This is a genomic window from Achromobacter anxifer (assembly GCF_903652925.1).
In the GTDB taxonomy this organism is placed as follows: domain Bacteria; phylum Pseudomonadota; class Gammaproteobacteria; order Burkholderiales; family Burkholderiaceae_B; genus Achromobacter; species Achromobacter anxifer.
Genome location: NZ_CAHLAR010000002.1, coordinates 57672 through 502146 on the forward strand (window position 1 = coordinate 57672; position 444475 = coordinate 502146).

The following is a 444475-nucleotide window of genomic DNA, read 5'->3' on the forward strand; positions in this document are numbered from 1 at the left end:
ACCGGTTCGGGCGGCAAGCAAGCCAGTTGCGCCACCGTCGCCATGACCTACACCACCCAGTCCTGGCCGCTGCTGGAAACCGTGCGGGGCTTGATCACCGCGCTGCCCGGCACGAACCGGAACTGGATACCCAGCAGGTTGTATTCGCAGGCCGTCGTGCAGATATCGCAGGGGACACCATGAGCAGTCTGAGCAAGATCGTCGCGGGCATGTTGTTGGTGGCGGGCCTGGCGCTGGCCTTCGTGGCCTGGCGGCTGGCGTCGGCGCCGGCCAGTCCTCCGGCCAGCGTGGCGCCTGCGCCAGTCGCGGCCGCGCCGGCGGAGCCGGTCAAGCTGCACCCCGTGGTGGTGGCCAGCGGGCCGATTGCCGCGGGTACGCGCATCGACAGCGCAACGATGCTGACCGTGGCGCAATGGCAGGTCGCGCTGTCCGGCAGCTTTGCCGACACCGCGCCGCTGGAAGGCGCGGTGACGCGGGTCGACGTGGCCGCGGGCGATCCCATCGTGCCCAGCCTGCTCACGCAGGGCCTGGCGCGCCAGCTCAAGCCGGGCGAGCGCGCGGTCGCCATTGCCGTGGACGAAGTGATCGGAGGCGGCAACCGCATCGTTCCCGGCGACATGGTGGACGTGTTCTTCATGATCGAGAAAAGCGCCGAGGTGGCCGTGGGCCAGGCCCGCTTGCTGCAATCGCAGGTGCGCGTGCTGGCCTATGGCCGGACCTCGGTGGAAGGGCCGGACGAAAAATCGGTCTTGCAGCAGGGCGGTCCGGGCCAGCCGGCGCGCACCGCGGTGCTGGCGGTGCCGGTCGAGCGCGTCAACGAGCTGATGCTGGCGAGCCGCGCTGGCCGCCTGCAACTGGCCTTGCGGCCGGTGGGCGATGACAGCGTTCCGGACGCGCAGCTGTTCGCCCAGCGTGGCACGGTATTGCCGGTCCGCGCCGACCTGACGCCCGAGCAGCGCGAGGCGCTGCTATCGGGCCCCAATCGCGCTTTTGCCGGCGAGAGCCTGGCGCAGCTGGACGGCACCACGCCCGCGGCGCGCACGCCCGCCAGCCGCGCGCCGGGCCGGGCTCAGGGCTCGGGCGGCGGCAGAACCGTGGAGATCCTCCGAGGAGACAAATCCGAGCGCGTGCGCTATTGAACGGGGCTGCGGGCGGACCAGGCGCTGGCCGCAGCCGGACTTTTCCCATCATCAGGTCCAGCACAATGAAGAAACATCAGCGCACCACCATGATCTGCCTGTTGTCGGCCGCGGCAGCGATGACCCATGGTGCCCTCAGCCTGGCTCAAACCGCGGCGCCCGCCGCCGCCGCGAACGCGCCCGTGCGCGATCTGGCCCTGGCGGTGAAAGGGCAGCAGACCCTCACGCTGGATGGCGGCGCGCCCACGCGCATCGCCATCGGCGACCCCGACGTGGCGGACGTGAAGGTATTGCCGGCCTCCGGCAAGCGGCGAGGCTCCGTGCTGCTCTATGGCAAGAAGCCTGGCACCACGCAGCTGCAGGTCTGGACCGGCAACAACGCCGCGCCGCAGGTCTGGAACGTGCGCGTCGCGGGCAGCGTGCAGGCGGCGCTGGCCAGCCGCGGCCTGGGCGGCGGCGCCAACGTGGACATCGCGGACGGCCATGCCGTCGTGTCGGGCCACTCCGAAACGCAAATGGGGCAGATCGCGTCGGCGGCAATGGCCGCCTCCGCCGTGGGCGGGGAAAAGAACGTGGTGGACATGTCCACCGCCGGCAGCGGCGGGGTGGTGCAGGTGGAAGTGAAGGTCGTGGAGGTGTCGCGTTCGGTGATGAAGGCGGCCGGCATCAGCTTCACCGCCAGCAACGGCCCCTGGAGCGGGGGTAGCACGACCATGCCGGCCAGCCTTGGCGGCCCGCTGGCGTCGGGTTTTTCGCTGTTCTACGACTCCAACAATTTCTCGGCGCGCCTGCGCCTGCTGCAGACCAACGGCATGGCGCGCGTCCTGGCCGAGCCGACGCTGGTGGCGTTGACGGGGCAGAGCGCCAGCTTCCTGGCGGGCGGCGAATTGCCGATCCCGCAGGCCGGCGGCCTGGGGACGGTCAACGTGACCTTCAAGCCCTTCGGCATCGGCCTGACGGTCACGCCCACGGTGCTGTCGCGCGACCGCATTTCGCTGAAGGTGGCGCCAGAGGCCAGCGAACTGGACTACACCAATGGCATCGCCATCAACACCAGCGCGGACACCAGCACCATCATTCCGGCCTTGCGCACCCGCCGCGCCGACACCACGGTCGAGCTGGGCGACGGCGAGAGTTTCGTGATCAGCGGCCTGGTGTCGCGCCAGACCAAGGCCATGGTCAACAAGGTGCCCATGCTGGGCGACCTGCCCATCATCGGCTCCTTCTTTCGCAGCGTCGACTACTCCCAGGAGGACACGGAGCTGGTCATCGTCGTGACGCCGCGCCTGGTGCGACCCATCGCGCGCGGCGTGGCGTTGCCGCTGCCGGGGGCCAAGCAGGAGCAGACGGACACGGCTTTCAACGCTTGGGGTTATTACCTGACCGGCCCGGTGGGCGGTCAGCAGATGCCGGGCTTTTCACGGTGAGCAATATGAAGACACATGCAAGCGAATGGGTGGGCCTGCAAAACGGCACGCGGTTCCTGTTCTGCTCGCAAGGCAATACGGTTGCCGCGCAGCTTGGACAGGCCTTGGGAGAGTTGGGGATGTTGACCCAGGAGGCTCCGCGCGTGGAGGAGCTGGCGCGGCGTCTGGCGGAGATCGCGCCGCAGCTGGTGTTCCTGGATTTCACCTTGAGCGAGGACGAGCCCGGGAAACTGTTCAAGTCCGCGGAGCTTGCGCGCCTGCTGGCGCGCATCGCGCCGACGGTGCCGCGCGTGGCCGTCGGGTATCTGAGCCAGCCCGAGGGAGCGATCGCCGCGCTGCGGGCGGGCGTCAGCGATTTCGTCGATCCCTCGGTGGCGCCGCAGGAGATCAAGGAGGTGGTGCTGCGCCTGCTGGAGCGGCCGGTGGACGGACGCATGGACGGTTCGCGCCGCAGCGTCCTGCTGCTGGGCGCGCGCCCCGGCGTGGGCACCAGCACGCTTGCCGTGCACCTGGCGGGCATGGTGCAGGACCGCCTGAAGCAGGTGCACAACCAGCGCGCCGCGGCCACCCGAGCCAAGGCCGCCAAGCCGGCGGGGGAACCGTTGCCCCTGTCCAGCCGCGCCGCGCTGATGGACCTGGGCTGGCCGGTGGGCGATTGCCAGCTCTATCTGAACATCAGCGGCGATTTCGATTTCGCCGAGGCCGCGCGCAACCTGCGCCGCCTTGATTCCACGCTGCTGGGATCGGCCATGCCGCACACGCCCAATGGCCTGAGCGTGCTGTCGCTGCCGCGCGACCTGGGCCAGATGCGCGATGTGTCGCAATCGGATTCGCTGCTGGTGTTCGAGCGCATGCGCCAGCATTTCTCCGTCGTGGTGGCCGACGCCGGCGGCTTTACCAATCCGGAATTCGTGTCGGGCCTGGCCCGCGCCTCGCAACAGAACTGGATCGTGACGGACCAGAGCGTGGGCGCCCTGGTGTCGCTGGCCGGCCTGCTGCAGGAACTGGAGCAGTTGCACGTGGACCGGCGCAGCCTGGGCCTCATCGTCAACCGCTACGACGAACGCTACGGCATGACCGCGCAGCAGATCGCCGAACGCTTCCAGCTTGAACTGGTGGGCACGCTGCCGGATCGCACCCTGGCCCTGATGGTGTGCACGAACCGGGGCCATCTGCTGCACGAAGAGGCCGAGCGCGACGTCTACGTGCGCGCGGTGCACGGGCTGGCGGAACGCCTGTGCGCGGAAGAAAACACGCCCGGCGGGCGGGCGAGCTGGCTGGCTACCTGGCTGCCCGGCGTGCACCGCCGCATGGTGGTCGGTTGACGCAAGAACGGACGGACGGCTACGGGATCCGACATGATCATGACTGCGACGATAGAGTTTGGCGGCGACGGCGATAAAGGCTTTTCGGCGTCGGACCGCTACCAGGAAGTGAAGACGGCGGCGTACGAGCACCTGCTGTCCCGCATCGAGGAGCTGGGCGCCGAGTTCGGGCGCTGGGCCCGCTCGGCCATCCAGGAGTTCGTCGACATCGAGGTCGCGAGTTTCGTGCGCCTGCGCCGGGTGCCGATCAATGAAGGCGAAATGCGGGCGATCGCGGAGGCCCTGACCAAGGAGCTGGCCGGGCTGGGGCCGCTGGAGGACCTGCTGGCCGACCCGGCAGTGGAAGACATCCTGATCAACGGCTACGACAACGTCTTCGTGTCGCGCCGCGGCGTGCTGGCGCGCGAGACGCTGCGCTTCACCGACAACCAGCACGTGCTGCGCATCGTACGCCGCATTCTCGCTCCGATCGGCCGCCGGCTGGACGAATCCAGCCCCATGGTCGACGCGCGCCTGCCCGACGGCGGCCGCTTGAACGTGGTGATCGAGCCGCTGGCCGTGGACGGGCCCATGGTCTCCATCCGCAAGTTCCGCCAGGACCCGCTCAAGCCGGCGGACCTGCTGACCCTGGGCACGTTCGACGAAGAGATCTACCGGCTGCTGAACGATGCGGTGAAGAACCGCTGCAACATCCTGGTGTCCGGCGGCACCAGCTCGGGCAAGACCTCGCTGCTCAACGCGCTGGCATTCTTCATCCCGGAAACGGAACGCGTGGTCACGGTCGAGGACACGGCGGAACTGTCGCTCAACCATCCGCACGTGGTGCGGCTGGAATCGCGCCAGGGCGGCTTTGACGGCAGCGGCGCCGTCACCATCCGCGAACTGATCCGCAACAGCCTGCGGATGCGGCCGGACCGCGTGGTGGTGGGCGAAGTACGCGGCGCCGAGGTCATGGACATGCTGCAGGCCATGAACACGGGCCACGAGGGGTCGATGGCGACCATCCACGCGAACTCGCCGCGCGAATGCCTGTACCGGATCGAGATGCTGGCGGGCTTCGCCGGCTTCCAGGGCAGCGAGGACAGCCTGCGCCGGCAGATCGCCAGCGCGCTGGATTTCATCGTGCAGATCGGCCGCCTGTCCAACGGCAAGCGCCGCGTCATCTCGGTGACCGAGGTCACGGGCATGGGCGACAACGTGATCTCCACGCAGGAGCTCTATCGCCACGAATCCTATGCGACGCCAGACGGCGAGGAAAAGGACCGCTGGAACTGGCTGGGCATCCATCCCCACACGCCCAAGCTGGCCAAGCTGCGCAACGAGGCGCGCGCCAACGACAATCCGTCGGACGACCGCGATGGCGGGGGCGGCGGCTTCTGGAGCAGGAGGCGCTGATGCTGGAAGTCCTGACGCTGGCAAGCCTGGCCGCGGTGTTGACCATCGGAGCGGTGCTGTTGTGGCGCCATGCCGGCCGCAGCGCGCGCCGCACGGCAAGTTCCGCCTTCCTGGAAACCCAGCTGCAGCGGGGCCGCGACGAGGCCGCAGGCGGCGCGCCTTTTGCCGAAAGCGGTCGCGTGTTCCGCAGCGGCTTTTCGGGCTGGGACCGGTTGCTGCGGCTGGCCGGATTGCGCCAGAGCACGGGCCTGTATCTGCGCATCGCGCTGCCTGTGCTCGCCGGCGCGGCAATGGCTTGGCTGTTCCTGGGCGTCCTGTCCGGGGTGGTGACCTTCGTGCTGCTGGCCGTGTTCGCCTACTTCCTGCTGTGGCTGCGCGCGGACAAGCGCCAGCGGCGCATGATTTCGCAGCTGCCCGCATTCCTGGACAACATCGTGCGCCTGATCACCATCGGCAACAGCATGGGTGCGGCTTTCCAGACCGCCGCCGCGGCTACCGATGAGCCCCTGCGCGAAGTGGTGGAGATGGCGGCCAGCCTGAGCCGCTCCAAGGAGCTGGACGCGGCGCTGGCGCACGTGTCGCGCCTGTACGGCTTGAAGGAGTTGTACATGGTGGCCGCGGTGGTGTCGCTGGCCATGCGTTTCGGCGGCCGCAGCGACCAGGTGCTGGAGCGCATGGCCGCCTTCATGCGCGACGTCGCGCAGGCGCGCAACGAATTGACGGCCAGTTCCGCAGAGGTCCGGTTGTCCGCCTGGATCCTGGCGCTGCTGCCGGTGGGCATCGCGGGCTTCATCATCGTCGCGAACAACAATCTGTTCATGGGGCTGTGGCAGGACCCCCTGGGCTTCAAGATGCTGGCTACCGCAGTCTGTTTGCAGATCGGCGGCTGCTATTGGCTGTATCGCATGGCCAAGGCCATTTGAGGAGAGGCGCGGATGGATATCTTGCACTCCTGGAACGCGTCCACCGTGCTGGCGACGGCGCTGATGCTGGTCGCCGCCGCCTTGCTGGTGCTGGGCCTGGGCATGGCGCGGCGCCTGCGCAGCCAGGGCCGCAGCCGGCAAGTCGTGGACCAGGCGCTGGCGGCGCGCGAGGGGGGCGCCGCGGCGCCGGCGGCCTTGCGCGGCGAGGGCGGCAAGGGCCGGCTGGCGGCGGCCGCCAGGGCGGCCGACACCTTCGGCAAGCGTCTGAGCGAGGGGCGGCTGGCGGATGCGCTGCTGGCGGGCGAGGACCGCAAGCTGGTGGACATGGCGAGCTATGCCGATCCGGGCATCGCGCGCTCGCGCTTCGTCGTGATCCGGTTCGGCCTGGCGATCCTGCTGCCGGTCGTGGCCGTCGCGCTGGACCTGAGCAAGCATGTGACCGATATGCCGATGGGCGCGCTCGTCGCCGCCTTCTTCGGGTTCGCCATCGGCTACATGCTGCCCAAATGGTTCGTGCAGCGGCGCCTGGCGCGCCGGCGCAGACTCGCCGCGGACGAGCTGCCCCTGCTGATCGACCTGCTGCGCCTGCTGCAGGGCGTGGGCCTGTCGATCGACCAGAGCCTGCAGGTGCTGGTCAAGGAATTCGGACAGGTGCTGCCGGTGCTGTCGTTCGAATTGCGCCTGGCTTCCGAACTCTACGTTCGCGGCCGCACGCGCGAGCAATCGCTGGCCCGGCTGGCCAGCGGCTTCGACAACGACGATCTGTCGGCCATCTGCCGGCTGATCGCGCAGGTGGACCAGCATGGCGGCGCGGTGCAGGAGCCCCTGAACCGCTTTGGCGAGCGCCTGCGCGACAAGCGCCGGCTGGAACTGAAGGAGAAGGTCGGCAAGACCACGGTCAAGATGACGGGGGTCATGATCGTGACCCTGTTGCCCGCGCTGTTGATCGTGACGGGCGGTGCGGGGTTTATCGCGGTGTTGCGCGGCTTGTCGCGCATGGGGGGGATGTGATGAAGGGCGGAACGGAAGGCAGGTCGCGCGCATGGCGCTGGACCCTGGTGGCCGCGGTGGCTGTGGCGGCGGGTTCGGGCTTGAGCGGCTGCAAGAGCAACAGCGCGGAGTCCGCCTGGCAACTGATCCAGCAACAGCAGCAGGAGCAGGCGCTGATGCGGCAGAAGGAGGACGAGGCGGAGAGCAAGCGCCGGCCGAAGGAGCCGGAGATGATGCTGTCCATGATTGTCGAGACGCAGCGCCAGGAGCGCTATTTCGCGTCGCTGGCCTACATCGACGGTTATCAGCAGAAGTTCGGCAACGATCCGCGGGTGGCGGCCCTGCGCGCCGAGGCGTTGCGCCAGACCGGGCAGACGGCCTTGAGCGAGCAGGCCTACCGCGCGCTGACCGCGACGGACCAGGCGGCCGAGGGCTGGCATGGCCTGGGCCTGATCGCCGGTACGCGCGGACAGTTCGATCAGGCCGCCGACTATTTCTCCCGCGCGGCCAAGCTGGCTCCCATGGACGCGCGGATCCTGGGCGACCTGGGCTACGCGCGGCTGCGGGCCGGCGATCCGGCGGGCGCGCGCGTGCCGTTGGGGCAGGCGGCCGAACTGGCGCCGGACAGCGCCAAGGTGCTGGCGAACCTGGCGGTGCTGCTGCTGGTGGAAGGCGACCCGGTCAAGGCGCAGCGCCTGATGGAACGGGCGCAGTTGAGCGAGGAGGCGCGCGGACAGGTGCTGCGCCTGGCCGCCGAGATCCGCGGCCAGCTGGCTCCGGTTCCCGCCGCAAGCCTGGCGCCCGCCACCCGGGTCTCCAGCGGCGAGCATGCCGCCATGCCCTTGATGAGTCCCGTGATGGAAGGGCTGGCCAACGGCCCCATCGTGCGCTAACCCCATCTCCAGGAAGATTGCCATGTCCCACCCGACCCATCGCGCCTCTTACCTCCTGGCTTGCGTCCTGGCCGCGGCCGCGCTGGCGCCCGCCAGCGGCGCGGCGCAGTCCAATGCGCCGTTGACCGGCAGCATGTCCGGCGCGCCGCCTGCCGCGGTGGCTGCGCCCATCGCGGAGTCCGTTCCCGCTCCGTCCATGCCCGACCGGCCGGTGGTGCAGCAGGTGCAGACGCCCATGCCGCAAGCGCCCGCGGCGGCCGCGCCGGCGCCAGAAGAAAACTTCGGCGACGTCACGCGCGGCCTGCTGGCGGCACAGGCCGACGGCCGCCGCGCCGGCAATGCCTTGCCCGTGCTCGGGCCGGTTTCCACGGCCGCCTGGAACCGCTACCTGGACAGCTTCAAGCATCCCATTCCAGAGTGGTTCGACCGGCACGTGGAAACCCCCAACACCCAATAGCGCCCAAGGCGGATCTGCGGATACGGAGTCGCAAGAGCATGTCAGCCGGCCGTTTTCACCCACTCTCGCCGTCGCGGCAACGCGGCAGCATGACCGTCGCCGTCGTCTTCGCGGTGCTGGTGGGAGTGGTGTTGCTGGGCGCCCTGCAACTGGGCTACAGCTTCTACATGAAGCGCGAGATGCAGAAGGCGGCGGACCTGTCGGCGTTGTCGGCGGTGCAGGTGTTGAACCTGGGCTCCGCCGCCGATTGCGCCAGCGCGGTCGCCGCGGGCCGGACTTCCGCCCTGGCCAATGTGCCGAACATTCTGGACACGTTCACGGCCGCCGACGTCACGGTGGAGTGCAAGGTGTGGGATCCGACCCGGTCCGATGCGACCGGCATGCATGTCTTCGACCCGACGGCGGGACAGGTCTACAACGCGGTGCGCGTCAGCGTGCGCAAGCAGCTGGCCAACCTCGTTCCTGGCGTGAGCGGCGCCACGGCGTCGGTCGCCGCCGTGGCCACCAACACGCAGCCGGTCGCGACCTTCACGGTGGGCTCGCGGCTGCTGCGCCTGCAGCGCGGCGGCCTGCTGTCGCAATTGCTCTCCACCGTGGGGGCGTCGCCGACCCAGCTGGACGTGCTGGACGCCGCCGGCCTGGCCAATGTCGGCATCACGCCCGCGGGCCTGTTGCAGGCGCTGGGGCTGCCGCTGTCGGTGGCTGCCGGGGTGGGCACGCCGGAGCAGCTGGCGGCGGTCAGCAACCTGACGCTGGGCCAATTGCTCAATGCCACGCTGACCGCCATCAACCAGCAAGGCACCGTCGGCGCCGATGTCGGGCTGCTGACCAACGCCATCAAGACGGTGCTGGATGTGATGCCGCTGAACCTGCCCGTGAAGCTGTTCGGCGACGGTGGCGTATTGAATCTGAACGTGGTGGGCGGCGATCCCAGCGCCGCCCTGCAGGCCCAGGTCAATGCGCTCAACATCCTGGAAACCAGCCTGGCCATCGCCAACGGCAGCAACCTGATCAATCTGGGGCTGAGCGTGCCGCTTTTGGGCCTGGATGCGCGGGTGCGCATCGTCGAGCCGCCTGCCGTGGGCATAGGCGGCGTTGGCACGCAGGCGATCAGCGCCGGCATACGCGTGTATCTGCGCGTCAACACCAGCAATATCCCGCTGGTTGGCCCTTTGCTGGCCAATACGCTGAAAACCAAGGTGGACCTGCCCATCATCATCGACGTGGCGCAGTCCACCGGCACGCTGAGCAAACTGTGCCAGGCGCCGCTGACTCCGACGCAAGCCGTGATCGACGTCACTTCCGCGGCGGCCAGCGTCTGCCTGGGGCGCTTTCCCGGCATGGCGAATGCCACCGATACCACCCCTGCGAATTTCCAGTCGCTCACCAACCGCTGCGAACCCAGCGCGTTCAGCGCCATCGGCCGCTATCAGGTATTGAATGTGCTGGGCATACTGCCGCTCACCGCCCGGGTGACGCTGCCGGTGTTCAGTTCGTCGGCGCCCGTGTCGGTGACGCTGACCGCGCCGCCATCGCCCAATTCCTCCGCCACCGTAAACGCCACCAATCTGGACCTGTCCAAGCTGGCCTCCAACCTGACCGATGCCGTGATTGGCGGCATCCTGGGCGACCTGTTCAACAACGGCACGCCGTTGACCGATACGCAGCGCAATGACCTGGCCACCCAGTTGGTGGGCGGCGACAAGAACAACGCGGGCAAGACCATCTCCAAGGTCGTCAACGACATGCAATGGTCCAAGACCGCAATGGACCAGCTCGGCGCGCGCCTGAGCACGGGCGGCCTGACGGGGGTGCTGGGCGGCACGCTGCAGCTGGTGGGCAACATCCTGAATTCGCTCCTGTTTGCCCCGCTCAGCGACGTGACCTGCGCGCTGGCCCTGGTGCCGGACGCGATCCGTCAGTGCCGCGTCAACGCGGTCGGCACGCTGGCCCTGAGCGGCGGCAACCAGGTGGGCGGCGTGTTGTCCGTCGTGATGGTGCTGCTGGATCCTTTGCTGAGTTCGCTGTCCGTGGTGCTGCAGCAGCTGCTCAACGTGCTGGGCCTGAGCGTGGGCCAGACCGATGTGTCATTGATTTCCGTGGATTGCGGCAAGCCCCGACTGGTGTACTGATGATGAGCTCCGTGACCTTTACCTTTTCCCTGCTGGCATGGTGCAAGCCATGAGCCAGGCTTACGCGCGCGACGAATTCGACGTGTACGTCTGGGAAGGCACTTCCGACATCGCCAGCCGCGCCGAGCGCTGCCTGGCCGGCATGGACGTGTCGCTGCTGCGGGCGGATGCCGGCACGGCGTTTCCGCCGCCGCGCGACTTGGCGCGGCCTGCGGTGGCCCTGGTGTCGGTGTCGGTGATGGGCGACAAGCGCTTCAGCGGCTACGACTGGCTGGCGGCGCAGGGCCTGCCCGTCATCTGGGTGGCGGCGGAAGCGCGCGGGCGCGATCCGCGCTACTACCCGCCGGAATACTCCTACACCTTGCCGCTGAGCTTCACCACTGCGGACCTGCGCAAGTTGCTGTACGAACTGCTGGGCACTCTGAACCAGCTCAGCCGTGCGGCGCCCAGGCGCGAGCAGCCGCTGATCGCCGTGTCCGAGCCGATGCGCAACCTGCTGGCCGAGGCCGAGATATTCGCGGACTGCCGCAGCAACGTGCTGGTCCATGGCGAAACCGGCGTAGGCAAGGAGCGCATTGCGCGCCTGTTGCATGACCGGGCGGCCTGGTGCGACGGGCCTTTCGTGGCCGTCAATTGCGGCGCCATACCCGAAGGCTTGTTCGAAGCGCATTTCTTCGGCCATGCCAAGGGAGCGTTCACCGGCGCGGTCGGCGCGCACAAGGGCTATTTCGAACAGGCCAACGGCGGCACGCTGTTCCTGGACGAGATCGGCGACCTGCCGCTGTACCAGCAGGTCAAACTGCTGCGCGTGCTGGAGCAGAGCGCCGTGACGCGGCTGGGTTCCACGGTCGAGGTGCCGGTGGACTTCCGCCTGGTCGCCGCCACCAACAAGGATTTGCGGCTGCTGGTGGGGCAGGACGAGTTCCGGGCGGACCTGTACTACCGGCTGGCGGTCATCGAGCTGCGCATACCCAACCTGGAGCAGCGCGGCCCGGAGGAAAAGGCCGCGATCTTCCGCGCCCTGCTGGAACGCCAGGGCGTGGAGGGCGAGCCGCCGCCATGGCTGCTGGAGCGCGTGGCGCGCACCCGCTACGAGGGCAATGTGCGGGAACTGTCCAACGTGGCCGAGCGCGTCGCCATCATGCGGCGGCAGTTCCAGGCCTGGGACCAGCCGCGCATCGAGCGCATCTTCGACCAGCTGGCCGAGCCGTTGCGGCCCGCGGGCGCCACAGCCGCGGCCGGCGCGCGCGCCGAACCGGTAGTGTTCTCCGACGCCGAACGCGCCGAGCGCGCGCGCGTGCTGACGGCGCTGGACGCCAACGGCTGGCGCCGCCAGGACACCGCTCATGCGCTGGGCATCAGCCGCAAGGTGCTGTGGGAAAAAATGCGCAAGTTGCAGCTGGGGGCAGGCCAGGGCGAACCCGTCGACGGCATTGCCGAGACATTGTGAACGCGCAATAGGGGATGGCCCGTAGCGCGCGACAATTCCGGGCCTGACGGATGTAAGGGCATCTGTCCCGGCCGAAATAAATTGCTATAGTTCCGCAACGATTTTTTTGGGGAAGGCATGAACGTCCAATTTATCCGTGGCGCCGCCCGCATGGCATTGCTGGGCTCGGTCCTGTCCGGCCTGGCCGCCTGCGCCAGCGCGCAATCCGAAGCGCCGCGGCCCACGGTTAAACAGGTCGAGGACACGCAGGCGGCATCCGCACCCGTGACTCCCCCCGCACCGGCGCCGGCCGCGCGCCCCGCGTCCACCGTGTCGGAACTGCAGAACCTGATCCAGAGCCGCCAGGTGTCGGAGCTGCGCACCGCCTACAACGGCACCTACGGCGCCAGCCTGCTGTTCAAGCCGGACGACCTGACCTATTACGTCGCGCTGTTCCAGCAGAAGGACTTCTGGCGCGTGGTGAAGACCAAGTCCGACCAGCAGGCCGAGTCGACCTACCGCGCCTTCGTCAGCCAGTCCGCCGATTTGGCCGAAGTCGACATCAAGCGCATCAAGATGCAGGCCGAATACGCCCACGCCGAGAAGCTGCTGGCCAGCCGCAGCGCCGAACTGAGCACGCTGCAGGCCGACCGCGCCGTGCGCATGCAGCAGGAAGAGCAGGTGGCCGCGCGCCAGGAGCAATCGCGCCAGGAAACCACGGCCCTGGCCGACCAGCAGAAGGACGTGCGCCAGCAACTGCGTGACCTGCAGCGCCAGATCGACGCTTTGCAGGCCCAGCAGGCGCAGGTGGGGAATCAGGCGGGCCAGAAACGCGGCAAGTAAGCTGCCGGAAACCGGGAAACCAAGAAACCGGGAAGCCGGAAACCAGGAAAACTGGGAAACCCCGAAAGCGGGCCTGCGGGCCCGCTTTGTTCTGGGCGGCGGGAATAGGGGATGCGCCCGCGGGGTCAACCGGGCCGCCGCGCGCGGTTTCTTGTATTCTGGGACTTGCACCCCATATAGATGCCATGGCACTTAAAGTTTTCGACCTCCAGTGCGAGCACAGCCACATTTTCGAAGGCTGGTTCGGTTCGCACGAAGACTATGACGCGCAACAGGCGCGTGGCCTCGTCACGTGCCCGGTTTGCGGCTCGGCCAGCATCACCAAGCGGCTGTCCGCGCCCCGCCTGAACGTCGCCCACCTGCACGCGCCGGCCGCCCAGCCGGCGCTGCCCGCCAATGCCTCCGACGCGGACAAGATGGCGGTATTGCAGGCCGCCGTCATGCAACAGGTGCGCGCGCTGTTGCGCAATACCGAGAACGTGGGACCGCGCTTCGCCGAAGAGGCGCGCCGCATCCACGAAGGCGACGCCGACGACCGCCCCATCCGCGGCACCGCGACTCCCGAAGAGCGCGAAGCGCTGGCCGACGACGGTATCGACGTCATGGCGGTGCCGGATTTCCTGGACGACGAGCGTCTGCAATAAGCGGCTACGCCGCTGGCAAGGTCAATAAAAAAAGCCAGGCCCGAAGGCCTGGCTTTTTTGCACCTGCTTGCCGGATCAGTTGTTGACGCGGCTGCGGTATTCGTTCGTGCGAGTGTCGATTTCGATCTTGTCGCCGATGGCGCAGAACAGCGGCACGTTCAGTTCGTAGCCGGTGTTGATCTTGGCGGGCTTGGTCACCTTGCCCGAGGTATCGCCACGCACGGCGGGTTCGGTGTAGGTGATTTCGCGCACGAGGGTCGTGGGCAGTTCAACCGAGATGGCGCGGCCGTCGTAGAAGACCACTTCCACGGGCATCGCTTCTTCCAGGTAGTTCAGGGCGTCGCCCATGCTTTCGGCTTCGATTTCGTACTGGTTGTACTCTTCGTCCATGAAGACGTACATCGGGTCGCCGAAGTAGGAGTAGGTGCACTCCTTGCGGTCGAGCTGGACGACTTCGAACTTTTCGTCGGCCTTGTAGACCGATTCGCTGGCCGAGGCGGTCAACAGGTTCTTGAACTTCAGCTTCACAACAGCGGCGTTACGGCCAGACTTGTTGTATTCGGCCTTCTGGACCACGAGGGGATCCTTGCCGACCATGACCACGTTGCCGACTCGCAATTCCTGAGCGGTTTTCATCGATAAAACTCCGGGGGTGATGGGTGCACTCGCCGTGCTTGCAAAAAGCCGCCGCTGCGAAAAACTCGGGCTCATAGGTCCGGGTCATAGGATTCGAGCCATGAGACTCGGACCATAGGACCGCTGACAGCGGCTTCGTGCACACCCCGGGAGGCGTCATAGTTGAGGCCCGACAAAATCCAGGGCGCTCGGAAAACTCTCTATTCTAACGTTTCTTGGCCAACTCTGCGCAGAAATCGGCTAGATTTTCAGCCAGGTCGGGCAGGGCGGCCTGGCTTGCGTCCCACTGCCAGGCGGCGCTTGCCCAGGATTCCCAGGCTTCCGGCGCCAGGGCGGCCGACAGCGCCCGGGCGGTGGCGCCGGTTTGCGGCTCGTTCCAGGCGCGGATCAGCGAGTGGGCCGTTTCCGGGGCCGGATAGCGGGCCAGCCAGGCCTCCAGTTTTTCCAGGTGGACGTTTTCTTCCTGGGGATAGATCTGCCAGATCAGCGGGCGCGCGGCCCAGGCGGCGCGGACGAAGGAATCCTCGCCGCGCACGAAATTCAGGTCGCAGCACCACAGTAGCCGGTCGAAATCCGGCTGTGCGACGAAGGGCAGGCGCGCCACCAGAGGGGCGCCCGGCGCCGAGCAGGCGGCTTCCAGGCCGGGGGCCACGCCTTCGGGCGCCAGCAGCACGCTGGGGCGCGGGTCGGCCGCCAGCGCTTCGGCCAGCGCCGTCACGGGCGCGCTGGGATAGCAAAACAGGGACACGGTGCGGGCGCCGTCGCGGCGGCGCAACAGCAAGTCCTGCGCCACGCCCAGGGACTTCAGGAGGGTTTCCTGGTCTTGCGTCGAGGCTTGCAGGGCGTCGCGTTCTGCCGACAGGCCGGGCTCGCGCAGCAGGCCGCCGGTGGCGGCGGTGAATCCGGGAAAGTAGAAATGCTTGACCAGCCCGTCCGGCCGCTGCGATGGCAGGCCGTGGCAGCTTTCCACCCAGGGCTCGGCGCTCAGGTATTCCAGATTGATCCAGACCGGGTGCGTGCGCCGCATGCTGTCCAGGAACTCCGCGGGCGGATCGCAGGCGAAGGCTTCAATCACCACGTCGCGCGCGGCGAGCGTGGCATCGGGCGAGTCGGACCAGTGGACGATGTCGATGCCACTCAGCTGCTGGCGCGGCAGGCCCGGGACGATGCCGGGCTGGATGCGGGCGAAGCTGGCCAGGTCATCGACCCACAGGCGCACATCCCAGCCGCGGCCGTGCGCCAGGCGGCGCGCCAGCCGCCAGCAGACGCCGATGTCGCCGTAGTTGTCGACGACCCGGCAGAAGATGTCCGCTTGCATGGCGTTCAGTGGAACTTGGCTGGCGCGGCTTCCGCGTCCTCGGGCAGTTCGGCGTGCACCAGTTCGCCCAGCGGGTTCGGGAAGTAGGGCGCGCCGCAATCCTCGCAATACTCGGGTGGCAGCACGCCGGGGATGCGGCGCACTTCGGTCACGCCGTATTCCTTGAGCAGGGCGGCGATTTCGTCGACCACGTCGGGCTGGCCTTCGTCGGACGGCTGGTCTTCCTCGCGCCCGTACAGTGGCCAGACGCAGCCGTAGTAGACGTCGTTGCTGCTGCGCGCCGTGAAGCCGATGCGGTATTCGTCGACGCGGCTTTCGCCGCAGCCGGCCACCACCGCGCGCAACTGGGACGCTTCCAGGCTGACCGCGCCTTCCAGCCAGCTGACCGCCGCGCGCAGCGACAGCGGGCGCACCCGGCGGTCGGCTTCGCGGTTGCTGACGTAATAGGCGTCAGGTAGCAGGGCTTCGAAGCCGCAGCCGGGCAGCAGATTGGCCAGCGTGGGTTGCGCCTGCGCCGCCCATTGCTCCTGGCAGGCGTCGCGGCTGGCCTCGGCCTCGCCCAGCTGTTCCTGCCAGCGGAAGATCGGCTCGCCTTCCGGCACGGCGACGGCCGCCACGATGTAGCGCGTGTCGGCCAGCATGTTGGCCGTCTCGGTTTCCGTGTTGAGGGCGGGCTTGGCGGTTTCAGCGCCCAGCGCCTGGGTGCCCAGGCGTTGCAGCCATTGCCAGGTTTCGGAGAAGGTGCGCGGCATCTGGTCGACGCTGACCAGCACCGGCATCAGCGAGCTGCGGGCCTTGCTGGACAGGACGTGTCCGTGCAACTGCGCCATCAGCGCCTGCTGCGCGCCGGCGGCAATCGGGCCGGTCGGGATGGCATAGCGGGTCCAGGCGACGATGGGCGCCACGATCAGCAAAACGTCGTAGCGGACGCCATTTTTCTCGATCTTCATCGATTCGGACAGGGTTTCGGCCTGTTCGATCAAGATCTCGTAGGCGCCCACGTCGCTTTGCGCAAGGTGATCCAGCGCGGCTTCCAGAGGGGCGTCCTGCCCCGCCTTCAGCAGCTTCGGAATCGCCTCGCCAAGCTGGTTCTCCCAGAACACGTCTTCGAGGCGGCTGCCCGAGCGGTTGAGCGCCTGGGCAAGCGCCACCAGGCGGGTGGCGTCACGGGTGAGGCGGGGAGCGGATTGGCTGCGGGATCGGGCCATAACTTCGAGGAGCGTCCAGTGAGTGTGCAACTGTGTAGTTTAACGCCCGCGGCGCCCGTCGGTTCTGTCGTCCCGCCAGGACCCGCGATGGCGGAGCGCAATCCTGATTGGTGCTGAAACAGCAACAGATAATGCCCCTATAGGTGGTTTATTGCTGATCGGAAACGGGGGAGAATGCTTGCATCAGATCATTCTCAGGAGGCACCGCCATGCGCTGGCCTACGCTTTTCGTTTCCCATGGATCTCCCATGCTCGCCGTCGAGCCCGGCCAGACCGGCCCGGCGCTGGCCGCCTGGAGCGCCGCGCAAGGCCGCAAGCCCAAGGGCATCCTGGTCGTCTCGCCGCACTGGATGGGCGAGGGCCTGGCGTTGTCCACCCGCGACCGGCAGGTGGCCTGGCACGATTTCGGCGGTTTTCCGCCGGAACTGTATGAGCTGCAATATGCCGCGCCCGGTTCGCCGGCGCTGGCGGAACGGGTGCAGGCCCTGCTGGCGGAATCCGGCATCGCCGCCGACCTGGACCCGCGCCGTCCGCTGGACCATGGCGCCTGGGTGCCGTTGCGCTATCTCTATCCCGAGGCCGACGTGCCGGTGGTGCAGCTGTCCCTGGACATGGGACGCGATGCCGCGGCCCAGTTGCAGCTGGGCCGCGCGCTGGCCCGCCTGCGCGACGAGGACATCCTGGTGATCGGCTCGGGTTCGCTGACCCACAACCTGCGCCATGTGCGCATGCCGCAGGACGCGCCGGCGCTGCCTTACGTGCCCGCCTTCCAGCAGTGGTACGCCGACAAGCTGGCCCGCCGCGACCTGCCGGCGCTGGTGGACTGGCAGGCGCAGGCGCCGGGCGCGGCGCAGGCCCATCCGCACGATGACCACCTGATGCCGCTGTACGTGGCGCTGGGGGCGGGTGGAGAAGGCTTTCGCAGGTTGACGGGCGAGATCTCGTACGGCGCGCTGGCGATGGACGCCTACGAGTTCGCGGACTGATCCGGACGCGGCCACCCTGTGAGCCGCCTGCGCGGCCGCAATGAAAATGGCCCGGGAACCTCGCGGTTCCCGGGCCATTGCGTTTGCGTCCGCGCGGTCAGGCGGCCAGCAGCTGGCGCAGCACGAAGGGCAGGATGCCGCCGTGCTGGTAGTAGTCCACCTCGATCGGGGTGTCGATGCGCAGCAGCACCGTCACGTCCTGCTTCGAACCGTCCTTGCGGGTGATCGTCAGCGTCACGTCCTGCATCGGCTTGATGCCGTTTTCCAGGCCCGAGATGTCGTAGGTTTCCTCGCCGGTGATGCCCAGCGACTGCACGCTGTCCGAGCCCTTGAACTGCAGGGGCAGCACGCCCATGCCGACCAGGTTGCTGCGGTGGATGCGTTCGAAGCTGCGGGTGATCACGGCCTTCACGCCCAGCAGCTGGGTGCCCTTGGCGGCCCAGTCGCGCGACGAGCCGGTGCCGTACTCTTCGCCGCCGAACACCACGGTGGGCGTGCCGGCGCCGACGTACTTCATGGCCGCGTCATAGATGGACATCTGTTCGCCTGTGGGCTGGAACAGCGTGTCGCCGCCTTCGAAGCGGCTGCCGTCCGGCAGGGCCGGGATCATGAGGTTCTTGATGCGCACGTTGGCGAAGGTGCCGCGCATCATGATCTCGTGGTTGCCGCGGCGCGAGCCGTAGCTGTTGAAGTCGGCCTTCATCACGCCGTTTTCCTTCAGCCACTTGCCCGCGGGCGAGGTTTCCTTGATGGAGCCGGCCGGCGAGATGTGGTCGGTCGTGACCGAGTCGCCGAACACGCCCAGCGCGCGAGCGCCCTTGACCGTCGGCATCGCGCCCGGCGTCATGCCGAAGCCGTCGAAGAAGGGCGGCTCGGCGATGTAGGTGGAGTCAGGCCAGTTGTAGGTGTCGCCGGTGACGCCTTTGATGTTTTCCCAGAGTTGGCCGGGGTTGCTCTTGACCTGGCCGTAGTTGGCTTCGAAAGCCTTGGGATCCAGCGCGTACTTCAGCAGCGACTCGATTTCCTCGGTGGTCGGCCAGATGTCGCCCAGCCACACGTCGCCGTTCTTGCCGCGGCCCACGGGCTCGGTCATCAGGTCGCGCGTGACCGTGCCGGCCAGGGCGTAGGCCACGACCAGCGGGGGCGAGGCCAGGAAGTTGGCCTTGATGTTCGGGTGGATGCGGGCCTCGAAGTTACGGTTGCCCGAGAGCACGGCCGAGCAGATCAGGTCGTTGCCGGTGATGGCTTCGTTCAGGTCCGGGGTCAGGTCGCCGGCGTTGCCGATGCAGGTCGTGCAGCCGTAGGCGGCCACGTCGAAGCCGAGCTTTTCCAGGTAGGGCAGGAGGCCCGTCTTGGTCAGGTACTCGGTGACCACGCGGGATCCCGGGGCCAGCGAAGTCTTGATGTGCTTGGGCACCGTCATGCCGGCTTCCACCGCCTTCTTGGCCAGCAGGCCGGCCGCCAGCAGCACGCTGGGGTTGGAGGTGTTGGTGCAGGACGTGATGGCCGCGATCAGGACGTCGCCGTTCTTGACCTGCGTGCCGGCGCTGGTGGTGTAGGTCTTTTCCAGTTTGTCGGCGGGCTGGTTGAAGCCGTTTTCGGCCACCGGCTTGGAGAACAGGTCGATGAAGGTGTTCTTGACGTTGCCGATCTCGATGCGGTCCTGCGGGCGCTTGGGGCCCGCCAGCGACGGCGCGACGGTGGACAGGTCCAGCGTCAGCAGCTTGGTGAAATTGATGTCCTTGGCCTTGGGCACGCCGAACATCTTCTGGGCCTTGAAGTAGGCCTCGAAAGCGGCGATTTCGTCCTCGGTGCGGCCAGTGCCGCGGAAGTAGTCGATGGTGCGTTCGTCGACTGGGAAGAAGCCCATGGTGGCGCCGTATTCCGGCGCCATGTTGCCGATGGTGGCGCGTTCGGCCACCGACAGGCTGGCCGTGCCTTCGCCGCAGAATTCGACGAACTTGCCCACCACCTTCTCGCGGCGCAGCATTTCGGTGATGGTCAGCACCAGGTCGGTGGCGGTGACGCCGCCGCGCAGCTTGCCCTTGAGCTCCACGCCGACCACGTCCGGGGTCAGGAAATACACGGGCTGGCCCAGCATGCCGGCCTCGGCCTCGATGCCGCCCACGCCCCAGCCCACCACGCCGATGCCGTTGATCATGGTGGTGTGGCTATCGGTGCCCACCAGGGAGTCGGGGTAGTAGACGTTGTTCTTCTTGTCCAGGTGCACGCCGCGCGCCAGGTACTCCAGGTTGACCTGGTGGACGATGCCGAAGCCCGGAGGCACGACGCCGAAGGTGTCGAACGCCTGCATGCCCCACTTCATGAACTGGTAGCGCTCCTGGTTGCGCTTGAACTCCAGCTTCATATTCAGGTCCAGCGCATTCTTGGTGCCGAAGTAGTCGATCATGACCGAGTGGTCCACCACCAGGTCCACCGGCACCAGCGGCTCGATGCTCTTGGGGCTCTTGCCCATCTTGTCGGCCACCGAGCGCATGGCGGCGATGTCGGCCAGCAGCGGTACGCCGGTGAAGTCCTGCAGCACCACGCGGGCCACCACGAACGGAATTTCGTCTTCGCGGCGGGCGTTGGCCTGCCAGTTGGCCAACTGCTTGACGTGCTCTTCGGTCACCTTCTTGCCGTCGCAGTTGCGCAGCACGGATTCCAGCACGATGCGGATCGAAACCGGGAGCCGCTGCACGTCGATGCCGAGGGACTTGCCCAGCGCCGGCAGCGAATAGTACTGACAGGATTTATTGCCGATCTTGAAATTCTTGAGGGTGTCTAGGGTGTTGTGCGGCATGATGGACTCCGTGGATTTGCCCGGCTGAAGCCGGCATTTTCTGGCGTTTTTGCGCATTTGTCATTCTATGTGAGACTAGCGCCTGCGCGACCGTATGTCTTATATCTTATATAAGACTTGGCCGGGCCGTCAAAGTTCCCGTCCTGCGGTTGTTCATGGGCGGGCGGCCGTCGGCCTCAGCCGATACTCTGGCCGAGGCGCGCGCGACTCGCAAGCGTCTTTTATCAAGAAAGTCCTACGCGAATGTTGCGGTCGCCCGCAAGCCCTACGCGAGAACGTCTCGCAGCAGCGTGGCCAACTCTGAGCGCAGGAAATCGACCACCGCGCGCTGGGCGGTCGAGGGATAGGGGTTGGGCGTGGTGAGTATGAAGAGTTTCTCGCCCGGGCCCATGGCCTGGTAGGCGGGCAGCACGGGTGTCAGCCGTCCCGCTTCGAGGTCCTGCTGCACCACGTAGGCCGGCAACAGCGCCACGCCCGCGCCGGCGCGCGCCGCCTGCGCCAGGAACGGGAAGTACTCGGATTGCAGCCGCGGCGCGAGCTTGGCTTCGTGCACCTGGTCCTTGCGGCGCAGGCGCAGCGTGACCTGGGGCCTGGGATCGGGCGGGCCGAGGAAATGCAGCCGGGCCAGGTCGCGCGGGTGGGCAGGGGCGCCGAACTGCTCCAGGTAGGACGGCGCCGCGCACAGCACCCATTTCACGTCGCCCAACGTGCGCGCCACGTAATCCTGCGGCGGGGACGTCATGACCCGCAGCGCCACGTCGATTTCCGACGAAATCAGGTCGCTCACGCGGTTCGAGAACAGCACGCGCAGGGTCAGCGAAGGATGGCGCAGGGCAAAGCTCACCAGCAGCGGGCGCAACTGGTCCAGCTCCCCCAGCCCGGTTGGGATGCTGAGACGGACGTGTCCCGCGGGTTCCGAGCCAAGCTTCTGCAGGGCATGGCGGGCGGACTCGACCTCGCGGGCCATGCGCGCGCCGTGTTCGTACAGCACCGAGCCCTGCTGCGTCAGTTCCAGCCGCCGCGTGCTGCGCCGGATCAGCTGGGCGCCGAAGGCGCGTTCCAGCTTCTGCAGGTTGCGGCTCACGTGCGAACGCGTCACGCCGTGGCGCACCGCCGCCTCGCTCAGCGTGCCGGCGTCGACGATGGTGACGAAGAGCTGTATCAGATTGAGGTCCAGCGCGGGCAGGGCGGGCATGCGCGGTCTTATTGTTGACTGTGAGGAAACATAGTTTACGCAACCGGCGGGATTGTCGCGGGCCAGCTGCGGTTGATATTCTGCTTTCCACTGAAAGGAGACCAGGCCATGAACCAAAACCAGCCCGGCGGGAGCGCCCCGCAAACCATGTTCCGCAGCGATCTGTTCCGCGGTCAGCGCATCCTCGTCACCGGCGGCGGAACCGGCCTGGGTCTTGCGATGGCCGAGCGCCTGGCCTCGCTGGGCGCGTCGCTGCACCTGTGGGGACGCCGCGCGGCCGTGCTGGAAGAGGCCGCCGCGGGCCTGCGGCAACGCCATGGCGCCGAGGTCCACGTGCAGGCGGTCGACATCCGCGACGCCGAGGCCGTGGACGCCGCGGTCGAGGCCATCTGGACGCAGCATGGCGCGCTGAACGCCCTGGTCAACAATGCCGCGGGCAATTTCATCAGCCCCACCGAAAAGCTGTCGCCGCGTGGCTTCAATGCCATCGCCGACACAGTGTTCCGCGGCACTTTCTACACGACCCAGGCGGTGGGCAAGCGCTGGATCGCGCAAGGCACGGGCGGCGCGGTGCTGTCCATCGTGGTGACCTGGGTCTGGACCGGTTCGCCCTTCGTGGTGCCCTCGGCCATGTCCAAGGCCGGCATAGACGCCATGACCAAGTCGCTGGCCATCGAATGGGGCCGCCATGGCATCCGGTTGAACGCCATCGCGCCGGGCGTGATTCCGACCGAAGGGGCCAGCGCGCGGCTGCGTCCCAAGGACAGCGGCGCCGACGCCCAGGCGCAGCAGAACCCCATGCGACGGCTGGGCACCGGGCACGACATCGGCGAACTGGCGGCTTTTCTGCTGAGTCCAGGCTACGACTGGATCAACGGCCAGACCATCGCCCTGGACGGCGGCGACTATCTGGCCAACGGCGCCTATTTCAAGCAGTACGCTGAATGGAGCGACGCGGACTGGGCTGCGGCGCGCCAGGCCATCGAGGCGCGCACCGCGCAGGACAAGGCGCAGCGCAGCACGGGGGGCGCATGACGGACAGCACCATCCACGCCGGCGGCGAGCGCCTCTCGGGCGCGGCGCTGGCGGCGCGCGGCGAGCAGGTTGCCGCCGGCCTGGCTGCGCTGGGCGTGAGGGAAGGCGACGTGATCGCCGTGCTGCTGCGCAATGGCCTGCCCTATCTGGAGATCATTCAGGCCTGCAAGCGGCTGGGCTGCTACTACTGCCCCATCAACTGGCATTTCACGGCGGCGGAAGTCGCCTTCCTGGTGGCAGACAGCGGGGCCCGGTTGCTGATCGCCAACGCCGACCTGTGGCCGCCGCTGCGCGATGCGCTGCCCGCGGAACTGCCCGTGCTGCTGGCCGGGCCCGGCGCCGCGCAGTCCGGAAAAGCGGACTACGACGCCTGGCGCGACAGCCAGCAACCGTATGACGGCCCGCGCGTGGCGCCGCGCGGCCACATGGCCTATACGTCCGGCACCACGGGCCGGCCCAAGGGCGTGGTGCGCGCGCCGTTCCCGCTGGAACACCTGGCGCGGCATCTGGAACAGGTCGAGGCCGTGGTGGAGGCGGCCTACGGCCTGCGTCCGGGAAGCCACGCACTCTTGCCCGCGCCGATCTACCACAGCGCGCCCAGCGTGTTCGCGCAGGTGGCCCTGCGGGTCTGCGAGACCTTCGTCGTGACCGACCGGTTCGATCCCGCCGAGGTCCTGCGCCTGATCGAAGCGCATCGCATCGACACGGTCTACCTCGTGCCCATCATGTATGTGCGCCTGCTGAAGCTGGACGCCGCCGCGCGCGCCGCGCATGACCTGTCGTCGCTGCGCTTCGTGGCCTCGACCGGGGCGCCCTGCGCGCCGGAGATCAAGCGCGCCATGATCGACTGGCTGGGCCCCATCATCCACGAAACCTATGCCTCCAGCGAGGCGGGCATGGTCACCGTCATCGACTCGGACGAGGCGCTGGCTCGTCCCGGCAGCGCGGGCCGGCCCATCGGCGACGCCCAGGTCAGGATCTATGCCGAGGATGGATCGCCCTGCGCGCCGGGCCAGGTCGGGCGCATCTACGTGCGCCAGCCGGCCTACGCGGACTTCACCTACCGCAACAATCCGCAGGCCCGGGCAGAGGTGGAGAAGGACGGACTCATCGGCCTGGGCGACCTGGGCTATCTGGACGCGGACGGCTATCTCTACGTGTGCGACCGCGAGTCGGACCTGGTGATCTCGGGCGGCGTGAACATCTATCCGGCCGAGATCGAGCACCAGCTCATGCAGTACCCCGGCGTGGCCGATTGCGCGGTCTTCGGCGTGCCCGACGATGAATACGGAGAGCGGCTGATGGCGCTGGTGCAGCCCGCCGCAGGCGCGGCGCCCGAGCCTGCCGCGATGGCGCAATGGCTGGCGCAGCGCATCGCGCGCTACAAGGTGCCGCGCGACTTGGCGCTGCGCGCGGAATTGCCGCGCGACGACAACGGCAAGATCGCCAAGCGCAGGTTGCGCGCGGAATTCTGGACGGGCCGGCAGCGCAAGGTATAGCAGGGCGGCGGGGCGCCGCGACCACAGGACCCGCAGAAGAACCTACAAGACCCGCGGGGCCCACAAGACCAGCAGGACCCAAAAAGATCCACAAAACCCACAAGGGAGACAAGCATGGCATTCAGACTGAACCTCAGGCTGCGTCGCATCGCGAGCGCGGCGATCCTCGCGCTCGCGATGCCTGCCGCCGCGCTGGCGGCCTTTCCGGAAAAGCCGGTCAAGCTGGTCGTGCCGTACACGCCGGGCGGCTCCGCCGACCAGCTGGCGCGGGTGCTGGCCGAAGGCCTGTCGCGCGAATTGGGCCAGACCGTGGTGGTCGAGAACAAGCCCGGCGCCAACACCATGGTCGCGGCGACGCAAGTGGCCAGGTCGGCGCCGGACGGCTACACGGTTTTTCTCGCCAGCAACGCCAGCATGGTGCTCAATCCCATGCTCTACCAGCGCATCTCCTACGATGCCGCGCGCGACTTCCACGTGCTGAGCATCGCAGCCGAATTGCCGCTGGTGGTGGTGGCGAACAACGAGGTGCCGGCCGCCACGCTGTCCGACTTCGTCGCCTATGCCAAGGCGCGGCCGGGCAAGCTGAACTACGCGTCGGTGGGCATAGGCAATCCCTTGCAACTGGCGACCGAGCTGCTGAAGTCGCGCACCGGCATGGACGTGGCGCACATCCCCTACAACGGCAGCGCACCCGCGCTGACTTCGCTGATGAGCAACGATACGCAGCTGATGGTGGACGTGGTCAGCACCTCGCTGCCGCTGGTGCGGGAACGCAAGATCAAGGCCCTGGCCGTGACGACCAGCGAGCGCCTGGCGGTGCTGCCCGACGTGCCGACCGTGGCGGAAAGCGGATTCCCGGGATTCCGCGCCGCGACCTGGTTCGGCCTGGCCGTGCCGCGCGCCACGCCGCCAGCCGAGACGCAGCGCCTGCAGGCCGCCGTCGACAAGGTGCTGAAGGATCCGGCGTTCCGCGGCCGCTTCGAGCCGCTGGGCCTGGTGATCCAGGCGCCGCGCAGCCAGGCGGACATCGACGCCTATGTGCAGGAAGACCGCCAGCGCTGGGGCGCGGTGATCGAGGCCAACCACATCAAGCTGGACTGAGGCGGGCAGGGCGCCGCCAGCTTACGCGGGCGGGCGTTAGCCCGCCTTCTTGCGGCCGCCGCGGCGCGCATTGCGCGTGGCGTTGCGCCGCGACATCTCGGAATCCAGGATCAGGCGGCCTTCCAGCTTGCCGTGCATGCGCTTGACCGAGCGCATCGCGTCCTGCATGTGCTCGCTCATCAGCGCGCGCACCTTCTCGACGTCGCGCTCGCGTGCCGCCGCCAGGATCTTGCGGTGGAAGCCGGCATTCGCGCTGCCGAAGCGCTGCTGCTCGGACAGCGGCATCTCGTTGTCGAATACGGTCAGCTGCCGGATCATTTCATTGGTCATTTCGCAGCTGAACCGCAGGAACGGATTGGGGCAGGCGGCCGCGAAGATATCGTGGAAATTGATTTCCTCCTGGCGCTGGGCCAGCGGGTCGTCAACGTGCTCGGCGGAAGGGTCGCAGCAGGCAATGTTCTCCTCTAGCGCGGCGAAATGCGCCTCCGTCAGGAACGGCACCGCGCTGGCCGCGAGCTCGGGTTCCAGCAGCTTGCGCACCTGGTAGATGTCCTCGATCCGCACTTCCTTGAAGAACAGGTAGTTCTGCATCAGCTGGAAGGTGCGGTCCAGCGGCACCTCGACCACGGTGCCGCCGCCGCCCGGCCCGGTGCTGACCTTCACCAGCCCCTGCACCTCCAGCGACTTGAGCGCTTCGCGCATGGTGCTCTTGCTGACCGAGAACATGCTTTGCAGCTCGCTCTCGCGCGGCAGTTTGTCGCCGGGCAACAGGTTCTTGGCCGTGATCAGCCGCTTGATCTCCTCGGCGACCAGATCGCTGCGCTTGGGCGGACTGGATGCGCCCGCGGCTTGTAGGTCTTGACTGTTGAACGCCATTGCGTTCCTCCGTAGCTGCATGTTGTGCGCGCGGCAGGGCCTGGGGGCGGTTCCGCGCGGACCCCGGGTTATACCTGATGCGCCCGCTATTGACAGAGCCGGCTCGCCAAACTGATCATGATAATAATCCTATTTATCATGATAAATAGGATGGAAGTAGCGGTATAGGCATGAAGCGCCGGGAGTTGCGCGTTCGCCCTAGTGCGGCGGCAGACCCGGCACGGGAGCTTGGAGCAGACAGAGTCGGAATGGGGACGCGCATGTTGCGCGCTCGACATCGTCAATATGCCGCGGCAACGCCAGCGGCAGCCAGGGAGAACCATCTTGAATCGCCGCAACCTGCTGAAATTAGCCGCGCTTGGCGCCGTGCCCGGATCACTATGGACCGCCCGGTCCGCGCTGGCGCAAGCCGATGCGATCCAGTTCGGCTGTCCGGTGCCGATGTCGGGCGCCTTTGCCGCCAACGGCAAATACGCCGACCTGGGCATGAAACTGGCGCTGGAGCAATACGGCCGCGCGCTGGACCGGCCGCTGGCCTATACCGTGCTGGACACCGAGGGCAAGCCGGCCACGGCGGTGCGCAAGGTCCAGGAAGTCTCGCAACAGAAGGGAGTCAAGTTCTTCGCCGGCGGCATCCTGTCCTCGGAAGCGCTGGCCATGGGCAAGGAAGTGGAGCGCGCCGGCGGCGTCTTCATCACCACCGCGGGCGCGGATGAAATCACCGGCAAGGACTGCAACCGGGCGACGTTCCGCTGGTCCGTGCCCACCTTCGGCGCCATCGAACAGACCGTGCGCCCCTTGCTCGAAAAACTGCCCAACGCCAAGCGCTGGTACACCATCACGCCGCAATACGTGTTCGGCGACGGCCTGCTCAACGCGGCCAAGGCGATCTTCAAGGAAAAGGGCATCGAGCATGTGGGCAACAGCTACCACTCGCTGACCGAGAAGGAGTTCAGCGGCTATCTCACCAACGCCATGGCCGCCAAGCCGGACGTGCTGCTGATCCTGAACTTCGGCTCGCAGTCCTCGGACACGTTGCGCCAGGCCGTCAGCTTCGGCATGAAGCAGAACTGCACCATCCTGGTGGCCTGGGCCTCCGGCCTGGAACAGTTCGAAAGCCTGGGCGCCGACCTGTGCGAGGGCGTGTATTTCGGCGCGCAGTATTGGCACGGCATCGACTCGCCGCTCAACAAGCAGCTGGTGCAGCTGTCGCGCGACAAGACCCGCGCCAATCCGAACTACAGCCTGGCGGGCTCCTACATCTGCACCCGCATCATGCTGGACGCCATCGTCAAGGCCGGCAGCGCCGATCCGGCCAAGGTCATCGCCGTGATGGAAGGCATGGCGTACGAGGGCCTGACCGGCAAGGAGGAAATCCGCAAGGAGGACCACCAGGTCCTGAAGGACTACTACCTGCTCAAGGGCCGTGCCAAGAAGGAAATGAAGGACAAGGACGACTACGCCGAGATCGTGCATAGCGGCCGCTCCTTCCTGCCGCCCGCGGAAACCGGCTGCAAGCTGTAGCGCGTCCCTGTAGCGGACTCCCGCGGCCGCTGCGCGGCGGCGGGAGGCGCGTTGCGGCCTTTCGTTTCCTCCACCGGGCATACCCATGAACGTCTATCTCCTCCAGATCATCAACGGGATCGGGGTAGGCATGCTGTACTTCCTTCTGGCAGTCGGCCTGTCCATCGTCTTCGGTCTGTTGCGCTTCGTGAACTTCGCCCACGGGGCGTTCTATCTGCTGGGCGCGTACTTCTGCTTCCAGGCCATCCAGTGGGGCCTGAACTTCTGGCTGGCGCTGGCCATCGTGCCGCTGCTGGTGGGCGCGTTCGCCTGGGTGGCCGAGAAGGTGCTGTTGCGCCACGTCTACGCGCAGGCGCATGAATTCCACATCCTCATCACGGTCGGCCTGGCGCTGGTGCTGCAGGAGCTGGTCATCGTGGTCTGGGGGCCGATCGGCGACAACGTGGCCGCGCCGTCCGCCCTGCAGGGCGTGGTCATGTGGGGCAGCTTCGTCTATCCCAAGTACCGCCTGTTCGTGATCGGCTTCACCGCCGTGTTTTCGCTGCTGCTCTGGTACGTGCTGGAAGGCACGCGGCTGGGCAGCGCGGTGCGCGCCGGCAGCGAATCGACCGAGATGGTGTCCATGCTGGGCATCAACGTATTCCGCATGTTCAGCCTGGTGTTCGCGCTGGGCGCGGCGACCGCCGCCCTGGCCGGCGTGCTGGCCGCGCCGATACGCGGCGTGGAGCCGTTCATGGGCATCGAGGCGCTGGGCATCGCCTTCGTCATCGTGGTGGTGGGCGGCATGGGCAGCTTCTTCGGCGCGCTGGTCGGCGGGTTGCTGATCGGCGTGGTGCAGAGCGTGATGAGCACGCTATGGCCCGAAGGCGCCCGGCTGATGATCTACGTGGCGATGGCGGCGGTGCTGCTGCTGCGTCCGCACGGCCTGATGGGGAGAGGATGATGACGCGCTTGAAATCTCATGCCCAGCTGCTGCTGGCGCTGGCCGCGGTCCTGTTGCTGCCGCTGTGCATGCAGTCGGGCTCGCTGGCCACGGAAGTGCTGATCTACGCGCTGGCGGTGCTGGGCTGCAACCTGCTGCTGGGCTTCACCGGACTGCTGTCCTTCGGCCAGGGCATCTTCTTCGGCCTGGGCAGCTACGCCATCGGCATCCTGCTCACGCGCACCGGCTTGCCGATGCCGCTGGCGCTGCTGGCGGCGATGGCCGTGGGCGCGCTGGGCGCGACGCTGGTGGGCTGGTTCGCGATCCGCCAGCGCGGCACCTATTTCGTGATGCTGACGCTGGCGTTTGCGCAGATGTTCTACTTCCTGGCCTACAGCCTGCCCGACCTGACCGGGGGCGACAACGGCCTGCTGGACGTGCCGCGTCCGCCGCTGTCGTTGGCGGGCATGCAGATCATGCCGCTGGCCACGCCCTGGCAGTTCTACGCGTTCGTGGCGGTGTGCTTCCTGGCGGTGTTCTGGCTACTGCTGCGCGTGACCAACTCGGTGTTCGGCCGCACCCTGCTGGCGATCCGCGACAACGAGGCGCGCGCCATGGCGGTGGGCTACAACGTGCGCCTGTTCAAACTGTCGGCCTTCGCCATTTCCGGCGCCGTCACCGCGCTGGCCGGCGCCTTCCTGGCCATGATGACCGGCATCGCGCCGTTGTCCAGCATCGAATACCACAGCAGCGAGATGATCCTGGTCATGACGGTCATAGGCGGCACCGGCAATCTGTTTGCCTCGGTGCTGGGCGCCGCGTTCTACGTGCTGTTCGCGGACTGGCTTTCCACGCTGTGGCCGCGCTGGCTGATGCTGCTGGGCTTCCTGCTGATCGCGGTCAGCCTGTTCATGCAGAAGGGGCTGTGGGGCTTGGGAGAACGCATCTGGCTGGCGTCGCGGCGCAAGTCCGCCGGCGCGGAAACGGCCGCCAAGGAGGGCAACGCATGAACCAGGCCAACACCACGCCGCTGCTGCAGGCCAGCGGCATCGTCAAGCGTTTCGGCAAGTTCGTGGCCTTGCATGGCGTCGACTTGCAAGTGCGGCCACGCACCGTGCATTCCGTCATCGGCCCCAACGGGGCCGGCAAGACTACGCTGTTTCACATCCTGACGGGCACGCTGCGCACCAGCGAAGGCAGCATCGTGTTCGACGGGCAGGACGTGACGCAGGAGGCCGATTACCAGCGTGTGCAGCGCGGCATCGCGCGCTCCTTCCAGGTCACCAGCCTGTTCGCCAACCTGCCGGTGCGCGAGAACCTGCGGCTGGCGGCCCAGGGCGCGCACCGGGCCGGCGCCTTTGACTGCTGGCATCCGCCCACCGGCCCGCGGGCGCAGCGCGAGGTCGTCGACGCGGCGCTGGAGCGCCTGGGCCTGTCGCGGCTGGCGCAGGTGACGGCCGGCGCGCTGTCGCATGGCCAGCAACGGCGCCTGGAAGTGGGCATGGCGCTGGCGGCCAGGCCGCGCGCCATCTTCCTGGACGAACCCACTTCCGGCATGGGCGTGGACGACCTGGAGGAAATGAAGCGCCTGATCCGCAGCCTGCGCGACGACCATACGGTGGTGCTGATCGAGCACAACATGAACATCGTGATGGACATCTCCGACACGATCACGGTGATGCAGCAGGGCCGCGTGCTGGTCGAAGGCGCGCCCGCCGCGATCCGCAGCGACGAGCGGGTGCGCGCGGCGTACCTGGGCAACATGATCACGGGAGGCCGGGCATGATCCTGCACGTCGACGCCGTACACAGCTACTACGGCAAGAGCCATATCCTGCAAGGCGTGTCGCTGGCGCTGCCGCAAGGCGAGGTGGTCACGCTGCTCGGGCGCAACGGCGCGGGCAAGTCGACCACGCTCAAGACCATCGCCGGGGTGATCGCGCCCAAGGGCGGGGCGGTGCGCTACGACGGGCGCGACATCGCCGGGCTGCCCGCGCACAAGATCGCGTCCATGGGGATCTGCCTGGTGCCCGAGCACCGCGGCATCTTCAAGCTGCTGACGGTCGAGGAAAACCTCAAGCTGGGCATGCGCCGCGATTCGCCCTGGCAGCTGGAAGACGTCTACCGCATCTTTCCCCGCCTGAAGGAGCGGCGCAAGAACGGCGGCGGCCAGCTGTCCGGCGGCGAACAGCAGATGCTGGCCATCGGCCGGGCGCTGATGAACCATCCGCGCGTGCTGATGCTGGACGAGCCGGTCGAAGGCCTGGCGCCGGTGATCGTCGAGGAGATCGTGGCACAGATCAAGTCCATCAAGCAGGCCGGCGTCACCATCCTGCTGGTGGAGCAGAACCTGGAGGTCTGCACCCAGCTGGCCGACCATCATTTCATCATCGAACAGGGATCCATCGTCTACGAGGGCAGCAATGCCGCCTTCATGGCGGACGAGGGCGTGAAGGATCGTTATCTGGGCGTGGGCGTCTAGGGCCTGTGCAAGGCTCGATCTAGTATCTACAGCCCCTAGGGCCGCGCCGGACCATTGAAGCAAGCATCGCAAGGAAACACCCATGGAAATGAACACATTGGAGGCCGTCAGCGGCATCCGCATCGACGGCGGCAGGCTCTGGAATTCGCTGATGGAGCTGGCGCGCATCGGCGCCACCGACAAGGGCGGGGTGTGCCGCCTGGCGCTGAGCGACCTGGACCGCCAGGGCCGCGACCTGGTCTGCGCCTGGGCCCGCGAACTGGGCTGCAGCGTGCGCGTGGACGCCATCGGCAATATCTTCATGCGCCGTCCCGGCCTGGACGACGCGTTGCCCGCCGTCATGACCGGCAGCCATATCGACACCCAGCCGACCGGCGGCAAGTTCGACGGCAACTACGGCGTGCTCGCCGGCCTGGAAGTCCTGCGCACGCTGCACCAGCGCGGCATCGCCACCGAGGCGCCGCTGGAAGTGGTGGTGTGGACCAACGAGGAAGGCTCGCGCTTCGTGCCCGTGATGATGGGCTCCGGCGTGTATGCCGGCGCCTTCACGCTGGAGCATGCGCTGGCGGCGCGGGACCGCGATGGCGTCAGCGTGGATGAGGCCTTGCGCACCATCGGCTATGCCGGCCCGGAGCCCGCCGCGCCGCGCCCGGCGGCGGCGTACTTCGAGGCGCACATCGAGCAGGGGCCGATCCTGGAGGACCGGGGCATCACCATCGGCGCGGTGCAGGGCGCCCTGGGCCAGCGCTGGTACGACATCACCGTCACCGGCCAGGAAGCGCATGCGGGGCCCACGCCCATGGAGCTGCGCCGCGACGCCTTGCTGGTTGCGTCCAAACTGGTGGTCGAGGTCAACCAGATCGCGCTGGAGCATGCGCCGCATGGGCGCGGCACGGTGGGCTGCATCGACAGCTTTCCGAATTCGCGCAACGTGATCCCGGGCCGGGTCGCGCTCACGGTGGATCTGCGCGCGGCAGACGACGCCACGCTGGACAGCATGGCCGCGGCGCTGGCGCGGGCTTGCGATGAACTGGCGGAACCGGGCCGCTTCCAGGTCGAGCGCAAGGAAGTGGTGTACTTCCCGCCGCAGCCCTTCGAGCCCCGGCTGGTGCAGGCGATCCGCGACGGCGCCCGCACGCTGGGCCTGGATTCGCTGGACGTGATCAGCGGCGCTGGCCACGACGCGGTCTACATGGCGCGGGTGGCGCCCACCGCCATGATCTTCGTGCCCTGCAAGGACGGCATCAGCCACAACGAAATCGAGGACGCGCAGCCCGAGCACCTGGAAGCGGGTTGCAATGTGCTGCTGCATGCCATGCTGCGCTGCTGCGGCCGCATCCAACTTGCGGAAGAGGGTGCGCAATGAAAGTCCTGATCGCGCGCCTGAATCACGAGACCAATACCTTTTCGCCGGTGCCCACTCCCTTGTCCGCCTTCGGCAACGGCGGGCCGGCCTACGATGGCGCGGCCTACGGGGAGAACAAGGGCAAGCGCACGGCGATGTCGGCGTTCATCGACCTGGCCGAGGCGCGCGGGGCTGAGCTGGTCACGCCGGTTTCGGCCACCGCCTATCCCAGCGGCCGCGTCGACGGCCAGGCCTATGCCGAGCTCTGCGACCGCATCGTCGCCGCCGCGCCAGGCTGCGACGCCATCCTGCTGGACCTGCACGGCGCCATGGCGGTGCAAACCACCGACGATGGCGAGGGCGATCTGCTGGAACGGGTGCGCGCCGCCGCGCCCGGCGCGCCAATCGCGGTGGCGCTGGACCTGCATGGCAATGTCACGCAGAAGATGATGGACAACGCCGACGTCGTCATCAGCTTCAAGACCTATCCGCACATCGACATGTATGAAACCGGGGAGCATGCGGGCAGGCTGCTGTTCGCCGGCATCGACGGCATGTGCAAGCCGGTCATGGCATGGCGCCGCCTGCCCCTGGTGTCGCATTCCCTGCGCAGCAATACCGCCGAAGGCGCCATGCGCGCGGCCGTCGAAGCCGCGCGGCGGGCCGAAGCGGCTGGCGCCCTGGGCGTATCGGTGCTGGCCGGTTTCGGCCTGGCGGACATTCCCCATCCCTGCGTCAGCGTGGTGGCGGTCGCCGACGGCGACCGCGCCGAGGCGGAGCGGGTGGCGGGCGATATCGCCGCGCTGATCTGGGAGCAGCGCGACGGCTTTTTCTACGACAGCGAGCCGCTGGCGGAGTCGCTGGTGCGCGCCAAGACCCTGGCCGAGGGCGCAAGCAAGCCGGTGCTGCTGCTGGATCATGGCGACAACTGCATGAGCGGCGGCACCTGCGACACCCTGGACGTGCTGATGGCCGCGCTGGACGCGGGCCTGGAGGGCATACAGGCAGGGCTGTACTGCGATCCGGAAGCAGTGGCTGAACTTACCCGCGCCGGCGTCGGCGCCACGGTGGAGTTGCCGGTCGGCAACAAGCGCGCCATCGACGAGATCGGCCGCGGCGCGCGGCCCGTCACGCTGCGCGGCACCGTAAGGGCGCTGAGCAACGGCGAATACGTGATCAGCGGCCCGACCTACACGGGGCAACTGGCCTGCATGGGCCGCAGCGCGGTGCTGGACCTGGGCGCCGCGCAGCTGGTGCTGACCGAACAGACCCACGAGCCCTGGGACCTGGGCGTGTTCCAGAGCCTGGGCCTGGATCCGTCCCGCGCGCGTTTCGTGCTGGTGAAGTCGCGCATGTACTGCCGGCCGGTGTTCGTGCCGATTTCCCAGGCACTGGTCGAATGCGACAGCCCTGGCGTCACCAGTTCCGACTGGTCTCTGTTCGAATTCCGCAGGCGCGCGCGGCCGCTGTATCCGTTGGAGCCCATGGCGGCGGCTGACTACGATCCCCGCGCAGGGGCGCGGTAGGCGCGGCGGGAAGAGGGGGGGGCACCGCAAGCGAAAGCTGTGGCGCCCAGGCAACGGATGTTCTCAAACAATAAGTAACATAAATGAGAATGATTCCGTTTGCCGTAGAATGGGGCGCTCAGTAAATCCAGCCCCCGTTGGCGCAGCCGGCCCGGCAAGGCTCCGGCCTTCCGGCACATTCCAGACGCATCCGGTTCCATCCGTGGTTCTCCAGTGCGCGCGTGACCCCATCGGGATTTTGATACCTGCCTGCGAACTTCCCGACATGAAAATCCGAACTCTTGCCTGCATGGCTGCCGCGCTGCCGTGCTATTTCCCCGTTGCCCAAGCCCAGACCGAGGCGCCCGCGGCCGGATCCGCGGGACCCGTCGTCTCCATGGAAGCCATCAAGGTCGAGGCCAGCGCCGATGCGTCGGCGGGCGGCCTGGCCGAGCCCTTCGCGGGCGGGCAGGTTGCGCGCGGCGGCCGTGTCGGCCTGTTCGGCACGCAGGACAATATGGACACCCCGTTCAGCATCACCAGCTACACCAACGAGCTGATCCAGGACCGGCAGGCGCGCAGCGTGGGCGACGTGTTGCAGAACGATCCCGGCGTGCGCGTGGCGCGCGGTTTCGGCAACTTCCAGGAGTCGTACTTCATCCGCGGCTTCATCCTCAGTTCGGACGACGTGGCCTACAACGGCCTCTACAGCCTGCTGCCGCGCCAGTACATCGCCACCGAACTGTTCGAGCGCGTGGAAGTCCTGCGCGGCGCCTCGACCTTCCTGACCGGCGCGGCGCCCAACGGCGGCGGCATCGGCGGCGTGATCAACCTGGTGCCCAAGCGCGCGCCGAACGATCCGCTGACCCGCATCACCACCGGCGTTTCCAGCGGCGGGCAGTTCCAGCTGTCCACCGACATCGCGCGCCGCTTCGGTCCCGACGACAGCACGGGCATACGGCTGAATGCCGCGCAGCATAGCGGCGATACGGGCATCGACGATGAGCATTCGCGCACCACGCTGGTGTCGCTGGGCTTGGACTGGCGCTCGGCGGATACCCGCCTGTCCGCGGACATAGGCTGGCAGGAAAACAAGCTCAAGCGCGCGCGCCCCAACGTGTCCCTGACGGGGCTGAAGGATCATGTGCCCGCCGCGCCCGACGCCAGTTCGAATTATGCGCAGCCCTGGTCCTACTCGAACGAGCGCGACGTGTTCGGCACCGTGCGCGCCGAACATGACTTCAGCGACAAGCTGACGGCCTGGGCGGCCTTCGGCATGCGCCGCAGCGACGAGGCGAACTCGCTGGGCAACGTCACGCTGACCAACGCCAGCACGGGCGCGGGCAACTTCTACCGTTTCGACAACACCCGCGAAGACAGCGTCAACACGGGCGAGCTGGGCTTGCGCGCCAAGGTCCGCACCGGCCCCGTGGGCCACGAACTCGTGGCATCCGCGGCCTTCTTCGACCTGAAGAAGCGCAACGCCTATGTGATGGACTACAGGAACACCTTCCCCACCAACATCTACGATCCGATTTCGTACGACAAGCCCGCCTTCAGCGCGAATGCGCTGCGCGGCAACGACCTGGACGATCCGGCCTTGCAGGGCCGCATCCGCACCAGCAGCTACGCCATCGGCGACACCATGTCGTTCCTGGACGACCGGGTGCTGCTGACCCTGGGCGTGCGCCATCAGCGCCTGTCCTCGCGCAGCTACGCCTACAACACGGGCAAGGAGAACGGCGCCTACGACCAGAGCCGGAATTCGCCGGCCGCGGGCCTGGTGGTCAAGGTGGCGCCCAGCGTCTCGCTGTACGCGAATTACATCGAAGCGCTGGTGGCGGGCGATACGGCGCCCCTGAACGCCAACGGCAAGCCCGTGCCCAATGGCGGGGAAAGCCTGTCGCCGTATGTCTCCAAGCAGAAGGAAATCGGCGCCAAGTACGAGGGTGACGGCCTGGGCGCGGGCCTGGCCCTGTTCTCCACCGACAAGCCGCGCGCCGCTTATTCGGCGGACAACACCTTTACCGCTTCCGGCAAGGACCGCCACCAGGGCGTGGAGCTCACGATGTACGGCGAGCCGGTAAAGAGCGTGCGCCTGCTGGGCGGCCTGACCTGGCTGGATGCCAAGCAGCGTTCGACCGGCGACGCCGCCATCAATGGCAACCGCGTGATCGGCGTGCCGCGCTTCCAGGCCAACATGGGCGTGGAATGGGACATCCCGGGCGTGCAGGGCCTGGCCGTGGACGGCCGCGTCGTCTATACCGGCGCATCCTATGCGGACGATGCCAATACGATGAAGGTGCCCGGCTGGACCCGTTTCGACGCGGGCCTGCGCTACATGATGGACGTGGACGGCCATGTCGTGACCCTGCGCGCGCGCGTGGACAACATCGCCAACCGCAACTACTGGTCCTCGGTCGGCGGCTATCCGGGCAACGGCTATCTGGTGCTGGGCGGGCCGCGCAACTTCTCGCTCACGGCGAGCATGGATTTCTGAGTTCAGGCGGGGGTTACCAGAACCAGCCGCCGCGCGTCAGGTCGCCCTCGCAGCCTTTGTATTGCGAGGCGAATTTGTCGGCTCGGGCCTGCACCTTCTGCGACACGGTCTTGAGCCAGGCCTTGCGGTCGTAGCTGCGGTTGCGGTAGCCGGTCCAGCCTTCGTGGTAGTTCAGGTACTGGCCGTAGGCGTCGGACTTGGATACGCCATTGAGGCGCTGGGTCTTGTTCATGTACCAGCCCATGAAGTCGAGCGCATCGGCGAAGTCGTCGCGGCTGGAGCCCCAGCCGCCGGCGTCCTTCTTGTAGTCGTCCCAGGTTTCGTCCTTGACCTGCGCATACCCGTAGGCCGAACTGACGCGGCCCCAGGGGATGAAGCCCAGGAAATAGTAGCGGGGCGGCACGGCGTCATGCTTGAAGGAGGACTCCTGGTACATCATGGCCATGGGCACTTGCACTGGCGCGCCCCATTTCTTCTGCACCTTCAGCGCGGCATCGTGCCATTCGGGCTTTTCGCGGAAGATGGCGCAGATGTTCTCGGGATTCGAGGGCGGCGCGGTGGCGCAGCCGGCAAGCGCCAGCAACAGCAGCGGCGGCAGCAGGAGCCGGGTCATTGGCGGTCTTCCTCCGGAGATCGGGGCAGGGTTAGGGGGCGGATGTCACAAGTTACCGCGATTGTATGAAAACGTATCGCGGAAAAAGTTCCGTCCCCGGAATTTTCCGACCAAACCACATGCCGCCTGGGACCGGCAAAGAAAAACGGCCCCGGATCGCTCCGGGGCCGTCTTGCAGGCGATGCAGCCAGGCTGCGCCGCGCGATGCTTAGACTTCGATGACGTCAGCCACGTCCTTGTAGTCCGCGATCTTGTCGAAGTTCAGGTACTGGTAGATCTGGTCGCCGCTCTTGTTGATGACGCCCATGTCGGCCATGTACTCGTCCTTGGTCGGGATGCGGCCCAGCTTCGAGCAGATGGCGGCCAGTTCGGCCGAACCCAGGTACACGTTGGTGTTCTTGCCCAGGCGGTTCGGGAAGTTGCGGGTGCTGGTCGACATGACGGTCGCGCCTTCGCGCACCTGCGCCTGGTTGCCCATGCACAGCGAGCAGCCCGGCATTTCCGTACGGGCGCCGGCGGTGCCGAACACGCCATAGTGGCCTTCCTCGGTCAGCTGGGTGGCGTCCATCTTGGTCGGCGGAGCGACCCACAGCTTGACCGGGATGTCGCGCTTGCCTTCCAGCAGCTTGGAGGCTGCGCGGAAGTGGCCGATGTTGGTCATGCAGCTGCCGATGAACACTTCGTCGATCTTGGCGCCGGCGACTTCCGACAGCGTCTTCACGTCGTCGGGGTCGTTCGGGCAGGCCACGATGGGCTCGTGCACGTCGGCCAGGTCGATCTCGATCACGGCGGCGTACTCGGCGTCGGCGTCCGGCTCCAGCAGCTTGGGATCGGCCAGCCAGGCTTCCATCGCCTTGATGCGGCGGCCCAGCGTGCGCTCGTCTTCGTAGCCGTTGGCGATCATCCACTTCAGCATCACGATGTTGCTGTTGATGTACTCGATGATCGGTTCCTTGTTCAGGCGCACCGAGCAGCCGGCGGCCGAACGTTCGGCGGAAGCGTCCGACAGTTCAAAGGCTTGTTCGACCTTCAGGTCGGGCAGGCCTTCGATTTCCAGGATGCGGCCGGAGAAGATGTTCTTCTTGCCTTGCTTGGCGACCGTCAGCAGGCCTTGCTTGATGGCGTACAGCGGGATCGCGTTGACCAGGTCGCGCAGGGTCACGCCGGGTTGCAGCTTGCCCTTGAAGCGGACCAGCACCGATTCCGGCATGTCCAGAGGCATCACGCCGGTGGCGGCGGCAAAGGCGACCAGGCCCGAACCGGCCGGGAACGAGATGCCGATGGGGAAGCGGGTGTGCGAGTCGCCGCCGGTGCCGACGGTGTCGGGCAGCAGCATGCGGTTCAGCCACGAGTGGATCACGCCGTCGCCCGGGCGCAGCGAGACGCCGCCGCGGGTGCTGATGAATTCCGGCAGCGTGTGGTGCGTCTTGACGTCCACGGGCTTGGGGTAGGCGGCGGTGTGGCAGAACGACTGCATCACCAGGTCGGCCGAGAAGCCCAGGCAGGCCAGGTCCTTCAGCTCGTCGCGGGTCATGGGGCCGGTGGTGTCCTGGCTGCCGACCGAGGTCATCTTCGGTTCGCAGTAGGTGCCCGGGCGGATGCCCTTGCCCTCGGCCAGGCCGCAGGCGCGGCCGACCATCTTTTGGGCCAGCGTGTAGCCCTTGCCGGTGTCGGCCGGGTCCTTGGGCAGGCGGAACAGCGTCGACGGCGCCAAGCCCAGCGCTTCGCGCGCCTTGGAGGTCAGGCCGCGGCCGACGATCAGCGGAATGCGGCCGCCGGCGCGCACTTCGTCGAACAGCACGTCCGACTTCACTTCGAATTCGGCGATGACTTCGCCGTTCTTCAGGGCCTTGCCTTCATAGGGGCGCAGCTCGACTACGTCGCCCATTTCCATCTTGGAAACGTCGAGTTCGATCGGCAGGGCGCCGGCGTCTTCCATGGTGTTGTAGAAGATCGGGGCGATCTTGTTGCCCAGGCACACGCCGCCGAAGCGCTTGTTCGGCACGAAGGGGATGTCTTCGCCCGTGAACCACAGCACCGAGTTGGTGGCCGACTTGCGCGACGAACCCGTGCCGACCACGTCACCGACGTAGGCGACCAGGTGGCCCTTTTCCTTCAGGGATTCGATGAACTTGACCGGGCCGCGCTTGCCGTCTTCTTCCGGTTCGAACGCCGCGCCGTCGCGCTTGTTCTTCAGCATCGCCAGGGCGTGCATCGGGATGTCGGGACGGGTGGTGGCGTCGGGGGCCGGCGACAGGTCGTCGGTGTTGGTTTCGCCGGGCACCTTGAAGACGGTGATCGTCAGGCTTTGCGGCAGTTCCGGACGGCTGGTGAACCATTCGGCGTCGGCCCAGCTCTGCATCACGGACTTGGCGTTGGCGTTGCCCTTGTCCGCCTTTTCCTTCACGTCGTGGAAGGCGTCGAACATCAACAGGGTCTTCTTCAGCGCATCGGCGGCGATGGTGCCGATTTCAGCGTCGTCCAGCAGGTCGACCAGCGGGCCAATGTTGTAGCCGCCCAGCATGGTGCCGAGCAGTTCAGTCGCCTTGGCGCGGCTGATCAGCGCACAAGCTTCCTTGCCCAGGGCCACGGCGGCCAGGTACGAAGCCTTGACCTTGGCGGCATCGTCCACGCCCGCGGGCACGCGGTGGGTCAGCAGGTCGACCAGGTTCTGCTCTTCGCCAGCGGGCGGGTTCTTGAGCAGTTCGATCAGTTCAGCGGTTTGTTTGGCCGTAAGGGGCAGCGGGGGAATCCCCAGAGCCGCGCGTTCGGCAACGTGTTGGCGGTAATTATCCAGCATGTGAGGCCTGCTCAAAGTCGGGTTGGAAGAAGGGTTGTCGGCAGGATTGTAGAGGGAACCAGGGGACGCAAGCAAATGTCTTATATCTTATATAAGACTTGGGTCCATAGCTGTTGCTTAAGGGCGACGCAGGACGGCGCAGGGCACGCAGGACGGTGCGCCCCGGGGCGACGCCGGCAGAGGGGACGGTCGGCAGTGGGGACGGTCGGTAGAGGGGAAGGCCGGCGGGGCCGCCGGCCGGGCGTGCCGGGGGAACGGCCTAGCGCGTGCCGGCGTCGTACACCACGGCTACCCGGGCGAAGTTGCCGCCGTACTGCTTGACGTTTACCTGGAAGGGCGCGCTTTCCTCGGGCTTGAGCTTAGGCAGCCGCAGCTCCTGGAAAACGGCACCGGTCAACTTGTCCTGCGCGTCGTACAGGCTGACCCAGACCTTGACGTTCTCGACCTCGGACTGGCTCTCGTTGCGCACGCGGCCGTGCACGGTCACGTACTTGTAGCGGAAGCGGTAGGTGAAGTTCAGGGTGCCGGTGCCGACCTGGGCCTCAGTGTTTTCCACCGTGATCGTCAACTTGGGGCGCGGGCCGGGCAGGGCGGCGCGCTTGGCGGGCAGCCAGTCGGTCTTGACCTCGGTATAGCGGTCGACGCGGCCGGTGAATTCCACCGGCACCCGCTCTCCGGGGTAGAGATGCGTCGGCAGGCTCCAGGTCTGCCGCAGGTCCAGCCGGTTGGATCCGTCGAACACCGCGATATTGGCCTTCGGCGACAGGGCCACATACTGGTCGCTGGTATTGACCAGTTCGGCGTACATGACCGGACGTTCGATCTCGTCCAGCAGGCGGCGCGGCGCGGACAGCTTGAGGGCACTGGAGTCGAACAGGGCAAAGTTCGGGTCCAGCAGTTCTTCGGTGGTCAGGCGGACGTGGTCGACGACCCTTACGTCGGCGGGGCTGACTCGCACGATGCGGCTGGGGGGCGCTTCTTCCTTGGGCGCAACGGGCGCGGCGGCCTGCGGCGGCGCGGCGGCGGGACGCGCGCTCCAGGGCAGGACGTTGGTGTACTTCCACAGGGCGAAGCCGCCGGCGGCAAGGATGATCAGCGCCAGTCCGGCGGCGGCCGGCCGGGACAGGGGCTTGGAATCGGACTGGCTAGCTTTCACTTTGCACCATGTAATCGTAGGACGCGACCTGGCCCTCGGCCAGCATTTCGCAGCGCACGTCGAAGGACGTCAGGGCGTTCGGCGCCAGCGTGCTGGCTGAGCCGTAGCCGTTGCCTATGCCGATCAGCTTGCCGTCGGCGCCGTACAGCATCACCGTGATCTGGCTGCTGCTGGCCGGCGCGGCGCCGTTGTTCTTCAACAGGCCGACCAGGCGGTAGGCGCCGTCATTGCGCACCAGCTGCACCTTGCTGGCGGCCACGTCGTTGTTCTTGCCCCGGGCCGGCGACGGCTGCGAGACCTGCAGCGTGTAGCGGCTGTAGGCCTGGCTCGGCGTGGAGATCGTGACGGGCGTGTATTCGCCCGGCTGCAGCGTGCGGCCGGACGAGGATCCCGACATGGACGGCAGCGACATTTCTCCCTGGAAGAACGAGGCGGTGACGCGCGGAATGTCGATCTTCTTGCCGGTCTCGTTGCGCATGATCATGACCAGCTGCGTGCGGTCGCGGACGCGGAGCTCCTGCACGTCGGTCAGCTTGACCAGCGAGGCGTCGATGGGCGGCGGCGCGGGCGGCAGGCGGGGGCTGGAGGACCGGGGACTCAGCGCGGACATGATCAGCGGGATCGCGATGATGACCGCGATGCCCGCCGCGGCCGCTGCGATGGCGCGCGGGCCCAGCTGTGGCGCGGCGGGGGCCGGCTGCTGCATGCCCCGCAGGATCTTTTCCAGCCTCTGGGCTACGTTGTCTTCGACCAGCGTGACCGCGTGGCAATGGCTGCAGCGGTATTCGTTGGTGTCCAGCTTGGTGAATTGAGCGCTGCCGCAGGTGGAGCAGGTCAGGGTCACCGTATTGATCGTGGTCTGTTTGGGCGTCATTCTCGCGGGCGCGCGCGCCGGACCCTGGCGGCGCGCCGGATGGCGCGGCGGGAGCAAAGCGCAACGGGTTTACAGGGCGGCAAGGATAGCGGCAGGGCGCGGCAGGCGTGGTGCATGAGCGCATCTATTTGTGACAAAATATGTGGGCAGGCGTCGCGGTGCTATCATCGCTGGCGAAAAAAAAACGATCCAACGCAGACCCTCAGCTGTACCCCGTCGATCCGCTCCCGTGCCGCGCAGCCGCGCCGCCCCGGGCAGAGCCGAGGCAGGTCAGGCTCTTCCCACTAGCATGAGCATTTCCCAATATTTGCTGTTCCTCGCTTGCGTGGCGCTCGCCACCTATGCGCAGACCATGACGGGTTTCGCCTTCGGCTTGGTGCTGCTGGGCCTGTCGGGGGTGTTCCAGCTGGCGTCCGTGTCCGAAGTCGCCAATGTGGTCAGCGTGTTGTCGCTGGTGAACGCGGCCGTGACGCTGGCGCGGGCCAAGCCCCAGGTGAACTGGTCGCTGCTGCGGCCCGCCATGGCCAGCAGCCTGCTGGGCGTGGGGGCGGGCGTGGCCGCGCTGGCCTGGATCAGCGGATCCATGAGCGTGCTGCTGCAGCTGCTATTGGGCTGCACCATCCTGGCTTGCGCCGTGCTGCTGGTGGCGCGGGCGCAGCCGCTGGCGAGCGTGTCGTCGCGCGGCTCGTTCGTGTTCTTCGGGGCCGTGTCGGGCGTGCTGGGAGGCCTGTTCTCCAGCGCCGGGCCGCCCATGGTCTATCACCTGTACCGCCAGCCGCTGCCGCTGGCGGCTATCCGCAACAGCCTGCTGATCCTGTTTTCGCTCAACGCGGTGGTGCGGCTGACGCTGGTGACCGGGCAGGGCGCCTTCATGGCCTCGTCGTTCTGGCTGAGCCTGCTGGCGCTGCCCGTCGTGATCGGCGTGACCTGGGTGGCGCGTCGCTACAGCACGGCCGGTTCCATGAAGACCGTCAAGCGCATGGTGTTCGTGCTGTTGCTGGCGGCCGGCCTGGGATTGATCGTGCCGGCCTTCAAGGCGCTGGCCGCGGGCTAGCCGCGGCGACGCGGCGTCAGCCGCGTTCGCCGGTGATGTAGCGTTCGAGTTCGTTGATGATGAACTTCTGTTCGCTCATGAGATCCTTCACCAGGTCGCCGATGGAGACCAGGCCGATCAGCTTGCCGTCCTCGATGACAGGGAGATGACGGAAATGGCGTTCGGTCATCATCGCCATGCAGTGCTCGCGGGTGTCCGCGCGGCCCACGTAATACACGGAGTCGGTCATGATGTCGCGCACTTTGGTGGTGCGCGAGGAGCGGTCCTGCAGCACGATCTTGCGGGCATAGTCGCGCTCGGTCAGCATGCCCAGCACCGCATCGCCCTGGACCACCACCACGGCGCCGATGCTGCGTTCCGCCATGATCTTGATGGCTTCGTAGACCGACGCATCGGGCGAAACCGTCACGACGGAATGGTTGGCTTTTTCCCTGAGTATCTCAGCAACTGTCTTCACGATGCGCTCCCGTATCGCTGGTGAGGAACAAACCCATGCTCCATCCTAAGCCTGCCTGCGGTGTTGCCGCAAGCGCGGCGCGATTACCTCGCGGCCTTGCCGCGAAAGGCCAGGCTGGCCATTTCGCGCAGGTTGCGAGTGGCGCTGCGCTCGGTGGCGGGATTCCACGCCAGGGAAATGCCGATGGACGCGTCGGCGGGAAAATCGCTTAGCGTCTTGTAGACCACGCTGGTGCCGGGATGGCGCCGGCCGCCTGAAGGCACCAGGGCCACGCCCAGCCCGCTTTCCACCAGGCTCAAGAGCGTCTGCACCTGCACCGCCTCCTGCGTGATGCGCGGCGTGAAGCCGCGCAGCTGGCAGGCGTTGATCGCGGCCATGCGCAGGCCCGCGGCCTCGGTCGCGGTGTACATGATGAAGGCTTCGTCCGCCAGGTCCGTCAGGCGGATGCGGCTGCGCCGCGCCAGCGGATGCGTCTTGGGCACGGCCAGCGCGAAGGTCTCGGTGGTGAGCGGCGCCAGGCGCACATTCGATCCCGCCGCCACGGGCACGCGCACGATGCCCACTTCCAGCGTATCTTCGGCGAGCTCCTGCATGATGCGTATCGACGTGGCTTCGCGCAGCACCACGGTGACGCCGGGATGGCGCTGGCGGAACGGCGTCAGGATGCGCGGCAGCACGCCGTGCGTGGCGGACCCGACGAAACCGATGCGCACCGTGCCGCCTTCGCCCGCGGCGCCGGCGCGCGCCGCCTGGCGGAACTGCTCGGCATGGAACAGCGCGCGGCGCGCCTCGTCCAGCGCAGCAAGCCCGGCTTCGGTGAGCTTCACGCCCTGGCGGCCGCGCTGGAACAGCGGCACGCCCACCGTCTCTTCGAGCTTGCGTATCGACACGGACAACGGTGGCTGCGACATGTGCAGCTTTTCGGCCGCGCGGTGGAAGTTCAGCGTTTCGGCCAGGACCACGAACTGCTGCAGATGACGGAAATCCATGCGGACGCTCCAGGCACAAGAGACCTGGATGATATGGCTTTCATATCGTCATCGGGATTGGTGCTATCCCTTTGCTATCAGGCGGCGGCACATGGCCGCAGGTTCATCCGCAGCTGATCTTCCTGAGCGCTTCGATGTTGCGGATCTCCAGACGCCTTCTGCTGAAGCTGACCAGCGAGGCATCCTGCAGGCGCGCCAGTACGCGGCATACCGTCTCCACCTTCATGCCAAGATGGCTGGCAATATCCCCGCGCGTCATCTTGAGGACGAATTCCCGGGGCGAATAGCCGTTGACCGCCATCTGCTCCGACAAGCCCATCAGAAAGTGCGCGACGCGTTCCTCGGTGGTCATGCATCCCAGGGCCATGAGCAGATTGCGTCCTTCATTGATGTCGTGCGCGATCAGCCGGTTGAACTGCTGGGCCGCGACGAAATCCTGCCGGCAGTTTCCCATCAGTTCGCAAAAGGGCAGGATGCAGACCAGCGAATCTTCGAGGGCGATGGCGTCGCTGGTATGTATGCCGGTTTCGATCGCATCCAGTCCGAGCACCGCGCCCCTGACGGGAAAGGCCGTGATCTGTTCCAGGCCGGCCGGGTTGGTGGCGCGGATCTTCACGGATCCGGAACGCAAGCGGTAAAGATTCTGCAAAGCGTCGCCCGCGCGATAGATGGCCTCGCCCTGATGAACCAGCCGGCGGGCGCGGGGCGCGGTCATATCCATGGATTCTGTGTCATGGCCTGCGTGACAGATGCGGGCCAGTGGGCAGACTTCACAATCGCCCGCGGCCTCCACGCGTATCGGCAATCGCTTCTCGGAAGATGACGAGCGGGTTTCCATGATGGCGCCTCACTAGGTCGTACTGCCGGGACTCCGTGCTGGGCAGGCGTCGCCTGCCGGGGCGGATATGTGGTCCCAGTATGCATGCCTGCCGGGCTTTGCGCTATCGGCGCATCCCGCCAGATTTGCGTAGCGTTTACCTACGGTTGTAGGAAGATTCCTACCGTGGCCGGCGCCGCGGGCGGCGGCGGGTCAAGCGTCCGGCGTGTCCTTGTCGTCGATCAGCCGGTGCCGTATCGCGTAGCGCACCAGATCGGCCTGGTTGCGCAGCTGCATCTTGACCAGGATGCGGCTCTTATAGGTGCTGATGGTCTTGACGCTGAGGAACAGCAACCGGGCGATGTCAGAGTTGTTCAGCCCCGAGGCCAGATGCCGGAACACCGAAAGTTCGCGATCGGACAGCAGCAGGTGGGGCAGGGCATCGGTATCGCCTTGACGTTCGAAGGCGATGCTCTCGGCCAGTGACTGGCTCAGGTAGCGGCCTCCGCCCGCCACCTTGCGGACCGCCGCCACCAGCTCTTCGGCGGCGCTGTCCTTGGTCAGATAGCCGGCCGCGCCCGCCTTGATCGCGCGCACCGCGTATTGCTGCTCTCCGTGCATGGTCAGCACCAGTATCGGCACCTTCGGGTAGTCATGCCTGATCTGGCGGATCAGGTCCACACCGTCGCGGCCCGGCATGGACATGTCCAGCACCAGCAGGTCCCAGGGACGTTGGGCAAGCAGCTTTAGCGCCTCCGAACCGTTTCCGGCCTCACCCTCCACCAGGATGTCGCCGGCGTGTTCCAGCAGGCGCCGCAGCCCTGCGCGCAGCAAGGTGTGGTCATCAGCCAGCGCCACGGCAATCATGCGGCCTCCCAGGGAGATTCGGGCGGCTGGGCCGGCATGCGCGCATCCAGGCGGAATCCGCCCTTTTTCCGCGTGTGGATGGTGACTTCGCCATTGAGCAGCCGCACCCGTTCGCGTATGCCTTGCAAACCCAGCGACAAGGGCAGCTTCTTCGCCAGGCTATCCGGCGCGGCGCCTACGCCGTTGTCCTCGACGGTCAGCTCGCATTGCGACTCCGTGCAGCGCAGCCGCAGCTGGACCTTGGTCGCCTGCGCATGCTTGGCGATGTTGGTGAGGGCTTCCTGAACCACGCGGAACAGGGTGGTGGCTACCGGCTTGCCGGGCTCCGCAGGCCCGATGTCGATTTCAGCGTCCACGTCGATGCCGTATCTGGACACGAAGTTCGCCACCAGCCATTCGACCGCCGCGGCCAGACCCAGGTCGTCCAGCATGATCGGGCGCAGGTCGGAGGCGATGCGCCGCAGCGAGGCGAATGTCTTCTTGATCAGGCGCCGCATGCCTCGCGCGCGGGCGCGCATGTCGGTGTCGCCCGGCGGAAAGCCGGCTTCCAGCTGGGACAGCTCCATGGTCAGCGCGGTCAGGGTCTGGCCCAGGTCGTCGTGCAATTCGCGGGCGATATGCTTCTTTTCCTGTTCGCGCACATGCAGCAAGGCGTTTGAAAGCCGGGTGAGTTCATCGCGCGAGGCGCGCAGCGCCTGATCGACCCGTTGCCGTTCGGTGATGTCCCGCAGGAAAATGGACAGGAAGATGCCGGCCTGCGTCCGCGTCTGGGAAATGGACGCTTCCATGGGGAACTCTTCGCCATTTGACCGCAGGCCCCACAAAGGCCCGCCCAGGCCCATCTGGCGTTCGGAAATGCCTGTGTGCTTGAAGCGGTCGACATGCCGCGCGTGGGCGGAGCGGAACCGCGCGGGAATGAGGGTATCGAGACTGGCCCCGATGGCCTCGTCCGCGCTGCACAGGAACACGCGCTCGGCCGCCGGGTTGAACATCACGATGCGCTGGCGCTCATCTATCGTGATGATCGGCTCGGTGGCGGATTGAATGATGTCGAGCAGTGGCGGCGCGCTGAGCAAGTGCTTCATTGCGGGAACCTGCAAGATGCCACCCTTGGGGCGGATGACAGATCATTGCAGCACACATTCCCGCGGCAAGCTACTGGCCGGGCCAGGGTAATCTGAACGCACTAGGGCGTTGGAAAGGGGTGATAAGCGAACTGCTCAGTCGATGGCGGGAAGCACGGGGTCATCCCATCGCGCAGGCCCCGCCGCCCGGGTCTGCTCGCGGAAGCGGCACAGCGAGGCGTCGCACTCTTCGGCCAGCACGTCGTACTGTTTCAGGAGCAGGATGGAGCGGGGCTTGGATCCGACCAGGGTCGCAATGTCGTCGACGGCGCGGAAACCGCCGAAACCGGACATCACACAGATGACGGAGTAGGCCTTGATCAGGCGCCCTTGCATTTTCAGGAACGCGCGCATGGGAGCGGCCAGCGACCGCAGCCAGACCGGCGCAATCAGAATGACGTGATCGAAGTTGTCCAGCGTCGGACCGTCGTAGCGCACGTCAGGGCTGCGCTTGAGCAGGCTGTCGGCGACGCAGCGCCAATCGCCGCTCAGTCCGAATCTGGGGACGGCGTCACGGATCTCGTAGGCCGGCCAGCCGCTTAGCGACGCCAGGCGCTCGGCCGCGGTCCGGGCGGTTCCGGTACGCGAATAGAACAGGATTCCGATGCGCTCCATGATGTCCCCCATTTCGATGGTCAGCTTTCCTGATCCAGCAGCGCGCGCAGGATGTCCCGCCGGCTCACCACCCCGACCAGCCGGCCATCCCGGGTGACCGGGACGCGCTTGATGCCACGCTTGAGGAGCAGGTCGGCGATCTGCGCCAAGTCAGCGTCTTCCTCCACCGTGATGACGGGACTGCTCATGACGGAAGCGGCCGTCTGTTCCCCCAGCTGCAGGCTGTGCAGGAACTCCAGGTTCAAGGCCTCGCCCTCGGCCAGCAGCGCCAGCCAATGATTCACCTTCTTCTGGTGGGAACTGTCCTGGCGTCTTACCAGGTCTCCCTCGCTGACCAGGCCGATCAGCTTGCCATCATCGCCCAGCACCATCACCGCGCTGATGCTCTTGTCGAGCATCGCGCGCATGATCTGGGAAACCGGTGTTCTCGCCGTGACGCAATAGGGATCAGGGGTCATGAGATTACGCGCGCGCATATCGCTCTCCGGGACGCCAAAGGCGCAACTCATGGGTCGAGCCTGACGATTCCATATTGAGCCTGCCAGGCCCGCGGACCTTGATATTGGTCAAGCGAACTCGCCATCGTCACGGCGCTAGCGCCTGAACTCGGCAAGAAAGAACCGGCGCTTTATCTCCTGGACAGCCGCCAGATAGCAGGCCACCAGGGGGCCCAGCACGAGGTAGAAGAGGGGCGGTGGAGACACGAAGGAAAACAGGCCGGAGAGCGGCCCCAGGGGCAGCCAGAGCGCCACCGCCACGACCAGGAAACAGGCCGCCACCAGTACGCCCTGCGGCCGGCTCCGGAACGGGTTGGCGCGGGTGCGGATGACGAAGATGACGAGCACCTGCGTGCATAGCGATTCCACGAACCAGCAGGTCTGGAACTCGGCTTCCGTGGCGTTGAGCACGTGCAGGAGCAGATAGAAGGTGATGAAGTCGAAGGCGGAGCTCACCGGTCCTATGGTGACCATGAAGCGGCGGATCAGGCCGATATCCAGCCGGCGTGGGGATGCCACGTCCTCCGCATCCACGTTGTCCAGGGGAATGGGCAACTCCGAAAGGTCGTAGAGCATGTTGTTCAACAGGATCTGGACTGGAAGCATGGGAAGAAAGGGCAGGAATAGCGCCGCGCCAGCCATGCTGAACATGTTCCCGAAATTCGAACTGGTGCCCATCATGATGTACTTGAACACGTTCATATAGGTGCGCCGGCCCTCCATGACGCCGTCATGCACCACGCCCAGGCTGCGTCTGAGCAGAATGACGCTTGCGGCTTCCCGGGCCACGTCCGTGGCGGACTCCACGGATATCCCTACGTCGGCGGCGTGCAGCGCGGGGGCGTCATTGATGCCATCCCCCATGTAGCCGACCGTGTGGCCCAGGTGCTTGCAGGCCAGCACGACACGCTCCTTTTGCGCGGGCGTCATGCGGCAGAAAAGCGTGGTCTTTTCCACGAGGCCGCGCAGGGCCGCAGTGTCCATCGAGGCAAGCTCCGCGCCGGTCAGGACGCCCTCGACCGGCAGATGCAGTTGCGCGCAGACATGGCGGGTCACGAGTTCGCTGTCTCCGGAAATGACCTTGACCTGCACGCCGCGCGCGCGCAGCGCCCTCAACGCGGAAGCCGCGCCGCGCTTGGGCGGGTCCGCGAAAGCGGCGTAGCCGTGCAGCACCATGTCCGAAGCCTCGCCGGCTTCGGCCGACGCGCAGGAGTCCGCCAGCCGCTTTGACGCAATGGCGAGCACGCGGAATCCATCGCTTTCCATGCCGTGCAGGGTTTGCCCTGCCTGTTGCCGGACGGCTTCGGTCAACGCAGCGGGCGCAGCGTCGCCGCCAGGCGCGTATGACGTGCAGAGGCGGAGCACGTCTTCGGGCGCGCCCTTGACGATCAGCTGGACGCCGGATGGCCCATGTACCAGCGTTCCCGCCCAGCGCCGGTCAAAGTCGAAAGGCAATTGGGCCAGCAGAGTCCAGGCGTCCAGCGTGGCAGTGCAGGCCGACAGCACCGCGTCGTCGAGGGCGCTCTTCGCGCCAGCCGAATAGCGGCTGTTCACCTGCAGCAAAGTGGCTGCGCCATCGCTGGGCTTGCCCGCCACGTCCACGGTCCTGTCGAGCCGGATCCTTGCCTCGGTGAGCGTGCCGGTCTTGTCCGTGCAGAAGACGTCCATGGTGCCCAGGTTCTGGATCACCGGAAGCTGCTTGACGATGACATGCTTGCGGGCGAGCCTGATTGCGCCCCTGGCCAGGGTGACCGACACCACCATGGGCAGCAATTCCGGCGTCAGGCCGACGGCCAGGGCGATGGCGAAGAGAAACGACTCCAGCCATGGCCGGTGAAACAGGGCGTTCACCAGCAGGACGAACAGGACCAGAAACACCGTCAGCCGCATGATGAAGTAGCCGAAGCGCTGTATATCGGTGTCGAACGCGGTCGGCGTTTCGCGCTTGGAAATCTCGGCGCCGATCCGGCCCAGTTCGGCTTGCGCGCCGGTGAGAACCGCGATGGCTGTTGCATTGCCGCTGTGAATGGCGGTGCCGGCAAGGATGGCGCGCGGGGCGTCGATCGCCTGCTCTGCCGCCTCCGGGGCGACCGCGCGCTTTTCCACGGGAAAGGACTCGCCGGTCAGCAGCGCCTGGTTGACTTGCAGATGGCGGCTCGAAACCAGCCAGGCGTCCGCCGCGATGATGTCCCCCGCCTCGAGCACCAGCAGGTCGCCCGGAACGACCGACGCGGCGGGGATCCGGATCTGCTGGCCATCCCGGACCACCGTGGCCTTTTGCGCGACGGACTGTTGAAGTTTCAGCGCGGCCTGGGCGCTGCGCGCCTCCTGGAAGGCATCGAGGGTGACGCTTACCAGCACGATGCCCGCGATGATCAGGGCGTTGCCCATCTCGCCCAGGGACGCCGACACGGAGCCCGCGATCAGGAGGATGAGAACCAGGGGGCTGGCGAAGCGGCGCAGCAGGAACCTGGCGCCGTCCCACAGGCCGGCCAGCCGCGATCTGGGCGGGGCCTGCGCTTGCCGGCGGGATACCGCCAGGGAGTTCAGGCCCTGACCGGTGCAATCCAGGCGCGCGTATAGCGTCTGTTCGTCCAGATTCCACCAGGAAGAGAGGTCGGGCCGCTCATCCATCGGGCTTCCCGCGCGATCACTGGGTGCCTTCGGGCGCTCTTACCAGCAGCACGGGCACGGGTGCGGCCCGCAGGATTCCTTCGGCGCTGCTGCCCAGCACCATGCGGCGCACCCCTCGGCGGCCATGGGTGCCGATGACGATCAGATCGGCCTTCCAGCTTTCCACTTCCGCGATCACCCGCTGCTGCACGGTCTTGTCCAGGTTTTCGTAGAGCACCCCTTCCACGAGAAGGCCTTTCTCCCGGACCGTGGCCATGCCTTTTTCCAGGATCTCGGCGCCGCTTTTTCTCAGCAGATCCAGCAACTCGCCGGCATAGTAGCCGTAGGAATCCACCGCCAGGGCGAATGACAGCTCGTCGATCACGTGGATCAGGCGCAGGCTGGCGTGGGTGAGCTGGGCCAGGCGTATCGCTTCGTTCAGGCCCAGCTCAGAGGTGGCGCTGCCATCGATGGGTACGAGGATGCGTTGATACATGGTTGTCTCCAGAAGGGGTATGCGCAAAGTATCGGCCTTGGAATGTGGCGGATATTGATGGGAGTCAATTCAGTTCGCGGCGGCGCGCGCGGGCGCCGACCAGTCCGGCCGGCTATCACGTGCGGTATCGACGATGATCAGGTAGCGTCCGGCACCGTAGGCAGGGGTACGGCCGGACAGCAGCACCCAGGGCGGAGCAACCAGGTCCGCCGCGAGTTCATAGTCGGCGTCCAGCAAACCGTAGCTGTCCAGCAGGCGGTTCAGGGTCGCGGGTATGCGGATGCAGCCTTTGGATTGGGGCGTTCCCAGCTTGGGTTCGAGCAGGACCGGGTCGGTTGCGTGCATTTGCAGGCGCATGGTGCTGACGCCGCCATCGCCCCATCCCCGCTGCGCCTGCTGCCAGCCGAAGTCATAGACCCGCATGCCTTTGGCGCCGTAGCCGAGGATGCCGTTCGCGTTCTTCGTGCCCTGGGCGCGGAAGTCCGGATTCGCCAAGGTATGCGCGTACACGCCCGTGGGCGTTTCGAAATGGTCGAACTGGCCGATCCTGCCGGTCGATACCGGTGACGCGCCCACGTACAGGGGGGAGCCGCCGGCGGGCAGCCAATAGAGGATGACCGCCTGGACCTTGGGGTTCCGGTCGACCACGAGGACATACTGCGCCCCGAGCAGGCCGATTCCCGCATCCTTGAGCGTCGCGAGCGCCAGGCTTCCGTAGCGTACCTGTTCGTCGGCAGGAACATTCAACGCCGGTGCGACTCGCAGCGAAAATGACTGGATGACGTCCTGCGGCGTGGCCTGGGCCAACACCGGCCCGGTCATGATCATGGACAGAACGACGGACCTGGCGGCAGCCCGCAGGAATGACGGCAAAGCCATGTTTCGTCTGCCTAGTTCACCAGCACGACCGGGATGTGGATGGCATGCAGCACCTTCAAGGTCACCGAACCCAGCAACAGGCTGCCCGCAGCCCCCAGGCCGCGGGATCCCATGACGATGTGGTCGCATCGTTGTTCGGTGGCATACGTTTTGATCCAATCCGCGGTGTTCCCGACCCGCAGGGCGGACTGGTAGAGGATGCCGGCCTTGTCCAGCACGGCTTCCGCTTCCGAAAGCGCCATCTTCGACTCGTCCTCGTAGTACTCCTGGATGGCTTCCGGTTCGAAGAAGGTCTTCACCGTCCCCGATACGATGGGCTGTTGCACGTTGAGCAGATGTATGGAGCAGGGCCCATGCTCACGGACATGGTCGACCATGTAGCGCACGGCGCGCAGGGCATTGCCCGATCCATCCACGGGAATGAGTACGTTCTTCACGGCGCCTCCGGCAGTTGGCTTGCCAGGCCGCAAGGCCCGGACATGCAAGCATCATCGCGCGGCTGCCGCGAGCGCTCTTGACGCCGGTCAATCTTTCTTCCGATTGCGGCGCCCGATCTTGCAGGGACGAAGGGCGCGCCCGATTTTCGTCCCCGTTTTCTGCTTGACAAAGGTCAACATGGGCGGCGCACGGCGTAGCAACATGAAACGGCAGGCGGACATGCGCCCGCCGCTAACCCCATGGAAAGGAGATAGCCATGTCGCGCTTGACGCAATACAGCCCATTTTCGAGCGAACCCTTCGCGGACGTATTCCAGGCATTCCTGCGGCCGATCCGGCAGAACCTGGATGACCAGGCTCCCCGCATGGACATCGATGTGACCGAGTCGGGTGACAAGTATGTCCTGAAGGCGGAAGTCCCGGGCGTGGACAAGAAGGACATATCGGTGGAGATCGATGGCAACACTGTGATGATCTCGGCCAACAAGGAAAAGAGCAGCGAAGTGAAAGAGGAAGGCAACGTGGTCCGGCAGGAGCGGTTCTGGGGGCGGGTTCAACGCTCGGTATCGCTGGCAAGCCCTATCGATCAGGCGGCGGCCAAGGCGGTCTGCGAGAACGGCGTGCTGGTTCTGACCTTGCCCAAGGCGCCAGGAAACCGGAACAAGACGCTTCAGATCGAATAGTCCGGTCCTGTCCGGTAAACCCGCAATCTTCGTGGAGGCTGCCATGTATCGCCGAATCGCCGTTCATCTGGACCAGGGACTTGATTCCTCGCGTCGCGTCGAGTTTTCCCTGCAACTGGCCCGGGCGCATGACGCCCACCTTACCGGCATCTATGCCAGCTACGTCTCGCCTGGCTATTTCTACGACGAGGCCGGCCTCTGGGTGCGGACTATGGACATGGCCAGGCGGATCGACGAGACGGGCCGGACGGCGGCTCAGCTCACGTTCAGCCAGGCCGCGCGCGAGAGCGGCGTGGCCGCGTCGTGGCGGCAAGGCGATGACGTGCCGGCGGAGTGCGTGGCCAAGCATGCCCGCAGCTCCGACATCCTCGTCATCAGCCAGGAGAATCCGGACGATGTGGACGCCGCGGTGGGCAACGGCTTCGTGGAGCATGTCCTGATGTCCGCCGGGCGGCCTGTCATCGTCCTGCCCTCAGCCGGGACATTCAAGGGAGTTGGCGCGCGCGTGCTGTATTGCTGGAACCGCAGCCGGGAAGCGGCCCGCGCGATCGCCGACGCCGCGCCGCTTTTGCGCAACGCGAATGCCCTTGCAGTTTTGACGACGGACGATGTGGAGCCGGACCGGAACCTGGAGGTGCCGTTCGAAGACCTGGCGGCGTATTGCGCCTGCCATGGCTTTCCCGCGCCGGCACATCAGTCACGCAGCACGCAGGAGATAGACGTGGGCGATGCGATATTGAGCACGGCCGCGGATTTCAATGCCGACCTTATCGTCATGGGCGCCTACGGCCACAGCCGCATGCGCCAATGGGTGATGGGCGGCGCCACGCGCGCGATGCTGGCAGCCATGACGGTGCCGGTCCTGTTTTCTCACTGACCGGCAGGCTGCCGGGGCCCTCATCCGCAGCTGCGGCAGTCCGGCGTGGCGGGATCCGATGGAACGGAAGCGGGGGAATCCTCGGACAGCACCGCGTCCATGGCCGGGTCGGGGCGGAATATCGTCAGTCCTTTCAGGCCGGCCCTCCATCCCTGCATGAACAAGGCCTGGACCCGTTCCACCGGCCAGTCGCCGGGGACGGGAACCGTCTTCGATATCGATGCGTCCACGTAGGGCTGCAGGCTTGCCACCATGGCGACATGGTCTTCCGGCGCGATATCCCGCGCCGCGCGGAAATAGTCCGGCAAGGGAGCGGGTTGGGGGTGCAGCCGCCGCCACAATCGCCAGGCATGGTTTTCCACGCGAGCGTCTTCGGCTGGCTGGCCCCGAAGCTGAAGCCGGCGGCGATAGGTCCAGCCGTGGGCGGGTTCAACGCCGTTGGAGCAGTTGTCGGCGAAGGCGAGGCTGACGCTGCCCGTCGGGGCCAGGGAAACGAGATGGCTGTTGCGCAGGCCATGGGCGGCGATCGCGCGCCGCACGTCGTCCGGCAGCTGCCGGCAGGCTGCGTCTTCGGCCAGATAGTCTGCAGGCCGGTAAAGCGGGAAAACCCCTCGCTCCCGGGCCAACTCCGCCGAGGCGGCGTAGGCATGGTCGCGGATGCAGCGCAGGACCGTTTGGGCTGCGGCTCTTCCCGGATCGCTGTCGTAGCGCAGCCCCATCATGATCAGCATGTCCGCCAGTCCTGTCACGCCCACGCCTATCCTGCGCTTGGCGCGGGCCTCGTCCGCTTGGGAAGAAAGGGGCCATCGCGTCAGGTCGATGACGTTGTCGAGCATGCGGACCTGCGTGCGCGCCATGCGTGCGAGCGCCTCCAGGTCCAGCCCGGGCGCGCCTTCCACGCCGAAGGGGTGCGTGACCGCGCGTGTGAGGTTGATGGGACCCAGCACGCAGGAGCCATGGTCGGGCAGCGGCTGCTCGCCGCAGGGATTGGTCGCGCGCAGCGTTTCCAGCGTCCGCAGATTGTTCGCCCGGTTGATGGTGTCGATGTAGAGCAGGCCGGGTTCGGCGCTGTGCAGCGCCTGCTCGCAGATCTCCCGCCAGAGCGCGCGGGCGGGCAAGACCTGGTAGCGCCAGAGCCCATCGTCCAGCCGGACCGCCTCTTTGGAGGCTCCCTCCGGGTCAGGGGGAGCCGTGTGCACCAAGGCCCAGGAAGCGTTGCATTGGACCGCGGCGAAAAAGGCGTCGGTGACGGCCACGGAAACGTTGAACGTGCTCCAGCGCTGGCGGCCGCGCTTGGCGCGCACGAATTGGAGAATGTCGGGATGCGAGCAGGACAGGACCGCCATTTGCGCGCCGCGCCTGCTGCCTTGCCAGCGGATGTTCAGGCAGGCCTGGTCGTACAGGTCTATGGCCTGGCAGACCGCTGGCGCGGCGCTTCTTGCGTCGGCGCAGGCTGCTGCGGGTGGCAAGGGCGAAAAGTCATAGCCGACGCCGCCGCCCATGGCCAATGTCGTGCCGGCCTGGGCGAGTCCGGCGTCGAAGGGCAGCGCAGGCGTGCCGCCGCCAATGGGCTGGACGAAGCAGTTGACCATGGTGGTGCAGGCGTCGATCCCGGCGTTGGCCATGATGCGGCCCGCGCCGATTGCCCCGGCTGCCATGTTGTCCAGGAACAGGCGGGCGAATTCCGGTTGTCGCGCCGGCTGTTCCGCCTGCGCCAGCGCGTGCGCCACGCGAGTGTAAATCTGCTGGGTGGACCGCTCGCCGGGCGCCGCGTAGCGGTCGGCCAGCACCTGGGCGCAGACGCGCTGAACCGGCAGGGGCTCGGTCCCTGTCTGGCTCGGTTCCTCATCGTGCATGGCGATGCTCCTGCTGATGGCAAAGTTTCCGCTCCTGGGCCGAACAGGTTTTGATAATTGTCAGCCAGGGGCCGGAGCGCGTCTTGCGCGGAAGCTGTTAGGATGGATTCTGCCGCATGAAGTCGCAGAATGCGTGCCGGTTCAACGGCAATGATGCAGACGTCCTGCATGCGCTCATCGACGCTTTGTGAAAGCGCGTTTAAATCAAATACTTACAAGAAAATCAAATTTACAGGGAATCTAGATCATGAATGAAGTCATCGTCGCTTCCGCCGTCCGCACCGCCATCGGCGATTTCGGCGGCGCGCTGAAAGACGTGCCGCCTTGCGACCTGGGCGCCACCGTCCTCAAGGCCGCGCTGGAGCGCGCCGCCGTCAAGGGCGATGAGGTCGGCCACGTCGCCGTGGGCCACGTCATCAACACCGAACCGCGCGACATGTACCTGTCGCGCGTGGCGGCCATGAACGCCGGCATCGCCAAGGAAACACCCGCCTTCAACGTCAACCGCCTTTGCGGTTCGGGCCTGCAGGCCATCGTGTCGGCCGCCCAGACCATCATGCTGGGCGACGCCGAGATCGCCATCGGCGCCGGCGCCGAAAGCATGAGCCGCGCGCCGTACATCGCGCCAGCCCAGCGCTGGGGCGCGCGCATGGGCGACAGCGTCATGCTGGACATGATGACCGGCGCCCTGTCCGATCCGTTCGGCCGCATGCACATGGGCGTCACCGCCGAGAACGTGGCTGCCAAGTTCGACATCAGCCGCCAGGACCAGGATGCGGTGGCCGCGGAATCGCACCGCCGCGCCGCAGCCGCCATCGACGCGGGCTACTTCCGCGACCAGATCGTGCCGGTGGTGATGAAGTCGCGCAAGGGCGACGTCGTGTTCGATACCGACGAGCACGTGCGCCGCGACGTCACGGCCGACAGCCTGGCGGGTCTGAAGCCCGTGTTCCAGAAGGAAAACGGCACGGTCACGGCGGGCAACGCCTCGGGCCTGAACGACGGCGCGGGCGCCGTGGTGCTGATGAACGCCTCGGTCGCGGCCAAGCGCGGCGTCAAGCCGCTGGCGCGCCTGGTGGCCTACGCCCACGCCGGCGTGGACCCCAACATCATGGGCATCGGCCCGGTGCCGGCCACGCAGGCCGCGCTCAAGCGCGCCGGCCTGACGGTGGACCAGCTGGACGTGATCGAAGCCAACGAAGCGTTTGCGGCGCAGGCTTGCGCGGTGTCGCGCGAGCTGAAGCTGGATCCGGCCAAGGTGAACCCCAACGGCAGCGGTATCGGCCTGGGCCACCCCATCGGCGCCACCGGCGCGATCATCACCGTCAAGGCGCTGCACGAACTGCAGCGCGTGGGCGGACGCTACGCGCTGGTGACCATGTGCATCGGCGGCGGCCAGGGCATCGCCGCCATCTTCGAGCGGATCTGACGCGCCAGGCAGGGCGCCAGCACGCGAGCGCGGGGGCAGCTAGCTCGCGCCGCGTGTAGGCTCCGCCCGGCCGCCGGCTAGCCCCAATGCGGGGCAGCCTCTTCGCGGGGCTGCAAGCGAGCAAAGCTCGCGCTGCGTGGGGACCTCTTATTTTTCCAGGTAATCGTGCGCCCACGCCTGGCATTCGGCGTGCAGCAGCGCGCCCATCTGCGCCCGCCGGGGCGCGTCCAAGCGGCTGCTGATCGCGCCGAAACTGAAAGCCACCCAGGTCAGTTCCGATACCCGGAACGCCACGCCCACGCCCGAAACGCCGGGCGTGATGGTGTCCACGATCTCTGAATAGCCCGAGGCGCGCGCCTGCCTGACCGATTTCATCAGCGCAGCGCTGGACGCGCCGATCTGCGCGTAGCTGGCCGAGTGCCGCGCATACAGCGCGGCGATTTCCTCGTCGGGCAGGGTGGCCATCAGCGCCAGCCCGCCCGCGCCCACGCCCAGCAGGCGCCGCTCGCCCTGGTCGATGGTGAAGACCTTCACCGGAAACGAACCCGCCTCGCGCAGCAGGCACAGGGCGTAGTCGCCCTGGCGTATCACCAGGAACACCGTGTCGCCCGACAGGCGCGCCAGCTTCTGCGCGAAAGGACGCAGCGCGTCCAGCAGCGGCGTGCGCCGCAACGCCGCGAAGCCCAGTTGCATGGAGTCCACGCCCAGGCGGTAGCGCCGGGTCTTGGCGTCGCGCTCGGCGAACTGCTCTTCCAGCAGGCAGGCGAGCAGCCGGTGCGCCGTGGAGCGTTCCAGTCCGGTCTCGGCCATCACGCCCTGCAGATCGATGCCTTCTTCCTGGTGTTGTGCCAGCACGCGCAGCAGGCCCAGGGCGCGCCGCATGCTTTGGGTACCGCCGGTGGAACCGCTGTTGTTCATAATGTGGGAAATAGTTGTCGAATATTTTGTATTTTAGGATTCCAGGTGCGTTAATTCAATCCAGTCGACCGCGCCGCCTTTCAAGGCGCGGCAGAACAAGGACGAGGAGACCATGGAGTACGCCACCCTGGCCGTCGAGCGGCACGACTCGGTATGCCGCATCAGCCTGGCGCGCGAATCCGCGCGCAATGCCCAAAGCCAGCAGCTGCTGGACGAACTGGATGACGCGTTGACGCGCGCCGAACAGGACGATTCGGTGCGGGTGGTGGTGTTGGCCGGCCGCGGCGCGCACTTTTCCGCCGGCCACGACCTGAAGGAAGCCCAGGCCAAGCGCGCCGATTTCACGGTGGAAGAGCGCTGGGAATATGAGTCGCGCCGCTACTACGGCTATTGCATGCGCATCTGGGATTTTTCCAAGCCGACGGTGGCCCAGGTGCAGGGCGCCTGCGTGGCCGGCGGTTTCATGATCGCCAACATGTGCGACCTGGTGGTGTGTTCCGACACCGCTTACTTCTCCGATCCCGTGGGCCACACGCTCGCGGCGGCCGCCACCGAGGTGCTGATCCATCCCTGGGTCATGGGGCTGCGCAAGGCCAAGGAAATGCTCTACACCGGCGAAAAGGTCGACGCCCAGGAAGCGCTGCGCATCGGCATGGTGAACCGCGTGGTACCCGAGACCGAGCTGGACGCCGCGACCCTGGCGCTGGCGCAGCGCATCGCGCAGGCGCCGCCTTTCGGGCTGCGCCTCATCAAGCGCTCGCTGAACCGCACGGCCGACGCGCAAGGCTTCCGCACCGCCTTGTCCGCGCATTTCGATACGCACCAGCTGTCGCATCTGAGCGAGGAATTCCAGGCCGTGCGCGAGCGCGGCCTTGCGCAAGCCATTCAACGTAACAAGAAGGGCGAAACCGCATGACCCCGTCCCTGGACCCGTTGCTCAATCCGCGTTCCATCGCGATGATCGGCGCCAGCGCGAACGCGGGGCGCATCGGCGGCATGCCGCTGGAGCTGCTGACGCGCTTCGGCTACGCGGGCGGCATCTATCCCGTGAATCCCAAGTACCAGGAAGTGTTCGGCCGCCGTTGCTGGCCGGACATAGAGTCCGTGCCCGAGCCGGTGGACCTGGCGGTGCTGGCGATCGCGGCGGCGGACGTGACGCCCATGCTGCGCCGCTGCCACGCAAAGGGCGTGCGCGCCGCCATCGTCTATGCCGCGGGCTTTGCCGAGGCGGGCGGCGAGGGCGTGCGCCTGCAGGACGAGCTGGAAGCCTTCGTGGCCGAGAGCGGCATGGCCGTGGCCGGTCCGAACTGCATGGGCTTCGCCAACCTGAACACCCAGGCCCATACCGCGTTCGCGTCGGTCTTCAAGACCGCGCCGGCGCAGACGGCGCCGGGCAAGGTCAGCCTGCTGACGCAGAGCGGCAACGTGTGCGCGGCGGTGTACGCGATCGCGCGCCGGCTGGACCTGCCGTTCTCGCACTTCATCAATACCGGCAACGAAGCCTGCCTGGATTTCTCGCAGTACCTGGAATACCTTGCCGCGGATCCGCAGACCGAAATCGTGCTGGGCTACATCGAGCAACTGCGCGACGGCGAGCGCTTCAAGCGCGCCTGCCGCGAGCTGGAACGCCAGGGCAAGCTGCTGATCGCGCTGAAGGCCGGCACCACGGACAAGGGCGCGCAGGCGGTGCAGTCGCACACCTCGGCGCTGGCCGGGGACCGCCGCGTCTACGGCGCGGCCTTTCGCCAATTGAATGTGATAGAGGCCACCGACTTCGCGCAGATGGCGCAGCTGGCGAGCCTGGCGACGCTGCGGCACCGCACGGCGGGCAAGCGCGTCGCGGTGCTGACCATGTCCGGCGCGTTGGGCGCCATCCTGGCCGACAAGTTCATCGGCGCCGGGCTGGACCTGCCCGATCTGCCGCCGGACCTGCAGGCGGTGCTGCGCGGCGGCATTCCCGACTACGGCATGGTGGGCAATCCGGTGGACGTGACCGGCAACGTGGTCAACGACCCGGACTTCGTGCGCACCGTGCTGGAAGCCCTGGCCACGACCGACGCGATCGACGCCGTCGTCGTCTATGCGCCCGGCTACATGCTGGACCGCATGGCCGATGCGCTGGTGGACGTGTCGCGCCGGCACCCGCGCCTGTTCGTCGCCATCGATACCGGGCTGGCGCAGAGCCGCGCCGCCCTGCGCGAGGCCGAGGTCGCTGTGTTCGAGGACCTGGGCCTGGCGGTCGCGGCGCTGGCGCCCTACCTGCAGTGGTGCGAGGCGCGCGGCGCCAAGCGCATCGCGGCGGTGCCGGAGCTGGCGGCCGTGGCGTTGCCGGCCTTGCCCTGCAATGAAGCCGACGCCCGCGAGTACGTGGCCGCCTTCGGCCTGCCGCAGGCCCGCGTGAGCCCGGCGGCCGACGCGGACGCCGCGGTGGCGCAGGCGCGCGCGGCCGGATATCCGGTGGCCCTGAAGATACTGAGCGCCGACATCGCCCACAAGACCGAGGCGGGCGGCGTGGCGCTGAACCTGACCGACGACGAGGCCGTGCGCCGCGCCTTTGGCGAGGTGACGCGGGCCGCGGCCGCGGCGCAGCCGGACGCGCGCATCGATGGCGTGATGGTGCAGAAGATGGAGCGCGGCGTGGCCGAGATCATCGTCGGTGCCACCCGGGATCCGGTGTTCGGCCCGGTGCTGACCGTGGGCTTGGGCGGCGTGCTGACCGAGCTGTACCAGGACACCAGCCACCGCCTGTTGCCGGTGGACGAGGACATCGCCCTGCAGATGTTGCGCGAGCTCAAGGCCTACGCGTTGCTCGACGGCTACCGCGGCAAGCCCCGCGCCGACGTGGCGGCGGCGTGCCGCAGCATCGTGGCCGTGGGCAATGCGCTGCTGGCCGCGCCCGCGCACGCGGCGGAAATCGAAGTCAATCCATTGCTGATCAAAGAGGCAGGACAGGGCGTCGCGGTACTGGACGCGCTGATCCTGCCCGCAACCCCGTAGCGCCACGCGCGCAACGCTTCCCAGGAGGAGACAAGCATGATGAAGAAACTATTGGCCGGCGTCGCGCTGGCTTGCATCGGCGTCACGGGCCCGGCCATGGCCCAGGACAGCTATCCCAGCCGCCCGATACGCATCGTGGTGCCGTTCTCGCCGGGCGGCGCGACCGACATCATGAGTCGCCTGCTGGCGGAAAAGCTGAGCGGCAGGCTGGGCCAGCCGGTGATCGTGGAGAACAAGCCCGGCGGCGGCACCATGATCGCGTCAGACTACGTGTCGCGCGCCGAACCCGACGGCTACACCTTGCTGATGGCGGCTTCGTCGCTGGGCATCGCGCCCAGCATCTACGCCAAGGTCAACTACGACCCGATCAAGGACTTCGCGCCCATCAGCCAGGTGGCCTCGGTGGTGCACGTGCTGGAGGTGCATCCGTCGGTTCCGGCCAAGAACGTGGGCGAACTGATCGCCTACCTGAAGGCGAATCCCGGCAAGGTCAGCTATGGCTCGGTCGGCACCGGCAGTTCGACCCATCTGGAGGCCGAGCTTTTCAACAGCATGGCGGGCGTGCAGATGACGCACATCCCGTACAAGGGCAGCGCGCCGGCGCTCAACGATCTGGTGGCGGGACGCCTGCAGGTGATGTTCGACGCCTGGGCTTCGTCCGGTCCCTTCGTCAAGGACGGCAAGCTGCGCGTGTTGGCGGTGACCACGGCCCAGCCCTCGGCTTCGGTGCCGGACCTGCCGACCGTGGCGGCCTCGGGCCTGCCGGGCTATTCGGCCATGCCCTGGCTGGGCCTGGTGGCGCCGGCGCGCACGCCGCAGCCGGTGGTGGACAAGATCTACAGCAACCTGGCGCAGATCCTGCAACAGCCCGACGTCAAGGCGCAGTTCACCGGCCTGGGGCTGGACATCATCGGCAGCGATCCCAAGACCTTCGCCGCCTTCATCCGCCAGGACGTGACCACCTGGGCCAAGGTGGCGCGCGATTCGAACATCCGCCTGGAGTAATGGCATGACGCAGTTGGAAAGCGCTGCGCGGGAAGACGAGGCATTCCGCCTGGACCTGCGCGGCTGGCTGGCATCGGCCTACGTCCGTTTCGCTCAGGACTGGCCGGGCGGGGCCGATCCGCGCAACCTGGATTACCGGCGCGCGTGGGAAGACACGCTGTGCGCCAACGGCTGGTCCGGCCTGGGCTGGCCCAGGGAGCATGGCGGCCGCGCGCTGCCGCTGTCGCGGCAGGCGGTGTTCCACGAAGAGCACGCGCGCTGCGGCGCGCCGCTGGGCGTGAACCTGATCGGGCACGGCATCCTGGCGCCGACCTTGCTGCATTTCGGCAGCGAGGCGCAGAAGCGCCGCTTCCTGCCGGGCATCCTGTCGAACCGCGAAGTGTGGTGCCAGGGTTACTCGGAGCCGGGGGCCGGTTCCGACCTGGCGTCAGTGCGCACCCGGGCAGAGGCCGCGCCCGGCGGCTACCGGCTCAACGGCCACAAGATCTGGACCTCGTTCGCCGACCGCGCGCAGTGGTGCTTCGTGCTGGCGCGCACCGATCCGCAGGCGCCCAAGCACAAGGGCCTGAGCTTCCTGCTGGTCGACATGCGCAGCCCGGGCGTGCGCGTCGAACCCATCCGCCAGATCACCGGCGAGGCTGAGTTCTGCGAGGTGTTCTTCGAGGACGTGTTCGTGCCGCAGGACAACCTGCTGGGCGAAGCCAACCAGGGCTGGAAGATCGCCATGGCCGCGGCCAGCTTCGAGCGCGGCACCTACTTCATTCCGCGGCTGGTGCGCTTCGCCCAGGAACTGCGCCAGGTGCGCGAGCTGGCTCAGCGCGCCGACGCCTACGGCCACGTGCCCGCGTCCTCGGCCGCGGTGCGCCAGCAATGGGCGCGGCTGGCGGCCGACAGCCACGTGCTGGCGCTGAAATCGCAGCGCGCGCTGGCCGGCGCCATGCGCGGCGATCCGCCCGGGCCGGAAGGCTCTTCCACCAAGATCCATTGGAGCGAAGCGCATCAGCGCCTGCTGGAGTTGTCCTTGCAGCTGCTGGGCGAAGACGCCTGCCTGGCGGAAGGCGCGGCCGACGCGCACGCCGTGGAGCTGACGCACGCCTACCTGTGGTCGCGCGCCGAAACCATCCTGGCCGGCACCTCCGAAATCCAGCGCAACATCATCGCCGAGCAGATGCTCGCCCTGCCCAAGGCTTGAATCCCATGGATCTGCATCCGACCGAAGACCAGCGCATGCTGGAAGACGCGGCGCGCCGCTATCTGGCCGACCGCCATCCGCTGGCCGTGGCCCGCGCCGCCGCCGGCAAGCCCTATGAGGCACGCCTGGCGCAATGGCGGGAAATCGCCGGACAAGGCTGGCCTGCCTTGCTGGCGCTGGCCGAACAGGACGGGCTGGGCCTGGGCATGCGCGATGCCTGGATCGTGGCCGAAGCCGCCGGGCGGCATCTGCTGAGCCTGCCGTTGGCCGCCAACATGACGCTGCTACCGACCTTGTGCGCTGTGGGCGCGGCGGGCGCGGCGGCGCAATGGGCCGCCGCCGTGATGGTGGGCGAAATGTACTTTGCCGACGCCGCCTTGCGTCCCGACGGATCCGCCTTCGTCGAGGGGGCGGGCGAGGGCGTGCGCGCGCTGGCCGTGCGGCGCGTGAGCGCGACCATGCTGCGGCTGGAAGTGCAAGCGCCCGAGCCCGGGCTGGCGGGGCTGGATCCGACCATGCCCGTGGCGCGCGTCGCGCGTCCGCGGGTGCTGGACGGCGTCGACCTGGAAGTCGCGCCGGGCGTCTGGGAGCGGCTGCGCACGCGGCTGCGCCTGCTGCGCTCGGCGGAACTGCTGGGCGCAGCGTCGGCTGCCCTGGACATGGCCGCGGCCCATGCGCGCGAACGCTGCCAGTTCGACCGCGCCATCGGCGCCAATCAGGCGATCAAGCATCGTCTGGCGGAGGATTGGATGGCCCTGGACGACGCCTGGCTGGCGGGCATCGCGGCGGTCGCGGCCCACGATGCCGGCGCCGCCTCCGCAGAGCGCGACAGCCTGTTTGCGCCGCTGCTGGCGGTCGAGGCCGGCAAGCGCGCGGCGCAGAACGCCATCCAGGTCCACGGCGCCCTGGGCATGACCTGGGAATGCGACGCGCACCTTTACCTGAAGCGGGTGCTGCGCCTGGCGGCCGGCCTGCAGGCGGAAGCTTCGCGCGCGGAACTGCTGGAACGGATCTGGGAGAGCGGGGACGACAGGCTGGCCGCGTAGCTCGCAGCGGCCGGACGCCGCCCGCGCGCGGGGCGTCCGGCCTACAATCGCCGCCATGCACAAATCGAATCTTCCTTCCGAGCTGGACCAGCCGACCCTGTCCGAAGTGGACGGCGTCCGCTACCTGCACTTCAACACCGTCTGGGTCCAGGGCGCCATGCGCATCAAGAACCCGTCGGAGCTGGTGCTCGAATACACCGCCCAGATGATGGCCTGGCTGCTGTTCCTGGAACCGCCCAAGGACGAAGCCATCGGCATGCTGGGCCTGGGCGCCGGCTCGCTGGCGCGCTATTGCGTGAAGCACACGCGCAGCCCGCTGCTGGCGGTGGAATGGAATCCGCGCGTGACGGCGGCCTGCCACATGTTCTTCCGCCTGCCCGGATCCAACCGGCTGGAGGTCGAGCACGCCGACGCCGGCGCCTGGGTGGCCGACCCGCTCAACGCCGGGCGCTGCCCGGTGCTGATGGTGGACCTGTACGACGCCTCCGCCGAAGGGCCGGTGCGCGACAGCGTGAAGTTCTACCGCGACTGCCGCCGCGTGTTGGGCGAGGTCGGCGTGCTGGCCGTGAACCTGTTCGGCCGCCACGAGAGCTTCGGCAAGAACATCGACAACCTGTCCAAGGCCTTCGACGACCGCATCGTGCTGCTGCCCGAGGTCGAGGCGGGCAACCAGATCGTCTTGGCGTTCTCCGGCCCGCGCCTGGCCGTCACCCCCGCCGACCTGCTGGCGCGGGCCGAGGTGGTCGAGGCCAAGTACGGCCTGCCGGCGCGCCGCTGGGCCCGCTCGCTCACCCGCCACGCGGTGGACGGGGTGCTGCACTTCTGACCTGCCGCTCCGTTTTTGCAGGACGGGCCATCGGGCCTCCGGACGCCTGAGGCCTTTTTTCTCCTAGGGTAGCTACCGAGACGGGAGGGGTTTTCTTTTCCCCGCATCTGGTTCTATCATGGCCTTATTCATAATTATGAATTACGGTGCAGTCCAGGCCGCTGACCCATGACCCTACCCATCGTCCGGCAAGCCCTCTACCTGGAAGTCGCGGACCGCCTGCGTGGCATGATCCACGCGCGCTCCCTGCGCAATGGCGAATGGATCGACGAACTGCGCCTGGCGGGTGAACTGGGCATTTCCCGCACCCCCTTGCGCGAGGCTCTCAAGGTGCTGGCCACCGAAGGGCTGGTGCGGCTGGAACCCCGGCGCGGCTGCTTCGTCAATGAGCTGTCGCAGCAGGACCTGGAAGACATCTTTCCGCTGATGGCCATGCTGGAAGGGCGCTGCGCCTTCGAGGCCGCGCGCAAGGCCAGCGACGCGCAGTTGGCCGAGCTGGAGGCCTTGCATGCCGCCCTGGCCGGCCACGCCGAGGCCGGCCGCATCGACGCCTATTACAAGACCAATTATTTGATCCACGAGGCGGTGCAGGCCCTGGCCGGCAACCAGTGGCTGTCGGACATGGTGGGCAATCTGCGCAAGGTGCTGAGCCTGTCGCGCCACCGCAGCCTGTCGCAGCCGGGGCGCATCCACGAGTCCTGCGCCGAGCACCAGGCCATCTTCGCCGCGCTCAAGGCGCACGACTGCGAAGGGGCCCAGGCGCTCGCCCATACACACCTGATGCGGCAGCTGGAAGCGCTGCGCGCATTGAGCCATGCGGACGCCGGCGATCCGGCGCCGTCCGATCCCATCGTCATCGAGGAGCCCGACCATGTCCGCACCCGCCAATCTCGCGCCCGCGCGCGGCGCGCGCTCGCCTGAGCCCGAGACCGAAACCGTCGACGCGGCCGCCGCCGCCGAAAGCGCCGGCCTGATGTCCCGCCTGGGCCGCCTGTGGGAACGCGGCCGGCTGCCCAGCGAATCCGAAGTACGGCGCCTGTTCGAGGCGCGCCTGACCGATGTGGCCGCCAACAAGCTGGCGCGCCGCTGGTGCGAACAGTACAGCGCCGCCGACGGCAAGGACCGCCGGCTGATGCTGACGGCGCTGGCGCAGGCCCGCGGCAGCTACGCGGGCGAGGGCGGCGAAGGCCCGCGCCTGTTCAAGCGTTTCAATGCCCAGCCCCAGGGCCTGCGCTTCCTGGTTGCGCTGCGCGCGGACATGCTGCGCTGGCGCAAGCAGGTGGCGGGCATCCAGACGCTGGACAAGGACCTCGAAAGCCTGCTGTCCGCCTGGTTCGACGTGGGCCTGCTGGAACTGCGGCCGCTGACCTGGGATTCGCCGGCCTCGCTGCTGGAAAAGCTGATCCTCTACGAGGCCGTCCACGAGATCCAGTCCTGGGACGACCTGCGCCGCCGCGTGTCGCCGGACCGCCGCTGCTACGCCTATTTCCATCCGCAGATGCCGGACGTGCCGCTCATCTTCGTGGAGGTGGCGTTTGCCGGCCAGATGGCCGACAACGTGCAGGTATTGCTGGACAGCACCTTGCCGCCCCAGGACCTGGATAAGGCGCGCTGGGCCATTTTCTATTCCATCTCGAACACGCAGCCCGGCCTGAAGGGCATCAGCTTCGGCAATTTCCTGCTCAAGCGCGTGGTCGAGCAGTTGCTGCACGAACTGCCCAAGCTGAAGTCCTTTGCCACGCTGTCGCCGATTCCCGGGTTCGCGGACTGGCTGGGCAAGCTGGACGCCGAAGCCGTCGAGGCCATCGTGCGCGAGGACAAGGCCCGCGCCAAGGCGCGCAAGCGCGAGGGCGTGCCGGATGGGCGGCGCTGGGGCGCGCGCCTGTCCAAGGCGGCCCAGGGCAAGGCGCCGGACGTGGTCAGGCGCGCGGGGTTCCGCCTTGCGGCCAGCTATCTCCAGTCCATGAAGAACGGGCTGCCGGTGGACGCCGTGGCGCGCTTCCACCTGGGCAACGGCGCGCGCATCGAACGGCTCAACTGGGCGGCGGATACCTCGCCCAAGGGCCTCAAGCAGTCCTGCGGCATGATGGTGAATTACCTCTACGACCTCGACGAACTGGACGACAACCTTGCCCGGCTGGGCGAGGGCAAGCCCCAGGTCAGCCGCGGCGTGGGGCGCGTGGCATAGGCGCCGCCCAGGCGGGGCAAGAACATAAGCACGAACACAAGCAAGAACATAAGAAAGAGGGGCAGGAGACATGACGGACAATGTGGCCGGCCGCGTGCTGCTGGAGCGCGAGGACGATCTGGCATGGGTGACGCTATCGCACCCGGGGCGTCTGAACGCGATCACGGTGGGCATGTGGCATGAACTGCGGGACGTGTTCACGCGCATCGCGCAGGACGTTGCGGTGCGCTGCGTGATCGTGCGTGGCGAGGGCGGCAACTTCGCCGCCGGCGCGGACATCCGCGAATTCCCCGTCCAGCGCGGCGACATGGCCGGCGTGCAGCATTACCACCGCGAAGTGCTGGCGCCCGCCTTGCAGGCGGTCGCCCTGTGCCCGCAGCCGGTGGTGGCGCAGATCGAGGGCGTGTGCGTGGGCGGCGGGCTGGAGATCGCCAGCCAGTGCGATCTGCGGATCGCCGGCGAATCAGCGCGTTTCGGCGTGCCGATCAACCGCCTGGGCTTTCCCATGGCTCCCGACGAAATGAGCGGCCTGCTGGCACTGGTCGGACGCGCGGCCACCCTGGCCATCCTGCTGGAGGGCCGCGTGTTCGGCGCCGCCGAGGCGCGGGAACTGGGGCTGCTGACCCGCGTGGTTGCCGACGCGCAGGTAGCCGATGCGGCCCGGCGCAGCGCCGAGCGCATCGCGGCGGGGGCGCCGCTGGCCGCGCGCATCAACAAGCGCCTGTCGCGCAGGCTTGCCGCGGGCGGCGCCTTGACCGAAGCCGAATACCAGGATTATTTCTCTTACGCCGACAGCCGGGACCATAAGGAGGGCGTGCGCGCCTTCCTGGCCGGCGAAGACCCTTCCTTTTCCGGAGACTAGACAAGGTGAGCAACGCAAATCTATATGCTGTCCTGCAAGGCGGCTTTCCCAAAGACCGCAGCAAGGTCGCGCTGGAGACGCCCGACCTGCAATACACCTGGGATGACATCGATCGCGCCACCGCGTGCCTCGCCAATCTGCTGACCTCGCTGGACCTGCCGGCCGGATCGCGCGTGGCGGTGCAGGTCGAGAAATCGCCCGAGGCGCTGCTGTTGTATCTGGCCACGCTGCGAGCCGGCTTGGTCTACCTGCCGTTGAACACCGCCTACCGCGAATCGGAAATCGAATATTTCCTGGGCAATGCCGAGCCGGCCGTGGTGGTCTGCGCCAGCAAGAACCTGGAATGGGTGCGGCGCGCGGCCGACAAGGCTGGCACCGCGCACGTGTACACGCTGGACGAGGACCGCAGCGGCACGCTGCTGGATGCCGCCGGCGGCCTGCCGCAGACCTTCAAGACCGTCGTCAGCCAGCCCGATGACCTGGCCGCCATCCTGTACACGTCCGGCACCACCGGACGCAGCAAGGGCGCGATGCTGTCGCACGGCAACCTGGCTGCCAACGCGCGGGTGCTGCACGACTACTGGGGCTGGCGTTCGGACGACGTGCTGCTGCACATGCTGCCCATCTTCCACGTGCATGGCCTGTTCGTGGCCTCGCACGGCGCCTTGCTGGCCGGCGCGAAGATGATCTGGCTGCCCAAGCTGGACGCCGACCAGGCCTTGCATTACCTGCCGCGGAGCACGGTGATGATGGGCGTGCCCACCTACTATGTGCGCCTGCTGGCGGATCCGCGCTTCGACCGCAGCGTCTGCGCCAACATGCGTCTCTTCATTTCGGGCTCCGCGCCTTTGCTGGCCGAGACCTTCTCCGACTTCCAGAAGCGCAGCGGCCACGCCATCCTGGAACGCTACGGCATGAGCGAAACCGTCATGCTGACTTCCAACCCCTACGATCCCAAGCTGGGCGAGCGCCTGGCGGGCACCGTGGGCCGCGCCTTGCCGGGCGTGCAGGTGCGGGTGGTGGACGACGCCGGCATCGCGCTCGCGCCGGGCGAGATCGGCAACGTGCAGGTGCGCGGGCCCAACGTGTTTTCCGGTTACTGGCGCATGCCGGAAAAGACCCGCGAGGAATTCACCGAGGACGGCTGGTTCAAGACCGGCGATGTGGGCCGCTGGGGCGGTGAGTCCGCCGGACGCGACGTGCCCGCCGACTACCTGTCCATCGTGGGCCGCAGCAAGGACCTGATCATCTCCGGCGGATACAACGTCTACCCCAAGGAAATCGAAACGCTGATCGACGACATGCCCGGCGTGGCCGAATCGGCCGTCATCGGCGTGCCGCATGCCGATTTCGGCGAAGCGGTGGTGGCGGTGGTCGTGCCCAAGGACGGCGTTGCGCTGGACGCGGCCGCCATGCAGGCCGAGCTGAAATCGCGCATCGCCAATTTCAAGGTGCCCAAGCGCCTGCACATCATCGACCAGCTGCCGCGCAACACCATGGGCAAGGTGCAGAAGAACGTGCTGCGCGAAACCTACAAGGCGCTTTGACGTTCATGAGTCGCCCGCTCCCCGAGTTCCGGGGAGCGGATTTTCCGCCGAGCGCGGTGTATCCGCGTGGCGCAAGCCACTTCCAGGAGTCCATGTCCAGATAGAACCGCCAAAGTCCCGGCAGCCCATCCATTACAAGAATTTCAAGAGACGAGACGCACACAACCGCGCCGTCCCCATGCTGCAGCAAGAGGAGACAATATGAAATACCGCACCACCGCCGCGGCCGTGTTCGCCGTGGCCGCCCTGGGCTTGAGCGGCGCCGCCGCCGCGCAATGGCCTGAACGCCCGATCACGCTCATCGTCCCGTTCCCCGCGGGCGGGGGCACGGACACGTTTGCCCGGCCGCTGGCCCAGCAGCTGACCACCCAGCTTGGCCAGACCGTCGTCATCGACAACAAGGGCGGCGCGGGCGGCACCGTGGGCGCCGGCGTGGCGGCCAAGGCCAGGCCCGACGGCTACACCTTCTTCATGGGCGGCGCTCACCATGCGCTGGCTCCCTCGCTGTACAAGAGCCTGAACTACAACATCCAGAAGGACTTCGTGCCGGTCGCACTGGTCGCGCAGCCGCCGCAGGTCATCGTCATCAATCCGCAAAAGCTGCCGGTGAAGACCGTGCAGGAGCTGATCGACTACGCCAAGAAGCGTCCCGGGGAAATCAACTTCGGCACGGCGGGCAAGGGCAGCACGCACCACCTCGCCGGCGAGCTGTTCGCCATGCAGACCGGCATCAAGCTGGTGGACGTGCCCTACCAGGGCGCGGGTCCGATGCTGTCGGCCCTGATCGGCGGGCAGGTGGACCTGGCCTTCGACGGCCTGGGCTCGTCGTCCGGCCACATCCGCTCCGGCGTGATCAAGCCGCTGGCCGTGGCCGCCGCCGAGCGCTCGCAGTCGCTGCCCGACGTGCCCACCGCCGCCGAGGCCGGCGTGCCGAATTACGTGGTGTCGACCTGGTACGCGATCTGGGCGCCCGCCGGTACGCCCCAGGAAGCGGTCGACAAGATGATTGCCGAAATCACCAAGGCCCTGAACGCGCCGAAGATCAAGGAAACCTGGGCCGGCAACGGCTCCGCCGTACCCACGCTGACGGGCGCCGAATTCGGCAAGTTCGTCGACAGCGAGGTCGAGCGCTGGGCCAAGGTGGTGAAGGATTCGGGGGTTAAGCTGGATTGATGGGCTTAGGTTGGACGCGCGCCGTAGGGCGCGCGTTTTTTCCTTAGCGCCACTCGCTCGCCAGGCTCAGCTTCGCCAGCTGATCATGCGTCAGCGTCAGGCTGGCCGCCTTCACCAGTTCATCCAGTTGCGCCAGCGAGGTCGCGCTGACGATGGGCGAGGTGATGCCGGGTTGGGCGATCTGCCAGGCCAGCGCGGCCTGGGCGGGTGTGCAGCCTGCGTCCTCGGCGACTTCGTCCAGCGCTTTCAGGATGCGGTAGCCGCGGTCGTTGAGATAGGTGTCGACGATCTTGCGGCCGCGCGGGCTCTTGCCGGCGTCGGCCGGGCTGCGGTACTTGCCGCTGAGGAATCCGCTGGCCAGCGCGTAATAGTTGATCGTGCCCATCTGCTGCGTCTTCACCAGGCTTTGCAAGCCGGATTCGAAGGGCTCGCGGCGGTACAGGTTGTACTCGGGCTGGATGCTTTCGTAGCGCGGCAGGCTGTGCCGTTCGCTGGCGATCAGCGCTTCGGACAGCCGCACCGCCGTGTAATTCGAGGCGCCGATGGCGCGCACCTTGCCGGATTCGATGTGCTTGGCGTATTCGGCCAGGGTGTCGGTCAGCGGGGTGTCCGGATCGTCCTGGTGCGACTGGTACAGGTCGATATGGTCCGTCTGCAGGCGGGCCAGAGAGGCTTCCAGCGAGCGGCGGATGTAGGCGGGCGCCAGGCCCTTGGCGTCCGGGCCCATTTCCATGCCGACCTTGGTGGCGATCAGCACGCGGTCGCGCTTGCCCGAGCGCTTGAGCCATTTGCCGATCAGGGTTTCGGATTCTCCGCCCTGGTTGCCCGGCACCCAGCGGGAGTACACGTCCGCCGTGTCGATGAAATTGAGGCCCGCATCCACCATCGCGTCCAGCAGCGAGTAGGTGCCGGCTTCGTCGACGGTCCAGCCGAAAACGTTGCCGCCGAAAGTGAGCGGGGGAATCTGCAGGCCGGAACGGCCCAATGCGCGTTTGATCATGGTGTGGCCTCTGGATGCTGCGGTGACGTCGTCCGGTTTCAAGCGAATCCGGCCGGTGCAATTCGGGACTTTTCAGTATATTGACGCCGCTGCGCTTCGTTGCGGGGCATGTCGTTGCGGCATGCACCATTTCAGGGATTCCCCCGAAACGCTTCGGGATGACGGCAAGTTAGACTATACGGCTTTATGGCTAGTCCGGCCGGCGGGGAGCCGCCAGCGGCGCCGTAATAATGAACAAACACCAAGGGTTCAAGGAGCTTATCTATGCTGATCGGAAAAAAACATTTTCTGACGGTTGGCGCCATGGCGCTGGCGATGGCTATCGCCGCGCCTGTGTCCGCGCAGCAGAAGTCCGTGGCGGTCACCGCCATCGTCGAGCATCCGGCGCTGGACGCCGTGCGTGACGGGGTGCAGGACGCCCTCAAGCAAGCCGGCTACGAGCCGGGCAAGAACCTGAAATGGCAATACCAGAGCGCCCAGGGCAACAACGGCACCGCCGCCCAGATCGCTCGCAAGTTCGTGGGCGACAAACCCGACGCCATCGTCGCGATCGCCACGCCGTCGGCCCAGGCCGTCGTCGCCGCCACCAAGGACGTGCCGGTGGTGTATTCCGCCGTGACTGATCCCGTTGCCGCCCAGCTGGTTCCCAGCATGGAAGCGTCGGGCACCAACGTGACCGGCGTGTCGGATCTGCTGGCGCTGGACAAGCAGGTCGACCTGATCAAGAAGATCGTTCCCAACGCCAAGCGCGTGGGCATCGTCTACAACCCGGGCGAGGCCAACTCGGTCGTGGTCGTCAAGAAGCTGCAGGAAATCCTGCCGAAGGCCGGCATGAGCCTGGTCGAAGCCGCCGCGCCGCGTTCCGTGGACGTGGCTTCCGCCGCCCGCAGCCTGATCGGCAAGGTCGACGTCATCTACACCAACACCGACAACAACGTCGTGTCGGCGTACGAGTCGCTGGTCAAGGTCGGCAACGACGCCAAGATCCCGCTGATCGCGTCCGACACCGACAGCGTCAAGCGCGGCGGCATCGCCGCCCTGGGCATCAATTACCGCGACCTGGGCGTGCAGACCGGCAAGGTGGTGGTGCGCATCCTCAAGGGCGAAAAGCCCGGCGCCATCCCCTCGGAAACCAGCACCAAGCTTGAGCTGTACGTGAATCCAGGCGCCGCCGCCAAGCAAGGCGTGACGCTGTCCGACGCGCTCATCAAGTCGGCCGCGGTGGTCGTGAAGTAATAGCCAGCCGGTATACGCCCCGCCGCGCCTATCCGGCGCGAGCGGGGTGCAGTCTGATTCTTCAGTGCCTTGCCTTACCCCATGTTCTCAAGGGCAGTAGCATTCAAAAGATGCGCGCGGCCCGGCGCACTATGTGCTGGTCTCGAATGGCCTGACGGCCCGCCTTCTGGCGTTGAATCCGTCTGGCGTCTTTGCTCCCTGAATGGTCCTGCATGCGTTCCCGCATGCCTATGCTGCCGGCATCACCGGCCGGCATGGGGATGTTTTGGCAGGAAACGAGGCAAAAGCGCGTGCCGGGAAACGTTTCTTGCGAAAGCTGGGGTAAAACTGACCCCGAAACGCAAGAAATCCGACGTTTCAACTCTTTAATATGCTCGTTTCTTACCTCATTGGATTTGACTCATGTCATTGTTCTCGTTGTTAGGCGCGCTGGAGATCGGCCTGATCTTCAGCCTGGTGGCCTTGGGCGTGTTTATCTCGTTCCGGCTGCTGCGCTTCCCGGACCTGACCGTTGACGGCAGTTTTCCGCTGGGCGGCGCGGTCTGTGCCACGCTGATCGCCTCGGGCACCGATCCGTTCCTGGCCACGGTCGTCGCCACGATCGCCGGCGCCGCGGCCGGGCTGGTCACCGGCTGGCTGAACGTGAAGCTGAAGATCATGGATCTGCTGGCCAGCATCCTGATGATGATCGCGCTCTATTCGGTCAACCTGCGCATCATGGGCAAGCCCAACGTTCCCCTCATCACCGAACCCACCGTATTCACCATCCTGCAGCCGGAATGGCTGTCGGACTACGTCGCGCGTCCTCTGATCCTGATCGTCATCGTGATCCTGGCAAAGCTGGCGCTGGACTGGTTCTTCGCCACGCAGACCGGCCTGGCGGTGCGCGCCACCGGTTCCAACGGCCGCATGGCCCGCGCCCAGGGCGTCAACACCGGCCGCATGATCCTGGGCGGCATGGCGCTGTCCAACGCGCTGGTCGCGCTGGCGGGCGCGCTGTTCGCCCAGACCCAGGGCGGTTCGGATATTTCGATGGGCATCGGCACCATCGTGATCGGCCTGGCCGCCGTGATCGTGGGCGAAAGCATCCTGCCGTCGCGCAAGCTGGTGCTGGCCACGCTGGCCGTCATCATCGGCGCCATCGTCTACCGCTTCTTCATCGCCCTGGCGCTGAACAGCGATTTCATCGGCCTGAAGGCGCAAGACCTGAACCTCGTCACCGCGGTGCTGGTCACGATCGCCCTCGTTATCCCCATGCTCAAGCGCCGCCTGGTCGGCAAAAAGGTGCGCTGATATGTTGTCCGCAAAAGACCTCAAGATTACGTTCAACGCGGGTACGCCCATCGAGACGCGCGCCCTGCGCGGCCTGTCGCTGGAGATTCCCTCGGGCCAGTTCGTGACCGTCATCGGTTCCAACGGCGCCGGCAAGTCGACCTTCCTCAATGCGGTCTCCGGCGATCTGTCGGTCGACTCCGGCCGCATCGACATCAACGGCGTCGACGTCACGCGCCAGCCCGTCTGGGCGCGCGCCGGCCGCGTGGCCCGCGTGTTCCAGGACCCGATGGCCGGCACCTGCGAAGACCTGACCATCGAAGAGAACATGGCGCTGGCGCAGATGCGCGGCGCGCGCCGCGGCTATAGCCGCGCGGTCAAGGCTTCCATGAAGGAAGGCTTCCGCGAGCGTCTCGCCACGCTGGGCCTGGGCCTGGAAAACCGGCTGAGCGACCGCATCGGCCTGCTGTCGGGCGGCCAGCGCCAGGCGGTCAGCCTGCTGATGGCGGCCTTGCAGCCTTCGCGCATCCTGCTGCTGGACGAGCACACCGCGGCGCTGGACCCGCGCACCGCCGACTTCGTGCTGCAACTGACCGCGCGCATCGTCGCGGAAAGCCAGCTCACCACGATGATGGTGACGCACAGCATGCGCCAGGCCCTGGACGTGGGCGACCGCACGGTCATGCTGCACCAGGGGCAGGTAGTGCTGGACGTGTCCGGCGACGAGCGCCGCGGCATGGACGTGCCGGACCTGCTGGCCATGTTCGAGCGCGTGCGCGGCGAGAAGATCTCGGACGACGCCTTGCTGCTGGGTTGACGCTCGGCGCCGGCAGCGCGAACCGCAGCCGGCCGCCGCGATTCCGCGGGCACCCGCCAGGGCTACCCGCAGATCCTAGATGAACCGGCCCGGCCGGAATGCTTCATGGCGGGACGCGCCGCCGCCATCGCACATGAGTTCGCCCAGTATCTTCGCCGTGCCGGGCGCGGTGCTGAAACCGATGTGCTGATGCCCCAGCGCCAGCCACAGGCCGGGATGGCGGGGCGCCTGGCCTATCATCGGCCGGCTGTCGGGCAGCGTCGGGCGCCGCCCCAGCCAAGCCTCGGAGTCCAGCCTCCGGTCCAGCGGAAACGCTTCGCGGGCGCGAGCTTCGGCTAGGTCCAGTTGCAGCGGCCGGGCAGGGGCGTCGCAGGCATTGAGTTCCACGCCCGTGGTCAGGCGCAGGCCGCGCGCCATGGGCGACAGCACGTAGCCGCCGCCGGTGTCGTAGACCGGACGCGTCAGGCTGGCGCCGTTGTGGCCGCTGTAGTGCATGTGATAGCCGCGCTCGAAGGCCATGGGCAGGTCTATGCCCGCCGTCTTCAGCAGGCCTTGCGACCAGGGCCCCAGCGCCACCACCAGCTGATCCGCCGCCACCGTCTCGGAACCTTGCGATCCCTGCACCGTCCAGCCCTGGCCATCGCGGCGGATGGCACCAGCCGTGAGGCGCTTGAATGCGCCGCCCGATCGGCGGAACAGGGCGGCATAGGCCGCGACCACTTCATGCGGGTCGTCGACGGAATATGAACCCTGGATCCACAGCGCGCGGTGAAAGATTGGCGACAGGGCCGGCTCGATTTGCGCCAGTTCCGCGGGCTGCAGGATCTGGGTCGGCACCTGGTATTCGGCGTAGGTCCGGCGCGACAGTTCGCCGCCGTTCCAGCCCTGTTCCGAGCGGTAGAGGAAGACCCAGCCCGTGTCGCGCAGCCGGTGCGCGGCGCCCGATTCGTTCAGCAGGCGCAGGTGTTCGGGCGCGGACAGCCGGATCAGCCCGTCCAGCGCCGCAACCGTCTGCTTGAAGACTGCCGGCCGCGCATTGAGCAGGAAGCGCGCGGCCCAGCCCAGATTTTGCGCCAGGTAGTTCAGGCTGTAGCGGAACTGGACCGTGTCGTTCTTCAGAAGTTTGGGCAATTGCGCCCACAAGCCCGGATGGTTGAACGGCATCAGCGAACTGCGGGCGATCACCCCCGCGTTGCCCAGCGAGGTCTCCAGGCCCGGCTCCTGCCGGTCGACCAGCGTGACCGACATGCCCCGGCGCTGCAGTTCCAGCGCGCAGCACACGCCCACGATGCCCGCGCCGAGGACGATGACTTGCTTTCCCATGTGTTTTTTCTGAGTTCAGTCAAAGAGGCCGTGATGCCGGCAGGGTCGCGGAATTGTATTGCAGCCCGCCATGGGCAGGCGGGAAAAAACGCGGCCTCGCGGGCCTCAGGCGGGCGGCTTCTGGCCCAGGATCCGGCCCGCCGCGGCGACGCCCCACCAGGAGGCTTCCTCGAACACGGAATAGCCCGACAGGTCGGCGTGCGCGAACAACACCGGGCCGTCCACTTCGCGCAGGGCGGCCAGGCCCGGATTGGACAGGTAACCGCAAGCCGGCGTGGCCATGGCGTGGCCGCGCACCGTGATTTCCAGCTGGCGCGCACGGCGCCAGAATTCTTCGCCATAGGCCGCGACCAGGTCGGCGGCGGCTTCGGTCCGCAACTCCTGCGGGCTGGCGCGGGTCAGCCATTCGCGCGCGGCCTGGGGCGCCTGGCCGCTGAGCGCGTGATAGGCCGTGAAGACGCTGCGCGGCGAACGCGCCACGCGCAGCAGCTGGTGGGTGGACACCACATAGCCCAGCGCCTGCCCCTGGTAGACCACGTTGTCCCAGGACAGCGGCTCGCCGGGCGCCTCGGCGGGATAGCCTTCCATGACGAAGTTCGACACCATCCACGGCGCATGCGGCGACGCGTGCACGGCGGGGTCGTAGCCATAGGCGCGGATGTCCGGCAGGATGCGTTGGGCCACGAACAGCGGCATGGCGCACACCGCGCGGCGGGCTTGCACCGTGTAGGCAGAGGACGCCGGGGATGCCGCCAGGCAGGTGACCAGCGGGCCGGAATCCGTCTCCAGCACCCGGACCGCCGTGCCCTCGATCAGCCAGCCGGCGTGGCCGAGCTTGCGCGTGATGGCCTCGCGCATGCGCTGCGCCAGCGTGTACAGGCCGCCCGGCCAGGTCAGCACCGCGCCTTCGCCCGCATTGACGGCGTGGCCGTCGCGGCTGGCGAAATAGTGCAGGCCGGCCCAGGCCGAGACCACGTCGTATTGCGCGCCGTAATCGTCGCGGCAGCAGTAGTTCAGGTACCAGTGCAGGGCGGGCGAGGTATAGCCCTCGCGCTCCAGCCATTGCTTGAAGGTGATTGCGTCCAGCGCGCGCCAAGCCGGGTCGCGCGACGACAGCGTGAGCGGGATGCAGAAGACCTTGCGGCCGTCGTTGCCTGTCTGGGTATGCAGGCGGTCCACCAGCGCCAGGAATTTGCGGTGCTGCGCCACGTCTTCCTCGGGCAGGCCGCTCATGGGCAGGAGGCCTTCTTCCCAGTGGCCGCCGCGCAGCAGGCGTTCCTGCGGCGAATGCACCAGCACGGCTTCGTCGTAGTAGGGGCGGGCATCGTTCGCGCCGCGCTCGATGATGCCGAAGTCGGCCAGCATCTCGCGCACGTGGGTGGACGCCAGTGATGGCAGCGGCAGGTAGTGCGCGCCCAGCGGATAGTCCAGGCCGTCGCGCAGGCCGGAGGCGGCATTGCCGGCGTACTCGGGGCCTTGCACCACCAGGAAATCGGTGTGGCCTTCGCGCGCCAGCTTCCAGGCGCAGGACAGGCCGGCCACGCCCGAGCCCAGTATGACGACCTCGCTTTGCCGGCTACCCGAGGGCTGCGGCCAGGACGCCCCATCGCGCAGGGCATGGCCCGCCTGCATGCCCGGGTAATGCACTTCCGGGGTGGTCTCGATGATGCGCGAACGGTAGTACCCGGCGGTGCCGGCGGCCGCGGCCGTGGCCGCGCCCAGCAGGAAAGTGCGCCGGCGCATCAGCGGAGGACCTTGCGCCAGTCCTCGTCGAAGTAGCGCACGAGCGACTGCTCATTCAAGCGGTTGGGCGGCATCGCCAGCGCCGGCATGTCGGCCGGGAAATGGAACAGTTCGCGGGTCGTGGCCGGGTCCAGGTAGCGGGTGGGCACCGAGATCTTGGCGGGCACTTCGTAGTCGCTGCGCTTGCCGGCCAGGATGAAACCCCAGTCGCCGAAGGACGGCACATAGGCGTGGTACGGCCAGGTGTTCAGACCCGCTTCCTTCAAGGTGGCGTCCACGCTCCAGAACGAGCGCGGCGCGAAATAGGGCGAGGTGGACTGCACCACCATATAGCCGTTCTCGGCCAGGTGCCGCGCCATCAGGTGATAGACCGGCACGGAGTACAGCCGGCCCAGGCCGAAGTTGGAGGGATCGGGAAAATCCACCACGATGAAGTCGTAGACCTCGGCATGGGTTTCCAGCCAGCGGCCGGCGTCGTCGTTGATCACGGTGACGCGCGGATCCTTCAGCGAGCCCTGGTTCAGCTTGACCAGGGGATCGGAATGCGAGAACAGCCCGGTCATGGCGGGATCCAGATCCACCAGCGTGACGTGTTCGATATTCTTGTATTTGAGGATTTCGCGCACGGCCAGGCCATCGCCGCCGCCCAGCACCAGCACATTGCGCGCCCAGGGCAGGGCCTGCAGGCCGGGGTGCACCAGCGCTTCGTGATAGCGGTGTTCGTCGCGCGACGAGAATTGCAGGTTGCCGTTGATGTACAGGCGCAGGTCGTCGTGCCAACGCGTGACCACCAGGCGCTGGTAGGGCGTCGTTTCGGCATGCACCACATCGTCGCCGTACAGGCCTTTCTCGGCCCAGGCCGTCATGCTGCCGGAATAGACGAAGCCCAGCGCCAGCAGCCCGATCACCACGCTGGCGCGCACGGCTTTTTCGCCGGGCTTGCTGACCTCGGCGCGGAACAGCCAGGTGGTCCACAGCGCCACGCTGGCATTGAGGATGCCGAACAGGAAGCTGGTGCGCAGCAGCCCGAGCTTGGGGGCGAGCAGCAGCGGGAACACCAGCGATACGGCCAGCGCGCCCAGGTAGTCGAAGGTCAGCACGCGGCTGACGATTTCGCGGAACTCGGTCTTGCGCTGATTGAAGACGCGCATCACCAGCGGGATCTCCATGCCGACCATCAGGCCGATGATGAAGACGCCCACATACAGGGCGGCGCGGAAGGGGGCGGACAGCCAGGCGAAGACCAGGAACAGCACCGCTGCGGAGACGCCGCCCAGCAGGGCAACCAGCAGCTCCACGTCGATGAAGCGATTCAAAACGTCTTCGTCTCTTACATATTTTGACAACCACGAGCCTATGCCCATGGCGAACAGATAGCAGCCGATGACGGAAGAGAACTGCAGTATCGAATCTCCCAGCAAATAGCTGGCCAGCGCGCTGCTGATGAGCTCATAGCCCAGACCGCAGGAGGCGACGATCAATACCGAAAGAATGAGAACGCGGTCGCGCATGAGGTGTCCGACACGAAAAATGCGTTCGCAGTATATCGAACGCGGCGTATATACTGCGCGCAATTAGGAGGGTGGCAATGGGAGAAGCAATGCATCCGGCGGTGACCTATCTGATCTACATCGCCTCGGCGCTAGTGATGCTGGGGATCTTCACCCTGGTCTACACGACCGTCACGCGCTACAAGGAATTCGAACTGATCCGCGAGGGCAACATCGCCGCCGTGCTGTCCTATGGCGGCGCGCTGGTCGGCTTCAGCTTCACCCTGTGTTCCAGCATCGCCGTCCACGCCAGCTTCACCATGTTCCTGGTGTGGGGCCTGGCCACCATGGTGGTCCAGTTGGTCGTGTACATGGGCGTGTCGCAAGCCATCCGCGGCCTGAACGAGGCCATCGAAGAAAACAACATCGCCATGGGCGGGCTGATCGGTTCCATTTCGATCGCCGCCGGCATCGTCAACGCCGCCTGCCTGGCCTGACGCCGGCAGGCGCGGCGAACCCGATCTGACAGGAGGACTTTTCATGAGTCTCGGTTCATTCATTCGCAAGCAGTTCATCGACATCCTGCAATGGAACGAGGATCGCGACGGCGTGCTCGCCTGGCGCCATCCGATGCAGGATTTCGAAATCCAGTACGGCGCCAGCCTCACGGTGCGCGAATCGCAGATGGCGGTGTTCGTCAACGAAGGCAAGGTGGCCGACGTGTTCGGCCCCGGCATGTATAAGCTGACCACGCAGACGCTGCCGATCCTGACCTACCTGAAGAACTGGGACAAGCTGTTCGAGTCGCCCTTCAAGTCGGATGTGATCTTCTTCAGCACGCGCCTGCAGCTGGGCCGGCGCTGGGGCACCGCCCAGCCGGTCACGCTGCGCGACAGCGAGTTCGGCATGGTGCGGCTGCGCGCCTTCGGCGTGTATTCCTATCAGATCTCCGATCCCGCCAAGTTCTATCGCGAGGTCAGCGGCACGCGCGACGAGTACACCGTCGACGACCTGGAGACGCAGCTGCGCAACATGGTGGTCGCGGCGATGACGACCGCGCTGGGCGGCTCCAAGGTGCCGTTCCTGGACATGGCTGGCAACCAGGGGCTGATGTCGCAGAGCATCGCCGAACAACTGGCGCCGGTGTTCGACCGCTACGGCGTCAAGCTGGACAACTTCACGGTGGAAAACGTCTCGCTGCCCGAAGAGCTGCAGAAGGCGCTGGACACGCGGATCTCGATGGGCATGGCGGGCGACCTGGGCAAGTTCACCCAGTACCAGACCGCCACGGCCATTCCGATGGCGGCGCAGAACGAGGGCGGCATCGCCGGCATCGGCGCGGGCCTGGCGGCCGGCGCGGCGCTGGGCCAGACCATGGCGGCCGGATTGGCCGCGGGCCAGGCGCCGGCGCCTGCGGCGCAGCAGCCCGCACCGCCAGCGCCCGCTGCGGCCGGCGGCGATCCGGTGCAGCGGCTGCAGCAGCTCAAGGATCTGCTCGACAAGGGCCTGATCACGCCGGCGGACTACGACACCGCCAAGGCCGACGTGCTGAAGAAACTCACCAGCTGATAGGACCCCATGCAGCAGGTTCTGTGTCCGCAGTGCGGCGCCCCAGTCAAGTTCACGTCCGCGGCTTCCGTCATGGCGGTCTGCGGCGCCTGCCGCAGCACCTTGCTCAAGGACGCCGATTCGGTCAGGCGCATCGGCGAGGCCGCCGAGGTCCTGGAGGATTATTCGCCCTTGTGCCTGGGCGCGGCTGGCGCCTACGAAGGCAAGCGCTTCGACCTGATCGGCCGCATCCAGCTGCATTACGAGGACGGCTTCTGGAACGAGTGGTACCTGTGGTTCGAGGACGGCTCCGACGGCTGGCTGTCGGACGCGTCGGGCCAGTACGCGGTGACCCGGCGGCGCAAGGTGAAGACGGCCCAGGGCATGCCGGCGTTCGAGGACATCCATCCCGGCGACGACTTGAAGCTGGATGGCCAGCGCTTCACGGCCGCCGACGTGCGGACCTGCCAGGCGGGCGGGGCGCAGGGTGAATTGCCTTTCGCGCCGGGCGACGGCTGGCAGGCCAAGGTGGCCGACTTCCGCAGCCTGGACGCATTCCTGACGCTTGATTTCTCCGACGGGCCGGAACCCGAGCTCTACATCGGCAAGGCGTTCGACCTGTCCGCCATGCAGGCGGCCTCGCTGCGCAGCCAGGAGCAGGTCGAGGAGACCGCCGGCCGTTTCCGCGGCCAGATCAAGGCGCTGGACTGCCCTAATTGCGGTGCGCCGATAAGTTTTGTCGCTGCGATGGCCACGCAAGTGGTCTGCCCTTCGTGCGCGGCGGCGGTCGACTGCTCGGGCCCCACGGCCGAAGTCATCGAGAAGGCCCGTAAGGTCAAGGCCATCAAGACCACCTTGGCGTTGGGCGCGGTGGCCAAGATCGACGGCGCGTCCTTTACGCTGATCGGCCTGATGAAGTGCGCCGATCCTGACCCCGAGGAGCCGTCCGACTGGATCGAGTACCTGCTGTTCAATCCCGTGAAGGGCTTCATCTGGCTGGTGGAAACGGACGAAGGCTGGGAGCGCGTGCAGGTATGCGACACCTGGCCTAGCTACAACAACGTCAGCAGCGTGCGCTGGCGTTCTAAGCTTTACCAGAAGCTGTATGACTACACCTCGCGCGTGGAGCTGGCGCTGGGCGCCTTCAACTGGCGCGTCAAGGTCGGCGACAGCACCAAGATCACCGACTACAAGGCCGGCAACCTGAAGCTGACGCGCGAACTGAGCGGGTCCGAACTGGGCTGGTCGGCCTCGGGGCCGGTGGCGCCGGCGCAATTGGCCGAGTGGTTCGGCGATCCCGAACTCGCCAAGCAGAAGGCCATGCCGCGCAGCGGCCTGGGCGGCGCCGGGTACGGAAAGTTCGCGCGGATCGCCATGATCGCGCTCGCCTTCCTGAACTTCGAAAACATACTCAGCGGGCGTTTCCTCCCCATCCTGATCGGCCTGGCGTTCCTCTGGATCCCGGCGGCGGTGGCGGACAAACTCGCAGGCAAGGACGAATAGCAAGATGGGCAAGCTTTTCTACACCGTCTATGCAGTGATCGTGGTGATATTCGCCACCGGGGCAAGCTCGCCGGGCGCACGCTATACCAGCGGCGGCTCCACCAGCAGCAGCAGCTGGGGCAGCAGCTCCTCCGGTGGATCCGGCTGGTCGTCGGGCGGATCCCATAAGTGACCGTGCAAGCGACCCCACAAGTGCCTCCCCAGGCGATCCCGCACGCCACGCCCGGCCGCCACCTGCTGGCGGATTTCCGCGGCATGCCGGCCGACCGCCTGACCGACGCGCAAGCGCTGGAACGCGACCTGATCGCGGCGGCCGAGGCGGCGGGCGCCCGCGTGCTGAGCGCGCATTTCCATCATTTCGGCGAGGGCGCGGGCGTGACCGGCGTGGTCCTGCTGAGCGAGTCCCACATCAGCATCCATACCTGGCCCGAACATGCCTTCGCGGCGCTGGACATCTTCATGTGCGGCGCGGCCCGCCCGGAACTGGCGCTGGAACACCTGCGGGCGCGGCTGGCGCCCGAATCGGTGCATGCGACCACGGTGGCGCGCGGCTGAAGCCCGCGGCCGCCACTCCTTGATTTTGCTCAACGATCCCCCGGGAAGCCAAATTGACGAGCGTTATATACCTATATATATTTCGTTACCGACTTAGCGATTCCCTTGGGAGAAGATCATGTTCCGCAAACGTCCGATCGTGGCGCTGTCCTTGGCGCTGGCCGCCGCATGGGGCGCCAATGCCAACGCCGGCGACCTGGTGGTGTCGGCCGCCGCCAGCCTGACCAACGCCTTCAAGGAAGTCGCGCAGGGCTATGAAAAAGAGCATGCCGGCACCAAGGTCATCCTGAACTTCGGCGCTTCCGACGTGCTGCTGCAGCAGATCGTCAAGGGTGCGCCGGCCGACGTGTTCGCCTCGGCCGACCAGAAGGCCATGGACAAGGCGGTCGAGGAAAAAGCCGTCAGGCCGGCGTCGCGCGTGGACTTTGCCGCCAACCAGGTGGTGCTCATCGTCCCGGCGGACAGCAAGGCCAACATCACGGCGCTCAAGGACCTGACCCGCGACGACGTCAAGCGCATCGCCTACGGCAATCCGGCATCGGTGCCGGTGGGCCGCTACACGCAGGGCGCGCTGGAGGCCGCCGGCCTGTGGAAGGAAGTGCAGGCCAAGAGCGTGCTGGCGCAGAACGTGCGCCAGAGCCTGGACTACGTTGCGCGCGGCGAGGTCGACGCGGGCTTCGTGTTCGCGACCGACGCGGCCATCATGGCGGACAAGGTCAAGGTCGCGGTGCGCGTGCCTTCGCAGACGCCGGTGACCTATCCCATCGCCGTCACCACGCGCGAAGCCGCCGCCAAGGAAGCCGAAGGTTTTGTTGCCTATGTGCTGTCTCCCGCGGGTCAGGCGATACTGTCGCGCTACGGCTTCCAGAAGCCCTGATACCTGTTGAATCGTAGGCATTGATGAGTGATCCGGTTTGGGTGCCGCTGCTGCTTTCCCTGAAAGTGGCAGGCTGGGCAACGCTCTTGGCGACCGTGGCGGGCACGGCCGCGGCTTATGGCCTGTCGCGCTGGCGCTGGCCGGGGCGCGACCTGCTGGACGCGCTGCTCACCTTGCCGCTGGTGCTGCCGCCCACGGTCCTCGGCTATTACCTGCTGGTGCTGCTGGGCCGCCGCGGCATCATCGGCGAGACGCTGGCGGACTGGGGCATCGAACTGGTCTTCACCTGGCAGGGCGCGGTGATCGCGGCTTCCGTGGTGGCGTTTCCGCTGGTGTTCAAATCGGCCCGCGCCGCCTTCGAGAACGTAGACAGCCAGCTGGAAAGCGCGGCGCGCGTGCTGGGCGTGTGCGAAGCGGGGGTGTTCTTCCGCGTCACCTTGCCGCTGGCGGCGCGCGGCATTGCCGCTGGCGTGTTGCTGGCTTTCGCGCGGGCGTTGGGTGAATTCGGCGCCACGCTGATGATCGCTGGCAACCTGCCGGGACGCACCCAGACCCTGTCTGTCGCCATCTACGAGGCGGTGCAGGCGGGCGACGATGCCACCGCCAACATGCTGGTGCTGGTCACGTCGGTGACCTGCGTGGTGGTCTTGCTGCTGGCCGGCAAGCTGGTGCCCGTCAGCAGCGGCCGGCGCAACGGGAGCGCGCTATGAGCGTCAGCATCCGGGTGCGCAAGCAGATGGTGTCCGGCGACCGGCGTTTCGCGCTGGACGTCGCTTTCGATTCGTCGGCCAAGCGCATCGCGCTGTTCGGCCCGTCGGGCGCGGGCAAGAGCCTGACCCTGCGCGCGGTGGCGGGCCTGCTGCGGCCGGACTCGGGCCGCATCGACATCAATGGCCGCGTGCTGTTCGACTCCGACGCTGGCGTCAGCCTGCCCGCGCAGTCGCGCCGCGTCGCCTACCTGTTCCAGGACTATGCGCTGTTTCCCCATCTGACCGTGGCGCAGAACATCGCTTTCGGGCTGCGGCGCGGCTGGCGCAATCCGCCCAGGCGCGAAGTCGGGCCCGAGGCGCAGCGCTGGGTCGACGCGTTCGAGCTGGGCTCCATCGTCGGCAGCTATCCCAGCGAGATCTCAGGAGGCCAGAAGCAGCGGGTCGCCCTGGCGCGCGCGCTGATGCTGCGGCCGGACATTCTGCTGCTGGACGAACCCTTTTCGGCGCTGGATTCGCAGCTGCGCGGCAAGATGCGGCTGGAACTCAACGCCTTGCAGCGTCAGCTGGACGTGCCGATGCTGCTGATCACGCACGATCCGGCCGACGTCGAGGCGCTGGCCGACGAAGTGTTCGAAGTGCGCGAGGGCCGGGTGCGGCGCCACGAAGAAGACGTGGGCGTCTGAAGTATCAGTCCAGCACGCCCAGGATCACGCTGGAAGCCTTGAAGATCGCTACCGCGTCGGCGCCGACATCCAGCGCGAGGTCCTGCGCGCTTTCGTTGGTGACGATGGCCGCCAGCGTCACGCCGCCTTCCAGCCCTATCAGGATCTCGCTGTTGACGGCGCCCGGACGCAGCGCCGTGATCTTGCCCGGCAACTGGTTGCGCTCCGACAGGCGCAGGCCGGGGCCGGGAGCGCCGACGATGACTGACGACGCCTTGACCAGCGCGATCGCCTCCTTGCCCGTCGCCAGTCCCAGTTCCTGCGTGCTTTCGCGCGTGATGGTGGCCGTGATGGTCAGGCCGCCCGCGATGCGCAGCACGATTTCGTCGTTGACGGCGCCGGCGCGGATCTGGATGACGGTGCCTAGCAGTTTGTTGCGTGCGCTGGTCTTGAGCATGAAACGCCTCATGAGGTCGATGTCGCCGCTGGCGGTCACGCCGGCGCGGGTCAGGTTTTCCATGAACTTGCGGTGCTCGGCTTCCATTGCGCGGAAGGTGGCGATAAGGCTGCGCGCTCTGTCGGTCAGCCGCGTGCCGCCGCCGCCCTTGCCGCCGGCGGCCCTGATCACCAGCGGTTCGCCCGCCAGGTTGTTCATGGCGTCGATGGCATCCCAGGCGCCCTTGTAGCTCATGCCCACGGCGCGCGCGGCGGCCGTGATCGAGCCGGTGGCGTCGATCTGCGCCAGCAGGTCTATGCGGTTTTTTCCGCCCCAGGTCTGGGCGCCGGAGCGAAACCAAATCGAGCCGTCGAGTTCCAACATCAGTATTGCGCCAGTGGTCGGGTCAGGAGTGTGGGACGACCTGGAAGTGTAATTGACGCAAGGCCGGGGCGGCAGCGGATCGCGCAGATGATGAGAATGAGATTCTGTTGAAATTTTGCGGGCTTCGCGGCAGTATGTCCGTGCTTAGGGCTCACGGAGATAAGGACATGAAAACGTTCAAATTGCTGGCTGCGGGTTCCATGACGGCCTTGTTGGCGGCATGCGCCTCAGGGCCCACGGTAAAGAGCGACTACGACCATCAGGCGAATTTCGCGCAATACCAGACCTTCGGCTACATGACGCCGCTGGGCACCGACAAGGCCGGCTACAGCACCCTGCTGACGGAACGGCTCAAGAACGCCACGCGCGGCCAGATGGAAATGCGCGGCTATACCTACAGCGCGTCCAACCCCGACCTGCTGGTCAATTTCAGCGCCAAGCTGCAGCAGAAGGTGCAGGTCACGCCAGCCGCGCCGCCCATGGGACCGTATTACGGCTACCGCACGGGCTTCTACGGCGGCTGGCCCGGCTACGGCTGGGGCGACGACGTCTACCAATATACTGAGGGCACCCTGAACATCGACCTGGTCGACGCGCGCCGCAAGCAGCTGGTGTGGGAAGGCGTGGCCGTGGGCGAGGTCCAGAATCCGGATAGCGCCGCCTCGGTCGAGAGCACGGACAAGGTGGTTGCGCAGATATTCTCCAAGTATCCGTTCCGCGCGGGCGTGGCCGCGCCGCAGTTGCCGGACAAGAGCAAACCCTAGGGCCGCCCGCGGGCCCGCTGAGAGGAAGCCGCATGAGTACTCGCCGCAAGGCCCCGACCAAAGACACCGGCGAGACGCCGCCTTATGAAGTCGTCGCCCTGGTGCTGCAGGGCGGGGGAGCGCTGGGAGCCTATCAGGCCGGGGTGTACCAGGGGCTGCACGAGGCGGGCATCCGGCCCAACTGGATTTCGGGCATCTCGATCGGATCGATCAACGCGGCCATCATTGCCGGTTCCCGCGAGGACGAGCGCGTGGACCGGCTGCGCGGTTTCTGGGAAAGCATCTGCCGTCCGGCGGGCTTCGCCTCGGTGCCCTGGGGCGACACGCTGGGCGCCATGTTCGAAGGCCTGCCATTCGGCTTCGGCTCGCCCGTCATGAACGGGCGGGTGTCGGCGTTCCAGGCCTTGTTCTCCGGACAGCCGGGTTTTTTCAAACCGCGTTTTCCGCCTTCCTACCTGGTGCATGGCAGGGGCGCCGCATCCACCAGTTTCTACGACACCACGCCGTTGGTCGCGACCCTGCGGGAATTCGTGGACTTCGACCTGCTCAATAGCGGCGCCGTGCGTGCCAGTTTTGGCGTGGTGAACGTGCGCAGCGGCAACTTCGCCTATTTCGATAGCCTGAAGGACACCCTGGGCCCAGAGCACATCATGGCCTCGGGCGCCTTGCCGCCGGGTTTTCCGTCCGTCGAGATCGACGGCGAGCATTACTGGGACGGCGGCATCGTGTCCAACACGCCGCTGGCCCAGGTGTTGACCACGGACAATATGCGCGACACGCTGGCGTTCCAGGTCGACCTGTGGCCGGCGCGCGGCGACCTGCCGACCACGCTGGAGGAGGTGGCCGAGCGGCAGAAGGACATCCAGTATTCCAGCCGGACCCGCCTGGTCACGGACCAGCTGCGGCGCGTGCTCAAGCTGCGGCATGGCTTGCAGCGCCTGCTGGCGAAGTTGCCTGAAGCCGAGCGCAACGCGGCCGAGTTCGAGGAAATCCGCAAGTTGTCCCACACGCCGGCCACCAACATCGTCAACCTGATCTACGAAGCCAAGCACCTGGAGCGTTTCTCCAAGGACTACGAATTCGGCACCGAGGCCATGCGCGAGCACTGGGAGTCCGGCCTGGCCGACATACGCGCCACGCTGGCCAAGCCGGGCGTGCTGGCCCGGCCCACCCAGGATAGCTGCTTCGTCGCCCACGACATCCATCGCAACGGCAAGCGCACCTGAACTGCCGCCGCGGGGTGGGGCGGGGTGGGGTGCTGCTGCGGGATCGGCGTCGGATCGGTCCGATAGTCGCTCCATAAAGCAGCGGCCGGCGAGCCTCGGCGGTAGTCTCCCGGGACAAATTGCAACCTTGTTCCGGGAGCCGGCCGCCGTCCTGCGGCGCAGGCCGTCCCGCTGGAGACCCACCGTGAATGCGCCTGCCCGCCTTCCCCGTCTTGCCCATGTCGCGCCCGCGCGCGCAGCCAACGCTTCCCATCCCATGGACGGCTGGTGGAGCCTGCTCTATCAGGGCTGGACCTTGCTGACCCCCCAGGGCGGCCGCATCGCCCTGACCGCCCTGGAGCGCACCTGCCTGCTTTGCGTGCTGTGCAATCCGTCCCGCGAACTGCGGCGCGAGGAATTCCTGGCCGTTCGCAAGCGGACTTCCATGCGGACTCTGAATGTCGCGATCTGCCGCCTGCGCGGCAAGGTCCTGCTTGCCGGCGCCCGCTTGCCGCTGCATACCGTGCACGGCATGGGTTATGTGTTCCTGGGCAAGCTGCGGGAGCTTTCCGATTGCTGATCTGTTGTATGAAATCCCCTCGCGCGTGGTATTTGAAGCACTAAAAATCAGTGATTTCCCCAATAACTGAGTTACATTATTGGGCTAATTACGTGCCTTGATGACGCATGCTTCTTATTTTGATCGCGGGCAAAAGCCGCGGTTAAATACAGCCGTTACTTGACGCGCCAACGGTTCATTACGCTACGCGGGGGTTTCAATGCGGTTTTCGCCTAAACGTATTTCAGGGCTGGCTTTCTCCGGTGGGGTCCTCGCGCTGATATTGGCGGGTTGCGGTGAAAAGCCGCAAATGAATCCAGGCATGCCTCAGGTCAGCGTCATCACGATTCAGCCGCAGCGCGCGCCTCTCGTGTCCGAACTACCTGGCCGCGTCGACGCCGTCCGGGACGCCCAGATTCGCTCGCGGGTCACCGGCATCGTCCAGAAGATCGCCTTCGAGCAGGGCGGCGACGTCAAGGAAAACCAGCTGCTCTTCAAGATCGATCCGGCTCCCTACAAGGCCGCCTACGATCAAGCGACCGCGCAGCTCAAGCAGGCGCAGGCCAATCTGTTCAGCGCCAAGCTGTTGGCCGACCGCTACGCGCCGCTGGTCAAGGCCAACGCCGTCAGCAAGCAGGAATACGACAACGCCGTGGCTTCGTACCGCCAGGCGGATGCCGCCGTCGCGGCCGCCAAGGCGGCGCAGGACAACGCCTCGATCAATCTTGGCTACACCGACGTCACGTCGCCCATCACGGGCCGCATCGGCAAACCGCTGGTCACCGAGGGCGCCCTGGTCGAAGCCACGTCCGCCACCCAGATGGCCACCGTGCAGCAGCTGGATCCGATCTACGTGGACTTCACCCAGTCCACCGCGGAGCTGGCCTCCCTGCGCCGCGCCTTCGCCAGCGGCCAGCTGCAACAGATCGGCAAGGACACGGCGCGCGCCACCATCGTGCTTGAGGACGGTTCCGAATACGGCCAGCCCGGCAAGCTGCTGTTCACCGGCATCACGGTCGATCCGACCACCGGCCAGGTGAACCTGCGCGCCGAAGTGCCCAATCCGGACGGCATCCTGCTGCCGGGCATGTACGTGCGCGTGCGCCTGGAGCAGGGCGTGGACGAAAAGGCCCTGATGGTGCCTCAGCAGGCGCTGCAACGCACCGCGGACGGCCTGCAGAGCCTGATGCTGGTCAAGGACAACAAGATTGAGCAGTTGCCCGTGACCACCGGCGGCGCGATCAAGAACGAATGGGTCGTCACCAGCGGCCTGAAGGCCGGCGACGTGGTGGTTGTGGAAGGATTCCAGAAAATCCGTCCCGGCGCCCCGGTGCAGGTCAGCCAGTGGAACAAGGGCGGCGCAGCCGCGCCGGCGGCCCAACCCGGCGCGCAGCCGGGCGCCAAGCCCGCGGAACCCGCCCAACAGCCCGGCGCCAAACCGGCCGAGCCTGCCCAGCAGGACAAGGCCGCAGGCCAGAAGTCTTAAGCGGCACGCGGCGCTTGCGCCGCGTTCCTCTTTGGTGAGCATCGCTTTCAGAGTCAGCCCACATGCCGCAATTTTTCATTGATAGACCAATTTTTGCCTGGGTAGTCGCCCTGTTCATCCTGCTGGCCGGGGTGCTGGCGATCCCGAACATGCCGGTGTCGCAGTACCCGGACGTGGCGCCTCCCGCCATTACCATCACGGCGACCTATCCGGGCGCTTCGGCCAACGAAGTGGCCGAGCAGGTCACCAGTATCATCGAAGACCAGTTGAACGGCGCCAAGGGCCTGATCTACTACGAGTCGGTCAGCGATTCCTACGGCACCTCGACCATCACCGCCACGTTCGCGCCCGGGACCAATCCCGACCTCGCGCAGGTGGACGTGCAGAACCGCGTGTCCAACGTGGTCGCGCAGCTGCCCACCGCCGTGCAGCAGCAGGGCCTGCAATACGAGCAGACCAGTACCGGCTTCCTGATGGTGGCTGCGGTGTCGTCCACCGACGGTTCGCTGGACCAGACCGCGCTGGCCGACTACATCACCCGCAACATCAAGAACCCGGTGTCGCGCGTGCCTGGCGTGGGCCAGTTCCAGCTGTTTGCGGCGCCGCGCGCCATGCGCATCTGGGTCGATCCCGCCAAGCTGGTGGGTTTCAACATGAGCATGGCGCAGGTCAACCAGGCCATCGCCGCCCAGAACGTGGTGATTTCCGGCGGCAGCATCGGCGCGCCGCCCAACCCGGATTCGCAGCGCATCACCGCCACGGTCACGGCCAACGGCCAGCTGAGCACGGTGGAAGGCTTCGGCAAGATCGTCCTGCGCGCCAACACCGACGGTTCCCAGGTGCTGCTGCGCGACATCGCCCGCATCGAGGTCGGCGCCGACAACTACCAGTTCGGGGCCCGCCTGAACGGCAAGCCGACGGCCGCCTTCGCCATCGTGCTGTCGCCCAATGCCAACGCGCTGGCGACCGCGCAGGGCGTGCGCCAGCAGATGGAGCAGCTGTCCAAGTACTTCCCGGGCAACATCACCTATTCCATTCCGTATGACACCGCGCCCTACGTGAAGGTGTCCATCGAGCAGGTGGTCCACACTCTGGCCGAAGCCATGGTGCTGGTGTTCCTGGTGATGTACCTGTTCCTGCAGAACGTCCGCTATACCCTGATCCCGGCCCTGGTGGTGCCGGTGGCCATGCTGGGGGCGTTCGCGGTGATGCTGGCGCTGGGCTTCTCCATCAACGTGCTGACCATGTTCGCCATGGTGCTCGCCATCGGGATTCTGGTGGACGACGCCATCGTGGTGGTCGAGAACGTCGAGCGGATCATGTCCACGGAGGGGTTGCCACCTAAAGAAGCAACCAAGAAAGCCATGCCGCAGATCAGCGGCGCCATCATCGGTATCACGCTGGTGCTGGTGACGGTGTTCCTGCCGCTGGCCTTCATGAGCGGTTCGGTCGGCGTGATCTATCGCCAGTTCTCGATCGCGATGGCCGTGTCCATCTTCTTCTCCGCGCTGCTGGCGCTGACCTTCACGCCGGCGCTGTGCGCCACCATCCTCAAGCCGGTGCCCAAGGGCCACCACGAGGACAAGAAGGGCTTCTTCGGCTGGTTCAACCGCAAGTTCGACGCCACCACCCACGGCTACCAGAACTGGGTGTCGCGCATCCTGCACAAGGGCGGCCGCATGATGCTGGCCTTCGCGCTGCTGGTCGTGCTGCTAGGCTGGCTGTACCTGCGCCTGCCGTCGTCCTTCCTGCCCGAGGAAGACCAGGGCTACGTGGTCAGCAACATCGAACTGCCCACGGGAGCCACGGCCAACCGCACGGTCGAGGTCATCGAACAGGTCGAAAAGTACTTCTCCGAAGTGCCGGCGGTGGAAAACATCATCGCCGTGCAGGGCTACAGCTTCAACGGCAACGGCCTGAACGCCGCTATCGCCTTCGTCACGCTGAAGGACTTCAGCGAGCGCAAGTCGCGCCAGGATTCGGCCGGCGCCATCGCCTTCCATGCCTTTGAAAAGCAGCTGATGGGCATCCATGATGCGCAGGTGTTCACCCTGGTGCCGCCGGCCATTTCGTCCCTGGGCAACGCCACCGGCTTCGACTTCCGCCTGCAGGATCGCGGCGCCGCCGGTTCCGCGGCCCTGGCCGCGGCCACGGGCGAGCTGATGGGCCTGGTCATGAAGAGCCCGGTACTGTCGCAGGTTCGGATTACCGGTCTCGGACCGGGCGCGCAGCTCAGCCTGACGATCGATCGCGAGAAGGCCGCCGCGCTGGGCGTGGACTTCAACGAGGCCGCCTCGCTGATTTCCACGGCTGTCGGTTCCGCCTACCTGAGCAAGTTCCCCAACCTGGGCCGGATGCAGAACATCTGGGTGCAGGCCGATGCGCCGTACCGCATGCAGCTCAAGGATGTGTTGCAGCTGAACGCGCGCAACAGCCAGGGCGGCATGGTGCCGCTGTCCTCCTTCGTCAAGGCGGAGTGGAAGCAGGGGCCGGTGCAGGTGGTGCGCTACAACAGCTACGAGTCCATGCGTATCGGCGGCAACGCCGCGCCGGGCTACACCACCGGCGAAGCGATGGCCGAGATGGAACGCCTGGTGGGCCAACTGCCGCAGGGCTTCGGCTACGAATGGAACGGCCTTTCCTACCAGGAGCGCCAGGCTGGCTCGCAGGCTCCCATCCTGATGGGCCTGTCGCTGCTGGTCGTGTTCCTGGTGCTGGCCGCCCTGTATGAAAGCTGGGCCATCCCGATTTCGGTGATGCTGGTGGTGCCGCTGGGCATGCTGGGCGCGGTGGCGCTGATCAGCGCGCTGGGCATGTCCAACGACGTGTACTTCCAGGTGGGCATGGTGACCGTGATCGGCTTGGCGGCCAAGAACGCCATTCTTATCGTGGAATTCGCCAAGGACCAGTATGCCCGGGGCATGGGCTTGTACGAGGCTGCGGTGGAAGCCGCGAGGCTGCGGTTCCGCCCCATCCTGATGACTTCGCTGGCATTCATCCTGGGCGTTGTGCCCCTGGCCCTGGCGACCGGCGCTGGCGCCGCCAGCCAGCGCGCCGTGGGTCTGGGCGTGCTGGGCGGCATGTTGGCCGCCACGCCGTTCGCGGTGATTTTCGTGCCGACCTTCTTCGTGGTGGTGCTGGGCCTGTTCAAGACCCGGCCGCGCCTGCTGGGCGCCGAACTGCGCGCTTTCGAGGAAGAGCAGGCGGCCAAGAAGGCCGCGGCCGGACAGGCCGCGCCGGACGCCGCGCAACATCCCGCACAACCCAACGGTGGCCAGGAGGGCAAGGAATGAAAGCCCTGAAGTTCAAACAGACCGCCTTGTCCGCTTTCGTGGCGGTGGCGTTGGCCGGCTGCTCGCTGGCGCCTGATTACAAGCGTCCCGACGCGCCGGTGTCCGGCGCGTGGCCCGACCAGCCCAAGGTGCAGTACGGCGGCTACGCCAAGCCCACCACGCTGGGCGTCCAGCCGTCCACCGCGGTCATGCCGCAGGACGGCACGCCCGCGGCCAATCTGGGCTGGCGCGAGTTCTTCCGCGATCCGCGCCTGCAAAGCCTGATCGAGCTGTCGCTGGCCAACAACCGTGACATGCGCGTGGCGGTGCAGCGCGTGGAAGAGGCCCGCGCCCAGTACGGCGTGCAGCGCGGCGCGCAATGGCCCAGCATCGGCGCCGGCATCCAGGGCCAGCGCCAGCATCTGCCGAAGAACATGCGGGCGGAAGGCGCTGGCTCCATCAGCAGCTCCTACCAGGCCGGCATCGGCCTGACCACTTTCGAGATCGACCTGTTCGGCCGGTTGCGCAACCTGTCCGAGGCGGCGTACCAGCAGTACCTGTCGACCGAGCAGGCGCAGAAAAGCGTGCAGATCACGCTGGTCGGATCGGTGGCCCAGTCGTATTTCAATCTGCGCGCCGCCGAGGTCCAGCTGGACCTGACGCAGCGCACCCTGGCGTCGCGCCAGGAGTCCTACAACCTGGTCAAGCGCCGTTTCGACGGCGGCGTGGCTTCCGAATTGGACCTGAACCAGGCCAAGTCGCTGCTGGATTCGGCCTCGTCCGACCTGGCGCAGCTGGCCCGCGCCCAGGCCCAGGCCATGAACGCCCTGGTGCTGCTGGTCGGCACGCCGTTGCCGCCGGACCTGCCGGCGCCGGCCGTGTTCGGCCGCGACCAGTTGCTGGCCACCGTGCCTGCCGGCCTGCCGTCGGACCTGCTGGAGCGCCGTCCGGACATCCTGGCCGCGGAGAACCAGCTGAAGGCCGCCAACGCCAATATCGGCGCGGCGCGCGCGGCGTTCTTCCCGACCATCTCGCTGACCGGCCTGCTGGGCGTGGCCAGCCCGTCCTTGAGCGATCTGTTCAAGGGCGGCCAGGGCTACTGGAGCTTTTCGCCTTCGATCACCACGCCGCTGTTCGCTGGCGGCAGCATCCGCGAAGGGCTGAACCTGGCCAAGGCGCGCGACAATATCGCGGTGGCGCAGTATGAGCAGTCGATCCAGCAGGCGTTCCGCGAAGTGTCGGACGCGCTGGCGGGCGAGGCCACCTACGGCGCGCAACTGGATGCCCAGCGCGCGCTTCAGGATTCCTCGGCTCGCACGCTGGAACTGTCGAATCTGCGCTATACCAATGGCATCGACAGCTACCTGCAGGTGCAGACCGCGCAGGTGGACCTTTTCAATGCCCAGCTCGCCCTGGTCCAGACCGGCCTGGCGGCGCTGATCAACCGCGTGGAGCTGTACAAGGCCCTGGGCGGCGGCTGGGAAGAAACAACGAAAGTGCAATGATAGAACTTGGTGTAAACATCGATCACGTTGCCACGCTGCGGCAACAACGCCACACGGCTTATCCGGATCCGGTCGTCGCCGCGCTGCGCGCGGAAGACGCCGGCGCCGACCTGATCACGCTGCATCTGCGTGAAGACCGGCGCCACATCCAGGACAAGGACGTGTACGCCATGCGGCCGCAGCTGCGCACGCGCATGAACCTGGAGTGCGCGGTCACGGCGGAAATGCTGGAGATCGCCTGCGCGGTGAAGCCCAACGACGTCTGCCTGGTGCCGGAAAAGCGCACCGAGCTCACGACCGAAGGCGGCCTGGAAGTGGCGGGCGCCATGGGTCCGGTGTCGGACGCGGTGGGCTTGTTGGCCGAAGCCGGCATCCGCGTGTCGCTCTTCATCGATCCGGACCCGGTGCAGATCGCCGCGGCGGCCAAGGCCGGCGCGCCGGTGATCGAATTGCACACGGGCGCTTACGCGGAAGCCGAAGGCGAGGCCGCCGAGGCCGAGCTGCAGCGCCTGCGCCTGGCCGTGGCCGAAGGCTTGCGCCACGGCTTGCGCGTGAACGCGGGCCATGGCCTGCATTACGGCAACGTTCAGCCGGTGGCGGCGCTGGATGGCATTTCCGAACTCAACATCGGCCATGCCATCGTCGCGCAAGCCGTGTTCGACGGCTGGGAAAAGGCGGTGCGCGACATGAAGGCGCTGATGGTGCAGGCCCGCCTGCAGGCGCTGCGCGGCCTTTGATCGCGGGCCCGATGACCCGACTTCGCCGGCCGCGCGCCCACGCCCATGTCTGACGCTTCCCGCTCCGCCGCGCCCGCGGGCGCCATCGCCGGCATCGGCATGGACCTGCTGCGCATCGACCGCATCGAGCGCGCGCTGGCGCGCCACGGCGACCGCTTCGCGGAAAAGATCCTGGGCGTCGAGGAATTGCAGAAGTTCCACGCCCGCCGCGCCCGCGACCCGGTGCGTGGCCTGCGTTTCCTGGCCACGCGTTTCGCGGCCAAGGAAGCGTTTTCCAAGGCGATCGGGCTGGGCATGCGCATGCCCATGACCTGGCGGCGCGTGCAGACGCTGAACGCGCCCGGAGGGCGTCCGGTGCTGGTGATCGCGCCGGAATTGCTGCAATGGTATGAGCAGCGCTTCGGCGCGGCCCATGTTTCCATTACCGACGAATCCGACATGGCCGCCGCTTACGTGGTGGTCGAACGCAAGCTTTGAACCGCGGGCCCTGAGTCCGTCGGCCGGCTTGCCAGACTTAGACATGAGGACAGCCTGACATGGCCAAGAAAAAATCCAAGGCGGCGCTGCCGCCCGGCCCCGTGATGGTCGATGTGGCGGGATACGCGCTGACGAAGGCGGAGAAGAAGCGCCTGCGCCACCCGCTGGTGGGCGGCGTGATCCTCTTCGCCCGCAACTTTGAAAACCGCAAGCAGCTGACCGAGCTGACGCGCCAGATCCACAAGGCGCGCAAGGAACCGCTGTTGATCCTGGTGGACCATGAAGGCGGCCGCGTGCAGCGCTTCCGCGAAGACGGCTTTACACCGCTGCCCGCGATGCGCGAGCTGGGCGCGCTGTGGGACCGCGATCCGCTGCAAGCCATGCGACTGGCGACCGAGGCCGGCTACGTGCTGGCCGCCGAGCTGCGCGCCTGCGGCGTGGACATGAGCTTCACGCCGGTGCTGGACCTGGACTACGGCGTCAGCAAGGTGATCGGCAACCGCGCCTTCCACAGCGATCCGCGCGTGGTCGCCATGCTGTCGCGCGCCTTGATCCAGGGTTTGCAGCTGGCCGGCATGTCGGCTTGCGGCAAGCACTTCCCGGGCCATGGCTACGTGCAGGCGGACTCGCATCACGAGATCCCGGTGGACTCGCGCCCGCTGGAGCGCATCCTGAAGGACGACGCCGCGCCCTACGCCTGGCTGGGCGACGCGGTGCTGCCGTCGGTGATGCCGGCGCACGTGATCTACCCCAAGGTCGACAAGCACCCGGCCGGCTTCTCCAAGCGCTGGGTCCAGGACATCCTGCGCACCCGCCTGGGCTACGATGGTGTGGTGTTCTCGGATGACCTGACCATGGAAGGCGCTTCGGTGGCCGGGGATATCCTGGATCGCGCCAACGCCGCCCTGGGCGCCGGCTGCGACATGGTGCTGGTGTGCAACCGGCCCGACCTCGCCGATGAATTGCTGGACCGCCTGAAGTTCGAGCACGCGCCCGAGTCCGTGGCCCGCATCCGCCGCCTGATGCCGCGCTTCGCGGCGCCGGACTGGGACACCCTGCAAGCCGAAAGCCGTTATCAGAATGCCCGACGACTTCAATCTCAAATCGTTCCTGGCTGACCTGCCGCATCTGCCGGGCGTATACCGGCATCTGGATGCGGCAGGCGAGGTCATGTATGTCGGCAAGGCGCGCGACCTGAAGAAGCGCGTCTCGTCGTATTTCCAGAAGAACCTGGCCAGCCCCCGCATCGCCCAGATGGTGGCGAAGGTGGCGCGGCTGGAGGTGACGGTGACGCGCTCCGAGGCCGAAGCGCTGATCCTCGAAAACAACCTCATCAAGAGCCTGAAGCCGCGGTACAACATCCTGTTCCGCGACGACAAGTCCTATCCCTATCTGCTGATCACGGGCCACGAGTGGCCTCGTATCGCCTATTACCGCGGCGCGACCAACAAGCGCGGCCAATATTTCGGGCCCTTTCCCAACGCCTGGGCGGTGCGCGAAACCATCCAGATCCTGCAGAAGGTGTTCCGCCTGCGCACCTGCGAGGACTCGGTCTTCGCCAACCGTTCGCGCCCCTGTCTGCTGCATCAGATCGGGCGCTGTTCAGCGCCCTGTGTCGGTGCGATCGAGGCGGCCGACTACGAGCGCGACGTGCAGCGCGCCGTGCGCTTCCTGAACGGGGAAGCCAAGGACGTGATGGGCGAGATCGAAAGCCGCATGCAGCAGGCAGCCAGCGAACTGCGCTTCGAGGAAGCCGCGGCGCTGCGCGACCAGATGGGCTCGCTGGCGCGCGTGCTGCACCAGCAGACCATGGAGAACGTCAGCGGCGAAGACACCGACATCATTGCGGTGGCGATCGCCGGCGGCAAGGTCTGCGTCAACCTGGCGATGGTGCGGGGCGGCCGCCATCTGGGCGACAAGCCGTTCTTCCCCACGCACGCGGAAGGCGAGGCCGCGCCGCAGGTGCTGGAGGCCTTCGTCGCCCAGCACTACAGCGACAACGCCATGCCGCCGGTGCTGGTCTGTTCGCATGCCTTGCCCGATCCCGACCTGATCGGGTTGCTGGTGGAGCAGGCTGGCGGGCGTCCGTCGCGCGTGCTGACGCGGCCGCAGGGCGCGCGCCGCGCCTGGCTGGAGCAGGCGGGCAAGAACGCCGAGATGGCCCTGGCGCGCGCGCTGACCGAATCCGGCGCCCGCGCCGCCCGTACGCTGGCGCTGGCCGAGGCGCTGGACCTGGATACCGACGAGGCGGCGCTGGACGCCTTGCGCATCGAATGCTTCGACATCAGCCACACGGCGGGCGAGGCCACCCAGGCGTCCTGCGTGGTCTTCGAACATCACGACATGCAGCCTTCGCTGTACCGCCGCTACAACATCGGCGGCATCACGCCGGGCGACGACTACGCGGCGATGCGCCAGGTGCTTAGCCGCCGGTTCGCCAAGGTAGCCGACGGCGAGGCGCCCATGCCCGGTTTGGTGCTGATCGACGGCGGCAAGGGTCAGGTGGAAGTCGCGCGCCAGGTCTTCGTGGAACTGGGTCTGGACATCCAGACGCTGGTCGGCGTGGCCAAGGGGGAAGGGCGCAAGGTCGGCCTGGAAACCCTGGTGTTCGCCGACTCCCGACCGCCGGTGGCGCTGGGCGGCGAATCCGCCGCGCTGATGCTGATCGCGCAGGTGCGCGACGAAGCGCACCGCTTTGCCATCACCGGCATGCGCGCGCGCCGCGCCAAGGCCCGCAACGTGTCGCGCCTGGAAGAAATCGAAGGCATCGGCGCGCGCCGCCGCCAGCGCCTGCTGGCCCGCTTCGGCGGCTTCTCCGGCGTGGCCTCCGCCAGCATCGAAGACCTGGCCTCGGTCGACGGCATCTCCCAGGACCTCGCGATCCGCATCTATGAAGCGCTGCGGTAATGCGGCTGAGATGAAGCCCTGCGGTAATGTGGCCGTGCGTCAATGCCGGCTGTAAAAAACGCCGGCATGCAAAATGCCTCCAGTTCCAACCACCATACGCCTCACGACCTCGGACGCAGACGCCGCAACCGGCGTAGCGCCAGCCGGGCCGCGCGGATCCGGCTCCGCCGGTCCGCAGCGGCGCCCCCCTGGGGGGGAAGCGCCTCCGGCGCTTCGGGGGGGGCTCTTGATGTAGCATACGGACACTATGCCAATTAATGTTCCCATTATCCTGACATGGCTGCGTATCGCCATGATTCCGCTGGTGGTCGGGCTGTTCTACCTGCCCGAAAGCTGGATGTCGGTCCCTGTTCGCGACACCTTTGCCGCCTGGGCATTCATTATTGCGGCGCTGACCGATTGGTTCGACGGCTGGCTGGCCCGCCGCTGGAACCAGACCTCGGCGTTCGGCGCCTTCCTCGATCCGGTCGCGGACAAGCTGATGGTTTGCGCCGCCCTGATCGTCCTGCTGGACCTCAGCCGCGTCGACGCCTTTATTTCCCTGATCATCATCGGCCGTGAAATCACGATTTCCGCCCTGCGCGAATGGATGGCCAAGATCGGCGCCAGCGCCAGCGTGGCGGTGCACCGACTGGGCAAGTTCAAGACGGCCGCGCAGATGGTGGCGATTCCGTGCCTGCTGTACAACCAGCCGATCTTCGGCGTCAGCGCGCGCCTGCTGGGCGATGTGCTGATCATCGTGGCGGCGGTGCTGACCGTGTGGTCGATGCTGTATTACCTGCAGCGCGCCTGGCCCGCCATCCGCGAAAAGGCCCTGTAGTTTCATAGGTTTGCACAACGGCGGCCCGGCTCGCGCAAGGCGGCCGCCGTTACATACGAAGAGCGATCCCCCGGTCAGTCCGGCACGGCGCCTCAGAGTCCAACGCCCGGAGCGCCCGGACGTTGCCGGAGACAACCCGCGCACCGCCGCTTGCGGCGCCGCGTAACCTGCCGCTGACCGCGGCCGTCTGCAATGAACACCGCTGCGAATACCCTGGCCCTGGACGCCGCCGCCCGCCGGCGCGACTGGAAGATCATTCTTCTGATCGGGGTGGCCCACGCTTCCTCGCACTTTTTCCAACTGGTCCTGCCCTCGCTCTATGTGTCGCTGGGCAACGAGTTCGGACTGGATTTCGCCCGCCTGGGGCTGCTGGTTTCCACCTTCTACGTGGTGTCCGGCATCGGCCAGGCGTCCTCGGGCTTCGTGGTGGACCGGATCGGCGCGCGGCCGGTACTGTGGTTCGGGCTGACGTGCTTCGTGCTGTCCGGCGTGCTGATCGGGTCGGCCAACGGCTACGCCATGCTGGTCGCGGCGGCGGTGGTGGGCGGCATCGGCAATTCCGTGTTCCATCCGGCTGACTATTCCATCATCAACCACCGCATTTCCGCGCCGCGGCTGGGGCACGCGTTTTCCACCCACGGGCTGACGGGCAACCTGGGCTGGGCGCTGACGCCGGTGTTCATGACCAGCATCACCCTGCTGGCGGACTGGCGGGTGGCGGCCTATAGCGCGGCTGGCCTGGTGGCGCTGGTGCTGCTGCTGACCGTGCTGGGCCGCGACCTGATCGGCGGCCCGTCGCCGCTGGAAAGCCATGCCGATGCGCAAGCCGGCAAGGCCGCAGCCAAGCCCGTCGCGAAGCCGCAGGAAAGCGTGCTGACCACGCTGGCCACGCTCCTGTCCAAGCCGGCGCTGTGGGGCGCGTTCCTGTTCTTTGCCTGCACCTCGATCGCGCTGTCCTCGGTGCAGAACTACACCATTCCCTTGCTGGGCCAGCTGTACGACCTGTCCAAGGTCGCCGCCAGCTCGGCGCTGTCCGGCTACATGGTGGCTTCGGCCGTGGGCATGGCCGCGGGCGGTTTCCTGGTGTCGGCCAACCCGCGCACGGAACGCACCGTGATGGTGGCGCTGATCCTGGCGGGCCTGACGCTGGTGGTGCTGGCGCTGGGCCTGGTGCCCGCCGTGCTGGCGGCGCCGGTGGTGGCGCTGGCCGGTTTCTGCTCGGGCGTTGCCGCGCCGTCACGCGACATGCTGATCCGCCGGGTCACGCCCAAGGGTTCCACCGGGTCCGTCTACGGCCTGGTGTATTCCGGCATGGACGTGGGCTCGGCCCTGGGGCCGCTGGCCTTCGGCCTGCTGCTGGATGCCGGATTGCGCCAGGGCCCCTGGGTGGGCGCTGGCGTGGCGTTCGCCGCCGCGGCCTTCCTGGCGCAATGGATCGCGGTGCAGGCGCGCCGCGCGGAACCCGCGGCTCCGGCGTCCGCCGCCGCGCGTTCCTGATCGAGCCGGGCCCCGCGCGGGCCCGGCCATTTGACCCGACGCAAAGTTCAACCCGCTGCCCTCTGATGTAATGACCCTGTCGTAGTAGTGGTTATTATCCAGGAGAAGCAAATGAGTAAGGCAAGCGCGTTGCTGGCGATGGGAATCGCCTTCGGCAGTTGGGCAAACCTGGCCGCGGCTGTCTCGCAGGAACCGATACAGCCCATTGAGCCGGCGGTCATCAAGGAGCCGGCCAAGGTCGAGCTGGGCAAGAAGCTCTTCTTCGATCCGCGCCTGTCGCGCTCCGGCGCGATCTCCTGTAATTCCTGCCACAACCTCGGCATGGGCGGCTCCGACAATCTCAAGGCCTCCATCGGCCACAAGTGGCAGCAGGGCTCGATCAATTCGCCTACGGTGCTCAATTCCAGCCTGAACATCGCGCAGTTCTGGGACGGCCGCGCCAAGGACCTGCGCGAGCAGGCGGGTGGCCCCATCGCCAATCCCATGGAGATGGCGTCCACGCACGAACTGGCGGTGCAGGTGCTGAACTCCATTCCCGGCTACCGCGCGGAGTTCAAGCAGGTCTTCGGCCGCGAAGACATCACGATCGACGAAGTCACCGGCGCGCTGGCCGCGTTCGAGGAGACGCTGGTGACGCCGAATTCACGTTTCGACCAATGGCTGCGCGGCGACAAGCAGGCGCTGACCGTGCGCGAGCTGGCCGGCTACGAACTGTTCAAGAACAGCGGCTGCGTGGCCTGCCACAACGGCGTGGCGGTAGGCGGCAATTCGTTCCAGAAGATGGGCCTGGTCACGCCCTACGTGACCGAGAACAAGGCCGAGGGCCGCGCGGCGGTGACGGGCAAGGACGCCGACCGCTTCAACTTCAAGGTGCCTACCTTGCGCAACGTGGCGCTGACCTATCCGTACTTCCATGACGGCGAGGCGGCCACGCTGACGCAGGCGGTCGACGTGATGGGACGGCTGCAGCTGGGGCGCACCTTCACGCCGGACGAGAACGCGCAGATCGTGGCGTTCCTGAAGACCCTGACGGGCGACCAGCCGGCGATCCAGTATCCGGTGCTGCCGCCTTCGGCGGACGATACGCCGCGGCCCGAGCCTTTTGTGAAATAGGGCGGGGAGCCTACTGGCGGACCGTGCGCAGGTCCGCCGGCGGGCCCGCTTCGAAGTTGCTGCGCCAGGGGTTGATGTCCAGCCCGCCGCGGCGCGTGTAGCGCGCGTAGACCGTCAGCTGTTCCGGGCGGCAGGCCTGCATGATGTCGCTGAAGATGCGCTCGACGCAATGCTCGTGGAATTCCGCGTGCTGGCGGAACGACACCACATAGCGCAGCAGCGATTCGCGGTCTATCGGCGCGCCACGGTAGCGGATCTGCACGCTGGCCCAGTCGGGCTGGCCGGTCACGGGGCAGTTCGATTTCAGGAGGCGCGAGGCCAGCGTTTCCTCGACCACGTCGCCCGGGCGGGTGCGCAGCACTTCGGGCGCGGGCTCGTAGGTGTCGATCTCGATGTCCAGCTTGTCTATATAGATGCCGTCCATTTCGCCCATCTGCAATTCGGAGAAGCGTTGCGGCAGGAAGAAGTCCAGCCCCACCGGCGCGCCCGCGGCGGCGCTCAGGTCGCGTTCCAGGCGGCCGCGCAAGGCGGCCGAGTTGACCAGGCGGGTCTGGTTGAAGGAATTCAGGTAGAGCTTGAAGGACTTGGACTCGATGATGTTGGGGCTGTCGGCCGGCACCGAGAAGGTTGCCATGGCCACGCGCGGCTTGCCCTTGGCGTCCAGCCACGACAGCTCATACGCATTCCACAGGTCCACGCCGGTGAAGGGCAGCTTGCCTGCTTCCAGGTTCAGCGCCTGGCGGTTATGCGCACGCGCGATGGGGAAGAGCAGCGAGGGGTCGTATTGCGAGGCGTAGGCCACGCTCTGGCCCAGCGGGCCGTGGGACAGCGTCATAGCGGAGTCATCGGAAACTTGAAGAATGAGCGCATTGTAGGCGCTCGCAAAAAAGCCCGATTTTTCGTATCGTGAAATGTAACCTTCGTCATGTGAAAGCGCCTGCTGCGCAGCAGCGGTGAACCATTTCACAGATGATAATTGCGTTTCGCAATACGAAATATGATTTATAAATTATTGATTTATAAGAATAATATTTTTCGTCTTGTATAAGACATGCGGCCACATTGCTCCGCAGCAGAGGCATAGACTTTGTCCAACGATTCACGCAACGCAGGACGCGAATCTTTTGAAGTCTTCCCATCACTGACCAGGAGCATGACCATGAGCAACCGCGAAACCGAAATCCGCAATCTGCAGAAGGACTGGGCCGAGAATGCCCGCTGGCAAGGCATCAAGCGCGACTACAGCGCCGAGGACGTCATCCGCCTGCGCGGCTCCATCGGCGTGGAACACACGCTGGCGCGCCGCGGCGCCACCCGCCTGTGGGAACTGCTGCATAGCGAGCCTTTCGTGAACTCGCTGGGCGCCCTGACCGGCAACCAGGCCATGCAGCAGGTCAAGGCCGGCCTGAAGGCCATCTACCTGTCGGGCTGGCAGGTCGCCGGCGACGCCAACCTGGCCGGCGAGATGTACCCCGACCAGTCGCTGTACCCCGCCAACTCGGTGCCGCAAGTGGTCCGCCGCATCAACAACTCGCTGACCCGCTGCGACCAGATCCAGTGGATGGAAGGCAAGAACCCCGGCGACGAAGGCTACATCGACTTCTTCGCGCCCATCGTGGCCGATGCCGAAGCCGGCTTCGGCGGCGTGCTGAACGCCTTTGAACTGATGAAGGCCATGATCGAGGCCGGCGCCTCGGGCGTGCACTTCGAGGATCAGCTGGCTTCGGTCAAGAAGTGCGGCCACATGGGCGGCAAGGTGCTGGTCCCGACCCGCGAGGCCGTGGCCAAGCTGGTGTCGGCGCGCCTGGCGGCCGACACGATGGGCACCCCCACCGTGCTGCTGGCCCGCACCGACGCCGACGCGGCCGACCTGGTGACCAGCGACGTCGACGAGAACGACCGTCCCTTTATCACCGGCGAGCGCACCGTCGAAGGTTTCTTCCGCACCAAGGCCGGCATCGACCAGGCCATCTCGCGCGGTCTGGCCTACGCGCCCTATGCCGACCTGATCTGGTGCGAAACGTCGACGCCCAACCTGGAATACGCCCGCAAGTTCGCCGAGGCCATCCATCGCCAGTTCCCGGGCAAGCTGCTGGCCTATAACTGCTCGCCCTCGTTCAACTGGAAGAAGAACCTGGACGACGGCACCATCGCCAAGTTCCAGCGCGAGCTGGGCGCCATGGGCTACAAGTTCCAGTTCATCACGCTGGCCGGCTTCCACGCGCTGAACTACGGCATGTTCGAGCTGGCCCACGGCTACGCCCGCCGCCAGATGAGCGCCTTCGTCGAACTTCAGCAGAAGGAATTCGCCGCCGCTGAAATGGGCTTCACCGCCGTGAAGCACCAGCGCGAAGTCGGCACCGGCTACTTCGACGCCGTCACGCAGACCATCGAAGGCGGCCAGTCCTCGACCACCGCGCTGACCGGTTCGACGGAAGAAGCCCAGTTCGAACACGGCAAGGTGCAGAAGGCCGCGTAAGCGCCGGCCGCAGGAGAGTTATGCAGTTGTAGTTGCTGTTGTAGGGTGGATTTGGGTGCCTCCGGGCACCCTTTTTTTTTAGAGCCCGAAGAACGCCGTGTACACCAGCCGTTCCTCCACCACCCGGCGCTGCTGCGTGGCGCCTGCGCGCCGTTCGGGCACGGCGCTGTCGGTGTAGTAGCGCTCGTACTCGCGCACGGCGATGCGCGCCGGTTTGCCGCCGCTGTCCGGCAGCGCGACGTTGGCCGTCCAGATGACCGGGTCCAGCAGATCGGCGAGGATGGGGCCTTCCAGCACAGGGGGGAAACGCACCACGGGACCCACCACGACGCCTCCCAGCCGCGTCAGGTCGGTCATGGAAACGGGCGTGGCGGTCTCCAGGATGGGCAGCTCGCGCATGCGGTCGATGAGGATCGGGCCCGGGGTGGCGGGCTGGGGAGCCGGTCCCGCCGGGTCCAGCAGGCCCGAGGCCAGGACGGCGGCATCGCTCCAGGCCAGGTCGCTGTCCAGCGCCGGATCGCGCGTCTGCAGCACCAGTTCCACGCGGTTGCGGCCGCTCTCGGCGGTCTGGCCTATGCCGGGGATGAAGGAAATGTTGAGGTACTCCGAATCCAGCGGGAATTTCATCGGACCGTGCGCCGGCACCACGCCGCGCAGGCTGAAGCTGAGCTTGCCGCGCTTTTGCTCGAACACCGCGCGGCGCCGCGGCAGCACCTGCGTGAACTCGGCCAGCGCCACCCGCGACAGCTTGGCGGAATCGATGGCGTTGGGCTGGTAGCGCGCCAGCGCCAGCCGCACGAAAGGCATGTAGCTGCGGCCGGGATCGAGTTCGATGTCGCAATACCAGCGCGCGCGCTCCTCGCTCCAGCGCACGCGGTGGCCGACCACGTGTACCCGCTGGTCGGGAAGCTCCTGCAGGAAGACCGCTTCATCGGCGACGCGCGCGGCGAAGTCCGAGACCCGCGTGCGGTGCGCGGGCTGGGGCGCGTCCCATAGCGGATCCATGCCCCACTGCGTCACCAGCGGCGTCAGAGCGTTGGGGATCGAGGTGAAGTTCTGGCCGTCGCCATAGATCACCACGCCCAGCAGTTCGCCGTCGCCCGACGAGAACCAGGGGCGTTCCAGCCAGACCCGCAGGCCGTTGCCCAGCCGGGTCACGTCCAGCTTGCCGGCGCCCGGCGTTTCCTGCCAGCGGAAAGTGGGCAGCACGTACATGAGCAGCGGCGCGTCCGGCGGCGCGCTGGCGGGCACCACGGTGTTCCGCGCGCTGCCGTTGCGCACCAGCACCGGCGCGCCGGCGTCGTCGTCCGCGCCCGTCTCCACCAGCGGGCCATCGGCCACCGGCCCCAGGCGAGTGACCTTGTCGGTCTGTTCGTACAGCACGGGCGGCAGGTATTCGCGAAAGCGCGTGGTGGCGCGCAGGCGGTAGCGGATGAGCCGGAAGCGGGTGTCGCCTAATTCGTGGCGGTTGCCAGGCGCGCGCTGCTTGTCGGCGGCGTTCAGCTGCTCGGCCACGGCATTGCTCAGGCTGAAGAGATTGGCATAGTTCTCGGCCAGCGGGATTTCGGCCAGCACGCCATGTCCCGCCTGGCGTTCGGGGCGGGGTTTGAGCACGTCGTCCACCCATTCGTGCCAGTCGGCCTCGATTTCTATCTTGCCGGTGGTGGGGCCGTGCAGCCGCACGCGCGCCTCCAGGTCGACGTAGGCCGCGCCGGGGTCGCGCTGCGGCTCGCCGGGCAACAGCAGCAAGGGATCGCACACCGGCTGTTGGGTGGCGTGCACCAGCACCAGCGGCCTGTCGGGCGTCACCATGTGGCAGGCGCCCAGCACGGACGACAGGCGCAAGGTGGCGCGCTCGCCCTCGGACCCCGCCCACGCGGGGATGCCGAAGATGTTCGCCAGCCCCGGATTCACGAAGCTGGAATAGCGCAGCCGCGCAATGCGGCCCTTGGGCAGGTAGAAGGTCAGCACGCGCTGGGTCTCGTCCCAGGTGGGGGCGCCGTCATCGGGGTAGCTTTCCGAACAGGGCGGATCGGTCAGCGTGGCCTTGCGCTCCTGCAGCACGATGCGCAGACCCTGCGTGTCCGGCCACTTGGCGCCATGCGCTACCAGCAGCACCAGCTCCTGGGCGGGCGTCTGCACGATGATGGCACCCGGGCCCAGCAGCTTGGGCCCGGTGACGCCGGGCAGGCTGTGGCCGGGCCGCGCCCGCAGCGCGAAACCGCCCGCGGCCGGGTCCGGCAGGTAGGGCGTGAGGACCTGGGCCTCGCGGTGGATGACGTACTGGCCCGCGGCCATGCGCTGGCCGGTCGGATGCTCGGGTGAGGGCAGTTGCGGCGGCACGGCATCGGTGGTGGCGACTTCGTCCAAGGCCTGCGGCGTCACCAGTTCTATCTGCGTGCCGGGACCGGCGTCGTAAAGCGTGGCGGCATCGCGCGCGCTGATCTCGTAGGCCTGCTTGATGCCGGCCGGGTTGCCCATCATGGCGTCGAACAGGCCGTGGGTTTCGCACTGCAGCTGCGAGGCCTTGGGCGGCACCACGTGGCGTTCGTTGGCGGCGGGGTACTCGAAGTCGGCGGAGGCGGGTTGCTGGCGGGCATTCTTGAAATCGGGACTGTCGCGATAGGACGCGGGGTCCATGCCGCCGTTGCTGCGGATCACCATGCGTTCCAGCGATTCGCCTTCGCTCACGCGGGCGCGCTGCACCAGCGCCGGAGGGTCCACGGGTTCGAAGCGCCAATAGACCACCGGCTGCGTCGCGTTGTCGTCCCGTTCCAGGGAAGCGTCGTCCAGCGCCAGGCTGTTGCCGGCCAGGTCCACCAGCCGCGCGCGGAAGCGGTAGGGCATGCCGAAGCGCAGGCGCGGCAGGCTGCCTTTGATTGCGGCGAAGCTGACCGCCAGGCCATTGCCTTTCTCCGTGGCCGTGTCCTGCACCTCCTCGGGCGCCTCGCCCTGCACGCCGCTGGCCGGGTCCACGCGGTCGCGCAGCGTGCGTCCAGGGCGCGGCGCGGCCAGGCTCCAGCCGGTCCAGCGGAACAGCGATTCGTGCAGGTACTGGTCGTCGGGTTCCGCGCCGCCGCTGGTGGAGGCGCCCTTCACATAGCCTTCGTCGTCGGGTAGCTGCAAGGGCGCGCCGCCGTCGGTGCAACGGTACTCGCCGCTGCGCTGGCACAGCGAACGCCAGCGTTGCGGGTCGCCGGGCAACTGCGCCTGCACGTCCACGCGATAGCCGCGCAGCAGGTCTTCGGTGTAGAGCACGATGCTGCCCGGCGCGCCGGACAGGGCGGCGTTCTTCAGGGCGGCGGCCGCGGCGTTCTGCGCCACTTCGCGGGCGCGGTCGCGCCGCGCCACGCCCAGGCCGCCGGAGCGCAGCGCGGCCACGGCCTGCTTGTCGCCCGTGGTGTAGGTCACCGCGCCGTCGGCGCCCAGCGCCAGGTTTTTCGCGACCAGGTTCTGCGTGGTCAGCAGGAAGTCCACGGTCTTGAGCGCCGCGCCGTCGGGGTCGACCTGATAGACGTCGAAGGGGCTGCGGGGCTCGTACAGATTCCAGCTGTCGTCCGCGCGGCGCAGCTTCAGCATGCCGCGCTCGTGGTCGGGATTGCGCGGCCGCGTGGTGAAGCGTTCCTGGTCGGCCGTCCAGGCGGTGGCGGGGCAGGCATCGGCGCCGGCATCGCGCGCCCCGTCCCAGCGCAGGGTGAGGAAGAAGCGGCCCTGTGCGACGGGCCCCGCCGCCAGCAACTGGTCCAGCGGCGAGTCCGCCGGCAGCAGGCAATCGATGACCAGCCCGAGCTGGCGCAGCAGCGCCGGATAGTCGCCATAGGACGCCACGATGGCGTGGAAGTCCATTTCCGGCTGGGCGGGCGGCGGCGGCACGTTCTGGCCGTCCGGGCGGCTGATCTTCTGCTGGTCCAGGGTGGGCGGATCGCGGCGGTAGAAGCGATTGGCCTGGAACAAGGTGTATTCGGCCTGCGAGTTCCACTGCTTCATCAGGCTCTGGTCGGCATTGCCCGCGGCGTCGTTCCAGCGCGTCGGCAAGGCGCGCAGCGGAAAGCCGACGGCGGGCAGGGGATTGCCGTTGGCGTCCACGCCCGGCGCCGCGGCGCGGCCCTCGTAGATGCTGTGGGCGCCATATACCTGGCCGCGCAGCACGCGCTCGATGCCGTCGCCGCCGCCGTCGAAGAAGCGGTCGAAGCCCGGCAATGGAATCTCGGTGCGCCGGTCCCTGATCGAGATGAAGGTGCTGCGCGTGCCGCAGTCGCTCAGCATGTCCTTCAGGACCGGGTGCGCGTCGCGCCAGGGCAGCAGCGTGGGCGGCGTGCCGGTGGCCTGCACCGCCAGCCTGCCGTAGTGCTTGCGCGCCAGGCCCAGCACGCCCGCCACGGAATAGGAGAACAGGTTCGCCACGCTCATGTCGCGGAACACGAAGCCGGCCACTGGCGTGGTCTTGGGCAGCAGCCGGTCCCACAGCGCCGCATCGGCCTGGACCTGCGGCTCCAGCTCGATCTCCGCCGTGCCGGTGTTGAGCGCGAAGCGCAGCCTTTCCAGCGTGCGCGGCCAGTTGACCCAGTCGTCGTAGGCGCGCAGGCGCTGTTCGTTTGCGGCCTCGGGCGTCAGGCGAGGCGATGCCACGATCGAAACGCGCAGCCGGCCGGCGTCGGCGCCGCCGGGCACGCGGCCGTTGGGGATGACGGTCCAGACTATCGTTTGCTTGGCCATGGACGTTCCTCAGGCAAAGGCTTCAACGTATTCGCGCCAGGCGTAGGCGCTGCCGTCGTCGATCAGCGCCAGCTCCTGCGCCAGCGGCAGGTCGGGGCGCGGTCCCATCAGGTCGCGGAAGCCCGGGTCGCCGTTGGAGCCGGCAAACTTGCGCTCGCAGGACAGCGGCACGCTCATCGAGAACATGAACACTTCGATCTCGATGGTGATGGTGGCGCGTCCGGCGCATTTGCCGCTTTCGAATTCGTAGCGCAGTTCCAGGTAGATTTCGATCGAGACGCTGACGATGCCGAGTACGCTGACGCAGCCGCCCATGCGGAAGTAGCCGGCCAGCGCGCAGGCGTTTTTCTCCATGCGGAAGTAGATGCCCGCCATCACGTGCACGCCGCCGGAGGCCACGCCCAGGTTGACCGACACGCTGGCGCCGAATTCGAAGGCGGCCTCCAGGATCTGGATGCCGCTGGGATCCAGCGTCACGCCGAAGAATCCGCCGCCGCCGAACATGCAGACCGACAGATTGAAGGGCTGTTCGCGCGTGCAGAAATTGAAGCGCACCGCCAGCGGCTGACCGATGAAGGGCACGGTGAAGCCCGCGCCCAGGCTCAGGTTCGACAGGTTGAAAACGCCGATGGCGACGGCCGGCAGCGCCAGGTCGAAGCCAGCGTCCACGCCCTTGGCCGAGATGTCCAGGTGGGGCGGATCGGAGAAGCCGTCCAGCGGGATCAGGTCGCGCAGCGTTTCCACGAAGGACAGCGGGCCGACGAACTTGATGTCGGTCAGCAGCACGTCCACGTCCATCTTCGCGGCCGTGTCGATGCGGAACTCGATCTTCTCGAAGTTCAGCTCCATGAAGCTGGCCGGAGCGATCAGCACCAGGTCGAAGTTCTTCAGCGAGCAGACCACCGACATCTTCGGCGCGCTCTGGCCGTTCTTGCGCACGCGCGCCTCGACGGCGACGCGGAATCCATGGATGTCGTTGGCGACGAACAGCGGCGGGTCGCCGTCCTTGATCGCCCAGCTCTTGATCACCGGATTCCAGTCGAAGCGGATGGTGAGCTCGTCGCCAGTCAGCAGGTCCAGCAGTTCCGCGCTGGCCAGCACCGCGTCCACCGCCAGCTTGACTGCTTGCAACGCCGTCTGCGCGATCTGGCGCGGCGCGCCTTCGAGCAGGCGCGCCGCGCCTATGGTGTCGGACAGCGGCTGCGCCGTATTCGAGATGGCCTGCAGGCGCGGCTTGAGCGTGGCCGCGTCCGCGAACAGCTGGTCCAACTGGTCGGGATGGCCCACCACGGCGTCGAGCGCGTCATACAGCGCCTTGCCCTGCGTCAGCAGCACGGTTATCACGCCCACGCTGTCCAGCAAGGTCAGCGTGGTGGTCGCGGCCAGCCGCAGCGATTGCCGCAGGCCGTCGGGCAGGCCGACGCCGTTGACCTGCGCGTCGGCTGCCGCGCGCAGCGCCAGCGCCGCGTTGCGCGCCGCGGTGAGCACCGCAGGCAGCCCCGGCAGGGCGGGCGATGCATCGAAGGAGAGTCCCGCCAGCAGCGCCACCTGATCGCGCACCGCGTCCAGCGCGGAAATCAAGGCGTTGACGCGGGCCTGCGCGTCCTGCACCAGCGCCTGCGCATAGGCCTGCGCCTGCTTCAGCAGGTCCTGCAAGGTGGCGCGCAGCACCTTCAGCGCGCCTTCGGCGATGCGGCCGGGCTGCTGCGCCAGGTCCGCCACCAGGCCGTACAGCCGGCCCATTTCGTTGACCAGGCTTTCCAGCTGCGAACAGGCCTCGGCCACGAAGCGCGGCACCTGCTCCGGCGTGTTCGCCGCGTTGGCGACCGTCTCGATCACGTCGCCCAGCGGGATGCAGCCGAACAGCAGCGGCAACGGCAGGTCGGACAAGGTCTTGGGGAAGACATTCTTGCCGATCAGCGTGCCCGCGACGAAGTCCTCCACCTTGCCGCTGACCGGCCCGGCCAGCCGCGACAACGCGCTGGGCCGCAGATTGGGCTGGACGAAGCCGCCCGCGCGGTCGCCCTGCGCGGAGAAGTCCAGCGCGGCGTCGCCGCGATAGCCGGGTTCGGCGTCGATGTCGCCGAACACCTGGCCGACGTTGGCGGCGTCGAAGCCGTGGCGCAGATAGTGGCTGTTCCAGCTGAGCCAGTTGCTCTTGCCGTTGCCGGTCAACTGGGCCAGGGCCGCGATGCGGATCGAGGCGCGCTTGATCCCGGGGTAGAACAGCGGGCCGTTGAGGCCATCGCTGTAGGCGCGCAGCTGGGTATTGCCGGGATCGACCAGGCCGTCGAATTCGATCGAGTCCACCTGCGCCGTGGTGTCGCCCGGCTTCACGGGCGACGCCAGCGTGACGCGCTGCTGCTTCATCTGCGCGGTGCGGCGGTCGATAAGTTCTGGCTTGCGCCAGGCGGCCTGCGCCTTGCCCGCGAAGATTTCCGCCGCGGGAAAGTCGGGCGCCAGCCATAGCCCGTTGATCAGGCGCGGACAGGCGTGGCCGCCGTCCATGAAGATCATGGGCAGGTCGAACTGCACGTTGCGGCCGTCGATGTCGGTGGCCGAGCAGGCGAAGCGGAAGGCGGTCTTATTCACGCAGGGCCAGAACAGCAGCTGCCCCAGGTTGTCGATGTTGCTGGCGGGGGAGGTAGGCAGGTCCAGGCTGGGCGTGACCGCGGTCAGGATGCGCACGCTGGAGAACGGCATCTGGCGGTGCAGGGAGATCAGGTTGCCCGAGCCGTCGCGCGCCTGCAGTTCCGGGTCGGCATACTGGCGTTCGCGCTGGCGCACGATGATGAACAGGCGCTGGCGCAGGTAAGCCGTGTTGCCGGGCGTGCCGGGATGGAACTTGCGTTCGCTGACCTTCACCAGCGAGGCGCGATGGCCGAAGGGAAACAGCAGGCCCTTGTAGACGATCCGGACGTAGTGGTCGCGGCCCATGCTGCCGCGATGCGTCCATTCCTCCAGCGACAGGCCCGGCGCGTCCCAGTTGCCGCGCGAATCCAGCCAGGCGCCCAGCGCCGACAGCATCAGCAGCCGCGCGTCCGCCGGTTGCGGCGTGTAGTTGCCCACCGAGAAGTTGGACGACAGGTGCGCGATCTGGAAGCGGTCGAAGTCGTCCATGGGCATGCGGAACGGCGACGTGTTGGGCTTGGGCAGATAGGTGTCCGCCGGCACCGGAAACGCGGCCTGCATGGGCTTGGTCGTGCCTTCGCCGCCCAGCGCCCAGACCGCGCGCACGGTGGGCCGGGCATCGTCGGGGCTGGGCGCGCTTGCGCTGTCCTGTGGCGGCGCGGCCAGCAGCTGCGAATGCCATAGCTCGGTGTGCCGGGTGGCGGCGGAGGTCGCCGGCGCCTTGGCGTGGCGCCAGCGTTCTTCGGCATGGGGGCTGAGGATCAGCCGCCAGGGCAGTTCTATCGCCGTCTGCTGCGCCGTGGGCGGCGCCGGCTTGGGGCCGCGCCTGAGGAGTTCGATCAGGGCGCTGCTGCGTTGCAATTCGCGGGTGACGGAGGTGTTCAGGCGCAGCGCGCGCAAGCCTGGCGCGCCGCCGGCCTGGCGCAGCAGCAGCGCGCCCGGCGCGTTCTGCTGAGTGGCGATGCGGGCATTGCGCAGCGCGAAGCTGGACAGCGCCGCGCGCTGCGCGGGCGTGAGCTTGTCGATGCGCTTGTCGAACAGGTCGCGCAGGTTCAGGCGCGGCGCGCTGGCGGCGGGCGGCCGCGCGTTGGCGGCCACGGCCAGCGGCAGCGTCTCCATCGCGGCCAGCACGCCCTCCAGCGTGTAGGGCACGTCGAAGCCGTCGGGAATGGCGAAGGCCAGCCGCGATTCGCCGGCGATGCGCGCTCGCACTGGCGGGCCCGTCGGGGTTTCCTGGCCGCCGCCCGCGGGTTCGGGCTTGTCTGGGGTGGGGCGGGGCGGCGGCTGATTGCTGATGCCGTCGGCGGGCGTTTCAAAGAACGTCTCTTCGGCGATCGATTGCGGCGGGAAGTGGACGATGAGCGTGGCCGCCCCGTCGCCGGCCTTCTTCAGGCGCGGCGGCTGGCCCGGCGTCACCGCCAGATTGCGCAATTCCAGCCGCAAGGCCAACAGGTCGACCGGCCGCAGCACGGCTTGGCCGGGGCGGCTGCCGTCGAAGAAATTGCGGTTGGGATTGGGGGCCAGGACAGGAATGTTCAGGCGTCTGGTGACCATGCCAGTTCTCCTGCAAATAAGGAAACCCAGGAACTCAGTCCTGCACGTCCAGCTACCTGCGAATCGAACTGCCAATGTGGCGGAAATCTATCGTTGTGTTGCGTTAGTAGTCAACAACGGCCGCCGGCCGCGATCAGCCATCCCGGCCGGCGGCGGTTTGAGAATTCGGATGTGGCCTTTGGATGTAGAGGCCTTGGATCTTCCTCGGGAAGTTCATGCTTTGCATGAGACTTTTGCCGGCATCCGGATGGACGGGAAAGGCTGAAGCGGCATTCGGCCGGCCGCGGCAGAAGCGTCCGCGCGCGGAATTTATTTTGTACGAATGCGTAACGGCTCCGGCCCCGGAAACCGGCCGGTCAAGGCGGGGGGCTGCTCTTGGCCGGCCCGGGCGGCCGGTCTGCTCTCAGCCAGCCACCGCCGGCGCGCCGCCCAGCGTTTGCAGGCATTCGGCGAGCGGCGGGATGCCGCTGGCCAGCGTTGCCACGGTCTGCGCATCGACCTTGGACAGCGGCGGAATCTCCGCCAGCACGCGGACCTCGCCGAAGCGCTCGATGGCTTCCTTGTTGCCGGCCGACAGGGGGCCGCTCATGACGACGCCCAGCACGGGAATGCCGCGGCGCTTGAGGGCTTCCAGGCTGAGCAGGGTGTGGTTGATGGTGCCCAGCCCGCTGCGCGCGGCCAGCACCACGGGCATGTCCAGGCGCGCGATCAGGTCGATCATCATGTGGCTGTCGTCGATCGGCACATAGAGGCCGCCGGCGCCTTCGACGATCAGCGGCGCCTGCGTGGCCGGCGGGACGATGCTGGTGGCGTCGACGACGGTGTCTTCCAGCGTGGCCGCGGCCCAGGGCGACAGCGGCGCCTGCAGCACGTAGGCGGGCAGGTGCAGGCGCTCGGGCGGCAAGCCGGCCAGCTGCGCCACGGTTTCGGTGTCGCCGGGCTCTTCCGCCACGCCAGTCTGCACCGGTTTCCAGTAGTCCGCGTTCCAGGCGCGCGCGAGGATGGCGGACACCAGGGTCTTGCCGATGCCGGTGTCAGTGCCGGTCACGAAAACCCCGGCGGGGCGATTGTTTGCTTTTTTCCACATACCGTAGGCCAGGTGATAGGTCACCCCGGCTCCTTGTTCGTCAAACGCCGCCAGCACGCGCCGCAACTGCGCCGCGCCTAGCGGCGGGCGTCCGGGCGCGGGCGTGGTGGCGCCTATGCCTTTCAGGCCGCGCAGGAAATGCAGGCCGTCTGGATGATCTTGTATCAGCCGCTCACTGCGCACGCCACCCATCAGATTGCCGCAGTCCGGAAGGATGGCGGCGGGCGAGGGATAGGGCGGCGTCGCGGCGGCGAAACCGGCCGCGGCATGGGCGGTCTGCCATTCCTGGAACGTGCCGGCGGCCAGCGTCGCCACGGCCAGGCAACCGCCCCGCGCCAGCAGCGCGGCCAGCCGGCCCAACCCAGCATTCAGGTCGGCAAACCACTGCACCGCCAGGCTGGAGCAGATCAGGTCGTAGCCGCCCGGCAGGCCTGCCGGGTGTTCGCCGTCCAGCAACTGGTAGCGGGCAATGCCGGGCAGTGCGGCTCCTTGCCGCGCGGCCGCGAGCATGCCGGGGGCGATGTCGGTGACCGTCCAGTCGGCCGGGCCGATGCGCCGCGCCAGCGCGCGGGTCAGCAGGCCGGTGCCGCAGCCGATCTCCAGGATGCGCGGATGGGGCGGCAGGGGCAGCAGGGCGATGTCGCTGGCCAGCCGCTCGGCGGCCATGCGCTGGATCGGCGCGTGTGCTTCATAGAGGTCGGCCGCGGCGCCGAAGCGCGCGCCGACCTCGTCATTGCGCCACGCCTGCATCATGCGGCGTCCGCCAGGCGGGAAATGAAGGCGCGGATATGGGCCGCGCACCAGGGCGCGTCCGTGACGGGCAGCAGGTGGCCGCCGCCTTCCCGGTCATGGCGCTGCGCATCGGGCCGGCCGGCGTAGGCCGCCTGCGTCATGGCTGCGGGAACGATGGGATCTTCCGATCCGGCCAGGACCAGCAGCGGCGCCGGCAGCGCGGCCAGGGCGTCGCGCCGGTCTTCGTCGCGCAGCGCCTGCAGGTCGCGCGCCAGCGGCGCCAGCCTGGGCTCGCCGAAATCGGATTCGTCGCCGCAGCGCTGGCGGAAGTCGCGCAGCACGGCCGCGGGGGCCGCGTCCAGGCGCCTGGCCATGCGCTCCAGCATGCGCGGCGCCACGCCGGCTTCAAAGCCGGGGCCGGCCGCGAAGCGCGAGAAGCCGTTGATGGACACCAGGCCCAGGCAGTTTGCCGGCGGCTCGCGCAAGAGACGCAGCGCGCCCAGCGAGTGGCCGATGGCCAGCACCGGGCCGTCGACGGCGGGTTCCTGCGCGGCGCCGTAGTAGCCGGCGTCGAACACGGCCTGGGGCCAGTCCCGCAGTTCGGCGCGCAAGGCGGTCCAGACCGAGGCGTCGAAGGCCCAGCCATGGACGAACAGCAGGGTGGGGCGGGACAGGCCGGCTTGCATGCGAGCGGCGCGCTTCACGCCAGCGCGGCGGCGAAGCCGTCGATCAGCCGCGCCACGTCCACGTCGCGGTGCGCCGCGCTGAGCGTGACGCGCAGGCGGCTGGTGCCGGCGGGCACGGTGGGCGGGCGGATGGCCACGGCCAGCAGGCCGCGTTGTTCCAGTCCGGCCGCCAGCGCCAGGGCGCGGGCTTCGTCGCCGACGATGGCCGGAACGATCTGGGTGGACGACGCGCCGGTGTCCAGGCCCATGCCGCGCAATGCGGCTCGCAGATTGTCGCCCGCCGCCGCCAGCCGGGCGCGCTCAGCGTCCAGCGTGGGCACCAGGTCCAGCGCCGCGTCCATGGCGCCCAGTACCGCGGGCGGCAGCGCCGTGGTGTAGATGAAGCCGGAGCAGGCGTTGATCAGGTAGTCGCAAAGCGCGCGCGAACCGGCGACATAGGCGCCGAATCCGCCCAGCGCCTTGCTGAAGGTGCCCATGGCCAGGTCGATCCGGCCGGGCGCCAGCCCCGCCAGCCCCATGCCGCGCGGACCCAGCACGCCGGTGGCGTGCGCTTCGTCCAGGTAGACGAAGGCCTGGTAGCGGTCGGCCAGGGCGGCCAGCCGCTCCACGTCGGTCCGGTCGCCGTCCATGCTGAACACGCTTTCGGTGACGATGAATCGGGTCACGGGCTGGCCGGCGGCGTTCTGCGCCCTGGCCGCCAGCAGGCTTTCCAGATGTTCCAGGTCGTTGTGCCGGAAACGGATCTGCTTCACGCCCGCCGCCTGGCAGCCGTGGTGCAGGCTGGCATGGTTGAGCTTGTCGGCGTACAGCTCGACTTCGCCCTGGCTGGCGACGGCGCGCAGCAGGGCGGGCAGCACGGCGGCGTTGGCCTGCCAGCCCGAGGCCAGCAGCAGCGCGGCCTCGGTGCCCTTGAGCCGGGCCAGCTTGGCTTCGACCTGTTCGTGCAGGTCCAGGTTGCCCGTCACCAGGCGCGAGGCCTGGGCGCCCGCGCCGTGGCGGGCCGTCCATTCGCGCGACCGTTCGACCAGTAGCGGATGCCGCGACAGGCCCAGGTAGTCGTTGCTGGAGAAGTTCAGGACGGGCTGGCCGTCAAGCACCAGACGGCCCGGCGCGGCGGCGCTGGCGGTGCGCAGGCGGCGGCGCACACGGCGCGTTTCGGCGCGCGCCAATTCAGAGGAGAAAAGCGGATCCAGCTTGGACATCAATATTTCCGGCGGCGGCCGGGCAGGGAGAGCGCCCGCGCCAGGCCGTAGAATGCGAGCCATTGTAGTGGAGGCGGGCGCCGCCCTCGTCAGGCCCTGGCTGCCGGCAGGCCCGGGCGCGCCGCCGGTATCGAGAGGTGAATCATGCACACGCCCGACTGGGTGGCCCAGGGCCAACCCCATATCTGGCTCCCCTATGCCCAAATGAAGACGGCGACGCCGCCGCTGCCGGTGGTGCGCAGCCACGGCTGCCGGCTGGAGCTGGCCGACGGCCGCAGCCTGATCGACGGGGTGGCGTCCTGGTGGACGGCCTGCCACGGCTACAACCATCCGCACATCGCCCAGGCGGTGCGCGCGCAGCTGGACGCCATGCCGCACGTCATGTTCGGCGGCCTGACGCATGAGCCGGCGCTGAAGCTGGCGCGCCGCCTGGCCGCCATGCTGGGGCCGGGGCTGGACCGCGTCTTCTACACCGATTCCGGATCGGTGGCGGTGGAAGTCGCCATGAAGATGGCCCTGCAGTTCTGGCTGAACCGGGGCGAGCGGGGCCGCAGCCGGTTCCTGGCTTTCCGCGGCGGCTATCACGGCGACACCTTCGGCACCATGGCGGTCTGCGATCCGGACGAAGGCATGCACAGCCTGTACCGGGGCATGCTGGCGGAGCACGATATCGTCGACCTGCCGCGCAGCGAGGCGCAGTTGGCGGCGCTGGAGGCCCATCTGGAAGTCCACGGTTCGCGGCTGGCCGGCATCCTGGTCGAGCCGCTGGTGCAGGGCGCGGGCGGCATGCTGCTGCACGAGCCGGAAGTGCTGCGGCGCCTGCGCCGCCTGGCCGACCGGCACGGCCTGCTGCTGATCTTCGACGAGATCTTCACCGGCTTCGGTCGCACCGGCACCCTGTTCGCCTTCGAGCAGGCCGGCATCCGCCCCGACATCGTGACCTTGTCCAAGGCGCTGACCGGCGGCACCTTGCCGCTGGCCGCCACCGTGGCCAGCAGCCGGGTGTTCGAGGCCTTCTGGTCCGACGACCCGTCCCACGCGCTGATGCACGGTCCCACTTTCATGGGCAACGCGCTGGCCTGCGCCGCGGCCAATGCCTCGCTGGACCTGTTCGAAACCGAGCCGCGGCTGGCGCAGGCGCAGGCCATCTCGGTTGCGCTGGCGGCCGGGCTGGAACCGTGCCGCGAGCTGCCCTGGGTGCGCGACGTGCGGGTGCTGGGCGCGATCGGCGTGGTCGAGCTGGACGGCATTGCCGACCGCGAGGCCCTGAAGCGGCGCCTGGTGGAGGCCGGCGTCTGGGTGCGGCCGTTCGGCAACGTGGTCTACCTGACCCCGGCGCTGACGATTTCAGAGGACGAGCTGGCCAGCCTGATGCGGGCGGTGGTGGACGTGTTGAGGCGCGAGCGTCCCTGAGCCGCTGCAAAGCCGCGGATGCCGCCTTGATCCAGATCAAGGCGCGCCCGCGGCTTGCTGACTACCATCGGCGCATGCGAGCAAAATCGATCTTCGCCGTCCCGGCCAGCCTGTCCGCCGCCGACCGCCAGCAGCGCCGCCATGCGCTGGTGCGCCTGTCGCTGGCGTGGCTGGCGATGATGCAGGTGATGATGTTCGCGTGGCCCGGCTATCTGCGGCATGAAAGCATGCCCGCCGACGCCCTCGAAACCCTGGACTGGGCCATCGTGCTGATGAACTGGGCCAGCTTCGCGCTGACCGTGCCGGTGGTGGTCTATTCGGCCTGGCCGATCTGGCGCCACGCGGGCGACAACCTGCGCCATGGCCGCGCCGGCATGGACGTGCCGGTGGCCCTGGGCATCGTCGCCGCCTTCATTCCCAGCGTCCACGCCACCTATACCGGGCGGGGCGAGGTGTATTTCGATTCGGTCACGATGTTCGTGGCCTTCCTGTTGACCGCGCGCTACCTGGAACTGTGCGCCCGCCAGTCCTTCGGCGGGGCTGCCGGCGGACTGCGCCACGAGCGCGTCGAAGCGCAGCGCTTGGACCTGGGGGCGCGCGCCGACCGCCTGGCCTCGCGCTTCGTCATGGCGCAGGTGGCGCTGGCGCTGGCCGCCGCGGCTGCCTGGGCCTACATCGATCCCGCGCACAGCATTCCCGTGATGGTGGCGCTGCTGGTGATGAGCTGCCCCTGCGCCATGTCGATGGCGGTGCCCACCGCCATGGCCTCGGCCCATTCGGCGCTGGCCGCGCACCCCAACATGCCGGACGCCGCGCTGGACGAACTGCTGGGCGAGGCACGCCGCCGCGCGCGCCAGAACCTGTACGGCTCGCTGGTCTGGCATCTGCTGATGACGCCGCTGGCGCTGGTCGGCTGGGTCACGCCCTGGCTGGCCGCCATCACCATGCTGCTGTCCTCGCTGGCGGTGGCCTATAACTCGTGGCGCCTGTGCCGCCGCGACTGGTCCGGCGCGCCGGCGCCCGGCGCCGCGTTGGAAGCGGCGCAATGACCATTCTCTATCTCCTGCTGCCCTTGTCCCTGCTGTTCGTGCTGGCCATCGGCGTGTCGCTGTGGTGGGCCGTCTTCAACGGCCAGTACGACGACACCGACGACGCGGGCCAGGCCATCTTGCTCGACGACGACAGCGGCCCCGCCAGCCGCGGCTGAGCGCCGCGCGGATCCCTGCTTGATGTCACGCCGTGACGCGTTGCTTCCATGCCGCGTTCCCCTGCGTGTAACGAGATGCTTGATCCAGATCAACGCCGCCTTGAGTGACTAGTCCCATCATCGGAACCTGGAGCTATCTGTTACTTTGGGGGAAGGGCGATGAACGATTGCGCTGCAATCGCAAGCAAGGCCGACACCTTCAACTACAAGATCGTGAGGCAGTTCGCGCTCATGACGGTAGTGTGGGGCATCGTCGGCATGGCCGTGGGCGTTTTTCTCGCGGCGCAGCTGATCTGGCCGCAGCTGAACTTTGATATCGCATGGCTGAGCTACGGCCGCCTGCGTCCGCTGCACACCAACGCGGTGATTTTCGCGTTCGGCGGCAGCGCGTTGTTCGCCACGTCGTACTACGTGGTCCAGCGCACCTGTCAGGCGCGCCTGTTCTGCGACCGGCTGGCCGCTTTCACGTTCTGGGGCTGGCAGATCGTCATCGTCGCCGCCGCCATCACCTTGCCCATGGGTTTCACCAGCAGCAAGGAATACGCCGAACTGGAATGGCCCATCGACATCCTGATCACCCTGGTCTGGGTGGCCTACGCCATCGTGTTCTTCGGCACCATCATCAAGCGCCGCACCAAGCACATCTACGTGGCCAACTGGTTCTTCGGCTCGTACATCCTGACCATCGCCATCCTCCACATCTTCAACAACATCGAGATGCCGGTGTCGATGTGGAAGTCCTATTCCGCCTATGCCGGCGTGCAGGACGCCATGGTGCAGTGGTGGTACGGCCATAACGCGGTGGGCTTCTTCCTGACCACCAGCTTCCTGGGCATGATGTACTACTTCGTGCCCAAGCAGGCCGGCCGCCCCATCTATTCGTACCGCCTGTCCATCGTCCACTTCTGGGCGCTGGCCTTCACGTACATGTGGGCGGGCCCGCACCATCTGCTGTACACCTCGCTGCCCGACTGGACCCAGTCGCTGGGCATGACGTTCTCGCTGATCCTGCTGGCGCCGTCCTGGGGCGGCATGATCAACGGCATCATGACTCTGCAGGGCGCCTGGTACAAGCTGCGCACCGATCCGATCCTGAAGTTCATGGTGACGGCGCTGTCGTTCTACGGCATGTCGACCTTCGAAGGCTCGATGATGTCGATCCGCACCGTCAACGCGCTGTCGCACTACACGGACTGGACCATCGGCCACGTGCACTCGGGCGCGCTGGGCTGGGTCGCCATGATCTCCTTCGGCTCGCTCTACTACCTGATCCCGCGCCTCTATGGCCGCGAGAAGATGCATAGCGTCAAGGCCATTGAGCTGCACTTCTGGATCGCGACCATCGGCGTGGTGCTGTACATCGCCGCCATGTGGATCGCCGGCGTGCAGCAGGGCCTGATGTGGCGCGACACCGCCAGCGACGGCACCCTGGTCTACAGCTTCGTGGAAGAACTGAAGACGCGCGTTCCGTACTACCTGATCCGTTTGCTGGGCGGCACGCTGTTCCTGTCGGGTGTGTTCGTCATGGCCTGGAACGTGTGGATGACGGTGCGCGGCGCGCGCCCGGTCAACCCCGCCATTCCCCTGGACGATCCCCATGCCGCACGCCAGTCGGTCCCCGCGACCGCCGTGCCGGCCACTGTTTGACGAGGACATCATGGCCAACAAGCAACACGGCTTCTTTTCTCACGAGACGCTCGAGAAGAACATCGGCTGGATGATCATCGCCAGCATCCTGGTGGTGTCCTTCGCGGGCCTGGTCCAGATCGTTCCGCTGTTCTTCCAGCACAGCACGACCCAGGCCGTGGCCGGGGTCGAACCCTACAGCGCGCTGCGCCTGATGGGCCGCGACGTCTACATCCGCGAAGGCTGCGTCGGCTGCCACTCGCAGCAGGTGCGGGTGCTGGCCGCGGAAGTGCAACGCTACGGCCCGTACTCGGTGGCCGCGGAATCGGTCTTCGACCATCCCTTCCTGTGGGGCTCCAAGCGCACCGGTCCCGACCTGGCGCGCGTGGGCGAACGCTACTCCGACGACTGGCACCGCATCCACCTGCGCGATCCGCGCAAGGTGGTGCCGGAATCCAACATGCCGGCCTATCCCTGGCTGGAAAAGACGGTCATCACCGGCGAGAACGTGAGCGACCGCATGCGCGCCCTGCGCAAGCTGGGCGTGCCCTACTCGGACGAGGAAATCGCCGCGGCTCCCAAGGCCATCGAGGGCAAGACCGAGGAAGACGCGCTGGTCGCCTACCTGCAAGGGCTGGGCGTGGGCATGCGCAAGGCCAAGCAGGCCGAACAGGCGGAAGCGGCGAAGAAGGCTGCCCAGTCCGCGGCACAACCCGCAGCACAACCCGCCGCGCCCGCGGCCACGGGAGGCTGATCATGCTGGCCTACCTGAGCGCGATCGTCACGGCAATCTCGATGGCAACTTTTTTCGGCATCGTCTGGTGGGCCTGCTCGCGCGGCCGCCAGAGCGCCAACCGCGAATCGGCCATGCTGCCGTTCGCACTGCCCGATGAGTTCGGGCAGGGACAACAAGATGGAGCGAATCGGTCATGAGCGATTTCGTCAATGGCTTCTGGGGGTATTTCATCTCGATCGTCGCCGTGGGCGGCGTGGTCTGGTGCGTGTGGCTGCTGTACACGCAGCGCCGCTGGCTCAGCACCAAGCCGGCCAACGGCAAGGTCGAGGACACCGGCCACGTCTGGGACGGCGACCTGACCGAGCTGAACAACCCGGTGCCGGGCTGGTGGACCTGGATGTACCTGCTGGCCTGCGCCTTCGCGCTGGGCTACCTGTTCTTCATGCCGGGCTTGGGCGAGTACAAGGGCCAGTTGGGCTACAGCAGCGCCGAGGAAGTCGCCAAGCAGCAGGCCAAGATGGCCGAGGCCGTGCGTCCCATCTACGCGCGCTTTGAAACCATGGACATCCCGCAGATCGCGCAGGATCCGGGCGCCCGCGAAATCGGCCAGCGCCTGTTCCTGAACACCTGCGCGCAATGCCATGGCTCGGACGCCAAGGGCGGCCCCAGCTTTCCCAACCTGACCGACGGCGACTGGCTGCACGGCGGCACGCCCGAAGCCATCATGCAGACCATCACCCAGGGCCGCGTCGGCGTGATGCCGCCGTGGAAGGCCGCGATCGACGCCAAGACCGCCGGCGACATCGCCCAGTACGTGCGTTCGCTGTCGGGCCTGACGGCCGATCCGGTGCGCGTGTTCCGCGGCAAGCGCGAGTTCGCCAACTACTGCGTGGCCTGTCACGGCGTCGACGGCAAGGGCAACCAGGCGCTGGGCGCGCCCAACCTGACGGACGACATCTGGCTCTACGGCAGTTCGGAAGCCACCATCGTCAAGACCATTCTTGACGGCCGCGACAACCGCATGCCGGCGCATGGCGACATCCTGACCCCCGAGCAGATCAAGCTTCTGACGGCGTGGGTGTGGGGCCTGTCGAACAAGCCGGAGGCGGCCGCCGCCAAGCCGGCCGAGACAGCCGCGAAGTAAGGGCGGCGCTGAGCGTGAAGGGGGCCGCGCGCGACGTGGCCCCACATAACCAGACTTGAAGCAGGGAGCAGCAAATGGAAGATGGGTCAGCCGCAAGGGTCGGCACTACGCCTGACGGCGACCCGCCGCCCTGGCGGCCGCACGTGCGGCCGCCGCGTCCCGGGCAGGAGACCCTGGAACAGACGCTGGCGGGCGTGCGCAGCAAGATCTACCCGCGGTCCGTCAGCGGCATCTTCGCCCGCTGGCGCATCGCGTTCGTCTTTCTTACCCAGCTGATCTTCTACGGCCTGCCGTGGCTGCAATGGAACGGCCGCCAGGCCGTGCTGTTCGACCTGGGCGCGCGCAAGTTCTATCTGTTCGGCCTGGTGCTGTGGCCGCAGGACGTGGTGTACCTGGCCGTGCTGCTGGTGATCTCGGCGCTGGCGCTGTTCCTGTTCACGGCGGTGGCCGGGCGGCTGTTCTGCGGCTATGCCTGTCCGCAGACCGTCTATACCGAGATCTTCATGTGGATCGAACGCAAGGTCGAAGGCGACCGCGTGGCGCGCATCCGCCTGGACGAATCGCCCTGGACCTGGCGCAAGGCGCGCCTGAAGATCACCAAGCATTTCCTGTGGATCGCGCTGGCCTGGTGGACGGGTTCCACCTTCATCGGCTACTTCGCGCCGATCCGCGAGCTGGGTCATGAGCTGTTCACGCTGCAGCTCGGTCCCTGGCAGTGGTTCTGGATGCTGTTCTACGGCTTCGCCACCTGGGGCAACGCCGGCTTCATGCGCGAATCGGTGTGCAAGTACATGTGCCCGTACGCGCGCTTCCAGAGCGTGATGGTGGACCCGGACACCTTCGTCGTCACCTACGACAAGCGCCGCGGCGATCCGCGGGGCGGGCGTTCGCGCAAGGTCGACCACAAGGCCGCCGGGCTGGGCGACTGCGTCGATTGCAGCCTGTGCGTGCAGGTCTGTCCGACCGGCATCGACATCCGCGACGGCCTGCAATACATGTGCATAGGCTGCGGCGCCTGTATCGACGCCTGCGAACAGGTCATGGACAAGATGCAGTACGAGCCCGGGCTGATCCGCTACACCTCGGAACGCGCCATGCTGGATGGGCTGTCCACCAAGAGCGCGCGCTCGCACCTGCTGCGTCCGCGCGTGCTGATCTACGGCACGCTGATCCTGGGGCTGGCCATTGCTTTCGTAGCCTCGCTGGCAATGCGCAACCCCCTGCGGGTCGACGTGATCCGCGACCGTGGCGCGCTGGGGCGGGAAGTGGCGGGCGGCCAGATCGAGAACGTGTACCGCCTGCAATTGATCAATACCTCGGATACGCCGCTGCACCTGCGCCTGTCGGCGGAGGGCATGCCCGGCCTGGCCGTGCTGGCCGGACAGCAGGGTTCCGACACGGTCGAGGTGGAAGCCTCGGCCAACAAGCTGGTGCCGATGGTCATCCGCGCGCCTGCCGGCGCGCAGCCCGGCGCCCATGCCATCACGCTGCGCGCGCGCGGCCAGGACGGCGCGAACCGTCCGGTCGAGACCGACGAGGCCGCCAGTTTCTACGTACCCGACTGAGCACTGAAGAGGACAACTCCATGACCGCAGCCCAATCCGTCAAAGCCGTCAAGCCCTGGTACCGCGAACCCTGGCCCTGGATCCTCATGGCCGGCCCGTTCGCCGCCATGATCGGTTGCTTCATCACGATCTATTTCGCCTTCAGCAATTTCAGCAATCAGCCGATCCAGGAAGGCGTGGTCAAGCGCGGCCTGGTCATCGAGCAGGCCGCGCCCGGCGCCAATCCGTAACGGGGAGAACGACAGATGGGCTTGCGATCATTGATGTGGATCCTGTGGCCGTCCTTCATGGCGGCCGCGGCGGGGAGCGCGCTGATCTTCGCCCTGATCGATCCTCTGGACGTGGCGATCTTCGGGCACGTGCCTACCGGACGCACCGGCTTCTACACCGTGTCCTTCTTCGTGTTATGGGTGATGGCCGGGCTGTCCAGCACGCTGACCGCGTACCTGATGCCAAAGGCGGAAGAAAACGAGGATCTGTAGGATGGGTGCAGCGCGCAAGACTTCCGGCAGGACCCCGGAAGCTTCAACGCGCGTAACCCATCATGCGCCGCGCTGCTAGACCTTCTTCACGAACTCCGACTTCAGGCTCATTGCGCCGAAGCCGTCGATCTTGCAATCGATGTCGTGGTCGCCGTCGACCAGGCGGATGCCCTTGACCTTGGTGCCCATCTTGATCGTGCCGCCGGAGCCCTTCAGCTTCAGGTCCTTGATGACGGTGACGGTGTCGCCGTCCTGCAGCACGTTGCCGGCCGAATCGCGGTAGACCTTGCCCGCTTCCTCGGCAGGCTCGGCGGCCTGCATCGGCCATTCATGCGCGCATTCCGGGCAGACATAGGCGGCGCCGTCTTCGTAGGTGTATTCGGACTGGCACTTCGGACAGGCGGGCAATGCGCTCACGAGCGGACCTCAAATAAAAACAGCGCGCGATGCGCAACACGTGATTGTACTGCGCTGCAACATGCGTTTCGCCTCGGCGCGGGCCGTTTTTCCCCGTGTTTTGCGTGTTCTCAAACCGCATCGCCATGCAGCAGGCTCACGAAATGCCGCGCCGCCGCGGTCAGCGGCCGGTCCCTGGGCACGATGCTGCCGAAGGCCGTCAGGCTTTGCCGGATCTGGTAGGGCAGGATGGCCAGCAGGCCATGGGCCGCATAGCGGCTCGCCACCGATTCGGGAATCACGCCCAGCATCGTGGACTTCATCGCCAGGTTGGTGGTGGTCAGGATGGAGGCCGACTCGATCAGCCCCCTGGGCGTGCTGGCGTCGTGCGAGCGGAATTCGTGCTCGATGACCTCGCGCATCGGGCTGCCGTGAGGCTGCAACACCCAGGGATAGGCCAGCATGGCGTCGAAGCTCACGCGCTTGCGGCCGGCCAGCGGATGGTCCACCGCCGCGATCACGGACAGGGCCTCGTCGCCGATGGGACGGAACACGTACTGGCTGTCCGACGGCGTCAGCATGCGGCCGATCACCACGTCCAGCTTGCCTTCGTTCATGCGGTCCATCAGCAGGTCGCTGGTGCCGGTGGAGATCTCCACCGCCAGCAGCGGATAGGTTTCTTTCAGACGTAGCAGGGCGTCGGTCAGGTGGCCGGGCGAGGCCGCCATGATGCTGCCTATGAACAGCTTGCCCGCGCTGCCCAGGCGCAGCTCCTCCAGTTCGCGGGCCAGGGAAGAGACCGTCCCGCGCATGCCGCGGAAATACCCCATCACGCATTCGCCGGCGGCCGTCAGCGCCAGGCCGCGACCGACCCGTCCGAACAGCGGCTGGCCGATGGCCAGCTCCAGTTCGTGCAGCATCTTGCTGGCCGCGGACTGGGTCATGTTGAGCTGGCTGGCGGCGGCGCGCAGCGTGCCGCGTTCCTCGATCGCCAACAGCAGGACGATCTGCCGCATGCGCAGCCGGGCCAGCAGGGTGGGGACGTGGATCGCGCGTTCCATGATTGATCGCCTCAGGTGAACGATTGGTGCAAAAGTTTCATTTTACGGAAACGAAGCTTCTTTTTAAGATGGACCCACAAAAGATTGCCCATCCAGGGCAAGAAAACATCACCCAAGGAGACAACCATGAAGATTCGGCTATTGGCCGCGATGGCGGCCGGCGCGCTGAGCCTGGCGGCCCTGGCGCCGGCCCAGGCGCAAGGCGCCGACTGGCCCAACAAGCCCATGCGCCTGCTGGTGGGGTCCGCCCCGGGCGGGGGCACCGACGCCATGGCGCGGGCGGTGGCGGACAAGCTGGGCCCCTTGCTCAAGCAGACCGTGGTGGTCGAGAACAAGCCGGGCGCCTCCAATACCCTGGCGGCCGACCTGACCGCCAAGTCGACGGACGGCCACACCATGGTGATGGGCGTGTCGACCGCCCACGCCATCGCGCCGCATCTGCTGAAGCTGGGCTATGACAACGACCGTGATCTGTCGCCGGTGGTGTTCGTGGGCGCCGTGCCCAACATCCTGGTGGTCAACAACGACGTCCCCGCCAAATCGGTGCAGGAGCTGATCGCGCTGCTCAAGAGCAAGCCGGGCACCTACAACTTCGCCAGCAGCGGCTCTGGCAGCACCCAGCACATCGCCGCCGAGCTGTTCAAAGACGCCACCGGCGTCGAGATGATCCACATCCCGTACCGCGGCAGCGGCCCGGCGCTGGTGGACCTGATGGGCGGACAGGTCCAGATCGCGTTCGAGACCGCGTCCTCCGTCATTCCCCACATCAAGAGCGGCAAGGTGCGCGCGCTGGCCGTGCTGAGCGCCAAGCGCAACGCCCAGCTGCCCGACGTGCCGACCATGGCCGAGGCCGGCGTGCCCGGCGTGGAAATGAGCGCCTGGTACGGCATCTACATGCCCAGCGCCACGCCCGCCGCCAACCAGAAACGCATTCACGACGCCGTCAACGGCATCCTGGCCCTGCCCGACACCCAGGCCCGCCTGCAGGCGATCGGCGCCGACATCAACCCGATGAGCCAGGAGCAGTTTGCGCAGTTCCACAAGACCGAGAACCAGCGCTACGCCGCCGTCATCAAGAAGAACAACATTTCCGTGGAATGACCCTGACATGAGCACGCAGCAGAAACCCGTCATCGCCCTGACCCTGGGCGACCCCGCCGGCATCGGCGCCGAACTGATCGCCCGCCTGTTGGCCCGGGCCGAAGCCACGCAGCGCGCCAACATCGTGCTGGTGGGCGATGAGTGGCTGTGGCGCGAAGGCCAGCGGGTGGCGGGCGTGCAGGTTGCGACGCAAGCCGTGGACAGCATCGAGGCGGTGCGCGGCCGGCCGGACACCGGCGCGCCCGCCTGGCTGGCGATGGACACCATCGAGCCCGCCCAGGTGCATGTCGGCCAGGCCGAGGCGGCCGGCGGCGCGTCGGTGCTGCGGGTGCTCAATGCCTGCATGGACGCGGCGCGCGACGGCCATGTCGACGCCATCTGCTTCGCGCCCCTGAACAAGTACGCCATGAAGCTGGGCGGCCTGGGACACGACGACGAGCTGCACCACTTCGCGAAGTACCTGGGCGTGACCGGGTACTTCTGCGAATTCAACACGCTGGGCGATCTGTGGACCTCGCGCGTGTCCTCGCACATTCCATTGAAGAATGCCGCGGCGGCGCTCAGCATCGACGGCATCAAGGACGCGACCCGGCTGATCTACCGTTCGCTGCAGGCCAACGGCGTGGCCGAGCCGCGCGTGGCGGTGGCGGCCTTCAACCCGCATGGCGGCGACGGCGGCACCTGCGGCCGAGAAGAGGTCGACATCATCGCGCCGGCCGTGCGCCAGCTGAACGACGAAGGCCTGCCGGTGCAGGGGCCGTTCCCTGCCGACACCATTTTCCTGAAGGCGCAGGCAGGCGAGTTCCAGGCCATCGTCACCATGTACCACGACCAGGGCCAGATCGCGATCAAGCTGCTGGGCTTCTCGCGCGGGGTGACGGTGCAGGGCGGCCTGCCCATCCCCATCACCACGCCGGCGCATGGCACCGCCTACGACATCGCCGGCCAGGGCAAAGCCAATCTCGACGCCACCTGGCAGGCCTTCCTCATCGCCTGCCGCATGGGCCTGTCGCACCGCGCCGCGCACGCGCCAGCCGCCTGATCCGCCGCTTTCATTCCATACCCAAATTTCAAGCAGGAAATCCTCATGAAGATCAAATCCGTCCGCGCCCGCGTCTACGAATGGACCGGCAAGACCGTGCCGCCGCAGGGCAACTTCTGCTCCAATGCCATGGACCTGCTGTATTCCAAGCAGGAAACCATGAGCACGTTCCGCTTCCATGGCTGGACCGTGGTCGAGGTGGAGACGGACGACGGCATCGTGGGCCTGGGCAACGTGGCGCTGGCGCCGCGCGTGGCCAAGGCCATCATCGACCAGTACCTGGCTCCGCTGGTGATCGGGCAGGACCCCTGGGACTACGAATACCTGTGGCAGCGCATGTACCGGTCGACCCATGCCTGGGGCCGCAAGGGCGTGACCATGGCGGCGATCTCGGCGGTGGACCTGGCCATCTGGGACATCCTGGGCAAGTCGGTGAACAAGCCCGTCTTCAAGCTGCTGGGCGGCCGCACCAAGGAGAAGATCCCGGTCTACTACTCCAAGCTCTACCGCACCGACCTGAAGGCTATGCAGGAAGAGGCCCAGACCTATCTGGACCAAGGCTTCACGGCCTTCAAGATGCGTTTCGGCTATGGCCCGGCGCACCTGCAGAAGGGCGTGTCCGAGAATCTGAAGTCGGTCGAGGCGGTGCGCGAGGTGATCGGCTACGACACCGACCTGATGCTGGAATGCTATATGGGCTGGAACCTGGAATACGCCAAGCGCATCCTGCCCAAGCTGGAAAAGTTCGAGCCGCGCTGGCTGGAGGAGCCCGTCATCGCCGACGATATCGACGGCTATGCGGAACTGAACCAGCTGACCTCGATTCCGATCTCGGGCGGCGAACACGAGTTCTCGCTGTACGGCTTCAAGCAGCTGCTGGATCGCAAGGCGGTGTCGGTGGTGCAGTACGACACCAACCGCGTGGGCGGCATCACGGCCGCGCACAAGATCAACGCGCTGTGCGAGGCCTACAGCGTGCCGGTGGTGCCGCACGCCGGCCAGATGCACAACTACCACCTGACGATGAGCACGCTGGCCTCGCCCATGAGCGAGTACTTCCCGATGTTCGACGTGGAAGTCGGCAACGAGCTGTTCTATTACATCTTCGACGGCGAGCCGGTGGCCAAGGAAGGCTTCATCGACCTGGACGACAACAAGCCGGGGCTGGGCCTGACGCTGAAGACGGAATACCTCAAAGACTTCAACATCATCGAATGAACATGGCTACCTATCAGAACCCGCGCTATCGCGGCATATTCCCCGTCGTTCCCACCACCTTCACCGAGTCCGGCGAGCTGGACCTGCCCAGCCAGAAGCGCGCGGTGGATTTCATGATCGATTCGGGCGTCGACGGCCTTTGCATCCTGGCGAATTTTTCCGAGCAGTTCGTGCTGTCGGACGAGGAACGCGAGATCCTGACGCGGACCATTCTGGAGCACGTGGCTGGCCGCGTGCCGGTCATCGTGACGACCACGCATTTCAGTACCCAGGTCTGCGCCGCGCGCAGCCGCCGCGCGCAGGAGCAGGGCGCCGCGATGCTGATGATCATGCCGCCGTACCACGGCGCGACGATCCGCGTGTCCGAGGAACAGGTGACGGGCTTCTTCCAGCGCGTGTCGGACGCGGTGGACATCCCCATCATGATCCAGGACGCGCCGGTCGCGGGCACGCCGCTTTCGGCCGCGGCGTTGGCGCGGATGGCGCGCGAGATCGAGCACGTGGCCTACTTCAAGATCGAGACGGCAGGCGCGGCCAGCAAGCTGCGCGACCTGATCGCGCTGGGCGGCGAGGCCGTGGAAGGGCCCTGGGACGGCGAGGAGGCCATCACCCTGCTGCCCGACCTGGACGCCGGCGCCACCGGTTCCATGACGGGCGGCGGCTTCGCCGACGGCCTGCGGCCCATCATCGAGGCGCATCGCGCCGGCAAGCGCGACGAGGCCTACCGCCTGTACGAGCGCTGGCTTCCGCTGATCAATTATGAGAACCGGCAGGGCGGCATCCTCACGGCCAAGGCCCTGATGAAGGCCGGCGGCGTGATCGCCTGCGATGCGCCGCGCCACCCGTGGCCGGCCATGCGCGCGGAGGTCCGGCAGGGCCTGCTGGAGACTGCGGGCCGGCTGGACCCGCTGGTCCTGCGGTGGGGGCGTTGAGCAGGGACTGCTCAGCTCGCCAAACACACTGTTCCGTCACGCCGAACAAGCCCATCAGGCGTGACGGGTAAAATCCCTGGCTATCCATCCAGTCGGGGGCGAGTGTGCAGCCGGTCATTTCAGTTCAGGATCTATCCAAACGGTACGCTTCGGGATTCCAGGCGCTCAAGAGCGTGAACCTGGATATCCAGCGCGGCGAAATCTTCGCCCTGCTCGGACCCAACGGCGCGGGCAAGACCACGTTGATCAGCATCATCTGCGGCATCGTCAACCCCACCGCCGGCCGCGTGCTGGCCGACGGCCACGACATCGTCACGGAGTTCCGCGCGGCCCGCGCCAAGATCGGCTTGGTGCCCCAGGAGATCTCCACCGACGCGTTCGAAAGCGTCTGGAACACCGTCAACTTCAGCCGCGGCCTGTTCGGCAAGCCGACCGACCACGCCTACGTCGAGAAGGTGCTGCGCGACCTGTCGCTGTGGGACAAGAAGGACAGCCGCATCATGGCCCTGTCGGGCGGCATGAAGCGGCGCGTCATGATCGCCAAGGCCTTGTCGCACGAGCCCGCGATCCTGTTCCTGGACGAGCCCACCGCCGGCGTGGACGTGGAGCTGCGGCGCGGCATGTGGGAAATGGTGCGGCGGCTGCGCGAAAGCGGCGTCACCATCATCCTGACCACGCACTACATCGAGGAAGCCCAGGAAATGGCCGACCGCATCGGCGTGATCCGCAAGGGCGAGATCATCCTGGTCGAGGAAAAGCACACGCTCATGGCCAAGCTGGGCAAGCGCCAGCTGGCGCTGACCCTGAAGGCGCCGCTGCCCGGCATACCCACGGCGCTGGAAGGCTTCCAGCTGGAGCTGTCCGACAATGGCCACAAGCTGGTCTATACCTACGACAACCAGGGCGGCGGGGAAATCTCCCGGCTGCTGCACGAGCTCTCGCGGCTGGAGATCGAATTCACGGACCTGAATTCGTCGGAAAGTTCGCTTGAGGATATCTTTGTCAGCCTGGTGCACGGTCAATCATGAACTTCTACGCCATCCGCGCTATCTACCTGTTTGAAATGGCCCGCGCGTGGCGCACGCTGATGCAGAGCGTGCTGTCGCCCGTGATCTCCACCTCGCTGTATTTCGTGGTGTTCGGCTCCGCCATCGGCTCGCACATGGTCGAGATCGACGGCGTGAGCTACGGCGCCTTCATCGTGCCCGGCATGATCATGCTGTCGCTGCTGACGCAGAGCATCGCCAACGCGTCCTTCGGCATCTACATGCCGCGCTTCTCGGGCACCATCTACGAGATCCACTCGGCGCCCATCTCCTACGTGGAGATCGTCATGGGCTATGTGGGCGCCGCCGCCAGCAAGTCCATCATCCTGGGGCTCATCATGCTGGCCACGGCGCGGCTCTTCGTCTCGTTCGAGATCGCACACCCTTTCTGGATGCTGGGTTTCCTGGTGTTGACGGCGGTGACCTTCAGCCTGTTCGGCTTCATCATCGGCATCTGGGCCGATGGCTTTGAAAAGCTGCAGATCATCCCGCTGATGATCATCACGCCGCTGACCTTCCTGGGCGGCACCTTCTATTCCATCAAGATGCTGCCGCCGTTCTGGCAGACCGCCACGCTGTTCAACCCGGTGGTCTACCTGGTCAGCGGGTTCCGCTGGGCCTTCTACGGCGTGGCGGACGTGAGCGTCGGCGTCAGCGTGAGCATGACGCTGGTGTTCCTGCTGGCCTGCCTGGTCGGCGTGCGCTGGATCTTCAAGACCGGTTATCGCTTGAAGACCTGAGGCTTGAAGACCTGCGGCTTGAAAACCCGAGGCCGCCGGCGCTGGGCCGGCGGCCGTTCAGGATTGCGCCGTGGGCGCGCGGCGCGCCAGGCCCTCGTGGGCGTCGAGCAGCCGCTCGCGCCAGGCATGGACGGGGTCGTCCTCGGCCAGCAGCTCCAGCGCGCTGGTGCAGCGCGCCCACATGAACATGCCAAACACCGCATAGTCGGCATAGGCGGGTTCCGCACCCGCCAGATAGGGCTGCTTGCCCAGCATCTGCCGCAGGGGCAGCAGCGCGGCGCGTAGCGCCGCGATCTGATCCTCGTAGCCCGCGGGCAGGTCTTCCAGTTTGCCGAAGCGCTTTTCCCGCGTGGCGCGGAAATACTCGCGGTCCTTGTCGTGGATCAAGCCATGGATGCTGGGCAGCAGCAGCCGCGCCAGCGTGGGCACCAGCGTGGTGTCGGCCCATGAGTTCACGAACAGGCTCAGCGCGCGGCCGCTGGCGCCGCCGAACAGCGAGGGCCGCTCGGGGAAGGTGTCTTCCAGGTAGTTGGCGATTTGCCAGGAATCGCTGACCACGTGCGCGCCATGCACCAGCACCGGCACCAGCTTCTGGCCGGAGAAGTCTATGGCTTCCTTTTCGGTGAAGCGCCAGGGCACGGTAGTGGCGGCCAGTCCCTTGTGGGCCAGCGCCATGTGGGTCTTCCAGCAATGCGGGCTGAAGCGCAGCGACGCGTCGGCGCCGGCCAGGTCATAGAGAGTGAGTTCCGGGGTCAAGATACCGCGCTCCTTCTACGTGTCGGTGAGGGTCACGGCCACAGGATAACCGGTCCCCTTATCTCCAGACCATCTTGAGCAGCGCCGCGGACAGATACAGGCCGCAGCCGAACAGCGCGTGCGTCGCCAGGCTGCGCAGGCGGTTCTTCCAGGGCGTGGGCGTGCGGGACGCGGCGATCCCGGCGCCCATGGCGGGCTGCATCAGGAAAAACGGCATGACCACGGTCGCCAGGCCCACGGCCAGCGCGGGCAGCCAGGTGGGATCGCGCAGCCACGCCACGCCCTCGATGGCGACCAGCAGCGCCGCGAAAACGAGGCCCACGGCGTAGTGGATCGTCCACCCCAGCGGCGATTCGCCAGGGATCGGCTCGGCCCGGCCGATCTGCTCGTGCGCGAACTTGCCGCGGCACAGATGTCCTGCCCACCGGCCGACCAGCGCGTACCCCAGCGTGGGCATGCCCAGGGCCTTCTGGATCATGCCCCAGACATCCATCACGATCGTCGCGCCGATCCCGACCGCCATCACTTTTGCCGCCACTTCCATCGATACCATGTCCTGTCCTTCCATTGAGGAAACCATCGTTTGTGGGCATGATAGAAGTTGAAGTCAACTTCAAGTCAAGAGGTGCAAGATGGATATCTCGGAAGTCGCCCGGCGCACGGGCCTGCCGGCCTCCACGCTGCGGTTCTACGAGAACAAGGGCTTGATCAGCGCGGTCAGCGCGGCTGGCGAGCGCCGCCGCTTTGCCCCCGGGGTGCTGGATCAGCTGGCGCTGATCGCCCTGGGGCAGGCCGGGGGGCTGTCGCTGGACGAGATCCAGGCGATGCTGTCTCCCGAGGGCGCGCTGCGGGTGGACAGGCAGTTGCTGCTGGACAAGGCCGACAGCATAGACGCGACCATCAAGCGGCTGCGCGCCATGAGCCAGGGCCTGCGCCACGCGGCGGTATGTCCCGCCGCCAACCATGCGCAATGCCCGACTTTCCAGCGCCTGCTCAAGGCCGCCGCCGGCAGGGTGAAGCAGGGCAGGGCGGCAGGCGGCAGGCAAAAAAACGCCATCCGTTCATAGCGAACGGATGGCGCCAGGGCTAGCTCTCGGAGAGCCTTACTTCGTTGCGGGCGCGCCCTTGCCCATGTTCATCAGGCGCTGCTTGAGCTGAGGATCCTGTTGCACGGCCTGGCCGATGCCATTGAATTCCTCGACGCTCAGGCCGTCGGCCTGCACCAGCTTCACCATCTTGGCGTCGGCTTCCTCGACGACCTTCTGCTTGGCTTCGTCAGTCTTGGCGGCGTCGACCTTGGGGCGGTATTCGTCGACCACGCCGGAAATCTTTTGCGATGCCGACGCGAAGCGCTGCAATTGCTGGTCGGTCGGCTTGATCGCGGGCGGGGGCGCCATGCGCGGTTGAGCCTGCGTCTGGCCTTGCGGCTGGCTGGCCTGCTGTGCAAGGGCGGGGGCACCGGACAGCGCCGTCGCCAGTACGGCGGCGGACAGGAATGCGTAAGTGGAACGCTGCATGAAACCTCCTTGTTCCGGTTGAATGTCGGACCATGATGACGATCCGGCCGCCGGTGGGGCAAGTTTCGCGATGTGTTTTCCTGTGTCGGCGCGCCACGGCAGGCTGGCGCGGCCCGGGAGGGAGTCCCCCCGGGCGCGCCGGAAACGTTTTGCGCGGTTTCGTAGTCGCTGCTGGCCGCGATGTTTCCTTAGGTTTTTTACGGGACGGGTTGCCGCGCCTGTCTGGCGCGGAGCAGCCCCGCGCTGGCCCTAGATGAGCAGCATGCTCAGCATCACCAGCGCCAGCAGCAGCACGTAGACGCGGGCATGCAGGCGATCGGGAATGCGCGGGATCAGCGGCGCGGCCAGGCGGATGCCCGCCAGCGAGCCCAGCGCCAGCGCGGCGAAGGCCAGCAGGTCCACGTAGCCGACGATCCACGGCGCCAGGGGCTCGGACAGGCCCGCGGCGGCCGCCATGTAGGCCAGCGTCCCCACCACCGCCACGGGCAGCGTCAGCGGATTGGCCATCGCTGCCGCCTTGGCCATGGGCAGGCCGCGGCGGCGCAGCAGCGGCACCGTCATGACGCTGCCGCCCACGCCCAGGAAGGTCGCGATCGCGCCGATGGCCACGCCGCCGCCCACCAGGACGCCTCCTCCAAGGGGACGGGGCCGCTCATCTCCTTGCGCCATGAAACCCTGGCGCAGCAGGCAGTCCAGGATGGTCACGCCCAGGTAGGCGATGAAGGCATAGCGCACCAGCTCGCCGCTGGCGCGGGTGGCGGCCAGCGCGCCCAGCGCAGCGCCAACGGCGATGAAGCCGGCCAGGGGCCAGACATAGGCGCGCAGGATGTTGCCGGCGCGCTGGTGCTTGCGCGTGGCCGCCACGGAATTCACGATCATGACGCAGGTGGAGGTGGCCACCGCGATGTGCATGGCCGACAGGCCGATGGCGTCGTGCGCGCCGTGCGCGGCCGTCAACACCGCGTACAGCACGGGCACCACGACAAACCCGCCGCCGAAACCGAACAGCACGGTCGTCACGCCGCTCAAGCAGCCGAAAAAGGCCAGAACCAGGTAAAGCATGCCGCGTCCTTCCAAGGGGAAAGCGTCCACGATACGGCCCAGCCGCTTGGCCCGCTTTCGAGGATGAGACAATAATGTTCGAGTTTCGGCCAACCGCCACGCCACCCGAGCGTCATGCGCAATACCCACATCGACCGCTACGACCACCTGGACCGCGCCGTCGTCGCCATCGGCAACGACTATGCGCGCGGACGGCTGCTGCCGATGCATTCGCATCGGCGCGCCCAATTGCTGTACGGCGCCACGGGCGTCATGCATGTGGTCACGCGCGACGGCAACTGGGTGGTGCCGCCGCAGCGCGCGGTGTGGATACCGGCGGGCGTGGCGCACCAGGTGCGCATGCTGGGCGTCAGCACGCGCAGCGCCTACATCGAGCCCGGCGCGGCGCGCGCGGACCGCGCCGCCTGCGAGGTAATCGAGGTATCGCCGCTGCTGCGGCAACTGCTGCTGGACGCGGTGGACATGCCGGCCGACTACGATCCTGCGGGCCGCGACGGCGCGCTGGCGGCCTTGCTGCTGCACGAAGTCGAACGCGCGCCGGTGCTGCCGCTGCACATTCCGCTGCCGCGCGACAAGCGCCTGGCGCCGCTGTGCAAGGCCTTCATCGCCGCGCCCGACGCGCGCGCCGCGCCGCAGGCCTGGGCCGAGCGCCTGCACATGAGCCCGCGCACCTTCAGCCGCCATTTCCGCCAACAGACAGGCATGGCCTTTTCCGAATGGCGCCAGCGCGCCTGCGTGGTGTTGGCCTTGGCGCGGCTGGCCTCGGGCGATTCGGTGACCTCCATCGCGCTGGATTTCGGCTATCAGAGTCCGGCGGCCTTTTCCACGATGTTCCGGCGGGTGCTGGGCCGCCCGCCGACGGAGTATCTGCATCCATGACCATGACGAGTACGAGCAAGCCTTTATCCATCGGTATCGCCGGCGCGGGCAGCGCCGGCCTGGCCACCGCGCTGGCGCTGGCGCAGGCCGGCCACCGGGTGCGGGTCTTTGAAAAGCACCAGGGTTTCACGACGCAGGGCGCGGGGTTGCTGTTGCAGCCGCCTGGAGTGCGCGCGCTGGCCGCGCTGGGCGTGGACGTGGCGGCGCTGAACGTGGGCGCGCCGATCGACCGCCTGCTGGGCCTGTCGCATCGCGGCTGGCGGGTCGTGGACATCGACTACGTTGGCGACGGCGCGCGGGCGGTGACGCGGGCGGCCCTGGGCGGGGTGCTGTTCGAGGCCGCGCGGCGCGCGGGCGCGGAGTTCTCGTTCGGCTGCCCGGTGGCGACGCTGGAGACCCTCGAGGGCAGGGCGCACGTGACCCATGGCGCGGACGACGCCCGGGCCGAATCCAGTTTCGACGTGTTCGTGGTGGCCGATGGCGCGGCGTCGGCGCTGCGCGAGCAGGTCGGGCTGGCGGCGCGTTCGCGGGCCTACGCCTGGGGCGCGCTGTGGGGCCAGTTCTGGACGCCCGGCTGGACGGGCGCGACCCAGCTGCTGCAGCGTTTCCGCGGCACCCGCGAAATGATGGGCCTGCTGCCTACCGAGCTTGGCCCGCAGGGCGTGCGCCTGTCGCTGTTCTGGAGCATCCGGCATGACGCCTTGCCGGCTTGGCGCGAGGCCCCCATCGCGGCCTGGAAGGACCGCATGCTGTCCCTGTGGCCCGAGGCCGCGCCCGTGGTCGCCCAGATTTCGCGCCACGAGGATCTGGCGGTGGCGACCTACCGGCACACCTGGCCGCGCGGACTGGCTGCGGGACCTTATTGCGCGGTCGGCGACGCCGGCCATGCCATGAGTCCGCAATTGGGGCTGGGCACGACGCTGGCCGTGCTGGATGCGCTGGCCCTGGCGCGGGCGCTGCGCCAGCATGGCGCCGTCGAAGGGCCGGCGCGCTATGCGCGCAGCCGGCTGCTGCCCTCGCGCATGTACCAGACGCTGAGCCGCGCGCTGACGCCGTGTTTCCAGGCTTCGGGACCGGGGCTGTGGCGCGACCTGCTGTTCGGCGGCAGCCTGCTGGTGCCGGGCATGAAGGCGGTGATGAAGCGCGGCCTGCTGGCCATGCCGCAACCGGGCGGAAGCGGGCGCGGTTGATGCGCGGCTGCTGCGCTCAGGCGGGGGATTTCATGTCGCATACTTCGGGCCGCATGCAGTCTGACTGCATGCGTCTGACTGCATACGTCAGGCCCCATACCTCAGGCCGCGTACCAGAGCACCGCGAAGAAATGGCAGGCCGTGCCAGCCAGCACGAACAGATGCCAGACGAAGTGGCTATAGCGCCAGCGGTTGTCTAGCACGAAGAACACCACGCCGCCCGTATAGGCCAGCCCGCCCGCCACCAGCCACCACAGGCCGCCGGTGGGCACGCGTTCGATCAGCGGGTTGACCGCGATGATCACCAGCCAGCCCATGGCGAGGTACAGGCCGGTTGAAATGGCGGGCCGGTTGAGACGCTTGCTGGCCTTCAGCCCCACGCCCAGCAGGGCCATGCCCCAGACCAGGCCGAACAGGGTCCAGCCCCAGGGACCGCGCAGGGCGCCCAGGGCGAAAGGCGTGTAGGTGCCCGCGATCAGCAGATAGATGGCGGAATGGTCCAGCACGTTGAAGAGCTGCTTGGCGCGGCTCTTGGGCAGGGCGTGATAGATGGTGGAGGCCAGGTACAGCAGGCACATCGTCGCGGCGAAGACCGCGGCGCCCGCGATGAAGGCGGCATCGCCCTGGCGCACAGCGGCCAGGATCAGGATGGGGGCGGAGGCCACGGCGGCCGTGGCGCCGACGCCGTGGCTGATGGCATTGGCGATTTCCTCGCCCAGGGTCTGGGGTCTGTCGTTGGGGAACATGAATGCGTCTTGGTTGGATCAGGTCTACACCTTAGGCGCTTTGGCGCGCAGGCTCAAGCTCGCGCAGCCTGCGGTCGCGGCCGATGCGCATCGGCTTGATCTACTGCAAATGGCGCCTCGCGCCATGCGGCTGAAAACGTTGCGGCGAAGTTACTCTGTGATACATTCTGCGCGCAAGCAAACAAGGGTTTACTGGCCGAGGCCTAGCAATGGCGCGCAGTTTTACCAACCTGTTTTTCAAGGCCGCAAAAAAGATCGGCAAGCTGCAGCGTGCCGCGATGCGCATGGCCGCTCCCAAGGCCGCGAAAAAGCGCGCCGCGCCCAAGCGCAATGCCGCCAAATCCGCCACGGCCTCCGCTACTCGCGGCGCGGCTGCCGGCCAGTCGCTGGGCGTGGGGCGTTGGGAAGCCTCCCGGCAATTTTCCGACAGCCAGGGCCGCCGCCTTACCTACGCCCGCTACACGCCCGTCACGCCGTCGCGCGAGGGCATGCCGCTGGTGGTTATGCTGCACGGCTGCCGCCAGACCGCGCTGTCTTTCGCCCGCGGCACGCGCATGAACCAATGGGCTGACGCCGGCGGTTTCATGGTGCTGTATCCGCAGCAGTCCATGACCCGGCAGGTGCAGCGCTGCTGGCGCTGGTTCCAGCCTGATGACGAGCATGGCGGCGCGGAAGCCGACCTGATCGCGGCCCTGATCCGCGCCGAGTGTGCGCGGTATTCGCTGGATCCCGAGCGGGTCTACATCGCGGGGCTGTCGGCCGGGGCCGGCATGGCCGCCCTGGTGGCCTTGCGCCATCCGCGGCTGATCGCTGCGGCGGCCATGCATTCCGGCCCGGTGGCGGGCGACGCCCATAGCGCCACGGGCGGCATAGGCACCATGCGGCGCGGCGCGCTCAAGCCGCTGCTGCCCTTGCTGGAGCGGGTCGCGGACCCGGCGGTGTTCCGGCTGGGCATGCCCGCCATCATTCTCCAGGGGCAGCTGGACCCGACCGTGGCGCCGCGCAATGCCAGGCAGTTGTTCGAACAGTTCCGGGCGGTGAATGACCTGCCGCCGGAGAGTGTGCCGGTCGAGCGCGTGCTGGGGTTGGGCACGGACAAGTCCTACCGGCGGGTGGACATGCTGCGCGGCAACCGGACCGTGCTGCGGCTGTGCGAGATCACGCTGGTGGAACACGCCTGGAGCGGCGGCGATGCGTCCGTGCGGTATCACGCGCGCGGCGGTCCGGACGCGTCGGCGCTGATCTGGCGCTTCTTCCAGACGCAGCGCCGGGTGGCGCGGCAGTAAGATCAGCCTATCCCCGGCGCGCCGGCGCATCGAGCGCGGGCCGCCTAGTTCCTGTGCGGAGCCCACGCCATGTCACTTTCCATGTACCAGGCCAGCGTGCCTGCCTTCATCCGCGGCCTGAATGTGTTGGCCGTCCTGCTGCAAAAGGCCGCCGATCATGCCCAGTCCGCGGGCATGGACCCGGCTGAACTCATCAATGCCCGGCTGGCGCCGGACATGTATCCGCTGAGCGGCCAGGTCCAGCGCGCCAGCGACGCGTCCAAGTTCGCGGTGCAGCGCCTGTCGCGGGTGGAAGCGCCCAAGTTCCCGGACGAAGAAACCACCTTCGAGCAATTGCAGCAGCGCGTCGCCGCCACCATCGCCTACTTGCAGACCGTGGCGGCGGACAAGCTGGACGGCGCCGAAAGCCGCAAGATCACGCTGGCATTCGGTGACTTCAAGCCGGAGTTCCGCGGCGACGACTACCTGCTGACGTTCGCGCTGCCGAACTTCTACTTCCACGTCACCACGGCCTACGACATCCTGCGCCACGCAGGCGTGAAGATCGGCAAGCTGGACTTCCTGGGACCGTACCCGCAGCCAGCCGCCGCCTGACGCCTGCGCGGCGCGGCCGTCAGGCCGGCTTCTTGGACGGGTCGCCGCAGCCTTCCATCGGGCCCATCTTCGCCATGTTTTCCTGGACTTCGGCGGGCGTCAGGTCGAACTTGTGCGTGGCGATAGACCAGCGGTGGCCGCAAGGGTCCACCACCTGGCCGTAGCGGTCGCCCCAGAACATGTCCGCCACGGGCATGGTCACCTGGGCGCCGGCCGCCACGGCCTGCTTCATGGCCGCGTCCACGTCGTTCACGTACAGGTGCAGGGTGACGGGCGTGCCTTTCAGGGCCTTGGGGCCCAGGCTGCCCCACTCGGGGAAATCGTCCATCAGCATCATGACGGAATCGCCGATGCGGATGGCGGCATGCATGATCTTGCCGTTGGGGCCGGGCAACCGGGCCAGTTCCTCGGCGTTGAAGGCCTTCTTGTAGAAGGCGATGGCCTCCGCCGCGCCTTCGCACACGATATGCGGGGTGAGGGTGTGCATGCCTTCGGGGATGGGTTTGCTTGCAGGGTTTGCCATGCTTGTCTCCAGATTGATCCGTTAAAAAAACGAGCGGGGGAAATCTCCCCCGCCGCCTCAGTTGCCTACCAGCGTGGTGAAGCCGCCCCAGCACATGCGCTTGATGTCGAACACGTCCTCGCAGCCCGGTGAGGCCAGGCGCGGATCCGCCATGACCTTCGCGTTGATGCGGTCACGCTCCGCCTTGCTGGCGTAGGTGATCCAGGCGAACACCACGGTTTCCCCCTCGCGCGCGCTGGCGGCGGCGCTGAACGAGCCCGCGCCTTCGTTGTCTATGTCTTGCGCCACGCATTCGCGATAGTCCAGCGCGCCGTGTTCGAGCCAGACCGTCTGTGCCGTCTGCGCCATCTTCCTGTAGGCCTCGATATTGGCCTTGGGCACCGGCAGCAGGAAACCATCCACATACTTTTCCATCAGTAACTCCTTTGATCCACGTTGTTCTGTTCCACGCCAGGAAGCCCGCAAGCCGCCTCCGGCGCAGTCCCGGATCTCATTCCGGTAAGTGTCACTGTATCGGGATCGGCCGCGCTTTCAGATAGGCAATTGCGACAATCTAGAGGGTGGATTGCGACAGCTGGCAGGCGTATGCTTTGCAGGATGAAAAACGTCGCGTTCCTGCTCCCCCTGGGGGCCAATATCGCCTCGCTGGAAACTGCCCGGCATGGCTTCCTGGTCGCCAACGAATACCTGGCCGCCCACGGGCGCGAGCCCCGGTTCACGGTGCGCACCATGGCCCTGACCCGCGAAGTCCGCCTGGACGAAGGCCGCATCACCGTGCAGGCCGACATGGTCCTGGCCGATGCGCACGACATCGATATCTGCATCGCGCCGCCGTTGCTGGGCTCGGTGTCCGACGCCGTGCTGTCCAACCGCGAACTGATCGAATGGCTGTCGCAGCATCACCGCAATGGCGGCGAGGTCGCCAGCCTGTGCATGGGCGCGGCGCTGTTGGCCGCGGGCGGAGTGCTGGACGGGCAGCAGGCGGTGGTCCACTGGGTGGCGCAGAATCTCTACGCCAGCCTGTTTCCCAGCGTGGAGTGGGTCAGCGACCGCATCGTCATGGCGGACAACGGCATCTACACCAGCGGCGGCGCGTTTTCCGCCGCGCATCTGGTGCTGCACCTGATCGAAAAGTACACCGACCGCGATACCGCCATCTGGTGCGCCAAGTACTTCCAGCTCGACTGGAGCCGCCAGAGCCAGTTGCCGTTCTCGGTGTTCGTGGGCCAGAAGGCGCATGCCGATGAAGTGGTGCGCGCGGTGCAGGACTACATCGAAGGCCGCTACACGGAAAAGATCACGGTCGAGGAGCTGGCCGACCGCCACGCCATGGGCCGGCGCACCCTGGAGCGGCGTTTCCGCCAGGCCACGGGCAACAGCATCGTGGAGTACGTGCAGCGGGTGCGGGTGGAAGCCGCCAAGAAGCGGCTGGAGACTTCGCGCAAGAGCGTGGCGGAAGTCATGTACGAGGTCGGCTACAACGACACCAAGGCTTTCCGGGACATCTTCAACAAGTATTGCGGCATGTCGCCGGTGGGCTACCGGGAACGCTACCACTTCCAGTAGGCGCGCTAGCCCTGATGCCGGTACACCCGCGTATCGCGCATCACGAAGCCCGCCGATTCATACAGGTGATGCGCGGACAGCCGGCCGGGGTTCGACGTCAGGTCGAGCGTCTTGGCTTGCAACTCTCGGCTCTTGGCGATGGCGGCCCGCGTCAGCGCCATGCCGACCTTCAGGCCGCGCGCCTGCTCGTCCACCACTACGTCCTCGATCCACGCCCGCAAGCCGGTGGGGATGCGGAAATGCACCAGCGTCAGCGTGCCGACGATGCGCTTGTCGGCCCCCATGGTGGCGATGTACAGGTGGTTGCAGGGCGAGCGGATGATCTCGTCCAGTGTCTCGCGCGACAGCGGCGGGGCCGTCCGCGACAACTGCGGCAGCAGCCGCGCGAACGCCGCGACCAGGGCGTCGCTGGCCTGGGTCGCCAGCACGATTTCCACGCTGTTTCCTGCTTGGGGCATCTTGCTCTCCCGGGTGGCTACCTGAATGTTGTAGCCGACACCCGTTCCGGATACCAAGCGGTGAATTTCATGGCCGCCGCCAGCGCCGCCACCGTTACCGCGATGGCGATGGCCTGTGGCAGCTGCGGCCGGTACAGCAGCAGCGCGTCGACCGCCACCATGGTCGCGAAGGCCAGCGCCCAGGCAAGGGCGATGGCGAAGTTCATGCGGGCGTAGCGGCGGTTTTTCCAGACATATTCGGGCTCTTTTTCGCGCGCGTATTCCAGGGTGAAGGGCCGGCGCAACGCCAGGGTCAGCAGCACCAGGATCAGCATGCCGGCGTCGACCCGCAGGCGGGCCTGGGCCACCGTCCAGGAATCCCCGTCCACCATCGGGGCGTACAGGGTCAGCCCGATGAACAGCAGCAGGGTCCCGCCTTCCAGGATCTTGACGCGCCGCTCCGGGCTGAGCCAGTCGCGCAGCACCAGCCCGGCGGAAACCAAGGTGCCGGTTGCCAGTCCCTCCAGCACACCGACGGTTCTTTCGATGATGACAAACATGATGAATGGCGTGAACGCCAGAAGGATGTTCATCCTGGTTCCCCGAGCTTGAGCGCGCGCCCCTGCGCGTTGGCCTCGTCGCCTTGAGAATCAAGACGCGAACTTGTCTGTTTATGCCTGCTCGCCAGGGTGCGGGATATTGCGTCTTTCGCCTATCGCCGAGGCGGCGGTGCGCGGATGGACGAATTTGCGGCGTCGCCGCGCCGTATCCGCCAGCCGGTTTGCGTCTGCCGTCCTGGCGGACTAGTGCCGCCGTGAGTAGACTGGCCGATGCATCGTTCATACGATGTACTGCCTCCGAATTCCCTCTGCATCGCCAGGTCGTTTCAGCAGCTGTCACAAGCAGGAAGCCAGCGCCTCCGTTCCTTCCAGGGCGCCGCGCCGGCCAGATGTGCGCGTGTATGCGAGACGGGCCCGCTTCGCGTCCCGTCGAAACTTCGTCCGGGAGAGTTCACATGAGCATCGAGTTACAGATCCAGGCGTCCGTTCTGGGCGTTCTTGCCGTCCGCGCCGTGCAGGCCAGGCTGCGCGCAACCTGTTTCGCGCCCATAGGCGCGGCTTACATAGACCATGCCGACGTGGCGGCGGAGGCGGCGGAAGTGCTGGCCGCCGGCGCCGCCGTGCAGCTGCGCATTCCCATCGATGTCTACGTGGCGCCGCGGGCCGCCGTGATGGCCGCGCCCAATGCCGTGCCGGGCGGCGCGGCGACGCCCGCGGGCACGGTGCGGGTGACGCTGGAGCTGGCCGCGGCCGGCACGGCCGTGTCCCTGCGCTGCGTCGATGCCGACCTGGGCGCCATGCGCGCGGGGCTGGGAGATGCCGCGGCGCCGGCGCGCGAGGCCATCATCAAGGCGGTCGGCTCGCCCGCGGCCGCGGACCTGAGCGCCGCGCTGACCCAGCTGGGCATGCCGTCCCCCAGTTCGGCACGGGTCGAGCTGGCCGGCCCGGTCGTGGCCATCCGCTTCGAGCCCGTGGGCAGCGCCCGCGGCCGCCTGTACGCCGGCCACGAGTGGGGATTGTTTCTGGACGGCCCGGCGGTCGAGCGTCTGGCCAGTTCGCGGGTACCCAGCGGGTTGCAGGACCGCATCCCGTCGCTGGCCATCGCCGCGCATTGGCGGCCTGCCGGCACAGTGCCCCACGTGGACATCGATTACCGCGGCAAGGCGCAGGTGCCCGATCCCTTCGCCGGCGATGTGGACGGCACGCTGGGCTGCGACTTTTCGCTGACGCCCACCATCACCAAATTCCTGCGCACCATGGTGCGCTGGTCCCTGCACATCAACCTGGGCGGCCTGGTGCCGGGCTTCATCGACAACATGGTCGAAGACCGGATCGCCGATGCGATGGATCCCGCCAAGTTCGGCGGCACGCCGGCAGGCAAGCAGGCCTTTTACATCGACAGCCCCTTGCCCGAGCTGGCCTTCGGCGGCGCGCGCTGCGTCTATGCCAGCGTCATGGCGGCGCCGGAGGGCATGACCCTGGGTGGACCGGTGCGCCTGCCGGCGGATCCGGGCAAGGACATCCTGCAGCCCTCGGTGCACCCCTTCGGCTTGCCCTCCCGCCTGGACATCTGCTCGATCCTGGCGAAGACGGGCAGCGGCGCGCCCAGCAAAACGGTCACGCTGGACCAGGTGAGCACGGGCGGCAGCGTGTGGATGGAGGGCTGCGGCGCCTTCTGCGATGTAGAGGTGGTCGCTCCGGGCAGCTGGATCACGACCTACATGTCGCGTCCCCAAAGCGGCACGGTGGACGAAACGCAGCAGATCGACGTGACCGTGCCCTCGGCCATCGCCCAAGGCATCAACGAACCGGTGCGCTTCATCGTGCGCACCGCCCGCGGGGTGCGGCTGATCGACCTGGGCACGCCGCCGGACGTGGAGCTGGACGCCAATGGCCACGTCACCAATGCGCACGTGTCCTATATCGATAATTGCCTGTACATCCCGGTCGGCGACCACGACGGCTACGGTATCAATTGGGGGCGGGGCCACGGCCTGAACCAGAGCATGCGGCCGCCGCCCCTGGAAACGCCGGACTGGCAGAGCTATCTGGGCAAGACGAGCGGCCTGGACGTGCAGATGGTGAGCCTGCACGGGCTGGAACCGGGTGAATTGATCCAGTACCGCTCGCGCGACCATGCCGTGGAGGTAACCGCCGACAGCAACGGCCGCGCCGTGGTGCCGGTGCTGCGTCCCCTGTCCGCGCAACAGGAGCCCGCCAGCCTGATCCGCGTGAACCGGCGCAGCATCGCCGGCCACTTCGAGGTGCAGGCCGCCGTGCTCGCCGGGCAGGCCAGCGTGCCGGCCGCCGGCGCGCACCGGCTCGATGTCGCGGCAGGCGGCGGGGCGGTGCTGACGACCCAGTTGCGCGATCAGGTGTCCGTGCATGAGATCGGCCGGCTCAACACCGTCACCCTGCTGCGGCGCGAAACGCTGAACATTCCCGGCGCGGCCAGCCCGTTGCCGGCCCATGCCGCGAGCGCCAATCTCGCCGGCATGGCCGCGCTCAACCCGCAACCCTTGCCGCCGGGCGGCGCGGCGTCGCTGGGCCGCCAGCGGCTGTCTCCGGGCGCCGCGGTATCGCTGAATCCGCAGCCGTTGCCTCCGGGCGCCGCGGTGTCGCTGAATCCGCAGCCATTGCCCCCAGGCGGCGAGGTGTCGCTCAATCCACAGCCGTTGCCGCCGGGCGAGCCTGGCCGCGCGTTGCAGGCGGCGCTGCCTGGCTTGGTGTCGCTGTGGCGGGTGCCGGGATTCGCCGATGCGCCCGTCGCCTTGGCCAGGATGGCCGACGGCTCCACGCTGGTGGTGGAACTGGGGGCGCAAGGCGCGGTGCGCGTGGCGGGAACGTTCCGGGGGCCGATAGGCGAGATGTCGGGGGCGGGAGACTGGGCATCCGCGCCAGCGGCCGGCCGCGTGGCGCTGTACCGGGTGCGGCGCGGTTGAAGCAGGCCAGCGCCCGGCCGCGCATTGATCCGGCGGCCGGCGTCGGCTAAGGTCGTGGGCTGAACGGAACCCTGACCCCGAGGAAACCCATGACATCAGCCCTGCCGTCCACGACCCTGAACGTGGATCCCGCCTGGATCGACGAGTACGGCCACATGAACGCGGCCCACTACGTGGGCATCTTCGACCGCGTGGGCTTTCAGCTGCTGCGCGAGGTCGGGGTAGGGCTGGACTACACCGAGGCCACGCGCTGCGGTATCTATACGATGAATGTGCATGTGGCCTATCTGCGCGAAGTGCTGGCGGGCGATCCGCTGGCGCTGCGCATTCGCCTGCTGGAAGCCGACGACAAGCGCCTGCTCTGCCTGATGGAGCTGATCCAGACCCGCGACGGCTATCTGGCGGCCACGATGGAGCAGCTGTCGCTGCACGTGGACCTGGAGACGCGCCGCGCCAAGCCGTTCCCCGCAGACCTGGCGCAGCGCCTGGCGCGCACCGTCGAGGAACACGCGGCGCAGCCGCTGCCGCCGGGCTACCGGCGGCTTCTGCCGCTGAAACCGCCGCGCTGAAATCACCGCGTCGAGGCGGCGCGCAGGTCCAGAGCAGGCCCGCGCAGGCCTCGCTCAGGCCTCGCGCTCAGGCCGGGACCGCGATGGGCCGGTCGCCGGAGATCGTGGTGCGGTGCATCTCGCGGTCGAAGCCGTCGTAGTCGTTCATGGCCAGGTGCTGGGTGCAGCGGTTGTCCCACAGCGCCAGCGATCCCGGCGTCCAGCGGAAGCGGCAGGTGAATTCCGGACGCGCCGCGTGGCGGTACAGGAATTGCAGCAGCGGCTCGCTTTCTTCCTGGGTCATGCCGTCAAAGCGCAGCGTGTAGGTGCTGTTCACGTACAGCGCCTTCTTGCCCGTCGCGGGATGCACGCGCACCACGGGGTGGACCACTTCGCTCGCGGCGCGGTCGTCGGTGCGCACGTCCATCTTGTGCGCCGGATCGCCGTTGTTTACCACCGCGCCGCCCGCGCCATAGGAACGGACCGCGCTGTGCACCGCGCCCAGCCCGTCCAGGATCTGCTTGAGCCGGTCCGACAGCGCGTCGTAGGCCCGGTACATATTGGCCCACATGGTGTCGCCGCCGTAGGGCGGAATGACGCGGCCGTACAGCGCCGAGCCCAGCGGCGGCTCCTCGGCGTAGCTCATGTCCGTGTGCCACAGGCCGCCGAACAGGCGCCGGGTGGTTTCGGCGCGGCCCTTCATGACGGGAAGAATGGTGGGGTGACCGTCCAGCGCCCGCACGAACGGCACTTCCAGCAGCTCGCCGAAGCGCGCGCTGAAATCGATGTGCTGCTGCGGCGTCAGCTGCTGGTCGCGGAAAAAGATCACCAGATGTTCGTGCAGCGCCTTGCGCACGTCTTCGAACTGTTCGTCCGACAGCGGCCGCGACAGGTCGATGCCGCGGATTTCGGCGCCCAGCGCGCCGGCTATCGGCTGGGTTTCCAGATGGCGATACGTGTTCATGCTTGTCTCCTTGCTATTGAAGCTTGATCTGCGCCTTGCTGACTAGCGCGCCCCATTTGTCGGTTTCCGCCGCGATGTAGCGGCCGAAGTCGGCCGGCCCCTCGGCCGAAATGATGCCGCCCATGGCCGTGATCTGTTCGCGCACGTCGGGCATGGCCAGCACCGCCAGCAGCTCCTTGTTCAGGCGTTCAATGATGGGTTTGGGCGTGGCGGCGGGAGCCAGCACGCCGAACCATCCGGCGATCTCGTAGCCGGGCAGGCCGGCCTCGGCCATGGTCGGCACGTTGGGCAGCTGCGGCGAGCGCGCCGTGCTGGTGATCGCCAGCGCCCGCAGTTTGCCCGCCTTCACCAGCTGCAGCGCCGAGGGCATGTTGTCGAACATCATGGGCACGTGGCCCGCCATGGTGTCGTTCAGGCCCGGCGCGCTGCCGCGGTAGGGCACATGTGTCAAGCGCACGCCGGCCGACGAGGCGAACAGTTCGCCCGCCAGGTGCAGCGAGGTGCCGGTGCCGGGCGTGGCGTAGTCCAGCGGCGCTTTCGACTTTTTCGCGTAGGCGATGAGTTCCTGCACCGAGTGCACCGGCAGCGAGGGATTGACCACCAGCAGGTTGGGCACGCTCATCAGCATCGTGACGGGCGCCAGGTCCCGCTGCGGCTTGTAGGGCAGGTCCGGATAGAGCGCTGGGTTGATGGAGATGGGGCCGATATTGCCCATCACGATGGTGTAGCCGTCGGCTGGCTGCTTGACCGCGAAATCGGTGCCGATGTTGCCGCCGGCCCCTGCCTTGTTTTCGACGATGACGGGCTGGCCCAGCCGTTCTCCCAGCTTATGGCTGACCAGCCGCGCCAGCATGTCGGTCGAGCCACCCGGCGGATAGGGCACGATCCATTTGACCGGCTGCGCGGGCCAGGTTGCTTGCGCTGCGGCGGATCCCGTACAGAACACGAGACCCGCCGCCAAGGCGAGTGCGATGCGTTTCATTGATTTGTCTCCTTCCCTGGCCCGCGGGTCTTGCCGCGAGCATCGTTTATGTGTATTGTTCACCTAGTGATCAATATGTTTGTCAGGTGAACGATTGAAGAATAATAGATCGATCCAGCGGTGTCTATCCATCATGCGGGCCTTCCGCGGCAATGGCCGGCCCACGCTGGCCGAGCTGGCGCGCGCCGTCGACCTGCCTCACGCGACCGTGCTGCGTTTCCTGCAGACGCTGGAAGAAGAGGGCTACGCCGCGCGCGAAGACAGCCGCTGGCGCCTGACGCCGCTGGTTTTCGAACTGGGCTTCGCCGCCATGGAAAGCCTGGGCGTGACGGACGCCGTGCAGGAGATCCTGCAGAACCTGGCCGACGCCTACTCGGGCACCTCCAATCTGGGCGAGGCCAATCCCGAAGGGGTGATCATCATCGGCCGCGCCATGGCGCCGGCCGAACGCCGCCGCCTGGTGGTGATGAACCTGCGCGTGGGCAGCGTGCTGCCGCCGGCCAGCGCGCTGGCCGGCGGGCTGCGCTTGACGCCGGGGCAGTGGACCCGGTTCGACTACCCGGACAGCAACCAGGTGTCGGTCGCCGTGCCGGTGCCGCAGGCGGGTTCGCGCTTGCTGTCGGTGGGCATTTCGGTGGCTGCCACCGAGGTCGAAGGCAACCGGCTGGAAGAAGACATGGTGCCCGCCTTGCAGCAGGCGGCGCAGACCATCGCCGGCGTGATCCGGGTCGGCGTGGTGTGAGCGGCTGGCCGGCTCAGTCCTGCGCAGCCTCGGGCAGTTTCGCGATCACCTTGATTTCAAAGTCGAAGCCGTAAAGCCAGGTCACGCCCACGGCGGTCAGGGTCGGGTGCGGCGCCTCGCCCCAGTATTCCGGCACCACCTGCCAGATCGTTTCGAACCGCGATGCCGGGTCGACCATGAACACCGTCACGTCGACCACGTCGTCGAAGCCGCAACCGGCGGCCGCCAGGATGGCCTGCAGATTGTCGAACGCGCGCCGGATTTGCGCCTGCAGGTCCGGTTCGGGCGAGCCGTCCTCGCGGCTGCCCACTTGTCCCGAGACGAACAGAAAGCCATTGGAGCGGATCGCCGGGGAATAGCGGTTGCGCTCATACAGGGCCTGGCGCCCGGGCGGAAAAACGACGTCGCGTTTGGTCATGGATATCTCCTGCTGTGGGCCGCATCTGGCCCGGCGTTAACGGTGCAGGCACTGTAGGCGGCCGCGCCGCCGCGATAAACGGGCAAGTGCGGCCTGCACTGTTTGTAGAATCCAAATAATCAGGAAGAGCGGGAGCAGAGATGGACCGTTTCGATGCAATGCAGGCGTTCGCCCGCGTGGTGGAAACCGGCAGCTTCACCAAGGCGGCCGAGACCCTGCACATGAGCAAGACCAGCGTGACGCAGCTGGTGCAGCAGCTCGAGGCGCGCCTGCGCGTCAGGCTGTTGAACCGCACCACCCGCAAGGTCAACGTGACGGCCGACGGCGCCGCCTACTACGAGCGCGTGTTGCGGCTGCTGGCCGACATGGACGACGCCGAGACCAGCCTGTCCGGCGCCTCGGCCGTGCCCAGGGGCCGCTTGCGCGTGGACGTGCCCAGCCCGCTGGCCCGCCTGGTGTTGGTACCCGCCTTGCCGGCCTTCCACGCGCAGTATCCCGACATTCAGCTGGACATGGGCGTGAGCGACCGCATCGTCGACCTCATCGGCGAGAACGTGGACTGCGTGGTGCGCGGCGGCGAGCTCACCGACCAGTCGTTGATGGCGCGGCGCGTGGGCGACCTGCGGCTAGGCGTCTACGCGGCGCCCAGCTACCTGGAGCGCGCCGGCGCGCCCGCGCATCCGCGCGAGCTGGAGGACACGCATCACCGCATCGTGGGCTTTCTATGGGCGCGCAACGGCAAGGCCTTGCCGTACGCCATGCGCCGCGGCGGCGAAAGCATCAAGGTGCATGGCCGCTACGTGCTGGCGGTCGACGACGGCAACGCCTATCTGGCGGCCGGCCTGGCGGGGCTGGGCGTGCTGTGGCTGCCCGACTACATGTCCCGCGCCCATGTCGAAAGCGGCGAACTGGCCCCGCTGTTCGAGGACTGGCGCCTGGATTCCATGCCGATGTACGTGGCGTTTCCGCCCAACCGGCACGTGAGCGCCAAGCTGCGCGTGTTCATCGACTGGGTCGCCGGGCTGCTGGGGCAGTACACGCCGGAATCGTCCCGCGGCTGAGCCCCGGCGCGCCAGGCCTGCACTGCTGCCATCAGGCCCGCTGGCTGCGCGCGCCGCGCAACAGCTTGCCGGGCAGTTCGCCAGTGGCCGCGCCGCCCTCGAAGATGGGCACGCCGTTGACCAGCGTGGCCACGTAGCCGTCGGCGCGCTGGATCAGGCGGCGGCCGCCGCCGGGCAGGTCGAACACCATTTCCGGGCAATGCACGCGCACGGCGGCGGGATCGATGATGTTGACGTCGGCCTTGTAACCGGGACGCAGCAGTCCCCGGTCCTGCAGTCCGTACACGCTGGCGGTATCGCGCGTCTGGCGCTTGACCACGTGCTCCAGGTCCAGCAGCGGGCCGCGGCGGCGGTCGCGGGTCCAGTGGCTGAGCATGAAGGTCGGCATGCTCACGTCGCAGATGTAGCCGCAATGCGCGCCGCCATCGGACAGGCTGTTGACCGTGTTGGGATGCTGCATCAGCTGGTGCAGGTGGTCCAGGTTCTCGTAGGAATAATTGAACGAAGGGTAGTAGAGGATCGCCTGGCCCTCGTTCTCCAGCATCAGGTCGTACACGATCTCCAGCGGCGCGCGGCCGCTGCGTTGCGCCATGGCGGCCACGCTTTCCTCGGGCAGCGGCTCGTAGTCGGGATCGCTGCCCAGCCGGTAGATCTTGTGGAAGCTGCTGAACAGCGTTTCGGCGCGGCGGTCCAAAAGGCCGCGCTGTTCGTTCATGATGCGGTTGCGCGTCGCCGGGTCGCGCAGGCGGGCCAGCTTTTCCGCCAGCGGCAGGGCATGCAGGGCCTGGTAGCTGGGATGCGCGATGAACGGATGCAGCGAACTCTGCCACGAGAACAGGATGCCCAAGGGACGTCCGCTGATGCCCGCCAGCAGCGGCACGCCTTCGCGGTGGGCGCGGTCCAGGCTGCCGGCGATCTGTTTCCAGACGTCGGGCGCGGCGTCGGTCTGCTGCAGGTTGAACAGCACGGGCAGGCGGTTGTGGCGCGCCAGCTGTTCGAGCCACGGGATTTCGCCTTCCATGGCGGGATGGTTGGCGGTCATCTGGAATACCCCATGCCCGACTTCGCCCATGACAGAGCCTAGCGCCGTGATCTCCTCGCCGGTGGCGAAGGTGCCGGGCGGATACTTGCGCTCGTCGTACTTGTGCAGGAAGGTGCGCGAGGTGGAGAAGCCGACCGCGCCCGCGACCAGCGCCTCGCGCACCACGGCGCGCATGGCGATCAGGTCCGCCGGCGAGGCCTCGTCGTGGTGGATGGCGCGCTCGCCCATCACGTAGGCGCGCACGGCGCTGTGCGGGATCTGAGCGCCCACGTCCAGCGCCTTGGGGCGCCGGTCCAGCGCGTCCAGGTATTCGGGAAAGGTCTCCCAATCCCACTGGATGCCTTCGGACAGCACCGAGCCGGGTATGTCCTCCACGCCTTCCATGACCTTGATGAGCCATTCGCGCCGCTCGGGCTTGACCGGGGCGAAGCCCACGCCGCAATTGCCCATGATGGCGGTGGTGACGCCGTGCCAGGTGGAAGGGCTGAGGTAGGGATCCCAGGTGGCCTGGCCGTCGTAGTGGGTGTGGATGTCCACCCACCCCGGCGCCACCAGGCAGCCGTCGGCGCGGATCTCGCGGCGCGCCGCGCCGGCCCGGCCTTCGGCCTGGACCACGCGGCCGTTTTCCAGGGCCAGGTCCGCGTCGTAGCGGGGCTGGCCCGAGCCGTCGACGATGGTGCCGCCGCGTATCACCAGATCATGCATTGCGCTCTCCTTACGCTGCGTCGTGGTTACTGCAGGACCAGGCCGATGCGCTTGATCACCGCGCCCCAGCGTTCGCTGTCCTGCTGGACGATCTTCGAGAATTCCTTGGGGCCCGCGCCGCTGACCTCGTTGCCCTGCGACACGATGCTCTGCGTCACTTCGGGTGACTCCAGCGCTTCGCGGAACGCCTGGGCCACGCGCTCGGCCAGCGCGGGCGGCATGTCGCCGGGCCCGAATATGCCCTGCCAGCCGACGATGTCCAGGCCGGGTATGCCTTGTTCCTTCAAGGTCGGCAGGTCCGGCAGCACGCTCAGGCGCTGGTCGGTGGCCGGGCCCAGCAGCTTGACCTTGCCGGCGCGGGCGTTTTCCACCGCGGTCGCGGTGCCGTCGAAATAGATCTGGACTTCGCCCGCCAGCAACGCGCTGCTGGCGTCGGCGGTGCCCTTGTAGGGCACGTGCACGATGTCGATGCCGGTCTGCTGTTTGAGGATCTCGCCGTTCAGGTGCGAGGTCGATCCCAGGCTGTAGGAAGCGAAATTCAGCTTGCCCGGATGGGCCCGGGCGTAGTCGATCATCTGCGCCGTGGTCGAGAACGGCGCGTTCTTGTTGGCCACCAGCACGGTCGCCGAGCGCACCACCTGGATGATGGGCGTGAAGTCCTTCACCGGGTCGTAGGGCAGCTTCTTGTAGAGATGCGGATTCTGCGTGTGCGTGACGACGATGGTGTAGAGCAGGGTGTAGCCGTCCGGGCTGGCGCGGGCCACTTCCTGCGCGCCTATCATCGTGCCCGCGCCGGGCTTGTTGTCGACGATGACCGGCGCGCCGGTGCGTTGCGTGATCTTCATCGCCAGCATGCGCGCCAGCGCGTCCGATCCGGATCCCGCCGGAAACGGCACGATCAGCCGGATGGGCTTGCCCCCCCCGGGCCAGGGCGGCGCCTGGGTGACGGGGGCGGCCAGCGTCGAAAGACAGGCCAGGGCGCCCAGCATGGCGGCTCCGCCTCGGCCCAACAGCTTCAAGAACGACTTGCGGTTCATGTTGTCTCCTCCTGGGGGTGGGCAATGTCGCGCATTGCTCTGGAATGAGGGTCACCACAGGCCGCCGGCGCTGCTTTTTTCCGTCGCGGCAAGTCGTTTGTAGTCTTGCCTTTGCGCGGAATCAAATGCATATTTGGCGCAATCTCAATGAGAAAAATACATGAGCCTCACCATCCGGTCGCTCCAGCACTACGCCGTGCTCGTCGAGGAAAAGCACTACTCCCGCGCGGCGCAGCGGCTGCACTTGACGCAGTCGGCCCTGACGCGCAGCATCCAGGCGCTGGAAGACACGCTGGGGCTGGTGCTGGTGGACCGCGCATCCACTGGCGTCACGCCCACGCAGGCTGGCCGCATGGTGCTGGAGCGCGCCCAGCGCATCCTGGGCGAAGCCCGCGACCTGCGGCGCGAGGCCGAACTGATACGCGGCCACGACACCGGCCGCGTGAACCTGGGCGTGGGCGCGTTCCCGGCGGCGGGCTTCCTGTCGCCGCTGCTGGTGCGCATCGCGCGCGAGCATCCGGGCCTGAGCGTGCACGTCGAGGTGGAGAGCTGGCAGCGCCTGCTGGACAAGCTGCAGCAGGACAAGCTGGACCTGGCGGTGGCGGTGACGCACAGCCTGCCGCCGCCCGGCGATTTCACCGTGCGGCCCTTGCCGCCGCAGCACGGCGGCCTGTTCACGCGCGCCGGCCATCCCCTGCAGGGCCTGGACAAGCCGCGGCTGCGCGGCGCGCTGGCGCAATACCGGCTGGCGGCCACCGACCTGCCCACGCGGGCGCGCGAGTACCTGGCCCGGCTGTACCAGGTGGCGCGGCTGGAAGACCTGCCCATCGCCTTCGAATGCGATAGCGTCGCCGCCTTGCGGGACGTGGCGCTGGGCAGCGACGTGGTGTTGTTTTGCACGCGCGAGGCCATTGCGGCCGAACTGGAGCAGGGCGTACTGGAGCCGCTGCCGCTGGCCTATCCGGCCGCGGGCCCGTTGACCTACAGCGTCATCCACCGCGCCCGCCGCACGCTGTCGCCCACGGCCGAGCGGGTCATCGAACTGGTGCAGGACCTGCTGTCCGGCATAGACGCTCCCAAGCGCGCGGCGGGCGCGAAACGCCGCGCGCGGCGCTAGCATCACGCGCTGCTGCCCCCGTGCGATGCCGGCATCCCGTGTCGCTGCCGCGCCTGCGCGCCACGGCGCGGCAGGGCCCGCCTACATCCGCTCGCCGGGCAGCGCGCTGGCCTGTTTCACCCAGGCCATGAACTGTTCCTCGTCCAGCGCATCGTCCTCGCGGATGTCGAGATAGCGCGTGTCCTGGCTCTTGGACGAGCCGGGCGGCACGGGCCGCAGCGATGTGCCGCGGAAGAACGCCACTTTCACGTACTTGGTGAAGCAGTGGATGCCCAGGAACCAGCCCTGGTCTTCCCGTCCGTAGAGCGGCGAATTCCATTTGACCGCCTTGTGCACGCCGGGAACGGCGCGCTCGATCAGCGCGTCCAGCCGCCGCCCCAGATCGCTCTTCCAGCCCGGCATGGCCGCAATGTAAGCCTGCACCGGCGCGTCACCGGCGCCCTTGGCGATTTGCGGATTGCCGCCGGACAGCAGGACCGGCCCGCTGCCGGCCTGCTTGTTTGTTTTTGTTTGGGGTGTTTTCGTCACTCGGCAATCTCCGGTTCGACCAGCCGCATCAGCTGGGCCAGCGACTCCTGCCAGCCCAGGTAGCACATCTCGGGCGGTATCGTCGCCGGTATGCCTTCCTGCACGATGCTGACCTCGGTGCCGCAGACCACCTGCCGCAGCGTGACGGTCGTCTGCATGCGGCCGGGCAGGTTCGCATCGTCGAACTGGTCCGAGTAACGGATCTTCTGGCCGGGCACGAGTTCCAGGTATTCGCCGCCGAAGCTGTGGCTATGGTCGGTGCCGAAATTGCGGAACGACATCTTGTGCATGCCGCCGACCTTGGCGTCCAGTTGATGGACCAGGCAGGTGTAGCCGTAAGGGGGGAGCCAGCGAGCCACCGCGTCGGGCTCCAGGAAGGCTCGATAGATGCGTTCGGCCGGGGCGCGCATCACGCGATGGAGGGTTACGGTTCCGGTAGTCATGGTGAGTCCGCCTTTGAAGAAAGTTGTGCGTACTGACACGACGTACAAGTGGAACGGAAATCGACAGCATCGATCCTGGGGGAAACCCTAAAAAAGCACATCTGGTCACGATTTTCCCGCGCGGCCCGGCTCTTGCGGGCCGGACCTTCACTCGATGGGCTCCCGCATGATCAGCGCGGCGATCGTGTGACTTTTCCAGAAGATCTGGTGTATCCGGGGTAGCAGGACGCGCAGGTCCTCTGGGCTGGCCCCGCTGAAAGTCAGAAGGACGGCCGGCCGTTCGCCGGCGCTGGGGACGCGTTCGATCTGGTCGAACGCAGGAAAGCCGTACTTGACCAGGAAATTCCTGATCTCGTCGTCCGAGGTGCTTTCTTCTATGTGGTTGATCAAGAGCTTGGCCATGGGCGCTCCCCTTGAAAGTTGTGGGGCGGGCGGCGGCGGCAGCCGCGCGCTCAGAATTTCTCGGGGACCTGCTTCAGGAGATGGCCCGGATCGCGATAGCCGCCAGCCTTCTGCCGCTTCGGCAGCCTCACCTTGTCTCGGGGCATGCGCTGGTACGGGATGCTTGCGAGCACATGGCTGATGATGTTCAGGCGCACCCGCTTCTTGTCGTCGGATTGGGCGACGAACCAGGGCGCCACGCTGGTATCCGTCGCCGCGAACATGTCGTCGCGGGCGCGTGAATAGTCGTACCAGCGGCTGTACGACTTCAAATCCATCCCGGACAGCTTCCAGACCTTGCGCTCATCGGTGATGCGGGCCTGGAGCCGGCGGGTCTGCTCTTCCTGGCTGACCTCCAGCCAGTACTTGAGCAGGATGATGCCCGAACCGACGATGGCGCGCTCCATCAGCGGCACGCCTTTCAGGAAGGACTTGACATCGGCTTCGCTGCAGAATCCCATCACGCGTTCCACGCCGGCGCGGTTGTACCAGCTGCGGTCGAAGATGACGACCTCGCCCGCGGCCGGCAGATGCGGGACGTAGCGCTGCATGTACATCTGGCTCTTTTCGCGTTCGGAAGGGGCAGGCAGGGCGATCACGCGGAAGATGCGCGGGCTGACGCGCTCCATGAGCGCCTTGATCGTGCCGCCCTTGCCCGCGCCGTCGCGTCCTTCAAAAACGATGCAGACCTTGGCGCCGGTCTGGCTGACCCATTCCTGGAGCTTGACCAGTTCGACGTGCAGGCGGGCCAGTTCCTTGGCGTAGACCTTGCCCGGCAGCTTGTCCTTCGCCGCCGCCTTGTGCTCGGCGGCTGTCGCGGTTGCCTTTTTCTGAGCGGCCATGGTCGCACTCCAGAATGCGCTGCGTGTAGCGGCGGGAACGATCGCATTTTCGACTGTAGCGCCTGCGTCCGGTCGCTGTATACGAGCAGATTGGAGCAGTGCGTCTTACCTAGTTCCTTTTGCGCTGCGCTTGTTCTGGCGAACGGCCTAAAACGTCAATAGAATCGATTTCACGCTGCATATTCCTCATGCAACCGGCGGCATCCCGCCAAGACGAAGAGGCATCTTTCGGTTTTGACCGCCCGGAGCGCAAGCGGCACTCGTCGCCAGACAGCCCGGGCCCCAGGCGTTCATGCGGGCGCTCTGTTTGATGCGCGTTGCCCGGTGGACCGTTGCGGTTAGGCTCTCGACGGATCCGATAACCGATGTCGCCGCTGACTTGCACGTATCGGCTGCCGCTGATCGGCGTCCTGTGCCTCAGCGCTTGCGTGAGGCTCGGGCCGGACTTCGAGCCCCAGCGCCAGGCGTGGACCGCGGACTGGAATACCCCCGCGCTGCAGCAGGCCAGCCGCGCCGCGCCGCTGCCCGACGCGCGGCAATGGTGGCAGGTCTTTGGCGATCCGGTGCTTGAATACCTGATCGCCCAGGCCGATGCGCACAATGCCGGCCTGCGCATCGCCGGCCTGCGCATCATGGAAGCGCGCGCCCAGCTGGGCATTGCGCAGAGCGGCCGTTACCCGCAATCCCAGGTGGCGGGGGCCAACGCCCTGTATCAGCACCGGCCATCGCGCTCGGCCGAGGGCAGACCCCATCCCAGCAGCTTCTGGCAATACAGCGCCGGGTTCGACATAGGCTGGGAGCTTGATTTCTGGGGGAAGTTCAGCCGCGCCATCGAATCCGCCGACGCCGCGTACTTCGAGGCGCAGGCCAATCGCGAAGACGTGCTGGTGCTGTTGCATGCCCAGGTGGCGGAGAGCTATTACGCGTTGCGCACCGCCGAGGCGCGGCTGCGGATCGCCCGCGATAACGCTGGCATTCAGAAGCGCAGCTACGAGATCGCGCAAAAGCTGTTCCAAAGCGGCGAGACCGATGAATTGGACCTGCAGCAGGCCAAGACGCAATACCTGAGCACCCTGGGCACGATCCCGGATCTGGAAAGCCAGATCATGCGGACCCGCAATGCGCTGGCGGTGCTGGTCGGCCGGCCGCCCGGACCCATGCCGGAACTGGATGACAGGACGGCCGAGGTTCCGCTGATCGACCGCGCGGTGCTGCAGGACGTTCCCGCCAACCTGCTGTTGCGCCGGCCCGACATCCGCGCTTCGGAGCTGCGGATCGCGGCGCAATCGGCACAGGTGGGCGTGGCCGAAGCGGATCTCTATCCCTCGCTGACGCTGCTGGGCAGCATCGCCTGGTCCGCCACGTCGCTGGCGGGCAGCGGTTCGGGGGTGGCGCTGCTCGCGGGCCCCAGTCTCACCTGGAACGTGTTCGACCATGGCCGGTTGAAGAACAATGTGCGCGTGCAGGATGCCCGCCTGCAGCAGTTGATCGTGGCCTACCAGGATGACGTCATGCAGGCGGCGCGCGAGGCCGACGACGCCGCCAGCGGCCTGGTCAAGGCCCTGGAGCGCGACGGGATCCTGCAGCGGTCGGCGCAGGCGGCCAGGCGTTCGCTTACGCTGGCCAATGCGCTTTACCGCGAAGGCTATACCGATTTCCAGCGCGTGCTGGACGCCCAGCAGGCGCTGGCGGCCCAGCAGGACGCCTACGTGGTGAACCGGGGCGGCGCGGTGAGCGACCTGATCGCCCTGTACAAGGCGCTGGGCGGCGGCTGGCACAGCACGGAACCGGTGCTCGACCCCGCTACCCGGGAACAGATGCGGCGGCGCACCGATTGGGGCGATCTGCTGTCCGAGCCGGCGCCACCATCAGCCGGCGCGTTGTCCGCGAAAAGGGTGCGATCCGATGAGTGACAGCCCGTCTCCCCCTGCCGCGCCGGCAGCGCCGGCCAAGGATCCCGCGAAGCGGGGCGTCCGATGGGTCGCCCTGCTGATCGCGCTGAGCCTGGCGTGGTATCTGCTGGCGGACCGGTACACGCCATACACCCAGCAGGCGCGGGTGCAGGCCTTCGTCGTTCCGGTGGCTTCCGAAGTGTCGGGGCGCGTGACGCAAGTGCATGTGCGCAACAACCAGGACGTCCAGGCCGGAGCGGTCCTGTTCGATGTGGACCCGGAGCATTACCGCATCGCGGTGGACCGCGCCCGCGCCGACCTGGAGGCGACGCGCCGGCAGATCGGCGCCAGCACCGCGGGCATCGATTCGGCGCAGGCGTCGTTGCGCGCGGCCCAGGCCAATGAGTTGAAAGCCCGCCAGGACAGCAGCCGGCTTGAGCGGCTGTATCGCGACGACCGGGGCACGGTCTCGCTGCGCCGCCTGGAAATCGCGCGCGCGAACCTGGAGCAGGCTGTCAGCCAGGTCGCCGCCGCGCGCGCCGAGGTGCAGCGCGCGCGCGAGCAGGAGGGCGGCAGCGAGGACGACAACGCCAAGCTGCGCAGCGCCGCCGCGGCACTGGAAAAGGCCGAACTGGATCTGGCCAACACGCAGGTGCGGGCGCGCTCGGCGGGCCTGATCACCGACCTGCGCACCGACGCCGGGCAGTTCGCCGCGGCCGGCAATCCGGTCATGACGCTGATCGCGATCCACGATGTGTGGATCAGCGCGGACATGACGGAAAACAATCTGGGGCATATCGAAGCCGGCACGCCGGTGGCCATCATCCTGGACGCGCTGCCAGGCGAGGTCTTCGAGGGCCGCGTGCGCAGCGTCGGCTACGGCGTCAATGTCGGGCCCGGCACGCCGCCCGGCAGCCTTCCCACGGTGCAGAACAGCCGGGACTGGCTGCGGCCCGCGCAGCGCTTTCCGGTCATCGTGGAATTCGATCCCGGCGATCTTCCTCCGTTGAGCGGCGTGCGCGTGGGCGGACAGGCCGAAGTCATGGCGTTTCCCAGCGCGGGCAATCCGCTGAATCCGCTGGGGCGCGCCTACCTGCGGCTGATGAGCTGGCTGTCCTATGCCTACTGATCCCGACCCCCGCGGCCGACGCGCCCTGCGCCTGGGGCTGGGCGCAGCCCTTTGCACGGCGGCCAGCTTCGGGCTGGCCCTGCCCATTCCCATGATCGCGCCGGTGCTGGGCGTGTTGCTGCTGGCTTCGATGAACCGGCCGCTGTCGTTCAAGAGCGGGCTGGGCCTGCTGCTGATGGCGCTGTTCACCACCGGCACCGGCCTGCTGCTCAGCCCCATGCTGCGCTATTACCCCTTGAGCGGCGTGCTGCTCATCGGCCTGTGCCTGTTCCTTGCATTCCGCCATGGCCTGCGCGGCGGCAACAACCTGCTGTCGACGTTCCTCATCATCGGCCTGACCATGATTTCCGCCGCCGGCACCGTCGATTTCGCGCTGGCCGCGCTGGTGATCGAGGCCCTGGGCAAGGGGCTGCTGGTTGCCGTCGTGGCGCTGGGCTGTTGCCACTGGCTGTTTCCCGAGCCTGCGGCTGCGCCCGCGCCGCCCCAGCCTGTGGTCCTGCCGGTCGAAGAGGCCAGCCGGATGGCGTTGCGCGCCACGCTGGTCGTGATACCCGCCTTCCTGCTGGCATTGACCGACCCGCTGGGCTATATGCCCATCATCCTGAAATCGGTCAGTCTGGGGCGCCAAAGCTGCGTCACGGCGGCGCATGGCGCCGCGCGCGAACTGCTGGGGTCGACCCTGCTGGGCGGGGCGCTCGCCGTCATGTTCTGGTGCGCCCTGAGCCCGTTCGTGAGCCTGTGGATGTTCTTCCTCTGGATGCTGCTGTTCGGCCTGCTGGCCGCGCGCAAGCTCTACCGGCTGAGCCCGACCCGGCATCCGCCGAGCTTCTGGCTGAACACGCTGGTGACCCTGGTCATCCTGCTGGGCCAATCGGTGCAGGACAGCCTCGTCGGCAAGGACGTCTATACCGCGTTCGCGGTGCGCATGGGCTTGTTCATCGGCGTCACGCTCTATGCCTGCCTGATGCTGCGCCTGCTCGAACCACGCGGCCAGGCGCGGCGCGGACTGGAACCATCAACCGCAGTTCCCTCAGACGCTTGAATCAGGAGGCTGTCATGTCATTACCAGACGAACCGGCCCAGCCCGCGCCCGCGGCGGGATGGCGCTTCAAATGCGGGATCGGATTGTTCATTTTGGCCTTCGCGCTGTGGTTCCTCATTCCCGTGGCGGGGTATCTGGACATGCCCGGCCCGCGCATGGCGGCGCTCACCGGCACGATATTCATCGCCAACAAGGTGCTGTTGCTGACCTGTATCGGCGTCATGGGCAAGGAAGGCTTCCAGCGGCTCAAGTCCATCATCTTCGGCCACGCCAAACGCCTGGCGCCCGTGCAGAAGGTCGGTCCTGTCCGCCACGCCATCGGCCTGGTCATGTTTTTCCTGCCCATCCTGACGTCGGTGCTGGAACCCTACATAGACGAGATGTGGCCGGGCTTGCGGCCCAACCTCTGGCAGGCCCAACTGGCCGGCGACCTCATGCTGATCGCGAGCTTCTTCGTGCTGGGCGGCGACTTCTGGAGCAAGCTGAGAGGGCTGTTCGTGCGCACCGTCTAGCGGACGGCCGGCAGGCGGCGGATGTCTCGGAGCTGCGGCATTTTCATAGGAAAATGCTGGAGCCCGCTGGCACCCGCCCAGGCGCGCAACCTTCCACTTCATCCAGGAATCCTCATGCCGCAACTCGACATCTATCAGGTAGACGCCTTCACCGCCGCGCCGTTCGGCGGCAATCCTGCCGCGGTGGTGCCGCTGCAGGCGTGGCTGCCGGACGAGACGCTGCAGCGCATCGCGGAAGAGAACAATCTGTCGGAAACCGCCTACGTCGTGCGCCGCGGCGACGTCTATGAACTGCGCTGGTTCACGCCGGCGGTCGAGGTGGACCTTTGCGGCCATGCCACGCTGGCATCGGCTTGGGTGCTGTTCGAGCAGCTGGGGGCGAGCGAGGACGTCCTGCGCTTTGCCACGCGCAGCGGCGAGCTGCAGGTGCGCCGCGCGGACGAACGGCTGGCCATGGATTTCCCGGCCAAGTGGCCCGAGGCACAGGAGCTTCCGGCGGGCCTGCTGCAGGCGCTGGGCCTGCCGGGCGCGCGGGCCTTCTGCAAGACGGACGACTATCTGGTCGTGATCGATGACGAAACGCTGATCGATGGCCTGAAGCCTGACTTCGCCGCGCTGGCGGCTTTCGACACGCGCGGCGTGGCGGTGACGGCGCCGTCCGCGAAGTTCGATTTCGTGTCGCGCTGGTTCGGGCCGCGGGTGGGCGTGAACGAGGACCCGGTGACCGGGTCGGCGCATACCTCGCTGGCGCCCTATTGGGCGCAACGCCTGGGCAAGCGCAGCCTGAGCGCGCAGCAGGGCGGGGCGCGCAAGGGCCAACTGCAATGCGAGGTGCTGGACAACGGCCGGGTGATCATCAGCGGCCAGGCGGCGCTGTACCTGCGCGGCTCGATCTTCATCTGAAGCGGGGTCGCCGGCCGCCGTGGCGCGCAGAGGCTCGATCAAAAAAAGAGATTGACACGATTTATGCTCAACACTAGCATAAATCGTGCCCTTTTTTTGATCATTAAATGCTCAATATGAGCATAAAAACCAGGAGACGCGTTCATGGACACCCCCAATCGCCGGTACGTCGAATTCGATCTGCCTTCCACGCCGGGCTGTCCCAGCGCCGTCGGCCAGGCCTGGGCCCGCGTGCCGGAACCCTTGCCCGCAGCCGAGCGGGAGGCCTGCGTGGCGCGCATACGCGAACTGCTGGCGCGCGAGCGCGCCGTGCTGGTCGCCCATTACTACGTGGACGCGGAGCTGCAGGAACTGGCGGAGCAGACGGGCGGTTGCGTGGGCGATTCGCTGGAGATGGCGCGCTTCGGACGCGATCACGATGCCCGCACGCTGGTGGTGGCCGGCGTGCGCTTCATGGGTGAAACGGCCAAGATCCTGAGTCCCGACAAACGCATCCTGATGCCGGACCTGGACGCGACCTGCTCGCTGGACCTGGGCTGTCCCGCCGCCGATTTCACCGCCTGGTGCGATGCGCATCCGGATCGCACGGTGGTGGTCTATGCCAACACCAGCGCCGAGGTGAAGGCGCGCGCGGACTGGGTGGTCACCTCGTCCATCGCGCTGGACGTGATCGCCGACCTGCATGCGCGCGGCGAAAAAATCCTGTGGGCGCCGGACAGGCACCTGGGCGACTACGTGCAGCGCCAGACCGGCGCCGACATGCTGCTGTGGCAGGGGTCCTGCCTGGTGCACGACGAATTCAAGGGCACCGAACTGGAGCTGCTGCGCGCGGAACATCCGCAGGCGAAGGTGCTGGCGCATCCGGAATCGCCCGCCGCGGTGCTGGCGCAGGCCGACGTGGTGGGCTCGACCACCCAGCTGATCGATGCTGCGCGCAAATCCGATGGCGGACTGCTGATCGTGGCGACCGACCAGGGCATCCTGCACAAGATGCGGGAACTGGCGCCCGGCAATACCTACCTGGCCGCGCCGACGGCGGGCGACAGCGCCAGCTGCAAAAGTTGCGCGCATTGTCCCTGGATGGCCATGAATGCCCTGACCAATCTGGCGCAGACCCTGGAGCACGGCCGCAACGAAATCATCCTGGACCCGGCATTGGGCCTGCGCGCCAAGGCGCCTATCGACCGCATGCTGGACTTCGCGCAACAGCGCAAGCGCCGCGTCCAGGCCAGCGGCGACATGGCGCGGGACACGGCGCTGTTTGCCGGCATTGGCCCGGCCTAGGGCGCCGCTTTCGCGCAGCGTTTGCATTCCCTTCTTGCGGAGCATCGTCACATGGAATTCGACGTCATCATCATCGGCAGCGGGCTGGCTGGCATGGCCGCCGCGCTGGAACTCGCGCCGCGGCGCCGGGTCGCGCTGGTGTCCAAGGGCGCGCTGCGCGACAACGCCAGCAACCGCGCCCAGGGCGGCATCGCGGCGCCGCTGGCGGCGGACGACAGCGTCGAGGCGCACGTGCGCGATACCCTGGTGGCTGGCGCCGGCCTGTGCGACCTGCCGGCCACGCGCGGCATCATCGCCCGCGCCGGCAGCGCAATCGCCTGGTTGCAGGAGCAAGGGGTCGCGTTCACGGCGGAACGTGGGGCGCTGCACCTGACGCGCGAGGGCGGCCATGGCGTGCGCCGTATTGCGCATGCGGCGGACGCGACCGGCAGCGCCATCATGGCGGCGCTGGAGAACCGCGTGCGGCGGCAGCCCGGCATCACGCTGCTGGAAGCGCATTGCGCCGTCGACCTGATCCTGGACGGCCCGGCGGGAACCGCGGGGACGCGCTGCCGCGGCGCGCGCCTGCTGGATCTGCGCGGCGGGCGCGTGTTCGACGCGCTGGCGGCGCAGGTGGTGCTGGCCAGCGGCGGCGCCGGGCAGGTCTACCAGGCGACGACCGCGCCGGCGGCGGCTACCGGCGACGGCATCGCCATGGCCTGGCTTGCGGGCTGCCGGGTCGCCAATATGGAATTCACCCAGTTCCATCCCACCGGCCTGCATCATGCGCAGGCAGAGGGCTTTCTGATTTCCGAAGCCGTGCGCGGCGAGGGCGGCCTGCTGCGCCTGCCCGGCGGCGCGCGCTTCATGCCGGCGCACGACCCGCGCGCCGAGCTGGCGCCGCGCGACATCGTGGCCCGCGCCATCCAGGCCGAGATGGAGCGCCATGGGCTGGAATGCGTGCACCTGGACATCAGCCATCAGCCGCCGGAATTCTTGCGGGCGCATTTTCCCACCATCCAGGCGCGCTGCCTGACGCTGGGCATCGACATCACGAAGGCGCCCATACCGGTTTCACCGTCGGCCCACTACACCTGCGGCGGCGTCGTGGCGGACCTGTCGGGCCGCAGCGACGTGCCCGGCTTGTACGCGGTGGGGGAGGCGGCCTGCACCGGGCTGCACGGCGCGAACCGCCTGGCCAGCAACTCGCTGCTGGAGTGCGTGGTGATGGGCCGGGCTGCTGCGCAAGACATGCTTGAGCAGCAGCCGGTGGCCACCGCGCGCCAGGCGCGGGCCGCCGACGAAACAGCCGTGCCGGCTTCGCCCGATCTGGCCCGGCTGCGGCGCGACCTGCGCCGGCTGATGAGCCGCGACGTGGGCGTGGTCCGCAGCGACGCCTCGCTGGCCCGCGCCGCCGCGTTCATCGCGTCGTTGCGGGCGCAGACGCAGGCGCGGCTGCTGCGTGACGGGCTGAGCCTGGAACTGCTGGAATTGCGCAATCTGGCGCTGGTCGCGGCTCTCATCGTGCGTGGCGCCAGCGCGCGCAGCGAAAGCCGCGGCGCGCATTTCAACAAGGATCGGCCTGGCCGGCCGCGGCAGGGCGATGAGCCCGCGCCGCCGGCCAGCGGCCAGGCTGGACACCGCGGGCCGGCCGCGGCTGCATAGCCCAAGCGCTGGCTGGCCGCGGCATGCCGGTCAGCGTCCAGGTCAGGACACTCCGGTCAGCAGATGCGGCGCGCCGCCGCTGGCGGCCCGCCGGAAGCGCGACGGCGACACGCCCATGTGTTCTCGGAAGAACCGGGAAAAGTTGCCGGGCGTGGAAAAGCCCAGGTCCAGCGCCACCGAGGTCAGCGGCTGTTCCTGGTGCACCAGCAGGCGCACGGCTTCCTCCACGCGCACGGCGCTCCAGAACACCTGCGGCGTGGTGTTGAGCTGGTCGCGGAACAGCGCGAAGAAATGGCCGCGCGACAGGCCCACCCGGCTCGCGACTTCTTCCGCCGTGATCGGTTCGTGGACGTGTTCGCGCATGTAGGCGATGGCCGCGCGCAGCCGGCGGTCCAGCGCGGGCGCGCGCGGCATGGAACTGCGCGGCCGCTCCGGTCCGGTGGACGATTCGATGGCGGCCTGCAACAGCGCCTCGACCTCTGCATCGAGATCCGCGCCCGGGTGCTGGTGCGGCGCGACGATCTTGTCCAGCAGGCGCCAACAGCCCTGGCGCACGGCGGCATCGATGGGCACGCCGGGCGCGGCGAAGTGGAACGGGCGGCCGGTGGCGGCGCGGCGTTCGTCCAGCCAGGGCTTGGCGATGTAAAGAACCAGGAAGATCGCCGGGCCGGACCGGTCCAGCAGCCGCGCATCATGCGATTCGTAGGTGTTGGTGCCGAGCGCCAGGTGTTCGCTGTAGGGGACCGGCGTCTGGCCGACGTGGCCTTGCACGCGCGCGCCGCCCAGCCACAGGGCCAGCTGCACTTCCGCATGCGCATGCGCGATCAGGTCGTCGCGCAGTTCCAGCACGACGGCGCGGCCGAACGCGCCTTCGTGCAAGGCGTAGGTCTCCTGCATCTCTGTCTCCCGTTTTTCTTGTCGTCCCTGCGCGCATGCCGGCCTTGATGAGGACGGCGGCTGCGAGGGGCGGGCGCGGCGCTTCAAGGAATTTTATGGGGGTTTGAGCGTTTGTCCGCGCTAGGTGTATTCACTAGGCACAAAATCTGACTCTGCGATAAGTCCGCGCACCCGGCGATAAGCGCGCAACGGCCCGCGCCGATACAGTCCGAAAAAACAGCCGGCGCATTGCCGGCGCAAACAGAGACTGCTCAGGACCAAGGAGACGGCAGCAATGACCACGCATCACATCAACGGCATGACGGTGGAAATCGACGGCCAGGGGCCGGCGCTCTTGTGCATCCACGGCCTGGGCGGTTCGTCCAATACCTGGACGCCCGTCATGAGCGCCTTCGAGGGCTTGCGCGTCATCCGGCCGGATCTGCCGGGCAGCGCGCGTTCCCCGCTGGGAACTGCGCACTTGTCCATCGCGGCCTATGTGGACGCGCTGGCCGGATTGCTGGCGGAACTGGACATCGACGCGGCGCACATCGCGGCGCATTCGCTCGGGACCGTGGTGGCCCAGCACCTGGCCGTGGCGCATCCGGGCAGGGTCCGGTCGCTGGCCCTGTTCGGCCCGCTGGCCGCGCCGCCGGACGCGGGCCGGCCCGCCATCCGCGCCCGCGCCGAACTGGCGCGCGGCGGCGACGCGGCGATGCAGGAAATCGCCGACGCCATCGTCAAGGGCGCGACCAGCGCGCAGACCAAGCAGGACCAGCCCGCCGTGCTGGCGCTGGTGCGCGAGAGCGTGATGCGGCAGCCGCCCGAAGGCTATGCGCAAAGCTGCGAAGCGCTGGCGGGCGCGCAACCCGCGGCGGTCGAAGGGATCGGCGTTCCGGCCCTGCTGGTGACCGGCGACCAGGACGGCGTGGCGCCGCCCGCCAACGTCGAGGCCCTGGCCGCGCGCATCGCCGGCAGCCGCCGCATCGTGCTGCAGGGCTGCGGCCACTGGACCACCTACGAAAAGCCCCTGGCCTGCATCGAGGCCTTGCGCGAGTTCCACGCCGCGCTGCGCTAGCCCCCTGTTTTCCTTGCGCTTCAACATAAGAAATCGGCCCGCGCGACGGGCCGGAGGAGACCTGTCATGTCCAGAATTGCCATCACCAATGTCGCCATCTTCGATGGCAGCGGCGCGGAACCCTACCAGGGCGAAGTGCTGATCGAGGGCTCGCGCATCGCCGAGGTCGCGCGCGCGCCGCAGCGGGTGCAGAGGGACGGCGCCCGCATCATCGACGGCCGAGGCCGCTTCCTGATGCCCGGCATGACCGAGGCGCACACGCACTTTTCCTGGAACGACCAGCCCTCGCTGGCCGCGATCCAGTTCATGCCGCCCGAAGAACACATCCTCTGGTGCGTGCGCGTGGCCAAGCGCTACCTGGAAATGGGCTGGACCTCGGCCATCGGCGCGGCCGCGGCCAAGCCGCGCCTGGACGTGGTGCTGCGCAATGCCATCAACGCCGGTGAATGCCCGGGGCCGCGCTATTTGGCGGGCAGCCAGGAGATCACGACCATAGGCGCGCTGGGCGACAACTCGCTGCCGCACATGCCGTTCGCTGAACTGAGCTTCGGCAGCGTGTGCAGCGGCCCCGAGGAGATCCGGCGGTCGGCGCGCACCTTCATCAAGTACGGCGTCGACCACCTGAAGATCAATCTGTCGGGCGAGTACATCGCCGGCTTGCCGGCCGAGATGTCGCCCTTCGCCGAGGATGAAATCGCCATGCTGGCCAGCGAGGCCAAGCGCTATGGCAAGCGCGTCGCCGCGCACGCGCGCTCCAGCGAGTCGGTCAAGCAGTGCGTGCGCCACGGCATCGAAATGATCTACCACGCCAGCTTCGCCGACGACGAAGCGCTGGACATGCTGGAAGCCAACAAGGACCGCCACTTCGTCGCGCCCGGCATAGGCTGGCTGATCAGGACGGCGTTCAACGCCTCCGACTACGGCATCACTCCCGCCATCGCCGAACAGATGGGCTACAAGCGCGAACTGGAAATCGCCTCGGAATCGCTGCGCAAGATGCACCAGCGCGGCATCCGCATCCTGCCGGGCGGCGACTACGGCTTCGCCTGGATGCCGCACGGCACCAACGCCAACGACCTCCAGTACTTCGTCGACTACATCGGCATGACTCCGACGCAAGCGCTGGTCTCCGCCACCCGCCTGGGCGGCGAGATCATGCAACGCCCGCACGAACTCGGCATGCTGCGCCCGGGCTACCTGGCCGACGTGGTCATGGTCGACGGCGATCCGCTGAAGGACCTGTCTCTGCTGGTCGACCCGGAGCGGATCGTGCTGGTGATGAAGGATGGGGTGGTGTGCAAGGAGACGTTGCGGCAGGACGCCGAGACGGAGCCGCTGCGCGCCAAGGAGAGCAGGGAAGCGGCGCTGGCGCATTGAATGCAGCGGCGCCCCTCCGGCGCCGCTGCATCACCTCAAGCCTCGCCCACCCCCATCCTCACGCTGGCCGCCAGCATCTGCGCCGTCGCCGCCGACAACGTCCAGCCCAGGTGTCCATGCCCCGTGTTGTAGAACACGCCCGGCCGCTTGCCCGGGCCGACGCGCGGCATCATGCTGGGGGTCATGGGGCGCAGGCCGCACCAGGGCACCACGCGCGAGGTCCGGATGCCGGGGAAGTGCTTGCGGGTCCAGTCCACCAGGGGCTGCACGCGTTCGGCGCGGATGTCCATGTTGAAGCCGTTGAACTCCGCGGTGCCGGCCACGCGGAAGCGGTCGCCCAGGCGGCTGGTGACGATCTTGGCGGCTTCGTCGAGCAGGCTGACCCGGGGCGCGGCGGCCTGGCTGGCGGCTTCGTCCAGGTGCACGCTGATGGAGTAGCCCTTGACCGGATAGATGTTGAGCGTGTCGCCCAGTTGCCGGGCGAACTGACGGCTGACCGCGCCGGCGCAGACGACGATGGCGTCGGCCTCGTGCTGTTCGCGCCGCGCGCCGCCTTCGCGCGCGATGTCCAGCACGTAGGGCGCGCCGTCCACGCTGATGTTGCGGATGTCGGCGTCCTGCGCGAAGCGCACGCCCCGGCGTTCGCAGGCGCGGGCCAGGCCGCTGGTGAATTTATGGATGTCGCCGGTGGCGTCCGAGGGCGTATAGAAGCCGCCATGGCAGGCGGTCTGCAGCGCGGGTTCGATGGCGCGCGCTTCCTCGGGCGTGACGGCGTAGCGTTCCAGTCCGCCTTCTTGCAGCAGGAGGTTGGCGCGGCGGGCGGTCTCGAAGCTGGCGGCGTCGTGGTAGATGTGCAGGATGCCGCGCCGTTCCAGGTCGAAATCTATGCCTTCTTCTTCCGCCATGGCGTAGAGGTGCTGGCGCGCCTCGATGGCGAGGCGGGTGGTCTCGATGGTGTTGCGGCGGTAGTTGCGGATCTGGCTGATGAACTGCGCCAGCCAGGAATACTTGTGCCAGCTGAAGCGGGGATTGAGCAGCAGCGGCGCGTTGTGGCGGCCGAGCCAGCGCAGGCCCTTGAGGATGGTGGCGGCGCTGTTCCAGACCTCGGCGTTGCTGGCGGACAGTTGGCCGCCGTTGGCGTAGGACGTTTCCATGGCGGGATAGCGCTGGCGGTCATAGACCGTGACCTCGTATCCCAGTTTGCTCAGGGCATAGGCGGACGTGACGCCGGTGATACCGGCGCCGATGACGGCGATGCGGGGCATGATGGCTCCAGAGTGGGTGGCCGCGGCCACCCGGCCGCAGCACCCCATCTGTCTCTGTACCTGAGAGCTTCACCCGCGGCGCAAGCGGCGGCAGGTTCCCCTTCGGTGGGCGCGCAAGGCGCCTCTCTCCAGATTGTCTAGACCGCGCAGTCCTGGTTGCCTGAGAGTTTCCGGGGCGGTTGCTCCGTCGGCGCCTGCCGCTGGGGCAGGTCTCTTCTGCGGGGTTTTGGATCGACGAGGCGAGGATAGCCAAAATCTCCGGGAAAGAGACCAAGGGTTAGTACCAATGGGAGGCCGGGCCGCGTTACGATGCTTGCGCGCCGCGGTCGCGGCGCCACGAACCCAACACGACATGGAATGACGAGAATGCGCTTGAACAGCTTGCTGCGCGCGGGATTGCTTGGGCTGATGGCCGGGGGCTGCGCGCTGGCGCAAGCCGGCCCGGCCGGGACGGACCGCAAGATCGACGAGGCGGTCCAGGCCGTCATGCGCGAACACGGCGTCCCCGGGATGTCGATCGCCATCACCCGCAACGGGACGCAGCGCTTCTACAACTATGGCGTGGCCTCCAAGCAGACCGGCAGGCCGGCCGACAGCGACACGCTGTACGAGATCGGCTCCATCAGCAAGACCTACACCGCGACGCTGGCGGCCTACGCGCAGGCGCGCGGCCGTCTTGCCTTCAGCGACAGCCCGGCCAAGTACCTGCCCGAGCTCGCCGGCAGCGACTTCGCCAAGCTGAGCCTGATCAACCTGGGCACGCACACGACCGGCGGCTTTCCCTTGCAGGTGCCCGACGCGGTCAAGAACCAGGCCCAGCTCATGGCCTATCTCAAGGCCTGGAAGCCCGAGCATGCCACCGGCGCCTACCGGACCTACGCCAATCCCAGCATCGGCATGCTGGGCGTGATCGCGGCCAAGAGCCTGGACCGGCCGTTCAAGGCGGCCATGGAACGGGACCTGTTTCCCAAGCTGGGCCTGGCCAGTACCTACATCGACGTGCCTGCCGCCAAGATGGCGGACTACGCGCAGGGCTACAACAAGCAGGACGCGCCCGTGCGCGTGAATCCCGGCGTGCTGGCGGCGGAGGCCTACGGCGTCAAGACCAGCGCACGCGACATGCTCCGCTTCGTCGACGCGAACCTGGGCCTGAACGTGGCCGATGCCGAGCTGCGGACCGCGATCGCGCAGACCCACGTCGGCTACTACCAGCTGGGCGACATGACCCAGGACATGGCCTGGGAACAGTTGCGCTATCCGGTGGCGCTGGATGCGCTGCTGACGGCCAACGCCGGCAACTACAACAGCCAGAGCCAGCCCGTGACCGCGCTGAAGCCGCCGCTGGCGCCGCAGGATGCCGTCTGGATCAACAAGACGGGCTCGACCAACGGCTTCGGCGGCTATGTGGCCTTCGTGCCGGCGAAGAAGACGGGCATCGTGATTCTTGCCAACAAGAATTATCCGAACGAGGCCAGGGTCCGGCTGGCCTACCGGATCCTGGACGAGCTGGAAAAATAGTCTGGGGGCGCCTGCGCTAGCGCGCGGGCGGCCTGGCCGCGTCGTAGCGAGGCAGCAGGTCCATCACTTCCAGCCGCTTGCATAGTTGCGCCAGCCGCTCCATTTTGTAGGCGTCCACGTCCATGCCGGCGTAGTCATAGAAGCCCTGGCCGTCGCGCAGCCCGTTGCGTCCTTGCTCCATGTTGCGGGCTATGACGTCGGGCGAGGCGAAGCGCGGGGCGATGGCGCCGGACAAGTAGCGCGAGGCGTAGTAGAGGATGTCGCCGCCGCCCCAGTCGATGAACTCCAGCAGCCCCAGCACCGAAAAGCGCAGGCCGAAACCCAGGCGCACGGCGGTGTCGATGTCTTCGGCGCTGGCCACGCCTTCCTCCACCATGCGTGCCGCTTCGTTCATGGCCAGGGCCTGGATGCGGGGCACGATGTAGCCGGCGGCGGGCGCGCACTGCACCGGCTTCTTGCCTGCGAGCCGCAGCACGTCCAGCAGGCCCTGCGTCGCGGCTTCGCTGGTTGCAGGGCCGCGGCTGACTTCCACCAGCGGTATCAGGTAGGCCGGATTGAGCCAGTGCGCGTTGAGGAAGCGCTGCGGGCCCTGCACCAGCTCCGCCAGCTCGGTGACGAGAAAGGTGGACGTGGTGGACGCGATGATGCTGTCCGGCGCGCAGGCCACACCCAGCCACAGGAAGGCGTCGCGCTTGGCGTCCAGGCGTTCGGGCACGGCTTCGAACACCACGAGCGCCCGCCGCAAGTCTTGCTCCGCGTCTTCGCGCGCACACAGGCGGACGCGCGCCAGCGCGATCTCCGTTTGCGCGGCGTCCAGCAGGCCCAGCCTGGCCAGCAGGCCCAGCTCGCGGCGCAGCTCGTCCCGCACGCGGTCAAAGTACCCGGACTGCTCAGAAGGCGTGCGCGGCTTGATGTCTATCAGCGTGACGTCCAGCCCCGCATGTATGTACGACAGGGTGATGCCCACGCCCATGCGGCCGGCGCCGACCACGCACAAGGTCTGGTTCATGGCTTGGCTCCCTGGTCCTGGCAGCCTTCGGCCAGCAGCATGCGCATGGCGTCGCGCGACAGGCGGTCCAGGCCCAGGCTTTCCAGCGTGCGCCCTTCGGCGTAGAGATCGCGGCCGGTCACGGCGCTGGCCAGGCTCAGCAGGCCTTGCGCAACGGGCGTGGGCACGCCCGCCCAGCGGCCGGCCGACACCAGGAACGACAGGCCGAGCCGCGTGTCCTCGAGCATGTAGCGGTGGCTGTGCAGGTCTATGTCCTCGCGCCAGTCGCCGCTGTCGGTGAGCCTGCCGTGTGCGCCGCGGCCGTACATCCATTCCTCGCCTTCGGCGGCGTAGTGGTCGGACAGCGGGAAGTGCGGCGCGGCATAGCCCAGGGCCACGCGGATGGCGATGCGTTCGGCGTCCAGCGCGTCGGTCACGCGCCGTATGGAGGCCTGCGTGCCTTCATTGTGGATGTCCCATTTGTCGAAGTGTTCGAGCGGGCCGGCATTCATCATGATGAGCGGCGGGTGGATGATGGGCCCGGCGTTCATCAGCGCGCCGGACAACCCGTCCTCTATCGCTTCGATGCTGGGGTAGGCTTGCCCGACGACGGCCAGCGCATGCCGCGACAGCCGGCGCGGAAAAACGCCGGTGGGCAGCCGGGTGGCGTAGCCGCTGATCACGACCTTCTCGCCATGCTTGCGAGCCAGGTAGGGCAGGGTGCCGGTTTCGGCGAATGCCGTGTCGGCGGCGTTGCCGGCGTCTTTCATGGCGCGGGCGAAGACGTAGCAGCCGAAGGTGCCCGGCGGCAGGAACACGACCTGGCCGTCGCGCAGCAGCGGCGCCAGGGCCTGGGCCAGCGCGTCGTGCGTGGTCGACGGCAGGGGAATGACCAGCAGCTCGGCCTGGTCCACTGCCGCGGCCAGGTCGCGGACCAGCTGCAGCTGTTGCGGGCCGTCGCCCAGCGGGATGCGGCGCGTGCCGCGGTAGTCGGTGACGGTCAGCGCGCCCGCGTCCCGCAAGCCCTGGAAGGCTGCCCAGTCGCGGCGCCACCAGCGCACTTGATGGCCTTTTTCAAACAGGTCGGCCGCCGCCGCGTAGCAGCCGTGGCCGCCGCCTATGACGCTGATTCTCATGCTCAAGCTCCGTCTGATGGAGCCTTGATCCTAGCGGCGGCGCGTGGCCGGGGCTGCGCCGAACGCGCAAGCGGCGTTCCGATCCGGCAAGCGAATCGCGGCGCCGCCGGTCGCGCCTAATGCCTGTTCTGGCGCAGGGTGTCCGAGGGCAGGCAGCCGTAGCGCTTGCGGTAGTGCGTGGCGAAATGCCCGAAGCTGGCGATGCCGTGCCGCAGCAGGATGTCGGTGACGCTGTCGCCTTCGTGGGCTTGTTCCAGGGCCGCGTGCACCAGCGCCAGCCGCTGGTTGCGCACGTAGTCGCTGGGGCTTTGCTTCAAGAATTGCGCGAAGCCGTTTTGCAGCGTGCGCACGGACACGCCGCAGTGCGCCGCCAGGTCCGTCAGCGAGAGCGGTTCGTCCAGATGGCTTTCTATGTAGTCGCGCGCCCGGCGCACGTGCAGCGGCAGCGGCTGGCGGCGGTCGGCCTGCAAGGCCTCGGAATAGTTGTGCGGCAGCTGGGTCAGCAGCAGCGTCAGCAGATAATCCGAGAAGCCGGCGGCCAGGGTCTGCGTGACGCCTTCGATGGCGGGGTGGCGGTACAGCCGGCACAGGTAGTCCAGCGTTTCGCGCACTGCGACAGGGCCGGGCGCGCCGGCGTCCATTTGCAGGTCGAACACCAGCGCCTGCTTGATGGGGCGTTCGAGCAGCCGTTGCAGCTGGCGTTCCAGGGCCTCGCGCTCGATGCGCAGGATCAGGTTGCGGCAGTCGCGGCCGATGCGGATCACGCTGCGTTCGGACGGCGACGAGATGGTCAGGCTGCCCGCGTTCATCGCGGCGCTGCGCTTGCCCAGCGTGATCAGGCCGGACCCTTGCAGCGTGATGCGTATGAGGTAGTAGCTGGCGATGTCGCCGGCGTCGATCTCGACTTCGGCGCCGTAGTGCAGGTCGAACAGCGCGGCGTTGCCGAAGAACACGCCATACAGGCGCGATTGCAGGGGTTTACCCGGAGGGACGCACATGCGGTGCGACCACAGGTGCTGGCTGACCTGGTCCTTGATCTCGGCGATGTTGCCCGAGTCCAGCAAGCAATGGCGGTCCAGCGGATTGGTGTCGTTGAACATGCTTTCCTGCGCGGCGGGAACAGTCATTGCGTCAGTCGTATAGAGGCCGCTGGCGCAAAGACCTACAAAAGACGGGACTACAAGCAAGTGAGGCGCAACCCGGGCCGTTGGGCGATGGGGCGGATCTCACGACCATACAAGGGAAAAACCATGACTGAGGACAGCCCGAGGCACGCATCGAAACCCAGCTACGCCTATGAGTGGTACGTCGTGGTGATATGCATGCTAGCGTACATATTTTCCTTCGTCGACAGGCAGATCCTGGCGCTGATGATCGAACCGATCAAGCACGATCTGCAACTGTCGGACACGCAATTCAGCTTGCTGCACGGGCTGGCGTTCTCCTTGTTCTACGCCTTCATGGGCATTCCCATTGCGCTGCTGGCGGACCGCTATTCGCGGCCCAGGATCATTGCGATCGGCGTGGCGTTCTGGAGCCTGGCCACCGCGGCCTGTGGCCTGTCGCGCAACTTCGCGCAGATGTTTCTGGCGCGCATAGGCGTGGGCGTGGGGGAGGCGGCCTTGTCGCCCGCCACGTACTCCATGCTCAGCGACATGTTTCCGCGTGAAAAACTGGGGCGGGCCGTCGGGATCTATTCGATCGGCTCGTTCATCGGCGGCGGCATGGCCTTCCTGATCGGCGGCTACGTCATCAATCTGCTCAAGAGCGTGGACATGGTCAGCCTGCCCTGGGTGGGGGCGATGCGGCCATGGCAGGTGACCTTCTTCATCGTCGGCCTGCCCGGCCTGCTGATCGCGCTGCTGATCCTGCTGACGGTGCGCGATCCACAGCGGCTGGGCCTGCAACGCAACGCGTCGGGCCAGGTCCGCAAGCCCGCCATGAAGGACACCTTCCGCTTCGTGGGCCGGCACCGTGGCACCTTCTTCTGCCACTACCTGGGCTTCTCCTTCTACGCCATGGTGCTGTTCGCGCTGCTGGGCTGGACGCCGGCCTTCTACATGCGCAAGTTCGGCATGTCGCCGGTGGAGGCGGGCTACATGCTGGGCGTCGTGGTGCTGGTCGCCAATACCGCGGGGGTATTCTGCGGCGGCTGGCTGATGGACGCGCTGGCCAAGCGCGGCTACAGCGACGCGCCGCTGCGCGCGGGCGTGATCGGCGCGGCGGGCATGGCCTTGCCTGCCGTGATCTTCACCCAGGTGGACTCGCTGTGGCTGTCGGTGGGGCTGCTGCTGCCCGCCATGTTCTTCGCCTCGTTTCCCATGCCGACCTCGACGGCCGCCATGCAGATACTGCCGCCCAACCAGCTGCGCGCCCAGGTGTCGGCCCTGTTCCTGCTGATCTCGAACCTGATCGGGCTGGGCCTGGGCACCACCGCTGTCGCCATGCTCACCGATCGCTGGTTCCGCAACCCGGCCGCGGTCGGCCAATCCATGTCCGTCCTGGTCGGCGTGGCCACGGTGCTGTGCATCCTGCTGTTGGCGGCCGGCTGCAGGCATTACCGGCGCAGCCTGAACCTGGAAGCGCAGGAGACCCGGCCGCTGGAGGCCGCGCGCGCATCGTCCTGAAACCGGGGGCAGGGGGCCACGATGCGGCCCTTTTTAATCCTGTTACCTCTGCGTTGAACTACACATTCCTCGTAAAGGAAATGGTGCCGGGGATGCGCTATAACAAATAGTTTACGCATCACCGTTCCGGCGTGCCGCGCCGGACTCCAATTCATGCCTTGTGTCATACGCCATTCTTCCCTGGCCCTGTTCCTTGCCCTGACGGGCGTTCTGGCGGGATGCTCATCCCCCAAGCCAGAGTTCGAGAAAGAAGATTTCACCCAGAACGACACCTACTCGCGCACCATCCAGGCGAGTAGCGCCGCCGCCTGCGACGCCGGCCGCCGCGCCTTGCTGAGCCAGGGCTACAACATCGACAAGTTCGAGGGCTCGCGCGTCACGGGGCACAAGAACTTCCAGGATGAAAGCGGGCAGCACACGCAGATCGCCTTCAACATCGAGTGCGCCTCCGACGGCGGCTCGAACGAGCGCGCCACGGTGTTTGCCAACGCCGTGCAGGACCGCTATTCGATCAAACGCACGGCCAGTTCGGCCAGCGTGGGCGTGAGCGTGCTGGGTCAGGTGTCCATGCCTTTCGGCTCCAGCGACGATTCGCTGGTGAAGACGGGCAGCCAGACCGTGGCGCGGCCCAAGTTCTACGAAGGCTTCTTCCAGCTGCTGCAGCGTTTCCTGCCGGACGCGCAGGCCGCCGCCGCGCCGCACGCGCCGGCCGGCAGCCGCGCCAAGCCGCAGCCCAAGGCCGCGGCGGCCGAACCGGCCGAGACCCCGGACAAGCCGGCCGACACCTTGAATCCCGCCACGGCCACGGGCGCCGCCGGAGAGTCCGCGAAGACGCCGGCCGCGACCAGCGCCAGCCCTGCGGCGGCGCAGCCCGCATCCGCGGGAGCCGCCGCGCCGACGGCGCCTGCGTCCAGCGCGCCTGCATCGACCTCGCCGGCATCGGCATCACCCACGTCGACTTCACCCGCTTCGACTTCAGCAACGCCAGCTTCATCCGCGCCGTCCACTGCTGCACCCACAGCGCCCGCGCAGTCCCCCGCAGCCGGCACACCGGCGTCCACTGCGCCGGCGCAAGCCACGCCCGCCGCCGCGGCCAGCCCCGAGGCCGCCAAGTAAATCGGTCTCACAGCGCCCCGGTTTGCCGTGGCGCAAACCGGCGCGTCGCGGCGATTCGCGGCGCGGCGCTCATCCGGCGATAATCGCGGGCATCATGACCTATCAACTCCTGAAAATGCTCCATGTGGCGGCAGTGGTCGCCTGGCTGGGCGGATCGCTGTTCGTGTCGCTGTTCCTGCTGTCCTCGCAGCCGCAGGAGGGCGACGAGGCCCCGAAAGAACGCAAGATGCTGGGCGCGCTGCGCCGCTGGACGCTGTATGTCACCACGCCGGCCATGGTGCTGGCCTGGCTGGTCGGCCTGCACCTGGCCATGACCTTCGGCTGGTTCGCCATGAACTGGATCTGGGTCAAGATCGCTTGCGCGCTGGCCCTGTCGGCGCTGCTGGGCATCCAGAGCGCCGCCCTGCGCCGCATGGCCAACGGCAGCGAGCGGCGCCCGCCGCTGGTCGATCTCTATGCGCCCTTCACCGTCGTCGCTTCCGCCGTCATCGTGACGCTGGTGGTCGTCAAACCCTTCTGATGCGCGCAGTGGGGCATGCGCCACAGGCATATGCCCCGCCGCCATATCCAAACACCCACGTAATAAGGACTCAACGAACTATTCGTTCGCGCGGTCCGTCCCCCTCCCTAGAATCGTTTCTCTCATAACCGCATAGCCTGAGAGGCGATTCCATCATGACTTCCCGTTTTTTCAAGCGCCTCCTGGGCGCGGTGCTGGCTTCGGCGGCAATGTTCCATGGCCCGGCGTTTTCGGCCGATCCCAAGCCCTTGAAGGTGGGCGTGCGCGGCGGCGTGGACGAGCAGATCTGGGAAGTGGTGGCCCAGGTGGCGAAGAAGAACGGCCTGGCCGTGGAACCCGTGGTGATCACCGGCACCGCCAGTCCCAACGAGGCGCTCAACAACGGCGACCTGAACGCCAACGCCTTCCAGCACATTCCTTTCCTGAACGACCAGATCAAGCAGCGCGGCTACAAGCTGGTGTCGGTGGCCAACACGCTGATCTCGCCCATCGCCTTCTATTCCAAGAAGTACAAGTCGCTGCAGGAGCTGCCCGAGGGCGCCCGAGTCGGCATTCCCAACGATCCCAGCAACCAGACGCGCGCATTGGTCATCCTGCGCGACCAGGGCCTGATCACGTTGAAGGATGGATTCGATCCGGCCACCGGCACGGCGACGCTTGCCGACGTGACTTCCAATCCGAAGAAGCTGAACTTCGTGGAGAGCGCGTCCGTGGTGCTGGCGCGTTCCCTGCCGGACGTGGACACCGCCGCCATCGTCAACAGCTTCGCCTATCAGGCCGGCCTGATCGCCACCCGCGACGGCATCGCGGTGGAGAAGAAGGAAAACAATCCCTACGTCAACATCATCGCGGTGCGCGAGCAGGACAGGAATGCGCCCTGGGTGCCCGAGCTGGTCAAGGCCTATCACTCGGAAGAGGTGCGCCAGTTCATCCTGAGCAAGTACGAAGGCTCGGTGATTCCGGTTTTCTGAGCCTGGGACCCGGCAATGATGCAACACGAATTCTCCCCGGCGGAGCTGGCCGTCTTCGCGCCTCAGGGCCGAGCCGGCGATGCCCACATCGTCTTCGAGGGCCTGCAGAAGCGCTACGAAGGCGCGCAGGGACCGGTGGCCGCGCTGTCCGACGTGTCGTTCTCCATCGCCCGCGGCGAAGTGTTCGGCATCATCGGGCGCAGCGGCGCGGGCAAGTCCACGCTGCTGCGTTCCATCAACATGCTGGAACGTCCCAGCGCCGGCCGGGTGCTGGTGGACGGCGTGGATGTGGGCGGCCTGGACGAGAACGCCCTGGTGGGGCTGCGCCGCCGCATCGGCATGATCTTCCAGCACTTCAACCTGCTGTCGGCCAAGACGGTGGCCGAGAACGTGGCCTTGCCCTTGCGAGTGGCCGGCGTGAAGCCCGCCGCCGCGCGCGCCCGGGTGGAGGAACTGCTGGAATTGGTGGGCCTGCGCGACAAGGCCGATACCTATCCCGCCAAGCTGTCCGGCGGCCAGAAGCAGCGCGTCGGCATTGCGCGGGCGCTGGTGCATGAGCCGGAGATCCTGCTGTGCGACGAGGCGACCTCGGCGCTGGACCCCGAGACCACGCAGTCGATCCTGGCCTTGCTGCTGGACATCAACCGCAAGCTGGGCCTGACGGTGGTGCTGATCACGCACGACATGGCGGTGATCCGCGAGGTCTGCCACAAGGTGCTGGTGCTGGACGGCGGCCGCAAGGTCGAGGACGGCGAGGTCTGGCGCGTGTTCGGCAACCCCCAGGCCGACGCCACGCGCGCCTTGCTGCGGCCCCTGCAGCACGATCTGCCGGCCGATCTGGCGGCGAGGCTCGTGCCCGACCTGCAGGGACGCGAGGGCGTGGCCGTGCTGCGCCTGCGCTTCACGGGGCAGGGGCGGCCGGGCGGCGTGTCCTTGCAGGCGCTGGCGGCCTTGGGTCCTGGCGCGACGCTGCTGCATGGCGGCCTGGACCGCTTGCGCGGCCATGCGCAAGGCAGCCTGCTGGTATCGGTGCCCGCGGGCGCATTACAGGAAGAGGCCACGCGCGCCGCGCTGGTGGCCGATCAGATCAAGGTGCTGGGATATGTCGCTGCCGATGCTTGATAAATACCTGCAGGCCTTCCTGCAAACCCTGGCCATGGTGAGCGTGTCCGCCGTCATCGCCATCGTGCTCGGCCTCACGCTGGCCGTGGTGCTGACCGTCACCGCGCCCGGCAACCTGTACCCCAGGCCGCGCTTCAACAAGGCGCTGTCGGTCACGGTGAACACCTTCCGCGCCATCCCCTTCATCATTCTGCTGGTGGCGATGCTGCCGTTCACGCGCTTCCTGGTGGGCACCACGCTGGGCACCTGGGCCGCCATCGTGCCACTGTCGGCCAACCTGGTGCCGTTCTTCGCGCGCATCGCCCAGGTCAGCCTGAACGACGTCGATCATGGTCTGGTGGAAGCCGCCCGCGCCATGGGCTGCCGCCGCTGGCACATCGTGCGCCACGTGCTCTTGCCCGAGGCCCTGCCGGGCATCATCGGCGGCATGACGGTCAGCGTGATCGCCATGATCAACGCCTCGGCGATGGCGGGCGCCGTCGGCGCCGGCGGCCTGGGCGACCTGGCGATCCGCTACGGCTACGAACGCTACGAAACCCGCGTGATGTTCGAGGTCATCGTGATCCTGATCGCCCTGGTGTCGATCGTGCAGTTCACCGGCGAATGGCTGTCGCGCCGCGCCGACCACAAACGCTGAATCCGCGCCGGGGCGGCGTGCCCCGGCCTTATCCGAAAACAGGAACGCTGAAATGTCCGATACCTCGCAACACGGCTTCGCCACGCGCGCCATCCACCTGGGCTACGACCCGCTGGACGAACAAGGCGCGCTCGCGCCGCCGCTCTACCTGACCTCCACCTATACCCAGGACAGCATCGAAGCCTTCGACCAGATCCGCCTGGGAGAGAAGCAGGGCTATGTCTACGGGCGTACGCGCAATCCGACGCAGGCCCTGCTGGAAGAGCGGCTGGCTTCGCTGGAAGGCGCCGAGGCCGGCGTGGTGACGGCCTCGGGCATGGCGGCGATTTCCGCCACCTTGTTCTCGCTGCTGCAAAGCGGCGATGAAATCGTGGTGGACCAGATCGTGTACGGCACCGCCTTCACCTTGTTTACGCAAGGCTTGTCGCGCTTTGGCGTGCGCGCGGTGTTCGCCGACTTCACGCGCCCCGAGACCGTGGCCGCGGCCATCGGCCCCAGGACGCGCGCGGTCTATTTCGAGACGCCCGCCAATCCGAACCTGCGCCTGGTGGATATCGCCGCGGTGTCGGCCATCGCCCGTGGCAAGGGCTTGCTGACCATCGTCGACAACACCTTTGCCACGCCGGTGCTGCAGCGTCCGCTGGAGCACGGCGCCGACATCGTGCTGCATTCGGCCACCAAGTACCTGGGCGGCCATGGCGACCTGCTGGCCGGCGCGGTGCTGGGGCGCAAGGAACACATAGACGCCATCCGGCTGCAAGGCCTGCGCTACTTCACGGGAGCGACCTTGTCGCCTTTCACGGCCTTCCTGGTGCTGCGCGGCATCAAGACGCTGGAGCTGCGCGTCCAACGCCACAGCGAATCGGCCCTGCAAGTGGCGCGCCTGCTGCGCGAACACGCCGCGGTGGCCGAGGTGTTCTACCCGGGGCTGGCGGATACCGCGGGCGCCGAGATCGCGCGCCGCCAGCAAGCGGCGGGCGGCGGCCTGGTCGCATTCGAACTGAAGGGTGGGCTGGCCGCCGGCCGCCGCCTGCTCAACAGCCTGAAGCTGGCGCGCATCGCCGTCAGCCTGGGCGATCCCGAAACCCTGATCCAGCATCCGGCGTCCATGACGCATGCCAGCTACACGGCCGAGGACCGCGAACGCTACGGCTTGTCGGAGGGCTTGCTGCGTCTGTCGGTCGGCCTGGAAACGCCCGCGGACATCCTGGCCGATCTCAAGCAGGGCCTGGACCGGGCGTAGCGGCCGCGCGCCGCCAGGCCACCCATTCTCCCGCGCTCTCGAAATTGCGCGGTCCGTCCGCGGCGACGGCCAGCCCGGCGCGCAGCGGGCCCAGGTCGAGTCCGGGCAGGTTGCGCAACAGGGCGGGGGGCAGGCGGTCGATGTCGAGGACCCCGGCGTCGAAGTCCAGCGCCATCAGCCCGCCGCCATCGCTGGGCACGCGCAGGAACCACAGGCCTTCCATGTAGTCGCCGAACCAGGGATCGGGAAAGACGGCTTGCGTGTAGCGGAAGCCGAATTCGTGGATGTCGCGCCAGGGCCAGAACTCCTGCTGGCCCAGGGCGCGCGCCAGTTCGCTGCTGCGCGTGAAGCCCGCGTCGTCGAAACTCAGGGTCTCGCGCAGCGGATCCTCGGGAGGCGTCGAGCCGGCAAGCAGCCGTTTGATGAATGACCACATGGCGCACAGGCGGATGAAGGGAGGCCAGTGTAGCGGCCCGCGCCGCTGCAAAAATGTTACAACCCTTGATCCAGGTCAAATCCGCGCTGGCGGCCCCGGAGTAGCGTTTGCGCTTTTCCCTGAGCGGCCCGCAGGCGATACGCCAGGCCGGCGCGGGACCGACGACCAGCAGCGAGGACAGGATCGATGACAGACAAGAATACGCAAGCCACCGAACAAGACGTCGCCGAGGCGCCCCGCAAGCGCGCCGCCAAGCGCACCGCCAATGCGCCGGCCAAGCCTGTCGTCAAGACGGTGGTCACGGCGGTGACCACCAGCCGCAAGCCGCGCGTTGTCGCCGCGAAGCGGCCGGCGACGGCGGCCGTCGCCGCCGATGCCGTGAGCGCCGCGGCGGCGGCCGAGCCGGCCCAGGAGGTCCGCAAGCGCGTCGCCGCCCGGCAGGATGCCGCGCGCCAGGAAACCGTGGCGGTGCTGGCCGACATTGCGCGCCGTTACAACGTCAGCGCGCCGGCGCAGGCGCGCGAGGCCCTGCGCTCGGTGATCGAGGAGCTGTCGCCGGATGATGCGCAGGCCGTGCACCGCGCCTTGCTGGAAGCCAACTCGATGACGCCGCGCGCGCGCCGCAATCCCGACGACGAGCTGGCGGCGGATTGGCGCGAAGGCATCTATCCCTATCGCCACCGCATGCTGCGGCGTAATTACGAAAAGCAGAAGTACAACCTGCAGGTCGAACTGCTGAAGCTGCAGGCCTGGGTCAAGGCCACCGGCCAGCGCGTCGTGATCCTGTTCGAAGGCCGCGATGCCGCGGGCAAGGGCGGCACCATCAAGCGCATGATGGAACACCTGAACCCGCGCGGCGCGCGCGTGGTCGCCCTGGAAAAGCCATCGGATACCGAAAAGGGCCAGTGGTACTTCCAGCGCTACGTGCAGCATCTGCCGACCGCGGGCGAGATCGTCATGTTCGACCGTTCCTGGTACAACCGCGCCGGCGTCGAGCGCGTGATGGGCTTTTGCTCCGAGAACGAGTACCTGGACTTCCTGAGCCAGGTGCCGGACTTCGAGCGCCATCTGGTCAGCAGCGGCATACACCTGATCAAGTTCTGGTTCTCGGTCAGCCAGGAAGAGCAGCGCCGCCGCTTCCTGCAACGCAAGGTGCATCCGCTCAAGCAGTGGAAGCTCAGCCCCGTGGACCTGGCCTCGCTGGACAAGTGGGACGACTACACCCGCGCCAAGGAAGCGATGTTCGCGCACACCGACACCGCCGACGCGCCCTGGGTGGTGGTCAAGTCCGACTGCAAGAAGCGCGCGCGGATCAACGCGATGCGCTACGTGCTGAGCCGCTTGCCGTACGAAGGCAAGAGCGGCGATCCCATGATGGCCCTGGATCCGCTGATCGTGGGCCGCGCGCTGTAGCCCTCAGGCGCCCAGCGCGGCCAGGTTCAGCGTGTGGCTGCGGCCGATCCAGACCGCGCAATCGCGGTGGTCGCGCAGGGAGTCGCCGGTGTTGGGATGCATGAAGACGTCCAGCGCGCCGTGGTTCAGGCTCAGCCAGGTGGTGATCTCCGCGAAGTGTTGCGGGGCGAACGCGATCTGGTAGCTCCACTGGGGATGCGGGCCGACGGGGCGCTCATGGAAGCGCCCCAATTCCATCTGGCCGTCGAAGCGTTCGGCGATGCGCACGCGCAGGGCCTGCGCCGCGTCGCGGCTGGCGGCGTCGAAATAGATATGGGCGTGCCAGCTGGCGACAGCGGTGGTTTGCAGGTCGGTCATTGCTTGTACTCCGTTCATCTCAGCCGCCCGCGCGCTTGGCGCGGTATCCCTGCTTTTGCAGGACCTCCAGGACGCGGTCGCAGTGCTCGCCCTGGATCTCGATCACGCCGTCCTTGACCGTGCCGCCCGAGCCGCAGGCGGTGCGCAACTGCTTGCCCAGCGCATTCAGCGCGGCGCCGTCCAGGGCCAGGCCCTTGACCACGGTGACGCTCTTGCCGCCGCGCCCCTTCGTTTCGCGCGACACGCGGGCGATGCCGTCGCCGGCGGGGGGCGCCTTGGCCGCCTGCTTGCACAGGCACTGCGTGAGCGGCTTGCGGCATTCCGGGCACATCCGGCCGCCATCGGTGGAATAGACCAGGCCGCCTGTCGAACTGCTTTTCATGGTTGGGATTGCGGAAAAAGTCCTATGTTAATCGGCCGGGCGGGCCGCGTGGCGCGCATCAGCGCTGACGCAGCTTCTTCCACAAGGTGGTGCGCGAAATGCCCAGCCGCTTGGCGGCCAGCCCCAACTGGCCGCCGGAGACTGCAATGGCCTGCTGGATGGAACGCAACTCCGCATCGGCGCGCGCGGCATTCAGGTCTGGAATGACGACAGGCTCGCCCAAGCTGCCTTCGGGAAACAGATCGCTTTCTTCAAGCGCGGGGCCGTCGGCGATCACCGCCGCGCGTTGCACGCGGTTCTTCAGTTCGCGGATATTGCCAGGCCAGGCGTGCCTGAGCAGGGCATCCCGCGCGCCGCCCGAGAACGTCGCAGCCGGACGCGCCGTGGCGGACCAGTCGCGCAGGAAGCGCTCGGCCAGCGGCAGTATGTCCTGCGGACGTTCGCGCAATGGCGGCAGGTTCAGATGGCCCACCGCCAGCCGGTAGTACAGGTCGGCGCGGAAGGCCTGCCGCCTCACCGCTTCCGCCAGATCGATGTTGGTGCTGGCCACGAAGCGGCAATCAGCCTTGAGCGGCGTGCTGTCGCCCAGCGGCAGGAAGCGCTTGTCTTCCAGCACGCGCAGCAGCGCTGCCTGCGCGCGGGGCGACAGTTCGCCGACCTCGTCCAGGAACAGCGTGCCGCCGCCGGCATGCTCGATCAGGCCGCGATGCGCTTCCCTGGCGCCGCTGAACGCGCCGCGGCGGTGTCCGAACAACTGGCTCTCGACCAGCTCGTCCGCCAGGCTGGCGCAGTTGACCGGCACGAAGGGGCCGCTGGAGCAAGACGAGTTTGCATGCATGAACCGGGCTGTCAGCTCCTTGCCGACACCGGTTTCGCCCTGCAGCAGCACGGTCAGATCCAGCGGCGCCAGCTTCTGGATGGCGGCGGCGACAGCCTCTGTCGCGGGGCTGCCGAGGAAGGGGTTCTCCGGCAGGGCTGGACTCGCATCCTCGTCGTCGAACGCCTCGACGGCGGCGTGGATGCGGGGGATCAGCGCGTCGACGTCGTAAGGCTTGGTGAGGTAATCGGTGGCGCCTGCGGCGACCAGGCGTACCGCCTGGGCCAGTTCGCCGTAAGCCGTCGCGAAAACGATGGTCGAGCGCGCCACGTAAGGAATGATGCGCCGGTACAGGTCTTCGCCCGAGCCGTCCGGCAGGCGGATGTCGGCCAGTATGAAGGCCGGGCGCAGCCGCTGGCGGCGAAATGCCTCCACGGCCTGGGAGCAGTTTTCCACCCAGACGGCCGACAAGCCTTCCAGCCGCAGACGCTGGCGCAGCGCGCCGCCCAGCACGCGGTCGTCTTCGATCAGCAAGACGTCGATATAGCTCACTTTCCATCCTCCTGCGGCGCGTAGGGCAACAACACGGTGACCACGGCGCCGGGGCCGGCGCCATCCAGCCCGGCGCCGTTTCGTTCTGGGTTGTCGCGCCAAGCGCCTATGGCAACGTCGATCTCGCCCTCCATGCCCGCCACCAGCTCCCGCACGATGCCCAGCCCCATGCCTTCGGCCTGCTCGTCGCCAGGCCGCGTCAGCGCGGCGCGCGCGTGTTCGGGAAAGCCCGGCCCCTGGTCCGCCACGCGCAGCAGCAGGCGGGACTCGCCGCATTCGCTGTCCACCGTGATTTCCGCGCCGGGAGGCGAGGCGGCGACCGCGTTGAGCAGCAGGTTGAGCAGGATCTGGCGCAGCGGCGCGGCGGGCAGGGGCAGCTCCTGCACGGGCCATTCGTTGCGGAAGGTCAGCCGTATCCGCTTGCGCCTGGCTTCGGAACGGATCAGCAGTTGCACGTCCTGGATATCCGCCAATGTCGCGCGTGGGGCGCGTTCGTCGGGCCTGAAGGTCTGCAGGCTGGCGTCGACCACGGCGCGCAAGGTCTGCACGCCGCGGTCGACGAAATCGATGGCGTCGCGGCGCGCTTCTTCCTGATGTCCGAAGCGCCGTAGCGTCTGCAGGGCGGTCTGCATGCCCGCCAGCGGATTGCGCACTTCGTGGGCCAACGCGGCGGACATGCGGCCGAGCAGCGCGGCGCGTTCGATGCGGGCGTGCCGGCGGGCCAGGGTCTCGCGTTCCTGCACGCTGCGCACCATCCAGTTATAGGCTTCCGTCAGTTCTTTCAGTTCGCCGTCCGGGCCGGCTGCCGCCGGGTCCAGCAGTTCGGGTTCATGGCGGCGCGCGGCGCGCAGCTGCTGGGTCAGGCGCATGATGGGCCGCTGCAGGCGGCGTGCAAGCAGGAAGCCCAGGCCGGCCCCGGCCAGGCTCACGCCCAGGCCGGCCAGCGCCAATTCGATCGCCAGCGAGCGGCGCTGCGCGATGAAGTCGCCGGCGTCCAGGTTGGCCGCGACCGTACCCAGCGCGGGCTGGTTCTCGTCCAACAGCCGCCAGGTCCACACGCCGTTGGACACCGTGCTCAGATAAGTGCCGCTGGCCGAGCGCGCGAGCCGCGCCTTCAGCGGTATGGCTTCGACCTCGTCGTAGCGCGCCACGTGGGCGACGAGCCGTCCCTGCGCATCGATGATGGCGAGCGTACGGTCGATGATGCCCACCTGCGTGTCCAGCGCGCGGTTCAGCACTTCCAGCATCTGCGTCTGGTCGCCGGCGCGCACGGCGGGCAGCACGGCGGCGGACAGCCCGTCCAGGTAGACCTGGCCCAGGTCCGAGATCTGGCGTTCGAACTGGCGCGACAGGCCGTGCAGCGACAACGATATCAGCGCGGTGGAAACGAGCAGGGAAAGAACGGCCACGCCTAGCGGAATCCTGACGGTCAGCGGCAAGCGGCCCATGCGGCGGAACATGGCGAGAGTAGCGGGACAAAGAGGAGGATTATGCCTGCCGCTGCCGGCAGTTTGCAGCCCGGAAAAAATGCAACCTTTGGAAAACAGGGGTTGCTCAGGCAAGTCCCGTGCCATTACGTCGAACTTCTCCCTTGCGCCAGATCCTGTCGCAGCGCGAATGTTCACTTTTTTGAACATTCGCGGCGGCGGGTGTTCATTGCCTTGAACATGCGCGCGGCGGCCGGCGCTGATGCTGCGCTGCGCATGGCGCGCGCGCTGCAATGGTGAAAGCAGAATGGAAGGGGCCGTCTCTACAGTCCCGTCTCTCTTGATCCCGCGGCGGTTGGCTCGCCGCGAAAACAACATTGACTCCGAAAGGGGGGGGACCATGCGCAGCAAGATACTGGCAATAAAACGCGACTTATGGGGAGGGGCGCTGATCGCGCTCTGCGGGGCCTTGACGATACTCGAGGCCAACAACTACGCGGTCGGCGAACTGGCGCGTATGGGGCCGGGCTACTTCCCCATGCTGGTGGGCTGCTTCCTGATCGCTCTGGGCATCCTGATCCCGCTCAGTCCCGATCCCGACGACCTGGCCGAGCAGGAAGGCAAGATCGACGACGGCATGCCGCAACCCACCAGAGCGGAGCGGCTGCGCGGCATGGCCTGCATTGCGGCCGGCATCGGCGCCTTCATCGTGCTCGGTCATTTCGTCGGCTTCCTGCCGGCGACCTTCGCGCTGGTCTTCATCTCCGCGATGGGCGACACGTCCAATACCTGGCGCTCGGCCGCGATCCTGGCCACGGCCATGACGGTGTTCGGCTGGCTGGTCTTCTCCTGGGGTCTGCAGCTCCAGTTTCCGATGTTCCGCTGGGGGTAAGCCATGGAACTGCTATCGAACGTAATGCATGGCTTTTCCATTGCCTTCCAATGGGAAAACCTGGGCTGGTCGCTGTTTGGCGTCTTCATGGGCAACCTGATCGGCGTGCTGCCCGGCATGGGCGTGCTGGCCGCGATCTCCATCCTGCTGCCGCTGACCTATGCCATGACGCCCACCGCGGCGCTCATGATGCTGGCGGGCATCTACTACGGCGCGCAGTATGGCGGCGGCATCACCTGCATCCTGCTGAACCTGCCGGGCACGCCTTCGCACGCGGTGACCTGCCTGGACGGCAATCCCCTGGCCAAACAGGGCAAGTCAGGCTCAGCGCTGTTCATGCTGGTGATGTCGTCGTTCGTCGGCGCCTGCGTCGGCATCATCATCATGATCCTGTTCTCGCCCATTCTGGTCGAGGTGGCGTTCAAGTTCGGGCCTGCCGAGTACTTCTCCATGATGATGCTCGGACTGTTCGCGGGCGCGACGCTGGCCAAGGGTTCGGCGGTCAAGGGCGTGGCGATGGTGTTCCTGGGCCTGTTGCTGGGCGTGGTCGGCACCGACGTCAACACCGGCACCATCCGCTATGCCTTCGGCGTGATCGAACTCAGCGACGGCGTGCAGCTGGTGGCGCTGGCGATGGGCCTGTTCGGCCTGGCGGATTTCTTCGCCAACGTGAACCGCATCGGCAAGGCCACCGTGGTGGACAGCGGCAACAAGCGCATGTCGGTGCGCCCGGAGCCCGGTGACATCAAGAAGTCCGTCGCGCCCATCGTGCGCGGCAGCGCAATCGGTTCGATCCTGGGCATCCTGCCCGGCACCGGCGCCACCATTGCGTCCTTCATGTCCTATGCGGTCGAGAAGCGCGTCTCCAAGACGCCGAACCGCTTCGGCAACGGCGCCATCGAGGGTGTGGCCGGTCCTGAATCCGCCAACAACTCCGCGGCCCAGACCAGCTTCATTCCCACCATGAGCCTGGGCATTCCGGGCGACTCGGTCATGGCGCTGATGCTGGGCGCGCTCATCATCCACGGCATCCAGCCCGGTCCGCAGATGGTGACCGAGCACGCGGATATCTTCTGGGGGTTGATCGCCAGCTTCTGGATCGGCAACGCGCTGCTGGTGGTGATGAACCTGCCGCTCATCGGCATGTGGGCCAAGCTGCTACGCGTGCCCTACAAGTACCTGTTCCCGTCGGCCCTGTTCTTTGTCTGCGTGGGCGTGTACAGCACCAACAACAGCCTGTTCGACGTGGTCGTCGTGCTGATACTGGGCATCGTGGGCTATTTGTTCCTGAAGCTGCGGTTCTCGCCGGCGCCCCTGCTGCTGGGCTTCGTGCTGGGTCCCATGGTCGAGGAGAACTTCCGGCGCGCGCTGCTGCTGTCGCGCGGCGACATGGCCATCTTCGTCGACCGGCCCATCAGCGCGGCGTTCATCTATGCCATCGCCGCACTGGCCGTCTGGCTGGTCTATTCGACCATGAAGGCCCGCCGCAAGATGCGCGCGGCCCTGGTGGAGCAGGCTCAGTAATCGTTCGGGAATGGCCGCCGCGGCGGCCATTGCGCCATCCTGAAAAGGGAGGTTTCCATGCACGGGCATCCCGGTAGCGGGACCATAGCCTGGTCCGATCACTCCGCAAGCATCGATCTGATGCGCAAGCTGGCCTTCGTCGAACTGATGGAGCTGCTGGAATTCAGCGTGCTGCGCCTGGACCGCCCGCAAGCGGGCCGGCCCGGGCCGGCGCCGGAAGGGCTCATAGGCACGCAGGACTGGTGGTTTGCACCGGCGTCCTCGGCCTGCGCGCCGGCCCATGCGGCCGACGCCGAGGGGTCGGACACCGACACGCCGGACGCGGCGGCGCCGGACGTCGCGGTGTACGTTTGTTCGAGCCAGGCCGCATTGAGAGAGGCCGTGTTGCCCGATGGCGATACCCAACTGGATTTCGGCCGCCTGGCGGGCGAGGGCGGCGCAGCCCGCGCCGGGGACGCGGCGCGCGGGCTGCGGCTATATGCGACTGCCGATCCCGGGCGCTGTGGCGAGTTGCGGGCGCGGGCCATGGACAGGCTGGCGCTGCGCGTCGATCTGAAGGCCCTGCTCAGCCGGGTCGTGGTGCCCGCCCGCGTGCCGCAGCATATCTTCGAGCTGGTCGCCAGCGTGGTCCGCTCGCGCGTCTGGGTGGAGGTGGTGCGGCCGGAGGCCCTGGCGCTGTCGCCGCAGGGCTGACGGCGCCCGAGGCGCGGCGCCCTATTTGCCGCGCATCTGGTCGATCAGGCGCCGGTCGCGCTTGGTGGGGCGTCCGGCTTCTATGCCCAGCGCGGGCTCGGGCGCCAGGCGGCGCATTTCGGCTGCGCGTTCCCGCGTCGCCACGCTTTCCGGCGTTTCTTCGTAGAGCTGGCGCGCGACCGGCGCCGGGCCGCGCACGCCGCTGACGGCCACGACCCGGACATGCAAGGGCGGATCTTCCTTGCGCACGGTGATCAGGTCGCCCGCGGCGACCTCGCGCGCGGGCTTGGCGGGCTGGTCGTTCACCAATACCCGGCCCTTGCCGATTTCCTGCACGGCCAGGCTGCGCGTCTTGTAGAAGCGCGCCGCCCAAAGCCATTTGTCTAGCCGGATTTTTTCCATTCTGTACCTGCGGTATTGCTGCCCAGGCATCCATGATAGCCGCCGGTCCCGCCTGCGCAGGAAAGGGCGCGCTTTCAGCCGGCTTTCGCTTGCCCTGCCAGAACGCTTAAACCAGGCTTAAAACGGCTGTTCCGCCGGAACTCGGTCCACCCGCTCCGTCTAACCAGAGACGCGTATCGGAGGGCGACGGACTCATGGACCTGAACTGGCAACAGCAATTGACGGAAAGCGGACTCTGGCTGGCGCAGGCGTTCGGCATCTCGGCGGTCGCCCTGGCGCTGGCGGTCGCGGCGCTGGCGCGCGGCACGGAGTGGGGGCGCAAGTTCTGGCGCCTGGCGTGGCCGTATCTGAATCCAAAACGTAGCTGGCGGCCCCTGCTGACCCTGGGCCTGCTGCTGTTCCTGGCGATGTTCGCCGTGCGCATGACGGTGCTGTTTTCGTTCTGGTACAACGGCTTCTACAGCGCATTGCAGGCGCTGGACCAGAGCGCGTTCTGGCGCTTCCTGGGCATATTTTCGGTGCTGGCCTGTGTGCACGTGGTGCGCACCCTGGTGGATAGCTATGCCGGGCAGGCCTTCGACATCCACTGGCGCGTGTGGCTCAACGATCGCCTGACGCGCGACTGGCTGGGCGCCAGCGCCTACTACCGCGGCCATTTCGTCGACGCGCCGGTCGACAACCCCGACCAGCGCATCGAGCAGGACATCGCCATGTTCGTCACGGGCTCGCGCACCCTGGCCATCGGCGCCCTGAGCGCGGTGGTTTCGCTGGTGGCGTTCACCTCCATACTGTGGGGCCTGTCCGGCGCCCTGACCGTGGCCGGCGTGGAGATTCCGCGCGCCATGGTGTTCATGGTGTATCTGTACGTGATCGTGGCGACGTTGTTCGCGTTCAAGATCGGACGCCCGCTGATCAAGCTGAACTTCCTGTCCGAGCGGTTGACGGCAAACTTCCGCTACGCGCTGGTGCGGTTGCGCGAGAACGCCGAGAACGTGGCCTTCTACCAGGGCGAGGGCGTCGAGCGCGCCACCCTGTGGACGCGCTTCACGGCCTACATCGCCAACCTGTGGGCGCGCGTGTACCGGGGCCTGAAGTTCGACGGCTTCAATCTGTCGGTGAGCCAGGTGGCCGTGGTGTTCCCCTTCATCCTGCAGGCGCCGCGCTTTTTCAGCGGCGCGATCAAGCTGGGCGACGTGATCCAGACCTCGCAGGCCTTCGGGCAGGTGCAGGACTCGCTGTCGTTCTTCCGTACCTCCTACGACACCTTCGCGCAGTACCGCGCCACGCTGGATCGGCTTAACGGCTTCCTCGATGCCAACGAGGCCGCGCGCGCCTTGCCGTCGGTGCAGACCGAAGCCTTGCCGGATGGCCTGGACATCGAACAGGTGCAGGTGGCGCGGCCCGACGGCTCCATGCTGCTGCGGGATCTGGACCTGCGCCTGCGTCCGGGCCAGGCCTTGCTGATCAAGGGCCCTTCGGGCAGCGGCAAGACCACCTTGCTGCGGGCGCTGGCGGGCCTGTGGCCCTATGCCCAAGGCACGGTGCGGCGCCCGCAAGGCGCCTCGGCGCTGTTCCTGTCGCAACGGCCCTATCTGCCGCTGGGCGACCTGCGCGGCGCGGTGGCCTATCCAGGGCTGGCGCAGCCCGGGGACGATGCGCGGCTGGCCGAAGCGCTGCGGCAGGTCAATCTGGGGCATCTGGCCGGCAGGCTGGACGAGGTGGCGGACTGGTCGCGCATCCTGTCCATCGGCGAACAGCAGCGCGTGGCGTTCGCGCGCGTGCTCTACAACCGGCCCGCCATCGTCTTCCTGGACGAGGCCACGTCGGCCACCGACGAAGGCCTGGAGCATGCGCTGTACAGCCTGCTGGGCGGCGAGCTGCCCGCCTGCATGCTGGTCAGCGTGGGGCATCGCAGCACGCTGGACGCCTTCCATACGGACAGACTGGATCTGGACGGGGCCGGGAATTGGAAAGTGGGACCCATGGCCGCGGCGGGGCGCGGCGCCGCCGAGCGCTGCCCGGCGGAGGGCCAGCCCGCGGAATTGCGGCTGGCGGTGGCCTAGGACTTCTGCTGGCCTGCGCGGCTCAGGTGCCGACGCGCAGCGGACCGCTCAGCTTGCGCAGCGCGGCGACCACGCTTTGCGCCGTGATGCGGCCGGTCTTGGGATTGGCCGAGGGAATGTTCTGGATCTCCATCGAGAACGTGGCCGAGTCGGACACGACCTCGACGCGGTGGACATTGCGTTCCAGCGAGGGATCGGCCCAGATTTCCAGGGTGGTCTTGTCCGGACCGATGCCCGCTAGCGACACGCTGACCGCCACGTTCAGGTTGGCCGGAAAGCCCACCGCGGCTTCGCGCGGCGATCCGCGGAAGATCAGGCGCGGTTCGGTGATGTCCGCGATGTCGATGTTGTTCTCCGTCAGGTAGGGCGCGCCCAGCAGGCCGCGCACCGGCTTGCGGGTGATCATCGTGACGGAATGGATGACGCCCTCGGCCGCGGCAGTGATGGCATCCAGGCCCAGGATGGCGCCGGAGGGGACCAGGATCTGGCCATGGTGCTGGCGCGCCAGTTCGATCAGGTCGTCGTGGCGCAGCAGCGCGCCGGAACTGAGTACCACCATCTTCTTGCCGGCGCGCAGCACGGGCTCGGCGATGTCGCGGAACACGGCGGCGGGCGCGCATTCCACAACCACGTCGCAGTGCTCGTGCAGCGCGTCGATGGTGGTGAAGGCGGGCGCGCCCTTGGTCCAGGCGAAGGCGGGCGGGGCCTTGGGATCGCGCACCGCCACGGCGGCTAGCGTCAGGCCGGGCAGGCCTGCGTCCAGGGATTGCGCCACGGCCTGGCCGATGGCGCCGAAGCCGGCGATGCCGACGCGGTAGCTGTTCATAAGGATCCAGAGTAGGGCCGCGGCGCGCCGCGGGCGGTTCGGAAGGGGCTGGGCGCTCATGCGGTGGCGTGGCGCCGGGCCGTCGGCCACTGTAGCCACCGTGCCGGCAGGCGTCAATGCGGAATGGCGGCAGTGCCCGGCTACACTTTGCGCCTGAGCCGCAAGGAGCACAGGCATGCACATCCTTCCCGAAACCCCAGGCGACCGCGATGCGATCTTCGCGCTGACGCAAGCCGCCTTCAAAGACCATCCCCACAGCCAGCAGACCGAGGGCTACATCACCAACGCGCTGCGCGAGGCCGGCGCGCTGACCTTGTCGCTGGTGGCCTGGGAGGACGGACGCGCCGTGGGCCACGCCGCGTTTTCACCGGTATCCATCGGCGATGGCGCGGCGGACTGGTACGGACTGGGTCCGGTGGCGGTGTTACCCGAGCTGCAAGGCCGGGGCATAGGCGCGGCGCTGATCCGCGATGGCCTGGAACGCCTGAAGGCGCTGGGCGCGGCTGGGTGCGTGGTGTTGGGCGAGCCCGCCTACTACGCGCGCTTCGGTTTCGCGCAAATGCCGGCGCTGACGTATCCCGGCGTGCCGCCGGAATACTTCATGGCGCAGGTCTACACCCGTCCGGCGCAGGGTGAAGTCGCGTATCACAAGGCGTTCGAAGCGACGGCATGACCGTCGCGCGGCGCCGGCAGCGCGAACTCCGGCCCGGCATAGTCGGATGCAACGGCGATGTCTCCCGCCGCGAGCCGTCCGGCCCAATCGTCCAGCACGCGGCGTTCTTCGGCGCCGACCTTGGCGCCCAACACCAGGCGCAGCGATGCGGCTTCCTCCAGGCCGTAGCGGGTGACGCGGCCCACGGCCAATGCGCCCGCGGCATGGTCGGCGGCGGCGCGTTGGACGCATAGTCCCGAATCGGCCAGGGCCGACGCCAGATAGACCTGCGGATCGCGCGCCACCCAGTCCAGCACATTGCCGATCTGCCACACCCCGGTTTCGCGGCACACGCGCGTCACGCCGTCGCGTCCGCCATCCATCATCGCGAACAGCACGCGGACGTCGCGCGCGGACAGCGCCCGGGTCCAGGCCGCGCCCAGCGCCGCGTCATGCTGGTTGCCGCAGAACGCGGTCAGCGGATCCTGGCCGCTGACGCGGCGCACGCCGTCGGCGTAGGCCGCGCGGCCTTTCAATCCGGGCCGCACGCGTTCGCCCGACAGATGGGCCGCCCGGCCGTTGGCGGCGCGCAGGCCGGCCAGCACGCCGGCAAGAAAGGCCGAATGTTCCTGCAGGATTTCGTACGAGGCGACATTGGCGGCGGTGTGATGCCCCTGGGTGATGGCGAACTGCGTGCGCGGATGGAGCGGCGCCACTTCGGCGACGGGCGCGTCGCCCTGGCCGCCATGCACGATGACCAGGTCCGGACCGGCCGCGCACAGCTGCGCGAGGCGTTCGGCGCGCGCGGAGGAGTCGTTCGCGGCTATCCATTCCAGCTGCAAGGGCTGGCCGGCCTGCGCCGCGCGTTCGGCGCCGCGCACGGCCGCTTCATTGAAACCGCCGCGGCCGGGATGGCCGAACAGCACGAGCAGGCGGCGGGCGCTCACAGGCTGGCTCCCGTAGCGTGCACCACCGGTCCCCAGGCTTCGGCCTGGCGGCGGACGAAGTCGGTGAATTCGGCGGGGGATTTTTGTGCCAGCACAAAGCCTTGACCTTCCAGTCTGGCGCGGATGTCGGGCGCGGCCAGCACCTGCGCGAAGGCGTCGTTCAAGCGTTGCGACACCGCGGCGGGCAGGCCGGCGGGACCGGACAGGCCGACGAAGTTCTCCGCAATTAAGCCGGGATAGCCGAGTTCACCCACCGCGGGGATGTCGGGCGCTTGCGGCACAGGCAGGCGCGTGGTCACCGCCAGCAGGCGCAACTGGCCGGAGCGCAGGAACGGCAGGTTCTGCGGCAGCGCGTCCACCGCGAAGCGGATCTGGCCGCCCAGCAGATCGTTGCGCATGGCGCCCGAGCCCTTGTAGGGAATGTGCTGCAAGCGCGCGCCGGTCTGCCGCGAATACAGCTCGCCCACGATCTGGCCCACGGACGCCAGCCCGCCGCTGCCGTACTGCACCGGCTGGTCCTGCGCGCGGATCCAGGCGGTCAGTTCGGCGAAGCTGGACACCGGCACCGAAGGATGAACCACGAACACGGTAGGCACGGCGCCCAGGTACGCGATGTGCTCGAAGCTGGCCAACGCGTCGTAGCCGCCTTGCGGCATCAGCGCGGGCGAGATCGATAGCGGCGCCGAGTTCGACATCAGCAAGGTGTAGCCGTCGCTGGGCGCTTGCGCCACCAGGCTGGCGCCGATGGTCGAGCCTGCGCCGGGCTTGTTTTCGATGACGACGGGCTGGCCCAGTTTTTCGGCCAGCAGCGGCGCGATGAGGCGGGCGGCGATGTCGCTCGCGCCGCCCGGCGGGAAGGTGACGATCAGGCGGATCGGACGCTCGGGCCAGGCGGCCGCGCGCGCAATGCGCGGGCGCGCCAGCGGCAGCGCCAGTGCGCCTGCAAGCATGAGGGTTCGACGGGAGATCGGCATGGCGTGCTTCTACGGGACGGCCGCGGGGGCGGCGAAGGGGCGTACTGTAGAAAGCGGCGCATGGCCTGACAAAGAATTTGTAGCCGTTTGCTTATGCCGGCATTTTGGCCGGACGCTATGCAGGCCGTTGTGCAGGCCGCTATGCCGGCCGTTATGCAGATCGCTTTCGCGGTCGTTTCGCTGGACTTGCCGCCCGCCGCATTGCGCGGCGGGCTTGTGTCAGGCGCGCCAGGCGCCTGGATCATCAACTGCCTTTCTGCGCCTGCGCCATGTAGTCCACGGTCAGGTTCGACAGCGCGCGCACGCCATTGATCAGGCCGGACTCATCCACGTAGAAGCGCGGCGAGTGATTGGGCGCGGCCTTCTCCACGTCGGTGCCCTTGGGCGTCACTCCCAGGTAGAAGAACATGCCCGGCACCTTCTCCTGGTAGAAGGAAAAGTCCTCCGAGGCCGTGGACTTGGGCTGCAGGCCGTAGTTGCCTTCGCCCGCGACGCGGCGCAGCGTCGGTCCCATCTGTTCCGTCAGCGCGGGGTTGTTGACGGTGGCGTTGTACAGCTCCACCACGCGCACGTCCGCCTTGGCGCCCGCGCTCTGCGCGATCATGTCGGCAGTGCGCGCGATGCGCTGGTGGATGTCCTTCTTCATGCCCTCGTCATAGGTGCGGATGGTGCCCGTCATGGCGACGTTGTCCGGCACGATGTTCATGCGGTTGCCGCCGTGGATCGCGCCCACGGTGATGACGGCGGGCTCCAGCATGCTGTTGATCTGGCGGCTGGGGATGGTCTGCAATCCCAGGATGATCTGCGAGCTGACCACGATGGGGTCGATGCCCGACCAGGGCCGCGCGCCGTGCGTCTGCTTGCCGGTGACGTCGATCCAGAACTGGTCGGCGGCAGCCATGGCGGGGCCGCTGCGCCAGCTCAGCTTGCCCGCCGGATAGGCGCTGGACACGTGCAGGCCGAAGATGGCGTCCACCTTGGGATTTTCCAGCACGCCTTCCTGCACCATCATCTTCGCGCCCCAGATCTTCTTGCCGTCGGGCTCGAAGTCGGCGGGGCTTTCCTCGGCGGGCTGGAAGATGAATTTCACGCTGCCGGGAAGCTGGTCCTTCATGCCGGCCAGGACTTCAGCGGTGGCCATCAGGATGGCGGTGTGGGTGTCGTGGCCGCAGGCATGCATCACGTCCACTTCCTTGCCGAGATAGGTGCCCTTGGCCTTGGAGGCGAAGGGCACGTCCACCTGTTCCTTGACGGGCAGCGCGTCCATGTCGGCGCGCAGCGCCACCACCGGACCGGGCTTGCCACCCTTGAGCACGGCGACCACGCCGGTGCCGGCCACGCCGGTCTTCACGTCCATGCCCAGCGCGCGCAGATGGTCCGCGACCAGCTTGGCCGTGCGGTTTTCCTGGTTGCCGAGTTCGGGGTGTTCGTGGATGTCGCGGCGCCAGGCGATGAGCTTGTCCTCGATGGCCTTGGCGCGTTGATCGATCTGCGCGGCCAATGCCGGATTGGGCGCGGGGACCAGCGGGCCTTGCGTGCCCGGCGCGCTTTGCGCGGCGGCCGGACCTGCCATCAGCAGGTGCGCGGCAAGCGCCAGCGGGGCCAGGCGGAACAGGGGTTTGCGGTAAGGCATGCTTTGTTCTCCTCGTGGTTGTTAACCTGTTATTGGACGAGGATCTTACCGAAGCGCATGGCGGCCGCAGCGTTTGTTACCAACGCTTAAAAACAGGCCGTTTTGATTCCGGCCGATGGAATTCCGCGCGCCGGAATCAGGCGTTCAGGCCGCGCGCAGCACGCGCCTGGAACCGCGCGCAAGCACCAGCAGCAACAGCGCCGCCAGCATCGACGCGATGCCCGCCGCCAACATGGCGGCATGGAAGCCGCCGGCCAGCGCATCGGCTGCCAGCGTGGCTGCATTGGCGGGTTGCGCGGGCATGAGATGGCGCGTGATGGCGTCGCGCGCCAGGGCCTGCGCATCGGACGCGCCGGCGCCTGCCAGCGAAGCCGTCAGCGCGTCGATGGCGCGTCCGCTCATCAGCGCGCCCAGCAGCGCGATGCCTATCGTCATGCCTGTCTGGCGCAGCGCGTTCATGGTGGCCGAGGCCATGCCGGAACGTTCGCGCGGCACCGTGGCCATCACCGCCATGCTGGTCGAGGGCACGGCCAGCCCGGTGCCCAGGCCCAGCAGCACCAGCAGCGAGCCGGACACGAAGTAGGGCGTGTGGGCCTCGAAGCTGGTCATGCCCAGCATGGCCGCGCCGATGAGCGCAAAGCCCGCGATCATCAGCCGCGGCAGGCCGAAGCGCAGGTTGAGCCGGCCGAACACGACGGACACCAGCCCGGCCGCGGCGAACTGCGGCGCCAGCTGCCAGCCCGCCGCCAGTGGCGACAGGCCCTGCACGTGCTGCATGTAGAGCGAGAAAAAGAACAGGCTGCTGTAGGCGGAAAAGCCCAGCACGAAGGACGCGAAGTTGGTGATGGCGAAGCCGGCGTCGCGGAACAGTCCCAGCGGCAGGATGGGCCGCGCCGCGCGGTGCTCGACCCACAGGAAGGCCAGCAGCCCGATGGCGGCGACGGCCAGCGCGACGGTGGCTTGCGGCGCGGCCCAGCCGTGTTCGCCCGCAGCGATCAGGCCGTAGGTCAGCGCGCCCAGCCACAGCACGCTCAGCGCCTGGCCCGCGGGGTCGAAGGCGGCGTGTTCGGGATGGGCGCTTTCGGTGATGCTCCAGGCGCCCAGCGCGATGGCCAGCGCGCCTACCGGCAGATTGATCAGGAAGATGCTTTGCCAGTTGAAATGCGCCACCAGCACGCCGCCCAGCATGGGGCCCACGATGAGCGAAATCGCGTTGCACGAGGCCCAGATGCCGATGGCCTGGGCGCGTTCCTTGGGATCGGGAAAGGCCTGGGTCAGGAGCGACAGCGCGCCCGGGACCAGCAGCGCGCCGGCGACGCCCTGCACGGCGCGGCCGATCAGCAGCGCCGTCAGGTTGTCCGCCAGCCCGCACAGCGCGGAGCCCGCCGTGAACAACAGCACGCCCGCCAGCCACGAGCGCTTGCGGCCATAGCGGTCGCCCAGCGGACCGGCGGACAGCATGAAGGCCGACAGGAACAGGGCGTAGGCGTCCACCACCCATTGCAGTCCGGCCATGTCGATGCGCAGGGCCGCCTGCATGGTGGGCAACGCCACGTTGACGATGCTGATGTCCAGGATGGTGATGAAACTGCCCAGGTTGACGGCCAGGACCAGGGCGCGGCGGCGTGCGGGTTGCATAGCGGGACGAGAGGGTGGGGGAAGGAGTATTCTAGTTATCGACCGACCGTCGGTCAATGTAAAGAGGAACGATTCTCAACTTTTGATCAGGGGCGGGCGCCTCCTCTACACTGGCGCCTTGCCCGTGAACCGCCCCTGGACGATATGCCCGCTACTCCCGCCGACCCGCTCTCCCTGCCCGCCGGCAAGGACGCCGCCGCCAAGCCCCGCACCAAGCCCGCCGCCGTGCGCCTGGACGAACTGATGGCCGCCGCGGAAGCGCTCTTCATCGAGAAGGGCGTCGAGGCCGCCACCATCAGCGAGATCGTCGAGCGTGCAGGCGTCGCCAAGGGCACGTTCTATCACTACTTCACGTCCAAGAACGACATGCTGGCGGCGCTGCGCGCCAAGTTCTCGCAGGGGTTCCTGGACCACATCGCGCGCGCGGTCGACGCCTGTGCGCCGGACGACGGGGTGGCGCGGCTGCGCGCCTGGACCCAGGCGGGAGTCGAAGCCTATTTCGACGGCTATGAGCTGCATGACGTGGTGTTCCACGACGCCCAGCATCCCGACCGCGGTACGGCCGAGAAGAGCGCCGTGCTGCGGCAGCTGGAAGCCATCCTGGAGGCGGGCGCGCGCGCCGGCTGTTGGCCGTTGGACGATGCGGCGCTGGCCGCCATCGTGCTGTACCACGGCATGCATGGCGCGGTGGACGCGAGCATTGCGCAGGGCCGGCGCGACGCGCCGGCCTTGTCCGGCCCCTTGGCGGCGATGTTCCTGCGCACGCTGGGCGCGCGCGCGAGCTGAGGCCGAGTCCGAACCCGAACCCGAACCCGAACTCGAACCCGAACCCGAACCCGAACCCGAGGCCGCCGGCGCGATCCGCGCTATTGCAGCTTGATGCCCAGCTCTTTGATCAGCGGCGCCATCTCCGCCCGGTCGGCCTCGATGGTTGCGGCCAGCTCCTGCGGCGTGCTGCCGACGGGAATCATGCCCAGGGTCTCCATCTGCGCCCGCATCGCCGGTTCCTTCAGGATGTCCGCCACCGACTTCTGGATCAGTGCCACGCGGTCGTCCGGAATGCCGGCGGGCGCCATCAGCCCGATCCAGGGCTGCGGCGCGTAGCCCTTCAAGCCCGATTCATTCAGGGTGGGCGTGTCGGGCAGTCCGCCGAAGCGTTCCGGACTGGTGATCGCCAGGGCGCGCAGGCGGCCGCTGTCGATCAGGCCTTTTGAACTCGAAGGCGCGTCCAGGCCAACGTCGAGCTGGCCGCCGATCAGGTCGTTCTGCGTCTTGCCGGAAGAAGATGAAGGCACGTACAGGGCCTTGATGCCGGCGCGCCGGGCCGTCTGTTCCCAGACCAGGTGGAACGCGGTGCCGATCGAGAACGAGCCCACGCTCAGGCTGCGCGATTTGCTTTCGCGCACGAAGTCCTCCCAGGTCTTGAGCGGGCTGTCCTTGGGCACGATGAAGATGAACGGCGTGCGCGCCACCAGCGAAATCGGTTTCAGGTCTTTCTGCGTGTCGAACGGCAGGCTGTCCACGGCGAAGGGCACGATGGTGACGGACGAGGCCACCACCATGCCCAGCGTGTAGCCGTCCGGCGCGGACTTGACCAAGGCGCCGGTGCTGATGATGCCGGATGCGCCCGGCTTGTTCTCCACCACCACGGGCTGGCCCCAGGCGGCGCCGAGCTTGCTGGCCAGCACGCGCAGCATGACGTCCACGGGCCCGCCGGGCGGGTTCGACACGATGATCTTCACCGGCTTGTCGGGATAGGCGGCGGTGGCGGCCAGCGGCGCGAGCAGCGCAAGCGCGGCCAAGGTTTGCTTGAACATGGAATTCCCCTGGTTTTGATGTGTGGAGGCGGGCGGCCTGCGCCCGCGCCTGTGCAGTCGAGGTTCAGGCCAGGATCTGCATGTGCGGGGCCTGCGGCCAGCCAGGCGCCTCGCCGCGGATGAACGCGATCCAGGCCTGCTGCGTGGCCTGGGCCAATTGCCGCGCCTGTTGTTGCGGCAGGCCGGCCAGCATGGGCGCGTCGGCGAATGCGGGCAGCGTGTCGAAGACGAAGGGCAGCTCGATGCAATGGCAGGCGCCGAAGCGCGGCGAGGGCGCCACGTCGAAGCGCGCCAGCCAGGCCTGGCGGCCTTGGGCGACGGCGTCGCCGGCCCACTGGCGCGAAGGCGCGCCGAACACGGCATCGCCCATCTGCTGATCGGCGGGGTCCGTGCCGTGGCCCGGAAAGGCGGCCATTTCGTCGCGCGTGTAGCAGACCAGCACGTCGGCGCGGGCCGCGGCCTGCTTGAGCGCGGGCGCGATGTCCAGCGGCAGCACCTGTCCGTCCAGCACCGGTGCGAACTGGCTGCGGCTGCTGCCTTCGGCGCGCAGCGCCTCGGCCACGGCCGGCGCCTGCTGCGCCTGCAGCAGCGCGGACACGGGCAGTTCGCGGGCTTCCTCCAGCGAGTCGGCGCCCGCGGCCTGCAGGAAGGCCTGTCCCAGAGTTTCCGCCTGCCGCGCGCTGCGAAAGCCGCGCCCGAGCGCGGCGCTTTGCAGGATGGCGCGGGAGAAGCGCGGCTTGCGCGCCAGCATGGCGCAGATCGACGACGCGCCGGCGGATTGGCCCATGACCGTGATCCGTTCGGGATCGCCGCCCAGGTCCTGGATGTTGCCCAGCACCCAATCAATGGCGGCCTCCTGGTCGAGCAGGCCCACGTTGGCCGTCTGGCCGGGCACGTACAGCCAGCCCAGCGCGGCCAGGCGGTAGTTGACCGCCACCACCACCATGTCGCCGCGCTGCGCCAGGTTGGCGCCGTCATACCAGTCCAGCGCGCCGCCGCCGCTTTGCCAGGCGCCGCCGTGCAGCCAGACGACCACGGGGCGGCGCTTGCCGTCGGCGGCCGGCGTCCACACGGTCAGGTGCAGGCAGTCCTCGGATTGTTCCGCTTCGAAGTCGCCCATGGCGTCGCGCAGGCGCGAGGGCAATTGGGGGGCGACCGTTCCGGGCCGCGTCGCGTCGAGCTTGCCGCGCCAGGCGCCGGGCTGCGGCGGCGCGAAGCGCAGCCCGCCCACGGGCGCCTGCGCATAGGGAATGGCGCTGTAGCGGCAGACGCCGCCTGTGCGCACGCCGGTCAGCGTGCCTGCCTGCAGCGCCGCCTGGACCTCTAGACTCATATCCTGCCCCTTGTATTGTTGTCCGTCGTGCCGCCGCGGCAGGCGCCGCGGCAGTCGGACTATGGTAGGGAGGAATGGGCCGGGCCAGGCATGCAGGTTTTGAACATTGCCATGCGCAACCCGCATGGCCCGCCTGGCGGCGCTGCCGCTATCTGGCGATGCGCGCGTCCAGGCTGTTGTCCGCCAGGGCCTGGGCCTGCGCCCGCGACATGCCCAGATGCTCGTACAGCGCGTGGAAGTTCTCGTTGACGTAGCCGCCGAAATACGCGGGATCGTCGGAGTTGACGGTGACCTTTACGCCGGCGTCCAGCAGCGACAGGATGTTGTGGTCGCGCATGTGCTCGAACACGCGCAGCCGCGTGTTGGACAGCGGACAGACCGTCAGCGGGATCTGTTCGTCGATCAGGCGCGCGATCAGGCGGGGATCCTCGGCGGCGCGCACGCCGTGGTCGATGCGTAGCACCTTCAGCAGGTCCAACGCTTCCCAGATGTATTCCGGCGGGCCTTCCTCGCCCGCGTGTGCGACGCCGGGCAGGCCTTCGGCGCGGGCGCGCTCGAACACGCGCTGGAACAGGCGCGGCGGAAAGCCCATTTCGCTGCTGTCCAGGCCGACCGCGATGAAGGCGTCGCGGTGCGGCAGCGCGGCTTCCAGCGTGCGCATGGCTTGCTCTTCGGGCAGGTGGCGCAGAAAGCTCAGGATCAGGCCGCTGCTCACGCCCAGCTGCTTGCGGCCGTCTTCCAGCGCCTGGCTGATGCCGTTGAGCACGGCCTCGAAGGGCACGCCGCGGTCGGTGTGGGTCTGGGGATCGAAGAACGGTTCGGTATGCACCACGTTCTGCTCGCGGCATTTGAGCAGGTAGGCCCAGGTCAGGTCGTAGAAGTCCTGCTCGGTGCGTAGCACGTCCGCGCCGCGGTAGTAGAGGTCGAGGAATTCCTGCAGATTGCCGTAGTCGTAGGCGGCGCGCAGGGACTCGATGTCGGGCCAGGGCAGCGCCACGCCGTTGCGCTGCGCCAGCTGGAACAGCAGTTCGGGTTCCAGCGAGCCCTCCAGGTGCAGGTGCAATTCCGCCTTGGGCAGTGCGTTGAGCCAGTCGTACATGGGTGCTCCGATCAAAAAGTGTTGCCTGTGCAGGATAACGCGCCACGCGCCCCGCGGCTCAGGCCGTCAGCGCGATGGCGTCGGCCTGGATGGCGAGCTGGAGCTGGGCGGCGAAGGCGCGCGCCTGGCGCGTGCTGGGACGGTCGCGGCGCCAGATGGCGGCCAACGGCGACTTGCGCAGCGCCGGCCTGGCCGGCAGGACCACCAGTTCGCCGCGCGCCTGGCGGATGGCCGCCACGCTGCCGGGCAGCATCCACAGATACAGGCCGTCCAGCAGCATTTCGCGGCCGAATTCCAGCGACAGGGCGCCGATCATATCCGGAATCGCCAAACCGGCCTGGCGCAGGGACATTTCCAGTTCGCCGCGGATGCGGCTGCCGGGCAGGGCGGTGATCCAGGGGTAGGCCACGTAGTCGGCCAGCGTGGCGCCGGGTTGGCCGGCCAGCGGATGGTGCGTGGCGCAGGCCAGCACCACCGGATCCTCCAGCAAGGTGGTGGAACGGTAGATCTGCGGATTGACGGTGGCGGAGAAGCGGCTGATCAGCACGTCCAGCGCGCCCGCGTCCAGGTCCTCGATCAGCCGTTCGTGGGTGCCGATCTCGATGGTCAAGGTGATGCGCGGGTAGGCCTGGCGGTACGCGCGCGCGGCCTCGGCCACCGGCCAGCCCGCGAACATCGAAAAACAGCCCACCGTCAGGCTGCCTTCATCGCCGCGCGAGACCGCGGCCAGGTCGATCTCGGCCTTGCGGAAATCGGTCAGCAGCAGCCGCGCATGGCGGCACATGGTCTCGCCCAGCGGCGTGCAGGTCGTGCCCTTGGCGGTGCGTTCGAACAGGCGCGCGCCCACCAGCTCCTCGATCTCGGCGATGGCGCGCGACAGGCCGGACTGCGTGCTGTGCAATTGCGCGGCCGCCTTGGACAGATTGCCCAGTTCGGCGACGGTCAGCACGATTTCCAGATGCCGGATGCGGAGCTTGCCTCGGAACGGTGTCATGGCGCGGGTCGGAAGGGAGTTGCCGATTATTCTCCCGCGCCGCGCGCTTGGCAACGCCGCACGGGATCAGTCTGGCCGCGATTCGGCCGGTTGGGTTTCGGCCGGTTGGGTTTCGGTCGGCTGGGATTTGGCCGGCCGGGATTCAGATATAGTTCGACGCCAGACCGATCACAGTAAGCGCGGCGCGGGCCCGCCCGGCCGCTGGCGCAACAAAGGGGCAGCCATGAATGCAGCGGCGTGCGGCGTGTGGAATATGGGCAGGCTCGCCGTCTTGGGGCTGGCCGCGCTGGCCTTGAGCGCTTGTAGCTCGTCCAGGGTGGACGGCGTGTCCGTCGCCTGGCCTCCGTTCAAGGAGGGCACGCTCGCGTCCCTGCCGGCGGACCCGGCGCAATGCCCGGACCTGAGCGGCGCCTACCAGGCGCAGGGAAAATTCGTTTCGGGCGACCGCGATGCCGCCGAGCTGAATGATCTGCGCAATTTCCTGATGTACCCCCTGGATCTTCCCGGCATGCGCGATACGCCTCTGCCGGAATGGCGTTCCGGGCCCGAGGCTACCGTGGCGTTCAAGCCCGTGGCCGACGGCTGGGAGGTGCTGGCGCTGGACGGGCAGGGCGCGCGCGCAGCAGGCCGCCTGGTCCAACTGAATGGCGCACAGGATCCCGCCGCCTTGCCGGGCGTCGCCCGGCCTTCGGTGCCGGACGGCATCCGGCGCGCTTCCGGCTGCACGCAAGGCCGCTTGTGGATCAGCGTGCGGCACGACTGGCGCCAGTACGAGTCCATGGGCGTGCGGCGCCACGTGGCGCTGCTGCGGCCCGAGGCGGGCGGCCTTCTGGTGACGGTGCAGCGCGAGTCCGACACCATCGGCCTCCTGCCCTGGTATTCGAATGACGGCAGCGTGTTCCAGTACTGGTTCGCGCCCGCCGGACGTTGACCCTGTTCCAACCTGCCCCGCGGCCCATGCGATTGCCTCATGTCTGCTGAAAACCGACCGGCTGCCTCAGCCACCGCCCGCTTCGTGTCCGGCCCCATGGGCCCGCATGTGCTTGAGATGGTGCTGACCGGCTGGGCCAGCATGCTGGCCGTGTTCGCGGTGGAGTTCCTGTCCCTGCTGTACCTGGGCACGCTCAAGGACGAGGCGGTGCTGGGCGCGGTGGGCTTCGGGTCGATGACGCAGTTCACCATCACGTCGGTCTGCATCGGCGTGACCGTGGGCGGCGCGGCGCTGGTGTCGCGCGCGCTGGGGGCGGGCGATGGGCCGCGCGCCCGCGCGTTGGCGGGCGCGTCGCTGATCCTGATGGCGGCCGCCTCGCTGGTCTCGGGCGCGTTGCTGCTGGCGGCCATCGGCCCCTTTACGTCGGCCATCGACCTGGCGCCGGACGTGCGCACTCATCTGCTGTCCTATGTGTTCATCACCACGCCGTTCGCGGTATTGATGGGCCTGGGCATGATGCTGTCCAACCTGTTGCGCGCCGCCGGCCAGGGACGACAGGCCATGTGGGTGCTGCTGGCGGGCACCGCAACCGTCGCCGTGCTGGATCCGATAGTCATCTTCGTGTTGGGCGGCGGCATGGAGGGCGTGGCCTGGGCCGGCGGCGTGGGCCGACTGGCCACCGTGGTGCTGGGCGCCTGGCTGGTGTTCGGCAGGCGCCGGCTGGTGGCCTGGCCCGCAGGCGCCGCCCTGCGCGGGCATATGGGCGCGATAGGCCGGATCGCCTTGCCCGCCGCATTGACCTCCTTGTCCACACCCGCGGCGGTGATCTTCACCATCTCCACCTACGCGGGCTTTGGCTCCAGCGTGATGGCGGGCGCCACGGTGGTCGACCGCGTGCTGCAACTGGCCTACGCGCTGTTCTTCGTGCTGCCGGGCGCCATCGGGCCGATACTGGGGCAGAACCTGGGCGCGGGGCGTTGGGACCGCGTGCAGCAGGCGGTGGGCCTGACCACCCGCTGGTCGCTGATCTACGGCTTCTCGGTAGCCACGCTGCTGGCCCTGTTGGCGCCGTGGATGCCCGACATCTTCGAGGTGAGCGGGCCGGGGCGCGACCTGATCGTTTTCTTCTGCCGCTTTGGCAGCTTCGCCTGGGCCATCAACAGCCTGTACTTCGTCGCCATCGCGGTGTTCAACAACCTCGGGTACGCCACGTATTCCACCGCCATCGGCTGGTTGCGCGCCACGCTGGGCACCTTGCCCTTCGTCTGGCTGGGCGCGCATTACGGCGGCCCGGAAGGCGTGCTGGCGGGCCAGACAGTAGGCTTTGCCCTGTTCAGCCTGATCGCCATGCTGCTGTGCCGGCGCGTGCTGCGCGCGCCGCCCGAACGCGCCGCGCCGGCTGCCCGCCAGTTGGCCTAACGGCCCGGCCGCGCCTGGCGCCACCCAGGCCGCGCCCGTCCCGGACGACGCGCAAGGCAGCTGGCCGTCGGCGCGTTCGATTTTGACGCCCGGTCGCGGTACGATCCCGGCTGACTTCGATTTTTCAGGACAGCCATGCGTCAGCGTTCCGTACGCCTTCCCATCGACTCCTTCTCCCGCGTGCTGATGGCCGCGGTGTTCGCGGCCGCCGCCTCCGGCGCCGCGCAGGCGCAGGGCCCCGCGTCCGCCACCGGATCGCGCGCCCAGCCGGCGGCGCCGGCCCAGCCCCAGCCCAGCGTGCTGCCCAAGCGCAGTTTCGACGAACCCGCGACGCCCGCCGCCAACACGCAGCAGACCCCGCTCGACGACCGGGCCGGCCGCGTGCAGCCTGCCAGCCCGGCGACCTTGCCCGCGCCTGCGGCAGCCCAGACCGCGCCGGCAGCCTTGCCCACGCCCGCCGCCGCCCCGGCTGCTACCGCTGCCCCGGCTGCTACCGCTGCCCCGGCTGCTACCGCTGCTCCGGCAGCCACCGCTGCTCCGGCCGCTACCGCCGCCCCGGCCGCCGCCGCGCCCACGGTCATCATCCCGACCGAAATGGACACCAAGGCTTGCATCGCCAAGCTGCGCAAGGGCGCCACGGCCAACGGCCTGACCGAGGCGGACTGGGACAAGTACACCGCCAACGCCAAGTTGCTGCCCACCACGGTGGCATCGGCCAAGGGCCAGCCCGAGGGACGCGAAGCCTGGTGGGACTACATCGCCAAGACCGTGGACGAGGAACGCGTGCGCGACGGCCTCGCGGTCATGGCCAAGTACGGCCCGCAGTTGTCGGCAATCAGCCAGCAATACCAGGTGGACCCGGCCACGCTGGTCGCCATCTTCGGCATCGAGACCAACTATGGCCGCCAGGTCGGCAAGACCAATGTGCTGGACGCGTGGCTGACCCGCGCCTGCACCGAGAACAAGCCTCTGTGGGAAAAGAATGCCTACGCCTCGGTGCGCCTGCTGCGCGATGGGCTGGTGCCCGCCGACAATTTCGTCGGCTCCTGGAGCGGCGCCTTCGGCATGACGCAGTTCATTCCGACCTCGTTCTATGAACTGGCCGCCGACGGCGACGGCGACGGCAAGATCGACCTGTACAACTCGCTGCCCGATGCGCTGGCCTCCACCGCCAACCATTTGCGCAAGCGCCGCGCCAAGTGGACCCACAGCCTGCCCGCCGTGGTCGAAGTGCGCGTGCCGGCTGAGCTGGCCGCCGCCATTCCGGCCTCGCCCGATGCCGAGTACGTGGGCTCGCAGGACCGCCGCACGATCGCCCAGTGGGCCCAGGCCGGCGTGAAGCAGGGCAACGGTTCGGCGCTGAAGCTGCCGTCGGGCAACAACGAGCAGGCCTATATGTTCGCGCCCACCGGCTCCGGCGGCCCCGTGTTCCTGGCGACCGTGAATTTCGACGCCATCCTGCACTACAACCAGTCGCGCCGCTATGGCCTGGCGGTGGCGATGCTGCTCAACCGCCTGCAAGGCGGTCCGGACCTCGCCGCGGCCTGGCCCACGGATGACCCCGGCCTGTCGCGCGCGCAGATCAAGGAATTGCAGGAAATGCTCTACGGCCTGGGCTATGACGTCGGCGTGGCCGATGGCATTCCGGGCACCAAGACCCGCGATGCCGTGCGCGAGGAACAGGTCAGGCGCAACCTGCCGCAGGACGGCCGCGTGGGCAAGCGCATCTACGACGCCATCAAGGCCACCTGGCCGCCCGCCGTGATCCAAGCGCGTCCGGAAGGCCAGCAATGACCTCGGTATCGGGCACGGCAGGCTACGGCGAGAATGCGCAGGCTCTCGCGGACCAGTACGAGAGCATCGCGTTCGCCGAGGTGCACCGCGACGTGGCGCACCTGATCCCCGCGGCCCCGGCGCGCATCGCCGACATTGGCGCGGGCTCGGGACGCGATGCCGCCGCCCTGGCGCGCATGGGCCACGCGGTGGTGGCGGCCGAGCCCACGCCTGAATTGCGCCAGCAAGGCCAGCGCCGCCACGCGCTGCCCAACCTGGAATGGGTGGACGATGCCTTGCCGGACCTGGCCTTGCTGCGCGGGCAGGGCCGGGCGTTCGACGTGATCATGCTGACGGCCGTCTGGATGCACCTGGACGCCGACGAGCGCCGCCTGGGCATGCAGGCGCTGGCGGCGCTGCTGGCGCCGCAGGGCCAGATCCTGATGTCGCTGCGGCATGGGCCGGTGCCGCCGGGGCGCCGCATGTTCGACGTGTCGGCGCAGGAAACGATCGCGCTGGCGGCCGGCCACGGGCTATCCTCGCACCACCTCAGTTCGCGCGAGGACATGCTGGACCGCGCCGACGTGCGCTGGAGCTTTCTTGGCCTGCGCCGGAGCTGAACGCATGTCCATCGCATTGCTCCCCGACACTTTCCAGACTGCGAGGCTGCATGCCCGGCGTATGGAAGAGACCGATTTCCCATTCATCGCCGCCATGCACGCCGACGAGCGCCTCATGGCCACCATGGGCGGCACCCGCAGCGAGTCGGCGAGCCGCCGCTATGTGCTGCAAAACGTCGAACATTGGGCCGAACAGGGCTATGGCATGTATGTGCTGGCCGACCGCGCCACCGGCGCGCTGGCGGGCCGGGCCGGCTTGAAGCGCACCCAGGCCCGGGGCCGCGACGAGGTCGAGGTGGCCTATGCCTTCCTGCCCGCGAGCTGGGGCCGGGGATACGCCACCGAGATCGCCCAGGCGCTGCTGGCGTTGGGGTTCGGGCGCCTGCCGGTGGATGCGCTGGCTGCGGTGGCGATGGAAGGGAACGCGGCTTCCTGCCGGGTGCTGGAAAAATGCGGCATGCGCCAGATCGGCGCCACCGGCGAGGGTGGCGCCGGCAAGCGGCTCTACGAAATCCTGCGCGCCGAATGGTCCGCCGCGGACGCCGCGACGGGTTCCGGGGATCGGCGCTAAGATTCTTGTATGAGCACCAAGCAGATCCCCGAAGACGACCCGCAGCCCGTTCCGCCCGAAGCGCCCGCGCCCGAAGAGTGTTGCAACAGCGGCTGCATTCCCTGTGTCTATGACATCTACAACGAAGCCATGGACAACTACCGCGAAGCGCTGAAAGCCTGGCGAGCCAGGCATCCGGAACAGTCCAGGAGCTAGGGCCCGCGCAGGGCCCCTTTTCAATGCGCGCAGGCCCGTAGGCCTCAGCCCGCCAGCTTCATGTGGATGATGGGGCGGGGCTGGCCGGCGTCGTCGTGCGCCGAGCGGCCCACGTCCTCGAAGCCATAGTGCTTGTAGAAGCCATGGGCCTGGGGATTCTGTTCGTTCACGTCCACCAGCAGGGTGCCGTGCAGCGAACGCGCGAAATTCAGCAGGCGCCGGCCCGCTCCCTTGCCGCGCTTGTTGGCGTCCACGAACAGCATCTGGACCTTGTTGCCGTTCAGGCCCATGAAGCCGGCGACTTCGCCGGCATCGTCCTCACAGACCCACACCCGCACCGAAGGCAGGTAGGTGTTGAGCACCTGCGGATACATGGCCTGGATTTCCTTTTCCGTCAGGAACGTGTGGGTGGCGCGCACCGAACGGAGCCAGATGTCCACCAGGGCCAGGTCATCGCCGTGGTTGCGTTCTCGGATATTCATTTTTGTAATGGTTTTACAGGTCGGGTGCCGGCGCGGTCCTTGGCTGCGCCGGGCTTTTTGCCGCTAGAGCCCTGCGCGGTAGAGCTCGGTCGCCGCCAGGACGGTTTCCATCTGCACAGTATGCGCGAAAACAAAACGGTCGCCGTAGACGGTTTCATCCGGAAACTCCGAAATCAGCGCCAGGGGCAGGTCCTCGCGTTCGCTTTCGCTGACCTGCACGGGTATGCCGTTCAGCACGTCGAATCCGGTTTCGAGCGCATGCGCCTGAAATAGTTCAAGCTGCCGGGCGTTGAACTCGACCAGGCCGGGAACGTTGCGCGCCAGTCTTTCGGTGACGCCTTCGATCAGGCGGCGGGCGCGGTCGCCCCAGCCCGGACGGTGGCGCAGCACCAGGAAGAAGCCCTTGGGGATGGTCCACAGTTCGAAGTTGCGCGGCAGGTAGCCCGACAGCGGCCGGGTCCATTCGTGGGCGGGGTAGCCGTGCAGGTTGATGTGCAGCTGCGCGCCGCTGATGGCGTGCGCCTGGTGGCGGCCTTCGCGCTCGAAGAACGGGGCGCGTTCGCGGTAGGCGATGTCGTCGCCCAGCGCGCTGTAGCGCGAGGCATGCAGCATGTGGCGCGGATGGTGTTCGCGCAGGCGGTTGAACAGCGCGTAGCCGTCGGGATTTTCGGCGGCGATCAGGGCGAAGTGGGCGTCGCCGCGGGCGGCCAGCGCCTGCGCCGCGCGCAGCGCGCCGACCACGCCGGAGGTTTCGTTGGCGTGCTGCGCGCCCGAGATGAACACGGCCGGTCCGGGGCCGCGCACGTAGGTGCCCAGCACCGGGCGGCCCTGGCGCGATACGGCCTGGAAGGTATCGCCGCCGAAGGCCGCCATGCAGCCGGCGATCTGTCCGGCGGATAGCGGCTCCCGCGCCTGCGTCAGCGGCGCGCCGAGCGCGGCCGGGGTCACGGGCGTCAGCGCGCCGAAGTGTTCCAGCGAGATCTGCACGCGCGCCGCGCCGTCATGGCGGCGGATGTCCGGAATGATCTGGCCGGGCTGCAGGCCGCGGTCACCTGAAGGACGGCCGGAATGTTGCTGGAAGTGTTCCAGCAGCGAGAAATAGATGTCTTCGTGCAGGGCCTCGAAGGTGCTGACGATCTCTTCGTCCACGGGCAGCGCAAAGTCGATGCCGGGCAGGTCCACGCGGATTTCCAGGCGCTCGAAATAGGGTTCGTGCGTGCCCCAGGCATGGTTGCGCACCGTGTCGACGATGGCGCGGAACGCCTGCTGGTATTCGGTGGCCTGGGCGGCGTCGGTCTGCAACGCGCCCTCGGCATCGCGCACGCGCAGCCAGCCGGTGGGGGACAGTTCGGGCTTGCCGTCCTGTGCGTGACCGACCTGATTGGGGGCGTAGACGCGGGTCTCGATCTTGCGGCCGTCGGCGTAGTTGAGGCTGACGTCGTAGTGCAGGTCGGAGGCGCCGGGCTGCATGGTGACGTTCACGCCTTGCAGCAGCGCGATCAGCGGATAGGCCTCCAGCGTGAAGCGCTTGGCCTGGGCGTGTTCATGCAGGGGATAGCGTACTGTGACGGATGCCAGCCCTTCGCGCTCGACCTCTTCCAGGAAGAAGTGCAGCAGCGGCTTGTAGGCGCTGCGAAAGCGCGCCGTGACGCCGGCTTGCGCCAGGCGCTCCTGAGCCGCGCGGCGCGCCTCGACGCCTTCGAACAGCCAGCCTTCCACGACCGCGCCGCGCCAGGCCGGCGCCAGGTAGGCGTGGGTCCAGGCGTCCAGCGTGCGGTCGAATGTTTTTTCCAGCAAAGACATACTCGATATTCCTTTCAGGCGGACCGGCGGCTTCAGACCTTGCCGGTCGGGTCCAGGCGGTCGCGCAGCCAGTCGCCCAGCAGGTTCAGGCCCAGCACCGTCAGCATGATGGCCAGGCCCGGGAAGACGCTGACCCACCAGGCCGTCTGCATATACGTGCGGCCGTCGGCAAGCATACCGCCCCAGCTCGGGATCATGGGATCCACACCCAGGCCCAGGAAGGTCAGGCTGCTTTCCAGCAGGATATTGTTGGCGACGTTCAGGGTCATCAGGATGACCAGCGGACCCAGCAGGTTCGGCACGATGTGGTGGCGGATCATGGCCAGGTCGCGCACGCCGAAGGCGCGGGCGGCCAGCACGAATTCACGCTCGCGCAGGGCCAGGACCTGGGCGCGCACCAGGCGCGCGTACTGCACCCATTGCGACACGATCATGAAGAAGATGACGTTGAACAGTCCGCCGCCCAGGATGGCGATGAAGGTGATGGCCACCAGGATGAACGGCAGCGCCAGCTGCACGTCGGCAAAGCGCATGACGATCATGTCCCAGAAGCCGCGGTAATAGCCGGCGATGAGGCCCATGACGATGCCCAGCAGCGCGCCGCCGATGACGGAGGCGAAGCCCACCGTCAGCGAGATCTTGCCGCCGACGATGACGCGCGCCAGCACGTCGCGGCCCAGCGGGTCGGTGCCGAAGGGGTGGGCGGCGGAAGCGAAGGGCGCGGTCAGGCGGGCGGCCAAGTCCATGGCTTCGCCGCCGTCGGGGAACAGCCAGCCGGAGGTCAGCACCAGCGCGATCATGGTGCCGGTCAGCAGCGCGCCCAGCACGAATTCCAGCGAGCGGTAGCGGCTGCGGGGCTTGGCAGCCTTGGGAGCGGCGGCGGTGGGGGTAGTAGTCTGCATAAGGCTCAGCGCGTGCGGATGCGGGGGTCGACGATGCCGTAGGCGATGTCGACGATCAGGTTGACCAGGACGATGACGGCGGCCAGCACGGTGACCGTGCCTTGCAGCACCGGGTAGTCGCGGCCCGAGATGGCGTCGAACGCCAGCGTGCCCAGGCCGGGCCAGTTGAAGACCATTTCAATCACGACGATGCCGCCGATCAGGCCGCCGAACTGCAGGCCCAGATAGGTGATGAGCGGAATCGCGCAGTTGCGCAGCGCGTGCTTGTACAGCACCACGCGCTCCTTCAGGCCCTTGCTGCGCGCCACCATGATGTATTGCGCGGACAGCGTCTCCAACATGGTGGTGCGCACCAGGCGGATATTGGTGGCGCTGAGGATGATGGCCATCGTCAGGGACGGCAGCACCAGGCTGGCCGGGCCGCTCCAGCCCGACGGCGGCAATAGCGGGAAGGTGATGGACAAGAGCAGCACCAGCATCAGCGCCAGCCAGAAGTTGGGGAAGGACAGCCCCACCAGCGACAGGATGCGGATCGTCTGGTCGGTGGCCTTGCCGCGCTTGATCGCGGCCTGGATGCCGAGCGGCAGCGAAATCAGGATGGAAGCCAGCAGCGAGGTAAAGGCCAGCATCAGCGTGGCCGGCAGCGCATCGCCGATCAGCTTGGCGACGGACGTGCCGCCCATGAAGCTGCGGCCGAAATCGCCGTGCAGCAGGCCCTGCATATACGACAGGTACTGCTCGTAGAAAGGACGGTTCAGGCCCAGCGCCTGGCGGATATTGGCCAGGTCCTGCTCGGTCACGCTGCCCGAGCCCTGGCTGAGCATCAGCGCGGGGTCGCCAGTCAGGCGCACGGCATAGGAGACGAGCAGCGTCACCGCGACGATCACGAAGACGGCCTGCAACACGCGTTTGATGAGAAATCCGGTCATAAGTGGCCGCCCCTGCTTGCGCCGGGACGGTCGGTGGGGTTAATGCGTCAAGGCAGCGCCAATACCATACGAAAGCTGCCCTTTCGGTCGTTCATGGCGCCATCGCACCACCAGCAACCGGTCTTACCCAAGCGGGATGCCATGGAGCCGGCTTTGCCGGTCCATAGGCATGCCCCCTGGGGGGAAGCGCGCAGCGCTTCGGGGGGACCTACTCCACAGAGGCGTTCAGGAACCGGAAGCGGATATCGCCCGGAACTTCCAGATCCTTCACGCGCTTGTTCACCCCGACGATCGTGTTCAGGCTGTACAGCGGCATTTCCAGCGCCTGGTCGGCCACGTAGCCGGCAATCTCCTGCAGCATGGCTTCGCGCTTCTTCACGTCGTAGACGGTGCGCTGCGCTTCCAGCATGCCGTTGAGCTTGGCGTCGTTGTCGTACGGATTCCACTTCTGGCCCGTGTGGTACATCAGGTAGGCCGTGTTGTCGTAGTCGTAGGTCCAGCCGCCCCACTGGTTCTGCCACATCTCGCCGGTCTTGCCGCCGGGGATGATGTCGTTGAGCAGCACGCCGGTTTCATACGGCTTGATGGTGGCGCGCACGCCCACGCCCTGCAGATAGCCCGACACGGCCTGGGCTACTTCGCGGAAGTTCGAATCGCTGCCGCGCACGTCGATCTGCACGGTGGCGCCCGGCTTCACGCCGGCGGCGGCCAGCAGCTTCTTGGCTTCGGCGGGGTTGAAGGGCAGGGGCTTCTGCTCGGGGTTGTAGCCGAAGGACTGCGGACCCTGGAAGCTGGCGATTGTCTTGGCCTGGCCCAGCAGCAGCTGCTTGACGATGGCGTCGCGGTCCACGGCCATGATCAGCGCGCGGCGCACGTCGCGGTTCTGGGTGATGCCGTTCTTGGTGTTGTAGCGCAGCGCATAGGCGACGGGACCGCCGGTGGAGATGACGTCGGCGTTGCCCGACTTCTTCACGGTTTCGATCAGACCCAGCGGGATCAGCGTGGCGATGTCGATGCGGCCGGCCTGCAGTTCGGCGACCTGGGTGCCGGGTTCGCCGATGAAGCGGTAGACCACCTTGTCCAGCTTGGGCTTGCCGCCCCAGTAGTCGTCGTTGCGCGCCAGCGTGACGTTGACCTTGGGCTGGTAGCTTTCAAACTTGAATGGGCCGGTGCCCACCGGATTGATGTTGAAGTTGTCCTCGCCCTTTTCCTTGATGTACTTGGGCGGCACGATCATGGCGCCGTAGCCGGCCAGCTTGGTCAGCAGGACGGGGTCGGGCTGCTTCAGGATGAAGTCCACGGTGTACTCGTCCACGACCTTGACCTCGCCGATCGAGTCGTAGTTGGCCTTTTGCGGGCCCTTGGCGCCTTCCGCGCCCAGCAGGCGTTCGAAGGTGAACTTCACGGCTTCGGCGTTGAAGGGCTCGCCGTTGTGGAACTTGACGCCTTCGCGCAGCTTGAAGCGCAGGCGCTTGTTGTCGTCCAGGTACTCCCAGCTGGTGGCCAGGCCAGGCTGCAGCTTCAGGTCGGCGCCGCGCATGGTCAGGCCGTCATACAGGTTGCTGCCCACCGAACCCCAGAAGGTCACGAAGGTGTCGATCGGATCCCAGCTGCCCGGGTCCTGGTTGATGGCGACATTGAGCGTGCCGGCGGCATGGGCGGCCGACAGGGCTGCGGGCAGCGCGCCGCCCAGCGCCAGGGCCAGGGCGGTGGCGGTGAAGGTTTTGCGTAGGGAGAGCATGTTCAACTCCAGGGACGGGAAGTCGGGCGGACCGACGTGGAAAGGGTTGCGGCTCAGGCCGCGCGGGCCACCTGGTGGCCGGGCGCGAATTCGACCAGGGGAATGATGGCGGGCTCGTCGCCGACGCGCCGCACCGGGCTGGGGATCTCGCCTTCGATCAGCGAGGTGTCGATGTGGCGGCCGGGTTCGGCCACCGGCACGGCGGCCAGCAGCTTGCGCGTGTAGGCGTGCTGCGGCGATTCGAAAATCTGGCGGCGGGTGCCCAGCTCGACGATCTGGCCCAGGTACAGCACGGCGACGCGGTGGCTGACTTTCTCCACCACCGCCATGTCGTGCGTAATGAACAGATAGGACAGGCCGCGGTCCTTCTGCAGGTCCATCAGCAGGTTCAGGATTTGCGCCTGGATCGACACGTCCAGCGCCGACACCGACTCGTCGGCGATGATCAGCTTGGGGTTGCTGGCCAGGGCGCGGGCGATGCACACGCGCTGCCGCTGGCCGCCCGAGAACTCGTGCGGATAGCGCTTGGCGTGCTCCGGCTTCAGGCCGACCTGCTCCAGCAGCTCGCCGACGCGGCGGGCGATGGCGTCCTCGCCGCTCAGCAGGTCGTGCGTGCGTATCGGTTCGGCGATGCTGAAGGCCACGGTCTTGCGCGGGTCCAGCGAGGCGTAGGGATCCTGGAAGATGTACTGGATTTCCTGGCGCAGGCGCTGGCGGCCGGCGCTGTCCATCGAGAAGATGTCCTGGCCGTTGTAGCGCACGGCGCCCGAGGTCGGCGCCACCAGCTGCTGCAAGGTCTTGCCGATGGTGGACTTGCCGCTGCCGGACTCACCCACCAGCGCCAGCGTTTCGCCGGGGTAGACGTCGAAGCTCACTTCCTCGACGGCATGCACGCGGTGCGTGACCCGGCCAAAGAAGTTGTGGCCCACGTCGAAGCGCGTGGTCAGTTTTTCCACGCGCAGCACCGGTTCGTCGTAGCTCGCCGTGTCCTGTTCGCGCGTTTCGCCCACTTCGCGCAGAGTGTCGCCTTCCAGCACGGTCTGCGGCGTGCGCAGCGGCAGGTCGCGGCCCGTCAGGCTGCCCAGGCGCGGCACCGCCGCCAGCAGCGCGCGGGTGTACGGATGCTTGGGCGCGTTGAAGATCTCATCCACCGTGCCTTGCTCGACCTTCTTGCCGCGCAGCATCACCACCACGTCGTCGGCCATTTCCGCCACCACGCCCATGTCGTGGGTGATGAAGATCACGGCCGTGCCCAGGTCGCGCTGCAGTTCGCGGATGGTGTTCAGGATCTGCGCCTGGATGGTGACGTCCAGCGCGGTGGTCGGCTCATCGGCGATCAGCAGGCGCGGCTGGCACGACAGCGCCATCGCGATCATCACGCGCTGGCGCATGCCGCCCGACAGCTGGTGCGGATAGCGGTCCAGCATCTGTTCGGCGTCGGGCAGGCGCACTTTCTCCAGCAGCTTGCGGGCCGCCTGGCGCGCGCCCGTGCGCGACAGCTGCTGGTGCAGCATGATGGCCTCGACGATCTGGTCGCCGATGGTGAACACCGGGTTCAGCGAGGTCATCGGCTCCTGGAAGATCATCGCGATGTCGTTGCCGCGGATGGCGCGCATGTCTTCATCCGACGCCGCGGTCAGGTCGATCTCGCGGTCGGCGCCGTCGCGGAACAGGATCTGGCCCGTGGCGATGCGGCCGCTGGTGTAGTCGGTCAGGCGCATGATGGCCATGGACGTGACCGACTTGCCCGAGCCCGACTCGCCGACGATGGCCAGCGTCCTGCCGGGCCGCACCTCGAAATCCAGGTTGTCGACGGCGCGGAACACGCCGTTTTCGGTATTGAAGTCGACCGACACGCCGCGCACGGACAGCAGCGGGGCGGAAGCAAAAGCGGTGGTGCTAGACAACGTGGATTCTCACAGGGAGGTGGCGGCGCGGGCAGCCTGGTCGTACAGGCCCGAGAGGGCGCGCAGGGTGTTGGCCAGCTGATGGCTGGCGTCGTCCGCGGCAGGGGATTCGATGAACGGCTTGACGAGGCATTGCTCGCGCACTTCGGCGTAGCGCTGGATCGCGGCCGCGCCGGCGTCCGTCGCCGTGTAGATCACTTCCTTGCCCGTCTTGGCGCTTTGCACCACGCCCAGGCGTTCCAGCTTCTTCAGCGAATAGTTCACCAGATGGGTGTCTTCGACATTGAGCGTGAAACAGATGTCGGCCAGCTTCTTGCCGCGGCCGCGATGGAACACGTGGTTCAGCACCAGGATGTCCAGCGAGGTCAGCTCGGGCAGGCCGGCACAGGCCATGCAGCGCACCATCCAGCGGTTGAACGCGTGCGACGCGATGATCAGGCCGAACTCGACTTCGGAGAGCTCGGGGGCTGAAGAGGCCAGATGGGATGAGGAAACTATGGCGTCCCGGACGGATACAGGCATGGCTAGACGGGATGGGGACGGATCGGTGACAAAACGTTGGCGAATTATTGACGATTTGTTGATATGCCCGTATCGGGGATAACCCGTGTACGACATCCCGGAAATCCCGGTCGCAGCGGCTCCAGCCCGTCAAAAACGTAATCCCGCTATCCGCTTTCTGTCTGCCTCGCCTTCCTAGAATCGGTGCGTGCATTTCCGGCACGATACATAGGAGTTACGCATGCAGATGATCCGCAAAGCCGCATTGATCCTGGCGCTGTCGACCGCCGCCTCGGGCGCCGCGCTGGCCCAGGCGGCGCCGCCGCCGGCAGGCCTGGCCAGCCCTTACGGTCCGTCGTTGACGCGCGCCGAAGTGCTGGCCGACTTGGCGTTGTGGAAGCGCGCCGGCGTGGACCGGTACTGGCGCGGCGAAGAGACGCCGGACATCTACAGCCTGGAGTACAAGGCGGCGTTTGCGGAGTATTACCGGCTGCGCTCGGGGCCTGAGTATCAGGCTGAAGTGCAGCGCCAGAACGCGTTGCGCCGATAGCCGCCAGGGCGAAGCAGGAAAGCCCGGCGTGCTTGCCTTCCCGGTAATCAATCCTCCCGAGTCCAGTCCCAGCTTGCGGCTTGCCGACCTGGAGCTGGACTTGCTGCGTTGCCGTGCCTATCGCAACGGGCAGCTTCTGCCGCTGACGCCGAAGGAATTCGATCTGCTGATGTTCCTGATGCAGCGGCCCGGCGTCGTGTGCCTGGGATGGGAGCTGGCCGAGCAGGTCTGGAAGATGAAGCTGCACATTCACGACAAGCGCGATTTCAAGTCCCATGCGGTGGCGGTTGCGATGCGCCGATTGCGCAGGAAGGTCGATGCCGGTCCCGGGCCGAGACTGCTGCATACGATACGGGGCGGCAGCTACATGCTGAGCGCAGCGCCGCTTGCGGGCTGAGCAAGCCGGTGTAGGGCCGCGGGCAAGCGTCATTGGCGCAAAAAAAGCGCGCGCCCGAAAGGCGCGCGGCGATCATCTGGCCTTCCCTTCGCGGAGGAGGGCACGATCAAGGGAGTCCCTGCATACAGCTTGTCATGAAAGCGAGAGAGGCGGGGACGCGCCCAGCTTAGAAGCGGTGGCGGATGCCCATGTTCACTTCGGTGGCCTTGGCGTTGTCCTGGAAGCCCCAATTGGTGGTGTAGGACGCGACCGCATAGAGGTCGGTGCGCTTGGACAGGTTGTAGTTGTAGCCGAGGCTATAGGTGTTGCTGGTGGCGTCGTCGCCCGTCAGCAGCGTGTTGTTGGCATCGGCGCGCTGCCACGAGGCGAACGCGCCGCCGGATTTGCCGACCGGCGCGGCCAGCGCCACCATGTACGAATTGGAGCGGAAGCCCTTCACGAAGGCATACGACGGCGTGCCGGCGAAGGAGCCTATGCTGCCGCCGTTGGGAAAGCTCTTGCCGGCGAACCAGCCGTCGGTCATGCGGTTGTAGGCGAGGGCGACCTTGACGACTTCAAAGTCGTAGGAGCCGCCGATGATGTAGGAGCGCGGCGTGGCGTCGACCTGGTCCTGGCTCAGCTTGTTCGAGGCGTTGAGCTGGTCGTAGGTGGCGAAGCCCATGAGCGGGCCGTTGTCGTAGCGCAGGCCGGCCGTGATGGCGCGCGTGTTGTCCGCGGTGGCGAAGCCGGTCTGGGCGACGCGGCGGTCGTCGGCGTTGAAGGCGTAGCCCACCGCGCCCTTGAAGCCGCCCATCGACGGGGTTTCATAGACCAGCAGGTTGTCGTAGCGGACGTAGTAAGCCGAACTGAAGCCCAGGCCCGCGCCGGTGTTCAGCTGATTGAAGCCACCGCCGAACGACGAGCCGAACATGCCGGAGAAGTAGCGCGCGGCGATGTTGTACTGCCGGCCCAGGCGGAATTCGCCCCAGTCGGCGCTGCCCAGGCCCACGGTGGCTTCGCGGCCGAACAGGCGGCCGCTTTGCAGCGAATTGCCGTTGCGGCTGTCGTAGCCGGATTCCAGCTGGAAGAGCGCGTACAGGCCATCGCCCAGGTCTTCCTTGCCGCGCAGGCCCCAGCGCGAGCCCGCGGTGGTGCCGGTGGTGGAACCGATGCGGCTGCTGTCGATGCGGGTGCGGTTGCCGGTGGCGGGGTCGGTATAGGAGCCGTCGACATTGGTGTAGCCGATGCCGGTATCGATAAGGCCGTAGAGGGTGACGGAAGACGATTGCGCGTAGGCGGCGCCGGACAGGGCCGTGGCGGCCGCCGCGACGTATAGCTTTTTCATGAGGGACTCCGGGTGCGGGAAAGATCGAGTTGCGTCAGGCCGCAAGGAAGCCATGGAAGTGCATGTCTTCTGGCGGATTGGCGGGGCCAGTGTGACGGCCGGCGTCCGACAATCCACGGTCGCCGCAATTACAAATTCGATCGTTCCGGAGTCCCGGTTTTGTCATGTACGCGTGGGCGTGGTCCGCGCATGCGGGAACACGCTTATCCCTCCAGCCCCCCCAGATCCGGCGGGCGGTTCTCGATGATGGCTTCCATGCTGAAGAACCCCGTCACCGTGGACAGTTCGAAATCGGTGATGAGTTTTTGATAGAAGCGGTCGTAGCCGGCCATGCCGCGGCAGACCACCTTGATCAGGTAGTCCCAGTCCCCGCCGATGCGGTAGAACTCCGTCACCTCGGGCAGGCGTTCCACGTGCTGGCGAAAGCCGTCGGCCCAGGCCTTGGCGTGGTGGCTGGTGCGGATCATCACGAAGACCGTCAGGTCCAGCCCCAGTTCGACCAGATTGACCTCGGCCCGCGTGCCGCGAATGATGCCGCAGGCGTTCAGGCGCTGCAGCCTGCGCCAGCAGGCGTTTTGCGACAGGCCGACGCGATCGGCCAGTTCGCGTTGCGACAGCGCGCCGTCCTTTTGCAGGCAGGAGATGATATTCAGATCAAATTTGTCTATTTTTTCCATATAAAAGATCAAATGACCCAAATATGAGGTTTTTCGGCAAAATTTAGGTGATGTTTCAACTTTCCTTCCATCGTATGATATTCCGCTGTACTTAGGAATATCCCTGACATGAATACCCCCACCAAAACGGCGCCCGCCAAGGCCACGCCGTTGCAGCAGTTCCAAGCAAGCCTGAAGACGGATGACGTCGCCGCGGCGCTGGCCGACGGCCTGATCGGCAAGGACGCCGTGGTCGACGGCCCCTATGGCATCAAGCCGCTGGTCTATGCGGACTACGTCGCTTCGGGCCGCGCGCTGATGCAGGTGGAGCGTTTCGTGCTGGAACAGGTGCTGCCTTACTACGCCAACTCGCATACCGAGGCCTCCTATTGCGGCGGCTTCATCACGCGGTTGCGGCGCGAGGCGCGCGCGGCGATTGCGCGCTGCTGCGGCGCGGGCGACAAGCATGCGGTGATCTTTGCGGGTTCGGGCGCGACGGCGGGGATCAACCGGCTGGTGCACCTGTTCGGCGTGCGCGAGGCCATTGCCGCGGGCCGCAAGGTCCGCGTGATCATCGGGCCTTATGAACACCATTCGAACATCCTGCCTTGGCGCGAATGCGGCGCGGAGATCGTCGAGCTGGCCGAAAGCGCCGCAGGCGGACCGGAGCTGACGCAGTTGGACGCGGCATTGCAGGCCGGGGAAGGCGCGCTGGTCATCTGCGCGTTGTCGGCGGCTTCCAACGTGACGGGCATCGTCGCGGACGTGGCGCAAGTGACGCGCCGGGTCAAGGCCGCGGGCGCGAAGATGCTGTGGGACTATGCCGGCGGCGCGCCTTACCTGCCGATGCAGATGTCGCCGGCCGCCGACGCGGCCATCGACGCCATTGTTTTTTCGCCGCACAAGTTCATCGGCGGCCCGGGCGCTTCGGGCGTGCTGATCGTGCGCCGCGACGCGGTGCTGGACACCAAGCCGACCTGGCCGGGCGGCGGCACGGTCCGTTTCGTGTCGCCCGTCGGACATGACTACAGCGGCAGCCTGGAAGCGCGCGAGGAAGCGGGCACGCCGAACGTGGTGGGCGATATTCGCGCTGCGCTGGTGCTGCTGGTGAAGGAGGCCCTGGGCGCCGATTTCATGCGCCAGCGCAACGAACACTTCGTGCGGCGCGCGCTGGCCAGATGGCAGGGCGCGGCGCAGCTGGAACTGCTGGGTTCGCTGACGGCGAGCCGCCTGCCGATCTTTTCCTTCCGCGTGCGCAACGGCCGCGGCGGCTATGTGCACCAGCAGTTGGTGACGCGCATGCTGAGCGACCGCTTCGGCATCCAGGCGCGCGGCGGCTGCGCCTGCGCGGGGCCCTATGTGCATCGCCTGCTGGACATCGGCGCGGACGAATCGCTGCAGATGCGCCAGGCCATCCTGGACGGCCGCGAGATGGAAAAGCCGGGCTTCATCCGGCTGAACTTCAGCGTGCTGCTGCCGGACGAGAAGGCCGATTTCATCCTGGATTCGGTCCTGGCGCTGGCCGCCGACGCGACCGAGTTCGAGGACCGCTACGGCTTCGATCCCAGCCGTGCCATCTTCTTCCCGCACAGCGCCGAACAGCAGGCCGCCTGAGCCTTGCGCCCGCCGCCCGGCGGGCCGCTCAATCCTTCATGTGGGGGCCGCAGGTCCTGATCCATGCGGCCTTTTCGTCCGTCAGCTTGTCGGACGCATCGCCCAGGGCCCGCGCCATCTTTTCCGGAAACTCCACGCCCTTGCGGCGGCAGGCCTCGAAGTCGTCGGCCAGCGAGAACCGGGCATCCAGCAGGTCCAGCCGGCCCTGGCACAGCGTGCGATTCAGCTGCAGATCATTGGCCGCCTCGCGCGTGCGCTGCACGTCTTGCGCCCGATCGATGCGCGTCTGCTCGGCCTGGACCTGCGCGACGCAGTCGTCCGCGAACGCGGGCGCGCTGGCGCAGGCCGCGGAAAGCAGCAGGACGGCGAGGGTGGGGCGGATGAGGGCGGCCATGCGGGATACCTGATGAATGCGATGGGAATGGGCTGCATCATAACTGCTGCATAAAGCCTGCACGCCGCGGCTGCCAGACCCTTGCGGACACTGCATGGAAAACCAGTATGGCAAATCATGCGAAGCCGTCTACCATCGCTGACAGCTCCATGATTTCCACGATCCGGCCCGCCACGAGCGCCGGACGCAATCAATCCGGCTGAAGTTCTGTTTTATCAACACCTTGCGTTGGAGATGAAAGAGAATGACTGATACGACGACATGCCCGGAGACGCCCGTAAATGCTTGATGTAGGGTCGCCGTTCAATTAGACGTCTAATACTATGCCTTGTCTTTTGATGGCCCCTTGACCACTTTCACGCGCTTGTCACGCAGATAAATTTCGGTAGTCCGACGATCAGAATGGCCCAGGAGCGCCATCGGATCTACGCCTTGGGCGTCCGCGTGGGTGCCCGCCATAGCCCGAATGTCGTGAAGGGTAGCGTCAGGAACTTTGGCCTTTGCAGCTGCGCGCTTGAATTCTCGCCACACATTGGTATGCGCTCGTGGCTTGTCGTCGCGGGACCCCAGCAAGTAGCGCTTGTTACGCACGACTTCACGGGCTCGTTCGACCGCCGCCGCGAGTTCAGGTGTCCAGCCAACAATCAGCTGCTTACCGGTCTTCTGCTGCTGGAAGTAGATGCCGCGTTCAAGGATGTGCTCCTCTTCTATCTCCAAGACATCGCCGATGCGCTGTGCGGTGAGATAGCAAATGTCCATGATGCACTGCATCCACGGTTGAGATGCCTTGTGAATCGCATCGTATTCCTCATGGCTGAGCAGGCGATCACGAGACCGAGTGGTGAATCGCTTTACGCTAACGCATGGGTTGCTCTCAACCTTCCCACGGTCCAATGCCCACTGGAAGGTCAGATTGAGAACGGTCAGCAGCCTATTGGCGCGGCCATACTGATGCGAATAGGCATCCATCATCTCAACTACATGGCCGTGCTTGACCTGGTCTGGGTGGAAATTCGCGAAGACGTTCTTGAGGGTGGCAGCTGCGGGGCGGTAAAGCCGTTCAGTTGCAGGGGAGACATCTTTGATCAGATGGGGAAGCGCGGCATCAATGAGCGCCGGCAGACCTTCCTTTGGCACTGAGACAATCCGCGCATATTCCATCAAAGCGCTTTGCAGATCGGTGCCGATCTTGCGCCATTTACCGCCCTTGACGTACCAGAACGCCCCGTGCTTCTGGTAAACGCAGGCTGGGAGATGCCGATCCTTGGTTCTTGGTCGCATGGCCTAGTGCTGCCTCCATAGCGGCCCGAAGAACCACAGGGGTTCCATCAGGGCGGATTTTGAATGGGATAGCAAGGAACTTGAGGGCTTCGATCTGCCCAGCTTTCCTGGCCTTCCCGGTAAGTTCGATCAGTTCCTCTTGGGAAAGCGTGAGCATATCGCCTCCAAAACGAAGCCCGCGCTAGGCGGGCTGTTGAATCTGCTTCCGGGCTATCTGTAGTAGCCGGGGGTCGGCCTTCGTCAGTACATCCAGGAGAAGGCGCTTTTCCTCCAGGTAGGTCACGGCAAACTTTGGGTCATGCTGGACGATGCTGCTGGTGTTGCTGATGAGGTCGGCGGCCTTGATGGTTTGAACCCATCCAGGAGCGCCCGATAAGCGGTCGCGGGATAGGCGCTTGCGTTCGGTGCGGTTACCTTGTTCCAGGTCGGACAGGAACCAGACGCCGCGCACCACTGCTTCCACTTCGGTCATCGAGTAGTCGCTATTGATTCCAAGGTGGTCCCACAGGCCAACTGTGGTGACGCCCTGATCCTCCATGCAGTCGTGTAGCCAAGCAGTGGCGATCATGACTTCTGGGTGAATAATCTGCCATTCCACTACCGTTGCTACGATTCCGGCGACTTCCGCCAGATGATCCGTGTACGGGTTATTGGTGTACTTTCGCCGCTGGTCCTTGTGAACCTTCCGGGCGAACGTCATTGCGTCAAAGGCCAAGCTCATAAAGCCTCCAGTGCTTCTTTGTGGTGTCCAGCAGGCGCTGGATTGCATCAGTCACTTTTGCGTTACTCCCATCACATAGACGCAATTTGGCGTTACCGCACACATGAGCATTTGCCGCTGCTGTGGTGGGGCGTGTTCAAGAACGAGGCCGAATGCCAAGGCGACGATCAGCGTTCCGGCGATGGCTTTCCATATGCTCATGGCTGCTCCTTGTTGTCGGTGGCGCTCGGTTTCATGAACGTCATCCAGTGCGTGTCCGCGCGCTTGCCGCTGGGATGCCCGAACAGAGGCTTGTGCGGCGTCAGCGCCAGAATCTGCGGCGTGCGGATCTGGATGGCGTTCCACTTGAAAATCAGGACGCCTTCAGGCTTCAGGACGCGGAAGCACTCCGCGAAGCCCCGCCGCAGATCCTCCTGCCAGTCATCGCCCAGGATGCCGTACTTGGCGCGCAGCCAGGAATCGCGTCCGGCATGCCGAAGGTGCGGCGGGTCGAACGCCACCAGCCGGAACGACTCGTCCGGGAACGGCATGGCGCGGAAATCCATGTTCAGGTCCGGTGTGATGCTGAAGGCTCGGCCGTCGCACAGCGTGTGTTCCTCGCTGCGGATATCGCCGAACAGCGCGCGCTGGTCCTGCCGGTCAAACCACATCATGCGACCGCCGCAGCAGGGGTCCAAGATCGTCGCTTCACTCATTTGCGCCTCCGTCCTTGTTGTCGGGGCGGGCCAAGATGTGCCGCAGCGCCATTGCGTCCCACCATGCGTTGTGCTGGATCGCCCCATCCAACGTTGTCGGGTAGGAGTCCACGCGGTGGATCTCAAACGACAGGTGTGGGATAGCCACCATCTGACCCGGAGCGGTGATGATGGCCTGGCAGAAGTAGCGCACGTCGTCCGGCCAATCGGTGTTGATGTGAGGCGACGGATCACCATGCAGGAACTCGGCGATGCGGTATGCGCCGCCGTGGTGGTGGCAGTTGACCGCCGAGACGGGCAACGGGACAGCGCGCATGATCGGCAGGACGTTCTCACGAACCCAGGGTTGTTGCGCGGCGTGGCCCTGGTAGATCAAGTACAAGGAGGCCCCATCCTCCCGCACCAGCGCAAGGGACAGCAGCGGACCGCCGAATCCGTCGAACTCGGTATCGAGGTAGTAGTTCATTGGCTATCCTTCTGCGCGCCCGGTTGCGCGGACAGGGACTTGAGGGCGCGGATGTGGCGGGCGATCAGTTCGGATACGTCGGACCGGGCGTAGCTCCAGCAGTGGCCGCCGACCAGGCCCGCCGCTTCCTCCAGTGCCGCGTCGCGCACCGCCTCGCTCGCGTCCAGCCGCGCCATGGTGGCCCTGCTATCGCCTAGCGGCGGCTTCCACTCTTTCCCGCCTTGCCAGGTGTAGCCCCTCCGGGTCAGCGTTCGCACGGCGGCGGCCGCCTCGCTGGCCTGGGGCACGGCATAGAGCAGATCACCAACATTCGGCATTGATGCGGCCGGAATGAGCTTGACGGAGATAGAGCGCAGGTGTGGCACAGACACTTCGACCAGGGCCACCGCCTGCGCCTCCCCGGCTACAGGGACGCTTGCCGGCCGTGGCGTGAGGTACACCGGCAAAGACCAGGCGCGCCCTTCCTTGCTATCCCAGGTGATCGCTCTGGAAACGTCCCGCGCAATCTTGCCGGTTTCGGCATCAATGATCATGGGGTTGATATAGAACGCCGGCTCATCGGCTACAGGGGCGCTTGCCAGGGCGCGACGTAGGACGTTGACCGACTCGCACGACCCGCGATCATCGCGATTGCAGCGGGCTATGAAGTCGTCCACCCAGTTCAGCGCATCCATGACCTCGGCTGAGGCTACAGGGGCGCGCAGCTTGGACAGCAGGGCGCGCAGCCTGTCGATTTCGTCGGCGGCTTCCCGCTCCATGCGAATGACAGCCGGGTTTCCGTCTTCTGCGGCGTCAAGGTCCGCGTTCTCGCGCAGTCGCGCGGTGATATCGTCTTGCCCAGCCTGGGCGGCGGTGGTGTTGGTGCTCATGCGGCTTTCCTTTTCTCTGTGTGGCACCGGCGCGCCAGCTCTACGAGCCACGCGGCCAATTGGGGGGGGGTATGCTCGCGCTCGGCATGGGTGACAAAAGGGCGCCATCCCAGATCGCCCCTTTGGAGGCGACGGCCGCCGTTGCCCTTGCGGGTGTCCTGGGCAATCACGTGGGTGCCAGAGCCCAGGGAGATGGGAGGCAAATCGGGGATATCGCTGGGTCGGCATCCGACGATGTACAGCAGGGTCTTCTTCTCTGCGCGGTGGCCCCACCAGTGCTGCGATATTCCCAGTGTCCAGCCGCCGTACTGATCGGCCGGGGCTCCAGGCGCTGGCAACTGCTGGTCTGCCCACAGCTTGGAACCGTTCGGGTGTTCCAGCACGCCGCCATACTGGCGCAGTTGTGCTACGGCCCATCGGGCAAGATCTTTCTCGTCGGGTCGTGGCTTAGCCATATGCGATAGGCGGCCCCATGCGCGGCACGGTGGGTGCGCGACTACCGGCATGCCGCCCTGAAACGTCCTGGCGTCCCGGTCAGCGTCATACACGTCCACGCCGGGCAGCGTCTTGTAGGTGCTGTCCTGGCGGGCGAACAAGACGGCAACGTCCATGTTTCACCCCTCCTGCTGCTGAGAGGCTGCAATCTCATCCAGCAGATCGTCAGCTTGTCGGCTGTTCGACTCGCACTGGCCACAACTGCTCCAGTAGTCCGGCTTCTCGGGCTTTTGCTGCGCAACCTCGCGCACGAATTCCAGCATCCGCGCATCGCCAGCAGCTTGAGCGGGGCGCTCGGGGCGGGCAGGCGGGTAAGCTTCGGCGGTCATCGCCTGTTCGAGGGCGGCGCGCAGGTTTTCATTCCAGTTTTCGCCAATCACGCGTTGGCGGGGCCGCTGCATGAAGTGCGACACGATCTCGATGCCGATGCTGTAGTCGTCCCCGTTGGAGTGGCTGATGAAGCGGACGTCCCAGCATGCGCTCTGGATGGCGTCGAGCAGTTCGCTATCGCGCTTCCAGCGTGCGATCTGCTTTTCATCGGTGGTGGGCTGGTTGGGCGCGAAATCGCTATCAGGGGCTCCGATGGCTGCGCCCATGAAACTGCTGAGCGCCTGATCGGCGCTGGTTTGGGATTCGGGGGCGCTCATGCTGTGACTTCCTCTTTGCTGCGGTCGTAGAGTTCAATGCCCCAGGCAAGGGCGAAGCAGCACCACCGGAACCGGCGCGTGTAGTCGTTGAAGTTGTGTTCCCAGAGATCGTCAAAGAACCAGGTACGGCCAGGGCCCTGGGTATAGCGGGACGGGGTCCAATTGAAGTCGTTTGCAGCGGTGCAAGCGTAATGCTCCCCCTCGTCGATCCTATCCAGGACTTCGCTGTCTACAGCCTCCCAGAGTTCGCGCCGTTCATCCTTGGTCAACAGCCTGCGCGCATCGCCTCGGATCCAGTTCAGCCGATACTCTTCTATGACCCTGCGGAAATTTGCCGGGTCGAATTCTTCGGCAGCGCCGCCGCGCCGACTGCCGTTGACGGCCTCAAGCTTCTCGGACCAGTACGACAGATTGACCGCCAGTCGGCGGCCGCGCTGCGCATATTCTCGATCTGTGCGGAAGAACTCGAACATGTCAGCCAGGCGCGTAAACACATAGGTGCCCATGTCGCCCGTGTAGCAGAGGTATCCCGGCCAGGTGATCAGATCGAAGTGCATGCACATCGTGCCGGGCTCGCGGAATCGGATGTGGCGGTACACGCCTTCATCCCACATGACTTCCATGACGTGGTCGGCCACGTCGCGCAGGAATTCGTTTTCGGTAAGGGCGCTCATGCGGTGGCTCCTTGTTCGTCGCCCAGCACCCAGCGAAGGGCGGCGGCGTAATCGCCTTGGGCCTGGTCCAGGGCGGCCAGGATCTGCTTGCGGGACTTCACGCGGGGGCGCTCGCCCATGACGGCAGCCTGCTTGCGGCTGCGTTCGTGGGGCCTGGCGTCTTTGCCGGCCTCGACGAGTTCGGCCACCTTGGCGCGCTGCTCCTCGGGGTTGAGCCTCGCCAGGGCCTTGGCGTGCGTCAGCGTGATCTGCCCGGCTTCGACAGCGGTCTGCACGGCCTTGGGGCTATCCAGGAGGGCTAGGGTGTCGCGAACCGTGGTGAGGGTGCAGTTGTAGATGACAGCGATTTGATCCTCGCCCTTTCCAAGGGCCAAGTGGCGGCGCATTTTCTCGGCGCGGCCCAGCGGGCTGTCGGCGGTGCGGGCTTCGTTCTCGCTGGCGATGGCATCCAGGGCATCGTGGCGCTTGCCCGTGTAGACCACGCCGGGTATCAGCCTCGGGGATACGCCACGCTCCACGCGCCACTGATTGGCCAGAAGGGTGGACTTGACGCGCTGGCGTCCGAAAACAACTTCGGTTTCACCAGTTTCCGGGTTCTTGGATACGCCGATGGGTTCCAGCACGCCCTGATAGTCGATATTGCGGGCCAGTGCCTCGTCCACCGGTAGATGCACGCGCGGGTCATAGAGCGGGCTGGATTCGTCGGTGACGAGGGTGAGCTTGGCCGGATCGAAGTTGAGTAGGTTGCTTTGACCGTCCGCGCCGTAAACATCTTTCGATTTTTTTGCCATGGTCTGTTTAGATTGAAATGAGTGAGCGAGGGGCGCCGGCTGGCCTAGTGGGTCGGCTGACACCTTGGAATGGTTGGGATACGATTGCGCCGATCCAAATGTGAGAGGCAGCAATGGAGAAAACTGAAATTCGATGTGGCACCGCTGTGTTGGTGATTGGGGCCATCGTCTTCTTGGCTTTGCTCGCGATCAATTGGCCTGATAACCCGCCAGATTGGGCCGCTTGGGCTGGCTTCATTCAGGCTTTCGGCACCGTCCTAGCAATCTGGTGGACATACAGAACCACTCGGGACCAGTTCGAAGCGGAACGTCAGGAACGCGATGCAGAGAGGGCGGAAAGCAAACGCCTACGGGAAGCTGAGGCAACGCGGCAATTGGAAATGCAGATGGAGTCGATCCGGGCAATCGTGATCGACGCTCTCGAGGCATTGCTGGAGTTTCAAAACTACGTTGCGAAACTCCCCAATTTGGATCGATTTGAGAAATCGCCAGCTAGATTAGATGATGCGCAGTACGCATTGCGCAGTCTGTTGGCCCGTGATCTCCCTCCGGGTGTCGCTGTTCAAATCGTGGCGCTACAGCAGTCGATTGGTCGGTGTTTACGCGATTGCCAGCAATGGTTTCGCAGAGAGCAAGAGATCGATCCAGCCCCCACTTGGTATCGCTGCCTAGAAGCCTTTAAATGTGCAGTGAAGCTGGAGGGGGTCAGGGATGCATGGGAACATCGTCAGGACCAAGCGACGTTTCGCGCCGTCTTTGTCCATCCGGAAACGTTCGAAGGGACTGACCCGTTGGACTTCCAATCGTTGGCGGTTCTATAAGCATTATTCGTCCCCAACGCCGTGGGATGCTCACACTGAATTTTCAGTTTGCAGTGAGAGGCGTTGCTGCTCATAGAACGAAGCGAAGCAGCCAACCCAGGGCCTGTGGGCCGAACAGAAGGAACGCGGCGAATACGAGAGCGCCAGGCCATGCCCACCACGGGATATCCGCGTCCTTGCTCCAGTTGCCGCGGCCGGCGTGGTCGCGTGGCGCGATCAAGTTGCCCAGCTTGCGGCCAACCTTTGCGATGGCGTGCAGGGGGCGGATGCGCACCGGGGGCGCGCTTGCGCTGATGGTGTTCATGTGGGGCTCCAGGGATCGGCCGCGACATAGCGGCGGGTGAAGTAGTTGCCGATGGGGACCAGCACCACGGCCGCGAGGGCGAGCAGCGCCAGGCCCCACCAGATGGCGGGGATAGTTGAGGGCATGGAGATTTGCGCGGTGTGCGCGGTGGTGGGTGGGCTTCGGGGAGCGGGCCGGTAGCCGGTGAATTCCTGAAAGTCACTTTCAGCGCCGGTGACGTCGCAGCGCCGGCCCGCTCTCTGAAGCCACGAAGAATGGGATTCAGGGAGTGTGTTAATTCGTAACAGCTATATCTTTGTTGCGGCTAATCATTGATAGTGGCCGCGGGAACATTTTCCCTGCAAATCTAGGACTTACATTGAAGATTGAAACTGGTATCGTGAAGTGGTTTAACAACGACAAGGGCTTCGGCTTTATCATGCCGGAGCTGGGTGGCAAAGACCTCTTCGCCCATTTCTCTGAAATTCAGGGTGATGGCCACAAATCTCTGGAAGAGAACCAGCGCGTCTCCTTCGTGGCCGGTCAAGGGCAAAAAGGCCCCACGGCGACGATGATCAAAGCGATTTAATTCGGCAGCTTGCCCTAAGGCAAGCTGCTTGCGGTACAGGGGCTGGATCCATTGAAACAGTGGATCCGGCCCTTTGGTTTTGTGGGCAACAGGTTGCATTGGGCCGATGCCCCGTTGCCCGCTTTTGAATCGAAGCGGCTTGCTGAAAGGTTGAAGGGGCTTTCTGCTCCAGCACTTCTTGGTGGAGGTCGCTTTTTTTGCATTCTCATCGGCATCCGTTTGGAAATTCGATAGTGGTTCAACGAAGCTTGACCCACCGTTCTCGCTTCCATGTAAGACGTTGTCTTCTGCCGCCAAGTTTGTATTCCTGTCCAAGTCACGTAAGGTAGCCTACTTATCTTGACATGGAGAAGAAATGCCAAATAGGTACGGAAAACTCGCTTCCTGGATCTACCACCTAGATAAGCCCATTGGCCACTCATTCGGCGATCTGGAATTTTATCGGCAGCGCCTGACTGGATGTGATGGCCCGATCTTGGAACCTGCGGTCGGCAATGGCCGGATCTTCATACCGATGCTTGAGATGGGGCTAGCGATTGAAGGTTTCGACGCGTCGCAAGACATGCTCGACCACTGTAGGCAGGAGTGCCTAAGTAGAGGTCTTGCTCCCGCGCTGACCTGTCAAACATTCGAACAATTTAGCTACGGTCGACGCTTCGCATGCATTGTCATGCCGGCCGGGTCGCTGCAGTTGATTACAGAGACCGCTTCGGCAATGGCCGTGCTCAAGCGGTTTTGGGATCATCTACTGCCCGGTGGCAGGCTGATCGTAGATATTGATTCCATCGAGAGCCTCATTGGAGAGGCGAGCTCCGTGCGCAGTTGGGTGGTGGATGGCAGCGACTTGCTGACGCTGACCAGTCATCGGGCCGAGATTGATTACATCAAACAAACAACCCTTGATCATCTGCGCTACGAACACTGGCGGGATGGGGCGTTACTGTCGACAGAGCTTGACCTATTCCATTTGCGCTGGTGGGGTGTCGAGGAGTTGGCTCTCGCATTGCGGGAAACTGGATTTGTAGATGTGGTCGTGTCGGGTGACTACCAGCATGGACGCTATCCCCGCAACGGCGCCCGCATCATCAGCCTTGAGGCGAGCCGCCCGAGTAGGTGTATTTGACCTAACCGAGCGTTCTGCACGGTGTGTGGTTGTGGGCTTCGGAGAGCAGGCCGGAGGCCCGATCATCGCTTCACGTTGGAAAGTCACTTTTGCGCCGGTGACGTAGCGGCGCCGGCCTGCTCTCCGAAGCCGGCCCGACGAGCGGGGCAGGGTGGGGAGGTCTTAAAGGTCGCCGTTGCGGTCCAGCACGTTGATGATGGACAGGACGATATCGAACAGGTCTTCAAAGAACTTGAGCATGGATTTCTCCGGGAAGGGAAAGGGGAATCAGGACAGCGCCGCCCGGTAACCCGCACGCGAGGTATAAGGAGATGCTGTTGTGAATTGCTAGGTCGGACTGCTCTAACTAGAATCCGCTCACTTGGAGGGATATATGAGCAAGAAACTCACGCTTATCGGCATAGTCATTACCCTGGTCTATCTCATAACAGCAGCCTTGCTGGGATGGGGGCAATGGGACAAGTTCTCAGAAATGAAGCCCAATGAAGTGGGTGACTTTTTGGCCGGAGTTGTCGGCCCCTTGGCGCTGCTGTGGTTGATTTTGGGATACTTTCAACAAGGTGAGGAACTCAGGAACAGCGCCAATGCCCTGAACTTGCAGGCCCAGGAACTAAGAAACTCGGTCGAACAGCAAAGTAAGCTCGTAACAACGGCCGAGAAGCAGCTTGCAGCCGAGCGCGAGGCCAGGGCATCAGAAAACGAGCGGCACCGGCGAGACCGAATGGCAGACATTCGGCTTACAGCAACAGTCGTCAGAAGAATGCAGGGGACGTCAACAGCTAAATTCACCATGTCAAATCTTGGATATGCCGCTACCGATGTGGTGTTCATTGGGCCTGACAAGGTGCCTGCCCTAGCCGCGAAATCGTTCCCAATTCTTAAGCGCGATGCCGACCAACAATTCGACTTATATTTCGACAATCAGCATATTGGTACACATCCTTTTTCGATTAGATTCCGAAACGGGCTTGGCGAGGAAGAGACATGTGCTTACTCACTGAATATTCAACAGGGACAAAACGGGCCCGAAATCATCGTGCTTGTTGCGTCTTAGCTCCGCGATTAGCGGCTCCTCGGAGCCTCAGCCAGGCAGCGAAATCGCCCCTTTCCCTACAGGTTGGCTTCGGTAAGCGCTGACTCGCAGCGCTGGCCGAAACCGCCTGGTCGAGTACCAGGCGTTTCTCTGCCGTCTATCCGGCCTGTCTCCCCTCTAAGCGTTCCGCTTGCATTGGCTGCTGCGCTGACGCCCGGTTGCTGTTTCGCGCCACCTACGTGGAACTGGGCGCGCCCGCGCGCGGCCCCGGTATGGGGCGGCGGTGGGGTCTGACTGGTTTTTAAAGAGCGGTAAACAAACGTTGATGAAATAGTAAACACTAGTTTTTGTTTGGTCAACAATTGTTGGTTTTGAGGGAAAAAAAAGCCACCCCCTCGGGTGGCTGCGTTGCGAGTGATCTAGCTTTCAGTGTGTGCGCACTTTGCTGGGCGGCACGATGGCGCCTATCGCGTGGATCTTCTCCACCTGGCCAGCATGAAGGCTCATGCGCACTTCGCCATTGACCGACAAGACTTCGATGTCGCCGCCGCGGCGTTGGACTAGTAGCTCCTTGACCATTTTCCGGCCGTCGGCGAGCTGAAGGGCAACGTATTCGCCAGGTTCGATATCCGCATTGGGCTCGACAACTACATACCAACCATTGCGAATCGCCGGTTTCATGCTGTCGCCTCTCACGCGAAGGACATAGGCGTCTGGATCAGTCGACGCGTGGAGGATGTACCCGTCGCCGTGCCCCGCAGGGTATGCGAGTTCTTCGTAAAAGCCGTTCTCTCCGAGCTGTGCCATACCTACTACCGGAATCAATCGTCCAGGAGATGCCCGCCCGATGTACTCGGGGGCCGGCTCCGCCACTAAATGTTTGCCGTGGTCTGTCGGCGCGGAAGTGGAATAGGCGCGCCTAGCAGAATCTCCTAGTAGTTGATGAGCGGCGTCCAAGCTGCTCAGCTCCACTACTTGAAGTTCTTCCACAGACAGGCCGAAAGCGCGTGCGATCGCCGCTGCATAGCTCGACTTTTTGCTGTCTCGCTTCTCCAGCTGATCGATGGTTTGCCCGCTGGTGCCCGCGAGTTCTCCAAGGGCGTCATGCGTGAGGCCCTTTGCGAGTCGGAGAAAGCGGATGTTCTTGCCCATTGCCATGGGGCGCACCTTATCAACATTGGTTTATAAATTCCATCAACGTAAGTTGACCATTTGGTAAACGTTCGTTTACCATCGGGCAAATCACTTACGTCGAACGATGGATCTATGACCTCTATTCAATTCAAGCACCGCCCGGCGCTCGCCGAAGCAATCGAGCTTGCGGGTTCCAAGGCGGCTCTGGCTCGAATGATCGACGCGTTACCGCAGCAGATCGGCAACTGGTTGACGCGAGACAAGGAGATTGATCCGGTCTACTGCGCTCGCATCGAGGCGTCACTAGGCGGACGTGTCTCTCGATCCCAACTCCGCCCCGACGATTGGGAAACCGTGTGGCCTGAACTGGCGCGGGGCCAAAGGGAGGGCACCTCCCATGCGTAACGCAGCCCCCATGACGTTCGGTGCCCGCCTTGCCTTGCACCGTCCGGCGCCGGAAGAGGCGCGCTGGTTCTTCAACGTTCCCCACGAAGCGCCCACCGACGTTGAGCCACCCGCAGCGCCGGCTGAGCCGGACGACAGGGTCCAGATTGGCCCGCTCGATGTTTGAAGGATGTTTTCCATGCTGCGCATCTTAGGGACTGCGCGGCAGGAGCGAAACCCTGTTATTTCCAGATTCCAAGGTAAGACCCAATGACCTGCCGCCACCCCTCCCACAACTGGCTTGATGTTCTCTACAACGATGTCCGCAGTACGCCCGGGGGCGTGAAGGAGGCTGCGTCGTTCCTGACGGAGCGTCGTGGCAAGAGCATTCACTACGAAACCCTACGCGCCAAGCTGAACGGCCAAGAGGGCGAGTCGATGACATTCGAGATGGCCGATCTGCTGACCGAATGGATGTCTCAGAAGGCGGGAGGTGCTGCATATGCGCATCGCTGGGCGCAGACCTATGCGACGGTTGAGCATGGCCTGACCTGCCTTGATGTACCCCCGCCGCCTGCGGGTGGATGGCCGGACGAGTTGAAAGCCGTGCTCGAAAAAGTGATGCAGGCGGGCGCGAAGGTCGGCGGCTTGAATGCTTCGACGCTGGAGGCCTTGGCGGATGGCCACATCGATGCCAATGAGCGCAGTCAGCTGTATGGGCTGTTCATGGAGTTGGCTGTCCTCGCATTCCGCGGCGCTCGCAATGTGTCGAGGGTGCAATGCTGACCCGTGGAACATCCGGAGTACCGGTGCGGGCGCGTAGCGCGTCCGCGGGGCGTAAGGGGGCGGCGCTGTCGCGCACGGCTGCAATGATGTGCAGCCGCGCGAAGTTCCAGCGGTGGGTTGTTTCCCGCATCGGCGCCGCCCCTGAGGGCGTGTCCCCGAGCCAGCACGCAGCGCAGTACGTGCGCGACATTTGCGGCATAACCAGCCGTGCCCAGCTGGACCACCACGCCCTGGCCGCCGGGATGTTCCATGAGGCCATTCGCAAGCCGTTCCTGGAGTGGAGCGGCATCTATGGGTGATTGCCTGCATATGTTCCGGGGCTACCGGGTGCCGGTGGAGGCGGTGGAAGCGGTCCGCCAGGCCATTATCGATACGCCGCGCCGTGTGGATGTGGGGGCGCTGCGAGCCATCGTTGAACCCGCGTTGTTGCCGGTAGATCCCTGGTTCAGCACATCTCGGGGCGTGGCCGCCCGCTGTGCCGTCGATTCTCTCCTGTTTGATGCTGTTCGAGCCGGCCTGATCAGGCGGCGCGTGAATGCGTGGCATCTGCCGGCATGGTGGCGTGTTCGAAAGCAAGCGGGGGCGGCATGACGTTGCAACGCAAGACGCCACTTCGCCAGAAGACGCCGATGAAGCGTGGCGCGCCGCTGAAGGCCAAGGCCCCGATGATGCGGGCCAAGCCGATGCCGCCGCCTCGCGCCTCCATGAAGGCGCGCAAGAAGAGCAAGAAGCCGCTCAAGACCGTGTATCGGAACCCGGTGCTGTTGGCTCTTGCTGAGGGCGAGGAATGTCTGCTGCGCGTGCCCAAGTACTGCCAGGGTGGCACGGACACCACGGTCGCCTGCCATTCCAACCGCCTGCGGGACGGCAAAGGGAAGGGCATCAAGGCCCACGACTGGGCTATCGCCTTCGGCTGCGGCGGGTGCCATTGGTTCATTGACCACTCCAAGGCCACGATGGAAATGAAGCTGTCCTATTTCATCCCGGGCTTGCGGCTTACGCGGCTGCGGATCGTTGCGATGGGCAAATGGCCGGAGGAAGCCGAGCGCGGGTATCAGCAGCTTTACGGGGAGGCGGCATGAGCGCCGTAGTCTTGAAGATGACGCCGAAATCTCCCCAGCTTGAGGAAGGCCACACGCAGATTTCCAACGAACTGCTGGAGGCGATCACTGCGCATCCGTTCAAGCAGACCACGCTGCGCGTGTTGCTGGCGCTTATCCGCAAGACCTACGGTTTCAACAAGAAGGAAGACGACCTGTCCGCCTCGCAGCTGGGGGTGCTGCTGGGCGACATGAAGCGCCAGCACGTCACCACGGCGCTGAATGAGCTTGCAGGGATGCGGGTCATCCACAAGCGGCCGGGCAAGTACGGCTCCATTGTGGGCATCAATAAGGACTATTCGCAGTGGCTTGATAGTCCGAAATCCGGACAGGTGAACGAATCTCGGACTAGTGGAACTACTAGTCCGAATCTCGGACAGGTGAACGAATCCGAGACTACCACTAGTCCGAATCTCGGACAGGTCGCTAGTCCGAAATTCGGACACACAAAAGACAACCTTCCAAAAGACAACCAACAAAAGAAATCTGCTGACGCAGATTCTTGCGCCGACCAGCTTGCGCTGCTTGGCGCCGAAGACGGCAATGCTCCGCCTCCCGTCGTTCAGCTTCCGCTGCAAGACGGCTCCGAGTTTCTGCCCACCGATGTCCAGCTCGCGGAGTGGAGCGCGGCTTTTCCTCAGGTCGATGTGCCGGGGGCGTTGAAGCGGATGCGGGTCTGGTGCACAGCCAAGCCGGCGAACCGCAAGACGCGCCGGGGCATCTCCGCATTCATCGTTAACTGGCTGGCCGGTGACCAGACAAAGGCAACAACCCCAGGGGCGGACCAGCGCCGCCCCGCGAAAGGAGCAAAGATCCATGGAAACTTCAGCAGCCAGGACTACCGGCATGGTGTTGACGACGATGGCCGGTTTTAACTTCGCCACGGAGGAGCGGCATTGCTCCGAGCATGGGGTGTTTACCGCCATGAAGACGCCGGTAGGGTGGTCGGACTGCACGATGTGCAATGCCAAGCGCCAGCAGGCCGAGCGCTTCCGCCTGGAGGCCGAAGCTAGCCGCCTGACCATCATGCGCCAGGCCGAGGTGCCCTTGCGCTATCACGGCAAGACGCTGGATAACTACGACGCCTTGAACGAAGGCCAGGGGCGCGCGCTGCGTGTGGCGACCGAGTACGCCGATAGCTTCGCCACTGCGCGGGCCGCAGGCCGCGGGCTGATCTTCTGCGGCACTCCGGGAACGGGAAAAACGCATTTGGCCGTGGGGATCATGCATCAGGTGCTGGAGGCCGGGTATTCCGCGCGCTTTGCCGTGGTGCTGGACGCCATGCAGGCGGTGAAAAGCACCTATCGCCGGGACGCGGCCAGCACCGAGGCCGCCGTGTTGGAGAAGCTGACGGCACCCGACCTTCTGGTGCTGGACGAGATCGGAAACCAGTACGGGTCCGACACCGAGCGGATGATCCTGACGAACGTCATCAACAACCGCTACAACGCGATGAAGCCCACCATCATGCTGAGCAACTTGGCAAAGGACAAGCTGGGGGCGGAGCTGGGCGAGCGCGTCATTGACCGGATGCGCGAAGGCGGCGGGCGCATGGTCATCTTTGACTGGGACAGCCACCGGGGGGCGCACGCATGAAGCCCTGGCCGAATACCGGCGCCAAGCGCTCGCCTCGCTGTTCCAGCAGTGCAGCGAAGCTCGGTGGCCCGAGCGAAGACACCATCCAGGCCCAGGTGATCAGGTGGGCGACCCTTCAGGCCGGCGTATATCCGGAGCTCGCGCGACTCTTCCATGTTCCCAACGGCGGCCAGCGCCATGCGGCAGTGGCGGCAAAGCTGAAGGGACAGGGCGTCAAGGCCGGGGTGCCGGATCTTTGCTTGCCCGTGCCGCGCTTCGGATGCCCGGGGCTGTGGATCGAAATGAAGACCGCCGACGGCAGGGTCAGCACGACCCAGAAAGATTGGATCGGATACCTCAAGGGGGCGGGGTACCGCGTCGAGGTGTGCCGCAGCTTTGATGAGGCGCGGGCAGTTCTCCTGAGCTATTTAGATCCGAAAGTCACTTTCACGCCGGGGATCTACTGATGGGGTGGCTTCGGCGTTGGGAGCGCGATGACCCGGCCAAGGTGCTGGAGCGGAATCAGGATCAGCGGGCCAGGCGGCGAGCCTGGGTGAACTGGAAAGAAATTCGAATCGACCCCTTCGGGGCAGTGTGGTTTGGCAAGGAGCAGGTTATGACGCGCGAAGAATCGGACGAAGTGGAATCCCTGGTGATGGGCTGGTATCGGTGGACTGCCGGCTATCGCCCCAATCTTGGAGTAGGGCGCGTGTCCATCTACGCCCGCGGCATTTCTGAGGCGGGCGCGCACGTCAGCGCGGACGAAGTGGACGAAAAGCTTGAGGCGGCCCGAGGCGAACAAGTGGAAGTGTGCATCGATGCGCTACGCTGGCAGCTGCGGGCGGCTATCGGTATCCACGCGGCGAACAAGCGGGCAGGCGCGCAGGTGTTCAGCAACCCGCGTTTGACGCCGGAGCAACAACACGCGGCATATCAAGAAGCAAAGGCATTGCTCTTGCCGGCGCTGCGCAAGCGTGGATTGATCCGAAGCGCGCCGAATGTTGCGCGGGGGCCTTGCGGGATTGCTTCGGCAGCTTTATAGTTCGTGTGTCGTGGGCAGAAACCACCCGCAATGAAGAACCCGCCACGCGAAAGCAGGCGGGTTTTTCACTTCTCGGCCTGTTGAATGAAAGTCACTGATGAATGGCTGTTGCGATGGCAGACCCCTAATGGGGGCTACAACAGGAAGCAGTTGACGTTGTTGGGCGTTCCTTGGCCCCCCAAGCGTGGATGGAAGCACGATGTGCTAGGCCGCGAGATTTCGGAGGGGGCCGCACGCGCCTTTGAGGTTGACTCTGGTCAACTGGGAGCGGGCTAACCAAACAGTCCCCCCGCCGGTATTTGAGGATGCAAAGTCTATTGGGTACTGGGCGGACTCTCGCTACACTTGGCGAAAGTCACGCGGAAGGGGGCCAGAGATATGGCGCATCGGCAGTTGTATTCCGAGTTTCCAGCTAAGGATAGGAAAGTGATAGATCGTGTCATTCGGTCTCACGAGTACCAAAGGGGGCCGACAGTGAGACAGGAGCTTTCTAAGCTTGGAATCGATGTCCCGCTTTGGACGCTATATCGCCGCATGACTCAATTGAAGGAGCAGGATGCCGCTGCGCCGATGGAATCCGGCGCGATCGTGCATATCATTGACCGGAAAATGGGCACGATGAAAGTTATCGAGGTGGAGGTCGCGGCATCGCGGGTGGAAACGGCAGTATTACGCTTGGATCGTCACGCCAAAGCTGGAAGGTAGCTATCAGGCGTGTTGTTGCATTACCAGATTGACCCGCCGAGCGAAAGCAGGTGGGTTTTTTCTTGCGTCTTTTCTACATTGCTCGCTGGCTGTGAACTAGCCCATGCTTCAACGCTTAACACGCATGGACACGTCCACATGCGTGCCACGATCTAAATCTGCTCCAGGTGTTTTTTCCCAGTGAGGAAGAGAAAGCAATTCGTTGCCTACTTCGCCAGCTTGGATGCGGCGTGCTACGTCATCGAGCAATAGGGTGCGATTCGCGAAGTTCTCGCCTCTCAGTCCACCGATGAAAAGCCGATAGGTGAGGTTGGGAATTTGGCCCTTCATGACCCCCAGATCAAGTACTTGACCCTGTTCGTTTCGAATTAGCAGATGGCCTGGGCGAGCGTAGATACGGTAGATGCGCCATGGTAATGAAATGGCCGCATGGATTGGCTTCGTTCTTATACTCGGGTCTCGTTTCGCACTTTGAGGAGCGGGCGACGGAAGGGACTTAATTAAGGCATGCGCGAATTTGGCAATGGACCTTTTGATCGCCCTCACGTGCCGGCCGCCAATCGGGCGAACGTTGCCCTTTGCCGGTTAAGCAGGACGAGGGAATTCTGCTGGCGTTGTACTCGATGCATACTTGTACTCCCGAATGGCAAGACGGCGAGGTGACGCGCGTTCAATTGCCAAATGCGCAGGGTACGCGACTTGTCACTTGCATACTGGATCAATGGAAGGTCGTTACATAAAACTCGGCTAAGTGTTGCACCATGCAAGATCGGCCTGCCTGGCCAAGGGCTTCAATCGTAGTTTGGTGCTATTTGGAAACGTAGGTTGACTTTCGAAGATTGCGCACCCATAGTGAGTAAGCGGCTTTTCGAGCATCGCGATTTCCGGCCGGTCTTGCGCCCTTCAAGGTGCTTCATTGTTCGCAGTCCTTTCCTTGACTAGCTCCCTTTCGGGCGGTGCCCGCTATGTAAGGAGTCGAAGAATGGAAACCGGAATTGTTAAGTGGTTCAATGATGCTAAGGGCTTTGGGTTCATCATGCCAGAGGATGGCGGCAAGGACCTATTTGCTCATTTCTCTGAAATCGTGAGCGGCGATGGCCACAAAGTTTTGGTCGAGAATCAACGCGTGAGTTACGTCACAGCGCAAGGGGCTAAGGGCCCGCATGCGACGCAAATTCGCGCGTTGTGAACAACGGTCCTGAACTGATGAACGGACAGGGAGGACTAATGTTCCATAACAACATGGTCTATAAAGGTTATCGACTGACAGCTAGTGTCTCTCGCATATCGGTGGGAGGCAGTCGTCGGCCCGCTTTTACCGCAACTGTGGCATTGGGTACCGTTTCGGATCAACATGAGTTGAACGAACCACAAGTCGTACCGCTTTTTGCCTCAGGAGGGTTTGTATCAAGCCCAGTAATGGCGGTAGATGCCGCCATAAATCATGGGCGTTATTTGGTCGACGCGCACGTGCGGCCTTCCTGAGCGGCGTCCGCCAGTCTGCCTGACGGTAGGTTTTTTCATATGTATCGATAGGCGGCGCGATGTTGATTCAGCAAATGAGCAGATACGACCTGGCAAATCGGCTGCGCGAGATGGCAGATGCGATAGAGCGAAACGTACTCATCCATTGGGCCACGCTTGAGATGAGCGCGATGTCCATTGGGGAATTTGCGTCGGGTGAATGTCCGGGGGCCGAAGGGCAAATGCAAGGTCCGACAGCGCCAGAGAGTGTGGTCGAGCAAACTATTACGATTAGGCTGATACGCGAAAGCTGAGTGCTTTGCCCGCCTAAATCACAATGATGGATCTGAATCCGCCTGACGAAAGTAGGCGGATTTTTTCATTTGTCCGGGATCCGTTCTAAGTGAGCCGCCGGTTGCCACAACCGTTCCTCTACCTTCCCGCTACCGAGGACCGCGCGCTGGGCATGGCGCGCGGGGGTTGGGTCGTCGCGCCGGGCGGTGTGCAGTAGGTAGCACCCGGCACCTATTCAACGAAGGAATCCATATGCGCCTATCTGTGATGCCAGGTGATGCTGTCTATCGTGCCTATCGGCGCCTCCCGCGTTCGGTGCGCCCGCGCGTGCTTCTGGATGGGGTGGAGGTTCGGCGTTGCGTGACCGTCGATACCCGACGGGGCTTTGTCCTGGCCTTTGCTGTGGACACCGCCGGGCAGGCAGTGCTCAATGCTCGGCGCACTGACGTGAAGATGGAGCGCCGTTACGGTCGGGTCGAGATCGTACTGGTGCGCAACTGTGGTTTGCTGTCCGTAGATGCCGATCCGTCCAGGAAAGCTTAAGCGGGTGGTGTCGACGGCCAGGCATGAGCCTGAGCCCCCCGCGTACGGCCAGGGCCGCGGCGGTCGGCCCTGGCGTCGGCTGCGCGATCAGATCATGGAGCGCGACGGCGGGCTGTGTCAGTGCGAGGCCTGTCGCGCCCGGTTGCTCCCGCGTGTCGCTCATGAGGTCGACCACATCGACAACACACGGGATGTGGCCGGGAGGCTGAACGACCACCCCAGCAACCTGCGCGCGGTGAACAGACACTGCCACGCGGAGAAGACCCAGGCCGAGGCCCAGAGCGCAAGGGGCCGACGAACGGGCAGAACGAGCCCGAAATCGTGACAGAAAGGGGAGGGGAGGGTCGAAAGTTGCCCCGATTTTGCCGGACACCCGACGCCCAGCCTTTTTTTTGCGCAGTCACATCAGAAAAACGCGTTTTTTGGAGGCGATATGGCCCCACCGAAGAAGCCGGTCGCGCTGAAAGTTGTGGCCGGCACCTCGCGTGCGGACCGTGACGCTCCGCCCGAAGCCCCGGCCGTTGAAATGCCGCTGGTCTCGGACGTCCCGGAGGCGCCGGAATGGCTGCCGAACAAGCACGCCGAGGCCGAATGGGACCGGCTCACCCGCATCTTGCATTCGAACCGCCTCCTGACCGAGGCGAGTTTGTCGCCGCTGGCGATGCTCTGCGCGTTGCACGGGAAGCTGGTGCAACTATGGATGGCCGGCGAAACCCCTACCGGTCACATGCTCGCGCAGTACCGCGCCCTGGTTGGCGAATTCGGCCTAACTCCTGTCGCTCAGGGGAAGGTGAAGGGGTCAGCCGCTGGGGAGCAGACGGGCAACAGGTTCAAGACCAATGGGAAGCGTCGCAGCGCGTGACTATGTCGGCATCGCCACCAAGTATGCGGAGGCGGCGGTGGCCGACAAGGGGCGCAAGAAGCATGGGCGTTGGATTCGGCTCGCCGCGAAGCGATTCCTAGACGACCTGAAACGGGCACGGCGTCGCGGAACGCCGTTCTTCTTCGACGAGTGGCACGCGAATGATGCATGCGACTTCATCGAAAAGCTGCCGCACGTAGAGGGCAAGTGGGAAACGCCCACCATCGTCATGCACCCGAGCCACGTCTTTTTCGTGGTGCAGTTGTTCGGGTTCCGCCGGCGTGACGCAATCAAGGTCGAGGGCTGGGGCGACGACGACACATTCCATCCCCGGCGCTTTACGTCCGCGCTGTTCGCGGTGGCGCGAAAGAACGCCAAGAGTACGCTCGCCTCGGCGATCCTCTTGTACTGCCTGTGCTGCGAGCCGGAAGAGGGCGCGCAGGTTATCAGCGCGGCCACCACCTTCGACCAGGCCAGCATTATTTTCCGCGCGTCGAAGCGCATGGTGGAGAAAACGCCTGACCTGGCAGAAGCCTTCGGCCTGGCCACATGGGCGAAGTCCATCAGCCGTTTCGAGACGGGCAGCAGCTACAAGGCCGTTCACGCCAAGGCCAGCACGCAGGACGGTCTTAATCCGTCCCACACTGGCCTGGACGAGATCCACGCGCACAAGACGGCCGACCTGTTGAACGTGCTGCAGTCGGCCGCTGGCGCGCGGGCAAACCCACTCTGGCTGTTCACGACCACCGAGGGATACACGAACGCCGGCCCTTGGGCCGAAATTCGCGCCTTCGTGTTCGCGCTGCTGCGCGGCGTATTGGGCACGCAGGCCGACCACTTTCTGGCCTTGTTCTACGCGCTGGACAACGAAGACAAGTCCGCGAAGATCACGCAGGACGATGAGTTTGACGAGTCGAAGTGGATCAAAGCGAATCCGCTACTGGACGTCAATCCGCACCTGAAGGCGGCGATCCGAAAGGAGGCCGTCGAAGCCAAGCAAATGCCGTCCAAACTGGCGGAGTTCCGCATCAAGCGGTGCAACCGGCCGGCATCGACCGCCAGCGGTTGGGTGGACCTGACCAAGTGGGCCAAGTGTGGGGGCGCTGTCGACCTGGACTGGCTGGCGGGCTACCCATGCTGGGGCGGCCTGGACCTGGCCAGCACCACGGACATCGCCGCGTTCCGCCTGCTGTGGCTTGTCGATGGTGTCTGGTACACGCACGGCTGGCGCTGGGTGCCGTCCGAGGCGGTGAAGCAGCGCACCGAGCGCGCCACAGTGCCGTATGCCGGTTGGGTGGAGGCTGGGTACTTGCTCCAGACCGACGGCGACGTGACCGACTACGCGGTTATCGAGCGCGACATATTGGCCGCGGTGCAGCGCTTCGACCCGCAGCAGATCGCATACGACGCCTGGAACGCGGCCGACCTGGTGAACCGTCTGGTGGCGGCGAGCGTGCCGATGGTGCAGTTCGTGCAAGGCACCAAAAGCTACCACCCTGCGATGCAGGCGCTTGAGTTGGCCTACGTGGGCGGCAGGTTGGTTCATGGCGGTGATCCGGTTCTGGCGTGGTGCGCTTCGAATCTGGTGGCGCGCCGCGATGTGAACCTGTCCATGGCGCCGGACCGAAAACGTTCTGCGGACAAGATTGACGATATGGCTGCGCTGCTGATGGCCATGGGCCTGGCGGTGGCCACGGATGAGGGCGACGACCTCGGCGACTTCCTGAGCAACCCAATTATTACTTGAGACCTATGAGCGAAACTAAAACCAAACCTCCGGGGCGCTTGAAGTCGAGAGTCTTGAAGTGGCTAGGCGTCCCTATCTCGCTCACAGATGGGACGTTCTGGAATTCCTTTTACGGGTCCGAATCCTATTCTGGAAAGGCCGTGACGGTCAGCACGTCCCTGCAGCTTTCCACCGTGTGGGCATGCGCAAACCTACTTTCGCGAACGGTCTCGACGTTGCCCCTAAACATCTATCACCGGCTGGGTGATGGTGGTCGCGCAGTCGCCAGAGACCATGTGCTCTATAGGCTGCTTCACAGCCAGCCCAATGCCGATATGACGGCGGCGGTGTTTCGGCAGGTGATCCTGGCGCATCTACTGCTCTGGGGTAATGCCTACGTTGAAAAGTCACTCTCCGCCGGCCGCCTGGTCGCGCTCACGCCGTTGATGCCGGGCCAGATTGAGAAGAAGCGGCGGGAGAACGGCGCATTCTTCTACGCGTACACGGACGCGAAGAACGGCAGGCGCCGGGAGATAGAAGAAGGGCACATGATGCACATCCCGGCGTTCACCATGGACGGCCTCATCGGCCTGTCGGTGATCGGGTGTGCCCGCCAGATCTTCGGCAATGCCATGGCGGCGGAGGAGGCGGCCGGCCAGACCTTTGCGAACGGCATGAAGTCGTCCGGAATGGTGACGATGGACGCTGTGCTGAAGCCTGGCCAGCGCGAAGAGGTCCGTCAGCACGTCAAGAGCGTGTCTGCGGAGGGCGGCGTGATGGTGCTAGAGAAGGGGTCTTCCTTCCATCAGCTGTCCATGAATCCGCAGGACGCCGAGCTTTTGGCCACCCGCGAGTTCGGTGTAGAGGAAATCTGCCGGTGGTTCGGCGTGCCGCCGCATATGGTGGGCCATACCGGCAACTCCACAAGCTGGGGCTCTGGCCTTGAACAGCAGGTACTCGGGTTCCTGACTTTCTCTTTGCAGCCGTGGCTGACCCTCATCGAGCAGCAGATAAACAAAGACCTGCTTGAGCCCGTCGAGCGAGCCGATTACTACGTTGAGCACGTCGTTGAGGGTCTGATGCGCTCTGACAGCGTGGGCCGCGCGGCGCTGTACTCGTCGGCGGGTCAGAACGGTTGGATGACGCGCGAGGAAATCCGCAGCAAGGAAAACCTGCCGAGGAAGGAAGGCACTGACGTTCTGACGGTGCAATCGAATCTGACGCCGCTGGCGCAACTCGGACAGGCAACATCTGCCGCCAAGGCGCGCGACGCTATCCGCGATTGGCTCAACGAGGAAAAAATCCATGAAACGTAAATCAGGCGCGATGCAGGTTCGCTCATTCGATTATGAAGTCAAGGCCGTCCAAGATGATGGCCTTTTTTCTGGCTACGGCTCAGTCTTCGGCGTTGTCGATTCATACAACGAAGTTGTTGCGCCGGGGGCGTTCAAGGACAGCATCGAACAGACGCGGGGCAAGGGTCGAACCTTTCCGGTTCTCTGGCAACACCGCAGCGGCGAGCCGATCGGGAACTGGGATATCGACCAGTTGAAGGAAGACTCTCACGGGCTGCACGGCACTGGCCAACTGTGGCTGGATGACGCTACCTACGCCAAGACGGCGTATCGCGGCATGAAGACCCGCGCGATTACCGGCCTGTCGATTGGCTATTACGTCCGTGAGGACAGCTACGACGAAAAGACGCGTATCCGCACGCTAAAGCGCCTCGACCTGGTGGAAATATCCATCGTCACGGCGCCTGCGAACGAGGAAGCGCGAGTCGACGAAATCAAGGCTCGAATTGCCCATGGGGGCATGCCGGACCTTCCCGATTTTGAGCGGTTCCTGCGCGAGGCAGGCTTCTCGAAATCTCAGGCCGCGGTGATCGCCAATCGAGGCCTGAAACACCTGCTCGACCGGAGCGAGTCCGGGAGCGAGGCGAATGAAGAAACCGCTGGACTGATCAAGCAGATCGGCCGGCTCGAACTTCCTACTTTTCAAAGGTAACCAAATGGGCCGCTATACCAATCTGGCACACAAGCACGAATTCGGACGCAAATCCGCCGATAACGCGGGGCGTCTGGATGACACCCTGGAACTGAAGGGTCTGGTCAAGGCGCTGAACGACCGCGACGAAGAAATCAAGGCCTTCGCCGAAAAGGCGTCGGCCGAGATCAAAGACCACGGCAAGATCCTCGATGACACGAAGAACATCCTGGAAACCCTTTCGAAGAGCGGCATCGACTTGACCACGCGACTTGTCGAAGTCGAGCAGAAACTCGCCCGCCGCGGCGCCGCCAATGATGAGCAGGCCGAAAAGTCCATCGGAGAGCAGTTCACTGAATCCGACGACTTCACCGGCCTGGCCTCGAAGGGCCGCGGCATCGCCCGCATGAACGTCAAGGCGGTCACCAGTATCACCAGCTCGACTACCGGAACCGGTGGCGTGGGCGCCGCGATTCAGCCCACGCGCGTGCCGGGCATCATCTCGGGCCCGGATCGCCCCTTCACCATCCGTGATCTGATCATGCCGGGCCGTACCGGGTCGAACTCGGTCGAGTTCGTGCAGGAATCCGGCTTCCAGAACATGGCAGCCCCCGTGGCCGAAACGGCGGCGAAGCCCCAGTCGGACCTGTCTTTCGAGCTGAAGACCACGACCGTCAAGACGATCGCCCACTGGTTCCTGGCCTCCAAGCAGGTTCTGGCCGACATCCCGCTGCTGCAGAGCTACATCAACGGACGCGCGATCTACGGCCTGAAGTACGTCGAGGAAAACCAGATCCTGGCCGGCGACGGCACGGGTCAGAACCTCCTGGGCCTGATTCCCCAGGCGACGGCCTTCAACGAATCTCTGCGCAAGGCTGGCGACACCAAGATCGACCTGCTGCGCCGCGCGATTCTGCAAGTGCGCATCGCTGAATACCGCGCCAGCGGCATCGTGCTGAACCCTGTGGACTGGGCCGACATCGAGCTCCAGAAGGACGAACAGGGGCGCTACATCTGGGTCAACGTGGTGGACGGTGGCGTGCCGCGTCTCTGGAAGCTGCCGGTGGTGGACACCACCGCGGTTCCCGAAGGCGAATTCCTGGTGGGTGCGTTCAACATCGCCGCTCAGGTCTTCGACCGTGAAGACGCCGCCGTGGAAGTCTCGACGGAAGACAGCGATAACTTCCGCAAGAACATGGTGACGATCCGCGCCGAAGAGCGTCTGGCGATGGCGGTCTACCGCCCCGAATCGTTCGTCCACGGCGAGTTTGCGACCACGCCGTAATACGGCCACCGATGAGCGGGCCGGCTGGGTCCGGCCCGCTCAAATGGAGAAAGTCATGTCCTACATCGCACGTAAAGGCTTCCTCAATGGGAGCGAGTATCAGCCGCGCGGACGGCCGATAGATGTATCGGGCGAGCGCGCGAGAGACCTGCTCCGGCTTGGCCTGATTGTCGAAGCAGGGGACACGGCGGCGCCGGAACCTCAGAACAAGATGGCACCGGCTCCCAGGAACCAGGCCAAGGCTGGAAGCGCGCGGCGGCCCGCTGATAAGCCCGTCGCCACCAAGGCGGACGGCAAGGAATAGCGATGTCGGTGATTCTCCTGGAAAGGGCCAAGGCCGTACTGGACGTGATCCACGCCGCGGACGATGCCAAGCTGCAGACGCTGCTGGATGGAGCCGAAGACGAGGCGGTGCAGTTCATGAATCGCGGGTTGCTCCAACCATACCCGGCGGAGACTCTTGTTGACGGTGTGCTTGTACCCGTTCCGCCGCTGGATGTGCCGCCGGCCAGCATGGTGCTGGGCGTGCTGCTGCTCCTGCAGGCCGCCTACCAGGCGACGCCCGACGATGCCGAGAAGCTGCGGCGCGCGGCCGAGATCAAGCTGCAGCCGTTCCGTATCGGCTTGGGGGTGTGATGCTTGCTCATCGACTACGCCACCGTGTGACTTTCGAATCCAAGGGTGAGCCCTTGCGTGACGAAAACGGCTACATCGTTCCTGGCAGCGGCGGCTGGCGGCCCGTGGTGCTGGCGGACGGCTTGCGGCTCGAAGATGTGCCCGCCGAGGTACTGACGGGACGCGGCCGCGAGTTCCAGGGCGGCAACGCTACCCAGGCCGAGGTCAGCGCGCGGGTGAACCTGCGCTGGTTTCCGACCAGCCCAACGCTGCTGGCGTCCTGGCGCCTGCTCTGGGACGGTCAGATCTTCAATATCCAGTCCGCCGAGACGGACGCCACCGCACGCCGCGAGTGGCGGCTGCGTTGTGTGGATGGACCGAGCGAGGGTCAGTAACCATGGGAATTCCCGAAACCAAGGCACCGCCGCCACCGCCTGTCTGGAAAGGCCCAGCACTCAGTCAGATGGACCGCATCGAGGCTGGCCTGGCTCGAATCGAGGGAAAGCTGGAAGTACTGCTGGAGGCTCTGGCCGCCGACGGTGATCAGGATGAGTTGCCCGGGATGACGCTGGACGGGGATCCGGCCGGCGAGGCCAGGCCGGAAGGGGAGCCGCTGTGAAAGTTGAAATGAGGTTGCGCGGCGTCGATGACGTGATGCGAACGCTTCAATCGCTACCGGCCGAGGTCGTCTCCAAGCGCGGTGGACCTGTCAAGACAGCGCTGGCGCGCGGTGCCCGGTATTTGCGGGACAGGGCCAAGGAGAACCTGCGGGCGACGATTGCGCAGAGCGGCGACGAGTCCACCGGCTTGCTGGTGCAGAACGTGATCGCCAGCCGCGGCAAGCCGCCTATCGGCAGTAATGGCGAGCGTTATCTAGTGCGCGTTCGTCAGAAGACCTACGCGCGCAAGGGCAAGGAGCCCGTCACGACCCGCAAGACGGCAGCACTGAAGGAGTACGGCTCCAGCCACCAGCCAGCGACGCCGTGGCTGCGGCCGGCTGTTCAGCAGCACGGCCAGCGGGTAATCGAACTGGTGAGCGCTGACGTGGTGCGCCAGATTGAGAAGGTCGTCGCCAAGGCCAGGCGTGAAGGGAGGCTGTGATGCTGGCACCGGTATTCAAGACGATCAACACGCAGGAGGTGCGTGGTCATGTGGGTGACAAGCCCAGAATCTACGGATCAGGAATGGCGCCGCAGGGCGTGTCTGCCCCGTACATCACCTGGTTTACGGTCATCGATAACCCCTACGACCAGCTAAGCGGGCCTCCAGACGCCGACAACGGCACGGTCCAGATCGACTGCTGGACAGGCCCGAACGATGACCAGGAAGCGGCGTGCATATCGCTGGCGGGGGCGGTGCGCGATGCGCTGGACGTGGCCGGCATCGCAAATCGAGTTTTCATCCACACCCGCGAGACCGATACCAAGCTGTTTCGCATTGGGCTACAGGCCGACTTCATCAGAGGCCGCTAGGCCGTCATTTTTTGCAGAACCATTAGCCCGCGATGTGCGGGCCTTTTTCATTGTGAGGTCACCATGACTGCTGGCGTTATCAAGACCCAGGGCACGCACCTGTTCGTGCTCAATACCCTGGCCACCCCGGATCCGGCCATTCTGAAGATGGCCTGCCCCACCGGGATCACGGGCCTGGGGGCGGGTACCAAGTCGCAGATCGACGTTACCTGCCTGGATGCGACCGAGGACCAGGAATTTATTCCGGGCCTGGGCGCTCCCGGCCAGGTGTCGGTCCCCTTCAACTTCATTCCGACGGCAGAGTCGCACCAGGGCGTGCTCACGGATCTGAAAGAGTCCGGCGCGGTGCTGGACTGGATCATGGGATTTTCCGATGGCACGGCGGCGCCCACGCTGGGTGCAGGTGGTGCGCTGACCCTGCCGGTTAACCGCACTTGCGCCCGTTTCCAGGCATACATCGCGGAAGTGACGATCGATGCCGCCACCAACGACCGGGTGACTGGAACCATGACGCTGCAGCGTTCGGGCAAGGTCACCTGGAACTTCAAGCCGGCGGCGTAAGGGGACGACATGGAAAAGCAAGCACTGCCGGACGCGCTCTTCGTCAGCGACGAGGTCGTGGCCCGCGAGGTCGAGTTGGGCGACGGCAAGACGCACACGCTCTATTTCAAGGCGATCAGCCACGTCGAATTCAACAAGTGGGTTGCTGCGTTGACGTCCCCGGACGAAGACGTGCGCGACCGCGCCCACAGCCGCCTGGTCGTTGCCAGCGTGGTGACGGCCGAGGGCAAGCCCGCGCTGAGCCTGGATCTGGCCAATCGCATCAAGCCCAAGGTCCTGCGCAAGCTTTCCGACGTGATCGCCGAGATCAACGACTTCGCGGACTTGCGGGGAAAAGGCTAACGGGCGAGGTCCGCTTCTTGCACATCCTGGCGCTGGCCTTGGGGCGGACCATCGGGGAATTGAAGAGCATGACGGAGGCCGAGTTTCGATCCTGGCAGCAGTTTTACGAGGAGTCTCCTTTTGACGACCTGCACCGCTACCACCGCCCCGCGGCCATGTTGGCGCAGGTCCAGGTTGGCGGGGACTTCCCGGCACGCCTGGATTGGCTGGTGGGCGGAATGGGTCTTCGGGAAGACGACGACCAGATGCCGTTGCTCTCGGATCAATTCTCTGAAGCGGACCTAAAGACGTTCGCCGCCCTTGGAATGAAGCCCTCGCGGGCATAGGTGAATTACATGTCAACTGCCGGATCAATCGTCGTCGACCTGCTGGCTCGGACCGGCAGTTTCGAGACGGACATGGACCGTGCTGCCCGCACTACCCGCCGGGCGGCGCGTGAAATGGAGCAGAGCGCTGAACAGGCCGGATCGTCCTGGACTCGCGCCTCTGCACTGATGGGGGCAGCGTTTGCCGGTATCTCGGCGGGTACGGCTCTGACCGCATTCGTCCAGAACACGATCAACGCTCAGAACGAGCAGGCGCAGCTGGCCGCTGTGCTGGTGTCGACTGGACGCGCCGCGATGATGAGCGCCGACAGCCTGAACGCCATGGCGGATGCCATCGAGTCGGCCAGCACGATCTCGGCCGGCGAGGTGACCGAAGCCCAGACCGCGCTCTTGGCGTTTACCGGGGTTGCTGGCCAGGAGTTCCCGCGCGCAATGCAGGCGGCTGCCGACATGGCGGCGCGCACGGGCATGACCATTCGCGCGTCCGCCGAGACGATTGGCCGCGCGCTGGATATTCCCTCGCAGGGGCTGGCCGCTTTGAGCCGGCAGGGGTTCCGCTTCACGGAGGAACAGAAGGCTCTGGTGGAGCAGCTGGAGCTATCCGGCCGTACTGCTGAAGCGCAGGGAGTCGTGCTGCGCGCCCTGGAGGAAAGCTACGGCGGAGCGGCGGCGGCCGCGCGCGACACGTTGGGCGGCGCGTTGATGGGCCTGCGCAACACGGTGTCCGCGCTGCTGACCGATGAAAACGGCAGCCTGAACGGGTTGCGGTCGGCCATTGAGGCAGTGAACGACGCGCTCGGTTCAGACGCCGCTCGCGATGGACTCAACGCGCTGACGGTGGGCGCTGGCGCCCTGGCGGTCGTGTTGGGCACTCGGTTGACGGCCGCCACCTTGTCGTCGGCAGGTGCGTTTGCTGCCGCCCAGGTCGAAGCTGCGCGCTATCAAGCCACGCTTGCGCGGATGGCTGGAGTGAGCGCGCCCGCGGCCGCCGGATTGGCTGGTATCGGAGCCGTTGCACGGGCATCAAGCGCGGCTCTTGCGCTGGTGGGCGGGCCGGTGGGAGCAGTCACGCTCGCCCTTGCCGGAGCGGCCTACGCATGGACCCAGTACGGACGGGACGCGCGCGACTCGGCGTCGGCTGGTGCGCGGGAAGTGGCCGACACCAAGCGAAACGTTGATGACCTGGTGACGTCGTTTCAGAAACTGAACGAGCTGCAGCGCCAGCAGGTAATCAGCATCAAGACGGACGACCTGAACGCGGCCCTAAAGGAAAGCCAAGCCGCCGTTTTCGAACTGGGCAATGCGTTCAAGCCTGCGCTGACGGAGGGTACCCGCGCCGCCGCCCAGTACCGTGCTGACTTCACCGCAGAAATGAAGGCTGTGGCGTCCGACACCGGCCAGTCGTCTGAGCAAATGGCCGCCTCGCTTGCGGCCCTGGTCGAGTCCTACATCTCGTCGGGTCGCGCTAGCGAGTCAAGCCGCGGGCGGCTGGTGGAGCTTGCGCAGAAGGTCATCGAAACCTCGGGGAACGTGGCAGGCTTGCGCCAGGAGATCGACGCGCTGACGGGGGCGCAGGCTGCAGCGGCGGGGGGCGTGGCACCTGTCATCAACGAACTGGACAAGTATCGGGCCGCCTATGACAAGTTCCTGAAGGAGTTCGCCACGCCCGGCGAGCGGCTTAAGGGGGCGGAGAAGGAGTGGCGCGAGGCGCTGGGACCGCTTTTCGACAGTGATGCGCAGAAGCGGTTGAACGACCGGTTCCTGCCGAAGGGTGGCGCCCAGCAGGCAAGCGAGTTGCAGGGCTTGGTTAAACGCCTGGAAGAGCAGCGCGCGACCCTGGGTATGACCGCTGACGCCCAGGAGCGCTATCGAATCGAGCAGGCTAAGGGTTCGGATGCGCACCGCGCCCGAGCCCTGGCGCTGTTCGACGAGATCCACGCCTGGAAGGAGGCCGAGGAGGCCACGAAGAAGGCTGCGGAGTCTGCGCGCTACTTCGACGCGATCCAGCGCGAAATCGACTTGTATCAGCAAGCACGAGACATCGAGGTTGCTGGCGTTGGGATGCCAGACTGGCAGCGTGAGCAGATGGAGCAGGAGGTAGCGATTCGGCAGCAATACGCCGAACGCCGCCGCAAGCTGGAGGAAGACCAGCAGGTCGAATCCACGCGCTTGGCGAAGTCGACATACGAGGCGCGGATTGAGGCCTTGCGCGCTGCTGAAGAGCGCCAGGTTGCAATTCTGCAGGATTCCGCAGGCCGCAAGCGTGAGGCAGAGTCCTCGTGGCATCTGGGCATGGTGCGTGGGCTGGGAAACTACGCCGACAGCGCGATGAACGTGGCCTCGTCCATTGAAGGTGCGGTGACCAACTCGTTTTCTGGCATGGAAGACGCGCTTACTGGCTTTGTCCGTACGGGAAAACTGAGCTTCAAGGATCTTGCCGACAGCATCATTTCCGACATGGTTCGTATCGCCATCCAGCAGAGCGTCACGGGCCCGCTGGCTGGCGTTCTTGGGAATGTGTTGGGTGGCTGGCTGGGTAGCGGCTCCTCGGTGTCCGGCTCAAGTCTGCAGGGCATTGGCGGCACCGCCGGCGGCTTGCTGGACGGGATCAGGTTTTCCGCTGGCGGCTATACCGGGAATGGTGGTCGCTTTGAGCCGGCTGGCATCGTGCATCGCGGCGAAGGCGTGCTGAACCAGGATGAGATCCGCGCCTTGGGTGGCGCGGGCGGCTTCAATGCTCTACGCCGCTCCATCCGGACCGGACACGCCGCAGGCGGAATGGCCGGGTCCCCGGTGTTGCCGCCGCCTGTTGGCCGTTCGCCGCCAGGTGGCGACCTTCGTGTCGAAATCGTGAATAACGGCACGCCGCAGCAGGTGACGGGCGTGAATCGCAGCTTTGACGTGAGCGGCGAAGTGATCAGCATCGTTGTGGCCGACTTGCAGAGAAATGGTCGTTCCGCGCAGGCGGTTCGGGGCGTGATGGGGACGTGATATGGCGACATTTCCGAACTACGCAAAGATCCTCCTTACCGGATTCAGCGAAGAACCTGATTACGGCGTGCTGCGTACCGACATGGACGGCGGCATCGCAAAGCAGCGCCCGCGTTGGACGATGCCAATTGTCACCCGCGATGCAACTATTCATGTTGATGGCGTGGCGCAAAAGAACGCGTTCGATTTGTGGATGCGAACCGACTTGAATGGCGGCGTGGGCTGGTTCGATTGGGTTGATCCCCTTGACGGGGTCACGAAGCAGGCGCGGTTTGTCTCCGGGAAGATCTCATGGTCTAGCCCCGGGCTTCGGTGGCGGGGGGCCGTCCAGATCGAAACGGTGGGCTGACATGGCACGAAATTTTTCCTCCAGAGCGAAGCGCAACGTCAATGCGACCAGCGCTGGTGAGCCGCTGATCGAATTGATCGAGATAACGCACAGAGACCTTGCTGTTCCGGCGCGTTTTGCGAACGACACCGCCGATATCGCCGTGGAGGGCAGCACGTTCGTGGCCTGTCGCTTCGATCTTTCTATCCCGGACGACAAGGACGGGCAGGTGTCGAGCGCAAAGCTTGAAGTCGACAACATCGGGCGCGAGCTGACGCAGTGGCTCGAAGTCAGCCAGGGCGGCGCTGGGGCGAAATGCCGACTGATCATGGTGCTGCGCTCGAATCCCTCGAACCTGGAATTCGACATGACGATGGACCTGACGGGGTTGTCGATCACGAACACCAGGGTTGGTGGTGATATGGGGTTCAAGAACACGCTTATGCAGTCGGCGGTCACGATGCGATATGACCCGACGACGACGCCGGGGATCTTCTGATGCATTGGTCCGATAAATATCTGAGCCTTCCCTATGTACCGGAATCGGGCGACTGCGCAGCGCTTGCGGCACTGGTTGCGCGGGAGACATTCGGGATTAATGCCGAAATTCCTAACTCGCACGAAGTGACGCTGCGGGCACAGGCAGCGCAGATTGCGCGCGTGAAGGCCGACTTTGCCGATCGAGTGGATGAACCCGTCGAAGGCCATCCCGTGCTTCTGCTGTCGCGCGGTGACCTTTTTCACATCGGTGTCATGTGCCGGCTGGCTGGCGAGTGGTGGGTACTGCACGCTGACAAGACGTTCGGGGCTGTCATCCGTCAGCGCCTGCGCTTCATGACGACGATCGATTACAAGATTGAAGGGTTCTACCAGTGGAAATCGTAGAAAAGAAGCCCGAGACGGTGTCGGTAAATCCGTCGCTGCTGGTCGTTCGCAACCCCTTCGTTGCATCCGCAGGCCGAGACGCGTTTTGCGCTCCTTTCCTGCCCGGTGAAACCCTGGGGCGCTACTGCGAGCGTCTGGGAGTCGCGTTGCCGTCGCGCGTGGTCAATGTCTGGCACAACGGGCGGCCGGTGCCTATCGGCATTTGGCAGAGACTGATCCCGCGAAATGGCGACCAGGTTGTCATCCGTGCGAAAGGAGAGGGTGGCGGTGGCGGCGGGAAGGTGCTGCGCGCAGTGGCGATGGTTGCCCTCGTAGTCGTCAGTATGGGTTACGGCGCAGCGCTGGGCGGGGCGCTTGGATTCACCGGCGCAGCCGCGGGGGCGGTGGGAAGTGGAATCATCATGATGGGCGGGTCGTTGCTCATCAACGCCTTGATCCCAATGCCAACTCCGACTGCCGCGAAGCTGGGCGCGGGGCAGAAATACGAGAGTAGCCCAACCTACGCAATCCAGGGGGGGCGTAATCGTCCTCGCCCTTGGGAGCCGATGGCAATTGTGTTTGGGGAACACAAGGTGGTCGCAGACATCGGCGCTAAGCCCTACTCCCAGTATGTTGGCGACACGCAGTTTCTGAATCAGATCTTCCACTTTGGTTTGCAACTGAACTCTGTCTCTTTGAACGATTACAGGATTGGCGAGACGCCAGTGCTGAATTTTCAAGGGGTTCAGATGCAGTCGTCTGACCCCAGTACCGGGGGCTTGACCATGTTCCCCGGCAACGTAGACACGCTGCAGGGATTTACGCTGCAGGCTGGCGTGATCAATACCAGGACGACCCCGAAAGACGTCACGCACATTTCCGTCGAAGTGGCGTCCCAGTTGTTCTACGTGAACGATTCTGGCGCCATGGAATCGCGGACTGTTGAGCTTCGGCTGCAGTACCGTCCAGTCGGTGGTGCGTGGGTAGATATTGGGCTGCTCAATGATGCGACCTACGCGACCCACTATTGGGCGAAGATGCAGATCGTGTCCGGACCAGGCGGCGGCGATGCCGGTGAGGGATACACGCGGGAACAGCAGATCGGGTTCGGATCGACCAATTCCGCCGACCATACGGACGGTGAAACGTTTGTCATCAAGCCTGGCTACAGCTTCGGCGGTGGCGATGCGGGCGTGACCGTTGTGCCGCCGGTGATGGGCGTTTGGCGGTGGAAGCCACACCCTTTCCAGGTCGGCCAGCCCTGGGCCGGAATTGCGCCTGATCCGTTGCTCGGCTACAGCACGACCCCTGGCGTGCGCGTCACCGGGGGCAGGCAGGAGCCGACGCGGAAGACGATTTCTTGGGATGTCCCCGTTGGCATGTATGAGGTGCGCGCCTGGAAGGTGACCGCGGACATTCAGAGCAGCCGAGAATCGAACCAGACGGCGATCAGCCAGATACTGTGCTATCAGACCGACACGGCGGATTACTCGGGCCAACTGCGTGTTGCCTTGCGAATCCAGGCTTCGGCGCAGCTCAACGGAGCGGTTGACGAATTCAGTGCCATTGCAACCGCGTGGTGCTCGATCTGGACCGGCTCCGACTGGCAGTGGGCGCCGACGAGTAACCCAGCATGGTGGTTTCTGTGGTTCGCGCGCGGCAAGCTTGACAACAGTGGGCATCGAATCTACGGCGGTGGCATGAGCGATGCCCAGATCGACATCGAGGCGATCAAGGCCTGGGGTTTGTGGTGCCACACCAATAGGCTCACGTTTGACTACGTGCTGGATCGCAAGATGAGCACGGCGTCTGTGCTTCAGATGATCGCGCGCGCCGGGCGTGCCTCGATGACCTACCAGACTGGGAAGCTTGGTGTCATATGGGACGCGGCGGACACGCCCGTCACCGCGATGTTCGGCCCGTTCAATGTCCGCGCCGGGTCCTTCAAGGTGGCATACATCAACGAAGGCACCGTGGATGAGATCGTTGCGAACTTCATCAACAAGGACGCCGGCTGGGTGATGGACGAGGTTCGCGCCAAGGTGCCCGGCGTCGTTGCCACGAACAATCCCTTGCAGCTCGACCTGGACGGCTGTGTCTACGCTGACATGGCCGGACGGGAAGCGAATCTTCTGGCTGCAAGTCAGGTCTGGCGGCGGCGGCAGATTTCCTGGGAAACCGACATCGAGGGGATGGTGTGCACCCGCGGCGACGTGGTGTCGTTCTCACACGATTTGACGGTGTGGGGATACTCGGGGCGCATGATGCCCGGTAGTGGCGGCACCACGATAAAGCTGCAGAACAAGGTGCCCAGCGACGGCCACGGCATTGCGATGCTCCGCGATCCGGACGGCAACATGAAGACTGTAACCGTCGTGTCCGCTGTGGGTGATGTAGATGAGCTGACGATCATCTCGCCGCTGGATGGTTTCCCGATGCCGGGCGCGGCCGGCTTTGAAGAGTGCGCGCCGTTCGACTGGGCGTGGCAGTTCGATCCGCTCGCGACGCCGGGACGTCGATTCAAGGTCTCCGGTGTCGCACCGGCGGGCGACGGACTGAGATTCGAGGCCGTTGATGACGACCCGGAGTATTACGCCTGCGAGGACAACCCATATGCGTATACGCCGCCGAGAGACGGGGCGCTGCTGGTAGGGGTGGTGTTCTCGATCAGCGCGACGGAGGCCATCGTCAATGCCAGCAGCGATCAGATTCGCGTGACGCTTACCTGGGCGCTCTCGCGAGAAATGCCCGTTCTGGCGGTGGTTTTCGTGAACGGAGTTCAGCGCCTGGCGCAGAACATCGAGGGGCGCTCGACGGATCTGTTGGTTCGGACTGGGGACGTGATCACCGCCACGGTGACGCCGAACGGCCCAACAGGGACGGGGACACCACGCGAGACTACCTACGTTGTCCAAGGGCTGAATGCGCCACTTCCGCCCGTTGAGGGTTTGACAACGGTGTTCCGTGACGGGCTGACGGTGCTCAGCTGGCGCAAGGTATCCGACGTTCGTGATCCAGACTACGAGGTCAGGATCGGCGATTCCTGGTCGAATTCCCGGATCGTTGGTTCAACGCGCGCACAAGAGATGCTGGCGGTGGGCAATGGGAGCTACTGGGTAGCGGCCAGATTCAGGCTGTCAAATGGTCAGGTCGTTTACGGGCCTGCGGCCGGCATAACGGTTTCCGGCGCGGTGCTGGTCAGGAATGTCCTGCTGACGCAAGACGAAGCTCCTGACTGGACTGGCACGGTATCCGGCGGCGCGGTGGTGTACGAGAACCAACTGACGCTCGCGGCGCTGGGCGATGTGCTGGCGAGCCCGGACCTGTTCGCCGAGTCGGATTTGCTGTGGCTTGGTGGGGTGGCCTCAGATGGAATCTACACGAATGCGGCTTCGGACCAAGTCGACATCGGGTATGTGACGCCTGTCCGCCTTGATTTCAGCATCGATTATCTGGCCATCAGTCAAGATGATGACCTATTGACGATCCCGGACTGGCTGGCGGCGGAAGACCTGCTCAATGGCTCAGCCCGACAGGCCATCACTGTTCGCCCGCAGATTCGAAGTGCTCAGGTGGCAGGGCAGTGGTCGGAGTGGGTGGACTTCGTTCCAGGGCTGATCAACGCGCGCTACTTCGATGTTCGGTTGTACTTCGCCACTTCGAACGCGCGCATCTTGCCGTTCGTCAGGCATTTCGTGTGGACGATAGACGTGCCTGATCTTTTGCAGCGCGCCGAGTCTGTCTCTGTCCCGGTCGCGGGCATGCGGGTCACGTATCCCAAGCCCTTTCACGCACGGCCAAACCTGCAGATCACCATTCTGGACAGTCAAAACGGCGATCGCGCGGTCGTGCAGGACGCGACGGCTGGCGCGACGGGCTTCGACGTCATTATTTTTAACGGCTCCACGGCGGTGGGGCGAAAGATTAACTGGATTGCACAGGGGTTTTGACATGCAAGATAACTCGCAGATTCCAACCACGCCGCCGTTGCCCGGCAACGTCGCGATTCCCGCGATCAACAGGGCCCTTCAGACGATAGCCACCGATTTTTCAGGGCCCAACGATCCGGCAGCGTTGGCGTGGCCGTACAGCTGCTGGGCTGATACCGCAAACCAGGTCTTGAAGCGCCGCAATGATTCGAACACGGCCTGGGTGATCGAATCTGAATTGTTCAAGCGGGCGTATCCGACGACGGGCGGCATCATCAACGGCCAGGTGTCGGTCTACAAGGACAACCAGTCTGGCTTCGCCAATGCGGCCATCATCGCAGGCACGGCGAGTTCCACGGTCGGTGACGCCGTCATCTCGTTGGCGGTAAGCGGTGCCGACGCTGCACAGATTCTGCTATCGCGAGCTGACCCAACGGCAGTGAAGATCCTGGATGCCTCGGGATTGCCCAAGAATCTGGAGGTGAAGGCGGCCACGGCAGTGAATCACGCGGTGATCAAGTCCCAGATGGATGCCGAACTTGCCACGAAGCAGCCGGCTGGGAGCTACGTTACCTCTACCAACACGACGCCTATTTCGGTGACCTGGGATGGCTCGCAGTTCCAGGCCGCGGGGGGAGGGGCATATCGGGGCGCGTTGTGGCATTCCGGGAACTTCGACCCGAACACGAAGGCGACGAAGGGCGCCCTTGTGCAGCACGACGGGGCGATTGTTGAGGCGGGGCCGACCTACTTTATCCAGTTGGTCGATCCGAGTCAGGTGGACTTCCCGAACCCGTTTGTGATGATCGGGATGCGTCGGGTGAACAATTCCGCGATCGTCTACCTGCGCGGCATTTCTCTGAAGATGATCTAGGGAGGAGCAATGATTTCTCATGAACAAATGATTTTCTGCATCCAGCGTATCCACCCGCAGATCACCGTGTATGACCACGGCCGCAAGTACTTCGTGGGAATGCCGGTGAGCGGGGACCAGCAGATCGAAGAGGCATTCATCATGGATTGGCGCTTCGACGACATCGAGCAGCCGACCTTCGACGAGATCATGGCGGTGTGGCGCAGCCCGGCAACGCAGGCGGCCTACGCGGAGCACGTCGCGAAGCTGGCCATCCCGACCTCGGTGTCGTGGCGCCAGGCGAATCTGGCCATGCTGGAGGTCGGCAAGCTGGCCGACGTGGAAGCGCTGATCCAAGGCATCGCGGATCCTGTCGAAAAGCGCAAGGCCCAGATCGAATTCAACTCCCCGGTGTACGAGCGCTCCAGCGCATTCCTGCAGGCCATGTGGGCGCAAGTCGGTGGCACGGAAGCGCAGCTCGATGACCTTTTCGTCCTTGCCAGCCAGAAATAGCCGGCGATCGATTACCGGACTCGCATCGTGCCCCTTCGCTGGGGCTTTTTTACGTCTATAGGGGACGCGATTGAACATCCAAGACTTCGACGCCCTTGCGGCAAAGTTCGCCGGCGTGCTCGGCGCGGCCATTTCCATGCGCTACCTGCAGGGGTCTTGGCCGGCGCGGCTGAGCATGGCCATCAGTGGTTCGCTGGTGGCGTATTACGCCTCGCCGTATCTGTCGCTGCTGCTGGGCATCCCGGAAGGCCTGGCGGGCTTTCTGACCGGCATGTTCGGCATGGCCATCGTGTCGCGCGCATGGGAGGCCGTGCAGGCGGCGCCCATCGGCGCGCTGTGGCAGGCCGTGATCGACCGCGTGCGCGGTAAAGGGGCGTGACATGGACGGCTCTATCTATCTGACGCTGTGGGCGGTGCTGGCGTTCGTCTGCTGGCTGGTCGTAGCCGGCGGCGCTGGGCTGGCGGTATTCGCCCGCTCGGTGAAGGACACCACGCTGGAGCGCATCGGCCTGTCGGCACTTTGCCTCACCGCTACGGGCGCGGCCTGCCGAGTCTTCGTTGCTGGGTGGGCGAGCGCGGGTGACGCGATGCTTGCCGCGTCCGCCGCTTTCTATGTCGCCGCGGTGACGGCGAAGCACATTCGGAGACCGAATCAATGAGCACCTTTCAACTGTCCCAGCGCAGCCTGACGCGGCTGGCCGGCGTCCATCCCGACCTGGTCGAGATCGTGAAGCTGGCCATCCAGCGCACGACGGTGGACTTCACGGTGGTGGAGGGTGTGCGCACAGTCGCGCAGCAGCGCGAGTACGTCGCGCGGGGTGCCAGCCAGACCATGGCCAGCTACCACTTGCCGCAGGCGGATGGCCTTGGGCACGCCGTCGACCTGGCGCCGCTGGTGGCCGGGGCGATTCCCTGGAACAACTGGCAGGCCTTCGCCGACCTAGCCGCAGTGGTCAAGGCCTGCGCCGCAGAGCTGGGCGTGCCGGTGGAATGGGGCGGCGACTGGAAGTCGTTCAAGGACGGCCCGCACTTCCAGATCCCGCGCGACTGGAAGGGGCGGCCATGAACCCGCTGCTGCGTGCCGTCGTGCCCTATGCAATTGGCGCTGCCCTGGTGGTGGTCGCGGTCCTGGGCGTGCGCTGGTATGGCGCCAGCCAGTACCAGGCCGGCATCGACCAGGCGAACGCCGATCACGCCATGGCAGAACTCACCGAGTTCAAGGCACAGACCGGCCGCCTGGCCGGGATCTCCAGCACCCTGGAGGATGCTCTGGTGGCGCTGCGCGACGCCAAGCCCAAGACCATCGAGAGGTATACCCGTGTCGAAGTTCAGAGCCCTTTGCCTGCTGGCTGCCGCATTGACGCTGACCGGCTGCAGCACATCAACGAAGCTGGCCGCGTGGCCAATACTGCCAGCCAACCTGGCTCAGCCGTGCCCATCGGTGCCCGAGGTGACCAGCGATAGCTGGGACGACTTCGCCCGCAGCTACATCGCGCTGGCGATCCAGTACGGGGAGTGCGCCGCCCGGCATCAGGCCATGGTAGACGCTTGGCAGAAGCCTAAGCAGTAGCCGGAACTGCTGCAGGCTGGGCGGCGACCTTCTTTTTGCTGCCCAGCTTCCGCAGGAAGTTCCGGGACGGCCGCTCAATCAAGTAGTAGGAGATTGTGGCCGTGCAGATGGCCAGCGAAATCTTGTCGGCCAGTCGCAGACCCACAATCTCGTTGGACATGACCACGTTCAGCAAGAAGTGCGTCAAGTACAGGGAGTAGGAGATCTCGCCCAGGAACACGGAAACCCGATTCCCGAAAAGAAGGCGCCCCAAACCCTTATCGCACAGCAGCCCAGCGATGATGAGCAGCGCGCCACAGGTCATGATCCACGATTGAAACGGGACCGTGCAGGCGTAACCGAGGACGCCGATACCCGCGACAACCATCGCATCCGATACGAGGGTAGGGAGCTTGTTGATGTCCTGCACGACGCGGTAGAGAGCCACGCCCGCGATGAATACGGATGTGAACTGAACCAGGAAATTTCCGTGGGACAGGACAATGTTGCTCGTATCGACGCCGGCAGCCTGCAAGAGGCCGATATGCGGCATCTTCATCAGGATCCAGACCATGGCGGCCATGACTGCGGCGGCGAACACCTTGGGCAGCTTGAACAGGATCAGCGCTGCGAATGGGAACCAGATATAGGCAAACATTTCCACGCTGATCGTCCAAGACAGCGCGTTCCATGAAAACTGGTTAACGAAGCCCCAGGCCTGGATCAGCAGCAAATTCAGGCCGAAGGTGAATGCCGTTTCGTTGGGAGTGCGCAGCGGGTATCCCGCTTCCATCAAGGCCAGGAATGCTAGCAGCGTAACTAGATGCAGAGGGTAGATCCGGGCCACTCGTTTGTAGAAGTAACTGCCGTAGGCGCCGAGATTGACCGACTTCCGGAACTCCGGATAGACGTGGGCCATCACGAATCCGCTCAGGACCAGGAACACAATTACGCCGGAAAAGCCGTATAGCAAGATCTGCATGAAAAGCCCTTCGCCTTTCATGCCGCCTCCCCAGGTGTAGTGCATTAGGACAACCCAGAGCGCCGCGTAGCCGCGGATACCTGTGAGAGCCGGGATATTTTTTATCATTTCTTATCTCTACCAGCACAACATTTGGTTCGGAGGATGGGGTCAGAGTTGGAAGGCACTTCCTTCAAGTTTTGATGGGAGTGGGGGAGCCCAATCTGGCCTCGGCGAAAGTGGCACCTTGGCGCGTCCTTTTGCTCCAGCGTAAGAACGGTCTCTCGACTCCCAGATGAATGCCGAGTGCGGCCAGGTACGAGGCCAGCGATGCCCCAGCTATGGCTGCCACAGGTTCAGCTCCCATTTCCACTAGTACATACATGATGGCGTAGCCAAACAAGGCATGAACTACATAAAGCGGATAACTGATGTCGGCGAAATGGCCGAGGAGTCTGTTGCTCGTGAAGCGAGTTCTCAGCAGATAGCAAATATGAAAGACGGCAATGGCGACCATGTATCCGGACATCCATTGGTAGGTGTACTCAGCACGTTGTGCGATCCACAGCCATAAGATCGGGATCAGGATACATACTAACAACTGCAGGCTCCGGAACTGGGCGGCGGTGACTCTGTTGTTCAGCAATGAGTAGTAAGCCATTCCAAGCAGTAGCAGCAGGCCGGACGCAATCTGCACTCCGACCGCGTAACCTTCAAATTTGAATGCCCAACTCGCTAGGGATGCAACCACGAGCATCGCGATGATGTGTCGAGGGAAGTCAAACCGCATGGCCTTGGCGCCCAACACGCAAAGAACCAAGTAGAAATATATTTCAACTTCCAGCGTCCAACTTATGCCGTCGATACGGGACACGCCTGCTGGCGCGCGGGTAACGATGCCAAAGTGGGCAAGTATGCCAAGCAATGAGAAGTTAAAACCGTTCCCTTTGTACATCGAGAGCGCGTATAGCATGAGCATGGCGAACGAGAAGCCGGCTATATAGACCGGATATATCCGGAGCCCCCGTCTGTACAGGAAATCTCGCTTGCTGCTATTTTGCATGGAAAACGGAATCACCATGCCGCTGATGATGAAGAAGATGCCCACCCCGAACTGGCCCAGGACGATGCAGTAATCGCCGACGAATGACAGGAAATCAGACCTCTCCGGGAGGGTTGCCAGCTTTGGAACGCCAAGCAGGTCGCATATCAGGGGATTCATGACCCAGAAAATGCCGGCGAAGTGGGATAAAAGCACCGATATGGCGGCAAAGCCACGTAGTGTATTGGCGAATTCCAGCCTTCCTGCGTTTGGAGGGGACATACGATTCTCTCGTTACTTGGTCTGCTACTTTTTGGCGCGCATTAGTTTAACCTGGTCTATATTTGGATCGTTTTGTTACAGTTAATGGCGGCGCTACCCGGACCCGCGAGGTGACACAACTAGGGAGGGTGCCCTTGCCGCTTCAGAGGGAAAACCGCTGTCGCAACATAGGTCCGCTGAGCGGCTGGCTTGATTTCATCGTCGGCGCCGGGCTCCCTCAGCCAGCTAGAGCAGCCGTCATCGGGGAAGGATGGGGAGATAGGGAACTGCGGATCCCTACGGCAATAGGGGCGCCGTCCTTCATCGGATGTCTCGCCGTGAAAGTGCGTACAAGTCCAGCAGCAGCCGGGGTTGCGTGAGGGGTCTTTGAAGTAGGGCATGGTTAGCTGTGCAAAAACCCAGTTTACCGCTGTCTAAAACTCGCCTACTGTGCTTTGCATATCAACGACTTACAAGCGCTAAATTGCGCATTTATATTAGACAGTCGAAGATAGAAATTTCTGTTTTATCAACACCTTGCGTTGGAGATGAAAGAGAATGACTGACACCCTCATCAAGGTCGACCTGGCCCAATCCCCCTACGAGAACGCGCAGATCCACAATCGCTGGCATCCGGATATTCCGATGGCCGTGTGGGTCAAGCCGGGGGATGACTTCGTGCTGGAAACCTACGACTGGACCGGCGGCGCGATCAAGAACGATGACAGCGCCGACGACGTCCGCGACGTGGACCTGTCCACGGTGCATTTTCTTTCCGGGCCGGTGGGCGTGGAAGGGGCCGAGCCCGGCGATCTGCTGGTGGTGGACCTGCTGGACATCGGCGCCAAGCCCGACAGCCTGTGGGGTTTCAACGGCTTCTTCAGCCGCAACAATGGCGGCGGCTTCCTGACCGAGCATTTTCCGCATGCGCAGAAGTCCATCTGGGATTTCCACGGCATGTTCACGTCATCGCGCCATATTCCCGGCGTGAACTTCGCGGGGCTGATCCATCCGGGGCTGATCGGCTGCCTGCCGGACAAGAAGCTGCTGGACACCTGGAACCGGCGCGAGCAGGCGCTGATCGACACCAATCCCAACCGCGTGCCGCCACTGGCCAATCCGCCCGCGCCGAAGACGGCACACATGGGCGCGCTGCAGGGCGCGGACCGCGACAAGGCGGCGGCCGAGGGCGCGCGCACGGTGCCGCCGCGCGAGCATGGCGGCAATTGCGACATCAAGGACCTGTCGCGCGGCGCGCGGGTGTTCTTCCCGGTCTACGTGAAGGGCGGCGGGCTGTCGGTGGGCGACCTGCATTTCTCGCAGGGCGATGGCGAGATCACATTCTGCGGCGCCATCGAGATGGCGGGCTGGGTGCATATGCGAGTGTCGCTGATCAAGGGCGGCATGGAGAAGTACGCGATCAAGAATCCGATCTTCAAGCCCAGCCCCATCACTCCGGCCTACAAGGATTTCCTGATCTTCGAAGGCATCTCGGTGGACGAGTCCGGCAAGCAGCACTACCTGGACGTGAACGTGGCATACCGCCAGGCCTGCCTGAACGCCATCGAGTACCTGAAGAAGTTCGGCTATTCGGGCGCGCAGGCGTATTCGCTGCTGGGCTGCGCGCCGGTGCAGGGGCACATCAGCGGGGTGGTCGACATTCCCAACTCCTGCGCCACGTTGTGGCTGCCGACCGAGATCTTCGACTTCGACATCCAGCCCTCGGCTTCCGGCCCGGTGAAGCACATCCAGGGCGGCGTCGACATGCCGCTTTCGCGCGACCGCTAGGAGACCCGCTATGCCCATGTATGACTATGCCTGCGGCGATTGCGGCGAGTTCGCGGCGCTGGTGCCCCTGGCCCGGTGGCGCGATCCTGCCGCCTGCCCGCAATGCGGCGCGATGTGCGGCCGCATCGTGGGCGGCGCGCCCGCGATCTCGGCGCTGTCGTCCGCGGTGAACCGGGCGCGCGCGGTCAACGAGCGCAGCGCGCACGAGCCGCGCAGTTCGCGGTCGGGCCACGGCTTGAATTGCGGCTGCTGTTCGGGCGGCAAGGCGGCGGGCAAGACGCGCACCACGCCGGACGGGGCGAAATCGTTCGCGGGCGCAAGGCCCTGGATGATCAGCCACTGACAGGCCGCAGCGGGCGTGGACGGGTTCCACGCGTGAACTGCCCCCCGGAAACTGGAGTTATCTCCAGCTTGCGGGGGGCAGTTCAGTTTTGGGGGCTGCCCAGACTGGCCTGTTCAGGCCTCCAGCGGCGCCACCGCCGCGCCCTGGATCTTGTGGCGGGCCAGGGCGTCGGCGACGAAGCCCGATTTCTTCATGGCTTCGACGAAGGCGGACAGATAGGCGCTGGCCTTGGCGCCGCGGCTCTTGGGCACGCCCATGGCCTGGCGGATCAGCATGAAGTGGCCGTCCAGCAGGCGCAGGCCGCCCAGGCGCTGCGCGTCGGCTTCAAGCTGCTGCTTCACGCCGGCGGCGACTTCCATGTTTTCCTGCAGAAAGGTGTCGACCACGGCGGGCGAGGTCGGCGCGCGGAAGATCTCCGCCTGCTTGAGTTCGCGCGTCAGGTATAGGTCGTAGGCGCTGCCCTTGCCGACCACGACGCGCTGGCCCTTGCGGTCCACTTCGTCCATGCTGGCGATGGGCGAATCCTGGCGCACCAGGTAGGCGCCCTCGATCACCACATAGGGCGCGGTGAAGGCGATCTGCGCGCCGCGTTGCGGGTCGATGGCGAAGAAACCCACGTCGGCCTCTTCGGCCGCCACGGCGTTGACGGATTCGCCGGCGGACTTGAACACCACCAGCTCCAGCTCGACGGCCAGGCGCCGCGCCAGTTCCGAGGCCAGGTCCACCGACACGCCGCCGGCCTGGCCGGTGACGGGATCGGCGTTGGCCAGGATGGGATTGCCCAGGTTGATGGACGCGCGCAGCGTGCCGGTGGGGGCGAAGGCGGAGAGCAGCTCGTGATCGGTCTTCATGGTTTCCTTTGCGGTGAGGCTGCGCGCGCGGGCGCGGACGATGCTGGAAGCATAGCCGCAAGCGCGCGCCGGGCGCGACGTCTTATTGCGCGCGGCGCAGGATGTAGTGCGGGGCCAGCGGGCCGGTCGGACGGGTGCCGTCGCGGTACAGCAGGGTCACCTGGTTTTCGCCGACGAAGTAGCGCTGACTGTCGCCGGACGCGTCGAGCCGGATGGTGCTGCCATCGGACTCCCAGCTGAAGGTGCCCGTCACGGTTTCGGGCTGCGGTTCGCGGTCCAGGTACTGGGTCTGTCTTTCGTAGCGGCCGTCCTGCTCCAGGGTCAGGCGGGTGCGGATGCCCGGGCAGTCCGCGCAGGGCAGGGTGCCGTCGTAGCTGCCGGCCCAATCCAGGGAGTCGCGGGCGGTGTGGCTGTCGGCGCGCACGGGGTCGCGCTGGGTCGGCGCGCAGCCGGCGAGCAGGGCTAGCGTCAGGGCGCAGGTCAGGGTGGTTTTCATCATGGCGAGCTCCTGTTTGGCAAACCGGTCACGATACGGATAGTAACGGGGGGGCGCTGAAACGGGATGTAAGGCCGGGCCGCTCATGCGCTACGCTAGGCGTCTTCGCGCAGGCGGCCGTGACGGCCCCGGCCGCCCGGGCGTCTCCCTTGGAACAGGACGATATCGATGCATGGCGAACACCGTTACAACGTCACCGTGGACTGGACCGGCAATACCGGCACAGGCACGTCCAGCTACGCGGCCTATTCCCGCGACCACCTGATCCGCGCGGCGGGCAAGCCCGATGTGCCGGGCTCGTCCGACCCGGCGTTCCGCGGCGATCCCGCGCGCTGGAATCCCGAGGACCTGCTGGTGGCGTCGCTGTCCGCCTGCCACAAGCTCTGGTACCTGCATTTCTGCGCGGTGGAAGGCGTGACGGTGCTGGCCTATCGCGACGAGGCCGAGGGCGTCATGGTCGAGGACCGCGCGCGCGGCGGCGCCTTTTCCGAGGTCATCCTGCGCCCCGAGGTGACCATCCGCGCCGGCGACGACGCGGCGCTGGCGGCGGAGCTGCACGAGCGCGCGCATCATTTCTGCTTCATCGCCAATTCGGTCAACTTCCCCGTGCGCTGCGAGCCTCGCATCGCGCACGCGGCTTGAGGGCCAGCGCCATGATGACCATCTGGGGACGCCGCAGTTCGTTCAATGTGCAAAAGGTGTTGTGGCTGGCGGGAGAGCTGGGCCTGGATTATGAGCACGTGCTGGCTGGAGGCCAGCACGGCTTGTTGGACACGGCCGAATTCCGCGCCATGAATCCGCACGGCAAGGTGCCGCTGCTGCGGGATGGCGCGACGGTGGTGTGGGAGTCCCATGCCATCCTGCGCTATCTGGCCGCGCGCGATGGCGCCGGCCGGTTCTGGGCGGACGACCCGGCGCAGCGGGCCGGCGCGGACGGCTGGATGGATTGGGCGCAGACCGCTTTGCAGCCGGCCTTCCTGTCCGGCGTGTTCTGGGGCTACTACTGCACGCCCGAGGCGCAGCGCGATGCGGCTGCCATCGGCCGCGCCATCGCGGCCACGCATGCCTGCCTGGAACAGCTGGACCGCGCGCTAGCGGACCAGCCCTATCTGGGCGGCGAAAGCCTGGGCCTGGCTGACATCCCGGCCGGCACCACGCTGTACCGCTACTTCGAACTGGACATTCCGCATCTACCCTTGGCCCATGTGCAGGCCTGGTACGAACGCCTGCAAGCCCGCCCCGCCTATCGCGAGCACGTGATGGTGCCCTTCGGCGAATTGCGCGGACGGCTGGCTTTCTAGCGGGCGGGCATCGCCGTTACAAAATTCCCGGCGAATGCTGTCACGAAGCCGGGGGCTGTCTCGTCTTAGGGGTAACGGCGCCGCATTCCGCGGCGCCCGCGAACCCGCCGGAGACTGACCCATGAGCACCGCCCGCCTCAACGCCTACACCGCTGCGCCCAAGGCCATGCAGGCCATGATTGCCCTGAACGATTTCGTCGAGGGCTGCGGCCTGGAGCACAGCCTGCTTGAACTGGTGAAGATGCGCGCCTCGCAGATCAATGGCTGCGCCTATTGCCTGCACATGCATTCCACCGACGCCCGCAAGCAGGGTGAAACCGAAATGCGCCTGTACCTGCTGGACGCCTGGCGCGAATCCTCGCTGTACAGCGAACGCGAGCGCGCCGCGCTGGCCTGGACCGAAGCGTTGACCAGGCTGTCCGAGACCCGCGCGCCGGACGAGGACTATGCCGCGATCGCCAGGCATTTCAGCGCCGAAGAGCAGGTTAACCTGACGGTTGCCATCAACATGATCAACAGCTGGAACCGCATCGCCGTGGGGTTCCGCTCGCAGCATCCCAAGCACTGAGGCTTTTCATGAACGCATCCGCCGCCGCCGATGCCATTGCCGATTTCGAGCCGCACCGCAGGCATCTGCAGGGGCTGGCCTACCGCATGCTGGGCTCCTGGGCGGAAGCCGAGGACATGGTGCAGGACGCCTGGCTGCGCTGGCGGGACGTCGATCGCAGCCAGGTCGAAGCGCCGCGCGCCTTTCTGTCGCGCATGGTCACGCGGCTGTGCCTGGATCAATTGAAGTCGGCGCGCGCGCGGCGCGAGGAATACGTGGGCCCTTGGCTGCCGGAACCCTTGCCCGACGCCGGCAGCTACGACGCGCCGGGGGCGGGCGAAATCGCGCACGACCTGTCCGTGGCCCTGATGCTGGCGCTGGAACGCCTGTCCGCGCAGGAGCGCGCCGCGTTCCTGCTGCACGATGTCTTCGACATGCCGTTCGCCGAGATCGCGTTGACGCTGGACCGCAACGAAGCCGCGTGCCGGCAGCTGGCCGCGCGGGCGCGCAGCCGCGTGCGCGAGGCGCGTCCGCGCTACGCGGTGACCGAGCAGGAGGGCGCGCGCATCGCCGATGCCTTCTGGCAGGCTTCGCGCGCGGGCGACGTGGACGCGTTGCGCAGCCTGCTGGCGCGGGACGCGGTGCTGCATGCCGACGGCGGCGGCAAGAAGCTGGCCGTGTTCCGGCCCATCCTGGGCAGCGACAAGATCGCGCGCTTTTTCGCCGGCCTGTCCTCCAAGCCCGGCGGACAGTTCCTGGATGCCGTGGTGACGCAGCTGAACGGCATGCCGGGCGTGCTGGCGACCGAGCTCGACGGCCTGCCCCGGTCCACCACGCTGGAAGTGCGCGACGGCAAGATCACCGCCATCTACATCGTGCGCAACCCTGATAAGCTGCGCCATGTCGCGGCGCTGGCGCCGCAGCCGATCGCGCCCCAGAATGCTTCCGACCTTCACTGATTGCCCGCAAGACCTGCCCGAACTGGGCCTCGACGGCCTGCGGCTGCGCCCGATGCGGGACGCGGACGCGGCCGCATGGCATGCCTATCTGCGCGACGAAGCTGTCACGCGGCATACCAGCTGGCAGCTGGACGGCCCGGACACGCTCGTGCGCCTGATCCGCGCCTACGCCAATCCTGCCGAATCGCACAGCATGCGGTTTGCGATCGAAACCGCGGATGGCGCACTGGCCGGCACCATAGGCTTGAACGAGATCTCGCTGCCTGCGCGGCGCGCGGAGATCGCCTATGACGTTGCGCCGCAGTACTGGCGGCGCGGCATCGCCACGCAAGCCTGCCAGGCCGTGACGGCCTGGGCCGTGCGCGAGCTTGGCTTCGCGCGCATCCAGGCCACCGTGCTGGACACCAACCTGGCGTCCGCCGGCGTGCTGCAGCGTTGCGGCTTCGAGCGCGAAGGGCTGTTGCGCCACTATCGGCAGGTGCGGGGCGAAGCGCGCGATTTCTGGATGCATGCCCGCATCAGCTGATGGCCATTTCGAGGAAACCATGACTTCCGCCTTGATCGTGATCGACGTGCAGCGCGCGTTGTTCGAAACCTCGCCCGCGCCCGCCGACGCCGAGGCCGTGCTGGCGCGCATCAACGAACTGGCCGCACGCGCCCGCGAGGCGGGCGTGCCGGTCATCTACGTGCAGCATGAAAGCCCGGGCAGCGCCATGGACCACGGCCTGGCCGGCTGGCAGCTGGATCCGCGGCTGCAAGCCGCCGACGGCGATATCCGCGTGCGCAAGACCACGCCCGATTCCTTTCTGCGCACGGGCCTGGCCGACGCCCTGTCGCAGGCCGGCGCCACCGGGCTGGTGATTTGCGGCTATGCCAGCGAGTTCTGCGTCGACACGACCGTGCGCCGCGCCGCCGCGCTGGGCCATCCCGTGACGCTGGCGGCGGACGCCCACACCACCCATGACAAGCCGCATGCGGCAGGCGCGCAGATCCGCGTGCATCACAATGCGACCCTGTCGTCGATTTCCAGTTTCGGCGTGAAGATCGCCGCCGTGCCCGCGGCGGACATCGTCTTCGACGGCGCGGAGAGGCCCCATGGATCCTGAACTGCTGTCCCTGCTGGTCACGCGCACCATGCCTTTTGGCAAGTACCAGGGCCGCCTCATCGCCGACCTGCCCGGCCCGTATCTGGCCTGGTTTGCGCGCAAGGGCTTTCCGCCTGGGGAGCTGGGGCGCCTCCTGGCGCTGATGCACGAGCTGGACCACAACGGACTGTCTTCGCTGCTGACGCCGCTGCGCCAGCAGACGCCGAAGAAATAGGCCGGCGCCGCGCGAAACGGCGGGAAACAACTGTGGCGGATTGTGTAGCGTCTTGGCACGCCGCGCGGGCGCGGCCGGCGATACGATAGGGCGGCGCGCGCCGGGACAGGCTCAGGCCCGCGATCCCGGGCGCAGAATCATTGAAGAGAGGTCGTCATGAAGAAACTCCACATTTCCGCTTTCCTGCTGGCCGCCTTGTGCGCCGCCGGCGCCGCGCAGGCGCAGAACGCGGCTCCCGTCACGCAGGAATACCAGTATCCCAGCGTGCGCTCCAAGGACGGCAGCCTCTCGCCGCCTTCCACGCTGCGCATGACGGTCACGCCCGAAGCGGGAACGGCGCCCGCCGTCATCCGCGACACGCCTGAAAGCCAGGCCGAATACGTGCGTTGCCGCGAAGTGTCCGACCGCGCCGCCGTGTCGAATGCGCAGATGCAGGCCGGCGTGGCGCAGTGCCTGAAGGAACTGGAGCAGCGCCGCCAGCAGTAGGGCAGGCCGTCCGCGGCGGACGGGCTTTTCGTTTGGGATAAACGGTAATAATATTCAATCTCAAAAAAACGGCTGCTCTACGCCGCGGAGCCGCTACCGTGACTGCTACCCCTCCCGAACCCGAATGGACCGTATCGGCCGCCATGCCCGCGATGTCGCTGGCGGGCGGCACCTTGCGTTTCGGCCGCGACGAGCGCGTGGCGGAGCGCCTGGAGCCCGGCTTGAAGCTGGTTCTGGTGTTGGACGGGGACCTGCGCTACAGCGTGCACGGCGCGCCGGCCACCCGCCTGAGCGGGCCCGCGCTGCACCTGAGCCTGTGCCAGGACGCCATGGGCATGGAGCATGAGTTCGGTGCGCATCAGGCCCTGCGCTTCGTGTCGCTGCGCACCGGCCTGGATCACCTGCGCGACGCATTTTCCATGGATCCTTGCCAGGTGGCGGGTCTGCTGCGCGGCCCGCGCAACATCGCGTCCTATGCCGAAGCCAATCTGCGGGCGGATCGCGCCCTGGAGGTCCTGGGCCACCAGATGCTGGCTTGCCCGGCGCAGGGGGCGCTCAAGCGCATGTACCTGTCGGCCAAGGCGCTGGAGCTGGCCGCGCTGGCCTTGGGCGCGCTGCAGCCGGCGGCGCGTCAGGCGCCGGCCCGCGGCCTGACGCGCGCGGATGTCGAGCGCCTGCACCACGCGCGCGAACTGGCTTCCGCGAATTTGCAGGATCCGCCGTCGCTGCCCGAACTGGCGCGGCGCGCCGGCGTGAACGTCAACAAGCTCACCACTGGCTTTCGCCAGCTGTTCGGCCAGAGCGTCTATGCCTACGTGCGCGAACGCCGCATGGAGCAGGCCCGCGTGCTGCTGGCCGAAGGCGCCTATACGGTTTCCGAGGCGGCCTACGCCTGCGGCTACACCGATTCGCACTTCACCAAGGCGTTCCAGCGCCGCTACGGCGTGCTGCCCAGCCGTGTCGCGCTGCGCGGCTGAAACCTCGAAACTTCGGCAATCGCCAACAAGACTTCCGCAATCGACAGCGGGGGTGCGCCTTCGTTCTTAGAATTACTTGAGAATAATTCTCAACAAAGTTTTAAGAGGACAGGCAGTGCGTACACAGGTGAAGAAAGCGGCTCGCAGGCCGCTAGGGGGTGCGGCGCGTGCGCGGCATTGGCCCTTGTGGCTGGCGGTGGCCGCGGGGCCGGCGCTGGCGCAGGAAGCGCAATCGTTGCCCGCAGTGACGGTCAGCGGCGAGGGCGTGGCGGAAAGCGCGGCCACCCTGGGCAAGCTGCCGCTGACGCTGCGCGAGATTCCACAATCGGTGACGGTGATCGGACAGGAGCGGATGCGCGAGCAGAATCTGCAAAGCCTGGATGACGTGATGCAGCATGCCACCGGCATCACCGTGCAGCCCTATCAGTTGCTGACCACGGCGTATTACGCGCGCGGCTTCAAGGTGGACTCGTTCGAGCAGGACGGGGTGCCGGTGCTGATGGGCAACATGGCCGCGTCGCCGCAGGACATGGCGGTGTACGAGCGCGTCGAGATCCTGCGTGGCGCCAACGGCCTGATGCATGGCTCGGGCAATCCCGCCGCCACGGTGAACCTGGTGCGCAAGAGGCCGCAGCGCGAGCTGTCCTTCAACGGCTCGCTCAGCGCCGGCAGTTGGGATCGCTACCGGGCAGAGGCGGATCTGGGTGGTCCGTTGAACGCCAGCGGCAGCGTGCGCGGACGGATCGTCAGCGCCGTGGAGGACCGCGGCTACTTCTACGACGTGGCGGACCAGAAGTCGGCGCTGTTCTACGGCATAGCCGAGGTCGACCTGGGCCCCGGCACGGTGCTGTCCGCGGGCCTGCAGTACCAGCGCATACGCTCCACCACCAACATGGCGGGCGTGCCGCGCTACAAGGACGGCGGCGACATCGGCCTGAAACGCTCGACCTACCTGGACGCGGCCTGGGACCGTTTCAACTGGAACACCACGCGCGTGTTCGCGGACCTGGAGCATCGCTTCGGCCAGGGCTGGAGCGCCAAGGTCAGCGCCAACTACCTGACGGCGGACAGCAATCTGAAGTACGCCGGCGCCTATGGCGCGATCGACCGGCAGACCGGGCTGGGCTCGTCGCTGATGGGCGCGGCCTACAAGTTCGAGAACACCCAGGCCAACGTCGACGCCTACGTCGGCGGTCCGGTGCAGCTGTTTGGACGGCGGCATGAACTGCTGCTGGGCGGCAATGCCCAGCGCACCACCTCGGAGCAGTACAGCGCGGACCTGACGCCGTATCCAAGGGTGCCGGTCAACGTGTTCGACTGGGACCCGCACAGCGTGCCGGAGCCGGGCGTCGGGCCGTATAGCTCGCCGGGTTTGACCCGGTTGAAGCAGCAGGGCGTGTACGGCATGGGCCGCTTTTCGCTGGCGGATCCGGTGACCCTGGTACTGGGCGGGCGCATGAGCTGGTGGAACCAGAGCGCGCCGGGCGCGCGGCAGCGCATCGATCCCGAGTTCACGCCTTATGGCGGGCTGATCGTGGACCTGGACCGCCAGTGGTCGCTGTACGGCAGCTATGCGCAGGTCTTCCAGCCGCAGGGCGAACTGACTCGCGACGGCAAGCCGCTGGATCCGATCACCGGCACCAACTACGAGGCCGGCGTCAAGGGCGAACTGGCGGACGGCGCGCTGAACGTGTCGCTGGCCGTGTTCCAGATCCAGCAGAAGAACCGCGCGCAGGAGGATCCGGACTGGCCTTGCGTGGGCCGCAACTGCTACTACATCCAGGGCGGCGAAGTCCGCAGCCGCGGCATCGAGGCCGAAGCTTCCGGCAGCATCACGCCGTACTGGACGGTGGCGGCGGGCTACACGTTCAACACCAGCAAGTACCTGTCGGACTCGCTGGCTGGCGGCCAACCCTTTGCCCGCTTCACGCCCAAGCACATCTTCCGGCTGTGGACCAACTACGCCCTGCCCGGACTGGAGCGGCGCCTGAGCGTGGGCGGCGGCCTGCAGCTGCAGTCGGGCTATTCCACGGTGTCCGGCCCCATCACGATGCGCCAGGGCGGCTATGCGCTGGTCGACCTGCGCATGGCGTATCGCGTGGACAAGCACCTGACCGCGTCGCTCAACGTCAACAACCTGTTTGACCGCGGCTATTACCAGAGCCTGTCGGGCACCGCCTGGAACAACCGCTATGGCGAACCGCGCAACGTCATGCTGACCTTGCGCGCCGAGTACTGATGAATCGAGGCGGACGCCATCCGCCGGCGTCCGCCGCAACCAGAAGAAGGAGTTCCCGATGAGTGCAAGCGATAGCGTGGTCGCGTTCGACTGGCTGGACCATTTCGTGGCGCTGGGGCGCGACGGCGTCCTGCGCGACGTGGGCAGGCTGCGGCGGCTGGAGCCGCGCGACGACTGGCTGGTCGGCGTCAAGGCCGTGGCCAGCGATGCCGACGTGCATGGCGACGTGTGGGAGCGCCACCCCGCGGGCGACGAACTGCTCTGCGTGCTGGAAGGGCGCGTGGTGCTCACCCTGATGGCCGGGGACGGCGCCGAATCCGATGTGCTGCTGGAGGCGCGCCGCAGCGCCATCGTGCCGCGCGGCGTGTGGCACCGGCTGCACGTGGCCTGTCCCGGCAAGATCCTGTTCGTGACGCCGGGGCAGGGCAGCGAACACCGCCGCGCGGACGCCGCAAGCCCCCGCGCCCTTGTTGAAGGAAATCAGAAGTGAACCGTATTGCAGACGGACGCATGTTCGTGATGATAGGCGCCTTGTACTTCTCCCAAGGCATACCGCTGGGCGTGGCGATGGAGGCCTTGCCCGCGCTGCTGCGCCGCGACGGCGCGGACCTGCAGGCGCTGGCCTGGCTGCCGCTGGTCGGCCTGCCCTGGGTGTTGAAGTTCCTGTGGGCGCCGGTCGTGGACAACCGCTGGACGGCCGCGCTGGGACGGCGGCGCAGCTGGATCGTGCCGATGCAGGCCGTGGTGCTGGCTTGCCTGCTGGCGGTGGCTTTCCTGGGCATCGGTTCCGCGGCCGCGCCCTGGGTGGTGGCGCTGATGGCGCTGGCCTCGCTGGCCAGCGCCACGCAGGACATCGCCACCGACGGCCTGACGGCGGAACGCTTCGAGGGGCAGGCCCTGGCGCGCGCCAACGCCGTGCAGGTGGGCGGCACGATGGTGGGCTTTTTCTTCGGCGGGCCCGGCTGCCTGATGCTGGCGGGCCATCTGGGCCAGGCCGGCGCCTTGCTGACGCTGGCGGCCGTGGTGGCGTTCAGCCTGCTGATGGCGGCCACCTGGGGCGAAACCCCGCTCGCCGTGTCGCCTGCGCGGCAACGGGCGACGCTGGCCGCCTTCATCCGCCGGCCGGGCGGCTGGGCCCTGGCGCTGGCGGCGTTCCTGTCCGCCATGACGGCGGTGGCGGGCTACGGCCTGTCCAAGCTGTTCCTGGTGGACGCGGGCTGGGCGGTCGAAGCCGTGGGGCGCATCGGCATGGCCGGGGGCGTGGTGACGGTGGTGCTGGGCTGCGGCGGCGGCGCGTGGCTGATCGGCCGTCTGGGCGCGCGCGCCGTGCTGGCGCTGGGCCTGGCGGCGTCGGGCGCGGCGGCGCTGGCGTGGCTGGCGCAGGCCCAGGGCTGGGCCGCATCGCAAACCGGCATGGCCCTGGCCGCGCAGGCCCTGGGGGCGTTCGGCGCGGGCGCGGCGTCGGTGGCGCTGATGACGCTGGCCATGCGTTTCGCCAGCCGGGGCGCGCAGGCCGGCACCGATATGACCGCGGTGCAGAGCGCGCGCGACCTGGGCGAAATCCTGACGTCGTCCCTGATGACCGGATTGGCGGCGCAGGTCGGCTATGGTGGAGGCTTCGCCAGCGGCCTGCTGGTGGCTGCGGCGACGCTGCTGTTCACGGCGCGGGCGCTGGCGCGCACGGGCTGATAGGGGGTTTGGGGCGGTTGCGGCTACACTTGTGCGCCGTTTTGCTTCAAGCCCCAGAATTCCTCATGATTTCCACCGCATGCGGCGTCGACTTCGGCACGTCCAATTCCACCGTCGGCTGGAGCCGCCCCGATCAGCGCGCGCTCCTGGCCCTGGAAGACGGCAAGACCACCTTGCCCTCGGCCATTTTCTTTCATGACGAAGACGCCGAAGTCAGCTATGGCCGCGCCGCCATCTCCGATTACCTGGCGGGCTACGACGGGCGCCTGATGCGCTCGATGAAAAGCCTGCTGGGCAGTTCGCTGATCGACGGCTCGACCGAAGTGCAGGGCCGCTCGATTCCCTTCCGCGTCCTGCTGACGCGCTTCATCGCCGAACTCAAGCTCCGCGCCGAGACCGCGGCGGGCCGCGGCTTCACGCGCGCGGTGCTGGGCCGGCCGGTGTTCTTCGTGGACGACAATCCCGCCGCCGACCAGACCGCCCAGGACACGCTGGGCGAGATCGCGCGCAGCGTCGGCTTCACCGATATCGAGTTCCAGTACGAGCCGCTGGCCGCCGCGTTCGACTACGAATCGCAGATCGACCGCGAAGAGCTGGTGCTGGTCATCGACATCGGTGGTGGTACGTCCGACTTTTCGCTGATCCGCCTGGGCCCTGGCCGCGCCGTCAAGGCCGACCGCCGCGAGGACATCCTGGCGTATGGCGGCGTCCATATCGGCGGGGTGGACTTCGACAAGCAACTGAGCCTGGCCCACGTGATGCCCATGCTGGGCCTGGGCAGCCAACTGCGCAGCGGCAAGGACGTGCCGTCCACGCAATACGGCAACCTGGCCTGCTGGCACACCATCAACCAGGCCTATACCCGCAAGGCCGCCGAGCACTTCGCCTATATCCGCGCCGAGGCCGGCGACCGCGAGAAGATCGACCTGCTGCTCAATCTGGTCAAGCAGCGCGCCGGCCACTGGGTGGCGGTGCAGGTCGAAGAGGCCAAGATCGCGCTGTCGGAAACGCCCGCCGCCCGCATCGACCTGTCGCGCATCGCGCCGGAGCTGGGCGTGGACGTGACGAGGCCGTCGTTCGACGCCTGCGTGGGCCGCTTGATCGAGAAGGTCGAAACCACGGTGGGCGCGCTGCTGCGCGACGCCGGCGTGTCGACGGCGGACGTGGACACGGTGTTCTTCACCGGCGGCTCCAGCCGCGTGCCGCGCCTGCGTGAATCGGTGTCGGCGCTGGTGCCGGAGGCGCGCAGCGTGGAAGGCGATCTGTTCGGCAGCATCGGCGCCGGCCTGGCGCTGGACGCCCGGTGCAAGTTCGGCTGAGCCCTCAGGCGGCCAGCATGGCCGGCACGCGCGCCGCCAGCGCGTCGATGGCGGCGCGCGTCTTGGACGGCAGGTAGCGCGCCTGCGGCCATACGGCGTGCACCTCCTGCGAGGCGAGGCGGTCGCCGTGCATCAACACGTCCAGCTCCCCCGTGCGCACGTAGTGCGACAGCATCCAGCAGGGCAGCCAGGCCAGTCCCGCGCCCGAGATGGCGGCGTCGGCAATGGCCTGCAGGTCGTCCAGCCGCAGGCGCGGGCTCAGCCGCAGCTGCAGGGCCTGGCCGTCCGCGTCCTTGATCGTCCAGGCCCGTTCCACGCCGTTGTGCGTGTAGATGATGCCGGCATGCTGCATCAGTTCGTCCACGCCGGAGGGACGGCCATGAGCTTGGATGTAGGCGGGCGAGGCGCCTATGCCCATGGTTTGCGTGCCCAGCCTGCGCGCGGCCAGGCTGGAACTGTCGGGCAGGTCGCCCACCCGGATGCCCAGGTCGTAGCCTTCCTCGATCAGATCCACGACTCGGTCGTTGAACGAAATCTCGACCTGCAATTGCGGGTATTGCAGCGCCAGGTCGCGCAGCACGGGCGCGACGCAATGCCTGCCGAACACCAGCGGCGCGCTGACCCGCAGCCGCCCCTGCGGTTCGCGGCGGCCGCTGTCCAGCTCGGCTTCCGCGGTCTGCAATTCGGCCAGCGCGCGCACGCAACGGTCGTAGTAGGCCTGGCCGTCGTCGGTCAGGCTCTGCTGCCGGGTGGTGCGGTGGAACAGCCTGGCGCCCAGGCGCGCTTCCAGCCGGGCGATGGACTTGCCCACGGCGGAGCGGGTCAGGTTCAGACGCTCCGCCGCCAGTGCGAAGCTGCCGGCCTCCACGGCCTGCACAAAGACTTCGATTCCGCTCAGTCTGTCATGCGTGATGGTTGTGGCCATTGAAGCGTTCCTTGGTTTTATTGGTTCCTGGAAGGATTCATTGAAAAGAAAAATATTCACCACTGGGGAAATAGTTTCCCATATATCTTATCGGTACTGGGCCGCGCCGTGTAGCAGCAATTGCCGGGCGGCGGCTTTCTTGAATCGATACAGGAGAAACGACATGCAGGCTTACACCGTTACCAGCGGCAAGGACATCGCCGGGCTGACGCTCGTCACGCGCCAACCGCGGGAGCTGGGGCCGCTGGAGCTGCGGGTGCGCATCAAGGCGGTGTCGCTGAACTATCGCGACCTGATGGTGGCGCGCGGCGAATACCTGAAGGGGTCGGGCGATCCGGTCATTCCGGCCTCCGACGCCGCGGGCGAGGTGATCGAGGTGGGATCGGGCGTGACCCGCTACAAGATCGGCGATCGCGTCATGGGCGCCTTCATGCCGGATTGGATCGATGGCGAACCGACGCCCGCTACTGTCGCGCTGGCGCCGGGCGCCGCCACTGACGGCATGCTAGCCACCGAGAGCATTTTTTCCGAGCACGCCCTGGTTGCCATTCCGGACTTCCTGAGCGACGAGCAGGCTTCGACCCTGCCTTGCGCCGCCGTCACCGCATGGAACGCGCTGTTCGTCGCCGGGCGGGCCAAGGCCGGGCAGACCGCGCTGTTCCTGGGCACGGGCGGCGTTTCCATCTGGGGCCTGCAGCTGGCCAAGGCGGCCGGCATGCGCACGATCATTACTTCGTCCAGCGCCGACAAGCTGGCCCGCGCGCGGGAACTGGGCGCGGACCTGACGATCAACTACCGCGAGACGCCCGAATGGCAGGATGAAGTGCGACGCCTGACCGGCGGCGAAGGCGCGCAGGTGGTGGTGGAAGTCGGCGGCGAGGGCACGCTGGAGCGTTCCGTGGCGGCCGCGCGCATGGGAGGCACCATCGCGGTCATCGGCGGCGTCAGCGGTTTCGCGTCGGTGCCGGTCGCGCCCTTGGCCTTGATCTCGGGCGTGAAGCGCCTGGAAGGCATATTCGTCGGCAGCCGCAAGATGCTCGAGGACGTGGCGCGCTTCGTGGACGTGGCGCGCATCGCGCCCGTCATCGACCGGGTCTATTCCTTTGATCAGGCGCGCGAGGCTTTCGAACACCTGGCCTCGGGCAAGCACTTCGGCAAGCTCGTCATCCGCGTCGCGGAATAGGCGTCATCGGGAGGGACGCGCGGCGATGGTAAGCTCGTGCAGCCCGCGCGGGCTGGCCGTCGCCCGCGCGTCCCTTGAGGTATCCGATCCGCCATGACCAGCAAGCCCGATTCCCATCTCGAAGAAAAACTCGTCGCCAGCGAGGCGCCTTATGACGGCGCCTTTCTCAAGATCCGCCGCGACACGGTCAGCCTGCCCAATGGCAACACGGCCACGCGCGAGTACGTGGTGCATCCCGGCGCGGTAGTGGTGATCCCGCTGCTGGACGACGGCCGGGTGCTGCTGGAGCGCCAGTTCCGCTATCCCATCGGCCGCGTCATGACGGAGTTTCCGGCGGGCAAGCTGGATCCGGGCGAAGACCCCCTGGTTTGCGGCAAGCGCGAACTGCTGGAGGAAACCGGCTACACCGCCGATCAATGGGCGCACGCCGGCGCCTTGCACCTGGCCATCGCCTACTCCACGGAAATCATCCACATCTATTTCGCGCGCGGTTTGCGCGCCGGGCCGCGCCAGCTGGACCAGGACGAATTCCTGGATGTCATCAGCGCGCAGCCGGCCGATCTCATCCAGGCCTGCGCCCGGGGCGAAGTCACCGACGCCAAGACGCTGACCTGCGTGCTGTGGATGCAGAACGTGCTGTCCGGCGCGTGGCAGCTGGACTGGCAGGACAACGCGGGCTGAGGCCCGGTCCGCGCGATCCGCTGCTTCATGTCTTCATTCCCTGTTCTCGTGCAGCCCGCCGGCCTGCGTTTCGACGCGCCGGCTGGCACCTCCGTGCTGCTGGCGGCGCAGGCCGCGGGCATCAAGCTGCCCAGCTCCTGCCGCAACGGCACCTGCCGCGCCTGCATGTGCCTGCTGCTGGAAGGGGAGATCTCCTACGCCATCGAATGGCCGGGCCTGTCGCGCGACGAAAAGGAAGAGGGCTGGATCCTGCCCTGCGTGGCGCGGGCCGAGTCCGCGCTGGAGATTCAGGCGCCGCTGGCCGCGCCGATCGAAGCCGCGCCGGCGCCTGAGCGGCCGCTTACCGGCGCGCGGCGCTGACGCGTGTCAGCAGGGTTGCGGCGGCCATGGCGGCCGCCATTCCCGCCGCCATGCCGGCGGCCATTCCCGTGAAGGGCGCGGCCCCCATGACCAGCGCCGCCGCCATTCCCCATTGCGACCCCAGCAGCATGCCCAGGCCCATGGCCAGGGCGCAGCCCAGGCGCGCAGCGGGGCCGGGAGCGCCGGGCCAGGGCGCCAGCGCCGCGATCAGCATGGCGCCGCTGCTGGCCGGCATCAGCGCCGCCTGGCGCCAGGCCAGTTCAAGCAGGCCGCCCGGCGCCGCGCACTCGCTGGCCAGCAAGGCGGCCGGGGTGCGCAACGTGTCGATCCAGAGGCCGCCCGCCATCGCCGCCGTGCCGATCAGCCACAGGCGCGTCACGCGGGCCGCGGCGGACCGCCCGCTAGCCGCAGGCGTGGCAGGCCGGCCGCGCGTCGTCGTAGCGGTCATGGTGGCGCACCCAGTCGCCCAGGTTGAAGTGCGGGCCGTTCTCGTTGCGGCCCAGCGGCGCAAGTTCCAGGTAGTTGTAGGCGCCGACCAGCCTTTCCACGCCGCGCGAGAAGCTCGAATAGGTGTGGAAAATCTCGCCGTCGGGATCGCGGAAGAAGGCGCTGGCGCCTGAGTTTTCCTGGATGCTGCCGTCGGCCACGGGCACCGAGGCCTGCAAGTCGAAGTTGAAATCGCTGCCCTCGGACGAATACCAGGGGAAGTGCCAGCCCATGCGCCGCTTGAAGGCTTCCAGCTTGGCCAGCGGGGCGCGGGACACGGCGACCACCGCGACGTCGTGCTGGCGCAGATGCACCAGCGCGCTGTCCATGTGGTCGGCCAGGAAGGAGCAGCCCACGCAGCCTTCCTCCCAGTCCGGGCCGAACATGAAGTGGTAGATGATGAGCTGGCTCTTGCCCTGGAACAGGCTGGCCAGGTCCACGGGGCCGGCCGCGCCCTCGAAGCGGTAGGGCTTTTCAACCTTGACCCAGGGCAGGGCCATGCGTTCGCGCGCCAGCGCGTCCTGGGCCCGGGTCAGCTCCTTTTCGCGGCGCAGCAGCGCCTCGCGCGCGATGTCCCATTGCGCTCGGGATACGACGGGGTGATCGGTTTGCATCGTGTGTCTCCTTGCAGCGGGCCCACGGGCCCGGATAGGGCGAACGGCAGGGGTTCAGGCCGGATTCGCCAGATGGCCCGCCAGCCGGTCCATCGCGCCCGACCATCCATGGTCGTGGCTGTCGCGGGTGGCCTGGTCGACGAACGGGGTCTGCAGAAAGGCGAATTCCGTGCCGCCTTCAGCAGGGGTGAACTCCAGGGTGACCAGCGAGACTTCCGCCGGCGTGTCGCGCCAGGCCCAGGTGAAGACCAGCCGCCGTTGCGGCTCGACTTCGCGGTAGCTGCCGCTGGCGTGATGTTCCAGCCCGTCCTCGGTGGCGAAGGCCAGCTGGTAGGCGCCGCCCACGCGCACGTCGGTCTCGGCCAGCAGCACCCGCCGCGTTTCGGCGGGGCCGAACCAGCGCATCAGCGCTTGCGGGTCCGTCCAGGCGCGCCAGACGCGTTCGACGGGGGCGTTGAAGCGCCGCCGGAGCCGGAGTTCGATTGGGCTTGCCTGGTCTCGGGTGCTTCGGTCTTCCATGGGTGAACCTCCTCCTCGTGGTACAGGTACCGTGCCAGCGAATCCAGCTGCCCGTTCCAGAACTTCTCGTAGCGGGCCAGCCAGTCGGACGCCGCCCGCATGGGTTCGGGCGATAGCGTGCAATTGACGACGCGGCCGTCCTTGGCGCGGGCGATCAGGCCGGCGTCCTCCAGCACGCGCAGATGCTTCATGAAGGCGGGCAGGGACATGGCGTGCGGCCTCGCCAGCTCGCTGACCGAGGCTGCGCCCTGTTCCAGGTCGGCCAGCACCCGGCGCCGTGTGCCATCGGCCAGCGCCGCGAAGATGCCGTCGAGCATGTCGTCTTTATACTTAACCATTAGGTTAAGTATTAGGCCGAGAGGGCACCGCTGTCAAGCAACAAAGTTGGCGTGATCAGGCGTGCCGGTGCATGGCCGAGCTGTGCTTGGTGTCGCGCATGGTGGCGTACACCAGCAGCGAGAGGAAGATGATTCCCGCCAGGTAGTAGTAGAACCACTCCTCGTGCCCCTGCTGCTTGAAGAACAGGGCGATGGCGGGCGCCGTGCCGCCGAAGATGGACACCGTGATGGCGTAGGGCACGGCGACCCCGGTGGCGCGGATGTTGGTGGGGAACAGTTCCGCCTTCACCACGGCGTTGATGGAGGTGTAGCCGGCCGTGAACACCCAGGCGCCGCAGATCAGCAGGAAGGCGATGAAGGGCGAGCGAGTGTGCGACAGCGTCATCAGGATGGGCACGGTGAGCGCAGCGCCCGCCACGCCGAAGAACACCAGCAGCGGCTTGCGCCCGACCTTGTCGGACAGCGCGCCATACACCGGCTGCAGGATCAGCGCGAAGATCAGCGACCCGGCGATGATGTAGGTGGTGACGATGTCCGAGAAGCCCGAGGTCTGCCGAACGAAGGTCTGCATGTACGTGGTGAAGGTGTAGAACGCGGCGGTGCCGCCCGCCGTCAGTCCCACCACGATCGCCACTTCGCGCGGATACTGCAGCAGGCCGCGCAGCGAGCTGGTCTGCGGCTTGGCCGCCTTCTGGGCTTCCTTGTAGGAGTCCGTCTCGGGCATGTCGCGCCGCATCAGGGCGGTGATGATGGCCAGCATGGCGCCGATCACGAAGGGGATGCGCCAGCCCCATGCCACCAGTTGTTCGTGCGTCAGGAACACGTTCTGCAGCAGCAACAGCACCAGAATGGCGCAGAGCTGGCCGCCGATCAGGGTGACGTACTGGAAGCTGGAATAGAAGCCGCGGTGGTCGGGGTCCGCGATCTCGGTCAGGTAGGTGGCACTGGCGCCGTATTCGCCGCCCAGGCTCAGGCCTTCGATCACGCGCGCCAGCGCCAGCAGGGCGGGCGCGGCCAGGCCGATGCTGGCGTAGGTGGGCGTGACGGCGATGATCAGCGAGCCCACGCACATCATCCCCACCGAGACCATCAGCGACAGCCGCCGGCCGTGCCGGTCCGCCAGATGGCCGAACAGCCAGCCGCCCAGGGGGCGCACGATGAAGCCGGCCGCGAACAGCGTTGCCGCATTCAGTTGCTGGACGACAGGGTCGTGGGACGGGAAGAAGGCGGGCGCGAAGTACAGCGCGAAAGCGGTATAGGCGTAGAAGTCATACCACTCCACCAGGTTCCCCATGGATCCGATGAAGATCGCCTTGATGCGGCGCTTCGCGTCGGGCATGTCGAGATACGCTTGCGTCATATCCGTCCTCCGGGGGCGTTTGTCGGGCTCGCCTGTCAGGCGACCGCAGCCGGGGCCCATGCCTGCGGGCCAGCCGCGAATGGAACACGCACCGCATTATGTTGCGCCTGCCGCGCGTGAAATGCACGCTTTACGGCACTATTTTTGCTTCAGCTTTTTGTCAGGCCGCAGGCCCGGCAGGGCGGTATTACTTGGCGCGCGGCGCGATGACTTCGCAGGGCGCGGCGCCATCGGCCGCCTGGGCGTCGTCGCCGAACAGCGCGCGCGCGCCGCAGACCGAGCCGAACATGCCCTTGCTGTTGTGGCCGATGCCGGTCACCTCGAAGGCGCGGCGGTGCAGCGCCACGGCCTTGGCGCCGCGGGCCGCGAGCACATGCTCGTATTGGGCGTAGCCCGTGCCGCGCGCCAGCCGCGTCGCGCCCTGGGCTTCCGCGCCGCAGGTCTTGTCCAGCAGGCGGTCTTCGGGGTTGTTGTCGGCGCCGCCCAGCAGATAGGTCACGTCGCGCGCCGCGTAGCGCACGAAGAGCTTGGACTCGTCGGTCTCGCGCGAGTAGGGCGGGAGCTTGTCCGGTCCGTACTTGTACTGGTTGTAGGTGGGACAGATGCCGCGCTCGTAGGGCGCGTAGCCCTTGCCGTCGGGGCGCGGGCGTTCATTGCTCAGGTACAGATAGGACGAGGGGTTGGCGACGACATAGCGCAAGGCCAGTCCGTCGCGCCGCAACGGGCCGTCGATATTGTTCAGCACCGCATAGCGCTGCGTCAGCTGCGCGCCGGCGGAGTGGCCGGCCACCACGATGCCGGCCAGCGCGGGCAGGCGCTTGCGGTCGTCCAGGCTGCGCAGCAGGTCGTCCAGCACCTGGAAGGAACTGACCGGCGCGGGACGACCGGCCGCCTGCACGCTGTCCTCGCCCGCCTCCCAGCTGGCCTTGCGCCAGGCCACCATGCCGCCGAAGCCCGAGTCGATCGAGCCCGAGAAGCGCGGCGCCAGGATCAGGGTGTCGCGCGCCCGCTCGGGGTTGCGCGCCAGCAGGGCGGCGACGGATTCGTAATAGCGGTCCGCGTCGCGCTTGACGCCGTGGATCACGACCACGACCTGCTTGATGTCCCGCAGGTCGTCCTTGGCGAGGTCGCGGTTGGCGTAGACCGGCATCTTGTAGCGATGGCCCGCCTTGCCCAGTTCCACGGCCTGCCAGCGCAACGGCGCCGCGCGCTTGGGCGCGGGCGTGGTTTCGCTGTAGTCGTAGGGGTCGGGCAGGGGCGTCTGGGCGTGCGCCGCGAACGGCGTCAGCGCCGCCAGGGCCAGCAGGGCGGCCAAGCGGCCGGGCAGGGCCCGGCGCAGGCGGAGGATGGGCTCGCGACGCATGGCGCGACGGGCCTTCAGCAGCTCTCTTGGCCCAGCAGCTGCTTGAGCGCGGGCAGGTCCAGGATGCGGACCTCGCGCTGGTTGATCTTGATGAGGCCGTCGCGCGCGAAGCGCGAAAACAGCCGACTGACCGTTTCCAGGGTCAGGCCCAGGTAATTGCCGATTTCCTCGCGGCTCATGCGCAGCACGAACTCGGTCGACGAATAGCCCAGCGAGGCATAGCGCTGCGACAGGTTCAGCAGGAACGCGGCCAGGCGCTGCTCGGACCGCATGGAACCCAGCGAGGCCAGCATCTGGTGCGAACGGTTGATTTCGCGGCTCATCAGGCGGCGGAACTGTTGTTGCAGCGACGGCAGGTGGGCCGCGACGCGGTCGATGTCGGCCAGGCGGATGACGCAGACCTCGGAATCCTCGAGCGCGACGGCGGTCGAGACGTGCTTGCCGTCCAGCATGCCGTCCATGCCGACGATTTCGCCGGGCAGGTGAAAGCCGGTGACCTGGATCTGGCCGGTCGCGTCTTCCAGTTGCGTCTTGAGGCTGCCGAAGCGCACGCTGTAGACGGCGTCGAGCGGGTGGTTCAGCGAGTAGAGCGGCTTGCCCTTTTCAAGGCGCACGCGTTCCCTGACCAGTTCGTCCAGCTTTTCCACTTCGGCGGCTGCCATGCCCACGGGCACGCACACATGCCCCAGCATGCATGTGGAGCAATGGGCGGCATCAGGGGCAACAGGGACCCGTTTTTGCATACGATGACCTCTATAGTGCCCATTGCGCGGACGGACGCCGGAATGGGTATAAAGCTTAAGACAAGCTGTATTGTAGTCCGTTGTTACTACGGGCGTCTTACCGGCCCTCCGGGAGGGAGCGGGCCAGGCGGTATGCGACCCAATCGTCGGCGGCAATATCGGCCGCCGCGCCGCGCAGGGCCGGGTCTATCGGGTAGTACTGGCAGCGCAATTCCGCGGCCGCGGCGGGCGGCTCCAGGCGCGCCACGACCTCGCGCCGCACGAAGCAGCAGGGCTTGCCCGGCTCGTATTCCTCGATTTCGTCCATCAGCGCGACCAGGGCCGGCTCCACCTGGAACACGTCGCCGCGCACCCGCCGGCCGTCGTCCACGGGGATCAGGCCGGGCCAGTCGCCAAAGTCCACCAGCCTGCCCGGCACGCTGGCCGGACCGACGTAGCGGGCCGCGGGCAGGCCGCGCCGCGCGGCGGCTTGAGCGAGATCATTGATTTCGCCCGCGCGTAGCGTGCCGTAGACAAAAACGTATATGCTCATAAATCAGATTGTTGCTGCACGTCGAAAAACCATGGCGCGGGCAGGGTGTTGAAATTCTCGCATCTGGCCGCATATTCAGGATATCGAGCCCGCCGGCACGTATCGGTCAGGCTCCCCAACAAGCCAAACGACCATTATGCGATTCGACAAACTGACAACCAAGTTTCAGCAAGCCCTGGCCGACGCTCAGAGTCTGGCCGCCCGCAACGACCATCCCTATATCGAGCCCATTCACGTGCTCTCCGCCTTGCTGTCGGACTCCGACAGTGGCGCGGGCAGCCTGCTGGCGCGCGCCGGCGTGGCGGTGAACCGGCTGCAGCCGGCCATCGACAGCGCCATGAAGTCCCTGCCCCAGGTGCAAGGCGACGACAACGTCCAGGTCAGCCGTGACCTGCAGGCGGTGCTGACGCGCACCGACAAGGAAGCCGCGCGCCGCGGCGACACCTACATCGCCAGCGAGCTGTTCCTGTTGGCCCTGGCCGACGACAAGGGCGAGGCCGGCCGCATCCTGCGCGAAGCGGGCCTGCAGAAGAAGGCCCTGGAAGCCGCCATCGACGCCGTGCGCGGCGGCGAGAACGTCTCCGGCGCGGAAGGCGAGTCCAACCGCGAAGCCCTGTCCAAGTACACCATGGACCTGACCGAGCGCGCCCGCCAGGGCAAGCTCGATCCCGTGATCGGCCGCGACGATGAAATCCGCCGCACCATCCAGATCCTGCAGCGCCGCACCAAGAACAACCCCGTGCTGATCGGCGAACCCGGCGTGGGCAAGACCGCCATCGTCGAAGGCCTGGCGCAGCGCATCGTCAACGACGAAGTGCCCGAGACCCTGCGCGGCAAGCGCGTGCTGTCCCTGGACCTGGCCGCGCTGCTGGCCGGCGCCAAGTTCCGCGGCGAATTCGAGGAACGCCTGAAGGCCGTGCTGAAGGAACTGTCGCTGGACGACGGCAGCAACATCGTCTTCATCGACGAGCTGCACACCATGGTGGGCGCGGGCAAGGCCGAAGGCGCGATGGACGCGGGCAACATGCTCAAGCCGGCGCTGGCGCGCGGCGAGCTGCATTGCATCGGCGCGACCACGCTGGACGAATACCGCAAGTACATCGAGAAGGACGCGGCGCTGGAACGGCGCTTCCAGAAGGTGCTGGTCGACGAGCCCGACGTGGAGTCCACCATCGCCATCCTGCGCGGCTTGCAGGAACGCTATGAAATCCACCACGGCGTCGAGATCACCGACCCGGCCATCGTGGCCGCGGCCGAACTCTCGCACCGTTACATCACCGACCGTTTCCTGCCCGACAAGGCCATCGACCTGATCGACGAGGCCGGCGCGCGCATCCGCATGGAAATCGATTCCAAGCCGGAAGTGATGGACAAGCTGGACCGCCGCATCATCCAGCTCAAGATCGAGCGCGAAGCCGTCAAGAAGGAAACCGACGACGCGTCCAAGCGCCGCCTGGGCGTAATCGAGGACGAGCTCGAAAAGCTGCAACGCGAATACAACGACTTCGAGGAAATCTGGAAGGCCGAGAAGGCCGCGGTGCAGGGCACCCAGGCCATCAAGGAAGAGATCGACAGCGTGCGCGCCGAAATGGCGGAACTGCAGCGCAAGGGCCAGTTCGACAAGCTGGCGGAACTTCAGTACGGCAAGCTGCCCGACCTGGAAGCGCGCCTGAAGGCGGCCGAAGTGGGCGCCGCGGAAGCGGCCGAGGAAGCCGAGGGCGGCGAAGGGCGTCCGCGCCTGTTGCGCACCCGCGTCGGCGCCGAGGAAATCGCCGAGGTCGTGTCGCGCGCCACCGGCATTCCGGTGTCCAAGATGATGCAGGGCGAACGCGAAAAGCTGCTGCACATGGAGGAATACCTGCACAAGCGCGTGGTGGGCCAGGACGAGGCCGTGCGCCTGGTGTCCGACGCCATCCGGCGTTCGCGCGCCGGCCTGGCGGATCCGTCGCGCCCGTATGGCTCGTTCCTGTTCCTGGGCCCCACCGGCGTGGGCAAGACCGAGCTGACGCGCGCGCTGGCCGAGTTCCTGTTCGATTCCGAAGAGCACATGATCCGCATCGACATGAGCGAATTCATGGAGAAGCATTCGGTGGCCCGCCTGATCGGCGCGCCGCCGGGATACGTGGGCTACGAAGAGGGCGGCTACCTGACCGAGGCCGTGCGCCGCAAGCCGTACAGCGTGGTGCTGCTGGATGAAGTCGAAAAGGCCCATCCGGACGTCTTCAACGTGCTGTTGCAGGTGTTGGACGACGGCCGCCTGACCGACGGCCAGGGCCGCACGGTGGACTTCCGCAACACGGTCATCGTGATGACGTCCAACCTGGGCTCGCACCATATCCAGAGCCTGGCCGGCAAGCCCTATGAAGTGGTCAAGGAAGTGGTGTGGGACGAGCTCAAGCAGACGCTGCGCCCCGAGTTCCTGAACCGCATCGACGAAGTCGTGGTGTTCCATGGCCTGGAAGCGCAGCACATCGAGTCGATTGCCCGCATCCAGCTGCGCCGCCTGGGCGAGCGCCTGGAGAAGCAGGAAATGCGCCTCGAAGTGAGCGAGCCCGCCCTGGCGGAACTGGCCCGTTCCGGCTTCGATCCGGTGTTCGGCGCGCGCCCCTTGAAGCGCGCGATCCAGCAGCAGATCGAAAACCCGGTGGCGCGCCTGATCCTGGAAGGCAGGTTCGGCCCGCGCGACGTGGTGCCGGTGGATTGGCAGGACGGCAAGTTCGTCTTCACGCGCACCCTGCAGTAAGCGGGTCCGGCGCGGCGCATGCCAGGCCGCGCAAGAAAACAACCCCCGGAAGCTGGACCGATCTCCAGCTTCCGGGGGTTTTTACATGCGCCTTTCCTGTTGCCGCGGGACGCCGGATACCGCGCGGCGTTTTGCGGCGGCGCGCGCTTCTACGAGGCGCCGGCGTAGTCCTGGCGCTGGGCCGCCATCTGCCGGCCCAGCGTTTGCAGCGCCCGCAGCACCACGGCCAGGCCGCGCCGGGTGTCCTCATCGCGCAGCAGGCCGATGAGGCCCGTCAGGCTGGGGGGACGTTCTTCCTGTAGCGTGCGGGCATGGGCGTCGCGCAGCGTGTTGGCGGCGGTCCAGGCGGCGCTGCTGGCCTGTTCCGACAGCAATGCCAGCTTTTCCACCATGGACTGATCCAGCAGGTCCACCAGGTCCGATGCCAGCGACAGCAGGTCGGCGATGTTGTCCAGCCTTCCCGCTTCGGCCAGCAGGCCCAGCCTGTCGGCCAGCGCGCGCGCGCCCGGCCCGCCGCCCAGGAAGGGAGCGGGCGTGTCGGTCGCCTGTGTGGCGCTTGCTTCGTGCGGCGCGTTCATAGCATTCCCCTTGCGACGGCCCAGTACAGGCCGCGGTTGAACCCGTGGCGCAGCAGGCCGCCGAGCTTGGTGGGCGGCGTGGGCAGCACGTCGTGCGTGTAGTCGTACCAGAGCGGCATGCCGGCGTTCAGCCCCATCTGGGCCACCGCCTGCACCCGGCCGTCGTACGCGCTGCACGGCTGGCCCAGCCGGATTTCGCCGGCGATGTTGTTGGCGATGACCGGCGCCTGGTTGTGGCAGGAGCCGCCGGCCTTGCTGACCGGCAGGTCGACGGTATCGCCGATGACGTAGACGTTTCGCAGCCCGTAGACCTGCAGGGTCTCGTGGTCGGTGGGCAGCCAGCCCTCGTCGTTCTCCGCCTGCGACACGCCGGACTCCAGCACCACGTCCACCGCGCGTATCGGCGGCGTGGCCATGAGGATGTCGAAAGGCTGTTCGCCGCCTTCCTCCGAGTAGGCGATGCGCCGCTCGGGATCGACCCGCGACAGCGTGAAGCCGCGTTGGAACTTGATGCCCTTCTGCTCGAAGATCGCGGGCAGCACTTCGCAGGTCGGCCTCTGCAGGAACAGGCAGTTGCGCAGCAGCTGCGAGGTGGTCGGGTAGGTGTAGACGATCTCCACCTTGTCGCGCACGCCGCGCCGCCGCAGGTAGTCGTCCAGCATCAGCGTGGTTTCGATCGGCGCGATGCCGCACTGGTGCGGGACGTTGGGCGTCTTGGGGAAGGTGACGCTGATGAACACCCGCCCGCGCTCGATGCGCGACAGGCGGTCCGCCAACTGCCTGGCGGGCGCGTACTGGTAGAAATGGTCCCCGGCTTCCTTCAGCCCTTCGATGCGTTCGGGCGACGGCACGCAGCCCGTGGCGATGACCAGATAGTCGTAGCCGTAGCGCTTGCCGCCCTGCGTGGATACTTCCTGGCTGTCGAAATGGAACCGGGTGACCTTGTCGACGCGGAACTCGATTTCCGGCCGCAGCAGGGAACGTTCCGGCCGTTTCAGTTCTTCGCGGAAGAAGAGGTTGAAGGCCACGTACATGAATGCCGGCTTGTAGTAGTGATCCGGCGTATCCGAGAGCAGCGTGATGGAGACTTCACCGCGGCTGATTTCGGGGTACAGCTTTCCAGCGAGCTGATTGGCGAGCATGGTGCCGCCTACGCCGCCGCCTACGACAACAATACGCTTGTTCATAAACCACCTCTTATGGAGAGATTCTGAGGGCAAGTGCAGTGCGTCTGTGTGTTTAGCAACAGTTGCAGGCGGCGTCAACCGGCAGATCAATATCCCAATGCCGCGTCGGCGCAGGTATCGGGCCGCCGCCCCTCCTGCACCGTCTTCAGGTTCTCCAGGGTCTGGCGGGCGATGGCGGCGGCCGGCGTGCGCGTGGCGATGTGCGGCGTGACCAGCACGTTGCGGTGGCGCCAGAGGGCATGTTCCGGCGGCAAGGGCTCCTGCGGCGTGGCGTCCACCGTGGCGTAGGACAGCTGGCCGCTGTCCAGCGCCGCCAGCAGGGCATCGGGATCCAGATGCTCGCCGCGGCCCGCGTTGACGACGTGGGCGCCGCGCGGCAGCTGCGCGAAGGTGGCGGCGCCCAGGAAGCCGCGGGTCTCGTCCGTCAGGGGCAGCAGGCAGACCAGGGTGTCGGCTTCGGCCAGCAGGGCCGGCAGGCCGTCGGCGCCGTGATGCCCGATGATGTCCGCGGGCAGATCGGGCTTGGGCGTGCGGCTCCAGCCCGATACGCGGTAGCCCAGCGCCGACAGCGCGCGCGCCGCGGCCAGGCCCAGGCGGCCCAGCCCGGCGATGGCGACGCGGTGCTCGGACGGCGGCACGATGGGGCTTTCGCGCCAGATGCCCTCGGCGCTATTGCGCACGTAGTCGGGGAAGTGCCGGTGATGATTGATCACCGCCCAGGCGACGTAGGTGCTCATGCCCGCGGTCATGCCGGCCTCGGACACTCGGCACACCGGCACATGGCGCGGCAGCGCGGGATCGGCATAGATGTGGTCCACGCCCGCGCCTATCGATTGGATCAGGCGCAGGTTGGGCAAGGCGCCCAGCACGCCGGCAGGGGGCTGCCAGCACACTGCCGCGTCGATCCGGGCCGGATCGCCCAGCTCGTCCGCGGTACGCCATTCGATGTCGGGCCGCAGGGCCTGGAAGGCCGGCACCAGATAGCGCATGTCCAGCACCCGGCTCAAGAGCGCGATGCAGGGCGGCCGGTCCGCGGCCGCGGCGGGATACAGCAGCGCGCTCATGCCGCCACCTCCGAGTAGCGGGCGAGGCCCGTTAGCCGCGCTCGTCCGGAGACGATGCTGGCAAAGTCCGGCACCGCCTGCACCAACTGGCGCGTGTAGTCCTGGCTGGGGGCGCGGATGACCTGGGCGGCGGAGCCGCATTCGATGATGCGGCCCTGCTGCATGACCGCGATGCGGTCGCACATCTGCGCCGCCACGCGCAGGTCGTGGGTCACGAACAGCATGCTCAGGTGGAATTGCTGGCGCACGCTGGCGAACAGGTCCAGCACCTGGGCCTGCACCGACACGTCCAGCGCCGACACGGGCTCGTCGGCCACGATCAGTTCGGGTTCCGAAGCCAGCGCGCGCGCAATGCCGATGCGCTGGCGCTGGCCGCCGGAGAATTCATGCGGATAGCGCTCGGCGGCGTCAGGGTTCAGGCCGACCAGCCGCAGCAGTTCCGCCGCCCGCTCGCGGGCGCGCGCCGGCGCCATGCCCTGCGCCAGCGGGCCGGCCATGATCGAGCGGCCCACGGTATGGCGCGGGTTGAGCGAGGCCTGAGGATCCTGGAACACCATCTGCACCCGGCCCGGCGCCGGCCGCGCGCCGCGCTCCTGGCCGTTGAAGAGGATCTGGCCGCCGTCCGGCGCCAGCAGCCCGGCGATGCAGCGGCCCAGCGTGGATTTGCCGGAGCCGGATTCGCCCACCAGGCCCAGCACTTCGCCGCGCTGCAGGGTGAAGCTGATGCCGCGCATGGCGGTGGTTTCGCGGCCGCGCCGGAACAGTCCGCCGCCTGACGAGTAGGTCTTGCGCAGGTCGCGCACTTCCAGCAGCAGCGGCTGCGCGTCGGCGGCCGCGCCAGCCGCCGGCATGCCGTGCGGAATCGCGGAGATGAGCTTGCGGGTGTAGTCATGTTGCGGATTGCCGAGGACTGCGGCGGCGTCCCCGGCCTCGACGATCTGGCCCAGCTGCATGACGGCGACGCGGTCGGCGATCTGCGACACCACGCCGAAGTCATGCGTGATGAACAGCACCGCCGTGCCTTGCCGGGCCTGCAGGTCGCGGATCAGTTCCAGGATCTGCGCTTGCGTGGTGACGTCCAGCGCGGTGGTGGGCTCGTCGGCGATCAGCAGGGCCGGCTCCAGCATCAGCGCGCAGGCGATCATGACGCGCTGGCGCTGTCCGCCCGACAGCCGTCCCGGGTAGCTGGCGGCGATGCCTTCGGGATCGGGCAGGCGCACGTCGCGCAGCGCGGCGAGGATGCGGGCGCGCTTGTCGGCGGGGGTGAGCTGCAGGTGCGCGTCCAGCGCTTCCTCCAGCTGTTCGCCGATGCGCATGACGGGATTGAGCGCCGACATCGGGTCCTGGAAGATCATGCCGATGCGGTTGCCGCGCAGGGCGCGCCATTGCGGCTCCCGCAGCGCCAGCAGGTCCTGGCCCTGGAAGGCGATGGTCCCGGCCACGGGCGCGACCAACGGTTGCGGCAGCAGGCCCATGACCGCGTTGGCGATCATGGATTTGCCCGAGCCGCTTTCGCCCACGATGCAGAGCGTTTCGCCGGCAGCGACGGACAGGCTGGCTTCCTTGACGGCAAGGGCGCGGTCGGCGCCGGCGGGCAGCCGGATGCTCAGGCCGCGGATGTCGAGCAGCGGTGGCGTCGGCGTCATGCGCGGCTCCTTGCGTCCAGGCGGGTGTTCAGGCCGTCGCTCAGGCCTTCGCCCACCAGGTTCAGCGCCAGCACGGTCAGCAGGATGGCCACGCCGGGGAACAGGCTGATCCACCAGGCCTGGCGCAAGGCGGTGCGGGCCGCGCCGATCATGTAGCCCCAGCTCATGACGTTGGGATCGCCCAGGCCCATGAAGCTCAGGCTGGACTCCAGCAGGATGGCGGTGGCCACCATCAGCGACCCCATCACCACGATCGGCGCGGCCGCGTTGGGCAGGATCTGGGTGATGATGATGCGCAGGTTGGATTCGCCCGCCAGGTGCGCGGCGTGGACGAAGTCGCGATGGCGCAGCGTCAGGAATTCGCCGCGCACCAGGCGCGCCACCGGCGGCCACGAGACCAGCGCGATGGCGGTGACGATGGAGCCCACCGAAGGCTGGAAGATCGCCACCAGCACGATGGCCAGCGCAAAGCTGGGGATGGCCTGGAACAGCTCGGTAAAGCGCATCAGGCCGGAATCCACCCAGCCGCCGTAATAGCCGGCCAGCGCGCCCACCGATACGCCGATCAAGAGGCCGGCCAGCGTCGAGATCAGGCCGATCAGCAGCGACACGCGCGCGCCGTAGGCCAGGCCGGAGCCGATGTCGCGGCCCATGGTGTCGGTGCCGAAGGGCAGGCCGGCCATGTCCAGCGGGGGCAGGAACGGGCGCTGCACCATGGCCCAGGGATCGTGCGCGGCGATCAGCGGCGCGGCCAGGGCCAGCAGCAGCACCGCGGCCATCACGGCCAGGCCGGCCAGCGCGCCTTTGTTGCGGCGGAAACGCCGCCAGAATCCGTTGTTCATTGCAGTTCTATCCTCGGGTCGGCCAACGTGTAGAGCAGGTCGGTGACGATGTTGAACGCCACGGCGAGTGCGGCAGTGATCAGGAAGGTGCCCAGCAGCAGGTTGTAGTCGCGCTGCACCAGCGCATCGAACATCAGGCGGCCGATGCCGGGCCAGGCGAAGACGGTTTCGATTAGCACCGTGCCGCCCACCATGGAGCCGGCCTGGATGCCGGCCAGGGTGATGACGGGCAACAGCGCGTTGCGCAGGATGTGGTGGCGCTGGACGCGGCGCGGCGGCAGGCCCTTGGCGCGCGCGGTCTTGACGAAGTCCATCTGCGCCACTTCCAGCATGGAGGTGCGCGTCATGCGGGCGTAGACCGCCATGTAGAACAGCGCCAGCGTGGCGGCGGGCAGCGCCAGGTGGCGCGCGATGTCGGCGGCCCGCGCCAGGCCCGAGTAGCCCGCGCCGACGGTCTCGAAACCGAATCCCGGCAGCCATTCCAGCTTGACGGAAAACAGCAGCACCCCCATCAGCGCCAGCCAGAACAGCGGCGTGGCGTAGAACAACATGGACAGCGTGCTGACCAGGCTGTCCAGCCAGGTCCCGGCGCGCGCGCTGGCCCAGGCGCCCAGCGCCACGCCCAGGGTCAACGAGACGACGAAGGCCGTCATGGTCAGCAGCAGCGTGGCGGGCAGGCGTTCGGCGATCAGGCTCATCACCGGCCGCTGCTGGCGGTAGGAGTCGCCCAGGTCCAGCCGCGCCGCGTGCCCGAGATAGCTCGCCAGCTGCTGGGGCAGGGGCTTGTCGAGCCCGAAGCGCTCGCGCAGCTGCGCCATGAAGACCTCGTCGGCCGCGCCGGCTTCGCCCGCCATGACGGTGGCGGGATCGCCGGGCGCGGCGCGGATGAGCAGGAAATTGATGACCGCGATCAGGGCCAGCACGAGCAGGCCCTGTACCACGCGGCGCATCAGGTAGGCGAGTTTCTTCATGGCGTTCCCCCTGGACGGACGGCCGTGTTCAGGCCAGCGTGGCGCGCGCCAGGCTGTCGTTCAAACCTATGCCTGAATTGATCAGGTTCTTGATGTTGTTGCGGTACAGGGTGGGGAATTGCAGTTCCAGCAGCCAGGCCACGGGCACGTCGTCCACCAGCACGCGCTGCACTTCCTCGTACAGGCGGCGGCGCGCTTCGGGGTCGGCTTCGCGCGAGCCGCGCTCGAACAGGTCGTCGACCTTGGGATTGCTGTAGCCCTCGACGTTGTTCCAGGGCGAGCCCTTGGCGATGGTCGACGTGAGGTAGTTGCGGGCCACGCCCAGCGCCGCGTCGCCGTACTGGTAGAGGTAGCAGAAGGCGATGTCGTAGTCCCAGTTGGCGGTCTTTTCGCTCCAGCCGGCGACGTCGGTGGCGGTCATCTCCAGCTTGATGCCGGCCTCGGCCAGGTTCTGGCGCGCGATCTCGGCAAAGCGCTGCCAGGTTTCGCCGTAGGGCAGCGGCAGCAGGCGCAGGGTCTGGCCCTTGTAGCCGGCCTCTTTCAGCAACTGCTTGGCGCGCGTCAGGTCGCGCGGATACTTGGTCACTTCGTCGGTGTGGTAGCGCACGGTGCTGTTGAACGGACCGGTTGCGACCTTGCCGAAGCCGTACCAGGCCACGTTGCGCATGGCCTCGCGGTCCAGCGCGTACATGATGGCGCGGCGCACCCGTACGTCGGCCAGCACCGGGTTGCGGTTGTTCAGCCACATGAAGGAGTGGGGACCGAAGAACTCCCAGCCCTTGGTGGTGATCTCCACGTTGGGCAGGCCCTTCAGGCGCGCGATGTCGAAGTACTCCACGGTGCCGCCGGGCAGCACGTCCAGCTTGCCGGACTCGAAAGCCGCCGAACGCGAGGCCGCGTCGGGAATCACGTGGAAGTACAGCGTCTCCACGTTTGGCACGGCGGGCTCGTGGTACTGCTCGTTGCGCACCAGCTGGATGTACGAGCCGCGGCGCCATTCCTTGAACTTGTAGGGGCCGGTGCCGATGGGGGTGTTGTTGGCCGGGTTGTTCTGGAAGTCGGTGCCTTCGTAGATGTGGCGCGGCACCATGGGCATGGTGCCGACCTCGAACAGCCCCAGGAAGGGCGCGAAGGGGCGCGGCAGGCTGAATTCCACCGTATGGTCGTCCAGCGCCTTGATGCTGTCCACGAAGGCCAGGCCGGCGCGCAGGCGCGCATGGGTCTTGCGCAGGAACTGGTCGACGCTGAACACCACGTCGTGGGCGTCGAAGGGCTTGCCGTCATGCCACAGCACGCCTTGCTTCAACTTGAAGGTGTACACCGTGGCCGCGTCGTTCACCGTCCAGGAGGCCGCCAGGCCCGGCATGGGCTCCAGCTTCTCGTCATAGCGCAGCAGGCCTTCATAGATGTTGCCCCCGATCATCTGGGTGGGGCCGTTCTGGATGATGCCCAGCATCAGGCCGGACGGTTCCGGCTGCACGGCAATGTTCAGCACGCCGTTGCGGGCGGCGGCGGCCCATGCGGGCAGGGTGGCGCTGGCGCTCCACCATCCCGCCGTGGCGGCGCTGGCGATCAGAAAGTCGCGACGATTCATGAGGTTCTCCTGGAGTCGGGAGCCGGAGCGCGCTTCAGGCGCGCGGCGCGGCGGGAGCGCTGGACTGGGGATGCACCAGCTTGAGCAGCGCGCGCCATTCGCGTTCGCTGGGGTCGGTGGCGCCGGGCAGGCGGTTGGTGTCGCCGCTGGCGTACTGCCGCGCGGTCTTTTCGCTGACCTGCGGGCTGACCGGGTAGGTCGCCTGGCCCGTCGATTGGATCGCCAGCTGGACGCGGCAGGCGCGGTCCAGGTTGAGCATGAGGATGAAGGCTTCGGCGACCGTGGCGCCCACCGTCAGCAAGCCGTGGTTGCGCAGGATCATGGCCTTGTGCTGGCCCAGGTCGGCGACCAGGCGCTCGCGTTCCTCCAGGTCCAGCGCGATGCCTTCGTAGTCGTGGTACGCGACCCGGTTGTAGAACTGCAGCGCCCATTGGTTCACCGGCTGCAGGCCGCAGGCCAGCGAGGACACGGCCACGCCCGCGACGGTATGCGTGTGCAGCACGCAGCCCGCTTCGGGGCGGCCCATGTGCACGGCGCTGTGGATGGTGAAGCCCGCCGGGTTCACGTCATGGTCGGTGGGCGCGACCGCGTGGCCGTCCATGCCGACCTTGACCAGCGATTCGGGCGTGATGTCGCGGAACAGATGGCCGTAGGGGTTGATCAGGAACGCGCCTTCCTCGCCCGGCACGCGCGCCGAGATATGGGTGTAGATGCTGTCGTCCATGCCGAAGTGGGCGGTCAGCCGGTAGCACGCGGCGAGATCCTGGCGGGTTTGCCACTCCGCCGCACTCATGGACTGCGGCGCGGTGTCGAGGGGTGTGACCATTCATGCGTCCTTGGTTGAGCTCGGCCTCCGTGGCGGGCCGGGATGCGAAGGATTATGCGTCGATAGTCAACTGTCGACAGTTAGCAGTAACACTGATATGCTTCCAAAAAATGGGGTGCTATATAGCTGACGCCTTGCTGCAATTCATCACCCCAGAACGAGACAGAACCCGCCATGCCCGAGACCCCGGACCTCCACAGCCCTTTCGAATCCGTCAATGTTCCCGACCTGGTCGGCGTGGTCGAGGACCGGCTGACCCAGGCCATCGTGCAGGGGCGCCTGCCGCCGGGCAGCCGGGTGGTCGAAGCCGAGATCGCGCGGCAGATGGCGATCAGCCGCGCCCCGGTGCGCGAGGCTTCGCGCCGCCTGGAGCGCCAGGGCATTCTGGTGTCCAAGCCGCGCCGCGGCTTCTTCGTGCGCGAGATGTCGGTGCGCGAGATCGACGACCTGTTCCAGGTCCGCCTGAGCCTGGAGTTGACCGCGGTGGCGGCGGCCTGCCAGCACGCGGACGCGGCCGGCCTGGCGCGCTTGAAGGACCTGCTGTCCCTGATGATGGCCGAGGCCGCCGACGCGCCGCAGCACCGCCGCATCGAACTGGACCTGAGCTTCCATACCCTGATCTGCGAGCTCTCGGGCAATGCCTATCTGCTGCGCCTGTTTTCCAGCACCCAGACCGAGATGCGCATGATCATTTCGCTGATCGACAACGTGTACCAGGACCCGGAAATGGTGGCGGCCACGCACCAGCCCATTCTGGACGCGCTGGCGAAGCGCGATGCGGCGGCGGCGCAGGCCTGCATGAAAGTTCACCTGGACGATGCCTGGCAGCACGTCCGCAACCTGTTCGTCTCGCAGCATGGCGCCGCGGGCGGCAAGCCCGGGAGCGCAGCAAAACCATGAAGGTCGTCTACAGCGACAAGCACCAGCTTCACGATCCGCAGTTCTTCATCTCGCGCGGCAAGGTCAAGCGCAGCAACGAACAGCCCGAGCGCGGCGCCCGCCTGCTGGCGGCCGCAATCGGCGCGGGGCACGAGATCATCGCGCCGGACGACCACGGCGCCGGCCCGCGCGCCGCGGTGCATGCGCCGCGCTACCTGCGCTTCCTGGAAACGGCCCACGCCCGCTGGCGCGAGCTGCCCGACGCCTCGGACGAAGTGATCGCGAACGTGCATCCCTTTCCGGGCGAACCCTGTGCCTATCCCGAGCACATCGTGGGCCTGGCGGGCTATCACATGGGCGATACCGCGTGCCCGATAGGCGCGGGCACCTGGGAGGCGGCCGTCTGGTCCGCGCATTGCGCCACGCACGCCGCCCGCCTGGTGCTGGACGGCGAGCGCGCGGCCTACGCCCTGTGCCGGCCGCCCGGTCACCACGCCTACACCGAGCGCGCCAACGGCTTCTGCTACCTGAACAACACGGCCATCGCGGCCCAGTGCCTGCGCGCCGTCCATCCGCGCGTCGCGATCCTGGACCTGGACGTGCATCACGGCAACGGCACGCAGGGCATCTTCTACCGCCGCGCCGACGTGCTGACCGTGTCGCTGCACGCGGACGCCTACAACACCACGCCGTTCTTCGTCGGCCATGCGCACGAAACCGGCGAGGGCGACGGGCTGGGCTACAACATCAACCGGCCCTTGGCAGTCGGAACGGGCGACGAGGGCTATCTGGCGGCGCTCAAGCGCGTCTGCCTGGAGATCCAGGCGTTCGCGCCAGGCGCATTGGTCGTCGCGCTGGGGCTGGATGCGCACGAGAAGGACCCGTACAAGGGACTGGCCGTGACCACGCCGGGCTTCGCGGCCATCCTGGCCCAGGTGGCGTCGCTGGGCCTGCCCACCGTGCTGGTGCAGGAAGGCGGCTATTTGTCTGACGACCTGGGGCCCAATCTGGCCAGCGCGCTGCGCGGCTTCGAATCCGCCGCGTAGACGCTGCCTGCTTCGATGCGCAGGGGCTGCGGATCCAGCGCCGCGCCCTGGCACGGGCCTTCGATGCACAGCCCGTCCTCGAAGCGGAACAGGGCCGAATGGTGCGCGCACATCAGGACCTGGCCTTCGTAGGTCAGCACCGCGCCGTGCGCGGCGTCCAGCGTGACGGAAAAGTGCGGGCAGCGGTTCAGGTAGCCCCAGACCGCCGCCCCGCGCCGCAGCAGGATCAGCGGCTGCGCCTCCAGGTCCACCCGCAGCGAACCGCCGTCAGGTATGTCATCGATGCGGCACAGCGCCGTCCGCGACGCCGCTTCAGGCGCGGGGCAGCACGAAGTCATAGCATCCCTCGTGGAAGCCCGTCTCGAAGCCGTAGCGCTTGCCCAGCGCGGAATCCGCGGCCTGCCTGCCGTATTGCAGGACCAGCGACGGCTTCACGCCGAACACCGCGTCCGAGGCCAGATACGGATCGCCGGCGTTGAACAGATGGGTGACCAGGCGCTGGTGTCCGGGGGCGTCGATCATGAAATGCAGATGCGCCGGCCGGAAGATGTGGCGGCCGGTGGCCGCCATCATGCGGCCGACGGGACCGTCGCCCGGAATCGGGTAGGACACGGGCAGGATGGTGCGGATGGCAAAGGAGCCGTCCTCGCCGCTGCGGTAGCGTCCGCGCAGATTGCCCCGCGGCTGCTCCACGTCCTGGCCCGAGTACATGCCGTTGGCGGCCGTCTGCCACACGTCGAGCACGGCGCCGGCCAGCGGCCGGCCCTCGGTGTCGCGGACGTGGCCGTGCACCAGCGCGGGCTCGCCCGGGGTCTGCGCCATGTCCTCGCCCGGCGCGCGGTCGGGCATGCCGGCGATGTAGAAGGGGCCGAACACCGTGCTTTCGGTGGCCTGGCCCGGCTTGCGGTGGTTGATGGCGTCCACCAGCATCGACACCCCCAGCGTGTCCGACAGCAGGATGAATTCCTGCCGCACGGCGCCGTCGCAGATCTGGCCGGTTTCGGTCAGGAACCGGATCGCCGCCATCCATTCGGCCTCGGTGGGTTCGACGTCGGCGACGAAGGCGTGCAGGTGCCGCACCAGGGACTGCATCAGCTGCCGCAGTCGCGGGTCCGGCGTCTGGGCGAATGCGGCGGCGACCATATCGGTCAGGGCGGTTTCGGCGTTTGGCATGGCGGTGTTCACGGCAGCTCCTCAGCGCTTGAAATGCGGCGGCACGGCGGCGTCCACATTGACCCACACGGACCTGGCTTCAGTGTAGTCATGCATGGCCTCGAAGCCCATCTCGCGGCCGTAGCCCGACTGGCCCACGCCGCCGAAGGGGCTGCCGGGATTGACCCGCTTGTAGCAGTTGATCCAGCACATGCCCGCATGGATGGCGCCGGCCAGCTTGTGGGCCCGCGCCAGGTCGCGCGTCCACAGCCCGCTGCCCAGGCCGTAGTCGGTGGCATTGGCGATGGCCAGGGCTTCCTCGTCGCTGCCGAAGCGCAGCACGGTGACGAAGGGGCCGAACACTTCTTCCTGCGCGACGCGGTCCCGGGGCCTGGCCTCGACGATGGTGGGCGTGACGTAGTAGCCCGAAGCCAGCTCGCCGCCGGGCGCCTTGCCGCCGGCCAGCAGGCGCGCGCCCTGTTCGGCGGCGATGCCCACGTAGGACAGCACCTTGTCGCGGTGCTGCGCCGAGGTCAGCGGCCCCATTTCGGTATCGGGCGAGCGCGGGTCGCCCAGGCGGATCGAGTTCGCCAGCGCCGTGAAGCGTTCCAGGAAGGCGTCGGCGATCCTGTCGTGCAGCATCAGCCGCGAGCCCGCGATGCAGGCCTGGCCCTGGTTGTGGAAGATGGCCCAGGCGGCGCCGTTGACAGCGGCGTCCAGGTTGGCGTCGTCGAACACGATGTTGGCACCCTTGCCGCCCAGTTCCAGCTGCACGCGCTTGAGATTGCCCTTGGACGCCTCGACGATGCGGCGGCCGGTCGCGGTGGACCCCGTGAAGGCGATCTTGCCCACGTCCGGGTGCTCGGCCAGCCGCTGGCCGGCCGTGTGGCCATAGCCCGGGACCACGTTGACCACGCCTTCGGGGAAGCCCGCCATGGCCATCAGTTCGGCGATGCGCAGGGTCGATAGCGGCGTGAGCTCCGAAGGCTTGAGCACCACGGTGTTGCCGGCGGCCAGGGCGGGGCCGAGCTTCCAGCTGGTGAACATCAGCGGGAAGTTCCAGGGCACGATCTGGCCCACCACGCCGATGGGCGCGCGCTGCACGTAGTTCAGGAAACCCGCTTCGACGGGGATCACGCTGCCCTGCAATTTGTCGGCCATGCCGCCGAAATAGCGGAAGCAGCCCGCGGTGCGCGGCACGTCCAGGCCGCGCGTGTCGCGTATCGGGTGGCCGGTGTCCAGCGTTTCCAGCTGCGCCAGTTCCTCGGCGTTGGCTTCGATCAGGTCGGCCAGCTTGAGCAGCAGGCGTCCGCGCTCGGCGGCGGCCATGCGCGACCAGGCGGGAAAGGCGCGTTGCGCGGCCTGCACGGCGCGGTCCACGTCTTCCGCCTCGGCCGCGGCGATGGCGGTGATGAGGGTTCCGTCGTGCGGATTGAGCACGTCTATCGTGCCGCCGGCGGCCGCATCCACGAAGCGGCCGTCGATATAGAGTTTGTTCTGCATGGTTGAGTATTGGTTGATCAGTGGGTCGGGACGGGTTCAGAACGCGACCGGATAGGGCGCGAGTTCGCCGCTTTCGTAGCGCTGTGGCAGGTCGGGCGTCGCGTTTTCCCACACCAGCAGCATCGAGCGCTTGGTCGAGTAGCCCTGGTGGCGGATGTCGGCGGGCATGGCGCAGATGTCTCCGGCGCGCATGGTGACGCGGGCGCGCGGCGCGCCGGTGTCCTTGTCGCCGATGTCCCACACGATTTCATCCGACAGCTGCAGAAACCATTCCACGCGGTCATTGCCGTGGAAGACGGGCAGGATGAATTCCTCGGTGGTGGGGCAGAACAGGCTGGCGCCGCACACCGACGTGACGGACGGATTCCAGGTGACGTCCGAGCGCGACAGGTACTTGAACAGGCTGAAGGCGTGGAGCGCGCCTTCGAAGCCCGGTTCGGCATGGATCTCGGGTTCGTCCTGGGTCACGTCGGCGAAGGCGCGGTTGATGGGCAGGTCGTCGCGCAGCGGCGAGTCCTCGGGCAGGCCGGGCATGCGCCGCGTGGCGATGCGCGAACGCTCGATGGCGGCGATGTTGTCGCCATGCTTGCGGCCGAAGGCGGAGCCGGTTTCCTCGGGTGCCGCGAACGGATCGAAGCCTTCGTTAGTCCAGTCGTGCAGCATGGCCTTGAAGGTGGCCATGATGAGCGGGGTGTCGAAGGTCTCGGTGTAGTCCACGCCGGCCGCCTTCATCACGCCGTTGAACGAGCCGGCGTAGACGTCCACCTTGCCGTAGTGGTTGCGCGTGCCGAACACGTGGTCGAAGTTGACCCAGCCGTAGAAGAAGCCCCAGGCCACGTCGCGCATCAGGGCGCGCAGGAAGGCGTCGGCCGCGATGGCATGGGTGCGGGTCTGGCCCTTGGACGGCCAGTGCACCTTGACGAAGTACTCGTCGCGGGTGAAGGTGAAGGCGCCGAGATCGAAGCGCTTGTAGCCGGTCGCGGCGTCGGCCGCGCTGGCGGCGACCTTGCCGGCGGCGAAAGAGGGGTTGAGGGCGGGGGTGTCCAGCATGGCCATGTCGGGTCTCCTGAGGGAATGGGATGGGCGGGCTTGCGGCTTATTGCAGGCAGATGTCGGCCCACTTCTCGACGGACAAGCCGCCTGCGCGGGTCTGGATCAGCAGCACGCCCGGATACGGCGCACTGAAGCGGTAGGCGCAGCCCGCCGGCAGCAGGCACTGGTGGCCGCGGCCCAGCAGCGCGCGGCCCATGGGCTTGCCTGCGGGGGACTGGCCCGCCAGCGCGGCGCCGTCGGCGGCCGCGGGCGGCTGTTCCAGCGCCAGGAAATCGACCTGCACCTGGCCGTCCATCACGATGGCGAATTCGTCGTGGCTGCAGGCGTACCAGGGCGACACGCCTTCGGCGCGCAGGGTTTCGATGACGTATTCCAGGTTCTTGCCGACCACCACTTTTTCGTAGGGCGCGGAATTCGCGGCCACTTCGAAGATGTTGGAAAACACGTAATGGCGGGGCGAGCCTTGGGTGATCTCGATGGAGCCCTTGCGGTAGTCGTTCAGCGAACCGAAGACGGTGGGGGATGCTGCGGCGTTCATGAAGCCTCCTATGTCGGGTAATGCCGTCCGCGCAAGGGAAGCGCGCGGACGGAGGGAGCGGGGCGGGCGTATCAGTCCGCCGTATCAGTCGACCTTCAGGTTGATCTTGCGGATCACGCCGGTCCACTTGGCGGTGTCGTCGAGCAGCTGGCGCGCGGTGACGTCGGGCGGCTCGGGCCGGGGATCCAGGTCGTTGCCCTGCAGCTTCTGCCTGACCTCGGGCCGCGCCAGGGCGCGCGCCACTTCCTCGTTCATGCGCTGCACGATGGCGGCGGGCGTACCCTTGGGGGCGAACAGCATTTCGCGGAAGGTGGCGTCGTAGCCGGCCACGCCGGCCTGCTGCATGGTGGGCACGTCCGGCGCCTGGACCGAGCGCGCAGAGCCCGATACCGCCAGGCCGTACAGCTTGCCGGCGGCCACATAGGGCGCGACCACCGGCGACGCCAGATAGCCGCAGGCAACCTGCCCGGCCAGCACGTCCTGGGCGGCGGGCGAGGGGCCCTTGTAGGGCACGTGCAGGACGTCCAGGCCGGCGTCCGACAGGTACAGCTCCATCGCCAGATGGCCGGGCACGCCCTGGCCGCCGGAGGCGTAGCTGAGCGCGCCCGGCGTCTTGCGGGCCTGCGCGTCCAGCTGCGCCAGCGTGCGCAGGCCCGACGCCGGCGAGCACACCAGCATCTGGTTGAAGTTCGCCAGCGCGACCACGGGTGTCAGGTCGTCCGCCTTGAAATTGAGCTTGCGGTAGATGGCCGGGTTGATGGTGACAACCGTGTCGGGCGCTTCCAGGAAGGTGTAGCCGTCGGCCGCTGACCGGGCTACCGCTTCCGCGCCGATGTTGCCGCCGGCGCCGGGACGGTTTTCCACGATGAGCGGCTGCTTCAGCGCCTGGCCCACGGCGTCGGCCACGATGCGCGCCGCCGTGTCGCCCGGCGATCCCGCGGGAAACGCGACCACGATGCGGATGGCGCGGGTGGGCCATTCCTCTTTCGCCTGGGCGAGCGAGGCCGAGCTGGCGGCCATACAGGCTGCCAGCGCAAGTAAATGCGGTTTCATGCTGTCTCCTGACGATTATTTTCCAGGCGCCCTGGTCCGGGCGCGCTGCGCTACCACCTGCCGATATGGATGCCGGCCGATTCCTCCTTGCGTGTCCATCCCGTCATGGCGGCGTGGCTGACGGTGGGGTGGATCTTGCGGTTGCGCAGCCAGTCGAACAGCATGGCCTGGTAGCGTTCGCGGACCGGCGCGAGCGCGGGGTCCGTGCCCAGGTCGTCGTATTCGTCCGGGTCGGCGCGCAAGTCGAATAGCTGGGGGCGCAGGCCTTCGAAATGGACATACTTCCAATCGTGGTCGCGCACCATGATGGTGTGGCAGCCGTCGGCGGGACGGCCCAGCGGTTCGCGCACGAAGTCGCGGAACGCGTAGTTGTTTTCCGAGAACACGGCCCGCCGCCAGTCGGCCGGCGTTTCGCCGCGCAGCAGCGGCAGCAGGGATCGTCCTTCCAGGATGTGGTCGGGAATGTCCGCGCCCATGGCGTCCAGGATGGTAGGCACCAGGTCTATGGCCTCCACCAGGCGCGATTCCACCGCGCCGCGTGGCGCGGAGTCGCCGGGCAGGCGGATGATGAGCGGCACCTTGGCCACGCAGTCGTGGAACAGTTCCTTCTCGCCCAGGTAGTGGTCGCCCAGGTAGTCGCCATGGTCGCTGCAGAAGATGACCATGGTGTCCTGGTCGCGGCCGCTGCGCCGCAGGTAGTCGAACAGCACGCCCAGCTGATCGTCCACCTGTTTGATGAGGCCCATGTAGGTGGGGATGACGGTCTCGCGCACCTGGTCGCAGGAGAAGTTCCTGCTGACTTCCGCCTGGCGAAAGCCCTGCAGCACGGGGTGCGCGTGGTCCAGTTCGCGCGCGGCCCGCTTCACGGCGGGCACGTCGTCGACCGAGTACATCGCGTGATACGGCGCCGGCGCGACATAGGGCCAGTGCGGCTTGATGTAGGACAGGTGCAGCACCCAGGGCTGGTTGCCGCTCTGCTCCATGAACTCGATCGCGCGCCGGGTCATGTAGGGCGTTTCGGAATCCGTCTCCGCGACGCGCGCCGGCAGCCCGGCGTAGCGCATGTTCCAGCCGGAAAGGATTTCGCCGTTGGCGCCCAGCGCCGAGTTGGCGTGATCGTGCCAGGGGTTGGCGCCGTCATAGCCCTGGCGGCGCAGGTATTGGGTGTAGTGATGCGATTCGTCGCTGAAGCCCGGCGGCCAGATGCCGTCGTCGCGGTCATAGGGTTCGAACCCGCCTTGCGCGGCCAGGATGCCGTTGGCGCTTGCCGGGTCTATGCCCAGGCGCCGCAGGCCCGAGCGGTCGGCTTCGACATGGGTCTTGCCAGCCACTGCCACGCGCACGCCCCGCGGTCGCAGATGGTCGCCCAGCGTCATTTCGCTGACGGGCATGGGCACGAAGTTCCATACCGCGCCATGGCTGGTGACATAGCGGCCGGTGTAATAGGACATGCGCGACGGACCGCAGACCGGGCCCTGCACGAAGGCGTTATCGAAACGCATGCCTTCGGCGGCCAGGCGGTCGATGTTGGGCGTGTGCAGCCGCGGCTGCCCATAGCAGGACAGATAGTCCCAGCGCAGTTGGTCGCACATGATCCAGAGCACATTGCGTACAGCCTGTCCGCTCATTCCCGCCTCTCGTCCCGTTCCGCCAGCCACCATGGCTTTCGTCAGACGCCACGATATTTCGCGGCGGCTGGGCGGCTCAAGCGAGATTTGCTAGAGTTTCACTCAGTGAAATCAGAAGGTCTGGTCCGAAAGGGGCGCGCAATGAGCCGTTGGAACCCGAAAGTGAAGACGATAGACGCGCTGGAGCGCGGCCTGATCGTGCTGGACGAAGTGCGCGCCACGCAGGGCGCAAGCCTGCAGGAGCTGCATCTGAGCACCGGCTACGCCAAGGCCACGCTGTTGCGCATCCTTGCCACGCTGCAATTGCGCGGCCTGATATGGCGGCGCATCGCCGATGACTATTTCTGCCCGGCCAGCTCGCTCAACGAACCCAGCCGGCGCGCGCGCGTGCTGGACGTGCTGGGGCAATGCGCGGCGCCGGAACTGGACCGCCTGCAGGCAGAGGTGCTGTGGCCCTCGGACCTGACGGTACGGCGCGGCAGCTCGATGGCCATGCGCGAGACCAATCGCAGCCAGTCCTACTTCACGATACGCAGGGATAGCATCGGCTTCCAGATCAATATGCTGCGGTCCGCGGTGGGACGCGCCTATCTGGCCTTCTGCGCCGACAAGGAGCGCGATTCGATCCTGGCCGCGTTGCGCCGCAGCCGCCGCGAAGGCGACGCGCTGGCGCACGATTGCGCCGCCGTGGAGAAGATGCTGGAGCAGACCCGCCGCCAGGGCTACGGCCTGCGCGAACAGCGCTTCGGCGGCGATTACGACAAGACCCGCAAGGACCAGAACGACAGGCTGGAGGCCATAGCCGTGCCCATCATGGCCGCGCCGGGACGGCTCTACGGCTGCGTCAACATCGTCTGGATCCAGGGCGTGCGCACCGCCGACCAGATGGTGGTGCAGTGCCTGGAGCCGCTGTGCCGCACGGCTCGCGCCATCTCAGCCGGTATGAGCCGGCGCGCCTGAAGCGTCAGGGGATGCGCTGACGCGGCTGCCGTGGGGCAGCCATGCGCATCGCGCCATTCCCATCCCAGGCCAAGCGCCAACCTTCGTGAACCCAGGCGCCTTGTTGCCGCCGCCCGTCCTGCGCGGCGCGGCGTCTGCGCGCGCGTCCGGTTGCGGTTGCTTGAGATGGAATCTTGCTCCCATGTTGTTTTTTTAATGTACTAAAAAGTCATAAAAACTAGGGTTTACACGAATAATATCGACAAAATTTTCGGTCTATAAAGCATCATTGTTTTTTTATTGTATTTATAGAGATGAAAATTGCTCTGATGGGATGCGGCGAAGTCGGTTCCTGCTATGCGCAGGCATGGGGCGCCGCCGGGCACACGCTGGTCGGAATCTGCGAGTTGCGGCAGGACGAGGAAATGGCGGAACGCGCCCGGCGTCATGGCGCCGCGTTGCACGCCGAGCCGGGCGCGTGGCTGGGAGAGGCGGACATCGTCGTGTCGGCGGTGTATGGCCACGCCGCGCTGGAAATGGCGCGGCAGAGCTTTCCGCACATGCGGCAGGGCGCGGTCTACGCCGACTTCACCACGGCCAGCGCGCCCGACATGCAGGCTGCTGCGGCGGCCGCCGCTGAACGGAACACCGACTTCACCGACGTCGCGATCATGGGCGCCATCGCCCTGCTGGCGGAACGCACGCCCTTGCTCTGCGCCGGCACCGGCACGGACGCCGTACTGCGGCTGGCCGAGAGCGGCGGGGCGCCGGCGCGCGCCATCCAAGGCGCGGCGGGCGACGCCGTGCGCCTGAAGCTGCTGCGCAGCATCATGACCAAGGGCATGGAAAGCCTGGCCGTGGAATGCCTGGTGGCGGCCGAGTCCATGGGATTGAGAGCCTCGCTTTACGAGGTGCTGGCGGACATCGACCAGACCCCGCTCACGGCCTTCATGGATTCGTTTGTCCGGTCGCACGTGCTGCATGCGCAGCGCCGCCAGGCGGAAGTCCGGGAAGCCCGCGAGCAACTGCTGGAGGCGGGTCTGGAGCCTCTGGTGCTCGATGGCGTCGAGCGGCTGTTCAGCCGCACCAGCAAGGGCATCCAGGATGCGCGGGCGGACGGCGATTTCAAGCTGCCGGACTCCGTCGAGGCGCGCCTGGCCTGGCTGACGACGCTGGCGCGCGAGCACTGAGCGACGCGCGCAACACGATGCCGCGTGCGGCATATCCAACAAGAATCAACTGTGCGAGGAAGACAATGAAGGTTTTGAAGAAACTGCTGGCGGCAACGCTGGTGCTGGGTTGCGCCGCCGCGAATGCGGCGGATATGGGCAATGCGCCCATCACGCTGATTTCCCCATTCCCGCCCGGAGGCGGCACCGATACGCTGACCCGCATGATAGGCAGCGCGATCGGCCAGGACCAGGGCTGGAACATGGTGGTGGAAAACAAACCGGGCGCCGGCGGCAACCTGGCGCTGGACGCCACCGCCCGCGCGCGTCCGGACGGGCATACGCTGGTGATGGCCCAGACCGACAACATCGTGCTGAATCCCTGGCTCTACAACAAGCTCAGCTACGACACCTTCAAGGATTTCAAGCCTGTCGGCCCCGTGGCCACTTCGCCCAGCGTGTTCGTGGTTCTGCCCGAGTCTCCGTTCAAGACGGTCGGCGACGTGGTCAAGGCGGCGCAAGCCCGCCCCGGCCTGGTCTCGCTGGGCATACCCGGCATCGGCGGCACCGGCGACCTGACCGGCTATCTCTGGCGCAAGGCGGCGAACATGGAGTTGATGCACGTGCCTTACCGCGGCTGGGGCCAGGCCTTCCCGGATCTGGCCAGCGGCCGCATCGACATGTATGTGGGCTCGGTGGCTTCGCTGCTGCCGCAGATCCGCGGCGGCAAGGTCCGTGCGTTGGCCGTGGTCGCCAAGGAACGCGCGCCGGCCTTGCCCGACGTGCCGACCTTCGCGGAAAGCGGATTCAAGACGATCGACCAGTCGATCTGGTGGGGCCTGATGGCTCCCGCCAAGACGCCGGACGACGTGGTCGCCACGCTGAACCAGGCCCTGCAGAAAGTCCAGTCGCAGCCCGAGTTGGTGAAAAAACTGGAAGACGCCGGCTATAGCGTGCTCAAGGGCACACCGGAGGATCTGGCCCGCCAGCATCGCGCGGACCACGAGATCTTCGGCAAGGTCGTGCAGGACGCCGGCATTCCCAAGCAGTAATGGCAAAACATCGCAATTTTTCCGACAGGAGCAAAGATGATCGGTTTTGAGATCCACGCCCGCAAGCGTGCGGTGAGCAAGCAAACCGTGGACAAGTTCAAGGGCGTGCCGGTGGCCAACATCAGCGACTGCATGTCGCGGATGACGGCGGGCGGCGCGAGCTTGCTGCCCATGCACGACGGCAGCCCGCTGGCCGGTCCGGCCCTGACCGTGCGCACCCGTCCTGGCGACAATCTGCTGGTGCACAAGGCGCTGGATCTGGCGCAGCCCGGCGATGTGATCGTGGTGGACGCGGGCGGCGACCTGACCAACGCCATCATCGGCGAAATCATGACCAGCTATGCGCAGACGCGCGGCATCGCAGGCATCGTGATCCATGGCGCGATCCGCGATAGCGGCGCGATCCGTCGCGGCTCGTTTCCGGTCTATGCGGCCGGCGTGACCCACCGCGGACCCTACAAGGATGGGCCTGGCGAGATCAACTGCGTCATCGCCTTGAATGGCATGACGATTGCCCCGGGCGACCTGATCCTGGGCGACGAGGACGGCCTGCTGTCGATTCCGTTCGAGCAGACGGAGGCGCTGTACCAGGCCGCCGCGTCCAAGCACGAACTGGAAACGAAGATGCTGGCCGATATCGCGGCGGGAACGCTGGATACGTCCTGGGTCGATGCCCGGCTCAAGCAGCTGGGCTGCACGGAGGCGCAGTCGTGAATTCGGCGGCGCGGCAGCCGGACGGCATGCGCGTCGTCCGGCTGGACCTCTGGATCGATCCCGCGTTCGACGCGAGCTTCGAGCGCGAGCCGGGCCTGAGCGTCGACGTGCTGCCTGCGCGCGGCGAGGCGATCACGGCGGCGGGGCTGGCCGGTGCGCATGCCTACCATGTCAGCGCGGCGAAGGACGAGGTCCCCGCGCGCTGGCAGGTCACGGACAGCCTGCTGGCGCAGTGCCCGTCGCTGCTTTGCGTGTCCTCGGGCGGCGCGGGTTACGACACCGTGGACGTTACGGCCTGCACGCGGGCCGGGGTGGCCGTGGTGAACCAGGCGGGCGCCAATGCCGCGTCGGTGGCGGAGATGACGTTCGCCTTGCTGCTGTCGCTGGTCAAGCGCCTGCGCGAATCCCAGGCCGCGCTGCTGGCGGGAACCGCTGCTTCACGCGAGGCCCTGATGGGTCGCGAGATCGATGGACGCACGCTGGGCATCGTGGGCATCGGCGAAATCGGCCGCAGGGTGGCGCGCGTTGCCGCAGGCTTCGGCATGCGGGTGCTGGCCTGCGATCCGCTGCTGCCGCCCGAGGAAATCCGGGCGCGCGGCGCCGAGCCCATAAGCCTGCCGCAACTGCTGGAACAGGCCGACGTGGTGAGCCTGCACTGTCCGCTGAATGATGAGACCCGCGGCATGATCGGGGCCGAGGCGTACGCCATGATGCGCCCCGGCGCGTTGTTCATTTCGACCGCACGCGGCGGCATCCATGATGAGCTGGCCTTGCTTGCCGCCTTGCAGGACGGGCGGCTGGCGGGAGCGGGCCTGGATGTCTGGAGCCAGGAGCCGCCACCGCCCGGACATGGCCTGTTGTTGCGCGCCGACGTCGTGGCGACCTACCACACCGGAGGCGTCACGCACGAAGGCCGGCGCAAGGTCGCGCAAGGGTCTGCCAGCCAGATCATGGATATGTTGGCCGGACGCCGTCCCGCCCGGCTGCTGAACCCGGAGGTCTGGCCCAGGTTCCTGGAGCGGCTGGCGCAACGCCAGCGTTGACGCGGCCATGCGCGATTGCCGGAAGAGGCTTCCGGTATAGTTCGAGAACCCGGATCTGGAGTCATGCGCCTCATGTCGAGCGCCCGCGATTACGTTTATGCAGAGTTGCGCCGCCGCCTGATGGCAGGCTCCTTCATGCCCGGCGAACGGCTGCGCGAAGAGCACATCGCGTCCGAGCTATCCGTCAGCCGTACGCCCGTGCGCAGCGCGATCGAACGCCTGGTGACGGACGGCCTGGTCAAGCACGAAGGCCGGCGCGGTGCCGTGGTGCTGGGCTGGCAGGACCGGGATATCGACGAAGCGTTCGAGCTGCGCATGCTGCTCGAACCGTATTCCGCCAAGGCGGCAGCGGAACGGGCCACTCCGGAGCAGATAGCCGAACTGGATCGCATCAATCAGAGCATGCTCGATGCGATCAACGCCGATGCGCCCGACAGCGTCGCGCAGGTGCAGCACTTCAACAACCAGTTCCACCACGCGCTGCTCGAAGCGGCGCAATCCGCGCGGGTGCGGTCCATGGTTGAAAACCTGCTGGACATGCCCATCATCATCGGCTCGTTCTATTTCTACACCAAGGACGACATGCTGCGCAGCGTGGAGCATCACCGCCAGATCATCGCGGCGCTGCGCGCGCGCGATGCGGAATGCGCCGAGATCGCGGTGCGCTTCCATCTTGCCGCCACGCATTTGCTTTTCCGCAGCCACCGCAAGTCGGGCCAGTAAGCGGCGCGGCTACTTCCGGGCGCGTTTTTCGGGCGGCTTCTTTCCGGAGCCGGCTTCGGCCAGCGCCTGCGCGATGATGGCGCGGGCGGTCCAGCGGGCCACATCGGTGAGTTCCGGCAGTTCCAGTTTCCAGATGTCCTTCAGCACCAGGAATACCTCGGTGCCGTAGACCAGCGACAGGGCCTGCGCCACGCGGTCCAGCTGGGCCGGCGTCAGTTCGGCGGCCAGCGGCGCGATGGCGCGCTTGAGGATGTCCACACGGTGTCCGCGCACCAGCCGCGGTTCGGCGCCGGCGCGTCCCGCGCTGGCCTCGGCGTGCTGCTGCAGCGACACCATGATGGCCGCGCGCAGCGGCGCCTCGTGCGATTCCAGGCGGGGATAGGCGAAGCGCAGCAGTTCGTCGACGCGGTCGGCGGCGTCTGGCGCGGCCGAATCCCAGGCCAGGATGGGCCCCAGGCTTTCGTCCACCACGGCGGCGATCAGCGCGCTCTGGCTCGGAAAATAGCGGTAGGCGGTGGCGCGCGACACCTGCGCATGCTCGGCCAGTTCGGCGACCGAGGGCGTGATTCCCTGGGCCATCAGGCGCTGCGCCGCATCCAGCAGGGTCTTGCGCATGCGCGCGCGGGGACCGTGCGGCGGTTCGCCGCTGGCGGCGGCCTGCGCACTGGCGGGCGCGATCAGCCGCGCCGCGCTCGCGGCGGCAGGGGCAGGGGTTTGACGTGAGATAGGTGTCTCAGTATGATTCTTTCGTCTCATTTCCATATTCTACAGGCCTTGCGGCCCCAAACATCGAGGCGCGCGCCGAGTGTAGCCGCCCGCGGAGGAGTCATGACGCATTCGAACCGGCGGGTCTACGTGGCCGCCACCTATGACACCAAGGGCCATGAGGCCGAGTACGTGATGGACCTGCTGCGGCGGGACGGGCTGGATCCGGTGTCGGTGGACGTGTCCACCTCGGGCGCCGCCAGCGCGGCCCAGGTGCAGGCGCGCGAGGTGGCCGCCAGCCATCCCGAGGGCGCCGCTGCGGTCTTCACCGGCGACCGCGGCACGGCCATTGCAGCGATGGCGCTGGCCTTTGAACGCTACGCGGCCAGCAACGCCGATATCGGCGCGCTGCTGGGCCTGGGCGGCTCGGGCGGCACCGCCCTGATCACGCCCGCCATGCGCGCGCTGCCCATCGGCACGCCCAAGCTGATGGTGTCGACCATGGCCTCGGGCAACGTCGCGCCCTATGTCGGGCCGTCGGACATTGCCATGATGTACTCCGTCACGGACGTGGCGGGCCTTAACCGCATCTCGCGCCGGGTGCTGGCCAATGCCGCCGGCGCGATCGGCGGCGCCTTCAGGCAGGCTGCCAGCGCGGTCGCCGATGACGGCCGGCCCGCCGTGGGCATCACCATGTTCGGCGTCACCACCGCCTGCGTGCAGCAGGTGACGCCGCTGCTGGAATCGCGCTACGACTGCCTGGTATTCCACGCCACGGGCACGGGCGGGCAGTCGATGGAAAAGCTGCTGGACAGCCGCCTCTTGGGCGGCGTGCTGGACCTGACCACGACTGAAGTCTGCGACTTCCTGTTCGGCGGCGTGCTGGCCTGCACCGAAGACCGCTTCGGTGCCGTGGCCCGCAGCGGCCTGCCTTACGTGGGCTCCTGCGGCGCGCTGGACATGGTCAATTTCGGCGCCATGGATACCGTTCCCGAACGCTATCGCGGCCGCAAGTTCTATCCCCACAATCCGCAGGTGACGCTGATGCGCACCACCGTGGAAGAAAACACCCGCCAGGGCGAGTGGATCGCCGCCAAGCTGAACCAATGCCATGGGCCGGTGCGCTTCCTGATCCCTGAAGGCGGCGTCTCCGCCCTGGACGCGCCGGGGCAGGCGTTCTGGGATCCGGAGGCCGACGCCGCGCTGTTCGCGGCGCTGGAGGCCAATCTGGTGCAGACGGCCGAGCGCCGCCTGGTGCGCGTGCCTTGCCATATCAACGACCCGCTGTTCGCCCAGACCGCGGTCGACCATTTTCTTGAAATCGCCACACACTGAGGACCGCCGCCATGCCGCGCTTTGACCGCAACCAGCTCCTGGACAAGTTTCGCGCCATGGTGCGCGCCCGCACGCCCATCGTGGGCGGCGGAGCGGGCACCGGCCTGTCGGCCAAGTGCGAGGAAGCGGGCGGCATAGACCTGATCGTGATCTACAACTCGGGCCGCTACCGCATGGCGGGGCGCGGCTCGCTGGCCGGCCTGCTGGCCTATGGCAACGCCAACGAGATCGTGGTGGACATGGGACGCGAGGTGCTGCCGGTGGTGAAGAAGACCCCGGTGCTGGCCGGCGTCAACGGTACTGACCCGTTCTGCGATTTCGACGTGTTTCTCGACGACCTCAAGCGCCAGGGCTTTGCCGGCGTGCAGAACTTCCCCACGGTGGGCCTGATCGACGGCACCTTCCGCGCCAACCTGGAAGAGACCGGCATGGGCTACGCGCTGGAAGTGGACATGATCCGTTTGGCGCACGAGAAGGGCATGCTGACCACGCCCTATGTGTTCAACGAGGACGATGCCGTGGCCATGACCCGGGCCGGCGCCGACATCATCGTGGCCCACATGGGCCTGACCACCGGCGGTTCCATCGGCGCCGAGACCGCGCTGACACTGGACGATTGCGTGGCCACGATCGACCGCATCGCCGCGGCTGCGCTGGCCGTGCGTCCCGACGTCATCGTGCTGTGCCACGGCGGCCCCATCGCCACGCCCGAGGACGCGGCCCACGTGCTGCGCGCGTGCAAGCATTGTCATGGCTTCTATGGCGCAAGCTCGATGGAGCGGCTGCCCACCGAACAGGCGCTGACCGCGGCGACCCGCGAATTCAAGAGCCTGACCTTCTGAACCGGTTTTCCGCAGTTTCCTCTATCCAGGGCCGCGCGCCCGCAGGAGTCCGTATGCCGCACACCGTCAACGTCAGCGCGATCATCCACGCGCCGCTGCAGAAAGTCTGGGCCAGCTTCCGCGATTTCAACGGGCTGTCCGCCTGGCATCCCGGCATTGCCGAAAGCCGCCTGGAAGAGGGCGGCCGCCACGATGCCGTGGGCACCGTGCGGTATCTGTCGCTCAAGCCATCCGGCTTCGTGCGCGAGCAATTGCTGATGCTGGACGATCCGAATACGGCGCTGCGCTATTCCATCATCGAGACCGACCTGCCCATGCGCGACTACGTGGCCGGCGTGGTACTGACTCCCGTCACCGAAAGCGGCCATACCCTGGTGCAGTGGTGGGCGGACTTCCGCGTCGAGGGCGCGGAATTGAGCGACGTGGCGAACGCCGTGGGCCGCAACGTGTTTGCGGCGGGGCTGGCGGCGCTGGACGAGAAGCTGCGCGGCGCTTGAGGAAACGGCGGGTTGCGATGCTTCGCAATCCGTTCACGGTTTCTGGCGCTTGGGCGGGATGCGTTTGCAGCCCGCCGGCAATTCCGCCGTCCGCAGGTAGTCGTGGATGGCGCGGATCAGGGCCTGCGCGGCCGGACTCAGGGGGTATTCCTTGTGGCGGATGATGCAGACCGTGCGTACCACCGTGGGCCGCGCCAGCAGCGCGTAGGCCAGGCCGGGCTCCATGACCCGCTGGGCGGCCAGCGCCGGCAATAGCGCCACGCCCAAACCGGCCTTGACCAGCGCCGCCTGCGAGGTGGTGCTGGACGCTTCGTAGAACGGCGCGGCGGCCTCTATCGGCAGGTCGGCGCGGGCGCGCAAGAGCGCCATGATGCCGGTTTCGTCCACCACCCCCACCAGCTTGCGCCCGGCCAGTTCGGACCACCGCAGCGTGCCGTCGCGCGCGGGGCGCAGGCTGGCGTCGTCCTCCCGGTACAGCACGCCGAAGCGGTCTTCGAGCAGGGCGTCGAACTGCAGGCCCGGCGCATCCGCCCAGCGGCTGGTCAGGCCGAAGTCCACCTCGCGCGCGGCGACCTTGCGCTGGATGCGGCCGGAGTTGTCGTCGCTGAGATATAGGCGCACGCCGGGATAGCGCGCCGAGTAGCCGGCGGCAGCCGGCGCGATGATCTGCGTGATGGCCGACGGCGCCGCCGCCACGCCGACGCGGCCGCGCTCCAGCGCGCCGTAGCGCTGCACGTCGTCTATCACCCCATCGAAATCCGCCAGCAGCCGCATCACGCGCGGCAGGAATTCCTCGCCCGCGGCCGTGAGCAGCACGCGCCGGCTGGTGCGCGCAAAGAGTTGCGTGGCCAGCGCGTCCTCCAGCTGCCGCACCAGGCTGGTCACCGACGATTGGGTCTGGAACAGGCGCTTGGCCGCGTGCGTGAAGCTGGATTCCTGGGCCACCGCGACAAACGCGGTCAGGTGTTTCAGCGTGACGTGCTTGGGCAGACGATTCATTTCAAATCACGATAGATGGATCAATAAAAACAATTTTCCCAGATTGATCGTGGCGACGATACTACGCCCTTTCGGCAAGCTCCGGCCCGACGGCGGCCTCGGAGCGACCATCAAGGCGGGAACACCATGCGGCAGGAACCTCTGGATCTGATCATTGAAGGCGGCTGGGTCATCGACGGCCTGGGCGGACCGCGGCGGCGCGCCGACGTGGGCGTGGCCGGCGAGCGCATCGCCGCCATCGGCGACCTGGCGGACGCGCCGGCCGCGCGCCGGGTGGACGCGCGCGGCAAGATCGTGGCGCCCGGCTTCATCGACGTGCACGGCCATGACGACCTGATGTTCGTGGAGCGGCCGGGCCTGGAGTGGAAGACCACCCAAGGCATCACGTCGGTGGTGGTGGGCAATTGCGGCGTCAGCGGCGCGCCCGCGCCCCTGCCTGGCAATACCGCCGCGGCGCTGGCCCTGCTGGGCGAGACGCCGCTGTTCACCGACATGCAGGCCTACTTTGGCGAGCTGCGCGCGCAGCAGCCCATGATCAACGTGGCGGCCCTGGTGGGGCACGCCAACCTGCGCCTGGCCGCCATGCGCGATCCGGCGGCTCAGCCGACGCAGCAGGAGCAGGACGCGATGCAGCGCATGCTGGACGAGGCCCTGGCGGCGGGCGCGGTGGGTTTCAGCACGGGCCTGGCCTACCAGCCCGGCGGCGCCGCCCAGCCCGCCGAGCTGGAAGGCCTGGCGCGGGTGGCGGCTGCGCGCGGCGCGATGCACACCAGCCACATCCGAAACGAAGGCGACGAGGTCGAGGCCGCCGTCGACGAGGTGCTCTCGGTCGGGCGCAACACCGGCTGCGCCACCGTGCTGTCGCATCACAAATGCATGATGCCGCAGAACTGGGGCAAGAGCCGCGCCACGCTGGCGAACATCGACCGCGCGCGCGGGCAGGGCGTGGAGGTGGCGCTGGACATCTACCCGTATCCCGGCAGCTCCACCATCCTGATTCCCGAGCGCGCCGAAACCATCGACGACATCCGCATCACCTGGTCCACGCCGCATCCGGAATGCGGCGGCCAGTTCCTCAGCGACATCGCGGCGCGCTGGGGTTGCGACAAGACCACCGCGGCGCAACGCCTGTGTCCCGCGGGCGCGATCTACTTCGCCATGGACGAGGCCGAGGTCCAGCGCATTTTCCAGCATGAGTGCTGCATGGTCGGTTCCGACGGCTTGCCCAACGACGCGCATCCGCATCCCCGGCTGTGGGGCAGCTTCACGCGCGTGCTGGGCCGCTATGTGCGCGAGGCCGGGCTGATGTCGCTGGAGACCGCCGTCGCCAAGATGACGTCCTTGCCCGCCCGCGTGTTCGGCCTGGCCGGACGCGGCCAGCTGAGCGAGGGCGCCTGGGCCGACATCGTCGTGTTCGACGCCGACACGGTCGAGGACCGCGCCACCTGGGAAGCGCCGACCCTGGCGTCCGCGGGGGTGGAGCATGTGCTGGTCAATGGACAGCAGGTTTTCCCGGCCGCCGCAGGCATGGCCCGCCCTGGAAAGATCCTGCGCCGCGAGGCGATGGCGCAGGGCGCCGCCGCATAAGAATTCCAACCATCCCTACAGGAGACATACTCATGATGCGCAAGACTTGCGCCGCCCTGGCGCTGGCCGCCGTGCTGCCCGCCGCCCACGCGGCCTTTCCCGACCACCCCATTACCTTGATCGTGCCGTTTCCCGCGGGCGGCCCGACCGACATCGTCGGCCGGCTCGCGGCGGCCAAGGCCGGCGAGATCCTGGGCCAGCAGATCGTGGTGGAAAACCGCACGGGCGCTTCGGGCACCATAGGCATGACGGCGACGGCTCGCGCCAAGCCCGACGGCTACACGGTGGGCCTGGCCACCGTCAGCACGCACGGCACGGCGCCGCATCTGTTCCCCAAGCTGGCCTACGATCCGGTCAAGGACTTCACCCCGGTCAGCAACCTGGTCACCAGCCCCAACATCCTCAGCGTGAATCCGCAGTTTCCGGCCAAGACGCTGGGCGAATTCGTCGAGCACGTGCGCGCCAATCCGAACAAGGACGGCTATGCCAATGCCGGCGCGGGCGGCGTGAACGACCTGGGCATGATCTGGTTCCTGCAGATCATCGGCGGCAAGATGAACAGCATTTCCTACCGCGGCTCGGCGCCCGCGCTGACCGACACCGTGGGCGGCGTGGTGCCGGTGATCTTCGACAACTTCCCCTCGTCGTTGCCCTACCTGAAGAGCAATCACCTGCGCGCCCTGGCCATCACCGGCCAGCAGCGCAACCCGCGCCTGCCGGACGTGCCGACCTTCGCGGAACAAGGCTACAAGGACTACGACGTGACCGCGTGGTACGGCGTGGTGGGCCCGGCCGGCATGCCCGACGATGTGCGCGACAAGCTGGCGGATGCCTTCGCCCGTGCCGTGCGCGATCCGGCGACCGCGGCCAAGATGGAAGAGACCGGCGCCTTTCCGCTGGGCAATACGCCCGCCGAGTTCGGCCAGCAGATCCGCGCCGAACACGACCGCTGGAAAAGCGTGATCGAGAAGGCCGACATCAAGCTGCAGTAAACGCCCTGGGGCGCGGCCGGTCCGCGCTCAGTACACGTCGCGGCGGTAGCGGCCGTCGCGCTGCATGGCCTGCAGGCGCGCGGCGCCCAGGATGTCCTGCAAGGCGGCATCCACGCCGCTGGCCATGCCTTGCAGGCTGCCGCAGACATAGATTGCGGCACCCGCGTCGGCCCAGGCGCGCACGGCCTCGGCCTGGTCGCGCAGCTGGTGCTGCACGTAGCGGCGGTCGGCCTGATCGCGCGAGAAGACCGCATCCACGCGTTCCAGCGTGCCGTCGGCGCGCCATGCGTCGATTTCTTCCCGGCAAAACCAGTCGTACGCCGCGTTGCGTTCGCCGAAGACCAGCCAGTTGCGCCGGCGGCCCGCGGCGCGGCGCGCCTTGATCAGCGCGCGCAGGCCGGCCAGGCCCGTGCCGTTGCCCACCAGCAGCAGCGGGCGGTCGTCCTCCGGCGGGTGGAAATTGCGGTTGACGCGCACCCGCAGGTCTATGGCGTCGCCGGGTTGGGCGACATGGGTCAGCCAGCCGCTGCCCAGGCCCAGCGCGCCATCGGGGCCGCGCATCTGGCGCACCAGCAATTGAATCGAACCGTCGTCGGGCAGCGAGGCGATCGAGTACTCGCGGTGTGCCAGCAAGGGACCGCGGGCCTCGCGCCGCGGACCGATCTCGGCGATGTCGCCGGCTTGCCAGGTCCGCTGGACATCGGCGGGCGGCGTCAGCGTCAGCAGGTAGCAAGGGCCGCCCTGGCTTTGCGGATTGAGCTGCACGCGCCCGGCCAGGCGCCAGGATTCGTACTCCGGCGCCTGCCAGTCGGGCAGGTCGCTGCGGCCCGCCAGCAGGCCCAGGTGGTGCTGCCAGTGCCGCAGCGCGGCGGGGTCGCCGTTGTCGACTTCGACCAGATCGAACAGCGGCGTCGCGCCCTGCGCGTGCAGCCAGTCGTCCAGGCGGTGGCCGAAGCCGCAGAACTGGGCGTATTCGCTGTCGCCCAGCGCCAGCACTGCGTAGTGCGCGCCGGCCAGCGCCGGGGCCGCTTGCTGCATCTGTTCCGCGAAGGCTGCCGCGGCGTCGGGCGGATCGCCTTCGCCGTAAGTGCTGACCACGAACAGCATGCGGCGATAGTCCGCCAGGCGCTTGATGTTCAGTTGTTCCAACGCGGCCACGCGCACCGCCAGGCCACCCGCGCGCAGCGATTCCGCCGTCTGCGCCGCCAGGGATTCGGCATAGCCCGTCTGCGTCGCGAATGCGACCAGCAGGGTGTCTTCGGGCATGGGTGCATCCAGGGCCTGCTGGGCCTGCGCCTGCTGCGTTTCGTGGCGCAGGGCGCGGCGCCTGGCCCAGACGCAGAGAAGCAGCCAGGCTCCCACCACGCATGCCGCTGCGATCAAACGGGTTGCTGGCATGGCGTCAGTCGTTGGCGGCCAACGCCTGGAATGCGGGCGTGGCGACGACGCGCCAGGCGTCGCGCTCGCGCAGGATGAACAGGGCCGCCAGATCGTGGCGGCGGGCGTAGGCCAGGCCATCCGTTTCGCCCAGCACCGTCAGGACGGTGGCAAGCGCATCAGCCTCCATGCATCCCGAGTGCAGCACGGTGACCGAGGCCAGAGTGTTGCGCACGGGCAGGCCCGTGCGCGGATCGATGGTGTGGGCGTAGCGTTGGTCGTCGCTGCCGGCGTGGCGGCGGTAGTCGCCGGAGGTGGCGATGCTGCGGTCGCGCAGCGGCAGCGCCAGCGCATGGTCGTCGCTGGCGTCGGGCACTTCGATCGCCACGCGCCAAGGCTGGCCGTCGGGCCGCCTGCCGCGCGCGCGCAGTTCGCCGCCCACTTCGACCAGGTATTGGGTGATGCCCAGCGCATCCAGTGCCTGTGCGGCGCGGTCCACGCCGTAACCCTTGGCGATGGAGGAAAGATCCAGGTACACGCCGCCCGGCTGCAACGCGGCGCGGCGTTCGGCGTCGAGCTGCACGCGGCGCCAGCCGCAGCGGGCGCGCGCGGCCTCGATGGCGGCGGGCGAGGGCGGTTCGTAGGCGCGTTGGTGGGGCCCGAAACCCCAGGCGTTCACCAGCGGTCCGACCGTGGGATCGTAGGCGCCGCCGCTGTCCTCGGCCAGCGTCAATGCGTGGCTCAGCACATGGAAGAATTCCGCGGGCAACGTCTGCCAGCCGGCTGCGGCCTGGTTGTAGCGCGAGATGTCAGAGCCGGATTCCCAGGTGCTCATCTGCGCGACCACCTCGTCCAGCGCGGCCTGGATGGCCTGGCGCGCGGCCGCTTCCGTCAGACCGGCCGGCAGCGCCATGCGCGCCGACCAGGTGGTGCCCATGGTGGCGCCGGCCAGCGCGGCGGCTAGCGCGGCGGCCGCCGCGGGCCGGACCGGCATGGCGCCATAGGCGACGCTGACGGCCGCGGCCGGCGCGCCGCGTTGGGCGTAGGACGGGGAACTGGCCATGCGCCGGCGGCGGCTTAAGGTTGCAGCACTTCGACGGTGCCCGCGTAGGACAGGCGGCGCTTCTTGGCTTGCGGCACGGTGACCTTGGCGTCTTCCATGCCGGCCTCGATCCAGTACAGGCCGGGTTGCGGCCACTTCACCGAGAACTTGCCGTCCTTGTCCGTCTTCAGCTGAATCTCGCCGACCTTGTCGCGATAGCGGCTGCCGCCGGGCACCACGTTGACTTCCAGCTCGGCGGCGGGCTTGCCGTCCAGCAGCATCTGGAAGGTGGCGGACTCGTCGGTGAACAGGTCGTTCGGGTGGGTGACGGGCGCCAGCTCCAGGCCGCGGCCCACCGGCTTGACGGCCGAAGGCTTGCCGGCGGTCACGAAGGTTTCGACGCGGCCCAGGCTTTGCGAGACTTCCAGTTCCTCGGCCTTGGCGGGCACGGCTTGCGCCAGGCCCTCGGGCTTGCCGAAGTAGCGCTTGTTCTTGCCGTCTTCCTTCCAGCGCGCGAACACGCCGTCGTTGACCACGGCCACGCGATAGGTGCCGGCCTGCTTGAGCTGCAGGTCGAAGGTGCTGCGCAGCTTGCCCTTGTTGACGTTTTCGGCTTCGGCGGCGCTGCCGTCCGGGGCCGTCACGGCCAGGCCATCCAGGCGCAGCGGGGCGTGGTTGAAATAGAACTTGTCGTTGCCGACGGCGGCGTCGACGGTGACCCAGCTGTCGACGCCGGACAGCACCGTCGAGGATGGCACCATCCAGACGTCATGCGCCTGGGAGGCGAAGGGCAGGCACAGCGCCAGGGCGGCGGCCAGTTTGGCGGCGGATTTCATCGTTGCGCTCCTAGGGGATCTCAAGGTTTGAGGTCGAGCGCGATGGCGCCCAGTTCGTGTTCGCCGCGAGCCGTCAGCTGCTCGGCCTTTTGCGGCGGCCATTGGAAGGGGATGCGCAGCAGTTCGCGGCCGCCCACTTCGCGGGCCGCCTCGACCACCACGGCGTATTGGCCGGGCTTCAGGCCCGCCAAGGGCTTGCTGGCGGCGTCGAAGCTCAGCGCATGCTTACCCACGGGCTTGGTTGCGCCGCTGACGCCGTCCACCGGGAATTGCTGGTTGCGGCCGCTGCGGCGCCACCATTGGCGCATGTCCTTCAGCCATTCCGTGCCTTCGTTGTTCTTCTTGGCCACGTCGTACCAGACCGCCAGGTCGGTCGCCACGCTCTGGTCGGGGTTCTCGATCCAGATCGCCACGTAGGGGCGGTGGTACTCCGCCACGTCCAGGCGCGGGATCTCGATGGACAGGCCGATGTCGGCCGCTTGGGCCGTTCGGGCGATCAGGCCGGCCAGCAGGGCCGACAACAACAGCTTGCGCATGGAAGTCTCCAGGGCGGATCGTTGGAATCAATGTATGAAGAGCAGGGCCAGCACCACCGGAATCACGACACCCAGGCCGACCATGGGCCAGGTGGCGCTGCGGTTGCCGGCGTGCATCTTCAGCAGCACCAGTCCGGTCAGCGAAAAAACCAGACAGGCGACGGCGAAGATGTCCAGGAACCAGCTCCAGGCCAGGCCGGTGTTGCGGCCCTTGTGCAGATCGTTCAGGTACGAGATCCAGCCGCGGTCGGTGCGTTCGTATTCGACGTCGCCGCTGGCCAGGTCGATGGACAGCCAGGCATCGCCGCCGGCGCGCGGCAGCGACAGATAGACCTCGTCGGCGGACCACTCGGCCGGCTTGCCGGCGGAGGACGCGTCCAGCGTCTCGTCCAGCCATTGCGCCACGGGCGCGGGCAGCGGCGCCTTTTTCTGCGCGGGCGGGGCGGACAGTTGCTCCAGTACGGCGGCGGGCATGCGCGCTTCGCGGCTGGTCACGACCGCCCGGGCCTCGATGTGCGAGGCGTTGTTCAGGGTCAGGCCCGTCACCGCGAACAACAGCATGCCCAGCAGGCACAGCGCCGAGCTGATCCAATGCCATTGGTGCAGCGTCTTGAGCCAATAGGCCCGGCGGCGAGGGGGGGAGGGACTGTCCATGGGGGTATCGGTTGAAAGCCCGCGGATTCTAACATTTAATGAGAATGACTCTTATAAATGCCGCCATTATTCTTGGGACAGGGTTTCAATTGATTTCGGGAATGGCGCAAAGGCTGCCGGGGCGTGTCTTGGCGCGCGTTCGCCAGCGGCGATAAGATAGGCCACCCGTTACAAACACCGGAGGTCGTCATGCTTGAACAGCAAGTCGTGGATCAGATCGGTCGTCATTGGGGTTGGGTGGCGTTGCGCGGCGTCGTGGCCATCCTGTTCGGCCTTATGGCCTTGTTGATGCCCGCCATCACCCTGTCGGCCCTGGTGCTGGTGTGGGGCGCCTTCGCGCTGGTCGATGGCGTGCTCGCCCTGGTCGCGGGCGTGCGCATCCGCGACAACGGCAAGCCCTTGTGGGCGCTCATCATTGTTGGGCTGCTGGGCATTGCGGCGGGCATCGTCACCTTCGTCTACCCGGGCCTGACCGCATTGGTCCTGCTTTACATCATCGCGATCTGGGCGCTGGTGTCAGGCGTGTTTCAGGTCGCCGCCGCCATCCGTTTCCGCAAGGACATCCGCAATGAATGGCTGCTGGGCCTGTCGGGGCTGGTGTCCATCCTGTTCGGCGGCATGATGATCATGCAGCCCGGCGCCGGCGCGCTGGCGCTGGTCTGGGTCATCGGCATGTACGCCGTGTTTTTCGGCATACTCCTGCTGATCTTTTCCTTCCGCCTCAAGCAGCACAAGTCCTCCTGAAGCCCGATGTCCGCCTATCAAACCCTGATTCCCCTGAATTTCCTGGCCGTGGGCCTGGGCGCCGTGTTCGGCGCCTGGACCCGCTGGCTCGTCAGCCTGTGGCTCAACGTGGAGTCCTGGCCCTGGGGCACCTTCGTGGTGAACCTGGCAGGCGGCTATCTGGTCGGGCTGGTGCTGGCGCTGGTGGCCGGGCATCCCGAATGGCCGGCCTGGGTGCGCCTGGGCGTGATCACGGGCTTCATGGGCGGCTTGACCACGTTCTCGACGTTCTCGGCCGAGACGGTGGCGATGCTGGAACGCGGCGCCTACGTCAGCGCGCTGGGCTACGCGGGCTTCAGCCTGGCGGGTTCGCTGCTGCTGACGGCGGCCGGCCTGGCCACCGCCAACCTGTTGCGCTAGAGGGGCAGCGGTAACTCGCCGCAGGCAGGCGCCCGGCGACGTTCAGTCTGCACTGGGGTTCAGCACGCGCGCGGCCTGCAGGCCGCTGCGCACGGCGCCCTCCAGCACGCCCGGATAACCCGTGTCGGTCCAGTCGCCGGCCAGGGCCAGCGTGGGCCATGGCGTGGAATTCAATGGCCGGGTCAGGCCCGGCACCGCCGCGAAGGTCGCGCGCTTTTCGATGAACAGTTCCGCCGCCGCCACCTCGGGCATGGCGGGCAGGCGCGCGGGATGGCGCGAAGCCTGTTCGGCCACCTGGTCGATCAGCGCTTCGATGACCTGCTGGCGGTTGCGGTCGGCCAGGCCCGTGGCGGCGCTGGTCACCACCGCCAGCTCGCCCGCCTTGGTGTCGCCGGCCAGCTGGGCACGGTCGAACAACCATTGGCCGTAGTGGTCCCGGGCCGATTCCTCGCGCAGCATCATCATGGGCTCGGGTAGGCGCCAGGGGTCTTGCAGCTTCAGGTTCAGCGTGGCGATGGGCAGGTAGTCGAAGGCTTTCAGCGCGTCCAGCAGGCCGGTGGCGCCGGCCTCCCGCAGCGGGGCTTCGAGCAGGCGCGCGGCGAAGGCCGGCGGCACCGCCAGCACGGCGGCGTCGAACCGTTCCTGGTTGATGTCGATGCCGTCTTCCGACGGCCGAACCTGGCGCACGGTGCTGCCGTAGCGCATGGTTACCTGGCGCGCGGCGGCGTCGGGCCAGAGCGCCGACAGGTCGGTGCAGGGCAGCAGCATGTCGCTGTTTTCGCGCTTGCCGGTCAAGCTGTCGCGCAGCACCCGAGCGAACAGTCCGGCGCTGGCCGTGGCCGTCGGCGTGTTCAGCGCCGCCAGGCACAGCGGTTCCCAGACCTGGCGGATCAACGCATCCGATTGCGCGTGGTAGTGCAGCAGGTGCAGCACGGTCCATTCGCGCGGCGGCGTCCAGGACATGGCTTTCAGGCCGCGCATCAGGCGCAGGGTGGCGAGGCGGTCCTTCCAGGACAGGCCGCGAGCGCGCAGGATCGCCGCCGCCATGTGCAGCGGCGCGGGCAGGCGCGGCGCGGCCAGGCGGAAGCGGCCGTCCAGGCTGGCCAGCTGCAAGGGCCGGCGCATCAGCAGGGCATCGGGATTGCGGCCCACGCGGCGCATTAGCGCCAGCGTGTGCTTGTAGGCGCCCGACAGCAGGTGCTGGCCATTGTCCAGCGGCGCGTCGAACTCGGTGTGGAACACGCGCCGGGCCCGGCCGCCGGGGGTGTGGCCGGCTTCGAATACCGTGACTTTGGCGCCGGCTTCGCGCAGGGCGACGCTGGCGGCCAGACCGGCCCAGCCGGCGCCGATGACCGCGGCCTTCACCGCGCCAACCGGCGGACCAGTCCGCGTCCGCCGCCCACCCAGGTCTTCCAGGCGAGCCACAGCTTGCGCAACGGAGTGAGCGAGATGCGCTGGTGCAGCACCTGCCAGTTGTCGCGCTCGATCTCGTCGAGCAGCGCGTGATAGATGGCCGCCATCATGAGGCCGGGACGCTGCGAGCGGCGGTCGGCCTCGGGCAGGTTTTCCATGGCCTCGCGGTACAGGCCGCGGGCGCGCTCGGCTTGGAATTTCATCAGGGCGCTGAAGCGCTCGGAGTATTCGCCATTCAGGATGTCCGAGGCCTTGACCTCGAACTTCTGCATGTCGTTGACGGGGATGTAGATGCGGCCGCGCCGGGCATCGTCGCCCACGTCGCGGATGATGTTGGTCATCTGGAACGCCAGCCCCAGCTTTTCCGCGTAGACCAGGGTCTTGGGATCGGAGTAGCCGAAGACGCCCGCGGACAGCTCGCCGACCACGCCGGCGGCGTGCCAGCAATACTTGCGCAGGCCCGGCCAGTCCAGATAGCGGGTCTGGTCCAGGTCCATTTCCATGCCGTCGATCACGGCCAGCAGGCGCTCGCGGGTGATCGAACAGCTTTGCAGGTGCGGCTGCAGGGCGCGGGTCACGGGATGATCCGGCTTGCCGTCGAACATCTGGTCGACCTGCGTGCGCCACCAGGCCAGCTTGACGCGGGCCAGCGAGGGATCGGTGCATTCGTCCACCACGTCGTCCACTTCGCGGCAATACGCGTACAGCGCCGTGATGGCGCGCCGCCGCTCGGGCGGCAGGAACAGGAACGAGTAGTAGAAGCTGGAACCGCTTTTCGCGGCTTTTTCCTGGCAGTATTCGTCAGGGGTCATATCAGGTAATTGCGCGCCACAACATGACGGCCCAATCTTTGGCGCCCAATTCGGGGCGATTCATGAATACATCGTAGCCGCTCGCCTCGATACGCTCCAGCACGCGCAGCCCGCCTTGCACCACCAGGCGCAGCTCCAGGCCCATGCGGCCCGGCAGGCGGCGCGCCAGCGGAGCGCCGAAGTGTAGCAGTGCGCGGGCGCGTTCGACTTCAAAGGCCATCAGCTCGCGCCACGCGGGCGTCAGCCGGCAGGCGGCCAGGTCCTCGTCGGTCACGCCGTGGCGGCGCAGGTCTTCCTGCGGCAGGTAGACGCGGTGCTTGTGCCAGTCCACCCGCACGTCCTGCCAGAAGTTCACCAGTTGCAAACCGGTGCAGATGGCGTCGGCCTCGCTGACGTTCTGCGGGTTGGTGGCTTCGAACAGGTGCAGCATCAGCCGGCCGACCGGGTTGGCGGAACGGGTGCAGTAATCGGCCAGCGAGGCGTAGTCCTCGTAGCGCTTGACGGCGATGTCCTGCTCGAAGGCGGACAGCAGGTCGTAGAACGGCGTGATCGGCAACTGGTGGCGCGCGATCGTGGCGGCCAGCGGCACGAAGATGCCGGCCAGCTCGGGCGAGCCGGGTTCGGGCGTCGCGCCGGGCTCGGCGCCGATGCGGTGCAGCTCGGCGCGGAACGCGCTCAGCTGGCTGAGTCGTTCTTCGTCTGGCGCGCTGCCTTCGTCGGCGATATCGTCCGCCGCGCGGGCGAACCGGTAGATATCGGTCACGGCGCCGCGCAGCCTGCGCGGCAGCAGCAGCGAGGCGACGGGAAAATTCTCGTAGTGATCGATGGACATATGGGGGCTTGCGGATCCGGCCCTGCGGCCTTGATAGGCCCATTTTAGAGTAGTCGCATTCCAGTGACACGGCGCAACGCCGCGGGCGGCATGGATCAGTTAGACTTAAGCGCCACAGGATTCCACACCATGCCGCGCCCAATATCCGCCACCGTCTCCGTTTCCGCCCTTGCGCACAACCTTGCGGCCGTGCGCCGCCACCTGGAGCAGACCGCGGCCGCCGCGTCGGGCCTGCCGCCGTCAATCTGGGCGGTGATCAAGGCCAATGCCTACGGGCACGGTATCGAGCAGGCCGTCGCGGGCTTTTCCAAGGCGCAAGGCCTGGCGATGCTGGACCTGGACGAAGCCGTGCGCTGCCGCGAGGCCGGCTGGGGCGGGCCCATCCTGCTGCTGGAAGGCTTTTTCGAACCTTCCGACCTGGACCTCGTCGACCGCTACCACCTGAGCACCACGGTGCACAACCGCGAACAGCTGGACATGCTGGCGCGCGCGCGTTTTTCACGCCGCGTGGACATCATGCTCAAGCTGAACAGCGGCATGAACCGCCTGGGCTTCAGCCCGGCCGCCTACGCCGCCGCGCACGAACGCGCCATGCTGCTGCAACAGCAGGGCGTGCTGGGCTCGGTGGGCAAGATGACCCATTTCGCCTGCGCCGACGGTCCCCAGGGCGTGACCGAGCAACTGGCGGTGTTCAATTCGGTGACGCATAAGATGCCGGGCACGATCAGCGTTTGCAATTCGGCCGCCACGCTGCGCTTCGCCGAGATCGCCGTGGCTTCGGAAACCCAGTCGCACTGGGTGCGCCCGGGCATCTGCCTGTACGGCGCGTCGCCCTTCGCGGACGCCGAAGCCGCTTCCTTCGGCTTGAAGCCGGCCATGTCGCTGCGTTCGGAGATCATTGCCGTGCAGGACCTGAAGGCCGGCGATTCCGTCGGCTATGGCGCCATCTTCCGCGCCGATCGCTCCATGCGCATCGGCATCGTGGCTTGCGGCTACGCCGACGGCTATCCGCGCCACGCCGCCACCGGCACGCCGGTGGTCGTGGCGGGCATCCGCACCCAGCTGGTGGGCCGCGTTTCCATGGACATGCTGATCGTCGATCTGGGGCCCGTTCCCGCCGCCGGCGTCGGCTCCCCCGTGTCGCTCTGGGGCGAGGAAGGCCCCTCCGTGGACGAAGTGGCACAGGCCGCGGGCACCATCGGCTACGAGCTGCTGTGCGCCCTGGCGCCGCGCGTTCCGGTGACGCGGGACGCCTGAAACGGGCGGTTTCAGCCCTGCGGGCGGGACCGTCCGGCAGGCAAGAATTGCTACGCAATTTACAAGACAGGTGACGCCGGATGGTGTCTACTTGGAAGACCGGGCGCCCAAGCGCCCGTTTTTCTCCCTGAAAACTGAAGCGAGGTTTCATCCCATGAAGGACAAATGCGTGCTCGTGACGGGCGCCACCAAAGGCATAGGCTGGGCGCTGACTCAGCGGCTGTCCGACATGGGCTGTCACGTGGTTGGCATCGCGCGCAACACCACCGATGTGGATTTCCCCGGCTATCTGTACGCCTGTGATCTGGCGGATGCCGGCCGCACCGAGGAAGTGCTGCGCGAGATCCGCGAGAAATTCCCGGTTGACGCCGTCGTCAACAACGTCGGCATCGTTTCGCCCCAGCCGCTGGGCGAAATCGACCTGGCTACCCTGTACAACGTGCTGGACCTGAACGTGCGCGTGGCGGTGCAGGTCACCCAGGCCTTCATCGAATCCATGAAGGTGCGCCGCGCCGGCCGCATCGTCAACGTGGTCAGCCGCGCCATCCACGGCGGCCTGGAGCGCACCGCCTATTCAGCCGCCAAGAGCGCGCTGGTGGGATGTACCCGCACCTGGGCGCTGGAGCTGGCCGAATACGGCGTCACCGCCAACGCGGTGGCTCCCGGCCCGATCGAAACCGAAATGTTCCGCGCCACGCGGCCGGCCGGCAGCGACGCCGAAAAGCGCGCGCTGGCCTCCGTGCCCATGAAGCGCCTGGGCACGCCCGCAGAAGTTGCGGCCGCGATCGCCTTCCTGTTGTCGGACGACGCCGGTTTTATCACCGGGCAGGTGCTGGGCGTGGACGGCGGCGGCAGCCTGGGTGGTCGTTCGTAGACCTCGGACCCGGGGCCTTGCGTCCCAAGCAGCGAAAGGCGCGCCACGGCGCGCCTTTTGCTGCCCGCAAGGCGTCGACTCAAGCGCCAAGCGCGCCGGCCTCCACGCGCAGCGCATCTAGAAAGCGCTGCAGCGCCGGCGCCGCTTCCACCTGCGCCCGTTGCACCACGCCGACCGGCGGCAGGTTCCAATCGGGGCGGAATCTCAGGATGGCCAGCACGCCCAGCGCGGCATAGTGCTGCGCCACGGCGCGCGGCATGGCGGAGAGCAGGTCGCTGCTGCGCAACAGCACCTCGTTGGCCAGCAGCGATACCGATTCGGCCATGGGCGCGCGCAGCGTCAGCCCCTGTTCGGCGAAGTAGGAGTCGATGCGCTGGCGCAGCGGCGCTTGCGGCGGCGGCAGGATCCAGTCCTGCCGCGCCAGCGCGGCCGCCGTGATGCGGGTGGACTTCGCCAGCGGATGGCCGATGCGGGCGACCACGCATATCGGCTCTTCGTACAGGACCTCGGTGCGGAACACGGGCTGCGTCGCGTCCAGCATCAGCCGTCCCAGGACGCAATCGAGTTCGCCGCGCGCCAGGCCGGCCAGCAGCGCGTCGTGCGCGCCTTCCTGCAGCATGACGGTGACGCCGGCGTGATCGGCGCGCAGGCGCTGCAAGGCGCGCGGCACCAGCACCGGCAGCGCCACCTGCTGCACGCCGACGCGGATGCGTCCGCTGGCGCCGGCGGCCAGGGCCGCGATTTCGTTGCGGGCGCCGGACAGGTCGGACCAGAGCACGTCGGCCTTGCGCGCCAGCGCGTGGCCGAAGCCGGTGGGGACGATGCCGCGGCGCGTGCGCTGGAACAGCGGCACGCCGAACATGTCCTCCAGTTCTAGCAGCTGCTTGCTGGCGGCGGGCTGCGTCATGCCGAGTTCGGCCGCGGCCTTGTGCACGCTGCCCAGGGCGTACAGCGCCCGCAGCAAATCCAGATGGCGCATGCGCAGGCGGCCGCCTATGTGGTGCAGTTCCGGAATCCTGGGCGTGGCGGGCATGATTTTTCCAATTCCTGTTGGTTATCACAGCATTCTAATAATTGATTTGATTGTATGCACCCCATACCTATACTGGGTCGCAGTTCAACTGTCCTGCAAAAAGGGGAAAACATGAAGATCACGATGCTGGGAACCGGAGCCGCGCTGCCTGATCCCGACCGCGGCCAGTCCGCCATCCTGCTGACGCTGGATGACGATACCCACTACCTGTTCGACTGCGGCGAGGGCGCCACGCGCCAGATGGTGCGCGCCAACGTCGATCCCGCCAAGGTCGGCTTCGTGTTCCTGACGCACCTGCACCACGACCACATCTGCGACTACCCGTACTTCGTCATCTCCAGCTGGATGCTGAACAAGACGGGCGCGCCGCTGGTGCTGGGACCCAAGGGCACGCGCCACTTCGTCGATCACCTGTTTGAGAACGGCGCCTACCACACCGACTATCAGGCGCGCAGCGCCTATCCCGTGCGCCAGGCCAACCTCGAAGCCATGCGGCCGGAAGTGCGGGAAGTGAGCCCCGGCCCGGTGTTCGACGACGGCAGGGTGCGCATCTCGGTCGACTGGGTGGAGCACATTCCGCGCGACGTGTGCGAGTGCTTCGGCGTGCGCGTGGAAGCCGAAGGCAAGGTCATCGCGTTCAGCGGCGACACCGCGCCCTGTGAGGCCATGGTGCGGCTGGCGCAGGACGCCGACCTGCTGATCCACGAATGCACCTTCCCCGAGTCGTTCATCGCGCATCGCGCCAAGACCGGCGTGGGCACCTATGCGCACACCAGTCCCACGGACCTGGGCATCATCGCCAGCCGCGCCGGCGTCAAGAGCCTGGTGGCGACCCACTTCGGCCATTTCGATTCGACCAGTCCGGTGATCAAGCGCGCCGCGGCCAAGCATCTGCCGGTGGAGTTGATGGGGCCGCACCTGATGGACGAGATCGTCGCCGACATCCGCAAGAATTACTCGGGTCCGCTGCGCCTGGCCCATGATCTGATGCGCATCGACCTGTAGCATTCGCGAGGAAAAAAACTGCCGGCCGCGAGGCCGGCGTGTCCGCGGGCGCCGCCCGCCGGCCAGGGAGAACATCATGACGTACCGGACTTGCGCCGTATCCGTTTTGCTTGCCTGGGGCGTGGCGGCGTTGCCGCTGGCCGCCGCCCAGGCGCAGTATCCCGATCACCCCATCCGCATCGTCCTGCCGTACGCGCCGGGCGCGGCGGGCGACGTGGCCATGCGCCAGATCCAGCCCTTGCTGGAAAAGCGCCTGGGCCAGCCCCTGATAGTCGATTACAAGACCGGCGCCGGCGGCAACATCGGCGCGCTGGAAGTGGCGCGCGCCAAGCCCGACGGCTACACGCTGGTGCTGGGCGCGACCAACAACTTCGTCATCAACCAGTTCCTGTACCGCAAGCTGGGCTTCGATCCCCTGGCCGATCTGGAACCGGTGGGCAAGCTGGCCGACGTGCCGGCGTTCATCTACGTCAACGCGCAGGTGCCCGCCAAGGACTACGCGCAGTTCGCGCAGTACGCTCGCGAGCACGCCGGCAAGCTGAATTACGGTTCCCCGGGCATGGGCACCACGCCGCATCTTTCGGGCTACCGCCTGTCGCAAGCCATGGGCGCGGGCATGACCCACATCGCCTATCGCGGTTCGTCGCCGGGCGTGCAGGCGCTGCTGGCCAACGAGATCCAGATGTACATCGGTGGCTACAGCATCGCCGCCGCCTATATGCCGCAAGGCAAGGTGCGGGCCCTGGCGGTGGCCGCGCCGGAACGCTACGCGGGTTTGCCCGACGTGCCGACTGCGGCCCAGGCCGGCATGCCGGACGTGGTGCAAGGCAATTGGTGGGGCTTCGCCGCGCCCAAGGGCACGCCGGCCGACCGCGTGGCGCGCTTTGCCGATGTGCTGCGCGAGGTGCTGGCCCTGCCCGAGGTGCGTCAGGCGTTCCTGTCCAGCGGTTTCGTGCCGGGACAGGACACGCCGGTAGCTTTCGCGGCAACCTGGCGCAAGGAAGCGCCGCAGTGGCAGGCCGTGGTACGCGAATCCGGGGTGATCCTGGACAACTGAGGAGGACGTCATGGAATACACGCGCCGCGGTTCGGGCCGCCCGCTGTTCCTCTTGCATGGCTTTTGTTCTTCGTCCGCGATCTGGGACGGCCTGGCCGGCGCGTTGGCCGACATGCGCGACGTGATCGCGCCCGACTGGCCCGGCTTTGGCCGTGACGCCGGGCGGCAGCCCTTGCAGGGCTTGCCGGCCTACGCGGACGCGGTCATCGCGCTGGCGGACGAACTGGGCCTCGATGGCTTCGACGTGTTGGGCCATTCGTTCAGCGGCTTCGTCGCGCAGCAGCTGCTGTGCGCGGTGCCGGGCCGGGTCGGACGCGCGGTGCTGTATGGCGCGGGCGTGCGCGTGGATCCCGCCGCGCGCTTCGAATCCATGGACCAGACCTTGGCACGCTTGCGCGCCGAGGGCCCGCGGGCCACTGCCAGCCGCGTGCTGGCAACCTGGTTCCGGATGGGAGAGCGGGCTCCCGCCTATGCCGCCTGCCTGCAGGACGGGATGAGCATGAGCGCGTCGGCAGCGGCCGCCATGATCGCGGCCGTCGAGGGCGTGGACTTCACGCGCGCGCTGGCGGCGGTGCGCGCGCCGGTGCTGGTCATCTCGGGCGAACACGAGCGCAGCCATCCGTTGCCGTCGGCGCTGGCCTTGCGCGCGTCGTTGACCCGCGGCAGCCTGTGCTTGCTGCCGGATTGCGGCCATGCCGCGCACCTGGAGCGTCCGCGGCTGTTCAGCACGGCCGTGCGCGAGTTCCTGGCGGAATAGGGGATAGGGCCGGGGCCAGGGGCGGCCCCGGCAGCCGCGTCAGTACGGGCCCTTGGCTGCCGCGGGGGCGGCGGCGTTCTTGAACTGGCCCGCCAGTTGTTCGGCCGCGCGCGCCAGCAAGGTCGCGTCCACGCCCACGGCCACGAAGGTGGCGCCCAGCGACAGATAGTGCTTGGCGCGGTCCACGCCGCTATGCAGGATGCCGGCGGCCTTGCCGCTGCGCACGATGCGCAGGATCGCGTCGTCGATCGCCTTGACCACTTCCGGATGCTCGGGCCGGCCCAGGTAGCCCATGCTGGCCGACAGGTCGGCCGGGCCGATGAAGGCGCCATCGACGCCGTCCACCGCCAGGATCTCTTCCAGCGCGTCCACGCCGCGCGGCGTCTCGATCTGCACCAGCACGCACATCTCGTCATTAGCGCGGCGCAGGTAGTCGGGGATGCGGTTCCAGCGCGACGAGCGGGCCAGCGCGCTGCCCACGCCGCGTACGCCTTGCGGCGGATAGCGCACCGCGGCCACGGCGGCGGCGGCTTCCTCGGCGGATTGCACCATGGGCACCAGCAGCGTCTGCGCGCCGGTGTCCAGGATCTGCTTGATCTGGACCGCGTCGTTCCAGGCCGGCCGCACCACCGGCGCGACCGGGTAGGCGGCCATCGATTGCAGCTGTTGCAGCGTGGTCTGCAGGGTGTTGGGCGCGTGCTCGCCGTCGATCAGCAGCCAGTCGAAGCCGGCGCCGGCGATGATCTCGGTGGAGTAGGCGCTGGCCAGGCCCGCCCACAGGCCGATCTGGGGTTTGCCGCTGCGCAGGGCCTGCTTGAAGGTATTGGTCAAAATGTCCATGGATGGTGGCGCGATCAGATGAAGTGGCAGTTGACGGAACCCAGCACGCCGTAATCGACGTTGAAGGTATCGCCAGGGCGGGCCAGCACCGGCCGGGTGAAGGAACCCGACAGGATGATTTCTCCCGCTTCCAGCGCCACGTCGTGGGCGGCCAGCTTGTTCGCCAGCCATACTACGCCATTGGCCGGATGGTTCAAGACGCCGGCGGCCACGCCGGTTTCCTCGATGACGGCGTTGCGCGACAGGATGGCGCCGATCCAGCGCAGGTCAAGCTCGCCGATCTTCACCGGCCGTCCGCCCATCACCACGCCCGCGTTGGCGGCGTTGTCGGCGATGGTGTCGAACACCTTGCGCGGGCGCTTGCTGTCGGGGTCGATGCTGTGCGAGCGCGCGTCAATGATTTCCAATGCAGGAACCACATAGTCGACCGCGTCATAGACCTGGAACAGCGTGACGTCGGGGCCTTGCAGGCGCTTGCCCAGCACGAAGGCCAGCTCGACTTCGAGCCGCGGCAGGATGAAGCGGCCGGCGGGTATGTCCGAGCCGTCGTTGAAGAACATGTCGTCCAGCAGCATGCCGAAATCGGGTTCGTCGATCTGCGAGGCCTGCTGCATGGCGCGCGAGGTCAGGCCGATCTTGTGGCCCCGCTTGATCCGGCCTTCGGCCAGCTTGATGTCCATCCAGGCGCGCTGAATGGCGTAGGCGTCGGCGATGGTGATGTCGGGATATTCGAGCGAAATCTGGCGGATCTGCTGGCGGCTGCGTTCGGCTTCGTGCAGGCGCGCGGCAATCGCGCGCACGGTGTTGTTGTCTAGCATGGGAGTTCCGGATGGTGTGGAGTGGGAAGTGGCATTCATTCGGGAAAGGGGACCAGCGTGTTGAGCAGCCGGCCCACGCCTTCGATCTCGGTCACGACTTCATCGCCGGGCTGCACGTTGACGATGCCGTCCGGCGTGCCGGTCAGGATCAGATCGCCGGGCGAGAGCGTCATGAAGCTGCTGAAGTACTCGATCAGCGCGGGCACGTCGAACACCATGTCGCGGGTATTGCCGCGCTGCGTCTCGACGCCGTTGACGGTGGTGCGCAGGTTCAGGTTCATGGGGTCGGGCACGTCGTCGCGGTCCACCAGCCAGGGGCCGAGCGGCGTGCAGGTGTCGCGGCTCTTTACGCGCAGATTGGGGCGGTACCAGTTTTCCAGGTAGTCGCGCAGCGCATAGTCGTTGGCCACCGTGTAGCCGGCCACGCAATCGTAGGCCTGGGCCCGGCTGACCTTGCGGGCGGTCTTGCCGATCACTACCGCCAGCTCGCACTCGTAGTGCATGAAGGCGACGTCGGCGGGCCGGAAGGTCCGGGCGCGATGGCCGACGAAGGTGTTGGCGGCCTTGAGGAAACCCAGCGGTTCTTCGGGAGCCTTGAAGGCCAGCTCCTTGGCGTGGTCGGCGTAATTGATGGCCAGCGTGAAGGTGGTGCGCGGCTCGAACGGCGTCAGCCAGGTAAGCGCGTCTTCGGCGAACTCGCGGCCGTCGGCCAGGCGGACCCGGCCCGGACCGGCTTCGGTGGCGGCATGGGTGACGCCGTCCAGGGATATGCGGGCGTGTTTCATGGCGGGGCTCCTGTGCTCAGCGGGCGGCGGCCAGGGGATTGCCCAGCGTGCCGACCCGCGAAATGCTGATGTCGTAGCGTTGTCCGGCGCGAGCGCGCGGCGCGCCATGCGGAGCGCCGACCAGCAGGATGTCGCCCGCTTCCAGCGTCATGAACTGGGTTACCTCGGCGATCAACCGCGCCACGGGACGGATCAGGTCGGCCGTGCTGGCGCGTTGCGCCACCTGGCCGTCGATGCGCACTTCGATGTCGAGCGCGCCGGGGTCGCCCACGGCGGCCACGGGGGCGAGATCCTGGCCGATGGGGCAGAAGCCGTCGCGGCATTTCTGCTTGAGCGCCGGGCGGAAGTAGCTGGCATGCGGCACGGACAGGTCCGCCACCACGCGGTAGCCCGCCACGTAGTCCAGCGCCTCGGCCTCGCTGACGCGCGTGGCCTGGCGGGCGAACACCACGCCCAGGCAGGCGCCCACTTCGACTTCATCCACGTCCGCCGGCAGCGCGATGACTTCGCCGTTGCGCGCATAGGTGTTGGCGGGCTTGATGTACAGCACGGGCGCCTTGGGCGCGGCCTTGTAGGGGGCGGCGTCCACGGCGTCGCCCAGCGTGTCCAGCGCCTGGCGTGTGTTCAGCGCCGCGCCCACCACGGTCCGCGGCCAGGGGGCGGCGGCGGCGCGCGCGGCCAGGTGTTCGCGGTAATTGTTGAGCTTGTAGTTCAGCACCGGGTCGGCTTCCTCGATCTGCATCGAGATGCCGAGCGGGCGCGCGGCCATCTGCGGCGCCAGCGCCGCCGTCAGCGCTTCGAACACCCGTTCGCCCAGCGCGGCCTTCTGCTCGGCATTGCGGCCGTGGCCGATGCGCAGCACCACGTGGACGAAGGCATTGTCGGGATGGCCGTCGACGATCAGGCAGTCGTCCACGCGCAGCGCGCGGGTGCGCGCGCCGGCCAGCGGGAACAGGCTGCCATCGCCCACGGCCGCGTCCTGCACGGTCTGCATCAGGGCCCGCGTATCCAGGGCCAGATTGCCCGAGTACTCAATCCAGATATGGGGCATGGGCGGCTCCGCAGGAAATAATTATCATGTTAACTATGGTAATGAAAAAAGGCCGTAGCGACAATGCGGAAACCGGGCCGCAAGCGTAGGCTGGCCTGGGGATTTCCCGCCATTGACAGGCGCCTAGCGCAAGCATAACGTTAACGTGTTAATTAAATCTGCGCCAGGCGATCCGGCGCATTCGGGACCAGGAGGCGCATGTGAGCATCAAGCATTGGATCAACGGCAGGCAGGTCGACAGCAGCGACCGCTTCATCACCAGCAACCCGGCCACGGGCGAGGGCATTGCCGAGGTGGCGGCGGGCGGCCAGGCGGAAGTCGACGCCGCCGTCGCCGCCGCGGCCGCAGCCTTTCCCAAATGGGCCAACACGCCCGCCAAGGAACGCGCCCGCCTGATGCGCAGGCTGGGCGAACTGATAGACCAGAACGTGCCCCAGCTGGCCGAACTGGAAACCCGCGACACCGGCCTGCCGATCTCGCAGACCCGCAAGCAGCTGATTCCGCGCGCCTCCGAGAACTTCAATTTCTTCGCCGAGGTGTGCACGCGGATGAACGGCCACACATATCCGGTGGACGACCAGATGCTGAACTACACGCTGTACCAGCCGGTAGGCGTGTGCGCGCTGGTCTCGCCCTGGAATGTGCCGTTCATGACGGCGACCTGGAAGACCGCGCCTTGCCTGGCGCTGGGCAACACCGCCGTGCTGAAGATGTCCGAACTGTCCCCGTTGACGGCGGACCAGCTGGGCATGCTGGCGCTGGAGGCCGGCATTCCGGCCGGCGTGCTGAACGTGGTGCAGGGCTATGGCGCCACGGCTGGCGACTCGCTGGTGCGCCATCCCGGCGTGCGCGCGATTTCGTTCACGGGCGGCACGGTGACGGGCAAGAAGATCCTGGCCAGCGCCGGAGGCGTCAAGAAGTACTCGATGGAGCTGGGCGGCAAGTCGCCCGTGCTGATCTTTGATGACGCGGACGTCGAGCGGGCGCTGGACGCAGCCTTGTTCACGATCTTCTCGCTGAATGGAGAACGCTGTACCGCCGGTTCGCGCATCTTCATCCAGCAAACGATCTACGACGACTTCGTGCGCAAATTCGCCGAGCGCGCGCGACGCCTGGTCGTGGGCGATCCCACCGACGAAAACACTCATGTGGGCGCGATGATCACGCGCCAGCATTGGGAAAAGGTAACGGGCTACATTCGCCTGGCCGAGCAGGAAGGGGCGCGCATACTCGCAGGCGGCGCGGACCGGCCTGCCGGGCTGCCGGCCCAGCTGGCGGGCGGCAATTTCGTCGCCCCGACGGTGCTGGCCGATGTCGACAACCGCATGCGTTGCGCGCAGGAAGAGATCTTCGGCCCGGTCGCCTGCTTGCTGCCGTTCAAGGACGAGGCCGAGGGCCTGGCGCTGGCCAACGACGTGAAGTACGGGCTGGCATCCTATGTCTGGACCAGCGACATCGGGCGCGCGCACCGCCTGGCGCGCGGCATCGAGGCAGGCATGGTGTTCATCAACAGCCAGAATGTGCGCGACCTGCGCCAGCCCTTTGGCGGCACCAAGGAATCCGGCACCGGGCGCGAAGGCGGCGAATACAGTTACGAGGTCTTTGCCGAGATCAAGAACGTGTGCGTGTCCATGGGCAGCCACCACATCCCCCGATGGGGCGTCTGAGTCCGGCACGAATCGACGAGAACAAGGAGACTCGCATCATGGGCAAGCTCGCGCTGGCGGCCAAGGTAACGCATGTGCCGTCCATGTATCTGTCGGAACTGCCCGGCAAGCACCAGGGTTGCCGGGAAGCCGCGATCCAGGGGCACCGGATCATCGGCCAGCGTTGCCGCGACCTGGACGTGGACACCATCGTGGTGCTGGACGTGCACTGGCTGGTCAACGCCGGCTATCACGTGAATTGCAATAGCGCCTTCCAGGGCCGCTACACCAGCAACGAACTGCCGCATTTCATCAAGGACATGGACTACGCCTACCGCGGCAATCCGCAACTGGGGCGCCGCATCGCCGAGTGCGCCAATGCCGCCGGCGTGGGCACGCGTTCGCACGAGATCGACAGCCTGGAGCTGGAGTACGGCACCCTGGTGCCGATGCGCTACATGAACGGCGACGGACGCTTCAACGTGGTGTCCGTCGCGGCCTGGTGCGCCTGGCATGGGCTGGACGAAAGCCGGCGCTTCGGCGCCGCGCTGCGGCAGGCGATCGAGTCCAGCGACAGCCGCGTGGCGGTGCTGGCCAGCGGCTCGCTGTCGCACCGCTTCAACGACAACGGCAGTCCCGAGGACTCGATACACCAGATCAGCCGCGAGTTCTTCCGGCAGGTGGATTTGCGCGTGGTGGAACTGTGGCGGCAGGGCGACTGGAAGACCTTTTGCGCCATGCTGCCCGAATATGCCGAGCTGTGCGTGGGCGAGGGCGGCATGCACGACACGGCAATGCTGCTGGGCCTGCTGGGCTGGGACGGCTATGACAAGCCGGTGGAGATCGTCACCGACTACTTCGCCAGTTCCGGTACCGGGCAGATCAACGCGATCTTCCCGGTGCCGGCCTGATCAGGCTTCTTCGGAGGCGCGCGGGTCGGCAGGCTCGCGCTTGATCAGATCGACCATCGTGTCGACGTCGCGATACAGGCGATCCAGCAGTTCCTTGCCGATCTTGGCCTCGATTTCCTGGTATTTCGCATCCACTTGCGGGCGCATGCGGTCGATGAGCTTGTTGCTCTTGGGCGTCAGTGAAATTTCCTGGCGGCGCTGATCCGCGCTGGAACGCGTGCGCTTGATCAGGCCCTGTTCCTGCATGCCCGCCAGCATGCGGGTCAGGCTGGGGCTCAGGATCTGGCAGCTGCGCGCGATCTGGTTGGGTTCCATGGAGCCCACCTCGCTCAGCGTGCGCAGCACCCGCCATTGTTGTTCGGTGACGCCCGCGGCGTGCAGGATGGGCCGGAAATGCGCCATCAGCGTTTCGCGCGCGTAGAGCAGCAGGTGGGGAAGATTGCGGTGGTGGAAGCTCGGACTCATGGCGGCTATGTTAGCAAGAAGCCGGGCAGCGCCAGGTCGATATGTGGCCTACGGGCTCACCGGCCGCGCGGGGCGCGCGGATCCGATGAGCGGCCGCTTGCGGCGTTCAGGACGGGTTCTGTTGAGCCAGTTCCTGCAGGTCGTCGGGCAGGGTCAGGTCGGGCGCGGCCTGCTGCAATTCGCGCAGCGCCTGCACGGCGTCTTCCTGCTGTTCCTCGCGCACCAGCGAACGGATGTGGGTCACGCGGGCCTCGATGTCCTGATCGCTGAGGGCCGGGACTTCCGGTTGGGCGGGCTCGGCGGCCTGCTGTTCGGCGGGGCTCGCCTCCTGGGCCGGAGCAGCCTGCGGCGCGGCGGCCTCGCCCTGCGGGACCGACACGCGCTGGGTCACGGGAGCGGCCTGTTCGGCCGGCGCCTCGGCCGGCACCGCAAGGACCGCTGGCGAGCGTTCGGAACTCGTCCCGACTTCGTGGGGGGGGATGACCGGCGTGTTCTGTTCGGCCATGTCCTGGGCTTCGCGCATGTCGGTCCAGGCGAACAGGCCGAAGACCATGGCGGCGCAGGCGGCGGCGCCCCAGGCGGGATGCCAGCTATGGCCGGGATGCCAGCTGCGGCGCACCGCTGCGTCCAGTTCGGGACTGGTCCCGGGTCCTGGCCTGCGGTACAAGGCGCGCAAATCCCGTTCGTCGTCTTCGTCAAAGGGGGGGCGATAGGTAATGCTCATGCGCGTACTCCTCGCGCATACGCCTGGTGGCAAGGCGTATCCGCGTTTGACCTCTGCGCACGCCGCGCCGGTGGTCCGGCGGTCTCGTCGTAGCTCGGGTCCTGTTCCGGTTTAGGCGGCTTCCTGGAAAGCCGCGGGGTGTTTGCGCCGCGATTCCCGCTGCCGCGCCCTGGGGGCGTTCGACTGCAGGTATGCCGCCTTGGGCCGGGCGGTTCGTCAATGCGCTGCACCTGATGATTATGCGCGAATTGCAGAAATCCGCCAGAGAATTTCTTGAGTTTGCATCATGTAACTTCAGCATGTCCCTATTTATGAAAGCAGAATGAAAGAATGATGCGCCGTCGTGGGCAGCGGCGGGACGAAAGCGCGCGTTCGGGGCGGCCTGGCGGCGCGCCGCGACCCCGGCTTGCCGGTAAACTTCCGCGCATGGCCAAATCCCGAACCGTATACGTGTGCTCCGATTGCGGCGGCACCACCCCGAAGTGGCAGGGCAAATGCCCGCATTGCAACGCCTGGAACACGCTGGAAGAAACCGTGGAGTCGTCGGCGCCCGCCGCCGCTGCCCACCGTTACGCGCCGTTGGCCGCCGCCAGCCCGGTGCGCAGCCTGTCTGAAATCGAAGCCCGCGAGACGCCGCGCCAGCCCACCGGGCTGGAAGAGTTCGACCGCGTGCTGGGCGGCGGCCTGGTGGCCGGCGCCGTGGTGCTGATCGGCGGCGATCCCGGCATCGGCAAGTCGACGCTGCTGCTGCAGGCGCTGGCCTCGTTGTCCGAAGTCACCAACGTGCTGTACGTCACGGGCGAGGAGTCCGCGGAGCAGGTGGCCTTGCGCGCGCGCCGCCTGGGCCTGCAGACCGGCAACGTCAACCTGCTGGCCGAGATCCGGCTGGAGTCGATCCAGGCCGCGGTGTCCGAACAGAAGCCGACCGTCGCCGTGATTGACTCGATCCAGACGCTGTACAGCGGCGAGCTGACCGCGGCGCCGGGCTCGGTGTCGCAGGTGCGCGAATGCGCGGCGCAGCTCACGCGCCTGGCCAAGCAGACCGGCATCGCCATCGTCATGATCGGCCACGTCACCAAGGACGGCGCGCTGGCCGGGCCGCGGGTGCTGGAGCACATCGTCGACACCGTGCTGTATTTCGAAGGCGACACGCATTCCTCGTTCCGCCTGGTGCGCGCGTTCAAGAACCGCTTCGGCGCGGTCAACGAGCTGGGCGTGTTCGCCATGACGGACCGCGGCCTGCGCGGCGTGGCCAACCCGTCCGCGCTGTTCCTGTCGCAGCATGAACAGCAGGTGGCGGGATCCTGCGTGATGGCCACGCAGGAAGGCACGCGGCCGCTGCTGGTGGAGATCCAGGCGCTGGTGGACAGCTCGCACGCGCCCAATCCGCGCCGCCTGACGGTGGGCCTGGAGGGCAACCGCCTGGCCATGCTGCTGGCCGTGCTGCACCGGCACGCGGGCGTGTCCACCTTCGACCAGGACGTCTTCGTCAACGCGGTGGGCGGCGTGCGCATCACCGAACCCGCGGCCGACCTGCCGGTGCTGCTGGCCATCATGTCCTCGCTGCGCGACAAGCCGCTGCCGCGCGGCCTGATCGCCTTCGGCGAGGTCGGCCTGGCGGGCGAGATCAGGCCCGCGCCGCGCGGCCAGGAACGCCTGCGCGAAGCGGCCAAGCTGGGCTTTTCGATCGCCCTGATCCCCAAGGCCAACGCGCCGCGCCAGCCCATCGAAGGGCTGGAGATCTGGGCGGTGGACCGCCTGGACGCCGCGCTGGACAAGCTGCGTTGAGGCCGGGGACGGCCGTCCCCTCTGTTGTCATCCCTATTCTGATTGCCTCGCCTGGATGCGGCGGGGCTGGCTGGAGCAAGACGTGAGTCTGTTAGTTATCGCCGCGTGCCTGGCCGCGGGCGCCCTGATCGGTTTCATGGGTGGTGCGCTGGGCATAGGCGGCGGCCTGATCGCGATTCCCGCGCTGGTGCTGTTGATGGGCATGTCGCAGCAGCTGGCGCAGGGCACGGCGCTCATCATGGTGTTGCCCACCATCATCATGGCGGTGCGCAAATACAACCAGCAGACGCGCATCGACAAGCGCGTGGCGCTGGCGGGCGCCGCGGGGGCCGTGGTGTTCACCTGGGTGGGCGCGCGGCTGGCGCTGGGCATCGATTCCGGCCTGCTGCGCCGCAGTTTCGCCGTCTTCCTGTTCTTCATCGCGCTGTTCTACGTGTGGCGGACCTGGCGCGCGTCGCGCCCTGCCGCGCGCAAGCCGGCCGCCAAGGGCCCCGTGCCTGTCTTCACGCCGCGCCGCGCCAGCGTGCTGGGGATTCTGTGCGGCACGCTGGGCGGCTTCTTCGGCGTGGGCGGCGCGGTGCTGGCCGTGCCCATCATCACCACCGTGTTCCGGCTGCCGCAGACCACCGCGCAGGCGCTGGCGCTGAGCATGGTGATACCCGGCTCCACCATCGCCCTGATCACCTATTCGTGGGCAGGCCAGGCCGATTGGCTGGTGGGCGTGCCGCTGGCCCTGGGCAGCCTGCTGTTCGTGCCGGTCGGCGTGAGGCTTGCGTACCGGCTGCCTGAACGCAAGCTGAGAGCCAGCTTCGCGCTGATGCTGTTCGCCACGGTGGCGCTGCTGGTGTTCGAAAGCTGAACGTCACGACTTTATGTCGAAGCGTTAGCGACCGAAATTTTCTGGTTCCGCGCTGAACCTTCTGGAGGGGACGGGTTCAAACGGGTACGGGTCGGGGTGTAGAAACCCCACGGCGATGTTGCCGTCCCGTGTCGGAAAAAAAGGCCTCCGGGCCTTTTACATTCAGGAGTTCATGAAATGACGACTCAATCCCGTATTGCTGCGTTCCTATCCACCTCGGCCTTGTGCCTCGGTCTTGCCGCCGCGCCTTCGGCGTTCGCGGCGGGTGCCGATGCCACGTCCAAGGCGGGTGAAACCAAGACCCAGGCGCAGCACAAGCATCACAAGTCCGACAAGACCTCCGCCAAGCCGGCGGCGGCCAAGTCAGGCGGGGCCGCGAAGACGGATCATTCCGGCGCAGCGACTCCGGCGAAGTAAGCACGACGGGCCTTTGGGCCTGGTAGTTCCTTTGCGCAAACGACATCCGATTCCTGCGGGGGGGCGGAAAGTCGAAAGCCTCTCGGTATGGGCGCCGAGAGGCTTTTTCGTTTGCGCGCCGCGGCACGGGCCGCGGCCGACATGGCGCGCTTATTCCGCCGGCGTGATCACGCGGCCGGTTTCGAAGAACGCCTGCAGGTTTTCCAGCATCAGGTTTTCCATGGCGACGCGGGTTTCCAGCGTGGCGCTGCCGATGTGCGGCAGCAGCACGGCCTTGTCGGTCTGGAGCAGGGCTTCGGGCACCTTGGGTTCGTGCTCGAACACGTCGAGCGCGGCGCAGCCCAGCTTGCCGGCTTCCAGCGCGGCAACCAGCGCGGCTTCGTCGATGACCGGGCCGCGCGCGATGTTGACGATGATGCCCGTGGGGCCCAGCGCTTCCAGCACTTCGCGGTTCACCAGGTGGCGCGTGCTGGGGCCGCCCACGGTCGCCACGATGAGGAAATCGGCCCACTTGGCCAGGTCGGTCAGCGAGGCCTCGTAGCCGTACTCGACGTCATCGCGCTTGCGGCGGTTGTGATAGCGCACGTCCATGTCGAAGCCCATGCCGCGGCGGGCGATGGCTTCGCCGATGCGGCCCAGGCCGATGATGCCCAGCTTCTTGCCGCTGACGCGCTGGCCCAGCGGGATGCCGCCATGCACCTGGCCCCAGCGCCCGGCGCGCACGAAACGTTCGCCCTGGCCCATGTGGCGCGCGCCCGCGATCAGCAGGCCCCAGGCCAGGTCGGCGACGCAATCGGTCAGGACGTCGGGCGTGTTGCTGACCTGCACGCCGCGCTGCTTGGCGGCCTGGACGTCGATGGTCTCGTAGCCCACGCCCCAGCTGCAGATCGCCTTCAGGTCGGGCAGGGCGTTGATGAGTTCGGCGTTGGCGCCGTAGGTGGCGGAGGTGACGACGGCGGTGACGCCCTTGCCGTGCTCGGCCAGTGCGGCCTTGCGGTCCGGGTACTTCCACAGTTCGACTACGTCGTAGCGGTCCGCGAGCGTCTTGTTGGCGTAGGGGGAACCGGCCAGCGAGCCGACCTGGATGATGCGATGCTTGGTGGTCATGTTGTCGTACAGGTGGGTGGCAAAACACTGATGCTACTTGATCCGGCCTGGATGCAGGCTGACGGGATGCCCGACAGGGGCACCCCGCGCGCCGGCCCGGGCCTTACTCCAGCTGGATATTGGCTTTTTGTATGACGTCCTTCCAGCGCTTGACCTCGGCCTGCTGGAACGCCGTGAACTGCTGCGGCGTGTTGGCCACGACCTCGAAGCCCAGGCCCTGCAAGGTCTTCTCGGTCTGGGGATCGCGCAGCGCGGCCTGCAGCGCCTTGGACAGTTGCTGCACCACCGGCGCAGGCGTGCCCTTGGGCACCGCGAAGCCCTGCCAGGAATAGACCACCATGTCCTTGATGCCGGCTTCGGCCAGGGTGGGAACGTCCGGCAGGTCGGCGGCGCGAGCGTCGCCCGTGATGGCCAGCGCCTTGAGCTTGCCGGCCTTGATGTGGTTCTGCACCGCGCCCAGGTTCTGGAACGACACGTTGACCTGTCCGCCGATCAGGTCGGCGATGGCCGCGCCGCCGCCGCGGTACGGCACGTCCACGCCCGTGCTCTGGGTGCGCTGGCGGAACAGCACGGCCGACAGGTGGTCGGACGAGCCGGTGCCCGACGAGGCATACGACACCTTGCCCGGATTCTGCTTCGCGTATTCGATCAGTTCGGCAACGTTGTTGGCGGGAAAGGAGGGCGCGGCCACCAGCACGTTGGGATTGCGCACGGCCTGCGTCAGGTACTCGAAGTCCTTGCTGGGGTTGTACGACAGGGTCTTGTACAAGGCCTCGTTGATGGCGAAGGTGCCGATGGAGCCGACCATCATGGTGTAGCCGTCGGGCGTGGCGCGGGCCAGCGCCTGCGCGCCGATGGCGCTGTTGGCGCCGGGCTTGTTCTCGACCACGAAGGTCTGCCCCAGGATCTTGGTCAGCCCTGGCGTGACCGAGCGCGCGGTGATGTCGGAGGATCCGCCCGGCACGAAGGGCACGATCATGGTGACGGGTTTGTCGGGGTAACCGGCGGCCTGGGCGGCGGGCGTTCCGAGCAGCACGGCGCCTGCGGCGGCCGCGACCGCCATGGCGCTCATCAGTTTGTTCATGGTGTCTCCTGGTTCGCGTGCTGATGAAGAGCCCGCCGCCCACGCGTTGCGGACGGGCCCGGATCGGCTTGGGGTCAGTCGACCTTGGCGCCGGATTGCTTCACGACCTCCGCCCACTTGGCGGATTCCTGCGCCATGAACTGTTTGAACTGGGCCGGCGTGTTGCCGGAAGGCGTGGCGCCCTGGGCCTGCAATTGTGCGCGCACGGATTCCTGCTGCAGGGCGGCGGCCACGTCGCGCTGGATCTTGTCGACCACCGGCTGCGGCGTGCCCGCGGGCGCCAGCAGGCCGAACCAGCTGGAGGCGTCATAGCCCGGCACGCCGGCCTCGGCCATGGTGGGCACGTCGGGCAGGGCGGGCGAACGCTGGGCGGTGGTGACCGCCAGCGGGCGCAGCTTGTTGCTCTTCAGGAAACCCATGGACGAGGGCAGGTTGTCGAAGATCAGGTCGGCGGAACCGGCCATCACGTCGGTCAGCGCCGGGCTGCTGCCCTTGTAGGGCACGTGGGTCATGCGCGTGCCCGTCATGCTCTGGAACAGCTCCCCCGACAGGTGCGTGGAGGTGCCGTTGCCGGTGGACGCCATGTTGACCGTGCCCGGGTTGGCCTTGAGGTACTTGATCAGGTCGGCCACGTTGCGGATGCCATGCTTGTCGGCGAAGCCAGGGTTGAGCTCCAGGATGTTGGGCACCGGGATGACCAGCGTCACGGGCACGAAGTCCTTGACCGGGTCATAGGGCAGCTTGGCGTAGACGGACTGGTTGATGGCGTGCGTGCTGACGGTGCCCATCAGCAGGGTGTAGCCGTCGGGCGTGGCGCGCGCGGCCTCGGCCGTGCCGACGTTGCCGCCGGCGCCCGCCTTGTTGTCCACCACCACGGCCTTCTTCCAGGTCTTGCCCAGTTCGGCCGCGACGATGCGCGCCGCGATGTCGGTGGTGCCGCCCGCGGGGAACGGCACGATGATCTTGACGTCGCGTTCGGGATAGTCGGCCAGCGCCGGCGCGGCCGGCAACAGGAATGCGGCTGCCAGGGCGGCGGTGCCAAGGGCGGCCAGGACGGACCGGCCTCGCGCAGGGGCTGCATGCATGGAATTCGTCTCCTCGGTGTGCGCGTGGCCGCGCATCGTTTCTGGGGGTATTCCGCCCCTGGCATGGCCCGAGGCTTTGACGCCGCAAGACGCCCCGCGGCGTCCTGCGTTTTGCTGCCGGACTACTTGTAAAACAAATATATGTATTGAGCTTATAGTTGTCAACCAAGTATACTTTTTTGACCTTAGTCGTCCGACAGCCGGATCAGCCAGGAGCCCCGTCCATGAAAACCACCCCGGTCACTGCGCAGGATTTGCAGCGTTCAGTCATCGCCGTGCCGCCGCTGGCGCGCAATGACGATCTTTCCCTGAACGAGGCGGCCAACAAAGCCTTGCTGGCCCACCTGGAAGAGGGCGGCGTGCGCAACGTGATGTATGGCGGCAACGCCAATTTCTACAACGTGGGCGTTGGCGAGTACGCGCGCATCGTCGACATGCTGGCCGGGCTGGCGGGCGCGGACACCTGGATCCTGCCTTCGGTGGGGCCCGACTACGGCAAGATGATGGACCAGGCGGCGATCCTGCGTACCCGCGCGTTTCCCACGGCCATGCTGCTGCCCATGTCCTTCCCGTACACGGACGCGGGCCTGGCCGAGGGCGTGCGGCGCTTCACGGACGCGCTGGGCAAGCCGGCCGTGATCTACATCAAGTCGTCCGGCTACCTGGCGCCCGAAAGCGCCGCGCGCCTGATCGAAGAGGGCCGCATCGTGGCCTTCAAGTACGCGGTCGTGCGCGACAACCCGTCCCAGGATGCCTACCTGTCGTCGCTGCTGCAGGCGGTGGATTCGCGCTGGATGGTGAGCGGCATCGGCGAACGTCCGGCCATCACGCACTACCGCGAATTCGGCCTGAAGAGCTTTACCTCGGGTTCGGTCTGCGTGGCGCCGCGGGGCTCGATGCGCCTCTTGCATCTGCTGCGCGATGGCCGCTACGACGAAGCCGAGGCCGTGCGCCAGCAGTACCTGGGCCTGGAAGACTGCCGCGACAGCATCAGCCCGATCCGCGTGCTGCACGATGCGGTGACGCTGTCCGGCGTGGCGGACATGGGACCGATGCTGCCCTTGCTGACCGGCATTTCCGCGGCCGAGCGCGAGCGCGTGGCGCCGGTGGCGCGGGTGCTGGCGGCCTGGGACAGGGAGGCCAGCGCCGCGTGAGCGCGCAGCCGGGCCGGGGCGCGCGCCTGGCGCCGCGCATTGACGGTACGATGAGCGCTATTCCGCCATCGCGGACTGCGCCATAGCATCGAGGAGGTTTCGTGGCCCGACCCAAAGCAACACCCGCGCCTGCGCCGCAGGCGCCCGAGCATGATCCCGCGGGCGCGCTGGTGCTGGAGCGCGGGCACCGGGTGCGGCTGGCGGACCAGCTTTACGGGCAGATCTTCGAACAGATCGTGTCCGGCGGGCTGAACGTGGGCGACAAGCTGCCTTCCGAAAACGAAATATCCGAGCGCTTCGGCGTGTCGCGGCCGGTGGTGCGCGAGGCGCTGCTGCGCCTGCGAGCCGATGGCCTGATCACCGCGCACCAGGGCCTGGGCACCTTCGTCAGCCATGCGCCCGCGCCGCGCCTGAAGACTTTCAACGACGTGCAGAACGTCAGCGCCTATCTGCGGGCCCAGGAGGTCCGCGTGGCGCTGGAGGGCGACGCGGCGCGCCTGGCGGCGCTGCGCCGCACCGATGAACAGTTGAAGAAGATCGCACAGGCGCACGCGGCGTTCGCCGACAGCCTGGCGCGCGGGCAGGTGTCCGCCGAGGCGGACCTGGCGTTCCACGCCAGCATCGCCGAGGCCAGCGGCAACGACTTCTACCTGGGCGTGCTGGAAAGCATCCACGAATCCATCAGCGGCTTCATGCGGCTGACCCTGAACCTCACCCGCACCGGCTCGCGCCAGCGCGCGCAACGGGTGGTGGACGAGCACGCCGCGATCCTGGACGCCATCCGTGAACAGGACAGCGAGCGCGCCCGCGTCGCCATGCAATTCCATCTGGGCCAGGCCCGCCACCGGCTGGTCGACCGCGAGCGCGATTGACCCCTCCGCCTGCCCGCTGCGATCAAACCAAAACTACAGGAGACCAGAGTGCCAGGGAACGGAGCGATAGCGGCGGATGTGCCGGTGGAACAGGTCCGCGAGCAGATCCTGCAGGTGCTGATGGCCTGGGGCATGGCGCAGGACCTGGCGCACATCACCGCGGGCCTGATGGCGCGGACCGACCTGCTGGGCATCGATTCGCACGGCATCTCCATGCTGCCGGCCTACGAGGATAAGCTGCGCACCGGCACCCTGCGCCTGGACGCCAGGCCGCGCGTGCTGCGCGACGGCGGCGCCAGCGCGCTGATCGACGGCATGGGCGGCCTGGGCTATCCGGTGGCCGCGCAGGCGATGAACCTGGCCGTGGACAAGGCGCTGGAGCACGGCGTGGGCGCGGTGTCGGTCTGCAACTCGCATCACTTCGGCGCGGCCGGCGTCTATGCGCGCATCGCGGTCGAGCGCGGCGTGGTCGGGCTGGTGACCAGCAGCGCCAACGGCGTGATCATGGTGCCCACGCGCGGCGCCATGCCCATGCTGGGCACCAACCCCATCGCCTTCGGCGCGCCGGCCGCCTACAACGAACCCTTTCTGCTGGACATGGCGACCACCACCGTTGCCGCCAACAAGGTCAAGGTCTACGACTTCCTGGACAAGCCGCTGCCGCCGGGCTGGGCGGTGGACGGGCAGGGCGGCGCGGTCACCGACGCGGCCGCCGCCATGCAGTTCATCTTCAAACACCCCGAGGGCGGGTTGACGCCCTTGGGCGGCACCACCGCCATGAGCAGCCACAAGGGCTACGGCCTGGCGATGATGGCCCAGATCCTGGGCGGCACGCTGAGCGGCAGCGCCTTCGCCGCGCGCCGCGCGCCGACCCGCCGTCCCGGCGAGCCCGACGACGTGGGCCATTTCTTCCTGGCGCTGAATCCCGACGCCTTCCGCGCGGCGGGTTCGTTCGAGTCCGACATGGACGACATGATCGACGCCATGCACGACACGCCTCCCGCCCATCCGGACGAGCCGGTGCTGGTGGCGGGCGAGCCCGAGGCCGCCGAGCGCGCGCGCCGGCTGCGCCACGGCATCCCCATCCCCGCCGCGCTGGCCGAACGCCTGCGCGCCATTTGCGAGCGCGCCGGCACGCCTTATCTGCTGGACCCGGCGTGACGCCGCTTTTCCCATAAACCCCTGCCCAAGAGCACTGGAACAGAGACATGAGCAATTCAGACAAGCGCAAGAAACCCGAAGAACTGCGCAGCCACCGCTGGTACGGCGTGCGCGACCTGCGCTCGTTCGGCCACCGTTCGCGCACCGCGCAGATGGGCTATCACCGCTCGGACTATGCCGGCAAGCCGGTCATCGCGATCATCAATACCTGGAGCGACATCAACCCCTGTCACAGCCACTTCAAGCAGCGCGTGGAAGAGGTCAAGCGCGGCATCTGGCAGGCGGGCGGCTTTCCGGTGGAAATGCCTGCCATGAGCCTGTCCGAGCCTTTCCAGAAGCCCACCACCATGCTCTACCGCAACCTGCTGGCGATGGAGACCGAAGAGCTGCTGCGTTCCTATCCGGCGGATGGCTGCGTGCTGATGGGCGGCTGCGACAAGACCACGCCCGCGCTGCTGATGGGCGCGGTGTCGATGGACCTGCCCACCATCTTCATGCCCGCCGGCCCCATGCTGCGCGGCAACTGGAACGGCAATACGCTGGGTTCGGGCTCGGACACCTGGAAGTACTGGGCCGAGCTGCGCGCCGGCAACATCACCGAGGAAGACTGGCAGGGCGTGGAGGACGGCATCGCCCGCTCGCCGGGCCACTGCATGACCATGGGCACGGCGTCCACCATGACGGGCGCGGTCGAGGCGCTGGGCCTGTGCCTGTCGGGGGCGTCGTCGATCCCGGCGCCGGATTCGCGCCACGCGCAGATGGCCAGCCTGACGGGCAAGCGCATCGTGGAAATGGTGTGGGAAGACCTGAAGCCTTCCGACCTGCTGACCGCCGCGTCCTTCGACAACGCGGTGCGCACGGTGCTGGCGCTGTCCGGCTCGACCAATTCCGTGGTGCACTTGATCGCCATGGCCCGCCGCAGCGGTTTCGGGCTGGACCTGGACCGCTTCGATCACCTGGCGCGCACCACGCCGGTGCTGGCTAACTTGCGGCCGGCCGGCAAGTACCTGATGGAAGACTTCTATTACGCCGGCGGCCTGCGCGCGATGCTGGTGCAGCTGGGCGACCTGCTGGACACGACGCAGCGCACCGTGGACGGCCGCACGCTGGGCGAGAACATCGCGGGCGCGCGCATCTTCAATGAAGACGTGATCCGGCCGCGCGCGCAGGCGCTGATCGAGCGCGACGGGCTGGCGGTGCTGCGCGGCAACCTGGCGCCCGACGGCGCGGTGATCAAGCCGCCCGCCATGGAGGCGCACCTGCAGGTGCACACGGGCCGCGCGGTGGTCTTCAAGGACTACAACGACATGGCGGCGCGCATTGACGATCCGGACCTGGACGTGGATGCCGACAGCGTCATCGTGCTGCAGAACGCCGGACCGCAGGGCGCGCCCGGCATGCCCGAATGGGGCCAGCTGCCGATTCCGCAGAAGCTCCTGAAGCAGGGCGTGCGCGACATGGTGCGGATTTCGGACGCGCGCATGAGCGGCACCAGCTACGGCGCCTGTGTGCTGCACGTGGCGCCCGAGGCCTATGTGGGCGGTCCGCTGGCGCTGGTGCAAGACGGCGACCGCATCACGCTGGACGTGCCGGCGCGGCGCCTGGAGCTGCTGGTGTCCGACGACGAGCTGGCCGCGCGCCGCGCCGCCTGGCAGGCGCCGCCGCCGCGTTTCGAACGCGGCTATGGCGTGCTTTATCTCAAGCACATCGGCCAGGCGGACACGGGCTGCGACTTCGATTTTCTTCAGAGCGAGACGCGGACCACGGCCGCGGGCGAGCCTGAAATCCACTGACCCGGACACCGGGCGTAAATACTAAAAAACCCACAGAGGAGACAACCATGCAACAGAGCAAACCCGTGGCGCGCAAGCGCCTGGCGATTTTGGCGGCGGCCGGCGCGATGGCCATGCTGCCGGGCATCCTGATGGCGCAGGGCGCGGCCTGGCCCACCAAGCAGCTCAAGCTGGTGGTGCCGTTTCCGGCGGGCGGCAGCACCGATTCGGTGGGCCGTTTGCTGGCGGCCGAACTGTCCAAGGAGCTGGGACAGACCGTGGTGGTCGAGAACAAGGGCGGGGCCAACGGCAACATTGGCTCGGACATGGTGGCCAAGTCCGAGCCGGACGGCTATACGCTGCTGTTGTCGGGCGTGGGATCCAACGCCATCAGCTACGCGGTCTACCAGAACATGCCGTACCGCGACAGCGACTTCGCGCATATCTCGCTGCTGGCGACCGGGCCCAATGTGCTGGTGGCCAACAACGACTTCCCGGGCAAGACCTTCGCCGAATTCATCAAGCTGGCGCGCGAGAATCCCGGCAAGTACACGCACGCCAGTTCGGGCAGCGGTTCGTCAGGCCACCTGGCTATGGAGATGCTGAAGCAGGACGCCAAGATCGATCTGGTGCACGTGCCCTACAAGGGCGGCGCGGCCGCGATTACCGACATGATCGGGGGCCGCGTGCAGGTGATGTTCCTGAACCAGGACACGCTGCTGCCGCAGGTCACGTCCGGCAAGCTGCGCGCCCTGGCGGTGGCCAGCGCCAAGCGCAATCCCGCCTATCCCGACACGCCCACGGTGGCGGAATCCGGCTTTCCGGGGTTCTCGGCCGAGTCCTGGTTCGGCCTGTCGGCGCCCGCGAAGACGCCGCCGGCCGTGATCCAGCGCCTGAACCAGGCGACGGTGAAGGCGCTGTCCTCGCCCGATATCCGGCAGAAGCTGGAGAGCGTGGGCTTCGTGGTGGTGGCTGACGATCCCAAGTCGTTCTCGGCTTTCGTGGATAACGAGATCACGAAGTGGGGCAAGGCGGCCAAGGCTTCCGGCGCAAAAATGGATTGAATGCGTGGATTGAATTCGTGAATTGAATGCGGGGCCAGGCCTGTCAGCCCGGCCCGTCCAGTTTTTTTTATGAAGTGAAGGCGGCAATGAACTCACCCTTACCCAACCGTTTCCGGCAACGCATCCTGGCGCGCGAACGGCTCATCGGATTCTGGATGTGCATGTCCAGCCACATCACGGCCGAGCTCGTGGGGCTGGCCAATTTCGACTGGCTGCTCCTGGACGGCGAGCATTCGCCCAACGAGGTGCCGATGTTCCTGCAGCAACTGCAGGCCTTGCAAGGCAGCGCCAGCGCCGCCGTGGGCCGGCCGTCCTGGAACGATCCGGTGGAGATCAAGCGATTGCTGGACATCGGCTTCTACAACCTGCTGATTCCGTTCATCGAATCCGAGGAAGACGCGCGCCGCGCGGTGGCGGCCACGCGCTATCCGCCGCAGGGCATGCGCGGCGTGGCGGGCGCGCAGCGCAGCAACCGTTACGGCACGGTGCCGGACTACCTGCACACCATCAACGACAACATCTGCGTGCTGCTGCAGATAGAAAGCCGTCCGGGCATCGATGCCGTGGACGAGATCGCGTCGGTGGAGGGCGTGGACGGCGTGTTCATCGGACCGTCCGACCTGGCAGCGGCGCTGGGCCATATCGGCAACCCGGGCCATCCTGAAGTCCAGGAAGCCATCCGCCACCTGTACCAGCGGGTGTCGGCCCAGGGCAAGGCCGTGGGCATCCTGGCGCCGGTGCACGCGGACGCGCGGCGCTACCTGGACATGGGCATGCACTTCGTGGCGGTGGGCACCGACCTGGGCGTGTTCAAGCAGGCCACCTTCGCATTGCGCGAAGCGTTCCCGACCTGATCGCCCGCGCCCGGCGCCTTGGGCTCCTGGCGCGATTCGCCGCTGGGGCGGATTGGCGCTGGCCTCAGGCGCGCCTGCGCCCGAGGCCGGGGATCACAGGTCTTCCAGCGCCAGCAGTTCGCGCACCGTCTGACGGCGGCGGATCAGGCGGGCCTCGCCCTGGTCCAGCAGCACTTCGGGCGCCAGCGGACGGCTGTTGTAGTTCGAGGACATGGACGAGCCATAGGCGCCCGCCTCATGGAACACCAGGAAGTCGCCGATGCGCGGCCGCGGCAGCAACTGGTCGGACACCACGCCGCCGGCATCCTGAGTGAACACGTCGCCTGATTCGCACAGCGGGCCGGCCACCGCGATGCGGGTCTCTTCCGCGCCCTGTGGCCGGCTGCCGTCGGGCGCATGCACCGAGATGCGGTGATAGCTGCCGTACATGGCGGGGCGCATCAGGTCATTGAAACCGGCGTCGACCAGCGCAAAGTCGCGCTCGGGCCGGCGGTTGATAGCATGCACTTCGGCCACCAGGGCGCCGGCCTCGGCGACCAGGAAGCGGCCCGGTTCGATTTCCAGCCGGATCTCGTGTCCCAGGCGCTCGGCGATGCGGCGGCGCGCCGCGTCCCATTGTTCAAAGTAGTGATCGCAGTCGATGCGGGCGTCGCCTTCCCGGTAGGGGATGGACAGGCCGCCGCCGGCCGAGATGGCTTCGATGTCGTGGTCCAGCGAGGCCACCACGTCGACCATGGCATCGCAGACGCTGGACAGGTGGGCGTAATCCACGCCCGAGCCGATGTGCATGTGGATGCCGACCAGCTTCAGGCCGTGGCGGCGCACGATGGACATGGCTTCGGGCACGTCGCCGATCCAGATGCCGTGCTTGCTTTGCGGGCCGCCGGTATTGGTCTTGTTGCTATGGCCGTGGCCGAAGCCGGGGTTGATGCGCAGCCAGACGCGGTGGCCGGGCGAGGCCTGGCCGACGCGGGCCAACATGTCCAGGGAGCCGGCGTTGACGGTGATGCCGTGCTTGAGCACGGTGGCCAGGGTGGAGTGGTCGATCAGGTCCGCCGTGAAGACGATGCCTTCGGGCTCGCCCTGGGGCTGGAAGCCCGCCGCCAGGCTGCGTTCGATCTCGCCCAGGGACACTGCATCCACCACGGCGCCTTCGGCGCGCATCAGGCGCAGGATGTGCAGGTTGGAGCAGGCTTTCTGCGCATAGCGGATAGTGTCGAAGCGGCGCAGTTGCGCGATGCGTTCGCGGATGACGGCGGCGTCGTAGACCCACAGCGGGGTGCCGTGCTCGGCGGCGAGTTGGGTAAGTTGGCGTGGATCGAATGCCATGGCGGGCGCAACCTGAAGGGAATGAAAACAAGGCGGCATGATGCCCGGCTTCGGCCATCCAGTAAAATGCTTTGATTTCCTTCATCAATTCATTCTTGATATGGGGTGGGCGATGCTGACGCACCGGCATATCGAAGTCTTCCGCGCAGTCATGATCGCCGGCAGCGTCACCAAGGCCGCCGAGCTGCTGGGTTCGTCCCAGCCCACCGTGAGCCGCGAGCTGGCGCGCCTGGAGCAGGGCATAGGTTTTGCGCTGTTCGACCGGGTGGCGGGGCGGCTGCGCCCGACCATGCCGGGCCTGGCGCTGTTCGACGAGGTCCGCCAGTCCTATGCCGGCCTGGAGCGGGTAGCGTCGGCCGCCGCGCGCTTGCGGGCCTTCAAGGGCGGGCAGTTATCGGTGATCGCCTTGCCGGTTTTTTCGCATTCCATCCTGCCCGATGCGTTCCGCCGTTTCCACGACCGCCATCCTGGCGTGAGCCTGGCCGTGGAGACACAGGAGTCGCCCTTCCTGGAGGAATGGCTGAGCGCGCAGCGCTATGACCTGGGCCTGACCGAGCACGATGCGGCGCCGGCCGGCACGCGAGTCGAGCTGCTGCTGGAGGTGGACGAGGTGTGCGTGCTGCCCGACGGTCATGCGCTGCTGGCCAAGCCGAAGATCGAACTGGCGGACTTCGAAGGCCATGCCTTCGTCAGCCTGTCGTCCAGCGATCCCTACCGCATCCAGCTCGACGAGGCGTTCGCCGCGGCGGGCGTGCTGCGGCGTTCCATCGTCGAAAGCCCCACCGCCGTTTCCGTCTGCACTTTCGTGCGCCAGGGGCTGGGACTGGCCATCGTCAACCCGCTGACGGCCCTGGACTTCGTGGGGCGGGGCCTGCACATCCGCCCCTTGACGCGTTCGTTCCCGTTCCGGGTCAGCGTGGTGTTCCCGGAGCATCGGCCGGGCAATCCAATGGTCGGCGCGTTGATGGAATCGCTGCGCGAGGCCGCAGGGGCGGCGCAGGAACTTCTGGCGTCCAGCCTGGATTAGGCAGCGCCGCGCAGCCGCCGCTCGGCCGCTATCCGGTAGGCGTGCAAGCGCGCGGCCAGCAGCGGATCGCCTGCAAACGCCATGCCGGCCGGCAGGACGGACGGATCGAACGCCAGGGTGCGCTGAGCGTCCTGATCCGGCGCGATGCGTTCCAGGATCAGGTATCCCAGGAGCATGGGGCTGCCGTGTCCGGGCCAGGCAGCGGACAGGTCGTCCGTCGCGCCTTGTTCTGGCGCTGGCGTGAACGCCAGTTCCAGCGCTACCGGGCCTGCCTCCATGGCGTGGCGCAAGGCTTCGTCCATGCAGTTCCGGCCGGTCAGGGCCTTGTGTGCGCCTTCCGCGTTCCTGCCCCGGATCGTCAGCCTGCCGGTTCGCGTCTGGCCATCCGCAGCCGTCAGGCGGTAGGGATGAAGCATGTGGTAGCTGCGGGAGGCGTAGCCCGTGGGCAAGGCGTCTTGCCGCAGTTGGTCGTAGCGTTGCGCCGCCGGATTGGCCGCCAGATGGGCTTGGAGCGACTCGGGGGCCGTGTGCTGCGCGTTCAATGCCTGTATGAAGGCAAGAAACGTCTGGGGGTCGCGCGCGGGGAAGCCTTCGAGCGTATGGCCGACGAGCACCAGCTGGGAATGCTGCCCGATGCGCACGGCCAGGCCGCGCGGCTCGGCCTGCGGACTGTCCTGGCGTATCCGCGGGTCGGGGCCGGAGTCCGAAAAGCGGGCGATGAGCGGCTGCTCCGCGTCGTCGAACAGGGGCGCAGCGCAGAGTTGCGACGCCTGCGGCACGCCAAGAAACCTGCCTTCGACAAGCAGGCCGCGCGCGTGATTGACGCGACAGCCCGGCGGGACATCCGCGCCCGCATGCAGCGCGTCGACCAGCTTTGCGGCGATGGGATCTTGCATGGTCGTCTCCTTTTTTCTAGTTAGTGCGCCGGCCTATCCGTGCTACCCGAGGCCGGGCCTGAGCGCGATGTGCTTGTATTCGATGAAGTCTTCCAGCGCTGCCAGGCCGTTCAGGCGGCCGAGGCCGGACTGCTTGAAGCCGCCTTCCTCGGTGCCGTCGTAGACCTTGGCCCAGTCGTTGATCCACACCGAGCCGGCATCGATCGCCTGCGCCACGCGCAGCGCCCGGTCCATGTCGCGGGTCCAGACGCTGGCGGCCAGGCCGTACTCGTTGTCGTTGGCCAGCCGGACAGCCTCGGCCTCTTCATTGAAGCGCTGGATCGTCAGCACCGGGCCAAAGGTTTCCTGCTGCACGATGGCCAGGCCGTTGTCGGAGACTTCCAGCAGCGTGGGCCGGTAGAAGGCGCCGCTGGCCAAGGGGCCGGTCGTGACGGGGCCGCCGCGTTCGGCGACCCTGGCGCCGGACGCTATCGCCGTTTCCACGGCGCGGTCGACCCGTTCGACGTTGGCGCGGTCGATCAGCGGCCCCATGTCGCTGGCGGGGTCCGCGGCCGGGCCGACCTTGACCTGCCGCAGCCGGTGAGCCAGCCCGTCGCGGACGGCTTCGTAGATGCCGTCCTGCGCCAGCAGCCGCGAACCGGTCATGCAGAATTGGCCGCTGAAGACGGTCAGCGCTTTTTCCAGCACGGGCAGCGCGACGTCCAGGTCCGCGTCGTCGAACAGGACCATGGGCGTCTTGCCGCCGAGCTCCATGCCGAAGCGCTTGAGGTGCCGGGCGCCGGCGCTGCTGATTGCGCGGCCCGTCCGGGTCGATCCGGTGAAGCTGACGACGGGAACGTCGGGAGACTCCACCAGATAGGCGGAGCCTTCCGGGCCGCTTTCGAAGAACAGGTTGATCACGCCGTCCGGGAGATCCTCGGCCTCGGCCATGATTTCGGCCATGAGGCTGGCGGTTTGCGCCACCTGTCCGGGCAGCTTGATCACGGCGGTGCACCCTGCGGCGAGGGCCGACGCCAGGGAGCGGATCGTCAGCACGACGGGCGAGTTCCAGGGCGCGATCACGGCCGCCACGCCCATGGGCTGGCGCAGGACCACGGAGAGGTTGCCTGGCCTGGGCCGGAGCGCCCGGCCGCTTTCGAGCAGGGCCGTGGCGGCCGCGTAGCGCAGCTTGCTGGGAACCATGTCGAGCTCAAATTCGGCCTCTGCCTTGATCTTGCCGTTTTCGAGGGAGAGGATGGCCTGCAGCCTGGCGCGGTTGCGCTCGAAGGCGCGCGCCAACTGTTCCAGCACGCGGGCGCGCAGCGCCTGGTCATGCGCCCATGGGGTCTTGCGGAAGGCCTGCGACGCGGCCGCGACGGCGGATCTGGCGGCCGCCAGGCCATTGTCGGGATAGCGGCCGATGACCTGGTAAGCGGCGGGGTCGATGGAGTCCTTCAACGCGCCCTCGGCGCGCTGGATGCCGTTGATCCAGTTGAAGGCCTTGCGGTTCTGGCTGCCGGCGATGGCGTGGCTCATGGCTGGGCCTCCGGTTGCCTGATCCAGTGGCTGATGCGTTCGGCCAGCATGACCACGGTGGGGTTGGTGGCGACGGAAGGCACGTCCGGAAAGCTGGAGGCATCGGCCACCCGCAGGTTCGGGATCCCGCGGACGCGGCCCTGGTAATCCGTCACCGCGTCCGGATCGTCGTTACCGCCCATGGGGGCGGTGGACGTGGGGTGATGGTAGATGTCGAGCGCCGTCGGCAGGGCGGCTTCCAGCGCCGCGGGGTCGGTCACGGTCGGCCCAGGAACGAGTTCCTGGGCAATGATCTCGGATAGCGGGCCCTGGCTCGCTATCCGGCGGATCAGCTGGATGCCTTCGACCATCAGCTCGCGGTCCTGCGCCGACCCGAGGATATTCAGGTCGATGAGCGGGGCTGTCCGAGGATCGCGATCCACAAGCTTGAGCGTGCCGGTGGATCGGGGCCGGGTCAGCGCCAGCGCCAGCATGAAGATCGCGCCGGTGGGAGAGTCGGCGGGATCGCCGTAATGCACGGCGCTGACGTGCAGATCGCCGTCGCCCGGTCCGCCCTGCGATGAGCGGGTCCACAGGATCGCGCCCACCGGGGGGATGGGCAGGCCCAGCCGTTCGGGGTGCGCCGCCCAGACGGTGAAGAAGAAGGGGTGTTCCTGCAGGCGCCTGCCGACGGGCAGATCGGCCGCGACGGGGATGTCCAGCGCCTGGAGGTCGGCCGCGGGGCCGACGCCGGAGCGCAGCAGGATGGCCGCCGATCCGTACGCGCCGGCCGACAGCACGATCTGGCCTGCGGCCAGGCGCGAGCCGTCGGCCAGGATCACGGCCCGGGCCCGGCCGTTGTCGATTTCGACGCGGTCCGCCAGCGTTTCGCTGCGGATGGTCAGGTTCGGGCGCGCCCTGACAGCGTCCGACAGATAGGTCATGCCGGTGTTCAGCCGCTGCCCCATGCGGTTGTTCATGGGGTAGGGGCCGACGCCGAATGGCGCATCGCTGTTGAAGTCCTGCACCCTGGGGTGTCCGGCCATCTGGGCCGAGACCAGGAAGGCGCGCTGCATGTCCGAGATTTCGTCGTCCTGCAGCTGGTGCACGGGTTCGGGGCCGGCGCGGCCGTGGCATTGGTCCGCTCCCGAGGCGGTCCATTCGCTGCCCCGGAAGAACGGCAGGGCGTCGGCGAGGGTCCAGTGCGGCAGGCCGGCGCGGGTCCAGCGTTCGAAATCCGCGGCGGGCGCTCGCATCCAGACGCCGGCGTTCACCGCCGAGGAGCCGCCCAGCACCTTGCCGCGCGGCACCGCAAACGATTTTCCGCCCCAGCCGGGCTGCGATGCGTATCCCCAATCATGTTCGGCATCGCCGCCGATGACGGTCTGGGCGCGCACGGCGTCCGGATAGGCGTGCGGCGGATAGGCCCGGCCGGCTTCGATCAGCAGCACGCGGCGCGACGCGTCCTCGCTGAGGCGGCTGGCCAGCACGGCGCCCGCCGAACCGCCGCCGACCACGATGATGTCGAAGGCAGTTTGTTCGTGCCCGGAGTCTGAAGGGTGGTTTGGTCCTATTTTCATATCGGCTTCGACCAGAAAAGATGCGTTCATGCCAAGATTGGCTCGAAGCGCAGTGGCGGCTGGCTGGTTGGGGGCCAGGTGCAAGCCGTCGATCGCGCGCTTGCATGCATCATTCATCGGCATCGTCGCGGGCGGAAGATGGGTGCCCGTCTCTAGAATCGAGAACATATGTCCGGAATCGCTTCGATCGAATCCTTCAGCGGCCTGGTGGCCTTTGCAGCCACGGTGGAGTCAGGCAGTTTTGCCGCGGCGGGGCGCAAGCTGGGTCTGTCGGCTTCCGCGGCGGGCAAGGCGGTCGAAAGGCTGGAGCTCAGGCTGGGCGTGCGGTTGCTGCATCGCACGACGCGCTCGTTGGCTCCTACCGGGGAAGGCGAGGTCCTGTACCAGTACGTCGCCCGGATCCTGAAGGACCTCCAGGAGGCGGAACGGGAATTGCACCTGATCCAGAATGCGCCGCGCGGCCGTCTGAAGATCAGCGTGCCCACGGTCATGGGACGCCGGATAGTCTTGCCGGCATTCAACGACTTCCACGCGCTCTTTCCGGAAATACTCGTCGATATCAACCTTGACGACCTGATCGTCGACGTGGTCGAGGAGGGATACGACCTCGTGTTGCGCCTGGGCGAACTGGAGGATTCAGGATTGCAGGCCCGCCGTGTTGGCCCGCACGCCTTCATGACTTGCGCCTCGCCGGCCTATCTGGCGCCGCGCGGCACACCCCGGACCCCAGCGGACCTCGCTGAGCATTGCTGTATCCACTACCGGTTTCCGACCACCGGAAGGTTGGAGGCCTGGGCGTTCAAGGGCGAACCGCCCGCCAGGGCGCTCAAGCCTTCCAGCATATTGAACGACGGCGAAGCCCTGGCGTCGGCGGCGATTGGCGGACTGGGAATCGTCCAGGTGCCGCGCTACCTGGTCAAGGATGATGTGGCGGTGGGGCGGCTGTTGCCCGTGCTTGAGGACTACACGGAAAACCGTGGCAGCGTGTCCCTGCTGTGGCCGCCCAGGTCGGCGGAAGTCGCCCGGGTGCGGGTGTTCATCGACTTCTTTGCCGAGCGGATCGCGGCGCAGTTGTAGGAGTCCCTGGCTGGTGGTCAGCAGGCGGCCTGTTGCTGGCACGCGGGTGGCCCATAGGTGGCCCTTGTAAGCGCCTCTGGTTGGCGCTCGGAAACGCAAAAAAGGATGCCCGTGGGCATCCTTTTTCATTTGCCGTATTCGTGACGCCCTGAAAACAGGGCGGCAGAATGGCTTAGGCCAGCGCCTTGATGGCGGCAGCCAGGCGGCTCTTGTGGCGAGCGGCCTTGTTCTTGTGGATGATGTTCTTGTCGGCCACGCGATCGATCACGCTGGAGGCCTTCTGGAACACTTCGCCAGCCGCAGCCTTGTCGCCAGCGGCGATGGATTGGCGAACGCGCTTGATGGCGGTGCGCAGCATCGAGCGCAGGCTGGAATTATGCTTGTTGCGCTCAACGGATTGGCGAGCGCGCTTGCGGGCTTGGGCGGTATTGGCCATGTTGCTATATAAGTTGAATTCGGCAAAGTCGAACATTGTAGCAAGTCCCTACGGGATTGCAAGCTTTTAATGTCTAGTCAGCCGATGGAGCGCCCGTCAACCGGGCGGGGGGCGCTATGGGAAGATTCCCTGGGCTGGAGAGCCCTTGCGGAAGATCCTCATGGGAAGCCTTGAGGAAAGCCCGTGGCGCCTACTGGATAAAAACACCGTGATGAGTATACAACGAAGCCGGCCCCCGGCGGGTGCTTCGCAGGCGCGCGTTGTCAGGCGGCGACGTTAATGGAAACGAACCAGGGGGTGAAGCGGCGGACGTGGATGGGCATCATGTCCTTCAAGGTATTGAGCGCGGCGTCGGTGTCGTCCAGCGGGAAATGGCCGGAAACGGGCAGGCCGCCTGCGGCCATGGAGACGCGCAGGGTGCCGCTGCGATAGGGGCGCAGGGCGGCGATCACTTCGGCCAGGGGGCGGCCCCGGGCCTCGATCCAGCCGGCTTCCCAGGCGGCCTCGGCTGTCAGCTCGGCGCGCGGCGTGTCCATGCGGGACGCGTCGAACCGCGCACCGGTTCCGGCGCGGACGGTACCGTGGGCGCCGGACATGGTCTCGACCTCGACCTCGTGCTCATGCACGACCACCAGGGTGCGCTGAGCCTGCTGGCGCACCATGTAGCGGGTGCCGAGCGCGCGCACCGTGCCTTCGGCAGTCTGGACCAGGAAGGGGCGGCGGGCGTCGGGCGCCACCGAGACCGTGACGGCGCCATCCAGCAGGCGGACCTGGCGATAGGCGGCGGTGAAGTCCAGGTTGACGCGGCTGCGGGCGTCCAGCAGCAGCTGACTGCCATCGGACAGCATGTAGCGGCGGCGTTCGCCGGTAGCCGTGGCGGCATCCGCGGCGACGTTGCCCAGGGGATAGAAGGCGTTGCCCACGTAAGCCGCGCAGGCGCCAGTACCGGCGAGCGCCAGCGCACCGGTCAGGAAGCGGCGGCGGGGTGGGGCGATGACGGAGCTGGGGACGTGCGGCGTCGCCAGGGTTTGGACGGAGGGACCGTTCGAGGCATACCCTGCGGGGTAGGCGTCGCCAAGCCGGCCGAACGTCGACCCTTCGAGCGAGCCGGTCAACTGCTGCCAGGCATTTTCATGGGCTGGATCGGCAGCGCGCCACGCCAGGAAGTCGTTGTAGTCCTGCGCGGTTGCCTTGCCGGAGCGCAATAACAGCAGCCAATTGATTACCTGGTCCGCCATGGGTTGTCCTTGGGCGTACTTCACTTCATGTCCCCGCACGTGTTTCCAGGGGGGATCCTTTCGATGGCAATTTGTAAATAATAAAGGTTTTTTACCAAAGATTACCGGGTGCTTGTCAATTCTTGACGAATTTAATGCAAAAAAGCCGGCACAAGACCGGCTTTTCGGATTAATACGAGTGGTTTGTCCGGAATTAGCGGGCCGGACGCCGTCCGAAATCCCTAGGACGGAAGCCAAACAGTAACAACATTCCGAAGTAGACCGCCCCGCTGGCCGCCAGCACGCCGGCCAGCCAGGCCGCCCGCAGGCCGGAATGGGCTTGCAGGCCGATCCAGTCGATGCGGCCGTCGGCGTACCAGAGCAGGGCCGCCAGCGCCGCCAGGGCGGGAATCAGACGCAGGGTGAACACGGCCCAGCCGGGGCCCGGCTGGTAGACGCCGCGACGGCGCAAGCCGATCAGCAGCGCCAGCGCGTTCAGGCAGGCGCCCAGGCCGATGGCCAGGGCCAGGCCGGCATGCGCCATCAGGGGCACGAGCACCAGGTTCATCAATTGGGTCATGATCAGCACGCCGATCGCGATCTTCACCGGCGTGCGGATGTCCTGCTTGGCATAGAAGCCGGGTGCCAGGATCTTCACGGCCAGCAGGCCGATCAGGCCGGCGGAATAGGAAATGACCGCCAGGCGGGTCTGGGTCACGTCTTGGGCGGCGAAGGCGCCGTAATGGAACAGGGTGGCGACGAGCCCGTCGGACAGCAGCGCCATGCCGACAGCAGCAGGCAGGCCCAGCAGCAGCACCAGGCGCAGGCCCCAGTCCAGCAGTCCGCTATAGCCGCCGTGGTCATCGCGGGCGTGGGCCGCGGACAGGCTGGGCAAAAGCACCGTGCCCAGGGCCACGCCCAGCAGGGCCGTGGGAAATTCCATCAGGCGGTCCGCGAACGACAGCCAGGTCACGCTGCCCGGCTTCAGCCAGGTTGCGATGTTGGTGTTGATCAGCAGCGAGATCTGCGCGACGGAAACGCCCAGGGTGGCGGGCGCCATCTGCTTGAGGATGCGCTGCACGGTGGGGTCGGCCCAGGCCTCGCGGAACCGCAGGCTGAAGCGCGGCGTCATGCCAAGGCGCGCCAGGGCGGTCCATTGCACCGCCAGCTGCGCCACGCCGCCGATCATGACGCCGATGGCCAGCGCGTAGACCGGCACGTCCATGCGCGGCGCGAGCCAGATGCAGGCGGCGATCATGGCCATGTTGAGCAGCACCGGGGTGAAGGCGGGCACCGCGAAGCGGCGCCAGGTATTGAGCACGCCTGAGGCGAAGGCGATCAGGGACATGCAGAAGATGTAGGGGAACATCATCCGCGTCATCCAGACCGCCGCGCCGAACTCGGTATCGCGGTCGGCGCCGCGCAGGCCGCTGGCCATGGCGGACACGACCCAGGGCGCGCCTATGATGCCGATGAGCGTGATCAGCATCAGCGCCGCGGTCAGCAGCAGGGCCACGCGGTCGAGCAGGGTGCGGACTTCGGCTTCGGAGCGGTTATTGCGCGCCGCGCCCAGGATGGGCACGAAGGCCTGCGCGAAAGCCCCCTCGGCGAACAGGCGGCGCAGCAGATTGGGGATGCGGAAGGCGACCCAGAAGGCGTCGGTGATGGGGCCGGCGCCGAAGGCGCGGGCCACCAGGATGTCGCGGATCAGGCCGGAAATGCGGGACAGCAGGGTGAAGCTGCTGACCGTGGCCGCCGAACGAAACAGGCTCATGGATAAGACTACTGAAAAATTGCGGGCCCGTCGGGTGCCGCTGCGCGGAATCGCGGTACGCCCAACAAAGGCAGGCCCACCGGGTGGGCCTGCCTTTGTACTACATCACTTCGGCGGCATGCGGATGGCGCCGTCCAGACGGATGGTTTCGCCGTTCAGCATGTCGTTCGTGACGATGCTGTAGACCAGCTTGGCATAGTCTTCCGGGCGGCCCAGGCGGGCGGGGAAGGGGATGCTGGCGGCCAGGGAGTCCTGCACTTCCTGCGGCATGCCGAAGATCATGGGCGTGCCGAAGATGCCCGGGGCGATGGTCATGCAGCGGATGCCGGTCTTGGCCAGGTCGCGCGCGATGGGCAGCGTCATGCCGGCCACGCCGGCCTTGGAGGCGGCGTAAGCGGCCTGGCCGATCTGGCCGTCGAAGGCGGCGACGGAGGCTGTGTTGATCAGCACGCCGCGCTCACCGGTGGCTTCGGGCGTGTTGGCGCTCATGGCCTCGGCGGCCAGGCGCATCATGTTGAAGCTGCCGATCAGGTTGATCGACACGACCTTCTGGAACAGGTCCAGCGAATGCGCGCCGTTCTTGCCCACGATCTTGGCGGCGGGCGCGACGCCGGCGCAGTTCACCAGGCCGAACAGCGAGCCCAGTTCGAGCGCGGCGGCCACGGCGCTCTTGCCGTCGGCTTCCTGGGTCACGTCGCAGTGCACGTAGCGCTGGCCCAGTTCCTTGGCCAGGGCCGAGCCCGGCTCGTCCTGCACGTCGGCGATGACGACCTTGGCGCCGTTCTCGACCAGCATGCGCACCGTGCCGGCGCCCAGTCCGGACGCGCCGCCCGTGACGATGAATACCTTGTTCGCGATTTCCATGTGTCTACCACCAGTCAGTTCTAGGGATGTAAGCGGCGCGACGGGCGCCGGATATGACTAGGCCTTCGGTGCCGGCCGGACGCGCTGCGTTCCGGTGCCGGCGCCGAAGGCCTGTGAGCCATCGAGGCGCCGATCAGCCTTGGACGGCTGCGAACAGGCGTGCCTTGATTTCCTCGACCGCGCCGACGCCGGAGATCTTGCGGTACTTCGGCGCGTCGGCGGGATTCTGCTGCGCCCAGGACGAGTAGTAGTCGACCAGGGGGCGGGTCTGATCGCGGTACACGGCCAGACGGTTGCGTACGGTTTCCTCGCGGTCGTCGTCGCGCTGGATCAGTTCTTCGCCAGTGACGTCGTCACGGCCTTCGACCTTGGGCGGGTTGAAGCGCACGTGGTAGCTGCGGCCGCTGGGCAGGTGCACGCGGCGGCCGCTCATGCGTTCGATGATGTCTTCTTCGGGGACTTCGATTTCCACCACGTAATCCAGCTTGACGCCGGCGCTCTTGAGGGCGTCGGCCTGCGGGATGGTGCGGGGGAAGCCGTCGAACAGGTAGCCGTTGGCGCAGTCGGGCTGCTTCAGACGGTCCTGGACCAGGCCGATGATGATCTCGTCGGAAACCAGACCGCCGGCATCCATGACCTTCTTGGCTTCAATGCCCAACGGCGTGCCCGCTTTGACCGCGGCGCGCAGCATGTCGCCGGTGGAAATCTGGGGGATGCCGAAGTGTTGGGTGAGAAACGCGGCCTGGGTGCCTTTGCCGGCGCCGGGAGGTCCGAGCAAGATGAGACGCATGAGTGCTCCTGAAGGGGTGTATTTTTTGTGATCCGGGGAATTATGCCGCAATGCAGCAGCCGATGCGGAGCCGCGCCATAGGAAATAACCCTTATATCTGCTTGCTGTAGATCAGACGGACGCGTTCCAGGTCCGCCGGGGTATCTACGCCTGCCGCGGGAGGGTGGGACGCCCGATGGACGACGATGACGTGGCCGTGTTCCATGGCGCGCAGCTGTTCCAGCGATTCAAAGCGTTCCAGCGCGCCTTGGGGCAGGGACGGATAGCGGCGCAGGAACGAGACCCGGTAGGCATAGAGCCCGATGTGATGCCAGGCGGGCAGGCCGGCGGCCAGCACGCGCTCGCCCGAAGCCAGCGCGTCGCGGGCCCAGGGGATCGGGGCGCGCGAAAAATACAGCGCGCGGTCGTTCGCGGCGCAGACCAGCTTCACCACATTGGGGTTGAACAGCGCCTCGGCGTCGGCCAGCGGGCAGGCACAGGTAGCGATGTCGGCCTCGGGGCTGGCTTGCAGCCTGGCCGCCACGGCGTCAATGAGTTCGGGTTCGATCAGCGGTTCATCGCCCTGCACGTTGACCACGATGGCGTCGTCAGGCAGGCCCAGTTGCTCCACGGCCTCCGCCAGGCGGTCGGTGCCGGTGGGGTGGTCGGAACGTGTCATCAGCGCCAGCACGCCGTGCGCCTGCGCCGCCTGCTGGACGCGCGTGTCGTCGGTGGCAACGTAGACGCGGGAGGCCCCGGACAGCGCCGCGCGTTCGGCGGTGCGCACGACCATGGGCTTGCCGGCGATGTCGGCAAGCGGCTTGTCGGGCAACCGGGTCGAGGCGGTGCGCGCCGGAATCAGGGCGATGAAGCTCATGCGGCGGCGGTTCAGTGGGTGGCGGGGGCGTCGTCCAGCGCGCGGGCTTCCGATTCCAGCATGACGGGAATGCCGTCACGCACGGGGAAGGCCAGGCGGTCGGCGCGGCAAACCAGTTCGGCTTGCTGCCGGTCGTGTTCGAGGCGGCCCTTGCACAGGGGGCAGACGAGAATGTCGAGAAGGCGGGATTCCATGACCGGAATTCTAAAACAGTTTGCCTGGGGCCGGACCGGCTTTGCGGCGCGACGGCGCCATGGGCCGGCTTTTCCCGGATGGCTACGGCTGGCGCAGCGTCCGCGCCAGCCAATCGAACAGTTGCGGATCGGAGAAGGCGGCCCGCACCGGAACTTCCCACAGGCGCGGGTCGTTCAGGGCCGCGCACTTGATCGCGTCCTTGGACGTGACCAGGATGACATCGGCCTGGACGGCCTGGAAGGGCGAGACCGCGTAATCGTGGTGATCCGGCAGGGCGAGCGCGGTTTCCAGGCGGATGCCGGCGCCGCGCAGCGTGGCGAAGAAGCGTTCGGGGTTGCCGATGCCGGCCGCCGCCGCGATGCGCGGTTGGCCGGCGAAAGCCGCGAGGGGGCGCGTATCGTGGCCGGTGATCTGGCGCGCGTCGTCCGGCTCCAGCCACATGCGGACCTGGCGGGGTTGTACGCCTGAGGATGCGGTTGCCGGCTGGCCGTCCGGTGTGCCGATATTGGTCACCACCGCGTCCACCTCGCGCAGGCGTTCGGCCGGTTCGCGCAGCGGCCCCGCGGGCAGCAGCCGGCCGTTGCCCACGCCGCGCTCGTCCTGCACCACGATCTCGACGTCACGGGCCAGCGCCAGGTGCTGCAGGCCGTCGTCCGACACGATGACGTCCACGGCGGGGTGCTCCCGCAGCAGGGCCTGGACAGCGAGCGGGCGTTTGGGGTGGACGGCCACCGGGGCGCCGGTGGCGCGGGCGATCAGCGCCGGCTCGTCGCCGTAGCGGGAGGCTTCCAGCTGGCCCAGCCCGACGCGGGCTTGAGGGCCGACCTTGACGCCGTAGCCGCGGCTGACCACGCCGGGGGTGTAGCCGCGGGCCCGCAGGGCTTCCACGGTGGCGATGACCATCGGGGTCTTGCCGGTGCCGCCGACGTAGACGTTGCCGATCACCACGACCGGCACGGGAGCCCGGTAGGCGCTGCGGGTGCCGTCGAGATAACGCTGGCGCTTGCGCGCCACTTCCCAGGCGGTCAGCCGGGACAGGGGCATGAGCAGGTCGGAAAGCCAGCCGCCGTGCTGCCATTGGCGCGCCAGCAGCGTCGAAGCGCGCTTGGCGGTCACCGGGTGGTCTGCGCGGCGAAGTTGACGCGGCCAATGCCGGCCAGCCGGGCGGCTTCCATGACATTGATCACGGACTGGTGGGTGGCCTGGGCGTCGGCGTTGATGACGACCAGCGGCTCGGTCTTGCCGGCCGCGGCCTGGCGCAGGGCGTCGGCGATTTCCGGCGGCGTGGAGACGTCGATGAGCGTGCCGTTGAGCGCGTAGCGCCCATCCTGGCTGACGGCCACTTCCAGGGCCGGCGGCGTGTCTTGTTCCATGGATGCCTGGGGCAGCGTCACCTTCAGCTGGGTGAAACGGGCGAAGGAGGTGGTCGCCGCCAGGAAGATCAGGATGACCAGCAGCACGTCGATGAGCGGGATCAGGTTGATGTCCAGCTCATCGCGGTCGCCCCGGGATCCGCGGAAATTCATGAACGGCCCTCGCGCGAGGCGGTCGTGGGAGACACCGCGCGGACCAGGCGCGACGCGGCCTGCTCCATGGCGCTGAGGTAGCCGTCCACCCGGCTGCGCAGATAGCGGTGCGCGATCATGGCGGGAATGGCGATGAGGATGCCGAAGCCGGTGTTGTACAGCGCCATCGAGATGCCGCGGGCCAGCTGGGCGGGGTCGCCGCCACCCGGGGTGTAGGAGCCGAAGATCTCGATCATGCCGACCACGGTGCCGAACAGGCCCATCAGCGGCGCGACCACGGCGATGGTGCCGATGGCGGGGATGTAGCGGCTGAGGTCGTGGGCGACGGCGCGTCCGGTGTCCTCGACCACGTTGCGCAGTTCTTCGCGGGGCAGGTGGCGGTGACGCATCACCTCAGCCAGGATCCGGCCCAGCGGCGAGTTGCGCTCAAGGCGGTTGATCGATTCGGGGGTGTCCTGGCGGTTGCGCAGCATTTCTGCCACTTGCTCGCTCAGGCCGCGCGGCATGACCAGCCCGCGGCGTAGGGACAGGAAGCGCTCGAAGATCAGCGCCAGCCCCAGGACGGATGTCGCCAGCAGGGGCCAGATGGGCCAGCCGGCCTCGCGCAGTATGGAAAGCAAAGCGTTCAACTCCCGGGGGAAACCGGCGCTGGCCGGCATCTGATCAAGCCGAAACTGTAACGGTGTGGCAGGGGGTGTGGCAAGTCGGTACGACCCCGGATCTATCCACAGAAGTTGTGGATAATTCTGTGCAAAACTTCCCGGGAATGCTTGTGGGCACAGGGCTTGCACTTGTTTGCTTCAATTGCGAGCAGCTTCTTTTTACTTAAAATCTCATAAAAATCAATAAGTTAATTCGATTTTGCTGGCTATCGGGCCGGTTGCGGCAAATATGCTGGGACGCGGTATGATTGCGGCCCGTCAGGCGCGCCCTGTGGACAGGTACGCATCGGAAAGCCCCATGACAATTGAATCTACAGTCACAAACAACGCATTTGCGCGGGATATCCTGACGGTTGCCCAGTTGAATCAAGCCGTGGGGCAGTTGTTGGAGCGCAGCATTCCGGCGCTATGGGTGCGCGGGGAGATTTCCAACTTCACAGCGGCGGCTTCCGGGCATTGGTATTTCACGCTCAAGGACAGCCGGGCCTCCGTGCGCGCCGTCATGTTCAGAAGCCGCGCCAGCGCGGTCGGTTTCATGCCGCGGGCGGGCGACCAGGTCGAGATCCGCGCCCGCGTTTCCCTCTACGAGCCCCGCGGCGACTACCAGCTGCAGGCCGACGCCATGCGCCGGGCCGGCGTCGGCAATCTGTATGAAGCGTTCCTGCGGCTGAAGGAGCAACTGGCCTCGGAAGGCCTGTTCGATCCGGCCCGCAAGCGCGAGCCCGTGCGCCTGCCGCGCGCCATCGGGGTCATTACGTCCCTGCATGCCGCGGCGCTGCGGGACGTGTTGTCGGCACTGGCGCGGCGTGCGCCCCAGGTGCCCGTGATCATCTATCCCGCGCCGGTACAGGGGACGGATGCCGCCGGACGGCTGGCGGCTCAGGTGCGCATCGCCAACCAGCGCGCCGAGGTCGACACGTTGCTGCTGGTCCGCGGCGGCGGCAGCATCGAGGATCTTTGGAGTTTCAACGACGAGGCGCTGGCCCGCGAAGTCGCGGCCAGCGAGATTCCCGTCATCAGCGGCGTCGGACACGAAACGGATTTCACCATCGCCGATTTCGTGGCCGACGTGCGCGCACCCACGCCGACGGCCGCCGCCGAACTGGCTTGCGTGCCGCGCTCGGAATTGCTGGGCCGCGTCATGCAGGCGGCCGAGTCCATGACCCGCGGGCAGCAGCGGCGCCTGGAGCGCGCCGCCCAACGGCTGGACCGCGCCGCCGCGCAACTGGTGTCTCCGGCCCAGCGCCTGGAACATCAGCGCGAACGCCTGAACAGCCTGCGTTTCCGCCTGGCCACCGCCTGGTCCGGCCCGCATGAGCGCCGCGCCGCGCGCGTCAATCTGCTGACGCAGCGCCTGGCGCATCGCGCGCCCGACACCGGCCGCGCCGCCGACCGCCTGGCAGGCGCCGCGCGTCAGCTGGGTCAGGCGCATGCGCGGCTGCTGGTGCAGCGGCGCAACCGGCTCGCCTCGGCCACGGCGCAATTGCGCGCGCTGGACCCGGGCAACACGCTGGCCCGCGGCTACGCCATCGCGCGCGACGGCCAGGGCCGCATCGTGCGCGATGCCGCCGCCCTGGCGCCGGGGCAGGCGCTGGACCTGAGCTTCGCCCAAGGCGGCGCCGAGGTTTCGGTCACCGCGACCCGCGATTCGCGCGACGCTTCGTGATCGCCGGCCGCCGCGCTTGAGCGGCGGTCGCGAGCACATGCGTCCGGTCATAAGCACATGTGTCCCTTAACCCCGCGCGGGCGCGGGGTTAACGCGGTATCCTCAGTAGTTGCCGATACAATTGACCGGCTTGATCGTGCACTCAACAGAAGGAACCCTCACATGGCACATACTCTTCCCCCCCTGCCTTACGAACTGGACGCACTGGCTCCGCACATTTCCAAGGAAACGCTGGAGTACCACTACGGCAAGCACCACCAGACCTACGTCACGAACCTGAACAACCTGATCCCGGGCACGGAGTTCGAAACGCTGTCGCTGGAAGACATCGTGAAGAAGTCCTCGGGTGGCATCTTCAACAACGCCGCTCAGATCTGGAACCACACCTTCTACTGGAACAGCCTGGCTCCCAAGGCCGGCGGCGCTCCCACCGGCAAGCTGGCTGACGCCATCAACGCCAAGTGGGGCAGCTTCGACGCCTTCAAGGAAGCCTTCAACAAGTCGGCCGCCGGCAACTTCGGTTCGGGCTGGACCTGGCTGGTCAAGAAGGCCGACGGCTCGGTCGACATCGTCAACACCAGCAACGCCGCCACCCCGCTGACCACGGCCGACAAGGCGCTGCTGACCTGTGATGTGTGGGAACACGCCTACTACATCGACTACCGCAACGCCCGTCCCAAGTACCTGGAAAACTTCTGGGCGCTGGTGAACTGGGAATTCGCGGCCAAGAACTTCGCCTGATCGGCAAAGCCAGGCCCGCCGCGGCGCTTGCGCCGCGGTTCCTGCTGACAGACCCCACGCGCAAGCCTGGGGTTTTCTTTTTGTTCAGCAAAAATTCAGCTTTCGAAAACCCTGTCGATTGTCGAATTCATTGCGGGGAAATAACGAATAAACCGCCTTTTCTTCCGGGTAATCCCTAGGTTTCCCAGCCACTATCGTTTCCCCCGGTCTGCGACTGAGCCACGGGGCCCACGACTGCGGTATGCCCGCCATAAACCGGGGTAATTACAAGGGAAGGGAAGCATGTTGCGGTTTTTTTCGGGTTTGCGCATCGGCGCGCGCCTGTCCGGCGCGTTCTTGCTGGTAGCGGTAATAGGCGGCGCCATCGGCGCCTTCGGGGTCTGGGGCCTCGCACGCATCAATGAGATGAATGACCGTCTCTACGACACCGAGCTGCGCGGCATCTCGGATCTCAAGGAAGCCAACATCAATCTGATCTACGCCGGTCGGGCCCGCAGCGGCTTCCTGGCCGCGTCGACCGACCAGGAGCGGCAGGCGCTGCGCAAGCAGTTCGACGACGCCGTCAAGACCATGGACGAGCTGCGCAACAAGGCTGCCGTCAATTTCCATTCGGAAGAGGGCAAGCGCCTGCTGGCGCAGGTGGCAGAGGCCGAGCAGATCTGGAAACGCGAGTCGGTGGCGTTTTTCACCGCCGCCCAATCGCAGTCGCTGACTTCGACCGAAGCGCACGTGGCCGCCATCGAAAAGCGCGTGATCGCCGCGTCGCAGAAGATGGACGACCTGATGACGGACCTGGCTGTGGGCAAGGAAAAGGACGCGGCGCAATCCGTGCAGGCCGGCACCGATCTCTACCTCATGATGCGCACCATCATGGTGGCCCTGGCCGTGGCCGGCGTGGCGATCGGCATGCTGCTCGGCTGGCTGGTGACGCGCGGCATCGTGCGCCCGCTGGAACAGGCCGTGCAGGCGGCGCGCGAGGTGGCGGCCGGCGATCTCACCACCGATATCAAGGTCGCCACGCGCGACGAAACCGGCGACCTGATGGGGGCGCTCAAGACCATGAACGAAAGCCTGGCGCGCATCGTCAAGGACGTGCGCGACGGCTGCGAGAGCATCGCCTCGGCGTCTTCGCAGATCGCCCAGGGCAACGCCGACCTGTCGCAGCGCACCGAAGAGCAGGCTTCCTCGCTGGAGGAGACCGCCGCGTCGATGGAGCAGCTGACCAGCACGGTGCAGCAGAACGCCAACAACGCCAGCGAGGCGGACCGCCTGGTCAACCAGGCTTCCAGCGTCGCGGTGCGCGGCGGCGAGGTGGTGGAGGGCGTGGTCCAGACCATGAGCGCGATTTCCGACAGCTCGCGCCGCATCGCCGATATCACGGGCGTGATCGACGGCATCGCCTTCCAGACCAACATCCTGGCGCTGAATGCCGCCGTGGAAGCGGCGCGTGCGGGCGAGCAGGGCCGCGGCTTTGCCGTGGTGGCGGGCGAGGTGCGCACGCTGGCGCAGCGTTCGGCCGTGGCCGCGAAGGAGATCAAGGCCTTGATCGACGAATCGGTCACGCGCGTCGAGGGCGGCACGCGCCAGGTCGACGAGGCTGGCCGCACTATGCGCGAAGTGGTGGACAGCGTGCGCCAGGTCGCGACGCTGGTGCGCGAAATCGCCAGCGCCTCGGAAGAGCAATCCGCCGGCATCGGCCAGGTCAACCAGGCCGTGGCGCAGATGGACACGGTGACCCAGCAGAACGCCGCGCTGGTGGAAGAGGCAGCCGCCGCGGCCGCCAGCATGCAGGAACAGGCCACTCGCCTGGCCCAGGAAGTGCGCCGCTTCAAGGTGGAGGCGGGTGGCGGTTCGGCGCGCGAGGCGCAGGTTCGCCTGGTGCAGGCCGTGCCCGCGCCGGCGCGCAAGGCGGCGCCCGTGGCGCGCCCGGCCCTGGCTCAAGCCGCGGACGACGACTGGTCGACCTTCTGAGCCTGCGTTGTGGGCTGCCGGTCAGGTGGGGATGGTAAGGTTAGCCACCGTCAATCTGAGCCACCTTCACCCGCGCCGGCTTCCGCCCATGAACCTGCCCGATCCATTACGCCGGCTCCTGGCCGCCCCGCGCCGTTGGGCGCATCGCAAGGTGCGCCAGATCAACCGCCTGTCGCGCAAGAGCGTGCAGATGGGGCTGCTCTTGGGAGGCGCGGGCTTGGTGGCGCTGATGTCCCTGGGCTTCGCGTATCTGGCGGACAAGGCGCTGGAATGGAATCGCGAGTGGGTCGCGTACGGCGGCTGGCTGGCCTTGCTGGTCCTGCCTTTGAGTCTGGCCGCCTTGCGTTGGCTGACCCTGCGTTTCGCGCCCAATGCTTCGGGCAGCGGCATTCCCCAGGTCATCGGCGCCTTGTCCTTGCCGCCCGGTCCCAGCCAGAACAGTCTGGTGGCGCTGGGACAGACTCTCTGGAAAATTCCTCTCGCATTTTTCGGCATGCTGGCCGGCGCGTCGATCGGCCGCGAAGGCCCGTCGGTCCAGGTCGGCGCCGCCCTCATGCTGGCCTGGGGCGATTTCTGGAAGCGGCGCGGCGTGCAACTGCGCGGCTTTCACGCCAATGAGCTGATCGCGGCCGGCGCCGCGGGCGGCCTGGCCGCCGCCTTCAATGCGCCGTTGGCCGGGGTTATTTTCGCCATAGAGGAGCTGGGCCGCGGCACCGTGCTGCGCTGGCAGCGGCTGGTGTTGATCGGGGTGCTGGCGTCGGGCTTTCTGGTCGTGGCGGTGGTGGGCAACAACCCTTACTTCGGCGTGTTCGGCGGCGCGCCGCTGGCGCACGGCATGGTGATGTGGGTGGCCATCTGCGCGGCGCTCAATGGCGCGCTGGGCGGCATCTTCGCCCGGCTGCTTGGCAAGGGTGTCGCCGGCAGCGCGCCTCAATCCTGGCGCGCCTGGATCCGCGCGCATCCGATCTGGACGGCCTTCGCCATGGGCCTGATCCTGGCGGTGATCGGCCTGTCCACGGCCGGCAGCGTCTACGGTACGGGGTATGGCGTGGCGGCGGATCTGCTGTCCGGGAAGGACACGGCTCCGGCCAGTTTTGGCCTGGCCAAGCTGGCCGCTACCGTCGCTTCCTATTGGGCTGGCATACCCGGCGGCATTTTCACGCCGGCCCTGACCACGGGCGCGGGCATCGGCCATCACATCTGGCAGTTGGCCGGGGATGGCGTCGACCACCGCGTGCTGGTACTGATTTCGATGGCGGCTTTCCTGGCCGCCGCGACCCAGGCGCCGCTGACTGCCAGCGTGGTGGTGATGGAAATGACGGGCAGCCAGCCCATGCTGTTCTGGCTGTTGGTGGGATCGCTACTGGCCTCGGGCGTGTCGCGCCAGTTCTGCCCCCAGCCGTTCTATCATCTGGCCGCGGGACGTTTCCGCAGGCAGGCCATCGTCGACGCGGCGCGCGCCGCCAGGCCGCCCGCGGCCTGAGTCCGTGACCGGTCCCGCGTCCGCGGCGCGCACCATACTGGTGAACATCCATTGGACACTGTCCGTGCAGCGGACATCCCACGGGTGCACCAACTTGGCGCGAAAGCGCTGCGTTAAGATCGCCCGATCCGGTTTTTTATCACTTACCTCGAGCTTCCCATGACCGTGCATGCTTATATCTGTGATGCGATCCGCACCCCCTTCGGCCGTTACGGCGGCGCGCTGGCTTCCGTGCGTCCCGACGATCTCGCTGCCGTAGCCATCAAGGCGCTGGTGGCGCGCAATCCTGGCGTGCGCTGGGAAGAACTCGACGACGCCATCATGGGCTGCGCCAACCAGGCGGGCGAAGACAACCGCAACGTGGCCCGCATGGCCACGCTGCTGGCCGGCCTGCCGATTGAAGTGCCCGGCGCCACCGTCAACCGCCTGTGCGGTTCGGGCCTGGACGCCATCGGCGGCGCCGCCCGCGCCATCCGCGCTGGCGAAGCCGGCTTGATGCTGGCCGGCGGCGTGGAAAGCATGAGCCGCGCGCCGTTCGTCATGGGCAAGGCCGACAGCGCGTTTTCGCGCAGCGCCGCCATCTACGACACCACGATCGGCTGGCGCTTCATCAACAAGCTGATGAAGGCGCAGTACGGCGTGGACTCGATGCCTGAAACGGCCGAGAACGTGGCCGACGATTTCAAGATCAACCGCGAAGACCAGGACCTGTTCGCGCTGGCCAGCCAGCAGAAGACCGCGCGCGCTCAAAAGGAAGGCTTCTTCGACGCCGAGATCGTGCCGGTGTCGATCGCGCAAAAGAAGGGCGATCCCATCATCGTCAGCAAGGACGAGCATCCGCGTGAAACCAGCCTCGAATCGCTGGCCAAGCTGAAGGGCGTGGTCCGCGAAGGCGGCACCGTCACCGCCGGCAACGCTTCGGGCGTCAACGACGGCGCAGCCGCGCTGCTGCTGGCCGACGAAAAGGCCGCCGCCCGCCATGGCCTGACCCCGCGCGCCCGCGTGGTCGGCATGGCCACCGCCGGCGTCGCGCCGCGCATCATGGGCATCGGCCCGGCGCCCGCCACGCTGAAGGTGCTGGCCCAGACCGGCCTGAAGCTGGAACAGATGGACGTCATCGAACTGAACGAAGCCTTCGCCGCGCAAGGCCTGGCCGTGCTGCGCCAACTGGGCATCGCCGACAACGACCCGCGCGTGAACCCCAACGGCGGCGCGATCGCCCTGGGTCACCCGCTGGGCGCCAGCGGCGCTCGCCTGGCCACCACCGCGATCAATCAGCTGCACCGCACCGGCGGCCGCTACGCGCTGTGCACCATGTGCATCGGCGTGGGCCAGGGCATCGCGCTGATCATCGAGCGCGTCTAAGCGCCTGGCGTGCATGGGCCGCGTGCGGTCCCGTGCGCGCAGCAATGAAAAGGGAGCCTCCGGGGCTCCCTTTTCATGTCGGGTTGCGGGCGGCGCGCGCTTCAGGGCAGGCCGTCCAGCTTGTTGCCATTCTTGACGCCGTGCTGTTCGAACCAACCCTGGGCCATTTCCAGCGCGTAGCGCACCGGCTTCTTCGCGCAGTGCGGGTCCTCGGTCTGCGGCGCCATGTCCTCGATGTTGACGATCGTGCCATCGTCGGCGATAAAGGCAATCGAGAGCGGCAGGATAGTGTTGCGCATCCAGAAGCACTGCACATCGGGCTGTTCGAAGACGAACAGCATGCCGTCGTTGCCGGGCAGCTCCTTGCGGAACATCAGGCCGTCGCGGCGGGTCGCTTCAGTGTTCGCGACTTCTGCGCGGATAATATGGATGCCGGCCGAAATCTGCGTGGTGGGCAGGGTGGGTTGCGGCCCAGTCTGCTGCGCGCCAGCGGCGGCGGGCAGGGCCAGCGCCATGGCGGCCAGCGCGGATGCGGCGGCTTTCTGCAAGAGGTTTCTGGAGAACGCTGTCTTGAACAACGTGTGGCTGACAGGAAATAAAACGGCGTTCTTGGGCATGACCTGGCGCAAAGAATGAAAAATAACAAGGCGGGGCCCGAAAGCCCCGCCTGAATAATGGCGCAACCTTACCGTTGCGCTTTAAAGGGTAACTCAGGCAGCCGTGATATTAAGCGCCTGCTTGCCTTTGGGCCCCTGGATAATCTCGAAGGCCACTTTCTGGCCTTCTTTCAGGGTTTTAAAACCATTCATCTGGATGGACGAAAAATGGGCGAACAGATCTTCACCGCCGTCGTCGGGCGTAATGAAGCCGAACCCCTTTGCATCGTTGAACCATTTGACGGTGCCCGTCGATTTGGGATTGTCCCCTTGGACGGCGGTTGCGGTCGTATCAGACATGCGGACTGCCTCATTGAATCGTATGTTGACGAAGGGCATCGCGGCCTAGACCCCTGTCCCCCCTCCGGCTTCCTGGCAGATTTTCGATGCGTTGAAAACCCCAGAATGCGTGGATAATGCGCCGCTTTTCTTCGCGGCGTCAAGTATGGAAACTACGCATTTCTACGTGTAATTTTCCGTAAGTTACACGCTAGCCGTCCCCCGTTTTAATAGAATAGCGGCCCTATGAGTTCTACCTTGGATACCCAGCATGATTTGGCCGTCGAGAAGGCTCCGGCGCGTGCCGCGCCGCCTCCGATGTACCAGGTCTTGTTGCTGAACGACGACTACACCCCGATGGAGTTCGTCGTGAAAGTACTGCAGAAGTTCTTCAATAAGAATCACGAAGAGGCCACGCGGATCATGTTGCAGGTGCATCACGAAGGGCGCGGAGTATGCGGGGTCTATCCCCGGGATCTTGCCGCCACACGGATCGCACAAGTCGCGCAATACGCGCGGGCACGCCAGCACCCACTGCAATGCGTGATGGAACCCGTCTGAATCCCGAGTTAGAAGCGCCGCCTGTCATGGCGGCGTTGTGTTGTTTGGTTATTTTGAAAAGCAGTATCCGCGTACCCGAGAAGCGCGCGGAATGATCAGGTCGGCAGCTCCGCCGCAAAGGAGCAGTACGTCCGAATTTGAGTGAGCGGGGGTTTACCGTGAGTGGAAAAATCAGCAAGGCCTGGCTGGCGACAGCCGGGGTCGTTGTATTGGCCGGCGCCATCGGCGTGGGCTGGTGGATGGGCAAGGACCGTCAGCCTGCGAATCCGGCGCCCGCCGTCGTCTCGCAGCCGGCGGCTCCAGCGGGCGGCGGCGACGCAAAGCCCGCGTTGCCGGCCAGTGCCGTGGTCGGCGCGGCGGATCCCTTCGCGGCGCTTTCGTGCCAGCCTCGCCAGTACAACGACAGGATGGCGCTCGCGGTTACCTTCACGCAGCCGGTCGACGCCAAGGCCGGGCTGGACAGCTATCTGCAAGTGACCGACACCGGCGCGGCGTCCGACAAGGACACCGAATCGGACTCCGGCGGTGACCAGCCCGCATCCGTGCGCACCGGCGACACGGCGCCCAAGGGCAAGATCGTGAAGGGCAACTGGGTGGTGGGCGAGAACCCCCGCATGGTTTATTTCCCCTACGTCCAGCCGCAGCGCTCCTATGCGATCACCGTGCGCGCCGGACTGCCCGGCGCCGACGGCAAGGTCAAGCTGGCGGAGGGCTCGAATTGCGAAGTGAACACGCAGGCCATGCCGCCGTCGTTCTATTTCGCTAGCCGCGGCGTGGTGCTGCCGGCCGGCCAGAACGGCGGTTTGCCCGTGGCCACGGTGAACGTGCCCGAAGTGGACGTGCAGTTCCTGCGCGTGTCGCCGGAACGCGTGCCCGAACTGTTCGAATCCGTGCTCGGCATCGGCCGCAACAATTCGTCCAGCGATGACGATGATAGTGGCTACGACGAGGACAATTGGCGCTATTCCGACAACCGCAGCCTGAAGGGCTCGGTCAGCAATTGGGACCTGGATCGCCTGAATACGCTGACGACCAGCGCCTATCAGGGCCGCTTCGTCACCGACGACCAGCCCAACCGCCGCCACGTCACGTTCCTGCCGGTCGAAGGCATCAAGGAACTGCAGGAGCCCGGTATCTATATTGCTGTGATGAGCCAGCCCGGCCGTTTCCGCTATGAATACCAGGTGACCTATTTCTACGTCAGCGACATCGGCCTGCACGCGCGCCGCTACAGCGACCGCATTGAAGCCTATTCCGTGTCCTTGAAGAGTGGCACCGCGATCTCGGGCGCCGTGTTCGAACTGGTCGACGGCGCCGGCAAGTCGCTGGCCAAGGCAGCGGCGGACGGCCAGGGGCATGTGCGCTTCGACGGCAATTTCGCCAATGCCCGCGTCATCCGCGCCTCGCGCGACAAGGAAATGACTGTGCTGGCCCTGGGCGAACCGGCCCTGGACCTGTCTGAATTCGACACGGGCGGCCATATTTCGCGCCCCAACAATCTGTTCGTCTATGCCGGGCGCAATCTGTACCGCCCCGGTGAAACCTTCAACGTGTCGGTCCTGCCGCGCGACCTGGACGGCCGCGTGCTGACGCCGTCGCCGCTGACCGCCACCATCAAGCGCCCGGACGGTCGCACCGTGCAGACCTCGCTGTGGCAGCCCAAGAAGGACCTGCCCGGCTACGTCGAGCGCAGCATCGATCTGCCGCTGGATGCGCAGACCGGCACCTGGATGCTGGAATTGCGCGTGGACCCCGCATCGCGCGTGCCGGACACGTCCTGGAAGTTCCAGGTCGAGGAATTCCTGCCCGAGCGCATGAAGATGGCGCTGACTTCCGAACAGGAAGTGCTGACGCCGGAAGAGACGCTGACCGTGGACGTGCAGGGCGACTATCTCTATGGCGCGCCCGCAGCCGGCAACCGCCTGCTGTCCAGCTTCCAGGTCAAGCGCGACCGCTTTGCATTGCCCCAGCAATGGCCCGGCTTCATCTTCGGCGACGTCGCCGACGATACCCGCCGCCATTTCGAAGAACTGCCCGAAGCCGCGCTGGACGACAAGGGTCGCGGCCAGCTCGAAGTCGATCCGCGCACCGCCGGCACGCATTCGCCGATGAAGGTGCGGGTGTCGGCCAGCCTGCTGGAATCCGGCGGCCGCCCGGTGGTGCGCTCGATCGAGCGCAGCGTCTGGCCCGCCGACCGCCTGATCGCCGTGCGTCCGCAGTTCGACAGCGACGTGGCCCGCGAAGGCGCGCCCGCCAGCTTTGAAGTGCTGCGTGTCGACGCGGAAGGCAAGATCGCGCCGCTGGCGCAGGCGCAGATGCGCCTGTTCCGCGAAGAGCGCCAGTACTACTGGCGTTTCGACGACCAGCGCGGCTGGAACAGCGGCTACACCGAAACCGACGAGCTGGTCGATTCGCGCGAAATCGCGCTGAACGACCGCGCCCAGCTGACCGTGCCCGTGAAGTGGGGCCGCTATCGCCTGGAAATCGCCGATCCCGAAACCGGCGAGACCATGCGCTACCGCTTCTACGCGGGCTGGAACGCGCAGGACGCCGACTCCATGGGCAATCGTCCCGACCGCGTGCAGATGAAGCTTGAGGGCGTGCCGGCCAAGCCCGGTGACAGCGTCAAGCTGACCCTGACGCCGCCGCATGACGGCCAGGCGCTCATCACCGTCGAAGGCGACCGTATGCTGTGGTCCACCTGGGTGGCCGTCAAGGCGACGGGCACGCAGGTCGAGATCCCCATCGACAAGAGCTGGAAGCGCCACGACCTGTACATCGCCGCGGCCGTGTTCCGTCCCGGCAGCGAGGGCGACCGCGTGACGCCGGCGCGCGCGCTGGGCCTGACCTTCCTGCCCATCGCCAGCGCCGACCGCAAGCTGGACGTCAAGCTGACCGCCGCCGCCAAGGCCGAGCCCGAGACCAAGACGACCGTGCGCGTCAAGGTCGACGGCGCCCAGGGCAAGCAGGCCACCGTGACCCTGTCGGCGGTGGACGTGGGCATCCTGAACATCAACCAGTACAAGACGCCCGATCCGCTGGATTACTTCTTCGGCAAGCACCGCTACGCGCCCGAATTGCTGGACATGTACGGCAAGCTGATCGAGAAGATGGACGGCACCAAGGGCAAGCTGAAGTGGGGCGGCGACGCCGCCATGCGCGGCGATAGCAAGAGCCTGCCCAAGAAGGTCAAGCTGGTCGACCTGTTCTCGGGTCCGGTGACGCTGAATGCGCAGGGCGAGGCGGATATTCCGCTGGACCTGCCCGATTTCAACGGCACCCTGCGCCTGATGGCCGTGGCCTTCACGCCGGACAACTTCGGCAGCACCGACACCGAAATGGTGATCGCGGCGCCTATCGTGGCCGAGCTGAACACGCCGCGCTTCATCACGCCGGGAGACCAGGCCGCGATCGCGCTGGACGTGACCAACATGAGCGGCGCCGAGCAGAAGGTGACGGTCAAGCTGGAAGCGCTGGACCCGGTGGCCATCGTCGACGGCGTCAAGACGGTGACGCTCAAGGACAAGCAGCGCGTCACGCTGCGTTTCACCGCCACCACCAGCGGTTCCTACGGTCTGGGCCTGATGCGCCTGACCGTGGACGGGCAGGGCGGCGCCAAGCCCGTGCACATCGTGCGCGAATCCGTGCTGCAGGTGCAGCCCGCCCATGCGGCCGAGCGTCAGGTTCGCCGCCTGCGCCTGAATCCGGGCGAATCGAACGCGCCGCAGGCGTCGTGGGTGGCTTCGTACTACCCGGATTCGACCACGGTCAGCATGACGGTCTCGAACCGCCCGCCGTTCAACGTCAATCGCCTGGTTGAAGGCCTGCTCAACTACCCCTACGGTTGCACCGAGCAGACCATCAGCGCGACCCTGCCTTGGGTCCTGATCGACGACGACGCCGCCAAGCAGTTCGGCCTCAAGCCGCGCACGCAGGCCCAGCGCGAAGCCAAGGTGGCTGGCGCTATCGGCCGCCTGGCGGGCACGCGCAACGCTGTCGGTTCCTACAACCTGTGGAGCAGCTCGTCCACGCGCGACGTTTGGCTGACCGCCTACGCCGTCGGCTTCATGCAGGACGCCCGCGACAACGGTTTCGACGTGCCCGAGGCCGCGCTGGACCGTTCGCGCCAGTGGCTGCTGGAGCAGGTGCAGCAGAGCCCCGGCGCGTTCGGCACCTGGTCGGCCAATCTGAAGCGCAACATGGAATCGGGCCGCTACGACACCAGCGACCTCAACGTCCTGCGCGAGGATCATCGCCGCTTCGCCGGTCTGGCCACCGCCACGCTGGCGCTGGCGCGCGACAAGAAGGCGCCGCTTTCGACCGTGCGCCAGCTGTACGACAACTACCAGGAGCGCGCGCGCTCGCCGCTGCCGCTGATCCAGCTGGCGGCCGCGTTCAAGCTGATGGGCGATGAAGGGCGCATGAAGTCCGCGCTCGACCAGGCCATGACGCGCGAGTACGGCCTCAACCCGCGCCGCAGCTCGACCTACTACTACGACGAGTGGCTGGGCGACTACGGCAGCAGCGTGCGCGATTACGCGTTGGCCTATGCCATCGCCAGCAAGTACGAGCTGCACCATGAACGCCTGGAAAGCCTGCTTACGCAGCTGGGCAGCCGCCTGGGCAACCGTTCGTACCTGTCCACCCAGGAGCAGATGGCGCTGTTGCTGGCCGCCCGCGCCGTGGGCGGCGACAAGTCCACGCCCTGGTCCGCCACGCTGACGGTCAATGGCGTCGCCAAGCCGCTCAACGGCGGCAAGAGCGACCAGACCGTGTCGCTGACGGCGGCCGAGCTGGCCGGCACGCAGCTGACGAACGTCGGCACCCAGTCGCTGTTCGTCGAGTACGACATCCAGGGCAGCCCGACTGTCGCGCCTTCGCCGCGCAACGACATCATCCAGCTCAAGCGCGGCTGGTATCGTCCGGACGGCCGTCCTTGGGATGGCGGCACCCTGCAGACCGGCGACATGCTGGTGGTGTGGGTGCAGGCCAGCGCCAACCAGAACATTCCGGATGGCTTGCTGGTGGACCGCGTGCCGGCGGGTTTTGAAGTCGAGAACCTGAACCTGTCGCAAAGTCCCGAGATGCAGGAATGGACGATAGGCGGGCGCCGCGTGGCCGAAGCCATGTCCGATCCCAACATCAAGCACCGCGAGTTCCGCGACGACCGCTATGTGGCCGCGGTCTCGCTGGGACGCGGCAAGGTGGATGTGTTCTATCTGGTGCGCGTGGTGACGCCGGGCCGCTATTCGGTGCCGTCGACGGTGGCCGAAGACATGTACCGGCCGGAAATCCGGGGCGTAGGCGAGCAATGGAGCACGGTGGAAATCCGCGACCGCGGCGCCAAGCGTCCTTGAACCCCGCCGCCACCCCCGTGGCGGGCGCCTCGCGCGCCCGCCGCTGGCGGCGGCGAGGAATCTTCGCGGCCAGCGCGTTGTTTGCGCTGGCCGCGTTGTTATTCACGCTGGACCGCCTCTATCCCCTGCCGCCGATCGATTCCGGCGGCGCGGCCGTGGTCGTGGCCGACGACGGCACGCCCCTGCGCAACTATCCCAGCCGCGACGGCATCTGGCGTTATCCGGTCAAGCCGGAACAGGTCTCCGAGCGCTATCTGGAAACGCTGTTGACCTACGAGGACCGTTGGTTCTTCTGGCACCCCGGCGTCAACCCGGTGGCGCTGGCGCGCGCCGGCTGGCAGTGGGCCACCAACCGCCGCATCGTGTCGGGCGGGTCCACCTTGACCATGCAGGTAGCGCGGCTTATCGATCCGCAATTGGCCGGCAAGCCCTCGCGCTCCATGTCGGCCAAGCTGCGCCAGGCCTGGCGCGCCATTCAGCTGGAAATGCACTACAGCAAGGACGAGATCCTGTCGCTGTACCTGACCCATGCGCCCATGGGCGGCATCGTCGAAGGCGTGGAAATGGGTTCGCGCCTGTGGCTGGGCAAGCCGGCCCGCGACCTGAGCCAGGCGGAGGCGGCGATGCTGACGGCCTTGCCGCAGGCGCCGTCGCGATTGCGCCCGGACCGCCATCCCGAGGCTGCCCAGGCCGCGCGCGACAAGGTGCTGGACCGCATGGTCGAACTCGGACGCTGGACCCGGGCCGAAGTCGACGACGCCAAGATCGAGAACGTGATCGCGCCGCCCTTGCGGGCGCGCTGGTTGGCGCCGCTGGCCGCACAGAGGCTGCTGCAGGAGGCGGGCGGCCAGCGTTCCGGCAAACGGCGTCCGGGCGAACGGCCCGCCGTGGTCGTGTCCACGCTGGACGCGGACATGCAGGCCTCCGTGGAGCGCATGTTGCTGGACCGGGTGGACGGCCTGCCGCCCAAGGTGTCGATGGCCGTGCTGGTCATGGACAACGATACGCTGGAGGTCAAGGCCTATGCCGGGTCGGCGGACTTCTCCGACGACAGCCGCGCGGCGCATGTGGACATGGTGCGCGGCGTGCGTTCGCCCGGTTCCACGCTCAAACCCTTCCTGTATGCGCAGGCGCTGGACGAGGGCCTGATCCACTCCGAAAGCCTGCTGATGGACGCGCCGATGTCGTTCGGCGGCTACGCGCCGGGCAATTTCCAGGCGGCCTTCGCCGGGCCGATCAGCGTGGCGCAGGCCTTGCAGCGTTCGCTCAACGTGCCGGCGGTGGACCTGCTGGACCGCGTCGGCCCCAGCAGTTTCGCCTCGATGATGCTGGCGGGCGGGGTGCGGTTACGATTGCCCGCCGGCGCCGAACCCAACCTGAGCTTGATTTTGGGCGGGGGTGGCACCACATTGGAAGAATTGGTGGGCGCTTACCGGGCCTTGGCCCGGGGCGGCATCTCCGGACGGCCCCGCCTGCGGCCGGAGCAGCCGCGGGTCGAGTCCCGTATGATGAGTGCTGGGGCGGCCTGGATCGTCCGCGACATTCTCGAAAGTGGCGGGCATCCGGATCGGCCGTTTTACCAGTCGGGCAGTCCGGCGCGCCAACTGGCCTGGAAAACCGGGACAAGCTTCGGCTTCCGGGACGCCTGGGCCGTCGGAGTGACCGACAGATGGACGATGGGCGTCTGGGTCGGCCGGCCCGATGGAACGCCCAACCCGGGATTTTTCGGCGCCAACGTGGCGGCGCCGCTGCTGCAGGACATCGTGGCAGCCCTGCCGGAAGGCGCCCAGCAGGTCCGCGTCAGGCCCGAAACGGTGCAGGCAGCGGTAACGTGCTGGCCCTTGGGCTACAAGCTCGGCAGCGTGCCCTCCGGCGTATGTCCGGAGCAGCGCGCGGCCTGGATTTTGAATGACACGGCGCCGCCGTCGTTTGCCGGCTACGCCGATGCCTCGCAGGGACCTTTGCGCCTGGGCGGCGTGGCCAGCGGCTCGGTGCTGCGGCCCGTGCCGGGCGCAAGCCAGGTGGCGCTGGATGTGGATGTGCAGGGCGCCGAAGGCGAAGTATGGTGGATGCTGGACGGGCGCGTGGTCGGCCACGGCGCGTCGGGTCATCCGTTTAAATTAGTGCTGGCCGCGGATGGCCGGTATACGCTAACCGTCATGGATGCACAAGGCCGCCACGACAGAGTGGTTTTTGAAATCGCTGGTGTTACGCCATGATCGGCATAGAATATGAATCGTGTATTTGCCCGCTTCGATGCGTTACGGAGGAAGCGTGATTTCTCAAGAGCTTGAAGTCAGCCTGCATATGGCTTTCGTCGAGGCCCGTTCGGCCCGGCATGAATTTATTACCGTCGAGCATCTGCTGCTGGCGTTGCTCGACAACGCATCGGCCGTGGAAGTGCTGCGCGCCTGCGCTGCCAATCTGGATGACTTGCGGCGCAACCTGCGCCAGTTCGTTTCGGAGAACACCCCGGTGATCCCGAGCGGCGCCGAGGTCGACACGCAACCCACACTGGGATTCCAGCGCGTGATCCAGCGCGCGATCATGCACGTGTCCGCCGGCGGCACCGGCAAGAAGCCGGTAACTGGCGCCAATGTGCTCGTGGCCATATTCGGCGAAAAGGATTCGCATGCTGTGTACTACCTGCAACAGCAGGGCGTGACGCGGCTGGACGTTGTCAATTTTCTGTCGCATGGCATTACCAAACAGCCTCAGGTGGAGTCCGCCGCCGTGCAGAAAGAGCAGCAGACCAATGGCGAAGAACAGGGCGACTCGCGTCAGTCGCCGCTGGACCAATACGCCACCGACCTGAACGCCGCCGCGTTGGCGGGCCGCATCGATCCCCTCATCGGACGCGAGCACGAAGTCGAGCGCGTGATCCAGGTGCTGTGCCGCCGCCGCAAGAACAATCCCTTGCTGGTCGGAGAGGCCGGCGTGGGCAAGACGGCGATCGCCGAAGGCCTGGCCTGGCGCATCACCCGTGGCGAAGTGCCTGAAATCCTGCAGGCCGCCCAGGTCTATTCGTTGGACATGGGCGCCTTGCTGGCCGGCACCAAGTACCGCGGCGACTTCGAGCAGCGCCTGAAGGGTGTGCTCAAGCAGATCCGAGGCAATCCGGACGCCATTCTGTTCATCGACGAAATCCATACGCTGATCGGCGCCGGTTCGGCGTCGGGCGGCACGCTGGACGCCTCCAATCTGCTGAAGCCGGCCCTGTCTTCGGGCCAGCTCAAGTGCATCGGCGCCACCACCTACACCGAATACCGCGGCGTCTTTGAAAAGGACCACGCGCTGTCGCGCCGCTTCCAGAAGATCGACGTGGCCGAACCCAGCGTCGAGCAGACCGTGCAGATCCTGCGCGGCCTGAAGAGCCGCTTCGAGGAACACCACAGCGTGCGCTATTCGGCCGCTGCGCTGTCGGCCGCCGCCGAACTGTCGGCGCGCTTCATCAACGACCGCCACTTGCCGGACAAGGCCATCGACGTGATCGACGAGGCCGGCGCCGCACAGCGCCTGCTGCCGCGTTCGCGCCAGAAGAAGGTGATCGGCAAGGTGGACATCGAAAACATCGTGTCCAAGATCGCGCGCATTCCGCCGCAGTCCGTCTCCAACGACGACCGCAGCAAGCTCGCGACGCTGGACCGCGACCTGAAGACCGTGGTCTTCGGCCAGGACAATGCCATCGAGGCCCTGTCCGCCGCCATCAAGATGGCGCGCTCGGGTCTGGGCAAGCCGGAAAAGCCGATCGGCGCCTTCCTGTTCTCGGGCCCCACCGGCGTGGGCAAGACCGAGGTCGCGCGCCAGCTGGCCTTCACGCTGGGCGTGGAGCTGCTGCGTTTCGATATGTCCGAATACATGGAGCGCCATGCGGTGTCGCGCCTGATCGGCGCGCCTCCGGGCTATGTCGGCTTCGACCAGGGCGGCCTGCTGACGGAAGCCATCACCAAGCAGCCGCACTGCGTGCTGCTGCTCGATGAAATCGAAAAGGCGCACCCGGACGTGTTCAACATCCTGCTGCAGGTCATGGACCACGGCACGCTGACCGACAACAACGGCCGTAAGGCGGACTTCCGCAACGTCATCCTCATCATGACGACCAACGCGGGCGCCGAAACCTTGAACCGTCCGTCCATCGGTTTCGCGAATTCGCGCGTGGTGGGCGACGAAATGGCGGAAATCCGCCGCATGTTCACACCCGAGTTCCGCAACCGGCTGGATGCGATCATCCCGTTTGCGCCGCTGGACCGCGAAATCATCCTGCGCGTGGTGGACAAGTTCCTCATGCAGCTGGAAGACCAATTGCACGAGCGGCGCGTGGAAGCCATCTTCACCACGGGTCTGCGCGAGCATCTCGCCAAGGAAGGGTTCGATCCGCTGATGGGCGCACGCCCCATGCAGCGCCTCATCCAGGACACCATCCGGCGCGCGCTGGCCGACGAGCTGCTGTTCGGCAAGCTGGTCGACGGCGGCACGGTCACGGTGGATCTGGACGAGGAAGGCAAGGTCAAGCTGGACTTCGACGAGAACGGCAAGCCGCCCTCGTCGGATGCTCCTGACAAGCAGGAAGTCGAATTGGTCGACTAGGGTTCTCAATGACCGCGGACCGCCAGCCGCTGATCGAGTGCGAACACTGCGCAAGCATCTATCGCCGGCATCAGCTTGAACCTGGCGAGACCGCCAATTGCGCCCGCTGCGGCGCCATCTTGTGGCGTTACAGCGGGCTTACTTTGTCCAATTGGTTGGCGCTCGCCATCGCCGCCCTGATCGTGTTCGGGGTCGCGAACGCCTATCCTGTCGCCTCCATGTCCGTGCAGGGCATGACGCAGCAGGCATCATTGCTGGACGCCGTTTCCATTACCTGGCGCCAGGACCACTGGGTCGTCGCCCTGATGACGGGCGCTGCGGGTTTCGCGCTGCCGATGCTGCAGCTGACCGTGCTGCTGTGGGTGCTGGGCCTATTGTCCCGCGGTCGTGAGCCCGCGGGCTTTCGCACTGCGATGCGCTTGCTGGGCGTGTTGCGGCCCTGGTGCATGATTCCCGTGTTCCTGCTGGGCGTGCTGGTGGCGGTGGTGAAGCTGGCCGGCATGGCGGCGGTGTCCCCGGGCGTCGGGCTGGCCGCATTCGGCGCGCTGACCGTCCTGCTGACCATGCTGGGCCGCCTGTCGCCGCACGTGCTGTGGCGCTATGCGGAAACCGTGGGTGTGGTGCCGGTGCACGTACCGCAAACCTCGCCCGATACGGTGCTTACCGGCTGCCATGTTTGCGGTCAGGTGCAGGCGCTGCCGCGCGACGCCGATCCTGAAGAAGAGCACCACTGCGTGCGCTGCGATGCGCTGGTGCATTACCGCAAGCCGGACCATCTGGCCCGCACCTGGGCGCTGCTGCTGGCGGCCGTGGTGTTCTACATCCCCGCCAACGTGCTGCCGGTGATGCAGGTCAATTCGGTCTTGGGCAACAGCGCCCACACCATCCTGGGCGGCGTGGTCGAGCTCTGGGACATGGGTTCCTGGGACATCGCGCTGATCGTCTTCATCGCCAGCGTGGCCGTGCCGCTGACCAAGCTGCTTGCGCTGATCCTGCTGCTGCTGACCGAACAGTGGCGCAGCACCACCAACCTGCGTCCGCGGACGCGCTTGTATCAAATGGTTGAGTTCATCGGCCAGTGGTCGATGCTGGATGTTTTTGTCGTTATATTGCTGGCGGCGCTGGCGGATTTCCAGGGCTTGATGGAGATCAGCGCCGGAGCGGGCGCGGCGGCCTTCGGCGTGGTCGTGATCCTGACCATGCTGTCGGCCATGAGTTTCGACCTGCGCCGCAGCTGGGACCTTGAAGAACAAAGTGAAATAGAATCGGCGCAGGTTGACGGCCGGCACGAGCCGGCGCCCGCCGCCGGCAAGTAAATGGGCTAGGGAGCGCCGCGGCTCCCGTCCACGAATTAAGGAAGAGTAGATGTCCGAGCAAGCACCCGGATCCGGTGAAGAGAAGTTCGCGTCACCGGTCATCTCGCGCAAGGAGAAAAGCCGGATTTCGTGGATCTGGCTGGTGCCCATCGTCGCGGCCCTGATGGGGCTGTCGCTGGTCATCCGGACCTGGATGCAGGCCGGACCGGACATCTCCATTTCGTTCAACACCGCCGAAGGGCTGGAAGTCGGCAAGACCCAGCTGCGCTACAAGGACGTCACCATCGGCACGGTGCGGGCCATCGGCTTCAACGATGACCGCAGCAAGGTGGTGGTGCAGGCGGAACTGTCCAAGGACGTTTCGGACCTGGCGCGCGAAGGCACCAACTTCTGGGTGGTGCGGCCGCGCCTGGACGTGAGCGGCGTGTCCGGGCTGGGCACGCTGCTGTCGGGCGCCTATATCGGCGTGGACGCGGTGGAAGGCAAGAACGGCGTCAACAAGGCCACCAAGCTGCATTTCGAGGGCCTGGAAGTCCCGCCCGCGGTCACGCACGACCGCGCCGGCAAGCGCTTCAAGCTCAAGGCGTCCGACCTGGGATCGCTGGACATCGGTTCGCCGGTGTACTTCCGCCGCATCAATGTGGGCCGCGTGATCGGCTACGCGCTCGACGAGACCGGCAAGGCCGTGAACGTCGAGGTGTTCGTGGACGCGCCCAACGACAAGTTCGTGACTCAGGGATCGCGTTTCTGGAATGCCAGCGGCGTGGACTTCAGCGTCAATGCGGATGGGCTCAAGGTGCGCACCCAGTCGCTGGTCTCGATGGCGGTGGGGGGCGTTGCGTTCGAACCGGTCCTGACCGCGCGCGATTCGAGCAAACAGGCGCAGGCTGACGCCCAGTTCGACCTCTACCCGACCGAAGCGGCCGCCAAGGCCAACCCGGACGGCGAGGCCAATCCGATCCGCATGCGTTTCGACCAGTCCATCCGCGGCCTGGCGGTAGGCGCTCCGGTTGACTTCAGCGGCATCACGCTGGGCAACGTCACGCAGATCAACATGGACTTCGATCCGGTCGCCAAGCGCTTCTATGCGCTGGTGGATGCCACGCTGTATCCGGAGCGTCTGGGCCGGGTGTTCGAAGAGGTGCGCGAGCGCGCCGCCAAGGAGGGCGACGTCGCTGGCAACCGTCTGCTGGCCGCCATGATCAAGCACGGCCTGCGTGCGCAGCTGCGCACGTCCAATCTGCTGACCGGCCAGCTCTACGTGGCGCTGGACGACTTCCCGCATGCCAAACCGGTCGATTTCCAGATGACCGACCCGCCCATGATTCCGACGGTGCCGGGCAATCTCGATCAGTTGCAGCAGCAGATCAGCAACATCGTCGCCAAGGTCGAGAAGATTCCGTTCGACAAGATCGGCGAGGACCTGCGCACCACGCTGGCCAGCACCTCCAAGCTGATGAACCGCCTGGACAAGCAGGTCGCGCCCGAAGCCCAGAACATGCTCAAGCAGGCCAAGGAATCGATGGCGCAGGTCAACGCGCTGCTGGCTTCCGATTCGTCCCTGCCGGTCAATGCCGAGAAGGCGATGCAGGAGCTGGCGCGCGCGGCGCGTTCGCTGCGCGCCCTGGCCGACTTCCTGCAATCCAATCCCGAGGCCTTGCTGCGCGGCCGCGGCCCAGACCCGATCCCCGGCGCCGGTCCTGTCAGGAACTGAACCCATGAATAGACGCCTCTTCCGTTGCGCCCGACTGGCGAACTCTTCCCCCAAGCGCGCCGTTGACGTGCCGCGGCAGGCCCGGGACGGCCTGGCATCGCGCCTGCGTCCGGTTCTTTCGTCGCTGGCGCTGGCTGCCGCGTTGGCGGGTTGCGGCACGTCCGCGCCGGTGCACTACTACACCCTGCAAGGGCCCGCGGCGCAGGCCCCGGCCTCGGGCGTCGCGCCGGCCAGTTTCCTGATCGAGGTGCAACCGGTCAATGTCTCGACACAGGCCGATCAGCCGCAGCTGATGGTGCGCACCGGAGACGGCAGCGTCTCGGCCCTGTATTCCGAGCGCTGGAGCTCGCCCCTGGGCGACGAGCTGCGCGGCGCCTTGTCGGACGCGTTGAAGCGGGATCTGGGGGCGCTGGACGTGCAGCTGGTCAAGCCCGGCCCGGGCGCCGCAGTCTGGCGAGTGCAAACCGACGTCCAGCGTTTCGAGCTGGAATCGGGCCGCCAGGCCCAGCTGGACGCGACCTGGCGGGTGCGCCCGGTCAACATGAAGGGTTCCGGCCTGCTGTGCCGCAGCGTGGTCACGGAACCGGTGACGGAAGAGGGCGTGCCCGCGCTGATCGCCGCGCAGCAGCGGGCGGTCGTGAGCCTGGCGGGCGCCATGGCCTCGGCCATCCGCGGCCAGGCGCCGGCCGGATCGGCCTCGGTCCAGATGCTGGGCTGCACGGCCCTCAAGGACTGAGTGGCCGTTCCGGCAAAATCCCGCCTGATCTCAAGTGGTTAACCTAGGGTTAACCATAGTGCAAACGCGGTTGCAACCTGTCTAGCATACGGTCCTACCCATGCTGGGTCCCGTCCGGACCCGGTAACACCCTTGCCATGCGACAGGAAGCAATCTCTTATGGCCAGCACGACCCTAGGCGTTAAAGTCGACGACGCGCTCCGCGACCGGCTGAAGGCCGCCGCCCAAAAGCTCAACTGCACGCCGCACTGGCTGCACAAGCAGGCGATCCTTGCCTATCTGGACAAGATCGAGCGCGGCCATCTGCCCGCCGAGATGTCTCACCTGGGCATGGACGCGGGCGGCGAGGACGAGGCGGGCGAGGGCCATGCGGCGCCCACGCCGCCGTTCTACGAATTCGGCCAGGACGTGCAGCCGCAGTCGGTGCTGCGCGCGGCCATCACCGCGGCCTACCGGCGCCCCGAGCCCGAGTGCGTGCCGCTGCTGCTGGGCCAGGCCCGCATGCCCAATCTGGAAAAGATCCACGCCATGGCCGCCGACCTGGTCCGGAAGCTGCGCGGCAAGCGCAGCGGCGGCGGGGTCGAAGGCCTGATCCAGGAATTTTCGCTGTCCAGCCAGGAAGGCGTGGCGCTCATGTGCCTGGCCGAGGCGCTGTTGCGCATTCCGGACCGCGCCACGCGCGACGCGCTGATCCGCGACAAGGTCGCCCGCGGCGACTGGAAGTCGCACATGGGCGGCTCGCAATCCCTGTTCGTCAACGCCGCCACCTGGGGCCTGATGATCACGGGCAAGCTGGTGGCGGTGAGCAGCGAGCAGTCGCTGTCCAAGGCGCTGACCCGGCTGATCGGCAAGGGCGGCGAGCCGCTGGTGCGCAAGGGCGTGAACATGGCCATGCGCATGATGGGCGAACAGTTCGTGTCGGGCCAGACCATTTCCGAGGCGCTGGCCAACAACCGCAAGATGGAGGCCCGCGGCTTCCGCTATTCCTACGACATGCTGGGCGAGGCCGCGACCACGGCCGAGGACGCCGACCGCTATTACGCCTCGTACGAGCAGGCCATCCACGCCATCGGCAAGGCCGCTGCCGGCCGCGGCATCTATGAGGGCCCGGGCATTTCGATCAAGCTGTCGGCGCTGCATCCGCGCTATTCGCGCGGCCAGCGCGAACGCGTGATGGCCGAGCTGCTGCCGCGCGTGAAGGCGCTGACCGTGCTGGCGCGCAGCTACGACATCGGCCTGAACATCGACGCGGAAGAAGCCGACCGCCTGGAGATCTCGCTGGACCTGCTGGAGGCGCTCTGTTTCGAGCCCGAGCTGGACGGCTGGAACGGCATCGGCTTCGTCATCCAGGCCTACCAGAAGCGCGCGCCTTTCGTGATCGACTACGTGATCGACCTGGCCCGCCGCAGCCGCCACCGCGTGATGGTGCGCCTGGTCAAGGGCGCCTACTGGGATAGCGAGATCAAGCGCGCCCAGGTTGACGGCCTGGAAGGCTATCCGGTCTATACGCGCAAGGTTTACACCGATGTGGCCTACCTGGCCTGCGCCCGCAAGCTGCTGGGCGCGCCCGAGGCGGTGTTCCCGCAGTTCGCCACGCACAACGCCTACACCCTGTCCGCAATCTATCAGCTGGCGGGGCAGAACTACTATCCCGGCCAGTACGAATTCCAATGCCTGCACGGCATGGGCGAACCGCTGTACGACGAGGTGGTGGGTTCGCTGTCGCAAGGCAAGCTCAACCGTCCCTGCCGCATCTATGCGCCGGTCGGCACGCATGAAACCCTGCTGGCGTATCTGGTGCGCCGCCTGCTGGAAAACGGCGCCAACACCTCGTTCGTGAACCTGATCGGCGACGAGACCATTCCGGTCGAACAACTGGTGGCCGATCCCGTCGAGGCCGCCGCGCGCATCGTGCCGCTGGGCGCGCCGCACGAGAAGATCCCGCTGCCGCGCGAACTCTATGGCGATCCGCAAGAGGGCGCGCGCGCCAACTCCGCAGGCCTGGACCTGAGCAACGAGCATCGCCTGGGCTCGCTGTCCGCGGCCCTGCTGGCCAGCGCCGCCATTCCGTGGCGCGCCGGCCCCATGCTGGGCGAGGGCGAGGAGGCATGGGATGCCGCCCGCGCCATCGAGGTCCGCAACCCCGCCAATCTGCGCGACGTGGTGGGCCACGTCATCGAGGCGCAGGCGGACGAGGCCGAGGCCGCCTTGCGCGCCGCCGCCAATGCCGCGCCGATCTGGCAATCCACGCCGGTGGCCGAGCGCGCGCAATGCCTGCGCCGCGCCGCGCAACTGCTGGAAGAGCAGATGCAGACCCTGCTGGGCCTGATCGTGCGCGAAGCCGGCAAGTCCCTGCCCAACGCCATCGCCGAAGTGCGCGAGGCCGTGGATTTCCTGCGCTATTACGCCGACCAGGCGGAAACCGAATTCGGCAACGACACGCACCGCCCGCTGGGCACCGTGCTGTGCATCAGCCCCTGGAACTTCCCGCTGGCCATCTTCACGGGCCAGATCGCGGCCGCGCTGGCCGCCGGCAATACCGTGCTGGCCAAGCCCGCCGAACAGACGCCGCTGATCGCGGCGCAGGCCGTGGCCATCCTGCGCGCGGCCGGCGTACCCGCCGGCGCCGTGCAGCTGCTGCCGGGCCGCGGCGAAACCGTGGGTGCGCAACTGGTGGCCAATCCCGGCGTGCGCGGCGTGATGTTCACCGGCTCCACCGACGTCGCGCGCATCATCGCGCGCACGCTGGCGGACCGCCTGGACGACGACGGCCACACCATTCCGCTGATCGCCGAGACCGGCGGCCAGAACGCCATGGTGGTGGATTCCTCGGCCCTGTCCGAGCAGGTCGTGTTCGACGTGCTGACCTCGGCCTTCGATTCGGCGGGCCAGCGCTGCTCCGCGCTGCGCGTGCTGTGCGTGCAGGAAGACAATGCCGATCACGTGCTGACCATGCTGCGCGGCGCCATGCGCGAGCTGAGCGTGGGGAACCCGGACCGCCTGTCGGTGGACGTGGGTCCCGTGATCGACACGGAAGCGCGCAACGGCATCCAGCGGCACATCGAGTCGATGCGCACCGCGGGCCACCGCGTGGACCAGGTGGAGCTCAACGGCGAATGCCGCCACGGCACCTTCGTCGCGCCGACCATCATCGAGATCGACCACGTCAGCGAGCTGACGCGCGAAGTCTTCGGCCCGGTACTGCACGTGGTGCGCTACAAGCGCGACGAACTCGACGCCTTGCTTGACGCCATCAACGGCACGGGCTACGGCCTGACCTTTGGCGTGCACACCCGCATCGACGAAACCATCGCGCACGTGACCGGCCAGGTCCACGCGGGCAACGTCTACGTCAACCGCAATATCGTGGGCGCGGTGGTGGGCGTGCAACCCTTCGGCGGCGAATGCCTCTCGGGCACCGGCCCCAAGGCCGGCGGCCCGCTGTACATGTACCGCCTGCTGGGCACGCGTCCGGCGGGCCTGCCGCCGGCGCTGGACGCGGCGGCGCCGCTGCCGCAGCGCATCGCGCTGCCGGGCCCGACGGGCGAGACCAATACCTATATGGTCGAGCCGCGCGGCGCGGTCTATTGCGTGGCGGCCACCGAGGCCGGCGCGCGGGCGCAGTGGTCCGTCGCCAGGCTGACCGGCAACCATGCCTGGTTCGCCGATACGCCGGCGGCGCAGGCGCTGCTGGCCTCGCTGGACGCGGGCCAGCAGGACCAGGCCGGCATCCTGGCCGATGACGAGGTCGACCAGGCCGACTACCAGGCCGTGCTGTTCGAGGGCGACGGGGACGCGCTGCAGGCGCTGAACCAGCGCATCGCCCAGCGTCCCGGCGCCATCCTGTCGGTACATGGTCTGACTTCCGACGCGATCGCCGCGGGCGCCGGCTACGTGCCGGAACGCCTGCTGACGGAGCGTTCCATCAGCGTCAACACGGCGGCGGCGGGCGGTAACGCCAGCCTGATGACCATAGGTTGAGGGCGCTTGCGGGCAACCCTTGGTTATCCAAGGGTTATCTCCAATATCGGCCAGGGTTGCACTGGAAGCAAAATCCGGTCGCACCTCAAATTCGGAAGTCGCAACCCGGCTTCCGGATTCTGCAGAACATGCATGCATGCGCAGGCTCCCGCTACATCGGGCCTGCAGTAGTGAAAAACCAAAAGCCTGGCTAAAAGCTCAGGTATAACAAGGTCTTAAGTCCGACATCCGGAGGATACCCATGAAGTTCCGCACCACTTTGAAGCTTCTCGCCGCCAGCATCGCCGCCGCCGGCATGGCCGCCTCCGCGCAGGCCGCCGACGTCAAGTTCGGTTTTGCCGCGCCGCTCACCGGCCCGCAATCGCACTACGGCGAGGACATGCAGAACGGCCTCAACCTGGCCCTGGAAGAAGCCAACAAAAAGGGCATCAAGGTCGACGGCGAAACCGCCAAGTTCGTGCTGGTGTCGCGCGATGACCAGGCCGACCCCCGCGTTGGCGTGCAGGTCGCGCAGCAGCTGGTCGATCAGAACGTAGTCGGCATCCTGGGCCACTTCAACTCCGGCACCACCATTCCCGCTTCGCGCGTCTACCATGAGGCCGGTCTGCCGCAGATCGCCATGGCGACCTCGCCCGAATACACCAAGCAGGGCTACGAAACCACCTTCCGCATGATGACCAGCGACACCCAGCAGGGCGCCGCCGTGGGCAAGTTCATGGTGGAAAACCTGAAGGCCAAGAAGGTCGCGATCATCGATGACCGCACCGCCTACGGCCAGGGCCTGGCCGACGAGGTCGAGAAGGCGGTCAAGGCGGCTGGCGGCCAGGTCGTGCGCCGCGAGTACACCACCGACAAGGCCAACGACTTCACCGCGATCCTGACCAACATCAAGGGCGCCGCGCCCGACGCCATCTTCTACGGCGGCCTGGACGCGCAATCCGGTCCCATGAAGCGCCAGCTGGCCACCCTGGGCCTGAAGGCGCCGCTGGTCTCGGGCGAAATGACCCGCAGCGACACCTTCATCAAGCTGGCCGGCGACGCCGCCGACGGCACCTACGCGTCGCTGGCCGGCGTGCCGCTGGACAAGATGGCCGCGGGCAAGGACTTCGAGCAACGCTACCAGGCCCGCTTCAAGAAGGCCCCCGGCGTCTATGCTCCCTACGCCTACGACGGCGCCTGGAACATGATCGCCGCCATCGAGCAGGCTGGCTCGGCCAAGCCCGAGAAGTACCTGCCGGCGCTGGCCAAGCTGAACCGCAAGGGCGCGACCAGCGAGCACATCTCCTATGACGCCAACGGCGATCTGAAGGAAATCTCGGTCACCATCTACGAAGTCAAGAACGGCAAGTGGGAGATGGTCGAGACGATGGTCAGCCAGGCCAACTAAGGCCGCTGAACCCGGGCGGAACGGCGGCCGCGCGCCGCGTTCCACCCGCATCGCAGCGTACGCGCCGCCAGGCGCGCAGCGCGCGGCGCCGTGGCAGGCCCCAGAGCCGCTACCGCGCGGTCCGCGCGATTTTTCCAGGCTTATTCCGCGGCCCCTATGGATATCTTCATTCAACAACTGATTAACGGCGTCACGCTAGGCAGCGTGTACGCCCTGGTCGCCCTCGGCTACACCATGGTGTACGGCATCATCGGGCTGATCAACTTCGCCCATGGCGACGTCGTCATGATCGGCGCCATGGCGGCCACCACCATCGCGATTTCGCTGGTCGGCGGCGACCCCTCCACGTCCGCCTTCGTGGTGCTGGGCGTGGGCCTGCTGGTGTCCGTGCCGCTGTGCATGGCGGTGGGCTGGACCGCCGAGCGCGTGGCCTACCGGCCGCTGCGCCGCGCGCCGCGCCTGGCTGCCCTGATCACCGCCATCGGCGTGTCCATCATCCTGCAGAACGTGGCCATGATGGCCTGGGGCCGCAATTACCTGAACTTCCCGCAGGTGCTGTCGCCGCAGGTGTTCGAGATCGCGGGCGCGCGCATGAGCTCGCTGCAGATCGCCATCGTGGTGATCGCGGCGCTGATCATGGGCGGCCTGCTGGCCGTGGTGCACAAGACCCGCCTGGGCACGGCGATGCGCGCGACCGCGCAGAACCGTGAAGTGGCCGGGCTGATGGGCGTGAACATCAACACTGTCATTTCGGCGGCCTTCCTGATCGGCTCGGCGCTGGCCGCCGTGGCCGGCATGATGGTCGCCACCTATTACGGCGTGTCGCAGTACACCATGGGCTTCATGCTGGGCCTGAAGGCTTTCACGGCCGCGGTGCTGGGCGGCATCGGCAACCTGGTCGGCGCCATGGCGGGCGGCCTGCTGCTGGGCATCATCGAATCGCTGGGCGCGGGCTACATCGGCGACCTGACCGGCGGCTTCCTCGGCAGCCATTATCAGGACGTGTTCGCCTTCTTCGTGCTGGTGCTGGTGCTGATCTTCCGTCCGTCGGGCCTGCTGGGCGAACGCGTGGGAGACCGGGCATGAGCGCAAACCTGAAAAGCAGCGGGTTCACCACCCGCAACCTGATCGGCATCGCGCTGATCGGCGTGGTGCTGGCGGTGCTGCCCTTCGTGATCGGCATGGCCGGGCAGAGCTGGGTGCGCATCCTGAACTTCGCCTTGCTCTATGTGATGCTGTCGCTGGGCCTGAACATCGTGGTGGGCTTTGCCGGTCTGCTGGACCTGGGCTACATCGCGTTCTACGCCGTGGGCGCCTATACCTGGGCGTTGCTGGCCTCGCCGCATTTCGGCCTGCACCTGCCGTTCTGGGCGATCCTGCCGATCGCGCTGGCGGTGGCCTGCCTGTTCGGCGTGCTGCTGGGCGCGCCCACGCTCAAGCTTCGAGGGGACTACCTGGCCATCGTGACATTGGGCTTCGGCGAGATCATCCGCATCTTCCTGAACAACCTGAACGCGCCGGTCAATATCACCAACGGGCCGCAGGGCATCAACCGCATCGATACCTTCAAGGTGGGCGAGTTCGCCTTTGGCCGCACGGAAAGCCTGCTGGGCCTGCGCGTGACCGGCCCGGAGAAGTACTACTACCTGCTGCTGGCGCTGACGCTGATCATCGTGCTGGTGTGCGTGCGCCTGCAGAACTCGCGCATCGGCCGCGCCTGGGAAGCGATCCGCGAAGACGAGATCGCCGCCAAGGCCATGGGCATCAACACTCGCAACATCAAGCTGCTGGCGTTCGCGATGGGTGCTTCCTTCGGCGGCGTGGCGGGCGCGCTGTTCGCGTCGATGCAGGGCTTCGTCAGCCCCGAGAGCTTCTCGCTGATGGAGTCCATTTCCATCCTGTGCATGGTGGTGCTGGGCGGCATGGGCCACATCCCTGGCGTGATCCTGGGCGCCCTGATCCTGGCCGCGCTGCCGGAATTCCTGCGCGCCGTGGTCGAGCCCGTGCAGCAGATGGTGTTCGGCGCCGTGGTGCTGGATCCCGAAGGCATACGCATGCTGCTGTTCGGCTTGGCCATGGTGTGCGTGATGCTGTTCCGTCCGGCCGGCCTGTGGCCGTCGGCGGTGCGCAAGCGCGAACTCGCGACCAAGACTCAGGGAGGCGCGGCATGAGCAAACTGCTGCAAGCCCAGGGACTGGGCAAGCGTTTCGGCGGCCTTCAAGCGCTGTCGGACGTCAGCTTCGATATCGAGCAGGGCGAGATCTACGGTCTGATCGGTCCCAACGGCGCGGGCAAGACTACGCTGTTCAACGTGCTGACCGGCCTGTACATCCCGGAAGAGGGCAGCTGCACCTTCAACGGCGAGTCCATGTCCGGCAAGAAGCCGCATGAAGTCGCCTTTGCCGGCCTGGCGCGCACCTTCCAGAACATCCGCCTGTTCGCCAACCTGAGCGCCATCGAGAACGTCATGATCGGCCGCCACATGCGCACCAAGGCGGGCGTGTTCGGCGCCGTGCTGCGCACGCGCGCCACGCGTGCCGAAGAGGCTGCGATCGAAGCGCGTGCCCAGGAGCTGCTGGACTACGTCGGCATCGGCCATCGCGCCAACGACGTCGCGCGCTCGCTGCCTTACGGCGACCAGCGGCGGCTGGAGATCGCGCGCGCCCTGGCCACCGATCCCAAGCTACTGGCGCTGGACGAGCCGGCGGCCGGCATGAACGCATCCGAAACCGTGGTGCTGCGCAAGCTGGTCGAGAAGATCCGCGCGGACGGTGTCACCGTGCTGCTCATCGAGCATGACATGAAGCTCGTCATGGGCCTGTGCGACCGCGTGCTGGTGCTCGAATACGGCAAGGTGCTGGCCATGGGCAAACCCGCCCAGGTGCAGCGCGATCCCAAGGTCATCGAAGCGTATCTGGGCGCCGGCGCCGCGCAGGATCCGCAGATTCATCAGGAGCGCCCGGCATGACGGCAGCATCTCATCCCCTACTTGAATTGCGGGGCCTGCAGGTCTCATACGGTGGCATCCGCGCCGTGCGCGGCATCGACCTGCGCGTGGACCAGGGCGAGCTGGTCTGCCTGATCGGCGCCAACGGCGCCGGCAAGAGCACCACGTTGCGCGCCATCTGCGGACTGGTGCCGCTGGCGGGCGGCGAAGTGGTCTACGAGGGCCAGTCCGTCGGCGGCCAGAAGTCGCATGAACTGGTGCGTCGCGGCCTGGTCATGGTGCCGGAGGGCCGGGGCATCTTCGGCCAGCTCACCATCGAGGAAAACCTGGCGATGGGCGCCTACATCCGGCGCGACGCGGCGCAGATCCGCCAGGACACCGACCGCGTCTTCACCTTGTTCCCGCGCCTGGCCGAACGCCGCAAGCAGGCGGCCGGCACGCTGTCTGGGGGCGAACAGCAGATGGTAGCGATGGGCCGCGCGATGATCGCGCGTCCCAAGCTGTTGCTGCTGGACGAGCCTTCGATGGGCCTGGCGCCGCTGATGGTGGAAAAGGTCTTCGAGGTGGTGCGCACCATCGCCAGCGAAGGCGTGACCATCCTGCTGATCGAACAGAACGCGCGCCTGGCGCTGGAAAACAGCCATCGCGGCTACGTGATGGAATCGGGCGAGATCATCCTGTCTGGTCCCGCCGGGGATATGCTGCATGATCCCAAGGTGCGCGCGGCCTATCTGGGCGAGTCCGAGTAGGGCGTGGTCGGAGTCCCGCAGTTTAGATTCCGGCGGCTCAGGAACTCTGCCTCATCGGTCGCGCCGGGTTTTGAGCTTGCGGAGGTCGGGGTTCTTCAGGCGCCGAGGCTGCCCTGCGTCATTCCGATGCTCGCCCCGGTGGGGCTGCGCTTCGGATGACTCCGGGGTCCTCGGCTGACAGTCACCTAATGCGTTGGTTTTGGGCCCCGTTCATGGGCAGCCGCTGTGAGCCGGTGGCCGAGCGGAGGGATCCGAAGCGCAGCCCCACCGGGGCGAGCATCGGAATCCCGCAGTTCGGACGCTGGCGGCTCAAGAACCCTGCTTCACCGGTCCCGCCGGGCTTCGAGCTTGCGGATGTCAGGGTTCTTTAGACGCCGAGGCTGCCCTGCGTCATTCCGATGCTCGCCCCGGTGGGGCTGCGCTTCGGATGACTCCGGGGTCCTCGGCTGACAGTCGCCGAATGCGTTGGTTTTGGGCCCCGTTCATGGGCAGCCGCTGTGAGCCGGTGGCCGAACGGAGGGATCCGAAGCGCAGCCCCACCGGGGCGAGCATCGGAATCCCGCAGTTCGGACGCTGGCGGCTCAAGAACTCTGCTTCACCGGTCCCGCCGGGCTTCGAGCTTGCGGATGTCAGGGTTCTTTAGACGCCGAGGCTGCCCTGCGTCATTCCGATGCTCGCCCCAATGGGGCTGCGCTTCGGATGACTCCGGGGTCCTCGGCTGACAGTCGCCTGATGCGTTGGTTTCGGACCGCGTTCATGGGCAGATGCCGTGAGCCGGTGGCCGAGCGGAGGGATCCGAAGCGCACCCCCACCGGGGCGAGCATCGGAATCCTGCAGTTCGGATGCCGGCGGCTTAAGAACCCTGCCTCACCGGTCCCGCCAAAAACGTTCTAAGCCGGCGCGCGTTCGCGGTCCACGGCCGTGACCACGCCTGCCTCGATCAGCGCGTCGATTTCCGCAGCACCGTAGCCGAACTCTCCCAGGATCGCGATGGTGTCTTCGCCCAGCCTGGGCGCCGCGCGGTGGTAGTGCGCGGGCGTGGCCGACAGCTTCACCGGCATGCCCACCGTGCGCACCTTGCCCGCGACGGGATGGTCCTGTTCCACCACCATGCCGCGTGCAATCGTCTGCGGGTGCGACAGCGCCTGCGCGATGGAATGCACCGGCCCCGCAGGCACGCCGGCGGCATCGAACACGTCCAGCCATTCCTCTGCGCTGCGGGTCTTGAGGATGGCGGACATCTCCTCCACCAGCTGATCGCGGTTCTGCATGCGGTCGCGGTTGCGCGCGTAGCGGGGATCCTCGGCCCACTCCGGCTTGCCCAGCGCCTGCGCGATGCGCTGCCAGTTCTTCTCGTTGGCGCCGCCGATGATGATCCAGTCGGTGGCCGTGGGGAAGGCCTGGTAGGGCGCGCTCAGCACGTGCGCCGAGCCCGTGGGGCCGGGCGACACGCCGCTGCCGAAATAGATCGCGGCGTGCCAGTACAACTGCTGCAGGCTGGCTTCCAGCAGGGACGTTTCCACGATCTGGCCTTCGCCGGTGCGCTGCTTGTGCTGATAGGCCGCCAGCACGCCGAATGCCGCCAGCAGGCCGGCGTTGATGTCCGCCACGGAATTGCCGGTGCGCAGGGGCGGGCCGCCGGGTTCGCCGGTGATCGCCATCAGGCCGGAAAAGCCCTGCGCCACCAGGTCGAAGCCGCCCTTGTCGGCGTAGGGGCCGGTGGTGCCGTAGCCCGACACCGCGCAATAGATCAGGCCGGGGTTCTCCTGGCGCAGCCTGTCGTAGCCCAGGCCCAGCTTTTCCATCGTGCCTTTGCGGAAGTTCTCTGTCACCACGTCGGCATCGCGGATCATGCGCAGCAGGACCTTCTTGCCCTCGGGGTGCTTCAAGTCCAGCGCGATGGCGCGCTTGTTGCGGTTGAGCATGAGATAGGGCGCCGAGATGCCGTTGATCTGCGGGTCGCGGTATTGGCGCGAATCGTCGCCGCCGTCGATCTTCTCGACCTTGATGACGTCGGCGCCCATGTCGGCCAGCATCATGCCGCAGGTCGGCCCGGCCATGATCTGCGACAGCTCGATCACGCGCATGCCGGCCAGCGCGCCGGCCGGGCGTGGGGTTTCGGGCTGCTTATCGGACGGGTTGTTGGACTGCCCATCGCGCTGGGTATCGTTATGCATGAATCCTCCTTGCGCTGCGTTCAGCGGGCATTGAATTGCGGCTTGGCCTTGGCCAGGAACGCCTGGTAGCCCGTGCGGAAGTCCTCGGTGTCGAAGCAGTCGAAGGCTTCGTCGCGATCGGCGTCGGTCAGCGTCTTGCCGCTCACCAGGTTGCGGACGAATTTCTTGTGCCAGCGCGCCACCAGCGGCGCGCCGTCGGCGATGCGGCGGGCGGCGGCCTGGGCTTGCGCGGCGACTTGGTCGTCGGGCGCCACGCGCGTGACCACGCCCAGGCGCAGGGCCTCGCGCGCGTCGAAGATGGTGCCTTCCAGCAGCACCTGCAACGCGGCGGACGGGCCGACCAGGCGCACCAGTGGCGCCAGTTCCGAGTACGACATCACCAGGCCCAGGTTCTTGATGGGCACGCCGAAGCGCGAGCTTTCGCCGCAGATGCGGATGTCGGCGAGGCTGGCGATCTCCATGCCGCCGCCCACGCAGATGCCATGTATCTGCGCCACCACCGGATGGCGGCAGTTGGCGATGGCCTCTATGGTCCGGCGCATCACGGCGCCGTATTCGATGGCCTGCCGCTTGTTGCTGCGCGCGGTCTCGAATTCGCTGATGTCGTTGCCCGGGGAAAAGGCCTTCTCGCCCGCGCCGCGCAGCAGCACGCAGCGCACGCTGTCATCGGCGTCCAGCTCCAGGAAGGTGTCGCCCAGCAGGCGCCAGCTGTCGATGGTGAAGGCGTTGAGCTTTTCCGGGCGGTTCAGCACCACGGTGACGATGTCGCCTTCGCGCTGGCGCAGGATGGGGGTGGCGTCGGATTCAGGGGTAGCGCTCATGGGATTCCTTTGCTTGGGCGGGGGCGCGCCCCCGCCGGGTTGCCGCGGATTTACTGCTTGGTCAGGCCCAGGCTGGCGGTGAGCTTGCCGTACTTGCTCCATTCATCCTGCACATAGCTGGCGAAGGCTGCGGGATTGGCCGGGCCGCCGCCCAGTTCCATGCCCTGGTCGGCCAGCTTGGCCTTGATGTCGGGGTCGGCCAGCGTCTGGCTCAGGGCCTGGTCAAGCTTGTCCAGCACCGGCTTGGGCAGCTTGGCGGGGGCCAGCACCGCGTACCACTGCACGATGTCCAGGCCCTTGATGCCGGACTCGGCCAGCGTCGGCACGTCCGGCAGGCGCTTGCTGCGCTCGGTGCTGGTCACGGCCAGCGGGCGCAGCTTGCCGGCCTGGATCTGGTTGATGGCGCCGGGCAGGGTGTCGAAGTTCATGTCCACGCTGCCGCCCAGCAGGTCGGTCATGGCCTGGCCGCTGCCCTTGTAGGGCACGTGCTCCATGCTCACGCCCGCGATCTGCGAGAAGCGCGCCGCGCTCAGGTGCTGCGGGCTGCCCATGCCGGAGGAGGCGTAGGTCAGTTGCTTGGGCTTGGCGCGGGCGTCGTCGACCAGGTTCTGCACGCTGGCGTAGCTGTGCTTGGCCGGATTCACCACCAGCACGTTGGGCACCGAGCCGATGTAGCGCACCGGCGTGAAGTCCTTGATCGGGTCGACGTTGGACTGCACCACGTAGGGCGCGGCGACGGTGGACTGCATGTTGGCGAGCAGCAGGGTGTAGCCGTCCGGATCGGCCTTGGACACGAAATCGGCCGCGATCAGGCCCGAAGCGCCGGGCTTGTTCTCGACCACGACCTGCTGGCCGAGCAGGGCGGACAGGCGTGCCGACAGGATGCGGGCCGAGACGTCGGTGCCGCCGCCAGGCACGAAACCGACGATCAGGCGTACCGGCCGTTCCGGCCATTTGGAAGCGTCCTGCGCCAGGGCTGGGCTGGCGGCGGCCAGGCTGGTGGTCAGCGCCAGGGCGCCTGCCCAGGCGCGAGCGTGCTTGTGCATGTGGGTCTCCTTTGGTGGTTGTAAGCCTGCCCGCTTGTTGCTTGCTCTATGATGGGGTCAGGTTGGTATGCCGCTGGTGTTTGGTATACCAGATACAAAAATAGTCGAATTAGCGAGTGCGAACAACTCATGGGTAACCCTGAAGTTCTGGATCAGTCCGTCCCCGATTTGGCCATCCATCACCCCACGCTGCCGGCCGTGGTGGCCGAGAAACTGCGGCAACTCATCATCGACGGCACCTTCAAGCCGGGCACCTGGCTGAACGAGCGCGACCTGTGCGACCAGCTGAAGATCTCGCGCACGCCGCTGCGCGAGGCCTACCGCATGCTGGCCTCGGACGGCCTGGTGAGCCTGCAGCCCAAGCGGGGCGCGATGGTGATCGAGTTGTCGGCCGACGACATCGAGAACATTTTCGACGTGCTGTCGGTGCTGGAGGGGCTGGCGGTGCGCAGCGCCGCTGAGCGGGCGACCGACGCGGAGCTGGCGCAGATCGCGCAATTGCATGCGCAGATGCGCCAGGGCTACGAGCAGCGCGACATACGGGCGTATTTCGCGGCCAGCATGGGCACGCACATCGCCATCAACCGGGCCGCGCACAATCCGGCGCTGACCCATTCCTATGACCGGCTGAACCTGCAGGTGCAGGCGCTGCGCTACAAGTCGAATTTCGATATCGACGAATGGACGGCGGCGGTGGCCGACCACGAGGCCTTCGTGCAGGCGCTGATGCAGCGCGACGGCGAGCGCGCCGAGTCGCTCATCCGCAAGCACGTGGGCAGCAAGAAGACCTACAACCTGCGCGGGCGCGCGGGCGGGGCGTCGAAGGCCTGAGGTTCAGGCTGGCTGCGGCACCACGCGCTTCCTGCCTATCATCAGCGCGATCACGGCGGCGATCAGGCCCGTCGTGCCGGAGATGACGAAGGCCATCAGGTAGCTGCCCTGCGCTTCGCGCACGGCGCCCGCCATCCAGGCGGCGCTGGCCGCGCCCAGCTGATGGCCCGCGACGATCCAGCCGAACACGATGGGGGCGTCGCGCTCGCCGAAGGCTTCGGTCGTCAGGCGCAGCGTGGGCGGCACCGTGGCGATCCAGTCCAGGCCGAAGAAGATGGCGAAGATCGACAGGCTGTAGAACGAGAAGTCGGAGTAGGGCAGGTAGATCAGCGACAGTCCGCGCAGGCCGTAGTAGACGAACAGCAGCTTGCGCGGATCGTAGCGGTCGGTGAGCCAGCCGGACGCCGTGGTGCCGAACAGGTCGAAGACGCCCATCAGCGCCAGCAGGCCCGCGGCCTGCACTTCCGGCATGCCATGGTCGCCGCAAAGCGCGATCAGGTGCGTGCCCACCAGACCGTTGGTGGTAAAGCCGCAAACAAAGAAGGTGGCGAACAGGAACCAGAAGGTGCGGGTGCGCGAGGCGCGCGCCAGCGCGCCGAACGTTGCGGCCAGCAGGCCGGTGCGCGGCGCGGCGGGCGCGGGCGGCGCATGCGGATCGCTGCCGAACGGCACCAGGCCGACGCTGGACGGGCGGTCCGGCACCAGCCACCAGGCCAAGGGCACCAGCGCCGCCGCCGCGCCCGCCACGGCCCATACCACCCGGGTCCAGTCGCCCGACGAGGCCAGCGCCGCCAGCACCGGCAGGAAGACCAGCGTGCCGGTGGCGGAGCTGGCGGTCAGCAGGCCCATCATCACGCCGCGATGCTTGCTGAACCAGCGGTTGACGACGGTGGCGCCCAGCACCACGGCCACCGCGCCCGAGCCCAGGCCCGAGAACACGCCCCAGGTCAGCAGCAGATGCCAGGGCTGGGTCATGAAGGCGCTGGCCGCGCTGGACGCGGCCATCAATGCGAGGGCGCCGATCAGCACGCGGCGCAGGCCGAAGCGTTCCATCGCGGCGGCCGCGAACGGTCCGACCATGCCGTACAGGAAGATGCCGACGGCGGCCGCCAGCGAGATGGTGCTGCGACTCCAGCCGAAGGTTTCTTCCAGCGGCACCAGCAGCACGCTGGGCGAGGAGCGCAAGCCGGCCGAGACCAGCAGGGACAGGAAGATCACCGCGACGACGACGAAAGCGTACTTCTGGCCGGCGCGCTGGAAAGGGACGGGAGGGCGGGCTATACTCATGTTACTGACCGGTACGTATTGGGGTTTGCGAATAGTACGTACCGGTCAGTAACGTAGTCAAGAGATTTCTGGCGCCATACGCCATCCGGAAAAGGAGCCCACTCATGCCCAGCAAAACCGCCGCCGCAGGCCGTCCCGCGAGCAAGCCGCCGCTCGCGGCCGACCGCATCCGCAAGACCGCGCGCGAAATGTTCTATCGCGACGGCATCCGGGCCGTGGGCGTGGACGCCATTGTCAGCGAGGCAGGGGTGACCAAGCCCAGCCTGTACCGCAGCTTTTCGTCCAAGGACGAGCTGGCGGCGGCCTATTTGCGCGACTACGACGCGGAGTTCTGGGCGCGCTTCGACGCCGCCTGCGAGGCGCATCCCGGCGATCCGCGGGCCCAGGTGCTGGAGTATCTGTCCGGCTTGGGCGAACGCGCGGTGCAGAACGGCTATCGCGGCTGCGGACTGACCAACGCGGCGGTGGAATATCCCGAAGCCGGCCATCCCGCGCGCGCCGTGGCGGTGGAGCACAAGGTGGAACTGCGCCGGCGCCTGGCCGCCATGGCGGCGGAAATGGGCGCGGCCGATCCGCAGGCGCTGGGAGATGGCCTGTTGCTGCTGTTCGAGGGCGCCTTCGTCTCCAGCCAGCTGTTCGGGGAAGGCGGACCCGCGGGCCGCGTGGCGCAGATGGCCGACAAGCTGATCCAGGCGCATCTTGCATAGGCCTGATGCGGCAGCGCGGTCGGGCTGGCGCTTTGGCCTGCACAGGACCGGTGCATAGGGCAGTGCACATGTGCACCATTTTTGGTGTTTGTACGTATTGCGCAACGCACAAAAAAATGATTGAGAAATTTATTGCGACGCAGCAAGCGCAGGTCTAAGATGGGCTCGTGCAGTTCCACATCGCTTTCTCAAGGAGAGAACCATGAGCGATACCGCGCTGAAGAATGCCCGCATGTCGGATGAGCTGGAACGTACCTTGATCGAAGACGCCATCCTGGCGGAAAGCCTGTCCGGCGTATCGGGACGCCAGGGGTGGCGGCGCCTGAAAGTACGCCTGGCTGCGTTCGGCGGTGCAGTGGGCGAGGTCCTGCATGACATGGACGCCGGCCGCCGCCAGCACCCGGTCATCTCCGCCTACCATTGATGTGCCCAGGGCGACGCGCTGCGTCGCGAGCAAAAGCGCCGGCCGACCGCCGGCGCTTTTTCATTGCGGCTGCGGAGCGTGCTTCGGCCAAGCTGGCGCGCCTGCTGCCCGGCCATCGGCAGTGTCGATGCAGCCAACGGCCGTGCTGTGACTCCGTTAGCTTTGCCTCGCCTTAGACGAACATGTCCACTACCAGGTAGCCGTCCAGCAACAGGATGCCGACGGTGGCCGCTATCGCCGCCCAGGCCCAGGCGCCGCGCAGCACATACTTGCCCATCAGGCTCTTGCGGCAGGCCAGCAGCACCAGCGGCCCCAGGGCGAAGGGCAGGGCCAGGCTCAGGATCACCTGGCTCAGCACCAGCAGGCTGTCCGGGTCCTGCCCGCCGGTATAGGCCAGCAGGCCGGCCGCGGCGGCGCCCGCCACCAGCCGCGTCGCCAGCGCGCGGCGCCGGTCGGACCAGCCGCTGCGGACCTGGAAGCCTTGGGACAGGATGCGGCCGGCCAGCACGCCGGTGATGGTGGAGCTTTGCCCCGCGGCATACAGCGCCACCGCGAAGACGATGGCCGCGGCCACGCCCAGCGTCTGGCCGATCACCGCATGCGCGTCGTCCAGGCTGGACACGATGAGCCCCGAGCCCGACAGCGAGGCGGCGGCGACGATCATGATGGCGGCGTTGATCAGCATGGCCAGGCCCAGCGACACGATGGTGTCGTTGCGGGCCACGCGCATGGCGAGGTCGCGCGCGACCGGTGGCAGTTGCCGCGCGCGCTGGGCGAGCGAGCCGGAATGCAGGTACAGGTTGTGCGGCATCAGGGTCGCGCCCAGGATGCCCAGCGCGATCAGGAAGCCCTGCGGGTCGCGCAGGGCGCGGCCGGTTTGCGTGACGCCGTGAGCCACTTCGGCCCAGGCCGGGTTGGCCTTGAACAGCAGGAACACGAAGGACATCGCGACCACCGACAGCAGCAGGGCGATGAAGCGTTCATGCTTGTCGGCGTTGCCGCGGGTCAGCGCCAGCACGGCGAAGGTGCCGACGCCGGTGACCGCGACGCCCGCGATCAAGGGCAGGCCGAAAAGCAGGCGCAGCGCGATCGCGCCGCCGATGAGCTCGGCCAGGGCGGTCGCCAGGATGGCGGCTTCGCCGGCCAGCCAGGCCGTCCTGGCCCAGCGCGGGGACAGGTGGCGGGCGGTCAGCGTGGCCAGGTCCTGTCCGGTGGCCAGCGCCAGGCGCGACACCAGGATCTGGAAGCCCAGCGCCAGCAGGGCCGAAATGACGACGACCAGCAGCAGGCCATAGCCGAAGCCGCTGCCGCCCGCGATGTCGGTGGCCCAGTTACCGGGATCGATATAGCCCACGGCCACCAGGATGCCGGGGCCGGCCATGCGGCGCAGTCCGGCCGACACCTGGACGTCTTGCGCCAGTGCGGTCCTGCCGCCGGAGATCGCGTAGATGAAATGGCCCATGTTGGCTCCTGAGAATGATTCTCATCTTCCTCGGATCAGGCCGGACCGTCAAATTGATTTTGGGCAAACGGGGGATAGGCCGGCCCAATGGCTCCGTCCCCCAGGGACGGGCCGCGGGCCGGGGACGGGATCAGGACTTCAGCTTGGCTTCCATGGTGATCTTGGCATTCAGCACCTTGGACACCGGGCAGCCTTTTTCAGCCTTGCGCGCGGCGTCCTCGAAAGCCTGGGCGCTGGCGCCGGGGATGACGGCTTCGACGCTCAGATGGACGGCGGTGATGGCAAAGCCGCCTTCCACCTTGTCCAGCGTCACTTCGGCCTTGGTGTCCAGGCTCTGCGCGACCATGCCGGCTTCGGCGAGGATGTTGGACAGGGCCATGGTGAAGCAGCCCGCATGCGCCGCGCCCAGCAGTTCCTCGGGATTGGTGCCGGGCGTGTCGCCGAAACGGGTGTTGAAGCCGTAAGCCTGTTCCTTGAGCGCGCCGCTTTGCGTGGAGATCGTGCCCTTGCCGGTCTTCAGGTCGCCGGACCAGTGGGCGGTTGCGGTTTTCTTCATGCGTGACTCCTGTGGAAGGGCCGCGCCCGTCGCGAGCGCGGCCGGTATGAGAGGGGGCGCGCGCCGCCGGCGGGGGCGAGGCGCATTGCCTGGGTGGCATGATCGATGATACGGCGACCGGGCAGGGCCGGCGCGGAAAGCGTCTGCGCGCAACGGCAAGCCGATGTAACGGCAGCCAATGCGGTCCGTGTGTTTGACGCGCGTCGCCTGGCGCCATGCGCGCATCAGGCAAAATAGGGCATCTGTTCCAACCTTGCCGAGAACCGCTGTCATGTCTCTCAATTTCGTCCGCTATGCGTGCGCCGTCGCGCTGGCCGTTCCCGCCCTGTCTGCCCAGGCTGAAGTCGTCATCGGCGTGGATGTGTCCACCACGGGTCCGGCCGCCGCCATCGGCATCCAGACCAACAACGCGATCCGCCTGTGGCCCGCGACCCTGGGCGGCGAACCGGCGCGCTACGTGGTGCTGGACGACGGCACCGACGTCAGCCGCGCGGTGAAGAACATGCGCAAGCTGACCTCGGAAGACAAGGTCGACGCGATCGTCGGCCCGAACACCACGGCCGCCGCGCTGGCGGGCCTGGACGTGCTGGCCGAGACCGGCACGCCCATGATCGCGTTGGCCGCGTCCAGCGTCATCGTTGAGCCGCTGTCGGATCCAAAGCGCGCCTGGGCCTTCAAGATGCCGCAGAACGATTCGCTGATGGCGACCGCGCTGGTGGCGGACATGAAGAAGAAAGGCCTGAAGAACGTGGCCTTCATCGGCTTCGCGGATTCCTACGGCGACAGCTGGTGGAAGGAATTCTCGGCCGCCGCCGGCACCGACCTGCACATCGTGGCGCAGGAGCGCTTCCAGCGCACCGACGCTTCGGTGGTCGGACAGGTGCTGAAAGTCATCGCCGCCAAGCCGGATGCCGTGCTGATCGCCGGCGCGGGCACGCCGTCCGCCTTGCCGCAGAAGACGCTGCTGGAGCGCGGCTACACCGGTGCCATCTACCAGACGCATGGCATCGGCACGCTGGAATTCCTGCAGGTCGGCGGCGCGGACGTGGAAGGCACCTTGTTCCCCACCGGCCCCGGCGTGGTGGCGCGCGAGCTGCCCGATGACAATCCGGTCAAAAAGGTGGCCGTGGCCTTCGCCGACCAGTACGAAGGCCGCTATGGCGCCAACACGCTGACCCAGTTCGCGGGCGACGCCTACGGCGCCTGGATGCTGCTGGATTCGGCGGTGGCGCGGGCGCTCAAGACGGGCGCCAAGCCTGGCACGCCGGAATTCCGCAAGGCGCTGCGCGACGCGCTGGAGAACACGCGCGACCTGGTCGTGCCCAACGGCGTGCTCAATATTTCCAAGGAAAACCATCAGGGCTTCGACGAACGCGCCCGCGTCATGGGCATCGTCCGCAACGGCCGTTTTTCCTACGCGCAGTAGGGGAGACATGGCTGTCTACCATTCGTAACGTGTTCTGACGCGCCGCGGGGGCAGTCCAGGAAAGCAGGCTCAGGCCTGCTTTTTTTCGAACATATCATTCGTATAGAAATCATTTAATAGCGTATCATTTTTGGTGAAGACATATACCTCGAAATAAATATAGGAGAAACTGCCATGAACCTGATCCGAACCAGACGTTTGCTCGCCGCCCTGAGCCTGGGCATGCTGGCGGCATGTTCCGATTCGGGGTCAGACAAGCCTGCGCCCGCAGCGAGCGCGCCGGCCGGCGGATCCACCCTGGAAGCCGCCAAGACCGCCGGCAAGATCCGCATCGGCTATGCCAACGAGGCGCCGTTCGCCTACATGGACAGCAAGGAAGCCAAGGTCACGGGCGAGTCCGTGGAGATCGCCCGGGTGGTGCTCAAGCGCATGGGCATCAATGAAGTGGAGGGCGTCCTGACCGAGTTCGGCTCCCTCATTCCCGGCCTGCAGGCCAAGCGTTTCGACATCATCGCGGCGGGCATGTACGTCACGCCCGAACGTTGCCAGCAGGTGGCGTTTTCCGACCCGACCTACGGCGTCGGCCAGTCGTTCCTGGTCAAGCAGGGCAATCCCAAGAACCTGCACAGCTACGAAGACGTAGTGAAGAATCCCGATGCCAAGCTGGGCGTGGTGGTGGGCGCGATCGAGGCGGAATACGCCTCCAAGTCCAAGGTGCCTGCCGTCCAGGTGGTGGTGTTCCCGGACGCGGTCAGCGCGCTGTCCGGCGTGCAGGCGGGACGCGCCGACGCCTATGCGGCCACGGCCCTCACGGTCAATGACCTGATGGGCAAGACCAGCGCCGCCAGCGGCCTGGAAAAGGCCGAGCCGTTCAAGGACCCCGTCATCGACGGCAAGGACGTGCGCGGCTACGGCGCGTATGCCTTCCGCACCGACGACAAGGCCTTCGCCGATGCCTTCAACGCCGAACTGGCCAAGTTCATCGGCACCGAAGAACATCAGAAGCTGGTGGCGCCTTTTGGCTTCACGCCGCAGGAATTGCCCAAGGGAGTCACGGCCGCCAAGCTGTGCGCCGGCCAGTAAGGGGGCGCGCATGCGGCTGATATCCGAGCATTTCGCCGAACTGGCGCCGCCGTTGCTGCAGGGGCTGGCCGTCACCCTGGAAATCATGGCCGGCGCCGTGGTGCTGGCGGTGCCGCTGGCGCTGGCCGCGGGCATCGGGCGCCTGTCGTCGTTGCGGCCGTTGCGCTGGATCGCGGCGGTCTACGTCGAAGTGTTCCGCGGCACCTCGGCCCTGGTGCAGCTCTTCTGGTTCTACTTCGTGCTGCCGCTGTTCGGCGTGCAGCTGCCCGCCATGCTGGTGGGCATCGTGGTGCTGGCCCTGAACGCCGGCGCCTATGGCGCCGAGGTGGTGCGCGGCGCGATCCGCGCGGTGCCGCCGGGCCAGCGCGAGGCCGGCATCGCGCTGAACCTGACGCGCGGGCAGATCATGCGGCGCATCGTGGTGCCGCAGGCCGTGCCGGCCATGCTGCCGCCGGCGGGCAACCTGCTGATCGAACTGTTGAAGAACACGGCGCTGGTGTCCCTCATCACGATCACCGACCTGACCTTCCGCGGCCAGTTGCTGCGTAGCGAGACCCTGCGCACCACCGAAATCTTCACGTTGATGCTGCTGATGTATTTCGCGGTGGCGCTGCTGATCACGGGCGGCATGCGTCTGCTGGAACGCAAGGTGCGCGTGCGATGAAGCCGGTATTCGATTGGTCCTTCGCCCTGGAAATCCTGCCGACGCTGGGCTCCGCGCTGATCATCACGGTCCAGGCCACGCTGCTGGGCATGCTGGTGGCCGTGACGCTGGGCCTGGCGCTGGCGCTGCTGCGGCGTTCGCGGCTGCGCATCGTGTCGCTGCCCACCGCCTTCGTGATCGAGTTCGTGCGCAGCACGCCCTTGCTGGTGCAGATGTACTTCCTGTTCTACGTCCTGCCCCTGACCGGCCTGCGCATGTCGCCGCTGGCGACCGGCATCGCCGCTCTGGGCCTGCACTACGCGACCTATTGCGCCGAGGTCTACCGCGCCGGCATCGAATCCGTGCCGCGCGGCCAGTGGGAAGCCGCCACCGCGTTGAACATGTCGCGCTGGCGCACGGCGGTGGGCGTGGTGCTGCCGCAGGCCATACCGCCGGTGGTGCCGGCGCTGGGCAATTACCTGGTGGCCATGTTCAAGGACACGCCGCTGCTGTCCGCGATCACCGTGGTGGAACTGTTGCAGCAGAGCAAGATGATCGGGTCCGCCACGTTCCGCTACACCGAGCCCCTGACCCTGGTGGGCGTGCTGTTCCTGGCGCTGAGCCTGGTGGCGGCCTGGGGCGTGCGCGGCCTGGAGGCCCGCCTGCAACGATATGGAGGAAAGCGATGAGCGCCAGCGTAAGCATCAAGAACCTGCGCAAGCAGTACGGAGACCTGGAGGTGCTGCGCGGCATCAACCTGGAAATTCCCTCGGGCCAGACGGTGGCCGTGATCGGTCCCTCGGGTTCGGGCAAGTCCACGCTGCTGCGCGTGCTGATGACGCTGGACCGGCCCACCAGCGGCGATATCGAGATCGACGGCGTGCCGATGTGGACCGACGCCCAGGGCCGTCCCGTCGGGTCCAATTCGGAACATCTGCGCAAGGTGCGCGGCAAGATCGGCATGGTGTTCCAGCACTTCAATCTGTTCCCGCACATGACGGCGCTGGCCAATGCGATGGAAGCGCCGTTGCACGTGCTGGACATGTCGCGCAGCCAGGCGCGCGAACGCGCCGTGGAGTACCTGGAAATGGTCGGCCTGGGCGACAAGCTGGACGTCTATCCGGCGCAGTTGTCGGGCGGGCAGAAGCAGCGCGTGGGCATCGCCCGCGCCCTGGCGATGTGTCCCGACATCATGCTGTTCGACGAGGTGACCTCGGCGCTCGACCCGGAACTGGTGGGCGGCATCCTGCAGATCCTGCGCGATCTGTCTGCCCGGCGCAGCATGACCATGATCATCGTGACCCACCAGATGAAGTTCGCCGAGCGCAGCTCCGACCGGACCCTGTTCTTCGACCAGGGCAATATCGTCGAGGACGCCGAATCGTCGGTGCTGTTCAGCCAGCCCAAGGAGGCGCGCACGCGCCAGTTCCTGGATTCGGTGATCGAGGGACAGTAGCGTGCCGTTTGCGGGCACGGCTTGACCCCGTCCGGCGCAGCGGTATTCAGGTCGCCAGGCGGGACTGGGCGCTATGCTTGGGCATCCCACGCCCCGGAGGCCACAGCATGTCCCTGCTTTTCAGTCCCACGTCCATCGGCAAGCTCGAACTGGCCAACCGCATCGTCATCGCGCCCATGTGCGAGTACTCGGCCGAAGACGGCCTGGCCACCGACTGGCACATGATCCACCTGGGCCACCTGGCCCTGTCCGGCGCGGCGTTGCTGTTCGTGGAAGCCACCGCCGTGGAGCCCGACGGGCGCATCACGCCCGGAGACCTGGGCCTGTGGTCCGACGAAACCGAGGCGGCCATCGGCCGCGTCGTGGCAGCCATCCGCCGCTATGCGCCGATCAAGCTGGGCATCCAGCTTGGCCACGCCGGCCGCAAGGCTTCCAGCGAAGCGCCCTGGAACGGCGGCCAGCTGGTGCCGCCCGAGGCCGGCGGCTGGCAGGGTTGGGCGCCCTCGGCCGTGCCGCACAATGCCTCGGAGCCCGCGCCGCACGCGCTGGACGCCGCCGGCCTGGCGCGCATCCGCGATGCCTTCGTGGCCAGCGCCAAGCGCGCCGTGCGCCTGGGATTCGACGCGATCGAATTGCACGCCGCGCACGGCTATCTGCTGCATCAGTTCCTGTCGCCCCTATCCAACCAGCGCGACGACGCCTACGGCGGTTCGCTGGAAAACCGCATGCGCTTTCCGCTGGAAGTCTTCCAGGCGCTGCGCGAAGCCACGCCTGCGTCGGTGGCGCTGGGCGTGCGCGTGTCGGCGACGGACTGGGTGGAGGGCGGCTGGGACCTGGAACAGACGCTGGTCCTGGCGCAGGCGCTGAAGGAGCGTGGCTGCGAGTTCATCGACGTCTCCAGCGGCGGCGTTTCGTCGCAGCAGAAGATCCCGGTGGGGCCGAATTACCAGGTGCCCTTCGCCGATGAGATCAAGCGCAAGGTGGGCATGCCCACCATCACGGTGGGCCTGATCACTGAGGCGCAGCAGGCCGAAGACATCCTGCAGAACGGCCAGGCCGACATGGTCGCGCTGGCGCGCGGCATGCTGTACGACCCGCGCTGGCCCTGGCACGCCGCGGCGCAGCTGGGCGGCCAGGTTAGCGCGCCGCGCCAGTACTGGCGTTCTCAGCCCAGGGATCAGAAGGCGCTGTTCGGCGATACGCGCTTCGGGCAACGGTAGGATGGGCGAAGCGCGGCGCGAGCGCCGTAAGAACAGCGGCGCCTATCGCGCGTAACCCGCCACGCAAGCGCCGTTTCCTACCGAGGACGAATGGTCGCACCAGATGGGTGCGGCCGTTTCCCTTCATAGGCGTCTTGCAGCAGCGCCCGCAACGCCACGCGTTCCAGCGGACGCGGATTGGGGTAGGGCGTTTGCAAAGCGATGTCGCAGGCGCGGTCCAGGTCTTCCTCATGCATGCCGATGTCGCGCAGCGCGGTGGGGGCGCCTAGCGTATGCGCCAGGTCGAACACACCGGCGGCGGCATCGGGTGCGCCCAGCGCCGCCGCGATGCGCGCCATGGCTTGCGGCGCGGCCGCGGCGTTGTAGGCCAGGGCCTGCGGCAACACCACGGTGTGGACTTCGGCGTGCGGCAGGTTGAAGCTGCCGCCCAGCGTATGGCAGAGCTTGTGGTGCAAGGCCATGCCCACGCTGCCCAGCACCGTGCCGCACAGCCAGGCGCCATAGAGCGCGTCGCCGCGCGCTTGCAGCAGGTCTTCGCCGCCGGCTCCGGCGTGGATGGCGGGCAGCGCCTGCGCCAGCGCGCGTATGCCTTCCTGCGCCATCAGGTCCATGATGGGATTGCCTTCGACCGAATACAGGCCCTCGGCCGCATGGGCGATGGCGTTGATGCCGCTGGTCACGCTCATGGTCACGGGCAGCGACAGGCTCAGTTCCGGGTCATACACCACGCTGCGCGGCAGCACCCGGTCGTCCTTGCCGGTCTTTTTCAGGCCGGCCTCGGTGATGCCGTAGATCGGCGTCATTTCGGAGCCCGCATAGGTGGTGGGCACGGCGATGACCGGCAGTCCCGAGTCCAGCGCGATGGCCTTGCCCAGGCCGATGGTGGAGCCGCCGCCCACGGCCACGGCGCAATCGGCGCCCAGCTCGCGCGCCGTCTGCTGCGCCTGGCGCGCGATCTCGATCGGCACGTGCATTACGGCCTGGTCGAAAATCCCGGCTACGCGCTCGGCGCCCAGCAGGGCAGAGACGCGCTCCGCCTGGGCCCGCTGCGGCGGGGTGCAGAGCACGAGCGCGCGCCGTAGCCCCAGGGCGTCGAGTTCGGCCGCCAGGCCGGCCAGGCTGCCGGGCCCGAAGACCACGCGCTGGGCGCGGCTGGCATAGATGAACGATTTCATGGCGTCTGAAGACTCCCTTTCCGTCATTGTGCAACGATTCCGCGGCTCTTGATGAGCTGGCCCCAGCGCTGCGATTCGGCCTGCACCAGCCGGTTCATGTCGTCGCGGCCGCCGGCCACCACTTCGAAGCCGGATTCGGTAATGCGTGCGGCGACGGCCGGATCGCGCAGCGCCGCGATCGTGGCTTCGGTCAGCTTGTCCAGCGTCGCCGTCGGCGTCTGGGCCGGCGCCACCATGCCTACCCAGGAATAGATCTCGAAGCCTGGATAGCTTTCGGCGATGGCGGGCACGTCCGGCAGGGCGGCGACGCGCTTGGGCGCCGTCACCGCCAGCGCGCGCAGCTTGCCGCTCTGGATGTGGGGCAGCACCAGCGGCAGGCTGGCGATGATGGAGTTCACGTGTCCGCCCATCAGGTCCGACACTGCCGGGCCGCCGCCGCGGTAGGGTGTATGGATGCCGCTGGTGCCGGCGGCCTGGTGGAACATTTCCGCCGCCAAGTGGTTGGAGCTGCCCGCGCCCACCGAGGCATAGGACACGCTGCCCTTTTTGCCCGCCGCCACGTAGTCCGCCAGCGTCTGGTAGGGGCCGCTGGCCGTCACCGCCAGCACCATGGGCGAACGCACCATGTACGACACGCCGGTCAGGTCGCGCGTGGCGTCGTAGGGCAGCTTGGGGTAGATATGTTGTTCCGTGGCATAGGAATCGAACACCATTTCCACGGTGTAGCCGTCGGGCGCGGCCTTGGCCACCAGCGCCGTGCCGATGGTGCCGCCGGCGCCGCCGCGGTTGTCGATGACCACCGTCTGCCCCAGCTTGTCCTGTAGCGCCTGCTGCACCTGGCGCGCGACCCGGTCGACCGTACCGCCCGCGGCGAAGGGCACGACCACCGTCACCGGCTTGCTGGGATAGTCGGCGGCGGCCGCGGGCGCGGCGGCCCAGGCGCACGCGGTAAGCGCGGCACTGGCCAACAGGACGCGGCGCGAGCGGCGGAAGTCGGTGATGGGGGGCATGCGGGTCTCCTGGATATATCTTGGTTGTGGTTGGCCGTCCATCTTTGTCGAAATTGCCAAAGTGCGGCCATGCACGCTATCGTAATTGCCTAATCTCCCAGGAAAGCAGGCGCCGTGCGCCAAACCCTTTTGCGCCACACGCACAAATGAAAACCGTCAAATTTGCCGAAAGCCTGTCGATCTTCGTGGACGTCGCCCGCGCGCAGAGCTTTTCCGAAGTGGCGCGCCGCCGCGGCATGGTGGCGTCGTCGGTGGCGCGCCAGATCGGCGCGCTGGAATCCGAACTCAAGGTGCCGCTGTTCGTCCGTTCCACCCGCGCCCTGATGCCCACCGAGGCGGGCGAGGTGCTGTACGAGCGCGCCGTGAAAATCCTGCACGACATGACCGAGGCGCGCTCCGAAGTCATTTCGCTGGAGCAGACCGTGCAGGGCCTGCTGCGCGTCAGCTGCCTGCCGGCGTTCGCCCGGCGCTACGTGGTGCCCATGCTGCAGCAGCTGGGCGAACGCCATCCGCAACTGCGCGTGGAACTGGAATTGACCGAGCGCGTGGTGGACCCGGTGGTCGAACGCATGGACGTGGTGGTGCGCGTGGGCCAGCAGCCCGACAGCAGCCTGATCGGCCAGCGCATCGGCAGCCACCGCTACCTGATCTGCGCCGCGCCGTCCTACCTGGAACGCCATGGCGTGCCGCGCACGCTAGCGGACCTGTCGCGCCACCGGCTCATCGACCGGCGCCACAGCACCAGCGTGCGCGGCTGGCGCGAACTGGGCAATGGCCAGTGGGCGCAGGACGCGAAGTTCGCGCTTGAATGCGACGACTGCGATGCGCGCCGCTATGCGGCGCTTGAAGGGCTGGGCATCGCGCTCATGCCGAACTGGTCCGCGGGCGCGGACATCGGCGCGGGCCGCCTGGTGCAGCTGACGTTGCAGGACGCCAGCCCTCCGCCGGAAAGCGGCATCTATCTGCTGCGCGCCATGCCGCGGGCCAACGCCCGCATCCGCGCCTTCACCGAGCAGCTGCGGCGGCAGATCGGCACGCCTTCGGTGTGGGACGCCGCCATCGAGAGCCTGCGCGCGGCCTGACGATCCCGGCGCCGCGCCACAATGAAAAAACGCCGCATCTGCGGCGTTTTTTCATGCGTCCGCGCGGCGGTGGCTTACAGGCTTACAGGCGCGAGTACGCCTGTTCCAGCTCGGCGTGCAGCGCATCGGCGAAATCCTCGCGTGCGGGATCCAGCTGCGACAGCAGGCGGGCCAGTACCACGTTGTCTTCCTCGCCGCTCCAGATCTTGATGTAGGTGCCTTCCTTGTAGCCATGCTGCTGGCGGAAGATGTTCAGCACGTTCTTGGACACGTATTGCGTGTAGGCGTCGTTCCAGCTCATTTCGCAGGACGTCATGGTCTGTTCCAGCACCTTGAAGCTGGCGCGTCCGCACACCGCCAGGCCGCCGATCAGTTCCAGCAGTTCCGGCACGTTCAGCTGTTCCAGCGCATGGGACTTGCCGTCCAGCGTGACCGAGGCCGGCCCGGCCAGGTCAGCCACCAGCGCGCGGGCGGCGGCGGCGACGTCGCCACGGGCTTCGACGATGGTGTGCGACAGGTAGAAGTGCAGGATGTCCACCAGCTCCATCTGCACCTGCGGCAGGTCGATGGTCTGCTTCTTCCACCACTTCCAGCCGTAGTGTTCGAGGGCTTCGGCGGATTCGACGAAGGCGGCGCGCAGGAAGCGGGCTCCGCCGTTGACCCAGTCCGGATTGATCATGCTGTTCAAGTGGCCCTGCAGCTTCAGCATCGTGGCCGCCTGGGCCTGGTTCAATCCGACAACGTTATTCACTTTCACTCCGTGGTTCGTGGGGTCTTTCGACAGCGGCGGAAATGTTAGCACCATTGCCCGTGGTCGCCGCGCGGCCCTGGAGACGGAATTCAGGCGCTGCCGTCCTTGCGGTGCGAGGAGCGCTTGAGCGGCGGCAGCGGCGCCTTGTTGCGCGGATTGCGCGCGCGGCCGGCGGCCTTGAACAGCATGAAGGCGAAGAAGGCCAGGAAGATGGCGGGCATGGCTTCGTCCAGGTCGAAGCCGGGGCCGCGCAAGGCCTGGAAGATGATGCGCACCGCGGCCCATCCCGCCAGGATGCCGCCTATGGTCAGGACGACGCCGATCTTGCGTTGCGTGGCCTGGCGGGCCAGCGTCATGGACGCGGCGTCTTCCTGGCCGGGCGCGGCGGGCGCCGGCTGGTACTGGGTGGAGGGCTTGGAGGACTTGCCCCAGGGCGCGCCAGAGAGCGAGTCGGAGGGGCCGGTGGATGGCGCGGGCGGCACAGGGGGAGGCGCCGTCCGGGCGGCCGCGCGCTTGTCCGGCACCTGGCCGGGCGTCGCGCCGCCGGCGCGCGTCAGGTTCTCGATGTAGCGCGCGAAGTCGCCATTTCTGGGCTCCCCATCTATGGCCATGGCCCTTCTCCGGTTCAGTTGCCGCGGCGTTGGCGCGCCGGGACCCGGCGTTTGCGCAGCATGGCTATCAACAGCCCGCATCCTAGCAGCACCGAGAGTCCCGCGCCGATCATCATGGCGATTTGTTGCGCATTGTCCGCCGTGCCCAGGCTGCGCGCCGTGATGTAGCCCGGGGCCAGCATCAGCGGCATCCAGAGTATGGCCGAGGCGACGTTGGCCAGCTGGAAGCGGCCATGCGCCATGCCCATCACGCCGGCGACGGTGGGGATGGTGGAGCGGATGGGGCCCAGGAAGCGGCCGATCAGCACCGAGGCGAAGCCGTAGCGGTAGAAGAACAGGCGCGCGCGCGCCACGCCGCTGCGCTGCTGCTTCAAGGGCCAGCGGCGCAGGACGCCCGGGCCGGCCCAGCGGCCCAGCCAGTAGGACAGGGCGTCGCCCACGATGGCGCCGGCGATGCCCCAGGCGATGATGCTCCAGGGGTTCAGCGTGCCCGCGCCGATCAGGCCGCCGGTCAGCAGCATCAGGGCGGTGGCCGGGATGAACAGGCCCAGCAGCACCATCGATTCGCCCAGGGTCAGCAGGAAGGTGATCGGTCCCGCCCAGGCCTGGTTGGTCTCGATGAACAACGCGATCTTGTCGACGTATTGGTCCATATATGCAAAGTTGAAAATTAGCTGAACGCAATCGGGTATCTTAACGCCTGCGCAGACCGCCACGTGTCATCTAGTCCGTCTGCATGAAGCCTATCGTCGGGGATTTATGGATTCGGTTACGCAAGCCGTGCTGGGCGCGGGCATACAGGGAGCCCTGCTGGGGCGGGTGCAGGGCAGGCGGGCGCTGATCTATGGCGCCGCGCTGGCCACGGTGCCGGATCTGGACGTGCTGATGCGCTATCCGGATCCGGTGTCGCTCATGACGTACCACCGCGGCTTCTCGCATTCGGTCTTCGTGCTGACCGGCCTGGCCGCCTTGCTGACATGGCTGATCCGCAAATACTGGCCGCAGGCGCCGTACAGCGGGCGCAGGCTGTTCCTGACCTTGTGGCTGGTGCTGGTGACCCACCCGGTGCTGGACGCCTTCACCGTCTACGGGACGCAGCTGTTCTGGCCGCTGGCGCGCATACCGGAAAGCTGGGCGGCCATCTTCATCATCGACCCGGTCTATACCGTGCCGCTGCTGGCGGCGGTGCTGTTCGCTATCGGCTTTGGCATGACGCTGACGGCGCGCCGCCTGCTGGCTGCGGCGCTGGTCTTCAGCACGGCCTACCTGGGGTTCGGGCTGGCGGGGCGCATCTCCGCCGAGGACCGCGTGCGCGAGGCGATGCAGGGGCAGGGCATCGCCGTCAGCGAGCTGCGCGCCGTGCCCATGCCGTTCAATACGCTGGTGTGGCGCGTGATCGCCAAGACGGCTGACGGGCACTACTACGAATCGGTCAGCAGCCTGTTCGACCGGGCGCCGCCGGAATGGCTGCGCCAGCCCCTGAACCTGGACGTGGCGCAGGCCCTGGCGGACGTGCCGCTACACCAGCGCCTGCGCTGGTTCACGGACGACTGGCTGCGCTACGACGCCATCGGCGACGCCCTGGTGGTGACGGACCTGCGCATGGGCATGGCCGGGCATTACACCTTCCGCTTCAAGATGGCCGAGCGTGCGGCGGACGGCCAATGGCGCGCCGTGACGCCGTCCAGCTGGCCCAGCGAACGCGGCGGCTGGGCCGAGTTGAAGCTGGTGCTGGCCCGCATCCTGGACGCGCACCCGCCCTTGCCGTTGGCGCAATGGTCGGAGTTGTCGGGCCGGTAATCCCGTCGCGCCGCGCCGTGCCGTGGTCGAGGCCTACGCCACGGCCGGTGGCCGCGGCAGGGGAGCGCCAGCCAGCTCGTACGCCTCGGCCGCCTGCAGCAATTGCAGGTCGCCGTGGCTGCGGGCCACCAGTTGCAAGCCTACCGGCATGCCGTCGTCCCCCAACCCGCAAGGCACGCTGATGGCGGGGTGGCCGGTCAGGTTGAACAGCATGGTCCACGGATACCAATGGGCGCGTATGTCGTCATAGGCGCGGCCGTCGATGGTAATGGTATCGAAGATGTCCGCACCCAGCGGCAAGGCGGTGCGCGACATGGTCGGCATCGCCAGCAGGTCGGCCTGGCCGAGCAGCGCCTGGACCTTGCGGTAGAGCGCGGTGCGGGCAAACATGGCCTCCTGGTACTGCTGCGCGCTGAATTGCGCGGCCGAGGCGATCTGCCGCCGGAAGGTCGGGCTGTAGGCCTCGGGCTCCCGTTCGATCAGGGGCAGGAAGCGGGCGCGCCAGACCGTATGGTTGATGACGCGCCAGACCGGCTCCACGTCGAAACCGGCGCCGTCGAACGGCTCGATCTCCGCGCCCAGGTCGGCCAGGCGCGCGAGCGCCGCTTCGAAGGCGCGGCGCACGCCGGCATCCACGGGACGCCCGGGGGGCGCGGCGCAGTAGCGGATGCGCTTGCCGCGCAGCGTGCCGGGGCCGGCGGCCGCGTTTGCGTAGTCGGCCCTGGGCACGCCCAGGGACCAGGGGTCGCAGTCGTGCGGGCCAGCCATGGCCGCCATCATCAAACGGGTATCCGCGACCGTGCGCGTGGTCGGCGTGACGTAGGTCTGGTTGCCGATCGCGTCCTGCGCCTGGCTGTGCGGTATCGCGCCCAGGCTTTGCTTGAATCCCACCACGCCGTTGCATGCTGCGGGAATGCGGGTGGAACCGCCGCCGTCCGAGGCCACCGCCAGCGCGGTAATGCCGGCGGCCGTCGCCGCCGCCGCGCCGCCGCTGGAGCCGCCGCAGGTGCGCTCCAGATTCCAGGCATTGCGGGTCTGGCCGAACAGCGGCGAGTCAGTCATGGACTTGGAACCGAACTCCGGGGTGGTGGTCTTGCCGATCAGGATGGCGCCTTGCTCGCGCAGGCGCGCCACCGCCACGGCGTCTTCGGCCGGCACGTTGTCGCGGAACGGCAGGGCGCCGAATGTGGTGCGCACGCCAGCGGTGTTGACCAGGTCCTTGACGGTGAACGGCAGCCCATGCAGCAGGCCCGGGGCATCGCCGCGCATCAGCGCCGCCTCGGCGCGCCTGGCTTCGGCCATGGCCTGCTCGGGGCACAGCGTGATGAAACAGTTCAGGACGGGTTGCAGGCGCTCGGCCCGTTCCAGCGACGCGCGGACCAGTTCGACTGGCGACAAGGACCGGGCGCGGATCAGGCGCGCGGCTTCGACCGCGCTCAGTTCGCAAAGGGAATCGCTCATCGGATCCGAATCCTGCCTATTCGTCGAAGGAAATCCCGGCGGCCTTGACGATAGGGGCCCAGTGCTCGCGTTCGACGCCGATGCGGCGCTTGGCGGCCTGCGCGTCCTGCGGTTCGACCAGGAAGCCGGCCGTCTGCAGCTTTTCGACCAGCGCCGGCCGCTTGCCGGCCGCCACGAAAGCCTGTTCCAGCTGCGCGACGGTGGCATCCGGGGTGGCCGCGGGCGCGTACACGCCATACCAGCTGCCGGCGTGCTGGTACTGCGGGAAGCCCTGTTCCAAGAGTGTCGGCACGTCAGGCAGCGTGGGCAGGCGGCGGCTGCCGGCCACACCCAGGAACTTCACCTTGCCGGCCGTGTACAGCGGCAGCATGCTAGCGACGGCGTCCCAGCCCATCGACACCTCGCCACCGGCCACGTCCACCAGCATGGGCGCCGCGCCGCGATAGAGCACGGGCACGACTTCCAGGCCGTTCTGGCCGCCCATCTCTATCGTTCCAAGCTGGCCGGGGCTGCCTTGCGTCGCCAGGCCCAGGGTTGCCTTGGCGCGCGCCTGCCTGGCCCATTGCACGTACTCGGCCATGCCGCTGTAGGGTTGCGCGGCGCCCGCCACCGCGGCGGTGGGCACGTCGGCCAGCAGGGCGACGGGGCGCAGATCGTGGTCCGGGTCGTATCCCAGTTTCTTGTAGGTCAGCGGAAAGATCACGAACATCGGCGAGGACCCGAGGTACAGGGTCAGGCCGTCCGGCTTGGCGCGCTTGACCACGTCGAAGCCCAGGCGGCCCGAGGCGCCGGGCCGGTTCTCGACGATGACATTGCCGTATCCCGCCGTCTGCAGCTGTTCGGCGTAGGCTCGGGCCACGGCGTCGGCCGCGCCGCCCGCGGCGTAGCCGACGATGAGGCGCACGAGCTTGTCGCCGCCGGCCGGCTCCTGGGCCATGGCACTGGGTGGCAAGCAGGCCGTCGTCGCGGCGGCGAGTATGAGGGCGAGCAGTCGGGGGCGGTGCAGCAAGGCGGTCTCCTGTCGGCGCGGCATCACGCCCGGGGCTCTGGCGGCCGCGGGTCGGCCCATGGCCACGCGCTATGCCGCTATGATCGGACCGCTCGGGTTTACCGTATAGTGAATTATTTGCTCAAGGTATTGAGGAAATGCTCAAGCCATCCCTGGAATCCCTGGCCTCCCGCCTCAAGCTCAGGCACTTGCAGATCGCGCTGGCCCTGCGCGACGCGTCCTCGGCCAAGGAGGTCGCCGCGGCTGCGAACGTCAGCGAATCGGCGGTCTCGAAAACCCTGGCGGAACTGGAGTCGCAGCTGGGCTTCAAGCTGTTCGAGCGCACCGGCAACGGCAAGCGGCCGACCGAAATGGGCCGGCAGATCCTGCCCATGATGGAAGCCGTGGTCGCGCAGGCGCGCGGGCTGGCCCAGGCCGTCATGGACGTGCGCGGCGGCCGCCAGGGCGAACTGCGAATTGGCGTGGCCACGGACATGGGCAAGCTGACGCTCGCGCCGCTGATCCATGCCTACAACCAGGCGCAGCCGGGCGTCGCGCTCGACGTGCAGGCGGGCGGATACCGCGCGATGGTGGACCTGTTGCTGGACGACGGGCTGGACGCGCTGGTCTGCTATGACGCGCCCGAGCTGATCGCGCCCGGCCTGGGGCGCTTGCGGCTGGTGCCGCCGCAGCCGCTGGTGATCGTGGCCAATGCGCGGCGTTCGCCGCTGGCGGCGCGGCGCCAGCTCACGCTGAAGGATCTGCACGGGCAACCTTGGTGCAAGCCGCGTCCGGGCACGATGATGCACGACAAGCTGACCGCGCTGTTCCTGGCATGCGACCTGGGCCTGCCGCCGCGCGGCATCCAGGTGAGCGATCTGTTGCTGACCGACGAGTTCATCCGCGGCACCGACTATCTGGTCATGCTGCCCCTGGCGGCGGCGCAGCGGCTGACCGGCGCGGGCGAGGCCGTGATCCTGGCCGTCGATCTGCACGTACACAACCCGCCCACGGTCGTGGCCTGGCAGCGCGGCGCGGAACGGCAACCGCCACTCCAGCAATTTCTGCAATTCTGCGGCGCGCCGCCAGACGGAATGGCCGCCAGTTGAGCGTCACGCACTTCAGCCCCCGGATCCCGGGGGCTTTTTTCATCGCCGGCCATATTGACCGGCCTTAAGCCCCTGCATTATTCTTGTTCGCTTAACAGGAACATAAGTTCCGTTTTATGGAACAACCATGAGTATTCTCGATGGCGTGCAGCGCGTGCTGGCGCTGTATGCGGAAGGCGCGTCGGAGCTGAGCTTCACCGAAGTGGCGTCGCGCCTGTCCATGCCCAAGAGCACGGCATCGCGCCTGCTCAACCAGATGCAGCACTACGGACTGCTGGACCAGGACGCGGGCACGCGCCGCTACCGCGCCGGGACCATGCTGGCCCAGGCCGTGCGCGCCGGCATGGCGGCCACGCCGCTGGATGACGCCTGCCGCGTCGTGCTGGCCAGGCTGTCCGACGACAGCGGCCTGACCGCCTACCTTTCCACCCTGAACCAGCGCGAGACCGTGGTGCTGCAGCGCTTGAATGGCTCGCATCCGGTCCAGGTGTTGTCGCCGCCGGGCTCGCGCCGCGCCGCGTCGGGCACCGCCATGGGCCGGGCGCTGCTGTCTCGCCTGAGCGAGAGCGAATTCGAGGCCCTGTACGGCGCCGATGCCGGCCTGCCGCTGCCCAGGGAAGGGCGCGATTGCCCCGCCACGGTCGGCGAGCTGGCCAAGCTGGTGGCACAGACCCGCGCCGACCATTGCGGCGTGGCCATCGACCAGGCCATGCCCGGCATAGGCGCGGTGGCCGCCGCGGTGCGCGACCCCGCCACCGGCGAGCTGCGCGGCCTGTGCCTGTCCTTCGTTGCCTTCCAGGCCGACGCCGACCGCGTCGCCCGCCTGCGCGAGCTGGTGCTGCAGCAGGTGGGCAAGCTGGGGCGCGACCTGAACGATCCCTATTGGCTGGCCTGAGTCCTTCCAGGCCCACAGATGCGTCCGCGCTGGCGGACATCCAGAAAATCCCCTTACGGAAATCTTCCACATGAACCTACTGCTCCTCAGCAACTCCAGCAGCGACGCCGGCTATCTGGTCCACGCGCTGCCCGACATCCGCGAACTGATCGCCTCGCTGCCGCAGGGCGCGCCGGCCGTCTTCGTGCCGTACGCGGGCGTCACCCGCGATTGGGACGAGTACACCGCGCTGGTGGCCTCGGCGCTGGCCGACACCGGCCTGGACATCCAGGGGCTGCACCGCGCCGAGGATCCGGCCGCCGCGCTGGAGCGCGCCGCCATCATCATCGTGGGCGGCGGCAATACCTTCAACCTGCTGGGCCAGCTGCGCCGCCAGGGCCTGCTCGAAGCCCTGGCGCGCCGCGTGCGCCAGGGCGCGGCCTACCTGGGCTGGAGCGCCGGATCCAACCTGACCTGCCCCAGCATCTGCACCACCAACGATATGCCCATCACGGACCCGGAAGGCTTCGACGCCCTGGGCCTGCTGTCGTTCCAGATCAACCCGCACTACACCAACGCGCATCCCCCCGGACATCGCGGCGAAACCCGCGCCCAGCGCCTGGCGGAGTTCTGCACACTGAATCCGCAGATGCCGGTGCTCGGCCTGCCGGAAGGTTCCGCGCTGCGCGTGCGCGGCGCCAGCATCGACCTGATCGGCCCGCATGACGCGCCGCTGTTCCTGGGACGCGAGGAGCCGCGCGTGTTCCGTCCGGGGCCGGTGGAGATCCCGGCATGAAGCACGTCATCGATACCATCGAACTGCTGTCTTCCGCCCACATCACGGGCGAGGCGGTGGCCCAGCAACTGCGCGCGGCCGGCAACTGCGAAGTCGAAGTGACCCGGCTGGAGCGCGACGGCGCCGCCACCGAATTCCTGTCCATCGTGATTCCCGGCCTGGACGACGCCGCGCCGCAGCTGGGCATCGTGGGCCGCCTGGGCGGCATCGGCGCGCGCCCCGCGGTCACCGGCCTGGTGTCCGACAGCGACGGCGCGGTGGTCGCCATCGCCGCGGCCTTCAAGCTGATGGCCATGGCCCGCCAGGGCGACGTGCTGCCGGGCACGGTGCGCATCCGCACCCACATCTGCCCGCGCGCCGGCACGCGGCCGCATCACCCGGTGCCGATGATGCGCTCGCCGTTTCCCATGCGCGAGATGATGTCGCACGAAGTCGATCCGCGCATGGACGCGATCCTGTCGGTCGACACCACGCGCGGCAACCGCCTGGTCAACCACCGCGGCGTGGCGCTGACGCCGGTCGCGCGCCAGGGCTACCTGCTGCGCATTCCGGAAACCATGCTGGACGTGATGGGCTGGGTCAGCGGCGAACTGCCGGTGACCTTGCCGCTGACCACGCAAGACATCACGCCGTACGAAAACGGCCTGTGGCACGTGAACTCGCTGATGCAGCCCACGATCGTCACGGGCGCGCCGGTGGTGGGCGTGGCGCTGACGGCGCAGACCACCGTGCCGGGTTGCGCCACGGGAGTGACGAACGCCGTGGACGCCGACGTCGCCATGCGCTTCTGCATCGAAATCGCCAAGCTCTACGGGCAACGTGCGATGAGCTTTGTCGACGAAGCCGAATGGGCCGCCTTGCAGAGCCGCTACGGTTCGATGGCGCATCTGCAGACCGTGGGCCGCGAAGACGCGGGCGCCGCATGAGCGCGCCGCAACGCCGCGTGGCGTTCTTCACCATCGGCCAGTCGCCGCGCAGCGACGTGGTGCCCGAGATGGCGCCGCTGCTGGGCGCGCAGGTGCGCATCGACGAATTCGGCGCGCTCGACGGCCTGGATGCAGCGGGCCTGGCCGCGCTGGCGCCCAAGCCGGGCGAGTACCGCTTCGCCACGCGCATGCGCGACGGCTCGCAGATCGAACTGGACGCGGCCGCCGCCGAGGCGCGCCTGGCCGAGGTCATGCGCCAGGCCGATGCCGCGGGCTACGACGTGCTGGTGCCTCTGTGCACCGGCACCGCGATCGCGCCGATGCGCACGCTGGTGGTGGAGCCGCAGCAGGTCGTGGACCATCTGGTTGCCGGCCTGGCCGAGCATTGCCGCAAGGTGGGGCTGGTGGTGCCGCTGGAAGCGCAGGTCGACGCCTTCCACATGGTCGTGCCGCTGTCCTGCGAGACCGTGGTCGTCCATGCCTCGCCTTACGAAGCCGACGCCGCCCAGGCCGCGCGCAACTTCGAGCGCGCGGGCCGCGAGCTGGCGTCGTGCGACCTGATCATCATGCATTGCATGGGCTATGCCGAGCGCATGCGCCAGGCGGTGGCGCAAGCCTCCGGCCGTCCGGTGCTGCTGTCGAACCGCATGGTCGCGCAGACGCTGGCGCAAATACTGGAATAACGCCGCGGGACCGCCGCGCGCCTGCCGTGCTTTTCGAAGCGCGGCAGGCGCGCGGCGGCGAGCGGCGAGAGGAGACGAAGCGGGCTTCGTCAATCAATCGTTGGGAGTGTTTTTCATGTTCTGCCGTACTCTGTATCGCGCCGCAGGCGCACTGTTCGCCGTCACCGCCCTGACGGCCACGCCGGCGCTTGCCGCCGACGCGTGGAAACCCGCCAAGCCGGTGCGCCTCTTGGTGGGCTTCGCGCCCGGCGGCTCAGCCGACACCTTGGCTCGTCTGCTGGCCGAGCCGCTGTCGCAGCGCCTGGGCCAGCCCGTCGTGGTGGAAAACCTGGCTGGCGCGGGCGGCAACATCATGGCCTACCGCCTGGCCCAGTCGCCGGCCGACGGCTACACCATCGGCATCGCCGCCGCCGGTTCCATGGCCATCACCCATGTCCTGAACCCCAAGGGCACGAACTACAAGCCTACGGATTTCACGCCCATCACGCTGGCCGCGGTGCAGCCCAACGTGGTCATCGTCAACAAGGACGTGCCGGCCAACAACCTGGCCGAGCTGAAGGAATACTTCCAGAAGACGCCGACCGCCACCTACGGCACCGCCGGCGTGGGCATTTCCAACCACCTGATCGCCGAGACCATGCTGTACAAGCTGGGCGTGAAGGTGCCGCATGCCGCCTACCGCGGCGCGGCGCCCGTCATCACCGACCTGCTGGGCGGGCACATCGCCATGACGATGGACAACATCTCCACCGCCGCGCCGCTGGCCTCGCAGGGCAAGGTCAAGGCGATTGCCGTGGCCTCGCTCAAGCGCTCCCCGCAGCTGCCCAATGTGCCGACGCTGGATGAGCAGGGCCTGAAGGGCTTCGACATGCCGACCTGGCAAGGCGTGTTCGCGCCCGCCGGCCTGCCGGCCGACGTGCTGGCCGCCTACTACGCGGCCATGCAGGACGTGCTGAAGCAGCCCGCGCTGGTCGAGAAGATGGCCGGCCTGGGTTCGGAGCCGGTCACGGGCATGACGCCGGAGCAGTTCGGCCAGTTCCTGGAGAAGAACCGCCAGCAGTGGGCTGACATCGTCAAGGCGGCGAACATCAGCCTGGAGCAGTAAGCGGTTAGCAGCAAGTGGCAAGCGGCAAGCGGCAAGCGGCAAGCTGCGGGTGGCAAGCCGCAAGCCGCAAGCCGCAAGCAACAAGCAGCTAGCAATAAGCAACAAGCGACAAGCAGCCAGCGACAAGCAGCTAGCAGCAGCCAGTCTGCCGGCAAACCCTCCCGTAAAACGGAGGGTTTGTTTTTTGCGCGGACCATCGCGCTTGACTCTGAAGTAGCTTCAGGCTTTTTCATGAGGCCTGGCAATTCGCCGACCAGGCGATCTGGAGTCTGAAATGGGCATATTGAAGCAACTGCTGGGCGGCCATGGCAGCCGCCAGGGGTATGGCGGCCGCCATGGTCACGATGGCCATCGGGGCGGCTCTTACGGCAATCCGCCGGGCGGGCCCGCGCAGGCGGCTGCCGTCGCCTGCAATGGCTGCGGCGCGGCGCAGGCGGCCGGCAGCCGGTATTGTTCACAATGCGGCGCTACGCTGGCGGCGGCCACATGTCCCCAGTGCCGGGCCGCCCTCGCTGCCGGGGCGAGCTTCTGCGGGCAATGCGGCACGGCCGTCGCGCGCGCGAATCAACCCTGATTCCTTTTCGCCGCGAAGGACCATTAGAAGAACCGCCGCAACGAACCACCACAACGAACCGCCACAAGAATCACCACAAGGACCCCCATGAGCGACAGCCACCAGCACGGCGACGTGCGCGCCTTGCCCGAATCCCGCCTCTGGATCGCCTTCGCCCTGACGGGCAGCTTCATGCTGGTGGAGGTCGTGGGCGGAATGATCACCGGTAGCCTGGCATTGATTTCCGATGCCATGCACATGATGACCGACGCCATGGCCTTGCTGCTGGCGCTGGTGGCGATACGCGCGGGCCGCAAGGCGGCGGACCTGATGCGCACCTACGGCTACGCCCGCTTCGAGATCCTGGCGGCGGCGGTCAATGCGCTGGTGCTGCTGGGCGTGGCGTTCTACATCCTGTACGAGGCCTATCAGCGCCTATCGGCGCCGGCGGACATCCAATCATTGGGAATGCTGGCGGTCGCCGTGGTCGGGCTGATCGTCAACCTGATCTCCATGCGCCTTCTGGCAAGCGCCAAGGACGAGAGCCTGAACGTGAAGGGCGCCTATCTGGAGGTGTGGGCCGACATGCTGGGGTCAATCGGCGTGATCGTCGGCGCCGTGGTCATCTGGCTGACGGGCTGGCGCTGGGTCGATTCGGCGCTGGCGGTGGGCATAGGCTTCATGGTGTTCCCGCGCACCTGGGTGCTGCTGCGCGAGTGCGTGAACATCCTGCTGGAGGGCGTGCCGCCGGGCATGAGCCTGCAGGCCGTGCGCGATGCGATCCTGGACACCGCGGGCGTGGCCTCCATCCACGACATACACCTGTGGGCAGTGACCCAGGCCAACCCGATGCTGACCGGCCACGTGGTGCTGGCGGAGGGCGCGGACGGCGAACAAGTACGGCGCGCCATCGAGACCCGCTTGCAGGCGGATTTCCACTTGCACCATACGACGCTGCAGATGGAGCGGGAGGACCGCTCGGCCGAGGAACATATCCATTGAGCGCGGCGGGGCGTCGGAGACGAATGTTCCGTGCAAGAAAAAGCCCCCGTCCGTAGACAGGGGCTCTTCAACGCGGCCGGGTCGGGCTATGGCGCCCGCTTTTTATTGCGGCAGTCTGGCGGCGATTTCCGCGATCAGGCGACGGGCCGCATCCAGCTTGTCGGCGGCGGGCAGGGGATGGGTGCCTTGTTCGTCGAACAGCACCAGTTCGGTGGTGTCGGCGTCCATGACCTTGTGCGCCAGATTGCCCACCAGCAGCGGAATGCCCTTGCGCGTGCGCTTGGCTTCGGCGTGTTCGGCCAGCTTTTCGGTTTCGGCGGCGAAGCCCACGCACCAGGGACCATTGGGCAGCTTGGCCACTTCGGCCAGGATGTCCGGATTGGGTTCGAATTCCATCACGGGCGCGCCGCCGCCTTCGCTGGTTTTCTTCAGCTTCTGGTTGCTGACGTTCTTGACGCGCCAGTCCGCCACCGCGGCCACGGCGATGAAGATGTCCGCGTCTGCCGCGCTGGCCATCACGGCGTCATGCATCTGGCGCGCCGTGGTAACCGACAGCGCGGTGACGCCGCGCGGCACCGGCAGGAAGGTGGCGCCGGAAATCAGCGTGACGCGGGCGCCGGCCTCGCGCGCGGCGCGCGCCAGCGCGTAGCCGGTCTTGCCGGAAGAGCGGTTGCTCAGCACGCGCACCGGGTCCACGGGTTCGGAGGTGGGGCCGGCGGTCAGCAGCACATGGCGGCCGGCCAGCAGCTTGGGCTGGAAGAAGGCGATCAGGTCGGTCAGCAGTTCATGCGCTTCCAGCATGCGGCCGTCGCCGGTCTCGCCGCAAGCCTGCTCGCCGGCGGCGGGGCCCAGCACGCTGATGCCGTCGGCGCGCAATTGTTCGACGTTGCGTTGCGTGGCCGGGTTGGCCCACATCTCGCGGTTCATGGCGGGCGCCACCAGCAGCGGACAGGCGCGCGCCAGGCACAGCGTGGATAGCAGGTCGTCGGCCATGCCGTGCGCCAGCTTGGCCATGAAGTCGGCGCTGGCCGGCGCGATCAGCACCGCGTCCGCGCCGCGCGTCAGGTCGATGTGCGCCATGTTGTTGGGCACGCGCGCGTCCCAGGCGTCCACGAACACCGGGCGGCCCGACAGCGCCTGCATGGTGACCGGGGTGATGAAGTGCGTGGCTGCCTCCGTCATCACCACGTCGACGGTGGCGCCTTGTTCGGTCATGCGGCGCACCAGTTCGGCGATTTTGTAGCAGGCGATGCCGCCGGTCAGGCCGAGGACGATGCGTTTGCGGGCGAGGTCGAGCATGAGGGAGGCGGCGGGATCAGCGCCGTGTAAACGAGGAACGGACAGTGATTTTATTCTGCATTGCGGCATTGCGCCGTTCGCGATGCGTGCAGGGGGCATCAAGCAGGACAAAAACCGGTGGGAAGCAGGGGCAAAGCCGGGGCGTGGCGCCCCGGCTGGCCGGCATCAGGTCTTGGCCTTGCGGCTACGCAAAAGCTCGTCCAGCACCAGCAGGATGGCGCCGCAGGTGATGCCCACGTCCGCCAGGTTGAAGGCGGGAAAGTAGGAGTTGTTCCAGTAGAACAGCAGAAAGTCCACCACGTGGCCATAGACCACGCGGTCGATGACGTTGCCGATGGCGCCGCCCAGGATCAGGGTCAGCGCCAGGCTGAAGCGGGGCTGGCCATGGGTGCGGCGCAGGATGATGGTGATGACCACCGCCGCCACGCAGCCCAGGCCGGTGAACAGCCAGCGCTGCCAGCCTTCCTCGGACGCCAGGAAGCTGAACGCGGCGCCGCGGTTGTACATCAGCGTGAAGTCGAAGACCGGCAGCACGTTGACGCGTTCGCCGTACTGGAACGAGGTGTTGAAGTAGATCTTGGTCAGCTGGTCCAGCACGATGATGGCAAGCGCCAGGGCCAGCCAGCCGCCTACGCGCGCCGGCGCGGGGCGGGCGGGGGCGGCGGCGCCCGTCACTCCGGGTTCGGAGGGGCGGGCCATGTTCAAGCCTTGTCGCGGGCTTCGCCCGAGCCGAACAGGTTGGACACGCAGCGGCCGCAGATCTCGGGGTGGTCCGCGTCCTGGCCCACGTCCAGGCGCCAGTGCCAGCAGCGCTCGCACTTCTTGTGCGTGGACGGCGTGACCTCGATGCGGGTTTCACCTTCGCCGGCGTGCACGGTGGCGCGCGAGACGATCAGCACGAAGCGCAGGTCGTCGCCCAGGCTGGCCAGCAGCTCCTGGTCGGCGCCGTTGGCGTACAGGTCGACTTCGGCCTGCAGCGACGAGCCGATGTCGCCGGCCGTGCGCACTTCTTCCAGCTTGCGCTGGACTTCGGCGCGGATGGCGCGCAGGCGGGTCCACTTGGCCGACAGGGCGTCGGCGTCCGCGAACGGCGGCAGCGCGTGGTAGACCTCGGTGAAGATCGTGGTGCGGGCGGCATCGGCCTGGTTCTTCAGCGCGGAATTGACCAGTTCCTTCCAGGCTTCTTCAGCGGTGAAGGAAAGGATCGGGGCCATCAGCTTGAGCAGCGTCTGCGTGATGTCCAGCAGGGCCGTCTGGGCCGAGCGGCGCGCGCGGCTGTCCACCGCCGAGGTGTACAGGCGGTCCTTCAGGATGTCCAGGTAGAACGCGCCCAGGTCTTCCGAGCAGAAGGTCTGCAGGCGCGACACGGCCGGGTGGAAGTCGTAGCGTTCGTAGTTGGCCTGGACCTCGGCCTGCATCTGGGCCGTCATGGCCAGCGCATAGCGGTCGATCTCGAACAGTTCGCCGTAGGGCACGGACTGCGTCACCGCGTCGAAGTCGGCCAGGTTGGCCAGCAGGAAGCGCAGCGTGTTGCGGATGCGGCGGTAGCCTTCGACCACGCGCTTCAGGATCTCGTCGGAGATGGACAGTTCGCCCGAGTAATCGGTGGACGCCACCCACAGACGCAGGATTTCCGCGCCCAGCGAGTCGGACACCTTTTGCGGGGCGATCACGTTGCCCACCGACTTGCTCATCTTGCGGCCCTGGCCGTCCACCACGAAGCCGTGCGTGAGCAGGGCCTTGTAGGGCGGCTGGCCGTAAAGCATGCAGCCGGTCAGGAGCGACGAGTGGAACCAGCCGCGGTGCTGGTCCGAGCCTTCCAGGTACAGGTCGGCGGGCCAGGCGAGTTCAGCGCCGTGCGAACCGGCGAAGTCGCCATCCTTGCCGCCGAGCACCGTGGCGTGCGTGCTGCCCGAATCGAACCACACGTCCAGCGTGTCGCGGTTCTTTTCGTACTGGTCGGCCTCGTCGCCCAGCAGTTCGCGCGGATCCAGCGTCTGCCAGGCTTCGATGCCGCCTTGCTCGACGCGCTGCGCCACCTGTTCCAGCAATTCGGAGGTGCGCGGATGCAGCTCGCCGGTTTCCTTGTGCACGAAGAAGGCCATCGGCGTGCCCCATTGGCGCTGGCGCGACAGCGTCCAGTCGGGGCGGTTGGCGATCATGGCGTGCAGGCGGGCGCGGCCCCAGGCCGGGTAGAAGGCGGTGGCGTCGATGCCGGCCAGGGCGGATTCGCGCAGGGTCGGGCCGCCATCCTTGGGGGCCACGTCCATGCCGGCGAACCACTGGCTGGTGGCGCGATAGATGATGGGGGTCTTGTGGCGCCAGCAGTGCATGTAGCTGTGCTTGTGCTTTTCCACGTGCATCAGCGCGCCGGCTTCCTGCAGCGCCTCGACGATCTTGGGGTTGGCGTCCCAGATGGACAGGCCGCCGAACAGCGCCAGGCTGTCCACGTACTTGCCGTCGCCCATGACCGGGCTGATGAAGTCGGTGTCCTTCATGCCGTGCTCCTTGCACGAGATGAAGTCCTCGATGCCGTAGGCCGGCGCCGAGTGCACCACGCCGGTGCCGGAGTCGGCCGTCACGTAGTCGCCCAGGTAGGCGGGCGACTTGCGGTCGTAGGCGGCGTTGAACTGCGCCAGCGGGTGGCGGAATTCGATGCCCGACAGCGCCGCGCCCGGGGCCGTGGCGATCACTTCGCCTTCCAGGTTCCAGGCCTTCAGGCAGGCCTCGACGCGCTCCTTGGCGATCAGCAGCAGGGGGCCGAACTTGGGAACCGGCGACACGCGCACCAGCGCGTATTCGATTTCAGGGTGCAGGTTCAGCGCCTGGTTGGACGGAATGGTCCAGGGCGTGGTGGTCCAGATGACGATGGCGCCGTCTTCCACGGATTCCAGGCCGAAGGCGCTGGCCAGCTTGGCGTGCTCGGCGAACGGGAAGGCCACGTCCACCGCCGGGTCGACGCGGTCGGCGTACTCGACTTCGGCTTCAGCCAGGGCCGAGCCGCAGTCGAAACACCAGTTCACGGGCTTCAGGCCGCGGAACACGTAGCCCTTGTCCAGGATGCGGCCCAGCGCGCGGATTTCGTCGGCTTCATTGCTGAAGTTCATCGTCATGTAGGGACGATCCCACTCGCCCAGCACGCCCAGGCGCTTGAAGTCCTTGCGCTGGCGGTCGATCTGTTCGAGCGCGTAGGCGCGGGCCTTGGACTGCACTTCGGCCACGGGCAGGTGCTTGCCGTATTTCTTTTCGATCTGGATTTCGATCGGCATGCCGTGACAGTCCCAGCCCGGCACGTAATGCGCGTCATAGCCGGCCATGTTGCGGCTCTTGACGATGATGTCCTTCAGGATCTTGTTGACCGCGTGGCCGATGTGGATGTCGCCGTTGGCGTAGGGCGGGCCGTCGTGCAGCACGAAGCGCGGCCGGCCGCGGCTGGCGGCGCGGATCGCCTGGTAGACGTGGTTTTCCTCCCACTGCGAAATCCAGGCGGGCTCGCGCTTGGCGAGGTCGCCCCGCATGGGGAAGGGAGTATCGGGCAGGTTGAGGGTCTTTTTATAGTCCATGAACGGCAAAATAGGCGCGCGCGTTTCGCGCGTCTTCGGCGATGGCGGCAGTCAGGGAAGGGAGGTCAGGAAATTTTTCTTCGTCCCGCAGCTTTTGCAGGAATTCGACGCGTACGAGTTTACCGTAAGCGTCGACGGTCTCGTCGAGCAGGTGCGACTCAAGCAGCACGCGGCCGCGGTCCTCGACCGTGGGACGCACGCCCAGGCTGGCGACGGCCGGCAGCGGGCGGTCGGCCAGGCCATAGACCTGGACCACATAAATGCCGGAGCGCGCGGCGCAGCGCTCGGCCACCCGCAGATTCATAGTCGGGAAGCCCAGCGTACGGCCCAGCTTCTGGCCGTGGATCACGTGGCCGCTGATATGGAACGGATGGCCCAGCAGGTGGCGGGCGCGCTCCAGGTCGCCGACCGCCAGCGCGGTGCGCACTTCCGAACTGGAGATGCGGTGGCCTTGCTGGTCGGTCACGTCCGCCAGCGTTTGCACCTCGAAGCCGTGGCGCAGGCCCGCTTCGCGCAGCAAGTCGATGTCGCCGCTGCGCTTATGGCCGAAACGGAAGTCCTCGCCCACCAGCAGCCATTTGGCGTGTAGGCCCTGGACCAGCAATTGCTCGATGAAGGCGTTGGCCGACATTTCGGCCAGCCGGGCGTTGAAGCGTTCCACCACGACCTGACTGATGCCGTAGCGCGCCAGCGCGGCCAGCTTGTCGCGCAAACCCGAAATCCGGGTCGGCGCCAGCTCGGGGCGGTGATTGAGGGTGGCGAAATACTCCCGCGGATGCGGCTCGAAGGTCATGACCGAGGGCGTAAGACCGCGTTCGCGCGCGACTTGGCAGACGCGCGCCAGCATGGCCTGGTGTCCGCGGTGGACGCCGTCGAAATTGCCGATCGTCAGCGCGCAAGGGGCGCGCCGGTCGGGCGGGGGCAGGGATCGGTAGATGCGCAGCGATGGTTTCACGAGCGAGAGTTTACAATTTTGGATTCCGGGTTTGTTCCTATCCCTTCCTGCCGTGCGTCCAGGCTGTTGCCGCGCGCGGAATTGCAGGGGGCGGACGGGCCCGATTTCCCTTGGAATTCCTTATCTTGCCGGAAATATCTACCACCAAGCGCCGCCTGGTCATCCTGATCTCGGGACGGGGCAGCAACATGCAGGCATTGGCCGAGGCCTGCCGCAATGAGGGCTGGCCGGCCGAAGTCGCCGCCGTCATCGCCAGCCGGCCCGACGCCGCCGGCCTGGAATGGGCGGCCCACCAGGGCATCGCCACGGCCGCCCTGTTCCACAAGGACTACGCCAGCCGCGAAGCCTTCGACGCCGCGCTGGCCGCCGAAATCGACCGCTACGAACCCGATTACGTCATCCTGGCCGGCTTCATGCGCGTCCTGACGCCCGGCTTCGTCAATCACTACGCCGGCCGGCTGGTCAATATCCATCCCTCGTTGCTGCCCGCGTTTCCGGGGCTGCATACCCACGCCCAGGCCCTGGCGACGGGGGTGCGCGTGCATGGCTGCACGGTGCACTTCGTCACGCCGGTGCTGGATCACGGGCCCATCATCGCCCAGGGCAGCGTGCCGGTCCTGGCGGGCGACACGCCCGAATCGCTGGCCGAGCGCGTGCTGGCGGTGGAGCACCAAGCCTTCCCGGCGGCGGTGCGCTGGCTTGCCGAAGGCCGGGTTACCCTGACCAGCGACCACCGGGTGAACGTGCAGGGCGATCCCGACCGCCTTTTCGCCTGGTCGCCGGCCGCCTGAGCGGCCTGAACTGAATTTTTCGGGCGGAAGCCCTCCGCCCCACTGGAATACACCATGACTAAACCCCAATCCCCGCGTTCTCGTCCGGCAGGCGGTGCCGAAGGCCGCGACGGTCGGTCCTTCTTCTCGCGCCCCAAGGGCGACGCGCGCGCGCCGGCTGCGCGCGACAGTTCGCGCGACGCCTCCCGCGAAGACCGTTCCGGCGGCCGCCCGACGCCGCGCCCGTCCTATGACGCCCCGCGCGGCGAGGGCCGTGGCGGCGAACGCGCTTCCCATGGCTCGGACCGCCGCGAAGGCCGCCCGAGCCCGCGTCCGTCCTACGATCCCGCGCGCGGCGAAGGCCGTGGCGGCGAACGCGCTGCTTTTGGCTCGGAACGTCGCGAAGGGCGTCCGGGTCCGCGTCCGTCCTACGACGCCCCGCGCGGCGAAGGTCGCGGCGGCGAACGCGCCTCCTACGGTTCGGAACGCCGCGAAGGCCGCCCGGGTCCGCGTCCGTCCTATGACGCCCCTCGCGGCGAAGGTCGCGGCGGCGAACGCGCCTCCTACGGTTCGGAACGCCGCGAAGGGCGTCCGGGCTCACGTCCGTCTTACGACGCGCCGCGTGGCGAAGGCCGTGGTGGCGAGCGCGCCTCCTACGGTTCGGAACGCCGCCCGGACTCGCGTCCGGCCTACGGCTCCTCGCATGGCGAGGACCGTGG

Annotated in this window: 440 protein-coding genes and 2 riboswitches (1 of these 442 running past the window's edge); of the genes, 259 read left to right on the plus strand and 181 right to left on the minus strand. The window is 67.0% G+C overall.

The window, feature by feature from the left end:
- From HWY37_RS05510 to HWY37_RS05570, 13 genes are all read left to right on the plus strand, one after another.
- Positions 1–183: the 3' end of a TadE/TadG family type IV pilus assembly protein gene (locus HWY37_RS05510; RefSeq protein WP_176088088.1), read on the plus strand. 297 nt of this gene lie to the left of the window's left edge; 183 of the gene's 480 nt are visible here — the last part of the coding sequence; its start codon lies off the left edge, out of view; its stop codon occupies positions 181–183.
- Positions 180–1139 carry a Flp pilus assembly protein CpaB gene (gene cpaB, locus HWY37_RS05515; RefSeq protein WP_175211524.1) on the plus strand — a complete coding sequence of 320 codons (960 nt, stop codon included), beginning with the start codon at positions 180–182 and terminating at the stop codon, positions 1137–1139. The genes HWY37_RS05510 and cpaB overlap by 4 nt, the downstream gene beginning before the upstream one ends.
- Before the next feature lie 65 nt (positions 1140–1204).
- Positions 1205–2566, plus strand: coding sequence for a type II and III secretion system protein family protein (locus tag HWY37_RS05520; RefSeq protein WP_176088089.1), 1362 nt, complete (start codon positions 1205–1207; stop codon positions 2564–2566).
- On the plus strand, positions 2563–3891 hold the full coding sequence (locus HWY37_RS05525; protein ID WP_176088090.1) for a pilus assembly protein CpaE: 1329 nt from the start codon (positions 2563–2565) through the stop codon (positions 3889–3891). The genes HWY37_RS05520 and HWY37_RS05525 overlap by 4 nt, the downstream gene beginning before the upstream one ends.
- 33 nt (positions 3892–3924) lie before the next feature.
- The gene (locus HWY37_RS05530) at positions 3925–5286 is read left to right on the plus strand and encodes a TadA family conjugal transfer-associated ATPase (protein ID WP_175211518.1); all 1362 of its coding nucleotides are present in this window, start codon (positions 3925–3927) and stop codon (positions 5284–5286) included.
- Positions 5286–6209, plus strand: a complete 924-nt coding sequence (locus tag HWY37_RS05535; protein WP_175211515.1) for a type II secretion system F family protein — start codon at positions 5286–5288, stop codon at positions 6207–6209. The genes HWY37_RS05530 and HWY37_RS05535 overlap by 1 nt, the downstream gene beginning before the upstream one ends.
- A 12-nt stretch (positions 6210–6221) precedes the next feature.
- Positions 6222–7220, plus strand: coding sequence for a type II secretion system F family protein (locus HWY37_RS05540; RefSeq protein ID WP_176088091.1), 999 nt, complete (start codon positions 6222–6224; stop codon positions 7218–7220).
- Complete coding sequence (locus HWY37_RS05545) at positions 7220–8092, plus strand: tetratricopeptide repeat protein (RefSeq protein ID WP_176088092.1); 873 nt, start codon at positions 7220–7222, stop codon at positions 8090–8092. Before HWY37_RS05540 ends, HWY37_RS05545 begins: the two co-directional genes overlap by 1 nt.
- A 22-nt stretch (positions 8093–8114) precedes the next feature.
- Entirely contained in the window at positions 8115–8549 is a 435-nt protein-coding gene (locus HWY37_RS05550) for a DUF3613 domain-containing protein (RefSeq protein ID WP_176088093.1), read from the plus strand.
- A gap of 89 nt (positions 8550–8638) precedes the next feature.
- Entirely contained in the window at positions 8639–10681 is a 2043-nt protein-coding gene (locus HWY37_RS05555) for a TadG family pilus assembly protein (protein ID WP_176088094.1), read from the plus strand.
- Positions 10682–10730: 49 nt separating this feature from the next.
- Positions 10731–12131 carry a sigma 54-interacting transcriptional regulator gene (locus HWY37_RS05560; protein WP_176088095.1) on the plus strand — a complete coding sequence of 467 codons (1401 nt, stop codon included), beginning with the start codon at positions 10731–10733 and terminating at the stop codon, positions 12129–12131.
- Positions 12132–12248: 117 nt separating this feature from the next.
- Entirely contained in the window at positions 12249–12953 is a 705-nt protein-coding gene (locus HWY37_RS05565; protein WP_176088096.1) for a DUF2968 domain-containing protein, read from the plus strand.
- 185 nt (positions 12954–13138) lie between these two features.
- The gene (locus HWY37_RS05570; protein WP_175209046.1) at positions 13139–13597 is read left to right on the plus strand and encodes a DUF1178 family protein; all 459 of its coding nucleotides are present in this window, start codon (positions 13139–13141) and stop codon (positions 13595–13597) included.
- 75 nt (positions 13598–13672) lie between these two features.
- On the opposite strand, the gene efp is transcribed toward HWY37_RS05570, so the two are convergent.
- The 3 genes from efp to HWY37_RS05585 all read right to left on the minus strand — a co-directional run bounded on the left by efp (position 13673) and on the right by HWY37_RS05585 (position 16759).
- On the minus strand, positions 13673–14233 hold the full coding sequence (efp, locus tag HWY37_RS05575; protein ID WP_006225610.1) for an elongation factor P: 561 nt from the start codon (positions 14231–14233) through the stop codon (positions 13673–13675).
- 205 nt (positions 14234–14438) lie between these two features.
- Positions 14439–15551 (minus strand): elongation factor P maturation arginine rhamnosyltransferase EarP, encoded by a 1113-nt coding sequence (gene earP, locus HWY37_RS05580; protein ID WP_176088097.1) that lies wholly within the window; start codon positions 15549–15551, stop codon positions 14439–14441.
- Between the two features lie 5 nt (positions 15552–15556).
- Positions 15557–16759, minus strand: a complete 1203-nt coding sequence (locus tag HWY37_RS05585) for a DUF2863 family protein (RefSeq protein WP_176088098.1) — start codon at positions 16757–16759, stop codon at positions 15557–15559.
- Between the two features lie 209 nt (positions 16760–16968).
- Here HWY37_RS05585 and HWY37_RS05590 point away from each other — a divergent pair, with 209 nt between their 5' ends.
- A complete protein-coding gene (locus tag HWY37_RS05590) occupies positions 16969–17745 on the plus strand; it encodes a DODA-type extradiol aromatic ring-opening family dioxygenase (RefSeq protein ID WP_176088099.1) in 777 nt (258 codons plus the stop codon).
- Positions 17746–17842: 97 nt separating this feature from the next.
- Here the strand turns inward: HWY37_RS05590 and acnA are convergent, their stop codons facing one another.
- Positions 17843–20548, minus strand: coding sequence for an aconitate hydratase AcnA (acnA, locus tag HWY37_RS05595; RefSeq protein ID WP_175209042.1), 2706 nt, complete (start codon positions 20546–20548; stop codon positions 17843–17845).
- Positions 20549–20813: 265 nt separating this feature from the next.
- Positions 20814–21743 carry a LysR family transcriptional regulator gene (locus HWY37_RS05600; protein ID WP_175209041.1) on the minus strand — a complete coding sequence of 310 codons (930 nt, stop codon included), beginning with the start codon at positions 21741–21743 and terminating at the stop codon, positions 20814–20816.
- Between the two features lie 147 nt (positions 21744–21890).
- Here HWY37_RS05600 and HWY37_RS05605 point away from each other — a divergent pair, with 147 nt between their 5' ends.
- The 3 genes from HWY37_RS05605 (at position 21891) to HWY37_RS05615 (ending at position 25378) form a co-directional block, all read left to right on the plus strand.
- Positions 21891–22778: an SDR family oxidoreductase gene (locus tag HWY37_RS05605; protein ID WP_176088476.1), complete on the plus strand. Its 888-nt coding sequence runs from the start codon at positions 21891–21893 to the stop codon at positions 22776–22778.
- On the plus strand, positions 22775–24277 hold the full coding sequence (locus HWY37_RS05610; RefSeq protein ID WP_176088100.1) for an AMP-binding protein: 1503 nt from the start codon (positions 22775–22777) through the stop codon (positions 24275–24277). Before HWY37_RS05605 ends, HWY37_RS05610 begins: the two co-directional genes overlap by 4 nt.
- 114 nt (positions 24278–24391) lie before the next feature.
- Positions 24392–25378 (plus strand): Bug family tripartite tricarboxylate transporter substrate binding protein, encoded by a 987-nt coding sequence (locus HWY37_RS05615; protein WP_175209039.1) that lies wholly within the window; start codon positions 24392–24394, stop codon positions 25376–25378.
- Positions 25379–25414: 36 nt separating this feature from the next.
- Here HWY37_RS05615 and HWY37_RS05620 read toward each other — a convergent pair whose 3' ends face one another.
- Positions 25415–26254: a FadR/GntR family transcriptional regulator gene (locus tag HWY37_RS05620; protein ID WP_175209038.1), complete on the minus strand. Its 840-nt coding sequence runs from the start codon at positions 26252–26254 to the stop codon at positions 25415–25417.
- 324 nt (positions 26255–26578) lie between these two features.
- On the opposite strand from HWY37_RS05620, the gene HWY37_RS05625 reads away from it, so the two are divergent.
- The 8 genes from HWY37_RS05625 to HWY37_RS05660 all read left to right on the plus strand — a co-directional run bounded on the left by HWY37_RS05625 (position 26579) and on the right by HWY37_RS05660 (position 36531).
- Positions 26579–27778, plus strand: a complete 1200-nt coding sequence (locus HWY37_RS05625) for an ABC transporter substrate-binding protein (protein ID WP_176088101.1) — start codon at positions 26579–26581, stop codon at positions 27776–27778.
- A gap of 85 nt (positions 27779–27863) precedes the next feature.
- Positions 27864–28721, plus strand: coding sequence for a branched-chain amino acid ABC transporter permease (locus HWY37_RS05630; RefSeq protein WP_175209036.1), 858 nt, complete (start codon positions 27864–27866; stop codon positions 28719–28721).
- A complete protein-coding gene (locus tag HWY37_RS05635) occupies positions 28721–29710 on the plus strand; it encodes a branched-chain amino acid ABC transporter permease (protein WP_175209035.1) in 990 nt (329 codons plus the stop codon). The genes HWY37_RS05630 and HWY37_RS05635 overlap by 1 nt, the downstream gene beginning before the upstream one ends.
- Positions 29707–30486: an ABC transporter ATP-binding protein gene (locus tag HWY37_RS05640; protein WP_175209034.1), complete on the plus strand. Its 780-nt coding sequence runs from the start codon at positions 29707–29709 to the stop codon at positions 30484–30486. Before HWY37_RS05635 ends, HWY37_RS05640 begins: the two co-directional genes overlap by 4 nt.
- Complete coding sequence (locus HWY37_RS05645; protein ID WP_175209033.1) at positions 30483–31181, plus strand: ABC transporter ATP-binding protein; 699 nt, start codon at positions 30483–30485, stop codon at positions 31179–31181. Before HWY37_RS05640 ends, HWY37_RS05645 begins: the two co-directional genes overlap by 4 nt.
- Positions 31182–31263: 82 nt before the next feature.
- Positions 31264–32547, plus strand: a complete 1284-nt coding sequence (locus HWY37_RS05650) for a Zn-dependent hydrolase (protein ID WP_175209032.1) — start codon at positions 31264–31266, stop codon at positions 32545–32547.
- Positions 32544–34052, plus strand: a complete 1509-nt coding sequence (locus HWY37_RS05655; protein ID WP_176088102.1) for a M81 family metallopeptidase — start codon at positions 32544–32546, stop codon at positions 34050–34052. Before HWY37_RS05650 ends, HWY37_RS05655 begins: the two co-directional genes overlap by 4 nt.
- A gap of 265 nt (positions 34053–34317) precedes the next feature.
- A complete protein-coding gene (locus HWY37_RS05660; RefSeq protein WP_176088103.1) occupies positions 34318–36531 on the plus strand; it encodes a TonB-dependent receptor in 2214 nt (737 codons plus the stop codon).
- Positions 36532–36544: 13 nt separating this feature from the next.
- Here HWY37_RS05660 and HWY37_RS05665 read toward each other — a convergent pair whose 3' ends face one another.
- From HWY37_RS05665 to HWY37_RS05680, 4 genes are all read right to left on the minus strand, one after another.
- Complete coding sequence (locus HWY37_RS05665; protein WP_175209029.1) at positions 36545–37144, minus strand: transglycosylase SLT domain-containing protein; 600 nt, start codon at positions 37142–37144, stop codon at positions 36545–36547.
- A 208-nt stretch (positions 37145–37352) separates the two neighbouring features.
- The gene (gene acnB / locus HWY37_RS05670; RefSeq protein WP_176088104.1) at positions 37353–39944 is read right to left on the minus strand and encodes a bifunctional aconitate hydratase 2/2-methylisocitrate dehydratase; all 2592 of its coding nucleotides are present in this window, start codon (positions 39942–39944) and stop codon (positions 37353–37355) included.
- A gap of 259 nt (positions 39945–40203) precedes the next feature.
- On the minus strand, positions 40204–41100 hold the full coding sequence (locus HWY37_RS05675) for an FxLYD domain-containing protein (RefSeq protein WP_176088105.1): 897 nt from the start codon (positions 41098–41100) through the stop codon (positions 40204–40206).
- Entirely contained in the window at positions 41090–41974 is an 885-nt protein-coding gene (locus HWY37_RS05680; RefSeq protein WP_176088106.1) for an FxLYD domain-containing protein, read from the minus strand. Before HWY37_RS05680 ends, HWY37_RS05675 begins: the two co-directional genes overlap by 11 nt.
- Before the next feature lie 289 nt (positions 41975–42263).
- On the opposite strand from HWY37_RS05680, the gene HWY37_RS05685 reads away from it, so the two are divergent.
- Positions 42264–43028 (plus strand): TSUP family transporter, encoded by a 765-nt coding sequence (locus HWY37_RS05685; RefSeq protein WP_175209025.1) that lies wholly within the window; start codon positions 42264–42266, stop codon positions 43026–43028.
- A 16-nt stretch (positions 43029–43044) separates the two neighbouring features.
- Here the strand turns inward: HWY37_RS05685 and HWY37_RS05690 are convergent, their stop codons facing one another.
- From HWY37_RS05690 to HWY37_RS05740, 11 genes are all read right to left on the minus strand, one after another.
- On the minus strand, positions 43045–43485 hold the full coding sequence (locus tag HWY37_RS05690) for a CBS domain-containing protein (protein WP_175209024.1): 441 nt from the start codon (positions 43483–43485) through the stop codon (positions 43045–43047).
- Positions 43486–43568: 83 nt separating this feature from the next.
- Positions 43569–44474: a LysR family transcriptional regulator gene (locus HWY37_RS05695; protein WP_175209023.1), complete on the minus strand. Its 906-nt coding sequence runs from the start codon at positions 44472–44474 to the stop codon at positions 43569–43571.
- A 103-nt stretch (positions 44475–44577) separates the two neighbouring features.
- Entirely contained in the window at positions 44578–45267 is a 690-nt protein-coding gene (locus HWY37_RS05700; RefSeq protein ID WP_246302202.1) for a helix-turn-helix domain-containing protein, read from the minus strand.
- Positions 45268–45504: 237 nt separating this feature from the next.
- The gene (locus HWY37_RS05705) at positions 45505–46158 is read right to left on the minus strand and encodes a response regulator (RefSeq protein ID WP_175209022.1); all 654 of its coding nucleotides are present in this window, start codon (positions 46156–46158) and stop codon (positions 45505–45507) included.
- Entirely contained in the window at positions 46155–47243 is a 1089-nt protein-coding gene (locus HWY37_RS05710) for a PAS domain-containing sensor histidine kinase (protein WP_175209021.1), read from the minus strand. Before HWY37_RS05710 ends, HWY37_RS05705 begins: the two co-directional genes overlap by 4 nt.
- Positions 47244–47378: 135 nt before the next feature.
- On the minus strand, positions 47379–47897 hold the full coding sequence (locus tag HWY37_RS05715) for a flavodoxin family protein (RefSeq protein ID WP_175209020.1): 519 nt from the start codon (positions 47895–47897) through the stop codon (positions 47379–47381).
- 20 nt (positions 47898–47917) lie between these two features.
- The gene (locus tag HWY37_RS05720; RefSeq protein WP_175209019.1) at positions 47918–48373 is read right to left on the minus strand and encodes a CBS domain-containing protein; all 456 of its coding nucleotides are present in this window, start codon (positions 48371–48373) and stop codon (positions 47918–47920) included.
- A 117-nt stretch (positions 48374–48490) separates the two neighbouring features.
- Positions 48491–51028 carry a magnesium-translocating P-type ATPase gene (mgtA, locus tag HWY37_RS05725; protein ID WP_175209018.1) on the minus strand — a complete coding sequence of 846 codons (2538 nt, stop codon included), beginning with the start codon at positions 51026–51028 and terminating at the stop codon, positions 48491–48493.
- 16 nt (positions 51029–51044) lie between these two features.
- Positions 51045–51503 carry a universal stress protein gene (locus HWY37_RS05730; protein WP_175209017.1) on the minus strand — a complete coding sequence of 153 codons (459 nt, stop codon included), beginning with the start codon at positions 51501–51503 and terminating at the stop codon, positions 51045–51047.
- A gap of 69 nt (positions 51504–51572) precedes the next feature.
- The gene (locus HWY37_RS05735) at positions 51573–52382 is read right to left on the minus strand and encodes a L,D-transpeptidase (protein WP_175209016.1); all 810 of its coding nucleotides are present in this window, start codon (positions 52380–52382) and stop codon (positions 51573–51575) included.
- A gap of 11 nt (positions 52383–52393) precedes the next feature.
- Positions 52394–52819, minus strand: coding sequence for a universal stress protein (locus HWY37_RS05740; RefSeq protein ID WP_175209015.1), 426 nt, complete (start codon positions 52817–52819; stop codon positions 52394–52396).
- Positions 52820–53076: 257 nt separating this feature from the next.
- Here HWY37_RS05740 and HWY37_RS05745 point away from each other — a divergent pair, with 257 nt between their 5' ends.
- Entirely contained in the window at positions 53077–53502 is a 426-nt protein-coding gene (locus HWY37_RS05745) for an Hsp20/alpha crystallin family protein (protein WP_175209014.1), read from the plus strand.
- A gap of 31 nt (positions 53503–53533) precedes the next feature.
- On the plus strand, positions 53534–54379 hold the full coding sequence (locus tag HWY37_RS05750) for a universal stress protein (protein ID WP_246302203.1): 846 nt from the start codon (positions 53534–53536) through the stop codon (positions 54377–54379).
- A 20-nt stretch (positions 54380–54399) separates the two neighbouring features.
- On the opposite strand, the gene HWY37_RS05755 is transcribed toward HWY37_RS05750, so the two are convergent.
- Positions 54400–56235 carry an adenosylcobalamin-dependent ribonucleoside-diphosphate reductase gene (locus HWY37_RS05755; RefSeq protein WP_176088107.1) on the minus strand — a complete coding sequence of 612 codons (1836 nt, stop codon included), beginning with the start codon at positions 56233–56235 and terminating at the stop codon, positions 54400–54402.
- Between the two features lie 247 nt (positions 56236–56482).
- On the opposite strand from HWY37_RS05755, the gene bktB reads away from it, so the two are divergent.
- Complete coding sequence (bktB, locus tag HWY37_RS05760) at positions 56483–57664, plus strand: beta-ketothiolase BktB (RefSeq protein WP_176088108.1); 1182 nt, start codon at positions 56483–56485, stop codon at positions 57662–57664.
- 147 nt (positions 57665–57811) lie between these two features.
- Here the strand turns inward: bktB and HWY37_RS05765 are convergent, their stop codons facing one another.
- Complete coding sequence (locus tag HWY37_RS05765; RefSeq protein WP_175209011.1) at positions 57812–58582, minus strand: IclR family transcriptional regulator; 771 nt, start codon at positions 58580–58582, stop codon at positions 57812–57814.
- Between the two features lie 112 nt (positions 58583–58694).
- On the opposite strand from HWY37_RS05765, the gene HWY37_RS05770 reads away from it, so the two are divergent.
- The 11 genes from HWY37_RS05770 (at position 58695) to HWY37_RS05820 (ending at position 71418) form a co-directional block, all read left to right on the plus strand.
- Positions 58695–59498, plus strand: coding sequence for an enoyl-CoA hydratase (locus HWY37_RS05770; RefSeq protein WP_175209010.1), 804 nt, complete (start codon positions 58695–58697; stop codon positions 59496–59498).
- Entirely contained in the window at positions 59495–61579 is a 2085-nt protein-coding gene (locus tag HWY37_RS05775; RefSeq protein ID WP_176088109.1) for an acetate--CoA ligase family protein, read from the plus strand. Before HWY37_RS05770 ends, HWY37_RS05775 begins: the two co-directional genes overlap by 4 nt.
- A 36-nt stretch (positions 61580–61615) precedes the next feature.
- Positions 61616–62584, plus strand: a complete 969-nt coding sequence (locus tag HWY37_RS05780) for a Bug family tripartite tricarboxylate transporter substrate binding protein (RefSeq protein WP_175209008.1) — start codon at positions 61616–61618, stop codon at positions 62582–62584.
- Between the two features lie 4 nt (positions 62585–62588).
- Positions 62589–63776 carry an acyl-CoA dehydrogenase family protein gene (locus HWY37_RS05785; protein ID WP_176088110.1) on the plus strand — a complete coding sequence of 396 codons (1188 nt, stop codon included), beginning with the start codon at positions 62589–62591 and terminating at the stop codon, positions 63774–63776.
- Positions 63777–63781: 5 nt separating this feature from the next.
- Positions 63782–64822, plus strand: coding sequence for an acyl-CoA dehydrogenase family protein (locus tag HWY37_RS05790; protein ID WP_176088111.1), 1041 nt, complete (start codon positions 63782–63784; stop codon positions 64820–64822).
- A 55-nt stretch (positions 64823–64877) separates the two neighbouring features.
- The gene (locus tag HWY37_RS05795) at positions 64878–65648 is read left to right on the plus strand and encodes a class I SAM-dependent methyltransferase (protein WP_175209005.1); all 771 of its coding nucleotides are present in this window, start codon (positions 64878–64880) and stop codon (positions 65646–65648) included.
- A 168-nt stretch (positions 65649–65816) separates the two neighbouring features.
- Positions 65817–66569, plus strand: coding sequence for a GntR family transcriptional regulator (locus HWY37_RS05800; RefSeq protein WP_176088112.1), 753 nt, complete (start codon positions 65817–65819; stop codon positions 66567–66569).
- Positions 66520–67836 (plus strand): malonyl-CoA decarboxylase domain-containing protein, encoded by a 1317-nt coding sequence (locus HWY37_RS05805; RefSeq protein WP_175209003.1) that lies wholly within the window; start codon positions 66520–66522, stop codon positions 67834–67836. Before HWY37_RS05800 ends, HWY37_RS05805 begins: the two co-directional genes overlap by 50 nt.
- 70 nt (positions 67837–67906) lie before the next feature.
- On the plus strand, positions 67907–68698 hold the full coding sequence (locus HWY37_RS05810; protein WP_175209002.1) for an enoyl-CoA hydratase/isomerase family protein: 792 nt from the start codon (positions 67907–67909) through the stop codon (positions 68696–68698).
- A gap of 5 nt (positions 68699–68703) precedes the next feature.
- Entirely contained in the window at positions 68704–70245 is a 1542-nt protein-coding gene (locus HWY37_RS05815; protein ID WP_175209001.1) for a malonate--CoA ligase, read from the plus strand.
- Between the two features lie 201 nt (positions 70246–70446).
- Positions 70447–71418 carry a Bug family tripartite tricarboxylate transporter substrate binding protein gene (locus HWY37_RS05820; RefSeq protein ID WP_176088113.1) on the plus strand — a complete coding sequence of 324 codons (972 nt, stop codon included), beginning with the start codon at positions 70447–70449 and terminating at the stop codon, positions 71416–71418.
- A 43-nt stretch (positions 71419–71461) separates the two neighbouring features.
- Here the strand turns inward: HWY37_RS05820 and HWY37_RS05825 are convergent, their stop codons facing one another.
- A complete protein-coding gene (locus tag HWY37_RS05825; protein WP_176088114.1) occupies positions 71462–72418 on the minus strand; it encodes an aldo/keto reductase in 957 nt (318 codons plus the stop codon).
- 264 nt (positions 72419–72682) lie between these two features.
- Here HWY37_RS05825 and HWY37_RS05830 point away from each other — a divergent pair, with 264 nt between their 5' ends.
- The 3 genes from HWY37_RS05830 (at position 72683) to HWY37_RS05840 (ending at position 75743) form a co-directional block, all read left to right on the plus strand.
- On the plus strand, positions 72683–73654 hold the full coding sequence (locus HWY37_RS05830; RefSeq protein ID WP_175208998.1) for an ABC transporter substrate-binding protein: 972 nt from the start codon (positions 72683–72685) through the stop codon (positions 73652–73654).
- A gap of 402 nt (positions 73655–74056) precedes the next feature.
- Entirely contained in the window at positions 74057–74947 is an 891-nt protein-coding gene (locus HWY37_RS05835) for an ABC transporter permease (protein WP_175208997.1), read from the plus strand.
- A gap of 1 nt (position 74948) precedes the next feature.
- Positions 74949–75743 carry an ABC transporter ATP-binding protein gene (locus HWY37_RS05840; protein ID WP_175208996.1) on the plus strand — a complete coding sequence of 265 codons (795 nt, stop codon included), beginning with the start codon at positions 74949–74951 and terminating at the stop codon, positions 75741–75743.
- Between the two features lie 75 nt (positions 75744–75818).
- On the opposite strand, the gene HWY37_RS05845 is transcribed toward HWY37_RS05840, so the two are convergent.
- The 3 genes from HWY37_RS05845 to HWY37_RS05855 all read right to left on the minus strand — a co-directional run bounded on the left by HWY37_RS05845 (position 75819) and on the right by HWY37_RS05855 (position 80320).
- On the minus strand, positions 75819–77066 hold the full coding sequence (locus HWY37_RS05845) for an NAD(P)/FAD-dependent oxidoreductase (RefSeq protein ID WP_176088115.1): 1248 nt from the start codon (positions 77064–77066) through the stop codon (positions 75819–75821).
- 105 nt (positions 77067–77171) lie between these two features.
- Positions 77172–78809 carry an NAD(P)-binding protein gene (locus HWY37_RS05850; protein WP_176088116.1) on the minus strand — a complete coding sequence of 546 codons (1638 nt, stop codon included), beginning with the start codon at positions 78807–78809 and terminating at the stop codon, positions 77172–77174.
- The gene (locus HWY37_RS05855) at positions 78809–80320 is read right to left on the minus strand and encodes a polyamine aminopropyltransferase (RefSeq protein WP_176088117.1); all 1512 of its coding nucleotides are present in this window, start codon (positions 80318–80320) and stop codon (positions 78809–78811) included. The genes HWY37_RS05850 and HWY37_RS05855 overlap by 1 nt, the downstream gene beginning before the upstream one ends.
- Before the next feature lie 89 nt (positions 80321–80409).
- Between HWY37_RS05855 and HWY37_RS05860 the strand changes: the two genes are divergently transcribed.
- The 8 genes from HWY37_RS05860 to HWY37_RS05895 all read left to right on the plus strand — a co-directional run bounded on the left by HWY37_RS05860 (position 80410) and on the right by HWY37_RS05895 (position 86175).
- A complete protein-coding gene (locus tag HWY37_RS05860) occupies positions 80410–80796 on the plus strand; it encodes a DUF350 domain-containing protein (protein WP_176088478.1) in 387 nt (128 codons plus the stop codon).
- Between the two features lie 43 nt (positions 80797–80839).
- Positions 80840–81868, plus strand: a complete 1029-nt coding sequence (locus HWY37_RS05865) for an SPFH domain-containing protein (protein WP_176088118.1) — start codon at positions 80840–80842, stop codon at positions 81866–81868.
- A gap of 9 nt (positions 81869–81877) precedes the next feature.
- Positions 81878–83350 (plus strand): DUF4178 domain-containing protein, encoded by a 1473-nt coding sequence (locus tag HWY37_RS05870; RefSeq protein ID WP_175210345.1) that lies wholly within the window; start codon positions 81878–81880, stop codon positions 83348–83350.
- Between the two features lie 4 nt (positions 83351–83354).
- A complete protein-coding gene (locus HWY37_RS05875) occupies positions 83355–83522 on the plus strand; it encodes a hypothetical protein (protein ID WP_175210343.1) in 168 nt (55 codons plus the stop codon).
- Positions 83519–83905 (plus strand): adenosylmethionine decarboxylase, encoded by a 387-nt coding sequence (gene speD, locus HWY37_RS05880; RefSeq protein ID WP_281372010.1) that lies wholly within the window; start codon positions 83519–83521, stop codon positions 83903–83905. Before HWY37_RS05875 ends, speD begins: the two co-directional genes overlap by 4 nt.
- A 118-nt stretch (positions 83906–84023) precedes the next feature.
- On the plus strand, positions 84024–84782 hold the full coding sequence (gene modA / locus HWY37_RS05885) for a molybdate ABC transporter substrate-binding protein (protein WP_175210341.1): 759 nt from the start codon (positions 84024–84026) through the stop codon (positions 84780–84782).
- A gap of 23 nt (positions 84783–84805) precedes the next feature.
- The gene (modB, locus tag HWY37_RS05890; protein ID WP_175210339.1) at positions 84806–85492 is read left to right on the plus strand and encodes a molybdate ABC transporter permease subunit; all 687 of its coding nucleotides are present in this window, start codon (positions 84806–84808) and stop codon (positions 85490–85492) included.
- On the plus strand, positions 85489–86175 hold the full coding sequence (locus HWY37_RS05895; RefSeq protein WP_176088119.1) for an ATP-binding cassette domain-containing protein: 687 nt from the start codon (positions 85489–85491) through the stop codon (positions 86173–86175). Before modB ends, HWY37_RS05895 begins: the two co-directional genes overlap by 4 nt.
- A 4-nt stretch (positions 86176–86179) precedes the next feature.
- Here HWY37_RS05895 and HWY37_RS05900 read toward each other — a convergent pair whose 3' ends face one another.
- Entirely contained in the window at positions 86180–86974 is a 795-nt protein-coding gene (locus tag HWY37_RS05900; RefSeq protein ID WP_175210337.1) for a TOBE domain-containing protein, read from the minus strand.
- 167 nt (positions 86975–87141) lie between these two features.
- Between HWY37_RS05900 and HWY37_RS05905 the strand changes: the two genes are divergently transcribed.
- From HWY37_RS05905 to HWY37_RS05965, 13 genes are all read left to right on the plus strand, one after another.
- Positions 87142–87738, plus strand: coding sequence for a DUF4136 domain-containing protein (locus HWY37_RS05905; protein ID WP_175210336.1), 597 nt, complete (start codon positions 87142–87144; stop codon positions 87736–87738).
- Between the two features lie 32 nt (positions 87739–87770).
- Positions 87771–88964 (plus strand): DUF3734 domain-containing protein, encoded by a 1194-nt coding sequence (locus tag HWY37_RS05910; RefSeq protein ID WP_176088120.1) that lies wholly within the window; start codon positions 87771–87773, stop codon positions 88962–88964.
- 184 nt (positions 88965–89148) lie between these two features.
- A complete protein-coding gene (locus HWY37_RS05915; protein ID WP_246302205.1) occupies positions 89149–89523 on the plus strand; it encodes a winged helix-turn-helix domain-containing protein in 375 nt (124 codons plus the stop codon).
- A gap of 199 nt (positions 89524–89722) precedes the next feature.
- On the plus strand, positions 89723–90988 hold the full coding sequence (locus tag HWY37_RS05920; RefSeq protein WP_175210333.1) for an efflux RND transporter periplasmic adaptor subunit: 1266 nt from the start codon (positions 89723–89725) through the stop codon (positions 90986–90988).
- A 62-nt stretch (positions 90989–91050) separates the two neighbouring features.
- Positions 91051–94281 (plus strand): efflux RND transporter permease subunit, encoded by a 3231-nt coding sequence (locus tag HWY37_RS05925; protein ID WP_175210331.1) that lies wholly within the window; start codon positions 91051–91053, stop codon positions 94279–94281.
- Positions 94278–95765 (plus strand): efflux transporter outer membrane subunit, encoded by a 1488-nt coding sequence (locus tag HWY37_RS05930; protein WP_175210329.1) that lies wholly within the window; start codon positions 94278–94280, stop codon positions 95763–95765. The genes HWY37_RS05925 and HWY37_RS05930 overlap by 4 nt, the downstream gene beginning before the upstream one ends.
- Positions 95762–96502, plus strand: a complete 741-nt coding sequence (pdxJ, locus tag HWY37_RS05935) for a pyridoxine 5'-phosphate synthase (RefSeq protein ID WP_176088121.1) — start codon at positions 95762–95764, stop codon at positions 96500–96502. Before HWY37_RS05930 ends, pdxJ begins: the two co-directional genes overlap by 4 nt.
- A 45-nt stretch (positions 96503–96547) precedes the next feature.
- Positions 96548–96979 carry a holo-ACP synthase gene (acpS, locus tag HWY37_RS05940; RefSeq protein WP_175210326.1) on the plus strand — a complete coding sequence of 144 codons (432 nt, stop codon included), beginning with the start codon at positions 96548–96550 and terminating at the stop codon, positions 96977–96979.
- Between the two features lie 59 nt (positions 96980–97038).
- Positions 97039–98097: a beta-N-acetylhexosaminidase gene (gene nagZ, locus HWY37_RS05945; protein ID WP_175210324.1), complete on the plus strand. Its 1059-nt coding sequence runs from the start codon at positions 97039–97041 to the stop codon at positions 98095–98097.
- A complete protein-coding gene (gene uvrC / locus HWY37_RS05950) occupies positions 98060–99886 on the plus strand; it encodes an excinuclease ABC subunit UvrC (RefSeq protein ID WP_175210322.1) in 1827 nt (608 codons plus the stop codon). Before nagZ ends, uvrC begins: the two co-directional genes overlap by 38 nt.
- A 247-nt stretch (positions 99887–100133) precedes the next feature.
- Positions 100134–100706, plus strand: coding sequence for a CDP-diacylglycerol--glycerol-3-phosphate 3-phosphatidyltransferase (pgsA, locus tag HWY37_RS05955; protein ID WP_175210321.1), 573 nt, complete (start codon positions 100134–100136; stop codon positions 100704–100706).
- Between the two features lie 192 nt (positions 100707–100898).
- A complete protein-coding gene (locus tag HWY37_RS05960; RefSeq protein ID WP_175210320.1) occupies positions 100899–102203 on the plus strand; it encodes an MFS transporter in 1305 nt (434 codons plus the stop codon).
- A gap of 111 nt (positions 102204–102314) precedes the next feature.
- Positions 102315–103316 (plus strand): cytochrome-c peroxidase, encoded by a 1002-nt coding sequence (locus HWY37_RS05965; protein WP_175210319.1) that lies wholly within the window; start codon positions 102315–102317, stop codon positions 103314–103316.
- A 10-nt stretch (positions 103317–103326) separates the two neighbouring features.
- Here the strand turns inward: HWY37_RS05965 and queF are convergent, their stop codons facing one another.
- Positions 103327–104151 (minus strand): NADPH-dependent 7-cyano-7-deazaguanine reductase QueF, encoded by an 825-nt coding sequence (gene queF, locus HWY37_RS05970; RefSeq protein WP_176088122.1) that lies wholly within the window; start codon positions 104149–104151, stop codon positions 103327–103329.
- 324 nt (positions 104152–104475) lie between these two features.
- On the opposite strand from queF, the gene aceA reads away from it, so the two are divergent.
- Positions 104476–105795 carry an isocitrate lyase gene (gene aceA, locus HWY37_RS05975; protein ID WP_175210317.1) on the plus strand — a complete coding sequence of 440 codons (1320 nt, stop codon included), beginning with the start codon at positions 104476–104478 and terminating at the stop codon, positions 105793–105795.
- 78 nt (positions 105796–105873) lie between these two features.
- Here the strand turns inward: aceA and HWY37_RS05980 are convergent, their stop codons facing one another.
- The 5 genes from HWY37_RS05980 to HWY37_RS06000 all read right to left on the minus strand — a co-directional run bounded on the left by HWY37_RS05980 (position 105874) and on the right by HWY37_RS06000 (position 118403).
- Positions 105874–110511: a hypothetical protein gene (locus tag HWY37_RS05980; RefSeq protein ID WP_176088123.1), complete on the minus strand. Its 4638-nt coding sequence runs from the start codon at positions 110509–110511 to the stop codon at positions 105874–105876.
- Positions 110512–110520: 9 nt separating this feature from the next.
- Positions 110521–114696 carry a serine/threonine-protein kinase gene (locus HWY37_RS05985; RefSeq protein WP_176088124.1) on the minus strand — a complete coding sequence of 1392 codons (4176 nt, stop codon included), beginning with the start codon at positions 114694–114696 and terminating at the stop codon, positions 110521–110523.
- A 403-nt stretch (positions 114697–115099) separates the two neighbouring features.
- Entirely contained in the window at positions 115100–116533 is a 1434-nt protein-coding gene (bioD, locus tag HWY37_RS05990; protein WP_425485008.1) for a dethiobiotin synthase, read from the minus strand.
- Complete coding sequence (locus HWY37_RS05995; RefSeq protein ID WP_176088479.1) at positions 116533–117201, minus strand: alpha/beta fold hydrolase; 669 nt, start codon at positions 117199–117201, stop codon at positions 116533–116535. Before HWY37_RS05995 ends, bioD begins: the two co-directional genes overlap by 1 nt.
- A gap of 14 nt (positions 117202–117215) precedes the next feature.
- Complete coding sequence (locus HWY37_RS06000; RefSeq protein WP_176088125.1) at positions 117216–118403, minus strand: aminotransferase class I/II-fold pyridoxal phosphate-dependent enzyme; 1188 nt, start codon at positions 118401–118403, stop codon at positions 117216–117218.
- A gap of 144 nt (positions 118404–118547) precedes the next feature.
- On the opposite strand from HWY37_RS06000, the gene HWY37_RS06005 reads away from it, so the two are divergent.
- The 10 genes from HWY37_RS06005 to HWY37_RS06050 all read left to right on the plus strand — a co-directional run bounded on the left by HWY37_RS06005 (position 118548) and on the right by HWY37_RS06050 (position 126576).
- Positions 118548–119816: an adenosylmethionine--8-amino-7-oxononanoate transaminase gene (locus tag HWY37_RS06005; RefSeq protein ID WP_175210695.1), complete on the plus strand. Its 1269-nt coding sequence runs from the start codon at positions 118548–118550 to the stop codon at positions 119814–119816.
- A gap of 74 nt (positions 119817–119890) precedes the next feature.
- The gene (locus tag HWY37_RS06010) at positions 119891–120865 is read left to right on the plus strand and encodes a P-type ATPase actuator domain-containing protein (protein WP_176088126.1); all 975 of its coding nucleotides are present in this window, start codon (positions 119891–119893) and stop codon (positions 120863–120865) included.
- A complete protein-coding gene (ccoS, locus tag HWY37_RS06015; protein ID WP_175210700.1) occupies positions 120862–121023 on the plus strand; it encodes a cbb3-type cytochrome oxidase assembly protein CcoS in 162 nt (53 codons plus the stop codon). Before HWY37_RS06010 ends, ccoS begins: the two co-directional genes overlap by 4 nt.
- Positions 121024–121182: 159 nt before the next feature.
- On the plus strand, positions 121183–122670 hold the full coding sequence (gene ccoN, locus HWY37_RS06020; RefSeq protein WP_176088127.1) for a cytochrome-c oxidase, cbb3-type subunit I: 1488 nt from the start codon (positions 121183–121185) through the stop codon (positions 122668–122670).
- Between the two features lie 10 nt (positions 122671–122680).
- Positions 122681–123403: a cytochrome-c oxidase, cbb3-type subunit II gene (gene ccoO, locus HWY37_RS06025; RefSeq protein WP_175210704.1), complete on the plus strand. Its 723-nt coding sequence runs from the start codon at positions 122681–122683 to the stop codon at positions 123401–123403.
- A 2-nt stretch (positions 123404–123405) separates the two neighbouring features.
- Entirely contained in the window at positions 123406–123582 is a 177-nt protein-coding gene (locus HWY37_RS06030; RefSeq protein ID WP_175210706.1) for a cbb3-type cytochrome oxidase subunit 3, read from the plus strand.
- Positions 123579–124529 carry a cytochrome-c oxidase, cbb3-type subunit III gene (ccoP, locus tag HWY37_RS06035; protein WP_176088128.1) on the plus strand — a complete coding sequence of 317 codons (951 nt, stop codon included), beginning with the start codon at positions 123579–123581 and terminating at the stop codon, positions 124527–124529. The genes HWY37_RS06030 and ccoP overlap by 4 nt, the downstream gene beginning before the upstream one ends.
- Before the next feature lie 74 nt (positions 124530–124603).
- Complete coding sequence (gene ccoG, locus HWY37_RS06040; RefSeq protein WP_176088129.1) at positions 124604–126094, plus strand: cytochrome c oxidase accessory protein CcoG; 1491 nt, start codon at positions 124604–124606, stop codon at positions 126092–126094.
- A gap of 20 nt (positions 126095–126114) precedes the next feature.
- Positions 126115–126324: a FixH family protein gene (locus HWY37_RS06045; protein ID WP_175210712.1), complete on the plus strand. Its 210-nt coding sequence runs from the start codon at positions 126115–126117 to the stop codon at positions 126322–126324.
- Positions 126325–126339: 15 nt separating this feature from the next.
- Positions 126340–126576 carry a hypothetical protein gene (locus HWY37_RS06050; RefSeq protein ID WP_176088130.1) on the plus strand — a complete coding sequence of 79 codons (237 nt, stop codon included), beginning with the start codon at positions 126340–126342 and terminating at the stop codon, positions 126574–126576.
- 75 nt (positions 126577–126651) lie between these two features.
- On the opposite strand, the gene HWY37_RS06055 is transcribed toward HWY37_RS06050, so the two are convergent.
- Positions 126652–126993, minus strand: a complete 342-nt coding sequence (locus tag HWY37_RS06055) for a zinc ribbon domain-containing protein YjdM (protein ID WP_175210715.1) — start codon at positions 126991–126993, stop codon at positions 126652–126654.
- Between the two features lie 110 nt (positions 126994–127103).
- A complete protein-coding gene (locus HWY37_RS06060) occupies positions 127104–128033 on the minus strand; it encodes a LysR family transcriptional regulator (RefSeq protein ID WP_175210717.1) in 930 nt (309 codons plus the stop codon).
- Positions 128034–128159: 126 nt separating this feature from the next.
- On the opposite strand from HWY37_RS06060, the gene HWY37_RS06065 reads away from it, so the two are divergent.
- The 6 genes from HWY37_RS06065 (at position 128160) to HWY37_RS06090 (ending at position 134112) form a co-directional block, all read left to right on the plus strand.
- Complete coding sequence (locus HWY37_RS06065; RefSeq protein ID WP_175210719.1) at positions 128160–129134, plus strand: Bug family tripartite tricarboxylate transporter substrate binding protein; 975 nt, start codon at positions 128160–128162, stop codon at positions 129132–129134.
- A gap of 7 nt (positions 129135–129141) precedes the next feature.
- A complete protein-coding gene (locus tag HWY37_RS06070) occupies positions 129142–130176 on the plus strand; it encodes a 4-hydroxythreonine-4-phosphate dehydrogenase PdxA (protein ID WP_176088131.1) in 1035 nt (344 codons plus the stop codon).
- A 45-nt stretch (positions 130177–130221) separates the two neighbouring features.
- Positions 130222–131394, plus strand: coding sequence for an L-rhamnonate dehydratase (locus HWY37_RS06075; RefSeq protein WP_175210724.1), 1173 nt, complete (start codon positions 130222–130224; stop codon positions 131392–131394).
- A gap of 2 nt (positions 131395–131396) precedes the next feature.
- Entirely contained in the window at positions 131397–132326 is a 930-nt protein-coding gene (locus HWY37_RS06080) for a dihydrodipicolinate synthase family protein (RefSeq protein ID WP_175210726.1), read from the plus strand.
- Between the two features lie 104 nt (positions 132327–132430).
- A complete protein-coding gene (locus HWY37_RS06085) occupies positions 132431–133354 on the plus strand; it encodes an ABC transporter ATP-binding protein (protein ID WP_175210728.1) in 924 nt (307 codons plus the stop codon).
- Positions 133351–134112: an ABC transporter permease gene (locus HWY37_RS06090; RefSeq protein ID WP_176088132.1), complete on the plus strand. Its 762-nt coding sequence runs from the start codon at positions 133351–133353 to the stop codon at positions 134110–134112. The genes HWY37_RS06085 and HWY37_RS06090 overlap by 4 nt, the downstream gene beginning before the upstream one ends.
- Positions 134113–134169: 57 nt before the next feature.
- Here HWY37_RS06090 and HWY37_RS06095 read toward each other — a convergent pair whose 3' ends face one another.
- Entirely contained in the window at positions 134170–134868 is a 699-nt protein-coding gene (locus tag HWY37_RS06095) for a glutathione S-transferase family protein (protein WP_176088133.1), read from the minus strand.
- A gap of 58 nt (positions 134869–134926) precedes the next feature.
- Entirely contained in the window at positions 134927–135421 is a 495-nt protein-coding gene (locus HWY37_RS06100) for a DUF2938 domain-containing protein (RefSeq protein WP_175210734.1), read from the minus strand.
- A 79-nt stretch (positions 135422–135500) separates the two neighbouring features.
- Between HWY37_RS06100 and HWY37_RS06105 the strand changes: the two genes are divergently transcribed.
- Positions 135501–135935 carry a helix-turn-helix domain-containing protein gene (locus HWY37_RS06105; protein ID WP_176088134.1) on the plus strand — a complete coding sequence of 145 codons (435 nt, stop codon included), beginning with the start codon at positions 135501–135503 and terminating at the stop codon, positions 135933–135935.
- A gap of 36 nt (positions 135936–135971) precedes the next feature.
- On the opposite strand, the gene HWY37_RS06110 is transcribed toward HWY37_RS06105, so the two are convergent.
- Both HWY37_RS06110 and HWY37_RS06115 read right to left on the minus strand, forming a co-directional pair.
- The gene (locus tag HWY37_RS06110) at positions 135972–136385 is read right to left on the minus strand and encodes a DUF4168 domain-containing protein (protein WP_176088135.1); all 414 of its coding nucleotides are present in this window, start codon (positions 136383–136385) and stop codon (positions 135972–135974) included.
- A 249-nt stretch (positions 136386–136634) separates the two neighbouring features.
- Positions 136635–137447 (minus strand): sulfite exporter TauE/SafE family protein, encoded by an 813-nt coding sequence (locus tag HWY37_RS06115; RefSeq protein WP_176088136.1) that lies wholly within the window; start codon positions 137445–137447, stop codon positions 136635–136637.
- Positions 137448–137561: 114 nt separating this feature from the next.
- Here HWY37_RS06115 and HWY37_RS06120 point away from each other — a divergent pair, with 114 nt between their 5' ends.
- Positions 137562–138326, plus strand: a complete 765-nt coding sequence (locus HWY37_RS06120) for an AraC family transcriptional regulator (RefSeq protein WP_176088137.1) — start codon at positions 137562–137564, stop codon at positions 138324–138326.
- Between the two features lie 2 nt (positions 138327–138328).
- Positions 138329–139516, plus strand: a complete 1188-nt coding sequence (locus HWY37_RS06125; RefSeq protein ID WP_176088480.1) for an FAD-dependent oxidoreductase — start codon at positions 138329–138331, stop codon at positions 139514–139516.
- A 101-nt stretch (positions 139517–139617) separates the two neighbouring features.
- Here HWY37_RS06125 and trhA read toward each other — a convergent pair whose 3' ends face one another.
- Positions 139618–140262 (minus strand): PAQR family membrane homeostasis protein TrhA, encoded by a 645-nt coding sequence (gene trhA / locus HWY37_RS06130; protein ID WP_176088138.1) that lies wholly within the window; start codon positions 140260–140262, stop codon positions 139618–139620.
- 209 nt (positions 140263–140471) lie between these two features.
- Between trhA and HWY37_RS06135 the strand changes: the two genes are divergently transcribed.
- Together HWY37_RS06135 and HWY37_RS06140 are read left to right on the plus strand one after the other, a co-directional pair.
- A complete protein-coding gene (locus HWY37_RS06135) occupies positions 140472–141548 on the plus strand; it encodes an extracellular catalytic domain type 1 short-chain-length polyhydroxyalkanoate depolymerase (protein ID WP_175210747.1) in 1077 nt (358 codons plus the stop codon).
- Positions 141549–141617: 69 nt separating this feature from the next.
- On the plus strand, positions 141618–142142 hold the full coding sequence (locus tag HWY37_RS06140; protein WP_176088139.1) for a DUF1993 domain-containing protein: 525 nt from the start codon (positions 141618–141620) through the stop codon (positions 142140–142142).
- 19 nt (positions 142143–142161) lie between these two features.
- On the opposite strand, the gene HWY37_RS06145 is transcribed toward HWY37_RS06140, so the two are convergent.
- Together HWY37_RS06145 and HWY37_RS06150 are read right to left on the minus strand one after the other, a co-directional pair.
- On the minus strand, positions 142162–142665 hold the full coding sequence (locus HWY37_RS06145) for a VOC family protein (protein WP_175210749.1): 504 nt from the start codon (positions 142663–142665) through the stop codon (positions 142162–142164).
- A gap of 57 nt (positions 142666–142722) precedes the next feature.
- Positions 142723–143079 (minus strand): DUF1428 domain-containing protein, encoded by a 357-nt coding sequence (locus tag HWY37_RS06150; protein ID WP_175210750.1) that lies wholly within the window; start codon positions 143077–143079, stop codon positions 142723–142725.
- Positions 143080–143250: 171 nt separating this feature from the next.
- Between HWY37_RS06150 and HWY37_RS06155 the strand changes: the two genes are divergently transcribed.
- Positions 143251–144231 (plus strand): GlxA family transcriptional regulator, encoded by a 981-nt coding sequence (locus HWY37_RS06155; RefSeq protein WP_175210751.1) that lies wholly within the window; start codon positions 143251–143253, stop codon positions 144229–144231.
- A 5-nt stretch (positions 144232–144236) separates the two neighbouring features.
- On the opposite strand, the gene HWY37_RS06160 is transcribed toward HWY37_RS06155, so the two are convergent.
- The gene (locus HWY37_RS06160; RefSeq protein WP_175210752.1) at positions 144237–144689 is read right to left on the minus strand and encodes a GNAT family N-acetyltransferase; all 453 of its coding nucleotides are present in this window, start codon (positions 144687–144689) and stop codon (positions 144237–144239) included.
- A gap of 17 nt (positions 144690–144706) precedes the next feature.
- On the minus strand, positions 144707–145261 hold the full coding sequence (locus HWY37_RS06165; protein WP_175210753.1) for a hypothetical protein: 555 nt from the start codon (positions 145259–145261) through the stop codon (positions 144707–144709).
- 422 nt (positions 145262–145683) lie between these two features.
- Between HWY37_RS06165 and HWY37_RS06170 the strand changes: the two genes are divergently transcribed.
- Together HWY37_RS06170 and HWY37_RS06175 are read left to right on the plus strand one after the other, a co-directional pair.
- Positions 145684–148170, plus strand: a complete 2487-nt coding sequence (locus tag HWY37_RS06170) for a hypothetical protein (RefSeq protein ID WP_176088140.1) — start codon at positions 145684–145686, stop codon at positions 148168–148170.
- Positions 148171–148259: 89 nt separating this feature from the next.
- The gene (locus HWY37_RS06175) at positions 148260–148739 is read left to right on the plus strand and encodes a thioesterase family protein (RefSeq protein ID WP_176088141.1); all 480 of its coding nucleotides are present in this window, start codon (positions 148260–148262) and stop codon (positions 148737–148739) included.
- Positions 148740–148806: 67 nt separating this feature from the next.
- Here HWY37_RS06175 and HWY37_RS06180 read toward each other — a convergent pair whose 3' ends face one another.
- Positions 148807–149682: a TauD/TfdA dioxygenase family protein gene (locus HWY37_RS06180; protein WP_175211061.1), complete on the minus strand. Its 876-nt coding sequence runs from the start codon at positions 149680–149682 to the stop codon at positions 148807–148809.
- Positions 149683–149695: 13 nt separating this feature from the next.
- Entirely contained in the window at positions 149696–150664 is a 969-nt protein-coding gene (locus HWY37_RS06185) for a Bug family tripartite tricarboxylate transporter substrate binding protein (RefSeq protein ID WP_176088142.1), read from the minus strand.
- 94 nt (positions 150665–150758) lie between these two features.
- On the opposite strand from HWY37_RS06185, the gene HWY37_RS06190 reads away from it, so the two are divergent.
- A complete protein-coding gene (locus HWY37_RS06190; RefSeq protein ID WP_281372028.1) occupies positions 150759–151406 on the plus strand; it encodes an IclR family transcriptional regulator in 648 nt (215 codons plus the stop codon).
- A gap of 13 nt (positions 151407–151419) precedes the next feature.
- On the opposite strand, the gene HWY37_RS06195 is transcribed toward HWY37_RS06190, so the two are convergent.
- Positions 151420–151824 carry a RidA family protein gene (locus tag HWY37_RS06195; protein WP_176088143.1) on the minus strand — a complete coding sequence of 135 codons (405 nt, stop codon included), beginning with the start codon at positions 151822–151824 and terminating at the stop codon, positions 151420–151422.
- A 140-nt stretch (positions 151825–151964) separates the two neighbouring features.
- Here HWY37_RS06195 and HWY37_RS06200 point away from each other — a divergent pair, with 140 nt between their 5' ends.
- A complete protein-coding gene (locus tag HWY37_RS06200; RefSeq protein WP_176088144.1) occupies positions 151965–152885 on the plus strand; it encodes a LysR family transcriptional regulator in 921 nt (306 codons plus the stop codon).
- 31 nt (positions 152886–152916) lie between these two features.
- Here HWY37_RS06200 and HWY37_RS06205 read toward each other — a convergent pair whose 3' ends face one another.
- The gene (locus HWY37_RS06205) at positions 152917–154632 is read right to left on the minus strand and encodes an N-acyl-D-amino-acid deacylase family protein (protein ID WP_176088145.1); all 1716 of its coding nucleotides are present in this window, start codon (positions 154630–154632) and stop codon (positions 152917–152919) included.
- Positions 154633–154658: 26 nt separating this feature from the next.
- A complete protein-coding gene (locus HWY37_RS06210; RefSeq protein WP_176088146.1) occupies positions 154659–155669 on the minus strand; it encodes a Bug family tripartite tricarboxylate transporter substrate binding protein in 1011 nt (336 codons plus the stop codon).
- 160 nt (positions 155670–155829) lie between these two features.
- Here HWY37_RS06210 and HWY37_RS06215 point away from each other — a divergent pair, with 160 nt between their 5' ends.
- Positions 155830–156786, plus strand: a complete 957-nt coding sequence (locus HWY37_RS06215; RefSeq protein ID WP_175211074.1) for a LysR family transcriptional regulator — start codon at positions 155830–155832, stop codon at positions 156784–156786.
- Positions 156787–156867: 81 nt separating this feature from the next.
- Here the strand turns inward: HWY37_RS06215 and HWY37_RS06220 are convergent, their stop codons facing one another.
- The 4 genes from HWY37_RS06220 to ppk2 (HWY37_RS06235) all read right to left on the minus strand — a co-directional run bounded on the left by HWY37_RS06220 (position 156868) and on the right by ppk2 (HWY37_RS06235) (position 159040).
- Positions 156868–157314, minus strand: coding sequence for a DUF1801 domain-containing protein (locus HWY37_RS06220; protein WP_217481335.1), 447 nt, complete (start codon positions 157312–157314; stop codon positions 156868–156870).
- Positions 157311–157757, minus strand: a complete 447-nt coding sequence (locus tag HWY37_RS06225) for an SRPBCC family protein (RefSeq protein ID WP_176088147.1) — start codon at positions 157755–157757, stop codon at positions 157311–157313. The genes HWY37_RS06220 and HWY37_RS06225 overlap by 4 nt, the downstream gene beginning before the upstream one ends.
- Positions 157758–157904: 147 nt before the next feature.
- Positions 157905–158159, minus strand: a complete 255-nt coding sequence (locus tag HWY37_RS06230; protein WP_176088148.1) for an RNA-binding protein — start codon at positions 158157–158159, stop codon at positions 157905–157907.
- Positions 158160–158209: 50 nt separating this feature from the next.
- A complete protein-coding gene (gene ppk2 / locus HWY37_RS06235) occupies positions 158210–159040 on the minus strand; it encodes a polyphosphate kinase 2 (RefSeq protein WP_176088149.1) in 831 nt (276 codons plus the stop codon).
- Positions 159041–159405: 365 nt separating this feature from the next.
- Between ppk2 (HWY37_RS06235) and HWY37_RS06240 the strand changes: the two genes are divergently transcribed.
- The 7 genes from HWY37_RS06240 (at position 159406) to nadB (ending at position 167446) form a co-directional block, all read left to right on the plus strand.
- Positions 159406–160953: an efflux transporter outer membrane subunit gene (locus tag HWY37_RS06240; RefSeq protein ID WP_175211079.1), complete on the plus strand. Its 1548-nt coding sequence runs from the start codon at positions 159406–159408 to the stop codon at positions 160951–160953.
- Complete coding sequence (locus HWY37_RS06245; protein WP_176088150.1) at positions 160946–162061, plus strand: HlyD family secretion protein; 1116 nt, start codon at positions 160946–160948, stop codon at positions 162059–162061. The genes HWY37_RS06240 and HWY37_RS06245 overlap by 8 nt, the downstream gene beginning before the upstream one ends.
- Positions 162051–163103: a DUF2955 domain-containing protein gene (locus HWY37_RS06250; protein WP_176088151.1), complete on the plus strand. Its 1053-nt coding sequence runs from the start codon at positions 162051–162053 to the stop codon at positions 163101–163103. Before HWY37_RS06245 ends, HWY37_RS06250 begins: the two co-directional genes overlap by 11 nt.
- A gap of 14 nt (positions 163104–163117) precedes the next feature.
- Entirely contained in the window at positions 163118–163615 is a 498-nt protein-coding gene (locus HWY37_RS06255; RefSeq protein WP_175211083.1) for a transporter suffix domain-containing protein, read from the plus strand.
- Positions 163616–163729: 114 nt separating this feature from the next.
- On the plus strand, positions 163730–164518 hold the full coding sequence (locus HWY37_RS06260) for a PhzF family phenazine biosynthesis protein (RefSeq protein WP_176088152.1): 789 nt from the start codon (positions 163730–163732) through the stop codon (positions 164516–164518).
- A gap of 144 nt (positions 164519–164662) precedes the next feature.
- A complete protein-coding gene (gene nadA, locus HWY37_RS06265; RefSeq protein WP_175211088.1) occupies positions 164663–165802 on the plus strand; it encodes a quinolinate synthase NadA in 1140 nt (379 codons plus the stop codon).
- Positions 165803–165853: 51 nt separating this feature from the next.
- Positions 165854–167446 (plus strand): L-aspartate oxidase, encoded by a 1593-nt coding sequence (nadB, locus tag HWY37_RS06270; RefSeq protein ID WP_175211091.1) that lies wholly within the window; start codon positions 165854–165856, stop codon positions 167444–167446.
- 42 nt (positions 167447–167488) lie between these two features.
- Here nadB and HWY37_RS06275 read toward each other — a convergent pair whose 3' ends face one another.
- The gene (locus tag HWY37_RS06275) at positions 167489–168343 is read right to left on the minus strand and encodes a helix-turn-helix domain-containing protein (protein ID WP_175211093.1); all 855 of its coding nucleotides are present in this window, start codon (positions 168341–168343) and stop codon (positions 167489–167491) included.
- A gap of 274 nt (positions 168344–168617) precedes the next feature.
- On the opposite strand from HWY37_RS06275, the gene HWY37_RS06280 reads away from it, so the two are divergent.
- Both HWY37_RS06280 and HWY37_RS06285 read left to right on the plus strand, forming a co-directional pair.
- Complete coding sequence (locus HWY37_RS06280; protein ID WP_176088153.1) at positions 168618–169400, plus strand: alpha/beta fold hydrolase; 783 nt, start codon at positions 168618–168620, stop codon at positions 169398–169400.
- Positions 169401–169466: 66 nt separating this feature from the next.
- Entirely contained in the window at positions 169467–170777 is a 1311-nt protein-coding gene (locus HWY37_RS06285) for a metal-dependent hydrolase family protein (protein WP_175211611.1), read from the plus strand.
- 35 nt (positions 170778–170812) lie between these two features.
- Here the strand turns inward: HWY37_RS06285 and HWY37_RS06290 are convergent, their stop codons facing one another.
- Complete coding sequence (locus HWY37_RS06290; protein ID WP_176088154.1) at positions 170813–172042, minus strand: D-amino acid dehydrogenase; 1230 nt, start codon at positions 172040–172042, stop codon at positions 170813–170815.
- Between the two features lie 44 nt (positions 172043–172086).
- Positions 172087–172178, minus strand: a riboswitch (glycine riboswitch).
- 1 nt (position 172179) lies between these two features.
- A riboswitch (glycine riboswitch) is annotated at positions 172180–172271 on the minus strand.
- A gap of 128 nt (positions 172272–172399) precedes the next feature.
- Here HWY37_RS06290 and ampC point away from each other — a divergent pair.
- Positions 172400–173560 carry a class C beta-lactamase gene (gene ampC, locus HWY37_RS06295; RefSeq protein WP_425485006.1) on the plus strand — a complete coding sequence of 387 codons (1161 nt, stop codon included), beginning with the start codon at positions 172400–172402 and terminating at the stop codon, positions 173558–173560.
- 16 nt (positions 173561–173576) lie between these two features.
- On the opposite strand, the gene HWY37_RS06300 is transcribed toward ampC, so the two are convergent.
- From HWY37_RS06300 to HWY37_RS06310, 3 genes are all read right to left on the minus strand, one after another.
- Positions 173577–174569 (minus strand): 3-hydroxybutyryl-CoA dehydrogenase, encoded by a 993-nt coding sequence (locus tag HWY37_RS06300; protein ID WP_175211605.1) that lies wholly within the window; start codon positions 174567–174569, stop codon positions 173577–173579.
- A complete protein-coding gene (locus tag HWY37_RS06305) occupies positions 174566–175684 on the minus strand; it encodes an NAD/NADP-dependent octopine/nopaline dehydrogenase family protein (protein ID WP_175211603.1) in 1119 nt (372 codons plus the stop codon). Before HWY37_RS06305 ends, HWY37_RS06300 begins: the two co-directional genes overlap by 4 nt.
- A 116-nt stretch (positions 175685–175800) precedes the next feature.
- Positions 175801–176811 carry an AraC-like ligand-binding domain-containing protein gene (locus tag HWY37_RS06310; protein ID WP_246302207.1) on the minus strand — a complete coding sequence of 337 codons (1011 nt, stop codon included), beginning with the start codon at positions 176809–176811 and terminating at the stop codon, positions 175801–175803.
- A gap of 123 nt (positions 176812–176934) precedes the next feature.
- On the opposite strand from HWY37_RS06310, the gene HWY37_RS06315 reads away from it, so the two are divergent.
- The 7 genes from HWY37_RS06315 to HWY37_RS06345 all read left to right on the plus strand — a co-directional run bounded on the left by HWY37_RS06315 (position 176935) and on the right by HWY37_RS06345 (position 183920).
- A complete protein-coding gene (locus HWY37_RS06315; RefSeq protein WP_175211601.1) occupies positions 176935–178311 on the plus strand; it encodes a spinster family MFS transporter in 1377 nt (458 codons plus the stop codon).
- Positions 178312–178464: 153 nt separating this feature from the next.
- Complete coding sequence (locus tag HWY37_RS06320; protein WP_176088155.1) at positions 178465–179427, plus strand: DUF2242 domain-containing protein; 963 nt, start codon at positions 178465–178467, stop codon at positions 179425–179427.
- 94 nt (positions 179428–179521) lie between these two features.
- Positions 179522–179947, plus strand: coding sequence for a CopD family protein (locus tag HWY37_RS06325; protein ID WP_176088156.1), 426 nt, complete (start codon positions 179522–179524; stop codon positions 179945–179947).
- Between the two features lie 155 nt (positions 179948–180102).
- Positions 180103–180918: a MetQ/NlpA family ABC transporter substrate-binding protein gene (locus HWY37_RS06330; RefSeq protein ID WP_175211785.1), complete on the plus strand. Its 816-nt coding sequence runs from the start codon at positions 180103–180105 to the stop codon at positions 180916–180918.
- A 15-nt stretch (positions 180919–180933) separates the two neighbouring features.
- Positions 180934–182040, plus strand: a complete 1107-nt coding sequence (locus HWY37_RS06335; RefSeq protein ID WP_175211787.1) for a methionine ABC transporter ATP-binding protein — start codon at positions 180934–180936, stop codon at positions 182038–182040.
- Entirely contained in the window at positions 182021–182677 is a 657-nt protein-coding gene (locus HWY37_RS06340) for a methionine ABC transporter permease (RefSeq protein ID WP_175211789.1), read from the plus strand. The genes HWY37_RS06335 and HWY37_RS06340 overlap by 20 nt, the downstream gene beginning before the upstream one ends.
- 52 nt (positions 182678–182729) lie before the next feature.
- Positions 182730–183920, plus strand: a complete 1191-nt coding sequence (locus HWY37_RS06345) for a trans-sulfuration enzyme family protein (RefSeq protein WP_176088157.1) — start codon at positions 182730–182732, stop codon at positions 183918–183920.
- On the opposite strand, the gene HWY37_RS06350 is transcribed toward HWY37_RS06345, so the two are convergent.
- Positions 183895–184356, minus strand: coding sequence for a hypothetical protein (locus tag HWY37_RS06350; protein ID WP_175211791.1), 462 nt, complete (start codon positions 184354–184356; stop codon positions 183895–183897). The two genes, HWY37_RS06345 and HWY37_RS06350, sit on opposite strands and share 26 nt — an antisense overlap.
- Positions 184357–184542: 186 nt before the next feature.
- Here HWY37_RS06350 and ppk2 (HWY37_RS06355) point away from each other — a divergent pair, with 186 nt between their 5' ends.
- Complete coding sequence (gene ppk2 / locus HWY37_RS06355) at positions 184543–185769, plus strand: polyphosphate kinase 2 (protein ID WP_176088158.1); 1227 nt, start codon at positions 184543–184545, stop codon at positions 185767–185769.
- Between the two features lie 3 nt (positions 185770–185772).
- Here the strand turns inward: ppk2 (HWY37_RS06355) and HWY37_RS06360 are convergent, their stop codons facing one another.
- The 4 genes from HWY37_RS06360 to HWY37_RS06375 are packed head-to-tail and all read right to left on the minus strand — an operon-like array spanning position 185773 to position 189337.
- Entirely contained in the window at positions 185773–186126 is a 354-nt protein-coding gene (locus HWY37_RS06360) for a DOPA 4,5-dioxygenase family protein (RefSeq protein ID WP_176088159.1), read from the minus strand.
- 19 nt (positions 186127–186145) lie between these two features.
- Entirely contained in the window at positions 186146–186508 is a 363-nt protein-coding gene (locus HWY37_RS06365) for a translation initiation factor Sui1 (protein ID WP_176088160.1), read from the minus strand.
- A gap of 58 nt (positions 186509–186566) precedes the next feature.
- Positions 186567–187877 (minus strand): sigma-54-dependent transcriptional regulator, encoded by a 1311-nt coding sequence (locus HWY37_RS06370; protein ID WP_176088161.1) that lies wholly within the window; start codon positions 187875–187877, stop codon positions 186567–186569.
- Positions 187874–189337: a sensor histidine kinase gene (locus HWY37_RS06375; RefSeq protein ID WP_175210921.1), complete on the minus strand. Its 1464-nt coding sequence runs from the start codon at positions 189335–189337 to the stop codon at positions 187874–187876. The genes HWY37_RS06370 and HWY37_RS06375 overlap by 4 nt, the downstream gene beginning before the upstream one ends.
- A gap of 30 nt (positions 189338–189367) precedes the next feature.
- Here HWY37_RS06375 and HWY37_RS06380 point away from each other — a divergent pair, with 30 nt between their 5' ends.
- The 4 genes from HWY37_RS06380 to HWY37_RS06395 all read left to right on the plus strand — a co-directional run bounded on the left by HWY37_RS06380 (position 189368) and on the right by HWY37_RS06395 (position 192413).
- The gene (locus HWY37_RS06380; protein ID WP_176088162.1) at positions 189368–189604 is read left to right on the plus strand and encodes a hypothetical protein; all 237 of its coding nucleotides are present in this window, start codon (positions 189368–189370) and stop codon (positions 189602–189604) included.
- 100 nt (positions 189605–189704) lie between these two features.
- Positions 189705–190196 carry a tripartite tricarboxylate transporter TctB family protein gene (locus HWY37_RS06385; protein WP_175210924.1) on the plus strand — a complete coding sequence of 164 codons (492 nt, stop codon included), beginning with the start codon at positions 189705–189707 and terminating at the stop codon, positions 190194–190196.
- Positions 190197–190199: 3 nt separating this feature from the next.
- Positions 190200–191720: a tripartite tricarboxylate transporter permease gene (locus tag HWY37_RS06390; protein ID WP_175210926.1), complete on the plus strand. Its 1521-nt coding sequence runs from the start codon at positions 190200–190202 to the stop codon at positions 191718–191720.
- 57 nt (positions 191721–191777) lie between these two features.
- Positions 191778–192413, plus strand: a complete 636-nt coding sequence (locus tag HWY37_RS06395) for a hypothetical protein (protein ID WP_176088163.1) — start codon at positions 191778–191780, stop codon at positions 192411–192413.
- A gap of 21 nt (positions 192414–192434) precedes the next feature.
- On the opposite strand, the gene HWY37_RS06400 is transcribed toward HWY37_RS06395, so the two are convergent.
- A complete protein-coding gene (locus HWY37_RS06400; RefSeq protein WP_176088164.1) occupies positions 192435–192815 on the minus strand; it encodes an RNA-binding S4 domain-containing protein in 381 nt (126 codons plus the stop codon).
- A gap of 194 nt (positions 192816–193009) precedes the next feature.
- Between HWY37_RS06400 and HWY37_RS06405 the strand changes: the two genes are divergently transcribed.
- The gene (locus tag HWY37_RS06405) at positions 193010–194878 is read left to right on the plus strand and encodes an ABC transporter ATP-binding protein/permease (protein WP_176088165.1); all 1869 of its coding nucleotides are present in this window, start codon (positions 193010–193012) and stop codon (positions 194876–194878) included.
- A 22-nt stretch (positions 194879–194900) separates the two neighbouring features.
- Here the strand turns inward: HWY37_RS06405 and HWY37_RS06410 are convergent, their stop codons facing one another.
- The gene (locus HWY37_RS06410) at positions 194901–195704 is read right to left on the minus strand and encodes an aspartate dehydrogenase (protein ID WP_176088166.1); all 804 of its coding nucleotides are present in this window, start codon (positions 195702–195704) and stop codon (positions 194901–194903) included.
- 175 nt (positions 195705–195879) lie between these two features.
- On the opposite strand from HWY37_RS06410, the gene HWY37_RS06415 reads away from it, so the two are divergent.
- Positions 195880–196377: a GNAT family N-acetyltransferase gene (locus tag HWY37_RS06415; RefSeq protein WP_176088167.1), complete on the plus strand. Its 498-nt coding sequence runs from the start codon at positions 195880–195882 to the stop codon at positions 196375–196377.
- On the opposite strand, the gene HWY37_RS06420 is transcribed toward HWY37_RS06415, so the two are convergent.
- The 4 genes from HWY37_RS06420 to HWY37_RS06435 all read right to left on the minus strand — a co-directional run bounded on the left by HWY37_RS06420 (position 196350) and on the right by HWY37_RS06435 (position 201548).
- Positions 196350–197303, minus strand: coding sequence for a BMP family ABC transporter substrate-binding protein (locus HWY37_RS06420; RefSeq protein ID WP_176088168.1), 954 nt, complete (start codon positions 197301–197303; stop codon positions 196350–196352). The genes HWY37_RS06415 and HWY37_RS06420 overlap by 28 nt on opposite strands.
- Complete coding sequence (locus tag HWY37_RS06425) at positions 197300–198277, minus strand: Bug family tripartite tricarboxylate transporter substrate binding protein (RefSeq protein WP_176088169.1); 978 nt, start codon at positions 198275–198277, stop codon at positions 197300–197302. The genes HWY37_RS06420 and HWY37_RS06425 overlap by 4 nt, the downstream gene beginning before the upstream one ends.
- Positions 198278–198521: 244 nt before the next feature.
- The gene (locus HWY37_RS06430) at positions 198522–199910 is read right to left on the minus strand and encodes an amidohydrolase (protein ID WP_175210939.1); all 1389 of its coding nucleotides are present in this window, start codon (positions 199908–199910) and stop codon (positions 198522–198524) included.
- 144 nt (positions 199911–200054) lie between these two features.
- Positions 200055–201548 carry an MFS transporter gene (locus tag HWY37_RS06435; RefSeq protein ID WP_176088170.1) on the minus strand — a complete coding sequence of 498 codons (1494 nt, stop codon included), beginning with the start codon at positions 201546–201548 and terminating at the stop codon, positions 200055–200057.
- A 144-nt stretch (positions 201549–201692) separates the two neighbouring features.
- Here HWY37_RS06435 and HWY37_RS06440 point away from each other — a divergent pair, with 144 nt between their 5' ends.
- Positions 201693–202334: a TetR/AcrR family transcriptional regulator gene (locus tag HWY37_RS06440; protein ID WP_176088171.1), complete on the plus strand. Its 642-nt coding sequence runs from the start codon at positions 201693–201695 to the stop codon at positions 202332–202334.
- Between the two features lie 80 nt (positions 202335–202414).
- Here the strand turns inward: HWY37_RS06440 and HWY37_RS06445 are convergent, their stop codons facing one another.
- The 4 genes from HWY37_RS06445 to HWY37_RS06460 form a co-directional block, all read right to left on the minus strand.
- Positions 202415–203365 (minus strand): Bug family tripartite tricarboxylate transporter substrate binding protein, encoded by a 951-nt coding sequence (locus HWY37_RS06445; RefSeq protein ID WP_176088172.1) that lies wholly within the window; start codon positions 203363–203365, stop codon positions 202415–202417.
- Positions 203366–203429: 64 nt separating this feature from the next.
- Positions 203430–204698 carry a carboxylesterase family protein gene (locus HWY37_RS06450; RefSeq protein ID WP_175210945.1) on the minus strand — a complete coding sequence of 423 codons (1269 nt, stop codon included), beginning with the start codon at positions 204696–204698 and terminating at the stop codon, positions 203430–203432.
- Positions 204699–204846: 148 nt separating this feature from the next.
- Positions 204847–205797, minus strand: a complete 951-nt coding sequence (locus tag HWY37_RS06455) for an adenosine deaminase (RefSeq protein ID WP_175210946.1) — start codon at positions 205795–205797, stop codon at positions 204847–204849.
- 58 nt (positions 205798–205855) lie between these two features.
- A complete protein-coding gene (locus HWY37_RS06460; RefSeq protein ID WP_176088173.1) occupies positions 205856–206791 on the minus strand; it encodes a LysR family transcriptional regulator in 936 nt (311 codons plus the stop codon).
- 223 nt (positions 206792–207014) lie between these two features.
- Between HWY37_RS06460 and HWY37_RS06465 the strand changes: the two genes are divergently transcribed.
- The 6 genes from HWY37_RS06465 to HWY37_RS06490 all read left to right on the plus strand — a co-directional run bounded on the left by HWY37_RS06465 (position 207015) and on the right by HWY37_RS06490 (position 212300).
- Positions 207015–207722 carry a hypothetical protein gene (locus HWY37_RS06465; RefSeq protein WP_246302208.1) on the plus strand — a complete coding sequence of 236 codons (708 nt, stop codon included), beginning with the start codon at positions 207015–207017 and terminating at the stop codon, positions 207720–207722.
- A gap of 39 nt (positions 207723–207761) precedes the next feature.
- A complete protein-coding gene (locus tag HWY37_RS06470) occupies positions 207762–209141 on the plus strand; it encodes an MATE family efflux transporter (RefSeq protein WP_246302209.1) in 1380 nt (459 codons plus the stop codon).
- Between the two features lie 135 nt (positions 209142–209276).
- Positions 209277–210935 carry a lytic murein transglycosylase gene (locus HWY37_RS06475; protein ID WP_176088174.1) on the plus strand — a complete coding sequence of 553 codons (1659 nt, stop codon included), beginning with the start codon at positions 209277–209279 and terminating at the stop codon, positions 210933–210935.
- Positions 210932–211534: a class I SAM-dependent methyltransferase gene (locus HWY37_RS06480; RefSeq protein ID WP_176088175.1), complete on the plus strand. Its 603-nt coding sequence runs from the start codon at positions 210932–210934 to the stop codon at positions 211532–211534. The genes HWY37_RS06475 and HWY37_RS06480 overlap by 4 nt, the downstream gene beginning before the upstream one ends.
- Positions 211535–211538: 4 nt before the next feature.
- Positions 211539–212105 (plus strand): GNAT family N-acetyltransferase, encoded by a 567-nt coding sequence (locus HWY37_RS06485; protein WP_176088176.1) that lies wholly within the window; start codon positions 211539–211541, stop codon positions 212103–212105.
- Positions 212106–212114: 9 nt separating this feature from the next.
- On the plus strand, positions 212115–212300 hold the full coding sequence (locus tag HWY37_RS06490) for an oxidoreductase-like domain-containing protein (protein ID WP_175209062.1): 186 nt from the start codon (positions 212115–212117) through the stop codon (positions 212298–212300).
- 44 nt (positions 212301–212344) lie between these two features.
- Here the strand turns inward: HWY37_RS06490 and HWY37_RS06495 are convergent, their stop codons facing one another.
- From HWY37_RS06495 to HWY37_RS06525, 7 genes are all read right to left on the minus strand, one after another.
- On the minus strand, positions 212345–212782 hold the full coding sequence (locus HWY37_RS06495; protein WP_175209063.1) for an acetyltransferase: 438 nt from the start codon (positions 212780–212782) through the stop codon (positions 212345–212347).
- Between the two features lie 63 nt (positions 212783–212845).
- On the minus strand, positions 212846–214585 hold the full coding sequence (locus HWY37_RS06500) for a M14 family metallopeptidase (RefSeq protein WP_176088177.1): 1740 nt from the start codon (positions 214583–214585) through the stop codon (positions 212846–212848).
- Between the two features lie 32 nt (positions 214586–214617).
- The gene (locus HWY37_RS06505; protein WP_176088178.1) at positions 214618–215487 is read right to left on the minus strand and encodes an ABC transporter permease; all 870 of its coding nucleotides are present in this window, start codon (positions 215485–215487) and stop codon (positions 214618–214620) included.
- Positions 215488–215492: 5 nt separating this feature from the next.
- A complete protein-coding gene (locus tag HWY37_RS06510; RefSeq protein WP_175209066.1) occupies positions 215493–216416 on the minus strand; it encodes an ABC transporter permease in 924 nt (307 codons plus the stop codon).
- A gap of 208 nt (positions 216417–216624) precedes the next feature.
- A complete protein-coding gene (locus HWY37_RS06515; RefSeq protein WP_175209067.1) occupies positions 216625–218157 on the minus strand; it encodes an ABC transporter substrate-binding protein in 1533 nt (510 codons plus the stop codon).
- A 53-nt stretch (positions 218158–218210) separates the two neighbouring features.
- Entirely contained in the window at positions 218211–220064 is a 1854-nt protein-coding gene (locus HWY37_RS06520; RefSeq protein WP_343060945.1) for an ABC transporter ATP-binding protein, read from the minus strand.
- A gap of 9 nt (positions 220065–220073) precedes the next feature.
- On the minus strand, positions 220074–220586 hold the full coding sequence (locus HWY37_RS06525; RefSeq protein ID WP_175209068.1) for a winged helix DNA-binding protein: 513 nt from the start codon (positions 220584–220586) through the stop codon (positions 220074–220076).
- Between the two features lie 220 nt (positions 220587–220806).
- On the opposite strand from HWY37_RS06525, the gene HWY37_RS06530 reads away from it, so the two are divergent.
- Both HWY37_RS06530 and HWY37_RS06535 read left to right on the plus strand, forming a co-directional pair.
- Positions 220807–221115, plus strand: coding sequence for a DUF4148 domain-containing protein (locus HWY37_RS06530; RefSeq protein ID WP_176088179.1), 309 nt, complete (start codon positions 220807–220809; stop codon positions 221113–221115).
- Between the two features lie 28 nt (positions 221116–221143).
- On the plus strand, positions 221144–221512 hold the full coding sequence (locus HWY37_RS06535) for a winged helix-turn-helix domain-containing protein (protein WP_175209070.1): 369 nt from the start codon (positions 221144–221146) through the stop codon (positions 221510–221512).
- A 166-nt stretch (positions 221513–221678) separates the two neighbouring features.
- On the opposite strand, the gene HWY37_RS06540 is transcribed toward HWY37_RS06535, so the two are convergent.
- Positions 221679–222836, minus strand: a complete 1158-nt coding sequence (locus HWY37_RS06540) for a porin (protein ID WP_175209071.1) — start codon at positions 222834–222836, stop codon at positions 221679–221681.
- Between the two features lie 203 nt (positions 222837–223039).
- On the minus strand, positions 223040–223513 hold the full coding sequence (locus HWY37_RS06545) for an Lrp/AsnC family transcriptional regulator (protein WP_054452588.1): 474 nt from the start codon (positions 223511–223513) through the stop codon (positions 223040–223042).
- A gap of 108 nt (positions 223514–223621) precedes the next feature.
- Here HWY37_RS06545 and HWY37_RS06550 point away from each other — a divergent pair, with 108 nt between their 5' ends.
- Positions 223622–225106, plus strand: coding sequence for an aminotransferase class V-fold PLP-dependent enzyme (locus tag HWY37_RS06550; RefSeq protein ID WP_176088180.1), 1485 nt, complete (start codon positions 223622–223624; stop codon positions 225104–225106).
- A gap of 28 nt (positions 225107–225134) precedes the next feature.
- Here the strand turns inward: HWY37_RS06550 and HWY37_RS06555 are convergent, their stop codons facing one another.
- The 12 genes from HWY37_RS06555 to HWY37_RS06610 all read right to left on the minus strand — a co-directional run bounded on the left by HWY37_RS06555 (position 225135) and on the right by HWY37_RS06610 (position 232139).
- Positions 225135–225500, minus strand: a complete 366-nt coding sequence (locus HWY37_RS06555) for a hypothetical protein (protein WP_175209073.1) — start codon at positions 225498–225500, stop codon at positions 225135–225137.
- 321 nt (positions 225501–225821) lie between these two features.
- Positions 225822–226781, minus strand: a complete 960-nt coding sequence (locus HWY37_RS06560; protein WP_175209074.1) for a tyrosine-type recombinase/integrase — start codon at positions 226779–226781, stop codon at positions 225822–225824.
- On the minus strand, positions 226699–226938 hold the full coding sequence (locus tag HWY37_RS34860; RefSeq protein WP_175209075.1) for a DUF4224 domain-containing protein: 240 nt from the start codon (positions 226936–226938) through the stop codon (positions 226699–226701). The genes HWY37_RS06560 and HWY37_RS34860 overlap by 83 nt, the downstream gene beginning before the upstream one ends.
- A 24-nt stretch (positions 226939–226962) precedes the next feature.
- Positions 226963–227502 (minus strand): HD domain-containing protein, encoded by a 540-nt coding sequence (locus HWY37_RS06570; protein WP_175209076.1) that lies wholly within the window; start codon positions 227500–227502, stop codon positions 226963–226965.
- 51 nt (positions 227503–227553) lie between these two features.
- Positions 227554–227703 (minus strand): hypothetical protein, encoded by a 150-nt coding sequence (locus tag HWY37_RS06575; protein WP_175209077.1) that lies wholly within the window; start codon positions 227701–227703, stop codon positions 227554–227556.
- Positions 227700–228152, minus strand: coding sequence for a class I SAM-dependent methyltransferase (locus HWY37_RS06580; protein ID WP_246302235.1), 453 nt, complete (start codon positions 228150–228152; stop codon positions 227700–227702). The genes HWY37_RS06575 and HWY37_RS06580 overlap by 4 nt, the downstream gene beginning before the upstream one ends.
- Positions 228153–228189: 37 nt before the next feature.
- Entirely contained in the window at positions 228190–228663 is a 474-nt protein-coding gene (locus HWY37_RS06585) for a hypothetical protein (protein ID WP_175209079.1), read from the minus strand.
- Positions 228660–229532, minus strand: coding sequence for a hypothetical protein (locus HWY37_RS06590; RefSeq protein ID WP_176088181.1), 873 nt, complete (start codon positions 229530–229532; stop codon positions 228660–228662). Before HWY37_RS06590 ends, HWY37_RS06585 begins: the two co-directional genes overlap by 4 nt.
- Positions 229529–230143 carry a hypothetical protein gene (locus HWY37_RS06595; RefSeq protein ID WP_176088182.1) on the minus strand — a complete coding sequence of 205 codons (615 nt, stop codon included), beginning with the start codon at positions 230141–230143 and terminating at the stop codon, positions 229529–229531. Before HWY37_RS06595 ends, HWY37_RS06590 begins: the two co-directional genes overlap by 4 nt.
- A gap of 3 nt (positions 230144–230146) precedes the next feature.
- Positions 230147–230674, minus strand: coding sequence for a hypothetical protein (locus tag HWY37_RS06600; RefSeq protein ID WP_176088183.1), 528 nt, complete (start codon positions 230672–230674; stop codon positions 230147–230149).
- On the minus strand, positions 230671–231348 hold the full coding sequence (locus tag HWY37_RS06605; RefSeq protein ID WP_176088184.1) for a hypothetical protein: 678 nt from the start codon (positions 231346–231348) through the stop codon (positions 230671–230673). The genes HWY37_RS06600 and HWY37_RS06605 overlap by 4 nt, the downstream gene beginning before the upstream one ends.
- On the minus strand, positions 231345–232139 hold the full coding sequence (locus tag HWY37_RS06610; RefSeq protein WP_176088185.1) for a ParB/RepB/Spo0J family partition protein: 795 nt from the start codon (positions 232137–232139) through the stop codon (positions 231345–231347). Before HWY37_RS06610 ends, HWY37_RS06605 begins: the two co-directional genes overlap by 4 nt.
- Positions 232140–232252: 113 nt before the next feature.
- Between HWY37_RS06610 and HWY37_RS06615 the strand changes: the two genes are divergently transcribed.
- Positions 232253–232960, plus strand: a complete 708-nt coding sequence (locus tag HWY37_RS06615; RefSeq protein WP_176088186.1) for a hypothetical protein — start codon at positions 232253–232255, stop codon at positions 232958–232960.
- Positions 232961–233030: 70 nt separating this feature from the next.
- Here HWY37_RS06615 and HWY37_RS06620 read toward each other — a convergent pair whose 3' ends face one another.
- Both HWY37_RS06620 and HWY37_RS34750 read right to left on the minus strand, forming a co-directional pair.
- The gene (locus HWY37_RS06620; RefSeq protein WP_176088187.1) at positions 233031–233264 is read right to left on the minus strand and encodes a hypothetical protein; all 234 of its coding nucleotides are present in this window, start codon (positions 233262–233264) and stop codon (positions 233031–233033) included.
- Positions 233261–233389, minus strand: coding sequence for a hypothetical protein (locus HWY37_RS34750; protein WP_281372044.1), 129 nt, complete (start codon positions 233387–233389; stop codon positions 233261–233263). Before HWY37_RS34750 ends, HWY37_RS06620 begins: the two co-directional genes overlap by 4 nt.
- Positions 233390–233622: 233 nt before the next feature.
- Here HWY37_RS34750 and HWY37_RS06625 point away from each other — a divergent pair, with 233 nt between their 5' ends.
- From HWY37_RS06625 to HWY37_RS06635, 3 genes are all read left to right on the plus strand, one after another.
- Complete coding sequence (locus HWY37_RS06625; RefSeq protein WP_054451283.1) at positions 233623–233832, plus strand: cold-shock protein; 210 nt, start codon at positions 233623–233625, stop codon at positions 233830–233832.
- A 355-nt stretch (positions 233833–234187) separates the two neighbouring features.
- Positions 234188–234955 (plus strand): methyltransferase domain-containing protein, encoded by a 768-nt coding sequence (locus HWY37_RS06630; RefSeq protein ID WP_176088188.1) that lies wholly within the window; start codon positions 234188–234190, stop codon positions 234953–234955.
- Between the two features lie 373 nt (positions 234956–235328).
- On the plus strand, positions 235329–236009 hold the full coding sequence (locus tag HWY37_RS06635) for a hypothetical protein (RefSeq protein WP_176088189.1): 681 nt from the start codon (positions 235329–235331) through the stop codon (positions 236007–236009).
- A gap of 405 nt (positions 236010–236414) precedes the next feature.
- Here HWY37_RS06635 and HWY37_RS06640 read toward each other — a convergent pair whose 3' ends face one another.
- On the minus strand, positions 236415–237146 hold the full coding sequence (locus HWY37_RS06640) for an XRE family transcriptional regulator (protein ID WP_175209093.1): 732 nt from the start codon (positions 237144–237146) through the stop codon (positions 236415–236417).
- 108 nt (positions 237147–237254) lie between these two features.
- On the opposite strand from HWY37_RS06640, the gene HWY37_RS06645 reads away from it, so the two are divergent.
- The 10 genes from HWY37_RS06645 to HWY37_RS06690 all read left to right on the plus strand — a co-directional run bounded on the left by HWY37_RS06645 (position 237255) and on the right by HWY37_RS06690 (position 242714).
- Positions 237255–237527 carry a transcriptional regulator gene (locus HWY37_RS06645; RefSeq protein ID WP_175209094.1) on the plus strand — a complete coding sequence of 91 codons (273 nt, stop codon included), beginning with the start codon at positions 237255–237257 and terminating at the stop codon, positions 237525–237527.
- Positions 237528–237776: 249 nt separating this feature from the next.
- A complete protein-coding gene (locus HWY37_RS06650; protein ID WP_175209095.1) occupies positions 237777–238292 on the plus strand; it encodes a phage regulatory CII family protein in 516 nt (171 codons plus the stop codon).
- Positions 238286–238591, plus strand: coding sequence for a hypothetical protein (locus HWY37_RS06655; RefSeq protein WP_176088190.1), 306 nt, complete (start codon positions 238286–238288; stop codon positions 238589–238591). The genes HWY37_RS06650 and HWY37_RS06655 overlap by 7 nt, the downstream gene beginning before the upstream one ends.
- Positions 238584–238883, plus strand: coding sequence for a hypothetical protein (locus HWY37_RS06660; protein WP_175209097.1), 300 nt, complete (start codon positions 238584–238586; stop codon positions 238881–238883). Before HWY37_RS06655 ends, HWY37_RS06660 begins: the two co-directional genes overlap by 8 nt.
- Entirely contained in the window at positions 238880–239374 is a 495-nt protein-coding gene (locus HWY37_RS06665; RefSeq protein ID WP_176088191.1) for a nuclease domain-containing protein, read from the plus strand. The genes HWY37_RS06660 and HWY37_RS06665 overlap by 4 nt, the downstream gene beginning before the upstream one ends.
- A complete protein-coding gene (locus HWY37_RS06670) occupies positions 239371–240267 on the plus strand; it encodes a replication protein (RefSeq protein WP_176088192.1) in 897 nt (298 codons plus the stop codon). Before HWY37_RS06665 ends, HWY37_RS06670 begins: the two co-directional genes overlap by 4 nt.
- Entirely contained in the window at positions 240239–240988 is a 750-nt protein-coding gene (locus HWY37_RS06675; protein ID WP_176088193.1) for an ATP-binding protein, read from the plus strand. The genes HWY37_RS06670 and HWY37_RS06675 overlap by 29 nt, the downstream gene beginning before the upstream one ends.
- Positions 240985–241434, plus strand: coding sequence for a VRR-NUC domain-containing protein (locus tag HWY37_RS06680; RefSeq protein ID WP_176088194.1), 450 nt, complete (start codon positions 240985–240987; stop codon positions 241432–241434). Before HWY37_RS06675 ends, HWY37_RS06680 begins: the two co-directional genes overlap by 4 nt.
- Before the next feature lie 86 nt (positions 241435–241520).
- Positions 241521–242009, plus strand: a complete 489-nt coding sequence (locus tag HWY37_RS06685; protein ID WP_246302210.1) for a hypothetical protein — start codon at positions 241521–241523, stop codon at positions 242007–242009.
- 534 nt (positions 242010–242543) lie between these two features.
- A complete protein-coding gene (locus HWY37_RS06690; RefSeq protein ID WP_175209102.1) occupies positions 242544–242714 on the plus strand; it encodes a hypothetical protein in 171 nt (56 codons plus the stop codon).
- Positions 242715–242822: 108 nt separating this feature from the next.
- Here HWY37_RS06690 and HWY37_RS06695 read toward each other — a convergent pair whose 3' ends face one another.
- On the minus strand, positions 242823–243260 hold the full coding sequence (locus HWY37_RS06695; RefSeq protein ID WP_175209103.1) for a hypothetical protein: 438 nt from the start codon (positions 243258–243260) through the stop codon (positions 242823–242825).
- A gap of 436 nt (positions 243261–243696) precedes the next feature.
- Between HWY37_RS06695 and HWY37_RS06700 the strand changes: the two genes are divergently transcribed.
- The 29 genes from HWY37_RS06700 (at position 243697) to HWY37_RS34870 (ending at position 265238) form a co-directional block, all read left to right on the plus strand.
- Positions 243697–243903, plus strand: a complete 207-nt coding sequence (locus tag HWY37_RS06700; protein ID WP_054453614.1) for a cold-shock protein — start codon at positions 243697–243699, stop codon at positions 243901–243903.
- An 821-nt stretch (positions 243904–244724) separates the two neighbouring features.
- Complete coding sequence (locus tag HWY37_RS06705; protein WP_175209104.1) at positions 244725–245015, plus strand: hypothetical protein; 291 nt, start codon at positions 244725–244727, stop codon at positions 245013–245015.
- Positions 245016–245109: 94 nt separating this feature from the next.
- Positions 245110–245340 carry an HNH endonuclease signature motif containing protein gene (locus HWY37_RS34865; RefSeq protein ID WP_217706382.1) on the plus strand — a complete coding sequence of 77 codons (231 nt, stop codon included), beginning with the start codon at positions 245110–245112 and terminating at the stop codon, positions 245338–245340.
- Positions 245341–245448: 108 nt separating this feature from the next.
- Positions 245449–245877, plus strand: coding sequence for a hypothetical protein (locus HWY37_RS06715; protein WP_175209106.1), 429 nt, complete (start codon positions 245449–245451; stop codon positions 245875–245877).
- Positions 245855–247624, plus strand: a complete 1770-nt coding sequence (locus tag HWY37_RS06720; RefSeq protein ID WP_175209107.1) for a terminase large subunit — start codon at positions 245855–245857, stop codon at positions 247622–247624. Before HWY37_RS06715 ends, HWY37_RS06720 begins: the two co-directional genes overlap by 23 nt.
- 140 nt (positions 247625–247764) lie before the next feature.
- A complete protein-coding gene (locus tag HWY37_RS06725; protein WP_246302212.1) occupies positions 247765–248919 on the plus strand; it encodes a phage portal protein in 1155 nt (384 codons plus the stop codon).
- Positions 248909–249610, plus strand: a complete 702-nt coding sequence (locus HWY37_RS06730) for an HK97 family phage prohead protease (RefSeq protein ID WP_175209109.1) — start codon at positions 248909–248911, stop codon at positions 249608–249610. The genes HWY37_RS06725 and HWY37_RS06730 overlap by 11 nt, the downstream gene beginning before the upstream one ends.
- 4 nt (positions 249611–249614) lie before the next feature.
- Entirely contained in the window at positions 249615–250874 is a 1260-nt protein-coding gene (locus HWY37_RS06735; protein WP_175209110.1) for a phage major capsid protein, read from the plus strand.
- A 55-nt stretch (positions 250875–250929) separates the two neighbouring features.
- Positions 250930–251178: a hypothetical protein gene (locus HWY37_RS06740; protein ID WP_175209111.1), complete on the plus strand. Its 249-nt coding sequence runs from the start codon at positions 250930–250932 to the stop codon at positions 251176–251178.
- Positions 251179–251180: 2 nt separating this feature from the next.
- The gene (locus tag HWY37_RS06745) at positions 251181–251510 is read left to right on the plus strand and encodes a head-tail connector protein (RefSeq protein WP_175209112.1); all 330 of its coding nucleotides are present in this window, start codon (positions 251181–251183) and stop codon (positions 251508–251510) included.
- Positions 251510–251884 carry a head-tail adaptor protein gene (locus tag HWY37_RS06750; protein WP_175209113.1) on the plus strand — a complete coding sequence of 125 codons (375 nt, stop codon included), beginning with the start codon at positions 251510–251512 and terminating at the stop codon, positions 251882–251884. Before HWY37_RS06745 ends, HWY37_RS06750 begins: the two co-directional genes overlap by 1 nt.
- A 68-nt stretch (positions 251885–251952) precedes the next feature.
- Positions 251953–252108 (plus strand): hypothetical protein, encoded by a 156-nt coding sequence (locus tag HWY37_RS06755; RefSeq protein ID WP_175209114.1) that lies wholly within the window; start codon positions 251953–251955, stop codon positions 252106–252108.
- Positions 252105–252590, plus strand: a complete 486-nt coding sequence (locus tag HWY37_RS06760; protein WP_175209115.1) for a hypothetical protein — start codon at positions 252105–252107, stop codon at positions 252588–252590. The genes HWY37_RS06755 and HWY37_RS06760 overlap by 4 nt, the downstream gene beginning before the upstream one ends.
- Positions 252590–252961, plus strand: a complete 372-nt coding sequence (locus HWY37_RS06765) for a DUF3168 domain-containing protein (RefSeq protein WP_175209116.1) — start codon at positions 252590–252592, stop codon at positions 252959–252961. The genes HWY37_RS06760 and HWY37_RS06765 overlap by 1 nt, the downstream gene beginning before the upstream one ends.
- 63 nt (positions 252962–253024) lie before the next feature.
- On the plus strand, positions 253025–253522 hold the full coding sequence (locus HWY37_RS06770) for a phage tail tube protein (protein WP_175209117.1): 498 nt from the start codon (positions 253025–253027) through the stop codon (positions 253520–253522).
- A gap of 9 nt (positions 253523–253531) precedes the next feature.
- Complete coding sequence (locus tag HWY37_RS06775; protein WP_175209118.1) at positions 253532–253864, plus strand: hypothetical protein; 333 nt, start codon at positions 253532–253534, stop codon at positions 253862–253864.
- 17 nt (positions 253865–253881) lie between these two features.
- Positions 253882–254190: a phage tail assembly protein T gene (locus HWY37_RS06780; RefSeq protein WP_125469954.1), complete on the plus strand. Its 309-nt coding sequence runs from the start codon at positions 253882–253884 to the stop codon at positions 254188–254190.
- A gap of 9 nt (positions 254191–254199) precedes the next feature.
- Positions 254200–257181 (plus strand): phage tail tape measure protein, encoded by a 2982-nt coding sequence (locus tag HWY37_RS06785; RefSeq protein ID WP_176088197.1) that lies wholly within the window; start codon positions 254200–254202, stop codon positions 257179–257181.
- Position 257182: 1 nt separating this feature from the next.
- The gene (locus HWY37_RS06790; protein WP_175209120.1) at positions 257183–257530 is read left to right on the plus strand and encodes a hypothetical protein; all 348 of its coding nucleotides are present in this window, start codon (positions 257183–257185) and stop codon (positions 257528–257530) included.
- Between the two features lies 1 nt (position 257531).
- On the plus strand, positions 257532–258008 hold the full coding sequence (locus HWY37_RS06795) for a DUF1833 family protein (RefSeq protein ID WP_175209121.1): 477 nt from the start codon (positions 257532–257534) through the stop codon (positions 258006–258008).
- Entirely contained in the window at positions 258008–258394 is a 387-nt protein-coding gene (locus HWY37_RS06800) for a hypothetical protein (protein WP_175209122.1), read from the plus strand. Before HWY37_RS06795 ends, HWY37_RS06800 begins: the two co-directional genes overlap by 1 nt.
- On the plus strand, positions 258382–262323 hold the full coding sequence (locus HWY37_RS06805; RefSeq protein ID WP_246302214.1) for a TipJ family phage tail tip protein: 3942 nt from the start codon (positions 258382–258384) through the stop codon (positions 262321–262323). Before HWY37_RS06800 ends, HWY37_RS06805 begins: the two co-directional genes overlap by 13 nt.
- Position 262324: 1 nt before the next feature.
- Complete coding sequence (locus HWY37_RS06810) at positions 262325–263176, plus strand: hypothetical protein (RefSeq protein ID WP_175209123.1); 852 nt, start codon at positions 262325–262327, stop codon at positions 263174–263176.
- 9 nt (positions 263177–263185) lie between these two features.
- Entirely contained in the window at positions 263186–263668 is a 483-nt protein-coding gene (locus tag HWY37_RS06815) for a hypothetical protein (RefSeq protein WP_175209124.1), read from the plus strand.
- 70 nt (positions 263669–263738) lie between these two features.
- Positions 263739–264047: a hypothetical protein gene (locus HWY37_RS06820; protein WP_175209125.1), complete on the plus strand. Its 309-nt coding sequence runs from the start codon at positions 263739–263741 to the stop codon at positions 264045–264047.
- A 1-nt stretch (position 264048) separates the two neighbouring features.
- Entirely contained in the window at positions 264049–264327 is a 279-nt protein-coding gene (locus HWY37_RS06825; RefSeq protein ID WP_175209126.1) for a hypothetical protein, read from the plus strand.
- On the plus strand, positions 264324–264734 hold the full coding sequence (locus tag HWY37_RS06830) for a M15 family metallopeptidase (protein ID WP_176088198.1): 411 nt from the start codon (positions 264324–264326) through the stop codon (positions 264732–264734). Before HWY37_RS06825 ends, HWY37_RS06830 begins: the two co-directional genes overlap by 4 nt.
- A complete protein-coding gene (locus HWY37_RS06835) occupies positions 264731–265132 on the plus strand; it encodes a hypothetical protein (RefSeq protein WP_175209128.1) in 402 nt (133 codons plus the stop codon). Before HWY37_RS06830 ends, HWY37_RS06835 begins: the two co-directional genes overlap by 4 nt.
- Complete coding sequence (locus HWY37_RS34870; RefSeq protein WP_425485009.1) at positions 265077–265238, plus strand: hypothetical protein; 162 nt, start codon at positions 265077–265079, stop codon at positions 265236–265238. Before HWY37_RS06835 ends, HWY37_RS34870 begins: the two co-directional genes overlap by 56 nt.
- Here HWY37_RS34870 and HWY37_RS06840 read toward each other — a convergent pair.
- Positions 265228–266307, minus strand: coding sequence for an acyltransferase family protein (locus tag HWY37_RS06840; protein WP_175209129.1), 1080 nt, complete (start codon positions 266305–266307; stop codon positions 265228–265230). The genes HWY37_RS34870 and HWY37_RS06840 overlap by 11 nt on opposite strands.
- Positions 266308–266371: 64 nt before the next feature.
- The gene (locus tag HWY37_RS06845; RefSeq protein WP_175209130.1) at positions 266372–267502 is read right to left on the minus strand and encodes an acyltransferase family protein; all 1131 of its coding nucleotides are present in this window, start codon (positions 267500–267502) and stop codon (positions 266372–266374) included.
- A gap of 537 nt (positions 267503–268039) precedes the next feature.
- Here HWY37_RS06845 and fmdA point away from each other — a divergent pair.
- Together fmdA and HWY37_RS06855 are read left to right on the plus strand one after the other, a co-directional pair.
- Positions 268040–269269: a formamidase gene (gene fmdA / locus HWY37_RS06850; RefSeq protein WP_175209131.1), complete on the plus strand. Its 1230-nt coding sequence runs from the start codon at positions 268040–268042 to the stop codon at positions 269267–269269.
- Between the two features lie 10 nt (positions 269270–269279).
- Positions 269280–269612: a zinc ribbon domain-containing protein gene (locus HWY37_RS06855; RefSeq protein ID WP_175209132.1), complete on the plus strand. Its 333-nt coding sequence runs from the start codon at positions 269280–269282 to the stop codon at positions 269610–269612.
- Positions 269613–269725: 113 nt separating this feature from the next.
- Here HWY37_RS06855 and HWY37_RS06860 read toward each other — a convergent pair whose 3' ends face one another.
- Both HWY37_RS06860 and HWY37_RS06865 read right to left on the minus strand, forming a co-directional pair.
- Positions 269726–270463 (minus strand): ABC transporter substrate-binding protein, encoded by a 738-nt coding sequence (locus HWY37_RS06860; protein ID WP_176088199.1) that lies wholly within the window; start codon positions 270461–270463, stop codon positions 269726–269728.
- An 82-nt stretch (positions 270464–270545) separates the two neighbouring features.
- Positions 270546–270962, minus strand: coding sequence for a copper resistance protein NlpE (locus tag HWY37_RS06865; RefSeq protein WP_175209134.1), 417 nt, complete (start codon positions 270960–270962; stop codon positions 270546–270548).
- A 165-nt stretch (positions 270963–271127) separates the two neighbouring features.
- Between HWY37_RS06865 and HWY37_RS06870 the strand changes: the two genes are divergently transcribed.
- The 13 genes from HWY37_RS06870 (at position 271128) to HWY37_RS06930 (ending at position 281796) form a co-directional block, all read left to right on the plus strand.
- Entirely contained in the window at positions 271128–271601 is a 474-nt protein-coding gene (locus HWY37_RS06870; RefSeq protein WP_176088200.1) for an OsmC family protein, read from the plus strand.
- An 11-nt stretch (positions 271602–271612) separates the two neighbouring features.
- Positions 271613–272260: a glutathione S-transferase family protein gene (locus HWY37_RS06875; protein WP_176088201.1), complete on the plus strand. Its 648-nt coding sequence runs from the start codon at positions 271613–271615 to the stop codon at positions 272258–272260.
- A 121-nt stretch (positions 272261–272381) separates the two neighbouring features.
- The gene (locus tag HWY37_RS06880; protein ID WP_175209137.1) at positions 272382–272828 is read left to right on the plus strand and encodes a carboxymuconolactone decarboxylase family protein; all 447 of its coding nucleotides are present in this window, start codon (positions 272382–272384) and stop codon (positions 272826–272828) included.
- 8 nt (positions 272829–272836) lie between these two features.
- Positions 272837–273766, plus strand: coding sequence for a sigma-70 family RNA polymerase sigma factor (locus HWY37_RS06885; RefSeq protein WP_176088202.1), 930 nt, complete (start codon positions 272837–272839; stop codon positions 273764–273766).
- A complete protein-coding gene (locus tag HWY37_RS06890) occupies positions 273747–274292 on the plus strand; it encodes a GNAT family N-acetyltransferase (protein ID WP_176088203.1) in 546 nt (181 codons plus the stop codon). The genes HWY37_RS06885 and HWY37_RS06890 overlap by 20 nt, the downstream gene beginning before the upstream one ends.
- Before the next feature lie 19 nt (positions 274293–274311).
- Positions 274312–274872, plus strand: a complete 561-nt coding sequence (locus tag HWY37_RS06895; protein WP_176088204.1) for a cysteine hydrolase family protein — start codon at positions 274312–274314, stop codon at positions 274870–274872.
- Positions 274862–275086: a DUF3820 family protein gene (locus HWY37_RS06900; RefSeq protein WP_175209141.1), complete on the plus strand. Its 225-nt coding sequence runs from the start codon at positions 274862–274864 to the stop codon at positions 275084–275086. The genes HWY37_RS06895 and HWY37_RS06900 overlap by 11 nt, the downstream gene beginning before the upstream one ends.
- A gap of 156 nt (positions 275087–275242) precedes the next feature.
- Positions 275243–275572, plus strand: a complete 330-nt coding sequence (locus HWY37_RS06905) for a hypothetical protein (RefSeq protein ID WP_175209142.1) — start codon at positions 275243–275245, stop codon at positions 275570–275572.
- 98 nt (positions 275573–275670) lie between these two features.
- On the plus strand, positions 275671–276549 hold the full coding sequence (locus HWY37_RS06910; RefSeq protein ID WP_246302215.1) for a helix-turn-helix transcriptional regulator: 879 nt from the start codon (positions 275671–275673) through the stop codon (positions 276547–276549).
- Positions 276550–276664: 115 nt separating this feature from the next.
- The gene (locus HWY37_RS06915) at positions 276665–278788 is read left to right on the plus strand and encodes a TonB-dependent siderophore receptor (RefSeq protein WP_176088205.1); all 2124 of its coding nucleotides are present in this window, start codon (positions 276665–276667) and stop codon (positions 278786–278788) included.
- 58 nt (positions 278789–278846) lie between these two features.
- Positions 278847–279278, plus strand: coding sequence for a cupin domain-containing protein (locus HWY37_RS06920; RefSeq protein ID WP_176088206.1), 432 nt, complete (start codon positions 278847–278849; stop codon positions 279276–279278).
- Positions 279275–280477 carry a RhtX/FptX family siderophore transporter gene (locus tag HWY37_RS06925; protein WP_176088207.1) on the plus strand — a complete coding sequence of 401 codons (1203 nt, stop codon included), beginning with the start codon at positions 279275–279277 and terminating at the stop codon, positions 280475–280477. Before HWY37_RS06920 ends, HWY37_RS06925 begins: the two co-directional genes overlap by 4 nt.
- A gap of 65 nt (positions 280478–280542) precedes the next feature.
- A complete protein-coding gene (locus HWY37_RS06930; protein WP_176088208.1) occupies positions 280543–281796 on the plus strand; it encodes an Hsp70 family protein in 1254 nt (417 codons plus the stop codon).
- A gap of 4 nt (positions 281797–281800) precedes the next feature.
- Here the strand turns inward: HWY37_RS06930 and HWY37_RS06935 are convergent, their stop codons facing one another.
- Positions 281801–282721, minus strand: coding sequence for a LysR family transcriptional regulator (locus HWY37_RS06935; protein WP_176088209.1), 921 nt, complete (start codon positions 282719–282721; stop codon positions 281801–281803).
- A gap of 163 nt (positions 282722–282884) precedes the next feature.
- Between HWY37_RS06935 and HWY37_RS06940 the strand changes: the two genes are divergently transcribed.
- The 3 genes from HWY37_RS06940 to HWY37_RS06950 all read left to right on the plus strand — a co-directional run bounded on the left by HWY37_RS06940 (position 282885) and on the right by HWY37_RS06950 (position 284945).
- Complete coding sequence (locus tag HWY37_RS06940; RefSeq protein WP_176088210.1) at positions 282885–283904, plus strand: zinc-dependent alcohol dehydrogenase family protein; 1020 nt, start codon at positions 282885–282887, stop codon at positions 283902–283904.
- A gap of 93 nt (positions 283905–283997) precedes the next feature.
- The gene (locus HWY37_RS06945; RefSeq protein WP_176088211.1) at positions 283998–284585 is read left to right on the plus strand and encodes an NUDIX domain-containing protein; all 588 of its coding nucleotides are present in this window, start codon (positions 283998–284000) and stop codon (positions 284583–284585) included.
- A 27-nt stretch (positions 284586–284612) separates the two neighbouring features.
- Entirely contained in the window at positions 284613–284945 is a 333-nt protein-coding gene (locus HWY37_RS06950) for a 2Fe-2S iron-sulfur cluster-binding protein (RefSeq protein ID WP_176088212.1), read from the plus strand.
- Here the strand turns inward: HWY37_RS06950 and HWY37_RS06955 are convergent.
- From HWY37_RS06955 to HWY37_RS06990, 8 genes are all read right to left on the minus strand, one after another.
- Positions 284926–285393 (minus strand): hypothetical protein, encoded by a 468-nt coding sequence (locus tag HWY37_RS06955; RefSeq protein WP_246302216.1) that lies wholly within the window; start codon positions 285391–285393, stop codon positions 284926–284928. The genes HWY37_RS06950 and HWY37_RS06955 overlap by 20 nt on opposite strands.
- Entirely contained in the window at positions 285347–286045 is a 699-nt protein-coding gene (locus HWY37_RS06960) for a DUF899 domain-containing protein (RefSeq protein ID WP_176088213.1), read from the minus strand. Before HWY37_RS06960 ends, HWY37_RS06955 begins: the two co-directional genes overlap by 47 nt.
- A gap of 54 nt (positions 286046–286099) precedes the next feature.
- Entirely contained in the window at positions 286100–286564 is a 465-nt protein-coding gene (locus HWY37_RS06965) for an SRPBCC family protein (RefSeq protein WP_175209728.1), read from the minus strand.
- On the minus strand, positions 286450–286902 hold the full coding sequence (locus HWY37_RS06970) for an ArsR/SmtB family transcription factor (protein ID WP_175209729.1): 453 nt from the start codon (positions 286900–286902) through the stop codon (positions 286450–286452). Before HWY37_RS06970 ends, HWY37_RS06965 begins: the two co-directional genes overlap by 115 nt.
- A 55-nt stretch (positions 286903–286957) precedes the next feature.
- On the minus strand, positions 286958–288262 hold the full coding sequence (locus HWY37_RS06975) for an MFS transporter (RefSeq protein WP_175209730.1): 1305 nt from the start codon (positions 288260–288262) through the stop codon (positions 286958–286960).
- 187 nt (positions 288263–288449) lie between these two features.
- Entirely contained in the window at positions 288450–289625 is a 1176-nt protein-coding gene (locus HWY37_RS06980) for a hypothetical protein (protein ID WP_175209731.1), read from the minus strand.
- A 14-nt stretch (positions 289626–289639) separates the two neighbouring features.
- Positions 289640–290368 carry a helix-turn-helix domain-containing protein gene (locus tag HWY37_RS06985; protein WP_013394848.1) on the minus strand — a complete coding sequence of 243 codons (729 nt, stop codon included), beginning with the start codon at positions 290366–290368 and terminating at the stop codon, positions 289640–289642.
- 97 nt (positions 290369–290465) lie between these two features.
- Entirely contained in the window at positions 290466–290900 is a 435-nt protein-coding gene (locus HWY37_RS06990; protein WP_175209732.1) for a gamma-glutamylcyclotransferase family protein, read from the minus strand.
- A 136-nt stretch (positions 290901–291036) separates the two neighbouring features.
- On the opposite strand from HWY37_RS06990, the gene clpB reads away from it, so the two are divergent.
- Positions 291037–293643, plus strand: a complete 2607-nt coding sequence (clpB, locus tag HWY37_RS06995) for an ATP-dependent chaperone ClpB (RefSeq protein ID WP_175209733.1) — start codon at positions 291037–291039, stop codon at positions 293641–293643.
- A gap of 149 nt (positions 293644–293792) precedes the next feature.
- Here clpB and HWY37_RS07000 read toward each other — a convergent pair whose 3' ends face one another.
- The 8 genes from HWY37_RS07000 to HWY37_RS07035 all read right to left on the minus strand — a co-directional run bounded on the left by HWY37_RS07000 (position 293793) and on the right by HWY37_RS07035 (position 302351).
- Entirely contained in the window at positions 293793–294221 is a 429-nt protein-coding gene (locus HWY37_RS07000; RefSeq protein ID WP_175209734.1) for a DUF1641 domain-containing protein, read from the minus strand.
- A complete protein-coding gene (locus HWY37_RS07005) occupies positions 294218–295408 on the minus strand; it encodes an NAD(P)/FAD-dependent oxidoreductase (protein WP_176088214.1) in 1191 nt (396 codons plus the stop codon). The genes HWY37_RS07000 and HWY37_RS07005 overlap by 4 nt, the downstream gene beginning before the upstream one ends.
- An 86-nt stretch (positions 295409–295494) precedes the next feature.
- A complete protein-coding gene (locus tag HWY37_RS07010; protein WP_176088215.1) occupies positions 295495–296472 on the minus strand; it encodes a 2-hydroxyacid dehydrogenase in 978 nt (325 codons plus the stop codon).
- Positions 296469–298118 carry a dipeptide ABC transporter ATP-binding protein gene (locus HWY37_RS07015; protein WP_176088216.1) on the minus strand — a complete coding sequence of 550 codons (1650 nt, stop codon included), beginning with the start codon at positions 298116–298118 and terminating at the stop codon, positions 296469–296471. Before HWY37_RS07015 ends, HWY37_RS07010 begins: the two co-directional genes overlap by 4 nt.
- Complete coding sequence (locus HWY37_RS07020; protein ID WP_175209738.1) at positions 298115–298960, minus strand: ABC transporter permease; 846 nt, start codon at positions 298958–298960, stop codon at positions 298115–298117. Before HWY37_RS07020 ends, HWY37_RS07015 begins: the two co-directional genes overlap by 4 nt.
- The gene (locus tag HWY37_RS07025) at positions 298957–299931 is read right to left on the minus strand and encodes an ABC transporter permease (RefSeq protein ID WP_176088217.1); all 975 of its coding nucleotides are present in this window, start codon (positions 299929–299931) and stop codon (positions 298957–298959) included. The genes HWY37_RS07020 and HWY37_RS07025 overlap by 4 nt, the downstream gene beginning before the upstream one ends.
- 28 nt (positions 299932–299959) lie before the next feature.
- On the minus strand, positions 299960–301525 hold the full coding sequence (locus tag HWY37_RS07030) for an ABC transporter substrate-binding protein (RefSeq protein ID WP_176088218.1): 1566 nt from the start codon (positions 301523–301525) through the stop codon (positions 299960–299962).
- A 34-nt stretch (positions 301526–301559) separates the two neighbouring features.
- Complete coding sequence (locus tag HWY37_RS07035; RefSeq protein ID WP_246302217.1) at positions 301560–302351, minus strand: class II aldolase/adducin family protein; 792 nt, start codon at positions 302349–302351, stop codon at positions 301560–301562.
- A gap of 174 nt (positions 302352–302525) precedes the next feature.
- Between HWY37_RS07035 and HWY37_RS07040 the strand changes: the two genes are divergently transcribed.
- A complete protein-coding gene (locus HWY37_RS07040) occupies positions 302526–303251 on the plus strand; it encodes a GntR family transcriptional regulator (protein WP_176088219.1) in 726 nt (241 codons plus the stop codon).
- Complete coding sequence (locus HWY37_RS07045; RefSeq protein WP_176088220.1) at positions 303248–304276, plus strand: histone deacetylase family protein; 1029 nt, start codon at positions 303248–303250, stop codon at positions 304274–304276. The genes HWY37_RS07040 and HWY37_RS07045 overlap by 4 nt, the downstream gene beginning before the upstream one ends.
- Here the strand turns inward: HWY37_RS07045 and HWY37_RS07050 are convergent.
- From HWY37_RS07050 to HWY37_RS07080, 7 genes are all read right to left on the minus strand, one after another.
- Positions 304210–304614, minus strand: a complete 405-nt coding sequence (locus tag HWY37_RS07050) for a Rieske (2Fe-2S) protein (protein WP_176088221.1) — start codon at positions 304612–304614, stop codon at positions 304210–304212. The genes HWY37_RS07045 and HWY37_RS07050 overlap by 67 nt on opposite strands.
- Complete coding sequence (locus tag HWY37_RS07055) at positions 304589–305449, minus strand: intradiol ring-cleavage dioxygenase (protein WP_176088487.1); 861 nt, start codon at positions 305447–305449, stop codon at positions 304589–304591. Before HWY37_RS07055 ends, HWY37_RS07050 begins: the two co-directional genes overlap by 26 nt.
- A 21-nt stretch (positions 305450–305470) precedes the next feature.
- The gene (locus tag HWY37_RS07060) at positions 305471–306931 is read right to left on the minus strand and encodes an aldehyde dehydrogenase family protein (protein ID WP_176088222.1); all 1461 of its coding nucleotides are present in this window, start codon (positions 306929–306931) and stop codon (positions 305471–305473) included.
- Between the two features lie 36 nt (positions 306932–306967).
- Positions 306968–307987: a hydroxyquinol 1,2-dioxygenase gene (locus HWY37_RS07065; RefSeq protein WP_176088223.1), complete on the minus strand. Its 1020-nt coding sequence runs from the start codon at positions 307985–307987 to the stop codon at positions 306968–306970.
- Positions 307988–308027: 40 nt separating this feature from the next.
- Positions 308028–308522 carry a cupin domain-containing protein gene (locus HWY37_RS07070; protein WP_176088224.1) on the minus strand — a complete coding sequence of 165 codons (495 nt, stop codon included), beginning with the start codon at positions 308520–308522 and terminating at the stop codon, positions 308028–308030.
- 84 nt (positions 308523–308606) lie between these two features.
- A complete protein-coding gene (locus HWY37_RS07075) occupies positions 308607–309575 on the minus strand; it encodes a tripartite tricarboxylate transporter substrate binding protein (RefSeq protein ID WP_175209751.1) in 969 nt (322 codons plus the stop codon).
- A 50-nt stretch (positions 309576–309625) separates the two neighbouring features.
- Positions 309626–311203, minus strand: coding sequence for an alkaline phosphatase family protein (locus HWY37_RS07080; protein WP_176088225.1), 1578 nt, complete (start codon positions 311201–311203; stop codon positions 309626–309628).
- Positions 311204–311344: 141 nt separating this feature from the next.
- Between HWY37_RS07080 and HWY37_RS07085 the strand changes: the two genes are divergently transcribed.
- From HWY37_RS07085 to HWY37_RS07110, 6 genes are all read left to right on the plus strand, one after another.
- A complete protein-coding gene (locus HWY37_RS07085; RefSeq protein ID WP_176088226.1) occupies positions 311345–312163 on the plus strand; it encodes an IclR family transcriptional regulator domain-containing protein in 819 nt (272 codons plus the stop codon).
- A 293-nt stretch (positions 312164–312456) separates the two neighbouring features.
- Positions 312457–313332 carry an NAD(P)-dependent oxidoreductase gene (locus tag HWY37_RS07090; protein ID WP_176088227.1) on the plus strand — a complete coding sequence of 292 codons (876 nt, stop codon included), beginning with the start codon at positions 312457–312459 and terminating at the stop codon, positions 313330–313332.
- Between the two features lie 65 nt (positions 313333–313397).
- Positions 313398–314363 (plus strand): Bug family tripartite tricarboxylate transporter substrate binding protein, encoded by a 966-nt coding sequence (locus HWY37_RS07095; RefSeq protein ID WP_175209759.1) that lies wholly within the window; start codon positions 313398–313400, stop codon positions 314361–314363.
- A gap of 36 nt (positions 314364–314399) precedes the next feature.
- A complete protein-coding gene (locus HWY37_RS07100; protein ID WP_175209761.1) occupies positions 314400–315077 on the plus strand; it encodes an RraA family protein in 678 nt (225 codons plus the stop codon).
- Positions 315078–315103: 26 nt separating this feature from the next.
- The gene (locus HWY37_RS07105; protein WP_176088488.1) at positions 315104–316120 is read left to right on the plus strand and encodes a hydroxyacid dehydrogenase; all 1017 of its coding nucleotides are present in this window, start codon (positions 315104–315106) and stop codon (positions 316118–316120) included.
- Between the two features lie 72 nt (positions 316121–316192).
- Entirely contained in the window at positions 316193–316843 is a 651-nt protein-coding gene (locus HWY37_RS07110; protein WP_175209786.1) for a GntR family transcriptional regulator, read from the plus strand.
- A 9-nt stretch (positions 316844–316852) separates the two neighbouring features.
- Here the strand turns inward: HWY37_RS07110 and HWY37_RS07115 are convergent, their stop codons facing one another.
- The gene (locus HWY37_RS07115; RefSeq protein ID WP_176088489.1) at positions 316853–317524 is read right to left on the minus strand and encodes a TetR/AcrR family transcriptional regulator; all 672 of its coding nucleotides are present in this window, start codon (positions 317522–317524) and stop codon (positions 316853–316855) included.
- Between the two features lie 147 nt (positions 317525–317671).
- Between HWY37_RS07115 and HWY37_RS07120 the strand changes: the two genes are divergently transcribed.
- From HWY37_RS07120 to HWY37_RS07130, 3 genes are read left to right on the plus strand one after another with little or no spacing between them, the layout of a single operon-like run.
- Positions 317672–318883 carry a Tm-1-like ATP-binding domain-containing protein gene (locus HWY37_RS07120; protein WP_176088228.1) on the plus strand — a complete coding sequence of 404 codons (1212 nt, stop codon included), beginning with the start codon at positions 317672–317674 and terminating at the stop codon, positions 318881–318883.
- Positions 318884–318894: 11 nt separating this feature from the next.
- Positions 318895–319725: a phosphoenolpyruvate hydrolase family protein gene (locus HWY37_RS07125; RefSeq protein WP_176088229.1), complete on the plus strand. Its 831-nt coding sequence runs from the start codon at positions 318895–318897 to the stop codon at positions 319723–319725.
- Between the two features lie 53 nt (positions 319726–319778).
- On the plus strand, positions 319779–320222 hold the full coding sequence (locus HWY37_RS07130) for an SRPBCC family protein (RefSeq protein WP_175209767.1): 444 nt from the start codon (positions 319779–319781) through the stop codon (positions 320220–320222).
- 33 nt (positions 320223–320255) lie between these two features.
- On the opposite strand, the gene HWY37_RS07135 is transcribed toward HWY37_RS07130, so the two are convergent.
- Complete coding sequence (locus HWY37_RS07135) at positions 320256–321221, minus strand: LysR family transcriptional regulator (protein ID WP_175209769.1); 966 nt, start codon at positions 321219–321221, stop codon at positions 320256–320258.
- A gap of 126 nt (positions 321222–321347) precedes the next feature.
- On the opposite strand from HWY37_RS07135, the gene HWY37_RS07140 reads away from it, so the two are divergent.
- Both HWY37_RS07140 and HWY37_RS07145 read left to right on the plus strand, forming a co-directional pair.
- Entirely contained in the window at positions 321348–322808 is a 1461-nt protein-coding gene (locus HWY37_RS07140) for an N-acyl-D-amino-acid deacylase family protein (RefSeq protein WP_176088230.1), read from the plus strand.
- 32 nt (positions 322809–322840) lie between these two features.
- Positions 322841–323800 (plus strand): tripartite tricarboxylate transporter substrate binding protein BugE, encoded by a 960-nt coding sequence (locus tag HWY37_RS07145; protein ID WP_175209774.1) that lies wholly within the window; start codon positions 322841–322843, stop codon positions 323798–323800.
- 27 nt (positions 323801–323827) lie between these two features.
- Here the strand turns inward: HWY37_RS07145 and HWY37_RS07150 are convergent, their stop codons facing one another.
- Genes HWY37_RS07150 through HWY37_RS07170 form a run of 5 tightly spaced genes read right to left on the minus strand, consistent with a single transcriptional unit; the run spans position 323828 to position 328245 of the window.
- Positions 323828–325198 carry a sulfite reductase subunit alpha gene (locus HWY37_RS07150; RefSeq protein ID WP_175209775.1) on the minus strand — a complete coding sequence of 457 codons (1371 nt, stop codon included), beginning with the start codon at positions 325196–325198 and terminating at the stop codon, positions 323828–323830.
- A 4-nt stretch (positions 325199–325202) separates the two neighbouring features.
- Positions 325203–326240: an FAD:protein FMN transferase gene (locus HWY37_RS07155; RefSeq protein WP_176088231.1), complete on the minus strand. Its 1038-nt coding sequence runs from the start codon at positions 326238–326240 to the stop codon at positions 325203–325205.
- 14 nt (positions 326241–326254) lie between these two features.
- Positions 326255–327055, minus strand: a complete 801-nt coding sequence (locus tag HWY37_RS07160) for a DUF4198 domain-containing protein (protein ID WP_175209497.1) — start codon at positions 327053–327055, stop codon at positions 326255–326257.
- A gap of 20 nt (positions 327056–327075) precedes the next feature.
- Positions 327076–327591, minus strand: coding sequence for a DUF2271 domain-containing protein (locus HWY37_RS07165; protein WP_175209498.1), 516 nt, complete (start codon positions 327589–327591; stop codon positions 327076–327078).
- Between the two features lie 27 nt (positions 327592–327618).
- Positions 327619–328245, minus strand: a complete 627-nt coding sequence (locus HWY37_RS07170) for a PepSY-associated TM helix domain-containing protein (RefSeq protein WP_175209499.1) — start codon at positions 328243–328245, stop codon at positions 327619–327621.
- Between the two features lie 189 nt (positions 328246–328434).
- Between HWY37_RS07170 and HWY37_RS07175 the strand changes: the two genes are divergently transcribed.
- Together HWY37_RS07175 and HWY37_RS07180 are read left to right on the plus strand one after the other, a co-directional pair.
- Complete coding sequence (locus HWY37_RS07175; protein ID WP_175209500.1) at positions 328435–328989, plus strand: HdeD family acid-resistance protein; 555 nt, start codon at positions 328435–328437, stop codon at positions 328987–328989.
- A 6-nt stretch (positions 328990–328995) separates the two neighbouring features.
- Positions 328996–329388: a fluoride efflux transporter CrcB gene (locus HWY37_RS07180; RefSeq protein ID WP_175209501.1), complete on the plus strand. Its 393-nt coding sequence runs from the start codon at positions 328996–328998 to the stop codon at positions 329386–329388.
- Positions 329389–329430: 42 nt separating this feature from the next.
- Here HWY37_RS07180 and hpnE read toward each other — a convergent pair whose 3' ends face one another.
- Genes hpnE through hpnC form a run of 3 tightly spaced genes read right to left on the minus strand, consistent with a single transcriptional unit; the run spans position 329431 to position 332445 of the window.
- On the minus strand, positions 329431–330753 hold the full coding sequence (gene hpnE / locus HWY37_RS07185; RefSeq protein WP_176088232.1) for a hydroxysqualene dehydroxylase HpnE: 1323 nt from the start codon (positions 330751–330753) through the stop codon (positions 329431–329433).
- Positions 330750–331613 (minus strand): presqualene diphosphate synthase HpnD, encoded by an 864-nt coding sequence (hpnD, locus tag HWY37_RS07190; RefSeq protein WP_176088233.1) that lies wholly within the window; start codon positions 331611–331613, stop codon positions 330750–330752. The genes hpnE and hpnD overlap by 4 nt, the downstream gene beginning before the upstream one ends.
- A gap of 1 nt (position 331614) precedes the next feature.
- Positions 331615–332445: a squalene synthase HpnC gene (gene hpnC, locus HWY37_RS07195; RefSeq protein ID WP_176088234.1), complete on the minus strand. Its 831-nt coding sequence runs from the start codon at positions 332443–332445 to the stop codon at positions 331615–331617.
- 129 nt (positions 332446–332574) lie between these two features.
- On the opposite strand from hpnC, the gene alr reads away from it, so the two are divergent.
- Positions 332575–333702, plus strand: a complete 1128-nt coding sequence (gene alr / locus HWY37_RS07200; RefSeq protein WP_175209505.1) for an alanine racemase — start codon at positions 332575–332577, stop codon at positions 333700–333702.
- A gap of 154 nt (positions 333703–333856) precedes the next feature.
- Positions 333857–334576 carry an SDR family oxidoreductase gene (locus tag HWY37_RS07205; protein ID WP_042794220.1) on the plus strand — a complete coding sequence of 240 codons (720 nt, stop codon included), beginning with the start codon at positions 333857–333859 and terminating at the stop codon, positions 334574–334576.
- A 79-nt stretch (positions 334577–334655) separates the two neighbouring features.
- Here HWY37_RS07205 and HWY37_RS07210 read toward each other — a convergent pair whose 3' ends face one another.
- Positions 334656–335609 carry a LysR substrate-binding domain-containing protein gene (locus HWY37_RS07210; RefSeq protein ID WP_176088235.1) on the minus strand — a complete coding sequence of 318 codons (954 nt, stop codon included), beginning with the start codon at positions 335607–335609 and terminating at the stop codon, positions 334656–334658.
- A 111-nt stretch (positions 335610–335720) separates the two neighbouring features.
- On the opposite strand from HWY37_RS07210, the gene HWY37_RS07215 reads away from it, so the two are divergent.
- The 3 genes from HWY37_RS07215 to HWY37_RS07225 all read left to right on the plus strand — a co-directional run bounded on the left by HWY37_RS07215 (position 335721) and on the right by HWY37_RS07225 (position 338428).
- Complete coding sequence (locus HWY37_RS07215) at positions 335721–336614, plus strand: MBL fold metallo-hydrolase (RefSeq protein ID WP_013394808.1); 894 nt, start codon at positions 335721–335723, stop codon at positions 336612–336614.
- Positions 336615–336690: 76 nt separating this feature from the next.
- Positions 336691–337671 (plus strand): Bug family tripartite tricarboxylate transporter substrate binding protein, encoded by a 981-nt coding sequence (locus tag HWY37_RS07220; protein ID WP_176088236.1) that lies wholly within the window; start codon positions 336691–336693, stop codon positions 337669–337671.
- Positions 337672–337681: 10 nt separating this feature from the next.
- Complete coding sequence (locus HWY37_RS07225; RefSeq protein WP_176088237.1) at positions 337682–338428, plus strand: alpha/beta fold hydrolase; 747 nt, start codon at positions 337682–337684, stop codon at positions 338426–338428.
- A gap of 39 nt (positions 338429–338467) precedes the next feature.
- Here the strand turns inward: HWY37_RS07225 and hpaI are convergent, their stop codons facing one another.
- Genes hpaI through HWY37_RS07245 form a run of 4 tightly spaced genes read right to left on the minus strand, consistent with a single transcriptional unit; the run spans position 338468 to position 341922 of the window.
- Positions 338468–339268, minus strand: a complete 801-nt coding sequence (gene hpaI / locus HWY37_RS07230; RefSeq protein ID WP_175209510.1) for a 4-hydroxy-2-oxoheptanedioate aldolase — start codon at positions 339266–339268, stop codon at positions 338468–338470.
- Between the two features lie 14 nt (positions 339269–339282).
- The gene (gene hpaH, locus HWY37_RS07235; RefSeq protein ID WP_175209511.1) at positions 339283–340086 is read right to left on the minus strand and encodes a 2-oxo-hept-4-ene-1,7-dioate hydratase; all 804 of its coding nucleotides are present in this window, start codon (positions 340084–340086) and stop codon (positions 339283–339285) included.
- Positions 340087–340121: 35 nt separating this feature from the next.
- Complete coding sequence (locus HWY37_RS07240) at positions 340122–340871, minus strand: fumarylacetoacetate hydrolase family protein (RefSeq protein WP_176088238.1); 750 nt, start codon at positions 340869–340871, stop codon at positions 340122–340124.
- A 16-nt stretch (positions 340872–340887) separates the two neighbouring features.
- Entirely contained in the window at positions 340888–341922 is a 1035-nt protein-coding gene (locus HWY37_RS07245) for a fumarylacetoacetate hydrolase family protein (protein WP_176088239.1), read from the minus strand.
- A 200-nt stretch (positions 341923–342122) separates the two neighbouring features.
- On the opposite strand from HWY37_RS07245, the gene hpaE reads away from it, so the two are divergent.
- Both hpaE and hpaD read left to right on the plus strand, forming a co-directional pair.
- Positions 342123–343589, plus strand: a complete 1467-nt coding sequence (hpaE, locus tag HWY37_RS07250) for a 5-carboxymethyl-2-hydroxymuconate semialdehyde dehydrogenase (RefSeq protein ID WP_176088240.1) — start codon at positions 342123–342125, stop codon at positions 343587–343589.
- A 38-nt stretch (positions 343590–343627) separates the two neighbouring features.
- A complete protein-coding gene (gene hpaD / locus HWY37_RS07255) occupies positions 343628–344479 on the plus strand; it encodes a 3,4-dihydroxyphenylacetate 2,3-dioxygenase (protein ID WP_176088241.1) in 852 nt (283 codons plus the stop codon).
- On the opposite strand, the gene hpaR is transcribed toward hpaD, so the two are convergent.
- Positions 344480–344944 carry a homoprotocatechuate degradation operon regulator HpaR gene (hpaR, locus tag HWY37_RS07260; RefSeq protein WP_175209516.1) on the minus strand — a complete coding sequence of 155 codons (465 nt, stop codon included), beginning with the start codon at positions 344942–344944 and terminating at the stop codon, positions 344480–344482.
- A 106-nt stretch (positions 344945–345050) separates the two neighbouring features.
- Positions 345051–345668, minus strand: coding sequence for a hypothetical protein (locus tag HWY37_RS07265; protein WP_176088242.1), 618 nt, complete (start codon positions 345666–345668; stop codon positions 345051–345053).
- A 426-nt stretch (positions 345669–346094) separates the two neighbouring features.
- Between HWY37_RS07265 and radA the strand changes: the two genes are divergently transcribed.
- The 3 genes from radA (at position 346095) to HWY37_RS07280 (ending at position 348732) form a co-directional block, all read left to right on the plus strand.
- Complete coding sequence (radA, locus tag HWY37_RS07270) at positions 346095–347456, plus strand: DNA repair protein RadA (protein WP_175209518.1); 1362 nt, start codon at positions 346095–346097, stop codon at positions 347454–347456.
- An 82-nt stretch (positions 347457–347538) separates the two neighbouring features.
- A complete protein-coding gene (locus HWY37_RS07275) occupies positions 347539–348315 on the plus strand; it encodes a sulfite exporter TauE/SafE family protein (protein ID WP_176088243.1) in 777 nt (258 codons plus the stop codon).
- 177 nt (positions 348316–348492) lie between these two features.
- Positions 348493–348732, plus strand: coding sequence for a hypothetical protein (locus HWY37_RS07280; protein WP_175209520.1), 240 nt, complete (start codon positions 348493–348495; stop codon positions 348730–348732).
- Positions 348733–348882: 150 nt separating this feature from the next.
- Here HWY37_RS07280 and HWY37_RS07285 read toward each other — a convergent pair whose 3' ends face one another.
- The 3 genes from HWY37_RS07285 to HWY37_RS07295 all read right to left on the minus strand — a co-directional run bounded on the left by HWY37_RS07285 (position 348883) and on the right by HWY37_RS07295 (position 352008).
- The gene (locus HWY37_RS07285; protein WP_175209521.1) at positions 348883–349839 is read right to left on the minus strand and encodes a 2-hydroxyacid dehydrogenase; all 957 of its coding nucleotides are present in this window, start codon (positions 349837–349839) and stop codon (positions 348883–348885) included.
- Between the two features lie 103 nt (positions 349840–349942).
- Positions 349943–350923 carry a Bug family tripartite tricarboxylate transporter substrate binding protein gene (locus HWY37_RS07290; protein WP_176088244.1) on the minus strand — a complete coding sequence of 327 codons (981 nt, stop codon included), beginning with the start codon at positions 350921–350923 and terminating at the stop codon, positions 349943–349945.
- A 74-nt stretch (positions 350924–350997) separates the two neighbouring features.
- A complete protein-coding gene (locus HWY37_RS07295) occupies positions 350998–352008 on the minus strand; it encodes a tripartite tricarboxylate transporter substrate binding protein (RefSeq protein ID WP_176088245.1) in 1011 nt (336 codons plus the stop codon).
- Between the two features lie 224 nt (positions 352009–352232).
- Here HWY37_RS07295 and HWY37_RS07300 point away from each other — a divergent pair, with 224 nt between their 5' ends.
- From HWY37_RS07300 to garL, 6 genes are all read left to right on the plus strand, one after another.
- Positions 352233–353162 carry a dihydrodipicolinate synthase family protein gene (locus HWY37_RS07300; protein ID WP_175209524.1) on the plus strand — a complete coding sequence of 310 codons (930 nt, stop codon included), beginning with the start codon at positions 352233–352235 and terminating at the stop codon, positions 353160–353162.
- 101 nt (positions 353163–353263) lie between these two features.
- Complete coding sequence (locus tag HWY37_RS07305) at positions 353264–354034, plus strand: FadR/GntR family transcriptional regulator (RefSeq protein WP_175209525.1); 771 nt, start codon at positions 353264–353266, stop codon at positions 354032–354034.
- Between the two features lie 48 nt (positions 354035–354082).
- On the plus strand, positions 354083–355195 hold the full coding sequence (locus tag HWY37_RS07310; RefSeq protein ID WP_175209526.1) for an Ldh family oxidoreductase: 1113 nt from the start codon (positions 354083–354085) through the stop codon (positions 355193–355195).
- A 47-nt stretch (positions 355196–355242) separates the two neighbouring features.
- Positions 355243–356988, plus strand: a complete 1746-nt coding sequence (gene araD / locus HWY37_RS07315) for an L-arabinonate dehydratase (protein WP_175209527.1) — start codon at positions 355243–355245, stop codon at positions 356986–356988.
- A 47-nt stretch (positions 356989–357035) separates the two neighbouring features.
- Entirely contained in the window at positions 357036–358031 is a 996-nt protein-coding gene (locus HWY37_RS07320) for a tripartite tricarboxylate transporter substrate binding protein (RefSeq protein WP_176088246.1), read from the plus strand.
- 86 nt (positions 358032–358117) lie between these two features.
- Positions 358118–358885, plus strand: coding sequence for a 2-dehydro-3-deoxyglucarate aldolase (gene garL / locus HWY37_RS07325; RefSeq protein WP_041655817.1), 768 nt, complete (start codon positions 358118–358120; stop codon positions 358883–358885).
- A 93-nt stretch (positions 358886–358978) separates the two neighbouring features.
- On the opposite strand, the gene lysA is transcribed toward garL, so the two are convergent.
- Positions 358979–360214 (minus strand): diaminopimelate decarboxylase, encoded by a 1236-nt coding sequence (lysA, locus tag HWY37_RS07330; protein WP_175209530.1) that lies wholly within the window; start codon positions 360212–360214, stop codon positions 358979–358981.
- 112 nt (positions 360215–360326) lie between these two features.
- Here lysA and HWY37_RS07335 point away from each other — a divergent pair, with 112 nt between their 5' ends.
- On the plus strand, positions 360327–361241 hold the full coding sequence (locus HWY37_RS07335) for a LysR family transcriptional regulator (RefSeq protein ID WP_175209531.1): 915 nt from the start codon (positions 360327–360329) through the stop codon (positions 361239–361241).
- On the opposite strand, the gene HWY37_RS07340 is transcribed toward HWY37_RS07335, so the two are convergent.
- From HWY37_RS07340 to HWY37_RS07350, 3 genes are read right to left on the minus strand one after another with little or no spacing between them, the layout of a single operon-like run.
- Entirely contained in the window at positions 361238–362137 is a 900-nt protein-coding gene (locus HWY37_RS07340) for a catalase (RefSeq protein ID WP_175209532.1), read from the minus strand. The two genes, HWY37_RS07335 and HWY37_RS07340, sit on opposite strands and share 4 nt — an antisense overlap.
- A 42-nt stretch (positions 362138–362179) precedes the next feature.
- Positions 362180–363652: an aldehyde dehydrogenase family protein gene (locus HWY37_RS07345; protein WP_176088247.1), complete on the minus strand. Its 1473-nt coding sequence runs from the start codon at positions 363650–363652 to the stop codon at positions 362180–362182.
- Positions 363649–365211 (minus strand): GMC family oxidoreductase, encoded by a 1563-nt coding sequence (locus tag HWY37_RS07350; protein ID WP_176088490.1) that lies wholly within the window; start codon positions 365209–365211, stop codon positions 363649–363651. Before HWY37_RS07350 ends, HWY37_RS07345 begins: the two co-directional genes overlap by 4 nt.
- 168 nt (positions 365212–365379) lie before the next feature.
- On the opposite strand from HWY37_RS07350, the gene HWY37_RS07355 reads away from it, so the two are divergent.
- On the plus strand, positions 365380–366288 hold the full coding sequence (locus tag HWY37_RS07355) for a LysR family transcriptional regulator (protein ID WP_176088248.1): 909 nt from the start codon (positions 365380–365382) through the stop codon (positions 366286–366288).
- A gap of 172 nt (positions 366289–366460) precedes the next feature.
- Here HWY37_RS07355 and rpsT read toward each other — a convergent pair whose 3' ends face one another.
- From rpsT to HWY37_RS07405, 10 genes are all read right to left on the minus strand, one after another.
- The gene (gene rpsT / locus HWY37_RS07360) at positions 366461–366724 is read right to left on the minus strand and encodes a 30S ribosomal protein S20 (protein ID WP_006396042.1); all 264 of its coding nucleotides are present in this window, start codon (positions 366722–366724) and stop codon (positions 366461–366463) included.
- Positions 366725–366987: 263 nt separating this feature from the next.
- Entirely contained in the window at positions 366988–367962 is a 975-nt protein-coding gene (locus HWY37_RS07365; RefSeq protein ID WP_175209536.1) for a FecR domain-containing protein, read from the minus strand.
- A 193-nt stretch (positions 367963–368155) separates the two neighbouring features.
- Positions 368156–369715, minus strand: coding sequence for a murein biosynthesis integral membrane protein MurJ (murJ, locus tag HWY37_RS07370; RefSeq protein WP_175209537.1), 1560 nt, complete (start codon positions 369713–369715; stop codon positions 368156–368158).
- A gap of 105 nt (positions 369716–369820) precedes the next feature.
- Complete coding sequence (locus HWY37_RS07375) at positions 369821–370579, minus strand: 3-hydroxyacyl-CoA dehydrogenase (RefSeq protein WP_176088249.1); 759 nt, start codon at positions 370577–370579, stop codon at positions 369821–369823.
- A 133-nt stretch (positions 370580–370712) separates the two neighbouring features.
- Entirely contained in the window at positions 370713–371369 is a 657-nt protein-coding gene (gene adk / locus HWY37_RS07380; RefSeq protein ID WP_175209539.1) for an adenylate kinase, read from the minus strand.
- A gap of 91 nt (positions 371370–371460) precedes the next feature.
- A complete protein-coding gene (gene kdsB, locus HWY37_RS07385) occupies positions 371461–372225 on the minus strand; it encodes a 3-deoxy-manno-octulosonate cytidylyltransferase (RefSeq protein ID WP_176088250.1) in 765 nt (254 codons plus the stop codon).
- 11 nt (positions 372226–372236) lie between these two features.
- The gene (locus tag HWY37_RS07390; protein WP_088141367.1) at positions 372237–372419 is read right to left on the minus strand and encodes a Trm112 family protein; all 183 of its coding nucleotides are present in this window, start codon (positions 372417–372419) and stop codon (positions 372237–372239) included.
- Between the two features lie 82 nt (positions 372420–372501).
- The gene (lpxK, locus tag HWY37_RS07395) at positions 372502–373464 is read right to left on the minus strand and encodes a tetraacyldisaccharide 4'-kinase (protein ID WP_217706383.1); all 963 of its coding nucleotides are present in this window, start codon (positions 373462–373464) and stop codon (positions 372502–372504) included.
- A gap of 68 nt (positions 373465–373532) precedes the next feature.
- Positions 373533–373946, minus strand: a complete 414-nt coding sequence (locus HWY37_RS07400; RefSeq protein ID WP_175209542.1) for an ExbD/TolR family protein — start codon at positions 373944–373946, stop codon at positions 373533–373535.
- The gene (locus HWY37_RS07405) at positions 373943–374566 is read right to left on the minus strand and encodes a MotA/TolQ/ExbB proton channel family protein (protein WP_176088252.1); all 624 of its coding nucleotides are present in this window, start codon (positions 374564–374566) and stop codon (positions 373943–373945) included. The genes HWY37_RS07400 and HWY37_RS07405 overlap by 4 nt, the downstream gene beginning before the upstream one ends.
- A 340-nt stretch (positions 374567–374906) precedes the next feature.
- On the opposite strand from HWY37_RS07405, the gene xseA reads away from it, so the two are divergent.
- The 5 genes from xseA to pcaF all read left to right on the plus strand — a co-directional run bounded on the left by xseA (position 374907) and on the right by pcaF (position 381834).
- On the plus strand, positions 374907–376274 hold the full coding sequence (gene xseA / locus HWY37_RS07410; RefSeq protein ID WP_176088253.1) for an exodeoxyribonuclease VII large subunit: 1368 nt from the start codon (positions 374907–374909) through the stop codon (positions 376272–376274).
- A 162-nt stretch (positions 376275–376436) separates the two neighbouring features.
- Positions 376437–377015, plus strand: coding sequence for a superoxide dismutase [Fe] (gene sodB / locus HWY37_RS07415; RefSeq protein ID WP_175210966.1), 579 nt, complete (start codon positions 376437–376439; stop codon positions 377013–377015).
- Positions 377016–377297: 282 nt separating this feature from the next.
- Positions 377298–378986: a methyl-accepting chemotaxis protein gene (locus tag HWY37_RS07420; protein ID WP_176088254.1), complete on the plus strand. Its 1689-nt coding sequence runs from the start codon at positions 377298–377300 to the stop codon at positions 378984–378986.
- An 88-nt stretch (positions 378987–379074) separates the two neighbouring features.
- Positions 379075–380469, plus strand: coding sequence for a chloride channel protein (locus HWY37_RS07425; protein ID WP_176088255.1), 1395 nt, complete (start codon positions 379075–379077; stop codon positions 380467–380469).
- A 159-nt stretch (positions 380470–380628) separates the two neighbouring features.
- A complete protein-coding gene (gene pcaF / locus HWY37_RS07430) occupies positions 380629–381834 on the plus strand; it encodes a 3-oxoadipyl-CoA thiolase (protein WP_175210961.1) in 1206 nt (401 codons plus the stop codon).
- A gap of 101 nt (positions 381835–381935) precedes the next feature.
- Here pcaF and HWY37_RS07435 read toward each other — a convergent pair whose 3' ends face one another.
- Positions 381936–382349: a DUF192 domain-containing protein gene (locus HWY37_RS07435; protein WP_246302240.1), complete on the minus strand. Its 414-nt coding sequence runs from the start codon at positions 382347–382349 to the stop codon at positions 381936–381938.
- A gap of 195 nt (positions 382350–382544) precedes the next feature.
- Entirely contained in the window at positions 382545–382790 is a 246-nt protein-coding gene (locus tag HWY37_RS07440; RefSeq protein ID WP_006220277.1) for a cold-shock protein, read from the minus strand.
- 225 nt (positions 382791–383015) lie between these two features.
- Between HWY37_RS07440 and clpS the strand changes: the two genes are divergently transcribed.
- From clpS to HWY37_RS07505, 13 genes are all read left to right on the plus strand, one after another.
- The gene (clpS, locus tag HWY37_RS07445) at positions 383016–383330 is read left to right on the plus strand and encodes an ATP-dependent Clp protease adapter ClpS (RefSeq protein ID WP_006383989.1); all 315 of its coding nucleotides are present in this window, start codon (positions 383016–383018) and stop codon (positions 383328–383330) included.
- Between the two features lie 158 nt (positions 383331–383488).
- Positions 383489–388687, plus strand: a complete 5199-nt coding sequence (locus HWY37_RS07450) for an alpha-2-macroglobulin family protein (RefSeq protein ID WP_425485007.1) — start codon at positions 383489–383491, stop codon at positions 388685–388687.
- Positions 388684–390906, plus strand: a complete 2223-nt coding sequence (gene pbpC / locus HWY37_RS07455; protein WP_176088256.1) for a penicillin-binding protein 1C — start codon at positions 388684–388686, stop codon at positions 390904–390906. Before HWY37_RS07450 ends, pbpC begins: the two co-directional genes overlap by 4 nt.
- 55 nt (positions 390907–390961) lie before the next feature.
- Positions 390962–393274 carry an ATP-dependent Clp protease ATP-binding subunit ClpA gene (clpA, locus tag HWY37_RS07460; RefSeq protein WP_175210958.1) on the plus strand — a complete coding sequence of 771 codons (2313 nt, stop codon included), beginning with the start codon at positions 390962–390964 and terminating at the stop codon, positions 393272–393274.
- A gap of 8 nt (positions 393275–393282) precedes the next feature.
- Complete coding sequence (locus tag HWY37_RS07465) at positions 393283–394590, plus strand: paraquat-inducible protein A (protein ID WP_176088257.1); 1308 nt, start codon at positions 393283–393285, stop codon at positions 394588–394590.
- 49 nt (positions 394591–394639) lie between these two features.
- On the plus strand, positions 394640–396304 hold the full coding sequence (locus tag HWY37_RS07470) for a PqiB family protein (RefSeq protein WP_175210956.1): 1665 nt from the start codon (positions 394640–394642) through the stop codon (positions 396302–396304).
- Positions 396305–396308: 4 nt separating this feature from the next.
- Positions 396309–397040: a PqiC family protein gene (locus HWY37_RS07475; RefSeq protein WP_373418112.1), complete on the plus strand. Its 732-nt coding sequence runs from the start codon at positions 396309–396311 to the stop codon at positions 397038–397040.
- Between the two features lie 159 nt (positions 397041–397199).
- Positions 397200–401021: a trifunctional transcriptional regulator/proline dehydrogenase/L-glutamate gamma-semialdehyde dehydrogenase gene (putA, locus tag HWY37_RS07480; protein WP_176088258.1), complete on the plus strand. Its 3822-nt coding sequence runs from the start codon at positions 397200–397202 to the stop codon at positions 401019–401021.
- Between the two features lie 241 nt (positions 401022–401262).
- Positions 401263–402408: a branched-chain amino acid ABC transporter substrate-binding protein gene (locus tag HWY37_RS07485; protein ID WP_175211577.1), complete on the plus strand. Its 1146-nt coding sequence runs from the start codon at positions 401263–401265 to the stop codon at positions 402406–402408.
- 234 nt (positions 402409–402642) lie between these two features.
- Complete coding sequence (locus HWY37_RS07490) at positions 402643–403494, plus strand: branched-chain amino acid ABC transporter permease (protein WP_373418134.1); 852 nt, start codon at positions 402643–402645, stop codon at positions 403492–403494.
- The gene (locus tag HWY37_RS07495; protein ID WP_175211573.1) at positions 403491–404579 is read left to right on the plus strand and encodes an ABC transporter permease subunit; all 1089 of its coding nucleotides are present in this window, start codon (positions 403491–403493) and stop codon (positions 404577–404579) included. Before HWY37_RS07490 ends, HWY37_RS07495 begins: the two co-directional genes overlap by 4 nt.
- Positions 404576–405376: an ABC transporter ATP-binding protein gene (locus tag HWY37_RS07500; protein ID WP_175211571.1), complete on the plus strand. Its 801-nt coding sequence runs from the start codon at positions 404576–404578 to the stop codon at positions 405374–405376. The genes HWY37_RS07495 and HWY37_RS07500 overlap by 4 nt, the downstream gene beginning before the upstream one ends.
- Positions 405373–406104 (plus strand): ABC transporter ATP-binding protein, encoded by a 732-nt coding sequence (locus HWY37_RS07505; protein ID WP_175211569.1) that lies wholly within the window; start codon positions 405373–405375, stop codon positions 406102–406104. The genes HWY37_RS07500 and HWY37_RS07505 overlap by 4 nt, the downstream gene beginning before the upstream one ends.
- An 890-nt stretch (positions 406105–406994) precedes the next feature.
- Here the strand turns inward: HWY37_RS07505 and HWY37_RS07510 are convergent.
- From HWY37_RS07510 to HWY37_RS07520, 3 genes are read right to left on the minus strand one after another with little or no spacing between them, the layout of a single operon-like run.
- The gene (locus tag HWY37_RS07510) at positions 406995–408281 is read right to left on the minus strand and encodes a CaiB/BaiF CoA transferase family protein (RefSeq protein ID WP_246302220.1); all 1287 of its coding nucleotides are present in this window, start codon (positions 408279–408281) and stop codon (positions 406995–406997) included.
- Positions 408282–408301: 20 nt separating this feature from the next.
- Positions 408302–409102: an enoyl-CoA hydratase/isomerase family protein gene (locus tag HWY37_RS07515; protein WP_176088259.1), complete on the minus strand. Its 801-nt coding sequence runs from the start codon at positions 409100–409102 to the stop codon at positions 408302–408304.
- 50 nt (positions 409103–409152) lie between these two features.
- The gene (locus HWY37_RS07520) at positions 409153–410148 is read right to left on the minus strand and encodes a Bug family tripartite tricarboxylate transporter substrate binding protein (protein WP_175211563.1); all 996 of its coding nucleotides are present in this window, start codon (positions 410146–410148) and stop codon (positions 409153–409155) included.
- Between the two features lie 129 nt (positions 410149–410277).
- Between HWY37_RS07520 and HWY37_RS07525 the strand changes: the two genes are divergently transcribed.
- Positions 410278–410979: a GntR family transcriptional regulator gene (locus tag HWY37_RS07525; protein WP_176088260.1), complete on the plus strand. Its 702-nt coding sequence runs from the start codon at positions 410278–410280 to the stop codon at positions 410977–410979.
- 3 nt (positions 410980–410982) lie between these two features.
- Here HWY37_RS07525 and HWY37_RS07530 read toward each other — a convergent pair whose 3' ends face one another.
- Positions 410983–412266, minus strand: a complete 1284-nt coding sequence (locus HWY37_RS07530) for an MFS transporter (RefSeq protein WP_176088261.1) — start codon at positions 412264–412266, stop codon at positions 410983–410985.
- 104 nt (positions 412267–412370) lie between these two features.
- On the opposite strand from HWY37_RS07530, the gene HWY37_RS07535 reads away from it, so the two are divergent.
- Positions 412371–412973 carry a TetR/AcrR family transcriptional regulator gene (locus HWY37_RS07535; RefSeq protein WP_175210501.1) on the plus strand — a complete coding sequence of 201 codons (603 nt, stop codon included), beginning with the start codon at positions 412371–412373 and terminating at the stop codon, positions 412971–412973.
- 202 nt (positions 412974–413175) lie between these two features.
- Complete coding sequence (locus tag HWY37_RS07540) at positions 413176–413397, plus strand: XRE family transcriptional regulator (RefSeq protein WP_175210503.1); 222 nt, start codon at positions 413176–413178, stop codon at positions 413395–413397.
- A gap of 172 nt (positions 413398–413569) precedes the next feature.
- On the opposite strand, the gene HWY37_RS07545 is transcribed toward HWY37_RS07540, so the two are convergent.
- Both HWY37_RS07545 and HWY37_RS07550 read right to left on the minus strand, forming a co-directional pair.
- Positions 413570–414859: an Nramp family divalent metal transporter gene (locus HWY37_RS07545; RefSeq protein ID WP_176088262.1), complete on the minus strand. Its 1290-nt coding sequence runs from the start codon at positions 414857–414859 to the stop codon at positions 413570–413572.
- Positions 414860–414989: 130 nt separating this feature from the next.
- Positions 414990–415415, minus strand: a complete 426-nt coding sequence (locus HWY37_RS07550) for an OsmC family protein (protein ID WP_176088263.1) — start codon at positions 415413–415415, stop codon at positions 414990–414992.
- Between the two features lie 271 nt (positions 415416–415686).
- Here HWY37_RS07550 and HWY37_RS07555 point away from each other — a divergent pair, with 271 nt between their 5' ends.
- The 6 genes from HWY37_RS07555 to HWY37_RS07580 all read left to right on the plus strand — a co-directional run bounded on the left by HWY37_RS07555 (position 415687) and on the right by HWY37_RS07580 (position 421243).
- Positions 415687–416841 (plus strand): ABC transporter substrate-binding protein, encoded by a 1155-nt coding sequence (locus HWY37_RS07555; protein ID WP_176088264.1) that lies wholly within the window; start codon positions 415687–415689, stop codon positions 416839–416841.
- A gap of 174 nt (positions 416842–417015) precedes the next feature.
- The gene (gene ehuB / locus HWY37_RS07560; RefSeq protein WP_176088265.1) at positions 417016–417924 is read left to right on the plus strand and encodes an ectoine/hydroxyectoine ABC transporter substrate-binding protein EhuB; all 909 of its coding nucleotides are present in this window, start codon (positions 417016–417018) and stop codon (positions 417922–417924) included.
- Between the two features lie 10 nt (positions 417925–417934).
- Entirely contained in the window at positions 417935–418588 is a 654-nt protein-coding gene (gene ehuC, locus HWY37_RS07565) for an ectoine/hydroxyectoine ABC transporter permease subunit EhuC (protein WP_176088266.1), read from the plus strand.
- Complete coding sequence (ehuD, locus tag HWY37_RS07570; protein ID WP_175210515.1) at positions 418585–419256, plus strand: ectoine/hydroxyectoine ABC transporter permease subunit EhuD; 672 nt, start codon at positions 418585–418587, stop codon at positions 419254–419256. The genes ehuC and ehuD overlap by 4 nt, the downstream gene beginning before the upstream one ends.
- Positions 419253–420023 (plus strand): amino acid ABC transporter ATP-binding protein, encoded by a 771-nt coding sequence (locus tag HWY37_RS07575; protein WP_175210517.1) that lies wholly within the window; start codon positions 419253–419255, stop codon positions 420021–420023. Before ehuD ends, HWY37_RS07575 begins: the two co-directional genes overlap by 4 nt.
- A 107-nt stretch (positions 420024–420130) precedes the next feature.
- Positions 420131–421243, plus strand: a complete 1113-nt coding sequence (locus HWY37_RS07580) for an NADH:flavin oxidoreductase/NADH oxidase (RefSeq protein ID WP_176088267.1) — start codon at positions 420131–420133, stop codon at positions 421241–421243.
- 77 nt (positions 421244–421320) lie between these two features.
- Here the strand turns inward: HWY37_RS07580 and HWY37_RS07585 are convergent, their stop codons facing one another.
- Both HWY37_RS07585 and HWY37_RS07590 read right to left on the minus strand, forming a co-directional pair.
- Positions 421321–422418 carry a maleylacetate reductase gene (locus tag HWY37_RS07585; protein ID WP_176088268.1) on the minus strand — a complete coding sequence of 366 codons (1098 nt, stop codon included), beginning with the start codon at positions 422416–422418 and terminating at the stop codon, positions 421321–421323.
- Between the two features lie 23 nt (positions 422419–422441).
- Complete coding sequence (locus tag HWY37_RS07590; RefSeq protein WP_176088269.1) at positions 422442–423428, minus strand: tripartite tricarboxylate transporter substrate binding protein; 987 nt, start codon at positions 423426–423428, stop codon at positions 422442–422444.
- 146 nt (positions 423429–423574) lie between these two features.
- On the opposite strand from HWY37_RS07590, the gene HWY37_RS07595 reads away from it, so the two are divergent.
- Positions 423575–424510, plus strand: a complete 936-nt coding sequence (locus HWY37_RS07595) for a LysR family transcriptional regulator (protein ID WP_175210525.1) — start codon at positions 423575–423577, stop codon at positions 424508–424510.
- Between the two features lie 82 nt (positions 424511–424592).
- On the opposite strand, the gene HWY37_RS07600 is transcribed toward HWY37_RS07595, so the two are convergent.
- The 3 genes from HWY37_RS07600 to HWY37_RS07610 all read right to left on the minus strand — a co-directional run bounded on the left by HWY37_RS07600 (position 424593) and on the right by HWY37_RS07610 (position 426525).
- Positions 424593–425243 carry a dUTPase gene (locus HWY37_RS07600; protein WP_217481329.1) on the minus strand — a complete coding sequence of 217 codons (651 nt, stop codon included), beginning with the start codon at positions 425241–425243 and terminating at the stop codon, positions 424593–424595.
- Between the two features lie 107 nt (positions 425244–425350).
- Positions 425351–425872 (minus strand): hypothetical protein, encoded by a 522-nt coding sequence (locus HWY37_RS07605; protein ID WP_175210527.1) that lies wholly within the window; start codon positions 425870–425872, stop codon positions 425351–425353.
- 14 nt (positions 425873–425886) lie between these two features.
- Positions 425887–426525, minus strand: coding sequence for a DedA family protein (locus HWY37_RS07610; RefSeq protein WP_175210528.1), 639 nt, complete (start codon positions 426523–426525; stop codon positions 425887–425889).
- Positions 426526–426631: 106 nt separating this feature from the next.
- Here HWY37_RS07610 and HWY37_RS07615 point away from each other — a divergent pair, with 106 nt between their 5' ends.
- Positions 426632–427672, plus strand: coding sequence for a metal-dependent hydrolase (locus HWY37_RS07615; protein WP_176088270.1), 1041 nt, complete (start codon positions 426632–426634; stop codon positions 427670–427672).
- Between the two features lie 33 nt (positions 427673–427705).
- Here HWY37_RS07615 and HWY37_RS07620 read toward each other — a convergent pair whose 3' ends face one another.
- Positions 427706–429133, minus strand: coding sequence for an amidase (locus HWY37_RS07620; protein WP_176088271.1), 1428 nt, complete (start codon positions 429131–429133; stop codon positions 427706–427708).
- A gap of 16 nt (positions 429134–429149) precedes the next feature.
- Entirely contained in the window at positions 429150–430142 is a 993-nt protein-coding gene (locus HWY37_RS07625; protein ID WP_176088272.1) for a Bug family tripartite tricarboxylate transporter substrate binding protein, read from the minus strand.
- Between the two features lie 137 nt (positions 430143–430279).
- On the opposite strand from HWY37_RS07625, the gene HWY37_RS07630 reads away from it, so the two are divergent.
- The 6 genes from HWY37_RS07630 to HWY37_RS07655 all read left to right on the plus strand — a co-directional run bounded on the left by HWY37_RS07630 (position 430280) and on the right by HWY37_RS07655 (position 435614).
- On the plus strand, positions 430280–431230 hold the full coding sequence (locus HWY37_RS07630) for a LysR family transcriptional regulator (protein ID WP_176088273.1): 951 nt from the start codon (positions 430280–430282) through the stop codon (positions 431228–431230).
- A 127-nt stretch (positions 431231–431357) separates the two neighbouring features.
- Entirely contained in the window at positions 431358–432125 is a 768-nt protein-coding gene (locus HWY37_RS07635; protein WP_176088274.1) for an IclR family transcriptional regulator, read from the plus strand.
- 70 nt (positions 432126–432195) lie between these two features.
- Positions 432196–432900, plus strand: coding sequence for a dipeptidase PepE (pepE, locus tag HWY37_RS07640; protein ID WP_176088275.1), 705 nt, complete (start codon positions 432196–432198; stop codon positions 432898–432900).
- The gene (locus HWY37_RS07645) at positions 432897–433826 is read left to right on the plus strand and encodes a DUF1177 domain-containing protein (protein WP_176088276.1); all 930 of its coding nucleotides are present in this window, start codon (positions 432897–432899) and stop codon (positions 433824–433826) included. Before pepE ends, HWY37_RS07645 begins: the two co-directional genes overlap by 4 nt.
- On the plus strand, positions 433823–434509 hold the full coding sequence (locus HWY37_RS07650; protein ID WP_176088277.1) for an AroM family protein: 687 nt from the start codon (positions 433823–433825) through the stop codon (positions 434507–434509). The genes HWY37_RS07645 and HWY37_RS07650 overlap by 4 nt, the downstream gene beginning before the upstream one ends.
- Before the next feature lie 115 nt (positions 434510–434624).
- Positions 434625–435614: a Bug family tripartite tricarboxylate transporter substrate binding protein gene (locus HWY37_RS07655; protein ID WP_176088278.1), complete on the plus strand. Its 990-nt coding sequence runs from the start codon at positions 434625–434627 to the stop codon at positions 435612–435614.
- Between the two features lie 229 nt (positions 435615–435843).
- On the opposite strand, the gene HWY37_RS34755 is transcribed toward HWY37_RS07655, so the two are convergent.
- A complete protein-coding gene (locus HWY37_RS34755; RefSeq protein WP_281372168.1) occupies positions 435844–435966 on the minus strand; it encodes a hypothetical protein in 123 nt (40 codons plus the stop codon).
- Here HWY37_RS34755 and HWY37_RS07660 point away from each other — a divergent pair.
- Together HWY37_RS07660 and HWY37_RS07665 are read left to right on the plus strand one after the other, a co-directional pair.
- Positions 435910–436188, plus strand: coding sequence for a zinc ribbon domain-containing protein (locus tag HWY37_RS07660; RefSeq protein ID WP_246302242.1), 279 nt, complete (start codon positions 435910–435912; stop codon positions 436186–436188). The genes HWY37_RS34755 and HWY37_RS07660 overlap by 57 nt on opposite strands.
- Positions 436189–436275: 87 nt before the next feature.
- Entirely contained in the window at positions 436276–437169 is an 894-nt protein-coding gene (locus HWY37_RS07665; RefSeq protein ID WP_176088280.1) for a cation diffusion facilitator family transporter, read from the plus strand.
- A 102-nt stretch (positions 437170–437271) separates the two neighbouring features.
- Here the strand turns inward: HWY37_RS07665 and coaBC are convergent, their stop codons facing one another.
- The 4 genes from coaBC to HWY37_RS07685 all read right to left on the minus strand — a co-directional run bounded on the left by coaBC (position 437272) and on the right by HWY37_RS07685 (position 442986).
- A complete protein-coding gene (gene coaBC, locus HWY37_RS07670; protein ID WP_176088281.1) occupies positions 437272–438468 on the minus strand; it encodes a bifunctional phosphopantothenoylcysteine decarboxylase/phosphopantothenate--cysteine ligase CoaBC in 1197 nt (398 codons plus the stop codon).
- Between the two features lie 165 nt (positions 438469–438633).
- On the minus strand, positions 438634–439167 hold the full coding sequence (gene lspA / locus HWY37_RS07675) for a signal peptidase II (RefSeq protein ID WP_175210548.1): 534 nt from the start codon (positions 439165–439167) through the stop codon (positions 438634–438636).
- A 2-nt stretch (positions 439168–439169) separates the two neighbouring features.
- Entirely contained in the window at positions 439170–442031 is a 2862-nt protein-coding gene (gene ileS, locus HWY37_RS07680) for an isoleucine--tRNA ligase (RefSeq protein ID WP_175210550.1), read from the minus strand.
- The gene (locus HWY37_RS07685; RefSeq protein WP_175210552.1) at positions 442021–442986 is read right to left on the minus strand and encodes a bifunctional riboflavin kinase/FAD synthetase; all 966 of its coding nucleotides are present in this window, start codon (positions 442984–442986) and stop codon (positions 442021–442023) included. The genes ileS and HWY37_RS07685 overlap by 11 nt, the downstream gene beginning before the upstream one ends.
- Before the next feature lie 134 nt (positions 442987–443120).
- On the opposite strand from HWY37_RS07685, the gene purN reads away from it, so the two are divergent.
- The gene (gene purN / locus HWY37_RS07690; protein ID WP_175210556.1) at positions 443121–443777 is read left to right on the plus strand and encodes a phosphoribosylglycinamide formyltransferase; all 657 of its coding nucleotides are present in this window, start codon (positions 443121–443123) and stop codon (positions 443775–443777) included.
- Positions 443778–444475 lie beyond the last annotated feature (698 nt).

Coding starts and splice junctions, on each gene's coding strand:
- cpaB (WP_175211524.1), top strand. CDS start 180: ATGAGCAGTCTGAGCAAGATCGTCGCGGGCATGTTGTTGGTGGCGGGC.
- HWY37_RS05520 (WP_176088089.1), top strand. CDS start 1,205: ATGAAGAAACATCAGCGCACCACCATGATCTGCCTGTTGTCGGCCGCG.
- HWY37_RS05530 (WP_175211518.1), top strand. CDS start 3,925: ATGATCATGACTGCGACGATAGAGTTTGGCGGCGACGGCGATAAAGGC.
- HWY37_RS05535 (WP_175211515.1), top strand. CDS start 5,286: ATGCTGGAAGTCCTGACGCTGGCAAGCCTGGCCGCGGTGTTGACCATC.
- HWY37_RS05540 (WP_176088091.1), top strand. CDS start 6,222: ATGGATATCTTGCACTCCTGGAACGCGTCCACCGTGCTGGCGACGGCG.
- HWY37_RS05545 (WP_176088092.1), top strand. CDS start 7,220: ATGAAGGGCGGAACGGAAGGCAGGTCGCGCGCATGGCGCTGGACCCTG.
- HWY37_RS05550 (WP_176088093.1), top strand. CDS start 8,115: ATGTCCCACCCGACCCATCGCGCCTCTTACCTCCTGGCTTGCGTCCTG.
- HWY37_RS05555 (WP_176088094.1), top strand. CDS start 8,639: ATGACCGTCGCCGTCGTCTTCGCGGTGCTGGTGGGAGTGGTGTTGCTG.
- HWY37_RS05560 (WP_176088095.1), top strand. CDS start 10,731: ATGAGCCAGGCTTACGCGCGCGACGAATTCGACGTGTACGTCTGGGAA.
- HWY37_RS05565 (WP_176088096.1), top strand. CDS start 12,249: ATGAACGTCCAATTTATCCGTGGCGCCGCCCGCATGGCATTGCTGGGC.
- HWY37_RS05570 (WP_175209046.1), top strand. CDS start 13,139: ATGGCACTTAAAGTTTTCGACCTCCAGTGCGAGCACAGCCACATTTTC.
- efp (WP_006225610.1), bottom strand. CDS start 14,233: ATGAAAACCGCTCAGGAATTGCGAGTCGGCAACGTGGTCATGGTCGGC.
- earP (WP_176088097.1), bottom strand. CDS start 15,551: ATGCAAGCGGACATCTTCTGCCGGGTCGTCGACAACTACGGCGACATC.
- HWY37_RS05585 (WP_176088098.1), bottom strand. CDS start 16,759: ATGGCCCGATCCCGCAGCCAATCCGCTCCCCGCCTCACCCGTGACGCC.
- HWY37_RS05590 (WP_176088099.1), top strand. CDS start 16,969: ATGCGCTGGCCTACGCTTTTCGTTTCCCATGGATCTCCCATGCTCGCC.
- acnA (WP_175209042.1), bottom strand. CDS start 20,548: ATGCCGCACAACACCCTAGACACCCTCAAGAATTTCAAGATCGGCAAT.
- HWY37_RS05600 (WP_175209041.1), bottom strand. CDS start 21,743: ATGCCCGCCCTGCCCGCGCTGGACCTCAATCTGATACAGCTCTTCGTC.
- HWY37_RS05605 (WP_176088476.1), top strand. CDS start 21,891: ATGTTCCGCAGCGATCTGTTCCGCGGTCAGCGCATCCTCGTCACCGGC.
- HWY37_RS05610 (WP_176088100.1), top strand. CDS start 22,775: ATGACGGACAGCACCATCCACGCCGGCGGCGAGCGCCTCTCGGGCGCG.
- HWY37_RS05615 (WP_175209039.1), top strand. CDS start 24,392: ATGGCATTCAGACTGAACCTCAGGCTGCGTCGCATCGCGAGCGCGGCG.
- HWY37_RS05620 (WP_175209038.1), bottom strand. CDS start 26,254: ATGGCGTTCAACAGTCAAGACCTACAAGCCGCGGGCGCATCCAGTCCG.
- HWY37_RS05630 (WP_175209036.1), top strand. CDS start 27,864: ATGAACGTCTATCTCCTCCAGATCATCAACGGGATCGGGGTAGGCATG.
- HWY37_RS05635 (WP_175209035.1), top strand. CDS start 28,721: ATGACGCGCTTGAAATCTCATGCCCAGCTGCTGCTGGCGCTGGCCGCG.
- HWY37_RS05640 (WP_175209034.1), top strand. CDS start 29,707: ATGAACCAGGCCAACACCACGCCGCTGCTGCAGGCCAGCGGCATCGTC.
- HWY37_RS05645 (WP_175209033.1), top strand. CDS start 30,483: ATGATCCTGCACGTCGACGCCGTACACAGCTACTACGGCAAGAGCCAT.
- HWY37_RS05650 (WP_175209032.1), top strand. CDS start 31,264: ATGGAAATGAACACATTGGAGGCCGTCAGCGGCATCCGCATCGACGGC.
- HWY37_RS05655 (WP_176088102.1), top strand. CDS start 32,544: ATGAAAGTCCTGATCGCGCGCCTGAATCACGAGACCAATACCTTTTCG.
- HWY37_RS05660 (WP_176088103.1), top strand. CDS start 34,318: ATGAAAATCCGAACTCTTGCCTGCATGGCTGCCGCGCTGCCGTGCTAT.
- HWY37_RS05665 (WP_175209029.1), bottom strand. CDS start 37,144: ATGACCCGGCTCCTGCTGCCGCCGCTGCTGTTGCTGGCGCTTGCCGGC.
- acnB (WP_176088104.1), bottom strand. CDS start 39,944: ATGCTGGATAATTACCGCCAACACGTTGCCGAACGCGCGGCTCTGGGG.
- HWY37_RS05680 (WP_176088106.1), bottom strand. CDS start 41,974: ATGACGCCCAAACAGACCACGATCAATACGGTGACCCTGACCTGCTCC.
- HWY37_RS05685 (WP_175209025.1), top strand. CDS start 42,264: ATGAGCATTTCCCAATATTTGCTGTTCCTCGCTTGCGTGGCGCTCGCC.
- HWY37_RS05695 (WP_175209023.1), bottom strand. CDS start 44,474: ATGGATTTCCGTCATCTGCAGCAGTTCGTGGTCCTGGCCGAAACGCTG.
- HWY37_RS05705 (WP_175209022.1), bottom strand. CDS start 46,158: ATGATTGCCGTGGCGCTGGCTGATGACCACACCTTGCTGCGCGCAGGG.
- HWY37_RS05710 (WP_175209021.1), bottom strand. CDS start 47,243: ATGAAGCACTTGCTCAGCGCGCCGCCACTGCTCGACATCATTCAATCC.
- HWY37_RS05715 (WP_175209020.1), bottom strand. CDS start 47,897: ATGGAGCGCATCGGAATCCTGTTCTATTCGCGTACCGGAACCGCCCGG.
- HWY37_RS05720 (WP_175209019.1), bottom strand. CDS start 48,373: ATGCGCGCGCGTAATCTCATGACCCCTGATCCCTATTGCGTCACGGCG.
- mgtA (WP_175209018.1), bottom strand. CDS start 51,028: ATGGATGAGCGGCCCGACCTCTCTTCCTGGTGGAATCTGGACGAACAG.
- HWY37_RS05730 (WP_175209017.1), bottom strand. CDS start 51,503: ATGTATCAACGCATCCTCGTACCCATCGATGGCAGCGCCACCTCTGAG.
- HWY37_RS05735 (WP_175209016.1), bottom strand. CDS start 52,382: ATGGCTTTGCCGTCATTCCTGCGGGCTGCCGCCAGGTCCGTCGTTCTG.
- HWY37_RS05745 (WP_175209014.1), top strand. CDS start 53,077: ATGTCGCGCTTGACGCAATACAGCCCATTTTCGAGCGAACCCTTCGCG.
- HWY37_RS05755 (WP_176088107.1), bottom strand. CDS start 56,235: ATGCACGATGAGGAACCGAGCCAGACAGGGACCGAGCCCCTGCCGGTT.
- bktB (WP_176088108.1), top strand. CDS start 56,483: ATGAATGAAGTCATCGTCGCTTCCGCCGTCCGCACCGCCATCGGCGAT.
- HWY37_RS05765 (WP_175209011.1), bottom strand. CDS start 58,582: ATGAACAACAGCGGTTCCACCGGCGGTACCCAAAGCATGCGGCGCGCC.
- HWY37_RS05770 (WP_175209010.1), top strand. CDS start 58,695: ATGGAGTACGCCACCCTGGCCGTCGAGCGGCACGACTCGGTATGCCGC.
- HWY37_RS05775 (WP_176088109.1), top strand. CDS start 59,495: ATGACCCCGTCCCTGGACCCGTTGCTCAATCCGCGTTCCATCGCGATG.
- HWY37_RS05780 (WP_175209008.1), top strand. CDS start 61,616: ATGATGAAGAAACTATTGGCCGGCGTCGCGCTGGCTTGCATCGGCGTC.
- HWY37_RS05785 (WP_176088110.1), top strand. CDS start 62,589: ATGACGCAGTTGGAAAGCGCTGCGCGGGAAGACGAGGCATTCCGCCTG.
- HWY37_RS05790 (WP_176088111.1), top strand. CDS start 63,782: ATGGATCTGCATCCGACCGAAGACCAGCGCATGCTGGAAGACGCGGCG.
- HWY37_RS05795 (WP_175209005.1), top strand. CDS start 64,878: ATGCACAAATCGAATCTTCCTTCCGAGCTGGACCAGCCGACCCTGTCC.
- HWY37_RS05800 (WP_176088112.1), top strand. CDS start 65,817: ATGACCCTACCCATCGTCCGGCAAGCCCTCTACCTGGAAGTCGCGGAC.
- HWY37_RS05805 (WP_175209003.1), top strand. CDS start 66,520: ATGTCCGCACCCGCCAATCTCGCGCCCGCGCGCGGCGCGCGCTCGCCT.
- HWY37_RS05810 (WP_175209002.1), top strand. CDS start 67,907: ATGACGGACAATGTGGCCGGCCGCGTGCTGCTGGAGCGCGAGGACGAT.
- HWY37_RS05820 (WP_176088113.1), top strand. CDS start 70,447: ATGAAATACCGCACCACCGCCGCGGCCGTGTTCGCCGTGGCCGCCCTG.
- HWY37_RS05825 (WP_176088114.1), bottom strand. CDS start 72,418: ATGATCAAACGCGCATTGGGCCGTTCCGGCCTGCAGATTCCCCCGCTC.
- HWY37_RS05830 (WP_175208998.1), top strand. CDS start 72,683: ATGCTGATCGGAAAAAAACATTTTCTGACGGTTGGCGCCATGGCGCTG.
- HWY37_RS05835 (WP_175208997.1), top strand. CDS start 74,057: ATGTCATTGTTCTCGTTGTTAGGCGCGCTGGAGATCGGCCTGATCTTC.
- HWY37_RS05840 (WP_175208996.1), top strand. CDS start 74,949: ATGTTGTCCGCAAAAGACCTCAAGATTACGTTCAACGCGGGTACGCCC.
- HWY37_RS05845 (WP_176088115.1), bottom strand. CDS start 77,066: ATGGGAAAGCAAGTCATCGTCCTCGGCGCGGGCATCGTGGGCGTGTGC.
- HWY37_RS05850 (WP_176088116.1), bottom strand. CDS start 78,809: ATGCGCCGGCGCACTTTCCTGCTGGGCGCGGCCACGGCCGCGGCCGCC.
- HWY37_RS05855 (WP_176088117.1), bottom strand. CDS start 80,320: ATGCGCGACCGCGTTCTCATTCTTTCGGTATTGATCGTCGCCTCCTGC.
- HWY37_RS05860 (WP_176088478.1), top strand. CDS start 80,410: ATGCATCCGGCGGTGACCTATCTGATCTACATCGCCTCGGCGCTAGTG.
- HWY37_RS05865 (WP_176088118.1), top strand. CDS start 80,840: ATGAGTCTCGGTTCATTCATTCGCAAGCAGTTCATCGACATCCTGCAA.
- HWY37_RS05870 (WP_175210345.1), top strand. CDS start 81,878: ATGCAGCAGGTTCTGTGTCCGCAGTGCGGCGCCCCAGTCAAGTTCACG.
- HWY37_RS05875 (WP_175210343.1), top strand. CDS start 83,355: ATGGGCAAGCTTTTCTACACCGTCTATGCAGTGATCGTGGTGATATTC.
- modA (WP_175210341.1), top strand. CDS start 84,024: ATGTTCCGCAAACGTCCGATCGTGGCGCTGTCCTTGGCGCTGGCCGCC.
- modB (WP_175210339.1), top strand. CDS start 84,806: ATGAGTGATCCGGTTTGGGTGCCGCTGCTGCTTTCCCTGAAAGTGGCA.
- HWY37_RS05895 (WP_176088119.1), top strand. CDS start 85,489: ATGAGCGTCAGCATCCGGGTGCGCAAGCAGATGGTGTCCGGCGACCGG.
- HWY37_RS05900 (WP_175210337.1), bottom strand. CDS start 86,974: ATGTTGGAACTCGACGGCTCGATTTGGTTTCGCTCCGGCGCCCAGACC.
- HWY37_RS05905 (WP_175210336.1), top strand. CDS start 87,142: ATGAAAACGTTCAAATTGCTGGCTGCGGGTTCCATGACGGCCTTGTTG.
- HWY37_RS05910 (WP_176088120.1), top strand. CDS start 87,771: ATGAGTACTCGCCGCAAGGCCCCGACCAAAGACACCGGCGAGACGCCG.
- HWY37_RS05920 (WP_175210333.1), top strand. CDS start 89,723: ATGCGGTTTTCGCCTAAACGTATTTCAGGGCTGGCTTTCTCCGGTGGG.
- HWY37_RS05925 (WP_175210331.1), top strand. CDS start 91,051: ATGCCGCAATTTTTCATTGATAGACCAATTTTTGCCTGGGTAGTCGCC.
- HWY37_RS05930 (WP_175210329.1), top strand. CDS start 94,278: ATGAAAGCCCTGAAGTTCAAACAGACCGCCTTGTCCGCTTTCGTGGCG.
- pdxJ (WP_176088121.1), top strand. CDS start 95,762: ATGATAGAACTTGGTGTAAACATCGATCACGTTGCCACGCTGCGGCAA.
- acpS (WP_175210326.1), top strand. CDS start 96,548: ATGTCTGACGCTTCCCGCTCCGCCGCGCCCGCGGGCGCCATCGCCGGC.
- nagZ (WP_175210324.1), top strand. CDS start 97,039: ATGGCCAAGAAAAAATCCAAGGCGGCGCTGCCGCCCGGCCCCGTGATG.
- uvrC (WP_175210322.1), top strand. CDS start 98,060: ATGCCCGACGACTTCAATCTCAAATCGTTCCTGGCTGACCTGCCGCAT.
- pgsA (WP_175210321.1), top strand. CDS start 100,134: ATGCCAATTAATGTTCCCATTATCCTGACATGGCTGCGTATCGCCATG.
- HWY37_RS05960 (WP_175210320.1), top strand. CDS start 100,899: ATGAACACCGCTGCGAATACCCTGGCCCTGGACGCCGCCGCCCGCCGG.
- HWY37_RS05965 (WP_175210319.1), top strand. CDS start 102,315: ATGAGTAAGGCAAGCGCGTTGCTGGCGATGGGAATCGCCTTCGGCAGT.
- queF (WP_176088122.1), bottom strand. CDS start 104,151: ATGACGCTGTCCCACGGCCCGCTGGGCCAGAGCGTGGCCTACGCCTCG.
- aceA (WP_175210317.1), top strand. CDS start 104,476: ATGAGCAACCGCGAAACCGAAATCCGCAATCTGCAGAAGGACTGGGCC.
- HWY37_RS05980 (WP_176088123.1), bottom strand. CDS start 110,511: ATGGCCAAGCAAACGATAGTCTGGACCGTCATCCCCAACGGCCGCGTG.
- HWY37_RS05985 (WP_176088124.1), bottom strand. CDS start 114,696: ATGGTCACCAGACGCCTGAACATTCCTGTCCTGGCCCCCAATCCCAAC.
- bioD (WP_425485008.1), bottom strand. CDS start 116,533: ATGCAGGCGTGGCGCAATGACGAGGTCGGCGCGCGCTTCGGCGCCGCG.
- HWY37_RS05995 (WP_176088479.1), bottom strand. CDS start 117,201: ATGCAAGCCGGCCTGTCCCGCCCCACCCTGCTGTTCGTCCATGGCTGG.
- HWY37_RS06000 (WP_176088125.1), bottom strand. CDS start 118,403: ATGTCCAAGCTGGATCCGCTTTTCTCCTCTGAATTGGCGCGCGCCGAA.
- HWY37_RS06005 (WP_175210695.1), top strand. CDS start 118,548: ATGCACACGCCCGACTGGGTGGCCCAGGGCCAACCCCATATCTGGCTC.
- HWY37_RS06010 (WP_176088126.1), top strand. CDS start 119,891: ATGCGAGCAAAATCGATCTTCGCCGTCCCGGCCAGCCTGTCCGCCGCC.
- ccoS (WP_175210700.1), top strand. CDS start 120,862: ATGACCATTCTCTATCTCCTGCTGCCCTTGTCCCTGCTGTTCGTGCTG.
- ccoN (WP_176088127.1), top strand. CDS start 121,183: ATGAACGATTGCGCTGCAATCGCAAGCAAGGCCGACACCTTCAACTAC.
- ccoO (WP_175210704.1), top strand. CDS start 122,681: ATGGCCAACAAGCAACACGGCTTCTTTTCTCACGAGACGCTCGAGAAG.
- HWY37_RS06030 (WP_175210706.1), top strand. CDS start 123,406: ATGCTGGCCTACCTGAGCGCGATCGTCACGGCAATCTCGATGGCAACT.
- ccoP (WP_176088128.1), top strand. CDS start 123,579: ATGAGCGATTTCGTCAATGGCTTCTGGGGGTATTTCATCTCGATCGTC.
- ccoG (WP_176088129.1), top strand. CDS start 124,604: ATGGAAGATGGGTCAGCCGCAAGGGTCGGCACTACGCCTGACGGCGAC.
- HWY37_RS06045 (WP_175210712.1), top strand. CDS start 126,115: ATGACCGCAGCCCAATCCGTCAAAGCCGTCAAGCCCTGGTACCGCGAA.
- HWY37_RS06050 (WP_176088130.1), top strand. CDS start 126,340: ATGGGCTTGCGATCATTGATGTGGATCCTGTGGCCGTCCTTCATGGCG.
- HWY37_RS06060 (WP_175210717.1), bottom strand. CDS start 128,033: ATGGAACGCGCGATCCACGTCCCCACCCTGCTGGCCCGGCTGCGCATG.
- HWY37_RS06065 (WP_175210719.1), top strand. CDS start 128,160: ATGAAGATTCGGCTATTGGCCGCGATGGCGGCCGGCGCGCTGAGCCTG.
- HWY37_RS06070 (WP_176088131.1), top strand. CDS start 129,142: ATGAGCACGCAGCAGAAACCCGTCATCGCCCTGACCCTGGGCGACCCC.
- HWY37_RS06075 (WP_175210724.1), top strand. CDS start 130,222: ATGAAGATCAAATCCGTCCGCGCCCGCGTCTACGAATGGACCGGCAAG.
- HWY37_RS06080 (WP_175210726.1), top strand. CDS start 131,397: ATGGCTACCTATCAGAACCCGCGCTATCGCGGCATATTCCCCGTCGTT.
- HWY37_RS06090 (WP_176088132.1), top strand. CDS start 133,351: ATGAACTTCTACGCCATCCGCGCTATCTACCTGTTTGAAATGGCCCGC.
- HWY37_RS06100 (WP_175210734.1), bottom strand. CDS start 135,421: ATGGTATCGATGGAAGTGGCGGCAAAAGTGATGGCGGTCGGGATCGGC.
- HWY37_RS06105 (WP_176088134.1), top strand. CDS start 135,501: ATGGATATCTCGGAAGTCGCCCGGCGCACGGGCCTGCCGGCCTCCACG.
- HWY37_RS06110 (WP_176088135.1), bottom strand. CDS start 136,385: ATGCAGCGTTCCACTTACGCATTCCTGTCCGCCGCCGTACTGGCGACG.
- HWY37_RS06115 (WP_176088136.1), bottom strand. CDS start 137,447: ATGCTTTACCTGGTTCTGGCCTTTTTCGGCTGCTTGAGCGGCGTGACG.
- HWY37_RS06120 (WP_176088137.1), top strand. CDS start 137,562: ATGCGCAATACCCACATCGACCGCTACGACCACCTGGACCGCGCCGTC.
- HWY37_RS06125 (WP_176088480.1), top strand. CDS start 138,329: ATGACGAGTACGAGCAAGCCTTTATCCATCGGTATCGCCGGCGCGGGC.
- trhA (WP_176088138.1), bottom strand. CDS start 140,262: ATGTTCCCCAACGACAGACCCCAGACCCTGGGCGAGGAAATCGCCAAT.
- HWY37_RS06135 (WP_175210747.1), top strand. CDS start 140,472: ATGGCGCGCAGTTTTACCAACCTGTTTTTCAAGGCCGCAAAAAAGATC.
- HWY37_RS06140 (WP_176088139.1), top strand. CDS start 141,618: ATGTCACTTTCCATGTACCAGGCCAGCGTGCCTGCCTTCATCCGCGGC.
- HWY37_RS06145 (WP_175210749.1), bottom strand. CDS start 142,665: ATGGCAAACCCTGCAAGCAAACCCATCCCCGAAGGCATGCACACCCTC.
- HWY37_RS06150 (WP_175210750.1), bottom strand. CDS start 143,079: ATGGAAAAGTATGTGGATGGTTTCCTGCTGCCGGTGCCCAAGGCCAAT.
- HWY37_RS06155 (WP_175210751.1), top strand. CDS start 143,251: ATGCTTTGCAGGATGAAAAACGTCGCGTTCCTGCTCCCCCTGGGGGCC.
- HWY37_RS06160 (WP_175210752.1), bottom strand. CDS start 144,689: ATGCCCCAAGCAGGAAACAGCGTGGAAATCGTGCTGGCGACCCAGGCC.
- HWY37_RS06165 (WP_175210753.1), bottom strand. CDS start 145,261: ATGAACATCCTTCTGGCGTTCACGCCATTCATCATGTTTGTCATCATC.
- HWY37_RS06170 (WP_176088140.1), top strand. CDS start 145,684: ATGAGCATCGAGTTACAGATCCAGGCGTCCGTTCTGGGCGTTCTTGCC.
- HWY37_RS06175 (WP_176088141.1), top strand. CDS start 148,260: ATGACATCAGCCCTGCCGTCCACGACCCTGAACGTGGATCCCGCCTGG.
- HWY37_RS06180 (WP_175211061.1), bottom strand. CDS start 149,682: ATGAACACGTATCGCCATCTGGAAACCCAGCCGATAGCCGGCGCGCTG.
- HWY37_RS06185 (WP_176088142.1), bottom strand. CDS start 150,664: ATGAAACGCATCGCACTCGCCTTGGCGGCGGGTCTCGTGTTCTGTACG.
- HWY37_RS06195 (WP_176088143.1), bottom strand. CDS start 151,824: ATGACCAAACGCGACGTCGTTTTTCCGCCCGGGCGCCAGGCCCTGTAT.
- HWY37_RS06200 (WP_176088144.1), top strand. CDS start 151,965: ATGGACCGTTTCGATGCAATGCAGGCGTTCGCCCGCGTGGTGGAAACC.
- HWY37_RS06205 (WP_176088145.1), bottom strand. CDS start 154,632: ATGCATGATCTGGTGATACGCGGCGGCACCATCGTCGACGGCTCGGGC.
- HWY37_RS06210 (WP_176088146.1), bottom strand. CDS start 155,669: ATGAACCGCAAGTCGTTCTTGAAGCTGTTGGGCCGAGGCGGAGCCGCC.
- HWY37_RS06215 (WP_175211074.1), top strand. CDS start 155,830: ATGAGCCTCACCATCCGGTCGCTCCAGCACTACGCCGTGCTCGTCGAG.
- HWY37_RS06225 (WP_176088147.1), bottom strand. CDS start 157,757: ATGACTACCGGAACCGTAACCCTCCATCGCGTGATGCGCGCCCCGGCC.
- HWY37_RS06230 (WP_176088148.1), bottom strand. CDS start 158,159: ATGGCCAAGCTCTTGATCAACCACATAGAAGAAAGCACCTCGGACGAC.
- ppk2 (WP_176088149.1), bottom strand. CDS start 159,040: ATGGCCGCTCAGAAAAAGGCAACCGCGACAGCCGCCGAGCACAAGGCG.
- HWY37_RS06240 (WP_175211079.1), top strand. CDS start 159,406: ATGTCGCCGCTGACTTGCACGTATCGGCTGCCGCTGATCGGCGTCCTG.
- HWY37_RS06245 (WP_176088150.1), top strand. CDS start 160,946: ATGAGTGACAGCCCGTCTCCCCCTGCCGCGCCGGCAGCGCCGGCCAAG.
- HWY37_RS06250 (WP_176088151.1), top strand. CDS start 162,051: ATGCCTACTGATCCCGACCCCCGCGGCCGACGCGCCCTGCGCCTGGGG.
- HWY37_RS06255 (WP_175211083.1), top strand. CDS start 163,118: ATGTCATTACCAGACGAACCGGCCCAGCCCGCGCCCGCGGCGGGATGG.
- HWY37_RS06260 (WP_176088152.1), top strand. CDS start 163,730: ATGCCGCAACTCGACATCTATCAGGTAGACGCCTTCACCGCCGCGCCG.
- nadA (WP_175211088.1), top strand. CDS start 164,663: ATGGACACCCCCAATCGCCGGTACGTCGAATTCGATCTGCCTTCCACG.
- nadB (WP_175211091.1), top strand. CDS start 165,854: ATGGAATTCGACGTCATCATCATCGGCAGCGGGCTGGCTGGCATGGCC.
- HWY37_RS06275 (WP_175211093.1), bottom strand. CDS start 168,343: ATGCAGGAGACCTACGCCTTGCACGAAGGCGCGTTCGGCCGCGCCGTC.
- HWY37_RS06280 (WP_176088153.1), top strand. CDS start 168,618: ATGACCACGCATCACATCAACGGCATGACGGTGGAAATCGACGGCCAG.
- HWY37_RS06285 (WP_175211611.1), top strand. CDS start 169,467: ATGTCCAGAATTGCCATCACCAATGTCGCCATCTTCGATGGCAGCGGC.
- HWY37_RS06290 (WP_176088154.1), bottom strand. CDS start 172,042: ATGCCCCGCATCGCCGTCATCGGCGCCGGTATCACCGGCGTCACGTCC.
- ampC (WP_425485006.1), top strand. CDS start 172,400: ATGACGAGAATGCGCTTGAACAGCTTGCTGCGCGCGGGATTGCTTGGG.
- HWY37_RS06300 (WP_175211605.1), bottom strand. CDS start 174,569: ATGAACCAGACCTTGTGCGTGGTCGGCGCCGGCCGCATGGGCGTGGGC.
- HWY37_RS06305 (WP_175211603.1), bottom strand. CDS start 175,684: ATGAGAATCAGCGTCATAGGCGGCGGCCACGGCTGCTACGCGGCGGCG.
- HWY37_RS06310 (WP_246302207.1), bottom strand. CDS start 176,811: ATGACTGTTCCCGCCGCGCAGGAAAGCATGTTCAACGACACCAATCCG.
- HWY37_RS06315 (WP_175211601.1), top strand. CDS start 176,935: ATGACTGAGGACAGCCCGAGGCACGCATCGAAACCCAGCTACGCCTAT.
- HWY37_RS06320 (WP_176088155.1), top strand. CDS start 178,465: ATGCCTTGTGTCATACGCCATTCTTCCCTGGCCCTGTTCCTTGCCCTG.
- HWY37_RS06325 (WP_176088156.1), top strand. CDS start 179,522: ATGACCTATCAACTCCTGAAAATGCTCCATGTGGCGGCAGTGGTCGCC.
- HWY37_RS06330 (WP_175211785.1), top strand. CDS start 180,103: ATGACTTCCCGTTTTTTCAAGCGCCTCCTGGGCGCGGTGCTGGCTTCG.
- HWY37_RS06335 (WP_175211787.1), top strand. CDS start 180,934: ATGATGCAACACGAATTCTCCCCGGCGGAGCTGGCCGTCTTCGCGCCT.
- HWY37_RS06340 (WP_175211789.1), top strand. CDS start 182,021: ATGTCGCTGCCGATGCTTGATAAATACCTGCAGGCCTTCCTGCAAACC.
- HWY37_RS06345 (WP_176088157.1), top strand. CDS start 182,730: ATGTCCGATACCTCGCAACACGGCTTCGCCACGCGCGCCATCCACCTG.
- HWY37_RS06350 (WP_175211791.1), bottom strand. CDS start 184,356: ATGTGGTCATTCATCAAACGGCTGCTTGCCGGCTCGACGCCTCCCGAG.
- ppk2 (WP_176088158.1), top strand. CDS start 184,543: ATGACAGACAAGAATACGCAAGCCACCGAACAAGACGTCGCCGAGGCG.
- HWY37_RS06360 (WP_176088159.1), bottom strand. CDS start 186,126: ATGACCGACCTGCAAACCACCGCTGTCGCCAGCTGGCACGCCCATATC.
- HWY37_RS06365 (WP_176088160.1), bottom strand. CDS start 186,508: ATGAAAAGCAGTTCGACAGGCGGCCTGGTCTATTCCACCGATGGCGGC.
- HWY37_RS06375 (WP_175210921.1), bottom strand. CDS start 189,337: ATGTTCCGCCGCATGGGCCGCTTGCCGCTGACCGTCAGGATTCCGCTA.
- HWY37_RS06380 (WP_176088162.1), top strand. CDS start 189,368: ATGCCTGCCGCTGCCGGCAGTTTGCAGCCCGGAAAAAATGCAACCTTT.
- HWY37_RS06385 (WP_175210924.1), top strand. CDS start 189,705: ATGCGCAGCAAGATACTGGCAATAAAACGCGACTTATGGGGAGGGGCG.
- HWY37_RS06390 (WP_175210926.1), top strand. CDS start 190,200: ATGGAACTGCTATCGAACGTAATGCATGGCTTTTCCATTGCCTTCCAA.
- HWY37_RS06395 (WP_176088163.1), top strand. CDS start 191,778: ATGCACGGGCATCCCGGTAGCGGGACCATAGCCTGGTCCGATCACTCC.
- HWY37_RS06400 (WP_176088164.1), bottom strand. CDS start 192,815: ATGGAAAAAATCCGGCTAGACAAATGGCTTTGGGCGGCGCGCTTCTAC.
- HWY37_RS06405 (WP_176088165.1), top strand. CDS start 193,010: ATGGACCTGAACTGGCAACAGCAATTGACGGAAAGCGGACTCTGGCTG.
- HWY37_RS06410 (WP_176088166.1), bottom strand. CDS start 195,704: ATGAACAGCTACCGCGTCGGCATCGCCGGCTTCGGCGCCATCGGCCAG.
- HWY37_RS06415 (WP_176088167.1), top strand. CDS start 195,880: ATGCACATCCTTCCCGAAACCCCAGGCGACCGCGATGCGATCTTCGCG.
- HWY37_RS06425 (WP_176088169.1), bottom strand. CDS start 198,277: ATGCCGATCTCCCGTCGAACCCTCATGCTTGCAGGCGCACTGGCGCTG.
- HWY37_RS06430 (WP_175210939.1), bottom strand. CDS start 199,910: ATGCCTTACCGCAAACCCCTGTTCCGCCTGGCCCCGCTGGCGCTTGCC.
- HWY37_RS06435 (WP_176088170.1), bottom strand. CDS start 201,548: ATGCAACCCGCACGCCGCCGCGCCCTGGTCCTGGCCGTCAACCTGGGC.
- HWY37_RS06440 (WP_176088171.1), top strand. CDS start 201,693: ATGCCCGCTACTCCCGCCGACCCGCTCTCCCTGCCCGCCGGCAAGGAC.
- HWY37_RS06445 (WP_176088172.1), bottom strand. CDS start 203,365: ATGTTCAAGCAAACCTTGGCCGCGCTTGCGCTGCTCGCGCCGCTGGCC.
- HWY37_RS06450 (WP_175210945.1), bottom strand. CDS start 204,698: ATGAGTCTAGAGGTCCAGGCGGCGCTGCAGGCAGGCACGCTGACCGGC.
- HWY37_RS06455 (WP_175210946.1), bottom strand. CDS start 205,797: ATGTACGACTGGCTCAACGCACTGCCCAAGGCGGAATTGCACCTGCAC.
- HWY37_RS06460 (WP_176088173.1), bottom strand. CDS start 206,791: ATGACACCGTTCCGAGGCAAGCTCCGCATCCGGCATCTGGAAATCGTG.
- HWY37_RS06465 (WP_246302208.1), top strand. CDS start 207,015: ATGAATGCAGCGGCGTGCGGCGTGTGGAATATGGGCAGGCTCGCCGTC.
- HWY37_RS06470 (WP_246302209.1), top strand. CDS start 207,762: ATGTCTGCTGAAAACCGACCGGCTGCCTCAGCCACCGCCCGCTTCGTG.
- HWY37_RS06475 (WP_176088174.1), top strand. CDS start 209,277: ATGCGTCAGCGTTCCGTACGCCTTCCCATCGACTCCTTCTCCCGCGTG.
- HWY37_RS06480 (WP_176088175.1), top strand. CDS start 210,932: ATGACCTCGGTATCGGGCACGGCAGGCTACGGCGAGAATGCGCAGGCT.
- HWY37_RS06485 (WP_176088176.1), top strand. CDS start 211,539: ATGTCCATCGCATTGCTCCCCGACACTTTCCAGACTGCGAGGCTGCAT.
- HWY37_RS06490 (WP_175209062.1), top strand. CDS start 212,115: ATGAGCACCAAGCAGATCCCCGAAGACGACCCGCAGCCCGTTCCGCCC.
- HWY37_RS06495 (WP_175209063.1), bottom strand. CDS start 212,782: ATGAATATCCGAGAACGCAACCACGGCGATGACCTGGCCCTGGTGGAC.
- HWY37_RS06500 (WP_176088177.1), bottom strand. CDS start 214,585: ATGTCTTTGCTGGAAAAAACATTCGACCGCACGCTGGACGCCTGGACC.
- HWY37_RS06505 (WP_176088178.1), bottom strand. CDS start 215,487: ATGCAGACTACTACCCCCACCGCCGCCGCTCCCAAGGCTGCCAAGCCC.
- HWY37_RS06510 (WP_175209066.1), bottom strand. CDS start 216,416: ATGACCGGATTTCTCATCAAACGCGTGTTGCAGGCCGTCTTCGTGATC.
- HWY37_RS06515 (WP_175209067.1), bottom strand. CDS start 218,157: ATGCTCTCCCTACGCAAAACCTTCACCGCCACCGCCCTGGCCCTGGCG.
- HWY37_RS06525 (WP_175209068.1), bottom strand. CDS start 220,586: ATGCCTGTATCCGTCCGGGACGCCATAGTTTCCTCATCCCATCTGGCC.
- HWY37_RS06530 (WP_176088179.1), top strand. CDS start 220,807: ATGCAGATGATCCGCAAAGCCGCATTGATCCTGGCGCTGTCGACCGCC.
- HWY37_RS06540 (WP_175209071.1), bottom strand. CDS start 222,836: ATGAAAAAGCTATACGTCGCGGCGGCCGCCACGGCCCTGTCCGGCGCC.
- HWY37_RS06545 (WP_054452588.1), bottom strand. CDS start 223,513: ATGGAAAAAATAGACAAATTTGATCTGAATATCATCTCCTGCCTGCAA.
- HWY37_RS06550 (WP_176088180.1), top strand. CDS start 223,622: ATGAATACCCCCACCAAAACGGCGCCCGCCAAGGCCACGCCGTTGCAG.
- HWY37_RS06555 (WP_175209073.1), bottom strand. CDS start 225,500: ATGGCCGCCCTCATCCGCCCCACCCTCGCCGTCCTGCTGCTTTCCGCG.
- HWY37_RS06560 (WP_175209074.1), bottom strand. CDS start 226,781: ATGCGACCAAGAACCAAGGATCGGCATCTCCCAGCCTGCGTTTACCAG.
- HWY37_RS34860 (WP_175209075.1), bottom strand. CDS start 226,938: ATGCTCACGCTTTCCCAAGAGGAACTGATCGAACTTACCGGGAAGGCC.
- HWY37_RS06570 (WP_175209076.1), bottom strand. CDS start 227,502: ATGAGCTTGGCCTTTGACGCAATGACGTTCGCCCGGAAGGTTCACAAG.
- HWY37_RS06575 (WP_175209077.1), bottom strand. CDS start 227,703: ATGAGCATATGGAAAGCCATCGCCGGAACGCTGATCGTCGCCTTGGCA.
- HWY37_RS06580 (WP_246302235.1), bottom strand. CDS start 228,152: ATGTGGTTTGACCGGCAGGACCAGCGCGCGCTGTTCGGCGATATCCGC.
- HWY37_RS06585 (WP_175209079.1), bottom strand. CDS start 228,663: ATGAACTACTACCTCGATACCGAGTTCGACGGATTCGGCGGTCCGCTG.
- HWY37_RS06590 (WP_176088181.1), bottom strand. CDS start 229,532: ATGAGCACCAACACCACCGCCGCCCAGGCTGGGCAAGACGATATCACC.
- HWY37_RS06595 (WP_176088182.1), bottom strand. CDS start 230,143: ATGGACGTTGCCGTCTTGTTCGCCCGCCAGGACAGCACCTACAAGACG.
- HWY37_RS06600 (WP_176088183.1), bottom strand. CDS start 230,674: ATGAGCGCCCCCGAATCCCAAACCAGCGCCGATCAGGCGCTCAGCAGT.
- HWY37_RS06605 (WP_176088184.1), bottom strand. CDS start 231,348: ATGAGCGCCCTTACCGAAAACGAATTCCTGCGCGACGTGGCCGACCAC.
- HWY37_RS06610 (WP_176088185.1), bottom strand. CDS start 232,139: ATGGCAAAAAAATCGAAAGATGTTTACGGCGCGGACGGTCAAAGCAAC.
- HWY37_RS06615 (WP_176088186.1), top strand. CDS start 232,253: ATGGAGAAAACTGAAATTCGATGTGGCACCGCTGTGTTGGTGATTGGG.
- HWY37_RS06620 (WP_176088187.1), bottom strand. CDS start 233,264: ATGAACACCATCAGCGCAAGCGCGCCCCCGGTGCGCATCCGCCCCCTG.
- HWY37_RS34750 (WP_281372044.1), bottom strand. CDS start 233,389: ATGCCCTCAACTATCCCCGCCATCTGGTGGGGCCTGGCGCTGCTCGCC.
- HWY37_RS06630 (WP_176088188.1), top strand. CDS start 234,188: ATGCCAAATAGGTACGGAAAACTCGCTTCCTGGATCTACCACCTAGAT.
- HWY37_RS06635 (WP_176088189.1), top strand. CDS start 235,329: ATGAGCAAGAAACTCACGCTTATCGGCATAGTCATTACCCTGGTCTAT.
- HWY37_RS06640 (WP_175209093.1), bottom strand. CDS start 237,146: ATGGCAATGGGCAAGAACATCCGCTTTCTCCGACTCGCAAAGGGCCTC.
- HWY37_RS06645 (WP_175209094.1), top strand. CDS start 237,255: ATGACCTCTATTCAATTCAAGCACCGCCCGGCGCTCGCCGAAGCAATC.
- HWY37_RS06650 (WP_175209095.1), top strand. CDS start 237,777: ATGACCTGCCGCCACCCCTCCCACAACTGGCTTGATGTTCTCTACAAC.
- HWY37_RS06655 (WP_176088190.1), top strand. CDS start 238,286: ATGCTGACCCGTGGAACATCCGGAGTACCGGTGCGGGCGCGTAGCGCG.
- HWY37_RS06660 (WP_175209097.1), top strand. CDS start 238,584: ATGGGTGATTGCCTGCATATGTTCCGGGGCTACCGGGTGCCGGTGGAG.
- HWY37_RS06665 (WP_176088191.1), top strand. CDS start 238,880: ATGACGTTGCAACGCAAGACGCCACTTCGCCAGAAGACGCCGATGAAG.
- HWY37_RS06670 (WP_176088192.1), top strand. CDS start 239,371: ATGAGCGCCGTAGTCTTGAAGATGACGCCGAAATCTCCCCAGCTTGAG.
- HWY37_RS06675 (WP_176088193.1), top strand. CDS start 240,239: ATGGTGTTGACGACGATGGCCGGTTTTAACTTCGCCACGGAGGAGCGG.
- HWY37_RS06680 (WP_176088194.1), top strand. CDS start 240,985: ATGAAGCCCTGGCCGAATACCGGCGCCAAGCGCTCGCCTCGCTGTTCC.
- HWY37_RS06690 (WP_175209102.1), top strand. CDS start 242,544: ATGACTCAATTGAAGGAGCAGGATGCCGCTGCGCCGATGGAATCCGGC.
- HWY37_RS06700 (WP_054453614.1), top strand. CDS start 243,697: ATGGAAACCGGAATTGTTAAGTGGTTCAATGATGCTAAGGGCTTTGGG.
- HWY37_RS06705 (WP_175209104.1), top strand. CDS start 244,725: ATGCGCCTATCTGTGATGCCAGGTGATGCTGTCTATCGTGCCTATCGG.
- HWY37_RS34865 (WP_217706382.1), top strand. CDS start 245,110: ATGGAGCGCGACGGCGGGCTGTGTCAGTGCGAGGCCTGTCGCGCCCGG.
- HWY37_RS06715 (WP_175209106.1), top strand. CDS start 245,449: ATGGCCCCACCGAAGAAGCCGGTCGCGCTGAAAGTTGTGGCCGGCACC.
- HWY37_RS06720 (WP_175209107.1), top strand. CDS start 245,855: ATGGGAAGCGTCGCAGCGCGTGACTATGTCGGCATCGCCACCAAGTAT.
- HWY37_RS06730 (WP_175209109.1), top strand. CDS start 248,909: ATGAAACGTAAATCAGGCGCGATGCAGGTTCGCTCATTCGATTATGAA.
- HWY37_RS06735 (WP_175209110.1), top strand. CDS start 249,615: ATGGGCCGCTATACCAATCTGGCACACAAGCACGAATTCGGACGCAAA.
- HWY37_RS06740 (WP_175209111.1), top strand. CDS start 250,930: ATGTCCTACATCGCACGTAAAGGCTTCCTCAATGGGAGCGAGTATCAG.
- HWY37_RS06745 (WP_175209112.1), top strand. CDS start 251,181: ATGTCGGTGATTCTCCTGGAAAGGGCCAAGGCCGTACTGGACGTGATC.
- HWY37_RS06750 (WP_175209113.1), top strand. CDS start 251,510: ATGCTTGCTCATCGACTACGCCACCGTGTGACTTTCGAATCCAAGGGT.
- HWY37_RS06755 (WP_175209114.1), top strand. CDS start 251,953: ATGGACCGCATCGAGGCTGGCCTGGCTCGAATCGAGGGAAAGCTGGAA.
- HWY37_RS06765 (WP_175209116.1), top strand. CDS start 252,590: ATGCTGGCACCGGTATTCAAGACGATCAACACGCAGGAGGTGCGTGGT.
- HWY37_RS06770 (WP_175209117.1), top strand. CDS start 253,025: ATGACTGCTGGCGTTATCAAGACCCAGGGCACGCACCTGTTCGTGCTC.
- HWY37_RS06775 (WP_175209118.1), top strand. CDS start 253,532: ATGGAAAAGCAAGCACTGCCGGACGCGCTCTTCGTCAGCGACGAGGTC.
- HWY37_RS06785 (WP_176088197.1), top strand. CDS start 254,200: ATGTCAACTGCCGGATCAATCGTCGTCGACCTGCTGGCTCGGACCGGC.
- HWY37_RS06790 (WP_175209120.1), top strand. CDS start 257,183: ATGGCGACATTTCCGAACTACGCAAAGATCCTCCTTACCGGATTCAGC.
- HWY37_RS06795 (WP_175209121.1), top strand. CDS start 257,532: ATGGCACGAAATTTTTCCTCCAGAGCGAAGCGCAACGTCAATGCGACC.
- HWY37_RS06800 (WP_175209122.1), top strand. CDS start 258,008: ATGCATTGGTCCGATAAATATCTGAGCCTTCCCTATGTACCGGAATCG.
- HWY37_RS06810 (WP_175209123.1), top strand. CDS start 262,325: ATGCAAGATAACTCGCAGATTCCAACCACGCCGCCGTTGCCCGGCAAC.
- HWY37_RS06815 (WP_175209124.1), top strand. CDS start 263,186: ATGATTTCTCATGAACAAATGATTTTCTGCATCCAGCGTATCCACCCG.
- HWY37_RS06825 (WP_175209126.1), top strand. CDS start 264,049: ATGGACGGCTCTATCTATCTGACGCTGTGGGCGGTGCTGGCGTTCGTC.
- HWY37_RS06830 (WP_176088198.1), top strand. CDS start 264,324: ATGAGCACCTTTCAACTGTCCCAGCGCAGCCTGACGCGGCTGGCCGGC.
- HWY37_RS06835 (WP_175209128.1), top strand. CDS start 264,731: ATGAACCCGCTGCTGCGTGCCGTCGTGCCCTATGCAATTGGCGCTGCC.
- HWY37_RS06840 (WP_175209129.1), bottom strand. CDS start 266,307: ATGATAAAAAATATCCCGGCTCTCACAGGTATCCGCGGCTACGCGGCG.
- HWY37_RS06845 (WP_175209130.1), bottom strand. CDS start 267,502: ATGTCCCCTCCAAACGCAGGAAGGCTGGAATTCGCCAATACACTACGT.
- fmdA (WP_175209131.1), top strand. CDS start 268,040: ATGACTGACACCCTCATCAAGGTCGACCTGGCCCAATCCCCCTACGAG.
- HWY37_RS06855 (WP_175209132.1), top strand. CDS start 269,280: ATGCCCATGTATGACTATGCCTGCGGCGATTGCGGCGAGTTCGCGGCG.
- HWY37_RS06860 (WP_176088199.1), bottom strand. CDS start 270,463: ATGAAGACCGATCACGAGCTGCTCTCCGCCTTCGCCCCCACCGGCACG.
- HWY37_RS06865 (WP_175209134.1), bottom strand. CDS start 270,962: ATGATGAAAACCACCCTGACCTGCGCCCTGACGCTAGCCCTGCTCGCC.
- HWY37_RS06870 (WP_176088200.1), top strand. CDS start 271,128: ATGCATGGCGAACACCGTTACAACGTCACCGTGGACTGGACCGGCAAT.
- HWY37_RS06875 (WP_176088201.1), top strand. CDS start 271,613: ATGATGACCATCTGGGGACGCCGCAGTTCGTTCAATGTGCAAAAGGTG.
- HWY37_RS06880 (WP_175209137.1), top strand. CDS start 272,382: ATGAGCACCGCCCGCCTCAACGCCTACACCGCTGCGCCCAAGGCCATG.
- HWY37_RS06885 (WP_176088202.1), top strand. CDS start 272,837: ATGAACGCATCCGCCGCCGCCGATGCCATTGCCGATTTCGAGCCGCAC.
- HWY37_RS06890 (WP_176088203.1), top strand. CDS start 273,747: ATGCTTCCGACCTTCACTGATTGCCCGCAAGACCTGCCCGAACTGGGC.
- HWY37_RS06895 (WP_176088204.1), top strand. CDS start 274,312: ATGACTTCCGCCTTGATCGTGATCGACGTGCAGCGCGCGTTGTTCGAA.
- HWY37_RS06900 (WP_175209141.1), top strand. CDS start 274,862: ATGGATCCTGAACTGCTGTCCCTGCTGGTCACGCGCACCATGCCTTTT.
- HWY37_RS06905 (WP_175209142.1), top strand. CDS start 275,243: ATGAAGAAACTCCACATTTCCGCTTTCCTGCTGGCCGCCTTGTGCGCC.
- HWY37_RS06920 (WP_176088206.1), top strand. CDS start 278,847: ATGAGTGCAAGCGATAGCGTGGTCGCGTTCGACTGGCTGGACCATTTC.
- HWY37_RS06930 (WP_176088208.1), top strand. CDS start 280,543: ATGATTTCCACCGCATGCGGCGTCGACTTCGGCACGTCCAATTCCACC.
- HWY37_RS06935 (WP_176088209.1), bottom strand. CDS start 282,721: ATGGCCACAACCATCACGCATGACAGACTGAGCGGAATCGAAGTCTTT.
- HWY37_RS06940 (WP_176088210.1), top strand. CDS start 282,885: ATGCAGGCTTACACCGTTACCAGCGGCAAGGACATCGCCGGGCTGACG.
- HWY37_RS06945 (WP_176088211.1), top strand. CDS start 283,998: ATGACCAGCAAGCCCGATTCCCATCTCGAAGAAAAACTCGTCGCCAGC.
- HWY37_RS06950 (WP_176088212.1), top strand. CDS start 284,613: ATGTCTTCATTCCCTGTTCTCGTGCAGCCCGCCGGCCTGCGTTTCGAC.
- HWY37_RS06955 (WP_246302216.1), bottom strand. CDS start 285,393: ATGACCGCTACGACGACGCGCGGCCGGCCTGCCACGCCTGCGGCTAGC.
- HWY37_RS06960 (WP_176088213.1), bottom strand. CDS start 286,045: ATGCAAACCGATCACCCCGTCGTATCCCGAGCGCAATGGGACATCGCG.
- HWY37_RS06965 (WP_175209728.1), bottom strand. CDS start 286,564: ATGGAAGACCGAAGCACCCGAGACCAGGCAAGCCCAATCGAACTCCGG.
- HWY37_RS06970 (WP_175209729.1), bottom strand. CDS start 286,902: ATGGTTAAGTATAAAGACGACATGCTCGACGGCATCTTCGCGGCGCTG.
- HWY37_RS06975 (WP_175209730.1), bottom strand. CDS start 288,262: ATGACGCAAGCGTATCTCGACATGCCCGACGCGAAGCGCCGCATCAAG.
- HWY37_RS06980 (WP_175209731.1), bottom strand. CDS start 289,625: ATGCGTCGCGAGCCCATCCTCCGCCTGCGCCGGGCCCTGCCCGGCCGC.
- HWY37_RS06985 (WP_013394848.1), bottom strand. CDS start 290,368: ATGCAAAAACGGGTCCCTGTTGCCCCTGATGCCGCCCATTGCTCCACA.
- HWY37_RS06990 (WP_175209732.1), bottom strand. CDS start 290,900: ATGAGCATATACGTTTTTGTCTACGGCACGCTACGCGCGGGCGAAATC.
- clpB (WP_175209733.1), top strand. CDS start 291,037: ATGCGATTCGACAAACTGACAACCAAGTTTCAGCAAGCCCTGGCCGAC.
- HWY37_RS07000 (WP_175209734.1), bottom strand. CDS start 294,221: ATGAACGCGCCGCACGAAGCAAGCGCCACACAGGCGACCGACACGCCC.
- HWY37_RS07005 (WP_176088214.1), bottom strand. CDS start 295,408: ATGAACAAGCGTATTGTTGTCGTAGGCGGCGGCGTAGGCGGCACCATG.
- HWY37_RS07010 (WP_176088215.1), bottom strand. CDS start 296,472: ATGAGCGCGCTGCTGTATCCCGCCGCGGCCGCGGACCGGCCGCCCTGC.
- HWY37_RS07015 (WP_176088216.1), bottom strand. CDS start 298,118: ATGACGCCGACGCCACCGCTGCTCGACATCCGCGGCCTGAGCATCCGG.
- HWY37_RS07020 (WP_175209738.1), bottom strand. CDS start 298,960: ATGAACAACGGATTCTGGCGGCGTTTCCGCCGCAACAAAGGCGCGCTG.
- HWY37_RS07025 (WP_176088217.1), bottom strand. CDS start 299,931: ATGAAGAAACTCGCCTACCTGATGCGCCGCGTGGTACAGGGCCTGCTC.
- HWY37_RS07030 (WP_176088218.1), bottom strand. CDS start 301,525: ATGAATCGTCGCGACTTTCTGATCGCCAGCGCCGCCACGGCGGGATGG.
- HWY37_RS07035 (WP_246302217.1), bottom strand. CDS start 302,351: ATGGTCACACCCCTCGACACCGCGCCGCAGTCCATGAGTGCGGCGGAG.
- HWY37_RS07040 (WP_176088219.1), top strand. CDS start 302,526: ATGCCCGAGACCCCGGACCTCCACAGCCCTTTCGAATCCGTCAATGTT.
- HWY37_RS07045 (WP_176088220.1), top strand. CDS start 303,248: ATGAAGGTCGTCTACAGCGACAAGCACCAGCTTCACGATCCGCAGTTC.
- HWY37_RS07050 (WP_176088221.1), bottom strand. CDS start 304,614: ATGACTTCGTGCTGCCCCGCGCCTGAAGCGGCGTCGCGGACGGCGCTG.
- HWY37_RS07055 (WP_176088487.1), bottom strand. CDS start 305,449: ATGCCAAACGCCGAAACCGCCCTGACCGATATGGTCGCCGCCGCATTC.
- HWY37_RS07060 (WP_176088222.1), bottom strand. CDS start 306,931: ATGCAGAACAAACTCTATATCGACGGCCGCTTCGTGGATGCGGCCGCC.
- HWY37_RS07065 (WP_176088223.1), bottom strand. CDS start 307,987: ATGGCCATGCTGGACACCCCCGCCCTCAACCCCTCTTTCGCCGCCGGC.
- HWY37_RS07070 (WP_176088224.1), bottom strand. CDS start 308,522: ATGAACGCCGCAGCATCCCCCACCGTCTTCGGTTCGCTGAACGACTAC.
- HWY37_RS07075 (WP_175209751.1), bottom strand. CDS start 309,575: ATGAAACCGCATTTACTTGCGCTGGCAGCCTGTATGGCCGCCAGCTCG.
- HWY37_RS07080 (WP_176088225.1), bottom strand. CDS start 311,203: ATGAGCGGACAGGCTGTACGCAATGTGCTCTGGATCATGTGCGACCAA.
- HWY37_RS07085 (WP_176088226.1), top strand. CDS start 311,345: ATGAGCCGTTGGAACCCGAAAGTGAAGACGATAGACGCGCTGGAGCGC.
- HWY37_RS07090 (WP_176088227.1), top strand. CDS start 312,457: ATGAAAATTGCTCTGATGGGATGCGGCGAAGTCGGTTCCTGCTATGCG.
- HWY37_RS07095 (WP_175209759.1), top strand. CDS start 313,398: ATGAAGGTTTTGAAGAAACTGCTGGCGGCAACGCTGGTGCTGGGTTGC.
- HWY37_RS07100 (WP_175209761.1), top strand. CDS start 314,400: ATGATCGGTTTTGAGATCCACGCCCGCAAGCGTGCGGTGAGCAAGCAA.
- HWY37_RS07105 (WP_176088488.1), top strand. CDS start 315,104: ATGCGCGTCGTCCGGCTGGACCTCTGGATCGATCCCGCGTTCGACGCG.
- HWY37_RS07110 (WP_175209786.1), top strand. CDS start 316,193: ATGTCGAGCGCCCGCGATTACGTTTATGCAGAGTTGCGCCGCCGCCTG.
- HWY37_RS07120 (WP_176088228.1), top strand. CDS start 317,672: ATGACGCATTCGAACCGGCGGGTCTACGTGGCCGCCACCTATGACACC.
- HWY37_RS07125 (WP_176088229.1), top strand. CDS start 318,895: ATGCCGCGCTTTGACCGCAACCAGCTCCTGGACAAGTTTCGCGCCATG.
- HWY37_RS07130 (WP_175209767.1), top strand. CDS start 319,779: ATGCCGCACACCGTCAACGTCAGCGCGATCATCCACGCGCCGCTGCAG.
- HWY37_RS07135 (WP_175209769.1), bottom strand. CDS start 321,221: ATGAATCGTCTGCCCAAGCACGTCACGCTGAAACACCTGACCGCGTTT.
- HWY37_RS07140 (WP_176088230.1), top strand. CDS start 321,348: ATGCGGCAGGAACCTCTGGATCTGATCATTGAAGGCGGCTGGGTCATC.
- HWY37_RS07145 (WP_175209774.1), top strand. CDS start 322,841: ATGATGCGCAAGACTTGCGCCGCCCTGGCGCTGGCCGCCGTGCTGCCC.
- HWY37_RS07150 (WP_175209775.1), bottom strand. CDS start 325,198: ATGCCAGCAACCCGTTTGATCGCAGCGGCATGCGTGGTGGGAGCCTGG.
- HWY37_RS07155 (WP_176088231.1), bottom strand. CDS start 326,240: ATGGCCAGTTCCCCGTCCTACGCCCAACGCGGCGCGCCGGCCGCGGCC.
- HWY37_RS07160 (WP_175209497.1), bottom strand. CDS start 327,055: ATGAAATCCGCCGCCAAACTGGCCGCCGCCCTGGCGCTGTGCCTGCCC.
- HWY37_RS07165 (WP_175209498.1), bottom strand. CDS start 327,591: ATGCGCAAGCTGTTGTTGTCGGCCCTGCTGGCCGGCCTGATCGCCCGA.
- HWY37_RS07170 (WP_175209499.1), bottom strand. CDS start 328,245: ATGGACAGTCCCTCCCCCCCTCGCCGCCGGGCCTATTGGCTCAAGACG.
- HWY37_RS07175 (WP_175209500.1), top strand. CDS start 328,435: ATGCTTGAACAGCAAGTCGTGGATCAGATCGGTCGTCATTGGGGTTGG.
- HWY37_RS07180 (WP_175209501.1), top strand. CDS start 328,996: ATGTCCGCCTATCAAACCCTGATTCCCCTGAATTTCCTGGCCGTGGGC.
- hpnD (WP_176088233.1), bottom strand. CDS start 331,613: ATGACCCCTGACGAATACTGCCAGGAAAAAGCCGCGAAAAGCGGTTCC.
- hpnC (WP_176088234.1), bottom strand. CDS start 332,445: ATGTCCATCGATCACTACGAGAATTTTCCCGTCGCCTCGCTGCTGCTG.
- alr (WP_175209505.1), top strand. CDS start 332,575: ATGCCGCGCCCAATATCCGCCACCGTCTCCGTTTCCGCCCTTGCGCAC.
- HWY37_RS07205 (WP_042794220.1), top strand. CDS start 333,857: ATGAAGGACAAATGCGTGCTCGTGACGGGCGCCACCAAAGGCATAGGC.
- HWY37_RS07210 (WP_176088235.1), bottom strand. CDS start 335,609: ATGCCCGCCACGCCCAGGATTCCGGAACTGCACCACATAGGCGGCCGC.
- HWY37_RS07215 (WP_013394808.1), top strand. CDS start 335,721: ATGAAGATCACGATGCTGGGAACCGGAGCCGCGCTGCCTGATCCCGAC.
- HWY37_RS07220 (WP_176088236.1), top strand. CDS start 336,691: ATGACGTACCGGACTTGCGCCGTATCCGTTTTGCTTGCCTGGGGCGTG.
- HWY37_RS07225 (WP_176088237.1), top strand. CDS start 337,682: ATGGAATACACGCGCCGCGGTTCGGGCCGCCCGCTGTTCCTCTTGCAT.
- hpaI (WP_175209510.1), bottom strand. CDS start 339,268: ATGGACATTTTGACCAATACCTTCAAGCAGGCCCTGCGCAGCGGCAAA.
- hpaH (WP_175209511.1), bottom strand. CDS start 340,086: ATGCTAGACAACAACACCGTGCGCGCGATTGCCGCGCGCCTGCACGAA.
- HWY37_RS07240 (WP_176088238.1), bottom strand. CDS start 340,871: ATGAAACACGCCCGCATATCCCTGGACGGCGTCACCCATGCCGCCACC.
- HWY37_RS07245 (WP_176088239.1), bottom strand. CDS start 341,922: ATGCCCCATATCTGGATTGAGTACTCGGGCAATCTGGCCCTGGATACG.
- hpaD (WP_176088241.1), top strand. CDS start 343,628: ATGGGCAAGCTCGCGCTGGCGGCCAAGGTAACGCATGTGCCGTCCATG.
- hpaR (WP_175209516.1), bottom strand. CDS start 344,944: ATGAGTCCGAGCTTCCACCACCGCAATCTTCCCCACCTGCTGCTCTAC.
- HWY37_RS07265 (WP_176088242.1), bottom strand. CDS start 345,668: ATGAGCATTACCTATCGCCCCCCCTTTGACGAAGACGACGAACGGGAT.
- radA (WP_175209518.1), top strand. CDS start 346,095: ATGGCCAAATCCCGAACCGTATACGTGTGCTCCGATTGCGGCGGCACC.
- HWY37_RS07280 (WP_175209520.1), top strand. CDS start 348,493: ATGACGACTCAATCCCGTATTGCTGCGTTCCTATCCACCTCGGCCTTG.
- HWY37_RS07285 (WP_175209521.1), bottom strand. CDS start 349,839: ATGACCACCAAGCATCGCATCATCCAGGTCGGCTCGCTGGCCGGTTCC.
- HWY37_RS07290 (WP_176088244.1), bottom strand. CDS start 350,923: ATGAACAAACTGATGAGCGCCATGGCGGTCGCGGCCGCCGCAGGCGCC.
- HWY37_RS07295 (WP_176088245.1), bottom strand. CDS start 352,008: ATGCATGCAGCCCCTGCGCGAGGCCGGTCCGTCCTGGCCGCCCTTGGC.
- HWY37_RS07300 (WP_175209524.1), top strand. CDS start 352,233: ATGAAAACCACCCCGGTCACTGCGCAGGATTTGCAGCGTTCAGTCATC.
- araD (WP_175209527.1), top strand. CDS start 355,243: ATGAGCAATTCAGACAAGCGCAAGAAACCCGAAGAACTGCGCAGCCAC.
- HWY37_RS07320 (WP_176088246.1), top strand. CDS start 357,036: ATGCAACAGAGCAAACCCGTGGCGCGCAAGCGCCTGGCGATTTTGGCG.
- garL (WP_041655817.1), top strand. CDS start 358,118: ATGAACTCACCCTTACCCAACCGTTTCCGGCAACGCATCCTGGCGCGC.
- lysA (WP_175209530.1), bottom strand. CDS start 360,214: ATGGCATTCGATCCACGCCAACTTACCCAACTCGCCGCCGAGCACGGC.
- HWY37_RS07335 (WP_175209531.1), top strand. CDS start 360,327: ATGCTGACGCACCGGCATATCGAAGTCTTCCGCGCAGTCATGATCGCC.
- HWY37_RS07340 (WP_175209532.1), bottom strand. CDS start 362,137: ATGCAAGATCCCATCGCCGCAAAGCTGGTCGACGCGCTGCATGCGGGC.
- HWY37_RS07345 (WP_176088247.1), bottom strand. CDS start 363,652: ATGAGCCACGCCATCGCCGGCAGCCAGAACCGCAAGGCCTTCAACTGG.
- HWY37_RS07350 (WP_176088490.1), bottom strand. CDS start 365,211: ATGAAAATAGGACCAAACCACCCTTCAGACTCCGGGCACGAACAAACT.
- HWY37_RS07355 (WP_176088248.1), top strand. CDS start 365,380: ATGTCCGGAATCGCTTCGATCGAATCCTTCAGCGGCCTGGTGGCCTTT.
- rpsT (WP_006396042.1), bottom strand. CDS start 366,724: ATGGCCAATACCGCCCAAGCCCGCAAGCGCGCTCGCCAATCCGTTGAG.
- HWY37_RS07365 (WP_175209536.1), bottom strand. CDS start 367,962: ATGGCGGACCAGGTAATCAATTGGCTGCTGTTATTGCGCTCCGGCAAG.
- murJ (WP_175209537.1), bottom strand. CDS start 369,715: ATGAGCCTGTTTCGTTCGGCGGCCACGGTCAGCAGCTTCACCCTGCTG.
- HWY37_RS07375 (WP_176088249.1), bottom strand. CDS start 370,579: ATGGAAATCGCGAACAAGGTATTCATCGTCACGGGCGGCGCGTCCGGA.
- adk (WP_175209539.1), bottom strand. CDS start 371,369: ATGCGTCTCATCTTGCTCGGACCTCCCGGCGCCGGCAAAGGCACCCAG.
- kdsB (WP_176088250.1), bottom strand. CDS start 372,225: ATGAGCTTCATCGCCCTGATTCCGGCGCGCACCGCCTCGACCCGGTTG.
- HWY37_RS07390 (WP_088141367.1), bottom strand. CDS start 372,419: ATGGAATCCCGCCTTCTCGACATTCTCGTCTGCCCCCTGTGCAAGGGC.
- lpxK (WP_217706383.1), bottom strand. CDS start 373,464: ATGCCCCTGTCCCGGCTGACCGCCTGGGAAGTGGCGCGCAAGCGCCAG.
- HWY37_RS07400 (WP_175209542.1), bottom strand. CDS start 373,946: ATGAATTTCCGCGGATCCCGGGGCGACCGCGATGAGCTGGACATCAAC.
- xseA (WP_176088253.1), top strand. CDS start 374,907: ATGACAATTGAATCTACAGTCACAAACAACGCATTTGCGCGGGATATC.
- sodB (WP_175210966.1), top strand. CDS start 376,437: ATGGCACATACTCTTCCCCCCCTGCCTTACGAACTGGACGCACTGGCT.
- HWY37_RS07420 (WP_176088254.1), top strand. CDS start 377,298: ATGTTGCGGTTTTTTTCGGGTTTGCGCATCGGCGCGCGCCTGTCCGGC.
- HWY37_RS07425 (WP_176088255.1), top strand. CDS start 379,075: ATGAACCTGCCCGATCCATTACGCCGGCTCCTGGCCGCCCCGCGCCGT.
- pcaF (WP_175210961.1), top strand. CDS start 380,629: ATGACCGTGCATGCTTATATCTGTGATGCGATCCGCACCCCCTTCGGC.
- HWY37_RS07435 (WP_246302240.1), bottom strand. CDS start 382,349: ATGGCGCTGGCCCTGCCCGCCGCCGCTGGCGCGCAGCAGACTGGGCCG.
- HWY37_RS07440 (WP_006220277.1), bottom strand. CDS start 382,790: ATGTCTGATACGACCGCAACCGCCGTCCAAGGGGACAATCCCAAATCG.
- clpS (WP_006383989.1), top strand. CDS start 383,016: ATGAGTTCTACCTTGGATACCCAGCATGATTTGGCCGTCGAGAAGGCT.
- HWY37_RS07465 (WP_176088257.1), top strand. CDS start 393,283: ATGACCGCGGACCGCCAGCCGCTGATCGAGTGCGAACACTGCGCAAGC.
- HWY37_RS07470 (WP_175210956.1), top strand. CDS start 394,640: ATGTCCGAGCAAGCACCCGGATCCGGTGAAGAGAAGTTCGCGTCACCG.
- HWY37_RS07475 (WP_373418112.1), top strand. CDS start 396,309: ATGAATAGACGCCTCTTCCGTTGCGCCCGACTGGCGAACTCTTCCCCC.
- putA (WP_176088258.1), top strand. CDS start 397,200: ATGGCCAGCACGACCCTAGGCGTTAAAGTCGACGACGCGCTCCGCGAC.
- HWY37_RS07485 (WP_175211577.1), top strand. CDS start 401,263: ATGAAGTTCCGCACCACTTTGAAGCTTCTCGCCGCCAGCATCGCCGCC.
- HWY37_RS07490 (WP_373418134.1), top strand. CDS start 402,643: ATGGTGTACGGCATCATCGGGCTGATCAACTTCGCCCATGGCGACGTC.
- HWY37_RS07495 (WP_175211573.1), top strand. CDS start 403,491: ATGAGCGCAAACCTGAAAAGCAGCGGGTTCACCACCCGCAACCTGATC.
- HWY37_RS07500 (WP_175211571.1), top strand. CDS start 404,576: ATGAGCAAACTGCTGCAAGCCCAGGGACTGGGCAAGCGTTTCGGCGGC.
- HWY37_RS07505 (WP_175211569.1), top strand. CDS start 405,373: ATGACGGCAGCATCTCATCCCCTACTTGAATTGCGGGGCCTGCAGGTC.
- HWY37_RS07510 (WP_246302220.1), bottom strand. CDS start 408,281: ATGCATAACGATACCCAGCGCGATGGGCAGTCCAACAACCCGTCCGAT.
- HWY37_RS07515 (WP_176088259.1), bottom strand. CDS start 409,102: ATGAGCGCTACCCCTGAATCCGACGCCACCCCCATCCTGCGCCAGCGC.
- HWY37_RS07520 (WP_175211563.1), bottom strand. CDS start 410,148: ATGCACAAGCACGCTCGCGCCTGGGCAGGCGCCCTGGCGCTGACCACC.
- HWY37_RS07525 (WP_176088260.1), top strand. CDS start 410,278: ATGGGTAACCCTGAAGTTCTGGATCAGTCCGTCCCCGATTTGGCCATC.
- HWY37_RS07530 (WP_176088261.1), bottom strand. CDS start 412,266: ATGAGTATAGCCCGCCCTCCCGTCCCTTTCCAGCGCGCCGGCCAGAAG.
- HWY37_RS07535 (WP_175210501.1), top strand. CDS start 412,371: ATGCCCAGCAAAACCGCCGCCGCAGGCCGTCCCGCGAGCAAGCCGCCG.
- HWY37_RS07540 (WP_175210503.1), top strand. CDS start 413,176: ATGAGCGATACCGCGCTGAAGAATGCCCGCATGTCGGATGAGCTGGAA.
- HWY37_RS07545 (WP_176088262.1), bottom strand. CDS start 414,859: ATGGGCCATTTCATCTACGCGATCTCCGGCGGCAGGACCGCACTGGCG.
- HWY37_RS07550 (WP_176088263.1), bottom strand. CDS start 415,415: ATGAAGAAAACCGCAACCGCCCACTGGTCCGGCGACCTGAAGACCGGC.
- HWY37_RS07555 (WP_176088264.1), top strand. CDS start 415,687: ATGTCTCTCAATTTCGTCCGCTATGCGTGCGCCGTCGCGCTGGCCGTT.
- ehuB (WP_176088265.1), top strand. CDS start 417,016: ATGAACCTGATCCGAACCAGACGTTTGCTCGCCGCCCTGAGCCTGGGC.
- ehuC (WP_176088266.1), top strand. CDS start 417,935: ATGCGGCTGATATCCGAGCATTTCGCCGAACTGGCGCCGCCGTTGCTG.
- ehuD (WP_175210515.1), top strand. CDS start 418,585: ATGAAGCCGGTATTCGATTGGTCCTTCGCCCTGGAAATCCTGCCGACG.
- HWY37_RS07575 (WP_175210517.1), top strand. CDS start 419,253: ATGAGCGCCAGCGTAAGCATCAAGAACCTGCGCAAGCAGTACGGAGAC.
- HWY37_RS07580 (WP_176088267.1), top strand. CDS start 420,131: ATGTCCCTGCTTTTCAGTCCCACGTCCATCGGCAAGCTCGAACTGGCC.
- HWY37_RS07585 (WP_176088268.1), bottom strand. CDS start 422,418: ATGAAATCGTTCATCTATGCCAGCCGCGCCCAGCGCGTGGTCTTCGGG.
- HWY37_RS07590 (WP_176088269.1), bottom strand. CDS start 423,428: ATGCCCCCCATCACCGACTTCCGCCGCTCGCGCCGCGTCCTGTTGGCC.
- HWY37_RS07595 (WP_175210525.1), top strand. CDS start 423,575: ATGAAAACCGTCAAATTTGCCGAAAGCCTGTCGATCTTCGTGGACGTC.
- HWY37_RS07605 (WP_175210527.1), bottom strand. CDS start 425,872: ATGGCCATAGATGGGGAGCCCAGAAATGGCGACTTCGCGCGCTACATC.
- HWY37_RS07610 (WP_175210528.1), bottom strand. CDS start 426,525: ATGGACCAATACGTCGACAAGATCGCGTTGTTCATCGAGACCAACCAG.
- HWY37_RS07615 (WP_176088270.1), top strand. CDS start 426,632: ATGGATTCGGTTACGCAAGCCGTGCTGGGCGCGGGCATACAGGGAGCC.
- HWY37_RS07620 (WP_176088271.1), bottom strand. CDS start 429,133: ATGAGCGATTCCCTTTGCGAACTGAGCGCGGTCGAAGCCGCGCGCCTG.
- HWY37_RS07630 (WP_176088273.1), top strand. CDS start 430,280: ATGCTCAAGCCATCCCTGGAATCCCTGGCCTCCCGCCTCAAGCTCAGG.
- HWY37_RS07635 (WP_176088274.1), top strand. CDS start 431,358: ATGAGTATTCTCGATGGCGTGCAGCGCGTGCTGGCGCTGTATGCGGAA.
- pepE (WP_176088275.1), top strand. CDS start 432,196: ATGAACCTACTGCTCCTCAGCAACTCCAGCAGCGACGCCGGCTATCTG.
- HWY37_RS07645 (WP_176088276.1), top strand. CDS start 432,897: ATGAAGCACGTCATCGATACCATCGAACTGCTGTCTTCCGCCCACATC.
- HWY37_RS07650 (WP_176088277.1), top strand. CDS start 433,823: ATGAGCGCGCCGCAACGCCGCGTGGCGTTCTTCACCATCGGCCAGTCG.
- HWY37_RS07655 (WP_176088278.1), top strand. CDS start 434,625: ATGTTCTGCCGTACTCTGTATCGCGCCGCAGGCGCACTGTTCGCCGTC.
- HWY37_RS34755 (WP_281372168.1), bottom strand. CDS start 435,966: ATGGCCATCGTGACCATGGCGGCCGCCATACCCCTGGCGGCTGCCATG.
- HWY37_RS07665 (WP_176088280.1), top strand. CDS start 436,276: ATGAGCGACAGCCACCAGCACGGCGACGTGCGCGCCTTGCCCGAATCC.
- coaBC (WP_176088281.1), bottom strand. CDS start 438,468: ATGCTCGACCTCGCCCGCAAACGCATCGTCCTCGGCCTGACCGGCGGC.
- lspA (WP_175210548.1), bottom strand. CDS start 439,167: ATGGCCCGCCCCTCCGAACCCGGAGTGACGGGCGCCGCCGCCCCCGCC.
- ileS (WP_175210550.1), bottom strand. CDS start 442,031: ATGGACTATAAAAAGACCCTCAACCTGCCCGATACTCCCTTCCCCATG.